Here is a 439637-nt window from a genome sequence, read left to right on the forward strand (position 1 = left end):
CGAAACCGGCGGGGTCCTTGCTGCCGGTCGTGACCTTGAGTTGCGGGTATTCGGTGCGCAGGCGTTCGGCCAGTGCCTGCGCGGAAGCAGCCTGTACGTCGAAGAGGGCGAGCTCGGCCACATCGGCGGCGGCCAGCGAGGCCGCAATGGCCGAACCCACGCCGCCGCAGCCGACCACCAGAGCGCGCGCACCTTTCAGCACCAGGCCCTTGCGGCGCACACCGCGCACAAAACCTTCGCCGTCGAACATGTCACCGACCAGGCGACCATCCGGCAGGCGCTTGACAGCGTTGCAGGCGCCGGCCACGCGCGCGGTGCGCGTGACTTCGTCCAGCAGGCCCACGGTGCTCACCTTGTGCGGCATCGTGATCAGCGCACCCCGGATGTTCTCCAGGCGAAACAGGTTGCGCAACACCTCGGCGAACGCATCGGGCTTGCAGCCCATGGGCACGACCACCGCATTGACCCCGACCGACTCGAAGTAGGGGTTGTAGATCAGCGGTGCCTTGAAGCTGTGCGTGGGGAAACCCAGATGGGCGATCATCTCCGTATCGCCGTTGATCAGGGCCCCCTGGAAAGCTCGTGCGTTCATCTCGGTGCTGCGCTTCTCTTTACTTGCGGATGCGGGCGAGCTCGGCCATCATCGCGCTGACGGTGGCTTCACCCACGTTGGCGGAATGCTTGGCGATCACGGGCTTCATCTTCTCGCGCAGCTTGGCCACTTCGGCCGCCGGCAGTTCGGTGACCTGCATGCCGTTCTTCTTCAGGGTCTCCAGCAGGCTGCCGGCCAGGGCGCGTGATTGCTCGCGCTGGTACTTGATGGACTCGTTGACGGCGTCCTGCACGACCTTCTTCTCGTCGGCCGACAGACCGTCCCAGAACTTCTTGCTGACCACGATGGACTGCGGGTTGTACTGGTGGTTGCTCAGGACCAGATGCTTCTGCACTTCATAGAGCTTGGCGCCGTTGATCGTGGCGACCGGGTTCTCCTGGCCGTCCACGGCCTTCTGTTCCAGTGCGGCATACAGCTCGGGGAAGGGCAGCGGTGTGGGGTTGGCGCCCAGGGCGGAGACCCAGTCGATGTTGATCGGGTTGGGGATCACGCGCAGCTTCAGACCGGCGATGTCGTCCACCTTGGTGATGGGTCGCTTGCTGTTGCTGATGTGGCGGAAGCCCAGCTCGTAATAACCCAGGCCGACCAGGCCCTTTTCTTCCAGCTTGGCGTGCAGGCTCTTGCCGAAAGAGCCGTCGACCACGGCGTCGGCCTCGGCCGGGGTGGCGAACAGGAAGGGGAAGTCATAGATGGCAAAGTCCTTCACCAGGCTGGCGAAGATGCCGGAGTTCATGGAGGCCATCTCCAGCGTGCCGCCTTGCAGGGCCGAGACGTTGGCCTGGTCGCTGCCCAGGGCGCCGCCGGGATAAACGGTGACCTTGAGCTTGCCGCCGGACTTGGCTTCGACGATCTCGGCAAACTTGTCCATGCCCAGGACGATGGGGTGGCCCTTGGCATTCTGGTTGACGAACTTGATGGTCTTGGTCTGGGCGTGGGCCAGGCCCATGGCCGCGACGGCCAGTGCGGCCACCAGGGTTTTGAGGACGAGTCGCTTCATGGTTTGTCTCCGTGGATATTTTCGGGACGCCTGGATCGGGGACGGCTGCGGTGGCGTACCCTGGTACCGCAGCCGTTCGGAAGTCAGTAGAACCAGCGCGCCGGCACCATGACCAGCGCAGGGAAGAAGACCAGCAGGAACATCAGGATGAACTGGGCGATCATGAAGGGCCAGACGCCCTTGGTGACCTCGTCCATGCTCATCTTGCCCACGCCGGCCACCGTGCTCAGGATGGTGCCTACCGGCGGTGTGATCAGGCCGATCGAGTTGTTGATGATGAAGAGCACGCCGAAGTACACGGGGTCGATGCCTGCGGCCTTGACCAGGGGCATGAAGACCGGCGTGAGGATCAGGATGGTCGGGGTCATGTCCATGGCCGTGCCCACCAGCATGGTGATCAGCATCATGACGAACATCAGCAGGATGGGGCGGTCCAGCAGGGGCTGCAGCAGCGACACCAGTTCGGCCGGCAGATTGGCCACGGTGATCATCCAGGCCGACACCATCGCGGCAGCCACCAGGAACATCACCACGGCCGTGGTCTGCGCGGCGGCGGCGAACAGCTCGTAGAGCTGCGAAATCTTCAGTTCGCGGTAGATCACCATGGACACGAAGAGCGCGTACACAGCGGCCACCACGGCGGCCTCGGTGGGCGTGAACACGCCGAACTTCAGGCCCACGAGCACGATCAGCGGCAGGCCGATGGCGAAGGTCGCGTCCTTGAGGGCCACCAGCACCTGCTGGCGTGTGGCACGCGGCGGCGGCTCGACCTGTTCCTTGCGCACCAGCCACCACCATGTCACCCACAGGGCTGCGCCCAGCATGATGCCGGGCACGATGCCCGCGATGAAGAGCTTGGAGATGGACACGTTGGCGGCCACCCCGAAGACCACGAAGCCGATGGAAGGCGGAATGATGGGGCCCATCACGGCCGAGGCCGACAGCAGGCCAGCGGAGCGGGACTTGTTGTGGCCGGCCTTGATCATCATGGGCAGCAGCAGTGCCGCCAGCGCGGCCGCATCGGCCACGGCCGAGCCTGACAGGGCCGACATCAGCGCCGCGGCCAGGATGGCGACATAACCCAGGCCACCGCGCACATGCCCGACCAGGGTCATGGCCAGGTTGACGATGCGGCGCGAGAGGCCGCCGGTGTTCATGACCTCGCCGGCCAGCATGAAGAAAGGGACGGCCAGCAGGGGGAAGCTGTTGGCGCCTTCGATGACGTTCTGGGCCAGGATCTGGGCGTCGAACATGCCCAGATGCCACATCAGGGCGGCGCCGGTGAAGAGCAGCGAGAAGGCGATGGGCACGCCCAGGGCCATGGCGCCCAGCAGGGCGGCGAGAAAGATGGCGATGGTCATGCGCGGGACTCCTGCGGCTTGGCCTGGTCAGCCGGCATTTCCTCGGACTCGGAAAAACCGATCAGCTCGGAGGCCGGCAAATCCCCGCGGAAGAATTTCAGAAGGGTGTTGAAGATGATGAGGGCCGCGAGCGTGGCGAACACCATGCCGCTGGCATAGAGCCAGGCCATGGAGGCTTCCATGACGGCGCTGGTGGTCTGCAGATTGATCACGGTCTGCTGCCAGGTGCCCCTGAACATCAGCCAGCACATGGCCAGCATGAGCAACTGGGCTACCACGAAGCAGATCTTGCGGCCCAGCAGGGGCAAGCGTGAGAGCAGGGCGTCGGTGCCGAGGTGGGCGCGGCGGTTGAGCGCCACCACCGCACCGAGGAAGGTCATCCAGACGAAGAGCCAGCGGGACAGTTCCTCGGACACGGTGATGCCGGAGTTGAAGCCGTAGCGCAGCACCACGTTGCCGAAGACCATGATCACCATCAGGCCCATGAAAAGAACCATCAGGGCATTAAAGGCCTGACAGATCCGGTCGATCAGTTTTTGAATCACAGCGAAGTCTCCATGTTCGTATTTTGTACGAACTGGTTAGTTTTAAACTAAGGGAAAACCCTGAATCCATGCCCTGCGCCGGGGCGCCGCGCTCAGATCTTGCGGACGAAACGCGCGATCATCTCCACCACGTTTTCGCGGCGCTGGGCGATGTAGGCGCGGGACTTCATGTCGAGCTTGAAGATCAGGCTGAAGGTGTGCCGGTTGGAGACGTTGAAGAAGCTCAGCGCCGAGATCGAGGCATGGATGTCGACCGGGTCCAGGCCCTTGCGGAACAGGCCGGCCTTGACGCCACGCTCGTAGAGGTTGCGGATGGCCGCGATGGCCGGCACGTTCAGTTCCTGGATGCGCTGGCTCTGCGCGAGGTACTGTCCGCGATGGATGTTTTCGGACATCACCAGGCGGATGTAGCTCTCGTGGTGCAGGTGGTGGTCGAAGGTGAAGGCCACCAGGCGGCGCAGGGCTTCCTCGGGTTCCAGATCCTGCAGCTTGAGTTCGGATTCGACGTCGCGCACCCGGCGATAGGCTTCTTCGAGCACAGCCAGGTACAGGCCTTCCTTGCTGCCGAAGTAGTAATAGATCATGCGCTTGCTGGTCTGCGTGGCCTCGGCAATCGCGTCGATGCGCGCACCCGCCAGCCCCTTTTCGCCGAACTCGGCCTCGGCCACCTGCAGGATGTTGGCCTGGGTGCGCTCCGGGTCGTTGGTGCGACCGGGCGTCTTGCGCGCCGGGGCTGCCGCACGTGTCGTGCGCGTGCGGCGTATATGTACTGGTTCGTTCATTCATGAAGTATAGGGCGGCCTCATGCCCTGCCGCAATGGTTTGCGGCAGGGCATGAGCTTCCTGTACCTGGCCGGTCGGCTCAGGCGCGCTGGGCTGGCGTCTCGCGCACGGTCTCCACCAGCGCGCGCAGGGCCGCTGTGTAGGAGCGCCAGCCCAGGCCCTGCACCGTGGCCTTGACGGCCGGGCTGATGATGGAGTGGCTGCGCCACGGCTCGCGCGCGGCGATATTGCTCATGTGGACCTCCACCACCGGGAAGGGCATGGCCTTGATCGCATCGTGCAGGGGCACGCCGTGCTGCGTGAGCCCGGCGGGGTTGACCAGGGCGCCCGCGGCCGTGTCGATGTACTCGTGCAGCTTGTCGACCAGGGCCCCCTCGTGGTTGGACTGGAAGGTCACGAGCTGCACGCCCAGCTCGGTGGCAAGCTGGCCCAGGTACTCGTTGATCTGCGCCAGCGTGGTGGTGCCGTAGATGTGCGGCTCGCGCCGGCCGAAGAGGTTGAGGTTCGGGCCGTGCAGGACAATGATTTTCATCGGGTTCACAGCTTCGAGACCCGCTCCAGTTCGGCCTTGAAAAGGGTCACGATCGCCGGGTCGTAGGCAGCAGAGAACTTTTCGTAGACGGGCTGCACCTCGGCGCGCATGCGGGCCAGTTCGGCGGGCGCGATGTCGTTGTAGATCATGCCTTTGGCTTTGAGCTCGCCCAGGGCCTTGCTGGAAACCTCGCGGCTGACCGTGCGCTGCCAGTTCTGGGCTTCGATGGCGGCGTCCTGCAGCAGCTTCTGTTCAACTGCCGAGAGGCGATCCCAGAAGCGCTTGCTGATCTGAACGGGATTGGTCGCGTAGACGTGGTTGGTGCCGCTCACATACTTCTGCACCTCGTAGATCTTGCTCGACTCGATCACGGCAAAAGGATTTTCCTGGCCATCAACGGCTTTGCTTTCGAGCGCGCCGTAGAGCTCCGCAAAGGCCATGGGCACCGGGTTGGCCTTGAAAGTCTTGAAGGTTTCCAGGAACACCGGGTTCGGGATCACGCGCAGCTTCAGGCCCTCCAGATCCGATCCTTTCGTGATGGGACGCTTGCTGTTGGTGACGTTGCGAAAACCCAGATCGAAAAAGCCCAGCACCACCACACCTTTTTCCGGCAGCTTGGCCGCGAGCATTTTCCCGAGCGGGCCATCGACCAAGGCATCGGCCTGGCGGGCATTGGCGAAGAGGAAGGGGAAGTCGAGCAGGCCGAACTCCTTGACGATGCCGTTCAGCGAGGTGGTCGATGCCACCAGCATCTCCTGCACACCGCCCTGCAGCGCCGACTGTTGCTGCAGCTCGTTGCCGAGCTGGGATGAGGCGAACTCCTGTACCTTGATCTTGCCGCCGCTCTTGGCCGCGACGATCTCGGCGAATTTGCGCACGCCCAGGCTGGTCGGATGGCCGGCATTGTTCAGGTGGCCGAACTTGATCACGCGTTCCTGGATGTCCTGGGCGCCGGCCGCGGCGGCGATGAGCGAAAGCGTGAGGCCGACGAGGGCCGCTTTGAGTTGCAGTTTCACTTGCTTGTCTCCTGTCTAGGTATGGGGCACCACCGGACGGCGGTGTTCGGGCATGATAGGAAGCGATGTTGAACAGCATTCCAGACTGGAATCACATTTCATAATGCCAAACGAAACCAGCCGTTCAGCCGTCGGTACGGTCGACCGCACCCTGCTCATCCTCGAGACCCTGGCCAACCAGCCCGAGGGCCTGGCCCTGGCTGCGCTGGCCGACGACCTGGCCCTGCCGCGCAGTGCCTGCCATCGCCTGCTGCAGGAGCTGGTGCGCTGCGGTTATGTGCGCCAGCTGCGCGAGCAGGGAGAGTACGCGCTGACCACCAAGCTGCCGGCCCTGGGCCTGAGCTTTCTGGGCAGCTCGGGCATCGTCGACCTGGCCCAGCCCATCATCGACCGCCTGGCCGCCACCTCGGGCGAACTGGTGCGCCTGGCCCTGGTGGATGGTGACCGGCTGACCTTTGTGGCCAAGGCCCAGGGGGCGCGTTCGGGCCTGCGCTACGACCCGGACATGGGCATTGACGTGCCCCTGTCCTGCAGCGCCGGGGGCCATGCCTGGCTCATGACCCTCAGTGAGGAACGCGCCACGGCGCTGGTGGCGGCCCAGGGGTTTGCCAATCCCAAGCAATACGGCCCCAAGGCCCCCACCACCTACAAGGCTCTCATGAAGATCCTCGATGAGGATCGCCGGCGCGGATACAGCCTCATCGTCGAATCCTATGCGCCGGGTATGACGGCCATGGCCGCGCCCATCCTGCGTCGTGGCGCCGAGGCTGTGGGGGTGATCACCATTGCCGGCCCTCTGCAGCGCCTGACACTGCAGCGCATGCAGGAGCTGGGCCGACCCTTGATGGACGCGGCGGGGGACCTGGCCCTGGTCAGTGCTTCTTCACCGCTGTTCGGGCGGCGCGGGCGGCTGATGTGAGCTTGCCCGTCTGATCAGCCGCACTGCCCCACATAACCGCAGGCGGTGCAGAAGTCGCAGCCGTCCTTCTTGATCACCGTAGGGTTGCCGCATTCGGGGCAAGGGCGTCCGGCCATGGCGGCGGGTTCCTCGCTCTCGGCCTGCTCGTCCGGGCTTTCCAGCACGCCCATCTCGCGCAGTGGGTAACCCTGCGCGTCGAGCACGCCCAGCATGGCGTAGCGGTGGATGATCAGGCGCGCCATATAGGCTACGGTCGAGGGCCAGGTCTGCTGGCGGCGTTCGCCGTGCGGCAGGCCGGGCACGAAGGCCATGAAGTGGCCCAGGGGCTCGGCGTAGTTGAGCAGCTTGCGCAGCTTCATGCCTATCCAGGCCGGATCGACCACGCGCATGTCCAGCGAGAGCAGGCGCGCCAGACCGTCGAGGGCACGGGGGTAGTTGCCTGACAGACCCATGGCGCAGGGCCGGTTCACCAGCGTGCCGTCGGGGCCGGGCAGGCTGATCTCCTTGAGCGTCAGCGTGAAGGCCTCGCCCGTGCCTGGGTTGTCGATGTCCACCGCCCAGGCCAGGGTGCCCGAGGGACCGGTCAGCGGTTCATCGCGTGCGAACATGGCGTCGAGCACCGGGGTCGCGGCGGCTTGTGTGCGTTCGCGCCACACGCCCAGCTGCTCGCAGCGCCAGCGCACCACCGCTGCGGTGGCGGCCACCACGCCGGGGAAGAGGCGGCGTTCCCCATGCGGTGGGAAGGGCATCTCGAAAGAGCGCTCTTCGGCCACCGTGGCCAGCGCGTCAAGCTTGAGTCTGAGCCAGGCCGGGTCGTTGGAGCGCAGGTCCATGGACAGGGTCTTGGCCAGCGCACCCAGGCCGCGCGGTTGCTCGGCCCCGTTGACCCAGACTTCGAAGGGCTGGGGCAGTCCGCCTTCCTCACCCGGCAGCTCGCCCACGAAGAGCGCGAATTCACCGTAGGGGTGGTGCACCATGAAGCTCCAGGCCAGGTTGCCACCGGGCAGTTCGGGCCGGCCCGGCCAGCGCAGCGAGGCCAGCACGGGGGCGGGCAGGCGCTCCAGCGCCAGGCGCCGGTTCGCGTCGTCGAGTTGCAGCGGCGCGGCGGGCGTGGACGCCACGCCTGTGCTCAGCACGCTCCCCAAGATCGAATTCGGCCGGTAGGTGGCCAGGCCCTTGAGGCCGGACTGCCAGGCCTGCAGGTACAGGTCCTGGAAATCGGCGTAGGGATAGTCGCCAGGTACGTTGACGGTCTTGGAGATGGCCGTGTCGATACAGGGCGCCACGGCCGCCACCATGGCAGCGTGGGCCTGCGCGCTCATCTCGAGTGCGGTGACGAAGGCCGGCGTGAGCGGCGCCGTCTCGCCCTTGAGGTGGCGGTACAGGCGCCAGGCGTGGTCTTCCACCGCGTATTCCTTGAAGCTGCCGTCGGGCATGCGCTTCTTGCGCGTGTAGTGCCAGCTGAAGGCCGGCTCGATGCCGTTGCTCGCGTTGTCCGCAAAGGCCAGGCTGATGGTGCCCGTGGGCGCGATGGACAGCAGGTGCGAGTTGCGCAGGCCGTGCGCGCGGATCTTGTCCTTCAGCGCAGCCGGCAGGCGCGAGGCAAAACGCGGACTGCTCAGGTACATGTCGGCATTGAAGAGCGGGAAGGCCCCGCGTTCGCGCGCGAGTTCGTTGGAGGCTTCGTAGGCGGCGTCGCGCATGGCCTCGGAAATCTTGCGCGCCATATCGCGTGCCTCGGCGCTGTCGTAGCGCAGGTTCAGCATCACCAGCGCATCACCCAGGCCGGTGTAGCCCAGACCAATCCGGCGCTTGTTGCGCATCTCCTGCTCCTGCTGGGGCAGGGGCCAGACGGTCACGTCCAGAACGTTGTCGAGCATGCGGGTGGCAGTGCGGCACAGCTCCGCGAAGGCGCTGAAGTCGAAGTGTGTCTTCTCGCCGAAGGGCTCGCGCACGAAGCGCGTGAGATCGATCGAGCCCAGGCAGCAGCAGCCGTAAGGAGGCAGGGGCTGTTCGGCGCAGGGGTTGGTGCTGGCTATGGATTCACAGTACGACAGGTTGTTGTCGCGGTTGATGGTGTCGATGAAGAGCACGCCCGGTTCGGCGTGGTCGTAGGTGGATCGCATGATCTGCTCCCACAGATCGCGCGCGCGCAGCTTGCGATAGATCCACAGGCCGCGCCCGGTGGCCAGGTAGGCGCCAGCGGCCTTCTGCGCGGCGCCGGCCTCGGCGTGGTGCACCAGCTCCACCTCGCCGTCGCTCACCACGGCTTGCATGAAGGCATCTGTCACACCGACCGAGATGTTGAAGTTGCGCAGGTCACCAGCATCCTTGGCGTGAATGAACTCCTCGATGTCCGGGTGGTCGCAGCGCAGCACGCCCATCTGCGCACCGCGCCGACTACCGGCGGATTCCACCGTCTCGCAGGAACGGTCGAACACGCGCATGTAACTTACCGGACCGGACGCGCTGCTCTGTGTGCTGCCCACCCAGGCTCCGCGCGGGCGGATGCGCGAGAAGTCGTAGCCCACGCCACCGCCACGGCGCATGGTTTCGGCCGCTTCCTTCAGCGCCACATAGATGCCGGGGTGGCCTTCGTCCTCGTGCGCGATGGAGTCGCCCACAGGCTGTACAAAGCAGTTGATCAACGTGGCCGTCAGCTCGGTGCCCGCCGCGGACTGGATGCGCCCGGCCGGCAGGAAGCCCTGCTGCAGCGCCTGCAGGAAACGGCCTTCCCAGTGCGTGCGCTGCTCGGGCGCCTCCACCTGGGCCAGCGCGCGCGCCACGCGCTGGTTCACCTGCAGGATGCTCTGCTCATCGCCCTTGGCGTATTTCTCGAGCAGCACCTCCTCGCTGATGTTTTGCGGTGCCAGGGATTGCGCGGCCTGAGCCGGATGCGTTGTATCACTCATGAACCATACACTCCACGTCTGTTTGTGCAGGATGCTAGGAGGAGCGCCGGCACGGGGGGTTGACCTGCCACAAACCCCTGCATCATTCCGGCAAGACGTTGCTTCGAAGGGAAACGTACTTGCCAGTGTGGCACGGTCTTGACGAAAATCAAGCGATGAATATCACCACCTTTGATGAGCTGCTGACCGCGGCCCGCCAGCAGCGCGAACCCCAGCGCCTGCTCTGCGTTTTTGCCACGTCCGAACTGCCCGCAGACAGCACACCCGAACAGGTCGCGCGTTTTGAGGCGGGTCAAGGCGGCGCGCTGGCGCCGCTGATGTGCGTGGACAAGACGCCACAGGAACTGGCCTCTTTTGCCGCACTGGCCGGCGAGGCGCAGCAGTTCGGCCAAGCCTGGGCCCTGGTCTTCGTGGCCGCCATGGCCGATGGCCCCGACGTTGAGGCCCCGCTGCAGCGCATGGTAGAAGACATCAAGCGCGGCGCCATCGGCAGCTACATCCCCTTCAATACGCAGGGTGAGGCCGTGCGGCTGGGTTAGCCATGTGTCGTTCGTTTGCCGCCAACCCTGTTCAGCCGACAGCTTGGCGGCCTGTATCAAACCAGGCGTCCATCAAAAGGAAGGTATGAAATGACACGCGTTCGAGTTGAAGGCTTCACCATCTCGCTCGACGGATACGGGGCAGGTCCGAATCAGGATCTCAACAACCCGCTCGGCATAGGCGGTACGGATCTGCACCAGTGGTTGTTCCCGACGCGCACCTTGCAGCGGGCCCTGTTCGGTAAGGACGGTACCACCGGGGTCGACGATGATTTCGCGGCCCGTGGCTTTCAGAATGTTGGGGCCTGGATCCTCGGGCGAAACATGTTCGGGCCCATACGCGGTCCCTGGCCGGACCTGAACTGGAAAGGCTGGTGGGGCGACAGCCCTCCGTATCACGTGCCAACCTTCATCCTGACCCACCACGCACGAGAGCCCCTGGAGATGGAAGGCGGAACGATTTTCCACTTCGTCACGGGTGGTATCCACGAGGCGCTGGACCGCGCGCGTGACGCTGCCAAGGGGAAGGATGTGCGCATCGGCGGTGGGCCTGACACCATCCGGCAGTATCTGCGCGAGGGCCTCATCGATGAGCTGCACATCGCTATCTCGCCTGTCCTGCTCGGCCGGGGGGAGCGACTGTTCGAGGGGCTGGACATGCGCGCTCTGGGGTATGCATGCGTTCAGTCTGTCGCGTCGGAGAAGGCCACGCATGTTGTCCTGCGGCGCCAGGGGCACAAGGACGCCTGACGGGTGCTTGTTGCAGAAGTTCCGCTGCAGAACCGAAGTGTCAGGCGGTGCATCCACGCCCTTGTCGATTTTCGGTAGTCTCGTTCGTCGACTGGGTAGAGTCAGAGACCCGCCGGTCACCCGGGACCGGAAGCCTGACCAATAAGGAGCCTGAGCCATGCGACCCCTGCGTTATTCCATCAACGTCACCCTGGACGGCTGTTGCGACCACCGGGCCGTCGTCCCTGACGAAGACTTGCATCGTCACGCGGTCGAGAACCTCAAACGGGCCGATGCCCTGCTGTTTGGCAGGGTGACCTATGAAATGATGGAGGCCGCGTTCCGGCCGGCGTGGACAGGAGAGATGCCTGACTGGATGGAGTCCTTCCGCCAGACGATCGACGCGGGCAAGAAGTACGTTGTGTCCAGCACCCTGGAGCGTGTCGACTGGAATGCGGAGCTGGTACGCGGGGATCTGGGGCAGGCTGTCCAGCAGCTCAAGCGCGAGCCGGGCAAGGGACTGTTCGTAGGGGGCGTGATGCTCCCGATGGCCCTGGCGGAACTGGGTTTGATCGATGAGTATGAGTTCGTGGTGCATCCCAGGCTGGTGGGCCATGGTCCGACCTTGTTCGCGGGTTTGTCGAGGTACGTCGACCTGAAGCTCGTGGGTCGGCTGGATTTGGGTTCGGGGGCGGTGGCGATGCAGTATGAGCCGAGAAAGTTGCCATCGAGATGAGAGAGACTCGGCCTGGGCATGTCCCCCGGTCCGGGTCGCTGAACCTGGGCCGTTAACCGGAAAGACACCATGCGCTTATCCATCGTCGCCGCTGCCATGGCCCTCCTGGTCTCCACGGGTGCGCACGCCACAAGCTCACTTTCGTTCGAAGCCGACGGCTACCTCATCGACATCGTCGTGGGAGATACATCCCAGCCTGTTGTCTCCAGCCTGAGCATCGCCCTGCCCGGGAGTAAGCAGCCGGTATCGCTTCCGATGCAAGGGGTCAAAGTCCAGATCTTCGAGCCCGGGCAGAAAGTCTTGCTGCTGAGTTTCAAGAATTCCGGCGATGCAGGGCTTCCCGCGAGTTTCCTGCTCACGGTCAAGGACGATGTCGGCACCCTCAAGATGGGCGGGAGGTCGCTGGTGGGCAGCTTCTCCTGGGGCATGTAGGAGCCGACGTGATCGTGCCGGGAACGCCCACCACAGTCTGTGGATCGGGGATGGTCATGCCAGTGCTGCGAGGCCAGCGTTGCACCGCAGCATATACTTTGGGTCCAGGCCCGCTGATACGGGGGCATCGCATCCCCCGGAAAGATGGAACACCTTCGGCGCAGGCCTGTTTTCCCTGCCGAGGTTCAGACTGAACATGCGACTGCTTGAAACCAAGATCCCCGCCCCTGTTGTCACCGTCGTCATTGCTTTGGCCATGTGGCTGCTGCCCCGTGTTGAATCCCTGGGTGATGTGATCGATGTCGTGCGGCTGGCCACCATCGATCTGAGCATGAACCTCAGCGCCCTGGTGGCGATTGCCGCCTTTGCCGGTTTCTGGCGGGCACGCACCACCATCAACCCCTTGCAACCCGAGCGTGCTTCCGTGCTGGTCACGCATGGCATCTACCGCTATACGCGCAATCCCATGTACCTCAGCCTCTTGCTGCTGCTCGTGGCCTATGCCTGCTACCTGGGAACCTGGGCGGCCTTTGCCGGCCCCGCGATCTATGTGGCCTACGTCACCCGTTTCCAGATCCTGCCCGAGGAACGGGTGCTGCTGTCCAAGTTCGGTGCCGAGTACGAAGCCTACAAGCGCCGGGTGCGCCGCTGGATCTGAAGCAGCCATGCCCCGGCGTCATTTCCTGTCTGCCGGGTTACTGATCTGCCTGCTGCTGGCGGCTTGTGCCGCACCCGGGCCAGGGGGCGTGGCCGAGACCACGCTGCCCCTGCACCGTGCCTGGGTCGACGGCCGCCAAGTCGAGTACGTCACCACCGACATCTCGGATGCGACCATGGCCCGGCGTGAAGGGGTCAACCACGTACCGCGCCTGGCCCTGGCCCTGGGGGCGCCCGGCCGCCCCGGTGTGACCGAGCGGGTCTACAAGTTCGTCGACGGCGAGCAGATCACCGTTTTCCAGTCGGCACCCCTGCCCACGGGAGGGGCCAACGCCGACCCCAACTACAGCCCGCTGTGGCGCATGGTGCTGGTGCGCTGGCTGCGGCCCACGGCCCTGCGCGAACTGCGCTCCGAGGAGCAGGTGCTGGCGGCGCAGGAACGCGGGGAACTGTCGCTGGAAGTCACCGACATCGTGGTCAATTGCCCCATCACGCGTTCGGTAGACGGGCTGGCGCTCCGGGGTGTGCGCTAGGGCCTGTTCACACTGACTTCTCCGGTGCGAATGGGTTGCGGCCAGAGAAATCAGCGTGAACAGGCCCTCGCTGTGGCGCGGCCGCCATGCCGTGATGGCGCCGATGGTCAAACGCTGTTATAAAAACCCGGCCAATCAAGGCACAAGGGAGTTTTCATATGTTTGATCTGCCGATGTTCACCCTGATCCACGTCCTCATCAGCGTCCTGGGCATCATTGCGGGCCTGGTGGTGGTGGGCGGGCTCATGGCCGGGGCCCGGATGGACGGCTGGACAGGCTTCTTTCTGATCATCACGGTGCTGACCAGCCTCACGGGCTACGGTTTCCCCTTCACCCGGCTGCTGCCGCCGCACGTGGTGGGGGCGGTTTCGCTGGTGGTGCTGGCCGTTGCCGTGGTCGCCCGCTATGGGCAGAACATGCAGGGCCGCTGGCGCGCCATCTATGTGGTCAGCGCCGTGACGGCCCTGTACCTCAATGTCTTTGTGCTGATGGTGCAGCTTTTCGTGAAGACGCCCGCCCTGGCAGAACTGGCACCCACGCAGCAGGAAGCGCCGTTCGCGGTGACGCAGGCCCTGGTGTTCGCGCTGTTTGTCGGCCTGGGCTGGCTGGCGCTGCGGGGTTTTCGCGGCGTACGCTGAAGGGCAGGGACCAGCCTGTCGAATCCGGCCGGGCTTCTTCGTCGTACAGACTGAGGGATATCCTCGAACCATCTGAAGGAAACAGCCATGACCACGAACACCGTCCGCCTGCACCGCGTGCTGCGTGCCCCGCCCGAGCGGGTCTACCGCGCTTTCATCGACCCCGATGCCATGGTCAAGTGGCTGCCCCCGCATGGCTTCACGGGCAAGGTGCACCAGATGGACGCCAAGGTGGGGGGTGGCTATCGGATGTCTTTCACCAATTTCAGCAACGGGCAGAGCCATTCCTTCGGCGGCAAGTACCTGGAACTGGTGCCCGGCGAGCGCATCGTCCACACCGACAGCTTCGACGACCCGAACCTGCCCGGTGAGATGCGCGTCACGGTAACTTTCAAGTCCGTGTTCTGCGGTACCGAACTCAACGTGGTGCAGGAGGGCATTCCCGAGGTCATTCCTGCCGAAGCCTGCTACCTGGGCTGGCAGGAGTCGCTCACGCTGCTGACCCTGCTGATCGAGGCAGAGGTCAAGGGCTGAGAGCGCTGTCCAGGGCTGGACTCTGTCCGACAAGGAAACGTCATGCAGATACCTGACACGGAAGAGGCGTTGGCCGCCTTGTTCGACCGCCTTGGTGCGAGCGATCCACGCGCTTGGGCGCAATCCCAGTTGCAGGAGGGCATTCCCCAACTGCACCGCTATCTTTGGTTGCGCCAGGCGTGGAAGTTCATCGTGGCAGAAGATGAAACCGGCTGGATGGATGCCCACATGCGGCATGCTGCTGCCCGGCCAGACGATCCGTATGCGGGCGTGGGGCAGGCCTTGCGCCTGTGCCTGGAGCAGGGTGTGGACCGGGGGCTGCTCAACGATATCGTGCGTGGCATGCAGGTGGAGCTGCTGGCCGGCCTGAGCTACATGCTGGAAGACCCGGATTTTTCCGAGCCCGAGTTGAGCGGGCTGGGCTGGGGCCTGTTTGCCACTGATGAGCAAGGGCAGCCGATGGAGCCGGTCTATGGTCTGCACGAATCCGTGCTGGAGCTCGATCCCACAGGCCGCTCCATGCGGCCGCGCCGGCCATGACGAAGTCTGTCGGTGATTCACGCCCGATCCTGCGCACAGTCCCCGGCATGTTTGCGGCACTGCTACTCGGTGCCTGCGCTTTTGCACAAGGGCCGGGCGGTCTGAGCCCTTTTACGACAGACGGCTGCAGCATGTTCCCCGACCGTTCCCTGCTCTCCGGGGCCGATTGGTGCCGCTGCTGTGTGGCGCACGACCTGGTCTACTGGCGCGGCGGCACGGCCGAGGAGCGGCTCGAAGCCGACCAGGCGCTGCGCAGCTGCGTGCAGCAGGCCACGGGCAACACGGCCCTGGCCGATCTCATGTACACGGGGGTGCGTACCGGCGGCGGGCCCTATTTCTACACGCCCTACCGCTGGGCCTATGGCTGGCCCTATGGGCGGGGGTACGAGCCGCTGTCCAGCGAGGAACGGGCCCAGGTGTCGGCCTTGCAGACGCAATACCTGAGCAGCCGGCCCGTATTGACCTGCGAGAAATGACGCCATGGCACAGCGGCTTGCACAATGAGGACTGGACCGGATCCTGGCTCCAAGACGAGGAATACATCATGAACATGTCCGAACTGCTGCGCTGGCAATGGGAGGGTTACACCCGCTACCACCAGTCGCGCGCCAACTTGCTGCTGCACATCGTGGTGGTGCCGCTGTTCCTGCTCGGCAACGTGGCCCTGGTGCTGGCCCTGGTGCAGGGGGCCTGGCTGGTGGCGCTGGGCGGCGCGGCCTGCATGGGGGTCTCGGTCGCCTTGCAGGGCAAGGGGCATGCGCGCGAGCCGGTGCCCTCCATTCCCTTCACGGGCCCGGCCAATGCCGTGGCGCGCATCTTCTGCGAGCAATGGATCACCTTTCCCCGTTATGTGCTCACGGGTGGCTGGGGGCGCGCACTGCGCGCAACCGACGCTGCCCGGTAAAGGAGAAAGACCATGACAACTTACCGTGGAAGCTGCCACTGCGGACGCGTGGCCTTCGAAGTGGAGGGCGAACCCGACAGCGCCCTGGCCTGCAACTGCTCGATCTGTTCGCGCAAGGGCTCGCTGCTGTGGTTCGTGCCGCGTGCGCAGTTCAAACTCCTGACGCCCGAGGACGCGGCCGGCAATTACACCTTCAACCGCCATCTCATCAAGCACCGCTTCTGTCCCGTCTGCGGTATCCACCCCTATGGCGAGGGTACGGACCCGCAGGGGCGGGCCATGGCGGCGATCAATCTGCGCTGCCTGGAGAATTTCGACTTCAACAGCGTGCCCGTTCATCACTACGACGGCAAGTCGCATTAAAGACCGATGCCCGCACACAGGAGTTTCCATGCCCACCACCCATGATTTCAACCAGCGCGGCGCGGCCATGTTGCCGGGCCACCTGGGCATCGTCATCACGCAGATGCAGGATGGCGAGGTGCGCGCCGAGATGCCGGTGCGTACCGAGGTGATGGCCCCCAACGGTTTCCTGCACGCGGGCAGCATCGTGACACTGGCCGACACCTGTGCCGGTTATGGCTGCCTCAACAGCCTGCCCGAAGGCGCCAGCGGTTTCACCACCATCGAGCTCAAGTCCAACCACCTGGGCACGGCGCGCGACGGCGTGGTGATCTGCGCGGCCCGTGCCGTGCACAGCGGGCGCACCACCCAGGTGTGGGACGCCACGGTGACGCACCGCGAGAGCGGCAAGACCCTGGCGCTGTTTCGCTGCACGCAGATGGTGCTGTACCCCAGGGCCGGCGGCTGAAGCCGCCGATCAGGCTCGATTCACGGTTTGGGGGGCGCAGATTGGCTCCACCAGTCGCGCAGCTGCCGGTAGATTTGCCAGCCGCCCAGCAGGCGGGGCAGCCAGCGCAGGACACGACGCGGGCGCCTGAAGACCAGCAGTGCCAGGGCCGAAAGAGGCAATACCGGATGCCGGCGCAACCAGCTCAAACCGGTGCGCAGCTGGTCGGCCACGGCGAGCGGTGAATGCAAGGCCTGCGCCTGACGGGCCAGCGTGTGGCGCAGTTCGGCGCTGCGCAGCAGCAGTTGCTGCTGCCGCTGCACGAGTGCATGGTGTTGGCGCCGGTGCATGGCCAAGGCTTATTCGCCCGTGTCGAGTCCGGCGCGGTCGCGGGCGAGTTCGGTCACGCTGCTGTTGAACAGCCCGCCCCGGCTTTGCAGACGGGACCGGGCCCTGAACATCATCCAGCCGCCCGTGCCCAGAAACAGCAGGGCCAGCACACCCAGCGCCAGCAGGCGGTGCTCGTCCCAGAACAGCACCACCACAAAAGCGCAAAGCAGCAGCGCGCCCAGGCCCAGCAGCAGCAGGGCCAGTCCGGCCCAGAGCAGGCCGTCGAACAGCCGCAGTTTCTCCTGCTCGATCTCGTTGCTGAGCAAGGCCAGCCGCAACTGCAAGGTCTCCACCGCCGTGCCCAGCAGGCGGCGCAGGGAGGCCATCAGACCGGGTTCCGTGGCAGGTTCTTGCATGGTGGAGCGTTGTTCAGCGACGCGCGACCAGCAGGCCGACGATCAGGCCGAGGGCGGCGGCGATGCCGATGGACTTCCAGGGGTTGTCGTGCACGAAGGCGTCGGTGGCCTGGCCCGCAGCCTTGACCTGGGCGGTCGCTTCTTCCTGTAGGCCGAGCAGTTCGATGCGGGCTTCCTTGAGCCGGCTCTGGATGCGACCGCGAACCTCCGCTGTGCTATCACCGACCTGGTCGGCTGTCATGCGCAGCAGTTCCTCGGCGTCTGCGATGACCAGCCGCAGGTCGTTGAGCAACTTGTCGCGCTGCGGTGCAGTGTTTTCAAACATGGCATCCCTTCCTTGTGGTCGACATGACCTGAGGACAGGATAGACCTCCTGCAGCCAAAAGCAATCGCTCATTTCGCACGCACGGGGGGCTTGCCATGCCCTCCGGCTCGCAGGTCCTAGAGCTGCGCTACGAGATTGCGTCCCGCCAGCTTGGCCTTGTACAGGGCCATGTCGGCGCGTTCCACCACTTCGGTGCTGCTGATATCGTCCTTGAGCGCGCAGCTCAGGCCCAGGCTCGCGGTGACTCGGCCTATGCCCGGGAAGGAGTAACCGGCCACAGTCGCGCGGATCTTCTCGGCCACGGCCCAGCCTTCGGCTTCGTCCTGCAGATCGGGCAGCAGCACCACGAACTCCTCACCGCCATAACGCGCCACGAAATCGGTGATGCGCGTGCACTGCGTCAGCAGGTGAGCCAGCTGGCGCAGCACCTCATCGCCCTTCTGGTGGCCATGTTCATCATTGATGGCTTTGAAATGGTCGACGTCGATCAGAATCAGGGAGAAGCCGCGGCCCGTGCGACGCAGCAGCTGGAAGTCTTCCTGCAGCTTGGCGTCGAAGCGGCGGCGGTTGTGCAGGCCCGTCAACCCGTCCACCGTTGCCAGACGCTCGAGTTCCTGATTGGCGATCGACAGCGCCTCGGTGCGTTCGCGCACCTGCTGCTCCAGCGAGGCGTTGAGCGCTTCCAGTTCACGCTCATGTTCCAGCAGGGAGCCGGTCATGGACTGGATGGAGTCGCTGAGCTCGCGGATCTCGAAGATCTGGTCCTGTCCATCCGGGTAGACAGGGGGCTGGTCACGCCGCTCGATGTGGCGCACCGCAGCGGCCAGCTGTTCGATGGGCTGGCTGATGCGCGTGGCAGAGCGGTACGCGATGATGGCGAAGATCAGGCCCACCACCAGGCCGAAGACCAGCAGCTGCTGGTGCAGGATTCGCATGGGCTCCACAGCCACCTGCAGGGGCTGGCGCAGCACGACGCGCCAGCCCAGCTCGGCGCTGGTCTCGGCATGAACGTCCACCATGCTGGTCAGGTAGACCTTGTCGTCGCCCCAGCGCACCACTTCGTAGGGCGCTGCCGGACGTAGGCGTTGCGGCAGCTGTACCGCGCCCATGAGGCGGTAGGGGTAGAGGATGTGGCCCGCGCTGTCGGCAATCAGCACCTCGACCTGGCGCTGGGCCGCGCTCTGGGTCACGACCGACTCCACCGCGTTGGTGACCCAGCTCCAGTGGGCGTGCGCACCCAGCACGCCGCGTACGCGGCCACGATCGTCCAGGATGGGCGCGGCGAAGTCGACAAAACGCAGTGGTTCACCACCGGCGTTGGGCGGGAGCAGCTTGGCCAGCAGCAGGGCTTCGTGGACGTCGCCGGTATAGGCGCCCTTGAGCGCCTTCTGGAACCAGGGACGCTGGCCGACCTGTTGGCCCACCAGCATGCCGCCGGTGGCCTGCAGCACACGGCCTTCGCTGTCGACGATGCCGATCCAGGCGTATTCGTCGTAGGTCTGCTTGCGCAGCTCCAGGGCCCGGCCCAGTTCGGGGTCGCGCAGGTTGCCGTGGGTGAAGGCAGGGATCTGGCGCAGCAGGCGGATTTCCTTGTCGCGCTCTTCGAGGTGGGCGGCCAGCAGGTCGGCTGCCGAGCGCGCGCTGATGTGCAAGGTCTGACCGCCGAAATCGGCCAGCTCCTCTGTGGCGATGTGACCCACATACAGCCCCACGCAAAGCAGGGTGGCCAGCGACAGACCACCGAACCAGAGGGTCAGGCGGCCGCGGAAGCTGCTGGGGGTGAAAAGACGGGCCCAGGGTAATGTCATGGTTCGGCGTTCCTTGCGCGCACGTGGGGCTCCCAAGTGCGGCAGTGTATGCCGAAACGTTCGCCCCTTTTCAGACTGGGGACAGTACCCTGGCCGGCGTCAGCAGGCGCTCCATGAGTTCGCGTACGCTGCGGATCTGCGCGCCGAAGGGCAGGGCGCCCACGCCGCGGAAGAACAGGCCTTTTTTCAGGTCGCCGCGCAGTGCGGCGGCCAGCTGGTTGTCGATGCAGAACTGGCCCCAGCCGGGCAGGCCGTCGCGCAGGCCGCACTGGGCCAGGCAATCAAAGCTCTTGGTGCAACGGTTCTTGGGGTGCGCCACGGCTTGCAGCTTGTGCTCGATCTTCATGTAGGCGCGCAGCCAGGGTGTGGCCACGGCGCGCGCCGGCAGGCCCGCCACGCTGGTGAATTCCACCATCTCGTCTTCCCTGGCCTCGGCCAGCACGCGTTTGAATTCTGCGTTGGCGTCGCTCTCGGTGGTGACGGCAAAGGGCGTGCCCAGCTGCACGGCAGCAGCCCCCAGCGCCTGCACGCGGGCGATGTCCTCGCGGTTGCGGATGCCACCGGCGGCGATCAGCGGAATCTCCTGCTCGATACCGGCCGATTTCAGGAAGGCGATGGACTGCGGGATCACGTTCTCGAAATCAAAGCGGGGGTCGTTCAGATCGCTGATCTTGGCTGCGCCCAGGTGGCCACCGGCCAGGCGCGGGTGTTCGATGACGATGGCATCGGGCAGGCGCTTCTTGCGCTCCCATTTCTTCACGATCAGTTGCACGCCCCGCGCGTCCGAGAGGATGGGGATCAGGGCCGTCTTCGGGTGGTCCTGCGCCAGGTCGGGCAGGTCCAGCGGCAGGCCGGCGCCCACCACCACGGCGTCTATGCCCGCTTCCAGCGCGGCTGTGACAGAGTGTGCATATTCGCTGACCGCCCGCATTACATTGATGGCCAGCAGGCCCAGGCCCCCGGACAGCGTGCGCGCGGCGCGGATCTCGCGCCGGATCGCTTCCAGGTTGGCGGCGTCGATGGCCACCTTGGCGGCGTCGCCAGCATCCAGGTGGCCGGTGGCCTGCATCAGGTCGGGGTGATGGCGCCGCAGGTCCACGGAAGAGAGGGTGCCCACGCCACCGAGCGCGGCCACGCTGCCGGCCAGGCGATGTGCCGAGATGCCGATGCCCATGCCCCCCTGGACCACCGGCAGCAGGGTGCGACCGGCCAGGGTCAGCGGGCGCAGGCCGCTGCGCGCCAGCCAGGCCGCGCTGTCGGCGTGCAGGTGGGGAAAGGGAAGGGCAGCATTCATGTGGTGGGCGGCGCTCAGACGGGCAGGCGCCCGCCCTCACGCAGGGATGAGATGTGCGCTAGCTTAGGTGCAAGGCGAACAGAGCGTTTTGCGCTGGGTCAAGGTTTGCTCGGAGTTGGCCGGTTTTGCTAGGGCTGTTCCGGGCCTTGTTGAGACCCGCGCCGGGCTATAAACTGAAACCCCATGCCCAGGGACCCACTGCATCACCACGCAAACGACGTGGATGGACTCTCCGCCGAAAGGATCTTTCATGAAATTCAACAACCTGCGCGTGGCCCACAAGTTGTGGCTGGTCGTCCTGGGGCTCATGCTGCTTTTACTGATCGTGGCCATCTGGGGGCAGTTCAAGTCCCGGCAGGAAGCCGACGCCACCTTGGAGAAAGTGGCCTTCTACGAGTCGGCCATCACGACGGCGGTGCGCTGGCGCGGGCTGGCCGAGGTGGCGGTCACCATGTCCTCGAGCGCTGCCACGACCAGTGACATGGCGCTCAAGGCGGATTTCGGCACCCGTGTGGCGGCGCTGACGGCCCGCATCACGCCGGTGCAGGAAGAGATCAACAAGTCGGCCACCTCAGCCCGGGACAAGGAGGCGCTGGAGTTTGTGGGCAATACGCGGGCCAGCCTGCGCGGCCTGAGCCCCAAGATCAAGGAGCTGCAGGACGCCGGCGACCAGGCGGCACTGCAGGCCTTTGTCGACAAGGAATACAAGCCCAGGATGGTGGCCTACCTGGACGCCATCGACAAGTTCGTGGTCGTGCAGGAGCAGCAGCGTGACGAGGTGGTGCGTGAGATGGAAAAGGCGCGCCAGGGGCGTGTCGTCACTGCGGCCATCAGCCTGGTCGTGGTCTTCGGCCTGGGGGTCTTCCTGATTCTGGTGCTGGTGCGTTCCATCACGGTGCCGCTGGACCGCGCGGTACAGATCGCCGGCGCCATCGCCGACGGTGACCTCACGCAGGACATCCACGAAGAACGCAAGGACGAATTCGGCGTCCTGTCGCGGGCCTTGTCGACCATGGTGGGCAAGCTGCGCGGCGTGGTCGCCGATGTGCGCAGCGGCGTGGAGGCTGTCTCGACGGCTTCCGTTGAAATCGCCAACGGGAACAACGACCTCTCGGCCCGCACCGAGCAGACCGCTTCCAACCTGGAGGAGACCGCGGCCAGCATGGAGGAACTCACCAGCACGGTGAACCAGTCCGCCGACACCGCGCGTCAGGCCAACCAGCTGGCCAGCACGGCCGCCCAGGTGGCCGCCCGCGGCGGTGAGGTGGTGGGGCAGGTGGTGGTGAGCATGCAGCACATCACCGAGTCCTCGCACAAGATCGGCGACATCATCGGTGTGATCGACGGCATCGCCTTCCAGACCAACATCCTGGCGCTCAACGCCGCGGTAGAAGCAGCGCGCGCTGGCGAGCAGGGCCGCGGCTTTGCCGTGGTGGCCGCCGAGGTGCGCAGCCTGGCACAGCGTTCGGCCGAAGCCGCCAAGGAGATCAAGGCCCTGATCAGCACCTCGGTCCAGTCCGTGGAGTCCGGCTCGCAGCAGGTGGAAGAGGCTGGCAAGACCATGGGCGAGATCGTCAGCAGCGTGCAGCGCGTGGCCAGCCTCATGGGCGAGATCACCACGGCCACGACCGAGCAGCGCGACGGCATCGCCCAGGTCAACCAGGCCGTAGGCAACCTGGACCAGATGACGCAGCAGAACGCAGCCCTGGTGGAAGAGTCCGCCGCCGCGGCCGCGGCCATGCGTGACCAGGCCCAGCACCTGGCCCAGGTGGTGGCTGTCTTCAATGTGGGCAACGCCGGCGCGCGGCCCCAGCTGGCGCTAACCTAGGCGCAGTGGTGCGCCACGGCCACCGGCCAGTGTGCGCGCCTGCACTTCGAGCTTGCGGGCCGTCGTGGCCGATTCCTGCAGCCGGCCCGCATGGCCGCTGGCGAGCTGCTCGAGCTGGCCCAGGGTCCGTCTGAGTTCGTCCAGGCCGGCGTCCTGCGTCTGGGCATGCTGTGTGATCTCGGCCATGGTCTGCGCCACGCGCTGCACCTGCGTCACCACTTCCTGCATGGTCTGGCCCGCCTGCTCCACCAGCTTGCCGCCCTGGGCCACGCTGCCCACCGAGGCTTCGATGAGCTGCTTGATCTCCTTGGCCGCGGCCGCGCTGCGCCCTGCCAGGGCCCGCACCTCGGTGGCCACCACGGCAAAACCGCGACCTTGATCGCCGGCACGAGCCGCCTCCACTGCGGCGTTGAGCGCGAGGATGTTGGTCTGGAAGGCGATGCCGTCGATCACACCGATGATGTCGGCAATGCGATCGGACGATTTGCGGATGGCCTGCATGGTGTCCACTACCTGCGTCACCACGGCGCCGCCGCGTTCGGCCACCTGGGCCGCACTGCTGGCGAGTTGCTGGGCCTGGCGTCCGCTCTCGCTGCTCTGCTTGAACGTGCCGGCCAGAGCCTGCATCTGGGTGTCGGCCTGCTGCAGCCGGGCCTGCTGCGGCGCGCGTTGTACCGCCTCGTGCTGGGCGGGTCGCGCCAGTTCTTGCGACTGTTGCTCCAGCTGCTCGGCCTGCTGCTGCATGTGGGCCACGGTCTCGCGCAGACGCTGTTGCAGATCGCGCAGCGCGGCCTGCAGCTGACCGGCCTCGCCGGGGTCGCTCACTTCAATGAGACTGTCCAGGTCGCCCTGGGCCAGGCGGCGCGCAGCCTGTACCGTGCCCACCAGGCTGCGGTTGACCGGGTGCAGCACCCACCAGGCCCACAGTGCCGAGAGCAGCATGGCCACCACGCCGGCCACCAGCAGCAGGGTGCGCGCGGTGGCGATGCTGCCACGTTCCACGCTGCGGCGTTGTTGCGTCGTGAGCGTCTGGATGGATTGCTGCAGCGCATTGAGCGCGGGCAGTGTTTCGCCGATGAAGAGCAGCGAGGCCTCGGGGCGCAGGTTTTCCTCCACCAGCTTGAGCACACGCTCAGCCGACTCGGCATGCGCGCCGCGCTGCTTTTTCAGGTCCGCCAGCAACTGGCTGCCGGCGCTGCGTTCCAGCGTGGTGAGTGCGGCCTCGAACTGTTGGTTGGCGGCCTGCCGCTGCGCCTGCAGCGGTTGCGGGGGGGCGGCGATGGGCGCCTTGATCACGTCCATGACCACGCGTGACAAGGCGTCGGTGGCCGCCAGCAGCTGGCCCGCGGCCTCTGCCTGGGCGCGCTCGGTCGCGTTCATGCGTTCGGAGGCTTGCTCGATGTTGTGCAGCTGCGCCGTTGCCAGCCAGGCGTAGGCGGCCAGCAGAAGCATGGGCAGACCCAGACCCAGCAAGAGGCGGGTTCCGGTGGACCAGGGGGCGCTACGCATGCTTGTCTCCCGGGCCGTGGGTCACGGCCGTGCTTGGTGTTGGAACAGGGGGCTCAATGTCCCGGTCATTGTGACACCGGCCGACTTGGCCGGTCCAGCATCCAAAGCGCGGAAAAGACAGATGCTTTCAGTTTTTGTGTTTGACCGGCTGTGCCTGGGGCCGGTAGCTGGCGTCGATCTCGTTGAACAGGGGCTGCGCCATGGTGTCGGCGGGGCCGTCTGCATAGGGACCCGTGCCGCTGTGTGTGGCACTGGAAGCGGGCACGAACTGTCCGCTTTTCACATCAAACACATGCACTTCGCCTTCTTCGATCACATAGTGCCAGCCGTGCAGGGCCAGCTGGCCGGCCTCCACGCGCGCGCGCACCATGGGGTAGCCCATGAGGCGCTCCAGTTGCAGGATCACTGCGCGCTGTTCGGTACGGCGCAGCGCTTCGGCCGACATCTGTACCGGCAGCACGGCCTCGCGGCCCAGGTCCAGCCAGGCGGCCAGGTTGATGGCTTCCTTCGGCGTACCTTCGTAGAGCGCGCGAATGCCGCCGCAGTGGCTGTGGCCGCAGACCACGATGCGCGAAACCTTGAGGCTGAGCACGGCGAACTCGATGGCCGCAGCCGTGCCGTGGTACCCGGTCCAGCGGCGCGCGGCACCCAGGTAGGCGCCTTCGGGAGAGATGTCGCCCGAAGGGGCGGGCAGCATGCCGTCGTGCGGCGGCACGAAGGCCGCCACATTGCGCACGACGAAGAGTTCGCCCGGCCCGGTGCCCGTGAGCAGGTAGGGCACCAGGCGCGAGTCCGAGCAGCCGATGAAAAGGATGGTTGGGTGCTGGCCGTGCGTCACCAGATCCTGGAACTGGTCCTGCACGCCCGGAAAGGTCTGGTCGTGAAAGCGCCGCAGACGTTCCAGCAGTTCGTCGGGCATGGCGGCGCTTTCGCCTATTGCACCAGCGGGCTGTCGGCAGCGTCCAGTTCCACGCCCTCCAGCTCGGCCTGTCCGGCGAGCAGGGCCAGGTACTGGCGCAGCGCGGTCACGTAGGTCTGCTGGCGCAAGGTCATGGCCACGGCGCCGCGCACGGATTCGAAAGGCTGGTCGGCCCCGGCTTCGCGCCGGCGCACATCCACCACATGCAAGCCGAAGCGGCTGTGCACCAGGCGCGGCAGCACACCCACCTCGGTCTGGCCGAAGATCTCGCGCGCGAACTCGGGCGCGCAGTCCTGCGCCGTCAGCCAGCCCAGCTCGCCGCCCTCGGCGCCGCTGGGGCAGTTGGAGAGAGTGCGCGCGGCCTGCACAAAGGGGTCGTCCGTCCCGTCGTGGCTGCGCACATCGAGCAGCGCGCCTTCGGCGCGCTTGCGCAGGGCCACGACATCGATACCCGGCGTCACGGCAAACAGGATGTGCCGCACGTGGGCACGCTCGCCGATGCGGTAACGCGCGGCGTGGGCCGCATGGTGGCGGCGGCAGGCTTCTTCCGAGGGCTCCGGGATCTGCAGGCTTTGTTCCAGCAGTTGCTCGATGGCCTCGACCGCCGCCTCGCCGGGCACGCCGTCGACTGTGTTGTCCTCGGCGGCCAGCAGGCCGGCGCGCTGCGCGGCCTGGCGCAGCAGCTCTGTGCAGGCGCGCTGCCGCAGTTCGTCGTCAGTCAGAACCTCATCGGCACCTTGCAAAGGCTGGCCATTGACGCGTGCCACGGCAACCGGGGCGGCCACGGACGTATCGGCTTCGGTGCTGGCGCAGCCACAGCTGGGAGAGCAGGGGGTTTTCATACACGGGCTCCCGGTTGGCGCGGCAGGTTGTGGCCGGCCGGCAGATTGAGCCGACGGCTGCGCACGACCTGGTAAGGCCGCAGCAGGTAGGACACCGAAGCGAAACCGCTCCAGACGTGCACCAGGCGGGTGAAGGGGAAGATGAAGAAGATGCTCATGCCCAGGAACATGTGGGCCTTGAAGACCCAGCTGGCTTCCGCCAGCAGCTCCACTGCACCGATGCGGAAGGTCACGATGCGCTGCGCCCACTCGGCCAGCAGGAGCATCATGCCGCCGTCCAGATGCTGGGCGGAGAGCGGGATGGTCGCCAGGCCCAGCGCGAACTGCAGCCAGAGCAGAAGCAGCAGCACGATGTCGCTTGCTTTGCTGGTGGCGCGGATGCGCGGCTCGAACAGGCGGCGGTGCAGCAGCAGCGTGACGCCGATGAAGCCCAACAGGCCGAAGGCCCCGCCCGAGACCATGGCCATCAGCTGCTTGGCGCCCGCCGTCATGAAGGGCTCGTAGACGAAGTGGGGCGTGAGCATGCCCACGGTGTGGCCGAAGAAGAGGAAGAGGATGCCCACGTGAAACAGGTTGCTGCCCCAGCGCAATTGGCCGGCCTTGAGCAACTGAGAGGAGTCGCTCTTCCACGTGTACTGGTCGCGGTCGAAGCGGATCAGGCTGCCCAGCAGGAACACCGTGAGGCAGATGTAGGGATAGATTCCGAAGACGAACTGATTGAGGTAGCTCATGGTCATGCTCCTGGCGCAGCGGGCTGCGCAACATTCCTGACGATGCGGATGGGCTGGGGCTGGCCGGGTTTGGCCTGGCCCTGGGTGGAGCAGCCGTCGAAGGCCATGGGCTCTTCCCAGGCCTGGTCCAGCGGCTCGTCTTCCACCACCTTGACAGACTGGGCCCGCTCACCGGCGACTTCCAGCAGGGCGCCCAGCACGCTGGCGTAAGGGCTCTCGCGTCTCACCAGGGCGCTGAAGATGGCGTTGAGGATGTGGGTCATCTCACCGAGGAAGGCGCGCGCCTCCTTGGTTGGCTGGGTGGAGACGAACTCCAGCACCACGGGCAGGTAGTCGGGCAGCTCGCCCTCGGCCAGATACAGGCCGGCCTTCTCGTAGGTCTGGGCCAGGTCGATCATGGCCGGGCCGCGGTCGCGGCTGTCGCCGTGCACGTGCTCGAACAAGTGCAACGAGGTGGCGCGGCCGCGGTCGAACAGTTGCACGTAGTCGGCCTCCATGTCGATGGGGTCACGCGTGCGCATGGACTTGAGCAGCGCGTCCAGCTCGGCCAGGCGGGTCGCGCCCAGGGCCTGTTCGCTGTGCAGCGCCGCGCTCAGGTCACCCAGGTGGCCGCGCAGTTCGGCGTCGGGGTAGCCCAGCAGGCGACCCAGCACGCGCAGGGTCAAAGTGGCGTTGTTGTTCATGATCAGACTCCTGCCTTGATGGGGATCGTTCTACGTTTTCCGCTGCCAAAGAGGCTGGTTTCGCTGGCGCCGTCGGAACAGCCGTTGCCAAACGAGAAGCCGCAGCCACCGCGCATGTCGAAGGTGTTCTCGGCGTACTCGCGGTGCGAACTCGGGATCACGAAGCGGTCTTCGTAGTTGGCGATGGCCATGGTCTGGTACATCTCTTCCACCTCGGCCTGGGTCATCTGCACCTGATCGAGGGCGCTGGTGTTGATGCGGCCTTCGACATGCTTCTCACGCTGGTAGGCGCGCATGGCCAGCATGCGCTCCAGGGCGCGTTCCACCGGCATGGTGTCGCCGGCGGTCAGCAGGTTGGCCAGGTACTTGACCGGGATGCGCAGCTGCTTGACGTCCGGGATCTCGCCGTTGATGCCGATGTCACCGGCGTTCGCCGCCGCCGTGATGGGCGAGAGCGGCGGCACGTACCAGACCATGGGCAGGGTGCGGTACTCGGGGTGCAGGGGCAGGGCCACCTTCCACTCCACCGCCATCTTGTAGACCGGGCTTTTGCGCGCAGCGTCCATCCAGGCATCGGGGATGCCGTCGGCGCGCGCCTGCTCGATCACATGCGGGTCGTTGGGGTCGAGGAAGATGTCGAGCTGGGCGTTGTACAGGTCACGGTCGTGCTCCACGCTGGCTGCTTCCTGGATGCGATCGGCGTCATAGAGCAGCACGCCGAGGTAGCGTATGCGGCCCACGCAGGTCTCGGAGCAGACGGTAGGCTGGCCGGCCTCGATGCGCGGGTAGCAGAAGATGCACTTCTCGGCCTTGCCCGATTCCCAGTTGTAGTAGATCTTCTTGTAGGGGCAGCCGCTGACGCACATGCGCCAGCCGCGGCACTTGTCCTGGTCGATCAGCACGATGCCGTCTTCCTCGCGCTTGTAGATCGAGCCCGAGGGGCACGATGCCACGCAGGCCGGGTTCAGGCAGTGCTCGCACAGGCGCGGCAGGTACATCATGAAGGTGTTCTCGAACTGGCCGTAGATGTCCTTCTGCACATCGTCGAAGTTCTTGTCCTTCGAGCGCTTGCTGAATTCACCCCCCAGGATCTCCTCCCAGTTCGGACCCCACTCGATCTTCTCCATGCGCTGGCCGGTGATCAGGCTGCGCGGACGCGCCGTGGGCGCGGCCTTCATCTCGGGTGCCGACTGCAGGTGGTCGTAGTCGAAGGTGAAAGGCTCGTAGTAGTCGTCGATCTGCGGCAAGTTGGGGTTGGCGAAGATCTTCATCAGCAGCTTCCACTTCGCCCCCTGGCGCGGTTCGATGCTGCCGTTGGATTTGCGGACCCAGCCGCCGTTCCACTTGTCCTGGTTCTCCCATTCCTTGGGGTAACCGATGCCGGGTTTGGTCTCGACGTTGTTGAACCAGGCGTATTCCATGCCTTTGCGGCTGGTCCAGACGTTCTTGCAGGTGACCGAACAGGTGTGGCAGCCTATGCACTTGTCCAGGTTGAGCACCATGCCGATTTGAGCGCGGATTTTCATGGTCGTCTCCTCAGGCGTGCACGTTGGCGTTGGGGGCAGTGGCCGGGGTGTCCAGCCAGTCCACCTTGTTCATCTTGCGCACCACGACGAATTCGTCCCGGTTGGTGCCGATGGTCCCGTAGTAGTTGAAGCCGTAGCTGAACTGCGCGTAGCCGCCGATCATGTGCGTGGGTTTCAACACGATGCGCGTCACCGAGTTGTGGATGCCGCCGCGTGCGCCCGTGATCTCCGAGCCGGGGGTGTTGATGATCTTCTCCTGCGCGTGGTACATCATGACCATGCCGTTGTTCACCCGCTGGCTCACCACCGCGCGAGCCGCGATGGCGCCATTGATGTTGAACAGCTCGACCCAGTCGTTGTCCACGATGCCGGCGCTCTTGGCGTCGTCTTCGCTGAGCCAGATCACCGGGCCGCCGCGGTTCAGCGTAAGCATCATCAGGTTGTCGCTGTAGGTACTGTGGATCCCCCACTTCTGGTGCGGCGTGATGAAGTTCAGCAGGATCTCGGTATTGCCGTTGGGCTTGATGCCGTGGATGCCGGCCGTGGTCTTCAGGTCCACGGGCGGGCGGTAGCTGGACAGGTTTTCCCCAAAGGCGCTCATCCAGGGGTGGTCCAGGTAGAACTGCTGGCGGCCGGTCAGGGTGCGCCACGGTATCAACTCGTGCACATTGGTGTAGCCGGCGTTGTAGGACACGGTCTCGCTCTCGATGCCGCTCCAGGTCGGGCTGGAAATGATCTTGCGCGGCTGGGCCTGGATGTCGCGGAAACGGATTTTCTCGTCCTCGCGGTACAGGGCCAGGTGCTTGTGCTCGCGCCCGGTCTGTTTGCCCAACGCTTCCCAGGCCTTGACGGCCACGTGGCCGTTGGTCTCGGGGGCCAGCTGCAGCACGACTTCGCAGGCATCGATGTCGGTCTCGATCTTGGGCATGCCGCAGGTCACGCCCTCGGCCTTGACCAGACCGTTGAGTTCCCCGAGCTGCTTGACTTCGACCTGGGTGTTCCAGGCGATGCCCTTGCCGCCGTTGCCCACCTTGTTCATCAGCGGGCCCAAGGCCGTGAAGCGCTTGTAGAGGTTGGGGTAGTCGCGCTCGACCACGGCCATGTTGGGCGCGGTCTTGCCGGGGATCAGATCGATCTCGCCCTTCTTCCAGTCCTGCACGCCGAAGGGCTGGGCCAGTTCGGACGGGCTGTCGTGCATCAGCGGGGTGAGCACCATTTCGCGTTCCACGCCCAGGTGGCCCACGCAGAGCTCGCTGAACTTCTTGGCGAAACCCTTGTAGATCTCCCAGTCGCTCTTGCTCTGCCAGGCCGGGTCCACCGCGGTGGACAGGGGGTGGATGAAGGGGTGCATGTCGCTGGTGTTGAGATCGTTCTTCTCGTACCAGGTGGCGGTGGGCAGCACGATGTCCGAGTACAGGCAGGTGGTGCTCATGCGGAAGTCCAGCGTGACCAGCAGGTCCAGCTTGCCTTCGGGGGCCTGCTCGTGCCAGACCACCTCAGTGGGTTTGGCCTCGTCCTTGCCTAGGTCCTTGCCCTGCACGCCGTGGCTGGTGCCCAGCAGGTGCTTGAGGAAGTACTCATGCCCCTTGCCGCTGGAGCCCAGGATGTTGGAGCGCCAGACGAACATATTGCGCGGCCAGTTGGCCGGGTGGTCCGGGTCCTCGCAGCTCATCTTGAGCGTGCCGTCCTTCAGGCCCTTGACCGTGTAGTCCTTGGGGTCCATGCCGGCGGCCGTTGCCTCCCTGACCACCTGCATGGGGTTGGTCTGCAGCTGCGGGGCGCTGGGCAACCAACCCATGCGCTCGGCGCGCACGTTGTAGTCGATCATGCTGCCGCCGTACAACTTCTTGTCGGCCAGGGGCGAGAGCACCTCTTCCATGCCCAGCTTCTCGTAGCGCCACTGGTCGGTGTGGGCGTAGAAGAAGCTGGTGGAGTTCATCTGGCGCGGCGGGCGGATCCAGTCCAACGCGAAGGCCAGCGCGGTCCATCCGGTCTGCGGGCGCAGCTTCTCCTGGCCCACATAGTGCGCCCAGCCACCGCCCGATTGGCCGATACAGCCGCACATCATCAGCATGTTGATGATGCCGCGATAGTTCATGTCGCTGTGGTACCAGTGGTTCATGGCCGCGCCGATGATGACCATGGACTTGCCCTTGGTCTTGTCGGCGTTGTCGGCGAACTGGCGCGCCACGGTGATCAGCTGCTGGCGCGGCACGCCGGTGATCTTTTCCTGCCAGGCCGGGGTGTAGGGCGTGTCCTCGTCGAAGTTCTTGGCAGCGAGTTCACCCGGCAGGCCGCGGGCGATGCCGTAGTTGGCCGCCTGCAGGTCGAACACGGTGGCCACCAGGGCCTCGCGCTTGTCGCCTTCCTTGCCCAGCGAGATGCGCGTGACCGGCACGGTGCGCACCAGCACGTTGTTGGCTGCGGCACCCGCGGTGTTGTTGGGGAAGTGCTCGCTCTCGATGCCACCGAAATAGGGGAAGCCGATCTTCGCGGTTTCCGTCTTGGCGCCACCTTCGAGCGCGGAGAGTTTGAGCTTCACGTCATTGCCGTGGCGCGCTTCCTTGGCCTCCAGGTTCCACTGGCCGGCATCGGCGCGGCCGTCTGGACCCCAACGGAAGCCGATGGCGCCCTTGGGGCAGACCACCTTGCCGTCCTCGTTGATGGCCACGGTCTTCCATTCGGGGTTGTTGGCCTGGCCCAGCTTGCCGTTGAAGTCGCTGGCGCGCACATAACGGTCGGGCACCAGGATCTTTTCACCGCTCGGGCTGGTCTGCTCCTTGAGCATGACCAGCATGGGCAGGTCGGTGTAGCGACGTGCGTAGTCGTCGAAGTAGGCGCTGGGTTTGTCGAAGTAGAACTCCTTCATGATCACGTGGCCCATGGCCATGGCCATGGCGGCATCCGTGCCCTGCTTGGGGTGCATCCAGATGTCGGCCAGCTTGGAGATCTCGGCGTAGTCGGGCGTCACGGCCACGGTCTTGGCGCCCTTGTAGCGCACCTCGGTGAAGAAGTGGGCGTCGGGCGTGCGTGTCTGCGGCACGTTGCTGCCCCAGGCGATGATGTAGGTGGAGTTGTACCAGTCGGCTGACTCGGGCACGTCGGTCTGTTCGCCCCAGATCTGCGGGCTGGCCGGCGGCAGGTCGCAATACCAGTCGTAGAAGCTCATGCACACGCCGCCCAGCAGCGAGAGGTAGCGCGAGCCGGCGGCATAGGAGACCATGGACATGGCAGGAATCGGCGAGAAGCCGATCACGCGGTCCGGGCCGTGTTTCTTGACGGTGTAGATGTTCGCCGCGGCGATCATCTCGTTGACTTCGTCCCAGCTGGAACGCACGAAGCCGCCCAGGCCGCGCACGCTCTGGTATTCCTTGCGTTTGGCGTTGCTCTGGGCGATGGAGGCCCAGGCTTCCACCGGCCCGTGGGTCAGGCGGGCTTCGCGCCAGAGCTTGAGCAGGCGCCCGCGCACCATGGGGTATTTCACGCGGTTGGCGGAATACAGGTACCAGCTGTAGCTGGCGCCACGCGCGCAACCACGCGGTTCGTGGTTGGGCATGTCCCAGCGCGTGCGCGGGTAGTCGGTCTGCTGGGTTTCCCAGGTGACGATGCCGCCCTTGACGTAGATCTTCCACGAGCAGGAGCCCGTGCAGTTCACACCGTGGGTGGAGCGCACGATCTTGTCGTGGGCCCAGCGGTCGCGGTAGGCGTCTTCCCAGGTGCGGTCCTCACCGGTGGTGACACCGTGGTCCTTGGAGAAGTTTTCACGCGGCTGCGAGAAGTAGCTCAGTCGGTCGAGAAAATGGCTCATGTCGGCCTCCTAGGTATGTTGTTGTTCAGGGGTTCTTCACGTAGGCATTGGCGCGCAGGTAGAACCACCAGTTCAGTACCAGGCACACGGCGTAGAAGACGGCAAAACCGTAGAAGGCGTATTGCGGCGTGCCGGCCTTGATCTGCTGGCCGATCAGCACCGGGGCGATGAAGGCGCCGTAGGCGGCGACGGCCGAGGTCCAGCCCAGCACGGGGCCGGCCTGCTGGCGGTCGAAGATGAAACCCACGCTGCGGAAGGTCGAGCCGTTGCCCACGCCGCTGGCTGCGAACAGCAGGATGAACAGGCCCATGAACATCGGGAAGTACTGCTCCGGCGTGGCCGAGCCGTAGGCCTGCATCATCACGTAGCCCACGGCCGCCGAAGCCAGCACCATGATGGCCGAGATGATCTGCGTGACGATGGAGCCGCCGACCTTGTCAGAGATCCAGCCTCCGACGGGCCGTACCGCGGCGCCCACAAAGGGGCCGATCCACGCGTAGGTCAGGGCGCTGGGCGCGTTGGGGTTCTTGGTGGTGTGGGTCAGCACACCGGCGGCGTCCGGCACGTGGCTGAAGCCGAAGATCACCGTGATGGCCAGAGGCAGGGCCATGGAGAAGCCGATGAAGCTGCCGAAGGTGACGACGTAGAGCGCCGTCATGGACCAGGTGTGCTTGTTGCGAAAGATCTCGAACTGCTTGGCCACGTTCTCCTTCATAGTGCCGAAGGCTGCGAGCTTCATCATCAGCACGGCGGCGATGATGTCCAGCGGAATCGCCACCCACATGTTCAGCAGGCCCAGGCCGGTAGGCGCCGGCAGGTAGAGGTAGAGCATCGCGATCGAGGGCACGAAGGCGAGCGAATAGAGGTAGGTGATCTTGGCGAAGGCGGTCAGGGGCGAGCCCGCGGCGGGCGTGACCGTCTTGAGGTTGTTCATGCCGAACCAGCACAGGATGGACAGGGGCACCAGCGAGAGCACCCAGGCGAAGCCGGCGTTCTGGATCCAGGTGGGTGTGCCCGCGGCGATCTTGCCGAAGATCCACCCGCTGTCCTTGACCAGGGCGCGCGACTCGCCGCCGAAGGCGCCTAGCAGGCCCACCGTCATCACCAGCGGAATCACGATCTGCATGGTCGTGACACCGAAGTTGCCCAGACCCGCATTCAGGCCCAGGGCCGTGCCCTGCAGCCGCTTGGGGAAGAAGGTGCTGATGTTGGACATGCTGGAGGCAAAGTTGCCCCCGCCGACACCCGACCACAGCGCCATCAGCTGGAACACCCACAGCGGCCACTCGGGATGCTGCAGCGCGATGCCCGTGCCGATGGCCGGTGCCAGCAGCATGGCGGTGGTGAGGAAGATGGTGTTGCGGCCACCGGCCATGCGGATCAGGAAGCTGGCCGGGATGCGCATGGTGGCGCCCGAGATGCCGGCAATGGCCGTCAGCGTGAAGAGCTCGGCCTGGGTGAAGGGGAAACCCAGGTTGAGCATCTGCACGGTGATGATGCCCCACATGCCCCAGACCGCGAAGCCGCAGAGCAGGGCGGGGATGGAAATCCAGAGGTTGCGGTAGGCGATCTTCTTGCCCGTGCTTTCCCAGAACTGCTCGTCCTCGGGGCGCCAGTCGGAGAGGGTGGTACCCGACTCCTTGGTGGTGGTGTTCATGATGGTTCCTTGGAAAGAGAGGGGGTCAGCCCTTGAGGCTGAAAGCGGGGGATTTGTCGCCCATGACCTCGGTGCGGCGCACCTCGGTCCAGTACATCCAGATCAGCGAGACCCAGACCACGCCGTACATCAGCATGAAGGCGCTGGAGCGGATGCCGGTCAGGTCCAGCAGGGCGCCGAACATGATGGGCAGCACGAAACCGCCCAGGCCACCGGCCAGGCCCACGATGCCGCTGATGGTGCCGATATTGCCGGTGTAGTCGTCGCTGATGTACTTGAAGACGCTGGCCTTGCCGAAGGCGAAGGCGATGCCCAGGATGAACATCAGCACCGTGAAGGCATAGACATTGAGGCCGATGTGGAAGGTCCTGGGGCCGTTGACCGTGGTGACGGTGAAGTCGAACTGCGGGTAAGACAGCAGGAACAGGCAGATCCAGCTCACCCACATCACCCACCAGGTCACGCTGTGGGCGCCGTATTTGTCGCTGAGCCAGCCGCCCACGGCGCGCAGCACGCCACCGGGCAGGGAGAAACAGGCCGCCAGCAGGGCCGCGGCGCGGATGTCCAGACCGTACTCACCCACGTAGTACTGGACCATCCACAGCGAGAGCGCCACATAACCGCCGAACACGATGCTGTAGTACTGGCAGTACTTGATGACCTTGGGGTCCTTCAGGGCCTTGAGCTGGTCCGTGAACTTGACGTTGCTGGGCACCAGGTGGGCCGGGTCACTGTGGCTGAAGAGCCAGAAGACGATGACCGTGCCCAGCATGATGGCCGCGTAGACCTGCGGCACCATGGCCCAGCCGAAGGCCACGACCAGGGCCGGGGCGATGAACTTGTTGACCGCTGCGCCCGAGTTGCCCGCGCCGTAGACGCCCATGGCGAAACCCTGGCGGTTCTTGGGGTACCAGCGCGCCACATAGGGCGTGCCCACCGAGAAGGACCCACCGGCCAGGCCCACGAAAAGGCCGATCGCCAGGAAGTGCCAGTAGGCCGTGGCATAGGCCATCAGGTAGATCGCCGGCACCGTGATGGCCATCAGCACGGTCATGACGATGCGCCCGCCGTAGCGGTCGGTCCAGATGCCCAGGGGCACGCGGATCAGCGAGCCCGTGAGCACCGGCGTGGCGGTGAGCAGGCCGAATTCGGTCGCGTTGAGGTTGAGTGCCTTTTTGATCGGGATGCCGATCACACCAAACATCATCCACACCATGAAACACACGGTGAAGGCCAGCGTGCTGACGATCAGCACAGAGAGCGCCTGTCTGTTCTTGTCCATCTCACATCTCCTTTGGGGATGTGGGGACTGTAGAAAGCAGCTGGTTGAAGCACCATCCTCCGGAGGTAGCTGCCGGGTGCTACGGCATCCTCCGAAAGAACTAGTCGGGCGGTTTAATCGTCGGGGACTTGAGGTGGATCAAATGTCCTGGTGGGCGGCATTCGACCCTTCAAAGCTGGCAAGGAACCGAAAGCGATGCAGTACAAGCGGAGCAATCACCCAGCCGCGGTATGTCCACAGATTCGACTGTCGAAAGCAGGATAGGCGACTTAGTCAACGCTTTCGGGCAGTTGAAAGCCTTGGAGTACGCTGGACCAGTGCTTCAGTTCGGACTGTACATGCTGCCGCAGCTCGGCCGGAGAACTCGTTCGTACCTGTACGCCATCGGAGAGCAGACGCTCCACTGTCTCTTGGTCGGAAAGTACAGCATTCAACGTCGTATTCAGGGTCGATATCGTCGTCGCAGGCGTACGAGCAGGGGCGAAGAGGCCGTACCACTGGCTCAGATCCAACTCCTGAAAACCCAACTCTCCGAAAGTCGGCACATTTGGCCAGGAGGGCAGGCGCTTTTGCCCTGCCACTGCGAGAGCCACTAACTTGCCGGTTTTGAGGTAGGGCAAGGCACTGAAAAGGCTTGGCACCATCCATTGGGCCTGTCCGCGAACCACTGAATTGAGAGCCGGGGCTGCGCCTTCATGGGCCATCCCGTCTACCGTCTGCGGGTTCCGACCGAGTAGGATTTCCGCAGAGAGGTGAGGCACTGTTCCCTCTCCAGCCGAGGCGTAATTCATGGTCTGCGGCTGTTTGTTCAGCCTGTCGAGAAAGGCCTTCACGGTGCGTATGCCCATATCCGGCCGAACCACCAGCACACTCGGGGAATGTCCGATCAGCCCGATGGCGGCGAAATCCTGAAGCGGGTCATAGCGCACCTGCTGCATAACGGGGTTGATCCCGTGCGTAGCGATATAACCGAACATCAGGGTGTAGCCATCCGGTCTTGCCGCAGCGACATACTCCGCAGCGACACTGCCATTGGCACCTGCTCGATTGTCTACAGCGATGGTCTGTCCCAGCTGAGCTCCCAGCTTTCGGGACAAAACACGGGCCATGGTGTCGTTGCCGCCGCCTGCACTGGTCGGCACGATGATGGTGATTTCCTTGGAGGGATAGCCATCTTGCGCCTGCGGCACCGATTCCGCCGGCTTGAATGGGAAGACGTAGTCAGGGAGGTGCAACTCGCCCTGCAGAATCTTGCGCGCTGTGCGTACAAGGGCGGCCTTGTCGACGACGGCCTGTTCACCCTCGCCAGCAATTTCCACATCGATATCAATTTGCCCTTGCGGGTGAACCACTGCCAACAGGTGGCGCCCGCTTGCACGCTGCATGCCAGAGGCCACTGTACCCGGCAGGGCAAAGGCAGTGCTAACGCCAATCGCACCGGTTACGGCATGCGATGCATGGCAGCTATGCGGTGTGAAATAGCGCGAGACAATGCTGTCACCTGTGTCACCAGGACTCACGATGACGGGCTTGGGCACGACACTGCCTGAAACGTCGCCCAGACCCATGCGGCGGCCCGCTTCCAAACGCATGGCCTCGATCTTCTGCAGCAGGTCGACATTGGAATCAAGTTCGGCCGGACGCTCTCGCCCTGACAGCCCGAAGTCGACGGCGCGCACGATCATCAGAGGCATCGCAGCATCGATACAGGTGACCGCTACGCCATTGATGGCTTCGGTTCGCTGCCCTGTCGGGAAAAGCTTGCCGGTGACTGCACCCCAAGCATCGAGAAAGTTCAGCAGGATCGGGGCGGCCGTGCCCGCCACGCCGTCAATGCGTGCGTTCCCTTCGTACATCACACGCCCTCCGGGCGTCTGCACAGTGGCCTCGATCTTGGCCCCTGTGTTGACGTTATATATGCGTACAGTGGTCGTGCCGTTTTGAGCCTCGATCAGACCCTGCTCTATCGCAAAAGGTGCTACGCCGGCAAGCATGTTGCCGCAGTTCGGACGGGTATCGACGGACTGGTGCCCCACCCCGACTTGGGCGAACAGGTAGTCCAGATCGCAATCTGGCTGGCTCGAGAGGGAAACGATGGCCACCTTGCTGTTGAGTGTGCTGTTGCCGCCCAGGCCGTCGAGCTGCAACGGATCCGACGCACCAATCGCACCGATCAGCGCTTGGTCCCGCTCTACCGGGTCCTGGGGTAACCACTCTTTGAGAAAGAACGGCCCCCGTGAGGTGCCCGCGCGCATCAGCACGCAGGGAATGGTTCGTTGGATTGAGTCCATTAGTCAGCCTGTAACTTGGCTTTCGCAACGACCTGCCGCCATTTGGCCAGGTCCTTGCTTACGATTTCGCCCAATTGCTCGGGGGTGCTCGTCTCTACGTCGGCACCATGCCCCTCAATGCGCTGGATGGTGTCCTTGTCCTGCAGAACCTGGTTCAAGGTCTGATTCAGCCGTCGGATCTGATCTTTCGGTGTCTTGGAGGGTGCAAAAATCGCATACCACTGATCGACCTCGACCCCTTCTATGCCCAGTTCCTTGAGCGTGGGTACAGCCGGTAGCACGGACGAACGCTTGGCACCGGCGATCGCCAGCGCTTGAAGCCGGCCGGCCTTGACAAATGGAACTCCGGTGAAAAGGCTGGGAAACATGACATGAGTCTGTCCGCCTATCGTGTCATTTACCGCTGGCGATGATCCTTTGTACGGAATATGCACCATCGCGGTCTGCGTGGCCATCTTGAATAGTTCGGCTGCGAAATGCGGCGCCGTGCCATTGCCCGCCGAGGCCACGCTAAAAGAGTCGGGCTTCTCCTTGAGCAAGCGCACCAGGTCTTTGACATCCTTCACTTTGAGCGCCGGGTTGACCACCATCAGTGTGGGCGAATACCCAACAAGGCCTACCGGTTCGAAGTCCTTGACTGGGTCATAGCGCAATTTCTGCAGAGCCGGGTTCATGGCGTGCGTGGCGATGTACCCGAACATCAAGGTATTCCCATCGGGTGCTGCCTTTGCGACGTATTCGGCTGCAATCGCGCCATTCGCTCCCGCCCGGTTGTCCACAATCACCGGCCGATTCAGCAGAACGCCCATCTTCTGCGCAATTGTTCGGGCCATGGCATCGTTACCGCCGCCGGCTGCTGTCGGCACCACGAATGTGAGGGGCTTTTCCGCCTGAGCGTGAGCCCATCCATGCGCAGCAATGAGCAACAGCGTCGCGCAAATTTTCCAGAGCGTTTTCATGCTTCACCTATCCGCCTATTTCGAATTCCAGTTGCCTGAGCAACCACCGAAGCGAATAGTGCGGGAAACCCGCTGTTTATTGAAGTGCAATTTTTAATATGATTGATGCATGGCACACATTAATTTCGATTTACAGCAATTGCAGGCCTTCATTGCTGTTGCTGAACGGGGCAGCTTTCGCGCAGCCGCCGATCAAATTCATTTGTCGCCGCCTGCGTTGAGTCGGCGGATCGAGAAGCTGGAGTCGATTCTTGGCACCCGCCTCTTCAACCGGACCACCAGGGACGTTGAGCTGACGAGTATCGGACGGGTATTTCTGGAGCGAGCCCGAGCGGCGATAGATGATCTCGAATCTGCCATTCTGGGAATTTCGGACATGGCTGCGACGCGCGGCGGACGAGTGACCGTGGCCTGCGTGCCCTCGGCGGCTATCTACTTTCTGCCTCAGGTCATCAGCAGCTTTTCTGCCAAATATCCGGCGATCCGAATTCGTGTGATCGACGAATCCATGAACCAGACCTTGCAGAGCGTGCTGGCGGGTGAGTCGGATTTTGGTATCGGATTCATGCACACACTGATGCCTGAAATTGCTTTTGAGGGCATCCACGATGATCCCTTTGTGGTAGCCATGCGTCATGACCACCCGCTAGCAAAAAGACAGAGCGTCAACTGGTCCCAGATTGAGTCCGAACGGCTGATCTCGGTTGCGCGCAGCAGCGGCAACCGGCAGCTACTTGACGACGTGATGAGCAAAGTCGGGCTGAAACCCAACTATGCGTTTGAAGTGAGCCACATTGGTACCTTGCTGGGCATGGTTGAAGCCGGACTGGGCATCGCTGCCGTACCCCGAACTTCTCTGCCAGCCAATCACCCCACGGTCGTCGGCTTGCCGCTGCGGAAACCCACGATCTCCCGTAGCCTTGGCTTGCTGCGAAAGCAGGGAGCCACTTTGCGACCGGCGGCAAGCATGTTCCATGAACATCTGTACGAAGCCCTGCGCAAACGGCGTCTGCTCACGAGCCGTTGATCGTCAAGAGGGACGTCCCGAAGAGGTTCATCGTGCGACAGCGATCGGCGCGAAGCCTGAGTGTTCGTTTTTGGCCGATAGAGCATGCTCGCAGTACCGCGCGCAGATATCCGATGACTTACCTGGAGCGCCGCGCAAATGCGCGGGGCCCACTCGGCCCAATTGGAAAAGTGGGCGGCCTTGATGTGTGGGCCGGGTCTACCTGGCTTGCGTCCTGAGCCGAGCGACAGTCGAGGGCTGCATTTCAAACCCAACCTGGAGACCGGGGTTGATGACGATGCCCAGGTCCGGTGCCATGCCCTCGAGCAAGCTAGCGAAATCCGTGGACAGTCCGACGCTAAAAGCGGTCTGGCGTTTCGACCACTCGCCGGCGCGTTCAGGTGCCGTGAACAGGGCCAGGAAAGGTGTCTTCCCGGCATTGGAGAGCACCATGGGCGCCGCGCCGCTGTCCCAGACATTGCCGGGGCCGGGTTCCCGGTCGATCAGGATGAAAACCTTCGATGCCTGCAGTGTCTGCAGAAAGCCAGTCACCGGCATCTGGTTTTGCTGAGCAGCCACCAAGTCCCGCTCAAGTTCGTTGAGCGGTTCGAAGGGCTGGTTCATGGTGTGGCGGGCTAGCGGGTCTCCCCGCTGGCTATCTCGGCCGGGCGTTGTGCACGGCGAACCAGCTGCTGATGAGGGCGCTGACGATCACCACGATGGGGGCGGTGTTTTCGGCGATATCCAGGACGCTACGCACGATCCAGTTGTGCGCGGGAGCGGGGTTCAGGGGGAGGTAGCCGCCTGCCGGGCTTGCATGGTCACTGGGGTCGGCCATGCCGGCTGCTGCAGAGACGGCCAGCACCGCCAGCACGGTGATCGACAGCCCGATCAGGCCCAGCCACAGGCCCAGCCGTTGCCTGGCGACGAGCACCAGGCCCAGGTGCATGGCCAGCAGCACACCGATGGCGAAAGCAGGCGCCAGCGCGAGACGTGTCAGGTAGCTGGTCAGCAGCGCATAGAGCAGTCCCACGCCGGCGGCGAGCGCGACCAGTGCGAATTCGGCTGCAGCCCTCTTGAGCGCCGTATGCGGCGGCTGCGGCGGGGTGAACTCTGGAAGTTGGGAGGGGCGGAACTCGGGTTTCAACACGGCGTTAATCAGTGCGAGTGGACGCTTTTATTCTACGTGCGCTGGATGCAACGCCGCGCCGTGCCGTGGCCGGGATGCAAATTTCGGCCCCATTTGTTGAACAAGTCACGGACTGTTACCGGCCACCAGAACGACTGCCTGCAGGCGTGTGCTCACATCCTGCTTGCTTGGCACGTGCTGCACGTGGATTTTGACCCAGGCCCCGGCGATGCCAAAGACCTCAGGGATGCCAGTTGGAGATGACCGGCGGCGTGTCCGCCGAGCGGCTGCCGGCCAGGGCATATGACAGTTCATTGGCGGCGCGGATCACACTCTTGGCGTATTTCTCCAGCCTGGCCGCGGTCAGCCGGGAGGCGGGGCCCGAGATGCACATGGAGCCCAGCAGGCGCCAGTTGAGTCCGAAGACCGGGGCAGCCACACTGGCCACCTCGGGTTCGCGCTCTCCCAGTGAGAGGTGATAACCGCGCTTGCGGATCGATTCGTAAGGTTCACCGCGTTCGCCGCTGAAGGCCAGGATGACCCGCCCGGGGGCGCCCCGGTCCAGGGGCAGGCGTTCTCCGGTGCGCACGTGGTGACGCACCGCCTGCGAGCCTTCGACGCGGGCGATGCAGGCGCGGATCTTTCCCTCCCGCACATAGAAGGTCGCACTCTCTCCTGTGAGCTGGGCCAGCTCGCGCAGCACCGGTTCCACCGCATTGTTGACGTCGAAGCCCGCCTGGTAGCGCGCCCCCAGCCAGCCGGTCGCGGGCCCCAGGCGCCACTGGCCGTCTTCTGCCTGCACCATGTAGTGGGACAGGGCGAGCGTTCGGGCCAGGCGCAAGGTGGTGGTCTTGTGCATGCCTGCCCTGCGGCTCATTTCCGCCAGGGTCAGCGTGGCCTCGCCGACCCGGAAGGTCTCCAGCAGCGAGAGGGCTCGCGTGACGGCGATGACGCCCCCTTCCTTCTCGTCGGGATCCTCTTTGGGGGGATTGCGCACCATGGACATCGTTTCATTGGTTGAAACGTCATTGTATGGGACGCACCTTGCGTCTAGAGTGCGAACCCATGGCGACAGTCGCTCGCCTGCACACAGGAGACACGAACCATGCAATTTTCCCGTCGCGCCATCATGGGCCTGGCCCTCTCGACCCTGGTCACCGCCTTGGCGCATGCGCAGGCCTGGCCCGGCAAGCCGATCCGTCTGGTGGTGCCGTTTCCCGCCGGGGGCGGCACCGACATCATCGGCCGCGAGCTGACCCAGAAAATGGCCGAGGCCAGCAAATGGATCTTCATCGTCGACAACAAGCCCGGCTCCGGCGGCAACATCGGCATCGACAACATTGCGAAGTCTGCCGCTGATGGCTACAACCTCGTGCTGGGACAGACCAGCAACCTGGCGATCAATCCCAGCCTGTACAACAAGCTGCCCTACGACCCGGTCAAGGACCTGACTCCCATCTCCATGGTTGCCAGTGCACCGCTGGCATTCGTGGTCTCGGCCAACTCGCCGTTTCGCACATTGGCCGATCTGGTGGCCGCAGCCAAGGCACGCCCGGACCAGATCAACTTCGCCACCTCCGGCAATGGCACCGTGGCGCACCTGGCCACGGAGCTCTTCAAGAAAGAGGCGGGCATCAAGCTCACGCACATTCCCTACAAGGGCGCGGCACAAGGCCTCAACGACGTGATCGGGGGCCAGGTGGATGTCTATGTCTCCTCCATTCCCACCCTGATCGCGCATATCAAGAGCGGCAAGTTGCGCGCGCTGGCAGTGACCTCGCTCAAGCGGGTGGACGACCTGCCGCAGGTCCCCGCCATCGCCGAGTCAGGCTACAAGGGGTTTGAGGCCGTGACCTGGTTCGGCGTGCTCGGCCCGGCCAATCTGCCCAAGGACATCACCGCCCGCCTGAATGCCGAGATCAACAAGGCCCTGCAAACCCCCGAACTGAAGAAGAAGCTGGGCGACCAGGGCGCCGACGTGGCCGGCAGCACGCCGGAACAGTTCGCCAGGCTGGTCCGGGAGGACATGGTCCGCTGGGGCGCCGTCGTCAAGGAATCCGGCGCAAAGATCGACTGAACTCCCATTTACAAGGAATCGACAACACCATGACAACACCCGACATCATTCGCGACTTCGAACGCGTTTCGCCGCAGATCGTGGCGCAGGCCGCCGCCTACCAGGCGGCCATCCTGGCCGACGTGGCCGGCCGGCGCGGTGCCTTGCACGGGCGCATACGTGCCCTGCATCCCCGCATGAAGATGGCAGGCACCGCCCTGACGGTGGAAGTCCGCCCCGGCGACAACCTGATGATCCACGCCGCCATGTCCCTGGCCAAGCCGGGTGATGTGCTGGTGATCGACGGCAAGGGCGACCAGACCGCCGCGCTCATGGGCACCATCATGATCACGGCCTGCCGCAAGCTTGGCATCGCCGGCGTCGTGATCGACGGCTCCGTGCGGGATGCGCTGGAGCTCGAGGAGATGGCTTATCCGGTGTTCAGCGTCGGCACCAATCCGAATGGCCCGACCAAGCTGGTGCCGGGCCGTATCGGCCATCCCGTCACGGTAGGCGGAGTGACAGTGCATCCCGGTGACTTCGTTCTGGGCGATGCGGACGGCGTGGTCGTGGTCGAGCGCGACAAGATCGCATCGCTGCTGCCCCTGGCGGCCAAGAAGGTCAAGGACGAGTCCGAGCGCATCGCGGGCATCCACAAGGGCGATACCGCCGCCAAATGGCTCGATGCCGCCTTGCGCGCTGCCGGCGTCCTGAAAGAGGGGGAGCGCCTGTGAGCGTGGCGACTGAAGCGGGCAAGCCGGTGGTGCTGGTCACGGCTGCTGATCTGGCGCCACAGGCGTTGGAACTGCTGCGGGATTTCGAGGTGATCTATACGGGCAAGACGCCGACCGAGGACGACATCGTGGCGCTGTGTGCCCGGTACAACCCCGTGGCCATCATCGTGCGCTACGGCGCCGTGGGCGCCAGGGCCATCGGTGCCGCGCCTGCACTGCGCGTGATCTCCAAACACGGCAGCGGTACCGACACCATCGACAAGGCCGCGGCCCAGGCGCGCCAGGTGCAGGTGCGCGCCGCGGTCGGGGCAAATGCCGCGGCCGTGGCCGAGCAGGCCCTGGCACTGCTGCTGGCTTGCGCCAAGTCCGTGCCGAAATTGAACGCGCGCATGCATGGAGGTCTGTGGGACAAGGCCACACACAAGAGCCAGGAGCTGGGTGGCCGCACCATCGGTCTGGTCGGTCTGGGCGCCATCGGCCTGCGATTCGCCAGGATGGTCCAGGCCATGGACATGCGTGTCATCGGCTTCGATCCCTATGCGCGGGCATTTCCGCCGGGGGTGGAGAAGGTGGACCTGGACACCTTGTGGCGGACATCGGATGCGATCTCCTTCCACTGCCCGTTGACCGACGAGAACCGCAACATGCTGAACCGCAGCACGCTGGCCCTGTGCAAGCCCGGGGCGATCGTGGTGAACACGGCACGCGGCGGGCTGATCGACGAGACCGCGTTGCTCGATGCGCTGCGCTCGGGCCAGCTTGCCTCGGCCGGCCTGGACAGCTTTGCAGTGGAGCCCATGACCGCGGGGCACCCTTTCCAGGGGGAGGAGCGCATCGTGCTCAGCCCGCACATCGGCGGTGTCACGGCAGACGCCTACGTCAAGATGGGTGTGGGGTCCGTGGAAAACCTGCTGGCCGTCCTGCGCGGCTAGGGCCTGCAGCCGGCCTCAACTCACGCCTGCGCTGGTCGCCAGCACCGCTGCCTGCACGCGTGTACTGACATCCAGCTTGCGCAGAACGTGCTGCACGTGGATCTTGACCGTCGTTTCGGCGATGCCGAGATCGGCGCCGATCTCCTTGTTGCTGGCGCCACGGGCGATGCCGCGCAGGATGTCGCGTTCGCGGGGCGATAGCTGACGCAGCAGGGTCTGGGCCGGAGTGGCGGGCGCTGCTGCCGGGGCGACGGGCTTGCCGTTCTGGAAGGCCGAGACCAGCTTGCTGGTCATCTCGGGCGCCACCACCTTTTCACCTTGCATGACACGGTGGATGGCGGCGCTCAGCGCATCGCCTTCGATGGTCTTGAGCAGGTAGCCGGCGGCGCCGGCCTGCAGGGCGTTGCCCAGGTCCTGTTCATCTTCGCTGACGGTCAGCATGAGCACACGCGCTTGCGGCGCGGCCTCGCGCAGGGCGGGCAGGGCGTCCACGCCGCGCACGCCGGGCAGGTGGTTGTCCAGCAGGATCAGGTCGGGCTGCAGTTCCTGCGCACGGCGCTGGGCCTCGCCGGCGTCGGCGGCATCTCCCACCACTTCGAAAGCGCTCTCACGCGCCAGCAGGGCCGTGAGGCCGCGGCGGAACAGGGTGTGGTCGTCGACCACCAGGATGCGGATGCGTTCAGCTCGGGACATGTTCCAGGACCGCAGTGGAAGGGGCTAGCGAGGATGCGCGGGCGGCCACCAGCTGGGCTGGCAGGGTGAGCACCACGGAGGTGCCGGCGCCGGGTGTGGAGATGAGTTCGACGCGCGCGCCGATGCGTTCGGCGCGTTCGCGCATGATGCGCAAGCCCACGTGGCTGTCGTCGATGCTGTCGTCGTCCCAGTCGAAACCGCGCCCGTCGTCGCGCACCTCGAAGCGCCACTCGGGCTGCTGCTGCACGTCCAGCCAGACCTGGCTGGCACGCGCGTGCTTGCGCACATTGGACAGGGCTTCCTGCACGATGTGCAGCACCTGGATCTGCAGGTCCGGCGCCAGCGGCAGGCCCTGGCCCTGCATCTGCAGGTGCGCCTTCAGGCCGCTTTGCAACTCGAACTTGTGCAGGGTGGTGGTGAGCGCGGTATCGATGTCTTCGGTGTTGGTGCGGGTGCGGAAGTGCATGAGCAGCTCACGCACATCGCCATAACTTTCGCGCACGCCGGCGTCGATCTCCTCCAGCACCAGGCCCATGGCCTGGCGGTCGCCCGTGGCCAGGGCGTCGCGCATGAGCTGCACCTGGATCTTGAGGAAGGCCAGGGACTGGGCGATGGAATCGTGCAGTTCGCGTGCCAGCAGGTGGCGCTCCTGCGAGACGGCGGCTTCCTTCTCCAGCGCGTTCAGGCGCAGGTTTTCCATGGCGCCGGCCAGGTGGCTGGCCAGGGCTTCGAGCAGCGAGCGCTCGGCGGCCGAGGGGTCGGTGCGGGCGTGGAAGAACAGGTCCACCTCGCCCATGAGGCGGTCGTGCAGGCGCACCGGGATGTTGACCAGCGATTCGTAGCCGGCCTGGCCGCACAGGCGCTCGCGCGTGTCGCCCAGGGCGTGGATGGGGATGACACGCAGGCTGGCGTCTTCCGTCATACCGGCGCCGCAGTGGCAGTCGCCCTTGTGGATGCAGTGCTCGGCCTCCACCATCTCGGCGGGCAGGCCCTGGGCGGCCAGCATCAGGTAGCGCTGGTTGCTCTGGTCGGACCAGCGCAGGGCCACGCCGTCGGCGTGCGCGATGCGCTGGATGCTGCGCACGAAACCCTGGGCCAGTTCGTCCAGCGTGGTGGCGCGCGCCACCAGGGCGGTGACCTCGTACAGACTGGCCAGGCGCTCACGTTTTTCTTCCAGCTCGGCGGTCTTCTCGGCCACCTTGGCCTCCAGGTGGCGGTACATGGACTGCAGGTGCGCGGCCATGTCGTTGAAGCCTTCGGCCAGGGTGCCGAACTCGTCGCTGCTGACGCGGTCCACACGGGCGTCGAAGTCGCCGCCCTGGATCTTCTCGATGGCGCGCTTGAGCAGGCCCACGGGTTCGAGCACCAGAGACTGGCCGATGTAGAGCATCACCACGGTGCCCAGGATGACCAGGGCCATCAGCGTGGTCTGCAGCAGGTGCAGGATGGCGGTCCAGCGGGAGATGTGGGTTTCGATGCCGCGCACGAAGGCGTCGATGTGACCGACGAAGGCGATGGTCATCTCGCGCAGCTGCTGCGGCTGCGCGGGTGTGGCCGGGCCGATCAGCAGCTGGCGAAAGCCTTGCCAGTCCTGCTCGATCACGCCAAAACGCGCCTGCACCGTATCGTCCCAGGGTACGAAGAGCGGGCGCTCTGGGTCGCCCTGGCGCAGCACGGCCAGGCTGCCCTCGAAAGTCTGCACCAGCTCCGGCAGTTCGTCGGTCTGGCCCGTGCCCAGGCTCAGCGACATGCGGTAGGCCTGCATGCGCATGCTGCCGGCCTCGTTGACGGCGGCGGCGCCGCCGTCCAGCTGCCAGGACACCCACAGCGTGGCCGCCGTGGCCAGCAGGGCCATCAGCAGAAAGGGGGTGCCGGCCAGCGTCAGTTTGGCGGCCAGGCTGCGTTGTTTGCGCGGTGTCATGGTGATCCCGGTCAGGGACCACCAGTGTGCCGCCGATGGGCCCGGCCGGGTGGGTCCGAATCTTGATCTGAGTCAAATGACGGCGCAATAGCCCCGCTGAGGCGGCCTTGGCCGGGCGAGCGGCTCTCAGAAAGGCGGCGGGCTGCGCCAGTGCAGGGTGGCGCCGGTGAGCGGGTGGGCGAGCGCAAGCTCGCTGGCGTGCAGCAGCAGGCGCGGGCTGCGTGCCAGGTTGTCTGCGTCGGCGTACAGCGCATCACCGAGGATGGGGTGGCCGATGGCCTGCAAGTGCACACGCAGCTGGTGGGTGCGGCCGGTCACGGGCTCCAGTTCCAGCCGGGTCCGGGGCCGGCCCTGCGCGTCTTCCTCATGTGCGAGCACGCGCCAACGGGTCAGGCTGGCCTTGCCTTGCGCGTCGACCTTCTGTCGCGGGCGGTTCGGCCAGTCGCTCATGAGGGGCAGGGCGATCTCGCCCCACGCGCCTGCGGGCGCAGCCAGGTGGCCGGCAATCACGGCGATGTAGCGCTTGTGCACCTCGCGAGATTCAAAGGCCATGCTCAGGGTGCGTTGCAGCTCGGGGCCACGTGCCATCAGCAACAGGCCCGAGGTGGCCATGTCCAGCCGGTGCACGATCAGTGCGTCGGCCCACTGTGACTGGGCGCGGGTGCTGGCGCAGTCCTGCTTGTCGGCGCCGCGCCCGGGCACCGAGAGCAGGCCGGCCGGTTTGTCCAGCACCAGAAGGGCATCGTCTGCATGCAGGCAGACGATGCCCTGTGTTTCAACGTTGGCCTTCACCCTGGATCAGGCGCTGCACGGTATCGCACAGCTCCGAGACGTCGTTGGGCTTGTGGATCAGGGCGCGGGCGCCGGCGTCCAGCGCGGCGGCCTCGATCTCGGGGGTGATGTAACCCGAGGCCAGGGCCATGGGCAGCTTGGGGCGGATGCGGCGCGCGTCGTTGAGCAGCTCCACCCCGCTGTAACCCGGCATGTTGTAGTCGGTCACGAGCAGGTCGTACTCGTCGGGCTGCGCGCGCAGTGCGGCCAGGGCAGCCTGCGGGTCGGTGTAGGCGCTGACCTTGAAGCCGCGCCGCCCCAGCACGCGCTCGACCAGGAAGGACAGGGCCTTGTCGTCGTCCACGTACATCACGTGGCGGCCGAAACCCATCACGGTCTGCAGGCGCGTGGGCTCGGCCGGGACCGAGGGTATGTCGTCATCGGCGTCGGCCACCGGAAAATAGAGTGTGAACTCGCTGCCCTCGCCCGGCGTGCTGCTCACGTCCACCGTGCCCAGGTGGGTGCGCATGACACCGTGCACCACGGCCAGACCCAGGCCCGTGCCCTGGCCCACGGGCTTGGTGGTGAAGAAGGGTTCGAAGATGCGCTGCAGGGTCTCGGGCTCCATGCCGCTGCCGCTGTCGCGCACGGCCAGGGTCACGTAGCGTCCGTCGGACAGGCCCAGACGCTGGCACTCCAGGAAGTCGGGGTTCGCGCTGTTGAGTTCGATGCTGACCGTGCCGCGTGTGCCGCCGATGGCGTGGATGGCGTTGGTGCACAGGTTGATCAGCGCCTGCTCGACCTGGGTGGCGTCGGCCAGCACGGCCGGCGTTTCGCGCAGACGCACCTGCAGATCCACCGTGGGCGGCAGGGTGACCTTCATGAGGCGCACCGATTCCTGCACCACCTCGACGAGCTGGATGGGGTGGCGCTTGGGGGTCTCGTTGCGGCTGAAGGTCAGGATCTGGCGCACCAGGTCGCGCCCGCGGCGCCCGGCTTTCTCGATTTCGCCCAGGCTGACCTGCACCGGGGAGTCGGCCTCGGCGTCCTGGCGTGCCAGCGTGACGTTGCCGAGGATGGCGCCCAGGATGTTGTTGAAATCGTGCGCGATACCTCCGGCCATCGTGCCGATGGCCTGCATCTTGTGCGCCTCGCGCAGCTGGGCTTCGAGGATGTTGCGCTGTGCCTCCATCTGGCGGCGCGCCGTGAGGTCGCGTGCAAAGACGGTGGTGATGTCGCCATCGCCCTCGGGCTGGCGTTCACGCGAGACACTGACCTCCAGCGCCAGGGGCAGGCCCTCGGCGGTGCACCCGCTCACCTCGCCCAGCGTGGCCTGGGTCGAGAGGCGGGTGGCGGCAATGGCGGCAATGGCCTCGGGCAGGAAACGCCCCAGCGAGGTCTTGAGCGCTTCTTCCGGCGGGCACTGGAACAGCGCGGCGGCAGCCGGGTTGAAGACGGTGATGCGCTGCTCGGCGTCGACGCAGATGATGGCGTCGAGCGAGGAGTTGATGATGGCGGCCAGGCGGTTCTCGCTCAGGCGCAGTTCCTCGTTGCGCTGCTGCAGGGCCAGGGCGCTTTCCTGCAGGGCGCGGCGGCGTTCCTGCAGGGCGCGCCGCTCGGTCAGCAGCGGGCCCTGGTCGATCACCGCGCAGATGAAATGGGTGAGATCGCGGTCCTGCGAGTACTGGATGCGCGCGATGTGCAGGTCACCCGTGAAGCGGGCTTCCAGGCCGCTGGAGAAGACCACTTCGTTGGTGTCGCTGTGGCCCTGCAGCTTGGCCTCGTCCAGCGAGTGCTGCACGCGCTCGACGTGGTCGGGGGTGACCAGGGGCAGCAGGAAGTTCAGGGGGGGGTCGGTTTCCTTGGGGCGGAAGAGCTTGAGCGCCATGGCATTGCTCTGCTCCACCATGCCGAATTCGTCGACCACCATGAGCCCCAGGGGCACGTTGGAGAACAGGGATTCGAAACGTTCGGAGGCGCCCTCGGCGGCGATGCGGCTGAATTCAAGCGCGCTGTTCTGCGCTTCCAGTTCGGCCTGGTAGGCACGCAGATCGTCGATCAGCTTGGGTAGGGCCCGGCGGGACATGGCGCTAGGACCGGTTCAATTGTTCTTGTTGGTGAACCAGAAGCTGACGACCGGCGCGGTCGGATCGTCGAAAGAGGCGCCCAGCGCCATCTCGCCCTTGTCCAGCAGCACGCATTCCTGGCGGCGCAGCGAGATCACGGCGGTGGAGCCGGCAAAACGTACCCAGGTGCCGTAACTGCTGATGTCCGAGAGCACGAAGAGTTCGCCGCGGCGGTCCAGGCGGGCATGCAGGCGCGAGACGCGCGGGTCCAGCACGCTGAACTGGGCGTCGTTGCCGCGGCCGAGGAAGACCGGCATGTCCATGGCCTCGAACAGGATGTTGTGCTCGCGCCAGGTCAGCTCGATGGTGCTGGGCAGGCGGCTGGTCGGCGCACCGACCGTTTCCAGGCCGGCCTGCATGGTCATGATCTCGGACGTGGTTTCGCGCTGCCAGTCGATGCGGTAGACCGTGGCCGGCTCGCTCTTGCCCCGGATGTCCATGGGACCGAGGTTGCGGAAGTTGATTTCGCCGTCGCCGTAGAGCGCGTCGATCACGCTCTCTGACGCAAAGATCTGCTCGGCGCCGGACAGGTCGCTCAGACGCGAGGCCATGTTGACGGCGTCGCCGAAGCAGTCGCCGTCCTGCTCGACCACTTCGCCACGCGCCAGGCCCACCTTGATCTGCATCTTGCTCATGCCGGGCAGGCTGCCGCTGCGTTCGCGCTGCATGCGCTGCATCTCCACCATGGCCAGCACGGCGGCCTGGTTGTCGCCGAAGGACGCGAGCACGCCGTCGCCCAGGTACTTGATGACCCGGCCGCCGCGCGCCTGGAAGAGCTTGCCGATCCAGTGCGTGGTACGGGTCACCACCTCGGCGGCCTTGGCATTGCCCAATGCCTCGAACAGACCGGTGCTTCCGGTCAGGTCGGCAAAGACGATGGTGAGGACAGCCATGCGAGCGGGATCTTGGAGAGTGTGAGTGTGCTTATTATGCCGGCCCACGCCCCGCGTACCCGCCGCGGTGGCCCCGGTCCATATCAGCAGCGAGTATACGGGCAGGCCCGGGCCCGGATGCGGGCGGTTCCAGGTCTCAGGTCGGCAGGGTGGCCCCCTGGCGCACGCGCTGCAGGGTCAGCTGCAGCAGGCGGGCATCGGCGCTGGCGCGATGGCGCTGCGCCCCGCGTTCACCGACCACCTGCCGCTTGATGGCGTGCCAGCGGTCGGCCTCGTCTTCCTGCAGCAGGGCCCGCAGGTTCTCCAGCTTGAAGCGCTGGCGCAGGCCGGCCGCGTCGAACAGCAGGGCCAGCCAGGTGTAGTCGTGGTTCCAGCCATCGGTGTAGACCGTACGCCCCTGGAGCTGCTCATTGAGCAGGATCGCCACCTCGGCCGCAGGTCGGCCGCGGCGCTCCAGGGCGGGGCGGGGGATCTGGTGCAGTTGCTCGGCCTGGGGGTCCCAGTGGGTCCAGTGCGGTTCGGGGCGGATCAGGGTGCAGAAGACACGGCCGTCGGGCAGGGCGTAGCCGACCTCGATGGGGTAGCTGTCGCGGCCGAAGCCGGACGCTTCCACGTCCAGCACGGCGGGCGGTGCCTCGATCTCGGGCTTCATCGGTGCCATTATGGGCAGGCCCGCCCCGGCGCGCAATCCTGCACGGCCGCGGATTCCCTGTCTGTAAAACCCCACCCGTGGCGCCTGCCCCTGTGTAAGATGCGTGAGGAGGCGCGGCATGCGCCGCCAGCGTGGGGAATCACAAGGGACATCAGAGCATGAGCATCGATCCAGCCATCGTCCAGAACATCGCCGGGGCCTTGCGCGCCGAGGTGCTGCCGCAGCGCACGGCCCCGACGCTCAAGCTCGATCCGGCGATCATCCAGAAGATTGCACAGAAGGTGCCCATCTTTGCCGGGATGAGCCAGCCCTGCCTGCTGGACACCCTGGCCACAGGCGAGCACTTCACCGTTGCCGCGGGCGAGGCGGTCTTCCGCGAAGGTGACATGGGCAACTCCTTTTACGTGCTGATCGCCGGCGAAGTGGTGGTCGAAAAGCTGCGCGACGGCAAACCGGTGGAGCTCGTGCGTCTGGGCCCCGGTGAGTGCTTCGGCGAGATGGCCCTGGTCGGCAACGATGTGCGCTCGGCCACGGTGCGCGCCCTGGGGGCGCTGGTGGCCATGCGCTTTTACCGCGAACTCATCGACGCCAATGCCGAGAGCGCCTCGGCCATCTACCGCAATATCGCGCGCATCCTGGCGGGCCGCCTGGGTGAGTCCAGCGTCATGCTGGCCGAACTCAAGAAACGCTGAGGCGGGGCCGGTTTCAGGCCGCGCCGGTGCCGCCGGCTTTCCAGGCCGCCAGCATTTCAGGAATCTGTTCCAGCCGGTCGATGGCCAGCACCCCGGCGGGCAGGCGCCGGCGCAGGGCCGGGTGGCTGCCACCGGCCCAGAGCTGCACCGATGCGGGCAGCTGCGTGCGCAGGTCCTGCAGATTTTGCTGCAGCAGGGGCGTGTTGCTGGCCGGGCTGAAGCTCAGGCCCACGATCTGCGCGCGGTTGGCCTGCGCGGCGCGCACGATCTCGGCCACCGGCGTCTGTGCCCCCAGGGACACGCATTCACAGCCCTCGATGGCCAGGATGGTCTCGGCCATCAACAGGCCCAGCAGGTGGGACTCCTGCGGCAGCGTGCTCAGCAGCACGCGCGGCATGCCCGGGCGCGGCATGGCGGAGGCGCCACCCAATGCGCCGCGCAGCACGGCCACCACGCTCTCGGTGTACATGTGCTCCTCGAAGACCTGGATCTCGCCGCGCATCCAGGCCTCGCCCACGTGCACGGTCAGCGGCGCCAGCAGCTCGGTGAGAAAGCGTGCCAGCCCCAGGCGCATCACGGCCTGGTTCAGTGTGCGCCGCAGATCCATGATCTCGCAGCGCCGCAGCATGGTCAGCAGTGCCTCATGCTCCAGCGCCAAGCCGCGGCCTAGCGGCATCGCGGCCTGCAGACGCTGCCGCAACTCGGCCATGGGCAGGGCCACGACCTGGCCCGGGCGCCCCCCCGCGTTGAGCAGCCGGGCGATCACCCGCAGGCGTTCGACCTGCTCAATGGGATAGACCCGTTCGTCGGCGGCATCCCGCACAGGTTGGGGGAAACCGTAGCGCCGCTCCCAGATCCGCAGGGTGTCCTTGGACAGGCCGGTGTCCCGTTCTACCGCCGCGATCGGCCAGCCCGCCTCCTGCCGGGCGTGGGCAGCCAGGCCAGGCTCCGGCAGGCTGGTGTTGGTGTTCATATTCCTATTTGTCTAGGACAAAAAGTGATTTATTTGGATTTTAAAGGACAAAAATACAAATAACCAAGTTCTGTCTACGACAAATGAAAATACAACAAATCTTCGACGAGGCCTCCATATGAGGATCGCCATCGTCGGTTCGGGGATCTCGGGCCTGGCCGTGGCCCATGCCCTGCAGGGCCGGGCCGAGCTGACCCTGTTTGAGGCGGGGAGCTATTTCGGCGGCCATACCCATACGGTGGACGTGACCCTGCCCACCGCGCAGGGCCCCACCACCTGGGGCGTGGACACCGGTTTCCTTGTCTTCAACGAACGCACCTACCCGAACCTGATCCGCCTGTTCGACGAGCTGGACATCCCCACGGCCAAGACCGACATGTCCTTCTCGGTCCAGGCCGGCGCTGCCGGGCGGCGGCTGGAATGGAATGGCGCCAACCTCAACAGCGTCTTTGCCCAGCGCGGCAACCTGCTGAACTGGCGTTTTCTGCGCATGCTGCGCGAGGTGCTGCGTTTCAACCGCCTGGCCACCGAACTGGCCGAGGCCGGCGCCGACGCCCAGCTGTTACAGCCACTGGGCGTCTGGCTGGACGTGCAGGGTTTCAGCGCGGAGTTCCGCGACTGGTACTTCCTGCCCATGATGGCCTGCATCTGGAGTTGCCCGACGGCGCAGATGCTGGCGTTCCCGGTGTCCACCATGATCCGTTTCTGCCACAACCACGGCCTGATCCAGGTCAGCGGCCGGCCGCAGTGGTGGACGGTGGCCGGCGGCGCGCGCGCTTATGTCGAGAAGATCGTTGCGCGCATACCCGACAAGCGCCTGAACACCCCCGTGCGTCGCATCGAACGCGACGCGCAGGGCGTGACGATCATCACCGACCAAGGCGCCCAGCGCTTTGACCAGGTGGTGCTGGCCACCCACTCCGATCAGGCCCTGGCCCTGTTGCGCCAGCCCTCGGCCGAGGAGACTCGCGTGCTGGGCGCCATACGCTACCAGGCCAACCGCGCCGTGCTGCACACCGACGCCAGCGTGCTGCCCGAGCGCCGCCTGGCCTGGGCCGCCTGGAATTACGAGCGCGCTGCGGCCACTGACCACGAGAACAGTCGGGTCTGCCTGCACTACCTGCTCAACCAGCTGCAACCCTTGCCCTTCGAGCAGCCGGTGGTGGTCACGCTGAACCCGCTGCGCGAGATCGCACCTGGCCATGTGCTGGGTGACTACGACTACGCCCACCCGGTGTTCGACCTCGGGGCCATCGCCGCGCAGAAGGCGCTGCCCGACCTGCAGGGCCGCCAGCGTACCTGGTACGCCGGCGCCTGGACAGGTTACGGCTTCCATGAAGATGGCCTCAAGTCCGGCCTGTCGGTCGCACAGGCCTTGCTCGGGCAGATCGCCTGGCGGGAGGCGGCATGAGCGACATAGGCGTGCCGCAGATCGGTTCCGGCCAGGTGCGCCATACGCGCCTGCGCCCGACACGGCATGCCTTTGCATACCCCACCTTCTTTCTCATGCTGCCGCTGCGCAGCATGCGCCGGTTCGGCGCCGGCGAGCTGGCGCACAACCGCGCCGGCTGGCTCAGCTTCCATGACAGCGACCACGGCGACGGGCGCGGCGCCGGGCAGGGCGGGGCCCTGGGCTGGATGGAGGAGCTGCTGCTGCAGGAGGGCATCACGGACGCCGATGGCGAGGTCTGGCTTCATTGCTACCCGCGCGTGCTGGGATATGCCTTCAAGCCGGTCAGCTTCTGGTACTGCCACCGCGCCGACGGCACGCTGCGCGCCATCGTGGCCGAGGTCAACAACACTTTCGGCGAGCGTCACTGTTACCTGCTCGATGCGCCGCGGTACGGCCAGGAACAGCGCGCCAGCAAGGTCTTCCATGTGTCGCCTTTTTGCCGTGTCGAAGGCGAGTACCGCTTCCGTTTCCTGCGCACCATGCGCGACGGCATGGAACGCACCTTGGCCTGTGTGGACCTGGACGATGGCCGGGGCCTGCTGTTGCAGACCAGCGTCAGCGGGGTGCTGCAGCCCTATACCGCGCGCAGCGCCAGCCGCGTGCTGTGGCGCCAGCCGGCCATGACGCTGGCGCTGATCGCCCATATCCACTGGCAGGCCCTGCGCCTGTGGCTCAAGCGTGTCCCCTTCTTCCGCAAGCCGGCACCGCCGGTCGATTTCGTCACCCGTTCCATTCCCAGCTGATACCGTCATGAACACCACCACCGCCGCCCCCCGCCTGGCGCTGCCGCGCAGCGCGCCGGCCAGCGCCCGATCCGTCCTGCGTCTGCTGGAGCGCTTGCGCCACGGCACGCTGAACCTGCAACTGCCCGACGGTACACAGCTGCGCTACGGCCACGGCGATGTCCCCCACGCCAGCCTGACGGTGCATGACTGGGCCGTCTTCGGCACCACGCTCAAGTCCGGTGACATCGGCTTCGCCGAGAGCTACATGGCCGGCCAGTGGAGCTGCAACGATCTGGCGGCCTTGCTGCGCCTGTTCATCCGCAACCGCCAGGACCTGGAGGACGTGATCTACGGCAGCTGGCTGGGCAGCCTGTTCTACCGTCTGCGTCACCTCTTCCATCGCAACACCAAGGCGAACAGCCGCAAGAACATCCACGCCCACTACGACCTGGGCAACGCCTTCTACCGTCTCTGGCTGGACGAGACCATGAACTACTCCTCGGCCTGGTTCGAGGGCAATCTGGCCGGTGACATGGTTGCGGCGCAACAGGCCAAGGTACGCCGCGCCCTGCGCATGGCCGGCGTGCAGCCGGGTGACCGCGTGCTGGAGATCGGCTGTGGCTGGGGCGCGCTGGCCGAGATGGCGGTCACCGAATTCGACGCTTCGCTCACCGGGGTCACGCTGAGCACCGAGCAGTTGGGCTGGGCCCAGGAGCGCATGGGCCAGCTCGGTGCCGGAGCGGCCGCGCGTGCCGACCTGCGCCTGCAGGACTACCGCGACATTGCTGACGGCCCCTACGATGCGGTCTGCTCCATCGAGATGGTGGAGGCCGTCGGGCAGGAGTATTGGCCTACCTATTTCCAGAGCGTGGCCCGTCTGCTCAAGACCGGCGGCCGTGCCTGCGTGCAGAGCATCGTCATCGACGACGGCCTGTTCGAGCGCTACCTCGGCTCCACCGACTTCATCCAGCAATACATCTTCCCCGGCGGTTGCCTGCCCTGCCCGGCCGAGTTCCGCCGCCAAGCCGAGGCCGCCGGCCTCAAGGTGGTGGACGAGCTTCCCTTCGGCCCGGACTACGCCGAAACCCTGCGCCGCTGGCGCCAGCAGTTCCTGGCCGAACGTGCCCGCATCCTGCCCCTCGGATTTGACGAAAGGTTCATGAAGCTATGGGAGTTCTATCTCGCCTACTGCGAAGCTGCGTTCGACGAAGCGAACATCGACGTGGTGCAATACACGCTACAAAAAATGTAGCAATTGCCGGCTGCTTGGGCTTGCTGCTGGCGCTGGCGCCGGCCTGGGGCGAGACCGCGGCCGCGCCGTCGCTCGTGCAGCCGCGCCAGGTGGGCAACGGCCTGTACAGCTATTGGGGTTTCGATATCTACCAGGCCAGCCTGTGGGCCGAGCCCGGCTTCGATGCGGCGGCGCTGCCCAGCCAGCGCTATGCGCTGGAACTGCATTACCGGCGCAGCTTCAAGGGGCGTGACATCGCCGAGCGTTCCATCGCCGAAATGCGCCGCGTGGGCAGCTTCAGCGAGGCCCAGGCGCAGGGCTGGTTGTCGGCGATGCAGGCGGCCTTCCCCGATGTGGCCGCGGGCGACCGCCTGACGGGCGTGAACCTGCCGGGTCGTGGCGTGCAGTTCTACGCCAACGGCAAGCCCACGCGCGAGATCAACGACCCTGAGTTCGCCCGCCTGTTTTTCGGCATCTGGTTGTCGGAACAGACTTCGGCCCCCAAGTTGCGCCTGGCCCTGTTGGGCCAGGCCTCCGCGGCACCTTGAACTGCACCTGAGATGAGCGCAGCCTCGGTTCTCAGCATCGCTCAAGCCTGGCGCTACGGTCTCATGGGCCTGCCTCTGGCTTTCGTGGCATTGCCGCTCTATGTGCTGCTGCCCAACCACTACGCGCGCGAGTTTGGTGTGCCGCTGGCAACGCTGGGCGCCTTGCTGTTGGCCACGCGCCTGGCCGACGCGCTGATCGATCCGCTGCTGGGCCGCGTGAGCGACCGGCTCTACCGTCGCGCGCCATCGGCCCTGCTGGCCTGGGCGGCGGTGGCCTGTGGATTCATGGGGGCAGGTTTTGCGCTGCTGTTCTTTCCGCCGCTACGCGACGGCGACGGCCTGCTGGTCCTGGGCGGCGTGCTGCTGATGCTGACCTATGCGAGCTTCAGCGCCGTGACACTTTCGCACCAGGCCTGGGGCGCGCTGCTCGGTGGTGACGCGCTGAACCAGAGTCGCCTGGTGGCCTGGCGTGAAGGGCTGGGCCTGGTCGGTGTGCTGCTGGCCGCAGTGTTGCCCGTGCTGTGGGGGCTGGAGGCCATGGTGGGCTTGTTCTGGCTGGCGCTGGGCCTGGGCTGGTTGGCCTGGCGCGCTGCACCGCGCCCGTCGGCGGACGCCATCACCGGTACGGTGGCCGAGGCCGGCGCGCTGTGGCAACCCTGGCAGCGCGCACCCTTTCGCCGCCTGCTGGCCGTCTTCATGCTCAACGGCATCGCCAGCGCGGTGCCGGCCACCCTGGTGCTCTTTTTTGTGCAGGACCGGCTGCGCGCACCGGCCGCGATGGAGCCTTTGTTTCTCGGCAGCTATTTCCTGAGTGCCGCCCTGTCCATGCCCCTGTGGCTGGCGGCGGTGCGCCGCTATGGCCTGGCTCGCAGCTGGCTGGGTGGCATGGGACTGGCCGTGGCCGTTTTTGTCTGGGCCAGCACGCTGGGTGATGGCGATGCGTGGCACTTCATCGCCATCTGCGCGCTCTCGGGCGCGGCGCTCGGGGCCGATCTGGTCATGCCAGGCGCCATGCTGGCGGGCCTGATCGCGCGCGCCGGCGACCTGGGCCGCACGCAAGGCGCCTACTACGGTTGGTGGAACTTCGCCACCAAGCTCAACCTGGCTCTGGCCGCCGGCCTGGCCCTGCCTTTGCTGGGCCTGTACGGCTACGCGCCTGGTGTGCGTGAACCGCAGGCCCTGCAGGCGCTCAGTGCCGCCTATTGCCTGCTGCCTTGCCTGCTCAAGCTCGCGGCAGGCGGACTGCTCTATTCATCTTTCATTCATCGCAAAGGGTCACCATGAAACGTCGTCTATTGCTTGCCGGTACCGCTGCCCTGGGCGCGGTCGCGCTCTCGGGTTGTGCCTCCCCCGGCGTCGCCGATTACGCGGGGGAGAAGCCCGAGCTCGATCTGCGCCGTTATTTCAGCGGCACGGTCGATGCCTATGGTGTCTTCACCGACCGCTCAGGCAAGGTGGTGAAGCGATTCACCGTGGTCATGAACTGCAGCTGGAGCGGTGAGAGTGGCCGCGAAGTGGGCGTGCTCGACGAGGATTTCAGCTACTCCGACGGCACGACGCAGAAGCGCGTCTGGACCCTCAAGCGCCAGCCCGGCGTGGGGGCCCAGGGCCGCTACATCGGTACCGCCGGCGACGTGGTGGGCGAGGCCAATGGCGAGGAACGCGGCAATGCCTTCTACTGGGCCTACGACCTGGACCTGCCGGTGGACGGGCGCAACATCGTCGTACATTTCGAAGACTGGATGTACCAGATGAACGACCGTGTCATGCTCAACCGCGCCACCATGAGCAAATGGGGCGTGCGTCTGGGTGAGGTCACCCTGTCTTTCACGAAACGTTGACCATGGCCCTCAACCCTCTCCTGCGCGACTGGGCTGGCAAGACGGTATGGCTGGTCGGCGCCTCCAGTGGCATCGGACAGGCCTGCGCCGACCAGTTGCACGAGCGAGGCGCCACGGTGTTTGTGTCGGCGCGCAAGGCGGCGCAGCTCGACGCCTGGGTGGCCGCGCATCCGGGTTCCGATGCCCAGGGCCGGCCGCGCGCCGTGGCCCTGCCGCTGGACGTGACAGACCGTCGAGCCCTGCAGCTGGCCACGGGCGTCATCACCGAACGCGGTCCGCTGGACCTGGTGGTGTACTGCGCCGGTTATTACCTGCCGGTCGATGCCAAAACCTACGAGCTCGGCGAGATGCTGCGGCACGAGCAGGTCAACTACGTGGGCGCGCTCTACCTGCTGGAAGCCGTGCTGCCGCACCTGAAGCAGCAGGCCGCGCGCGGGCAGGGCGGGCACCTGAGCTTGGTCAGCAGCGTGGCGGGTTTCCGTGGTCTGCCCAGGAGCCTGGCCTATGGGCCGACCAAGGCCGCTCTCATCAACCTGGCCGAAGCCCTCTACCTGGACCTGAGTGGCCTGGGGCTGGGGGTGAGTGTGGTCAACCCCGGTTTCGTCGAGACACCGCTGACCGCGCAGAATGACTTCAAGATGCCGGCGCTGATCACGCCCGATGTCGCGGCGCGCGAGATGCTGGCAGGCTGGGCGCGTGGTGACTTCGAGCTGCATTTCCCCAAACGCTTCACGCGCTGGCTCAAGTTCATGCGCCTGTTGCCCTACCGTCTCTATTTCCCCTTGACCAAGAAATTCACCGGACTATGAGCCACGCTGTCGAAAAAATCGCCGTCTTCTTCGAAACGCTGACGCCGCAGAGTGTGGAGCGTATCGGCCAGTTCTATACCGAAGACGCCTACTTCAAGGACCCCTTCAACGAAGTGCGTGGCATCCAGGCGATCCGGAGCATCTTCCAACACATGTACAAGTCGCTGGACGAACCCCACTTCGTGGTCACGGCCCGCCTGGTGGAGGGGGATCAGGTTTTCCTGAGCTGGGATTTCCACTTCCGTTTCCGCAACCACAAGGTCGGCCAGCTGCAGACCATACGGGGTGCCACACACCTGCGCCTGGCGCAGGACGGGCGCATCCGCTCACACCGTGACTACTGGGATGCGGCCGAGGAGCTCTACGAGAAGCTGCCCCTGGTGGGCGGGCTGATGCGCTGGCTCAAGCGCCGCGCGAACAGCTGATCAACTGAAGAGGGACTCGAAACCCGCTTCGGGCTGGAAGCGCTTGCCGCTGTAGCGCAGGCGTGTGGGGCCGGGCAGGGCGCGCTCGCGCACGCTGTGGCGCGGGTCGCCCGGGTAACACAGCACACGCACTCCGTTCTCGTCGTCGTAGGGTTCGGGCTGTACCAGGGCCGGGGGCTTGCTCCGGGCCTCGTCCAGCACGCTGGCCACGCCGGCGTGGCGCGCGAGATGGGCCAGGCTCATGATCTGCGGTGGCGCCAGCTCGATGTGGCCGTCGCGGTACTGTTCCAGCGCGGCACGTGGTGCCACCCACACACTCTCGGTGGCCTCATGGTTGTCGTGGCGCGCGGTCTGCACGGCCGGCACGGCGGCCACGAAAAAGCGCGTGTCGAAACGTTTGGAACTCACCGAAGCCATTTTGGGCGTGACCCAGCGCGACCAGGGCAGCACACTGCGGGTGTCCAGCTTCAGACCCAGCTGCATCAGCAGCTCGGCAAAACCATGGCCCTCGCGCAGCAGGGCCGTGGCCTGGGCCACCTGTTCGGCGCTGGCGCCATGTGCGTACAACACCCCCGATTCCTCGAAGGCCTCGCGCAGCGCCGCCACATAACAGCTGGCCGCCAGTTCGGCCGCCGTCCCGGGTTCGCCCAGCGCGGTGTGCAGGGTGGCCAGGGGTTGGTCCAACTGGGGAATCAGCGCCGCGTCTTCCCTGTCGATTTTGCCGCCGGGAAACACATAGGCCCCGCCCAGCACGTCGGACAGTCCGTGGCGCTTGAGCAGGAACACCTCCAGCCCGGAAGGGGCGTCCCGCAGCATGACCACGGTGGCCGCGTCGCGCGGCGGGGTTTCGATCACAGTGCTGTTCAGTTCCATGGTGTCGTGTGCAGGACTCGGCCGGTTTTGTTCGTCCATTAAGATTTGAGCATACGCTGACATACACAGAGGAGACAGCATGATCGACTTCAAGGGCCGGGTGGCCATCGTGACCGGGGCCGGTGGTGGCCTGGGCCGCCAGCATGCGCTGGCCCTGGCCAAGCGTGGCGCCAAAGTGGTGGTGAACGACCTGGGCGGCGCGCGCGATGGTTCAGGCGGCTCCGCCAGTGCCGCGCAACAGGTGGTGGACGAGATCCGCGCCGCCGGTGGCGAAGCCATGGCCAATGCCGCTTCCGTGACCGACTTCGAGGCCGTGCAGGCCATGGTGCAGCAGGCGGTGGACACCTGGGGGCGTGTGGACATCCTGGTCAACAACGCCGGCATCCTGCGCGACAAGAGCTTCGCCAAGTTGGAACTGGCCGATTTCCGCCTGGTGCTGGACGTGCACCTCATGGGCGCCGTGCACTGCTGCAAGGCGGTGTGGCCGCATATGACGGCGCAGAAATACGGCCGCATCGTGATGACCACATCTTCCAGCGGCCTCTACGGCAACTTCGGCCAGTCCAACTACGGCGCGGCCAAGCTGGCCCTGGTCGGGCTTATGCAGACGCTGTCGCTCGAAGGCGCCAAGCACGACATCCGTGTCAACTGCCTGGCCCCGACGGCCGCCACGCGCATGACCGAAGACCTCATGCCCGCTGAAGTGTTGCGTGCCCTGCAACCCGAGGCCGTGGTGCCCGCCATGCTGGTGCTCGCCAGTGCCGATGCCCCCACACGCACCACGCTGTGCGCCGGAGCGGGCAGCGTAGAGGCAGCCCACATCACGATGACCCAGGGCGCCTGGATCGGCATCGACGAGAGCGCCGACGTGCGCCTGCAGCAGCATCTGGCCGAAGTACTGGACCGCACCAACGAGACGGTGCCGGGCAGTGGTAGCGCCCAAGGCCAGCACGAGGTGGGTCGGGCGATGGCGATGCTGGGCAAGGGCTGAGCGCGGGGCTCGCTAGGCCTGCTTCTCTGCGAGCTGCGCTCCAAGCGCCATGTCGATGGCCTTGGCCGCCAGGTAGGCCGGGCGTTGCGTGAGCCGCGCGGCGTAGTCCTCGAACTCGGCGCGTTTGGTGATGGTTCCGAATTGCATGCCCCAGATCAGCTGGGAGCCGACGTAGAGATCGGCGGCGCTGAAGGCCGGGCCGCCGAGCCAGGTCGTGCGCGCCAGCGCGCCGGCCAGCGTGTCCATGACCTTGTCGTAGTTGCCGTAGCCGACCATGCGCTCCTGCTTTTCCTCGATCTTCAAGCCCAGGGTGCGGTCCACCACCGAGGCCTCCAGCGGACCGGCAGCGAAGAACAGCCAGCGGTAGTAGGCGGCGCGTTGTGCCGGCGCAGGCGCCAGGCCGGCGGCCGGGAAAGCGTCGGCCAGGTAGGCGCAGATGGCCGCGCACTCGGTCACGACCTGCTGGCCGTGCACGACGGTTGGCACCTTGCCCATGGGATTGACCGCCAGGTAGTCCGGGGCCTTCATGGTGGTGCCGAAGTCGAGCACGACCTGACGATAGAGTGCACCGATTTCCTCCAGCATCCAGCGCGCGATCTGGCCGCGGGACCAGGGATGCGTGTAGAGCACCAGGTCGCAGTTCGGGGTGTCGGTCATGGGCATGGGCGGGCACTCCTTCTGGCGTGTGAAATGGGCAGAGGGCTAGGCCTGATTCTAGGGTGGCAGTTGCCACAACAGCGTCGCTAGCAGCACGCCATGGAGCAGCACCGTGAGCCAGAACACCAGCAGGAAAGCCGTCTTGCCCGATTTATGGCGCAGCTGCTGCTGCGCCAGCAGTGCGCCCGGCCAGCCGCCCAGCAAGGCCAGCAGGTGCAGGGTGCTCTCCCGGGTGCGCCATTGCCCCGAGCGCGCGGCTGATTTGTCCAGCGCGTAGACGGCATAGGTGACCAGGCTCATGAACCCATAGACCAGGCCGGCGAGAAGAAAGAACGTCATGGGCTTGCTCAGGCTTGCAGCCGCAGCTCGGCCTCTTCCCGCCAGTAATCCGCCGCTGCATAAAAACCTTCCCACACGCAGCCATTGCAACCGCGGCCACAGCAGGTGGTGGGCAAGGGCGGTGGGCTGCGCAGGGTCATGCCAGTGGCCTGGGCGCGCTGTTGCAGCGCGGCAAACATGGCTTGCGTTTCGGCCAGTGGGCCGGGGGCGGCGAGGGTGTCGGGGTTCAGGCTCATGCCGGTGGCTGGAAAGGGACTCATAGCCCTGCTCAGCAGGGTTTATCCCCTCATGGTAACTTCCGGGTCCGATTACAAAGATCAGATCACTCCGGACCCTTCGCATGAGCAGCCCCACCGTGACTTCGCCCCTGGCCCCCGAGCGGCTGCGGGGCATCCGCCGTGGCATCGAGAAGGAAAGCCTGCGCGCGTTGCCCGACGGCAAGCTGGCGCTCACCCCGCATCCGGCGGCACTGGGCTCGGCGCTCACGCACCCGCATATCACCACCGACTATTCAGAGTCGCAACTCGAGCTCATCACCGGCGTGCATGCCGGTGTGCAGGCCTGCCTGGACGAACTCACCGAGACCCACCAGTACACCTACCGCACCCTGCGCGAGGCCGGGGAGGAGATGCTCTGGGTCTCCAGCATGCCCTGCGGCCTGCCCACCGACGAGACGATTCCCCTGGGGCGTTACGGTTCGTCGAACATCGGGCGCGCCAAGAGCGTCTACCGCATGGGCCTGGGCCATCGTTATGGCCGGCGCATGCAGACCATCTCGGGCATCCACTACAACTGGTCGCTGCCGGGTGTGAGCAACGCGGAGTACTTCGCGCTGATCCGCAATTTCCGCCGCCACGCCTTCCTGCTGCTCTACCTCTTCGGTGCCTCGCCCGCCCTGTGCCCTACCTTCGTCGAAGGCCGCCAGCACGAGCTGCAGTCGCTCAACGGCCAGGCGCTGTACATGCCGCACGGTACTTCGCTGCGCATGGGGCGGCTGGGCTACCAGAGCGACGCGCAGGCTTCGCTGGCCGTCAGCTACAACAGCCTCGAGGGCTACGCCGCCTCGTTGCACGACGCGCTCACACGCCCCTGGCCCGCCTACGAGGCCCTGGGTGTGCTGAACCCGGGCGGTGACTACATCCAGCTGGCCACCAGCCTGTTGCAGATCGAGAACGAGTTCTACGGCACCATCCGTCCCAAGCGCACCATCTTCCAGGGTGAGCGTCCGCTGCACGCACTGCGCGAACGCGGCGTGGAGTACGTGGAAGTGCGCCTCATGGACCTGGACCCCTTCGAGCCCGTCGGCATCAATGCGCAGACCATGCGTTTTCTCGATGTCTTCCTGTTGCACTGCCTGCAGAGCGAGAGTCCGAACGACACACCCCAGGAGATCGCCGAACTCGCACGCAACCAGCACCTCACGGCTGCGCGCGGGCGTGAGCCCGGCTTGCAATTGCTGCGCGGCGGACAGGCCGTCACGTTGAAAGACTGGGGCAGCGAACTGGTGAAGGCCTGCGAACCCATCGCCCGCGCGCTGGATGCGGCGCACGGCAGCAGCGACTACAGCGCGGCGCTGGCTTCGGCCCGTGCCGGCCTGGCCGATCCTTCGACCCTGCCCTCGGCCCGTGTGCTGGCCGAGATGGCCAGCGGCCACGAAAACTCTTTCCTGCGTTTTGTGCGCGCCCGCTCGGAACAGACGCGCCAGGATCTGCTGGCCCGGCCCTGGACCTCCCAGCAGCAGCAACGTTTTGAGGCGATGGCCCGCAAGTCTCTCGAAGACCAGCGCGCCATTGAGTTGGCCGACACCATGCCCTTCGAGATCTTCCGCCAGCAGTACGTCTCGCCGTCCCGCCTGGGACTACCGTCGCGCGCGGCGACGCAGGAAGTACTGGCCTAGAAAGGCCACGCCCAGCACCAGGGCGAACCAGCCGACGACCTGGCCACCGGTCAGCAGTTCCTGCACGGCCGGGGAACGGGCGAAGTAAGGCCCCAGCAGGATGACCACGCCAATCAGGGCGATCGCAATGCCCTTGAAGAGCAGTTCCTGGTCGGCTTTACGGGCTTGGGCTTCTTTCTTGTCGGCAGGATTCGTCATGGGGATGATTATCGACGTCGGCGACAATCCTGCCTTGCCCTAATTTCTGCCCGGAAAAATCCCCCGCCATGGCCGTCCAGTGGTTCCCAGGTCATATGCACCTGACCAAGAAGACCATCGAAGAGCGCATCAAGCACATTGATGTGGTCATCGAGATGGTGGACGCGCGCCTGCCCGGTTCCAGCGCCAACCCCATGCTGGCCTCGCTGACAGCCAAACGCCCCAGCCTCAAGGTGCTGAACAAGCAGGACCTGGCCGACCCGGCGCGCACCGCGCTCTGGCTGGCGCACTACAACGGCCGCGAGGGCACACGCGCCATCGCCCTGGACACCACCGACGGCAACGCTGCCAAACGCCTGATCGCGCCCTGCCGCGAGCTGGCACCCACACGCGGCGAGAGCATGGCACGCCCGCTGCGCGTGATGATCTGCGGCATCCCCAACGTGGGCAAGTCCACGCTGATCAACCGCCTGGTGGGCAAGAGCGCCGCCAAGGCTGCGGACGAAGCCGGCGTGACACGCAACGAACAGCGCATCGTGCTCGAAGACGGCTTCTATCTCTTCGACACACCGGGCATGCTGTGGCCGCGCATCATCGTCGCGCAAAGCGGCTACAACCTGGCCGCCAGCGGCGCCGTGGGCCGCAACGCTTTCGACGACCAGGAGGTGGCGCTGGAACTGCTGGACTATCTCAGGTCGAACTACGCGGCCGAGCTGGCGGCGCGTTACCAGCTCAAAAACGTCGATGCGCTGCAGAGCGAGGAATTGCTCGAAGCCATCGGCCGCAACCGCGGCGCCCTGCAGGCCGGCAACAGGGTGAACATGCAGAAAGCCGCCGAGCTGCTGATCCACGATTTTCGTGTCGGTGCCCTGGGTCGTATCTCGCTGGAGACGCCGCAGGAATACGCACGCTGGCTGGCCGAGGGCAAGCAGCTCGATGCCGAGCGCCAACTGCGCAAGGAAGAACTCAAGAGCGCGGGCCACATCCGTGCCAAGCCCGCGGCCAAAAAATCTGCGCCTCCCAAGGCCGCTCCACGTTCCAGGAAACCCGCCCGATGAAAACGCTGCTGCCCCAGCAACTGCTGGTCCACCCCGACCGCCACGATCCTTCGCCGCTCATCCTCTACCACGCACGCTGTGCCGACGGTTTTGGCGCCGCGCTGGCGGCCTGGCTGTATTACGAAGGCCAAGCCGAGTTCCGCCCCTGCGACCATGGCGATGTGAAGAGTGTGGACGACCTGCCGCCGATCGAGGGCCGCGCCGTCTACATCCTGGACTTCTCCTTTGCGCCCGAGATCATGTCGGCCATCGAACAGCGCGCCGCCAAGCTGGTCATGCTGGACCACCACAAGAGTGCGGCCGAGAAGCTCACGGGTTTTGCCTGTCGCTGCGGTGTGGTGCATTTCGACATGAACAAGTCCGGCGCGCGCCTGGCGTGGGAGTTTTTCCAGTCCGATCGCACGCTGCCCGCCCTGGTGCGCTACATCGAAGACCGCGACATCTGGGCCTGGAAGTACCCCGAGAGTGCGGGTTTCCTGGCCGCGCTCGACATGGAGGCCATGGACTTCGAGCGCTGGGCGCAGATTGCCTCCTGGTCCGAGGAGGAACTTGCGACGTTCATGCTGCGCGGGCAGGCCATGGACGAGAAGTTCAGCAAGCTGTGTGATGACATCGCTGCCGGTGCCGAGCCCGTCACTTTCAATGGGCAGGTCGGCCTGATGGTCAATGCGCCGGGCATGTTCCACAGCCTGGTCGGTGAACTGCTGAGCAAGAAGAGCGGTACCTACGCGCTGATGTGGAGCGCCAGCAAGGGCGGCCTCATCAAGGTGGGCCTGCGTTCGCAGCGCAGCTTTGACTGCATCCCCCTGGCCGAAAGCATGGGCGGCGGCGGCCATGCGCAGGCCTGTGGTTTCCGCATGGGGGCCGACCGGCTGCCGGAGCTGTTGCGCGGCACGTTGCAGGCCTGAGCCTCAAGTTCTTGGCGGGCCTGCCGATAAAGGGTATGGAACTACCCGATATCGACCATGGACGGCATCAGCAACCAGATCATCGCCATCGCCAGCCAGCAGCAGTCGGCGCAGCTGGCGCAGAGCGTGCAGATTTACGTCCTGCATCAGGCCATGGAAACGCAGCAGGCCAGCGTGCAGATCCTGCTGCCGCCCGCCGTCGGTCCCCAGCCCCTGGCGACCTCGGGCAGCCTGGGTACCCGGTTCAACGCCCTGGCCTGACACCGCACTGACGCTACGCGTCAGTAGCCCTCTTTGAGCACCACGTCCGAGCAGGGGTGGGCCACGCAGGGCAGCACGTATCCCTCTTCCTTCTCCTCGGGCGTCAGGCCCGGCCACTCCATCTCATAACGCACTGTGCCGCTGAGCAGCTGGCCGATGCAGGTGCGGCAACTGCCGGCGCGGCAGGAGCTGGGCCAGTCCACCCCGCCTTCTTCCATGGATTGCAGCAGCGGCCGGTCAGCCCAGGCGTCGAAGGTCTGGTCGAAGGCCTCGGTGCGGCCGGTATAGAAGAGGGGGGTGTCGTTCGGATTCATGAGGCGTGCGGAAACTGGCTCCATTCTAGGTAAGCCGCAATAGACTTGTGGCAGCGCAGGGCAAGACCGCTTTGCTATCGAAATAAGAGCGTTTGCGTCAGATCAAGGACGCTGCTGCCGGTTCATGCCAATATGACGGGTCCACTCCGCAGGAGCACAGCATGGACACCCGCCGCATCCTCATCCTCCAGGGCCATCCCGATGCCTCGGCCCCCCATCTGGGCCACGCGCTGGCCGCCGCCTATGCCGAAGGCGCGCGCCAGGCCGGCCACGAGGTGCGTGTCGTCGAAATTGCGAGGCTGGACTTCCCCCTGTTGCGCAGCCAGCAGGAATGGGAACATGGGGCGTTGCCCGCAGGTTTGCAGGCGGCGCAGGCCGACATCGCCTGGGCCCAGCATCTGGTCATCCTTTTTCCTCTCTGGCTGGGCGACATGCCAGCCCTGCTCAAGGGTTTCCTGGAGCAGGTGGCGCGCCCGGGGTTCGCTTTCAAGGGAGACTCGGCCGAACGTGGCAGCAACCCTTTCATGTTCAAGGGCCTCAAGGGGCGTAGCGCGCGCATCATCGTCACCATGGGCATGCCGGCCCTGGTCTACCGCTGGTTTTTCCGGGCCCGTGGCGTGGGCCTGCTCAAGCGCAACATCCTGGGTTTCGTCGGCGTCTCGCCTGTGCGCGACACGCTGATCGGCATGGTGGACAGGTTGGGGGAGGCCGGCGTGCGCAAGTGGCGGGAGCGGATGCGCACCCTGGGTGCGCGGGCCCGTTGAGCGCCGCGCTCTCAGGCGCCGTCGAAATGTTCTGACACCAGTTCGCGCAGCGCCTTGCCGACAAAACGGCTCAGGCGCGTGGCCGGCCGTGCGGTGGGCACGGCCAGCACCAGCTGGTTGCGCATGGCCGGGCTGTGGATGGCCGCCACGTGCAGGGTCTGCGGGTAGGCCCAGGCTTTGGTCGCACTCAGGGGCAGCACGGTGTCGGCGACACCGCGCGCCACCAGCGAGAGCACGGTCTGCACCGAATCCACCTCGGCCACCAGCTGCAGCGGCAGGCCGCGCGGGCGGGTGTGTTGCTCCAGCAGCTGCCGCAAGGCATTGGGCCCGCTGGGCATGAGCAGCGGACGTTGCGCCACATCGGCCAGGCGCATGCGCTTGGGCAATTCCTGCACGCTGATCAGCACCAGCGGCTCGCGCAGCAGGGTTTCCTGCTGGAATTGCGGTGAAGCCGGCGGGTCGAACATCAGGGCCGCATCGATGCGGCCGGCCACCAGCCATTCGCGCAGGCGGATGCTCAGCCCTTCCACCACCGTCATCGTGGCCTCGGGGAACTGGGCGTGAAAGCGTTCGACCAGATCGGCTGTCAGCACATGGGCCAGGCGCGGGGGCAGGCCCACGGTCAGGCGGCCGCGCGGGCTGGCCTGGCGTTCGCGCATGTCCACGCGGGCGCGTTCGGCCAGGTCGAAGATGCCACGCGCATGGGCCAGCAGGGCCGTGCCGGAATCGGTGGCCTGCACGCCGCGGCCGGTACGCTCGAACAGGCGCTGCCCCAGTTCTTCCTCGAGCAGCAGCACCTGCCGGCTCAGCGCCGGTTGCGACATGTGCAGGGCGGCCGCGGCGCGGCTGAGGCTGCCTGCCTCGGCGACGGCCACGAAATACTGCAGGCGGGTCAGGTCCATGACATGCATTTTACGGATAGCTGGTATTGACTATGGTTTGATCTGAAAACCGCTCTGCCACCCCACAATGGCTGCCATGCCCGACCTCCAGACACCCGTCCAGACCTACCGGACCCAGCCCTCCCTTCCTACCCTGCAACTGCCGCCCGGTGCCTGTGATGCCCATGTGCATGTGTTTGGCCCGGCTGATCGTTTCCCCTATGCGGCCGGTCGCAACTTCACGCCGGTGGATGCGCCCAAGGAGACGCTGTTCGCGCTGCACCGCCAGCTAGGCATTGAACGTTGTGTCATCGTGCAATCGATCGTGCACGGCCTCGACAACCGTGTGGTCGAGGACGCGATCCAGGCCGGGCAGGGGCGTTACCTGGGCGTGGCCCTGGTGCCGGCCAATGTGGCCGATGCCGAATTGCGCCGTCTGGCCGCCGCAGGCTTTCGCGGCGTGCGCTTCAACTTCATGAAACATCTGCTGGCCTCGGCCGGCGTGGACGAGGTGGTGGCACTCACACCCAGGCTCAAGGCCGCCGGCCTGCACCTGCAGGTGCATTTCGAGAGCAGCCTGGTACACAGCCTGGGACCGGCGCTGGCGCGCAGCGCCGTGCCCGTGGTGATCGACCACATGGCCCGGGTGGACGCCACGCTGGGTGCAGGGCATGCCGATTTCGCGGCCCTGCATGCGCTGCTGGCCAATCCGCTTTTCCATGTGAAGCTCAGCGGCATCGACCGCATCGACGCTTCGCCCCAGGCAGCGCCGGCCTATGCCCAGGGTGTGGCCTTGGCCCGTGTCTTGATGGAAAGTTATCCAGAACGCTGCCTCTGGGGAACGGACTGGCCGCACCCCAACCACACGCACGTGCCTGACGATGGGGCGCTGGTGGACGCGCTGGTCCGCATCGCGCCCGATCCTGAGCAGCGCGAACAACTGCTGGTGCGCAACCCGCAGGCCTTCTACCGCTTCGAGCACTGAACGTATGAGCACCACAGCTACATCTCACCAGGGCCGTCTCGCTGGCAAGATGGCCTTCATCACCGGCGCGGGCTCGGTCGGCCCCGGCTGGGGCAACGGCCGGGCCATCGCCGTGCGTTTTGCGGAGGAGGGGGCGCACATCTTCGGCCTGGATCGCGATCTCGAGCGCATGGCCGAGACCGAGCGCCTGGTGGTCGCCGCCGGCGGGCGTTTCGTCGGCATCCCTTGCGACGTGACACAGAGTGCAGCCATGGGCGCCGCCGTGGCCCGTTGCATGGGCGAGTTCGGTCGCATCGACGTGCTGGTCAACAACGTGGGCGGCTCGGCCAAGGGTGGTCCCGTGGAGATGAGCGAGGAGGTCTGGGACGCGCAGATCGACCACAACCTCAAGAGTGTTTTCCTCAGCTGCAAGCACGTCATCCCGCACATGCTGGCCCAGGGCAGCGGCGCCATCGTCAACATCTCCTCCACCTCGGGCCTGCGCTGGACCGGCGCTGCACAGATTGCCTACGCGGCCACCAAGGCCGGCGTGATCCAGTTCTCGCGCGTGCTGGCCGTGCAGTACGCCAAGCAGGGCATCCGCGTGAACACCGTGGTGCCCGGGCAGCTGCACACGCCCATGGTCGAAGTACGGCTGGCCGGTCAGCGCGCGGGCGGTGACGTCGAGGCGCTGCTGAAGCAGCGCCAGTCGCGCATCCCGCTGCCCTTCATGGGCGACGGGCGCGACACGGCCAACGCCGCGCTCTATCTGGCCTGCGATGAATCGCGTTTTGTCACGGGTACCGAGATCGTCGTCGACGGCGGCATGTCGGCGCGCTGCGACTGATACCAGGAACAAGGAGACTCACATGAAATTCCATCGCCACCTGCGCCGCGCTAGTCTGCTCTGTGCCCTCTTGCTGCTGACGAGTGCCGCACTGGCCCAGCCAGCCAGAATCACCCGCGTCATCGTGGCCTTTCCGCCGGGCGGTCCGGTGGACTTTGTGGCGCGCACCATGGCCGAACAGCTGGGCAAGGAACTGGGTCACCAGGTGATCGTTGAGAACAAGGCCGGTGCCAATGGCGCCATCGCGGCTGAATACGTGGCGCGCTCGGCCCCTGACGGGCAGACCCTGTGGCTGACCAGCGTGGGCGCGGTGGCCATCAACCCGGCGCTGTACGAGAAGCTTTCCTACGACCCGCAGCGCGACCTGAGCCCCGTGTCCCTGGTGGTCAACAACGTCGAGGTGCTGGTGGTGGGGGCCAGTGCGCCCTACAACACGGGCGCCGAGTTCATCGCTGCCAGCCGCCAGAACGCCGGCAAGCCGCTGACCATGGCGTCCTCGGGCACGGGCAGCGTGCCGCACCTGGCCATGGAACTGCTCAATGACGCGGCCAAGATCAACCTCACGCACATCCCCTACAAGGGCGCGGCACCGGCCATCACCGATGTGATCGCCGGCCACGTCAACGGCTTCTTCGGCGACATCCCCGGCCTCATCTCGCACATCAAGAGCGGCCGGCTCAAGGCGATTGCACTGGCGGCGACCAAACGGCACCCCCTGCTGCCCGAGGTCAGGACCTTCGAGGAGATGGGCGTGAGTGGCGTGGACTCGGACAACTGGTACGCTTTGTTCGCGGCCAGGGGGACACCGGCCGCCGAGATCGAGCGTGTCAACCAGGCGGTGCGCCGCACCCTGGGCAACGAGGCTGTGAAAGCCAAGTTGCAGGCTTCGGGGGCCGAGGTCTCCGCGTCCACGCCGGCCCAGCTGGCCACGCTGCTGAAGAACGACACGGCCAAATGGACCCGTGTGGTCAAGGCCAAGAACATCCAACCCGACTGAGATCCTTTCCCTTATGCGCATCGCTCCCGTCACCCCCGGCACCCGCCCCGAGCTGGCCGCCCAGGAGGCGCAGATCCAGGCCGAGCGCGGCCGCATCTCGCCGCTCTACCAGGTGCTGCTCAACAGCCCGCCCATCGCCCACGGCTGGGAGCAGATGCTCTCGGCTGTGCGCAATCGCAACAGCCTGCCGGCCGGCCTGCGCGAACTCGTCATCTTGCGTGTGGCCGTGCTCAACCGCGCGCCCTACGAGTTCGACGCCCATGTGCCGCATGCCCTGAACGCGGGTGTGTCGCAGGCCGTCATCGAAGGCTTGCGGGTCGTGCCTCTGGCGGCCGACCTGCCCCTGTCGCCCGCCGAGCGTGTGGCGCTGCGCCTGACCGATGCCATGACGCGCGAGATCGAGGTGCCCGAGGCGCTGTATGCCGAGGTGAAGCAGCATTTCAATGCCCAGGGCCAGATCGACCTGGTGGCCACAGTGGCGGCTTACAACATGGTGTCGCGCTTCCTGGTGGCCTTGCAGATCGGACACTGATGGAAAAGCCTACCGATTGCCTGCTCCTGCAATTCAGGCTGGAGCCTGCGGCCACACCGCGCCTGGCCGCGGCCGCGGCCCAGCTGTGTACCGACAGCGGCTTGCTGCTGCAGCGCCTGGCCGGCACGGCCCAGGGGGAGGTCTACCTCTACGTCCAGCTGCCGGCACGCACCCTGCTCGACGAGCGTGCCCTGCCTCCCGTGGACGCCGCATTGGCCCGGCGTATTCCGGCGGCGCGTGACGTTCGCGTCTCGCGCCTGCAGCAGGTCTACACGGCCCCGGGCCACGCCCATGGCGAGACCCCTGTTTCCCACTACGTGGTCGAGACGGACCCGGAAGCGGGCTGGCAGCCCGAAATGGAGCGCTGGTACGACACGGAACACATGCCCGGTCTGGCTGCCGTGCCGGGCTGTATCCTCGCCCAGCGCTACTACAACCATGACCAGGGTCCTTATTCGCTCGCCTGTTATGACCTGATGGCCGAGAGTGTGCTGGGCTCACCCCCCTGGCTGGCCGTGCGTGGCACCGCCTGGAGCGATATCGTTCGCCCGCACTTCACCAACACCAAACGCACCATGTTCCGCGCGCTGGCCTGAAGGCCTTGTCCTCAGCGCGCCCGGCGCAGGCAATCCATGCGGGCATCCAGGATGCGGTTCTCGGCCTCGCGCTGCGCCCGCTGCTGATCGGTGCTGGCCTGACCCTGCGGCAGGCGCTGCCTGAGCTGGTCGAGCTCACGGTTTGCCGTGTCCGAGCACTGCTGTTCCCGCGCCATGGCCGCCTGTGCGGCCGGGCTGCCGGGTTTGGGCTGGCTGGCTTCTTCGCAGGCACGGGCCTTGGCGGCGGCGGCTTGCAGCTGCGCGTGCATGCCCTGCATGAATTGCTGCTGCGTGCGTGTGTCGCTGCCCGGCGCCGGCGCCCGGGCCATGGCCTCGCGCTGGATGCGCGCCGATTCGGCCTCGAATTCGGCTGCGCAACGCGGGTTCTCGGCCCTGGCCGTGGTGGCCAGCAGCAGGGTGCAGAGGAGGGACAGGGCGTACTTCATCGCGGTTCGCTCCCATGGGGTGGTGGGGAAACATTGTGCGGTATGGCGACACTTCCCACGTTCAGGGGATGACGGCGCAGGCTCGAGCGGCTAAAGTCGCGCGAACTCGAACCAGGGAGACTCCATGAAACGACTCGGTCCCGTCCTGCAATTCCTCGGCTGCGAACAAGGCCAGTGGCGCGTCAGCGCACTCTGGGTGCAAGACAACACCGACGCAGCGCCCCTGCTCACGGCCGGCGGCCGGCCGGTGCAGGTGACCCAGGCACCGGTGCCGGGCCAGGCTTGCACGGCCTGGCGTTTTGAATTCGCGGTGGCGCAGGGCGCGGCTGCGCAGGAGGTGGCCTACAACGTGAACGGTGAAGCCCAAGGCTTCTGCGTGCCCGCCTTGGGCGCCGTGCCGGCCATGGGCTACGCCTCGTGCAACGGCTTTTCCGATCCCCGTGCCATGAAGTCGGTCAAGGCCCCGAACGCCCAGTGGGAGCGCCTGGGCCGTCTCCACCGGGGACAGGAGCGCGTGGAGGGTCAGACGCACGGGCCGCTGCATCTGCTGCTGCTCGGTGGCGACCAGGTTTACAGCGACGCCATGTGGGTCATGGTGCCCGAGCTCAAGGCCTGGAGCGCCTTGCCTTGGGACAAGCGCCTCAAGGCCGCTTTCACCGCCTCCCTGCGTCGCAAGGTCGAGGAGTATTTCAGCAGGCTCTACCTGGAGCGCTGGTCCCAGCCCGAGGTGGCCGCCGCACTCGCCAGCCTGCCCACCGTGATGATGTGGGACGACCACGACATCATGGACGGCTGGGGCTCCTACGCGGTCGAACAGCACCAGTGCGCCGTCTACCAGGGCATCTTCGAAGTGGCGCGCGCAGCCTTTGCGCTGTTCCAGCGCCAGGCCATCACCGCGCCACCGCCGGCCACGCTGCCGGGTCAGGACCAGCACAACAGCGCCTACCGCATCGGCGAGCTGGGCCTGCTGGTGCTGGACATGCGCAGCGAGCGCTGTCCGCGCTCCACGCGCACGCAGGACGGCGCCGAGGTGCTGCAGGCCGAGCAGGTCCTCAGCCCCCGGAGTTGGGCCGCGGTGTACCAATGGCTGGCCGCGCAGGAAGCGGCGGGCGGCCTGAAGCACCTCTTTGTCATGAGCAGCGTGCCCGTGGTCCATCCGGGCCTGGAACTGATCGAGAAACTGCTGTGCGCCTTGCCCGGCCAGCAGGAGATGGAGGACGACCTGCGCGACCACTGGGACAGCCCGCCGCACCGGGCCGAGCGCCTGCGCCTCATCCATCGCCTGCTGCAGGTCAGCGCCCGGGGCGTGCGTGTCACCATCCTCTCGGGCGACGTGCACGTGGCGGCACTCGGTGTGATCGAATCCGCACGCGAAGACGGGTGCGAGGGCCATGCGCGGATCATCAACCAGCTCACCAGCAGCGCCATCGTACATCCGCCCTCATCGGCGATGGAGGTCTTTGTGCTGGAGCACGTGGCGCGGCATGTGGAGCAGATCGACCGGGGCATCAGCACCCGCATGCTGGAGTTCCCCACCACCAGCCGTTGCGTGCTGGCCCGCCGCAACTTCCTCACGCTACAGCCGGACCTGCCCGGTGGTGGTGATCGTTACTGGGCCAACTGGTGGGCCGAAGGCGAACCCCATCCCTATACCAAGGTCGTGCACGCCATCGGCACGTTGTCCTGAGGACGGCGTGTTCGCCGGCGTTCAACGCCGGCCGATGTTGCCGGGGTTGTGGCCACCCCCGCCACCGTGCCCGTGCCCGTGGTACCGGTAGCCGCCGCCATAGCCGAAGCGCAGCGGCGGGGCATAGTAATAGGGGTAGTAGGTGTAATAGGGATAGGGCCGCACGTAGTAGACCGGTGGTGACACCACGACCACGCGGGTCTGGTCGGCTGGCACGGGCAGGATGGGCTGGGGTGGTGGCGCGCCGGGTTCGCCCAGGTCGGCAGGGGAAACGCGCAGCGCGATGGTCTGGCCCGGGTCGTAGGGGAGTTGCACCTTGTAGCGCTTGTCGGCGTATTCGTATTCCACATCGTAGGCCACGGTGCGGTTCTCGTAGAAGGTCTGCGTGCTGCAGCGCTGCACTTCGCGCAGTTCGGTGGGCGGGTTGTCCTCGATGCGGTCGCCGATCACGGCGCCGCCGATGGCGCCCAGCACCGTGGCCGCACCTGACCCATGGCTGGTCGCATTGCCGACGATGCCACCAGCCACTGCGCCGATGGCTGCGCCTGCGCCACGTTTGGGCGGCTGCACCGCCACCTGTTCGGTCGTACAGACCTGGCGTGGCACGGCCACTTTCTGCACTACAGGGGTGGTGGAGATCACCAGTCCTTCTTCCTGGGCCGCGCACAGGCCGCTGAACAGCAGGGTGGCGGCCAGCACATACACGTGTTTCATGGTCATGCTCCTGACGATTCCCCTATTAACGCGGCGGCCTGATCGCCGGCCGACCATTTCTGGCCCTGGGAGGTGGTCGGATTTGTAAAGAAGATCGAGGTTCCGCAGGTGGCGTAGTAGAGTTTGCTCGCACGCATTCCACAACAAAGAGGAGACATTCATGATCCGCACGCATGCGACCCGGCTACGGGTTTTCCTGGGGGTGGCCTTCCTGTTCCTGGCCGCCCTGACGGCCACCGCACAGACGACCAAGCCGCGCCTGCTCGATGCCGGCGTTGCCAACCCGGCCTCGGCCATCTACATCGGCAACAGCTTCTTTTATTACAACAACAGCCTGCACGGCCATGTGGGCCAGCTGATCTCTGAGGGCATGCCGGGTTTCCGGCACCGCGCGAGTTCGGTGACCATCAGCGGTTCGGGTTTCGACTGGCACGACGTCGACTCCTACTTCCGTCCCAACGCCATCGGCGCCTACTCCTTCGGCGCCAACAACGTGGTGAGCTTTAACAAGCTCGACAAGCTGTTCGACGTGGCCATCATGATGGACTGCAGCCAGTGCCCGCTGCACCCGCAGCTCAAAACGGTCTTCAAGGACTACGCCAAGAAACACAGCGACACCGTGCGCAAGCACGGCGCCAAGCCCGTGTTCTTCATGTCCTGGGCCTACCAGGATGCGCCCGAGATGACGGCCCAGCTGGCCGAGGCCTACACGCAGGCCGGCAACGAAAACGGCGTCTTCGTGATTCCCGCCGGCTTGGCCTTCGCGCGTTCCATCGCGCAAAAGCCCGACCTCAACCTCTATGTGGCCGACAAACGCCACCCCAGTCTGGCCGGCACCTACCTGGCCGCCTGCACCGTGTACGCCTCGCTGTTCAAGAAGTCGCCGGTCGGGCTGGCCTACAACGCCGGCCTGTCACCCGAGGTGGCACGCCACCTGCAGACCGTGGCCTGGGAGACCGTGCAGGCCTATTACCAGCCTTGAGACGGGCCCCGGCCACCGCCGCTACCGCGTGGCCCGCCTTCGGGCGGCCCGTTCGACGGGCGTGAGCCCGCCGCCGGCGGTGTTGCGCTGGCCATCTGCCCCGCCGAGGCAAAGACCGGCAGCGTGGACATCAGGCGCTGGTCGGCCAGCTTGCGCTGTTCGGGCGTGAGCAGGGCATACAGATCGGCGGCCGCGCGTTCGATGTCCTCCAGCGCGGCCAGCCGGTTCTGCTGCTGGTCGACCAGGCGGGCGAGCTGTTTGGTCGCTGCTTCCGTGCCTGCGGGCGGCGCGGGCCGCTCGCGGTAGTGCAGCTGCGTGTAGGCATCGAGCCGGCCCGCATAGGCCTGCCACAGGGGCAGTTGCTGGGGCGTCAGCGCCAGATCGTTGCGCAAGCCCTCCAGGGGGCGTGGGGTGGCCGCGGCGGCGACGGGCGCGGTGTTGGCGGGCTCATCGGCCCTGGCCGGCAGCCCGGCCAGCATGGGGCCGGCGGCGATCAGAAAACAAAGACGTGGGATGGCGAAACGGGACAACATGGCCCTCACGATAGGCCGCCCGTGTTGCGCCTGTGTTGTGCGCTGCGTAAAGAAACGTGAAACGGGACGCGATCAGGGTTAGCCGGCATGCGTGCAAGAGCGAAGCCGACTAGACTGCGGCCAGCTACTCCGGAGTCTCTCCATGTCCGTGCCTACGCATCGCCTTTTTCCTGTCCTGGTCGGTCTCATCTTTCTCACTCTGCTGGCCGCCTTCAGCGTGGCGCAGACGGCACCCGCCTCGGTCCGGCTGCGCGGTACCGTGGTGAGTGTGACCCAAGCCTCTTTCGTGCTCAAGACGCGCGAGGGTGAATTGGTCGAGCTGCAGCTGGCCGACAAGCTCGTCGTCAACGAGGTCTATCCCATCACCCTGGCCGATGTGCAGCCGGGCAGCTTCATCGGAACAGCCGCCATGCCGCAGGCCGACGGCAGCCAGCGCGCCATCGCTGTCACCGTCTTCCCCGACGCGGCCCGCGGCACGGGCGAGGGCCATCGCCCCTTCGATCTGCAGCCGCAGAGCACCATGACCAACGCCACCGTGGCCGAAGTCTCGGCCCTGGGCACGGGGCGCCGCCTCCAGCTGAAGTACAAGGATGGCCAGCAGACCGTCGTCGTGCCGCCCGATGCCCCCATCGTCACCTTCCGGCCCGGCGACCGCAGCCTGCTGGTACCGGGTGCCAGTGTCTCACTCACGGCGCAGGCCATCAACGACAAACCCACGGCTCTGCGCATCAACGCGGGCGGTAAGGGTTTCGTGCTGCCCTACTGAAGGTAGCGGGCGCCAGTTCTCCCCGGTTTGTTTTTCCTCCGCTTGCGGTCGGCGGCTCGCCCATCGGCGCCGCCGTTAAGATGGCCCCAGGGAGGGAAACAACATGACCGAAGCCATTGGCCGGTTCTTCAAATATCTGCTCGTGCTCTTGCTGGGCGTCATCGGCCTGGTCTTGGTCCTCAGCCACGACCGGCTGCATGTGTACCGGGGCTTTCTGAACGAAACTTCGCCGCAAATCACCATGCGCTACGAGCAGCTGTCCGTGGACATGGACGAAGCTGCCGTACGCAGGCACTTCGCGGGCGTCACGCTCGACTGCTTTGGACAGCCCAAGGCGGCCAACGGGCTGGGTGACCGTGTCTGTTATGCCCCCATCGACGGCGTGGACGGCAATGCGGCGCTGACGCTGGCACTTTTCTTCAACAAGGGCCGGCTCAGCGTGGCCGTGGTGCACGTACCCTGGTGGCGTCATCTGGGCATGAAGAGACGCCTGCTGGCTCGCTACGGGGAGCCCGGCTCCGGCGGGGTGACCGACAAGGGCGATCCCGTCCTGCGCTGGAAGTTGCCCAACGGCGATCTGGATTTCGCCCGTGACCGCGACATCAATCCCCTGAACTGGAGTGGGGTGGTCTGGATCGGCAGGGAAGCCCGCCGCTGAGGCGCCGGCGCGGCGGCCTACTTCTTCGCTGTGCGGTTGCGTTCCAGCTGCGCATCCACCAGCGCCACCACCTCGTCCACGGCAGGATGGTGCAGGCCCTTCTGTGCGGCCACAGCCTGCACCAGACGGTCCACGCGCTCGATGTAGGGTGCACCGGCGTACAGGGCACGCGCGGCCGAGGAAGGGCTGGCCAGCCCCTGTGCCGCCGCGGCGTATTTTTCGAAAGGCACCAGGTCTTCCTCTTTGGCGCCGAGTGACAGGCACAGGTCGCTGACCCAGTTGTAGACCGCGCGCGAGGCGGCCAGGTCGCTGTGTACCGCTTCCTTGATGGGGCGCACGCCCTGCGGCGTCACGCAGCGATAGTTGCCGGCCAGCAGCATGCTCCACTTGGCCAGGGGCACGAAGACCGAGTCGTGCACCTTGAGTTTCACGGGCAGTTCCACCTTCTGCCCATCCACCTCATGGCGGATGGCCTCGATGTCGGTCTGCAGGCTGCGCAGGAGCGCGGTGTGCGTGTCCGACACAAAACGCGCGGCCTTGAAGTTTGTGGGCAGGCGTACCTGCAACACATTGACCTGCTCCTCCGGCGGGCGGAAGGCCTGCGGGTCGGGGCTGCACAGGGTCATGCTGGCCGGGTCGAAGCTGTCCCACACCGTGGGGTCGGTATAGGCGCCGCGGCAGGCTGCGGTGGCCACGCCGGGCAGGCGCGCCAGATAGGGCAGGGGTGGCATGTTCATGATGGACATGCAGGGCACACGGCTTTGGGCCACGGCGTCCAGCAGTTCACGTACGCCAGGGCTGCGGTACTGCGGCTCCTGCATGGCCAGGCCCACGAGATCGTAGTCGCCGGGTTTCACGTCGGCCGGGCCTGCGGCCAGGAGCTGCCCGGGGTAACGACGCGAGTCGAGCTCCACCACTCCTTCGCGCCCCTTGAGCGGGAGGCGCACGCGTATGCCCTCGCGGTTGATCAGCTCCACCTCGTTGGGCAGGCACACCAGGGTGACCTGGTGGCCGGCCATCACCAGCTTGATACCCAGCAGCGAACCGTAGGACGCGCCGAGGATGAGGATCTTGCAGGCTTGGCTCATGATGTCTCCTGGTGGTGACCACTGGCACTGTCACAAGCCCGCTGCGTTGGCGGGCACTGGCCGGTCTTCTTATTTGTTCTTTTCCTTGCCGCGCGGGATGACGGCCGTGACCGGCGGCATCGGGCGGTCGGAGGTCGAGGTCTTGGGCGGCGAAGTGTCTTTCTTCGGTTTCTTTGCCATCTTGTTGCTGCGTTGTTCACCTTTGGCCATAAGTCCTCCATGGGTTGCGGTTCCGGAACGGCACCAGTCCCGCATGGTAAGCCAGAAAACCGCCGCCATTACAAATGGTGACGCGCCTGATTTGGTGCCGCCCCGGGTGCGGTGCTAGCATGGCCTTCCCGCAACCCCGCCTTGGTGTGCGTCCATGAACAAAAGCAGAATCGCCCTGGCCGTGCTGGTCACCGCTGCGCTGCTGGGCCTTGCCGCCTGGCTGCTGTGGCCTCAGCCCGCGCCGCCCAGGCCCGAGCCCGTGAGCCAGCCCGTCAGCGGCCCTCCGGCCGTCACGGCCATGCCCGTGCCCTCCAACGACCCGCCACCCGTCATCCGCCATCCGGTGCAGGCCATCGAAGCGGCCGATCCAGCTCCGCCCAAGCCGCTGCCAGCCCTGGGCCAGTCCGACGCGCGCGTCCAGCAGGAGCTCAACGGCCTCATGGGCCGCAAGAACGTGGTGACCTTCGTGCTGCTGGAGAGCTTTGTGCGCCGTACGGTGGCCACCGTGGACAACCTGGGTCGTGAACACGCCGCACCCAGCATGTGGCCCGTGCATCCCACCCCCGGGCGCTTCGCCACGCTCAAGCGGGGCGAGATGGACATCATCAACCCCGACAACGGGCAGCGCTACGTGCCCCTGGTGCAGCTCATCGAATCGGTGGACACGAAAAAGGCCGTGCAGCTTTACGCCACGCTCTATCCGCTGTTCCAGGAAGCCTATGTGGAGCTCGGTTATCCCAAGGGCTATTTCAACGACCGCCTCGTCGCCGTCATCGACCTGCTGCTGGGCACCCCGGTGCAGGAGGGCCCGCTGGCCGTGGCCCTGGTCGATGTGAAAGGCCCCATTGCTTCGGAGCGCCCCTGGACCCGCTACGAGTTCGCCGAAGACAGGTTCCAGTCCCTGTCCGCCGGGCAGAAGATGCTGTTGCGCATCGGCCCGGTCAACCACCGCCGCCTCAAGGTCAAGCTGCTCGAATACCGCAAGCTGCTGACCAAGGCCGAGCTGCCGGCCAGCGTCAAACCCTAGACTCCAGGGCTAGAACGCCAGCATCAGTCCCTCACGCGCATCACCGCGCCCGGCCAGCACCTGCTGGTAGGCTGCGCTCACCGCCTCGACGCCCCGGTCTTCGCGTATCACCAGCCAGGGACGGTCGGCGGCATTCACGCGCTGCATGAGGGCCTGCCACGCTTCACCCAGGCGTGCTTCGAAGCCTGCCGGTCCCCAGCCCTCCGGGGGCGGCGCGGCGCGCTTTTTCCCCTGGGCCGGGGCAAAGAAGAGTTCGGGTCGCGGCCCGGGCAGGCCACCTCCGCCGCCCAGGGCTTCCCAGTGGCTGCCACCCACCGAGCAGCTGTACTTCAAGGCCGTGCCGAAATGCTCGTGGATCGTGCGGCGCAAGCCGGCGTTGCCTGCGAAGTCGATGTAGACCGTGGGCGTTTCGGGGTCCAGCGTTTTCACATGCTCGTAGCGCATCACCTGGTCATAACAGCCCAGCCCGTGCGTGAAGTCCAGGTTGCCCGCCGAGGTCAGCCCCTGCACCACAGGGCCGCCGGCGCGGCGCGCCAGGCAGAAGGCCGTGCCATAGGCTGTCTTGCTCGACGCGCTGGACAGCAGCAATTGGTGTGCGCCGAAGAACTGCTGTTCGGCCATGAAGTCGTCGATCAGGAAAGAGGTGGTGAACAGCGGCCGCAACACGGCCTGCTGGCCCTCGAGCGCGGGCTGGTAGGCCGGGTCGGCGGCGCAGAACACCAGCTGGTTGTAGACCGCGGCCAGTTCGCGCCGGTGTGCCGATGCATCCACGAAACCCCGCGCGTTCACGCGTGCGGCCTGCACCACCAGGTGGTGACCCATGGGCAGGTAGCCATACACGCGTTGGCCTGTGGCCACCTCCGGGCTGCGCGACTCCACCACCTCGGCAAAGCCCCAGACCGGGATGCAGCCCCAGCCCTCGGCCCCGCTGGGGAAGAACTCCCAGTACTTCATCTTGTCGCCGAAGGCGGCGTAGGTGATGTTGTTGGCCGTCAGCGCAAAGGACAGGACCCGCAGGCGCACCTCACCCTCGGCCAGAGGCCGCGCACCGGGCGCATCGGGGTCGGGCAGCAGACGGGTGCTGTGCAGGTCGGTGCGGCTGACGCAGAAACGCAGGGCGGCGGGAGCATTCATGGGTTTTCCTTCTGAGCGAAACACGAGCATGCCTGCGCCCGGCCTGCGGCGCTGTCACCCAGGCGATGGGTGCGGGGTCAGTTCTTCGCGCGCAGGCCCTGCGCCAACGCGCCCAGGGTGATGCCGCCCAAGGCCCACAGCAGGTCCCAGTTGCCCGTGCCCAACCCTGCGATGGCCGGGCCCGGGCAAACGCCGCACAGGCCCCAGCCCACGCCGAACAGCGCTGCACCCACGGCAGTGTCGCGGTTCCACACGCTGGGGTGGGTGCCGAAGCTGCCGCCCAGCAAGGGGCGGGCCAGCAGGCGCGGCAGGCCCTTGTAGGCCAGCAGTGTCACCAGCACGGCGCCGCCCATGACCAGCATCAGGCCCCAGTCCTGGAAACGCAGAAAACTCAGGATCACCTCGGGCCTGACCATGCCCGACAGCGAAAGGCCGAAACCGAACAGTGCACCGGCGGCCAGCGTGGCCAGGCCGTTCTTGAAATTGTTCATGCCAGCCACCTCGCTGCGAGATTCGCCGTGAGAAAAGCCGTGGCCATGAAGGTCAGCACCGCGCCCAGCGAAGGCAGCTGCAGCGATCCCAGGCCACAGACGCCGTGTCCCGAGGTGCAGCCGTTGCCCAGGCGGGCACCATAGCCCACGAAGAAACCGCCCACCCCCAATTGCCAGGCGGGCACCTGCGTGGCCAGCGGCGTGCCATCGGTGAAGCCCAGCCACCAGACCAGCGCGCCGACGATGAGCCCGGCCGCATACACCAGGCGCCAGCCGCGTGATTCGACAAAACGTGCCTGCTGGAAAAAGGGCCGCTGCACCAGCCAGGACCAGCTGCTGGAGAACACCGTGCTCATGCCGCCGATGCGGCCCGTGAACAGGAAGAGCAGGGCCGTGCCCAGCCCGATCATCAGGCCGCCCAGCAGGTAGTGCTGCCAGCCCAGAGGGAAAAGGGTGGAGAGGAGGTTCATGGCGGGCATTATCCGCGCGGGCGCTGCGCCTTACCAGGTGGTGTCGATCGCGTCCTGCTGGGTCGGCATCACCGAGCTGGCACTGACCACGCTGACCGAGCCGCCATCCGCGCCCAGGGACTGGCGTTCGGCCTCGTTGAGCACGTCCTGCGGCACAGCCTCGCCCGGCTGGTCCAGCGTGACGATGCCCACGCCCAGCTGCGGCGCGTAGTCGTGGCGGCTCTGGTCACGGCCGATCACCATCAGCGGGCGGCCCACGGTGGATCGCAGTCGCGCCACCGTCTCGCTGACAAAATCATGCCGCTGGTCGGTGGAGATCACCACCACGAAACAACGCGGGTGGTACAGGCCCACCACGCAGCGGAAACCAGCGGCGCGGCGGATGCGCGCGGCCATCGCCGCCAGGATCTGGTGCTCCACGCCGTGGCCCGCCGCCTGGCCCAGCTCGTAGAGATTGCGCAGGTGCAGGCACACCACGCTGCAGCTGCCGTGCAGCCGGCCCGTGCGCCAGAAGGCGTGTTCCACCTCCGACAGCAGCAGGGAGCCGGTGGGCAGGCCGGTCGCCGGGTCGGCGCCGACCTGCAGGCGCGACAGGCGGGTGAGCTGGCGCTGCTGGCGGTTGCGCACAAAGACCAGCACGCTGCAGGCGAGGAAATACACCACCGTGATCACCGCCGTCACGATCCAGGTGCCCAGGCCGAACCCGGGCACGTTCAGGCCGCGCAGGTACAGGCCCGTCACCATGGCGGCCAGGCACACGCAGGCCAGCACCATCCAGCGCGCCAGCGGGTCACCCAGGGCCGCTGCGCGCAGCGTGGCGATCAGGCCCATCACGGCTGCCGCCATGTTGACGATGGCCGTGGCCAGCAGCAGCTGTTCGAATTCTTCGGGGCCGGTGCGCAGCACCAGCAGGCCCAGCACGATGGCGGCCAGGAAGAGCGCCCCGGCGCCCCAGGTCGTGATGTGGCCCACCGTGCGGTCTTCGCGGCTGCCGCCCAGCCAGATGCCCAGGTAATAGAGGGCCAGGGCGCCGGCCAGCGGCCCCAGGCTGCCCTTGAGCACCTGCACCAGCTTGAGGGGCAGGCCAGGCCACAGCATTTCGGGCAGGCCGGTCATGACCAGACAGCTGCTGCCCACGATCAGCACGAAGACCAGGTTGCGCAGCGAGCCGACCTTGCGGTTCAGGACCAGGTCGGCCACGGAGAGCGCGGTGAGGGTCAGCAGACCCCCCAGCATGGCAGACCAGACGGCGACTTCGGAAATGGGCATCCAGCGATTATGGTGCGCCGGGAGGTCGAATTTCGTGACTTATTTCACGCTTTTCGACCGCGGTTCCCCGAAATGGGGCTCACCAGGTCGTGTCGACCTTGTCGTCGTCTGCCGTCGGGCGGCGCACCTCGGTCATGGCCTCGTGCTCCACCTGATCGATCACTTCCTGCGGCTGGCTGTCGTCCGGCAGCACGGTGCGCACAGCGATGCCCACCTGCGGCGTGAACTGCAGGCGCTTGTCCTTGTCGCTGATCACCTGCAGCGGCTGGGTCACCAGGCCCTGCAGGCGCTGGATGACGGTCTCGTCGAAAGTGCGCTTGCGGTCGATGGAGAACACCACGATGAAACAGCGCGGGTGGTACATGCCCACCACGCAGCGAAAACCCGCCGCGCGGCGGATGCGCGCAGCCGTGGCGGCCAGGATCTGGTTGTCGCTGGTGCGGCCCAGCGAGTCGCCCAGCTCATAAAGGTTGCTCAGGTAGAGGCAAACCACGATGCACTGGCCGTTCAGGCGGCCGGTGCGCCAGAAGGCGTGTTCCACCTCGCTCAGCAGCTTGGCGCCAGTGGGCAGGCCGGTGGCCGGGTCCCAGCCCATTTCCAGGCGGGCCAGGCGGGCCAGCTGGCGCTGCTGGCGGTTGCGCACGACCATCAGCACCATCACGATCAACATGAACAGCAGCGCGCAGCTGGCGGTGCCTATCGCCAGGCTCACGTTCCAGCCCGGAACCTTCAAGGCGTGCAGATAGAGGCCGCTCATCATGCCCACCAGCAGCAGGCAGGCCAGCACCAGCCAGCGCGCCAGCGGGTCGCCCAGCAGGGCGGAGCGCACGGCGATCACCAGCACGATCAGCACGGCCACCCCGTTGAGGGTTGCCGTCAGCACCAGCAGTTCCCGGAAGTCTTCAAGCGGCACCAGCGTGGCGAGGATGGCCATCACCAGCGAAGCGATCAGCATGCCGTAGCAGCCCCAGACCGTCATGCGATAGACCACATGGTCTTCCTGCGCGCCACCGGTCCAGATGCCCAGAAAGCGCAGGCCCAGTGCGCTGCTCAGCAGGCCGAAGCCGGCCTTCAACGCCATGCCCAGGCGCTCGGGCAGGCCGGGGAAAAGCGTTTCGGGCAGGCCCGACATCAGCACGCAGGCAAAGCCGAGGGTGGCGATCAAAAGGAGATTGCGCAAGGCGCCGAGCGTGCGAACCATGAGCGCGTCGGCCGCAGCCAGCAGCGCCAGCGACAAGAGCCCGCCGGCCATGAGAGCCCAGACCGTGGTTTCTGTCATATCCATGTGCGAATTATCGGTGGCTCCTCCAGCGCGGTGGAGGCCGCAGCGTGACGGAGTTGGCAGATCGCGGGGATTTCGTTGCTATAAAAAAAGAAGCAACTTCCACCGGGCGCTGAAAGGCACCAGACCCGGGCACCCCCGCCCCGGTTTACAGGGTGGCGTTGTCGGTGGTGACCCGGATGCTGGCGGGCCGGGTCGCGATGTTGTCTTCCATCCGGCCCTGCCGCAGGGGCGGGCCCAGGGCCAGCCGCTCGGCCTCGTCGATGGCGTTCACGGGCTGCGCCTGGCTGGGTTCCAGCGTGACCACGCCCATGCCCACGCGCGGCCAGAAATCCTGCTGGGTGCCGTCGCGCCCTGTCACCGTCAGGGGCTGCGCCGCCAGCGAGCGCAGGCGCGCCACGGTCAGGCCCACGTACTCGCGGCGCTGGTTCGCCGAAATCACCACCACGAAACAACGCGGGTGGTACAGCCCCACGACGCAGCGAAAACCCGCCGCACGGTGGATGCGCGCCGCCATGGCCGCCAGGATCTGGGGCTCCACGACGCGCTCGTCCGCGGCACCCAGCCCATACAGATTGTTCAGCCGCAGGCAGACCACCGTGCATTCGCCATTCAAGCGGGCGGTGCGCCAGAAAGCGTGCTCCACCTCGGCCAGCAGCACGGAGCCCGTGGACAGGCCGGTGGCCGCATCGGTGCGAACCTCCAGCGTGGCCAGGCGTTCGAGTTCCCGGCTGCGCCGTATGCGCTTGACCACCACCACCGAGCCCACCATGAAATAGGCCACGGTGCACACCGCCGTCAGGATCCAAGTGCCCAGGCCGAAACCCTCCAGGCTCAGACTGCGCACCCACAAGCCCAGCACCTCGATGGCCAGGCAGACACCGGCCAGCACCACCCAGGGGGCCAGGGGGTCGCCCAGCAGCGCGGCCCGCACCGACGTGGCCAGGCCCAGCAGCACGGCCACCACGGTGACGACCGCGGTCGCGTGCAGCAGCAGATGGATGTCCGAACCTGAAACGACCAGGGCACCCAGCACCAGCGCCGTGAGCAGCATGACGCTGGAACCCCAGCGGGTGATGCGGTGGGTCACCGGGTCCACCTCGGCGCCGCCCAGCCAGATCCCCAGGTAGTGCAGGACCAGGGCGGCGCTCAGCGGCCCGGTGCAGACCTTGAGCAGTTGCAGCAGGCTTTCGGGTGCGCCGGGGAAAAGCGTTTCGGGCAGGCCGGTGCGCATCAGGCTGCTGGCGCCGGTGACGACCACAAAGATCAGGTAGCGCAGGGAGTTGATGTTGCGCGTGGCCAGCGCATTGGCCGTGGCGATCCCGGCCAGGGTCAGCAGACCACCCAGCATGGCAGACCAAACGACGAATTCTTTGATGTCCACTCATGCATTATCTGCGCGGGCCTTACGCCGAACATACAAGCGTGGTGGAGGCAGGGTTTCAGCCTGCGCGTCGCCAGACCAGCAGGAGGTTGTTGGCGGGCATGGTGTGGCGCATGGCCAGGCGCAGGCCTGCGGCCTGGGCCTGTTCCTCCACGTCCTCGCGGCGGCGCAGACCCCAGTCCGGGTTCTGTGCACGCAGCGTGGCGTCGAACTTCAGATTGCCCTCCGAGGTGGGCACATCGTCCTCCAGATAGGGCCCGTAGGTCACCAGCTGCCCGCCGGGTGCGAGCTGCTGCGCGGCGCCTTGCATCAGACCGGCGCAGCAGGCCCAGGGCGCGATGTGCAGCATGTTGGCGCAATAGACCAGGTCATGGGGCTCGTACTCCTTGGGCCAGGACGGGTCCAGCACATTGAGCAGCTGCGGTGGCTGCACATTGACCAGCCTGGCCTCGTCGACGCGCACCTTGATGTCCGGAAACAGGTCGGCCGTCACGTCCGTGGGCTGCCAGGACCACTTGGGCAGGTTGGCAGCGAACCAGGCCACGTGCTGGCCGGTGCCACAGGCGATCTCCAGCGCGCGTCCCTTCTTGGGCAGCAGCGTGCGCAGCACCTCCAGGATGGGTTGCTTGTTGCGTTCGGCTGGAGCGCTGAAGGCGAGTTCGGTCATGTCGAGTTCTAGCATCATGATGTATGGCGGGTTCTCTGTATACAGCGCGCATGGTGCCAGCAAGCAACGGAAACAACCCTCCCATGAACATGGGGCCTCTCCCATATTCATGGGACAGAAAAAACATTCCGTGTCCGGAACGACCTGGCTTCAGTTGCGTCCGTCGCCCGATACCAGGTGGCCGCGGCCCGCGTGCTTCGCGCGGTAGAGCGCGGCGTCGGCGCGCGACATCAGCGCCTCCAGCGTTTCGTCCTTGCCCTGGCGCAGGGCGTGGCCGGTGCTGAAGTCCAGCGCGAAATGCAGGGTCTGCGGTGCGGTCTGGGTCAGCTCGGCGCGCAGGCGTTCGTCAAAGGCCCGCGCGGCCGCGGTGTCGGCATGGGCCAGCAGCACGCAGAACTCCTCACCACCCAGACGTGCGTTCACGTCGCCCGCGCGCTGGCAGCGCTTGAGCAGGCTGCCGAAAAACACCAGCGCCGCGTCGCCGGCCTCGTGGCCGTAGGTGTCGTTGATGCGCTTGAAATGGTCCAGGTCGATCATCAGCAGCGACAGCGGGTAGTCGTGGCGCTGTGCGTAACGCAGGGCGCGGCCCGCCTGCTCGGCCCAGCCATTGCGGTTGAACAGGCTGGTGAGCGGGTCGGTGATCACCAGGGTGCGCAGTTGCTGCTGCGCCTCTTCGCGCCAGGCCGCGAGGATGGCGATATTGCCCAGTACCAGGGTCACGTTGGCCGCCACCAGCGCCGCCAGGTTGACCGGCGTGGGGGCGCGAAAGAAGGGGTAGAGCTCGGTGAACCAGGCTCCCAGGATGCCACGTGTGGCCGTCAGCACCGCCATCAGGCTCACGCAGCCGAACATCAGGAAACGCCAGTTGCCCTGGCCGAACTCGTTGCGCGTGGGCAGCAAGGTCGCGCGCGCCAGGATCAGCAACTGCCCGGCGATCAGCAGATTGGCCCAGCCCACGCGCACCGGGTAGCTGCCAAAACTCAGCGCGTAGCCCACGGGCGTGGCCAGCACCAGCAGCAGCAGCAGCCGGCCCAGGGGGCGCGGCCCCAGCCAGTGGTTCAGCGCGCGGTGGACCAGCCAGTTGCTGAAGCTCAGCAGGCCCATGGCGATAGTGGACAGCATCTGGTCGGGCCAGCGTTCGCGCCAGAAGCCGGCCAGGATCAGCGCCAACCAGGCGGCCGCGCTGATCATCAGCGAGGCGCGCGCGTTGTGCGCGGCGGGGCTCAGGTTCTGCCCCATCACCAGGGGCAGGGCCATGGACATCGCCAGCAGATTGGCGGCGTTCAGGAAGATCAGGGTGGTGGGGTCGAGCTGCAAGGCGGGGGTGCAGGGCGCTAAAGGCGCAGTAGCCCCCTCAGTTTATGCGAGCCGGCTTATGGATCCGTGTGGCTTTTGCGTACTGTCACCACTGTTTCAGAGCGCGTTGGCGATGGACAGCGTGTTGCGGCAACGCGGGTAGTCGAAGCAGCCCCAGAAGGCCGAACCGCGTTGCGACACCTGGCGCTCCACCATCTTGGTGCCGCAGTTCGCGCAGGTGGGCCGCCAGTACTCGCCCTCGTAGGCCACGTTCAGCAGCAGCTGTTGCTGGTCGGGCTTGCGCCGCGCGATCAGCGCCAGCAGGGCCGCGCCGTCCAGCACGTTGACGCCGTGGTCCTGCGCAAATTGCAGCGCATCCCGCGAAAAGCGCCCGCTGGCGGCAAAGGTGCCGCGCTTGAGCTGTTGCGAGCCCATGGCCTCCAGCAGCTCCCGCAGCTCCTTCACACCCACGGGTTTGCGTCGCCAGTGCTTGCACTGGACCACGGCCACCGGCCCGCCCTGGGCGTTGCGCGAACGCAGCCAGATGTTCACCCCGCCGTCCCCGCTGCGCGGCTGGGCCGTGGTCTGGAAACCCACCTGCGCGAACAACGCCTCGCACACGGCCTCGAAACGGCGCCACTCGATCTGTGTCCACACCTTGGGGCCCCAGGCCAGCTCCCGTTCCGGCCGCGCAGGGGTTTCCTCTGGCTGTACGTCCAGCTGGGCGGGAATGGTGGACTGCTCGTAGGGGTCGGTTGCGGGGGCGTCTTCCTCGGGGGCGTCCTTCAGCATGGGCTCCAGGCGCACGCGGCTGGGCGGGTAGAGCAGCTCGTCGGGCAGGATCGAATGCTGGAAGCGCGAGGCGGGCGGCTCGGGCTCTTCGTGCTGCACCTCACGGCGCAGGCGCAGCATCACCAGATGCAGGGCGATCAGCAGCAGGCCCAGGCCCAGTACCCACCAGCCCGCCAGGTTCAGGCCGTTGGCCACCGCCAGCAGCGTGGGGGAGCCCTTGAGGATCAGCGGTGAAATCAGAAAGACGATGGCAATGGCCGTGGCCACGATGCCTTTTTCCAGCACGGTGTCCAGGGCTCGGCGGTGCGTCTTTTTGCGCGATGGCTGCATGACTAGTGGTCCCCCCAACGACTGCGGTCTTCCGCATGTGGGCTCACTGTAGCCAAAAATGCAGCGAAATCCTGTCCCGGCCTAGAAGGACGAGCCCGGTTGTTGCAGAAAGGCCAACTCCTCGGGGGTGGAGTCCCGGCCCAGCAGGGCGTTGCGGTGGGGGTAACGGCCAAAGCGCTCGACGATGGCCTGGTGCCGTAGCTCAAAGGCCAGCGCGCCCTCCAGGCCCGGCTGCGAAAACAGCCGTACCGCCTCGACGTGGATGCGCGGCGACTCGCTGTGCATGTAAGGCATGTAGGCAAAGGCCCGCCGCTCCACGGGCAGCGCGCTGTCCAGCCCACTGGCCACCAGCTCCTGCGCCAGCGTCAGCGCCTGCACATCCTGGGCAAAGGCCAGCGGCGTGTCGCGATGGATGTTGCGCGAGAACTGGTCCAGCACAATGATCTCGGCCAGCCGTCCGCCGGCCGAACTGCGCCAGGCCCACAGCTCGCCCCGGGCCGCCGCCTGCAGTGTGGCGCCAAAGCGCGCGCGGATGGCCGCGTCCAGCGCCGTGTCCTTGGCGAAACGTCGTTTGTTGTCGAGCTCCTCGAACCAGAAGCTCAGGATATCTGGGGCCTGCATGGCGAAAAGATACCATCGCCGCATGAGTTCCCATTACGAGACGGTGCAAAACACCCTGTACCCCGACGCCTTTCATGTGCCCGCACCCGAGGCGTCGATCGGGCGCGAGGTCTGGCCGCGCCAGCCCGGGGTGTTCATCCGCCAGGGCCGTGCGGGGGCTGAAGCCACCGCCGATGCCCCGCCCGCCGCGCGCGAGCTGGTGGCCGGGCAGTTCGGCCTGGTGCCGCGCTGGGTCAAATCGGCGTCCGACGCCAAGCTGCGCTCCACCAAGCTCGTCAACGCCCGTGCCGACACCATGAGCACCTCCACCAACTTCCGCGAGGCCTGGCTGGCCGGGCAGCGCTGCATCGTGCCCATGATGGCTTTCCTGGAAGACGACTGGCGCAGCGGCAAGGCCGTGCCCACCCGCATCGCCCGGGTGGACGGCAAGCCCATGGGCGTGGCCGGTCTGTGGGAACGCTGGACGGGCGGCGAGGGCGAGGTGATCGTCAGCTACGCGCTGCTGACAGTGAACGCCAACAACCACGCCCTCATGCACCGCTACCAGCAGCCCGGCAGCGAGAAAAGCATGCCCGTCATCCTCAACGAGGGCGCCTGGGACGCCTGGCTCAGTGCCCCCGTGGAGAAGGCGCGGGAATTTCTGCGGGCCTACCCGGCCCAGCAGCTGCTGGCCAACCCGGTCGAGAAAAAGCGCTGAGCCGTTGGGCGCAGCGCAGACGCTTCAGTGCGTCACGAACTCGTAGCTGACCTCTTCGCTCTCCACCATGTCCAGGATGTCGTTCAGCGCATCGTCGCTGTCCGTGCTGCTCCAGGTTTCTTCGGGGTCGTCGGCAAACAGCGGCTCGATGGCCAGGTCCATGTACTGACCGTTGGGCAGCTTGAGCACGGGCGTGCCCTCGGAGGTCTGCACCACCTCCCAGTCGCCGGGCACGGTCATCTCCAGGTTGATCTGGATCTTGAGTTTCTTCATGGGGTTTCCTTGTGGATTTGGTGCGAGATTAACCCAGGGGCGTGACACCGAGTTTGGCGTTCACCTCGGCCGCGTCCGGTGCGGCAAACGCCGTGTTGTGCCTGTCGGTCAAAGGGCCACCGCCGGGGACGAGCTGGCCCGCGGTGTCATAACCGATGGCCTTGAACTTCCAGGCCGCGCCGATGCGCTTGAGGTTACCCACGTGCAGGCCGTCGGCGGTGTGCACGCTGTACACGTCGGGGTTCACTGGGGTTAGGGTTAGCAAATGGGGGCTCATGCAAAAACTGATTAGGTGGCTTTGAAATAGAAACCTAGGTGCTTTGGACTCGCATACGGCTATTCTGTGGGGAATCTCAGCTGGGCGACGCGCTAGCGCGTCGCCCAGCTGTCGAATGTTTTATCAGGGGGAAATACTATGCCGAAGGTATATAGAAAGAGAGTGGGAAAAGAGGAGTCCAGGCGATCAATTTGGACCGGCCCCACGCAAATCCTGTTCGAGTCTTTGCGTGAAGTCCCGTGGGTCGGCTTCGCTGCAGCTGGGACGGTTCTAGGCGGGCTCTTGCTGTTTTTTTATTTCAACTCCATTGATCACATTCCTTCGGACGTCACAACGTTGGCTGCTTTAGGGAGCGCAGCAGCTTTTGTGGCTATGGGAATGATCTTTCTAATCGCTTTAAGTTTGGTTTTTCCAGCTGCCATATATCGAGACTACGCGGAGGAGGAGCTTCGACTCGAACAAAAACGCCTATTTACGTTTCAGGAATTACTTTTAGTCCAAATCGGCGGCATGGGAGTTTTCTTTCTCGTGAATGCATACCGTCTGTATATAGATTGTGGAGTCGTTAGCACGCGAGCAATCTGGATTTGTTTGTTACTAACGATTCCGTCGCTTTATGTGCTCGTACGAGTCGTAGGGCATTCGGGAACCCCGCGGCGCAGGGTTTACAGGGGATACATCGCAGTTTCGATCGCGTTTTTATCGATACTGCCCTCTATTGCCTTGAATGCATTTATTGAAGCGTACGCCGCACCAGGATTGAATCATTGGGCGGTACTCATATTGGGTTGGCTTGCGTTGATCGTGGCTAATACGTTGGCGGCAGTCAAGATGGAAAAAGGCTTGCTGGCATTGACAACCTTCTTCACTGGGTTGGCAGCTTTCTCTGTGCCAATGGTGGTCGACCAGCCGAACCTCTTTCCAACCATGGTCGCGACTACGATGGGTGTCCGTAGCGACGGGGCGAGAGATCTTCTGCTTTCTGATGAGAGCTGTGAGATTGTTCGTGAGGCGCTTAAGAAGGCCGATCTCAGCGGAGCCCCGATCTGTCAAGGCGGGCGCTGGACTGCAGTTCGCGCTCAAGTGCTGTCAAACGTTGGCAATCGTTGGCTTATAGAGTTTCATGCGAATGGGGCAGAGAGTGATACCTCTGCTAACAAGATTCGTATTACGGTCCCCGGTTCGGGGGTTCAGCTGGTCTCGCTAATGGAGGGCGAGCCAAAGAACGTTAAGGCCTATTCCTGCCGGAAAGGTTAGTGTGCACCCAATAGGGGGGCTCAAGCCTGCCACACACCAAACCCTGCCGAACGCAGGTCGATGCCGATTTCAATTTCGCGTTCCTGCGCCGTCTTGTAGTTCATGGGGTTGAAACCTTCGTACAGGTCCGGCAGCAGGCGCAGGCCGTAGCGGGTGACATAGCTGTTGGCCTGGATGCCGGCCATGTGCTTGTCGAAACGCACGTCCGGGTCCAGGCCCGTCATGCCCACGTAGACGCAGGGCTTGCCTTCCACGTAGTTCGGGTTGTTTTTCCTGAACTTGGCTTCATAGAGCACGTCCTTCGACAACTCGATGACGTAGACGTGGTAGTGCTTGCCTCGCCCCATACTGCTCTAAATGCCCGCGCTCATACCTTGAACTGGTCCACCGCCACCTGCAGCTGGCGCACCCGTTCGTTCATGGCGCCGGCGGCCTGAGCCACGTGGGCGACCTGCTCGCTGTTGTGCCGCGTCTCGGACTGCATCTGCCCCAGCGACTCGGACACCTCGCCCACGCTGCGGCTCTGCTCGGCCGAGGCCGTGGAGATCTCGGCCAGCAGGTCCCGCACCTGCTGCACCGCCTGCACGATGTCCTGCATGGTGTTGCCGGCGCGGTCCACCAGCTGCGCGCCGGTTTCCACCTGCTGCGCCGAGTGGCTGATGAGCGTGCGGATCTCCTTGGCCGCCTCGGCGCTGCGTTGCGCCAGCACGCGCACCTCGCCCGCCACCACGGCAAAACCGCGCCCCTGTTCACCGGCGCGGGCCGCTTCCACCGCGGCGTTCAAAGCGAGGATGTTGGTCTGGAAGGAAATGCCCTCGATCACCGCGATGATGTCCACCACCTGCTGCGAGCTGCTGGAGATACTGCGCATGGTCTGCACCACCTCGCCCACCACCTCGCCGCCGCGCTGCGCGATGCCCGAGGCGCCGTTGGCCAGCTCGTTGGCGCTGTGCGCGCGCTGCGCGTTTTCGCGCACGGTCAGCGTCAGTTGCGCCATGCGGCCGGCCGACTGGTCCAGCGCCCCTGCCTGTTGCTGGGAGTGCTGCGCCAGGCTGGCATTGGCGTCGGCAATGTCCTGCGAGGCCTCGGCCAGCGGCGCGGTGCTTTCCTTTATCTGCGTCACCAGGTCGGTCAGCGTGTCTTCCATGGTGCCCATGGCGTCCAGCAGGCGGCCGAACTCGCCCTTGCGGGTGTTTTCGAAGTCGTGGCTCAGGTCGCCCGAGGCCACCGTCTCGGCAATGAATACCGCGTCGGCCAGCGGCGCGGAGATGGCACGCGCCTGGCGCAGCATGGCGGCCACCCCCACCAGCAGGGCCAGCCCGCCCATGACCAGCATGGCCGTCCGCGCGCCCGAAGCCAGGGGCTGGAACTGCGGCGCCTGCGCGGCGATCTGCCCCAGGGTGCTGTAACCCTCGTAGAGGATGCCCAGCATCAGCAGCAGCACGATGGAAGAAGTCAGGACCAGCCGCGTGCCGACCTTCATGTCGTCCAGGAATTTCATAGGTCTCCTCCATCGCCCGCTCAACGCGGGTCCCAGTGCCTGTCAGTGTAGCGGTGCCGGCCCGAATGCCGGGTACGGCGCCAAAGCGGTAATAGTGCGCATCCTTTTCGCGGCGAAGTGTGAACTACGCCCGTGCAGGGGGATGGCAAATGTGCGCGGCCTGCCCATACTGAACCCATCGGCAACAGGAGAACACACCATGAAGTTCACCGCACTGTTTGTCACCGCCACCGCGCTGGCCGCGAGTGGCCTCGCGTGGTCCGATACCGTCTACCCCCGAGCGTCGGCCGACACCTGGCTGGCCCAGCGCCAGGCGCTGGAGCAGCAGGACGAAGCCCGCTACCGGGTCTGTGATGCACAGCGCGTCAACAACCCCGTCACCGAAACCATCGATTTCACCGCCGCAGGCCGCCGCTGCCTGATCGCCGCGCTGGACCAGGCCGAATCTGTACAGGGTACCCTGGTCTTGCTGCGCAATGCCTCGGCCACCCTGCGCAAGGTGCCCACAGACCAGCCCCTGCGCCGGGTCGCCCTGCGCGCTGTGGGCAGGGCCCGCGCGCAGCTGGGCGCCGAGATGATGGGGCTGCGTGAGCGCTTCCGCGAAGAAGCCGCCGCGCTGGACCTGGCCGAGTTTTCCATCCACCAGCCCGAGCTGCATTACCAGCAACAGATGTGGCGGCTCAAGGCCTACGCGGCCGAGGGCAAGATCGCCGGGCTGAAGTGAGCCCCCGCGCGGCTCACGGAGTTGGGCCAGATGCCGCTGTCGGCCCTGAGTGAATAGTCGATCGCCTCGTGCATTCGCGCGGGGCCGCATGAGGTCGCAAAAAACACAAGGTGGGGCGCCCCATCGCAGATCCGGTCAGGCACGGTAAGCAGCAGCCTCGCCTGGAAGGCTGTCTGGCAAACTGCAGGCAGGTTACGATATACAGCAAAGCGAAGACGAACTCTGGGAGGAGATTGTGAGAATCGCGCTGTGGGTCGGATTGTTTGTCGCATCTCTGCTATCGGGGTGTGGCGGCGGTGGAGGTGGGGGCTCGGTCGGAGGCCCTTCTACGTTCGGCGGGCAAGTGGTCAAGGGCCTGACGAATGGCGCGACCGTCAGCCTGTACAGCCTGGCCCCCAACGGGCAAAGGACGCTCATCGCCAGTGCGCTTACCGACGTGCAGGGGCGCTACAGTCTGCCCAATACACTTCAGTCAGGCGGCGTGTACCTTCTGGAAGCGGTAGGCGGGCAATACGTCAATGAAATCAGTCATGTAACGGAGCCGCTTGCATCGCCCATGCGTGCGGTGTTTGTCGCTACCGGTACAGAGACTCGTTGCGTCATCAGTGCCATCTCCGAAGCGGTTGCGCTTGAGGTGGAGCAATCATCTTCTGCGAACAAATGGAGCGCCAGTTCCGTCGCCAGCGCGACGACCCTGGTCAACAACGCCTTTGGCGTGCCGAGTCCATTTGCCCTCAGGTTCATTGACCTGACCAGCTATGTGCCCGGCAGCGATCCAAGCCTGACCAGTGGGGAAACGGCTTTCTCCTTTTATCTTGGATCTTTTGCAGGGTTCCTGCACGAGTTGAAGCTTCGAAATCCGGGGCTGACATTCGCTGATGCCCTGAGCAACTTTCACCGCTTAGCGGTCAGAAATGCTCAAGATGACTTGCTGACTTCCGCGTGGATGGCCGGATTCATCAGGTTTGTCGATGTAGCGCCGTCGCTCACAGCCCAAAAGGCGTCCATCTATGCATCGCTCGGCCTGCCGTCCAACGCGGATGCGGCCCAATTCGCTGGCGCGGAGTCGACCGGGCAGTCCCTGAGCACCATCCCCAACTGGACCTTGCGGTTGCTGAGCCCGCCTTCCATGGCATCACAGCCGACGACGGACACCGTCTTCAACAGCCGTGGAGCACTGGAGGCATACCGGGACGGAAGCGTATCGTCCGGCGTTGGTTTCGCACACGTGGGTTATGCCAGCGTGGCGGAGGTCTATGGCACGACCGAGACCGCCATCGGACGCTGGAACCGCGGGTACTACTACCCCCAGGGGGCCACGTATGACGCGAGCAGCCAGGAGTTCAAGACCACCAACCTCACAGCCAGTGCACTGACGCGGGACATCGTCTATGCCGCAGGCGTGCCTGCGACGGCCTTGCCCGTCTGTGGGCTGACGATCATGGAGCCCCAGGCCCAGACCAAGCCGTTCTCGACGCACGACGGCTCCCGTACCCTGACCCTGGCCCAGGGGTCAAGAATCGGTTTCTATTTTGCGAACGGTACGACATTCGTCGGATACAACATCATGTTGCGCGACGATCTGAGCAACATCTACACCTTCACGAGCCCCGGCGGCGCGGATGCGCCCTGGCAAGGCGGCGTGGTGCAGGCCAATCAGGAATTCGGTTCGGGCACGTTGGCTCTGCCCAGTGGCGAAACTCTGCAATTCCGCGGCATGCTCGCAGGTGTCGGCGGGACCAAGGCGGTCATCACCATTTCATCCAATATCCTGACCAGCCACTCGATCGGCCTGGCTGCCGCTTTCGAACGGCCGGGGACCGTGCAGCCCTGCGTGCCGCCGATCTTTGGCAGCGGCTCGCTCAGCAACCCGCCGACGACGGGCAACTACTATCTGAACTGGATGGAGGGGCAGTCCATATTCAACGGGCTGACCTTCTTCGCCGACGGCACGCCCAATCCGGCGTCGGCGTCCGGCCTTTCCGCCAGCAGTGGGCTTTCGAAGCAAGGCAATACTGTCGCCGGCATCGGCGTCATGATGCCCCCGTTCTCGCACCAGGGGATACCGTCCCAAGTGCCGCAAGCCTACTCTTACGCCCAAATACCTGCTACGCCTGTTTTCCCAAGCTCAGGGTCTGCTTCCTACCGTCTGGTCGCCAGTACGCCCTTCCTGATCAAGAGCGCCAATCAATTGATCACAACCTCGGGGATAACGGCCAGCCTGACGATCCAGTTCAACCAGTACCCCCTGGGCACCACCAGCGCCAACTACGGGACCTGCCAGCTCACCATCAACGGCCAGGCCGTTCTGCCGGCGAGCGGCATCTACTACCAATCTGGCGGTACGTGCAGCGGCTCCTCGGGCTCATCCACGGGAGAGTTCTTCCACGGCGGCATCACCTCAGACGACAACCGCTACGCTGTCATCACGTACACCAAGTACTTCAGCGCCTATGTCAAGGGAGAAGCCGCGCTTCTGTTCGAAAGAGATCCGTGACAAGCGCCGCGCCTTTGCTGGATGGCGCGCGTTTTACTTGCGGCGCAGCGTGCCCGCCAGGTCCGTGCCCGGGGCCACGGTGTTGAAGACTGTGCCGTACTTCTTCACGTTCTCGTGCAGCAGGGCCAGGCGTTGCTCGCTCTCGTCGGTGTCCACGATGATCTCGTAGCGGATGCTTTCCATCCTGGGCGGCACGTCCTGCCGCACGCCGTCCACCACCACCTCGACACCGCGCAGCTGGAACTTGAGGATGGGCACCACGCGTTCGATGCCCTTGACCATGCAGGCCGACAGCGCGGCCAGCAGCAACTCGGCCGGGTTGAAGGCTTCGGGGTTGCCCGCCATGTCCGTGTCCAGCGCGATCTCGGCCTGTTTGCAGACGGCGCGGCTGCTGTGGGCGTCCACGCGGAGCGTCTCCACGTGGAAAGTCATTTTGGCGGGGGCGCTGCTCATTCTTCGATCTTTACGCCCTTCCAGAAGGCCACGCGGCCCTGGATGAGGTGGGCCTCGGGTTTGGGCTCTGGGTAGTACCAAACGGCGTCGGGCAGCATGTCGCCGTTGACCATGAGCGCGTAGTAGTGCGCCTCGCCCTTCCAGGGGCAGGTGGTCTTGTGGTTGCTGAAGGTCACGTACTCGCGCTTGAGCGCGTGCGCGGGGAAGTAGTGGTTGCCTTCCACCAGCACGGTGTCGTCACTCTCGGCGATGACGGTGTTGTTCCAGGTGGCTTTCATGTGTTGACTCCGAGTTCTACTTCGCGACCATCAGTTGGTTTGCGAACTGATGCAATGCATTTGCTCGTGTTTTTAGAAAGCCATCGAAATTGTTCGACTCAAGAGTCTTTCGATCAATCAAGGCTGATAGAAGGATTGGATCCACTTCAACGGGCATTGTTTTGAGGTACTCGGAAGGCGGATTGGCGCCAATCTGTCGGTTGTCTGCACGCGAAAGAAATGCGAGGTTTGCTAAGGAGTTTTCGCGTCCATTGGCCTGCTTTGTCGTTTCGAGATACGCTTTCGGAAACACGTGATGAAACTCGGTTCGATTGCTCATTCGCAGCTTATCGCTCAAGTCGAGTTCTACACCTGACAGGAAGCTTCGAGGGCGAAGTTGTGCCAGCGTAAGAATAAATGTCTTCGTATTCACTGATCCCATTAGGAAGCGGTTGTCAACAAAGAACTCCTCATTTAGAGGTACTGGGAAGTCGCCGAGCTTGGACTCCTTCCCCAAACGCAGCGCATCGATTTCTTCAATGTCTGTTTTTAAGCTTCTCAGTACGCCACTGCTGTATCGCCTGCTATAGCAGGTCCGCCAAAACCAATCGCTGATCTTCTTTCGATGCTCATCGGGAAGCTTTATTTCGGCATCTTTTTCGTGCGCGAAGTAGACAGATAGTGGAACGATGATTGTTTGGAATGGAAGTATTCTTAGGCGCTGAACGCCAAAGTTGGATCTCAGGAAGTCAATTGCTCCCTTGATTCCATTCCGAAGCTTTGGGAATCCGTTGCGAACATCTGCGCCAGATAGCGTTAAGAGACTTTCTGGTGCAGCGTCTTTTATAAAAACTGCAGCACAACACCGCAAGACTAGGTTGTCTTCGTCATCATCTTGGCCGAAACCGAACTCTTCCAGTTCTTCATTCAGATCAGCAAACTCGGCCTGCAATTGAAAGTCTTCACTCCAAGTCCAAGCTGAAAGTAGCTGCAGTGTGTCAAGAGGAACGCCTTGACGATTGATGCGTTCGAAGATGATAGATACGATTCCTTTGTCATCAGTCTGGAAAACGTAGCAAGGAATCTGTACTTGCTGAAAGACGCGGGAAAGTTCATCAACTACCTTCGCCGTAGCCTCGTCAAAGTCCTTGGTTAATTTTCGATACTCAGGTGAGTCAAAGATGCTACGCAAGGGAAAGTGACGCTTTGAGTCGACTTCATCCGGTGACAGCGCGACGAATTGCTGCTCACGAGCATCAGGTTTCGCCTGCAAGTCAAAGTAAATGTCTTTCCAGTTAAATCCGGGAGTTAGCGGTAAGCCGCTTTTAAACACACAAAAAACCGAAGTTAGGCGCTGCTGGCCATCGAGTACGTACTCAACTGGATACGCGTCTGGGGGATCCGGTAGCTGTAGCGGACCGAGTTTCCTGTCGTGTTTTAAACGCGAGTTGGTTCGCCAGAGTAACAGCGTCCCGAATGGATAGCGCTTGTATATGCTGTCCATGAGGTACGCGACCCTATCAGGTTCCCATACGAACCCTCGCTGGAATGCTGGAATCCTGATCTCGCCCTTAGATACGCTGTCGAGAACCTGCTGAATACTGAGTTGTTTTATTTCCATTTTCCATCTCCTCCCGTTTGGTTTATTTCTATTTCCCCCAGCTATCCTTCAAACCGGTGACACGGTTGAAGACGGGCTTACCCTTGCTGTGGTCCTTGCGGTCCGCCACAAAGTAACCATGCCGCTCGAACTGGAACTTGTCGTCCGCCGCCGCCTGGGCCAGTGAGGGCTCCACATAGGCGGTGACGGTCTTCAGGCTGTCCGGGTTCAGGCTGGCCAGGAAGTCCTTGCCACCGGCATCGGGTTGCGCATCGGTGAACAGACGGTCATACAGGCGCACTTCGGCGGCCACGCCGTCGGCCACGGCCACCCAGGTGATGGCAGCCTTGGCCTTGACGCTGTCGGCGCCCGGGGTGCCGCTCTTGGTGCCGGGGATGACCTTGGCGTGCACTTCGGTCACCTTGCCCGCTGCGTCACGCAGGCAGCCGGTGCATTCGATCACATAACCGCCCTTGAGGCGCACCACGTTGCCGGGGAACAAACGCTTGTAGCCCTTGGGGGCCACTTCTTCAAAGTCTTCGCGTTCGATCCAGACCTCGCGGCCGATCAGGAAACGACGCGGCGCGGGGGCGGTCTGGCCTTCTTCCACATGGGGCAGGGCGGGTTGGCTGCATTCTTCGGTGTAGCTGTCGCTGCCAAAGGCCTCGGCCCAGTTGGTGAGCACCAGTTTCACCGGGTCCAGCACGGCCATGCCGCGGTGGGCCTTGTTCTCCAGGTCTTCGCGCAGGCACCCTTCGAGCGTGCTGTAGTCAATCCAGCTGTAGTCCTTGGTGACGCCGATACGTTCGGCAAAAAGCTGGATGCTCTCGGGCGTGTAGCCGCGGCGGCGCAGGCCGACGATGGTGGGCATGCGCGGGTCGTCCCAGCCGCTCACGCGGCCTTCGGTCACCAACTGGGCCAGCTTGCGTTTGCTGGTGATCACGTAGGTGAGGTTCAGGCGGGCAAATTCGTGCTGGTGCGGCAGCAGGAAGACGTTGGGGCGCTGGCCGTCCAGCGCGTGGGCCAGCAGGGGGGTGAGCTGCGCGGTTTCCTTCTTGAGCAGGGCGAAGAAGGCGGGCAGGTCATGCAGCACGGCGTCGCGGTTGTGTTCCCACTTGGCGAACAGGGTGCGCAGTTTCCCTTCTGCTTCGCTGGCAAAGAGCTTGTCCGCATGGTTGTGGCAGTGCAGGGCAAATTCCTTCTGCGCTTCCAGGCCCTGGGCTTCGATCTTCTCGATCAGGGCCTTGGCGTTCTCAAACTGCGGCGTGCGCAGGATGGGGACGATGCGTTCCAGCGTCCAGTCATAGAAGGGGCGCTGGTCTTCGAACTCCAGCGTGCAGATGCTGTGGGTGATGTTCTCCAGCGCGTCCTCGATGGGGTGGGCGAAGGAGTACATGGGGTAGATGCACCAGGCGTCACCCGTGTTGTGGTGGGTGGCGCGGCGGATGCGGTAGATGGCCGGGTCGCGCAGATTGATGTTGGGGCTGGCCATGCTGATCTTGGCGCGCAGCACCATGGAGCCGTCCGCATGTTTGCCGGCGCGCATTTCGCGGAATCGGGCCAGGTTCTCTGCGGGCGTCCGGCTACGGTAGGGGCTGTCGGTGCCGGGTTTGCCGAAGTCGCCGCGGTTGGCGCGCATTTCCTCGGGTGTCTGCTCGTCCACATAGGCGTGGCCGGTTTCCACGAGGTACTCGGCGGCGCGGTACATGAAGTCGAAGTAATTGCTGGCGTAGTACAGGTGGCTGTCGCCATGCGCATCCCAGCCAAAGCCCAGCCACTTGACCGCGTCGGTGATGGAGTCGACATACTCCTGCTCTTCCTTCTCGGGGTTGGTGTCGTCGAAGCGCATGTGGCAGACGCCGCCGTAGTCACGCGCCAGGCCGAAGTTCAGGCAGATGCTCTTGGCGTGGCCCACGTGCAGGTAGCCGTTGGGTTCGGGCGGGAAGCGGGTGCGGATGCGGGCGGGGTCGGGCTGGCCCTGCTCCTGCAGGCTGGCTTCACCGGGCTGGTGGGCCCAGTGGCGGCCGCTGTAGGTGCCGGCGGCCAGGTCGTGTTCGATGATCTGGCGCAGGAAATTGCTGGCCTTGGGGGCTTCTTTGTTGTCAGGGGTGCTGGGCTTGCTCATCCAGCCATTTTAGAGGCCGGTCTGCGCGGGGCGTGGGCTTGCTACCATGGGTGGCAAAGGAGGACGCCATGAGCGAACCACAAAGCGACAGTGTCTCCGTCTCCCCGGCCGATCTGCAGGCCGCCGTGCGCGAGGGCCTGATCACCGGCCAGCAGTCCCAGCAGCTGTGGGAACGCTGGGTGGGCAAGGCCCGGGTGCAGACCACGGTGCCGGCCGGCCTGGCCCATGGGCCACGCTTTTCCTTCACCAATGTGCTGTATTACTTTGGCGGCATGGTGGCCATCGGCGCCATGACGCTGTTCATGACCCTGGGCTGGCAGCAGTTCGGCGACTGGGGCCTGCTGGCCATCGCTGTGGGCTACCTGGTGGCCTGCCTGCTGGTGGCGGACCAGCTCAAGGGCCGGGGGCTGAACACGCCGGCCGGCATCCTGGCCACGCTGGCGGTCTGCCTGGTGCCGCTGGCGCTGTGGGCCCTGCAAAACGGCCTGGGCCAGTGGCCGCCGGGCGGGCCCAGCAACTACCGGGCGTACCACACGCAGATCGACTGGCGCTGGCTCACGCTGGAGTTCGGCACCCTGGCCGCCGCGGTGGTGATGCTGTGGCGCTACCGCCTGCCTTTCATGGTGATGCCGGTGGCGGTGACGGTCTGGTACATGTACATGGACGTGGCCCACATGCTGATGCAGCACAACGGCTTCGACTGGCAGTTCTCGCGCGACATTTCCCTGGTCTTCGGCATCGGCACCTGCCTGATCGCCATGTGGGTGGACATGCGCAGCCGCCTGGCCAGCGGGGAGTGGCGGCAGGACTTTGCCTTCTGGCTCTACATCTTCGGCACCATCATGTTCTGGTGCGGGCTGAGCCTGCAGGATTCGGGCTCGGAGCTGGGCAAGGCCCTGTACGCGCTGATCAATCTGGGCCTGATCTTCCTGGGCGCGGCCATCGGCCGGCGGGTGTTCACCGTGTTCGGGGCCTTCGGGATCGCGGGTTATCTGGCCTACCTGTCCCACCGGGTGTTCCGCGACAGCCTGATGTTCCCGTTTGCGCTCACTCTGCTGGGGCTGGCCGTGGTGGCGCTGGGGATCTGGTGGCAGCGCCACGAAAAGCAGATCGAGGCCCGGCTCAGTGCCTGGCTGCCGGCGGGGCTGCGGCCGCGCTGATACAAGAGTCCGGTTACATCCCGTAACCTCCTTCACCGGCGCTTCGCAGCCGGATCGGGAGCCGGCGCGTTGAGGAAACAGGGCAGCCCACCGGCGGCCCCGTAAAGGAGATTCCTCATGACGACGAAAGCCAAATCTTCCGCTGCTGCCCTGGCCCTGGTGGCCGCACTGGGACTGGGAGGCGCAGGCGTCGCCCAGGCCCATGGCTCCGACGATGTGTTCTGGTCCATCGCCATGTCGCAGCCCGGCATCCAGATCGGTGTGTCCAACGGCCCCGTGGTGGTGCCGGCACCCTACCCGGTGGTGGTGCACCCGCGCCCGGTCTATGTGCCGCCCCGTGTGGTCTACATGCCCCCGCCGGTCTACCGCCACTACGGCCATGCCTATGCCTACGGTCACGACCGCGGCCATGACCGTTGGGACGGCCACCGCGGTGGCCGAGAACAGTTTGCCCGCAACGACCGTTACGACGGCCGCGGTGACCATGGTGGTCGTGGCGGCGGCAACGGCCCGCGCCCTGGCACTGAAGGTTACATGGGTAATCGGCGCTGAAGATTCTTTAGGCGTACCATGTGCTGGCGCCGCGGATCCTCCCCCGCGGCTGACCGTGTCACGCACGGTCATTACACGGCGCTCTTCGGAGCGCCGTTTTTTATGCGCTCGATGAGCCGTGGCTCAAGCTCAAACGGTTTGTGTACGCACCTCTTGCAGATAAGCCGTGAGGTACTCGGCCAGCAAATCCGCCACGATACGGCCGATGCGCGGAATAGGGCGGGTGGCGCTGATGGCCACACCGATGGTCTGGGGTTTCGCGTTGCGGTCGCTCAAGGCGATGAAGCGGGCATGGCCGTCCAGAATCTCGGGGCCGGCATCCAGTTCGGAGGTCAGCGCCACATGGCTGCCGCTGCGCACCAGGCTTTTGATGAGCTGCAGTGAGTTTGTCACGAGAGGCGGGCGGGCCTCTTGCAGCAGCCACGCGTGGCGGCGCTCCAGATAGCGACGGATGGCCAGTGCATGGCTTTGCACGGCCAGTGGCCAGGCGGTCACGTCTTTCAGGCTGACTTGCTTTTGTGTCGCCAAAGCATGGGTTGTGGCCACCATGCAGCCCAGGGGCAGGTCGGCCGTCCAGACCAGATGCAGCTCGCGCTGGGGTTTGATGTTGAAGGCCACGGCCAGGTCGACAGTGCCGTCGCACAGGCTGCGTACGGCCTCGTCGGGGGTGACCACGTCCACCTCCAGCACGATGCCCGGGTGGTCCTGCACCACGCGGTGTATGAAGCCGGGCAGGAAACCATTGGTGTGGCTGTCCATGGCGGCCACGCGTAGCAGCCCCTGATGAACGCCGTGCAGGTGCTTCACGTCAGAGAGCGTGCGGTTGAGGTCAGCCTTCCAGCGCTGCGACAGGGCCAGCAGCAGCTCGCCGGCAGCGGTGAGGCGCATGCCGCGGGGGAGCCGCTCAAACAGGGGCACGCCCAGGTCTTCTTCCAGCAGCATGATCTGCCGATCGATGGCGGAGGCGGATATGGAGACCTCGCGCGCTGCGGCCTGCACCGAGCCCAACTGTGCGACCGCGCTGAGGTAGCGCAGGGCTTTGGGGTGCAGTGGGCTGTTGGGACTCATGACTGTTCTAAAAATTAGAACACATCGCCATTAATTATGCGATGGACAGCAACGCAAAGCAGTCTCAAACTGTGTCTTATGAACACCGATCCACTCGTCACACCCGGCGCGCTGACGGCCTTTCCGGCACTGGGCGCCAGCGCCTTCCTGGCGCGGCTGGGTGGCGTGGTGGAGCATGCGCCCTGGGTGGCGCAGGGTGCCTGGGCGGCGGCACCGTTCCGGAGTTTTGACGCCTTGTTCGAGGCCATGTGCGCTGGCATTCTGGGCGCACCACAGGCCCGGCAACTGGCCTTGTTGCGCGGGCACCCCGAACTCGCCGGGCGTGAGGCGCAGGCGGGCGAGATGACGCCGGACTCCACGGCCGAGCAGACCCGGCTGGGCCTCATGGCCCTGAGCCCCGAGAACATGGCGCGTCTGACGCGACTGAACCGCGACTACGCAGATCGCTTTGCTTACCCTTACATCGTGGCCCTGCGTTTGCATGCGTCGCTGGACTCCGTCCTGCAGTCGGGTGAAGCGCGCCTGACACACAGCCAGGAAGCCGAATGGCCCATCGCCCTGCAGCAGGTCTGCGAGGTGATGCGCGGCCGTCTGGCCCGCGTGGTGCGGGAGGTGGAGTTGTCCGCCGCACCTGATGTTTCTGTTCACCTATCAACCCCCTCTGACGCATGAAGGAACCCGCCATGAGCACCAAACGCCACTTTCTCTTGACGGCCGCGATGACGGCCCTGTTGCCGCTGGTCTGTGCCACGGCCCACGCGCAGGCCTGGCCGCAAAAGCCCATCCGCATCGTGGTGACCTTTGCAGCCGGGGGCTCTTCGGACATCGTGGCACGCCTGCTGCAACCGGGCCTGCAAGAGAAGCTGGGCCAGCCCGTGCTGGTGGACAACAAGCCCGGAGCGGGCAGCACCATCGGCGCGAATGAAGTGGCCAAAGCGCCCGCCGATGGCTACACGCTGATGCTGTCGAACACGGCGCCCATCAGCATCTCGCCTTTCATGCTCGACAAGCCGCCTTACGACCCCGTCAAGAGCTTCACCCACATTGCCTTCATCGGCTCGGTGCCCAATGTGTTTGTGGTGAACCCTTCCGTGCCGGCGAAGACCCTGCCCGAACTGGTGAGCTGGATCAAGGCGCAGAGCACACCGGTGAACTACGGATCGGGTGGTGTGGGCTCCATCGGCCACATCGTGGGCGAGGTGTTCAAGCAGCAGTACGGGCTGAAGATGGAGCACGTGCCCTACAAAGGCTCTTCGCCCATGCACACCGATCTGCTCGGTGGCACGCTGCAGTTTGCCGTGGACACGCTCACGCAGAACGTGCCCTTCATCAAGGCCGACAAGCTGGTTGGCATTGCGGTGACCTCGCGTCAGCGCATGGCGCAGGTGCCGGCGGTGCCCACGGTGATTGAAGCGGGATACCCCAAGCTCGTCGCAGAAAACTTCCTGGGCATCTCGGCGCCAGCCGGTGTGCCCAAGGAAGTGGTGGAGAAGATCCACAAGGCCACGGCCGAGGTGATCGCGCGGCCCGAGGTGCTCAAACGTCTGGAAGAGCTGGGTGTGGCCAGTCACCGCATGACGCAGGCCGAGTTTGCCGACTTCGTGAGCAAGCAGGTGGAAGAATGGGCGCCTGCGGTGAAGGCCAGCGGCGCCAAGCTCAACTAAGCACCATGGCCGGCGGACTTTCCATCCATTGCGTGGACGTGGCTGCGGGGCGAGTGGCCACGGGGCTGCAGGTCACGCTGCGTCGCCTCGGCGCAGACGGCCAGCCGCAAGCGGCGGTGCTGGTGCAGGGGCGTATCGGCGCCAACGGCTTGCTGAGTGAGCCCCTGCTGATGAGCGAGGCCATCACGCCCGGTGGCTATGAGGTGAGCTTTGCGGTCGGCGATTACTACCGGGCGCAGGGCCATGCAGCGGCCATGCCCGCGTTTCTGGAAGTGGTGCCCTATCGCTTCCATATCGCCGATGCCGTGCAGCATTACCACCTGCCGTTCAAGTTCACGGCCTGGGGCTTTTCTCTGTTTCGTGGCGGCGCCTAGCATCACGCCGCGCCTGGTGTAGTTGCCCCTGCGCGTGATCGATGCGCCGCCGGCTGCGGTGATGCACCGGCGCTGTCCCGGTTTTCTCGTCGCCCCGCTACATGGCCTTGAAGAGATGGGCGTAGAGCCGGCTCACGGCCAGGCGCTCGCTGCTGCCGCGCAACTGCAGGCTCAGGCGGCCTGACTCGTCGCGTGTGACCTGTTCGATGGCAGCGGCGCGCACCACGGTGCCGCGGTGCACCTGCCAGAAGGCCTGGGCGTCGAGCTGGGGCAGGAGCTCTTTGAGCGGGGTGCGGATCAGGGCCTCCTGGCCGCTTGTGATGACGCGCACGTATTTGTCGGCCGCCTCGAAATAGATCACTTCCTCCACCGGCACCATGCGGATGGCCGTGCCCACACCGGCCTGGATGAGCTTGAGCGGCGCCGACGCGGGCGGTGCGCCCGCGTGCAGCAGACCACGCAGCTGGTTCAGTGTTGCTTCAAAATTGATAGCGCCTTGCGAACGGCCGGCCAGCGCTTGCTGTACGCGCGCCACGGTCTTTTGCAGGCGGGCCGGCTCCACCGGCTTGAGCAGGTAGTCCACGGCCTGGGCGTCGAAGGCTTGCATGGCGTACTGGTCGTAGGCGGTGACAAACACCAGGGCGGGGAAGGGCTGGTTCTGCGGCCACTCGTCGGCCAGCTGGGTGGCGGCGTCCAGGCCGCTCTGGCCGGGCATGCGCACGTCGAAGAAGAGCACATCGGGTTGTCGCGCCAGGGCCTGGGCCACGGCGGAGGCGCCGTCGCCCACCACATCCAGCACTTGCAGCTCGGGCCAGGCGCTGACCAACTCGGCCTGCAGGGCCTGGGCCAGCAAGGGCTCGTCTTCGGCAATCAGGGCGGTGGGGCGGTTCATGCGGCGCAGGGGAAGGACAGGGTGACGGTGGTACCGCCGCCGGGCGGAACGGCCAGGTCCAGCGCGGCCTGTGCGCCATAGGTGGTGAGCAGGCGTTCGCGCACCTGGGCCAGGCCGAAGCCGGTGCCCGCGGGGCTGGCGCCGCTGAAGCCCAGGCCGCTGTCGCTGACCTCCAGGCTCAGCCGGTCACCTGTGCGGCGGGCGGACACGGTGATGTGGCCGCCTTCCACCTGGGGTTCCAGCCCGTGCTGGATGCTGTTTTCCACCAGGGGTTGCAGCAGCAGGGCGGGCACGGGCTGGCTGGCGAGTTCCGGCGGCAGCGTCAGTGTGTAGCGCAGGCGCGGGCCCATGCGCACGGCCATGAGCTCCAGGTAGTCGCGCAGGCGGTCGAACTCGGCCTGCAGCGGGTGGCTGCTGCCGCGCGAGGCGGCCAGCGTGGCGCGCAGGTAGGCGATCATGCGGTCGAGCATGGCGGTGGCGCGCGGCGGATCGGTGGCGATGAGGGCGCGCAGATTGGCCAGGGTGTTGAACAGCATGTGCGGTTCGAGCTGCGATTCGAGCAGGCGCAGCCGCGCCTCGCCGGCCTGGCGGCTGGTCTCGTCCATCTTGCGTTCGAGGTAGGCGCTCTTGTGGCTGCTGTAGAAGTAGTAGGTGCCGGCGATGCCGGCCAGCGCGGTGATGAGGATGGAGCTGCGCGTGAGGTTCTCGCGCACGCCGATGTCTGCGGCCTGCCAGCCGAACACACCGCAGAGGCGGTCGGCAATGGCGCTGCCCAGCAGATAACCGACGACGATGCCACCCACCACCAGCGCGATGCCCGGCCAGCCGTGGGGCCAGCCGGTTTCTGCGCTGGAGGGGAACATGTCGCGCCCGAGGTCGATGATGGCCCAGGTGATGGTGGCGATGAACAGGGAGTACACCACCGGCGGGCCGTAGGGCCGCTCGGGCATGAAGGCGTATTGCAGGGTGGCCACGGCCAGCGCGAAGGCCAGCACCTGCAGGTAGGTGCGCAGTTTTTCGAGCCAGTCGGTTTTCATGGTTCGGCGGTGCTCAGCGTCGCTCGTCCTGGGCGCGCTGCAGGCGTTCGCGCTCTTTTTGCACCATGCGCTCGCGCAGGCCGCCGCCTTTGCCCAGCACAAAAACCGAGATGCCGTGCAAGGCCAGGCCGACGCCCCAGCCGAGCAGCGGCGCGACCGACCAGGGCCGCGTGCCGAAGGCGTAACGCGACATGGCGAAGAGGAACAGATTGACCACCACGTACAGGGCCGCGTGCATGTACCAGCGCAGCTTGGCGCTGGCCACTTTTTGCGCCAGGCGTTCGATTTCTTCGGGGGACAGTGGGGTGCTCATGTCAAACGATTCTAGGGCAGCAGGTGTTTCTGGAAGAAGGCGCTGATGCGCTGGTAGAGCGCGGGCAGCTCGGCGCGGTCGAAGCCCGGCGGGTCGGCCAGCAGGCTTGCGATGCGGGGCGGCAGCTTGTCGGCCGGGGGCAGGGGCGCGAGCAGGGCGCCGTGGCCGCCGGTGGGTAGCAGGGCCAGTTGCACGCAGCTGCTGCAGGCCGCCAGCACCGGGCCGCTGTGGAACTGCGGCAGCAGCCAGCGGTCCCGCCCGGCTTCGATCAGGGCCAGGGGCACGACGGGCTGGGCCAGGCTGTCCAGGTCGAAGTCCACCGCGAAGGGCACGGCTGCCACCGCGGCGCGGATGCGCGGGTCGGTGTGGCCATAGAGGGTTTCGTCCTTCAGCTTGTGGCGGATGATGAAGCCGGCAATGCCCTGCTTGAGGCCATCGAACCAGCCGCCCGTGAGTTCGCTGGCCGCGCCGGTGCAGCCCACGAAGTCTTCGGCCAGGTGGACTTCGCAATGGTCACGCAGGCGTGCAGGAGACCAGCGCCCGCCCGCCAGGGTGAGCGTGGTGTGGCCGCCGGCAGACATGCCGTAGACGCCCACGCGCTGCAGGTCCAGCAGGGGCACGAAGCGTGCGTCGCGGCCCAGCACGTCGATGGCGCGCGAGACTTCGAGCGGGCGCAGCTTCCAGCTTTCGGGGCCGATCTTGCTGTGGTCATGCCAGTTGTCGCCCGCATGCTCGGGTAGGGCCACGACAAAACCGGCGCCGGCCAGGGCCAGGGCCAGATCGCTCTGTGACCAGGGGTCACCCCCGGAGCCGTGCGAGATCACGATGAGGCGGCCGTTGCCGCGCTCGGGCGCGCCCTGCGCTGCGACCTGGAGCGTGAGGCGACCGCGCTGCACGGCCTGGGCCGGGCTGCTGGAGGGGTAGAAGACGGTGACGGGGCCGTCACCTTCGCTGCCGGGCAGTTCGTCCAGGCCTACCGCGGCCTGGGCGGCCAGGCCCATGAGGGCGCCGGCGGCCAGGAGGGTGAAGCGCAACAAGGGGTTCATGCGAGGGTGTTTCATGGGGGTTCCGCTAGTGTCGTGCTTTACCAGGGATCACGCTGGGCGATCAGGCGTTCGCGCTCGCGTTCGACCAGGCGTTCGTGCAGCTGGTGGCCGTGGGTGACCAGCAGCACGGCCAGGCCGTGGATGGCCAGGCCCAGGCCCCAGCCAAGCGCCGGGTAGACGGCCCACTGGCGTTCCCCCAGGCTGGACAGGCCCGCGAGCAACAGGTTGACGAGGATGTAGACGCAGGCGTGGAAGTACCAGCCGAGCTTGACCTTGGCGTGCCGGCGGGCGAGGCGTTCGATGTCGTCGTGGTGCGAGGTGTTCATGCTTTGCTCCTTGCTTGGATGTTTTCAGGCGTGGGTGGGAAGGGACAGGGACGTTGCCGCACCACGCTGCGAGGGCAGCACGAGGCGCAGCAGGCGCAGGCTGCGGCCGGCGAAAAGACCGCTGAAGAAGCCATAGAGGGCGGCCACCGGCAGGGCCAGGCTGGTGTGGGCGTGTTGTTCGGGGTGCAGGGCCAGGAGGATGCCGACGGCGTACTTGGTGCAGAAGATGCCCAGGATCAGCAGCAGCGGCACCCAGCTACCGGGTTGCTCGAACTCGCGGCGTCCGGCGTCGTAGCGCGCACCGGTGGGCAGGGGCTGGCGCAGGACCAGGGCCAGCGCCAGGGCTGCGGCCAGGGCCCAGCAGGCCAGCACCGTGGCCGTGGCACCGAAGGCGCTGACGGTGCCGTAGATGGAGAGCGTACCCATGGCCAGCGGCAGCGCCATGGCGCGGGCCAGCCCGGCGCGGCGGGTGCGGATCTGCGACAGGCCCAGCGCTACGAGGCCGGCCAGCAGGGCCCAAACCCACAGCGGTGTGCCCGCGAGGATCTGCTGGACCAGCGAGGCCGAGTCCCGCAGGCCCAGCCACTGGCCCCAGATCAGGTTGCCCAGATAGCGGTTGGGCAGCAGGGTGAAGGCGCCCGCGACCAGGCAAGCCCCGGCATACAGGCGCAGCATGGCGCGGCGGTGGCCGGCGATGTTGCCGCGCAGCAAATGGCGGAAAGCCACGAACAGCAGGCCGAAGACCACGGGGATCAGGATGTGGATGGGCGTGTAGCCGTTGATGTTGATGATGGTGGTGCTGCGGATGAAGATGGCGGAGACGGCGGTCACCACCATGAGCGTGACCCAGGCGTAGCCGAAGGCACGGTGCAGGCGCGGGTGCTGGGCGCGGCCCAGGCGGGCCCACAGGGCCAGCGGGCCGATGACGGTGGCCGCGACGGCGGCGCTGAGGTGGATGGCGATCACAGGGGTCATTTCCAGGGCCATGGGGCTCTCCTTGGGTGTTCGGTAGGGTGGACTGTGCGGCGGGCCCGCCCGCCAGGCCAGCGCTGTGCGACGGATTGCGCCCGGCGTGGCGCCAGATGCCGCCAGACGGCGCGAACGGCGGGCGGGTTTGCCTGGTCTTTACACAAGCGACACCTGCGACCCATATGGATTTGGGCCTTGTTCCTACAATCGGGCGCATGAAGAAGACATATCTGGTGACGGGCGGGGTGGCGCTGGTGCTGGTGGCGGCGCTGGGTCTGTGGTGGACGCAACGCGCCGGCAGCGGCGAGGTGCAGTACCGCACGGCCAAGATCGAGCGCGGCCCGCTGCAGGCGGCCGTGGCTTCCACCGGCGCGGTGAGCCCGGTGACGCAGGTGACGGTGGGCACCCAGGTCTCGGGCCAGATCAAGGACCTGTACGTGGACTTCAACGCCGAGGTCAAGGCCGGCCAGCTGCTGGCCGTGATCGACCCGGAGACCTTCGAATACCGCGTGCGCTCGGCCCAGGCCGATGTGGACGCTGCGCGCGCCGTGGTGCTGACGGCCCAGGCGAATGTGGTGGCCAGCCGGGCCCAGGTGTCGCGCGCGCAGACCGACCTGGCCGAGGCGCGCCGCACGCACGAGCGCAACATGATGCTGGTGGGCAAGGGTTTTGTGGCCCAGAGCACGGCGGACCAGTCCAACGCCCTGGTCAACACCAGCGTGGAGGCCGTGAAGGCGGCCGAAGCCCAGCTGGGCGTGACGGACGCGCAGGTGAAAAGCGCGCAGGCCAGCGTAGCCCAGCGTGAGGCCGCCCTGGCGCAGGCCCGCATCGACCTGGTGCGTACGCGCATCACCTCGCCGGTCAACGGCATCGTGATCAAGCGCTCCATCGAAAAAGGGCAGACCGTGGCGGCCAGCCTGCAGGCGCCCGAGCTGTTCATCATTGCCCAGAACCTGCGCGACATGCAGGTGGAGGCCGCCATCGACGAGGCCGACGTGGGCCGCATCCGCAGCGGGCAGAAGGCCAGCTTCACGGTGGACGCCTACCCGGGCCAGACTTTCGAGGGCCAGATCGGCCAGGTGCGCAAGGCCGCCACCAACGTGGCCAATGTGGTGACCTATGTGGCGGTGGTGAATTTCTCCAACGTGGACGGGCGCCTGCTGCCGGGCATGACGGCCAATGTGCGGGTGGTGACCGACACGCGCGAGAACCCGCTGAAGATTCCCAACGCGGCGCTGCGTGTGCGCATCGCCGGCCTGGAGCCGGCCGCGCCGGCGCCGCAGGACGGGGCTTCCGCGCCCGCAGCTGCACCTGCCGCCGCACCCGCGGCCGGAGGCAACAACCCCATGAACGAATTCCGTAACCGCCTGGTCAAGGAGTTGCAGCTGAGCGCAGCGCAGACCGAGAAGGTGGATGCGATCTACGCATCGGCGCGGCCGCAGTTCGGGCGCCTGCGCGAGATGGCCGAGGCCGACCGCGCCAAGGCACGCGAGCGCATCACGGCCGACATCCGCGCACGCATAGCCGACGTGCTGACCGCGGAGCAGAAGAAGCGCTACGCCGCGCTGCAGGCCGAGGCGGCCGGCCGCACGGTGACGCGCGGGCGCATCTACCTCATGGGCGAGGACGGCAAGCCGCAGGCTTACAACGTGCGCCTGGGCATCACCGATGGCAGCAGCACCGAGCTGATCGTGCCGCCGAATGCACCCGAGGCTGCCTTGATGAAGGAAGGCGCGCCGGTGATCATCGGCACGACGGGTGGTGGCGCACCGGCTGCAGCCTCCGGTTCCCGCCCGCCGGCCGGTCCGCGGATGATGTTCTGATCACGCCGCGGTTTCGCACGAATTTCTGAACGGACGGTTAGACATGGCCCTGATCGAAGCGCGCGATCTCGTCAAGACCTACACGATGGGAGACACCACCGTGCATGCGCTGCGCGGCGTGTCGCTGGACATCGAGGAGGGTGACTTCGTCGCCATCATGGGGGCCTCGGGCTCCGGCAAATCCACGCTGATGAACATCCTGGGTTGTCTGGACCTGCCCACGTCGGGCCGTTACCACCTGGCCGGCGAAGAGGTGGAAGGCATGGAGGCCAACCAGCTGGCCTCCATCCGCAACCGGCGCATCGGTTTCGTGTTCCAGCAGTTCAACCTGTTGCCGCGCACCAGCGCGCTGGAGAACGTGGAATTGCCCATGGTCTATGCCGGTGTGAAGCCGCTGCCGCGGCGCGAGCGTGCCTTGGCCGCGCTCACGCGTGTGGGTCTGGGCGAGCGCTGGCAGCACACGCCCAGCGAGCTTTCGGGCGGGCAGCAGCAACGCGTGGCGATTGCGCGCGCGCTGGTGAACGACCCGCAACTGATCCTGGCCGACGAACCCACGGGCGCGCTCGACAGCAAGACCAGCGACGACATCATGCGTCTGCTGACCGAACTGAACCAGCAGGGCATGACGGTGGTGATCGTCACGCACGAGGTCGACATTGCGGCCTGGGCGCGGCGCAAGCTGGTCTTTCGCGACGGGCAGATCCTCGAAGACGTGCGCCAGCGCGGGCATCTGGAAAAAGAGGCGCTGGCATGAACTGGCTGGCCGCCCTGCGCACGGCCTGGCGCGCCCTGGCCTCGAACACGCTGCGCAGCATCCTGACCATGCTGGGCATCATCATCGGCGTGGCCGCGGTGATCACCATGATCGCCGTGGGCAGCGGCGCGACCGAGCGCGTGCAGGCGCAGATGAAGGGCCTGGGCTCCAACATCATGCTGGTGGTGCCCGGCGGCGTTTCGCAGGCCGGTGTGCGCCTGGGCGCGCAGACGCGCCAGCGCCTGACCGAAGAGGATGCCCTGGCCATCGCCGTGGAAATCCCCGAGGTGCAGGTGGCTGCGCCCACCTCGCGCACCAGCGGCCAGGTGGTTTCGGGCAACACCAACTGGGGCACGACGATCTATGGCGTGACCAACGATTTCCTGGAGGCACGGGACTGGGGTCTGTCGTCGGGCCGCCCCTTCGACCAGGCCGAGATGGCCGGTTCGGCCAAGGTGGCCTGGATCGGTGCCACGGTGGCGCGCGAGCTTTTCGGCGAGCAGGACCCGGTGGACCAGGTGGTGCGCGTGCGCGGCGTGCCCATGAAGATCATCGGCGTGCTGGCCTCCAAAGGGCAGAATTCCATGGGGCAGGACCAGGACGATGTGCTGATGATGCCCATCAGCACCCTGCGCAACCGCATCTGGGGTGGCGACGCGACCAGCCGTCTCAAGCGCGTGGGCACCATCCTCGTGAAGGTGCGCGAAGGCGAGAACATGAAGGGTGTGGAGGAGAACATCAAGGACCTGCTGCGCCAGCGCTTCAAGGTGCCGGCCGGCACCGAAGACCCATTTAACGTGCGCAACCTCACCGAGATCCTGCAGGCACAGGAGGAGGCCAGCCGCATCATGACGCTGCTGCTGGCGGCGGTGGCGGGCATCAGCCTGGTGATCGGCGGCATCGGCATCATGAACATCATGCTGGTCAGCGTGACCGAGCGCACGCGCGAGATCGGCCTGCGCATGGCCGTGGGCGCCCGCCCGACCGACATCCTGGCGCAGTTCCTGATCGAGGCGGTCACGCTGAGCCTGATGGGTGGCGCCCTGGGCGTGGTGCTGGGCGCGGTGGCGACCTGGGGCGTGGGCGCACTGGCCGGCTGGCAGGTGAGCATGTCCATCGGCGCCATCATCCTGGCCGTGGGCTTTTCGGCCCTGGTGGGTGTGTTCTTCGGTTTCTACCCGGCGCGTCGCGCGTCGCACCTGCTGCCCATCCAGGCGCTGAGGTACGAGTAGTCTGACAAGACCCTTTTGCCGGTATACATATTGATACATGGCTTGCCGTGGAATCGGCAGAATGGGCGCCTTAGCAGACAAGGAAACGAAAGTGCCACGGTTCAGACCCAGCGGATGCGGATTCGAGCAATCCATGCAGCAAGTCCAGCGCGTAGAGGACTTCCGCCAATTACTCCAGGTCATCTCCTCCTATGTGGGCCGCAAGGTCAACCCGGAGGAGGTCAAGATGGATCCCTATGGCATCGACCCGCGCAACCGATGGGACACCTGGGCGGTGATCCTGGTGGACCACGGTCCTATCGGTTTCACCAACGCCTGCCTGGACCCGGACTTCAACCCCGAACAAAGCCAGTTTTCGGGTCTCGCGCCGCTCTAGTCGCGGGGGCTGACGCCCCAAGGCGTCACAATGGACGGACCACCATTCCCGAAGGTCTTCCATGCCAGCCACCCAGCGCCTCGTCCAGGTCTGCCTGTTCCTCGTTGCCGCCATCGCCCTGTTTGGCGGTTCGCTGCAGATGTACCTCGGCCAGCCCGAGACCACCCCACGGCTCGACAACGTGCACCGCTTCATGGCCGGTGTCTATCTGTCCATGGGTTTCATCAGCGCCTGGGCGGCTGTGACAGTGCGCCAGCAGGGCACCCTGGTCTATCTGATCGCCCTGGGCGTGTTCATGGCCGGCCTGGGCCGCCTGCTTTCCATCAGCCAGGTCGGACTGCCCGAGCCGGCGGGGCTGTGGGTGGGTTATCTCATCCCCGAGCTGCTGGTCCCGGTCATCATGGCCGTGGCGCATCGGGCCACGCAGCGCAAAGCTGCAGCGGGCTGACGGCCTGCCGCGGCCGCAGGGCCAGCGATAATCCAGCGACTTCATTGGAGCCTCTGTGGATATCACCCTGCTGATCAAAGCCGCCCTGATGGGCATCGTCGAAGGTCTGACCGAATTCCTCCCCATTTCCAGTACCGGCCACCTGATCCTGGCCGGTGCGCTGCTGGGTTTCGATGACGAGAAGGCCAAGGTTTTCGACATCGCCATCCAGACCGGCGCCATCCTGGCGGTGATCCTGGTCTACTGGCAGAAGATCCGCGCCACCGTGGTGGCCCTGCCCACGCAGCGCCAGGCGCAGCAGTTCACGCTCAATGTGTTGATCGCCTTCGTGCCGGCCGTGCTGCTGGGCCTGCTCTTCGGCAAGGCCATCAAGGCGCACCTGTTCACGGCCGAGGTGGTTGCGACGACCTTCATCATCGGTGGTTTCATCATCCTCTGGGCCGAGAAGCGCCAGGCGCAGGCGGCCACCGCGCCGCGCATCCTGGACGTGGACCAGATGAGCTGGAAGGATGCGGTGAAGGTGGGCCTGGTGCAGTGCCTGGCCATGATCCCCGGCACCAGCCGCAGCGGCGCCACCATCATCGGCGGGATGTTGCTGGGCCTGTCGCGCAAGGCCGCAACCGACTTCTCCTTCTACCTGGCCATCCCCACGCTGATTGGCGCCGGCGTCTACAGCCTGTACAAGGAGCGAGCGCTGCTCTCCCTGGCCGACCTGCCCATGTTCGGCGTGGGCCTGCTCTTCTCTTTCATCAGCGCCTGGCTTTGCGTGCGCTGGCTGCTGCGTTTCATTTCCACGCACAACTTCAACGGCTTTGCCTGGTACCGCATCGTTTTCGGTTGCGTGGTGCTGGCCACGGCCTGGAGCGGCGCGGTGCGCTGGAGCGCCTGACCATGCGGCGCCTCGCCCTGGGTTTGCTGTGGGCTGCGCTGTGTTTTGCGCCGACCCTGGCCCTGGCCGACAAGCTGCCCGCTGGCGTGAAGGTCGAGGTGCCGGGCAGTGTTCCCCTGGTGGCTTACTGGTTTGCGGCCGCAGCACCGGGGCCGCGCCCTGCTGTCGTGGCCCTGCACGGATGCAGCGGCCCCTATGACACACGCGGGCGGTTGACGGCGCACCTGCGCCAATACGCCGCCGACCTCAATGCCGCACAGATGCACATGCTGGTGCTCGACAGCTTCGGTTCGCGCGGCCTGCGCTCGATCTGCGAGTTGGCCCAGGGCAAGCGCCCGGTGCGCGAGACGGACCGGCGTGCCGATGCGCAGGCTGCGCTGCGCTGGCTGGCGGCCCGGCCCGAGGTGGACGCCACGCGCCTGGTGCTGCTGGGCTGGTCGCACGGGGCGCAGACTGTGCTGGCCTCGCTGGATGCCAGCGCTGCGGCCGTGCAGGGACAGACCCTGCAGCCGCGCGCCGCCGTGGCCTTCTACCCCGGCTGTACCGAGGTGTTGAAAAACAGCCAATACCGCCTGCAGGCGCCGCTGCTCATGATGGTGGGCGAGCGCGATGACTGGACAGCGGCCGCCCCCTGCGTGCGCCTGCACCAGCGTCTGGGCACGCAGGCGCCGCGCTTCGAGCTGGAGGTCTATGCCGACAGCTACCACAGCTTCGACCATGCGTCTGAGCCGAGGGTGCGCGACAACGTGGGCAGCACGCGCAGCGGTCAGGCCACTGTGGGCGGCAACCCGGCCGCCCGGGTGGCTTCGCGCGAGCGGATGTTCCGCTTCCTGAGCGAAGAGCTGAAGTGATCAGGCCGCTGCGGCCTTGAGTTCACGCACGCGCTGCAGGTTCAGCAGCGCGGCTTCGATGGCCGCGGCCGTGGTGATGGGCTGCTCCATGGGGAAGAGGTGCGAGCCGTCCAGCAGGGTGATGCGGCCCTTGGTCACCTTCTCGGTCATGGCCATGCCCACCTGTTTCATCTCCACCGAATGGCGCCCGCCAATGAAGGCGGCCGGGCATTTGAGTGGATGCCGCTTGAGCAGGTTGTCCAGATGGTGGGGGATGGTGTTGTAGATGGCGGTTTCGACTTCGCGCGTGAAGCTCAGCACGCGTTTGCCGTCTTCGTCGTGCATGCCATGTTCCACGTAGTCGCGCAGCACCTGCGGGTCCCAGCGGGCGAAGGCCTTTTTGTGGCGCAGGTGTTCGATAGCCTCCTCGACGCCGGGCCAGCTGTTGCGCCGCGCCTTGCTGATGGCGCCGGGCGAGACAGCGCCGATGAGCTGCGTGCGTTTGGCGACGTTCACGCTGGTGGCGCGCCAGCCGCCCAGGATGGGCGAGTCGATCAGCAGCACGCCGCAAGCCAGTTCCGGGTGACGCGCGGCGGCCATGAGACTGAGGAAACCACCGAGCGAGTGGCCGACCAGGAAAGCCGGCTCGCCGCTCCTGTTCACTTCGGCGCCAGCGAAGTCGGCCAGTTGCTGTACCAGGTGCGGCCAGTTGCTGGTGACGGGGTAGGCCTCGTCGTGACCGTACTTCTCGATAGCCTTGACCTTGAAGCCGCGGCGGCGCAGTTCGGCGAAGAGCACACGGTAGGTGCTGGCCGGGAAACTGTTGGCGTGCGAGAAGATGATGGGGGGTAGGTGGGAATTCATGGGCGGTTCGCGAGTTTCTTGAGGGCGTAGAGCGCATCGAGCGCATCGCGCGGGCTCAGGTCGTCGGGGTTGATCTCGGCCAGCCGCGCTTCCACTGCGCTGGGGGCGCCGGCGTCCATCACGGGCGGCGGCGCGAACAGATCCACCTGGGCCTGGCTCTCGGAGGCCGAGGTCTCCAGCGCCTCCAGCGCGTGGCGCGCGTGGTTGACCACGCCGGCGGGCATGCCGGCCAGGCGGGCCACCTGGATGCCGTAGCTGCGGCTGGCCGGGCCGCTCTGGATCTCGTGCAGGAAGACGATGTCGTGGCCCGACTCGGTGGCGCTCACATGCACGTTGACGGCAGCGTGGTGCTTGGCCGGGAATTCGGTCAGTTCGAAGTAGTGCGTGGCGAACAGGGTGTAGGCCTGGGTCTTGTCGTGCAGCTGGGTGGCGATGGCCCCGGCCAGGGCCAGACCGTCGAAGGTGGAGGTGCCGCGGCCGATCTCGTCCATCAGCACCAGGGACTGCGGCGTGGCGGCGTGCAGGATCTGCGCGGCCTCGGTCATCTCCAGCATGAAGGTGGACTGCGCGTTGGCCAGATCGTCGGCGGCGCCGATGCGGGTGTGGATGGCGTCGATGGGGCCGAGGCGGCAGGCGCCGGCGGGCACATAGCTGCCCATGGAGGCCAGCAGCACGATGAGGGCCACCTGGCGCATATAGGTGGACTTACCGCCCATGTTCGGCCCGGTGATGATCTGCATGCGCTGCTTCGGGCCGAGGCGCGTGTCGTTGGCGATGAAGGCGCCGGAGCTGGTCTCGGCCAGGCGGGCCTGCACCACGGGGTGGCGGCCGGCGGTGATGTCGATGCAGGGCTCGGCGGCAAAGACCGGCGCACACCAGTCCAGCGTGAGCGAGCGTTCGGTCAGCGTGCACAGGACGTCCAGCGTGGCCAGGGCACGTGCCGTGCGTGTGAGCGCGGGGATGTGCGGCTCCAGCTGGTCCAGCAGCTGTTCGTAGAGCCACTTCTCGCGGGCCAGGGCGCGCTCCTGCGCCGAGAGGGCCTTGTCCTCGAAGGCCTTGAGCTCGGGTGTGATGAAACGCTCGGCGTTCTTGAGAGTCTGGCGACGCCGGTAGTCCTCGGGCACGCGGTCCAGGTTGCTGCTCGTGACCTCGATGTAGAAACCGTGGACCTTGTTGAACTGCACGCGCAGGTTAGTGATGCCGGTGCGGGCCCGCTCACGGGTTTCCAGCTCCAGCAGGAAACCGTCGCAGTTGGTCTGGATGGCGCGCAGCTCGTCGAGCTCGGCATCCAGGCCGTCGTTGATCACCCCCCCGTCGCGTACCAGGGCGGCGGGTTCGGGCAGGATGGCGCGGGCCAGCAGCTCGGCACAGCCGGCAGGCGGCAGCAGGTTCTGGGCGACCTGGGCCAGCAGGCCCGTCTGCCCGGCCATCACCGGCGCCAGTTGCTCTGTTTTTTGTAGCGTCTGCTGCAGCGCCACGAGTTCACGCGGGCGCACCTGGCGCAGAGCGATGCGCGCGGTGATGCGCTCCACGTCGCTGCAACCCTTGAGCTGTTCGCGCAGTTGGGTCCAGGGGCCGCCGCGCAGGGCGGTGAGGGCGTCGAGCCGCGCCTGGGCTGGAGCCCGGTCGCGCGCGGGCTCCAGCAGCCAGCTCTTGAGCAGGCGGCTGCCCATGCCGGTCATGCAGGTGTCGAGCAGGGAGAAGAGGGTGGGGCTGTCCTCGCCGCGCAGGGTCTGCACCAGCTCGAGGTTGCGGCGCGTGGTCTGTGGCAGGTCGATCAGCTGGTCGTTGCGCTGCACGCGCAGGTTGTGCACATGGCTCAGGGTCCGGCCCTGGGTGTGTTCGGCGTAGGCCAGCAGCGCGGCGGCGGCGGCGTGGGCCTGGGGCAGGTCGGCCGCGCTCCAGGCGGCCAGGCTGGCAGCCTTGAGCAGCCCTTGCAGCTTGCTCTGGCCCAGTGCGCTGTCGAACTGCCATTCGGGGCGCAGGGCGAGGGCCATGCCGCTGGCCTGCTTGAGCGCCTGCAGGCGTTGTTCGAAAACGGGGGTGCTGCCGGCGCTGTAGATCAGTTCACCGGGGGCGATGCGGGCCAGCCATTCAGGCAGCTCGTCGGGCCCACATTCGGCCAGGTTGACTTCGCCCTGGGTCACGCTGAGCCAGGCCAGGCCCAGGCTGTTGCGGGGGCCCTGGTGCACCGCCAGCAGCAGGGATTCGCTCTTGTCGCTGAGCAGGGCGCTGTCGGTCAGCGTACCGGGGGTGACCACGCGCACGACCTTGCGCTCCACCGGCCCCTTGGCCGTGGCCACGTCGCCCACCTGCTCGCAGATGGCCACCGATTCACCCAGCTTGATCAGGCGGGCCAGATAGGTTTCGACCGAGTGGAAGGGCACGCCGGCCATGACCACGGGCTTGCCGCCGGACTGGCCGCGCTGGGTCAGGGTGATGTCGAGCAGGCGGGCCGCCTTCTCGGCGTCCTCGAAGAACACCTCGTAGAAGTCGCCCATGCGATAGAACAGCAGGGTCTGCGGGTACCCGGCCTTGAGGCCGAGGTACTGCTGCATCATGGGGGTGTGGGAGGCGAGATCGGCCACTGGGTTTGCTGACATCCGGTCGAGTCTATCAATACCGTGGTGCGCGCACGTCGCCGCGGCTTTCCAGCCATGGCCGGCGCACCCGCGGAAAGTTACACTGTCGCGATGCACAACTTGCTGCAAGTGTTCATTCACATACGAGTGGGGGTTCCATGGGCTTGAGACTCAAATTCAATCTGGTGCTGGTCGCGGTTTTCCTGGTCGGCTTTGCGGCCTCGGGCCTGATCTCGCGCCAGCTGCTGCAGAACAATGCGCGCGACGAGGTGGTGCGCAACGCTCGGCTGATGATGGAGGCGGCGCTTGCTGCCCGCTCCTACACGGTGACCCAGATCAAGCCCCTGCTCGACCCGCGGCTGGAGGAGGTCTTCCTGCCCCAGTCGGTGTCGGCCTATGCGGCGACCGAGATACTTTCCGCCGTTCAGAAGAAACACCCCGGCTACAGCTACAAGGAAGCCACGCTGAACCCCACGAATCCGCGCGACCGGACGACGGACTGGGAGGCCGACATCGTGCAGCAGTTCCGCAACAACGTGTCGGTGAGTGAAGTGATCTCGGAACGCGAGGGTGCGACCGGGCGTCAGCTCTACATCGCGCACCCGATCCAGATCACCAATGGCGCCTGCCTGGCCTGCCACAGCCTGCCCGCCGCGGCGCCGGCGAGCATGCTCAAGATCTACGGCGAGGCCAATGGCTTCGGATGGAAGCACAACGAGATCGTTGGTGCGCAGGTGGTGACCGTTCCCATGGAGGTGCCCATCCAGAACGCCGATCGCGCGCTCCAGACCTTCCTGATCTCGCTGGCCGGCGTGTTCGTGCTCGTTTTCGTCGTGCTCAACCTGATGTTGAGCTGGATGATCGTGCGCCCCATCCGGCAGATGTCCCTGGCGGCCGACAAGGTCAGCACGGGTGACTTCGATGTGCCCGAGTTCGCCGAGAGCGGCAAGGACGAAGTGGCCGTGCTGGGCGGCGCCTTCAACCGCATGCGCCGCAGCCTGGACAAGGCCATGCAGATGATCGACCGCGGCGAGTGAGGGCCGCGGCAGGCACATGACAGGCAAAGCGAACTCCGGGGACGTGGCGGCGCTCGAGCCGGGCCAGACCGTCTACGAGTACCGCATCGACAAGGTGCTGGGGGGCGGGGGCTTCGGCATCACCTACCTCGCGCAGGACGTGAACCTGCAGTTGCCCGTGGCCATCAAGGAGTATTTCCCGGCCAATGTGGCGGTGCGCGACGGAGACTGTACGGTGCGTGTGCGCTCCGGCGACGGCTCGGAGCGTTTCGACTGGGGGCTGGAACGTTTCATCGATGAAGCGCGAGCCTTGGCCTCCTTTCGGCACCCGAATATCGTGCGGGTGCTGCGCTACTTCAAGGAACACGGCACCGCCTACATCGTGATGGAGTACGAGTCAGGCGATCCGCTCAAGCTCTGGGCGGCGCGCCAGCTGGCCCTGAACCAGGGGGCCTTGCTGCAGCTGGTCTACCCCCTGCTCGACGGGCTGGAGGCGGTGCACAAGCTCAACTTCCTGCACCGCGACATCAAGCCCGACAACATCTACATCCGCGCCGACGGCAGCCCCGTTCTGCTGGACTTCGGGGCCGCGCGCCGTGTGAGCAGCGACCACGACATGACCAATATCGTGAGCCCCGGTTTCGCGCCCTTCGAGCAGTACCACAGCAAGGGCAACCAGGGGCCGTGGACCGACCTGTATTCGCTGGGTGCGGTGTTGTACTGGCTGGTCACGGGGAACAAGCCCATGGAGGCCGCCTCGCGCGTGCGCGAGGACACCATGCCCAAGGCGGTGGACATGGCCAACCGCGCGGCCTTCGGCCTGCCGCTGCTGCAGGCCATCGACTGGGCACTGCAACCCCATGAGAAAGACCGCCCGCAGAGTGTGGCCGCCCTGCGCAATGCCCTGCGCAATTCCGAGCTGGCCCCGACCGAACTCAAGACGCAGCTCCATACCCAGCTCCAGACCCAGGTGATGCCGGATCGGCGCAGCACGCCGCGCACGGACGGCGACGAGCATTCACGCAAGAACGTGATGGGCACCATCATGTTCCTGGACCTGGTGGCCTATTCCACGCGCAGCGTGGACCAGCAGGTGGCCATCAAGACCCTGTTCAACGAACTCATCAGCAAGGCCATCGACGGGGTGGATGCCTCCTCGCGCATCATGCTGGACACGGGGGACGGTGCGGCCATCTGCTTCCTGGGCGATCCGGAAGAGGCGCTGGTCTCGGCACAGCTGCTGCGCGACCTGCTGCTGCAGAAATACCACCAGAAGCTGTCCATGCGCGTGGGCCTGCACCTGGGGCCGCTGCGCCTGCTCAAGGACATCAATGACCGCATGAACGTGGTGGGCGACGGCATCAACGTGGCGCAGCGCATCATGGATTTCTCCAGCGCCAACCAGATCATGGTCTCGCGCGCCTACTACGACGTGATCTCGCGCATCAGCGACGGCGCCGAGGAACTGTTCGAGTTCCTGGGCGAGCGCTATGACAAGCACCAGCGCGCGCACGAGGTCTACCGCCTGCTGGACCAGCGCGGCGTGCGCCTAAACCCGGCCGCCAGCGAGTCCACGACCATGCTGCTGGCCGACCTGCCGCCCATTCCCGTCGAGGAGGTGCAGGCCATCGAAGCCGAGCTGACCAAGGCCATCGGTCCGCTGGCCCACGTGCTCATGAAAAAGAGCGTTTCGCGCGCGGCCGACGCCCAGGCCCTGCGCGAGATGCTGTCGGTGTCCATCCAGGACCTGGTCGCGCGCGCGGCCTTTGTGGCGGGCCGCAGCCGGCGGGAGCAGACGACCACCTTGCCGCCCGGCCGTACCCATCCGCTGAGTCAGCCCCTGTCGCAACCGATCTCGCGTCCGTACTCGGGCAGCGCCAACACCAGCGGCCGCACCAGTGCCAGCACACGTACCGGTAGCGGCGTGCCCAACTTCGAGCCCGCACAGCTGGAGCCGCTGGAACGTGCCCTGAGCCAGTACATCGGCCCGCTGTCGAAGACCCTGGTGCGGCGCGAAGCGTCGAAGCAGACCGAATGGGGCGCCTTGCTGCAGGCCCTGGCGGCACAGATCGACAAGCCCGAGGACCGCCAGCGTTTCCTCACCGCGGCTAGCAAGGCCCGCGGGCACTGACGTCGCGCTGAATCAGGCCAGACCGAGCAGGCGCGCCAGGCTCTGCTCATCCCCCGGTGACACCAGCATCAGGTGCTGCTCCAGCTCCCGCAGGTGCTGGTCCATGAGCTTGACCGCGCCCGCCGCATCACCTTTGGCGATGCAGTCCACGATGCGTTCGTGCTCGTCGTGTTCGCAGGCCGCATTGCCCGGGGGCTGGTGCACGGCCACGATGAGGGAACAGCGCGAGACGATCTCGCTCAGGTAACGCTGCAGGATGGGGTTGCCCGAGAGTTCGGCCAGGCGCAGGTGGTAGGCACTGGCCAGACGGGCCCAGGCCGGCTGGTCGTAGCGGTGCATGGCCTGGTGTTCCTCGCGCAGCTGCTCGCGCAGGGCCTTGAGGTCGCGTGCGGTGGCGCGTTCGGTCACCAGGTGCACGATGGCGGCTTCCAGCGCGCGGCGTGCCTCGAAGATCTGGCGGGTTTCCTCGCGGGTGGGCACGGCCACGATGGCGCCGCGGTTGGGGCGCAGTTGCACGATGTGATCGTGCTCCAGTTTTTGTAGCACCTTGCGCACCACCGAGCGGCTGACGTTGAACAGCTCGCACAGCGGTGCCTCCGGCAACTTGGTGCCGGGCTTGAGGCGTTGGCTCATCACGCTGTCGAAGACGGCGCGGTAGATGCGCTCTTCCACGTCACCGCTTTCATCGTTCTTGAGCAGAGCCTCTTCCACGCGCGGTGCCGCGGCGGCGGATTTGCGGGCCGGTGCCGTGTGGCGGGGGCGCTTGGCGCGGGTGGAAGTGTCAGTCGATTTGGGCATGCAGGGTACGGGCCAGTCGGATCAGTGCCAGGTCGCTGCCTGCGGGTCCCAGCAAGGAGATGCCCAGCATATCACCTGAGGACGCGCGCAAGGGCAGGCTGACCTGGGGCAGGCCCGAGAGGCCGGCGATGCAGGTGATGGCCATGCTGCGCAGGCGCACCGCGTCCACCGCGGCGGGGTCGGCGTTGCGCAGCGGGGCCAGGCTGGCGGCCGAGGGCAGCACCAGCACGCCGTCCGTGCCCAGCAGACTGCGCACCTGGGCGCGCATGGCGGCCGCTGCGCCGCGCGCGGTGGCGGCGGCCTCGGCCGTGACGGTGCTGGCGTTGTGCCAGCGCGCGGCGATGGCCGGGGCGAAGACCGGTTGCGCCTGCTGGATCCAGGCGCCGTGGGAGCGCCAGCCCTCGTAGGCGCCGGCCGTGACATAGGTCTGGCGCCATTGCGCCAGACCCTGGGGTTCGGCCACGCGCACCACCTCGGGGGTGACGGCCAGTTGCCGCGCCAGTGCGTCACGCACGGCCTGCAGGGGTTCGGTGAAGAGGGGGTCGGCCAGGTCCCAGGCGTCCTGGGCCACGAGCAGACGACGCGGTGTGTAGCTGCTGGCGGGCAGCAGCACGGCGCCCACGCGTTCGAACACCTCGCCATCGCTGGCCAGCCAGGTGGCGGTGTCGAAGCTGGGATGCAGGGGCACCAGGCCGCGGGCAGAGACCAGGCCGTGCGTGGTGCGCAGGCCCCACAGGCCGCAGTAGCTGGCGGGCACGCGTGTGGAGCCGCCGGTGTCGGTGCCCAGGGCGAAGTCCACCAGGCCGGCGGTGACGGCAGCGGCCGAGCCGCTGGAGGAGCCGCCGGTGACGCGGTCCGGGTAGCGGGCGTTGAGGGGCGTGCCGTAGTGGAGGTTGTCGCCGTGCAGGCTGTAGGCCAACTCGTCGGTCAGCACCTTGCCCATGAGGGTGGCGCCGGCCTCGAGCAGCTGGGCCACCACGTCGCTGTGGCGCGTGGCCACGGGGTGGGTGGCCAGCCAGGTGGGGTTGCCGGCGCCCGTGGGGTGGCCCGCCACGTCGAACAGGTCCTTGGCGGCGAAGCGCAGGCCGGCCAGGGGGCCGGTGGGCTGGCCTTCAACGACGAAACGGCCGTGCGGCACCCAGGCGCCGACGGTGTCTGTGATAGGGAAGTTCATGCGTAGTCCTCGGGGTGCAGGCGGGCCAGGCCCTCCATGTGCTGGCAGATGGCGCCAGGGGTGGTGAACCAGATCTCGCCACGGTCGCGCGCTGCGGCCAGGTGCTGCAGGGCACGGCGCAGGTGGCGCAGGCGGTAGGGCTGGCCCACCAGATAGGGGTGCAGGGCGATGCCCATGACCAGGGGCTGGCTGCGCGACTGATCGAGCATCTCGTCGAAGTTGTCGATGATCATCTGCGCGAAGTCCTTGCCGTCCAGCTGGCGGCCCACGATCATGGGGATGTCGTTGATCTCCTGCGGGTAGGGGATGGACCACAGGCCGCGGCCATCCCGCGTGCGCATGATCTGGGGCTGGTCGTCGTGGCTCCAGTTGAGCGTGTAGCGGTAGCCGGTCTCGGCCAGCAGGTCGGGGGTGAGCAGGCTCTCGGAGATCCAGGGCGAGAGCCAGCCGGCCGGCGTGGTGCCGCTGCGCAGCCGGATACGCTCGCGGCACTGTTGCAGCAGCTCGCGCTCGGAGGCTTCGTCCAGCACACCCTGGCGCTCGGCATTGCTGTGGCCGTGGCCCACGATCTCGTCGCCGCGCGCGACGCAGGCCGCCACGAGTTCGGGGCAGTGGTCGTAGAGCGCGGTGTTGATGAGGGCCGCGGCGGGCAGGCCGAGCTGGTCGAACAGCTCCAGGCAGCGCCAGGCGCCCACGCGGTTGCCGTATTCACGCCAGCTGTAGTTCAGCACATCGGGCTGGGGCGAGGCCGGGCCGATCATGGCGCCCAGGCCTTCACCGAAGGCGAAGTGCTCGATGTTGAAGCCGAGGTAGACCGCCAGGCCGGCGCCGCCGGGCCAGCGGTAATCCGGGCGGCGCGTGATGGGCCGGTAGGCAAAACGCCCGTGGTCGGGCAGGGGGCCGAGGTATTGGGCCGGCATGGTGCTCATGCGCCTCACAGTGTGGCCAGGCCGGCGCGCACCAGCAGCCATTCGGCGCTGTCGTTCCAGACGTCCATCTGCGTGATCAGGCCCTGTTTCACGACATAGCGGTCCACATAACGGTTGCCTTCAAAAGGCGTGCCGTCAGGCCAGACGCCGTAGAGCGTGCCGCGGCTGTAGACCACGGTCTCGTCCGCCGTGCCACCGGCCACGGTCTCGGTGGCATCGATCTTTTTCTTGACCCACTGGTAGCGCGTGGCGTTGAAGGCTGCGCATTCGGCGGGTGCGCGCATCTCGCGCCCGCCCGTGAAACGGATGCGCAGGCCGGGCGCGACAAAGCGGCTCGCCGCGGCGGGCTCGGGGATCATCAGCAGGCGCAGGTATTCGTCCACCACGGCGGCAGGGGTGGCGGGTGCCTCGGTGTGGTTCATGGCCTTGGTTTCCATGGTCGTTTTCCTCTTGGTAAGCCCCCTTTTGGTGCCGGATGCACCATCCGGTGTCGCCAGGGGCGTGCCATAAAAGTGCTTGCAAAAGATATGCCATATTGTTGACAATCTGATCATATATATGAAAACAAAGAAATGTCCATCGTGCTGACACTGGCATGCGAATTGCATGGTGGAAAGAGCCCGCGGGTCCACCCGCTTTCTGTCCTTCCACTCACAGGAGTACCGCCATGAACCCTTGCTCTTTCTCCGCGACACGTCGCGCGTTGCTGGCCGCCGGCCTGGCCCTGGCCGCGGCCGGTCCGGTGCTGGCCAATGAACCCATCAAGATCGGCCTGGTGACGGCGCTGTCGGGTCAGTCGGCCCTGGCCGGTGAGGCCATCACGCGCGGCATGCAGGTGGCGATCGACGAGATCAATGCCAAGGGCGGCCTGCTGGGCGGGCGCAAGCTGGAACTGGTGCGCCGCGACGACGAGGCCAACCCCGCCAAGGGCGTGGTGGCCGCGCGCGAACTGATCTACCGCGAGAAGGTCGCCGTGGTCTTCGGCGGTCTGGACACGCCAGTGTCCATGGCCATCGTGCCGCTGATGAACCAGGAGAAGGTACCGTTCATGGGCCCCTGGGCCGCCGGCACGGGCATCACCAAAAACGGTGCCAACCCCAACTTCGCCTTCCGTGTGTCGGCGGTGGACGAGATCGTCGACGTGGGCATGCTGGCCTACGCGCAGAAGAACTTCAAGTCGGCCAAGCCCGGCCTGATCCTCGTGAACAACCCCTGGGGCGAGAGCAACGAGAAGGGTCTGAAGGCCGCCATGGCCGCCAAGGGCGTGACGCCCGCCGGCGTGGAAAAGTTCGAAGCCAATGACGTGGACATGGTGCCGCAGCTCACGCGCCTGAAGGCCGCGGGCGCCGACACCCTGTTCATGGTGGGCAATGTGGGCCCCTCGGCCCAGGTGGTCAAGTCGCTGGAGCGCATGGGCTGGAAGGTGCCGATCGTGTCGCACTGGGGTCCGGCCGGCGGCCGTTTCACCGAACTGGCCGGCGCCATGGGCAAGGACGTGCACTTCGTGCAGACCTACAGCTTCTTCGGCAAGCAGTCCCCCGTGGGTGAACGCGTGATCAAGGCTCTGATGGCCAAGTACCCCAGCATCAAGGGGCCGGACGACATCTCGCCCGCCGTGGGTGTGGCCAACGCCTACGATGCCATGCACCTGACGGCGCTGGCCATCCAGGCCGCGGGTTCCACCAACGGTGACGCTGTGCGCCAGGGCTATTACAAGATCGACAAGTACGAAGGCCTGATCAAGACCTATGTGAAGCCCTTCGCGGCCGAGGTGCACGACGCCGTGCAGTCCAACGACTACGTCTGGGCGCAGTTCATCGACAACCGCATCGTGCCCGTGGGCCTGAACTAAGGTTGGGGACTTACCCTCAACCATGACGACGCGGGTCGCTGCTCCTCCAAGGAGCGGGGCCCGCCTTTGATTTTCCTGGGAAGGATCTTTCATGTTGGTGTTATCCGCGCTGGTCAGCGGCCTGGGACTGGGCAGCATGTATGGGCTGATGGCCCTGGGCTTTTATGTGACCTATGCCGTCAGCGGCACGGTCAACTTCGCACAGGGCAGTTCCATGATGCTGGGCGCGGTGCTCACCTACACCTTCGCGCAGACCTTCGGTTGGCCGGGCTGGGCGGCCGTGCTGCTGGCCCTGGCCCTGTGCGCGGCCTACGGCCTGCTGGTGGAACTGCTGGCCGTGCGGCCCTTCGTGAACCGCGGCTCAGACGCCTGGCTCATGGCCACGGTGGCGCTGGGCATCGTGCTCGACAACGTGATCATGGCCACCTATGGCAAGGAGCCGCGCAGCCTGCCCTCGCCGCTGGCGCAGTCGCCGCTGGAAGTGGCGGGCGTGGGGCTGGGGGTGTACCCCTTGCAGCTGTTGATTCCCGTCGTGGGCCTGGCGCTGGCCGCGGTACTGCACACGCTTTCGCGCCGTACGCGCTGGGGCACGGCCATGCTGGCCGTGGTGCAGAACCGCGCCGCGGCGCGGCTCATGGGTATTCCGATACGACGCGCGGTGGCGCTGGCCTTTGCGCTCTCGGCCCTGTTCGCGGGCATCGCCGGGGTGCTGATCGCGCCGCTGACCAACGTGCATTCGGACATGGGCACGCTGTTCGGCCTCAAGGCCTTTGCCGTGGCCATCCTGGGCGGCATCACGAGCGCCTGGGGCGTCATGCTGGCCGGTCTCCTGTTCGGTGTGGTGGAGGCCATGATCACCGCGACGCTGGGCTCGGGCTACACGCAGATCCTGACCTTCGCGCTGGTGATCGCGGCGCTGGCCTGGCGGCCCAACGGCCTGTTCGGCCGTGCGGAGGTGAAGAAGGTATGAGCACCTACAAGACAAGCCGCCCGCTGCTGGGACTGGGCACGCCGTTGCAGATCCTTGCGCTGCTGATGGTGCTGGCGCTCGGCGCCGGCCTGGCGCTCTCGCTCAACGGGTACTGGGTTTTCGTGCTGGCGCAGGTGGCGCTGCTCACGCTGGTAGGCGTAGGCCTCAATGTGCTGGTCGGGCTGACGGGCCAGGTGTCCTTCGGCCATGTGGGTTTCTACGCCATCGGCGCCTACACGGTGGCCATCCTCACCACCAAGGCGGGTGTCAGCTTCTGGCTGGCCTGGCCGATCGCGGCCGTGATCGGTGGCGCCTGCGGTGCGCTGCTGGCGCTGCCGGCGCTGCGCGTGAAGGGCCCTTACCTGGCCATGATCACCATCGCCTTCGGGTTCATCGTCGAGAACGGCATCGTCGAGGCCAGCGCGCTGACGGGTGGGCAGAACGGCATCATGGGCCTGGCGGCGCCTTCACTCGGCGGCCTCGCCCAGGGTGAACGTGCGGCCGCCCTGCTGGCCATCGCCGCGGCGGGCCTGGGGCTGGCGGCTTATGCCTGGCTGGCGCGCGGCACCTGGGGTGCGGCCATGCGCGCCGTGCGCGACGCCGAGACGGCGGCCGAATCGGTGGGCCTGAACCCGCTGGTGATCAAGACCGTGGCTTTTGCCGTCTCCGCGCTGTGCGCGGCGGCGGCCGGTGCGCTGTTCGCGCCACTCTCGGGTTTTGTCACGCCGCATACTTTCGGTTTCCTGCAGTCCATCCTCTTTGTGCTCGTGGTGATGCTGGGCGGCGCCGGCTCGGTGGCCGGTCCCCTGGTGGGCGCGTTGCTGGTGGGCATGCTGCCCGAACTGCTGTCGGGGCTGGAGGAGTTCCGTCTGCTGTTCTTCGGTGTGCTCCTGCTCGTGGTGCTCTGGGTGGCACCCGATGGCGTGGTGGGCTGGTTGCAGCGCCTGCGCGCCCTGTGGTCTGCGGCGCCGGCAACCGAGCCGCGCCCCAATAGGGTGGGCAGCCTGGCCCTGCCGGCGCGTGCGCGCCTGGGCCTGAAGGCCGAGGGCCTGAGCATGCATTTCGGTGGCGTACGCGCGGTGTCGGAGCTGAGCTTCGAGGCGCGCGCCGCGGCGGTGACCAGCCTGATCGGTCCCAATGGCGCGGGCAAGTCCACGGCCCTCAATATGCTGGGCGGCTTTTACCTGCCCACGGCCGGCGCCTTTGCGCTGGGCGGTGAGGCGCTGGCCGGCCGCAGCGCCATGCAGATCGCGCGCCGCGGTGTGGCGCGCACCTACCAGACCTCACAGCTTTTCGGAACCTTGAGCGTGCTGGACAACGTGGTGCTGGCCATGCAGCGTGGCCGCCTGGGCCCGCTGCTGGGCGCGGCACGACGCCTTGCGCCCGCGCACACGGCGCACGCGGCCGAACTGCTGGCCTTCTGCGGTTATGACGGCGACCCGGCGGCCCTGGCAGCCGATCTGGCGCATGTGGACCGGCGCCTGGTGGAGATCGCCCGTGCCCTGGCCACCGACCCCGAGGCCCTGCTGCTCGACGAGCCGGCGGCCGGCCTCTCACGCGAGGACAAGGAGCGCCTGGGCGCGCTGTTGCAGCGCATCGCTGTGGCGGGCATCACGGTGCTGCTGGTGGAACACGACATGACCCTGGTCATGGGCATCAGCGACCATGTGGTGGTGCTCGATGCAGGTGTGCGCCTGGCGACAGGCACGCCGGCCGAGGTGCAGGCCAACCCGGCGGTGCAGCAGGCTTACCTGGGCGAGTCCCTGGCCGGCGAGAGCGTGCCGCGCGCGGCGGTGGCTGCGCGGCCCGAGATGCTGGGCGTGGGCGCGCTGGTGGCCGGTTACGGCGCCGAGCCCGTGCTGCACGGCATCGAACTGCAGGTGCGACAGGGTGAGGTGGTGGCTCTGCTGGGCGCCAACGGCGCGGGCAAATCCACGCTGATGAAGGCGCTGGCGGGTCTGCACCGGCCGGTGCTGGGCGGCATCCACCTCGAAGGCCGCGAACTCAAGAACCTGGGGGCCGAACAAGTGGTGGCCCAGGGGGTGGTGCTGGTGCCCGAGGGGCGTCAGGTCTTCCCCGAACTCTCGGTGCTGGACAACATCCGCCTGGGGGCTTTCCTGCAACCTGCGGACCGCGAGGCGCGGGTGGAGGAACAGCTGCAGCGTTTCCCGCGCCTGCGCGAGCGCTTGCACCAGCGCGCCGGCCTGCTGTCGGGCGGTGAGCAGCAGATGCTGGCCATCGCGCGTGCGTTGATGTCCAAGCCGCGTATCCTCCTGCTCGATGAACCTTCATTGGGCCTGGCACCCAAGATCATTGCCGAACTCTTTGCCGCGCTGGACCAGCTGCGGCGCGAGGGCATGACCCTGCTGCTGGTGGACCAGATGGCCGGGCTGGCCCTGGCCCTGGCGGACCGTGCGTATGTCATCGAAGGTGGGCGTATCGTGGCGCAGGGCACGGCGGCGGAGATCGCCGCCGACGGTGCCCTGGCCCAGGCCTATCTGGGCGAGCAGGTGGGACATCACTGAGACATCATTGAAAAGTGGGAGCGAACATGGCGATGGAGATCAATGCGCCGGCCGTGCTGGCCGAAGTCACGGCGGCGTTCATGCGTTACGAGGACGCACTGGTGCACAACAAGGTGGACGTGCTGGACGAGCTGTTCTGGAACAGCCCGCACACCCTGCGTTACGGTGCCACCGAGAACCTCTACGGTTTTGCCGAGATCCAGGCCTTTCGCGCGGGGCGCCCTTCTGGCGGACTGATGCGCGAGCTCACGCGCACGGTCATCACCACCTATGGCAACGACTACGCCACGGCCAACACCGAGTTCCGTCGCGCAGGGAGTGAGGCCATCGGCCGCCAGAGCCAGACCTGGCTGCGCACACCCGCGGGCTGGCGCGTGGTGGCCGCCCACGTGAGCCTGCTGGCGGCGCCGGCGGTGTCGTCGCGCTGAGTCTCAGGGCTGGGACTCGCGTTTGCCGGGTACCAGAGCGTGCGCACGCAGCTGGTCGAGCGTGACGTAGTCCAGCGCGCGCAGGTGCGTGCATTCGAGCACCACGGGCGGGGCCACGCCGGCCTCGAGCGCCTCTTTCCAGCGCAGGGCACACAGGCACCAGCGGTCACCGGCCTTGAGACCGGGGAAGCGGTATTCAGGGTGCGGCGTGACGAGGTCGTTGCCACGCGTCAGGGCGAAGTCCAGGAACGCTTGCGTCAGGCGTGCGCAGACCACGTGTGAACCGAGGTCGTGTGCGTCCGTCTTGCAACAGCCGTCGCGGTGGAAACCGGTGAGCGGGTCGTAGGAGCAGGGCACGAGCTCGGAGCCCAGGACGTTCAGGGTGGTCATGGCGTGAGCTTATGACAAAAAGCCTCGTTTGGCACGGGTCCGGTTATCACCCGCTCAGGCCAGAGAGCCGATCTCGCCGCGCCGGATGGCGGCCGCACGATCCCGGATCGCGCCGCGTTCGGCGTCTTCAAGGCGCGCCAGGTTCCTGACCTGTAGTGCGGTGCGCGGGTTATGCGACAGCAGGGTTTCGTGGCGCAGCAGAAAATCCCAGTACAGCGTGGTGACCGGACAGGCGCGTTCGCCAGCGCGCTGGGCCGGGTCGTAGCGGCAACTCTGGCACAACGGGCTCATGCGTTCGATGTATTTGCCGCTGGCGATATAAGGCTTGCTGGCCATGAGGCCGCCGTCGGCGTACTGGCTCATGCCCAGGGTGTTGGGCAGTTCCACCCATTCCACTGCGTCGACGTAGACGCCCAGATACCAGGCATGTACCTGACGGGGTTCCACGCCATAGAGCAGGGCGAACAGGCCGGTCACCATGAGGCGCTGGATGTGGTGGGCATAGCCGTGCTGCAGGGTCTGGCCGATGGCGTCGGCCAGACAGGCCAGGTCGGTGCGGGCGTCCCAGTACCAGGCGGGCAGGTCTTCCCGGGCCTGCAGGGCGTTGCCTTCGAGGTAGTGCGGCATCTGCGTCCAGTAGATGCCGCGCACATATTCGCGCCAGCCCAGGATCTGGCGTATGAAACCCTCGCAGCTCGGCAGGCTGGCGTGGCCGGCGCGCCAGGCGGCTTCGGCGGCGGCCACGACTTCGCGCGGATGCAGCAGCTTGAGGTTGAGGGCAGCGGAGAGGTGGGCATGGTAGAGCCAGGGCTGACCTGGCCAGATTGCGTCCTGCCAGTGGCCGAAATCGGCCAGGCGCTGGGTGATGAAGTCGTCGAGTGCCTGCAAGGCCTGCGCGCGCGTGACGGGCCAGGCAAAGCTGTCCAGTTCCCCTGGATGCGCCGCAAAGCGCAGCTGCACCAGGGCCATGACCTCGCGCGTGATCGCATCGGGTTCGAACCGGCTGCGTGGCGGCACGAAACCCGGGCCCTGGGGTCCGAAGGCCTGGCGGTTGTCGGCGTCGAAATTCCACTGGCCGCCGGCGGGCTGATCCCCGTCCATCAGCACCTTGTGTTTGCGGCGCTGCTCGCGGTAGAAGTACTCCATGCGCAGGCTCTTGCGGCCGCGCGCATGGGCGGCGAATTCGCGTACCGTGGTGTAGAAATGCCGGTCATCGCGGATCTCGAGCGGGATGCCTGCTGCCATTGCCGTGGCCTGCAGGGCCTTGAGCACACGCCAGTCACCGGGCGCCGTCATGATCAGTTGCCGCGGCTGCAAAGTCGCCAGGTCGTGTGCCAGCTGGGTGGCCAAGCTGCCACGGTTATCGGCGTCGTCCAGCCGGACGTAGTGCAGCGGCCGGTCCGACCGCCCCAACGCCAGCGCGAAATGGCGCATGGCGCTGAGGAAAAGCACGGTGCGCGCCTTGCCCGAGGGGATGTGGGTGGACTCCTCGGTCACCTCGGCCATCCAGACGCGGTCCTGCGCAGGATCGAAACCGTCGAAGGCGGCAGCCTGCGGGTCCAGCTGGTCACCCAGCACGATGACGAGCGAACGCAGCAGGCTCATGGGATTGGCCGGGCGCCGGCAACGCGGCAGGCTTGTGAGCAGTACTTGACCTGCTCCCAGTTCTTTTCCCACTTCTTGCGCCAGCTCATGTGACGGCCGCAGACGCTGCAGGGCTTGCCGGGCAGGGACTGCTTGTTGCCTTTGAAGTCTTTGGACGGGGGCATGGGCTGTGCGCGGATGGGCTGTGAAGCGCCGAATGTAGCGGCTGCCCGGCTTCCCCGCTCCCGCCCGGCACATGACCCTGTGCCGCCGCCGGTTTGTCGCCAGGTAGGAGAGCGGCAGGAATGCCGGCTTTCGGGACTTATTCCCGCGGCGGTGGGGAGCCCCGGGCCCCAACTCGATTAACATGGTCTATCAATACAAGGCAGCATCCAGGAGCACAGCCGGCCACCAAGCTGGCGCGGGACGTTGCCGACCAGCATCTTTCATGGGTACAGCTGACGACAAGAACGAGATCACGCGACTGCGTGCCCAGCTGAGGGAGGCGGAGCTGCGCTTGCAAGCGCGTGAGCGCGACTGGGAATTGCTGGAGCGCCAGCGGCGCCACACCCAGCAGCTCTTCACCGCGGCCTTTGACGAAAGCCCGGAGGCCATCGGCCTGTCGCGCCTGGACGACGGCCTGATCGTCGACGTCAATCAGGAATGGCTGGCCGTCACCGGCTACACGCGCGACGAGGTCATCGGCCACACCGTGGTGGAAATCGGGCACTGGCCCGACCGTGATACGCGTGAAGCGGCCATCGGCGAACTGCGCATCAGCGGCCGCCTGCGCGACCACGAGGCGATCGCCCACCTCAAGGGCAAGGGCAAGCGCCTGGTGCGACTGAACGGCACCGTGATCGAGGTGAATGGCGAGAAGCACATCCTGATGTACATCAAGGACATCACCTCCGAGCGCATGGCCGAGGAGTCCTTGCGTTCGGGCGAGATGGCGCTGGCGCAGGCCAATGAGAAACTGAGCCAGCAGCTGGCCTTGCACGAGCTGACCGAGCGGCTGGCCGGCGTGGGTTACTGGATGGCCACGGCCGATGGCCAGAAGGTGGTCTGGTCCAAGGGGCTGCGCATGATCCGGGGGGTGGGCATGGAAGGCGAGTTCCCCATGACCAGCGAGCAGGCCCGCCGCTCCATCCACCCCGGCGACCAGGCTCTTTTCGCCGAAGAGCGCCGCTTGATGCGGGGTGTGCCCTTCGAGTACCGGGCGTTTCGCGCCGACGGTGCCGAAGTCTGGCTGCGATCCAGCCTGCATCGCCAGTTCAACAGCCGGGGCGAGCCTATCGACTTCGGTGTCGTCCAGGACATCACTGCCGAGCGGCAGGCCAGCCTCGCCCTGCAGGAGAAGCTGGGTTTCATTGAGAAACTCACCAGCCGGGTGCCCGACGTGCTGTTCCAGTACCAGTACCACAAAGATGGACGACTGACTTTCCCCTTCATCAACGACAGCGTGCGCAACCTGTTCGGCCTGGAGCCGGAGCAGGTACGCCACGATGCGCGCAAGATGCTGGCGGTCATCGAGCAGGAGGACGTCCCGGCGCTGGTGCAGTCCATGCGGGCGGCCTACCAGGATGGCGCTTCGTGGCAGCATGAGTTCAGGGTCCGTTCGCCGGACGGCGACATCCACTGGATGCGCGGCAACGCGATCACGCTGCGCGAGTCGGATGGCGAGCTCTCGTCGTACGGCGTCATGCGCGAATACACCCAGAGAAAGATCGCCGAGACGCGCTTGCAGGAGAGCGAGGCGCGTTTCCGCAGCCTGACCGACCTCTCCTCTGACTGGTACTGGGAGATCGACGAGAACTTCCGTTTCACCAACTTCGTCGGTTACCGCGACGGCAAGTCCATCATGACCCAGCAGGACAGCATGGGCAAGACGCGGTGGGAGCTGGGCGCGCTCAACCTGACCGAAGAGGATTGGGCCGCGCACCGCCGGGTGCTGGAGTCACACCAGTCCTTCCGCGATCTGGAACTGCAGCGGCTCGATGCCAATGGGCAGACCTACTGGGTGGCCGTCAGCGGCACGCCGATCTTCGACGGCAAGGGGCAGTTCCGGGGTTACCGTGGCATCGGTCGCGACATCAGCAAGCGCAAGCTCGCCGAGGACGAGACCCAGCGCCTGGCTTTCTACGACACCCTGACGGGCCTGCCCAACCGGCGCCTGCTGATGGACCGGCTGGCGCACGCCCAGGTCACCAGCGCGCGCAACCGCCGCTACGGCGGCCTGCTCTTCATCGATCTGGACAACTTCAAGGACCTCAACGACACCCTGGGCCACGACGTCGGCGATCTGCTGCTCGAGCAGGTGGCGTTGCGCCTGGTCTCCTGCCTGCGCGAAGGCGACACGGCCGCGCGTTTCGGCGGCGATGAGTTCGTGGTGATGCTGGAGGACCTCAGCGAGAACGACACCGATGCCGCGCGCCAGGCCGAGCTGGTGGCCGAGAAGATCCTGACCCGGCTCAACGCGCCCTACGAACTGGTGGGCCGCGAGCACAACAGTTCGCCGAGCATCGGCATCACGCTGTTCTGCGGCGCGGTGCTGGGTGTGGATGAACTGCTCAAACGCGCCGACGTGGCCATGTACCAGGCCAAGGCGGCCGGGCGCAACACGTTGCGCTTTTTCGACCCGCAGATGCAGGCGGCCGTGCTGGCACGCGCGGCGCTCGATGCCGATCTGCGCCTGGGCCTGCAGCGCGAGGAGCTGCTCTTGCACTACCAGCCGCTGGTGGATGGGCGCAACCGCATCGTCGGGTACGAGGCCCTGCTGCGTTGGCGCCACCCCGGGCGGGGCATGGTGCAGCCGGGCGAGTTCATCGCCATGGCCGAGCAGACCGGCCTGATCCTGCCGATCGGCCAGTGGGTGTTGCGCACGGCCTGCCGCCAGCTTGTGGCCTGGTCGGCACAGCCTGCCACCAGCAAGCTGAGCCTGGCGGTCAACGTCAGCGCACGCCAGTTCCGCCAGAGCGATTTCGTGAGCCAGGTGCAGTCCGTGCTGGACGAGACCGGGGTCAACCCGCAGTACCTCAAGCTGGAACTGACCGAGAGTGTGCTGATCAGCGATGTGGAAGACGCCATCCGCAAGATGGGTCAGCTGCGCGAACGCGGCGTGCGTTTTGCACTCGACGATTTCGGCACCGGTTACTCATCGCTGAGTTACCTCAAGCGCCTGCCGCTGGACCAACTCAAGATTGATCAGAGTTTCGTGCGCGACGTGCTGACCGATCCCAACGACGCGGCCATCGTGCGCACCATCCTGGCCCTGGCCCAGAGCATGGACTTGCAGGCGGTCGCCGAAGGCGTGGAAACCGAGGGCCAGCGCCAGTTCCTGCTGGACAGCGGCTGCATGGTGTTCCAGGGCTACCTCTTCGGTCGCCCCGGGCCCTTAGGCCATACCGTCATACCGGCCTAGGGCCGGCGTAGCTCCGGAAATTACTCGAAAGCGCCCTGGTCGCGCTCGTCGCCGTTGACTTCGGCCGAGGGCAGGCTGAGTTTCTCGGCGGCCTGGCGCGCTTCGGCTTTCTCGCCGGCGCCGGCGAATTTGCTGTACTTGTGCAGCAGGGGCACAAGCTGGCCATAGATGCGCGGGGCGCCGGCCAGGCATTCCTTCTGCTCCAGGAAGTCGGACTCACCGGTGAAGTTGCCGACCAGACCACCGGCTTCGGTGACCAGCAGGGAACCGGCAGCCACGTCCCAGGGGCTCAGGCCGGTCTCGAAGAAACCGTCGGTAAAGCCAGCGGCGACATAGGCCAGGTCCAGCGCGGCGGCGCCCGGACGGCGCAGGCCGGCCGTGCGCTGCATGATGTCGCTCATCATGGCCAGGTAGGCCGGGAAGTTGTCGCCCTGGCGGAAGGGGAAGCCGGTGGAGATCAGGCACTGCGAGAGCTGGGTGCGTTTGCTCACGCGGATGCGGCGCTCGTTCATGTAGGCGCCGCGGCCCTTGGTGGCCGTGAAGAGGTCGTTGCGCGAGGGGTCGTAGATGACGGCCTGTTCAACCTTGCCCTTGACGGCCAGCGCGATGCTCACGCAATAGACCGGGAAGCCGTGGATGAAGTTGGTGGTGCCGTCCAGCGGATCGATGATCCAGACATGATCGGAATCCTGGGCGCCGCGCGTGCGACCGGTTTCCTCACCCCAGATGGCGTGGCCCGGGTAGGCCGTGAGGAGGGTCTCGATGATGGTCTCTTCGCTGGCGTGGTCCACCTCGGTCACGAAGTCGTTCACCTGCTTCTGCGAAACGCGCACCGACTCGACGTCGAGGGCCGCGCGGTTGATGATGGCGCCGGCGGCGCGGGCGGCCTTGATGGCCACGTTGAGCATGGGGTGCAGATTAGGGGACGACATAAATTGTGAGGCGTTGAGGGTCTGCGTGATGGGCAGTCCCTGACAGGCTGGAAGAGCGGGAAGCCGTTCCGGCGATGCGGGCGGCGACAATAGGACCAGATTTTACCCGCAGTGCCCGTTTTCCATGCAAACCAGCCCCCAAACCCCCGCATTTCGCACCCGTTTCGTGCTGATCCAGACCAGCCATGCTGGCAATGTGGGCGCCGCGGCCCGTGCCGTCAAGGTCATGGGCTTCGACGAACTGGTGCTGGTGGCGCCGCGCTGGGCCAATGTGCTGCGGCGCGAGGAAACCATCCAGCGCGCCAGCGGGGCGCTGGACGTGCTGGAAAACGCCCGCATTGTGGAGACCCTGGACGAGGCTCTCGACGGCATGACCCACCTGTGCGCCACCGCCATGACCCCGCGCGACTTCGGTCCCCCCACCCGCGCGCCGCGCGAGCACTTCGCGCAGCTGGTGCAGACGGCCACGCCCGAGACCGGCACCCAGGGGGTGGCCTTTCTCTTCGGTTCCGAACGCTTCGGCATGCGCAACGAGGACGTCTACCGCTGCCACGTGGCCCTGAGCATCCCGACCAACCCGAAATTCGGCTCGCTGAACCTGGCTTCGGCCCTGCAGGTCATCGCCTACGAATGGCGCCTGGCCCTCGGTGGCTTTCCCGTGCAGGAGGCCACGGCCCCGGTCCTGCGCGCCGATGCATCCCAGGTCGCCGGGATGCTGGCGCATCTGGAACAAGCCCTGGTGGCAGTGGATTTTCTCGACCCCGAGGCGCCCAAGAAACTGATGCCGCGCCTTAACAGCCTTTTCAACCGCGCGGAACTGACGCAGGAGGAAATCCATATCCTCAGAGGTGTCGCCAAAGCCATGCTGGAGACGGCCGAGCGGGCCAAGAAGTAAACTGCCTCCATGTTTTCCCGCCTCCGCTCCGACATCCAGTGCATCCTCGACCGCGACCCGGCCGCCCGCAGCGCCTGGGAGGTGCTGACCTGCTACCCCGGCCTGCACGCCATCGTGATGCACCGCTGGGGTCACTGGTGCTGGACCCACGGCCTCAAGTGGCTGGGGCGTTTTGTCTCGCATATTGGCCGCTGGCTCACGGGCATCGAGATCCACCCGGGGGCCAAGATCGGCGAGCGTGTCTTCATCGACCACGGCATGGGTGTCGTCATCGGCGAGACCGCCGAGGTGGGCGACGGCTGCACGATCTACCACGGTGTCACGCTGGGTGGCACCTCGCTCTACAAGGGCACCAAGCGCCACCCCACGCTGGGCAGGGACGTCGTGGTGAGCGCGGGCGCCAAGGTGCTGGGTGGTTTCGAGGTGGGCGACGGCGCCAAGATCGGCAGCAATGCGGTGGTGATCAAGCCCGTGCCGGCCGGTGCCACGGCCGTGGGCATCCCGGCGCGCATCATCCCGTCCAAGGCCGGCGAGAGCGCCGACGTGACCGCGCCGCAGAACAAGTTCACGGCCTACGGCATCACGCTGGATGACGATCCGCTGGGCCTGGCCATGAAGGGCCTGATCGACAACGCCGGTTCGCAGGAGCACCAGATCGCCCTGCTGTGGCAGGCCATCGAGAAGCTGTCCTCGGGTAAATCGATGTCCGACTGCGTGCCCGGTGACGCCGCACGTGAAGAGAACTTCGAAAAAGACAAGCTCAACCAGCTGGTCGGCAAATAGGCTGCGACTTCAGGCCTTGCTGCTCACGCGTGCGCCCAGCACGTTGATGACCAGCCCGCCCATCACCAGCGCCGCGGCGCCGAGTTTCCAGGCCTGCAGCGGCTCACCCAGCAACAGGGCCGAACTGCCCATGCCGAACACGGGAATCAGCAGGGCCATGGGCGTGATGGTGGCGGCCGGGTGGCGTGCCAGCAACCAGCCCCAGGCGCCGAAGCCGAACAGGGTGTTGCCCACCGCCTGCCAGACGATGGCGGCCCAGGCCGCCGGGCTGGCGCGCGGCAGCGCCTCGGTGATGGCGGCCGCGCCTTCAAAGTACAGGCTCAGCACCAGCAGCGGCGGCACCGCGAACACGCTGCTCCAGACCATGAAACCCAGCATGTCGACCTTGCCGATGCTGCGCGCGAGCACATTGCCGCAAGCCCAGCACAGGGCACCGCCCAGCGCCAGAACCAGGCCCAGCGGCGTGACGTCCGTATGGGTCTGGTGGAAGCTCTGCCAGGCGATCAGCGCAAAACCCAGGGTGGCCAGGGCCAGGCCGCCGAACTGCATGCGTGGCATGCGCTCGTGCTGCAGCCAGGCCACCAGCAGCAGGGTCATGAAGACCTGCGACTGCATCAGCAGCGAAGCCAGGCCCGGCGAGACATCGTTGCGCATGGCCAGGAAGAGCAGGCCGAACATGAATCCGATGAAAACGCCGTAGCTCACCAGATAGCGCCAGGCCACGGCCGGGCGCTTGATGAACAGCAGCCAGGGCAAGGCACTCAGTACGAAACGCAGGGTGGCCAGCAGCAGTGGTGGCAGCTCGGTCAGGCCGAACTTGATGACAACGAAATTGGTGCCCCAGACCGCGACCACGGCCAGGGCGAGCAGGATGTGCGAGAGGGGCAAGGGAAGGTGCGGCTGGTGGTTGAGCGTGAGGCGCCCCGCCCGCTGGCCTATCTGGTCCAGGCGCGCGGCTTCCTCACTTCAAGACGAATTGTGCCACCGTGGCATACAAGGGGATGCCCAGCAGGATGTTGAGCGGAAAGGTGACTCCCAGCGACATGCCGAAGTACAGCGCGGGCTGGGCTTCGGGAATGGCGTGGCGCAGCACCGCGGGCACGGCAATGTAGGAGGCGCTGGCTGCCAGCACCATCAGCAGGATGGCATCGCCCAGGGGAACAGCCATGGCCCAGGCCAGGGCCAGCCCCAGCGTGGCGTGCGCCAGCGGGGCCAGCAGGGCGTAGCCGATGAGCCAGGGTGACTGGCGGCGCAGCGGGCCGAGGTTGCGCGCGGTGAGCAGGCCCATGTCGAGCAGGAAGAAGGCCAGCATGCCCTTGAACAGATCCCCCGAGAAAGGCTGCATGGCAGCCTTGCCGCTGTCGCCCGTGAGGAGGCCGATCAACATCGCGCCCAACAGCAGTAGCTGGGCACCGTCGGTGAAGGATTCGCGCAGGATGGGCCAGATGCCGGCGGATGGCGTGGCCGGCAGCGTGGCCACGCTCCCAGGAGATACGCTCAGACCGGCGCCGGCTTGGCGCCGCAGGGTGTTGGCCAGCACGACCGCCAGCACGATGGCCGGGGATTCCATCAGTGCCATGGCGGCGGCCATGTAGCCACCGTAGCCGATCTGCTGGTTGTCCAGGAACTGCGTGGCCGTGACAAAGGTGACCGCACTCACCGATCCGTAGGTGGCGGCCAGGGCGGCGGCGTCAAACGGCGTGACCAGGCGACGCAGCAGCTGGTAGCCCAGCAGGGGAACGAGGGCAGCCAGTGCCACGGCGCAGGCGAGGCTGGTAGCTACCTCGGTCGTGAGTCCCGAGTGCGAGAGCGCAAAACCGCCTTTGAGGCCCAGCGCCATCAGGAGGTAGAGCGAGAGGAAGCGCGTGATCGGCGCGGGGATTTCGAGGTTGGACTTTACCGTCCCGGCGAACATGCCGAAGACGAAAAAGAGGATGGCGGGGTCGAGCAGGTTATTCACGTTTTTCTCCAGTCCTGCGCATCCTAGGGTTCTACTTGTACAAAGTAAAATCGATATTCAAAGACTTATCCATAGATAAAAATCTATGAACGTGACCTTTCGACAACTCCGCCTGTTTCTTGCGCTGGCCGAGACCGGCAGCGTCAGCGGCGCGGCGCGCGCCATGCACGTGACACAACCCACGGCCTCGATGCAGCTGCGCGAAATCACCGAGGCGGTGGGTTTGCCCCTGTACGAGGTGGTGGCGCGCCGCGTGCATCTCACCCAAGCCGGTGTGGAGCTGGCGCGCACGGCCCGGCGCATGGCCACTGAGTGGGAGGCCTATGGCCAGATGGTCGACGGGCTCAAAGGCCTGACACGCGGCCAGCTCAAGGTCGCGGTGGTGAGCACGGCCAAGTACTTCATTCCGCGCCTGCTGGGTCATTTTTGCGCGCAGCACCCCGAGGTCGACATCTCGCTGGAGGTGCTCAACCGCGACGGTGTGGTCGGCCGGCTGCGCGAGAACCTCGATGACCTGTACATCATGTCCCGGCCGCCGGCCGAGATGGAGCTCGAAGACCACGTCTTCCTGCCCAACCCGCTGGTGCTGATCGGCTCGCTCACGCACCCGCTGGCCCGCCAGCGCGGCCTGCAGCTGCAGGCCCTGCGCGGTATGCGCTTCATCTTGCGTGAGCAGGGCTCCGGCACCCGCCTGGCGACCGACGCACATTTCCTCAAGCAGCGTTACACGCCTGATCTCCGGCTGGAGCTCGGCAGCAACGAGGCCGTGCGCGAGGCCGTGGCCGGTGGTCTGGGGCTGGCCGTGATTTCGGTGCATGCGTTGGCCGCGAAGCCCGCGACACAGGGCGTGGCCATTCTGGATGTGCAGGGCTTCCCCATCCAGTCGCAGTGGCACATCGTCTACCCCAAAGGCAAACGACTCTCGCCGATCGCGCAGGTCTTTCGTGAACAGCTGGTGGCGCAGGCCAGGCAGTTGACCCCGCAGGTGAAGACTGCGCGTTGAAGCGGAGCGGCAGTGCCGCTCACTTCGAATGACGGATGGCCGACTTGGGGCGGAAGGCCTTGCAGACTTCGTCGTTCGTTTCCATGTAAGGCCCGCCTATCAGGTCCACGCAGTAGGGCACGGCGGCGAAGATGCCGGCCACGATGGACTTGCCCTCGGCGTCCTTCAGGCCTTCCAGCGTCTCCTGGATGGACTTGGGCTGGCCCGGCAGGTTGATGATCAGGCTCTGATCACGGACCACGGCCACCTGGCGCGAGAGGATGGCCGTGGGCACGAACTTCAGGCTGATCTGGCGCATCTGTTCGCCAAAACCCGGCATCTCCTTGTGCGCCACGGCCAGCGTGGCCTCGGGCGTCACGTCGCGTAGCGCGGGGCCGGTGCCACCCGTCGTGAGCACCAGCGAGCAGCCGGCATCGACCAGCTCGATCAGCGTGGCGCTGATGCGTGCCTGCTCGTCGGGGATCAGGCGCGGCTCGAAGGTGACGGGGTTCTTGAGCGCGCGCGTGAGCCACTCTTGCAGGGCGGGCAGGCCCTTGTCTTCATAGACACCGGTCGAGGCGCGGTCGCTGATGGAGACGATGCCGATCTTGATGGGGTCGAAGTCACTCATCTTCTTCACCATCCGCTTCAACCGAGGCAAGCAGCTCACGCACCAGCTGGAAGACCTCGCGGTAGGCGCGACCCTGGCGCGGCGCCAGGCCCTGCGATACGGCGGCCTTGTCGGCAGGGAGGGCATCCTTGCGGGCCTGACGCACCAGGGCGCGCAGCTGCTGGGTGTCGGTCTGCGGGAAGTCCTTGATCCAGGCGGCCACCGCCTCGTCGTCGGCGATCAGACGGTCGCGCCACTGTTCGGCCGTGTGCAGCAGGGCGGTTTCGCGGGCCGAGGGCATGTGCTGTTCGACCAGGGCGGCGCGGGCGGTGTCCAGTACGGCGGGGTCGAGCTGGCGCATGAGCTTGCCCACGAACTGCATCTGGCGGCGCTTGCCTTCGAAGTTGGTGATGCGCTTGGCTTCGGCCATGGCCTCCAGCAGCTTGTCCGGCAGTTCCAGCTTGGTCAGCAGGTCGGCGCGCAGGTTCAGCAGGGCCTCTCCCAGCTTTTGCAGCTCGGTGCTTTCGCGCTTGAGGTCGGTGCGGCTGACGTCGGTGTCGCCCCGCAGCTCTCGTTTGAGCTCCAGGTCGAGTTCGCTGCCTTCGGCGACGAACTGGCCTTTGACGTAATAGCCTTTTTTCGGTTTGCGGGACATGTGTGGGGTGAATTCGTTATGCCGCAATGCCTGCGTACACGGGCAAGTATCATAGCCTTGCCATGAACAAACCCGATCCCCGTGCCGAAAGCGGCTTCAGCTACAGCCGTGCCTACTTCGAAGAACTCGTGGATGCCGCGCTGGCCCACGCCAAACAACTGGGCGCCACCGACGCCGGGGCCGAGGCCTCCGAGGGCTGCGGTCTGAGCGTCTCGGTGCGCAAGGGCGAACTGGAAAACGTGGAGCGCAACCGCGACAAGTCCCTGGGCGTCACGGTCTACCTGGGCCAGCGCCGTGGCAACGCCAGCACCTCCGATTTTTCGCGCCCCGCCATCGAACAGACCGTGCAGGCGGCCTATGACATCGCGCGTTTCACGGCCGAAGACCCGGTGGCCGGTCTGCCCGATGCCGGGGACATCGCCACGCATGCCGATACGCAGCGCGAGCTGGACCTGTTCCATCCCTGGGCCATCGACAGCGCGCAGGCCGCCGAGCTGGCGCGCCAGACCGAGGACGCCGCCTTCGCCACCGACAAGCGCATCACCAACAGCGAAGGCGCCGCGGTATCGGCGCAGCAGTCGCATTTCTTCAGCGCCCACACCCGTGGTTTCCGCGGCGGTTACGCCAGCTCGCGCCATTCTGTCTCGGTCTCGCCCATCGCCGGCAAGGGCGCAGGCATGCAGCGCGACTACTGGTACAGCTCGCACCGCCACCCCGAGGATCTGGCCCTGCCCGAGGCCATCGGCCGTTACGCGGCCGAGCGGGCGCTGAGCCGCCTGAAGGCGCGCAAGATCGCCACCACCGAGGTGCCGGTGTTGTTCGAGTCTCCCCTGGCCGCCGGCCTGCTGGGCGCGCTGGTGCAGGCCCTGAGTGGCGGGGCGCTCTACCGCAAGAGCTCTTTCCTGCTGGACTCGCTGGGCAAGGCCGTGCTGCCCGGCCACATCGACATCCTGGAAGACCCCTTCCTGCTGCGCGGCAAGGGCAGTTCCCCCTTCGACGAGGAGGGTGTTAAGGTCCAGGCGCGCTCGGTCATCGAGGCCGGCCGGGTGCAGGGTTATTTCCTGAGCAGTTATTCGGCGCGCAAACTGGGCATGAAAACCACGGGCAATGCCGGCGGCTCGCACAACCTGATCCTGAGCTCGCGCCTGACGAAACCGGGCGACGACCTGGACGCCATGCTGCAAAAGCTGGGTACCGGCCTCTTCGTCACCGAACTGATGGGACAAGGCGTGAACTACGTGACCGGCGACTACTCGCGCGGGGCCAGCGGCTTCTGGGTGGACAAGGGCCGCATCGCCTACCCGGTGGAGGAAATCACCATCGCGGGGAACATGAAGGACATGCTCCTGGGCATCACGGCCGTGGGCGCCGATGCCTACAACTACGGAGCCAAGACCGTGGGCTCCATCCTGGTCAACCGCATGAAGGTGGCGGGCAGCTGATCCCGCTGTGATACGCCGGCGTCATGCCGGTCCCGCTTCCAGTCGGATGCCGTGTACTGAAGCCGCTCCTGAGGCGCGGGTTGCTTCGTCCCCGCTTGCCAAAGTCGGGGGGAATCCCCAGAATGAAGACGCCTGCTGACATGAAGAGGGGCGGCCGGCGGCTGCTCTTGCATGTCGTATACGCGGGTGACCGTGCCGCCTGCGCGGTTCCGGTGATCTAAAAACACATTCAGGGGGTGATCATGAATTTTCTGAATCGTTGGAGCATCAAGGCCAGGCTGGCCCTCGGGTACGCACTGCTGACCGTGGCCGTGCTTCTTGTTTCCATCGTCGCGATCCGGGCGCTCTCGCGGTCCTACGACAGCTTTGAGAATCAGGTCAAGGTTCTGGGCCGTGTCCAGGAGCTGGGCAACAACGTGGTGGATGCCGCCAATGCGCGCGCCGTGGCGGCCCGCAATCTGGTGATTTCCGCGACGCCGGCCGATGTGGAACTGGAGAAGGGCAAGATCGCCAAGTCCCATGCCAGCATGGGTGAGCGCTTGCTGGAGCTCAAGGAAGCGCTGGCGTCTGTGCCTGGAGACACGCAGGCCCTGCGCCGTGCCTACGATGAGGTCGTCAGGGTCGAGGCGGCGTATGGACCGGTGGCGCTGGAAATCACGCGCCTGGGAGTCAACGGCGAGCGCGAAAAAGCGATTGCCAAGATCAACGTCGAATGCCGTCCTCTGCTGGCGCAACTGCTCCAGAGCCTGAATGGTTTTCTGGCCGAGAGCAAGCGCATGAGCGAAGCCAATGTCCAGGTCTCGGACCAGGACTTCCGCGCCTTGCGCGCGCAACTGGTCGGGGTGGGCGTGCTGGCCACGGCGGCCGCCATTGTCCTGGGGGTCCTGACAACCCGCTCGATCACCCGCCCGCTGGCACAGGCGAGCGAGGCTACCTCCGAATTTGCACAGGGCAACCTGACCCGTGTGCTGGATACGCAGGGACACGATGAGCTGGCGCGGGTGTTGCTGTCGCTCGAATCGATGCGACAGAACCTCGCGCGCCTGGTCTCGTCGGTGCGGCATGGCAGTGAGTCCGTGTCTACGGCCAGTTCCGAGATCGCCCAGGGCAATCAGGATCTCAGCTCGCGTACCGAAAGCCAGGCCAGCGCCTTGCAGCAGACGGCGGCTTCGATGGAGCAGCTGGGATCGACGGTCCGGCAGAACGCCGACAATGCGCGCCAGGCCAACCAGCTTGCGCAAAGCGCCAGCACGGTGGCTACCAAGGGTGGTGAAGTCGTGGCCCAGGTGGTGGACACCATGAAGGGTATCAATGATTCCAGCAAGAAGATCGCCGACATCATCAGCGTGATCGACGGCATCGCCTTCCAGACCAATATCCTGGCCCTGAACGCCGCGGTGGAAGCGGCCCGGGCCGGCGAGCAGGGCCGGGGTTTTGCCGTGGTGGCCAGCGAAGTGCGCAGTCTGGCCGGGCGCAGCGCCGATGCCGCCAAGGAGATCAAGACCCTGATCAACGACAGTGTTGAGCGGGTCGGACAGGGCACGGCCCTGGTGGATCAGGCCGGTGCCACCATGAACGAGGTGGTGGCTGCGATCCGCCGCGTGACTGACATCATGGGCGAGATCAGTGCCGCGAGTTCGGAGCAAAGCACAGGTGTTTCCCAGGTGGGCGAGGCCGTGACCAATATGGACCAGGCCACGCAGCAGAACGCGGCGCTCGTGGAGGAAATGGCAGCTGCGGCTTCGAGCCTCAAGAACCAGGCCCAGGATCTGGTCCAGTCGGTGGCGGTGTTCAGGCTGGGGCAGGGGGAAACAGCGGCCGAAATGGGGGGTATGCGCTACCTGCCGGCCTGAGCGGAGGCCGGGGCGGCCCGGCCGTTGTAAGGGCGCTGCGTTTCAGGGCGTCAGCCGGTGACAGCGGGGATGACGCAGGCTAATATGCTGCGCACCACCGAAAAGGGAGCTCATGAACTCAGGTCCATCCGGGGAATTCCCTGTCTGGCGCGCGCCTGTCGAGGAATACCCGGAGTTATTCCTGGGCCGCGCGTCGCGGTTGGGGGCTGGCTTGCGGCCCCTGCGCCTGCTGTTGCTGGGGGGCTGGCTGTGCATCACCCTGTACGCCTACACCGGGGCTGGCCTGCAGGCCCCCAGTCTCGCGGCCTATCCTGTTCTGCTGGTCTTTGCCGCCTGGCTGCTGGGCGCGGGCTACTGCGTCACCCTGTTTGTGCTGAGCTGCCTCTCGGTCTTGCTGCTGGCGGTCGGGCAGGCCACTGGCCGGATCGGCAACGCGGGATCGGTCCTGGTGACCAACGAAGCCGTGACCCTGCTGCTTGCGATGTCGCTGGCCGTGATGATGTCGCTTCGCATGGTGCGTGCCTTTCTCGGGCGGTATGCCGAATTGCGCCAGGCCCAGGGCCAGAACCAGTTGGACCTGCAGGCTGCCCGGGCCCGCGAGACCGACCTGCGCTTGCTGACGGATCACCTGCCCGGCCTGATCTTCGAGTGCGATACGCAGGGCCGCTGCGTTTTCGTCAATCACCGCCTGGCCTTGTTTTTCGGCAAACCCGCCCAGGCCCTGCTGGGCACGCCCATGGTCGAGTTGCTGGGTGGGGGCGCAGTGCGCGACTTCACGACCTACCAGTCTGCCGTGCTGCGCGGTGATGTGGTCGAGTTCAGCATGCGCAGGCTGGCGCCGGACGGCGTCTGGTGCACGGTGGAAGTCACGCTGGTGCCCCGTCAGGCGGCCGACACGGCCCGAGTCGTGGGCTGGTACGGCATGATCTACGACGTGACTCGCCGCGAGAACGTGACCCTGGAGCTGCGCGACAAGGCCACCCACGACGCGCTGACCGGCCTGCCCAACCGCCTGCTCGTGCACGAGCGCCTGGACCACGCGATCCACCATGCGGTACGGCGCAAGAAGTCGGTAGCGGTGATGTTCATCGACCTCGACAACTTCAAGCGCATCAACGACGTGATGGGGCACGCCGCGGGCGACCTGTTCCTGCGCGAGGTGGCGCGCCGGATCACGGGCGCCATACGCGGCATCGACACGGTGGGGCGGTTGGGGGGGGACGAGTTTGTCGTGCTGGCCGAAGAGGTCGATACAGCTGAAACGGCCGCCCTCATCGCCGACAAGGTGCTGGAAGCCCTGATGCAGCCGGTGACCATAGGCCAGGAGACGGTGTCTGCCGGGGGCAGCATAGGCATCGCCATGGGTCCAAAGGATGGCGACAGCAGCGATGCCCTGCTGCAGGCCGCGGATGCGGCGCTGTACGAGGCCAAAGCGGCTGGCCGCAAGTGCTACCGGCTCTTCAACGGCAGCCTGGCCGTGGCCCCGGAAACCAGCGGTTTCAGCCGGCCTGCGGCGCTCTGACCAGGCCGCCCGATCGCGGGGGCGATCTCACTCCAGCTGGATCTTGGCCTCGTTGACGACGGTCTGCCAGCGGGCGCGTTCCTGGTTGAAGAACTTGTCCTGCTCATCGGGGCTCATGGTCACGACTTCCGCGCCCTGGGCGGTCAGACGGCTGCGCACTTCGGGGCTGCGGATGACCTGGATCAGGGCGGCGTTGAGTCTGTCCACCACCGCCTTGGGTGTGCCGGTGGGTACCAGCACCCCTTGCCAGGTGCCCGATTCAAAGCCCTTCAGACCTTGTTCGGCCAGCGTGGGGATGTTGGCCACCAGGGGCATGCGTGTGGCCTTGGAGATGCCCAGCACCTTGAGCTTGCCGCTCTGCACATGGGGCAGGGTGGCCAGCATGCCGTTCATGGTGACCTGGGTCTGGCCGGCGATGGTGTCGGTCACGGCCTGCACGCCGCCCTTGTAGGGGATGAAAGCCCACTCGGCGCCGCTGGCGCGCTGCACGGACACGCCAGCGAGGTGCGGTGCGCTGCCCGTGGCTGTGACGGCGAAATTGAGTTGCGACTTCTTGGACAGGGCCACCAGCTCCTGCAGATTGTTGGCCTGCACCGAGGGATGAACCACCAGCATGTGCGGGGAATAGGCCAGCATGGTCACGCCACGCAGATCCTTGGACGGGTCGAAGGCCAGCTTGGTGTAGATCGAGGGGCTGATGGCCAGGGCGCCGGTGTCGCACAGCAGCAGGGTCAGGCCGTCGGGTTTGGATTTGGCCACCACATCAGCGCCCAGGTTGCCATTGGCACCGGCACGGTTTTCCACGATCACGGTCTGCTTGAGCAGTTCCGACAGGGGCTGGCTGATCGAGCGCGCGATGATGTCCGAGGAGCCACCAGGCGGGTAGGGCACGACGATCTTGATGGTGCCACTCTGGGCGGAGGCGCCCAGGCTCAGGGCCGCGAACAGCGCGCCGAGCCAGGTTTTGTGGAATATGGACAGCATGTGTAGCTCCTTGCTAGTTTTTCGAGAATCGGGTGCCTGGCGTCTGGCTCAGGTCACAGGGGCGGGGTTGAACAAGACGAGTGCGTTGTGCAGCTTCCATTGCTCGGCCCAGGTCTTCTTTTTGCCGCTCGCGACATCGAGCAACAGCTGGAAGAGCTCCCAGCCGGCTTGCTCGATATTGATCTCGCCGTCGGCCACACGGCCGGCATTCACGTCCATGAGGTCGTGCCAGCGGCGGGCCAGTTCGGTGCGCGTGGCCACCTTGATCACCGGGCATTCGGCCAGGCCGTAGGGCGTGCCGCGGCCGGTGGTGAAGACGTGCAGGTTCATGCCCGCGGCCAGCTGCAACGTGCCGCAGATGAAGTCGCTCGCGGGCGTGGCGGCGTAGACCAGGCCGCGTTGTTCACGCGCCAGCTTGTTGCCGGGCGAGAGCACGTGGGCGATGGGCGCGGTGCCGCTCTTGATGATGGAGCCCATGGCTTTCTCGACGATGTTCGAGAGGCCGCCGGCCTTGTTGCCCGGCGTGGTGTTGGCGGCGCGGTCCACACGGCCGCGTTCCAGGTACTGGTCGTACCAGCCCAGTTCGCGCACGATGGCCTCGGCGATCTCGGGCGTGGCGGCGCGGCTGGTGAGCTGCTCCACGGCGTCGCGCACCTCGGTGTTCTCGCTGAACATGATGGTGGCGCCGGCACGTACCAGCAGATCGGCCATGTAACCCACAGCCGGGTTGGCGGTGACGCCGCTGAAAGCGTCGCTGCCGCCGCACTGCACGCCCACCACCAGCTCGCTGGCGGGCACGGTCTCGCGGCGGCGCCGGTTGAGACGTTCCAGGTGCACCTTGGCGGTGGCGAGGATCGAGTCGATCATGCTCATGAAACCCACGTGCGCGCTGTCCTGCAGGCAGACCACGTCGAGCGCGGTTTCCTTGGCGTTGCCGCTGATCGGGATGCTGCCCGGGGGCAGCAGGCGCTCGGGCTGCAGCTTCTCGCAGCCCAGGCTGACCACCATGACCTCGCCACCGAAATTGGGGTTGAGGCTGATGTTGCGCAGCGTGCGGATCGGGATCGGTGCCTCGGGTGCATCGATGGCCACGCCGCAGCCATAGGTGTGTTCCAGGCCCACGACGCCGTCCACGTTGGGGTACAGCGGCAACAGCTCCTTGCGGATGCGTTCGACGGCCACGTCCACCACCCCGGCCACGCACTGCACCGTGGTGGTGATGGCCAGCAGATTGCGTGTGCCCACCGAGCCGTCGGCGTTGCGGTAACCCTCGAAGGTGTAGCCCTCCAGCGGCGCCAGCGGGGCCGGCTTGACCGTGGCCATGGGCAGACCCTGCAACTCGCGCGCGGCGGGCATGTCCAGCAGGCGTTCATGCACCCAGCTGCCCGCGGCAATGCCGGTTTTGGCGTAGCCGATGGGTACACCGTAGCGCAGCACGGGCGCGCCGGTCGCGATGTCGACCAGCGCGACCTTGTGCGCCTGCGGCACCTTGTCGCGCAGGGTGATGCCCTCGCCGGGCAGGGCGGTGCCGGCCGGCAGCCCGCCCTCGTTGGCGACGATGGCCACGTTGTCCGTGGCGTGCATGCGGATGATGATGGGCTGTGCGTTCATTCAGTCAAAGGGTCAGGGACGATCGACGATTTCGATCCAGTTCGGGTTCTTGCCAACGGGGAGGCGTTGGGTGGGGGTCAGGCGACCGCTGTCGCCATCGATGCGGTACAGCGTGACGGAATGCGAGACCTGACCGGCGGCGATCAGCCACTGGCCCGAGGCGTCGATCTGGAAGCCGCGGGGCTGCTGTTCGGTGGGCTGATGGCCCACCAGACTCAGCATACCGCTGCCGGCGTCGACGCGCCAGATCGCCAGTGTGTTGGAGTTGCGTTCGCTGGTGTAGAGGAAACGGCCGTCCGGTGTCAGGTGCAGGTCGGCGCCCCAGGCCTTGCCCGTGAAGCCGGCAGGCAGGGTGGACCAGTGCTGCTTGCGGCTCAGCAAGCCCTTGGTGGCGTCGACCTCGAGCAGCTCCACCGTGGCGTCGAGTTCGCCCAGCAGGTAGGCGTGGCGGCCGTTCGGGTGGAACACCAGGTGGCGCGGGCCGCTGCCCGGGCGCGCCGCCATGGCTGGCGGATCATTGGGTGTGAGCTGTCCGCTGGCGGCGTCGAAGCGCCACTGGAAGACCTGGTCGGTGCCCAGGCTGGTGATGTAGACATTGCGGTTGGCCGCATCGGGTACGGCCGCATGGGCGTTTTTGCCGTTGGCCACGATCTGCACTGCGGCGGCGGGCTTGCCGTCGACACCGATGGGCGACACGCTGGCGCGGTGGCCGCCGTAGGAGGCGGCGAACAACCAGCGCCCACTGCGGTCGGTGGCGATGTTGGCCATGCTGTCCGGCAGGGCCGCGTTCGCCAGGGGGCTCAGCTGACCCGTGGTGCCGTCGATGGTGAAAGCCGCGGCCGTGAAGGGCTCGGAGCGCAGGGCCACGTAGAGCTTTTTCTGGTCCGGGCTCAGCGCCATGGGCATGGCGACACCGCTGACCGGCACGGTCTGGATGGAACGCAGGGTGCCCGCGCGCTTGTCCAGTTCCAGCACGCTGATCTCGCGGCTGTCGGCGTTGGTCACATAGGCCGTGGCGGTGGTGGAGGTGGCGCAGCCTTGCAGCATCAGGCACGCCGCCGCAGCGGCCCCCCAGAGGAGTTGGCGGATGGACATGGAACAGGTCTCCTTGTGGTCATCGTTATCGTCGTTTCAGAAAATTCGGCAAACTTGGCTGGCGGTTCTTGAAGGGGCTTGACGCCTGGATGTCAGCGTCGGTCAGTCGGCAGTGATGCCTGCTGCCTTGATCACCTTGGCCCACTTGGCGACTTCCGCCTTCTGGTAGTCGCCGAGCTCGGCGGGCGTCATGCTGGAGGGCACCATGCCGAAGGACTTGAGGCGCGCCTGGACGTCGGGTGTGGCGACGATCTTCATGATCTCCGTGTGCAGGCGGTCCACGACGGGCTTGGGCGTGCCTGCCGGCGCGAACACGGCCTGCCAGGAACCCATGTCGAAGCCCTTCTGGCCGGCTTCGGCGATGGTGGGCACGTCGGGCAGCGACTCCAGGCGCTTGGAACTGCTCACGGCGATGGGGCGCAGCTTGCCGGACTGGATGTGAGGGCCGACGATCAGCACGGTGTCAAACATCATGTCCACCTGGCCGCCGATCACGTCCTGCACCGCCGGGCCGCTGCCCTTGTAGGGTACGTGCGTGAATTTCACGCCGGATTGGTAGGCCAGCAACTCCAGTGCCATGTGCGGCGAGGTGCCGGTGCCCGGCGAGGCCGAGGACAGGCCACCTGTCTTGGCCTTGCTGGCGGCCAGCACGTCGTTCAGTGTCTTGTAGGGACTGGAGGCGGGGACCACCAGGACCAGCGGGCCGGAGCCCAGCATGGCCACGGGCGTGAAGGATTTGACGGGGTCGTAGTCGATCTTGGCGTACAGGCTCACATTGATGGAGTGGGAGCTGATGGTGCCGCCCAGGATGGTGTAGCCGTCGGCGGGCGCGCGCGCGGCGATGGCCGAGCCCACGCTGCCACCAGCGCCGCCCTTGTTGTCGATGACCACCGGTGTGCCCAGCGCCGCACCCAGGGGCTGGGCGATCAGGCGGGCCAGGGTGTCGGTGTTGCCGCCGGGCGCAAAGGGCACCACATAGGTGATGGCCTTGCCCGTGGGCCAGCTGCCTTGCGCCATGGCGGGCAGGGAGGTGAGCAGAGCGCCACCCAGCAGCAGTGCACTGGCAGCGAAAGAGTGACGGATCAGCGTACGGCGTTGCATGGAAGTCTCCTGGGTTGACACGGATGGTTCAGAAGCGGGGCTGGATGCCTGAGAAGCCGGGGTCGTATTTCTGCATCTGCGCCAGGTCGTTGCGGTTGCGGATGCCGCAGCGCAGGTAGTTGTCGTGCAGGCGGGCCAGGGCCTCGCGGTCCAGCGTCACGCCCAGGCCGGGGCCGGTGGGCACGCGCAGGCTGCCGTTCTCGAACTTCAGGCGCCCGCCGGTGACGATTTCCTCGTCTTGCCAGGGGTAGTGCGTGTCGCAGGCATAGGTCAGCAGCGGTACGCTGGCGCAGAGGTGGGTCATGGCGACCAGGCTGATGCCCAGATGCGAGTTGCTGTGCATGGACAGACCAAGGTCGAAGGTGCGGCAGAGCATGGAGAGCTGCTGCGTGGCGCGCAGGCCACCCCAGTAGTGGTGGTCACTGAGGACGATCTTGACGGGGCAGCCCATCTCGACGTTGCGACGGAATTCGGCGAAGTCGGTCACGACCATGTTGGTGGCCAGGGGCACTTCGCATGCACGCGCGACGGCCGCCATGCCGTCCAGGCCCGGGGCCGGGTCTTCGTAATACTCGAGCACGCCGCGCAGCTGTTGCACGATCTTGAGGCTGGTCGCCACGGTCCAGTTGCCATTGGGGTCGATGCGCAGCGGCGTGCCGGGAAAGGCTTTGGCCAGCGCGAGGACACCTGCGGCCTCCTGTTCGGGCGGCAGTGTGCCGGCCTTGAGCTTGATGCTCTGGAAACCGTATTGGTCGATCATGCGACGCGCCTGCGCGACGAGCTGTTCCGGTGTGAGTGCTTCGCCCCAAGGATCCGGGGGGTAGGGCTTTTCGATGTGCCCGGCGTACTTGTAGAACAGATAGGCCGAGTAGGGCACGCGGTCACGCGCCGCGCCACCCAGCAGATCAACCACGGGTGCGTTGCTCAGCTGGCCCTGCAGATCCATCATCGCCACTTCAAAGGCGCTGATGACCTTGGCCACGGTCTTGGAGACGTGTGTGCCCGGTGCCAGCGAAACCTGCTGGCCCAGGAACTCCGACTTGGTCAATGCGGGCGGCGTGACCAGCGCGCGCACGCGGCTTTCCATCTCGTTGAGCGCCCAGGGCGACAGGCCCTGCAGCGCCTGGGTCGCCGTGGCCAGCGACTCCAGCATGGGCAGGTCGCCGTAGCTTTCGTTGATGCCGACCAAGCCCGAGGCCGTCTCGATCTCGATGATGGAGCGCAGCGCCCAGGGCTCGTGAATGCCCGCCGCGTTGAGCAGCGGCGGGTCGCGGAAGGCGATGGGCGTGATGCGGACGTGCCGGATGGCGTGCGAGGTGGTCATGACGCGTGTGGAGCCTGGAGGGCGTGGATCACTTCGCCAGCATGCCCGGCAGCCAGAGAGAGAACGCCGGCACATAGGTGACCAGCAGCAGGCACACACCCAGGGCACCGTAGAACGGCGCGATGGAGCGCATGACCTGCCCGACCGATATCTCTCCGATCGCGCAGCCCACGAACTGGACGGAGCCGACCGGTGGCGTGTTCAGGCCCAGTGCGCAGTTGATCAGCATCACGATGCCGAACTGCAGCGGATCCATGCCGAACTGCATGGCAATGGGCATGAAGATGGGCGTGCAGATCAGGATGGTGGCCGCCATGTCCAGGAAGGTGCCGAGCAGGAAAAGCAGCACGTTGATCATCAGGAAGATGACCCAGGGATCGCTGCTCACGCTCTTCATCAGGTCGCCGGTCTTCTGCGGCACTTCGTACAGCGCCATGAAATAACCGAAGGCGGCCGAGATGCCGATCAGCAGCAATACCACGCCCGTGGTCTTGCAGGCTTTGGCGCAGGCCTTCAGGAAGTTCTTCCAGCTCAGCGAGCGGTAGACCAGGGTGGTGATCAGCAGGGCCCAGGCCACGGCGATCGAGGCCGACTCGGTCGCGGTGAAAACCCCTGAGAGGATGCCCCCCAGGATGATGACCACCACCAGCAGGCCCGGCATCGCCGCGGCGAAGGCCAACCCCACCTCACGCCAGCCTGGGAAAGCGCCGTGCGTGGGGTAGCCGCGCCGCACGGCCACCCAGTAGGCGGCGGCCAGGTTGCACAGCGTCAAAAGGATGGCCGGAATCAGGCCGGCCAGGATGAGCCCGACCACGCTGATCGAGGCGATGCCCGAGGTGGCCAGCGTGAAGATGATCAGGTTGTGCGAGGTCGGCATGATGGCGCCGACCAGGGCTGCGTGGGTGGTGACATTGACCGCATAGTCGGCGTCATACCCTTCCTTTTTCATCAGCGGAATCATCACCGAGCCCATGGCCGAGACGTCGGCCAGGGGCGAACCGGCGACGCCGCCGAACAGCGTGCAACCGACCACATTGCTCATGCCCAGGCCGCCGCGCACATGGCCCACCAGGCTGTTGGCGAAACGCACGATGCGTTCGGCGATACCGCCGTAGAGCATGAGCTCGCCGGCAAAGACGAAGAAGGGGATGGCCAGGAAGCTGAAGACCTGCATGCCGCCGACCATCTTCTGGAAGACGACGGCCACGGGCAGGCCGGCCGCGATGATGGTGGCGACGGAGGACAGGCCGATGGCAAAGGCCACAGGAACGCCCAGCAGCAGCAGGACGGTGAAACTCAGGGCGAGAACGGTCAGTTCCATGCGGGCACCACTTCCTTGCCTTGCAGCAACGCTACGATGTGTTCAATTGAAAACAGGACGATCAGGGCGCCGGCGATGACCAGCGGCACGTAGTCGATCCCGTCGGGTACAGGGAGCATGGGTTTCTTCTCGGTCCACTTGGCGGAGGCCCACAGCCAGCCGCCCTTCACCATGAGAGCGCCGAACAGGCCCACCAGGGCGTGGATCAGCAACTCGATGCCGTGCTGCCACTTCGGTGGCAGCAGCTGCACCATCGATTCCAGGCCGATGTGGCCGGCATCGCGCACGCCGACCGCCAGGCCGAAGGCCGTGACAAAGAGAACGAGCAACATGGCCAGGGCCTCGGCCCAGGTCGGTGTGTCATTGAAAACATAACGGCCGATCACCTGCCATTGCACGCACAGGATCACAGCGAGCAGGCCGATGACGGCCAGGCCCAGGCTCAGGCGCGAGAGCCAGACGCAAAGACGCGTATACATAATTTGAACTGGAGAGGGGGTTTTCGAGGGCCGCCGCGGATCCGGCTTTGCCGGTCCTCCGCTGGCGGCGCCCCCTTGAGGGGGAGGCGCCGCAGACGCTTCAGGGGTGTGCTTACTTCGTGTCCTGCACGGCCTTGACCAGACGCTTCATCTCGGGCGTGGTCATGAACTTGTCGTACACCGGGCCCATCACGGCCTGGAAGGACGCCTTGTCGACTTCGATGATCTGCGCGCCCTGGGCCTTCACGTTGGCCAGAGACTTGGTCTCCTGCTCGTCCCACTTCTGACGCTGCACGGCCACCGATTCCTTGGCGGCAGAGCGGATCATGTCCTGGTCGGCCTTGGACAGCTTGTCCCAGACCAGCTTGGACATCAGCAGCATTTCAGGGGCCATCGAGTGCTCGGTCTTGGAATAGATCTTGACGGCCTCGGCGTGCTTGGCGGTGTCGAAGGACGGGATGTTGTTTTCCGCGGCATCGATCAGGCCGGTCTTCAGGCCGGTGTAGACCTCACCGTAGGGCATGGGCGTGGCGTTGGCACCCATGGCGCCGACCAGGGCGACCCACAGGTCGGACTGCTGCACGCGGATCTTCAGGCCCTTGGCGTCGGCCACGGTCTTGATCGGCTTCTTGGCGTAGATCGAACGGGCGCCGCTGTCATAGAAGGCCAAGCCGATGAAACCGGCCGATTCGCAGTTCTTGAGGATTTCCTCGCCGACCGGGCCGTCCAGCGACTTGCGCATATGGTCCACCGAGCGGAACAGGAAGGGCATGGTGGGGACCTGCGTCAGCGGGCAGATGCCGTTCATGGGGCTGATGTTCACGCGGGTCATTTCCAGCGCGCCGATCTTGACCTGGTCGATGGTTTCCTTCTCGGTGCCCAGGGCGCCCTTGTTGAAGACCTTGATCTTGTACTTGCCGCCGCTCTTCTTCTCGAGCACATCGCTCATGTACTTGACGGCCACCACGGTGGGGTAGTCGTCGGCGTTGTGGATGTCGGCAGAGCGGAACTCCACGGCCTGGGCGGCGCTGGCCAGGCCGAGCGCGGCCAGCAGGGTGATGAGGGTACGGGGATAGGCTTTCACGGATGTCTCCTTGTGGTTAGGGTAGGTTGGCTTCGGGAAAAGGTTGAGGTTCAGCTTTCGAATGGGCCCTGTTTGACGAAACCGCCGCCCTGGTAGACGACTGCCGGGTCCTTGCGGTCCAGCGCCGGCTGGCGGGCTTCGACTTCGGCGCGGAAGCGATCGGAGCTGTCCTGCGGGCGGTAGCCGATGTGGCGTGCCTGGGTGTTGTCATACCAGGCGGTGGCGTTGTCGCTGATGCCGTAGATGACGCTGTGGCCGACCACGGGGGCGGTCAGCGCGGACATGACCAGGCGCTCCAGGTCGTCGTAGCTCATCCAGCTGGCGAGCATGCGGCGGTCCCGGGGAGCAGGGAAGGAGGACCCGATGCGCAGCGAGACGGTTTCGATGCCGTAACGGTCCCAGTAGAACTGGGCCAGGTTCTCGCCGAAGGCCTTGGACAGGCCGTAATAACCGTCGGGACGCATGCGCACATCGGTGCCGATCACCTCGTCCTGGCGGTAGAAGCCCGTCACGTGGTTGGAACTGGCGAAGATGATGCGCTTGGCGCCATGCCGACGCGCGCCTTCGTAGATGTGGTAGGTGCCGAGGATGTTGGCCGGCAGGATGTCTTCAAACGAATGCTCGGTCGAGACGCCGCCCAGGTGCACCACCGCATCGACGCCCTTGAGCAGGGCGTCCACGGCGGCCTTGTCCTCCAGGGCTGCGGGCATGACTTCCTCGCCAGGGGCAGCCTGGCCCAGGTCGGCGATGTCCGACAGGCGCAGCACATCGCAGTAGGCCTTGAGGCGGGTGCGCAGTTCCTTGCCCAGGCCGCCGGCAGCGCCGGTCAGCAGGAGTCGGGCAAAACGTAGGGGGGTGGCGTGAGCGGTCGGCATGAAAATGTGGGTCAGGTGCTGAAGTGGATCGGCTAAAGTGTTGTTATATGACTTGCTTTTTGTCATCAGTTGTCATACAACTATCTTCCTGATGCCAGCCAGTCTTGTCAATCTCAAAATTACTGGGGTAAACCCTGATGAGCTCTAGTCTCCCGCCCGTCCAGCGCCGCCGGCCCCGCACCCTTGCGCTGGAACTCGTCGACTCCCTGGGGGACCGCATTCGCGACGGCCGTATCGTCCCTGGCAACAAGCTGCCGACCGAGGCCGAGATCATGGAGGAGTTCGGCGTCAGCCGCACTGTCGTGCGCGAGGCGATCTCCAAGCTCCAGGCCTCGGGGCTGGTGGAGACGCGACACGGTATCGGCACCTTTGTCGTGGGCCTGGGGGACGGTGCGGCCTTCCGCATCGCGCCCGAGCAGATTGCCACCCTGCACGACGTGATCGCCGTGCTGGAGCTGCGCATCGGTCTGGAGACCGAGGCAGCGGCTCTGGCGGCGGCGCGGCGCACGGCGCGCAATCTCTCGGAGATGCGCACGGCGCTCGATGGTTTCGCCGCGGCCCTGGCCGAGGGGCGCGATGCCGTGGGCCCCGATTTCCAGTTCCACCAGGAGATTGCGCGCGCCACGCAGAACCCGCATTTCGCCGAGCTGATGAGCACGCTGGGTTCCATGATCATCCCGCGCGCGCGCCTGACCGCTTCCGGGGCCGCCAACGAGGCCCAGCGCAGCTATCTGCTGCGGGCCAACGCCGAGCACGAGAACATCTACGACGCCATTGCCAACCAGGACCCGGACGCAGCCCGCGCGGCCATGCGCACGCACCTGGCCAACAGCCGCGAGCGTCGCCGCCGTGCCGCCGTCCTGTCGACGGACCTGACCGACAACAAATAGCTTTTGCCGGGCTGGAGCGGATCTCCGGCGGGTCTGGAAGTGGCGTGGAGAGGGGTTTGACAATCCCGGTCTATGTTGTATGATGACTGACAACAAAAGATCTGACTTGTCTTTTTGGCCCTGAATTTTTCGGAGACACATCCATGCAACCCCAAGAACTCAAATCCATCATGTCCAGCGGTCTGCTGTCGTTCCCGCTGACCGACTTTGATGCGCAGGAAAACTTCAACCCCAAGGGCTACGCAGCCCGCCTGGAATGGCTGGCCCCCTATGGCGCCAGTGCCCTGTTCGCCGCCGGCGGCACGGGGGAGTTCTTCTCGCTGACGGGTGACGAATACACCCGCATCATCAAGACCGCCGTGGACACCTGTCGCGGCAAGGTGCCGATCATCGCTGGCGCAGGCGGCCCCACGCGTTTTGCCATCCAGTGCGCCCAGGAAGCCGAGCGCGCCGGCGCCCACGGCATCCTGCTGCTGCCGCACTACCTGACCGAAGCCGGCCAGGAAGGCCTGATTGCCCATGTGGAGCAGGTCTGCAAGAGCGTGAAGTTCGGTGTCATCGTCTACAACCGCAACGTCTGCCGCCTCACCCCCGACTCCCTGGCCATCCTGGCCGAGCGCTGCCCCAACCTGATCGGCTTCAAGGACGGCATCGGCGACATCGAGCTCATGTCCTCCGTCTACATGAAGATGGGCGACCGCTTTGCCTATCTGGGCGGCCTGCCCACGGCCGAGGTCTACGCCGCGGCCTACAAGGCCCTGGGCACGCCCGTGTACTCCTCGGCGGTGTTCAACTTCATCCCCAAGACCGCGATGGATTTCTACCACGCGGTGGCCAAGGACGACATGGCCACGCAGCACCGCCTGCTGCGCGATTTCTTCATGCCCTACCTGCAGATCCGCAACAAGGGTCATGGGTATGCTGTGAGCATCGTGAAGGCCGGCGCCAAGATCGTCGGCCACGATGCCGGCCCTGTGCGCGCGCCGCTGACCGACCTCAAGCCCGCCGAGATGGAAGAGCTGGCCGCCTTGATCAAGAAGCTGGGCCCGCAGTAAGCTGCCACTGCTCCGCAGAGAGCAGCCCTTGCCTATCACCACGAAGGAGACAACCATGAAGAAATTTCTGACGTCGCTGACCCTCGCGGCCGCGGCCTGCAGCGCCTGGGCCTGGCCCGACAAGCCCGTGACCCTGCTCGTGCCCTTCCCGCCGGGCGGCTCCACCGACCTCATCGCCCGCGTGCTGGCGCCCAAGCTGCAGGAAAAGCTTGGTGGCACCTTTGTGGTGGACAACAAGGCCGGCGCCACCGGCTCCATCGGTGCCGGCCAGGTGGCCCGCTCCGCGCCGGACGGCCACACCCTGCTGGTGGCCTCGCTCGGTCCCTATGTGATCACGCCGCACCTGATCAAGGTGCCCTATGACGCGCTCAAGGACTTCGACTACATCACGGTCGCCGTGCAGGCACCCAATGTGCTCGTGGTGCCGGCGGCTTCGGCGCACAACAGCCTGGCCGACGTGCTGACCTGGCTGCGCGGCAACCCGGACAAGATGACCTTTGCCTCCTCGGGCAATGGCAGCAGCGATCACCTCACGGCCGAACTCTTCTGGCAGCAGACCAAGACGACCGGCATCCACGTGCCCTACAAGGGCGGCGGCCCGGTGATGAACGACCTGCTGGGCAACCAGGTGGATGCTTCCTTCATGAACATCAACACCGCCATGCCGCAAATCAAGGCCGGCAAGCTCAAGGCCCTGGCCATCACCAGCGCCCAGCGCTCGCCCCTGCTGCCCAGCGTGCCCACGCTGGAAGAGTCGGGCATCAAGGACGCCAACGTCTACTCCTGGCAGGCCATCGCCGCGCCCAGGGGGCTGCCGGCCGACATCAGGGCCAAGTTGCATGCCGCCATCGTGGCCGGCCTGAACGACCCGGCCGTCAAGCCCAAGCTGCTGGACCTGGGCTTCGAGATCGTGGCGAACACGCCGGCGCAGTTCACGGCCTACCAGGCTGCGGAGTTCTCGCGCTGGAAGAAGCTGATCGAGAGCCGCAAGATCTCGGCCGACTGATCCCGGCCTGGCGCCTGCCCCGAAACCAGACTTTCAGGGCGGGTTTCTTCTCTCCGCTTTCTTTTCCTTCACATGCCCAACGCTTCGACTCCCCTGGTCACCGAGCTGCGCGTCATTCCCGTCGCCGGCCGTGACGGCATGCTGCTCAACCTCAGCGGCGCCCACGCGCCTTTTTTCACGCGCAACCTGCTGATCCTGAAGGACAGCGCTGGCCGCACCGGTGTGGGTGAGGTGCCGGGCGGCGAGAAGATTCGCCAGACCCTCGAAGACGCGCGTGCGCTCGTCGTGGGCCAGCCCATCGGCGCGCACCAGCGTGTGCTGCAGCAGGTGCAGAAGCAGTTCGCCGACCGCGATGTCGGTGGCCGCGGCCTGCAGACCTTCGATCTGCGCACCACCATCCACGCCGTGACGGCCGTCGAATCGGCCCTGCTGGACCTGCTGGGCCAGCACCTGGACGTGCCCGTGGCGGCCCTGCTCGGCGAAGGTCAGCAGCGTGACGCGGTGGAGATGCTCGGTTACCTTTTCTTCGTCGGTGACCGCAAGAAGACCGATCTGCCCTATGCCAGCGAACCTGGCGCCGACAACGCCTGGTTCCGTCTGCGCCACGAAGAGGCCATGACACCACAGGCCGTGGTGCGCCTGGCCGAGGCGGCCCGCGAAAAGTACGGCTTCAATGACTTCAAGCTCAAGGGCGGTGTGATGCGCGGCGACGAAGAGGTCGACGCCGTGATTGCGCTGCACGAGCGCTTCCCGCAGGCGCGCGTGACGCTGGACCCCAACGGCGGCTGGCTGCTCAAGGACGCGATCCGCCTGGGCCAGCGCATGCGCGGTGTGGTGGCCTACGCGGAAGACCCCTGCGGCGCCGAAGACGGCTTTTCAGGTCGTGAGGTCATGGCCGAATTCCGCCGAGCCACCGGCCTGCCCACCGCGACCAATATGGTGGCCACCGACTGGCGTCAGCTCAGCCATGCCCTGTCTTTGCAAAGCGTGGACATCCCGCTGGCCGACCCGCACTTCTGGACCATGGCCGGTTCGGTCCGTGTGGCGCAGACTTGCCGCGACTGGGGCCTGACCTGGGGCTCGCACTCCAACAACCACTTCGACGTCTCGCTGGCCATGTTCACCCACGTGGGCGCGGCCGCGCCCGGCAAGGTCACGGCCATCGACACGCACTGGATCTGGCAGGACGGCCAGCGCCTCACCAAAGAGCCGCTGCAGATCGTGGGCGGCCACGTGCAGGTGCCCAAAAAACCGGGCCTGGGCGTGGAGCTCGACATGGTCGAGGTCGAGAAAGCGCATCAACTCTATATGCAGCATGGCCTGGGCGCGCGCGACGACGCCACCGCCATGCAGTACCTGATCCCCGGCTGGAAATTCGACAACAAACGGCCCTGCATGGTCCGCTGAAAGAGAGTAATCATGTTCAAGAATCTGATCAATGGCGAATGGGTCGAAGGCGCCCGCGTCTCGAAAAACATCAACCCCTCCGACACGCGTGACGTGGTCGGTGAGTACGCCCAGGCCGACGCAGCCCAGGCGCGCGATGCCGTCGGTGCGGCCCGCGCTGCCTTTGGCGGCTGGTCGCTGAGTACACCCCAGCAGCGCTTCGACATCCTCGACGCTGCCGGCACCGAGATCCTGGCGCGTCGCAACGAGCTGGGCGACCTGCTCGCGCGCGAAGAAGGCAAGACCCTGCCCGAAGCCATCGGTGAAGTGGCCCGTGCCGGCAACATCTTCAAATTCTTCGCAGGCGAAGCCCTACGCGTTGGCGGTGAGGTGGTGCCCTCGGTGCGCCCGGGCGTGGGCGTGGAAGTCACGCGCGAAGCCCTGGGTGTGGTGGGCCTGATCACCCCCTGGAATTTCCCCATCGCCATTCCCGCCTGGAAGCTAGCGCCGGCCCTGGCTTTCGGCAACACCGTGGTCATGAAACCGGCCGAGCTGGTACCCGGCTCGGCCTGGGCCCTGGCCGACATCCTGCAGCGCGCCGGCCTGCCCAAGGGCGTGTTCAACCTGGTCATGGGCCGAGGCTCCGAAGTGGGCGCCGTGTTCCTGGAAGACAAGCGCGTGGACGCCATCAGCTTCACGGGTTCGGTGGGTACCGGCCAGAAGGTGGCCGCGGCCTGCGTGGCCCGCATGGCCAAGTTCCAGCTCGAGATGGGGGGCAAGAACCCCTTCGTCGTGCTCGACGACGCGGATCTGGACGTGGCCGTGAACTGCGCTGTGCAGAGCGGCTTCTACTCCACCGGCCAGCGCTGCACGGCGTCCTCGCGTGTGATCGTGACCGAGGGTATCCACGACCGTTTCGTGGCGGCCGTGGCCGAAAAGATGAAAGCCATCAAGGTGGACGACGCGCGCAAGAAGGGCACCGACATCGGCCCCGTGGTCGACCAGTCGCAGCTGGCCCAGGACCTGGAGTACATCGCCATCGGCAAGGCCGAAGGCGCCAAGCTCGCAGCGGGTGGCCAGGTGATGGAACACAACGCCGACGGCGCGCCCGGTTTCTACCTGCAGCCCGCGCTGTTCACCGAGACCAGCGCCTCCATGCGCATCAACCGCGAAGAGATCTTCGGCCCCGTGATCAGCGTGATCCGCGCCAAGAACTACGACGAGGCCCTGGCCCTGGCCAACGACACGCCTTTCGGCCTGTCCAGCGGCATCGCCACCACCAGCCTCAAGCACGCCACGCATTTCAAGCGTCACGCCCAGGCCGGCATGGTCATGGTCAACGTGCCCACGGCGGGGGTGGACTACCACGTGCCCTTCGGCGGTCGCAAGGGCAGCAGTTACGGCCCGCGCGAACAGGGCCGTTACGCGGCCGAGTTCTACACCACGGTGAAGACGGCGTACACGCAAGCCTGAGTGCCACCCGCCAGCCAGGAGCGAAGCAGATGAAAAAAGTGATCACCGTTCTCCTCCTGGCTCTGGCTTCTGCCACCGCCCTGGCGCAGGCGGACTTTCCCAACCGGCCCGTGACCCTGGTCGTCCCCTTCCCGCCGGGTGGGGGGACCGACACGGGCGCGCGCATCGTGGCCCAGCGGCTCAGCATGCGCTGGGGGCAGCCCGTGGTCATCGAGAACAAGGGTGGCGCTGCGGGCCAGCTGGGCGCGGACTTCGTGGCCAAGGCCAAGCCCGACGGCTACACCATCCTGATGGGCAATATCGGCACCCAGGCCATCAATCCCATCCTGTACAAGAAGCTGCCCTACGACCCGGACAAGGCCTTTGCCCCGATCTCGCTGGTGGCGGAACTGCCGCTGGCCATGATGGTCAACCCCGGCGTACCGGCCAGGTCGGCCAAGGAGTTCGTCACGCTGGCCAGGAGCCAGCCGGGCCGGCTGAACTACAGCAGCTCGGGTGGCGGCGGCGCGCCCCATCTGGCCGCAGAAATGTTCAAGGAAGCCACGGGCACCTTCATCCTGCACGTACCCTACCGTGGTGGCGGGCCTGCCGTGGCGGACCTGCTGGCCGGCAATGTGCAGCTGTCCTTCATGACCGTGCTGGAAGCCATTGGGCACATCAAGGCCGGCAAGCTCAAGGCCCTGGCCGTGACCAGCAGCCAGCGTGTCAGCGCTCTGCCCGAGGTGCCCACGCTGGCGGAGAGCGCGGTACCGGGTTTCAACTCCATCAGCTGGATCGGCCTGCTGGCGCCGGCCGGCACGCCGCCCGCGGTGGTCGACAAGATCGCGGCGGACCTGCGTGAGGTCATCAACGCGCCCGAGGTGAAGTCCAGGCTGGTGGATCTGGGTGGCGTCCCGCGCAGCACCACCCCGGCTGAATTTGCCAAGATGATCGACGAGGACCGCAAGCGTTACACCGCCATCATCAAGAACCGCGGCATCACGCTGGACTGAGACATCGAACGAGGCCATGAAAATCAAATTGCTCAACGTGGGCCGCTTGCCGCCCGCACTGGAAACCCGGCTGGCGCAGACCTACGACCTGACGACCCTGGCCAAGGAACAAGACCCCGAGGCCTTCCTCACCGCGCATGCGGCCGGGTTCACGGCGCTGGCCAGTTCCGCCGCCGTGGGAGTGTCGAACGATGTGATCGACCGTCTGCCCAACCTGAAGGTCATCTCCAATTTCGGCGTCGGCCTGGACAAGATCGACGTGGACCACGCCAAGGCCCGCGGCATCGCCGTGGGCTATACACCTGACGTGCTCAACGATTGCGTGGCGGACACAGCCTTTGGCCTCTTGCTGGACATCGCGCGTGGCATGAGCGCGGCGGATCGTTATGTGCGCAAGGGGCAGTGGGTACAGGGCCCGGCCTTCCCCCTGGGGCGCAAGGTGAGTGGTGCCAAGCTGGGCATCGTCGGCCTGGGCCGCATCGGTCGCACCATCGCCCGGCGTTCCATCGGCTTCGACATGGATGTGCGCTACCACGCCCGTAAACCCGTGGCCGATGCCGAATGGGCTTACGAGTCTTCCCTGACGGAGCTGGCCCGCTGGGCCGACTACCTGGTGGTCATCACCGCCGGTGGCCCGGCCACGCGCCACCTGATCAATGAAGCCGTGCTCAACGCGCTGGGCGCCGATGGTTTCCTGATCAACGTTGCACGCGGTTCCGTGGTGGATGAACAGGCCCTGATCCGCGCCTTGCAGGACAAGCGCATCGCGGGTGCCGCGCTGGACGTGTTCGAGCACGAGCCCGAGGTCCCGCAGGCGCTGATGCAGCTGGACAACGTGGTGCTGCTGCCGCACATCGCCAGTGCCACGCGCGAAACACGCCAGGCCATGGCCGACCGTGTGTTTGACAACCTGCAGTCCTTCTTTGCCGAAGGGCGCTTGCTCTCACCGGCCTAGGACCAGCCTCAGCCCCAGGTCCGCGCCAGGGCCTGGGCAGCGTCCTGCAGGCGCGGCAACTTCTCGATCGCCTGCGCCAGCGACATGCGGGCCACCGGGGCCTGCAGGGCCACAGCGCAGCGTGCGCCCTGTCCGTCCGGGCCACGCACCGGCACGGCCACGCAGACCAGGCCTTCGACGAATTCCTCGGCATCCACCGAATAGTCTTCCTTGCGGATGCGTTTGAACTCGGCCTCCAGCGCGGCGCGCGTGGTCAAGGTGGTGGCGGTGTGGCGCTCGAGCGGCAGGCCGTCGAGCAGGGCGTTGCGCTGCGCGGCGGGCAGGTGGGCCAACAGCAGCTTGCCGCTGGCCGAGCAGTGCACGGGCACGCGCGTGCCCGGCCGCAGATTGAGCTGCAGAGGAAAGGCCGACTCGATGCGGTCCAGGTAAAGCACCTCGCTGCCCGAGAGCGCCGTGAAGTTACAGCTCTCGCCCACATCGCTCACCAGCTGGCGCAGCACGGCGTGGCGCACGCCCTGCTGGGTGCTGCCGGCCAGTGCGGCTTCGGACAGGCGCAGCAGGCGCGGCGCCAGGGCATAACGACGACCATCGGGTTCGCGCACCAGCAGTTCGCCGGCCTCCAGCTGCGCGAGCATGCGGTGTACCGTGGGCTTGGGCCAGCCACTGGCGGCCACGGCCTCGGCCAGGGTCAGCGCGCGGGCTTCCCGCACCAGAATTTCCAGCAGATCGAAGAGGCGCAGGCCGGGGGAGGGCGTCGCTTTTTCAGTCATAAATCTCTGATTTCGAGACGATTTAATAAAATATTCTGGAATATTCTCGCACCCTCTTACAGTCTAAGACAAGCCCCCGGCGGTCCCAGTCTTGTGGGGCGCACCTAAAAGAACATCGATACCAGAGATCCCATGCCCGTTGTCTCCCTGCCGTTTCGCAATGCCGTGATCACCGGTGCCTGTGGCGGCCTGGGTCAGGCCCTGGCGCGCGAACTGCTGGGGGCCGGTGCACAGGTGGCTCTGGTGGGTTTGCACCGCGGCGTGCTCGAAGCGCTGGCTGCCACAGCCCCGGGCCGCTGCGCCATCTATACGCCCGACGTGGCCGACAGCGCCGCCATGCAGGCTCTGGCGGCGGACTGGATGCAACGCGCCGGCCTGCCTGACCTGGTGATCGCCAACGCCGGCGTGGCGGGTGGTTACGAGACCGCCGAAGCCGGCGACCTGGCCGTGATGCGCCGCATGCTGGAGATCAACCTGCTGGGCCCGGCCACCACCTTCCAGCCTTTTGTCCAGGCCGCGCGCGCACAGCCGCAGGCGCGCTGCGCGCTGGTGGGTGTGGCCAGCATCGCGGGCTGGCGTGGTCTGCCGGGCAACGGGGCTTACTGTGCCAGCAAGGGTGGTCTGATCCGCTACCTGGAAAGCCTGCGTGCCGAATGCCGTGGCAGCGCGCTGAGCGTGCACACGGTCAGCCCCGGTTACCTGCGCACGGCGCTCACCGCGGGCAACCGCTTTGCCATGCCGGGCCTGATGTCGCCCGAGGATGCGGCACATGCGCTGTTGCTCGGCGTGGCGCGCGGGCGCGAGCACATCGTGCTGCCCCGACGCATTGGCTGGCTGTCGCGCCTGCTGTCCTGCCTGCCGGCAAGACTGCATGACCACCTGCTGCGCGGCCAGCCGCGCAAGCCGCGTGTAGGCGAGGCCGGCGCCACGACCATCCCGGGTTTGCATCCGCCGCCCCCGCCCTGAGCCGTCGGCCTCGCTACTGATCTGATTTCCCAGAACGACCCAGAGACAAACTGACCATGCCCGTCGCTTCCCCTGCTTCCCTTCCCACCCAACAGATGATCGCGCTCATCGGTGCCGGCCCTTCGGGTCTGGCGGGCGCACGCAACCTGCAAAAGCTCGGTATTCCCTTCCAGGGTTTCGAGGCCTACACCGACGTGGGCGGTCTGTGGAACATCCAGAACCCGCGTTCCACCGTCTATGAATCGGCCCATCTGATCTCCAGCAAGCGCACGACGGAGTTCACCGAATTCCCCATGCCCGAGGGCACGGCCGACTATCCCAGCCACCGTGAGCTCTGCCGCTATTTCAGCGACTTCGCCGACCACTTTGATCTGCGCTGCCACTTCCGCTTCGGCGTGCGCGTGCTGCAGGTCGAGCCCGTCAGCGATAGCCCCGACACGCTCTGGCGCGTCAGCGTCGACGCCGGCGGCGGGCGCATCGAAACCGCCGAGTACAAGGGTGTGGTCATCGCCAACGGCACGCTGGCCGAACCGAACATGCCGCGTTTCGAAGGAAAGTTCGATGGGGAACTGCTGCACACCTCGGCCTACAAACATGCCGAACAGTTCAAGGACAAGCGCGTGCTCATCGTGGGCGCGGGCAACTCGGGTTGCGACATCGCCGTGGACGCCGTGCACTACGCCAAGAGCGTGGACATCTCGGTGCGGCGCGGTTATTACTTCGTGCCCAAGTACGTCTTCGGCAAGCCGGCCGACACGCTGGGAGGCAAACGCCCGCTGCCGGCCTGGCTCAAGCAGAAGGTCGACAGCACCGTGCTCAAATGGTTCACGGGCGATCCCACACGTTTCGGTTTTCCCAAGCCGACGTACAAGATGTACGAGTCGCACCCCATCGTGAATTCGCTGATCCTGCATCACCTGGGTCATGGCGACATCCACGTCAAACCCGACATCGCGCGCTTCGACGGCCGCACCGTGCACTTCAAAGATGGTACCCAGCAGGACTACGACATGGTGCTGGCCGCGACCGGCTACACCTTGCACTACCCCTTCATCGCGCGCGAGCATCTCAACTGGCGGGGCATGGCGCCGCGTCTTTACTTCAACATCTTCACGCCGCGTTTCCAGCGCCTGGCGGTGCTGGGCATGATCGAGGCCAGCGGTATAGGTTGGCAAGGACGTTACGAACAGGCCGAACTGGTGGCGCGTTACTTCAAGTCGATGGATGAACACAAGCCGCAGGCCCTGGCCCTGACGGCTGCCATGGCCGGGCCCGCACCCGACATGTCGGGCGGCTACAAGTACCTCCAGCTCGAACGCATGGCCTACTACGTCCACAAGGACACCTACCGCGCCGCCGTGCGCAAGGCCTCGGCCGCATTGGCCTGATAACGGATCACAGGGAGAACCCATGCTGCCGGTTGATGAAATACGCCTGAACTTCAATCCCGCCTCGCTGGCGGTCCTCAATGTGGTGCTGGGTTTCCTGATGTTCGGCATCGCGCTGGACACGCGGGTCGAGGACTTCAAACGCGTGGCCAAGATGCCCTGGGCCATGACCGTGGGCATCGCCGCGCAGTTCATCGTGCTGCCCGCGGTCACGTTTGCGCTGACCCTGCTGCTGGGCGTGGGTCCCAGCATCGCCCTGGGCATGATTCTGGTGGCCTGCTGCCCGCCGGGCAATGTGAGCAACATCCTCACGCACCGCGCACGCGGCAACGTGGCCCTGTCGGTGTCCATGACGGCTATCTCCAACGCCATCTCCATCGTGGTCATGCCACTGAACTTCGCCTTCTGGGGCGGCATGCACCCACAGGCCTCGGGCCTGCTCAAGACCATCGCGCTGGACCCGGTCGAGATGGTGGGGCACATCGTGGCCATCATCGGTGTGCCTTTCGTGCTGGGCCTGCTATGCGCGCACCAGCTGCCGAACTTCACCCAGCGCGTGAAAAAGCCCGCGCGCATCATCAGCTTCCTGGCGCTGATCGGCTTCATCGTCGGTGCCATCGTGGGCAACTGGCGCTTTTTCCTCGACTACGTGGGCCTGGTCCTGCTGGCCGTGGCCCTGCACGATGCCCTGGCCTTTGGCACCGGTTATGTCTGCGCACGCCTGACGGGCCTGCAGGACTACGACCGCCGCGCCGTGAGCATCGAGGTGGGCATACGCAACGCCGGCCTGGGCCTGGTGCTGATCTTCAGCTTCTTCGGTGGCTTGGGCGGCATGGCCGTGGTGGCCGGCGTCTGGGGTTTCTGGGACATCATCGCCGGGCTGGCCCTGGCCAGCTGGTGGGGGCGCCGGGCGCCAGTACCGCCGCCCGAGGAGCTGCGCGCATGAGCACAGTGAAGACGGCGCGCGCGCGCCGCATCCTGGTCACGGGGGCCGACGGTTTCCTGGGGCGGGGTGTGATCGCTGCCCTGGCCTGGCGGGACAACACCGATGTGGTGGTAGCCCTGGACGTGCGTGAAGTGCCCATGACACGCCGCGAAGCCGGCGTGGTCTATCGCCAGCAGGACGTGCGCGACCCGGCCCTGCGGGCTACCCTGCGTGAGCACGCCATCGATACCGTGGTGCACCTGGCTTCCATCGTCACGCCGGGACGTGATTCGAACCGTGCTTTCGAATACGACGTGGACGTGAACGGCACGCGCAACGTGCTGCAGGCCTGCGTAGAGGAGGGGGTGCGGCACGTACTCGTGTCTTCCAGCGGTGCGGCCTACGGCTACCACGCGGACAATCCGGCCTGGCTCGCTGAGTCGCATCCCTTGCGCGGCAACGAGAGTTTTGCCTACGCCCACCACAAACGCCTGGTGGAAGAGATGCTGGCCGACTGGCGCCGGCAGCACCCGCAACTGGCCCAGACGGTCTTTCGCATCGGCACCATCCTGGGCGAGAGCGTGGACAACCAGATCACGGCGCTGTTCGAGAAGCCGCGCCTGCTGGCCGTGCGTGGCAGCGACAGCCCCTTTGTTTTCATCTGGGACGAAGATGTCACCGGCGCGCTGCTGCATGCCCTTGAAGGCGCCACGCCCGGTTGCTACAACCTGGCCGGTGACGGCGCACTGACCATCCACCAGATCGCCGCGCGCCTGGGCAAGCCCATACTCGCGCTGCCTGGCTGGCTGTTGATTGCGGCCCTGGCCATGGGCTCGCGGCTGCGGCTCACCCGCTACGGACCCGAGCAACTTGACTTCCTGCGGTACCGGCCTGTTCTGCTCAACACCGCACTCAAGGAACGCCTGGGGTATGTACCGCGCATGAGCAGTGCCAAGGCCTTCGATGTCTTCATCGCCGCGCGAGAGCGCCAGGGTCGAGCGGTGACACGGAGTGCGGCAGCGTGACGCAGGCCGCGCTGTCGACCAGGGACCTGCTGCGTGTCCTGGGCGTGGTTGTCATCTGGGGCCTGAACTTCGTGGTCATGAAGATCGGCCTGCAGTCGCTCAGCCCCATGCTGCTGGGGGCCCTGCGTTTCGTGGCGGCCTCGCTGCCCTTTCTGCTCTTTGTGCCGCGACCCACGCTGCCCTGGAAATACGTTGTCGCCTACGGCCTGGCCCAGGGCGTGGGCCAGTTCGGTTTCCTGTTCCTGGGCCTCAAGCTGGGCATGACGGCGGGCATGGCCTCGGTGGTGATACAGACCCAGGCCCTCTTCACGCTGCTCATGGCCGTGACCTTGCTGGGCGAGCGCGCACGCTTGTCGCAGTGGCTGGGCCTGTGCATCTCGCTTGCGGGCCTGTTCATGATTGCCGGCGCCCACGGCGAAGGCGCGCAGCAGATGACGCTGGCGGGTTTCATTCTCACCCTCGGCGCGGCTTTCATGTGGGCGGTCTCCAACCTGGTGGCGCGCAAGGCCGCACAGGCCGGACGCTACGAGGCTTTCCCCTTCATCGTCTGGAGCAGCCTGGTGCCCATAGTTCCCTTCTTCGCTCTGTCGTGGTGGGTGGACGGCCCGCAGCAGATGAACGCGCAGTTGCTGGCCTTCGATGGCAAGGCCCTGTTCGCTGTGCTCTACCTGGCCCTGCTGTCCACTTTGCTGGCCTACAGTCTGTGGACACGTCTGCTGCAGCGCCACCCGGCCGGCCGCATCACGCCTTTTTCCCTGCTGGTGCCCGTGGTGGGCCTGGTCGCTGCGATGGCCCTGCTGGGTGAGCAGCCCAACGCCCTGCAATGGGCCGGCACGGTGGCTGTGCTCTGCGGCATGCTGGTCAATCAGAGTGGCGGTTGGTGGACGGCGCGACGCTGAGATCCTGCCACCGAGGAGACAGGGCGGTACCGACTCGACTCCTAGAATTCCGTGAAGTCAGGAGTTCTTGTGACGACCCTCTCGCTGGACGATCTCGCCGACGCCAACCTGCTGCAAGCCCTGCGTGAGCATGCGCGCTGGCAAGAGCCCTGCATCTGCATGGAAGAGAGCGGTGTGCTGCTGATGGCCGGGGCGAATGCCTACCCGGGCGCGTTCCGCAACTGCGTGGTACGAGTCGACGCACGTGTCCCGGTGGCCGAGGTGCTGCAGAGGGCCCGGACTTTTTTCTCCGGACACGGTCGCGGCTACACCTTGCTGGCACGGGCCCGTCGTGACCCAGACTTGATCGCTGCCTTGCATGCCGCTGGCATGACACCGCTGGCCGACAGTCCCTGCATGCTGATCGACCAGGCCGTCAAGGAACCCAAGGTGCCGGCCGGCATCCGCGTCGAGTCCATGACGGAGCTGCGCCATGTGCAGGATGCGCTAGCCATCAACGCCGAGGCCTACGAAGCGCTCAAGCTGCCGGCGGCCGAGACGCGGGTGTTCTTCGGGCGTCCGCAGCAAGTGTTGTCGCCGCATGTCATCGGGTTTGTCGCTTACCGCGATGGTGTGCCGCTGTCCACGGCGCTCACGCTGCTCAGCGGCCAGGGTGCCGGGGTGTATTGGGTGGGCACAGCGGCCGCGGCGCGGCGTTCGGGCCTGGGCGAGTTGTGCACGCGGCTGGCGACCAACGCCGGTTTTGCATCGGGTGCACAAGCGGTCACACTGCAGGCCAGCCCCTACGGTGAACCGATCTACCAGCGACTCGGTTATCGCACCTACGATCGTCTGTTGCGCTTCCGCTTTTCGGCGCAGCCTTGATGCCATCCGAGGCCTTGCGCCTCATGCGCCGTATGCAGATCTGCTTTGCGGGTTTCAATCTTGCGCTCAAACTGACCAGAGGCTGACCAATTTCAGGGACGTAGACACAAGCGGTAAATACCAGCGTGTTCCCCTGCTTCTCTGCCTTGACGCTCCGATGGGAAAGCTGTGAAATTGACTCGAGTCAAATTTCTTGGCTTAGTCATGCGCAAGTTGTCGCCATAGACCAGACCGCCGGTAGATCTCAAGAGGAATAAACGATGAATTTTTTGAACAATCTCAAAATCGGGATGCGCCTGGGTCTGGCGTTCGCCATCTTGCTGCTGCTGCTCATCGTCAGCTCGGTGCTGGGTGTCTCCGGCGTGGGCAAGACCTACGACGGGCTGAAAGACATGTACGAAAACAATGTCAACCCCATGCAGTACCTGAGCACCGTGGCCATCGTGAACCAGCGCAACCGCGTGCTGTTGCTGGACATGCTTGCGGATTCCAGCCCTGAGAACATCAAGCGGCGCAGCGATGAACTGGTGGGCAATGTCGACAAGATCAACAAGAACTGGGACGCCTACATGGCCACCAGCCTGACGCAGGCCGAGAAGGACCTGGTTCCCAAATACCTGGACGCGCGCAAGCGCTATCGGGAGGAGGCGCTCGAGCCCATGCGACAAGCGATGGTGGCTGGCCAGAAAGAGGTGGGGGAGCGGATCAATCGGGACAAGGTCAAGTCCCTGGCGCCTCCGGTGGCGGAGTACCTGGAGCAGCTCATCGCCATTCAGGTCAAGCTGGCCCAGGAGACCAACACAGCGGCCGCGCAAACCAACAGCTCGACCACCACGATGATCGTGGTGGCCTCCGTGCTGGCCACGGCCCTGGGCGCCCTGCTGGCCTGGTTCATCACGCGCTCCATCACCCGGCCGGTGGCCCAGGCCGTGGCTTTCTCCGGCGAGGTCGCCAGCGGCAATCTGACGGCTTACGTGGACAGCAGCAGCAAGGACGAACTGGGCCATCTGTTGCTCACCCTGCGCTCGATGCAGGACAGCCTGATCTCCGTCGTTTCGCGTGTGCGCCAGGGCTCCGAATCCGTTTCCACGGCCAGCGCCGAGATCGCCCAGGGCAACCAGGACCTCAGCGCGCGCACCGAAAGCCAGGCCAGCGCGCTCGAAGAAACCGCCGCCTCGATGGAAGAACTCTCTTCCACCGTCAAGCAGAACGCTGACAACGCGCGTCAGGCCAACCAGCTCGCGCAGAGCGCATCCACCGTGGCGGTGCAGGGCGGCGAGGTCGTGTCCCAGGTGGTGGACACGATGAAGGGCATCAGCGACAGCTCGAAGAAGATCGCCGACATCATCAGCGTGATCGACGGCATCGCCTTCCAGACCAACATCCTGGCCTTGAACGCGGCGGTTGAAGCCGCCCGCGCGGGTGAACAGGGCCGGGGTTTTGCCGTGGTGGCTTCCGAAGTGCGTTCACTCGCAGGCCGCAGCGCCGAGGCGGCCAAGGAAATCAAGACCCTGATCACCGACAGCGTACAGCGCGTGGACCAGGGTACGGCGCTGGTCGATCAGGCGGGCAAGACCATGAACGAGGTGGTCAGCAGCATCCGCCGCGTGACCGACATCATGGGCGAGATCAGCGCGGCCAGCACCGAGCAGAGCCAGGGTGTGGCGCAGATTGGCGAGGCCGTGACCAATATGGACCAGGCCACGCAGCAAAACGCTGCGCTGGTGGAGGAGATGGCCGCAGCCGCGAGCAGTCTCAAAGGCCAGGCACAGGACCTGGTGCAGGCAGTGGCGGTGTTCAAGCTCAATGCCACGCAGGCATCCGCACCGGCTCCGGCGCGTGCGCCCGCCGTCAGCAGCGCCACCTCGGCGCCCAGGATCGGCAAGCCCCAGACTGCATCGGTTGCCGCGCCCCGGAAGGCGCCGGCCCGGCTGTCAGCTGCGCCTGCCACGCCCAAGCCGCAGCTGACCAAGGCCGGTGGTGGCGATGACTGGGAATCGTTCTGAGGGGCTGAGCCCCGACCGGCTGCTTAGCCGGCGAGCGCGGCCTTGACGGCGGCCGAGACCTGGCCCATTTCGGCCTTGCCGGCCAGGCGGGTCTTGACCGCGCCCATGACCTTGCCCATGTCGCCCGGGCCCTTGGCGCCGAGTTCGGCGACGATGACCTTGACCTCGGCCGCCACTTCTTCGGCGGTGAGACGCTGGGGCAGATAGGCTTCCAGCACCTTGATCTCGGCGCTTTCCTTGTCGGCGAGGTCCTGGCGCGCGGCCTGCACATAGGCGGCGACCGAGTCCTTGCGCTGCTTGATCAGCTTGTCGATGATGGACACGACGGCCGCGTCATCGAGCGTGATGCGTTCGTCGACTTCCTTCTGCTTCATGGCCGCCAGCAGCAGGCGCACCGTGCCTAGGCGCTCGCTGTCCTTGGCGCGCATGGCGGTCTTCATGTCTTCAGTGATCTGGTCTTTGAGGGACATCTTCTTCTCCGTAGAAAAACAAAACCCGCGCCTGGCGTCCCGGGCGCGGGTTCTTGCATGCTTTGAGGTCTGGGACCCCGGCGCCGATCAGTACAGCTTCTTGGGCAGCTGCATCGAACGGATGCGCTTGTAGTTGCGCTTGACGGCGGCAGCCTTCTTGCGCTTGCGCTCGGACGTCGGCTTTTCGTAGAACTCGCGGGCGCGCAGGTCGGTCAGCAGGCCCAGTTTCTCGATGGTGCGCTTGAAGCGGCGCAGAGCCACGTCAAACGGCTCGTTTTCTTTAACACGGATGGTCGTCATTACGTCATGGTTTCCGAAATGTGCGGACAGAGGGTGGGCAGGAGATCGGGCCTGCACGCCGTGAATCGCGAAATGCCCCGCCTGTAACTAGTATTTGGCCGGCGGGGCTATGCCAGCAAAGTCCAACATTATAACGGGTTAAGCCGCTCCGGCAACCGGCCCGCCCAGGACCCAAACCAGGGCCGCCAGCGGCGGCCTGTCCCCCGGACGGGGGGCGGACGGCCTGCACGAAGTGAGGCCGTCAGGGGGCGAAGCCTTATTGCGCCCTCTGGGCGACGGCCATGCCTGCCGCATGGCCGCTCGCCCAGCTCCATTGGAAGTTGTAACCGCCCAGCCATCCCGTGACGTCCACCACCTCCCCGATGAAGTACAGGCCCGGCTGCTTCTGGGCCTCCATCGTCTGGCTCGACAGTTCCCGGGTGTCCACCCCGCCGGCCGTGACTTCGGCCTTGGCGTAGCCCTCGGTACCGGTCGGGGTCAGCTCCCAGCGGCTGAGTTTCTCGGCCAGGGCGGCCAGGGCCTTGTCGGCGGCCTCGTTGATGGGACGGGACCACGCCGGGTCCTGCCCGGCCCAGGCCTCGGCCAGACGGCTGGGCAGCAGGGTGGCCAACTCATTCACGACGAGCTTGCGCGAACGCAGCTTCGCGTCCTGCAACAGGGGCAGCAGCTCGCGGTCCGGTGCCAGATTGATGCGGATGGGTGTTTGCGGCTTCCAGTAGCTGGAGATCTGCAGCACGCCCGGGCCCGAGAGGCCGCGGTGGGTGAACAGCAGGTCTTCGAGAAAGGCCATGCGCTCCTTCTTGCCACCGGTCTCGATCTGCACCGGCAGGGCCAGGCCGGCGAGGCCGGCATAGGGCGCCCAGGCCGCGCCGTCAAAGGTCAGGGGCACCAGGGCGGGGCGCGTATCGATGATCTTCAATCCGAACTGGCGGGCGATGCGGTAGCCGAAATCCGTGGCGCCGATCTTGGGGATGGACAGGCCGCCCGTGGCGATGACCAGCGACTTGCAGCTGACGGTGCCCTGGTCGGTGTCGAGCTCATAAGCCGCTGCACCATGACGCACCGCCTGCACGCCACAGGGTTGCCAGCGTGTCACGCCACCTTTGTCGCACTCGCGCAGCAGCAGCTGGATCACGTCATCTGCCGAACGGTCGCAGAAGAGCTGGCCCTTGTGTTTTTCGTGGAAGGCGATGCCGTCACGCTGCAGCAGGCCGATGAAGTCGGCCGGGGTGTAGCGGGAGAGCGCCGAGCGACAGAAGTTCGGGTTCTCGCTGATGAAGTGCTTGTGCGGCTGGCGCAAGTCGATGTCGCGGTTGGTGAAGTTGCAGCGTCCGCCGCCCGAGATGCGGATCTTCTCGGCCACCTTGGCCGCGTGGTCGATCAGCAGCACCTTGGCACCGCGCTGGCCGGCCACACCGGCGCAAAAAAGGCCGGCGGCGCCAGCCCCGACCACCACCACATCAAACTGTTGCATGCCCCCAAGTGTAGGGGGCGTGCCCAGGGCCTGTTCAGGCGGCGAGCTTGTTGCGATCGGCCAGTACCGCGGCCTTGCGCGTGAGGCCGTCGATCTCGCCCGTGATATCGGAGAGCACGTTGGCGACGACGGCGAATTCGCGGCCGTGCTGGCCGGCGCGTGCAGCCATGATCTGGGCGTTGAAACTGACCACCTTGGCCTCCTTGGCCACGCTCTGGATGTCGCCCACGATGCCCGCCAGTTCCTTCATCATGGCCTCGGACTTGGCCTTGGTGACTTCGTCGAAGGCGGTGGTCGCGGTGTTGAGTGCCTCCAGGATGCGGTCGGTGAAGCCGACCAGCTCGATCAGGGTCTCGGCTACGCCAGGGGCCTTGCGCTCGATCTGTTCCAGCGTGCGTCGCATGAGCTGCATGAAGCTGTCAATGACGGGGCCCACGCCACGCGGGCCGTGGTAAGTCGCGTCTATCTTCTGAGCGCTTGCGGTTTCGAGCTGCTGTGTGGTGGCCAGCAGGTGCAGCTGGCTCTCAGTGAAGATCTGCAGGCTGCGCTGCGCCATCTCGAACTTCTGCGCATCACCGCGAGCGGCCAGGATGGTCTGCAGGATGATGCGCTGCGAGAGCATGCGCTGGCGAGCGGCCAAGTTGACCAGGGACAAGCCGTTGATGTGGGCGGGCAATACGGCCGGGGTCCTGGCCGGAGTGCGGTGTGTGATGGGCGTGACAGCGGTAGAGGGCTGGTAGTTCATGTCGGGGGCCGTGGGCAGGGCAGGACCCGATGGTCCCGTTCATGTACCCCATGCAAATGCCGGGCCAGCTTGCTGCAGGTTCAAAACGCCTTGCAACACATCGCCGACGACGATGATGCAGGGGCTGCCGAGCTCTTCGCGCACCAGCGTGGCGTGCAGTTGATCCAAGGTGGTGAGCGCATGGCGTTGTGTGGGCAGCGAGGCGTGCTGCACCAGGGCCACCGGTGTGTCGCCGGGCAGGCCGCTCAGCAGGCCCTGTTCGATCTGCGACGCGCCACTCACGCCCATGTAGATCACCAGCGTGAGCCTGGCGGCCCGTGCCGTGGTCGAGATGGCGGCCCAGTCCGGGCCGCTGGCGCCGGGCTTGGCATGGCCGGTGAGGAAGATGACGCCCTGCGCGTGCTCACGGTGGGTCAGCGGCACGCCCAGACTGGTGACGGCCGCCAGGCCCGATGTGATGCCGTTGATGACGCTCACGCGGATGCCGGCTTGCTGCAGGTGCTCCACCTCTTCGCCGCCACGGCCGAAGATGAAGGGGTCTCCGCCCTTGAGGCGCACCACGTGTTCGCCTTCCATCACGGCGGTGATCATGAGCTTTTCGATGAAGGACTGTGGTGTGGACTTGCAGCCACCGCGTTTGCCTACGTACACGATGCGCGCCGTGGGTGCGGCATGCGCCACGATGGCCTCGTTCACCAGGTCGTCGACCAGCAGCACGCTGGCGCGCTGGATGGCCTTGAGTGCCTTGAGCGTGAGCAGGTCGGGATCGCCGGGGCCTGCACCCACGAGCGTGCAGGAACCGGTATGCGGGACAGGGCGGGGGTTCATGGTGAGCATGCGAGACAAATCAGGCGGCCTGTTTCAGTGGAACGACGCGGCGCACCAACCGCTGCAACTCGGGCACGCAGGAACCGCAGTTGGTGCCGCATTTCAGCGTCTGCTGCAGGGCAGTCAGGCGCGCGCTCTCGCTGCCGCTGCATCGCGCCAGCGTGCTTTCGATGGCGTTTTCACTGACATTGAAGCAGGTGCAGACCTGGCGGCTGCTCGCGGGCAATGCGGAGGGTGCCTTGCCGCCGGGCAGCAGCAGCAGGCGGCCATAACTTTGCGCCGGCAGTTCCTGCTGCAGCAGGGAGCGGATCCAGCTTTCGGCGCTGGTGTCGCCGGCCAGCAGCACGGCTTGCAGCGTGGTGCTTTCGCCTTCGCGGTGCAGCAGGGCGGCGCGGCGTTGTCCGCGTTTGCGGTCGGCATAACGCAGCGTGCCCGCGGCGTCCAGACCCAGCAGTTGTTCGATCTCGACGAGCAGCTCGTCGGGGACGGCCTCATGTCCGGCGGCGCGGAACAGCACGCCCTGGCGCTCGTGCCCGAAGGGCACGCAGCTGGCAAAGGGGAAACGCAGCATCAGGCGGCGTAGCGCCTCGCGCGTGGCCAGGGCCCGCTCGGCCGGCAGCCAGGCCATGGCCAGCAAGGTCCAGGGCAGTTCGGCCTTGAGGATCTTGACGGCGGCGTGCTTGAGCTCGGGCTGCTTGGAGCTGGGGCAGAAAGCCGAGGTGGTCAGCGCGTTGACGCCGGCCAGGGGCTGGCCCGAACTGCTCATGCCGCTGAGGTATTCCGCGCCCCAGTGCATGGCGATGAAAGCCTGGCCACTGGACAACTCCTCGCTGGCCTGCAACGGCACCACGATGGAGCCGCGTTTGCTGGTGACGTGCACAAGATCACCCTCCTTGAAACCGCGGCGTGTCATGTCGCCGGGGCTCATCTGCACCGTGGGCTCGGCCACGTGGCCGAAGAGGCGGCCCAGAGTGCCCGTGCGGCTCATGCCGTGCCACTGGTCGCGCAGGCGGCCCGTGGTGAGTGCGAAGGGAAAACGTGATTCGCGCGGCTCGGCCACGGGCTTGTAGACCGTGTTGGCAAAACGCGCACGGCCATCGTCGGTGGGGAAGATGCCGTCTTCGTAGAGGCGTTGTTTTCCGGTCGTTGCGTTTTCGGGCAGGGGCCACTGCTGGGGCGCCTGTTCGATCTGCGCGTAGCTCATGCCCGTGATGTCCAGGTCGCGTCCGCGTGTCGATTCGCGGTGTTCGTTCCAGACAGCCTCGGGGTGGTCGTAGCTGAACAGCCCGGTGCGCGGGCCGATGCCCAGCGCTTCGAGCCGGCGTGCGAAGTCCACGCCGATCTGCCAGTCGTGCCGCGCGGCGCCGGGTGCGGGCACGGCGGGACGCACGCGGGTGATGCGGCGTTCACTGTTGGTGACGGTGCCGTCCTTTTCACCCCAGGTGCTGGCTGGCAACAGCAGGTCGGCGTAGTCGCAGGTGGTGGGGGTGGCAAAAGCTTCCTGCACCACCACGAACTCGGCGCGTTCCAGCGCGCGGCGCACGGTGGTCAGGTCCGGCATGCTTTGCGCCGGGTTGGTACAGGCTATCCACAGCGCCTTGATCTCGCCGTCGGCGGCAGCCTGGAACATCTCCACCGCAGTCTTGCCAGCTTTCTCGGGCACCGTGGGGATGCCCCACAGCGCGGCCACCTCGGCGCGGTGCTGGGGGTTGGCCAGGTCGCGGTGCGCAGACAGCAGATTGGCCAGACCACCCACCTCGCGCCCGCCCATGGCATTGGGCTGTCCCGTCAGCGAGAAGGGGCCGGCACCGAGTTTGCCGATCTGGCCCGTGGCCAGGTGCAGGTTGATGAGTGCGGCGTTTTTGGCTGTGCCGCTGCTGGATTGGTTCAGTCCCTGGCAGTAGAGACTGAGCGTGGCCTTGGAGGTGGCGAACAGGCGGGCGGCCTCGTACAGCGTGTCCTTGGCGATGCCGCAGGTCTGCGCCACCATGTCGGGCGTGTAGTCGCGCACCGTGGCCTTGAGCTCTTCGAAGCCGCGTGTGCGGGTGGTGATGAAGTTGGTGTCGGTCCAGCCTTCCCACAGCATGAGGTGCAGCATGCCGTTGAAGAGGGCTACGTCGGTGCCGGGCTGGATCTGCACGAAGAGGTCGGCCGTGCCGGCGGTGTCGGTGCGACGCGGGTCCACCACCACGATCTTCAGGCCGGGGCGTTTCTTCTTGGCGTCCTCGATGCGGCGGAACAGGATGGGGTGGGCCCAGGCCGCGTTGGAGCCGGCGATGAAGAGACAATCGGCGTGGTCCACGTCCTCATAGCAGGCCGGCGGTGCATCGGCGCCCAGGGTCTGCTTGTAGCCGGCCACGGCGCTGCTCATGCACAGGCGCGAGTTGGTGTCGATGTTGTTGGTGCCGATGAGCCCCTTGGCCAGCTTGTTGAAGACGTAGTAGTCCTCGGTCAGCAACTGCCCGCTGACGTAAAAGCCCACGGCGTCGGGGCCGTGCGTGCGGATGATGTCGGCAAAGCGTGTGGCGGCCAGGTCCAGCGCGGCGTCCCAGCCCAGGGGCTGGGGCGTTTCGCCGCGTTGCAGGCGGCGCATGGGCTGCAGCAGCCGCGTCTGCGCGATCACCTCGGGCGTGGCGGTCAGGTGCAGGGTGGAACCCTTGGAGCACAAGCGGCCGAAGTTGGCCGGATGGTCCGGGTCCCCGCGCACGCCGATGATCTGCTCGCGCCGCGACTCGATGATCACCCCACAGCCCACACCACAGTAGGGACAGGTGGACTTGGTTTCCTTATGCATGCCGGATTTCTACCAAGGTGTTGCGTGCAGTCAACCGTTTCTTCAGGCGCAGGAGGCCGTCTTGCGCGTGCAGGGGCCGGCCACGGGCGGCTGGATGTCCAGCGCCAGCGTGCTGAGCTCCTGGCCGTCCAGATGCACCACGCCGTCTTCCACCTTCACGGCGAAACGGGTCGTGCTGCCTTCATCGGGGGCGCGGGCGCAACCCGTGTCCAGGCCGATGGTCCAGTTGTGCAGGGGGCAGGCCACGCTGGTGCCGAAGACGATGCCTTGCGAGAGCGGGCCGCCCTTGTGCGGGCAGCGGTCGAGCAGGGCAAAGACCTGGTCCTGGTCGTTGCGGAACACGGCCACGGCCATGCCTTCGGGGCGTGCGACGCGGCGCGAACCCAGCACGGGGATGTCATCGACGCGGCAGATGGGCTTCCATTCACTCATTTCTTACTCCTCAAGCTTTCAGACCGGCGTACAGGCCGGTGATGCGGTCCATGACACTCAGCAGGTTCTCGCTGGTCACGAACATGTCAGACAGGGCCTTGGGGCCGGCATTGTTGATTTCCCTGAGGGCCATGTCAAAGAAGATCCACTGGTTGTCGGCCAGGACCAGCTGCTCCTTGATGCCACTGGTCGCCTCGGGGGCGTTGCGCAGCACTTCCATGGCCGAGAGGAATTCGGTGCGGGCCTTGCCGATTTCGATCTGGGACTGCGCGGGTTCCACCTTGAGGGTCGCGGCATAGAAGTACTTGGCCATGCGTTGCGAGAGCATGCGCTGGCGGCCGGCCACGTTCACGAGCTTGCCCACGGGTTTGCTCGTGACGGCTTCGTACTGCACCGTGCCCTGGTGGGCCAGGGCCAGCACGCGCGCGTCGGTGTTGAGCAGGCCGCCCGCACCGTCGCGGCTGGGGTGGTTGCCCACCAGCGCGGCCTTGTACTCGCTCCAGGCGCTTTCAAGGTCCGCATAGGTCTTGCGGAGCTCGGCGTTAGGCGCATAGGACTTCAGTTCGACCAGCTGGCGGTCAAACAGGGCCATGGAACGGTCCAGGATCTGCTGGGCGGCGGTGCTCTCGGTCTTGTGCACCAGGGCCAGCCAGGCCTTGGCCATGCGCTGCGAGAGCATGCGCTGGCGGCCGGCCTTGTTGATGGCGTCGTTGACGTCCAGCACCTGGGCCTGCGCGCCGAAGGGGGCTGCGCCGGCCAGGATCAGCAGCTCGCGGCGTTTCATGCCGATACCCCTTCGACCTTGATCGGGATGAACTGGCGCGTGTCGACCTGGGCCTTGCTGGTCTCGAACCAGGGATCGGGTTCACCGTCCAGCGCGAACTGCAGACGTTCCCACAAGGCCTTGCGACCTTCGTGGTCGTCCAGGATCTTCTTCTTCACGTAGTCCAGGCCTACACGGTTCACGTAGTGCACGGTGCGCTCCAGGTACCAGCCTTCCTCGCGGTAGAGCTGCATGAAGGCGCCGGTGTACTCCAGCACTTCCTCGGCGGTCTTGAGCTTGGTGAAGAAGTGCGCCACCTCGGTCTTGATGCCGCCGTTGCCGGCGATGTGCATTTCCCAGCCCGAATCGACGCCGATGATGCCCACGTCCTTGATGCCGGCCTCGGCGCAGTTGCGCGGGCAGCCCGAGACGGCGAACTTCACCTTGTGCGGGGCGTACATGCGCCACATGGCGCGTTCCAGGTCCTTGCCCATCTGCGTGCTGTCCTGCGTGCCCATGCGGCACCATTCGCTGCCCACGCAGGTCTTCACCGTGCGCAGGGCCTTGGCGTAGGCGTGGCCGCTGGGCATGCCGATGTCGTTCCAGACAGCCTGCAGGTCTTCCTTCTTGACGCCCAGTAGGTCAATGCGCTGGCCGCCCGTGACCTTGACCGTGGGGATCTTGTACTTGTCCACCGCGTTGGCGATGCGGCGCAGCTCGTCGGCCGTGGTTTCGCCGCCCCACATGCGCGGGATCACGCTGTAGGTGCCGTCCTTCTGGATGTTGGCGTGGCTGCGTTCGTTGATGTAGCGGCTCTGCGGATCGTCCTTGGCCTCCTTGGGCCAGCTGGAGATCAGGTAGTAGTTGACGGCCGGGCGGCAAGAGGCGCAACCGTTGGGGGTCTTCCAGTTCAGGCCCTTGAAGACGTCGGCGATGGTCAGCAGCTTGCTGGCCACGATGGCCTCGCGCACCGCCTGGTGGCCGTGGTCCGTGCAGCCGCACATGGCCTTGGTCTTGGGCGTGGCCGAGTAGTCACCACCGGCCGTGAACATGAGAATCTGTTCCACCAGACCGGTGCAGGAACCGCAGCTCGCGCTGGCCTTGGTGTGCTTGCGCACTTCTTCCAGGGTGAACAGGCCTTTTTCCTTGATGGCCTTGCAGATGGTGCCCTTGTTCACACCGTTGCAACCGCAGACCTCGTCGGTGTCAGCCATGGCGGCAGCCTTGCTGTGGCCTTCGTGGCCGGCGTCGCCGATATTGGATTCGCCGAACATCAGCTTGTCGCGGATGTCGCCCACGCTGCGGCCGTCGCGCAGCAGCTTGAAGTACCAGGAACCGTCGACCGTGTCGCCGTAGAGGCAGGCGCCCACCAGCTTGTCGTCCTTGAGCACCAGCTTCTTGTAGACGCCGCCGGAGGGGTCGCTCATCACGATCTCTTCGGTACCCTCGCCGCCCATGAAGTCGCCGGCGGAGAACAGGTCGATGCCTGTGACCTTGAGTTTGGTCGAGGTCAGCGAACCGGTGTAACGACCGATACCAAACTGCGCCAGGTGGTTGGCCAGCACCTTGCCCTGCTCGAACAGGGGGGCCACCAGGCCGTAGGCGATGCCGCGGTGCGCGGCGCACTCGCCCACCGAGTAGATACGCGCGTCGGTGGTGGTCTGCATGGTGTCGCTGACCACGATGCCGCGGTTCACGTGCAGTTTCATCTTCTCGGCCAGCGCCGTGTTGGGACGGATGCCCACGGCCATCACGACCAGGTCGGCCGGCACTTCGCTGCCGTCCTTGAACTTCACGCTCTTGACGCGGCCGTCGGCCCCGCCGACGAGCTCCTGCGTCTGCGCGCCGATCAGGAACTGCATGCCGCGGTCTTCCAGCGACTTTTGCAGCATCTTGCCGGCCACGTCGTCGAGCTGGCGTTCCATCAGCCAGGGCATCACGTGCACCACGCTGACCATCATGCCGCGTTTCATCAGTCCGTTGGCCGCTTCCAGGCCCAGCAGGCCGCCGCCGATGACCACAGCATGCTTGTATTTGGCGGCGGCTTCGATCATGGCCTCGGTGTCGGCGATGTCGCGGTAGGCCAGCACGCCTTTGAGGTCCTTGCCCGGCACGGGCAGGATGAAAGGGTTGGAGCCCGTGGCCAGGATCAGGCGGTCGTAGTCGGCGCTGATCGTTTCGCCCTGGGCGTTGCTGGCGTGCACGGTGCGCTTGACGCGGTCCACATCGGTCACGTTCCAGCCTGCATGCAGGGTGATGCCGTTGTCCTTGTACCAGGCCCAGTCGTTGAGGACGATGTCTTCCAGCTGTTGTTCGCCGGCCAGTACCGGCGAGAGCAGGATGCGGTTGTAGTTGGGGTGGGGTTCGGCGCCAAAGACCGTGATCTCATAGAGATCGGGCGCAATCTTCAGCAGCTCTTCGAGCGAGCGCACGCCGGCCATGCCGTTGCCGATCATCACCAGTTTGAGTTTCTTCATGACAAACTCCATCCATCCAAATCAAGCGAGCCAACAAAAAAGGCGTCCTCACGATGCTCCCGGTCGGGGATATGCATGTGGGGACGCCTTCGTCCGGGTTTCATCCGCTGCGCCGTTGCACCGGATGAGTGAATAGGGGCCAGCTTCGGCCGCTTACGCGAGAACTCATGCAAGTGTCGTGCCAGATTTGTGCGAAGCAGCAAAGATGGGCGAGGAGGGCTGGCCAGCCCGCAAAATGCACCAATACAGGCATCAATCTTGCGGAACACCCATCCATATGAGTTTTGAAATGGACATCGGCTACACCTCGCTTGCGGGTGCCAAGGCCGTCAACGAGGACTTCGCCGGCGCCATGCTGCCCGAGGAAGGGCGCGAGGACATGGGGGTGATTGCCGCCATCGCCGACGGTGTCAGCGCCGGCGGCAATGGGCAGGAGGCGGCCCAGACCACGGTGGCCACATTGGTGCGTGATTACTACGGCACGCCCCAAACCTGGGACACCACGGTGGCGCTGGACCGTATCATCGCCGCGCAAAACGCCTGGCTGGCAGCCACCAATCGCAGGCGTGAGCCCCATGTCGGCATGACCACGCTCACCGCTTTGGTGCTGCGTGGGCATTCCTACACCCTGGCCCATGTGGGCGACACGCGGGCCTATCTGTTGCGCGAAGGACAGGTCACGCAGCTCACGGTGGACCACGTCATGCCGCACCCCGATTTCCGCCACCAGCTCATGCGGGTCGTGGGTGCCGAGGATCGCCTCGTGGTGGACTACATCCAGGGTGACCTGCAGGTGGGTGATGTCTTCATCCTGCTCAGCGACGGGGTGCACGGTTCCCTGCGCCTGCGCATGCTGGCGGAAATGGCCGAGCTGTCCAATGCCCAGCTCATCAGCGAAAGCCTGGTGCAGGCGGCCATCAAGGCCGGCAGCAACGACAACGCCACGGCCCTGGTGGTGCGTGTGCTGGGCCTGCTGGACGCCACGCTGCAGGACGTGAGCCGCACGGCCCAGGATCTGCCGGTACCGGTGCGTCTGAAGGAGGGCGACCTGATCGATGGCCTGCGCGTGATGGGTGTTGCCGCCGATACCGGCATCAACCTGATCTACCGTGTGCGAGACCCGCACAGCCAGACCGACTACGCGCTCAAGACCCTGCATCCGGCGCGCGCGCATGACCCCGAGGAGTGCGCCATGCTGGCCCACGAGGCCTGGCTGGCGCACGCCATGCAGACCTCGCGCGCCGCCGACCACCTGGTGCGCCTGCACGATGGGCCGCCCGGTGGCAAGGGACAGACCGCTTTTTACCTGCTCTATGACTGGCACGCCGGCGAAACCCTGCAGCAGATGATGGAGCGCAAGCACCGCTTCGCCCCGGCCCAGGCCGTGGCGCTGGCCACCCAGGTGCTCAAGGCCCTGGGCCGCCTGCACCGCCAGAGCGTGGTCCACCGCGACATCAAGCCGGCCAACCTGCACCAGGGTGAAGACGGGGTGCTGCGCCTGCTGGACCTGGGCGTGGCCCTGAGCGGGCGCGAGCCCGAAGCCATGCGCCGGCTGCACGCCGGCACACCCAGCTATATCAACCCCGAGCAGTGGGGGTTCACCATGCGCGCCGGTGGCATCGACACCAATGTGCCGCCCGAAGACCCCGACGCCATGAGCGATCTCTTCGCCCTGGGGGTGACGTTTTATCAACTGCTGGCCGACGGCAAGCTGCCTTACGGCGCGGTGCTGCCCTACCAGAGTGGCCGCTACTACCGGGACCCCCAACCACCCAGCCGCTACAACCCCGAGGTACCGATCTGGATGGACCACGTGGTGCTCAAGGCCGTGGCGCGCGACAAGCGCCAGCGTTTCGAAACGGCCGAGGAGTTCCTGCTGGCCCTGGAGCGCGGCGCCAGCCGCCCGCTGACGGCGCCGCCCGCCTCGCCCCTGCTGCAGCGCGACCCGACCTTCGTCTGGAAACTGCTGTTCGTGGTGAGCGGGTTGTTCAACCTGCTGTTGGTCTACTGGTTGCTGTTTCTGCCGAAGTAGGAGGAGTTTGCTGGTAGCAGCTTCTGGCTCACGGTAATGCAGACAGCAAGTGTTGCTCGATCCCCCATTTGGGGGATGAGCTCAAGCAGGTACGCTCACTAGAATTCAGCGATCCCCCGATGGGCTGATGTCCAGAGGCTCGGTTGTTTGAGTATTCAGTGTATTCAGATGCGTATTCTTGTTCTCGGCGCCATCCGGCTGTATCAGCGCCATATTTCGCCTCACAAGGGGTTTCGTTGCGCCTATGGCCTGCACACCGGGCATGGGAGTTGTTCGACCCTGGGGTTTCGGGTTGTCCGACGCTTTGGGGTGATCCATGGCTTGAAGGTCTTGCGCAAGCGGTTGTTCCTGTGTGGAGTGGCGCACCGTCGCTATGGGGTGTTGCGCGCCAGACCGCATCGCAGTCAGCGGGGTGATTGCGATCTGGGCTGTGATCTACCGGTGGATGGTGGCTGTGACATGCCGGAGTGGAAGTCGTGTGATGCGTCCGATGCGTTCAGTTGTGCCGATGGGTGCAGCTGCGATTGGCCTAGCCGACACAGGAAAGACAAAGAGAAAGGTATCTATATTCCGCCCAAAGTCACTCTTTGACGTATTGGGTAAAAAACGGTGTCGGAATGCCGGGCCTTTTGTCGATACACCAGAGGGTCGTTCGTCGTAAGAGGTGAGCCGCTTTCAAGACCACAGGGGTTGAGAGTCAGTGGCCACACACAAGGAGCACCCTATGAAGAACTTTCTGGCCGTTTTCCTGGGCACCCCCGAAGCCGCCGAGCGCTCGGGCTGGAATGCGTTGAGCGAGGCCGTGCAACAGGAACGTACCAGTGCTGGCATCCAGGCCTGGCATGCCTGGATGACGACCAACGCCGCGCGCATCGTCGAATCCGGCGCGCCGGTCGGCAAAACCAAGCGCGTGTCGGCGTCCGGCCTCAGCGATGTGAACAACGCCATCTGCGGCTACGTAGTCGTTCGGGCCGAAACCCATGAAGCGGCGGCGAAGCTTTTCATCAACCATCCGCACTTCGCGATCTTCCCCGGCGAATCCGTGGAGATCATGGAGTGCCTGCCGACACCGGGGATGGCGTGAGCCTAGGGGTGTAAGAGGGCGGCCTTACCTGAGGCCCGGGTGCTGGCTCAGCAGAAGCAGCAGGAGCAGGGCCAGCAGCAGCGAGACGCCCTTCCAGAAGGCCACGGGATTGCGCTCAATCAACGGCGGGTGGCGACGGCTGAGGAATTCGCGGTTGGGGTGGCGCAGGTCATAGGCGAATTCGGCCGCTTCCTCGTAACGCTGCCCCGGGTCGGGGTGGACGGCCTTGCGCAGCGCGCCCTCGATCCAGACCGGGATATCCCGTTTATGGTCGCGCATGGGCGCGTAGACCAGCTTTTGCCGGTCGCGGTGGGTGCGCAGCCGGGCGGCCCGCGCGCCATAGGGCAGGTGGCCGGTCAGCATCTGGTAGGTGATGACACCGAGTGAGAAGACGTCAGAGCGTGTGCTGCCACCTTCCCCCAGGAAGTATTCCGGCGCGGTGTACTGCACGGTGCCCAGCAGGGCATTGCGCTCATCGGGCGGGGCCACCTCCATCAGGCTGGCCACGCTGGTGGCGCCGAAGTCGATGATCTTCACTGTGCCGTTCACGTCGATCATGATGTTGTGCGGGCGCAGGTCCTGGTGCAGCATCTCGAGCCGGTGAAAGGCCTGCAGCCCGCGGGCGATCTGGCCGACGATGTCGCGCACGGTTTCCAGAGACGGCGCCGGGTGGTCGATCATCCATTGGCTCAAGGTCTGGCCTTCGATGTACTCCATCACGACATAGAGGTGATTGCGCTTGCGGTCCGGTGGACAGGCGCGCAGCACGTGGTCGCTGTGGATGCGGCGCGCGACCCACTCCTCCATCAGAAAACGTTCCAGATAGGCCGCGTCGTCCTGCTGGTCGATCGACGGGGTCTTGAGGACCACGGTTTGCCCGCTGGCCTCGTCTATGGCCATGTAGATGTGGCTGCGGTGGCTGGCGTGCAGTTCGCGCACCACGCGGTAGCCGTCGATCAGCTGGCCGGCCTGCAGCAGGGGGGGCACGGGCAGTTCCGAAATCTGCGACGGTATCTCGGTGGCTTCGGGAGCGGGCAGCTGCTCGATGCGCACGATCTGCACGGTGAGGTTGTCCGGGCTGCCCTGGTGCAAGGCCTCTTCGACCAGGGCCTGGGCGGCCTGGTCCAGGTTCTCGTGCAGGCGCTGGAGCGTCTGCACGATGCGGGTGCTGGCCAGATGTTCGTAGACACCATCGGTGGCGAGCACAAAGGTGTCGCCAGGCTCGACGTTAACAGTCAGGTAATCGATGTCGAGCTGCGGGTGGATGCCGAGTGCCCGGCTCAGATAGCTCTCGTCCTGCGCGACCAGCACGCGGTGGTCGGTGGTCAGCTGCTCCAGCGTCTGGCCCTGCACGCGATAGATGCGTGTGTCGCCCACGTGGAAGAGGTGGGCGGTGTTGGACTTGATGACCAGGGCACTGAAGGTGCAGACGTAACCGCGGTCACGGTCGTGACGCCACTGGCTCTGGTGGGTCTGCGAGTGCAGCCAGGCGTTGGTGGCCATCAGCACGCGCAGGGCCGAGGTCTTGACGGACCAGGCGTCTGAAGTGCAGTAGTAGTCTTCCAGGAACCCCTTCACGGCCGACTCGCTGGCAACGTCGCTCACGTCGCTGCTGCTGATGCCATCGGCCAGCGCTATGGCGATGCCCTTGGTGGCAAGTTGCGGCCCGCGCGGGATGAACACGCCATGGAAATCCTGATTGGCCGGCTTGCGTCCCGGGTCGGAATGCTGTCCAACGCTGATCTGGAGTTCTGTGCGCATGGGTCTGAAATGAAAAGAGCCTCGGACCGGATGGTACCGAGGCTCGTGGACAGTAGGGGCCTTGGCTTATTTCACCTTGCGCTTCGGGGCGGTCTTGTAATGGGTGGAATACAGTGTGGCGCCCACAAAGGTCAGTCCGCCCACCAGATTGCCGAGCACGGTGGGCAGTTCGTTCCACAGCAGGTAATCCACCCAGGTGAAGTGGCCGCCCATCATCAGGCCCGAGGGGAACAGGAACATGTTCACGATGGAGTGTTCGAAGCCCATGTAGAAGAAGACCAGGATGGGCATCCACATGCCGATCACCTTGCCCGAGACCGAGGTGGACATCATCGCAGCGACCACACCCGTGGACACCATCCAGTTGCACAGCACGGCACGGATGAACAGCGTGAGCATGCCGGCGCCGCCGTGGTCGGCGTAGCCCACCGTGCGGCTCTCGCCGATGGAGCCGAGTTTCAGGCCGATGGCGTTCGGGGCTTCCGTGAAACCGAAGGTGAAGATGATGGCCATGAACACGGCCACCGTCAGCGCGCCGGCGAAGTTGCCGATGAAGACCAGCCACCAGTTGCGCAGCACGCCGGCCCAGGTGGCGCCGGGACGCTTGTCGAACACGGCCAGCGGCACCAGGGTGAACACGCCGGTCAGCAGGTCGAAGCCCATCAGGTACAGCAGGCAGAAGCCCACGGGGAAGAGCAGGGCGCCGATCAGCGGGTTGCCGGTGTTGACCGTGACCGAGACGGCGAAGGCCGCGGCCAGCGCGAGTATGGCTCCGGCCATATAGGCGCGGATCAGTGTGTCGCGGGTGGACATGAAGATCTTGGATTCGCCGGCGTCCACCATTTTGGTGACGAATTCGGAAGGCACGACGTAGGACATGGTTGTCTCCTTGGGTTGAATGGATTGCTTGGAGGTGCGGGCTTGTAACGGTCAGCGGGCGCGCCCGCCTTTTTCTGCCCAGGTCCGCGTCCAGCGGATCTGCATGAAGCGCATCATGACCAGCACACCCAGCGAGAGCAGCGCGAACAGGGCGAAGCCCCAGAAGTAGGTTCCGGTGTGCTGGCGTGACAGGCCCATGGCATTGGGGACCAGGCCGCCGCCCAGAGCGCCGATCTCGCCGATCATGGAGCCGGCCACGGCGGTGGTCAGCGGCCAGCGCAGCGGCACCAGCTGGAACAGCGCACCGTTGCCCGCACCCAGGGCGGCAAAACACAGCATCATGAGCAGGGTGGTGAGCACCAGCGAGCCGCTGCTCATCCCGCACAGCAGCAGGGTGATGGTGATGATGACCAGCACGGTGGTCAGCGTGTTGATGCCGCCCCAGTGGTCCGAGATCCAGCCGCCGAAGATGCGCAGCGCAGCGCCCATGAAGGCGGCCAGCATGGTGAGCTGGCCGGCCTGCACCTTGCTCACGCCGAACTGGTCGTAGTAGTAGCTGGGCAGGAAGGTGGTCAGGCCGATGAAGCCGCCGAATGTGATGGCGTAGATGATGCTGAAGGCCCAGCCGTCCTTCTCGAACAGGCAGGCGATGTGGTCACGGAAGTTCGCGTGCTTGTCCACGTCGTCCGGTTCGCGGGCGATGAAGACCATGACCAGCACGGGCAGGAGCAGGCCGAGTGCGGCCAGGCCATAGACGGCTTTCCAGCCAAAGGCCTGGGCCAGTTGCGGCGCCAGCAGGGCCGAGACCGACGTGCCCACATTGCCGGCGCCGACCAAGCCCATGGCCAGGCCCTTGTAGCGCGCAGGGAAGGAGCCCGAACCCAGCGAGAGCGCCACGCCGAAGCTGGCGCCGGCGATGCCCAGCAGCACGCCCATGGCCAGCAAGTCGTTGAAGGTCTCGACAAAGAAATAGCCGAAAAGCAGTGCCAGGGCGATGCCACCCATCTCCACCAGGGTGGCGTTCTTGCGCCCGATGTACTGGGCCAGGATGCCCAGGGGAAAACGCATGAGCGCGCCGGCAAAGATGGGCACCGAGAGCATGACCCCGATCTGCGCGGGGCTGAGCTGCAGTGATTCCTTGATGAAGGGCGCCATGGCGCCGTTGGTCACCCAGACGCCGCAGCAGTAGCTGAAATAGACGAAGGAGGCCAGCAGCGTGGGGCTGTGACCGGACTGAAGAAATTTGCGAAAGCTGTTCATCATCGTGTCCATGAGCCAAGAAAAAAGGCGCCTGCACGTGCATGCAACTGGGTTGCACACGTGCAAGACGCCTTCGTCTGGGGCGATCCAGTGCGTCTTTGCACCGAATCTGGGAGTTCAGGCCGACATTGGCCCGTTCTCAATCAAATAAGCAATATTCGCGCCCGGATATGGGGCGCATCGATCTCGATACGGTTTCCCGACTCGGCGACACCGCGGAACCGGCTTTGCCGGGCCGCTGGTGTCGCCCCCTTGAGGGGGCCGCGCTCTAGGCGCGGCACGGGGGTGTTTTGTTCTCTACGCCGCTTTTTCCACGTGGGCCTGGCGTGTGTAGAGGAAGTCGATGACCGCCTTGCGATAGGCGACATAACGCGGGTCTTCGGCCAGCTCCACGCGCTTGCGCGGACGGGGCAGGTCCACCGCCAGCACCTCGCCGATGGTGGCGGCGGGACCGTTGGTCATCATCACGATCTTGTCGGACAGCAGCACGGCTTCATCGACGTCGTGCGTGACCATGACCACGGTGCTTTTCGTGCGTGCCACGATTTCCAGCAGTTCGTCCTGCAGCTTGGCGCGTGTGAGCGCATCCAGGGCGCCGAAGGGCTCGTCCATCAGCAGCACCTGCGGCTCCATGGACAGGGCGCGGGCGATGCCCACGCGCTGTTTCATGCCGCCCGAAATCTCGCCGGGGCGTTTCTGTGCCGCCGGGGTCAGGCCCACCAGGGCCAGGGCGGCCTCGGTGCGGGCCTTGAGCTGGGCCTTGTTCTCGGCTGCGGCGCCCGTGCTCTTGCTGCCGGCACCGAAGACGCGCTCCACCGCGAGGTAGACGTTCTCGTAACAGGTCAGCCAAGGCAGCAGCGAATGGTTCTGGAACACCACCGCGCGTTCGGGGCCGGGGCCGGCGATCTCGCGGTTGGCGCACAGCAGTGTGCCGTTGGTGGGGGTGGTCAGCCCGGCGATCAGGTTGAGCAGGGTGGACTTGCCGCAGCCTGAGTGGCCGATCAGCGCCACGAACTCACCCTTGGCAACCGTGAGGTTGATGTCGCGCAGCGCAGGGAACAGGCCCTTCTGGGTCTTGAAGGTCTGCTCGACGCCCTGGACCTCGATGTACTTGGTGCTCAGTGATTCGCTCATGACGGACTCCTCAGTTTTTCACTTCTTCGAAGGTGAAGGCGGTGGCCAGCTTGATCAGCGCAAACTCCAGCACCAGGCCGACGATGCCGATCACGAAGATGGCGATGATGATGTTCTTGACGTTGAGGTTGTTCCACTCGTCCCAGACCCAGAAGCCGATGCCCACGCCGCCGGTCAGCATCTCGGCCGCGACGATCACCAGCCAGGCCGTGCCCACCGCGAGGCGCACGCCGGTCAGCATGTAGGGCAGTACGGCGGGGAAGAGGATCTTGGTGACGATCTTCCATTCGGAGAGCTGCAGCACCCGCGCCACGTTCATGTAGTCCTGCGGCACGCGTTGCACGCCCACCGCGGTGTTGATGATCATGGGCCAGATCGAGCAGATGAAGATGGTCCAGATGGCCGCCGGGTTGGCACCCTTGAAGACCAGCAGCCCGATGGGCAGCCAGGCCAGCGGTGAGACCGGGCGCAGCAGGCTGATCAGCGGGTTGAACATGCGGCTCAGGAAGGTGAAGCGCCCGATCATGAAACCCGCCGGGATGCCGACGACAGCGGCCAGGCCGAAGCCCAGGGCCACGCGCTCCAGCGACATCAGCACGTTCCAGCCCACGCCCTGGTCGTTGGGACCCTTGCGGTAGAAGGGATCGCTGAACACATCGACGGCCTGCTTGAAGGTCTCGACCGGGCTGGGGATGCTGCTGTTGCTGGTGATTGTCACCAGCGCCCAGATGCCCACCAGCAGGGCCAGGCCCAGCACGGGGGGGATGACGCGCAGCCACAGGCCGCGCCAGTCGTAGCCCGGTACCTTGACCGCATCCGCTGTGGGGGCTGCCGGGGCGATGGCTTTTTTCCCGCCCGTGGGCGGGAGTGGAACGGGGACCGCCCGCTCCAGGGGGGTGTGAAAGACGGCGCTGACCATGGTGCGTTCCTTTGCTCGGCCCTCAGGCCTTGATCTTGAAGCTGTCGGCGTACTTCTTCGGGTCCTTGCCGTCCCACACCACGCCGTCGATGAGCTTGCTGGTGCGCATGTCGCTCTTGGGCAGGGGCGCCTTGGCGTCCGTCGCAGCTTGCTTGTAGACGTCGATGCGGTTGATCTGCTTGGCCACGGCCAGGTAGTCCGGGTGCTCCTTGAGCAGGCCCCAGCGCTTGTGCTGGGTCAGGAACCACATGCCGTCCGACAGGTAGGGGAAAGTGACCGCGCCATCGTTGTAGAACTTCATGTGGTCGGGGTCGTCCCAGGTCTTGCCCATGCCGTCCTGGTAACGACCCAGGATGCGCTGGTTGATGGCGTCCACGCCCGTGTTGACGTAGCTCTTGTCGGCCACGGTCTCGGCCATCTTCATCTTGTTGGACAGGCCGGCGTCGATCCACTTGCCGGCTTCGATGACGGCGGCCGTGACGGCACGCGCTGTGTTCGGGTACTTCTGCACGAACTCGGCCGTGGTGCCCAGCACCTTTTCGGGGTGGTCCTTCCAGATGGCCTGGGTGGTCGTCGCTGTGACGCCGATGCCGTCCATGATGGCGCGGTGGTTCCAGGGTTCACCCACGCAGAAGCCGTCCATATTGCCCACGCGCATGTTCGCCACCATCTGGGGCGGCGGCACGGTGATGACCTTGGCGTCCTTCATGGGGTTGATGCCGTTGGCGGCCAGCCAGTAATAGAGCCACATGGCGTGGGTGCCGGTGGGGAAGGTCTGGGCGAAGGTGTACTCGCGCTTGTCGGTGGCCATGAGCTTGGCCAGCCCTTCGCCGTTGACCGCGCCCTTGTCGGCCAGTTTCTTGGACAGGGTGATGGCCTGACCGTTGTTGTTCAAGGTCATGAGCACGGCCATGTCCTTCTTGGGGCCGGAGACGCCCAGGTGCACGCCATAGACCAGGCCGTAGAGCACGTGGGCGAAGTCGAGTTCGCCGTTGACGAGCTTGTCGCGCACGCCGGCCCAGCTGGCTTCCTTGCTGGGGATGATCTTGACGCCGTACTTCTGGTCGATGCCCAGCACCGAGGCCATGACCACGCTGGCGCAGTCGGTCAGCGGAATGAATCCGATCTTCACTTCCTTCTTCTCGGGGGCGTCGGAGCCCGCGGCGTAGACGGCGGCGCGCAGGGCCGGGTCGATGCCGACCGCCCCCACGGCGGCGGTCTGCAGCACGGCGCGGCGGCTGAGTTTGGCGTTCAGAAGGTCAGGCATGGCAGGCTCCTAGTGGCGATGAAGTAAACAAAAAAGGCGTCCTCACCGAACAGGCGCGTCTGCGTGACGCTGTCTGCTCCGTGGGGACGCCTTTGTCCGGACCGGCCCTGCACCCGCCGTTGGGTACGGGACCGATTGACCTCTATGGTCTTGTTTACTGCTACGCAAGGGGCGTGCCAACTTGCCGGCACAGGGCTGCTGCGGCCCGACTTAACCGCAAGTCATTGATTTCAATTGATTTTTCAGAAATCGGGCGGCCTTCGGGGCAGACCGCTCTGGATTGGTGCAGCGCACCAAAAGAAGACGGGGGTCCGGCCTAAAGCAGGTCGGCCACGTCGAGCATGCGCTGCGCCACCTCGGCCAGTTTCAGGCCCTTGTCCATGGCTGTCTTGCGCAGTTTCTCGTAGGCGGCCTGCTCGCTCAGGCCCTGACGCTGCATGAGCAGGCCCTTGGCGCGATCGATGGTCTTGCGGTCCTTGAGCTCGGCGCTGAGTTCGTCGAGTTCGCTGCGCGTGACGGCCAGTTCCTGGCGCAGGGCCTGCTCGTGCTGGAAGCGGGCCAGGGCCACGTCCAGGATGGGGCGGATGCGCTCGGCGGCCAGGCCGGCCACGATGTAGGCCGTCACGCCCGCGGCCACGGCGGCGCGCACGTGCGAGGTGTCCTGGTCGTTGGTGAACATGACGATGGGACGCGGCGCATCGCGCGTGGCCATGACCACGTGCTCCAGCGCATCGCGCGCGCCGCTCTCGGCATCGACGATCACCAGATCGGGTTGCAACTGGGCGATGCGCTCGTTGAGGAAGACGTCGGCGGGCAGCGATGCGATCAGGTTGAAGCCGCTCTCGAGCAGGCCGATGCGCAGGCTGCGTGAACGCTCGGCCTGCTGCACGGCATCCTCGTCTGCGGGTTCACCGACCCCCAGGTCCGAAGTCACCACCACGATGCGCAAGGCTTCATTCATGTCATTCCAGATGCAAGAAATACGCCAAACGGCGTCGATGCGCTTTTGCGCATGGCATAGAATTATCCCTGCTCCGGGGTGTCATCCGCGCAAGTGGAGGGCTGAGATGGTCGAACCGAACCCGTGAACTTGACTCGGATCATGCCGACGTAAGAAGAGCTGACAGAGCGCCCACGGGCCCTGCCACACCTTTCGGAGCAAACGTGCCCAGGCACAGAAGGAAAGGTCGTCGTGGCAGAGACAGTACACCCATCGTCGTTGGAAACATCCGGTCTGGTTCCGGATGTGCTGGCTTTTATCGCCCAGCCCGATGCGGGTGAGCAGGATTTCAATGCCTTGGCGCTGCGTCTTTTTGCGCACCAGTTCCAGCACAACACCGCTTTCCAGAAGTTCTGCCAGCAACGCGGCCGCACGCCGCGCAGCGTGAAGAGCTGGCGCGATATCCCGGCTGTGCCCATCAACGGCTTCAAGGACCTCACGCTGAGCTGCGTGCCCCCCGAGACCTGTGAACGTGTCTTCATGACCAGTGGCACCACGCGCGGCGACGTGAAGGGTCGGCACCATCACCCGCACCTGCAGGTCTACGACCGCTCGATGCTGCTGAACTTCCGCCAGCGTTTCATGGCCGGGCTGGATCGCGTTCGCATGGGCATCCTGTTCCCCAGCGAACAGCTCCTGCCCAACTCTTCTCTGGCGCACTACCTGGCGCTGGCGCTGCACAACTTCGGCACCCCCGAGAGTCGTTATTACCTCGGAGCCCAAGGCCTGCAGGTCGACGAACTCTGTGCCATGCTGGCGCAAGTGCAGGCCAGCGGCGAACCCATGGCTTTGCTGGGTGCGAGCTACAGCCTGGTGCACCTCATGGATGCATTGCAGGCGCGCGGACTGTCATTCCGATTGCCCGCCGGCAGCCGCCTGCTGGACACCGGCGGTTTCAAGGGCCAGTCGCGCGAGATGGACATGGACCTGTTCTACGACATGCTGGCATCGACCTTCGGTGTACCGCGCAGCGCCTGCATCAATATGTATGGCATGACGGAGCTCAGCACACAGTTCTATGACGCGGGCAATGCGGTGCTGCCATCGCTCAAGTCCGGCCCGCACTGGATCCGCACGCGCGTGCTGGACCCGCTCACGGGGCAGGAGAGCCCCAGGGGCGAACGCGGCATCCTGGCACACACCGACCTGGGCAACTTCAACTCCGTCACCACCATCCTCACCGAAGACGTGGGCGTGGAAGTGGAGGGGGGCTTCCTGCTGCTGGGCCGCGCCCAGGGCGCGCAGGCCAAGGGCTGTTCGCTGGCGGTGGATGAATTCCTGCGGGCGGCACAGTCATGAAAGTCAACGCAGGCTATCTGCCGGGGCTGTCGGCCGGTGAAATGCGGTGGCAGACCCTGTCCTTCGGTACCGGTGCGGACCGGATCGACGTGGACGTACCGCAGCTCACGCCTGAGCAGCTGCGCACCCTGGCTGCGCATGTGCGCGAACAGGGCCGTGCCCGACTCAAGCCCATGCCGGTCTCGCAGATCATCACGGTGATCGACCGCGCCATCGCGCGCCTGCTCGATGCCAACGATCCCTATCGGCAGCAGCTCGATGCCCTGCTGCCGCGCATTTCCGGTTTCGATGCCGAGATGGTGCGCCTGGGCCTCAACGCCTACCTCAAGACTTTCCGCGCGCCGCAGCTGCAGCGCTTCGTGGCCGAAGACTTCGCCAACCCCAAGCTGCTCGACGAGTTCCAGCCGCGGACCAAGGGGGGCATGGCGCGCGCGCTCGGCCCCGAACTGCTGGTGCATGTCTGGGCCGGCAATGTGCCGGGCCTGCCCCTGTGGAGCCTGGTCTGCGGCCTGCTGGTCAAGGCGCCGGCCATCGGCAAGGTCGCCAGCGCCGAGCCGTTCTTCGCGTCCCTCTTCGCCCGCCTGCTGGCCGAGGTCGAGCCGCGCTTGGCCGGGGTACTTGCCATCGTCTGGTTCAAAGGCGGAGATGTCGACAGCGAACAAGTGCTGTTTGCCGAGGCTGACACGGTGCTGGCCTATGGTGGCAACGACACGCTGACTGCCTTGCGGCAGCAGGTGCCGGTGAGCACGCGCTTTCTGCCCCACGGCCACAAGCTCAGCGTGGGCCTGGTCTCGGCGGCTGCGCTCGACGTGGCCCATGCCCCGGCCACGGCGCGCGCGGCGGCGCTGGACGTGGTGCGCTACGAGCAGCAGGGCTGTTATTCGCCACACACCTATTACGTGGCGCGCGGCGGCCGGGTCACGCCGCGCGAGTTCGCGCAGCAGCTGGCCGGTGAACTGGCTGCGTTGCAGCACAAGTTCGCGCGCCGCACGCTCACACTCGAAGAAGCGGCCGGCGTGGCCGGCTGGCGCCAGGGCCAGGAGCTCAAAGGCTACGCGGGAGCTGGTGTGGAGCTGCTCGGTGATGCGCAGGCCTCCTGGTGCGTGGCCTATGCCGAGCAGGCCAGTGTGCTGCTGCCCGGCGCGCTGAACCGCACCGTGCAGGTGCAGGCGGTGGATCATCTGGGAGACACCCTGCCCCTGCTGGCCGCGCAACGCACGTTTTTGCAGACCGTGGGCCTGGCAGCCGCGCCGCAGGAGTTGCAGGACCTGGCCGAACAGCTGGGTGCCGCTGGGGCCACGCGCATCTGCGCCATTGGCAATATGACAGCGCCCGAAGCCGGCTGGCACCACGACGGACGTTTCAGTCTGCTGGACCTGGTGCGCATGGTCGAGCTCGAAGCTTCGGCCGAAAGCGCGGCTGAAACCTACGCGCCTTATCGAGATTGAGATGAGCAGCACGCCTTTCCTCGACATGCGCCAGGTGAGCTACACCTTCCCCGGCTGGTCGCCGGTGGTGAAGGCGGTGGACTGGGACATCGCGCCCGGCGAGTTCCATTGTCTGGTGGGTCGCAGCGGCTGCGGCAAGACCACGCTGCTCAAGCTCGCTGCCGGTCTCCTGCAACCCGACGCAGGCACGGTGAGCCTGCAGGATCAGCCCATCCTTCAACCCGGGCCGGGTACCGGCTTCGTGTTCCAGCAAGCGACGCTGCTGGACTGGCTGACCGTGCTGGACAACGTGCTGCTGCCGCTGACCCTGCAACGCAAGCCGACCGCGGCCGATGTGGCCCGTGCAGAACAACTGCTGGCACAGATGGGCTTGAGTGCCTACCTGCGCCACCATCCGCGCCAGCTGTCGGGTGGGCAGCAAAGCCGCGTGGCGATCGCGCGCGCGCTGTTGCTCGATCCGCCCATCCTGCTGATGGACGAGCCCTTCGCCGCGCTGGATGCGATCACACGCGAGGAGCTGCAGGACGAGTTGCTGGCGATGTGCAGCGCGCGCGGCACCTCGGTGTTTTTCGTCACGCACGACATCGCGGAGGCGGTTTACCTGGCCGACCGCGTGGCCGTGATGGACGCCGGTCGCATCCGGCGTGACATCCGGGTGGAGCTGCCACGCCCGCGCGGCCGTGACGTGCGTTACAGCGCCGCCTTCAATGCCATCTGCGCCGAGCTGCGGCACGCCATGGACGGGGAGGGCGCATGAAGTACCCGCGTCTTCTCGCTTTCGTTTTGTTGCTCGTCCTGCTGTTGGCCTGGGAATGGGCCGTGCAGGTTTTCAGGTTTTCGCCGCTGGTGCTGCCACCGCCGAGCGGCATCCTTGCCGCGCTCTGGCGTGGCCTGCAGACGGGTTACCTGTGGCCGCACATCGCCCAGACCCTGCTGGAACTGGGCCTGGGCCTGGTGCTGGGCGTGGTCCTGGGTTTTGCCGGGGGCGTGCTGCTGGGCGAATCGGCCGTGCTGCGCCGTGTGCTCATGCCCTATGTGGTGACCAGCCAGGTGGTGCCCAAGCTGGCGCTGGTGCCGCTCTTCATCGTCTGGTTCGGTTTTGGCACCGTGCCTACCGTGGTCATCACCGCGCTGATCTGTTTCTTCCCGCTGCTGGAAAACACGCTGACCGGCATCGCCCAGGTGGACGCCGCGCGGCTGGAACTGTTCCGCATGCTGGGCGCCACGCGTTGGCAGACCCTGTGGCGGCTCAAGGTGCCTGCGGGCCTGCCTGCGATCCTCGCCGGTTTGCGCGTGGCCGTGGTGCTGGCGCTGGTGGGCGCGGTGGTGGGTGAGTTCGTGGGGGCCAGCAAGGGCCTGGGCGCGCTGATCATCGCCGCCCAGGGCTCCATGGACACACCGCTGATGTTTGCCGCACTGCTGCTCATCACGCTGATCGGCCTGCTGCTGTACGAGGCCACGCTCTGGCTGGAGCGCCGCCTGTTGCAATCCTATTCATCTACTTTCAACTGAGGACGACATCATGAAACGACAAACCCTGCGTGCGCTGGCGGCTTGCGCGCTGCTCAGCCTGGGCACCGGCACGGCCATGGCCCAGGACACCAAACTGGACAAGGTCACCATCGCTGGCTGGGGCGGCCCGATCTCCGAGATCACCAACATCCTGGTCGAACCCGACAAGGGGTTTTTCCGCGCCAAGGGGATCGATGTCGTGTACATGCCCGGTGCCGGTGGTGGTGATGCCGTGCGCAACCTGCTCAGCGGCCAGGGCGACGTGGCCTTCACAGACCCGGGCTCGCTCTACGCCGCGCTGGACAAGGGCGAGAAGCTGCGCGTGATCTACGACATCTATCCGCAGAACATCTTCAACGTGGTGGCGCTCAAGAGCAGCGGCATCAGCAAGCCCGCAGACCTCAAGGGCAAGAAGATCGGCGTCTACAGCCTGTCCAGCGGCACGCTGACCAATCTGCAGCTGCTGCTGAACCAGGCGGGCCTGTCGGAAAAGGATGTGACCATCGTCGTCACCGGCCTGCTCAACTTCGCGCCGCTGATGCAGGGGCAGGTGGACGCCACCGCCGCCACCGACACCGGCCTGCTGGTGGCCCGTGCCAAGGGTGTGGGTGAGGTGAACGTGATGGAAGTGCGCAACTCGCTCAACGTCTCCAGCGACATCTTCGTGGTGCGTGAAGAAACGTACCAGCAGAAGAAGGACCTGCTCAGGCGCTTCCTCGCGGCCTACCGCGAAAGCATGCAGTGGATGATCGCCCAGCCGCAGGAAGCCGCCGCGCTGGCGGTCAAGCGGGCCATCAACGGCCAGAACGAGGCCGTGAACTTGGAGGTGATCAAGCTGCGCAATCTGTCCAGCGTCTCGCCGCTGACGCAACAAAAAGGCCTGGGCGCCATCGACGTGGACGCCTTGCAGAAAGGCGCCGACGCGTGGAAGAGGATCGGCCTGATCCAGCGCGACCTCAAGATGAAGGACGTGGCGAGCCCTGATCTTTTGCCCGGCAAGTGAACATGAAATTCCAGGGCCAGGTCATCCTCGTCACCGGCGCCAGCCGCGGCATCGGCGCGGCCATTGCCCAGGCTTTTGCGGCCGAGGGTGGCTTCGTGGTGGTGAACTACCTGCGCAGCGAGGCGGCCGCGAACGAGGTGGTGGCGCAGTGCAAGGCCGTGGGAGGTGATGCCTGGGCCCTGCGTGCCGACGCCAATGACGCTGCGCAGGTGCAGGCCCTCGTGGCCCAGGTTCAGGCCGAACTGGGCCGCATCGATGTGCTGGTCAACAACGCCTTCGCACCCTACCGCTTCGACCCTGAGCAGCGCAAGCGCTTCTGGGAAACCGGATGGGCCGATTACCAGACCCAGTTCGACGGCGCCGTGCGCGCCACCTACAACGTCTGCCAGGCCGTGCTGCCCGGCATGCGCCAGCGCGCGCAGGGTTGCATCGTCAACCTGGCCAGTGATCTGGTGGAGCGGCCCGTGGTGCCCTACCACGACTACAGCACGGCCAAGTCCGCGCTGGTGGGTTTCAGCCGCAACCTCGCGGCCGAACTGGGGCCGCTGGGCATACGCGTGAATTGCGTGGCGCCTGGCCTGGTCTACCCGACCGACGCCAGCCGCGCGACCAAAGAAGACGTGAAGGAAGCCATCGTGGCGCAGACGCCCTTGCGGCGCATCGCCCGGCCCGAAGACGTGGCGGGGCCGGTGCTCTTCCTGGCCTCGGAGTGGAGCCGTTTTGTCACGGGTCAGGTGCTGGTGGTCGATGGTGGTTTGGTGATGAAGTAAGCGGTCATTCGCTTAGACTCGCTTCATGTCCGACACTGCGCCCCTGATCCTGGGCATCGAATCCTCCTGCGACGAAACCGGCGTGGCCCTGGTGCAAAGCCATGGCGGTCCGGTGCCGCAGCTGCTCTCGCACGCGCTCTACAGCCAGATCGAGATGCACCAAGCCTATGGCGGTGTGGTGCCCGAACTGGCCAGCCGCGACCATATCCGCCGTGTGCTGCCGTTGACAAGCCAGGTGATGCAGGAGGCAGGCAAGTCGCTGAAAGACATTGACGTGGTGGCCTACACGCGCGGCCCCGGTCTGGCCGGCGCGCTGCTGGTCGGCGCCGGTGTGGCCTGTGCCTTGGGCGCGGCCCTGGGCAAGCCGGTGCTGGGCGTGCACCACCTCGAAGGCCATCTGCTCTCACCCTTCCTGAGCGCCGATCCGCCCGAGTTTCCTTTCGTTGCGCTGCTGGTTTCCGGCGGCCACACGCAGCTCATGCGCGTGGACGGGGTAGGGCGCTACGAGATCCTGGGCGAGACCATCGACGACGCGGCCGGTGAGGCCTTCGACAAATCAGCCAAGCTCATGGGCCTGCCTTATCCCGGGGGGCCGGGCCTGGCGAAGCTGGCAGAGCAGGGCGACGGCGCGGCCTTCAAGCTGCCGCGTCCGCTGCTGCACAGCGGCAACCTGGATTTCTCTTTTGCGGGGCTCAAGACGGCCGTGCTCACGCAGGCGCAGCGCCTGGGGGCCGAGCTGGAAGCGCGCAAAGCGGATTTGGCGGCTTCGACACAGGCCGCCATCGTCGAAGTGCTGGTGAAGAAATCGCTGGCCGCGCTGGACCAGACGGGCATGAAGCGCCTGGTCGTGGCCGGCGGCGTGGGCGCCAACAAGCTGCTGCGCGAGCAGCTCAACGCTGCATGCGCGAAGCGCAAGGTGCGCGTGCACTACCCCGAGCTGCACCTGTGCACCGACAACGGCGCCATGATCGCCATGGCTGCCGCCATGCGCCTGCAGGCAGGCCAGCAGGAAGCGACCCGTGCTTACACCTTTGAGGTCAAGCCGCGTTGGCCGCTGGATGCGATCAGCCAGTCGGTCTGAGCTGCGGACTTTGTCGGTTTGTTCATGGTGTTTGGGTGGGAGAGCGCGCCTGAAACCCGATATATTTCCAACAATTAAATCAAAATACGGGAGGGGCAATGAACTTTGTTATGCCGACAGATTTGCAGCCCAAATCAAGTTAGATGTATGCGAGCAGTTGCCTATTTCCTGTCCATTGCAGCCCTCGCCTTGCTCCTCGTGATGCAGATAGGGATGAGCAACCGAACGGCGACACTGTTTTTTGTTGTCTCCATGCTCATGGCAATTCCTTTGTACTTTGGCACTCGTGATCGAACAAAGGAGCCATCTGCGATAGAGAAGTCTATGGCCAATTTATGGGTGTGGTTGAGACGTGGTGTCAGCTTGATTCTGGGGCTCCCCATGGTTCTTGCCGGCTTCTATTTTCTTGTCTGGCCAGATGCCTCTCTCGATAAGCACTCGTGGTTCGCAAAGGTTGCAGCAATTGCCCTCGGCGTTTTTGTGCTTTACGTTGGCATGGTGGGACAAGGTGGCGATCGTTATGCTTTCCGCGATGATGTCGAATTGCACAAGAAAAACAAACGAAGATACAAGTGGTGGTTCTAAGGCATGCATCTAACTACTTGTTCCAGTCCATCTGCTACGGCTGGCTTCACCCACCTCCTCAAGTGACCGAGTTCAAACGTTGAGCAAATAAAAAGGCCGCGAACTTCGCGGCCTTTATCTTTTGGGTTGCGGTCTCAGTTGATCGCCAGCTTGACAGTCTTGTCGGCCGGCTGGACCTTGACCAGCTTGAGCGTGAGCACGCCGTTTTCCAGCTTGGCTTCGCTGGCAGAGACGTCGATGTCCTGCGGCAGCTCGTAGGCGGCCTTGTACTGGCGCTTGGCTTCGGGCAGGGTTTCGATGCGGATCACATTGCCTTCGATGCCGATGGACAGTTGCTCGCGGCTGACGCCGGGCACGTCGAAGCTCAGCTCGTAGGCCTTGTCGTCGGCGGCCTTGGCCGGCTGCTCGGCGGGGGCGGACTCGCTGAAGAAGCGGTCGAAGGCGCGCAGCGAGGGGGAGAAGGCAGAACGGCGGATGACGGGTACGAACAGCATGGTTGAACTCCTGTGGTGTTAACGGTGGACTCGGTGTGCGGGGGCACTGCCGGCCGCAGGGCATAACTGGGAACGGGCCGGGAAGTTTTCAAGGCCCGCAGCCCGTGGCAAATTTTTCCAGGCCGGATCTTGAAAATAGGGAGGCTGCCTCTATGCCCGGGCACTGCGACCCCACCGGCCAGGCGGCACAATCTCTCCCTTGCGATGGAGAAAACATGCGCCAGGTGATCCGTGATCTCGAAGAATCCAAAATCCGCGAAGTGGCCAATGCCGGCCTGGGGCGCAGCGATGTGCTGGCCTTCTGGTTCGGCGAGGGCGACGAGGTCACCCCAGACTTCGTGCGCCAGGCGGCCATCGACTCTCTTGGTAATGGCGAGACCTTCTACAGCCACAACCTGGGCCTGCCCGAGCTGCGCGCGGCCATCGCCCTGCACCTGAGCCGCCTGCACGGCACCGTGGCGCCGGACCGCATTGCCGTGACCTCGGGGGGCGTGAACGCGCTGATGATCGCCATGCAGGCCCTGCTGGAAGCGGGCGACGAGGTGGCCATCGTGACCCCGGTCTGGCCCAACCTCACGGCGCAGCCGCTCATCCTGGGCGCCAAACTCAAGCCCATCCCACTCAAGCCGGTGGCGGGTGCCTGGACGCTGGACTTGGAAGCGCTGCTGGCCGCGGTGACCCCGGCCACCAAGGTGCTGATCCTCAACGCGCCCAGCAACCCCACGGGCTGGACGCTGACGCGCGAAGAGCAGCAGCGCATCCTGGACCATTGCCGTCGCACCGGCACCTGGATCCTCGCCGACGAGGTGTACTCGCAGCTGTATTACGAAGCCGATACGCCCAATGGCTGCACGCCCAGTTTCCTGGACATCGCTTCTTCCGAAGACCGGCTGATCGTGGTGCACAGCTTTTCCAAGAGCTTCTTGATGACGGGCTGGCGCCTGGGCTGGCTGGTGCTGCCGTCGGCCATCACGCACGATGTGGGCAAGTTGATCGAGTTCAACACCTCCTGCGCTAGCGTTTTCACCCAGCGCGCGGGCGTGGCGGCCCTGCAGCGGGCCGGCGAGATCACGCCGCGCGTGGTGGCCCACCTGAAAACCTGCCGCGACACCCTGGTGCCGCTGCTGCAGGCCCTGCCGGGTGTGGAGCTGGCCAGGCCAGCGGCCGGCATGTACGCCTTTTTCCGCCTGGCCGGGCACGGCGATTCCCTGGCCACGGCCAAGCACCTGGTGCGCGAGGCCGGCCTGGGCCTGGCCCCGGGCGAGGCCTTTGCGCCCGAGGCCCAGGGCTGGCTGCGCTGGTGCTTTGCCTCCAAGGACCCGCAGCGCCTGGGGCAGGGGGTGGAACGGCTCCAGAAATGGCTCGGAAGTAAGTAGGCGCTCCGGATTTCGGATTCGGCTATAATTTCAAGGCTTTGCATCCCGCAAGCGCACGCCGGCAGCAGTTCCAGCCACCGGCGCAAGTTGTAAACCTGGGACGTCCCGACCGATAGCGGCCGGTTTCGTCCCGCATGACAGGAAATAGAAATGATCGCATCCAGCATCAAGGCCGAAGTTGTCAAGGCCAATGCCCGTTCCGCTACCGACACCGGCAGCCCGGAAGTCCAGGTCGCCCTGCTGACCGCCCGTATCAACGAGCTGACCCCCCACTTCAAGACCCACGCCAAGGACCACCACGGCCGTCGCGGTCTGCTGCGCATGGTGAGCCGTCGCCGCAAGCTGCTGGACTACCTGAAGTCCAAGGACTTCGATCGTTACAGCGCGCTGATCACCAAGCTGGGTCTGCGCAAGTAATCGCCCCGGACAGATGAACAAGAGCGCCTGAGTTGGTTTTCTAGCTCAGGCGCTTTGTACTTCGGAGCAGACAGGAACAGAGCGAAGCTGTGTCATTCCAGAGGAAATTGGGCGAATTTCCTCGACTTTCTCTGGAATGGCATCGTGTTCTGTGATGTGGCTCCGAGCCCTAGGGGAGGCGGCTTAGACCTCCCTTGATCCATACAGGAGAAACACATGACCATGTTCAACAAAGTCACCAAGACCTTCCAGTGGGGCCAGCACACGGTCACCATGGAAACCGGCGAAATCGCCCGTCAGGCCACCGGCGCCGTGCTGGTCAACATCGACGACACCGTGGTGCTGGCCACCGTGGTGGCGACCAAGAGCGCCAAGCCCGGCCAGGACTTCTTCCCGCTGACCGTGGACTACACCGAGAAGTCCTACGCCGCCGGCAAGATCCCGGGCAGCTTCTTCAAGCGTGAAGGCCGTCCCAGCGAACTCGAGACCCTGACCTGCCGCCTGATCGACCGCCCGATCCGTCCGCTGTTCCCCGAAGGCTTCTACAACGAAGTCCAGGTGATCGTGCACGTCGTGAGCCTGAACCCCGAAGTGCAGGCCGACATCGCCGCCATGATCGCGACCAGCGCCGCGCTGAGCATCAGCGGCATCCCCTTCAACGGCCCCATCGGTGCTGCCCGCGTGGGTTACATCAATGGCGAATACGTCCTGAACCCGGGCCAGACCCAGCTCAAGGACAGCCAGATGGACCTGGTCGTCGCCGGCACTGAATCCGCCGTGCTGATGGTGGAATCCGAAGCGCAGCAGCTGTCCGAAGAGGTCATGCTGGGCGCCGTGGTCTTCGGCCACGAGCAGGGCAATATCGCCATCAACGCCATCCACGACCTGGTGCGTGACGCTGGCAAGCCGGCCTGGGACTGGAAGGCTCCGGCCAAGGACGAAGAGCTGATCGCCAAGGTCAACGCGCTGGCCGAAGAGAAGCTGCGCACCGCCTACCAGATCCGCAACAAGCAGAGCCGCACCCAGGCCTGCCGCGAGACCTACGCCGCCGTCATGACCAGCCTGAAGGATTCGGGCGTCGAGTTCGACAGCGTCAAGGTCGAAGGCATGCTGTTCGACATCGAAGCGCGCATCGTGCGCAGCCAGATACTGGCCGGCGAGCCGCGCATCGACGGTCGTGACACGCGCACTGTGCGCCCCATCGAGATCCGCAACGGCGTGCTGCCCCGTACCCACGGTTCGGCCCTGTTCACGCGCGGTGAGACCCAGGCCCTGGTGGTTGCCACGCTGGGCACTGAGCGCGACGCGCAGCGCATCGACGCGCTGGCCGGCGAGTTCGAAGACCGCTTCATGCTGCACTACAACATGCCTCCCTTCGCCACCGGTGAAGCTGGCCGTTTCGGTACCCCGAAGCGCCGCGAAATCGGCCACGGCCGTCTGGCCAAGCGCGCCCTGGTGGCCTGCCTGCCGACCAAGGAAGAGTTCCCCTACACCATGCGAGTGGTGTCCGAGATCACCGAGTCCAACGGCTCCTCCTCGATGGCTTCCGTCTGCGGCGGCTGCCTGTCGCTGATGGACGCCGGCGTGCCGATGAAGGCCCACGTGGCCGGCATTGCCATGGGCCTGATCAAGGACGGCAACCGCTTCGCCGTGCTGACCGACATCCTGGGTGACGAAGATCACCTGGGTGACATGGACTTCAAGGTGGCCGGTACCACCAACGGCATCAACGCCCTGCAGATGGACATCAAGATCCAGGGCATCACCAAGGAAATCATGCAGGTCGCACTGGCCCAGGCCAAGGAAGCCCGCATGCACATCTTGGGCAAGATGCAGGAAGCCATGGGCGAGGCCAAGACCGAGGTGAGCAACTTCGCGCCCAAGCTCTTCACCATGAAGATCAACCCCGAGAAGATCCGTGACGTGATCGGCAAGGGCGGCGCCGTCATCCGCGCGCTGACCGACGAGACCGGTTGCCAGATCAACATCGAGGAAGACGGCACCATCACTATTGCCGCCACCGACGCCACCAAGGCCGAGGAAGCCAAGCGCCGCATCGCCGAGATCACCGCCGAAGTCGAAATCGGCAAGGTCTACGAAGGCCCGATCACCAAGATCCTGGACTTCGGTGCCCTGGTCAACCTGCTGCCCGGCAAGGACGGCCTGCTGCACATCAGCCAGATCGCCCACGAGCGCGTCGAGAAGGTCACGGACTACCTGTCCGAAGGCCAGATCGTCAAGGTCAAGGTGCTGGAGACCGACGAGAAGGGTCGCGTCAAGCTGTCCATGAAGGCGCTGCTGGACCGTCCGGCCCAGAACAACGGCGGCGAACAGGCCTGATCGACCGGTTTCAACCTGCGATTGAATCGACGATGTCCTGCGGCTGCGTCCGCAGGCGCTGTCGGAGCGAAAGACCATGAAAGCCATCGAAATCACTTCCTATGGTGCGCCTGAGGTGCTGCGTCTGGGCCAGCGCCCCGACCCGTTGCCCGCGGCGGGCGAGCTGCTGATCCGCGTGGCGGCCAGCGGCATCAACCGGCCTGATGTGTTCCAGCGTACCGGCAACTACCCGGTGCCGCCGGGTGCGTCCGACATTCCCGGTCTGGAAGTCGCCGGCGAGATCGTGGGTGGCAACGCTGCCGAACTCGCCGCAGCCGGCTTCAAGCTCGGCGACAAGGTCTGTGCCCTGGTCGCCGGCGGCGGTTATGCCGAGCTGTGTACCGCTCCCATCGCGCAGAGCCTGCCCTATCCCAAGGGCCTGAGCGATGTCGAGGCGGCTTCGCTGCCCGAGACCTTCTTCACCGTGTGGAGCAATGTCTTCGACCGTTGCCGTCTGCAGCCCGGCGAGACCCTGATGATCCAGGGTGGATCCAGCGGCATCGGCGTGACCGCCATCCAGCTGGCCAAGGCCTGGGGTGCCAAGGTCATCGTGACGGCCGGCAGCGACGACAAGTGCGCCGCCTGCCTGAAGCTGGGCGCCGACCATGCCATCAACTACAAGACGCAGGACTTCAAGGAAGAGGTCAAGCGCCTGACGGATGGCAAGGGTGTGGACGTGATCCTCGACATGGTGGGCGGCGAGTACGTCGCACGCGAGGTCGAGAGCCTGGCCGAGGACGGCCGCATCGTCATCATCGCCGTGCAGGGTGGTACCAAGAGCAGCTTCAACGCCGGTCTGGTGCTGCGCAAGCGCCTGACCATCACCGGATCCACGCTGCGTCCGCGCCCCATCGCCTTCAAGCAGGCGATCGCGCAGGCCTGTCTCAAGCACGCCTGGCCCCTGATCGAGGCCGGCAAGATCAAGCCCGTGATCCACAGCACCTATGCGGCCGTGGACGCCAAGGACCCCACCGGCAGCGGTGCGGCACGTGCGCATGCGCTGATGGAGTCGAACCAGCACATCGGCAAGATCGTGTTGACCTGGAGTGGCGCATGAAGAAACTGATCGCTGGCAACTGGAAGATGAATGGCAGCCTGGCCGCCAACCAGACCCTGCTCAAGGGCCTGCTGTCCGGCCTCAAGGACCCGGCCTGCGACATCGCCGTCTGCGTGCCCGCCCCCTATCTGGCGCAATGCCAGATGCTGCTGGCCACCAGCCCGGTGGAGCTGGGGGCGCAGGATGTGTCGCAGCACGAGCTGGGCGCCTACACGGGCGAGGTGTCTGTCGCCATGCTCAAGGATTTCGGCGTGCGTTACGCCATCGTCGGCCATTCGGAGCGTCGCCAGTACCACGGCGAGACCGATGCCGTGGTGGCAGCCAAGGCGCAGCGGGCCCTGGCCAATGGCGTGACGCCCATCGTCTGCGTGGGCGAGACCCTGGCCGAGCGTGAAGCCGGCAAGACCGAAGAAGTGGTCAAGCGCCAGCTGGCTGCGGTGATCCACCTCAACGGACACTGCATCAGCGAGATCGTCGTGGCCTATGAGCCGGTCTGGGCCATCGGTACCGGAAAGACCGCCACGCCCGAGCAGGCGCAGCAGGTGCATGCCGTGCTGCGTGCGCAGCTGCAGGCGGCCACCAAGCAGGTGGGTCGCATCAAGATCCTCTACGGCGGCAGCATGAACGCGGCCAACGCTGCAACGCTGCTGGCCCAGCCCGACATCGATGGTGGCCTGATCGGCGGCGCCTCGCTCAAGGCCCCGGATTTTCTGACCATCATCGCCGCAGCGGCCTGAAGCCGCCGCTCGAATGCTACGAATTTAGGAGTAAACATGAGTTTCATCATCACCATCATCATCACGGTACAGATCATCGCGGCAGTGGCCATGATCGGCCTGATCCTGATCCAGCACGGCAAGGGCGCTGACATGGGTGCGGCCTTCGGTGGCGGTGCTTCGGGCAGCCTGTTCGGCGCCAGCGGCAGTGCCAACTTCCTTTCGCGCACCACGGCCGTGCTCGCCACCATCTTCTTCGTCAGCACGCTGGCTTTGGCGTACTTCAGCAACGCACGTCCGGCCAGCACCGGCAGCGTGCTCGAAGGCAGCGCCGTGACTGCACCGGCAGCACCTGCCGCGCCTGATACGGCTGCCCAGATTCCGGGCACTTCGGCACCGGTCGAGACGGCTCCGGCGTCCGCGCCTGTCGTTCCTGGCCCCGGCCAGATTCCGGCGCGATGACCTGAGTCAAGAATTGCGAATTCCCGCCGGGGCAGAGGGGGGAATTCGGAGTAAACTCTGAGGCTTGCCGGGTCAGCCATCGGGCCCTCATGCGAGCCCGGCAAAAGAGACCAGCCGTCGTGGTGAAATTGGTAGACACGCTATCTTGAGGGGGTAGTGGCGAAAGCTGTGCGAGTTCGAGTCTCGCCGACGGCACCAGATAAATGACTGCCCGGGCATGGCCCGGGCGGCGCAACGGTGATCAGCATTTCAAGATGAGCCTCGATCAATACCTTCCCGTCCTTCTGTTCATCTTGGTCGGCATTGCCGTGGGGGTCATCCCCCAGGTCATCGGCTACATCCTGGGTCCGAACCGTCCCGACGCGGCCAAAAATTCTCCCTACGAGTGTGGTTTCGAAGCGTTTGAAGACGCGCGCATGAAATTCGACGTGCGCTACTACCTCGTCGCCATCCTGTTCATCCTGTTCGACCTGGAAATCGCCTTCCTCTTCCCCTGGGCCGTGGCCCTCAAGGAGGTGGGTGCGGTCGGTTTCTGGGCGGCCATGGTGTTCATCGCCATCCTCGTCGTGGGTTTTGCCTACGAGTGGAAAAAGGGCGCCCTGGACTGGGAATGAACTGACTCATCGACAAGGATCGCAGCCATGATTGAAGGCGTGATGAAAGAAGGCTTCATCACCACCAGTTACGACACGGTGGTGAACTGGGCCAAGACCGGCTCGCTATGGCCCATGACCTTCGGTCTGGCCTGCTGCGCAGTCGAGATGATGCATGCGGCCGCGGCCCGCTACGACATCGGCCGTTTCGGCGCCGAGGTCTTCCGCGCCAGCCCGCGCCAGTCCGATCTGATGATCGTGGCCGGTACCTTGTGCAACAAGATGGCCCCGGCCCTGCGCAAGGTCTACGACCAGATGAGCGAGCCGCGTTACGTGCTCTCCATGGGCTCCTGCGCCAACGGCGGTGGCTATTACCACTACAGCTACTCGGTGGTGCGCGGCTGCGACCGCATCGTGCCGGTCGACGTCTATGTCCCGGGCTGCCCGCCCACGGCCGAAGCGCTGATCTACGGCATCATCCAGCTGCAGCAGAAGATCCGCCGCACGCAGACCATCGCCCGCGTTTGAAGGACCGTCGATGACTGCTTATGCCGTGAATCTGGAGACTCTCAAGGACACCGTGACCGCCGCATTGGGTGGCAAGGTGCGCCGTATCGAGATCAAGCTGGGCGAGCTCACTGTCGAGGTGGCTGCCCCTGATTACCTTGCTGCCGCCCGTATCCTGCGCGATGCGCCCGGCTGTCAATTCGAACAACTGATCGACCTTTGCGGCGTCGATTATTCCGCCTGGGGTGACGGTGCCTGGGAGGGCGCGCGCTTCTGCGTGGTCTCTCACCTGTTGTCCGTCAGCCTGAACCAGCGCGTGCGCCTCAAGGTCTTTGCGACCGACGACAACTTCCCGGTGGTTGATTCCCTGAACGACGTCTGGCGTGCTGCCAACTGGTACGAGCGCGAGGCTTTCGACCTCTATGGCATCGTCTTCGAAGGTCACGACGACCTGCGCCGCATCCTGACCGACTACGGTTTCATCGGCCATCCCTTCCGCAAGGATTTCCCGCTGTCCGGCCACGTCGAGATGCGTTATGACGCCGAACTCAAGCGCGTGGTCTACCAGCCGGTGTCCATCGAGCCGCGCGAGATCACGCCGCGGATCATCCGTGAAGACAACTACGGCGGGTTGAAATAATCATGGCCGAAATCAAGAACTACACCCTGAACTTCGGGCCCCAGCACCCCGCCGCGCACGGCGTGCTGCGCCTGGTGCTCGAGCTGGACGGCGAGGTCGTGCAACGCGCCGATCCGCACATCGGCCTGCTGCACCGCGCCACCGAGAAGCTGGCCGAAAGCAAGACCTACATCCAGTCGCTGCCCTATATGGACCGCCTGGACTACGTCTCGATGATGTGCAACGAGCAGGCCTACTGCCTGGCTATCGAGAAGATGCTGGGCCTGGAAGTGCCGGTGCGCGCCCAGTACATCCGCACGATGTTCGGCGAGATCACGCGCCTGCTCAACCACCTGATGTGGCTGGGCTCGCACGGCAATGACTGCGGCAGCTCGACCATCCTGATCTACACCTTCCGCGAGCGCGAAGACCTGTTCGACATGTACGAGGCTGTCTCCGGCGCTCGCATGCATGCGGCCTATTTCCGTCCGGGCGGCGTCTACCGCGACCTGCCGGACAGCATGCCGCAGCACAAGGTCAACAAGATCCGCAACGCCAAGGCCGTGGCTGAGATCAACGCCAACCGCCAGGGTTCGCTGCTGGACTTCATAGACGATTTCTGCGCACGTTTCCCCAAGTGCGTGGACGAGTACGAAACCCTGCTGACCGACAACCGCATCTGGAAACAGCGCACGGTCGGCATCGGCGTCGTGACCGCCGAGCGCGCCCTGAACCTGGGCATGACCGGTCCCATGCTGCGCGGTTCGGGCATCGCCTGGGACCTGCGCAAGACCCAGCCTTACGACGCCTACGACCGTGTCGACTTTGACATCCCCGTGGGCAAGACCGGCGACAGCTACGACCGCTACCTCGTGCGTGTGCAGGAGATGCGTGAGTCCAATCGCATCATCAAGCAGTGCGTGGACTGGCTGCGCGCCAACCCCGGCTCCGTCATCACGGACAACCACAAGGTGGCTCCGCCGGCGCGCGAGGCGATGAAGACGAACATGGAAGAGCTGATCCACCACTTCAAGCTCTTCACCGAAGGTTTCCGCGTGCCCGCCGGAGAGGCCTATGCCGCTGTCGAGCACCCCAAGGGCGAGTTCGGCATTTACATGGTGAGCGACGGCGCCAACAAACCCTACCGCCTCAAGATTCGTGCCCCGGGCTTTGCCCATCTGGCCACGCTCGATGAGCTCGCGCGTGGCCACATGCTGGCCGACGCCGTGGCCATCATCGGCACGCTGGATATCGTGTTTGGAGAGATTGACCGATGATCTCGGAATCCACCAAGGCGCGCTTCGCCAAGGAAGTCGCCAAGTACCCGCCTGAGCAGAAGCAGTCTGCCGTCATGGCCTGCCTGTCCATCGTGCAGCAGGAGCTCGGCTTCGTGAGCACCGACAGCGAGGCCGAAGTCGCCGCCTACCTGGGCATGGCTCCTATGGCCGTGCACGAGGTCACGACCTTCTACAACATGTACAACCAGCGCCCGCTGGGCAAGTACAAGCTCAACGTCTGCACCAACCTGCCGTGCCAGCTGCGTGACGGCCAGAAGGCCCTGCACCATCTGGAGCACAAGCTGGGCATCCACATGGGCGAGACCACGGCCGACGGCCTGTTCACACTGCAGCAGAGCGAGTGCCAGGGCGCCTGCGCCGATGCACCCGTGCTGCTGGTCAACGACCGCACCATGTGCAGCTTCATGAGCAACGACAAGCTGGACAAACTGATCGACGGCCTGCGCGCCGCGGGGGGCAAGTGATGTCTGTCGACAAACTCCTCGCGCAATTCGCCGCCACCGGCGCCGAGACCTGTTTCCACAACCGCCATATCGAACCCCAGATCTACGCCGGCCTCGACGGCAGCAACTGGCACCTCAAGGACTACGAGGCGCGCGGCGGCTACCAGGCCCTGAAGAAGATCCTGGGCAAGGATGGCGGAGAAGGCCTGACGCAAGACCAGGTGATCGCCACCGTCAAGGAATCCGCCCTGCGCGGCCGTGGCGGCGCCGGTTTCCCCACCGGCCTGAAGTGGAGCTTCATGCCGCGCCAGTTCCCGGGCCAGAAGTACCTGGTCTGCAACTCGGACGAGGGCGAACCCGGGACCTGCAAGGACCGCGACATCCTGATGTACAACCCGCACATCGTGATCGAGGGCATGGCCATCGCGGCCTATGCCATGGGCATCACGGTGGGCTACAACTACATCCACGGCGAGATCTTTGAGGTCTACGAACGTTTCGAGGCTGCGCTGGAAGAGGCGCGCGCCGCCGGCCTGCTGGGCAACAACATCGCCGGCAGCAATTTCAGTTTCCAGCTGCATGCAGCCCACGGTTTCGGCGCCTACATCTGCGGCGAAGAAACCGCGCTGCTCGAATCGCTGGAAGGCAAGAAGGGCCAGCCGCGCTTCAAGCCGCCGTTCCCGGCCAGCTTCGGTCTGTACGGCAAGCCGACCACGATCAACAACACCGAGACCTTCGCGGCCGTGCCCTGGATCATCCGCAACGGCGGCCAGGCCTACCTCGAATGCGGCAAGCCCAACAACGGCGGCACCAAGATCTATTCGATCAGCGGTGACGTCGAGCGTCCGGGCAACTACGAGATCCCCATGGGCACGCCCTTCGCCAAGCTGCTCGAGCTGGCCGGCGGCGTGCGCGGTGGCCGCAAGCTCAAGGCCGTGATCCCCGGGGGATCGTCTGCTCCGGTGCTGCCGGCCGACATCATGATGCAGTGCACGATGGACTACGACTCCATCGCCAAGGCAGGCTCCATGCTGGGCTCGGGCGCCGTGATCGTGATGGACGAGACCCGCTGCATGGTCAAGTCCCTGCAGCGCCTGTCCTACTTCTATATGCACGAATCCTGCGGCCAGTGCACGCCCTGCCGCGAAGGCACGGGCTGGCTCTCGCGCGTGGTCGACCGCATCGAGAACGGCCAGGGGCGTCCCGAAGATCTGGACCTGCTGGACAACGTGGCCGAGAACATCCAGGGCCGCACCATCTGCGCGCTGGGCGATGCGGCGGCCATGCCGGTGCGCGCCATGATCAAGCACTTCCGGCACGAATTCGAACACCACGTGGCGAACAAGACCTGCGTGGTCGGCGCCTACGTCTGAGCGCACACACCGAGCATACGAACATGGTTGAAATCGAACTCGACGGCAAGAAGGTAGAGATCCAGGAAGGCAGCATGGTGATGCATGCGGCCGAGAAAGCCAAGATCTACATTCCGCACTTCTGCTATCACAAGAAACTGAGCATCGCGGCCAACTGCCGCATGTGCCTGGTGGACGTGGAGAAGGCGCCCAAGCCCATGCCGGCCTGCGCCACCCCCGTCACGCAGGGCATGATCGTGCGCACCAAGACCGACAAGGCCATCAAGGCCCAGAAGTCGGTCATGGAGTTCCTGCTGATCAACCATCCGCTGGATTGCCCCATCTGCGACCAGGGCGGCGAATGCCAGCTGCAGGACCTGGCCGTGGGCTACGGCGCTTCCTCCTCGCGTTACGAGGAAGAGAAGCGTGTGGTCTTCCACAAGGACGTGGGCCCGCTGATCTCCATGGAGGAGATGAGCCGCTGCATCCACTGCACCCGCTGCGTGCGTTTTGGCCAGGAAGTCGCCGGCGTGATGGAGCTCGGCATGAGCCACCGCGGCGAGCATTCCGAGATCGAGACCTTCGTGGGGCACTCGGTCGACTCCGAGCTGTCGGGCAACATGATCGATATCTGCCCGGTCGGTGCCCTGACCAGCAAGCCTTTCCGCTACCAGGCCCGTACCTGGGAGCTGGGCCGTCGCAAGTCCGTATCTCCGCACGACTCCACCGGTGCCAACCTGATCGTCCAGGTCAAGAACAACCAGGTGCTGCGTGTCGTTCCCCTGGAAAACGAAGACGTCAACGAGTGCTGGATCGCCGACCGTGACCGTTACTCCTACGAGGCCCTCAACGGTGCCGACCGCCTGACCAACCCCATGGTCAAGCAGGGTGGCCAGTGGAAGGAAGTCGACTGGCAGACCGCCCTGGAGTACGTGGCCAACGGTCTGAAGACCATCAAGAGCGATCACGGTGCCAACAGCATCGGCGCCCTGGTCAGCCCGCACAGCACGCTGGAAGAGCTGTACCTGGCCGCCGGTCTGCTGCGCGGCCTGGGCAGCGACAACATCGACTACCGCCTGCGCAACGCCGAATTCGGCAAGAGCGAGGGTGTGCGCTGGCTGGGCCTGCCCATTGCCGCGCTCACGCAACTGCAACGCGTGCTGGTGGTCGGCAGCAACCTGCGCAAGGACCATCCGCTGTTCGCGCAACGCATCCGCCAGGCCGTGCGCCACGGCGCGCAGGTCAGCGCCATCACCTCGAAGAACCTCTACCAGAGCGCCGACGCCTGGGCCATGAAGGTGGCGAATGCACAGGTCAGCCCGGCTGGACAGTGGGCCCAGGCCCTGGCCAACGTGGCAGCGGCCATTGCGGCAGAAAAGGGCGTTGCCGCCCCGGCCGCCGGTCAGTCCACGCCCGAAGCGCAGGCCATCGCCAAGTCCCTGCTGGGTGGCGAGCGCAAGGCGGTGCTGCTGGGCAATGCCGCCGCGCACCATGCCAACGCGTCCAGCCTGCTGGCCCTGGCCAACTGGATCGGCGCCCAGACGGGTGCCAGCGTGGGCTACCTCACCGAAGCCGCCAACACCGTGGGTGCGCAATGGGTCGGTGCCCAGCCGCAAGCCGCGGGTCTGAACGCCGCGCAGATGCTGGGTGGCAAGCTCAAGGCCGCTCTGCTGCTGGCCGTCGAGCCCGAGTACGACACGGCTGCCGGTCAGGCCGCTGCGGCCGCGCTGGACTCCGCCGAGATGGTCGTCACGCTCAGTCCCTTCAAGACCAACCTGGCGTTCAGCGATGTGCTGTTGCCCATCGCGCCCTTCAGCGAGACCTCGGGCAGTTTTGTCAACGCCGAAGGTCGCGTGCAGAGTTTCCACGCCGTGGTCAAGCCTCTGACCGAGACCCGGCCGGCCTGGAAGGTGCTGCGTGTGCTCGGCAATCTGCTGGGGCTTCAGGGTTTCGCCTACGAGTCTTCGCAGGAAGTGCTGGCCGCGGCCACGACCAAGCCCGCGAACCTCTCCAACGCCACACAGGCCGCCATCAGCGTCGCGGCCACCGCGGCCGAGCCGGTGACGGCCTCCATCTACCAACTCGACGGCCTGGTCCGTCGCGCGCCGTCGCTGCAGCTGACGGCCGACGCCCGTGAACAAGGGGTGCCCGCATGATTGATGCGCTGTACAACGGCGGCCTGAACCTGATCGCCGCCAGCTGGTGGGCCACCCTGGCCTGGCCGGTCCTGTGGATCCTGCTCAAGATCGTGGCCGTGCTCGCGCCGCTCATGGGCGCGGTGGCCTACCTGACGCTGTGGGAGCGCAAGTTCCTGGGCTTCATGCAGGTGCGCTACGGGCCCAACCGTGTGGGCCCCTTCGGCCTGCTGCAGCCGATCGCCGATGCGGTCAAGCTGCTGACCAAGGAAATCATCACGCCCAGCGCCGTGAGCGGCGGACTGTTCCGGCTCGGCCCCATCATGGCCATCATGCCGGCGCTGGCTGCCTGGGTGGCCATTCCCTTCGGCCCGGACGTGGCGCTGACCAATATCAATGCCGGCCTGCTGCTGGTGATGGCCATCACCTCGATCGAGGTCTATGGCGTGATCATCGCGGGCTGGGCGTCCAACTCGAAGTACGCCTTTCTGGGCGCGCTGCGTGCCTCGGCGCAGATGGTGAGCTACGAGATCGCCATGGGCTTCTGCTTCCTGGTGGTGCTCATGGTCTCGGGCAGCATGAACCTGACCGACATCGTGCTGGGCCAGGGCGACGGCTACTTCGCCGACAAGGGCCTGGGTTTCCTGTCCTGGAACTGGCTGCCCCTGCTGCCGATCTTCCTGGTCTACCTGATCTCCGGCGTGGCCGAGACCAACCGCCATCCCTTCGACGTGGTCGAGGGCGAAGCCGAGATCGTGGCCGGCCACATGGTCGAGTACTCGGGCATGGGCTTTGCCATCTTCTTCCTGGCCGAATACGCCAGCATGTGGCTGGTCTCCATCCTGGCCGTGATCATGTTCCTGGGCGGCTGGCTGTCTCCGATCGACAGCGCCCTGTTCAACTGGGTCCCGGGCTGGATCTGGCTGGGTCTCAAGACCTTCGTCGTCGTGTCCATGTTCATCTGGATCCGCGCGACCTTCCCGCGTTTCCGTTACGACCAGATCATGCGTCTGGGCTGGAAGATCTTCATCCCGGTCACCCTGGTGTGGCTGCTCGTTGTCGGCATCTGGATGCAGACGTCGTGGAATATCTGGAATTAAGGGGCTGACAATATGCAAGCCGCTGCTGCCACCACTAGCTTCTCCCTCAAGGACTTCCTCAAGAGCTTCATGCTCGTGGAACTCTTCAAGGGCATGGCCCTGACGGGGCGTTACGCCTTCGCCCGCAAGGTCACGATCCAGTACCCCGAAGAGAAGACCCCGCTGTCGCCGCGCTTCCGCGGCCTGCACGCCCTGCGTCGTTATGAAAACGGCGAAGAGCGCTGCATCGCCTGCAAGCTCTGCGAAGCCGTCTGCCCGGCCATGGCCATCACCATCGAGTCCGAAGTGCGCAAGGACGGCAGCCGCCGCACCACGCGTTATGACATCGACCTGACCAAGTGCATCTTCTGCGGCTTCTGCGAAGAGAGCTGCCCGGTGGACTCCATCGTCGAGACCCACGTGCTCGAATACCACGGCGAAAAACGCGGTGACCTGTACTTCACCAAGGACATGCTGCTGGCCGTGGGCGACCGCTACGAGACCGAGATCGCTGCCGCCCGCGCGGCCGACGGCAAGTACCGCTAAGGCGCCACGAAACACCAAGAAACGATCATGGACGTCAAAACCGGCTTCTTCTTCCTGTTCTCGGCGGTGCTGCTGTTCGCAGCCTTCCGGGTCATCACGGCACGCAACCCCGTGCACGCCGTGCTTTTCCTCATGCTGTCCTTCTCGCAGGCCTCGGCCATCTGGCTGCTGCTGAAGGCCGAGTTCCTGGCCATCACCCTGGTGCTGGTCTACCTCGGCGCGGTGATGGTGCTCTTCCTCTTCGTGGTCATGATGCTGGACATCAAGATCGACCAGATGCGCCAGGGTTTCTGGAAGCACCTGCCGCTGGCCGCCACCCTGGGCGCCGTGGTGGTGCTCGAGATGGCCGCCGTGCTGCTGTCGGGCTTCCGCGTCACCGATGAGCCGCAGGTTGCCCAGGTCATCGGCCAGGCGCCGGTGGAGATCTCCAACTCCAAGGAGCTGGGCATCCTGCTTTACACCGAATACGTCTACCCGGTCCAGGTGGCCGCCGTGATCCTGCTGGTGGCCATGATCGCCGCTATCGCGCTCACCCTGCGCTCGCGCAAGGACAGCAAGGCCATCGACCCGTCCATCCAGGTGCGCGTGCGCGCCGCCGACCGCCTGTCCATCGTGAAGGTCGAGACCACCCGCGCCGCGCCGCCTGCGCCCGCGCCCGAGGAGAACAAACCATGACACTGACCCTGGGGCACTATCTGACGCTGGGCGCCGCGCTGTTTGCCATCGCGGTGGTCGGTATCTTCCTGAACCGCAAGAATCTGATCGTGCTGCTCATGGCCATCGAGCTCATGCTGCTGGCGGTCAACCTGAACTTCGTGGCCTTCTCCCATTACCTGGGCGATATGCACGGTCAGGTCTTCGTGTTCTTCATCCTTACCGTCGCAGCAGCCGAGTCGGCCATCGGCCTGGCCATCCTGGTGCTGCTGTTCCGCAACAAGTCCAGCATCAACGTGGACGAACTCAATACGCTCAAGGGCTGAACCCACCGGTTCATCAAGGTACTAGAAGATGAGTCAAACCCTGAATGCATCCACCCTGCTGGCGGTGCCGCTGGCGCCGCTGGTCGGCTCCGCGCTGGCCGGCATCTTCGGCACCAAGCTGGGTGGCAACTGGATCGGCCGCCGCCTCTCGCACACCCTGACCATCCTGGGCGTACTGGTGGCCTTCATCATTTCCGCCATGACGCTCAAGAGCGTGGCCATGGACGGGGCGCGCTTCAACGAAACGCTCTACGAGTGGATGGTCGTGGGCGGTCTCAAGATGGAAGTCGGCTTCATGGTCGACGGCCTCACCGCCATGATGATGTGCGTGGTGACCTTCGTCTCGCTCATGGTGCACATCTACACCATCGGCTACATGGAAGAAGACGAGGGCTACAACCGTTTCTTCGCCTACATCTCCCTGTTCACCTTCTCCATGCTCATGCTGGTCATGAGCAACAACCTGCTGCAGCTCTTCTTCGGCTGGGAAGCGGTGGGCCTGGTGTCCTACCTGCTGATCGGTTTCTGGTTCAACAAGCCCACGGCCATCTTCGCCAACATGAAGGCCTTCCTGGTCAACCGCGTGGGTGACTTCGGCTTCATCCTGGGCATAGGCCTGATCGCCGCCTTTGCTGGCACGCTGAACTACACGGAAGTCTTCGCCAAGGCTGGTGAACTGGGCGCCATCTCGTTCCCCTGGTACATCCTGGGCCAGGACGCCATGCTGATCACCGTGATCTGCATCTGCCTCTTCATCGGTGCCATGGGCAAGTCGGCCCAGTTCCCTCTGCATGTCTGGCTGCCCGATTCGATGGAAGGCCCCACGCCCATCTCCGCGCTGATCCACGCCGCCACCATGGTGACGGCTGGCATCTTCATGGTCGCGCGCATGTCGCCGCTGTTCGAGCTGTCCGACACGGCCTTGAGCTTCATCATGGTGATCGGCGCCATCACGGCCCTGTTCATGGGCTTCCTGGGCATCATCCAGAACGACATCAAGCGCGTGGTGGCTTATTCCACGCTCTCGCAGCTGGGCTACATGACCGTCGCCCTGGGCGCCTCGGCCTATTCGGTGGCAGTGTTCCACCTGATGACGCACGCCTTCTTCAAGGCCCTGCTGTTCCTCGGCGCGGGCTCGGTCATCATCGGCATGCACCACAACCAGGATATCCGCTGGATGGGCGGCGTGCGCAAGTACATGCCCATCACCTGGATCACCTCGCTGCTCGGTTCCCTGGCCCTGATCGGCACGCCGCTGTTCGCCGGTTTCTACTCCAAGGACAGCATCATCGAAGCCGTCCATGAGAGCCATCTCTGGGGCAGCGGCTTCGCCAGCTTCGCGGTGCTGGCCGGCGTCTTCGTGACGGCCTTCTATTCCTTCCGCATGTACTTCCTGGTCTTCCACGGCAAGGAGCGCTACGACCAGAACCCCGACGCGCACCATGATGACCATGGCCACGGCCATGACGATCACCACGAGCCGCACGAATCGCCCTGGGTGGTGACGGTGCCGCTGGTGCTGCTGGCCATCCCCTCGGTGGTGATCGGCTACCTGACCATCGGGCCCATGCTGTACGGTGATTTCTTCAAGGACGCGATCTTTGTCGACGCGGCCAGGCACCCCGTGATGGCCGAACTGGCCGAGGCCTTCCATGGCCCGCTGGCCATGGCGGTCCACGCCTTCAGCACCCTGCCGTTCTGGCTGGCGCTGGCCGGTGTCGCCACTTCGTATTACATGTACATGATCAACCCGGCGCTGCCGGCGGCCATCAAGCGCATCTTCCAGCCGATCTATACCCTGCTGGACAACAAGTACTACATGGACTGGATCAACGAGAACATCCTGGCGCGCGGCGCCCGTCTGCTGGGCATGGGCCTGTGGAAGGGCGGCGACCAGGCGGTGATCGACGGTACCCTGGTCAACGGTTCCTGGAAGGTGGTGGGCTGGGTGGCCGGCATCGTGCGCTGGTTCCAGTCGGGCTACCTCTACCACTATGCCCTGGCCATGATCCTCGGCATCGTGGCGCTGATGACGTATTTCGTGACCTGGCCCATGCTGGCCGGCTTGCTCGGCCGCTAAGGAGAAGAAGAACATGGGTTTGTTGAGCCTCGCCATCTGGATGCCGATCGCTTTCGGCGTGCTGCTGCTCGTCCTCGGACGTGACGACCAGGCACGCACCGTGCGCTGGGTCGCGCTGGTGGGCGCGATCGCCAGTTTCCTGGTCACGCTGCCGCTGTACACGGGCTTCAAGCTCGGCACGGCCGAGATGCAGTTCGTGGAACTCCTGCCCTGGATGGAGCGCTTCAATGTGCACTACCACCTGGGCCTGGACGGCATCTCCTTCTGGTTCGTGCTGCTGACCGCCTTCATCAACGTGATCGTGGTCATCGCCGGCTGGGAAGTCATTACCAGCCGCGTCAACCAATACATGGGCGCCTTCCTGATCCTGAGCGGCCTCATGATCGGCGTGTTCTCGGCACTGGACGGCATCCTGTTCTACGTCTTCTTCGAAGCCACCCTGATCCCGATGTACCTGATCATCGGCATCTGGGGCGGGCCCAACAAGATCTACGCGGCCTTCAAGTTCTTCCTCTACACGCTGCTGGGCTCGCTGCTGCTGCTGATCGCGCTGATCTTCCTGTACACCAAGTCGGGTGGCAGCTTCGACATCGCCACCTGGCACTCCCTGCCTTTGGATGGCCGCACGCAGACCCTGATCTTCTTCGCGTTCTTCGCGGCCTTCGCCGTCAAGGTGCCGATGTGGCCGGTACACACCTGGCTGCCCGACGTGCACGTCGAAGCGCCCACGGGTGGTTCCGCCGTGTTGGCCGCCATCATGCTGAAGCTGGGCGCCTACGGCTTCCTGCGTTTCTCCATGCCCATCGCTCCCGATGCCGCGCGCGAGTGGGCCTGGCTCATGATCGCGCTCTCGCTGATCGCCGTGATCTACGTGGGCCTGGTGGCCATGGTGCAGCAGGACATGAAAAAGCTCGTGGCCTACTCGTCCGTGGCCCACATGGGTTTCGTCACCCTGGGTTTCTTCATCTTCAACGACCTCGGCGTGGCCGGCGGCCTGGTACAGATGATCGCCCACGGCTTTGTATCGGGCGCCATGTTCCTGTGCATCGGCGTGCTCTACGACCGCGTGCATTCGCGCGAGATCGCCAGTTACGGCGGTGTCATCAACACCATGCCCAAGTTCACGGCCTTTGCGCTGCTGTTTGCCATGGCCAACTGCGGCCTGCCCGCCACCGCCGGTTTCGTGGGCGAGTGGATGGTCATCCTGGGTGCGGTCAAGGCCAACTTCTGGCTGGGCCTGCTGGCCGCCACGGCGCTGATCTTCGGCGCTGCCTACACGCTGTGGATGTTCAAGCGCGTCTACCTGGGCCCCGTGGCCAATGACGACGTCAAGGGATTGGACGACATCAACAGCCGCGAATTCCTCATGCTCACGCTGCTGGCGATCGCCGTGTTGTGGATGGGTGTGTTTCCCAAGCCCTTCACCGACGTCATGGACACCTCGGTGACCGAGCTGCTCAAGCACGTCGCCCAGTCCAAGCTGAACTGAATCAAGAGAGACTGAAGATGACTGACACCCTCAGCTGGATCGCGGTATTCCCCGAGGTCATCCTGCTCGTCATGGCCTGTGCCATCACGCTGCTGGACCTCACCGTCAAGAGCCGCCTGCGCACCACCACCTACATCATCACCCTGTTGACCCTGGCCGTCGTGGCCGCCCTCCAGGCCGTGTACGCCAACGCCGGTGGCACGCTCTACGGGCTCAACGACATGGTGGTGAGCGACAGCATGGGCAACTGGCTCAAGTTCTTCGCCACCATCGCCGTCATGGTCACCCTGGTCTACGGCCGCCCCTACGCGGCCGACCGCGACATGCTACGCGGGGGTGAACTGTTCAGCCTGAGCCTGTTCGCGCTGCTGGGCATGTTCATCATGATCTCGGGCAACAACTTCCTGCTGATCTACCTGGGCCTGGAGCTGCTCACGCTGTCCAGCTACGCCCTGGTGGCCCTGCGTCGCGACCACGCCACCTCCACCGAGGCGGCCATGAAGTACTTCGTGCTCGGTGCACTGGCTTCGGGTTTCCTGCTCTACGGCCTGTCCATGATGTACGGCGCCACCGGCACGCTCAACGTCAACGAAGTCTTCCGCGGTGTCAACTCCGGCCTGATCAACCCCAGCGTGCTGACCTTCGGCCTGGTCTTCGTGGTGGCCGGCCTCGCCTTCAAGCTCGGCGTGGTGCCCTTCCACATGTGGATCCCCGACGTCTACCAGGGCGCTCCCACCGCCATCACCCTGATGATCGGCGGCGCGCCCAAGCTGGCTGCCTTTGCCATCGTCATGCGCCTGCTGGTCGAGGGCATGCTGCCCCTGTGGTTCGACTGGCAGCAGATGCTGGCCCTGCTGGCCGTGGCCTCGCTGCTGGTCGGCAACCTGGCCGCCATCATGCAGACCAACCTCAAGCGCATGCTGGCCTACTCGACCATCTCGCAGATGGGTTTCGTGCTGCTGGGCCTGATGTCGGGCGTGATCAACGGCAACATCTATTCCGCTGCCAACGCCTACAGCTCGGCCATGTTCTACGTCATCACCTATGTGCTGACCACGCTGGCGTCCTTCGGCGTCATCCTGCTGCTGGCGCGTGAAGGTTTCGAGAGCGAAGAGATCGCCGATTTTGCCGGCCTGAACCAGCGCAGCCCGCTGTACGCCGCCATCATGGCCATCTGCCTGTTCTCGCTGGCCGGCATTCCGCCCATGGTCGGCTTCTACGCCAAGCTTTCCGTGCTACAGGCCCTGATCGCCTCGGGCCAGACCCTGCACATCGTGCTGGCCGTGTTCGCCGTGATGATGTCGCTGATCGGCGCCTTCTACTACCTGCGTGTCGTCAAGGTCATGTACTTTGACGAACCCATCACCGCCAGCACCGTCTCGGCCCCGCTGGACGTGCGCGCCGTGCTCTCCGTCAACGGCCTGCTGGTGCTGGCACTGGGCATCGCGCCCGGCGGCCTGATGGCGCTGTGCGCGCAGGCCGTGGTGCAGATGCTCGGTACATGACACAGGGCGCCGCGGTCTGGTTCGTGGTGCTGGCGGCCCTGGTCGCCGCCAACCTGCCTTTCCTCAACGGCCGTCTGCTGGCGGTCGTTCCACTGAAGTTTCCCAAGAACCTGGGCCTGCGCCTACTGGAGCTGGTGCTGTTCTACTTCATCGTGGGCGGCCTGGCCCTGCTGCTGGAGCAGCGCGCCGGCCGCATCGCCCCGCAAGGCTGGGAGTTCTACGCCATCACCGGCGCGCTCTTCCTGACCCTGGCCTTCCCGGGTTTTGTCTATCGCTACCTCTACAAGCGCCACGGTTGAGTGGCGGCAGCGATCATGGATGACCGCCACCTGATCGAAACGCAGCAGAGCAGTGAAGAGCTGCTCAAGGGGCGTTTCCTGCACGCCTTCCGCGACACCGTGCGCCTGCCCGATGGCAGCGAGGCTGTGCGCGAATACGTCATCCACCCCGGCGCCGTCATGATCATCCCGCTGCTGCCGCAGCCTGACGGCAGCATGCGCGTGGTGCTGGAGCGCCAGTACCGTTACCCGGTCAAGCAGGTCATGATCGAATTCCCTGCCGGCAAACTGGACCCGGGTGAGGACATCCTCGCCTGCGCGCGACGCGAGCTGCAGGAGGAAACCGGCTACCGCGCCACCGAATGGGCGCGGGCCGGCGTGCTGCACCCCGTCATCTCCTATTCCACCGAATTCATCGAAGTCTGGTTTGCACGCGGCCTCAGCCAGGGCGAACGCCATCTGGACGAAGGCGAATTCCTCGACGTCTTCAGTGCCACACCCGCGGAGTTGCTGTCATGGTGCCGCGACGGGAAGGTGACCGACGCCAAGACCCTGACCGGCACGCTCTGGTTGCAGAACGTCCTCTCGGGCGCATGGGCATTGGACTGGCAGACTGCGGCCTGAGTCGCTTGTTGCCGATAATCACGACATGAAGGTTTTCAATCTCCAGTGCAGCGCGCACCACAGCTTTGAAGGCTGGTTCGCCTCCGAAGAGGACTACGCCAGCCAGATCGAGCGGGGCCTGCTCGAATGCCCCATGTGCGCCGACAAGACCGTGCACAAGTTGCCCAGCGCCCCGCGCCTGAACTTCGGCGCGCTCGCAAGCACCCAGTCCACGACCGCCGCCTCCGCCGCGGACAAACAGGCGGTGGTCGCCGGTGACCCGGCACAGGCCCTGCAGGCGGCTTATCTGCAACTCGCGCGCCGTATCGTCTCGGAAACGGAAGACGTGGGCGAACGTTTCGCCGAAGAGGCGCGCAAGATCCACTACGGCGAAACGGAAGAGCGCGGCATCCGAGGTCAGGCTTCACGCAAGGAGACTGAGGCGCTGATGGAGGAGGGCATTGCCGTGATGCCACTGCCTTTGCCTGAGGGGCTCAAAGGGCCATTGCAGTAGAGGCTGAGGGTCAGGGGGCGCGGGCGGGTATGAGTGGCGCAAGTGCGATGCGCACGCCTTCGGCAACTTCCAGATCATTGTTGAACAGGTCCCGGCGAACTTCGCCGCGCGGCCGTTCCATGTCCATGGCATGGATGATGGATGCCCCACCATAGGTCAGAAAGGCTGGGGCTCCTGTGGACATGACTGCCGTCAACTGAATGGAAAAAGAACTGGTGCTGCCCGTGAAATTTGGCTCGCGTGTACCTCTGTCATTGATGGTCGGGATTCGGGTTCTTTGTCCATCCCAGGTGGCTGAACTGCCTTGCAGTACAGCCGTACGCGCGACGATCCGAGACTGGATCAGCAGCGCGCATCCGGCCTCTTTGCAGACATGCTGAGCAAGGCGGGACATGGCCTGCCCATAGGCCTGTGGACGCCGGGTGCCTGTTACCGGGTCGTAGATACCGCCCACCTCGGCGGACATCTTGCTCCAGATCTCGTTGTAATTGTCGCGGTTTAGCAAGGTCACCTTGAAGCCGGCCAGCTCAAGCTGCTTACCCAATTGGGCGACCATCATGCTGTCGCCCTTCTGAAGCTCCTTGACCTGCTGCAGAGGAGGGGGGAGCAGAACGATCAGTGTTTCCTTGGGGGGGATAGAAAACTGTGCGGACCGCCAGTTGTCGCGTGCCTGGGGAACAGGGGCCGAGGCGCAACCTGCCAGACCGAGCATCAGGATAAGGGTAAGGTGTCGGCGCAGCAAGATGCAGAACATTAGGCAGTGGAGGATAGAAAGATTCTAGGCACAGGCCAGACCACCGTATATCCCCCAAAAGGGGCATATGCCCCTAGGACTTGAACTGCAGCGCCGCCAGCCTGGCATACAGCCCATTCGCCGCCACCAGGCTATCGTGCGTTCCCTGTTCTACCAGCCGCCCTTGGTCGATGACGACGATGCGATCGGCCTGCTGCACGGTGGCCAGGCGGTGGGCGATGACCAGTGTCGTGCGGCCGCGCATGGCGGTTTCCAGCGCGGCCTGCACCATGCGTTCGCTCTCTGCGTCCAGCGCGCTGGTGGCTTCGTCCAGTAGCAGTAGCGGCGGGTTCTTGAGCATGGCGCGCGCGATGGCGATGCGCTGGCGCTGGCCGCCCGAGAGGCGCACACCCCGCTCGCCGAGGAAGGTGCCGTAGCTCTCGGGCAGGGCGCGGATGAAGTCGTCGGCAAAGGCGGCGCGGGCGGCGGCTTTCACTTCTTCGTCACTGGCGCCAGGGCGGCCGTAGCGTATGTTCTCCAGCGCGCTGCTGGAGAAGATCACCGGCTCCTGCGGCACGATGGCGATCTGCTCGCGCAGGGCCTGCAGGCTTTGCTGCGGCAGGGGCACGCCGTTGAGCTTGAGCGTGCCAGCGCTCGGATCGTAAAAGCGCAGCAGCAGCTGGAACACCGTCGTCTTGCCTGCGCCGCTGGGACCCACCAGGGCCAGCGTTTCGCCGGGTGCGACGTTGAGCGTGAAGTCGCTCAACGCGGCCTGGGCCGGGCGTGAGGGGTAGTGGAAGGTCAGGGCCTCGAAGGCGATGGACGTGCCGGCGGCCGCAGAGGGGGCAGGCAGGGGCAGCGCAGGCGATGCGATGGGAGAGCGGCTGGCCAGCAGTTCCATGAGTCGTTCGGTGGCGCCGGCGGCGCGCAGCAGCTCGCCATAGACCTCACCCAGTACTGCAAAGGAACTGGCCAGCATGATCACAAAGACCACGGTCTGTCCCAGGTGGCCCGCGGTGATCTCGCCGGCCAGCACGGCCTGCGTGCCCTGGTACAGGCCCCACAGCAACGCGGCGGAGGTGGCCGTGATGATGAAGGCCATGAGCGTGGCCCGTGCGCGCACGCGGCGCTTGGCGGTGCCGAAGGCGCTCTCGGTGGCGGCGTCAAAACGCGCAGCCTCACGCGCCTCGGCGCTGTAGCTCTGCACCACGGGGATGGCGTTGAGCACTTCGGCGGCGATGGCGCTGGAGTCGGCCACGCGGTCCTGGCTGGCGCGCGAAAGGCGGCGCACGCGGCGTCCGAACCAGACGCTGGGCGCCACCACGAGCAGCAGCACGGCCAGCACCTGCAACATGATGAGCGGGTTGGTCCAGATCAGCATGCCCAGGGCACCCAGGCCCATGACGGCGCTGCGCAAGCCCATGGAGAAGGAGGAGCCCACCACGGTCTGCACCAGAGTGGTGTCGGTGGTCAGGCGCGAGAGTACCTCGCCGGTTTGTGTGGTTTCGAAGAAGGCCGGGCTCTGGCGCAGCACGTGGCCGTAGACCGCGTCGCGCACGTCGGCGGTGACACGTTCGCCCAGCCAGCTCATGAGGTAGAAGCGCACGGCCGAGAACACGCCCATGGCCGCAGCCACCGCGAACAGCAGAGCGAAGTGTTCGCGCAGGGCCATCAGCTGCGTGCCGCGGTCCTGCACCTGCAGGCCTCCGTCGATCAGCTCACGCAGGGCCAGGGGGAAGGCCAGCGTGGCCGCTGCGGCGAGCAGCAGGAAGAGCAGGGCCAGCGCGATGCGTGTGCGGTAGGGCCGCAGAAAGGGCAGCAGGCCGCTGAGGGAAGTGGGGTTGGTGGCGCGGGGTCGGTTGCTGTCGCTGGGCATGGCGGGCTAGGAGGTGAGGGTGACCGCCCAGCATACCGCGCCCCCATGACCCCTGCCGGGGACGGTCATCGGGGGCCCGTGGACCGCGGCTCAGCGGCGGGACAGCACTTCGCGCAGCGTGGTGGCCAGATCGTCGATATGGAACTTGGCGATGTAGGCGTCGGCACCGGCGCTCTGGACCTGGGCCTCGTTGGCCGTGCCCGTGAGCGAGGAGTGCACCACCACCGGGATGCCGCTGAACTGTACGTCGGCCTTCACATTGCGCGTCAGCGTGAAGCCGTCCATCTCGGGCATTTCCAGGTCGGTGAGCAGCAGGGCGACCTTGTCCCTGACGGACTTGCCCTCGTTCCTGGCCTGGGCCGCCAGGGCCTGCAGGCGATCCCAGGCTTCCTTGCCGCTGTGGGTCATGATGAAGGAGACGCCCAGGGAGTTCAGGCCCTTTTCGAGGATGCCGCGCGCCATGGCCGAATCGTCTGCCGCCAGCACCACGCTGCCCGGCGGGAGCTGGATCTTGGGGCCCGTGGGTTTTTCGAAATCCGCCGTGCCCGGCATCACGTCGTGCAGGATGCGCTCCACGTCGAGCACCTGGGCCAGCCGGCTGTTCTCCGCGTCGCCGTCCAGGCGGGCGATGCTGGTGACCAGCTCGCCGCCGCGGCCTTCGGCGGAGAGCACCTGCTTCCAGTCCACCTGCACGATCTCCGTGACGTTCTCGACGAAGAAACCCTGGGTGGTGCGGGCGAATTCGGTGACCAGCAGGATGCCTTCACCCTTGCCGGGCGTACGCCCCGTGATGGCGGGCAGGTCGATCACGGTGATGATCTGGCCGCGGATATTGGCCACGCCCAGCACATGGGCCGGCGCATTGACCATCTTGGTGAGCTGGGGCATGACCATGATCTCGCGCACCTTGAACACATTGATGCCGAACAGCTCGCGCTGGTCGGAGCCGGCGGCGGTGCCCAGCTGGAACAGCAGCAGTTCGAACTTGCTGCTGTTGCCGGCGGTGTTGCGGTTGTCGGTGCTGCGGGAGGCGGGCTGGGAACTCATGCGTGTCATCCTTGTGGGTCTCGGGTAAGAGCGTAACGGCTTGTCCTGCCGCAGGCAAGCCATGCCCGCCGAAAATACCCCATTTCGCCTCTCAAGTCCGCAAGAAACGGGTGGCCCGGGCCTGACCGGGCGGCGAGAATAGGCCCGTAGTCCACATCTTCCAGATTCATGACACCTGCCCACCTGCTCCAACTGGTCACTCTGGCCGCCATCTGGGGCGCCTCTTTTCTTTTCATGCGCATCGCCGTGCCCGCGCTGGGACCGGTCTGGCTGATCGAATGGCGGGTGCTACTGGGGGCCTTGTCCCTGGCTCTGGCGGGGCGCTGGATCCGTCACAGCCTGCAGATGGGTGTGCACTGGCGCCACTACCTGCTGCTGGGCCTGTTCAACAGCGCGCTGCCCTTTGTGCTGTTCGCCTGGGCTGCGCAGACGCTCACGGCGTCCCTGCTTTCGGTGGTCAACGCCACGGCGCCGATCTGGGGCGCGGTGATCGCCTGGGCCTGGAGCCGCGAGCCGCTGACGCCCCGGGTGGCGGCCGGCCTGGCCCTGGGCGTGGCCGGTGTGGCCCTGCTCATGGGCCTGGACCCGGCCATGCTCAAGCCCGGCTCGGGCTGGGTGCTGGCCGGGGTGCTGCTGGCCCCCTGCTGCTACGCCATCGCCAGCCACTACGCCAAGTCGGCCGGCAATGCGCTCACGCCTTTTGCCAATGCCCACGGCAGCATGTGGGCAGCGACCGCGCTGCTCTGGCCTGTGCTGCCCCTGGCCGGCCATGCACCCCTGCCCGAGACGGCCACACCGGTGCTGGTCTGGGGCGCGGTCCTGGGCCTGGGCCTGCTGTGCACAGGCCTGGCCTATCTGATGTATTTCCGTCTGGTGGCGGCGCTGGGCGCAGCCTCGGCCCTGACCGTGACCTTCCTGATCCCCGTCTTCGGCATCCTCTGGGGCCATCTCTTCCTGGGCGAGACCGTGGGCTGGCAGACACTGGCCGGCGCGCTGGTGGTGCTCACGGGTACGGCGCTGGTGACGGGTTTCGATCCACGCACGCTATGGGCACGCAAGGGAGCCAGCCATGGATGACGCACTGCTGGCAGAGTCCGGCCGCCAGTACGCGCTGGTGGCGCAGGCCATACGCTATCTGCGTGCACACGCGCAGCAGCAGCCCACGCTGGCCGAGGTCGCGCAGGCGGTGCACCTCAGCGAGCACCACCTGCAGCGCGTCTTTGCCGCCTGGGCCGGTATCTCGCCCAAGCGCTTTCTGCAGTACCTGAGCAAGGAGCACGCGCTGGCCGCCCTGCGTGAGGCGCAGGACGTGCTGGGTGCTGCGCAGGCCAGCGGTCTGTCGGGGCCGGGGCGCTTGCATGACCTGCTGGTGAGCTGCGAGGCCATGACGCCGGGCGAGATCAAGAGTGGTGGCGCCGGTGTGGCGCTGGCCTGGGGCGAGGCCGGCACACCCTTTGGCACGGTGCTGGTGGGCTGGACGCCGCGCGGTATCTGCTACCTGGCTTTTCTGGACGACAACAGTGCGCAGCGCCAGGACGAGCTGCGGACGGCCTGGCCGGCGGCGGCCATGCAACGCGACGACGGCGAGGCCAGGCGACTCATGGGCCAGGTGTTTCCGGACACGCCGCAGCCCGGCCGCCTGCACCTGCTGCTGCGCGGCACCAACTTCCAGCTCAAGGTCTGGGAGGCGCTGTTGCGCCTGCCGCCGGGGCGGCGCGTGTCCTACACGCAGCTAGCGGCACTGGCCGGGCAGCCCCGGGCGCAGCGGGCCGTAGGCAGCGCGCTGGCGGCCAACACCATCGGCTACCTGATCCCCTGTCACCGCGTGATCCGCGAGAGCGGAGAGAGCGGTCACTACCGCTGGGGCGACGAGCGCAAGAGTGCCATGCTGGCCTGGGAAGCTGCGCTCTCTACACCTTTGGCCGCTGAAGCGGCATAGGCGCCCGCAGAACCCGCACGCCAGCCCCGTGTTCTGTGGCGTGACCTGCAGAAGGGCAGGCGCTGGGGCAAGATGCAGCACCCGATTTCCTTTCTTCCCCTCCTTCTTCCATGACCACCCTGTTCACCCCCTTGCAAATGGGCGCGCTGACCGTGCCCAACCGTATCTTCATGGCCCCGCTCACGCGTGCGCGCGCCGGTGAGGCCCATCTGCCCAACGCCATGATGGCCGAGCACTACGCCCAGCGCGCCAGCGCCGGCCTGCTGATCGCCGAGGCCACCATGGCCATGGAGGGCAACTCCGCTTTCTGGAAAGAACCCGGCGTGCACTCCCAGGCACAAGTAGAAGGCTGGCGTCTGGTGACGGATGCCGTGCACAAGGCCGGCGGCCGCATCTTCCTGCAGCTCTGGCACGGTGGGCGGGCCTGTCACCCGGACCTGAACGGGGATGCCCAACCGGTGGCTCCCAGCGCCATCGCCATCACCAGCGACATGGTCTACACCCCCAAGGGCAAGGTGGCCTATGCCGTGCCGCGCGCGCTGCGCGACGACGAACTGCCCGGCATCGTGGCCGGCTTTCGCAAGGCGGCCGAGAATGCCAAGGCTGCGGGCTTCGACGGCGTGGAGGTGCACGGCGCCAACGGCTACCTGCTCGATGAATTCCTGCGTGACGGCTCCAACCAGCGCAGCGGTCCCTATGGTGGTTCGCGCGAGAACCGCGCCCGCCTGATGTTCGAGGTGCTGGAGGCCGTCAGTGGTGTCTGGGGCAGCGATCGTGTGGGTCTGCGCCTGTCGCCGCTGAACAGCTTCAACAGCATGATGGACAGCGACCCCGTGGGCCTGACGACCTGGCTGGCCGGGGAACTCAACCGTTTCAAGCTGGCCTATCTGCACCTGATGCGCGGTGACTTCAAGGGCCTGCAGAAGGGCGACCTCATGACACCGGCGCGCGCCGCCTACCAGGGCGTGCTGATCGGCAATATGGGTTACAGCGGCGCTGAGGCTGCGCAGGCCGTGGCTGCGGGCCAGCTCGATGCAGTGGCTTTTGGCGTGCCCTTCCTGGCCAACCCGGACCTGCCGGCGCGCTTGCGCGTCGGCGCGCCACTGAACGCGGCCAACCCCAAGACCTTCTACACCGAAGGCCCCGAGGGTTACACGGACTATCCCGTGCTGCAGGCCGCCTGAGCGCGGCCCCTGGCCCGGAGCGCATCCTGCGCGCCCGGGCCGGTTTGATCTGCGTCAACGGTGCTGTTCGACACCCTTGAGATTTGCAGGAGCAACTCCTATATTTTTGACGTGGCCGTTGCCGATCCGGTGGACCGCCGGCCAGCTTGAATACAGGAGGAATCCATGAACTCTCTCATTTCGCGCGGCAATCTCTTCGACGACTTTTTCCGCGACATGGCGCCCGGCTTCTACGTCAAGCCACTGCACGGCGACCCGCTGCCCAGCCCAGGCCAGATCCGTCTGGACGTGAAGGAAAACGGCAACGACTACACCGTCTCTGCCGAGATCCCGGGCGTGCGCAAGGACGATATCCACGTGACCATCGAAGGCGGCATGGTCGTGGTGCGGGCCGAGGTCAAGCAGGAGGACACGCACAAGGATGACAAGCAGCTGCGCAGCGAGCGTTATTTCGGCTCGGTCGCACGCAGCATCCAGCTGCCGCAGGACGTGGACCAGGCGCAGGCCAAGGCCAAATACGACAACGGCGTGCTCACGCTGACCTTGCCCAAGAAACAGGGCAAGGGCGGGCAGAAGCTGCGCATCGAGTGAAAAAGAAACGGGGGCCGCGGCCCCCGTTTTCCTGTCACGCCGTCGTCAGAGCTGTTCGAGCGTACTGCGACCGATCTGTTTCCAGGCCGACGGCGGCTGGCCCGGGCGCAGGCGCACCAGATAGACCTCGTCATTGGCCTGCCTGATGCGGGCCACGGCCTCGGCCACCGACAGGTCCAGCAGGACGGCCAGCACCAGCGGGTTGACCCCACCGTGTGCCGCGATGGCCACGCTGCCCGAGTGATGCCGCGTCGTGATCTCGCGCACGGCCGACTTCACGCGTTCGGCCTGGCTCTGCAGCGATTCGCCGCCGTCGAGCCCGTCGTCCAGCACGCTGCCGCGTCTGCCGAACTCGGCGTACAGGGCAGCGCTGCGCTCGTCTTCAAAGATCCCTTCGAACTTGCCGAAGGAGCGTTCGTTGAGCGCGGGCAGGGCTGTGACCGGCGTGCTGCCGGCAAAGGCGGCAGCGGTTTCCTGCGCGCGCTTGAGGCCGCTGCTGTAGATGTGCGCGAACTTCACGCCGGCCAGGCGCGAGGCCAGCTCGGCCGCCTGGCGGCGACCGGTGTCGTTGAGCACATTGTCGGTGCTGCCTTGCAGGCGCTTCTCGAGGTTCCAGCCGGTCTGGCCGTGGCGCACGAGGTAAAGGTCGAGCACAGGCTCGTCGTTCTGTGCTGCGGCACCGGCCATGAGGCCCGGGCCGAGCAGCAGGGTAAGCAGCAGGCTACGGCGTTGCATGGTGAGGACTCCGGGGTCGGCTCAGCGGGCGTTCAGCAGTTCAGGCACGTGCAGCAGGATGAACTCGTTGTCATCGTTGCGGCCGAGCTGGCGGCCTGAGGAGTAGGGCAGGTTGTTGTCGTTGGCAACGACGATGTGTGCTGCGTCCACCACGTCCACGTCCTCGATGGTCACGAAGGGGAAGGTGAACTTGCCGTCCTTGCCTCCCACCTTGGCCAGACCCTTGGGGTCTTGGATGTCCATCAGGTCGATGTAGCCGATCTTGCGCATGAAGCCGTCGGCGTCCACCTCTTTCAGGCTGACCTTGTAGACGCGCTTGAACTTGGCCGGCACGTTCTGGCAGTCCGGGCGGGCCGGACCATTGCAGGCCGTGCTCTCCAGGCCTTCGCCGTTGTCGCGCTCGATGATGAGGCCGGTGTCGGCGTCGATCATGTTGAAGTCGCCGATGTTGTTGCCCTTGACTTCGAGTGCGTACTTCCAGGAGCGGCCGGTCCATTCACCCTTGGCCGCGTTGAACTCCAGCACGCGCAGGTATTCGCGGCCGTCCTTGTTTTCCCATTGCTTGCCGGCTTCGTCCCACAGCGGGCCTTCGAGCAGGGGGTAGAGGAACTGGCCGTCCTTCGAGGCGGCCATGCCCTCGTAACCGCGCGAGCGGCGCACCGGGGTGTTGAAGGCGCCGGGCGTTGCAGGGGTGGTGACCGTGTAGTGGTCGGGTGAACGGGCCAGCTTGCCGTCGATCATCGTGCTGTAGACGGCCAGCACCTTGCCCTGGCGGGTGGTCTTGACCAGGTAGGGGCCGAGTTCGTCACCGAACCAGACGTGCTCGCCGATGAACTGCATGGATTCGATGTCGAAGTCCGCGCCCGTCAGGTAGCGTTTGGTCGTGCCTTCGTTGACGATGAGGAAGGGCACCTTGTGGTCCGGGTCGTGCAGGAACACGGTCTGCAGGCGCTGGACCTTGCCGCTCTTCCAGTCCGGCTTGACGTGGTGGAACATCAGCATGGCGTCGGCCGAGTTGGCCTTGCTCCCGTAACCGTTGTCGGTCAGCACCCAGTAGCTGCCGTCCTTCATGGCCTTGATGCCCGAGAAACCCTGCACGGGCTGGCCCTGGAAGGGCAGGTTGATGCCGGTGGGGCGGGGCGCCTCCTTGGCCGAGAGGAAGGACGTGCCGGCGATGACGTTCAGACGGTCTTCACGGCGGCCGTCGGGGGTGGTGTATTTGCCGGAGGTCTGCAGGCTGGCCGGTGCGTCCTTGGGCGCGGCGATGAAGCTGGTGGCCGGCAGGGCGGCGTGGCCGGCCAGGGTGGCAGGGAAGGCGGTCTGGGCCTGGGCAGGCGCCAGCGCGGCGAGACTCAGCAGTGACAGCAGCAGGGGAATGCGCATGATGGACTTGGGTTGGTTGAACACACAAGTCGCATGCTAGGAAGCGCAGATGACAGTACTGTGAAGGCTGTCCCGGCCTGCGCGCCGGGCCTCCTTGCCCAGGCTACATCATGGCGTAGCGCTTCTTGGCCTGTACCGCGTTGGCGATGTAGCCGCGTGTCTCCTCATAAGGCAGCTTGCTGCGCAGGGCGTTGTAGACCTCGTCGGGGCGCATGGCGTTGATGGCGTTCAGCGCCTCGTCCTGGCGTTCCCGCCCGCTCCTGCTGCTGAAGGCCCGGTACACATTGCTGGGGCCCGTGTTGTAGGCGGCGATGGCGCAGTACTCGCGCGACACCGGGTCGCGGATCTCGCGCAGCGGGCTGTCGTGGAGCAGCACGCCCAGGTAGGCCGAACCGAGCTCGATATTGTTCTCGGGGACGAACAGGAATTCCTTGCTGGGGATCACGTCCTCGTTGCGGGACTTGCGGTACGCTTCGCGCCCGCCGCTGGTCGGGACGAGCTGCATCATGCCGTAGGCCGGGGCACTGGAGACCGCGTAGGGGTTGAAGGAACTCTCGATGCGGATGATGGCGTAGATCAGGCTGCGGCTGACCCGGGTCTTCTCCGAGTTCTGGCGCACCAGGCTGGCGTACTGCAGGGCGCGTTTGTCGATGGCGGCGTTGACCATGTTCAGCTGCACGTAGAACACGGTCTTGGGCGTGCCGTTGACGTCGATGCTGCGCTGCTGCAGGCGGTTCTCGACCAGGTAGCTCGCGTAACGCTCCACGTCGTCGCGGGTCTTGAGGACGACGTTGTTCTGGTCCACCACGAGGTCCTGCAGATAGGGCTGACCGGTCAGAGTGACTTCCTTGTCCGAGAACAGGTCCACGGCGCCCGGGTCGCCCGGTGTGAGCACGGCCACGACGGTGGCGCGGCGCAGCTTGTCCTTGACCCCTTCTTCGTCCAGGTGCTCGATCAGGATGGTGCCGGCGTCGTAATCGACCACGACGCGGTTCTTGTAGTTCTCCGTGTACTTCACATAGCGCGTGCGGCTGGGCAGGGTGCCCGATTCGCGCTTGCCCCACTTCTCGCCGCTCTCCTTCTCCAGGTTGCCCATGAGCTTGTCGTATTCGTTCTTGATCTTGCGCAGATCGGCGAGCACGAGTTGCGGGTTGTAGGTGTAGGAGTTGACCCGGCTCTGGGCCATGCTGCGCAAGGCCGTTTCCGGGCTCCTGGCCGTGGCGATGTTCACCATCTGCTGTGTGCTGCAGGCCGACAAGGTCAGGGCGCCGGTGGCGCCCAGGAACATGCGTCGCTTCATGGTCATGGCGGGACTCCCTTTCGGGCCCGGTATCGGACCCCAGGCCATGTTAACGAAATTCCCTAGATGACGGACCAGTTGCGCGCGATTTGCAACACTTGTTGCACCGCGTCGGGGGCATCGCAGGGCACGACGCGGCGTTGCGGCATGGAGCGCAGCCAGGTGATCTGGCGTTTGGCCAGCTGGCGCGTGGCGTAGATACCGCGCTCACGCAACTCGCTCATCGGAAACACACCGTCCAGTACTTCCCAGGCCTGGCGGTAGCCCACGCAGCGCATGGAGGGCAGGTCCGGCCGCAGATCGCCTCGCGCACGCAGACGCTGTACCTCGTCCAGCAGACCCCCGGCCAGCATGGCGTCGAAGCGCCGGGCAATGCGCTCGTGCAGCCAGGCGCGGTCCTGTGGCTCCAGCGAGACCAGTGTGGTGGCGCTGGCCATGGCCGAGGGCTGGGCCTGGGCGCCGCGCGTGTGGAAGGAGGACAGGGGCTGGCCCGATACGCGGTACACCTCCAGCGCCCGCTGGATGCGCTGCGCGTCACCGGGCGCCAGGCGCGCGGCGGTGGGCGGGTCCACCCGCATCAACTCGGCGTGCAGGGCCGGCCAGCCCTGGGCCCGGGCCTCGGCCTCGATCTGTTCGCGCACTCGCGCGTCGGCCCTGGGCATGTCGTCGATGCCGTCGAACAGGGCCTTGAAGTACAGCATGGTGCCTCCCACCAGCAGCGGATATCGGTCGCGTGCGTGGATGGCGTGGATCAGCTCGGTGGCGTCCGCCACGAACTCGGCGGCGCTGTAGGCCTGCAGCGGGTCGCGGATGTTGATGAGGTGGTGCGGCACGGCGGCCAGTTCGGCCGCGCTGGGCTTGGCCGTGCCCACATCCATACCGCGGTAGACCAGGGCGGAATCGACGCTGATGATCTCCACCGGCAGTTCGGCGGCAATGGCCAGGGCCGCAGCCGTCTTTCCTGAAGCCGTCGGTCCGGCCAGGGCAAGACAGCGTGGCAGTTCAGTGTTCGGACTTGCCATGTTTCTGCACCAGGGTCCAGGCTGCGAGCGCGATCATCACGCTCCAGAAAAACACACCGTACATCAGGGGTCGTGCCGTGCCGTCCATGACCTCGCCCAGCACGCTGCCCATGAGGAAGGAGATCAGGGCCATGCCGAAGCCGTTGAGCGCCGAGGCCGCGCCCGCCGCGTAGGGGAAGGGGCCCACGGCACCGCTCTGGCTGCAGGGCTGGTGCACGCCGTGCGCCAGCATGAAGAGGTAGAAGGGGCCCATGATGGTCCAGCCTTTGTGCAGGCCGGCCAGCGCGAACACCCCCATGAGCGTGCCGCCGGCGAGCGTGAAGCAGCCCGCCAGGGCCACCGTACGGCGTACCCCGAAGCGCGGCAGCAGCCAGCGACAGCCCATGGTGCCCAGGATGTAGGTGAAGGACACCGAGCACATGATGAGACCGTAGGCCGGCCGCGAGACGCCCAGCACCTGGATGAAGATGAAGGACGAGGAGGCCAGCACCGTGAACAGCCCGCCGTAGGAGGCCGCCGACAGCGCCGACCAGGACCAGAAGGTGGGATGGCCCAGGATGCCGCGCCAGGTGGACAGCAAGGTGGCGGGCTGCAGGGCCAGCGGGTTTTTCTGTGCCAGGGTTTCCTCGTAGCGCCAGAACACCAGGGCCAGTGCGCCCGCACCGAACAGCGCCAGTGCCAGCAGCGCCACGCGCCAGCCGGCGATATCCGTGAGCAGGCCGCCCAGCGGCCCGCTGAGGCAGGCGATGATGCCCAGGCCCGTGAGACCCTTGGACATCACACGGGCGCCGTCCACCGGGCGGTAGAGGTCGCGCACGATGGCGCGCGCACACATCACGCCTGCGCCCATGGCCGCGCCCTGCAGCACACGTGCCACGATCAACAGCGCCATGGTGGGCGCCAGCGTGCTGACGAGTGAGGCCAGCACATAGGCGCCCAGGCCCCAGAGCAGGATGGGCCGGCGGCCAAAACGGTCCGACAGCGGGCCCCAGACCAGCTGCGAGAGACCGAAGGCCAGCAGCAGGGCCGTGAGCGTGAGCTGCGCCTGCGGCAGCGTGGCACCAAAGCCCTCGGTCAGTGCGGGCAGGGCCGGCAGGTAGAGATCGGTGGTGATCGGCTGCAGGCCCAGCAGCAGGGACAGCACGAGCACGATCAGGGCGGGGGACATGGCAGAAGCGGGGGCCGGGGAAGACATCCGGTCGAGGGTAGCAGATCGACCGGGCCGGTGAGCCCTGCGCACGGGGCGCTAACGCAGCCCGAACAGCTCGTTGATGGCCACCCGGTACTGCGCCTGCCCCACCGAGTTGGTGTTGTGGTGCGAGCCGCCCTCGACCAGCACAAAGGCCTTGCGGCCCGTGGCGGCGTCAAAGAGCCTGCGGCCGAGTTCGGGCGGGATCAGGTTGTCATTGGCGCCGTGCACCACCAGCAGGGGTGAGCCGATGTCGGGCACGCGCTTGACGGCCTCGAAGCGCTGGGTGATCAGCGGGCCTACGGGCAGCCAGCCCCATTTGAAGCTGCTGACCACGTCGGGGATGGATGTGAAGGTGCCTTCGACCAGGGTGCCGTACTCGTCCTCCACCTGGGCCGCCAGCTCGATGGCGATGGCGCCGCCCAGGGAGTGGCCGAAGATGTAACGCGGCCGGCCGGGGTACTGCCGGCCCAGCCAGTCCCAGGCCGCGCGGGCGTCCTCGTAGGCCATGGTTTCCGAAGGCAATTCAGGCGAGCTCTTGCCGAAGCCCCGGTAGTCCACCGCCAGTACCGAGAAACCGAGCTCCTGCATGCGTCGCGCGCGGAAGGCGGAACCCACCACGTTGAAGCGGGCGCCGTGCAGGTAGAGCATGACCGGGGCCTGGGGATTGCGGGCCAGGTCCGGGTGCGCCAGCCACAAGCCGTGCAGCTTGACGGGTTGGCCGGTTTCACGCGAGCTGAAGTTGACCCAGACATCGCTCATGCCCTGGGCGGCCTCGTCGCCGCGCCACCAGCTGCGGTCCGAGGGCTGGAAGATCCAGCCGCGCTGCTTCTCGTCCAGCGTGGCGCAGCCCGTGATCAGGGCGAAGGCCGCCAGCAGGGCCAGGAGCAGCAGGAACCAGCGTTTCATCCATGGAATGATGCCCGGCTTCGACCCGAAGTTCCCGCGGAAGCGCCAAAACCCCGGCCCTGTGGGGTCTTGACAAGACCTTGAGGTGAGGCGGCGTCCGTGCACACTTGTAAACTCGATCTCATCTTTCACGGGGGCACCCATGCGAACTCTGCTTTTCATCCTCGGGGCGCTGGCCTGTGCCGGCTGGACGCCGGCACAGGCGGGCAAGACCCTGGACGTCATCAAACAGCGCGACCAGATTGCCGTGGGTGTCAGCACGGGGGTGCCGGGTTTTTCGGCGGCCGACAGCCAGGGGCAGTGGACCGGCCTGGACGTGGACATCGCCAAGGCCGTGGCGGCCGCCCTGCTGGGCGACGCGCGCAAGATCAAGTGGGTGCCCCTGGCCTCGCAGCAGCGTTTCACGGCCCTGCAGTCGGGTGAGGTGGATGTGCTGTCGCGCAACACCACGGTCACCATGACCCGCGATGCCTCCATGGGCCTGGCGTTCACGGCGGTGGTGTTCTATGACGGGCAGGGTTTCATGGCGCCGGCCAGACTCAAGATCAAGAGTGCCAAGCAGCTCAAGGGGGCCACGGTGTGCGTGCAGTCCGGCACCACCTCGGAGAAGAACCTGACGGACTACTCGCGCATCCACAAGCTCAACCTCAAACCGGTGGTGTTCGATAACTTCGAAGCGGCCAACGCAGCCTACTTCGCCGGTCGCTGCCAGGCCTACACCACCGATATCTCGGGCCTGGCCTCGGTGCGCGCCAAGGACGTGCGCCAGGCGAAAGACCACGCCATCCTGCCCGAGCGGATCTCCAAGGAGCCGCTGGGCCCGCTGGTACGCCGGGGCGACGACGAGTGGCTGGCGGTGGTGCGCTGGGTGGTGAACGGCCTGATCGAAGCGGAGGAAAACGGCATCACCCAGGCCAATGTGGATGAGCTCAAGGCGCAGACCACCGACCCCGTGATCGGGCGCCTGCTCGGCAAGACGGAAGACACAGGCAAGCTGCTGGGCCTGGACCGTGACTGGCTGGCGCGGGCCCTGAAGGCGGTGGGCAATTACGGCGAGATCTACGAGCGCAATGTGGGCGAAAAAACCCTGCTGGGCCTGCCGCGCGCCAGCAACCGGCTGTGGACCGAGGGCGGCCTGCTTTATGCCCTGCCTGTGCGGTGAGTGATACGCCCCTGATCCCGCCGCGACCCGCGCCCAAGCGCGCGGCCCGGCCCGGCTCGCTGCGCAACCCGGCCGTGCGCAGCCTGCTCTGGCAGACCCTGGCCGTAAGCGCCACCCTGGCCCTGCTTGGCTGGCTGACCCACAACACCCTGGCCAATATGGCCGCGCGCGGCATTCAGGGGGGCTGGGATCTGCTGTGGCAGACGGCTGGTTTCGACATCGGCGAGCGGCCGATCGCCTTTGAATCCACCGACAGCTACGGTCGCGCTTTCCTGGTCGGTTTGCTCAACACCCTGCGTGTGGCCCTGCTGGGCATCGTGTTGTGCACCTTGCTGGGCGCGTTGATCGGCGTGGGACGCCTGTCGCGCAACGGGCCCATGCGTTTCCTTTGCCGGGCCTATGTGGAGTTCTTCCGCAACGTGCCCCTGCTGGTTCAACTGCTGGTCTGGTACCTGCTGCTGGTGACGTACCTGCCCGATGCGAGCCAGGCCTGGCATAGCCATGAGCTGGTTTTCCTGAGCAAGGCCGGGCTGGCCCTGCCTGCACCCGCCTGGGAGGGCGGCGGCTGGCATTGGGAGGTGCCGGTGCTGGAAGGGTATGCGCTGGTCGGCGGCGCCAGCCTGTCGCCCGAATTTCTGGCCGTGCTGGCAGGGCTGACGTTCTACACCGCGGCTTTTGTCGCAGAGGTGGTGCGCGCGGGCATCACCGCCGTGCCACGGGGGCAGGTGGAGGCCGCCTGGAGCATAGGCCTCAGCCGGCGCCAGACGCTGTGGCGTGTCACCGGGCCACAGGCCTTGCGGGTGGTGGTGCCCCCGCTGACCAACCAGTACCTGAACCTGACCAAGAATTCCTCGCTGGCGGTGGCCGTGGGCTACCCGGATCTGGTGTCCATCGCCAACACCACCCTCAACCAGACCGGCCACGCCCTGGAGTGCATCGCCATCATCATGGCGGTGTACCTCAGCCTGTCCTTGCTGACCGCCGGGCTCATGGGGGTCCTGAACCGCCGGGCGGCCTTGCGTGAGAGGTGAAGTCATGGTGCGCCAGGAACTTCTGCCGGCCCGACCCGCCCCGCAGCAGCCCGGCGGGTTGTTGGCCTGGTTGCGCCGTGAATGCTTCGGCAGTGCGACGAGTTCCCTGCTCACCCTGGGCCTGTTGGCCGGCCTGTGGGTGATCCTGCCGCCCCTCGCGGATTGGGCTCTGTGGCAGGCGGTCTGGTGGCCCCGGGAGGAGGCCTGCCAGGCCGTGAGCGGTACCGGGGCCTGCTGGGGCATGCTGGTCGAGAAGTACCGCTTCATCCTTCTGGGGCGCTACCCCGTGGAAGAGCAGTGGCGTCCCCTGCTGGCCACGATGCTCCTGCTGGCCCTGGTGGTGGGCAGCGCCTTGCCCCGGTGCTGGTCACGCTGGCTGGTGCCGGTCTGGCTGCTGGCGTGGGGACTGGTGCTGGTTCTGATGGGCGGGGGCGTCCTGGGCCTGACCCCTGTGCCCACCGAGCGCTGGGGTGGTTTGCCGCTCACGCTGATCCTGTCCATCCTGTCCATCGTGCTGGCCTGCCCGCTGGCCGTGGCGCTGGCCCTGGGCCGGCGTTCCCGCATGCCGGCCGTCCGCGTGCTCTGCGGCTGGTACGTGGAGCTGGTGCGCGGTGTGCCGCTGATTTCCGTGCTGTTCATGGCCAGTTTCCTCTTCCCGCTGTTCCTGCCCGTCGGCACGGCCCCGGATGTGCTGTTGCGTGTGCTGCTGGGCATCACCCTGTTTGCGGCGGCCTACCTGGCCGAGACCGTGCGGGCCGGCCTGCAGTCCGTGCCGCAGGGCCAGGTGGAAGCGGCCTACAGCGTGGGGCTGAGCTGGTGGCAGACGCAGCGCCAGGTGGTGTTGCCCCAGGCGCTGGCGGCCGTGGTGCCGGGGCTGATGAACAGCTTCATCTCCATCTTCAAGGACAGCTCGCTGATCACCATCGTCAGCCTGTATGAACTCACCGGTTCCCTGGGACTGGCCCTCAACGGCGACCCGGTGTGGCGCCCGTACATGATGGAGGGCTATCTTTTCATCACGGCCATCTACTTTGTCGTCTGCGCCGCCATGTCCCGTTACAGCCTGTGGGTGGAACAGCAGCAGGCGTTGAGCCACGCACGTTGAAGAAATCCGCAAGATGACCCCATCCTCCGAACCCATCATCCGTTTCGAGCAGCTGAACAAGTGGTTCGGCCCGGACTTCCATGTGCTGCGCGACATCGATCTGGACATCGCGCGCGGCGAGCGCATCGTGGTGTGCGGCCCTTCGGGTTCCGGCAAGTCCACGCTGATCCGCTGCATCAATGCGCTGGAGCCGTTCCAGGAGGGGCGGCTGACCGTGGCCGGTGTGCCGCTGCAGGTGGAAGAGCGACTGGATGAACAGGCGGTGCGCCGGGTACGCCGCCGTGTGGGCATGGTGTTCCAGCAGTTCAACCTGTTCCCTCATCTCACGGTGCTCGACAACCTGACCCTGGCACCCCGGCAGGTGGGCAAGCTCGCGCGCGCAGAAGCCGAAGCCCTGGCCCTGGCGCAGCTGGAGCGCATGCACATTGCCGAACAGGCGCACAAGTTTCCCCTGCAGCTGTCGGGCGGGCAGCAACAGCGCGTGGCCATCGCGCGCGCGCTGTGCCTGTCGCCGCAGATCCTGCTGTTCGACGAGCCCACCTCGGCGCTGGACCCGGAGATGGTGCAGGAGGTGCTGGACGTCATGATCGAGCTGGCGACGCAGGGCATCACCATGCTGTGCGTGACCCACGAGATGGAGTTCGCCCGCGAGGTCGCGGACCGGGTGGTGTTCATGGACGCCGGGCAGGTGATCGAGCAGGCCGCACCCGATGCCTTCTTCGATGCGCCGCGAAGCGAGCGGGCCCTGCAGTTCCTGGCCAAGCTACGGCGCGGTGCCGCGCGCGGATAACCGCGCCCTCCCGGGTCCGGCGCTGTCAGCGCCCGCGCAGGAACAGCGCGTCCAGATCTTTGAGCGTGACTTGCCGCCAGGTCGGGCGGCCGTGGTTGCACTGGTCGGAGCGCTCGGTCTGCTCCATGTCGCGCAGCAGGGCGTTCATCTCTTCCAGCGTGAGCTTGCGGTTGGCGCGCACGGCGCCGTGGCAGGCCATGGTGGCCAGCAGCTCGTTGCGGGCCCGTTCGATCACAGTGCTGCCTTCCTGCTGTCCCAGTTCGGCCAGCACGCTGCGCGCCAGTTCCACGGCATCGCCCTGCGCCAGCGTGGAGGGCACAGCGCGCACGGCCAGCGTCCTCGGTGAAAAGGGCGAGATCTCCAGGCCCAGGGTCAGCAGCGTGGCAGCATGGGCCTCGGCCGTGGCCACTTCCTGCGGCGTGGCAGGGAAGGTGGCGGGGATCAGCAGGGGCTGGCTGCTGATGGCCTGCACGTCGAGCTGGTTCTTCAGGCGTTCGTAGACGATGCGTTCGTGTGCAGCGTGCATGTCCACCACGATGAGCCCCTGGGCGTTTTCCGCCAGGATGTAGACGCCCTGCAACTGGGCCAGGGCACGGCCCAGGGGCCAGGCCTCGGCGGAAGGCGATGTCACCGAGGCTGGTGCTGTCTCGCGCACCGGCCAGGGTGCGAGGGTCGAGGCCGACGCGCTGGCCGTTGTCGGCTGCCACAAGGCGCCCAAGTCACGCACCTCGTGGCCGCGCGTCGAGGTGTCCGATGCTGCAAAATTGATAGCTGGCTGCGCCCAGGGTGCGGGCGCGATGGGTCGCGCGATCTCGGCCAGGCTGGCCGGCACAGCCGAGCCGCCCAAGACCGCGGCTTCGGCACGTGGCACGGCCAGGGCATTTTCCACGGCGTGGCGCAGGGCCTGGTGCACCTCGCGGCTGTCGCGGAAGCGCACTTCGATCTTGGTCGGATGCACGTTGACGTCCACACGCGCCGGGTCGATCTCCACGTAGAGCGCGTAGACCGGCTGCCGGTGGCCGTGCAGCACGTCCTCGTAGGCGCTGCGCGCGGCGTGGGTGAGCACCTTGTCGCGCACATAACGACCGTTGACGTAGCAGAACTGGTGGTCGGCGCGCGAGCGTGCGGCATCGGGGATGCCGGCGCGGCCCCAGACACGTACGCCGTGCATGCTGCCGGGCACCTGGGCCGTGCCAAAGTCCACGGCCACCGACTCGGTGATGAAGTCTGCACCCAGCACGTCGGCCAGGCGCTGGTTCTGGGCGTCCTCGCCGCTGCACAGGCGCCACTGTTCGACCAGCTTGCCCTCATGCCAGATGGCAAAACCCACGTCGGGCCTGGCCAGGGCATGGCGGCGCACGGACTCGATGCAGTGGGCCAGTTCGGTGGCGTCGGTCTTGAGAAACTTGCGGCGCGCCGGGGTGCTGAAGAACAGCTCCTTGACCTCGACCGTGGTGCCGGTGCTGCGCGCCACGGGACGGATCTCGCCGGTGCGCCCGTCCAGCAGGAAGGCGCTGGACTGTTCGGCCACGCGCGAGAGGATCGCGCAGTCAGCTATTGAATTGATAGCGGCCAGCGCCTCACCCCGGAAACCCATGGTGCCCACGGACTCCAGATCGTGCAGGCTGGCGATCTTGCTGGTGGCGTGGCGCTTCAGCGCAATCGGCAGTTCTTCGCGCGGGATGCCGACGCCGTTGTCTTCCACCGAAATCAGGCGCACGCCGCCGGCCAGCAGGCGTACGGTGATCTGGCTGGCGCCGGCGTCCAGCGCGTTGTCCACCAGCTCGCGCACCACCGAGGCGGGGCGCTCCACCACCTCGCCGGCAGCGATCTGGCTGATCAGCTCATCCGGCAGTTCACGGATGGGGCGGCGCGGGACTGGGTTGAGGGCGGCGTTCACCAGGGCATTTTAGGCCGCGTCGCCGGTGGGCCGGCGGCCGCAGGGATAATCGGCTCCATGGAACTCATCGCCTTTGCCATCGACTTCATTCTGCATGTGGACAAGTACCTGGAGGCCTTTGTGCAGGGCTACGGGGCCTGGGTCTATGCGCTGCTTTTCCTCATCATCTTCGTCGAAACCGGCGTCGTGGTCATGCCCTTCCTGCCGGGCGATTCGCTGCTATTTGTGGTGGGGGCCATGTGCGGCGTGGGGCTGATGAGCTACCCCCTGTCGGTGGGCCTGCTGTTTGCCGCGGCGGTGCTGGGCAACCAGAGCAATTACACGATCGGTCGCTACTTCGGCCCCAAGGTCTTCCAGTGGGAGAACTCACGCTTCTTCAACAAGCGGGCTTTCGATCAGGCCCATGCCTTCTACGAGAAATACGGCGGCATCACCATCGTGGCGGCGCGTTTCATGCCTTTTCTGCGCACCTTCGCGCCTTTTGTGGCCGGCGTGGCCGAGATGACACGGGCCAAGTTCCTGTTCTACGACCTGTTGGGCGGTGCGCTGTGGGTGGGCGGCATCATTACCGCGGGTTATTTCTTCGGCAACATCCCCTTTGTGAAATTGCATCTGGACAAGATCATCTGGGCCATGATCTTGGTTCCCGGCCTGTTCGTGATCTTTGGTGCCTGGAAGACCCACCGCAAGTCGCGCGGCGCCTGAGCCTTTGCGGGGTGGATGAATCACCAGCTTGCCGGGGGTGGGCGGCTGCGTGCATGATGGGGGCCGGGAGTGTTCAGGCCGGTTGCCATGGCACCGGTCTCCTGCCAGCAGGAAGGTGCAGACATGCCACGCAAGAAAGCCGACGCAAGCAGCAACAGCCGCCACGAGACGCCCAGCATGAAGGCGGTGCCTGAGGCTGAGGAGGTGCTGGTGGGGCTGGTGCTCAAGCGCCCCGGCGGCTACTACTGGAGCCTGACGGACGGCGGGCGCGAATTCGGCCCCTACGACAGCTTCGAGGAAGCCCAGGCCGACATGGAGGCAGCGGCCGACCTGGAAGCGCCTGAGCCCGGCGAGAGCCTGCAGGAGGCCGAGAGCGAGCTGGGCATTTCTGACTGGATCGACCCCGAGACCGGCGAACCCGCCGAAGGGATGTCACCCCCGCACCTGGACAACGACTAGAGCCTCAGTCGCCCCAACTGGTGAACAACCCCCAGGGCGAGTGGGTCAGCGCCACCGAGACAATGAAGACATAACAGGCCAGGGCTCCGATGTAGCACAGGGCCTTGGCCTCCCGCTTGCGTGCGTATTTGAGCGCCAGCATCCCCAGCACGATGTAGAGCAGCAGCACGGCCAGTTTGACCTGCAGCCAGTGCGTGAGCAGGGGGTTCAGGCGCAGCTCCCACAACAGACGCAGGGCTGCGGCGAGCAGGCCGGTGTCGATGATGGCACTGACCCGTACCAGCACCGGATGCAGGGGCCAGCGCTGGCGGGCCAGCACGGCCGCGCCGCGCACGGCGAACAGGGCGCCGCTGGTGAAGGCCAGACCCATGTGCAGATGGCGCAGGGCAGGGTAGTGGACGATCCAATCCATACGCGGGTGCGGTTCCGGGTTCTAGACGCTGCGGTTGCGCGCCAGCGGCGGGTTCTTGGCGAAATAGCCCTCGATGCCGCGCATCAGCGCATCGGCCAGCTGCTCCTGGTAGCGGTCGCTGTTGAGCTTGGATTCTTCCTCCGGGTTGCTGATGAAGGCGGCTTCCACCAGCACGCTGGGAATGTCGGGCGCCTTGAGCACGGCAAAACCGGCCTGCTCCACACGCGGTTTGTGCAGCTTGCCCACGCGGCCGATCTCGCTGAGCAGGGTGCCGCCGAGCTGCAGACTGTCCTTGATCTGGGCACTGGTGCTCATGTCCAGCATGGCGCGTTGTACCTGGGCGTCCTTGGTCTGCACGTTGATGCCGCCGATCTGGTCGGCCTTGTTTTCCTTGGCTGCCATCCAGCGCGCTGCGCTGCTCGACGCACCACCGTGGCTCAGTGCGAACACACTGGCGCCTTGCGGGCGCGGCGTGTAGAAGGCGTCGGCATGGATGCTCACGAAGAGATCGGCCTGCACCTGGCGCGCCTTCTGCACGCGCACGTGCAGGGGCACGAAGAAGTCCCCGTCACGGGTGAGGTAGGCCCGCAGGGTGTGGCCATTGATGCTGCTGGCGTTGATGCGGTCGCGCAGGCGGCGTGCCAGGCGCAGTACCACGTCCTTCTCGCGCGTGCCGTTGCGGCCGATGGCGCCCGGGTCCTCGCCGCCATGGCCGGGATCGAGCGCGATGATGATGAGGCGGTCGGTCTGGTTGCCGCCGCTGCGCGCGGGCAGGGCGGGTGTCGGTGGTTTGTCGGCGTGGCGTGCGATCAGGTCGCCCAGCGGGTCGACTTCGGGACGAGCCGCCGCCGCGGATGGGGCTGGGGCGGCCTGCGGTCCCAGGTGCCTGGCAATCAGCTGGGCCAGCGGGTCGGGCGGCTGCGTGGGATAGAGGTCAAAGACCAGGCGGTGCTGGTAAGGCTCGATCGGCTTGAGCGTAAAGACCTGGGGCTTGATGGCCTGCTTGAGGTCGATCACCAAGCGCACCACACCCGGCGCATATTGGCCCACGCGGATGCCGGCGATGTTGGGGTCTTCGGGCAGCACCTTGGCCACCAGCTCGCGCAAGGCGGGGTTGAGCTCGATGCCTTCGATGTCCACGGCCAGGCGCGGCGGCTGGCCTATGAAGGTCTGCTTGGCCTTGAGCGCGGTGTCGGATTCGAGTGTGACACGCGAGTAGTCCTCGGCCGGCCAGACGCGCACGGCAACGATGGCCGCGCCGCGCGCGATATGGGCGCGGCCCAGCAGCAGCACCAGGGTGCCGGTCTGCAGCAGATCGCGCCGGTTCATCTTCATGCGTGGGCCTCCCGCAGGCCTTGCAGCAGCGCAGTTCCTGTAGGCGTATGGGCCGTGAGGAGGGCCAGGCGCGACTCATCGGCCTGCACCTGCAGTTCAATCGCCAGGTCTGCCACCGGCAGCAGGCCGACAGCCTTTTCGGGCCATTCGGCCAGTTTCAGGCCGCGGCTGGCAAACAGGTCGCGTAAGCCCGCGTCTTCCCACTCACGCGGGTCGCTGAAGCGGTAGAAATCAAAGTGCCAGATGTTGAGGCCCGCCACCTCGTGCGGTTCGACCACGGCATAGGTGGGGCTCTTGATGCGGCCGGCCACGCCCAGGGCCCGCAACAGGTGGCGCACCAGGGTGGTCTTGCCGGCGCCCAGGTTGCCGTGCAGTTCGACAAAGGCGTTGCGGAGGGACGGCTGCGCCGCCAGCACGGCGGCCAGGGCCTGTGTGGCGGATTCGTCAGACAGGACGCGGGTTTCTACAATGGCTTCGTGACGTTCAGCAGCAGTCAATTCATTTCCCAGATACGGGCCTGGGCCCGTGAACTTGGATTTTCCCAAATCGGCGTGAGCGGTGTCGATTTGTCGTCCGCGGAAGAGGGTTTGCGTGACTGGTTGTCGCGTGGTTTCCACGGTGAGATGGCCTATATGGCCGCGCATGGCCTCAAACGCGCCCGCCCGGCCGAACTGGTGCCAGGCACGGTGAGCGTGATCACCGCGCGCATGGACTACCTGGGCGCGAGTATGCCCGAGGCCTGGCAGGCCATCGAGTTCGAGCGCTTGCAACGCCCCACGGAGGGCATCGTCTCGCTTTACGCCCGGGGTCGCGACTATCACAAGGTGCTGCGCGCGCGCCTGCAGCAGCTGGCCGAGCGCATGGCCGCCGAGGCAGGGCCCTTCGGGCACCGCGTCTTCACCGATTCGGCCCCGGTGCTGGAGGCCGAGCTGGCCGCACGCAGTGGTCAGGGCTGGCGCGGCAAGCACACCCTGGTGCTCAACCGCGAGGCCGGCTCCATGTTCTTCCTGGGCGAAATCTACGTGGACATCGCCCTGCCGGCCAGCGAGCCCACCAGCAACCATTGCGGCAGTTGCGAGGCCTGCATCACGGTCTGCCCCACCCAGGCCATCCTGGGCCCGGGCCGGCTCGATGCGCGTCGCTGCATCTCCTATCTGACCATCGAGCACGCAGGGCCTATTCCCCTGGAGTTGCGCCCGCTCATGGGCAACCGCATCTACGGCTGCGACGACTGCCAGCTGATCTGCCCCTGGAACAAGTACGCGCAGCGCAGCCCTTTGCCGGATTTCGCGCCACGCCCCGGCATGAGCGGGGCCAGCCTGCTGGAGTTGCTGGCCTGGAGCGAGGAAGAATTTCTGCGCCGCACCGAAGGCAGTCCGATCCGGCGCATAGGGCACGAACGCTGGCAACGCAACATCGTGGTGGCCCTGGGAAATGCCTTGCGCGTGGCGCGTGACCCTGCGATAGTCGGGGCACTGCAGCGGCAGCTGGAGCAGGGGAGTGTGCTGGTGCGAGAGCACGCGGCCTGGGCCCTGGCCCAGCAGCCCGGACCACAGCCCATCGCCTGAGTGACGGAGTCGGAACATGACCATGCAATACACCTACGTCTCGCCCCACTTGCCGGAAAACAAGATGCGCATGTACCCGACGAAGGTGATCAACATCATCGGCGGGCCAGGCTGCGAAAAGTCGCTGTTCACTGCCGCCATCATCCTGTACCTGCACCTGCACCACAAGACGGTGGAACTGATACCGGACTACGCCAAATCGCTGGTGTGGCAAAAAGACTACGAGGCACTGCGCAACCAGTACAAGATCGCCCAGCAGCAGTTCCATATGCTGGAGCTGCTCGACGGACAGGTGCAGTTCCTGGTGGGCGAGTCCTCCCTGCCGCAGATCCTTTACTACAACGAGTTCTTTCCCGACAACATCTGCGACGTGGGCAAGACCCGCAAGCAGATCCTGGACTGGTACAAGCAGCACAACAACGTCAACATCATGGTGGAGCGTGGTGACCGCAAGTACATCCGCACCGGGCGCTTCCAGGACGAGGAGCAGGCCAAGGAGGTGGACCGCGGCATGCGTGCCTTGCTGCGCCGCGAGGGCATTCCTTTCACCCCGCTCAAGCCCGAGGTCCAGGCCATCCACGAATTCGCGGCTACGCTGCTGAAAGACTGATCGCTGTCCGGCTGCCTAGCGCAGCACGCCCAGCGCGAAGGACAGGCTCACCACGCCCAGCAGGGTGGACAGGGTGACCAGGCCTGCCACATAAGCCCCGTCATAGCCCATGCGCGCGGCCAGCACATAGCAGCTGGAGGCCGTGGGCAGGGCCGAGAAGGCCAGCAGGATGGTGGTTTGTACCGGTGACAGGCCGAAGGCCAGCGACAGCCCCAGCGCCGCCAGAGGCAGCATCAGGTGCTTGATGGTCAACACGCTGGCTGCCAGGGTCTTGGCCTGGCCCAGGCTCGCAAAACGCAGACCGGCGCCAGCAGCCATGAGACCCAGGGCGATGGAGGCCGCACCGATGCGGTTGAGCGTGGGGTCGGCCCAGGCTGGCACCTTGAAGCCCAGCACATTGGCGACGAGCCCGGAGGCGGTGGCGATGATCAGCGGGTTGCGCAGCAGTTCGCGCCCCACGCTGCGCTTGGCGTGGCGCGCCATGGGCCAGACCGCCGCCACGTTGAACAGCGGCACGCAGAAACCGATCAGCACAGCGATCAGCAGCAGGCCCTGGGTACCTGCGAGGCGTTCGGCCAGGGCCAGGCCGATGAAGGAATTGAAGCGGAAGGCCACCTGCGTGCTGGCCGCATGCAGTCGTGCGTCGATGTGGCGGCCGATGAAGGGCAGAAAGGGCAGGGCGTAGGCCAGGGCGATGCCGATCAGTCCCATGCTCAACGCCGCACCGATCAGGCTGGAGGCGCCGCCCAGGTCCAGCGGGCTGCGCACGATGCTGTGGAAGAGCAGCACCGGAAAGAGGAAGTAGTAGACCAGGATCTCGACCTGGTCCCACACCGGACGGCTCAAGGCCGTGTAACGGCAGACCAGATAACCGCACAGGATCAGGGAGAAGTCGGGGAAAAGCAGCTGGGCGTAGTTCACAAGGGCAAGAATACCAGCGAAGCCCGTTCCGGTGGCGTTGGCAGAGGGTGTTACGTACGTGGATACCCGACTAAGAGCCGGCAGCCGGCGGCCCTAGAATCAGTCATCCTTCATCCGTTCAGGAGACCTTCACCATGCAGCGACGCGTTCTCTTCGCCCTCAGCCTGCTGGCTGCCGCCAGCACCGCCTTTGCCCAGGGCTATCCCAACAAGCCCATCAAGCTGCAGGTGCCCTTCGCGCCCGGCGGCACCACCGACATCATCGCGCGTGTGATTGCCGAACCCCTGGGCAAAGCCCTGGGCCAGCCCGTGGTGGTGGAGAACAAGGCCGGCGGCGGCGGCGTCGTGGGCGCGACCGAAACCGTCAAGGCTGCGCCGGACGGGTATTCGCTGGGCATGGCCACCGTGTCGACCACGGCCGCCAACCCGGCCATCAACCCCAAGAACCCCTACAACCCGATCACGGACTTCACGCCCATCATCAACATTGCGGCCACGCCCAATGTGATCGCGGTGCACCCCAGTTTCCCTGCCAAGGACTACAAGGGCTTCATCGCCGAGCTCAAGAAGTCTCCCGGCAAGCATTCCTACGCTACTTCGGGCACGGGCGGCATCGGCCACCTGCAGACCGAGCTCTACAAGAGCCAGACCCACACCTTCATCACCCACATCCCCTACCGAGGGGCCGGCCCGGCGCTCAACGACACGGTGGCAGGCCAAGTGCCCATCATCTTTGACAACCTGCCTTCGGCCCTGCCTTTCATCCAGGCCGGCCGCCTGGTGCCCATCGTGATCGCTGCGCCGCAGCGCCTGGCCCAGTTGCCCAACGTGCCCACCTTCAAGGAAGTGGGGCTGGAGCCGGTGAACCGCATGGCCTACTACGGCATCCTGGCCCCCAAGGGCCTGCCCAAGGACATCGTGGACAAGATCAACGCCGGCGTGCGCCAGGCCCTGCAGGACCCGGCCGTGCGCAAGCGCATCGAGGACACAGGCTCGCTGGTGATCGGCAATACACCGGCCGAGTTCGCGGCCCAGATCAAGGCCGAGTACGAGGTCTACAAGAAGGTGGTCGACTCCGCCGGCCTCAAGCTCGACTGATCCGGGACCGGGCATGGACGACGCATCCATCGATGCCTTCGTCGATGCCCTGTGGCTGGAGGAGGGCCTGTCGCGCAACACGCTGGCAGCCTACCGTCGTGATCTGACGCTCTACGCCCGTTGGCTCACCGCCCGCGGGCGTACGCTTCTGGAGAGCACGGAACCCGATATCAACGGGTATTTCTCGGCCCGGCACAGTGAAACGAAAACCACCACGGCCAGCCGGCGCCTGACGGTCTTCAAGCGCTACTTCCGCTGGGCGCTGCGCGAGCGCCATATCTCCGCCGATCCGACGCTGAAGTTGCAGGCGCCCAAGCAGATGGCGCGTGCCATCAAGACGCTGACCGAGGCCCAGGTCGAAGCCCTGCTGGCCGCGCCCGGTGAAGACACACCCCTGGCCGTGCGCGATCGCACCATGATCGAGCTGATGTACGCCAGCGGCCTGCGCGTGAGCGAGCTGGTAGGCCTGAAGACCCACAACGTGAGCCTGTCCGAACACGTGCTGCGGGTCTTCGGCAAGGGCAACAAGGAGCGCCTGGTGCCTTTCGGCGAGGAGGCCTCGAACTGGCTGCAACGCTACCTGCAGGACGCGCGCCCGGCCTTGCTGGGCGGGAAGCAGACCGACGACCTCTTCGTGACCCTGCGCGGAACGCGGGCTGGTGAGGCCATGTCGCGGGTGATGTTCTGGATGATCGTGAAAAAGCATGCGCTGGCTGCCGGCATCACGGCGCCCTTGTCCCCTCATACCCTGCGCCATGCCTTTGCCACTCACCTGCTGAACCACGGCGCCGACCTGCGCGCGGTGCAGATGCTGCTGGGCCACGCGGACATCTCGACCACCACGATCTATACCCATGTGGCGCGCGAGCGCCTCAAGTCCCTGCACGCACAGCACCACCCGCGCGGCTAAGATCGGGTGATGATCACCGTCCACCACCTCGAAACCTCGCGCTCGCAGCGCATCCTCTGGCTGCTCGAAGAACTTGGCCTGCCCTACGACCTCAAGGTCTACGCGCGTGACCCGCGCAGCCGCCTGGCCCCGCCCGAGCTCCGCAAGATTCATCCCCTGGGCAAGTCGCCCGTGATCACCGACGGCGGGGAGACCATTGCCGAATCCGGCGCCATCATCGAATACCTGGCTGAACGCTACGGCGGCCAGGCCAGCGGTGAGCTGGCACAGCTGGTCCCGCAGCCGGGCACGCCCGCGCACCGCCAGTGCCGCTTCTGGATGCATTACGCCGAAGGTTCTCTGATGAACTGGCTGGTGATGAAGCTGGTCTTCATCAGCATTCCGCAGCAGCCCATGCCCTTTTTCGTGAAACCCATTGCGCGCCAGCTCTGCGCCAAGGTCATCGAAAAGCTGATCGAGCCCAATGTGGTGGATGCCCTGGCCTACATGGAGCAGCACCTGAAGCAGAACACCTGGTTTGCCGGGGAAGCGCTGAGCATCGCGGATTTTCAGATGAGCTTCGCCGTGGAGGCCGCGCTCACGCGTGGCACGGACACCACGCCCTATCCCCATGTTCGGGCCTACCGCGAACGCATGAATGCGCGCCCGGCCTACCTGCGTGGGCTGCAGCGTGGCGGCCCGGTGATCGCGAAGTTCTAATCCGGCACTTCAGGCGTTGGCCGGGTCCAGGTTCTCGGCCCAGCTCAGGGCCTGCAGGTGGGCCCAGTTGACCTGGTGGTTGGAGAGGTGCAGGTTGGTGGCAGCGCGGGCGAAGGCTGCCTCGTCGGCCGATTCGCAGGCCAGGGTCAATTCCAGGAAAGGCGCGAACATGCCCTTGCGATGCAACAGCGCGTCGGTCACATGGGCCGAGAGCGAGATTGACTCCAGCGCCTGCTCCATGGGCAGGCCCAGCATGGTGTCCAGCAGCGAGAACACACCCACCACAAAGGCGTCGTCGCTCTCCTCGGGCGGTAGCAGTTCGGCCGAGAGCAGTTCCATGAGGCGGCCGCGCACCACGGCCATATTGCCCACGGCCGGCGAGGTGCCACCCACGCGCGAGGTGGTCATCAGCAGCGCGGCCCAGCGGAACAGCTTCTGCATGCCCAGGATCATCACCGCGTGGCGGAAGGAGGTGATCTCGCAGCTCAGGCCGAAGCCGGCCGAGTTGATGAAACGCAGCAGGTTGAACGAGAGGGTGGGGTCGCGCTTGAGCAGCGCCTCGATTTCGCCCACCTCGGCCTGGCGCCGCACCAGGTTGATCAACTGGATGATGTTGGCCTGTGCCGGGCGCAGGGTCTGGCCCCTGACCAGCACCGGCGTGGCAAACCAGTAACCCTGGAAGAGCTTGATGCCGTGCTGGGCCGCAAGTTCGTGCTGCGCGGCGGTCTCCACCTTCTCGGCGATCAGCTTGGCCGTGCTGTGCTTCTGCGCAAACTTCACCAGCGGCTCGATCAGCTCGGGCTTGAGCTGCGACATGTCGAGCTTGATGTAGCTGGCCAGCGGCAGCCAGGCGGCATAGGGGCGCGTCAGCATGACCTGGCTGAAAGCCAGGCGGAAACCCTTGCGGCGCACCTCCATCAGCACGGGCAGGCGGGCCTCGATCTCGGCGGGACTGTGGCCTTCGAGCGGCGGGATCTCCAGCACGACGCGCTCGGGATGGATCAGCTCCAGATGCCGGCCGACCAGGCTTTCGTGCGTGCAGTTGATGAACATGGTCTTGCGGCCCATGAGCGACTGGTGCTCGGCATGGGACAGCACGTTGAACAGCAGTTCGGCATCGCTGGCCGCCGTGTGCGCGTTGGCTGTCAGCGAACGGTCGTAGAGCTCGTAGCCGATGACGTTGCGGCCCTCGTCCAGGATGGCCTGGCGTGCGATGGCGGTCTGGTCGCCGGTGGCCGGCGTGGCGGGGGCTTCGGAAGGCGTGGTCATGGGGGTCTGCGGGGGTTCTCCGGCATTCTAGGGGGATAATTTCGCCACCATGGAACTGCGTGCGCGCTGCCTCGAACTGCTGGCCCTGGCCGACCCCGTGGCCAAGGCCGCCGGCGTGGCCGCGCTGGACCGCTTGGGCACCATCGATTGCGCCCGCGTTTTCGCTGAGCCGCCCAGTGTTCCGGGCCGCAGCGAGCGCCCGCAACTCCTGCCCCACACCCAGATCAAGACCGGCTCGCTTGCCACCCCGCGCGGCCATGCCGCCCTGGTGCACAGCATCGTGCACATCGAACGCAACGCCATCGACCTGGCGCTGGACATCTGCTGGCGCTTCGCCGGCCTGCCCGAGGCCTTCTACCGCGACTGGCTGCAGGTGGCATACGAAGAGGCCTACCATTTCACGCTCTTGCGTGAGCACTTGCTGACGCTGGGCTTCGATTACGGCGACTTCCCCGCGCACGATGGCCTGTGGGCCATGGCGGAGCGCACGCGGGGCGACCTTCTGGCCCGCGTGGCCCTGGTGCCGCGCACGCTGGAAGCCCGGGGTCTCGATGCTTCACCGGCGGTGAAGACCAAGCTGGTTTCCATTGGCGATCACCGGGCGGGAGAGATTCTGGACATCATCTTGCGGGATGAGATCGGGCATGTTGCTACGGGCAACCGGTGGTATGCGTGGGCTTGTGCGCAGCGGGGATTGGAGCCTGTGGCTACCTATGCCGAGTTGGTGGTGAAGTACGAGGCGCCTAAGTTGAAGAAGCCGTTCAATTTGGATGCGCGGCGGGCCGCGGGTTTTTCTGACGCCGAATTGTTCGCCCTTCAATCTGAGTGAACCTCTCTGATTGATGTTCTGCTGGTCGTGGCAAGCCGGGGCGAGACCCCACTTGCCAGGAAGACCAACCCTACACAAGAGCAAAAAGCCAAGGCTCTTTACAATCGAGCCTATCCCCAAAAGAGACAAGAACATGGCCCTGTACGAACTCGACGGCAAATCCCCCAAGCTGGGCAAAAACACCTACGTCGCCGACAGCGCCCAGGTCATGGGCCAGGTCACCCTGGAAGACAACGTCAGCGTCTGGTTTGGCACCGTCATCCGCGGCGACAGCGAACACATCCACATCGGCCGCAACTCCAATATCCAGGACGCCAGCGTGTTGCATGCCGACCCGGGTGTGCCGCTGGTTCTGGGCGAGAACGTTTCGGTGGGCCACCAGGTCATGCTGCACGGTTGCACCGTGGGCGACGGTTCGCTGATCGGCATCGGGGCCATCGTGCTCAATCACGCGAAGATCGGCAAGAACTGCCTGGTGGGTGCCGGCGCGCTGGTGACCGAGGGCAAGGAGTTTCCGGATGGCTCGATGATCCTGGGCAGCCCGGCCAAGGCCGTCAAGCAGCTCAGCCCTGAGCAGATCGCCGGCCTGCAGCGCATTGCCCAGCACTACGTCGACAACGCCGAGCGTTTCCGCAAGGGCTTGAAGAAAATCGGCTGAGCCCTATGTGCTGGTATGTCTGAACTCCACAAATTTCTTTTCGAAGGCCTGCCCGTGCGCGGCATGGTCGTGCGACTGACCGACGCCTGGACCGAGATCCTGAAGCGCCGCGCGCAGAGCAACACCGGCGCCTATGCGCCACCGGTGCAAGCCCTCCTGGGTGAGATGGTCGCGGCCGGCGCGTTGATGCAATCCAACATCAAGTTCCATGGTGCGCTGATCCTGCAGATCTATGGCGACGGGCCGGTCAAGCTGGCCGTGGCCGAGGTGCAGTCCGACCTCAGCCTGCGTGCCACCGCGACCGTGCAGGGCCCGGTGCCCGATGACGCCGGCCTGACCGCCATGCTCAATGTGCAGGGTCTGGGCCGCTGTGCCGTCACGCTGGACCCCAAGGACCGCCTGCCGGGCCAGCAGCCCTACCAGGGTGTGGTTCCGCTGACGGATGCCAAGGACCAGCCCCTGCAGAACCTGGCGCAGGCGCTGCAGCTTTACATGCGTCAGAGTGAGCAGCTGGAGACCACGCTGGTGCTGGCGGCTGACGACAAGGTGGCGGCCGGCCTGCTGATCCAGCGCCTGCCCATCGAGGGCATGGGCAATCTGGCGGGGCAGAACCCGGCCGAGGCCGAACTGTTCGAAGCCGAGCAATACGAGCACTACAACCGCATCGCTACGCTGGCGTCCAGCCTCAAGCGCGAGGAGCTGCTGACGCTGGACGTGGAGACAATTCTGCGCCGCCTGTTCTGGGAAGAGAAACTGCAGCGTTTCATGCCGCATGCCGGCGAGACGGCGCCGCGTTTTGCCTGCACCTGCAGCCGCGAGCGCGTGGGCCGCATGATCCAGGGGCTGGGCGAGACCGAGGCCAAGGAGATCGTCGCCGAGCGCGGCGCCATCATGGTCGGCTGCGAGTTCTGCGGCGCCAACTACCGCTTCGACGCCATCGACGCGGCGCAGCTCTTCACGACGGCGGGCGCCCAGCCGCCTTCGAGTCCATCAATTCAGTAAAAATCCTGAATTCACATTCGGGGTCGGCGCAGCGTTCGCAGGGTCCGGTCCAGCGGGGCAGTGGACCGTCCTGAGGGGTGATCAGGCGCAGCGCGGCGCGCAGGCGTTGCGGGCCCCGGCCGTAGACCACGCCGTAGTCCAGGCCGGACGCCGCCAACTGCGCGCGCAGGCGCGCATCTTCTTCATGCTGAGCTGGGCCGCTGCCCGGCAGGTCCAGGCCCATGAGCAGCACGCGCCCATAGACGCCGGGTTGCCAGGATTCGGGGGGCGGTGCATCGCTGACCTGCAACGCGGGCAGGTGCTGGCCCAATGCCTGGGCCAGCTGGGTCTTGCCGGTAGCGCGTGCGCCGACGACGGCGAGCTTCATGCCGGGCTTATTTGGTAACCTGGACGTAGATCTCGTTGGGCTTGACCATGCCCAGTTCCAGCCGCGCCTTTTCCTCGACCATGGCCAGGCCTTCCTTGAGGTCCTGCACCTCGGCGGCCAGCCGGTCGTTGACCAGCTGGGCCTGGGCGTTCTTCTGCTTTTGTGCTTCGAGTTCGGTCGCCAAGCTGGCGACCTTGGGCACGCTGCCCCGACCGAACCACAGCTGCGCGTGCAACACCACGAGCAGGGTGAGGAGGATGGCCGGGACGAAGCGTGTGCCCATGCGGCCGATCAGCGCAGGTTATAAAAAGCCGAGCGACCGGGGTAGACGGCGACTTCGCCCAGGTCTTCCTCGATGCGCAGCAACTGGTTGTACTTGGCCATGCGGTCCGAGCGGCTCAGCGAGCCGGTCTTGATCTGGCCGGCGTTGGTGCCGACGGCGATGTCGGCGATGGTGCTGTCTTCGGTCTCGCCCGAGCGGTGGCTGATGACGGCGGTGTAACCCGCGCGCTTGGCCATCTCGATGGCGGCGAAAGTCTCGGTCAGCGTGCCGATCTGGTTGATCTTGATCAGGATGGAATTGGCAATGTTCTTGTCGATGCCTTCCTTCAGGATCTTGGTGTTGGTGACGAAGAGGTCGTCGCCGACGATCTGCACCTTCTTGCCCAGGCGATCGGTCAGGATCTTCCAGCCGTCCCAGTCGCCTTCGGCCATGCCGTCTTCGATGCTGATGATGGGGTACTTGTCGCACCAGCTGGCCAGCATGTCGGTCCACTCGGTGGCGGACAGCACCAGGCCTTCGCCTTCGAGGTGGTACTTGCCGTCTTTGTAGAACTCGCTGGCGGCGCAGTCCAGGCCCAGGGCGATCTGTTCGCCGGCGGTGTAGCCGGCCTTGTCAATGGCTTCCAGGATGAGCTGGATGGCGGCTTCGTGGTTGGCGACGCTGGGGGCGAAACCACCTTCGTCACCGACGGAGGTGGGCATGCCCTTGTCGTGCAGGATCTTCTTGAGCGCGTGGAAAACCTCTGCGCCGTAACGCAGGGCTTCGCGGAAGCTGGGCGCGCCGATCGGCAGCAGCATGAACTCCTGCAGGTCCAGGTTGTTGTTGGCGTGTGCGCCGCCGTTGATGACGTTCATCATGGGCACAGGCATCTGCACGGCACTCATGCCGCCGAAGTAGCGGTACAGGGGCAAGCCGGCTTCTTCGGCCGCGGCGCGGGCCACGGCCATGGAGACGGCCAGCATGGCGTTGGCGCCCAGGCGGCTCTTGTTCTCGGTGCCGTCCAGGTCAATCAGGGTCTTGTCCAGGAAGGCCTGTTCGGAGGCGTCCAGGCCCAGCACGGCTTCGCTGATCTCGGTGTTGATGTGCTCGACGGCTTTCAGCACGCCCTTGCCCAGGTAACGGGCCTTGTCGCCGTCGCGCAGCTCGATGGCTTCGCGCGAGCCGGTGGAGGCACCCGAGGGGACGGCTGCGCGGCCCATGGTGCCGGACTCCAGCAGGACGTCGCACTCGACGGTGGGGTTGCCTCGGCTGTCCAGAACTTCGCGGCCGACGATATCAACAATAGCGCTCATGCTTACCTTTCGATTTGGAAATTGCAGTTTTGGTGTTCAGGCGATGGGGGCGGCCACGCCCTCCACCAGGATCATGTTGAAGAATTGCGTGGCACCGGCGCGTTTGGCGCGGGCCCGGGTGTACATCTCGCCGTCATAGAAAGCCTTGGCCTGCTCGAAGCTGGGAAAGCGCAGCATGGCCACGCGGGCCGGCTGCCACTGGCCTTCCATGACCTCGAAACGGCCTCCGCGCACCAGGTATTCGCCGCCGGCAGCCTTGACTGCGGCGGGAGCCTCGGCCATGTACTGCTTGTACTGCTCCATGTCGGTGATCTGCATGTCGACAATGATGTAGGCAGCGGTCATGGTGGCTTGGTGCTATTTAGGTCGGTTTCAGTTGAAACTGTTTTCGAGGAAGCCGCTCTTCTTGCTCACCTGGTCTAGCGCGACCAGTGTTTCCAGCAGGGCTTTCATGTGCTTGAGCGGCACGGCGTTGGGGCCATCGGACCAGGCCTGATCGGGGTTGGGGTGGGTCTCCATGAAGAAGCCCGCCACGCCCACGGCTGCGCCAGCGCGAGCCAGCACGGGCACCATCTCGCGTGCGCCGCCGCTTGCCTGCCCCAAGCCGCCGGGTTTTTGCACGGAGTGGGTCACGTCAAAAACCACAGGTGCGCCTGACTTGCGCATCTCGGCCAGGCTGGTCATGTCGGCCACGAGGTTGTTGTAGCCAAAGCTGACGCCCCGTTCGCAGGCCAGGAAGCGATCCGGGTCCAGGCCCGCTTCAGCGGCAGCCCCACGGGCCTTGTCGATCACGTTCTTCATGTCCCAGGGCGCGAGAAACTGGCCCTTCTTGATATTCACAGGCTTGCCCGACCTGGCCACGGCGTGGATGAAGTCGGTCTGACGGCACAGGAAAGCCGGGGTCTGCAGCACGTCGACCACGCTGGCGACCTCGGCCACCTGCGACTCGTCGTGCACGTCGGTGAGGACGGGCAGGCCGGTTTGACGGCGCACTTCGTCCAGGATCTTCAGGCCGGCCTCCAAGCCCACGCCGCGCTTGGTTGCGCCCGAAGAACGGTTGGCCTTGTCGAACGAGCCCTTGTAGATCAGAGGGATGCCCAGGGACGTGCAGGCTTCCTTGAGCTGGCCTGCCACGTCGATGGACATCTGCAGCCCTTCGATGGAACAGGTGCCCGCAATCAGGAAGAAGCGCTGGTCGAGACCGACGTCGAAGCCGCAGAGTTTCATGGTCTTTGCTCCGGCCTCAGGCCACAACCTTCAGGCTCTTTTTGCCGGCGCCCTGGTGCTCGAGCGCGGCCTTGACGAAGGCGTTGAACAGGGGGTGCCCGTCCCAGGGGGTGGACTTGAACTCGGGATGGAACTGCACACCGACGAACCAGGGGTGGACGTTTTGCGGCAGCTCGACGATTTCGGTGAGCTGTTCGCGCTGTGTCAGCGCCGAGATCACCAGGCCGGACTTGCGCAGCGTGTCCAGGTAGTTGACGTTGGCTTCGTAGCGATGGCGGTGGCGCTCGGTGACCACGTCGCCGTAGATCTTGTTGGCCAGGGTGCCCTTGGTGACGTCGGAGCTTTGCGCGCCCAGGCGCATGGTGCCGCCGAGGTCGGAGTTGGCATCACGCGTCTTGATGCTGCCGTCGGCGTCCTTCCACTCGGTGATCAGCGCAATCACGGGGTGCTGGCAATGCGGTTCGAACTCGGTGCTGTTGGCGTCCTTGAGGCCGGCCACATGGCGTGCGAATTCAATGGTGGCCACCTGCATGCCCAGGCAGATGCCCAGGTAGGGCACCTTGTGCTCGCGGGCATAACGCGCGGTGCTGATCTTGCCTTCGATGCCGCGCTTGCCGAAGCCGCCGGGCACCAGGATGGCGTCGTACTTGGCCAGGCGCGCGAGGGTCTCATCGGTGATGGTTTCCGAATCCACGTGCTCTATCTTCACGCGCACATGGTTCTTCATGCCGGCGTGGCGCAGGGCCTCGTTGACCGACTTGTAGCTGTCGGACAGGTCCACGTACTTGCCCACCATCGCGATGGTGACTTCACCTTGTGGGTGTTCGGTCTCGTAGACCAGCGAGTCCCAGCGCTTGAGATTGGCCGGCGGGGTGTTCAGGCGCAGCTTGTCGCAGATCAGGCCGTCCAGGCCCTGCTCGTGCAGCACGCGCGGTACCTTGTAGATGGTGTCCACGTCGGGCATGGAGATCACGCCCCACTGCGCCACATTGGTGAAGAGCGAAATCTTCTCGCGCTCGTCATCGGGGATGGAGCGGTCGGCACGGCACAGCAGAGCGTCGGGCTGGATACCGATTTCGCGCAGCTTCTGCACGGTGTGCTGGGTGGGTTTGGTCTTGAGTTCGCCGGCGGCGGCGATCCAGGGCACGTAGGTCAGGTGCACAAAGGCCGCATTGTTCGGTCCCAGGCGCAGGCTCAGCTGGCGCACGGCTTCCAGGAAGGGCAGGGACTCGATGTCGCCCACGGTGCCGCCGATCTCGACGATGGCCACATCCACCGCCTCAGGGGTGTCGTAACCGGCGCCGCGCTTGACGTATTCCTGGATTTCGTTGGTGACGTGCGGGATGACCTGCACGGTCTTGCCCAGGTAGTCGCCGCGACGCTCCTTCTCGAGCACGCTCTTGTAGATCTGGCCGGTGGTGAAGTTGTTGGTCTTCTTCATCCGCGTTTCGATGAAACGCTCGTAGTGGCCCAGGTCCAGGTCGGTCTCGGCACCGTCATCGGTCACGAAGACCTCGCCGTGCTGGAAGGGCGACATCGTTCCCGGATCGACGTTCAGATAGGGATCGAGCTTGATGAGGGTGACTTTGAGGCCCCGCGATTCCAGGATCGCGGCAAGAGACGCTGAGGCGATTCCCTTGCCCAGGGAGGACACCACACCGCCGGTGACGAAGACGAATTTGGTCATGTCAGGTTCGGACGCGGGTCCGAGGAGGTGGTAAAGCGAGATTATAGGCGTCGGGGCGTGACAGCCCTGCCGTAGGGCTGAAAGTTCCTGCCAAACTGTTACATTGCGGGCCATGAACGACTTGGCTGGAAAACACATCGTCCTGGGCCTGACCGGGGGCATTGCCTGCTACAAGGCGGCCGAGCTCTGCCGCGCCCTGATCAAGGAGGGCGCCACCGTCCAGGTGGTGATGACCGAGTCCGCCGCCCAGTTCATCACGCCGGTGACCATGCAGGCCCTTTCGAACCGGCCGGTTTACCACTCGCAGTGGGACCCGCGTGAGACCAACAATATGGCGCACATCAACCTGAGCCGCGAGGCCGACGCCATCCTGATCGCCCCGGCCAGCGCCGATTTCATGGCCAAGCTGTTGCACGGCCGCGCCGACGACCTGCTGAGCCTGATGTGCCTGGCCCGTCCCATCGAGACGGTGCCCCTGCTGGTGGCCCCGGCCATGAACCGTGAGATGTGGGCCAACCCCGCGACGCAACGCAACGTGGCCCAGCTGCAGGCGGATGGTGCCCATGTGTTTGCGGTGGGCAGCGGTGACCAGGCCTGTGGCGAGACTGGCGACGGCCGCATGCTGGAACCTTTGGAATTGCTGGAGGAGGTGATTACCTTCTTCCAGCCCAAGTCCCTGCGCGGCCAGCGTGTGCTGGTGACGGCCGGCCCGACCTATGAGGCCATCGACCCGGTGCGCGGCATCACCAACCGCTCCAGCGGCAAGATGGGTTTCGCCATCGCGCGCGCAGCGCGCGAGGCCGGTGCCGAGGTGACCCTCGTGGCGGGGCCGGTGCACCTGCCCACGCCGCGTGGTGTGCGCCGCGTGGATGTGCGCTCGGCGCGCGAGATGCAGCAGGCGGTCGAGGCAGAGGCCCAGATTGCTACCATTTTTGTAGCTACCGCGGCTGTGGCGGATTGGCGTCCGGCCAGTTCGGCTGAGCAGAAGATCAAGAAGGATGGCTCCGGTGCGGTGCCTGCACTCACCTTCATCGAGAACCCCGACATCCTGGCCGCCGTGGCCCAGGGTACGCGCGCGAAGAGCGGCAAGCTCTATTGCGTGGGCTTCGCCGCCGAGAGCCATGACCTGCTGGCCCATGCCCAGGCCAAGCGCGAGCGCAAGGGGGTGCCCCTGCTGGTGGGCAATATCGGCCCGGCCACCTTCGGCCAGGATGACAACGTGCTGCTGCTGGTGGATGACAAGGGTGTGACCGAGCTGCCGCGTGCGGACAAGCTCACGCTGGCGCGCCAGCTCGTGGCCGAGATAGCAGGCCGCTTGCCGGTGCTGCTTTGAATCTTTCTTCCTCTTCATCTATGCACATTGACGTCAAGATTCTGGATCCGCGCATGGCGGATCAATTGCCCGCCTACGCAACACCCGGCAGTGCCGGCCTGGACCTGCGAGCCTGTCTCAGCGAGGCCGTGACCCTGCAGCCCAATGCCTGGCAGCTGATTCCCACGGGTATCGCCATCCACCTCGCCGATCCCGGTTATGCGGCCTTGATCCTGCCGCGTTCGGGCTTGGGCCACAAGCACGGTATCGTGCTGGGCAATCTGGTGGGCCTGATCGACAGCGATTACCAGGGCCAGCTGATGGTGAGCGCCTGGAATCGCAGCCCCACGGCCTTCACCATCGAACCGATGGAGCGCATTGCGCAGCTGGTGGTGGTGCCTGTGGTGCAGGCGCAGTTCAATGTGGTGAGCGAATTCCCGGCCGCCACCGAGCGCGGCGCCGGTGGCTACGGTTCCACAGGCAAGACTTGATCCCCCTGTTGGGGCTCACTGCGTGTAGCCCCCTCTCCCCCTGAGGGGGACAACCCCAGCGGCCTGGCAAAGCCAGTTCCGCGGGGTTCCCCGCTTTCAGGCATTGGCGGGGCGACGGTGTCGTTCAATGGAGGCTGTCGCTGCCTGGCGGCATGGTGTCGATGGGCTGGATGCGGAAGAAGCCGGTGCCGGCTGTGCCGCGGCCGATCTCCTCTTCGGTGGCTTCGCGCACGCTTTCTACCTTGAGCGTCAGGCGCAGGGCAATGCCGGCCAGCGGGTGGTTGCCGTCGAGCACCACGTGCTCTGGATAGAGCTCGGTCACGGTGTAGAGCACGTCCTTGGGTGCGTCCGGGTTGCAGCCCGCCGGCAGGGCCGAGCCCTCGATGGTCATGCCCTCTTCGAGTTCAGCCGGAAAAAGCGTGCGCGATTCCAGGAAGACGAGCTCTTCCTTGTAGTCGCCGAAAGCCTCTTCGGGTTCCAGTTGCAGGGCCACGGTGGCGCCTATGCGGTGGCCTTGCAGGGCATCTTCGATTTTCTTGAACAGGTCCCGCCCGCCGATCAGGAACTCCACCGGCTCGTCGAGCACGTCGAGTTCTTCGTTCAAAGTGTCCTTGAGCGTCCAGGTCAGGGCGACCACGCATTGCTGATTGATATCCATGGGGCAGAATTGTCGCAGTTAATGAATGGACCTGAAATTGCCATGGATGTGAAAAAGCCCTTGCCCCTGCTGGGTGGCCTGAGCCCCGAAGTCTTCATGAAGCGTCACTGGCACAAGAAGCCCTTGCTGGTGCGCCAGGCCATACCCGGCTTTGCACCGCTGCTGGCGCGCAGCGAGCTGTTCGAGCTGGCCGGGCGGGAGGAGGTGGAGTCGCGCCTGGTCATGCTGCAGCACGCGCGTGGCAAGGAGGCCTGGAGCCTGCAGCGAGGGCCCTTCGCGCGCCGTGCCCTGCCGGCGCTCAAGACGCCCGAGTGGACCCTTCTGGTGCAGGGGGTGGATCTGCACAGTGATGCCATTCACGAGTTGATGAACCGTTTCCGTTTCATCCCCGATGCGCGACTGGACGATCTGATGATCAGCTACGCCAGCGAGGGCGGGGGCGTGGGGCCGCATTTCGACAACTACGACGTCTTCCTGCTGCAGGCCCATGGCCAGCGGCGCTGGCGTATCGGTCGCCAGCAGGACCTGAGCCTCAAGCCCAATATGCCGGTCAAGATCCTGGCGAATTTCCAGCCCGAACAGGAGTTCGTGCTGGAGCCAGGTGACATGCTTTACCTGCCGCCCCACTATGCGCATGACGGGGTGGCCGTGGGGAACGACTGCATGACCTATTCCATCGGCTTCCGTTCGCCCAAGGCAGGTGAACTGGCCCAGGACCTGCTGCAGCGCCTGGCCGAGGATGCCTCCGAGGCGGGAGGGGAGGCGTTCTATCGTGATCCCAAGCAGCCTGCCGTACCCACACCTGCCGCCATGCCGGCCGACATGACGCGTTTTGCCCGCCAGGCCCTGCAGCAGGTGCTGAAGGATCCCTTGGCCCTGGCGCGTGCCCTGGGTGAGACCCTGAGCGAACCCAAGGCGCATGTCTGGTTCGAGTCGGGGGCCCTGCCCAGAGGGCGCTGGGGTGTGACGCTGGACCGGCGCACGCGCATGCTCTACGACGACCACCACGTATTCATCAACGGGGAGAGCTACCGCGCCGCAGGGCGCGACGCCTTGCTGATGCAAGGCCTGGCCGACCAGCGCGGCCTGAGTGCGGCCGAGGTGGCCCGCGCCAGCAAGGCGGCACGAGAACTGCTGCAGTCCTGGTGCGAGGACGGGTGGGCCCATGCCTGCTGAAGAGCCCACGACCGGCTTACTGCCGCAGGGACGGCTGCAGGGGCGCAGCGTGTTCACGCAGGCCGTGCGCGATGTGCTGCAAGCCGCTGCCCGCGAAGGCTGGAACGAACTGATCCTGTGTGACGCCAATTACGCCGACTGGCCCCTGGGCGAGCGGGCCGTGGTCGAATCGTTGCAGGCCTGGTCACGCGGCGGGCGCCGTTTTGTCATGCTGGGCATGGATTACGCGGGGGTGATGCGCCAGCATGCGCGCTTTGTGAAATGGCGCCAGACCTGGGACCACATCATCGAGTGCCGCGTCTGTCGCTCTGGCGATGCCCTGGCTTTCCCGAGCGCGCTCTGGACGCCGGCCTGGGTGATGCAGCGCATCGACCCCGAACGCGACGTGCTGCTGTGTGACAGCGCCGCGACCCGGCGCGTCGAGTTGCGTCAACTGCTCGACGAATGGCGGCGCGACAGCACACCGGGTTTCCCGGCCTCGGTGCTTGGACTCTAAACGGGGCTCCAGGCATGCCCGGACTGTTTGGTGGGGCCTTTCGGGCATGCCCTAAGGGTTAGCCCTATTTATTTCGCAATGTGGCATCAAATCCGCCATATAATTTTTCGCCAAGCAAGCTTTGTGTAAGCGAGCCTGCTTGGTCAGTGCGGTTCACCGTGCTGGCAATTTCCGGAAATTGTCTTCAACTTTTAATCAGATATATCAACATGAACAAGACTCTCGTTCTGGCCGCCGTGATCGCCGCCGCTGCCCTGGCCGCTTGCGGCAAGAAGGAAGAAGCTGCTGCTCCCGCCGCCGCTCCCGCTGCTGCTGCTCCGGCCGCTGCTCCCGCTCCCGCTGCTGACGCCTCGGCTCCCGCTGCTGCTGCTCCGGCCGCTGCTCCTGCTGCTGCTGAGCCGGCCAAGAAGTAATTCTTGTCCCGCCAGAAAAAAAGCCACCTCGCGGTGGCTTTTTTTGTGCCCGCGCGGCCCTTGCGAGACCGCGAACAGGCTCTCAGCGCAGGTCGTCGGTGATCACCTGCAGGATGCGCTGGGCGTTGTCCGAGACTTCAGGCGTGCCTTCGGCATTGAGCACGGTGACGGTGCTGCTGTCACCCTGGCCGCTGACCGTGATGCGGTACTTTTGCGGGGTCTTGTCCTTCGGGGTCGCACTGAACATGCGCGTGAAGAAGCCGGGTTCTTCCTCACCAGGTTTCTTGGGTTCGACGTAGCGCACGAAATAGATGCCCTGGCTGCGGTCGCGATCCTCGACCGTGAAACCGGTGCGGTCCAGCGTCAGGCCGACACGGCGCCAGGCGCGGTCAAAACCTTCGCTGACGAACACCACGGGCTGGCCGTCACGCTGGTCCAGACGCGAGGTCCGGCGGGGCGCCACGGCAACCTGCTGGTCGGCTTGCTGGCTGGGTGCGCCGAGCTTGATCATCAGACGGCGCAGCATCTCCACTTCCACTTCGGGGTCAGTCGCGCGCGGCTGCCAGGCCAGTTTTTCCTTGCTGGCGTCGGTATAGACCTCTTCCAGGCCGCGTTGGCTGATGTAGATCTCGGTGCCACCGGCGGCATTGCGCTCCAGGCGGGTACGGTACTTGTCCAGCATATTGGTGGAGAACACGGCGCCGATGATCTTGCCAAAGGTGCGGCGCATGAAATCCTGCGGCAGCTTGGCGCGGTTTTCGGCCCAGTCGGTTTCCATGATGCCCAGCTGGGGCTGTTCCAGGATCAGGGTCATCCCCGTTTCCTGCCAGAACTCCTTGATCAGGGGCCAGAGCTTTTCGGCGGGCTGGTCCACCACGAGCCAGCGCTGTCCGCCGACACCGTCGATGCGCATGCCGGGATAGGCTGCTACCGCGATCGCATTGGCCGCGACGCCCTGTGCGGCGTTCGTGGCGTTCTGGTAGCCAGTGGCGCTGACCGTGCTGCCCGGTGTGACATAACGGGTGTCACGCGGCAACTGTGTCAGGTCCGGCGGCACCGACAACGAAGGCGCCTTGGTGGCAGCCTTGTAGTCGACCTTGTCGCCATCCAACGTGGAGCAGGCGACCAGCGCCAGCGGCAGGCCCAACAGGGCCAGTTTCGAAACAAGCTTCACCGGCAATTTCCTTGGGGAACAGTAGGGTTCAGATCAGGCCGGTCGCGCGCAGCGCCGCTTCGACCACGGGCTGGTTGGCCGCCGTCAGCGGCGTCATGGGCAGGCGCAGGGTGCCGCCACAGCGGCCCATGCGTTGCATGGCCCACTTGACCGGGATGGGGTTGGGTTCGACGAAGAGCTGTTTGTGCAGGGGCATGAGCTTGAACTGGATGTCCATGGCGCGCTTCACGTCACCGGCCATGGCGGCCACGCAAAGTTCGTGCATCTGGCGCGGGGCCACATTCGCTGTCACGCTGATGTTGCCCTGGCCGCCGCACAGCATCAGGGCCACGGCGGTCGGATCGTCGCCCGAGTAGATGGCGAAGCCCTTGGGGACTTCGCGGATCAGCCACTGCGCGCGTTCGATATTGCCCGTGGCTTCCTTGATGCCGACGATGCCTGGCACCTGGGTCAGGCGCAGCACGGTGTCGTGCGCCATATCGGCCACGGTACGGCCGGGCACGTTGTACAGCACCATGGGCAGATCGCCGACGGCTTCGGCGATGGCCTTGAAGTGCAGGTACTGGCCTTCCTGGGTGGGTTTGTTGTAGTAGGGCACGACCTGCAGCTGGCAGTCGGCGCCGACCTTCTTGGCGAACCGGGCCAGTTCGATGGCCTCGGCCGTGGAATTGGCGCCGCAACCGGCCATGATGGGTGCCCGGCCCTTGGCCTGTTCGACCGAGACGCGGATGATTTCGCAGTGCTCGTCCACGTTGACGGTGGGCGATTCACCCGTGGTGCCGACCACGCCGATGCAGTCCGTGCCCTCGGCAATGTGCCAGTCGATCAGTTTGCGCAGCGTGGGGTAGTCGACGCTACCGTCCTCGTGCAGGGGGGTGACGAGGGCGACGATGCTGCCGGTGATCTGGCGATGGGAGGAGGTCATGTCCGCAGAGAGTTAAGTTCAGGCCAAAGAAGCATTCTACCGAGGGTGGAGCCCGGCCCTGGGGGCCCAGCCTCAGAGTGGATAACGCGCGGGTGCGCCATCCGTGGACAGACCCGTCTCGCGCACGGCTGTGATGCGCTGCACATAACGCTCCGGTGCAGCCAGATAACCGTCTTCATAGGCCACGATGCGCAGGGTGCTGCAGACCTCCAGCAGCTCACCGGGTCGCAACAGGAAATCCGGGCGCGAGGGTTTGCCCACGGTCTCGTTGCCTGCGGTAAAGGTTTCGTAAATCAGCAGGCCACCCGGTGCCAGGCTTTGCAGCAGCACGGGGAACAGGGTGCGCCAGAGGTAATTGGTGACGACTACGGCGTCGAAGGTCTGGGGCTGGCCGTCCCGCAGCAGGGGCCAGGGGCCGTTTTCGATGTCGGCCTGCACCGCCTTGCCCAGGGTAGCCACGGCAGCGATGGCCTCGGGTGAGCGGTCCACACCGGTCACCGGGTGGCCGTGCCTCGCGAACCAGCGCAGGTGGCGGCCATGGCCGCAGGCCACGTCCAGCACGTCGCCTCCCGGACGGACCAGATGCGACCAGCGCCGGACCCAGGCCGAAGGCGCCTCCGTGCCGTGCACGGGGGGCAGGCTCATTTCGGCTTGACCTCGTCCTTGAGCGCAGCCAGGGCCATGCGCTCCACCAGGCCGGGGGCCAGCAGCTTGAGGTAACGCCCCAGCTTGCCCTTGCTGCTCATGACCACTTCACGCTGGCGCCGCGCCATGCCGTCAAGGATGAGACGTGCGCAGACCTCGACCGGCATGGCGTCGTCTTCTTTCAGGCCGCTCGAGCCGGCGGCAACGCCCGCCGCATTGAGGCCACGGTAGCGGATCTGGGTGGCGACCACACCGGGGTAGGCCGTGGTCACGGCCACGCCGGCCGGCTTGAGCTCGGCGCGCAGTGCTTCGAAAAAACCGCTCATGGCGAATTTGCTGGCGCTGTAGGCCGTGCGCCCTGGCACGCCGATCAGGCCGGCCAGGGACGAGACGGCCACCACCTGGCCGCGGCTGGCCTTGAGGTGGGGCAGGGCGGCGTGTGTGCACCAGACGCTGCCCCAGAGATTCACGCGCATCAGGTCTTCGTACCAGCCCAGGTCTTCCGGCTGGACCTGTTCGAACAGGGCCTGGGCCGAGACGCCGGCGTTGTTGACCAGCGCATCGAGCCAGCCGAAGCGTTCCACGCTGCGCTCGATCAAGGTACGGCATTGGGCGGGGTCGGTCACATCCGTCGGCACGACCAGCACCTCGCTGCCATGGCTGCGGCACTCTCTGGCCACTTCCTCAAGCTGGGTTTCCTTGCGCGCGGCCAACGCCAGGCCAGCGCCGGCGCCGTGCCGTTGCGCCAGCTGGCGTGCCAGTTCTGCGCCGATGCCGTCGGAGGCGCCGGTGATGATGAAGGTTTTCATGGTCTCGGTCTTCATGGGCCGAGTTTGCCATGCGCCGTCCCCCGCCGGGGGCGGGATTGTCCTGATCAGAAACAGGCCCAGAGCTGGTCGGCCAGGGTCAGCAGGAAGTCCGGTCGTGTGTAGAGCGCGAACACGGCCAGCAGCAACAGCAGGGCCGAGGCCCAGGCAATCAACTGGCGTGTGGTCTTTTTCATGCGCGGGCCACCTCGGGTCGCCGGATCGCGGCCTCGCGTACCGGCAGGTTGACCAGGGCGGCGGCAACGCCCAGCCCGATGGCGATGTACCAGACGATGTCGTAGCTGCCCGTCTTGTCGTAGAGGTAACCGCCCAGCCAGACGCCCATGAATGAGCCGACCTGGTGGCTGAAGAAGACGAAACCACCGAGCATGGAGAGATGGGCCACGCCGAAGATCTGGGCCACGATGGCATTGGTGGGCGGCACGGTGGACAGCCACAACACACCCATGACGGCGGAGAAGATGTAGACACTCATGGGTGTGAGCGGCACCAGCAGGAAGACCGTGATGGCGATGGAGCGGGCAAAGTAGATGAAGGCCAGGATGTTCTTTTTGGCCAGGCGCTGGCCCAGGGTGCCGGCGATATAAGTCCCGAAGACGTTGAACAGGCCGATCAGCGCCAGCGAATAACTGGCCACCTGGGGCGAGAGGCCGTGGTCTTTCAGATAACTGGGCATGTGCACGCCGATGAAGACCACCTGGAAGCCGCAGACGAAATAACCTGCCATCAGCAGCTGGAAGCTGGGATAGGCGAAGGCCTCGCGCAGGGCCTGCAGGATGGACTGCTCGCGCTTGGGCGCCGTGCCGGCGGCAAAACTAGGTTCGTGCAGGCCCCAGGCCAGCGGAATGATGAGCAGGGCCGCCATGCCCAGCGCCATCAACGCCTGTTGCCAGCCCAGGCTGCTGATGAGGAAGCCCTCGACCGGCACCATGAGGAACTGGCCGAAGGAGCCTGCTGCTGCGGCCACGCCCATGGCCCAGGAGCGTTTCTCCAGACTCACGTTGCGACCGATCACGCCGTAGATCACGGCATAGGTGGTGCCGGCCTGGGCTACGCCGATCAGCACGCCGCAGCTCAGCGCAAAGAGCAGGGGCGTGGGCGCGTTGGCCATGCCGATCAGGCCCAGGGCGTAGAGGATGGCGCCAGCGATGATGACCTTGAAGGCACCGAACTTGTCGGCCAGCATGCCGGCGAAGATGCCAGCCAGGCCCCAGGTCAGGTTCTGGATGGCCATGGCCATGGCGAAGGTCTCACGGGTCCAGCCCTGGGTCTGGGTGACGGGTTGCAGCCAGAGACCGAAGCCGTGGCGTATGCCCATGGAGAGTGTGACGATGGCGGCGCCGCAGATCAGGACCTGGGCCATGGAGAGTTTCTTGTTGCTATGTGTGCTCATCGTTGCACTGTAGCCAATTCGCTCCTGATTTGCCGGTGAGGGTTAAGTTGTAACTGTATGTTTATCCAGCTATCCGGGTGACTGGGTCTACAATTCCGCGCCATGGCTGTCAAACCTACCCCTGAATATTCCGAAGGCTCGATCCGCGTCCTGAAAGGGCTGGAGCCGGTCAAGCAGCGTCCAGGCATGTACACCCGGACGGACAATCCACTGCACATCATCCAGGAAGTGCTGGACAACGCGGCGGACGAGGCCCTGGCCGGCCACGGCAAGAAGATCGCAGTGACCCTGCATGCCGATGGTTCGGTCAGCGTCGAGGACGATGGCCGCGGCATCCCCTTCGGCCTGCATCCCGAGGAAAAGGCCCCGGTGATCGAGCTGGTCTACACGCGACTGCACGCCGGCGGCAAGTTCGACAAGGGACAGGGCGGGGCCTACAGCTTCTCGGGCGGCCTGCATGGCGTGGGCGTGTCGGTCACCAATGCCCTGTCCAAGCGTTTGCTGGTCAGCACCTACCGCGAGGGCAAGGTGGCGACGCTGGCCTTTTCGGGCGGCGACGTCGTGGAAAAGCTCAGCACCCGGGCCCAGGCTGCGGGAGACCGCAAGCAAGGCACGACAGTGCGCGCCTGGCCCGATGCCAAGTATTTCGAATCGGCCGCCCTGCCTATGGCCGAGCTCACCCACCTGTTGCGCAGCAAGGCCGTGCTGATGCCCGGCGTGACGGTGACGTTGACGGTGGAGAAGAGCAAAGAGACCCAGACCTGGCTCTACAAGGGTGGTCTGCGTGACTACCTGATGCAGTCGCTGCCTGCTGACCCGGTGATCCCGCTCTTCGAGGGCGAGGGGTACGCGGAGAACAACGACAGCTTCGCCGAAGGCGAGGGCGCGGCCTGGGCCGTGGCCTTCACCGAAGACGGCGCGCCGGTGCGTGAGAGCTACGTCAACCTGATCCCCACCAGCGCCGGCGGTACGCACGACAGCGGCCTGCGTGACGGCCTTTTTACTGCGGTCAAGAGTTTCATCGAGCTGCACAGCCTTTTACCGAAGGGTGTGAAGCTGTTGCCGGAAGACGTGTTCGCCCGCGCCAGCTACGTGCTGAGCGCCAAGGTGCTGGACCCGCAGTTCCAGGGGCAGATCAAGGAACGGCTCAATTCGCGCGATGCCGTGCGCCTGGTTTCCAGCTTCGTGCGCCCGACGCTGGAGCTCTGGCTGAACCAGCATGTGGAGTACGGCAAGAAGCTGGCCGAGCTGGCCATCCGCGCCGCGCAGACGCGCCAGCGCGCGGGCCAGAAGGTGGAAAAACGCAAGGGCTCGGGTGTGGCTGTGCTGCCGGGCAAGCTGACCGACTGCGAAAGCCGCGACCTCGCCCATAACGAACTCTTCCTGGTAGAGGGCGACTCGGCCGGCGGCAGCGCCAAGATGGGCCGCGACAAGGAAAGCCAGGCCATCCTGCCTCTGCGCGGCAAGGTGCTCAACACCTGGGAGGTGGAGCGCGATCGCCTGTTTGGTAACACGGAAATTCACGACATCTCGGTCGCCATCGGTGTCGATCCCCATGGCCCCGACGACACGCCGGATCTGAGTGGGCTGCGTTATGGCAAGGTCTGCATCCTGAGTGATGCCGACGTGGACGGTTCCCACATCCAGGTGCTGCTGCTCACGCTCTTTTTCCGCCATTTCCCCAAGCTCATCGACGCCGGTAATGTCTATGTGGCACGCCCGCCGCTGTTCCGCGTGGACATTCCGGCGCGGGGCAAGAAGGCCGCGAGCAAGGCCTATGCGCTGGACGAGGGCGAGCTCACCGCCATCCTGGACAAGTCCGCCAAGGAGGGGGTGGTCAAGGAGCGCTGCCAGATCAGCCGCTTCAAGGGACTGGGTGAAATGAATGCCGAGCAGCTCTGGGAGACCACGCTGAATCCCGACACGCGTCGCCTGTTGCAGGTGCGCCTGGGCACCTTCGACAATGCGCAGACCGAGACCGAGATCACCAAGCTCATGGGCAAGGGCGAGGCCGCTGCGCGCCGCGAGCTCATGGAATTGCACGGGGATTCGGTGGAGGTGGACATTTGATGTTGATCCGCCCGGTTTTTGCCGCGCTGGCCGTGCTGTTCCTGCTGGGGCAGAGCGCGGCGCGTGCCGACGTCTGGGCCTATGTCAACGAAAAGGGCGTGGCCCATTTCGCCACCGAGCGCGTGGACGAGCGCTACGAGCTCTATTTCTCCGACGAGGCCCCCGAGGACGCCACACGCGCGCGCGGCGTGCCCATGGCGCCCACGCGCCTGCACGCCTTCTTCGAAATTTCGCCCGACTACAAGGCCGTGCGCCACTTGCTGCGCGAGGCCGCGCGCGCGCACGATATCGACTATGAATTGCTGCAGGCCCTGATCGCCACCGAATCAGGTTTTGATGCCGACGCCGTGTCGCCCAGGGGGGCGGTGGGCCTCATGCAGGTCATGCCGGCCACGGCGCGTGGTTATGGACTGGCCGATATGCGGCGCCGACCGGTGGCGAGGCAGTTGACCGATGCGCGCACCAACATCCAGGTCGGCAGCCAGCACCTGCGCCGCCTGCTGAACAAGTTCCCTGAACGCCCGGATCTGGCGCTGGCGGCCTACAACGCCGGTCTGCGCACGGTGCGCAAGGCTGGCAACCAAGTGCCGCCCATCCGCGAGACCCAAGACTACGTGCGTACCGTGCTGGCCTTGTATGCCGTTCTCAAGCCGCCGACCTGGCGTGCCGCACAAGCTTCCACCCGGATCGACGATGCCATGTCGTACTGGGCCTTGAATTACTGAAGACACGATGGACTCCACCACGCTAGACCCCATGGCCGATCCGGCCGGCGACGATGCCCTGACCCTGGCCCATTACGCGCAACGCGCCTACCTCGAATACGCGCTCAGCGTGGTCAAGGGCCGGGCTTTGCCCGATGTCTGCGACGGCCAGAAGCCGGTGCAGCGACGCATCCTGTACTCGATGTCGCGCATGGGCCTGGGTTACAGCGGACCCAACAGCAACACGGCGGCCAGGCCGGTGAAGAGCGCGCGGGTGGTGGGGGATGTGCTGGGTCGTTTCCATCCGCACGGTGACCAGGCCGCTTATGACGCCCTCGTGCGCATGGCGCAGGATTTTGCGCAGCGGTACCCGCTGATCGACGGACAAGGCAACTTCGGCAGTCGTGACGGCGATGGCGCCGCCGCCATGCGTTACACCGAGGCACGCCTGGCCAAGATTTCCACACTGTTGCTCGACGAGATCGACGAAGGCACGGTGGATTTCCAGCCTAACTACGACGGTTCCACGGATGAACCCAAACAGCTGCCGGCCCGTCTGCCTTTCACCCTGCTCAATGGCGCCAGCGGCATTGCCGTGGGTCTGGCCACCGAGATCCCCAGCCACAACCTGGCTGAGGTAGCGGCCGCTTGTGTGGCCCTGATCAAGACCCCTAAGCTGGCCGATGGCGAGCTGTTCGATTTGCTGCCGGGCCCCGACTACCCGGGCGGTGGCCAGATCATCAGCCCGGCCAGCGACATTGCCGAGGCCTACCGCACGGGGCGTGGCTCGCTCAAGGTGCGTGCGCGCTGGAAGATCGAGGAGCTCGCACGCGGCCAGTGGCAGCTGGTCGTGACCGAATTGCCGCCAGGCGTGAGCACGCAGAAGGTGCTTGAGGAAATCGAGGAGCTGACCAATCCCAAGGTCAAAGCCGGCAAGAAGGCACTGACCCAGGAGCAGAACCAGCTCAAGGCCACGGTACTGGCGGTACTCGATGTGGTGCGTGACGAGTCCAGCAAGGACGCGCCGGTGCGCCTGGTCTGCGAGCCCAAGACCAGCCGGATCGAGCAGCAGGAACTGATCACAACGCTGCTGGCGCACACCAGCCTGGAGACTTCGTCCTCGATCAATATGACGCTGGTGGGGCTGGACGGGCGGCCGACCCAGAAGACCCTGCGCCAGATGCTCGAAGAGTGGATTGCCTTCCGCCAGGGCACCATCGAACGCCGTTCGCAGCACCGTCTGGACAAGGTGCTGGCGCGCATCCATATCCTCGAAGGCCGGCAGCTGGTGCTGCTCAAGATCGACGAGGTCATCGCTCTCATCCGCAATTCGGACGAACCCAAGCCAGCGCTGATCGCGCGTTTCAAGCTCTCCGAGCGCCAGGCCGAAGACATTCTTGAAATCCGCCTGCGCCAACTGGCAAGGCTCGAAGCGATCAAGATCGAGCAGGAACTCAAGGAACTGCGCGAAGAGCAGAAGAAACTCGAAGAGATCCTGGGCAGCCCGGCAGCGCTGCGCCGCCTCATGGTCAAGGAGATCGAGGCCGATGCCAAGGTCTATGGCGATGCGCGCCGCACCCTGATCCAGGCGGAGAAAAAAGCCGTGGCCGAGGTCAAGGTCGTCGACGAGCCGGTGACAGTCATCGTCTCGCAAAAGGGCTGGGTGCGCGCGCGCCAGGGCCACGGGCATGAGGCCGCAAGTTTTGCCTTCAAGGCCGGCGACGGCCTGTACAGCACCTTTGAATGCCGCACGGTGGATACCTTGCTGGCCTTCGGCAACAAGGGCCGGGTCTATTCGGTGCCTGTCGCCAGCCTGCCCGGTGCCCGGGGGGACGGCCAGCCCGTGACCACCCTGGTCGAACTGGAAGCCGGCACGCAGCTGGTGCATTACTACGCTGGCGCTCCGGGCGCCTGGCTGTTGCTGTCCACCTCCTCGGGCTACGGTTTCCTGGCCACCGTGGAGAACATGAGCTCACGCCAGAAGGGCGGCAAGTCCTTCATCAACTGCGGCGATGACGACACCGTGTGCCGGCCTTCGCCAGCCAATGTGCCGCCGCAGCCGCCGGCCACCCATGTGGTCTGCGCATCGACGGGAGGGCGCATCCTGAGCTTCGAGATCAGCGAGCTCAAACCCATGCCCAACGGCGGGCGCGGCCTGATGCTGATCGACCTGGAGCCCAAGGACACCCTGGCCGGTGCGGCGGCCTACACGCGCAGCGTGAAGATCGAGGGCCTGGGACGCGGTGGCAAGGAGCGCGACGAGACCCTGGAGATCCGCAGCCTTAACAACGCACGCGCTGCGCGCGGCCGCAAAGGCAAGGCGGCAGACCTGGGCTTCAAGCCGACCTCGGTGGTCCGCGTCGAGTAAGTCGCCAGGCATCGGGCAAAATCAGACCCGATGCATACCGATGTACTGATTGCGGGCGGCGGCATAGGCGGTCTGGCGGCCGGGCTGGCCTGCTCACGGGCCGGCTGCCATGTCCGCCTCTACGAACGCGCCGACACCTTCGGTGAAGTTGGGGCCGGGATCCAGATGGGCCCCAACGTCGTGCGCGTGCTGCAGGGCTGGGACCTGGACGCCGCGCTGCGACAGGTGGCGGCCTTCCCCGACAGGCTGCAGGTGCGCCATGCCCTTAGTGGGGGCGAGCTGGGCGTCCTGCGCCTCGGGCAGGACGTGGTGCGGCGCTACGACGCGCCCTACGCCACCATCCACCGTGCCGATCTGCAGCAGTTGCTGCTGAACGCCTTGCAGCAGCGCGACGCGGTCTGGTTGCACACTGGCAAGACGGTGAACCGCTATGTCGAGACGAATGGTGCCGTTGGCCTGAGCCTGGACGACGGCCTGGACGTCGAGGGCGATGCCCTGATCGCGGCCGATGGCTTGTGGAGCCGGGTGCGCGAGCAATTCCTCCATGACGGTCCTCCGCGTGTGGCCGGGCATCTGGCCTATCGGGCCATGCTGCCGCAGGCCAGCCTGCCCGCTGCACAGCGCAGCCGGCAGGTGACGGCCTGGCTGGGCCCGCGCCTGCACGTGGTGCAGTACCCCGTGCGCGGTGGCGACTGGCTCAACGTGGTGGCCATTGTGCACGGCCATGTGCAGGGCAGCCTGGAGGAGTGGGACCATGGTGCCAATGCGGCCGATCTGCAGGTCGCACTGGGCCACACCTGCGCGGCCTTGCGCGACCTGATCGCGGCCATACCGGACTGGCGCCTCTGGGTGCTGTGCGACCGCCCGCCTGTAGCCGCAGCCGGGCAGATGGCACGCGGCCATGTGGCGCTGCTGGGGGATGCCGCCCACCCCATGCGCCCCTATCTGGCCCAGGGTGCCGGCATGGCCATCGAGGACGCGGCGGAACTGGCGCGCCAGGTGGCGCTGGTCGACGGTGTGCTGGACGTGCCCACGCTGCTGCAGCGGTATGCCCTCAACCGCTGGCAGCGCTGTGCACGGGTGCAGGCCCGCTCCATCCGTAATGGCGAGATCTTCCACCTGGAGGGGCCTGCGGCCTGGGCGCGGGATGCTTCGCTGCGCCTGCTGGGCGAACGCCTGCTGGATGTGCCCTGGCTTTACCAGGGGCCTTGAAGCTCAGGATTCAGGCAGGGGCGGCAGGCCTACCTTGGCGCGGGCGCGATGGCAGCCCTCGCTGCCTTCCTCGAACTCGCGGCAGGGTGAAGGGCGCCACTCATAGATGCCGCAAGCCACCTTCTCGCCGAGCTTGCCGGTCAGTGCCGCACAGCGCGGGGGCCAGTGGTCGGTGCCGCGCATACGGGCGGTGTTGCCGTTGACTTCGACAGTCAGGCCCGTGGGTACACGGCCGCCGTTTTCATCGAGTTCGTAGCTGGAGAAGTCAACACGGCACCAGGAACAGCAGGCGCCGCAGCTGGTGCAGGCGGACATCAGAGCTGGCCCAGCAAAAGATATTCCATCAAGGCCTTCTGCACGTGCAGCCGGTTCTCGGCTTCGTCCCAGACGACGGATTGTGGGCCGTCGATGACCTCGGCTTCCACCTCCTCGCCGCGGTGCGCGGGCAGGCAGTGCATGAAGAGGGCGTCGGGCTTGGCGGAGCGCATCATCTCGGCGTCCACGCACCAGTCGGCAAAGGCCTTTTTTCGAGCCTCGTTCTCGGCCTCGAAGCCCATGCTGGTCCAGACGTCGGTGGTCACCAGATCGGCGCCCGCGCAGGCCTGCATGGGGTCCTTGAAGACCTTGTAGCAGTCGCTTTTGGCACCGGCCACGGCCTGGTCGATCTCGTAGCCGCTAGGCGTGCTGACATGGACTGTGAAACCCAGCAGTTCGGCGGCCTGCAGCCAGGTGTTGGCCATGTTGTTGCCGTCGCCGACCCAGGCCACGGTCTTGCCCGCGATCGAGCCGCGGTGCTCGATGTAGGTGAAGATGTCGGCCAGGATCTGGCAGGGATGGTATTCGTTGGTCAGGCCGTTGATCACCGGCACGCGCGAATACTCGGCGAAACGCTCGATCTTGTCCTGTCCGAAAGTGCGGATCATGACCAGGTCCACCATGCGGCTGATCACGCGGGCGCTGTCCTCGATGGGTTCGGCACGGCCCAGCTGGCTGTCGCCCGTGGTCAGGTGAACAACGCTGCCGCCGAGCTGGTACATGCCGGCCTCGAAGCTTACGCGCGTGCGTGTGGAAGCCTTCTCGAAGATCATGGCCAGGGTGCGGTCCGCCAGGGGCTGGTGCTTCTCGTAGGCCTTGAACTTCTTCTTGATCAGTGCGGCACGACCGAACAGGTAGGCGTATTCGTCGGCCTTCAGGTCGGTGAATTTCAGGTAATGCTTGAGCTTGCTTGCCGTCATCGCACTGCCCTCAGGCCTCGGCCAGGAAAGACTTCACCAGGGGCACCAGCAGGCCCACCACTTCGTCGGCCTCGGCCGTGGTCATGATGAGCGCAGGCACCAGGCGGATCACGCTGTCGGCCGTCACGCTGATCAGCAGGCCGGCATCGGCCGCGCGGGTCAGCAGCACGCCGCAGGGCTTGGCCAGCTCCACGCCAATCATCAGGCCCTGGCCACGGATGTCCTTGACGCCGGGGAGCTTGCCCAGTTCGCGCTCCAGTGCCGCCTTCAGATGGGCACCGACCCTGGCGGCGTTCTCCAGCAGGCGGTCCTCTTCCATGATGCGGATGGTCTCGATGCCGGCACGCATGGCCAGCGGATTGCCTCCGAAAGTGGTGCCGTGGTTGCCGGGCTGAAAGATGTTGGCGGCCTTGGGGCCCGCCACGACAGCGCCGATGGGCACGCCCGAGCCCAGGCCCTTGGCCAGGGGCATGACGTCGGGCACGATACCGGCCCACTGGTGGGCAAACCACTTGCCGGTACGGCCCATGCCGCACTGGACCTCGTCGATCATCAGCAGCCAGTCGTTCTGGTCACAGAGCTTGCGCACCTGCTGCAGGTATTCGGCGCGCATGGCGTTGATGCCACCTTCCCCCTGGATGGTCTCGAAGAACACGGCCACCACATTGGGATTACCGGCCGTGGACTTCTTGAGCGCCTCGATGTCGTTGAGCGGCACACGGATGAAACCTTCCACCAACGGGCCGAAGCCCTTCTGCACCTTCTCGTTGCCAGTGGCGCTCAGGGTGGCGATGGAGCGGCCATGAAAGGCCTTTTCGTAGACCACGATCTGGGGCTTCTCGATGCCCTTGTCATGGCCGAACTTGCGTGCCAGCTTGAGGGCCGCTTCATTGGCCTCCAGACCGGTGGAGCAGAAGAAGGCATTGCTCATGCCCGAGAGCTCGACCAGCTTGGTCGCGAGCTGCTCCTGACCGGGCACATGGTAATAGTTCGAGGTATGAATGAGCTTGGCGATCTGCTCCTGCAGGGCCGGCACCAGACGAGGGTGGTTGTGCCCCAAGGTGTTGACGGCGATGCCAGCCAGCGCATCGAGGTACTCCTTGCCGTTGATGTCCCAGACGCGGCAGCCCTGGCCGTGCGACAGCGCGATCGGCACGCGGCCGTAAGTGTTCATCACGTGGGGGGACGCGGCTTCGACGGGCTTGGCGGCGGGGGCGTTCATGGCTACACACTCCGTAGGGATCACAAAACAAGGCGGCCCAACGCAGGTTGGGCCGTTGAGACATGATTTTAGGGCCTGTTCGCACACTTTTTGCAAGTGGGAACGGGCCGCGGATGCACAGCGGTGTCACACTGCGCGCAACGACGCCGCTCGCGGCATGCGAACGAGGTCTTAAGTCTTATATAAGATACAATACTGCCAACCCACCCGCTGTCGGACCAGCCGCTGTACCCAGCCCGTGTCCGCTGCCCGAGTCCCAACCCATGGTCTCCAACGCCACCAAGGAAGTCTTCATACTCGGCCTCACCCGGACCGGCAAGGCTTTTCGTCCCAGTGACTGGGCCGAGCGCCTGGCCGGTGTCATGAGCCAGTTCCGGCCCGGCGGGCCGCAGCCCGGCAGCCATCTGGGCTATTCCCCCTGGTGTGTTCCGAGTTCGGTCGACAACGTCAAGTGCGTCATCGTGAACCGCGAGCTGCGCGACGCCGAGCCCATGGCCTGGGATTTCTGCATCAATTTCGCGCGCGACAACAATCTGCAGGTGCGTGAGAGCGACGGACAGGGCCGGCCCATCGCCTGAATGCCGGATGGACAACAAAAAAGCCGCTCAATGAGCGGCTTTTTTGCTTTGCTGACAGCGCACCCGTTACAAACGGCGGAGGGGACGCGCCCCTCCGGGCTGTTTGCCTGAGATTCAGGCGGTGGCCAGGGCCTTGACCTTGGCGGACAGGCGGCTCTTGTCGCGAGCAGCCTTGTTCTTGTGGAAGATGCCCTTGTCGGCCACGGTGTCCACCACGGCTTGCATCTTGCCGAACAGTTCGGCAGCTTTGGTCTTGTCGCCAGCGAGAACGGCTTTTTCGACGTTCTTCACGGCGGTGCGGTATTTGGAGCGCAGGGAGGTGTTGGCTGCATTCAGCTTCACGTCCTGACGTGCGCGTTTACGGCCCGACGCCAGGCGCGGGTTCTTTTTCTTCGGCTTTCCAGATGCCATATCAGTGTTTCCTTGTGTCTGTGGATGATGTCAGCAAAGCCGACTATTGTAGCACTTCGGCTTGATGGGGGTGAGTGGGCACTCCGGGCTTGGGCGGGCGGGCTACACTCCCCCTTGATGAGCCTTATCAAAGCCGCCTCGACGGTCTCCCTGCTGACCCTGGCCTCGCGTATCACCGGGCTGGTGCGCGAACTGCTGATCGCGGCCACCTTCGGCGCCAGCGCCATGACGGACGCCTTCAATGTGGCGTTTCGTATTCCCAACCTGTTTCGCCGCTTCTTTGCCGAGGGGGCTTTCAGCCAGGCTTTTGTCCCGGTGCTGGCCGCCGCCCGTACGCAGCAAGGTGAGGAAGAGACGCGGCAGCTGATCGATCACGTGGCCACGGTGCTGGCCTGGGCGCTGCTGGGGCTCAGCGTCATCGGTGTTGCGCTGGCGCCGGCGCTGGTATGGGTGCTGGCCAGCGGCCTGGCGCAGGGATTCGAGGCGGCGGTGGTGATGACGCGCTGGATGTTCCCCTACATCGCCTTCATGTCGCTGGTGGCGCTGTGTGCGGGCGTACTCAACACCTGGAAGCGTTTTGCGGTGCCGGCGGCCACGCCGGTGCTGCTCAACGTGGCCATGATCGCCGCCGCCTGGCTGGGCGCCCCCTGGCTGGCTGGCCGGGGCGTGGAGCCAATCTATGCGCTGGGCGGCGGTGTGCTGCTGGGCGGCGTGTTGCAGCTGGGCGTGCAACTGCTGGCGCTGAAAAAGCTGGGGCTCATGCCACGCTTCGGCCTGGGCTGGGCTGCGATCAAAACGGCCTGGGCTGATCCGGGGACGAGGAACATTGCCCGTCTCATGCTGCCGGCCTTGCTGGGCGTGAGTGTGGCGCACATTTCCACCATCATCAACACGCAGATCGCTTCGCACCTGGTGCCGGGCAGCGTGAGCTGGCTGACCTATGCCGACCGGCTGATGGAATTCCCCACCGCCCTGCTGGGCGTGGCCATCGGCGTGGTGCTCATGCCGCAACTGGCCTCGGCCAAGGCGGCCGATGACACGGCCAGATACTCCGCCATGCTGGACTGGGGCTTGCGTGTCGTGGTGCTGCTCACGGTGCCCTGCGCGCTGGCGTTGCTGACGTTTGCCAAGCCGCTGGTGGCCGTGCTCTATCACTATGGTGCCTTCACCGACCGTGATGTGGTGCAGACGAGCACGGCGCTCGTGGGATATGGCGCGGGCCTGCTGGGGCTGGTGGCCATCAAGGTACTGGCCCCGGGTTATTACGCCAGCCAGGACATCCGTACGCCGGTGAAGATCGCCATGGCCGTGCTGGTCATCACGCAGTTGCTCAACCTTGTCTTCGTGCCGGTGTTCTCACACGCCGGGCTGGCGCTGGCCATCGGCATCGGTGCCCTGGTCAACGCACTGTGGCTGCTGATCGGCCTGTTGCGCCGCGGCAGCTACAAGCCCTTGCCGGGCTGGGGCGTGTTCGGCCTGCAGGTGCTGGCAGCCTCCGCCCTGTTGACGGTGTTCCTGATGTGGGGGGCCGGTGCCTGGGACTGGACACGCCTGCAGTCGCAGGCCGGCCTGCGCATTGCCTTGCTGGCGCTGATGGTGCTGGGCGCGGCGGTCATCTATCTGGGGGCGGTCTGGGCTGCGGGCCTGCGCTTCCGGCAGTTCCTGAAGCGCTAGGGACGCGCGCCCATGAACCTGTCCTTCAAACTGCCCACGCCGCTGGATTATTTCGGTACCCTGGTCCAGAGCGACACGCAGTTCCATCTGCTCGAAGCCGCCGTTTGCCTGGGGCAGGACGAATACCCGCGCCTGGACGTGCAGCAGGTGCTGGCCGAGGTGGATGCGCTGCTGGCTCGCCTGCGCCGGCGTCTGCCGGCCGACGCGCCGGCCATGCACAAGCTGCGTCTGCTCAACCACTTCTTCTTTCACGAGCTGCATTTCGGCGGCAACCTCAACCACTACTACGACCCGGAGAACAGCTACCTGCACCGGGTGCTGGAGCGCCGGCGCGGCATCCCGGTTTCGCTGGCTGTGCTGTGGCTGGAGCTGGCGCAGGGCCTGGGCCTGCCGGCGCATGGAGTGGGCTTTCCCGGTCACTTCATGGTCAAGGTCAACCTGCCGCATGCGCAGGTGGTGATCGACCCCTTCAGCGGCCAGTCGCTGAGCCGCGAGGAATTGCAGATGCGGCTGGAGGCCTGGCGCGGCAACCACAGCATGCCTGGCAGTTCCGAGGTTCCGCTGGGTCACTATCTGCAGGCCATGCCGGCGCGCGAGATCGTTGCGCGCATGCTGCGCAACCTCAAGGAAATCCATCGCACGCAGCAGGACTGGCAGCGCCTGGTCACCGTGGAGGATCGTTTGCTGGTGCTGTTGCCGCAGGCCTGGAATGAATACCGTGACCGCGGTCTGGCTCAGGCTGAGCTGGGCCAACTGGGCCTGGCGGTGCAGGATCTGGAAATCTACCTCGAACAGGTCGAGGGCGGAGAGGATGCTGCGGCGATTGCCGAACGCGTGGCCGACCTGCGCCGCGCGCTGGGCTAGAGGCCCTTCAGGGCCTCAGCACTTCACCAGCTTCAGGAATGACGGGATCGGCGGCGCCTCCTGCGCCTGGGGCGCATCGGTGGCACGTGTGGCCGCCGTGGTGCTGCGCAGCGACGCATTGTTGCCTGCGACCCGGTCCAGCACGCGCGTGTTGTTCAGGCGTGTAACGGCCGGCTGCGGCCGTGAGACCAACATGCGGGGAACGGCCGGCGCGGCTTCACGTGCCAGCGGGCTGGGGGCTGGTCGGGCAGCCGATGGTGTGGCCGGGCTGGCAATGGGAGCAGCGGCTGGCCCGGACGCCAGGCCGCGACTGGCTGCTGCCGGCTGGTGCGTGGCCAGTAAACGGCTGGGCAGGGGCGCAGGCGCGACCGGGGGGCGGGCTGGCAAGGCGGCGGAAGAGGCCGATGCCTGGTTGCCCGTGGTCGTTGTGGGTGCGATGGTCAGCTGCGGTTCGAGCCAGCCCAGGATGGGCTGCCACTGGCGTACGTCGGTCGGTACGCGGTCGGCCGGCAAGTCAAAGATGGTCATGCCGCGTTCCAGGCACTGTACGTAGGCCTGGCTTTCGCGCAGCACGCCGAGAAAGGGCATGCCCAGGCCGGTGGCCCAATCCTTGAGGACCTGCGGGGTGCGCGTGCGCGTATCGATGCGCATGCCGATGCAGGCAACCTTGCAGCGGCCGGTGGCCACGCGAGGCAGGGCCATGAGTTCGGCGTGGCAGTCGGCGGCCGATTCGCGGTCGAAGGCCGAGCCGCAGACCGGCATGAGGATGATATCGGCGAACATGACCATGCGCGCGAGATCAAAACCGTGCAGGCCACCCGGGGTGTCCAGGATCACGTGGGTGATGCCGGCGGGCACGCGCAGGATGTTCTGGTCGACCGTCCAGGGCGCAATGGCGGGGAGGGATTCGCTGCGCTTGCGCAGCCAGGAGCGGGTGGATTGCTGACGGTCCACATCACCGAGCATGACCGCGCTGCCCTGGTGTGCGCACCAAGCCGCCAGGTGAGCCGCGAGCGTACTTTTGCCGCTCCCTCCCTTGCGATTGACCACAGCGATCACAGGCATGAATGCTCCTGGCGGTGAACCAAAAACTGCAGTGTGACCTGAAACAATCTGAAAGTCCAGTACCAGCGGGTATAGATAGCTAGGGATTTTGTAGCGAAAAGCAACACTCGCCAGAGGGCGGCGGCGGTTCAGCCCTTGCTGTCCGGGCGCGGGGCCGGTGGTCGCAGCGCCAGCAGCACAAGCGCGGCGATGCTGAACACGGCGCCCGCAACAAAGGTGCTGGGTGCGCCCCACCGGTCCCAGAGCAGCCCGGCGAGGGCGCTGGCCAGCAGCATGGACAGGCCGCTCACGAGGTTGAACATGCCGAAAGCCGTGCCGCGCAGATCGGCCGGGGCTGTGTCGGCCACCATGGTGGCCAGCAGGCCCTGGGTCATGGCCATGTGGAGGCCCCAGAGCAGGATGCCACCCCACACGAACAGGCCACGGCCGCTCCAGGCCAGCAACAGGTCGGCGGCGATCAGCAGCCCCAGGCCCCAGGCCAGCAGCAGGCGGTGGTCGATCCGGTCGGCCAGTTTGCCGAAGGGGTAGGCGCCCAGCGCGTAGACCCCGTTCATGGCGATCAAGACCAGCGGCACCCAGGCCAGGGACAGGCCATCCTGCTGGGCGCGCAGCACCAGGAAGGCCTCGGAAAACCGGGCCAGCGTGAAGATCGCCCCGATGCCGACGACCCACCAGTAGGCGCCGGTCAGCCGACGCAGGTTTTCGCGCCGGATCGGGTTGGTGCGGGGGGCGCCGGCCGGGCGCTCCGGTTCCTGCACGCCAAGGACGAGCAGGGCCACGCAGAGGAAGGCGGGGATCACGGCCACCCAGAACACGGCGTGGAAGTCATTGGCCCATACCAACATCAGGCCCATGGCCAGCAGAGGGCCGAGAAAGGCGCCAACCGTGTCGAGCGACTGGCGCAGGCCGAAGGCGGCGCCGCGCAGTTCTGGCGGCGCGATGTCGGCCACCAGGGCGTCGCGCGGGGCGCCGCGGATCCCCTTGCCCACACGGTCGAGCAGGCGGGCAATCACCACGGGTTCGACCGTTGTGGCCAGGGCGAACAGGGGTTTGGTCAGGGCGCCAAGGCTGTAGCCCAGCACGGCCAGCGGCTTGCGCCGGCCCCACCAGTCGCTGAGCGCCCCCGAGAAGACCTTGACGATCAGGGCCGTGGCCTCGGCTGCACCTTCGAGTAGGCCAACCACCAGCATGCTGGCGCCCAGGCCGGTGACGAGGAAGACCGGCAGCAGGCTATGGATCAACTCGGACGAGATATCCATCAGCAGGCTGACGAAACCCAGCGCCCAGATGCTGGCGGGCATGCGTGGGGGCAGGGATTTTTCAGGCATGCGGGCCTGACGGGATGAAGGTCAGGCGACGACCACCGGCGCGCCGGCGCCACGCTCGGCGATGGTGCCGATCTCGTGAACCTGCTCGCCCAGGCTACGCAGGGTCCGGGCGGTGGCGGCAGCGTCGGCAGCGGCGACCACCACCACCATGCCGATGCCGTTGTTGAAGGTGCGGTTCATCTCGAAATCGTCGATGCCCGCAGTCTTCTGCAGCCAGGCGAAGAGTTCGGTTTGCGGCCAGCTGCCCTTCTTCAGGTGGGCGGCCGTACCCTCGGGCAGCACGCGCGGGATGTTCTCCAGCAGGCCGCCGCCGGTGATGTGGGCCAGGGCCTTGATCGGGTGCTGGGCCAGGGCGGCCAGCACATTCTTGACGTAGAGGCGGGTCGGCTCCATGACGGCCTGCTTGAAGGGCTTGCCGTCCAGGGTGGCGGGGACGTCAGCGCCGGCGCGCTCGATGCACTTGCGCACCAGCGAGAAACCGTTGGAATGCACACCGCTGGAAGCCAGGCCCAGTACAACGTCGCCGGGCTTCACGCTCTGGCCGGTCAGGATCTTGGACTTCTCGACCGCCCCGACGCAAAAGCCAGCCAGGTCGTATTCTCCCGCCGGGTACATGCCGGGCATCTCCGCGGTTTCGCCGCCGATCAGGGCGCAGCCCGAGAGTTCGCAGCCCTTGGCGATGCCGCCGACCACGGCGGCGGCCGTGTCCACGTGCAGCTTGCCGCAGGCGAAATAGTCCAGGAAGAACAGGGGCTCGGCGCCCTGGACCAACACGTCGTTGACGCTCATGGCCACCAGATCGATGCCCACGGTGTCGTGCATATTCCATTCGAAGGCCAGCTTGAGCTTGGTGCCCACGCCGTCGGTACCCGAGACCAGCACAGGCTCCTTGTAGCGCTTGGGCACCTCGAACAGGGCGCCGAAGCCGCCGATGCCCGCCAGCACGCCCTCGCGCATGGTTTTCTTGGCCAGGGGCTTGATGCGCTCGACCAGTGCATCACCGGCGTCGATGTCGACGCCAGCGTCTTTGTAGGACAGGGGGGAGGGGGTCTTGGAGGTGCTCATGAGGTAGTGCCAGACTTGGCAGAGGCCAAGCCCGATAGAATTTGCATTGATTTTAAGGGTTTGCCTTGGCGGGCCCTGGCCACCACCTTTTTCCATGTCCCTGACCACCTCCCAAAAAAGTGCCCTTGCCTGGAGTTCCGCCGCCGGTGTACTGGTGCTGGCGCTCTGGCTGCTTGGCCCGGTGCTGACGCCCTTCGTCGTGGCGGCCGTGCTGGCTTACGCACTGACCCCCCTGGTGGACCGACTGGACGCCCTGGCGCGCGGCCGCGTGCCGCGACTGCTGGCGGTGCTGGTGGTGGAGTTGCTGCTGGTGCTGGCTGTCCTGGGTTTGTTGCTCCTGCTGGTGCCCGTGCTTACCCGCGAGTGGCCCCTGCTGCGCGAACAGCTGCCTCAACTGCTGGACCGGCTCAATGCCGGTGTCCAGCCCCTGTTGCGGGAGCTGGGGATCAAACTGTCCTTCAACACGGCCAGCCTCAAGCCGGCCCTCATGAAGTACTTCAACGCCAATATGGAGGAGGCCCTGGGCTCTTTGCTGACCTCGCTCAAGATCGGCGGGAGCGTCGCGCTGACGGTGCTGGGCAACCTGATCCTCATCCCCGTGGCTCTGTTCTATCTGCTGCTGGATTGGAAAGCTGTGGTGCAGCGCGTGACCGATCTGGTACCGAGGCATCTGCGTGGCAGCTACGACAGCTTTGTGACCGAGGCCGATGCAGTGCTGGGCCAGTACCTGCGGGGTCAACTGCTGGTTATGCTGATCCTGGCGGTGTATTACAGCGTGGCGCTGAGCCTTTTCGGCCTCGATCTGGCGCTGCCCATCGGCATTTTCACCGGCCTCGCCATCTTCGTGCCCTATGTGGGTTTCGGCCTGGGCCTGCTGTTGGCCGTGCTGGCGGGCCTGCTGGAATTCAGCGGTGACGGTGGCCTGAGCCGCGTCGCCCTCATGGTGGGTGTGGTCTACGGCCTGGGCCAACTGGTCGAGAGCCTGTACCTCACGCCGCGGCTGCTGGGCGAGCGCATCGGCCTGCACCCGCTGGCCGTGATCTTCGCACTGCTCGCCTTTGGGCAGCTCTTTGGTTTCGTCGGTATTCTGGTCGCATTGCCGGTCAGTGCTGTGCTGCTGGTGGCGATCAGGCGCCTGCGACAGCGTTATCTGAGCAGCAGCGTGTACCGGGGATGAAACAGATCGCACTGGACATCGGGTTGGGCAGCGGCCCGACCCTGGCCAATTTCATGGCCGGACCCAACGAAGCCGTGCTGCGCCATCTCGAACTGTGGGTCGGTGGCGGTGCCAGTGCGGCCATGCGCTCGCCGGTGCCGACCTTTCTCTGGGGGCCTTCGGGCAGCGGCAAAACCCATTTGCTCAAGGCTGTGCGTGAGGCCCTGCGTGAGCAGGGCGCAACGGTCGGCTGGCTTGACGCCAGCATCGCCGAACCACCGCCGTTTGACGAGCGCTGGGCCGCCGTCCTGCTGGACGATGTGCAGCTCTACACCGCCGTGCAGCAGCACGCGGCCTTCAACTGGTTCGTGCATGCGCAGACGGGGCACCAGTGGGTGCTGGCTGCGGGAGAACTGGCACCGGCGGGGCTCAAACTCAGGGAAGATCTGCGCACCCGCCTGGGCTGGGGCCATGTCTACAGCCTGCAGGTGCTCAGCGAGGCCGAACGCCGCGCCGTGCTGCGCCAGGCGGCCGATGCACGTGGCATCTTCCTGGGCGACGAGGTCATGGATTTCATGCTCACGCGTTTCAGCCGAGACCTGGGCAGCCTCATGCAGCTGCTCGACCACCTGGACGGCTACGCCCTGCAGACCCAGCGCGCCATAACGATCCCGCTGATCAAGGCGATGCTTCAAGAGATATGACCCACAAGACCAAAACCAGGCTGGCCCTGTTCGACCTGGACCACACCCTGCTGCCGATCGATTCCGACTATTCCTGGGGTACCTTCACCACCACCATAGGCTGGACCGACCCGGTGGCGTTCGCGCGGCGCAACGACGAGTTCTATGCCCATTACCAGGCTGGAACCTTGGACGTGCACGACTACGTGCGTTTTGCCACCGAGGCGGCACGCCTCAAGGGGCCCGAGGTGGCACTGGCGGCGCGTGAACGCTTCATGTCGGAAGTGATACGCCCGGCGATCCGCCCGCAGGCGCTGGAACTGGTGCGCCAGCACAGGGATGCCGGCGACGAGGTGCTCATCATCACGGCCACCAACGAGTTCGTCACGCGTCCGATCGCCGAGGCCTTTGGCGTGCAGCAGCTGATCGCCGTGGAGCTCGAGCGGGACGCCAGCGGCTGGATTACTGGAGAGATCCGCGGCACCCCCTCTTTTCGTGAAGGCAAGGTGCAGCGTTTTGGCGAGTGGCTGGCCGCGCGCGGACTGAATCGCCATGACGCCGAGGTCACTTTCTACTCGGATTCGGTCAACGACCTGCCCCTGATGGACAATGCGGATTGTCCGGTGGCCACCAACCCCGACGACCGCCTGCGCGCCCTGGCTCTGGAGCGCGGCTGGCGGGTACTGGAACTATTCAACTAATGATCAAGAAAATCATCAACAGGCTGCTGGGCAAGGCGAATGCGCCCCAGCCGGCTTTCGGCAAACGGCGTGAATTCAGCGCGGCCGAACACGGTATCGACCCGACGCTGGTCGACAAGCGCGCGCTGGATGTGGTTCAGACCCTGCAGGATGCCGGCTACGAGGCCTACATCGTGGGCGGTGCCGTGCGCGACCTCCTGCTGGGCCTGCGGCCCAAGGATTTCGACGTGGCCACCAGCGCCACGCCCGAGCAGGTCAAGGGACTGTTCCGGCGTGCTTTCATCATCGGACGGCGCTTTCGCATCGTGCACGTGGTCTATGGGCGCGGGCGCGAACATGAGGTGATCGAGGTTTCCACCTTCCGCGCCTACATGGACAACGCAGCCGCCGAGCAGGTGGCCGGCAACGAGCGCACCAGCAAGAGCGAACTGGCCGGGATGAAGCACGCGGTCGATTCCAGCGGTCGCGTGCTGCGCGACAACGTCTGGGGTCCGCAGGACGAGGATGCCGCGCGGCGTGATTTCACCATCAATGCCATGTACTACGACCCGGAGACGCAGGTGGTGGTCGACTACCACGGTGGCATCCAGGATGCGAAGAAACGCGTGCTGCGCATGATCGGCGACCCGGCCACGCGTTACCGCGAAGACCCGGTGCGCATCATCCGCGCCGTGCGTTTTGCCGCCAAGCTCAGCGCCGTGGGCTTCAAGTTCGAGGCCAAGACCGCCAAGCCGCTCAAGGAGATGCGGGACCTGCTGGCCGATGTGCCGCAGAGCCGCCTGTTCGACGAGATGCTCAAGCTGCTGCAGACCGGCCACGCCCTGGCCACGGTGGAGCAACTCAGGAAGCTGGGGCTGGACCGCGGCATCTACCCGCTGCTGGACCTGGTGGTCGAGCGTGCGGCTGAACCCTTTGTGAAGGCTGCGCTGGAAGACACCGACCGCCGCGTGGGCGAAGGCAAGCCGGTGGCGCCCAGCTTCCTGCTGGCCTGCGTGCTGTGGTCCGACGTGCGCGACGGCTGGGCCCAACGCATCAAAGAGCGTCAGCATGCCCACCCGGCACTGCAGGACGCCATCGACGATGTCTTCAACGCCCGCATCGGCGATGTGTCGGGGCGGGGCAAGCTGGCCGCCGATATGCGCGAGATCTGGATGATGCAGCCGCGCTTCGACAAGCGCGTGGGCAGCGCGCCCTACGGCCTGGCCGAGCAGCCGCGTTTCCGCGCCGGTTTCGACTTCATGCGCCTGCGTGCCGACATCGGCGAGATCGACGTGGTGCTGGCCGACTGGTGGCAGGAGTTCAGCACGGGTGACGACAATCTGCGCCAGGACCTGATCGACCAGGCGCGGGAGGAGCAGACGCGTCAACGTGCCCAGGCTCCGCGCCAGCCGCGCACGGCAGGCGCTGAACGCCAGGCTGCCGCACCACGCCCGGCCGAACCCGAGGCGGCTGCGGAGGACGACGCCGCGCCCAAGAAGCGCCGCAGGCGTCGCCGTTCCGGTGCGAAGAAATCCGGCGACGGCGCGCCGGGCACCGGGGCGTGAACCCGGTCCCCCATGCCTTGGTGACGGCCTATGTCGCACTCGGGGCCAATCTGGGGGACGCGCAGGCCGCACTGCGCCAGGCGTTGAACGACCTGGGAACCCTGCCGCACACACAGGTCTTGCGTGCCTCTTCGCTCTATCGCAGTGCGCCGGTTGATTCCTCGGGTCCGGACTACGTCAATGCAGTGGCCAAGCTGTCCACGGCCCTGGGCCCTTACGAGCTGTTGGCTGGCCTGCAGGGCATAGAGCAGGCCGCCGGCCGTGAGCGCCCCTGGCGCAACGCCCCGCGCACCCTGGATCTGGACATCCTGCTTTACGGCGAATTGCAGCAGGACGACCCGCTGCTGACCCTGCCGCATCCGCGCATGAGCGAACGTGCTTTTGTGCTCCTGCCCCTGGCGGAAATCGCCCCGGCCCTCGTCAGCCCAGCCCAGCTGCAAAAGGTTGAAAAGCAGGTGATTTCCCGCATCTCCAGCCTGTGATAGGGCTCTGAGGGCCCCACTAGAATGAAGCGATTGCCCATCAGGATCCAGCGATGAATTTCAGAAACATGCATGTGGCGACCAAGCTCTGGCTCAGTGTTGCCGTCATCATCATTTCCCTGACCGCATTGATTGCTTTCGCGGCCGCGCGTTCAGCCCGGCTGCAAGTTGAAAGCGAAACGACCTTGCGTGCGCTCAATACCCGGGTCAATCTGGCCAGTGCCTGGGCCGGCCTGACCGAGGCCAATGCGGCCCGCACCGTGTCCATGATCATGACCTTTGATCCGGTGGTCGAGGGGCGCATGGCCGAGGACATCAAAGGTACCGCCGCCCGGATTGCCAAGGCCCAGCAGGCGATCGAGGCCATGGAGCTGAGCGCTGAGGAACAAGCGCAGATGGCTAAGATCGCTGGCATACGCAAGACCATGCTCGATTTTCGCGACCAGGCACAGAAGGCCAAGGCCTCGGGGGACAGCGAAGGCGCCCAGAAGATCGTGAACGAGCAGTACATGCCCGCGGTCAATACCTATGTGGCTACCCTGCGTGAGCTGGTGGAATTGGAGGAAAGCGCCGAGAAACGCTACTCGGAAGAAATTTCGGTCGCGCGTGGTCTGACGATCAAGATCGCCGGTGGCGCCATCGTCGTGATCCTGGCGGCCATCCTGATCGGGGCCACCGTGCTGATCCGCTCCATCCGCGAGCCGCTGGAGGAGGCCAATGAGCTGGCTGCGCGCATCGCCCAGGGTGATCTCAGTGCGCGCATCGACACGGCACGTGGTGACGAGTTCGGTACCCTCATGAAATCGCTGGCGCGCATGAACGAGGCGTTGGCCCGCATGGTGCAGCAGGTGCGTCAGAGCACGGACAGCATCGCCATCGCCAGTGCAGAGATCGCCACCGGCAACCACGATCTCTCGGTGCGTACCGAGCAGACTTCCAGCGATCTGCAGTCCACGGCCTCGGCGATGGAGGAGCTGACCAGCACGGTGTCCCACAGCGCGGACAACGCGCGCCAGGCTTCGCAACTGGCCTCCAGCGCTTCCACCGTGGCGCAAAAAGGGGGGGCCGTGGTGCAGGAAGTGGTCACGACCATGAGCGAGATCAACGCCAGCAGCAAGAAGATCAGCGACATCATTGGCGTGATCGACGGCATCGCTTTCCAGACCAATATCCTGGCGCTCAATGCCGCGGTGGAAGCTGCGCGCGCCGGGGAGCAGGGCCGTGGTTTTGCCGTGGTGGCGGGTGAGGTGCGTTCCCTGGCCGGGCGCAGCGCCGAAGCGGCCAAGGAGATCAAGGCCCTGATCAACACCTCGGTGCAGAAGATCGATTCGGGTGCCCAGCTCGTGGGTCAGGCCGGTGACACCATGAACGAGATCGTGCAGTCGGTGCGCCGCGTGGCCGATGTGATCGGTGAGATCACCGCCGCTGCCGGCGAGCAGAGCACCGGCATTGCCCAGGTCAACACCTCCATTGCCAACCTCGACCAGATGACGCAGCAGAATGCCGCGTTGGTCGAGCAGAGCGCCGCCGCTGCGCAAAGCATGCGCGAACAGGCCGACCAGCTGGCTCAGGCCGTGGCGGTGTTCAAGCTGGCAGGTGCTCAGACGGCCATGGCTGTGGCGCCACGTGCGGTACCCGACAACCGCCCGAAGCCGCCAGCCGTGGCCCGTTCCGCACCGGCAGCCACCAAGCCGGCCGCGACCAAAGCCCCGGCGCTAGCGGCGACCAAGCCGGCGACGCCTGTCGTCGCCCCGGCCAAGGCCGGCAGCGACGCGGATTGGGAAAGCTTCTGAGGGCGCTGGCTTCTCCAGTTCCCAGCCTCTTTCCCCTGCTCAGTCCACCTCGGCAATCAGCTCGATCTCCACACAGGCACCCAGGGGGATCTGCGCCACACCAAAGGCACTGCGTGCGTGTGAGCCCTTGGCGCCGAAGATTTCGCCCAGCAGTTCACTGGCGCCATTGGTGACCAGGTGCTGTTCGGTGTAGTCCGGTGTGGAGTTCACCAGGGACATCACCTTGACGATGCGCTTGACGCGGTTGAGGTCGCCGACGGCGGCCTGCAGCGTGCCCATGAGGTCGATGGCCACGGCGCGTGCTGCAGCCTTGCCTTCTTCGGTGGTCATGGTCTTGCCGAACTGGCCGACCCAGGGCTTGCCGTCTTTCTTGGCGATGTGGCCGCTGAGGAAAACCAGCGAGCCGGTCCGCACAAAAGGCAGGTAGGCAGCGGCCGGCGTGGCCACCGGGGGCAGGGTGATGCCGAGCTGTTTGAGTTTGTCGTTGATGTTCATGGGGACTCCTGGTTCCGGGAAACTGCAAAGCGCGTCATTGTCGGGTATTGTTGCAGTGAGCCATGAAGAACCCCTTTGTCAATCTGCCCCGCGACAGCCGTGACACCCTGTTCCTGCTGGGGGTGATCGCCTGGGTGCTGCTGCCGCATGCTGGGCACCTGCCCTGGTGGTGCAGTGCCATGGCGGCGGGCATGCTGGCCTGGCGCGGCTGGCTGGCCTTCACGTTGCGCCCGTTGCCCAGCCGTTGGTGGTTGCTCGCCTGTCTGGTACTGACCGTGGGCGCGACCTGGGCAACGCACCGCACCCTGCTGGGACGCGATGCCGGTGTCACGCTGATCGTGGTGCTGCTGGCCCTCAAGACCCTGGAGCTGCGCGCACGGCGCGACGCCTTCGTGGTCTTTTTCCTCGGCTTCTTCACGATGCTGACCAATTTCTTCTATTCGCAGTCGCTGCTCACGGCTGCCGCCATGCTGCTGGGCCTCATGGGCCTGCTGACCGCGCTGGTCAACAGCCACATGCCGGCAGGCCGGCCTTCGCTCTGGCAATCGGCGCGGATGGCCACGCGCATGACGCTGCTGGGCGCGCCCGTCATGGTCCTGCTCTTCCTGTTCTTTCCGCGCCTGTCACCGCTGTGGGGCACGCCCGGCGACGCCCTGAGCGGCCGCAGCGGTCTGTCGCAACGCATGCAGGTGGGCAATATCGCCAGCCTGGCGCTGGACGACAGCGTGGCTCTGCGCCTGCGTTTCGAGGAGGGCTCTCCGCAGCCGCTGCAAGGCACGTTGTATTTCCGCGGGCCCGTGCTCTCCACCTTCGACGGTCGTGAATGGTTGCCCTTGCAGGCTACTTTCCCGCTATCCATGCAGCCGCGTGCGGAGCTGCAGGTGCGGGGCACGCCTTTGCGCTACGAACTCACGCTGGAGCCGCACAACCGCCCCTGGCTGCTGACGCTGGACGCCACGGCCACCGCGCCCGTGATGCCTGGCGACCTCGAGGCGCGCATGAGCGAGGAGCTGCAGTGGCGTGCCAACGGCCCCATCAACGACCTGCTCCGTTACCGGGCACAGAGTTACACCGACTTCCGCCACGGTCCACAGCGCATGCTGGCCAGTCTGCAGGACTACACCTCCCTGCCGCGCGGTTTCAACCCACGCACCCTGCAGTGGGCAGCCGATCTGGGCCGCGAAACCGGCAATGACCCCGCCCGGCTGATCGACCGCGTGCTGCAGCAGTTGCGCACGGGGGGTTACACCTACACCCTGGAGCCCGGTGAATACGGCCAACACACGGCCGACGAATTCTGGTTCGATCGCAAGCTGGGCTTCTGCGAACACATCGCTTCGGCCTTCGTGATCGTGATGCGCGCAGCTGGCATCCCGGCGCGCGTCGTCACCGGCTACCAGGGCGGCGAGCGCAATGCGGTGGACAATTTCTGGGTGGTACGCCAAAGTGATGCCCACGCCTGGACCGAAGTCTGGCTGGCCGGTCAGGGCTGGCTGCGGGTGGATCCGACGGCGGCCGTCTCGCCCGGGCGCATCGGCTCGCTGCAACGTCTGGTGGCGCCCCGGGGGGCCATGGCCACGGCCATGGGCAATGTCATCAGCCCGAACTTCGTGCAGAACGTGCGGGCCCTGTGGGAGGCCGTCAACAATGCCTGGAACCAGCGCGTGCTGAACTACACGCAGAGTCGCCAGCTCAACCTCCTGCGCGCGCTGGGCTTCGAGGCGCCGAGCTGGGAAGACTTGGGTTATCTGCTGCTGGCGTTTCTGGTCACGGCCAGCCTGGGCGGCGCGCTCTGGACGCGTTGGGAGCGCCGCCGCCAGGACCCCTGGCTGCGTCTGATCGAGCGGGTGCGCGGGCAGCTGGAACGCACCGGCCTGAGCCTGGGTGCGGCGGTGACGCCACGCGAGATGGCCACACGGCTGGCGCAAACCCATGATCCCAAGGACAATCGGGTACAGGCCATCCAGGCTTGGTTGCAGCGCTACGAACAATTGCGTTATGCGCCGCGCGGCGGTCGCAACAGCGCCAACGACCTGGCGGTCCTGCGACGCGAATTGAAAGAACTGAGCTGGCCCACGTGAGCAAACGACATCCGACCTTCCTGCTGCTGACGGCCCTGCTGTTCCTGCTCTCCTGCGTGCTGCCCGCGCAGGCAGCGTCTGCCAAGAAGCCCCGTCTCAAGCGGGTGCAGGACATGGGCGTCACCCTGATCGAAGGCAGTGGTCCGTTCTACGCCGGCCGGCCCGAGGCCATGGCCCTGGCCGACGAGATCGCCGAGCGCCACGGCCTGGACCGCAAATGGGTGCGCCGTACCCTGGGCAAGGCGCGGCAGGTGCCCCAGGTGATCAAGCTGGTGGTGCCGCCGCCGGTGACGGTACCGCGCAACTGGCTGCAGTACCGCAGCCGTTTCCTGGAAACCGAGCGTGTCCAGGTGGGCGTGGCCTTCTGGCAGGCCAACCGTGAACTGCTGGAGCGCGCCAGCAGCACCTACGGTGTGCCGGCGGAGATCATCATCGGCATCATCGGCGTGGAGACCTATTACGGCCGCCATATCGGTCGCTACCGTGTGATCGATGCCCTGGCCACGCTGGCACTGGATTTTCCCGACGAGCATCCTCGCGCGGCCCAACGTGCGGCCTTCTTCCGCAGCGAGCTCGGCGAGTTCCTCAAGCTGCGTCAGCAGGCCGGTGCCGATCCCCTCAAGGCGCGCGGCAGTTATGCGGGTGCTATGGGCATCCCGCAGTTCATGCCGTCGAGCTGGGCGCGCCACGCGGTGGACTTTGACGGCGACGGCCGCGTGGACCTGGTCGACAGCACGGCCGATGCGATAGGCTCGGTGGCCAGTTATTTCAAGGCACACAACTGGCGACCGGGCATGCCTACCCACTATCCGGTGGATTTCGACTACGAGCGCCTGGACATGCCGGCCCTGCTGGCCCCTGATATCCGGCCGACCTTTGCGGTCGACCAGTTCACGGCCAAAGGCATCCTGCTGGGTGCGGCGGGTCGCCAGCATGCGGGCCCCCTGGCCCTGGTCGAATTGCAGAATGGCGATTACTCGCCCAGCTACGTGGCCGGCACCGAGAACTTCTACGCCGTCACGCGCTACAACTGGAGCAGCTACTACGCCCTGGCCGTGATCGAACTGGGCCAGGCTGTGGCGGCGGCGCGGCAGGCCGCCTTGGCCCAGGCTCAGACCAGCACCACGGCCTCGAACACCGGGTGCAGCGTGTCGACCCAGAGGTCGACTTCAGACTCGCCGATCTGCAGATAGTTCAGACAGGCGGGGCCAAAGCGCTGCCATTCGGTCTGCAACTGCACGCCTTCGTAATCGGCCACCAGATGCTCGGCCACGGCGGCCAGCGCGACCAGGTTGCGCACCCCCGCCGGGATCGAACTCACGCGCAGTACGGTGAAATCGTGGTGCAGGCGGATCGCGAAGGCGATCACGGGCGGCAGAAACCAGGTGCGCGCCACGATGGCGCCCACCACCGCGTGGTCTGTGCGGTGCACGGCATTTTCGGTCTCGGTGAAACTGCGGTCCTGCCGCGCCAGGGCCTCGGCCAGCGTGCCGGCGTAACCGCGCACCCCTTGCAGCATGATGGGGATGCCCACGTGCATGAAGAGGCCGCAGGTCTGTGCCACCTCCGCGTCCACCCCATAGAGCTGGCGGGCGATATAGGCCATGGCCAGCGATCGGCGTGTCGAGGTTTCCCAGAAATGCTCCACCAGCGGTGAGTTGACGGGTATTGCGCTGCGCGCCAGGAAGCCGGTCAGGATGGCGGCCGCCTGGCCCATGCCCAGCATGGTCACGGCCTCGGCCACCGTATTGGCGGGGCGGGCACGTGAATAGAGCGGGCTGTTGGCCATGCGCATGAGCGCGGCGGCCATCGCCACGTCGCTGCTGGCAATGCGCGTGACTTCAGCCGGGTCAGGGTCCCGCTGGCGCATCTCCAGCTGCAAGGCCGTGAGCAGTTCCGGGCAGGGCGGGATGACGATGTCGCGCACCGGTCCTTCCGATCTGGCCTGATCGAGTTCCCGGTCGATATCCGTCACTTGTATGCCCATGGTGACTCCTGTGCGCCCCATTATCCGCAGAAAAACACCGGATGGCCCTGCGCTGCCGCAAGTTCCATCGGCTGTAACGTCCCCAGCCTAGGGGCGATGCTGCCAGTAGCGCGGCTGCATCTGGCGCTCGCACAGGGTCTGGCGTGGCTGCCCGGAGTGCCAGTGGGCCGCGCCGCACTGCGCCGAGTTGATCAAGTGCACGCCGCGCTCCTCATAACGCGCCACCACTTCGGCGGCCGGGTGGCCAAAACGATTGCGGTAGCCGGCCTGCGCCAGAGCCGTGTGGGGCGCCACCGCATCAAGGAAGGCGGCCGTGCTGGAGGTCTTGCTGCCGTGGTGCGGCACCAGCAGCCAGTCGGCGCGCAAGGCAGCGCCTGCTGCCACCAGTCGGGCTTCCTGCGCTTTCTCGATGTCGCCCGCAAGCAGCACGGTCTGCAAGCCATTGCTGATGCGCAGCACGCAGGACAGGGCATTGCTGCGCCTGGCCTTGCCATAGTCCTCGGCCTGCGGGTGCAGCACTTCAAAACGTACGCCGTCCCAGTCCCAGGCCTGGCCGCTCACGCAGCGATTGCTGTGGCGCAGGCTTTGCAGCTCATGCGCGTCTTCCAGGGAACTCAGCAGGTCTGCGCCAGGCTGGGCGGACAGCACGGCGCCACCCCCGCCGGTGTGGTCGCTGTCCCGGTGGCTCAGCACCACGCGGTCCAGTCTTGCACCCAGGGCTCGCAGCAGCGGCACCAGCACGCGCTGGCCGGCGTCGCTGTCGTTGGCATAGCGTGGCCCCGCGTCATAGAGCAAGGCGTGTTCGGCCGTGCGCACGAGCACGGCATTGCCCTGGCCGATATCGGCCGCCAGCAGCTCGAACTGTCCCGGTGCCGGGCGTGGGGCCTGCCACAGGAGCACGGGCAGCAGCAGCGGCAGCCCGGCAAAACGCACAGCCCAGGGCAGGCGCAGTACCAGCAGCAGGCCTCCCAGCACCGCGGCCGCGCCGGCCCACAGCGGTGCCTGCGCGACCGAGAACGTGGCCCAGGGCAGCGCGGCCAGGCCCGCCAGTACCCAGCCCAGCCACAGCACGGTCTGGGCCGCTGCATCCCAAAGCGGTGCCCACAGCACACCGAGCAGGGACAGAGGTGTCACCAGCAGCGTCACCCAGGGGATGGCCAGCGCGTTGGCCAGCAGGCCGACCAGCGAGACCTGGCCGAAGAGCAGCAGGGTCAATGGCGCCAGGGCCAGGGTGATCAGCCACTGTTCGCGCAGCATGCCCCACAGGTGCTGGCGCAGCGTGCGGGGCGTTTCCAGCGTCTCACGACCGGCGCCGGCGAACAGCACGCCCACGGCCACGAAGCTCAGCCAGAAGCCCGCTTGCAGCAGGGCCCAGGGGTCGGCCGCCAGCACCACGCCCGCGGCCAGCAGCCAGAGCTGCGGCCAGGGCCAGCGCCGGGCCGACAGGCGCAGCATGGTCATCGTGGCCAGCATGAGGATGGTGCGCTGCGCCGGCACACCCCAGCCGCTGAACAGGGCATACCCCGTGGCCAGCAGCAGGCCGCCGAGCAGGCCCGCGTGCTGGGCCGGGAAGGCCAGGCACAGGCGTGGCGAGGTGCTCCAGAGTGCGCCCAGCAGCAGCGCGGCCAGCCAGGCGAAGAGCGTGATGTGCAGACCCGAGATGCTCATGAGGTGGGCCACGCCGGTGGCGCGGAACACGTCCCAGTCGCTGCGTGCGATGGCCTGCTGGTCACCCGTGACCAAGGCCGCCACGATGCCCATCGCGCGGGCCTGGGTTTCCTCGGCCGGGTCGCCGCTGACGACCGGCGCACGTTGTTCAATGGCGTCGCGCACCTGCTGGCGTGCCCGTTCCACCGGGTGCCGCCCGCTGGGGCCCAAGGCTTGCGGCTGCGGATCGCGTTTGCCCGTGCGCACATAACCCGTGGCCTGCAGACCCTGTTCCCAGAGCCAGAGTTCGAAGTCGAAACCATGCGGGTTGCGCGCCCCATGCGGCGCACGCAAACGCACCGTGAACTGCCAGCGTTCCCCGGCCTGCAGGGGCGGCGCCATCTGCGTGGGTTCCGGCAAGGCGCCGTCCTCGTTGCGCCAGCTGCCGTACCAGCTGAGGTAGAGCTGTGGTGGGACCTGCACAAGCTGGTTGTTCTGGACCGCACTTTCGACGGAGTAGCGAAAGCGTGTGCTGTTCTCTCCGAACTGCGGCATGGCGCTGATGCGACCGGTGACACGGATGTCCTGGCCTTCCAGCGCAGGGTCCAGAGCCTGCTGCTGGAAATGCAGGGCACGCAGGCCGGTGCTGGCATGGGCCAGCAGGGCGGTGGCGGCGAATACCACGAGCAGTCTGGCGATTTGTTGGCGCAGTCTTCCGAGCATCAGAAGCAGCGCCAGGGCGACGGCGATCAGCAGACCGTAGGGAGCCGCGGGCCAGAGTTCGCCTTGTTGCAGTTGCAGGGCCAGGCCAGTGATCCAGCCCAGGAGGGCAGGGGTCAGGAGTCTGGCGTTGCTCTGGGTTGGGCTGTTCGGCATGTCCGCATGCTAAGGGCTGCAGGTTCAGTACAAAGCCAGGGCTTCCAGACACTGCCGTTTGTGCGTCTCCCCCTGTGTCGGGGCCAGTTCCGTGTCCGGAAGTCGCAGGCCGTAATCCAGTTCCTGGGCCTCCGCCAACAAGACCCAGGCGCACAGCCGGGAGAGGCGGTGTTCCAGCGAGGCGCCCTGGGTTTCGGCCAGGTCCAGCCAGAGCTGGAAGTGCTGGGCCTGCAGGCTGTCGCGGCTGACCAGTTCATCGGTCTTGGCGGCCTTCTTCCAGACGATGCTCTTGAGCGGGTCGCCGCGGCGGTAGGGGCGCACGCCGTCGAACTCGCTGCTCGCGACGTGGCGCACAGCGCTGCCGCCGCTGCTGTGGGGCTGGCCTTCGGGCAGCGCGGGGGGCGAGGACTCGGCCTGGGGATAGACCAGCACCGTGCCGGCCGGGCGCCACAGGGTCCAGACGCGGAAGATGCCCAGGGGAAAGCGTGTCTCGGCCGTCAGCATGGGCACGACGTGACGGCCGCGTGTGAAGTGAGGCAGCACCAGTTCCAGGTCGGCGCTGCCCTGGCTGGGCACATCGCACCAGACCCAGGGCGCGTGTGGATCTTCGCCGTAGACGCGCAGGCCGATGCCGTAACGCGGGGCCGTACGCGCGTTGTGCAGGCTGATGCGCAGCTTGCTCGGGGCGTCCGCATGGTGGGCCTCGACCGGGTGCAGCACCAGTGTGAGGCCGCTCAGCGTGCCGTGCGAGATGTAGGTGCTGACGATGGCGCTGCCGCCGAGCAGAAAAGTCAGCAGGTAGCCCAGATTGAGCTGGTAGTTGATAGATGCCACCAGCAGCACCAGCAGGGTGCCGGCCAGCATGAACCCGGCGCGTGTGGGCAGGATATAGACGTTGCGCTGGGTCAGCGTGAGGGAGTCGTTGCTGGGCAGCCGCGCCTGCCACCAGCGCTGCCAGCGGGCGCGCACATGACCCAAGGGGTGCAGTGCCGGGTTGGGCAGAGGGGGTGCAGCGTCCATGGTGGCCCGACGCTCAGGGCAGGGGTACGGCTTCCAGCATGGCGCGCACCTGCTCCAGCGGGCCGCGGCCGGCGCTGGCCACGGGCACCAGGCGGTGGGCCGTGGTCTGCGGCAGGATGGCCTGCAGGTCGTCGGGGGCCACGTAGTCGCGCCCGCTCAGCAGCGCCTGGGCCTTGGCGGCGCGCAGCACGGCCAGGCCCGCACGCGGCGAGAGGCCTTGCACGAACCAGCGGCCGTTGCGCGTGGCGGCGATCAGGTCTTGCAGATAGTCCAGCAGCGGCGGGGCGGCGTGCACGGCCTGCACCTGCTGCTGCAGGGCCTGCAGTTCCTGCGCGCTCAGCAGGCCGGGCAGGCGGTCCACCATCTCACGCCGATCACTGCCAGAGAGCAGTGCGCGCTCGGAGGCGCGATCCGGGTAACCCAAGGAGATGCGCATGAGGAAGCGGTCCAGCTGCGACTCAGGCAGCGGGTGCGTGCCCAGCTGCTCCTGCGGGTTCTGTGTCGCGATCACGAAAAAAGGCACGGGCAGGGGGCGGGTCTCGCCCTCGATGCTGACCTGCTTCTCCTCCATGGCTTCGAGCAGGGCGCTTTGTGCCTTGGGGCTGGCGCGGTTGATCTCATCGGCCAGCAGCACCTGCGCGAAGATGGGCCCGGGGTGGAAGACGAAGGCGTTCTGGTTGCGGTCATAGATCGACACGCCCGAGAGGTCGCTGGGCATCAGATCGGCCGTGAACTGCACGCGTGAAAACTGCAGGCCGAAACTGCGCGACAGCGCATGGGCCAGTGTGGTCTTGCCCACGCCGGGCGCGTCCTCGATCAGCAGGTGGCCACCGGCCAGCAGGCAGGCCACGCCGTCCTGCACCTGGGCCGGTTTGCCCACGATCACCGTGTTAAGCTGGTCCAGCAATAATTTGAGCTTGGGTTGTGCGTCCATGGCATGACCATAACTGAAATTTTCTGAGGACGGGCATCGTCATGAGCAAGACCGGATTTTTCACCCACCGTGACTGTCGCAAGCACGAGATGGGGCCGGGACATCCGGAATGCCCGGAGCGGCTTGATGCCATCGAAGACCGTCTACTGGTTTCGGGCCTGGACCTCGCGCTGACGCGCATCGAAGCGCCGCTGGCCTCGGTCGAGGAGATGGAGTTGGCCCATGGCCGCATGCACATCGCTGCGCTGCGCGGCCTGAGCGCCTCCCTGATCGAGGAAGTCGAGGCCGGCGGCCCGAGCTACGCGCACGTCGACCCCGATACCGCCATGAACGTGAACTCCTGGAACGCTATCCTGCGCGGTGCCGGGGCCGCGATGGCGGCCACCGATGCGGTGATGGCCGGTGAACTGGAGAACGCCTTCTGTGCCATCCGTCCGCCGGGCCATCATGCCTGTCGCGACAAGGCCATGGGCTTCTGCTTTGTCAACAACGTCGCGCTGGCTGCCAAGTACGCGGTGGAGCGTCATGGCCTCAAGCGCGTGGCCATCGCCGACTTCGATGTGCACCACGGCAACGGCACCGAGGACATTGTGGCCGACGACGAGCGCATCCTGATGGTGAGCATCTACCAGCACCCCTTCTATCCGCACGGTGGTGCGCGGCCGGACACCGATACCATGGTGAATGTGCCCGTGCCAGCCTACACTAAGGGCATGGAAGTGCGTGAACTGATCGAGATGCTGTGGATGCCGCGCCTCGAAGCGTTCAAGCCCGAGATGATCTTCATCAGTGCCGGTTTTGATGCGCATCGCGAGGACGATCTGGGCCAGCTGGGCCTGGTGGAGGCGGACTACGCCTGGATCACCGAGCGCCTGATGGCTGTGGCACGCCGCTACGGCAAGGGGCGCATCGTGTCCTGTCTGGAAGGTGGCTACAACCTCAGCGCGCTGGGCCGCAGCGTGGAGGCGCACCTGCGCGCGCTGGCGGATGTCTGAGTCCTCGGGCTACCAGGCCACATAGGCATAGCCCTTTTCCTGATATTCCATGAGGGCGGCTGCGCCCACTTCCTCGACGCGCGCGATCTCCAGCATGTGGGTCTTGTCCCAGCCCAGGCTGTGCATGGTGTTACCGCAGGCCACGAACTCCACGCCGTAGGACTCGCTCATGCTCCTGACACGCTGCTGCAGCAAGGGAGCGACGGGGCGCTGAGGCTTTTTGGCCAGCAGATGGATGCCCGGTCCCCAGGCCACTACCGCGATGGCCACGTCGTCCACATATTTCTTGAGCATGGCGCCGATGGAGTTCAGGATGGCTTCCTGGTACTCATGTTCCGGACGGTTGAGCTGGTAGACGATCTTGTGCGGCGGACCTTCGGCCGCGGCCTGCTGGCTGGCGGCCCGGGTCGGGAGTGCTGCGCCGGCCGTGGCGGCTGCAGCGACGGCACCGAGCAAATGGCGGCGCGCCAGGGGAGTGGGGTGAGACATGATGAAGTGTTCTCCGTGGGGTCTGCCGTAGATTAGCCCATGCCGTGCCGGGTTCCCAGCGCAATCGGCGAAAATCCCGGACCATGACTGAACTCCAAAATCTCCTGCATGACCTGGGCGGTGCGCGTGTCTGGGTCGAGGTGCTGGTCCTGCTGGCCTGCCTGGCCCTGGCTTATGGCGTGGCGCGTTATGCGCGGCGCGGGCAGGGCGCTGATTCCGTCTGGTTTGGCCGCCATGTGTTTGACGGCCTGCTGTTTCCGGTGCTGGCCCTGGTGCTGATCTATGCCGCCCGTTACGGCGTAGCCCAGGTCCAGACGGTGGCGGTGCTCAAGGTGGCGCTGCCCATCTTCACCTCGCTGGCCGCCATCCGCCTCTTTGTTCAGGTGCTGCGCTCGTCCTTCCCTCTGTCGTCCACCGTGCAGCTGATGGAGAGTTTCATCTCCTGGCTGGCCTGGGGCGCCGCCGTGCTCTGGATCACCGGCCTGCTGCCGGCCGTGCTGGAGGAACTGGACGCCATCCACCTCCTCTTCGGCAAGTCCCGCATCAGCGTGCGCACCCTGCTCGAAGGGACCTTGTCCTCGGGGGTGATGCTGGTGGTGGTGTTATGGATCTCGGCCACCATCGAAAGACGCATCCTGCGTGAATCGGTGGGTGACCTGTCCATCCGCAAGGTGGCGGCCAACGCCATCCGTGCCGTGCTCCTGCTGCTGGGCCTGCTCTTCGTGCTCTCAGCCGTGGGGGTGGACCTGACGGCCCTGTCGGTGATGGGCGGCGCGCTGGGTGTGGGCCTGGGCTTCGGCCTGCAGAAACTGGCTGCCAACTATGTCAGCGGTTTTGTCATCCTGCTGGAACGCTCGCTGCGCATCGGTGACGTTGTGCGGGTCGACGAGTTCGAAGGCGTGGTCACTGACATCAAGACGCGTTACACCCTGATCCGGGCGCTGAACGGGCGCGAATCGGTGGTGCCCAATGAATTGATCATCACCCAGCGGGTGGAAAACCTGTCCACGGCCGATCCCAAGGTGCAGCTTGCAATCAACGTGACCGTGGGCTACGACAGCGATGTAGATCAGGTGCAAGCGATCCTGGTCAGCGCCGCGGTGGCAAGCGGGCGTGTGCTGAAAGACCCGGCGCCGGCGGCGCACCTGGCCAGCTTCGGCCCCGACGGACTGGAGTTCACCTTGTCGGTCTGGATACGCGACCCCGAGAACGGGCAGCTGGCGCTGCGTTCGGAGATCAATATGGCCATCTTGCGTGGTCTGCGTGGGGCGGGTATAGAGATTCCGTACCCGCAACGCGTTGTCCACATGAAAAGCTGAGAGACGCCGCATTTCTCCGCGTATAATTCAAAAAAGCACGACCGTTCTTTTTTATGTCGCGCAGGTGCACGGGCTGAGACACAGCTGCGCCTAGAATCCTTCGGTTGACGTTCACGTCAATCGCAACAACCGAATTTGCAACTAGCAGGAGTGGCTCCCATGAAAGTCCTGGTCCCCGTCAAGCGCGTGGTCGACTACAACGTCAAGGTCCGCGTCAAGTCGGATAACACCGGTGTGGATATCGCCAACGTCAAGATGAGCATGAATCCCTTCGACGAGATCGCCGTCGAAGAGGCTGTCCGCCTGAAGGAAAAGGGCGTGGTGACCGAGGTCATCGCCGTCTCCTGCGGCGTGGCCCAGTGCCAGGAAACCCTGCGCACGGCCATGGCCATCGGCGCCGACCGCGCCATCCTGGTCGAGACCAGCGAAGAACTGCAGCCCCTGGCCGTGGCCAAGCTGCTCAAGGCGCTGGTTGACAAGGAGCAACCCGGCCTGATCATTCTGGGCAAGCAGGCCATCGACGACGACTGCAACCAGACCGGCCAGATGCTGGCCGCCCTGGCCGACCTGCCGCAAGCCACCTTCGCTTCCAAGGTTGAGATCGCTGACGGCAAGGCCAAGGTCACCCGTGAAGTTGACGGCGGCCTGGAGACCCTGAGCATCAGCCTGCCGGCCGTGGTCACCACCGACCTGCGCCTGAACGAGCCGCGTTACGTCACGCTGCCCAACATCATGAAGGCCAAGAAGAAGCAGCTCGACACGCTCAAGCCCGAAGACCTGGGTGTCAATGTGGCCCCGCGCATCAAGACCCTCAAGGTCTCGGAACCCCCGAAGCGCAGCGCCGGTATCAAGGTGCCCGACGTCGCTACCCTGGTGGCCAAGCTCAAGAACGAAGCGAAGGTGATCTAAATGACTGCACTTGTTATTGCCGAACACGACAACGCGTCCATCAAGGGCGCTACCCTCAATACCGTCACTGCAGCCAAGGCCTGCGGTGGCGACGTCCACGTGCTGGTGGCCGGCCACAACGCTGCTGCCGCCGCTGCTGCCGCCGCGCAGATCGCTGGCGTGAGCAAGGTCATCCATGCCGATGGCGCCCAGCTGGGTCACGGCTTGGCCGAGAACGTGGCGGCCCAGGTGCTGGCCATTGCCGGCAACTACAGCCACATCCTGTTCCCGGCCACGGCCTCGGGCAAAAATGTGGCCCCGCGCGTGGCCGCCAAGCTGGACGTGGGCCAGATTTCCGACATCACCAAGGTGGACAGCCCCGACACCTTCGAGCGCCCGATCTACGCCGGCAACGCCATTGCCACCGTGCAGAGCACGGATGCCAAGAAGGTCATCACCGTGCGCACCACGGGTTTTGATCCCGCAGCCGCCACCGGTGGCAGCGCCGCGGTGGAAACCGCAGCAGCCGCAGCCGACAGCGGCAAGAGCAGCTTTGTCGGTTCCGAGATCGCCAAGAACGATCGCCCCGAACTGACTGCCGCCAAGATCATCGTGTCCGGCGGACGCGCTCTGGGCTCGAGCGAGAAGTTCAACGAGGTCATGACCCCGCTGGCCGACAAGCTGGGTGCCGCCATTGGCGCCAGCCGTGCCGCGGTGGATGCGGGTTACGCACCCAACGACCTGCAGGTCGGTCAGACCGGCAAGATCGTCGCGCCGCAGCTCTACATCGCCGCAGGTATCAGCGGCGCCATCCAGCATCTGGCCGGCATGAAGGACAGCAAGGTCATCGTGGCCATCAACAAGGACCCCGAGGCCCCGATCTTCTCCGTGGCCGACTACGGCCTGGAAGCCGATCTGTTCACCGCCATTCCCGAGCTGGTCAAGGCCCTTTGATCTCTCGTCGCAAGGGCGTCACCATGTGACGCCCTTTTTTTGTTTCCGGAGACCGTCTCATGAGCAATTACACCGCCCCCCTCAAGGACATGCTGTTCAACATCAAGCACCTGGCGCAGATCGAAGAGATCGCGAAGCTGCCCGGTTTTGAGGACGCAGGTTACGACACGGCCCAGGCCGTGCTCGAGGAGGCGGCCAAGTTCAATGAGCAGGTGGTGGCGCCGCTCAACGTGGATGGGGACAAGAATCCTTCGAGCTGGAAGGACGGCAAGGTCACCACCACACCCGGTTTCAAGAACGCCTTCCGCCAGTTCGGTGAAGGTGGCTGGCAAGGCCTGCAGCACCCGGCCGACTTTGGCGGCCAGGGCTTGCCCAAGACCATCGGTGCGGCCTGCATCGAGATGGTCAACAGCGCCAACCTGAGTTTCGCACTGTGCCCCCTGCTCAGCGACGGCGCCATCGAGGCTCTGCTGACCGCAGGCAGCGATGACCTCAAGGCCACCTACCTGGAGAAGCTGGTCAGCGGCGAGTGGACCGGCACCATGAACCTGACCGAACCCCAGGCCGGCTCCGACCTGGCCCTGGTGCGCAGCCGCGCCGAGCCGCAGCCCGACGGCAGCTACAAGGTCTTCGGCACCAAGATCTTCATCACCTATGGCGAGCACGACATGGCGGACAACATCGTCCACCTGGTGCTGGCCCGTGTGACCGGCGCGCCCGAGGGTATCAAGGGCATCAGCCTCTTTGTCGTGCCCAAGTTTCTCGTCAACAAGGACGGTTCGCTGGGCGCGCGCAACGACGTGCACTGCGTGAGCATCGAGCACAAGCTGGGTATCAAGGCCAGCCCGACCGCGGTGCTGCAGTACGGCGACCATGGTGGCGCCGTGGGTTACCTCGTGGGCCAGGAGAACCGTGGGCTCGAGTACATGTTCATCATGATGAACGCGGCGCGTTACGCCGTGGGCATGCAAGGCATCGCGGTGGCCGAACGCGCCTACCAGCAGGCCGTAGCCTATGCGCGGGATCGTGTGCAAAGCCGACCGGTCGATGGTTCGCTCAAGACCAGCGCTACCATCATCCATCACCCCGATGTGCGACGCATGCTCATGACCATGCGCGCCTATGTCGAGGGCTGCCGTTCCATGGCCTCCGTAGCGGCCGCGGCCTACGACGCCGCCCATCACCATCACGATGCCGAGGCGCGCAAGACCAACCAGGCCTTCTATGAATTCATGGTGCCCCTGGTCAAGGGCTACAGCACAGAGATGAGCCTGGAGGTCACCAGCCTGGGCGTGCAGGTGCACGGGGGCATGGGGTTCATCGAAGAGACTGGCGCAGCCCAGCACTACCGCGACGCCAAGATCCTGACCATCTACGAGGGCACCACGGCCATCCAGGCCAACGACCTCGTGGGCCGCAAGACCCTGCGCGATGGCGGCCAGACCGCCAAGGCCATTGCCAAACAGATCGAAGTGACCGAAGCCGAACTCAGGAAAAACGGCAGTGCCGATGCCCTGGCCGTGGCCAGGCGCCTGACGGCGGCCCGGCTGGCATTTGTCGACGTGGTCGAGTTCATGTCGACCCAGAAGGACCCGAACGCTGTTTACGCCGGCAGCGTGCCCTACCTGATGCTGGCGGGCAACCTCATGGCTGGCTGGCAGCTGGCGCGTGCGCTGCTGGTGGCCCAGGCCGAACTGGCCCGCGGTGTGGACACTGCCTTCATGCAGAGCAAGATCACCGTGGCACGTTTTTATGCCGACCACATCCTGAGCAAGGCCCCGGGTGCGCGCGACAGCATCGTCGAAGGTGCTGGCAGCGTGACGGCGCTGGCCCTGGATGCTTTCTAATCTGCTATTGAATTGATAGCTTACGGCTGTCGCCCGATCGACATCGGCGGCAGCCGTTTTTCATGACAATGACCTGAACCTTCTTCCGGAGACATGATGTCCAAGCTCCCCGCATCCCTGCAGAACCTGCCGCTGCCCATCATCGGCTCGCCGCTCTTCATCATCAGCAACCCCAAGCTGGTCATTGCCCAGTGCATCGCCGGGGTCGTGGGTGCCATGCCCGCGCTCAACGCGCGCCCGGCTGCGCAGCTCGACGAGTGGCTGGCCGAGATCACCGAGGCCCTGGCCGCGCACAACAAGGCGCATCCGGACCGTCCGGCCGCACCCTTTGCCATCAACCAGATCGTGCACAAGTCCAACGACCGGCTCGAGCATGACATGGCACTGTGCGTGAAGTACAAGGTGCCGGTCATCATCACCTCGCTGGGTGCGCGCGAAGAGATCAACCAGGCCGCGCACAGCTACGGCGGCGTCGTGCTGCACGACATCATCAACAACAAGTTTGCGCACAAGGCCGTCGAGAAGGGCGCCGACGGCCTGATCGCCGTGGCGGCCGGTGCCGGCGGCCACGCGGGGGTGAAGAGCCCCTTTGCCCTGGTGCAGGAAATCCGCCAGTGGTTTGACGGCCCGCTGGCGCTCAGTGGATCGATAAGCACCGGCGCCTCCGTGTTGGCCGCACAGGCCATGGGTGCGGATTTCGCGTACATGGGCACGGCCTTCATCGCCACCCACGAAGCGCGTGCGGTGGATGCCTACAAGCAGGCCATCGTCGAGGGCAATTCAGACGACATTGTCTACAGCAACCTCTTCACCGGCGTGCATGGCAACTACCTGGCGCCCAGCATCCGCGCCGCGGGCCTGGATCCGGAGCAGCTGCCCGAGAGTGATCCGAGCAAGATGAACTTCGGTGGCGATGCCAAGAAGGCCTGGAAGGACATCTGGGGTTCGGGGCAGGGCATCGGTGCCATCACCCAGGTGCAGGGCACGGCAGAGTTCGTCGAGCAGCTGCGGCGCGAGTACCGCGCCGCGCGCGAGCGCCTGCTGGCCGTCTCCGCCGGGGTCTGAAGCCGGAAGCGGCGCTCAGGCGCAGGCTTCGACGCGGTCGCGTCCGGCCTGTTTGGCCTTGTACATGGCTTCGTCGGCGCGGCGCAGGCAGTCTTCGATGGACTGGTCCTGGGCCTTGAGCTCGGTCACGCCGGCACTGAAACGCAGGTGCAGGATCTGACCGGCCACGGGTGTGGCCTCAACGGTGATCGCCAGGCGCAGCCGCTCGGCCATGAGCGCCGCCCCGGCCAGGCCGGTGCTGGGCATCAGGATGGCGAATTCTTCGCCACCGATGCGTGCCAGCAGGTCGTTTTCACGCAGCAGGGCACAGACTTTCTGGCTCAGCAGCTTGAGCACCTCGTCGCCGACGGCATGGCCGTGCTGGTCGTTGATGTGCTTGAAGTGGTCGACGTCGATCAGCGCGATGGACAGGGGTGTCTGGTACCTGCGGCTGCGCATGAACTCCTGCTCGGCACGTTCGAAAAAATAGCGCCGGTTGGACACGCCGGTCAGCGGGTCGTTGCGCGCCAGCTGGATGAGCGCGGCTTCGTGGTCTTTCTGTACCGTGATGTCACGGAAGAACCAGACGCGGCCGAGATAGTCCTCCTGCTCCCCGCGCAGCACGGTGGAGTGCCGCTCCAGCGTGCGCCCGTCCTTGAGCTCGATCTCGCTGTGGTCCGTGAGTTGCGGGTTGTCATAGAGCTCGCGCACCCGTTCCAGGAAAGCGGCCGGGTTCTGTACACGGGCCACCACTTCGGCCAGCAGGGGCGCATCCGATTCCCCGATGGCAGTGCCGTCGGCCCGCATGTGCAGTTGGCTGGGGGCAATGTCCCAGAGCAGCAGGAACTGGCGGTTGTGCGAAACGACCATGCCCTGGGCATCCACGACGAGGATGCCATCGGGAGTGGTCTCGTAGATGGCCTTGATCAACCGGGACTGAAAATCAGTCGCCTCGTCGCTCCTGGACTTCTCGTCTCTTGTCGTGGGTTCCACGCTTGCCTCCTGCGTCCCCAGGTGTCGGCTGCGGTGCCAGGGCGCGCGGCCCATCATAACGAAAGCAGGCCTGCTGACAAGAGCGGACTGCCGGGGAGGCCTCAGTGGCGCAGGCTCAGCAAGGTGTTGAAAGGGCTGAGCAATTCGAGCCAGCGGGGTTGGTCCTGCAGCAGTGGCAGCAGGGCCGCCTTGCCCAGGAACCAGACCAGGCCCAGCAGACAAAAGAAGGCAAGCAGCAGCAGCAGGTTTTGCGGCAGACGGCTGGCCACCGCAACGCGGCGCAGACTGAGCTGCCACATCCACACCGACGGCGCCAGCGCCAGCAGTCCGAAGACCAGCAGGGGTTGCCACAGCGGCATCGCACGCAGCTGGGTCCAGATCGTCTGCAGGGTACCGGGTTTCAGGCTGGCGCTCAGATAGCTATGACCTGCCCACAAGAGCAGCGTATTGAGAGCGACCAGCCACAACAAGACGGTGATGCCTGTTTTCAGCAGCCAGTCCCAGTTCAGCAGACTCAGCAGCACGCCGAGGGCGGCGGTCGTCAGCAGGCCAAAACACAAGCCGATCCACAGCAGGGAGCCGAAGTCCATGGGCAGGCGGCTGAGCTCACGCCAGAGGGGGGCATTGCCGGCCAGCGCCAGCCAGAGACTGGCCAGCAGCAGGAGTTGCGCCGGATGCCGCGCCTCGCGCTGGTCGGCGGGCGACAGCATCGATTGCGCGAATTCGGTGACATGGAAGAGTCTCAGGCTCATGGCGCGTCATTCTGACCGATTGCGGGCGGGTCAGGTAACAGGGGGTAACCCTGCGTGAGGGCCTCAGGCCGGCCAGGTGGCGCCATGTTCAGGTACCAGGGCGCGCCAGCCCAGGCCGTGCTCGATGCGCTGGCGCAGGGCGTCGGCGGCGTTGATTTCACCGTGCACCACGTAGACCTGGCCCGGCGGGGTGGGCAGCGTGCGCAGCCAGGCCTCGAGCTGGGGCGCATCGGCATGGGCCGAGGCCGACTGCAGTTGCACGATCTCGGCGCTGACACTGACATCCTTGCCGTGGATACGCACCGAGGGCGCGCCGCTGGCCAGGGTGGCGCCGCGGGTGCCGGGTGACTGGAAACCCGTCAGAACGATCATGTTGCGGTGATTCCCGGCATACAGCGCCAGATGATGGAGCACGCGCCCGCCGGTGGCCATGCCGCTGGCGGCCAGGATGACCATGGGACCGTGGCGGCGCGCCAGGGCCTTGGACTCGTCGGGCGTGGTGATCATGGTGGCGCTGTGCGTCAGGGCGCGCACCTCCCTGGCGTCGAGCCGGTGCTCGTCCATGTAGTTGTCGAACAGGTGGGTGGTATGGACGGCCATGGGGCTGTCCAGGAACACTGGCAGGTTCTTCGGGACCTCGCCGCGCAGCTTGAGCTGGTCGATGGCGTGCAGGATCTCCTGCGCGCGCCCGACTGCGAAGACCGGGATCACCGCCACGCCTCCGCGCCCGGCCAAGCGGTGCAGGGCCGGGCCGAGTTCGGCCAGCACATCCTCCTTGGGGTGGGTACGGTCGCCATAGGTGGATTCGACCACCACCGTGTCGGCCGCGGGGGCGCGGTCGGGCGGGTTCATGATTAAGTCATCTGTACGACCCAGATCACCCGAGAACAGAATGCGACGCCCTGCCACTTCCAGCAGCAGGCTGGCCGCACCGAGGATGTGACCGGCCCGCAGGAAGGTGGCGCGCCAGCCCTTGAGGGGCTCGAAGCCGTGGTTGAAATCATGTGCCTTGATCAGCTTGAGGCAGGCCAGCGCATCCTTGCGCGTGTACAGCGGCAAGGCCGGGGCGTGCTTGGAAAATCCGTGGCGGTTGGCGAAGGCCGCGTCCTCCTCCTGGATGTGGCCGCTGTCGGGCAGCAGGATGGCACACAGGTCGCGCGTGCCGCGAGTGGCATGCACATGGCCGCCGTAGCCTTCACGCCCCAGCAGGGGCAGGTAGCCGCTGTGGTCCAGATGGGCATGCGTCAGTATGACGGCGTCGATCTGGTCGGGCGCCACAGGCAGGGGAGTCCAGTTGCGCAGGCGCAGCTGCTTGTAGCCCTGGAACAGGCCGCAGTCCACCAGCAGGGTTTCAGCGCCGTGGCGCACCAGGTATTTGGAGCCGGTGACCGTGCTGGCACCGCCCAGGAAGGTGATGGAGACGCTCATGCGCGCATCTTAGCCGCGCGCTGCGCTTGCGAACACGACGCAGGTCAAAAGAAAAAGCCGCGAGGGCTGACACCGTCGCGGCTGGCTGGAGTGCAACTGACTCAGCTGAAGAAGCTCTTGAGCCGGTCGGCCCAGCTGCCCTCACCCGGCGAGTGCTTGGCGCCACCCTTCTGCAGGGATTCGCCCAGCTCGCGCAGCAGCTTGCGCTGGTGTTCGGTGAGCTTGACCGGTGTTTCCACTGTGATGTGGCAATACAGGTCGCCCGGATAGCTGGCACGCACGCCCTTGACACCCTTGCCGCGCAGTCGGAACTGCTTGCCGGTCTGCGTACCTTCGGGGATGTCGATGGCGGCCTTGCCCTGAAGCGTAGGTACCTCGATCTCGCCGCCCAACGCCGCGGTGACGAAACTGATGGGCACGGCGCAATGCAGGTCGTCGCCGTCGCGCTCGAAGATGTCGTGCTTGCGCAGGCGAATCTCGATGTAGAGGTCGCCCGGCGGGCCGCCGTTCATGCCCGGTTCGCCGTTGCCGGCGCTGCGGATGCGCATGCCATCGTCGATGCCGGCGGGGATCTTCACCTCCAGCGTCTTCTGGCGCTTGATGCGGCCCTGGCCCTGGCAGGTCGTGCACGGTTCAGGAATGATCTTGCCGCTGCCGTGGCAGTGCGGGCAGGTCTGCTGCACGCTGAAGAAACCCTGGCGCATCTGTACCGAGCCCGAGCCGTGGCAGGTGCTGCAGGGCTTGACCTGGGTGCCGGGCTTGGCGCCGCTGCCGCGGCAGGTTTCGCAGTTGTCCCAGCTGGGAATGCGGATCTGCGCGTCCTTGCCGCGGGCCGCTTCTTCCAGCGTGATTTCCATGGCGTAGCTCAGGTCGCTACCACGGTAGACCTGGCGGCCGCCGGCACCACGCCCGCGCTGCTGGCCGAACATGTCGCCGAAGATGTCGCCGAAGGCCTCGGCAAACCCGCCGCCAAAGCCGTCGCCCGGGCCGCCACGCATGTTCGGGTCCACACCGGCGTGGCCGTACTGGTCGTAGGCCGCGCGTTTCTGCGCGTCCGACAGCATCTCATAGGCCTCCTTGGCCTCCTTGAATTTTTCCTCGGCGGCCTTGGCGCTGTCTCCCTGGTTGCGGTCAGGGTGGTGCTTCATCGCGAGCTTGCGATAGGCCTTCTTGATCTCCTCCTCGGAAGCGTTCTTGGGCACGCCGAGGATTTCGTAAAAGTCTCTTTTGGTCGCCATGGGGTGTTCCGGTCATCTACGCAAAACGCCGCGCCGACGATCCTGGGGGACCATGCGGACGCGGCGCGCGGTTGGGGCTTCAGCCTTTCTTGACTTCCTTGACTTCGGCGTCCACCACATTGTCGTCGGCCGGACGGCTGGCCTGCTGGGGCTGCTCGGCGCCCGGGGCCGCACCGCCGGCGGCACCCGCCGCAGCCTGCTGCTCGGCGTAGAGCTTTTCGCCCAACTTCTGGCTGGCCAGCATCAGGGCCTCGGTCTTGGCCTCGATGTCAGCCTTGTCCTCGCCCTTGATGGCTTCTTCCAGCTCCTTGGCGGCAGCCTCGATCTTTTCCTTCTCGGCGGCATCGAGCTTGTCGCCGTGCTCGGCCAGGCTCTTGCGCACGCCGTGCACGGTGGCATCGGCCTGGTTGCGGGCCTGCACGATCTCCAGGCGCTTCTTGTCCTCGGCCGCGTTGAGCTCGGCGTCCTTCACCATCTTCTGGATTTCCTCCTCGGACAGACCCGAGTTGGCCTTGATGGTGATCTTGTTTTCCTTGCCGGTAGCCTTGTCCTTGGCGCCCACGTGCAGGATGCCGTTGGCGTCGATGTCGAAGGTCACCTCGATCTGCGGCAGGCCGCGTGGGGCCGGGGCGATGCCTTCGAGGTTGAACTCGCCCAGGGACTTGTTGCCGGCAGCCATCTCGCGTTCGCCCTGGTAGACCTTGATGGTCACGGCCGGCTGGTTGTCGTCGGCAGTGGAGAAGGTCTGTGCAAACTTGGTCGGGATGGTCGTGTTCTTGGCGATCATCTTGGTCATCACGCCGCCCAGGGTCTCGATGCCCAGGGACAGGGGGGTGACGTCGAGCAGCAGCACGTCCTTGCGGTCACCGCTGAGCACCTGGCCCTGAATGGCGGCGCCGACGGCCACGGCTTCGTCGGGGTTGACGTCCTTGCGCGGTTCCTTGCCGAAGAACTCCTTGACCTTGTCCTGCACCTTGGGCATGCGGGTCATACCGCCGACCAGGATCACGTCGTGGATGTCGCCCACGGAGACACCGGCGTCCTTGATGGCCGTGCGGCAGGGAGCGATGGTGCGTTCGATCAGCTCTTCGACCAGGCTTTCGAGCTTGGCACGGGTCAGCTTGATGCTCAGGTGCTTGGGACCCGAGGCGTCGGCCGTGATGTAGGGCAGGTTGATGTCGGTGGCGGCCGAGCTGGACAGCTCGATCTTGGCCTTTTCAGCGGCTTCCTTGAGGCGCTGCAGGGCCAGCACGTCCTTGGACAGGTCCACGCCCTGGTCCTTCTTGAACTCGGTGATGATGAAGTCGATGATGCGCTGGTCGAAGTCTTCGCCGCCCAGGAAGGTGTCGCCGTTGGTGGACAGCACTTCGAACTGCATCTCGCCGTCGACGTCGGCGATCTCGATGATGGAAACGTCGAAGGTGCCGCCGCCCAGGTCGTACACGGCGATCTTGCGGTCACCCTTGCCGCCCTTGTCCAGGCCGAAGGCCAGGGCCGCGGCGGTGGGCTCGTTGATGATGCGCTTGACGTCCAGGCCGGCAATGCGGCCGGCGTCCTTGGTGGCCTGGCGCTGGGCGTCGTTGAAGTAGGCCGGCACGGTGATCACGGCCTCGGTGACTTCTTCGCCGAGGTAGTCCTCGGCGGTCTTCTTCATCTTGCGCAGGATGTCGGCGCTGACCTGCTGGGCCGAGATCTTCTTGCCGCGCACTTCCACCCAGGCGTCGCCGTTGTCGGCAGCCACGATGTTGTAAGGCATCAGGTCGATGTCCTTCTGCACTTCCTTCTCGGTGAACTTGCGACCGATCAGGCGCTTGATCGCGTACAGCGTGTTCTTGGGATTGGTGACCGCCTGGCGCTTGGCCGAGGCGCCGACCAGCACTTCACCGTCTTCCTGGTAGGCGACGATGGAGGGGGTGGTGCGCGCACCTTCCGCGTTCTCGATCACCTTGGTGCTGTTGCCCTCCATGATGGAGACGCAGCTGTTGGTGGTGCCGAGGTCGATGCCGATGATTTTGCCCATGTTCTTACTCCTGAGATGCTTGGAAATTCGGATGTGTCGTACTTGTGGATAACCTGGCCGGTTTCAAGCCCTTATTTGGACGCGGCGACGGTCACAAGTGCCGGACGCAGCACGCGCTCGGCGATGGTGTAGCCCTTTTGCAGCACGCTGACCACGGTGTTGGCTTCCTGATCGGCCGGCACGACGCTGATGGCCTGGTGCTGGTGCGGGTCGAATTTGGTGCCGGCGGCCGGGTTGATCGCGATGACCTTGTTGCGCTCCAGAGCTGCGGTGAGCTGGCGCAGGGTGGCTTCGGCACCCTCGCGGATCTGCTCGGGGGTGGCGTCCTTGATGGTCAGACCCGCCTCCAGACTGTCGGTAACGGGCAGCAGGCTGTCGGCAAAGGCTTCCACGGCGAACTTGCGGGCCTTGCTGATGTCTTCTTCGGCGCGGCGGCGGGCGTTTTCGGCCTCGGCCTTGGCGCGCAGGAACTGGTCGGCCAGCTCGGCGCTTTTGGCCTTGAGTTCGGCCAATTCGGCCTGGGCCTGCGTCAAGGGATCGGCGGCGATGCCGTCAGTGGCCTGGTCGGGCGTGGGAGTGGCTTGCGGGTCGGTCATTTTTCGGGGGAAATGAAGATCAGCCGCCGACTTGGGGGCGGAATCCGGCATTTCAAGGGGGTACAACGGGACCGGCCGCTGGGCGGCCGGTGGGAGGGTCAGCCGGCCAGGGCCAGCAGTTCGACCTCGAACTTCAGGGTGGCGTTGGGGGGAATCACGCCGCCAGCGCCACGGGCACCGTAGCCCAGGGCCGCGGGGATGACCAGCACGCGGGTGCCGCCTATCTTCATGCCGGCCACGCCCTCGTCCCAGCCACGGATCACCATGCCGGCGCCCAGGGAGAACTCGAAGGGGTCGTTGCGGTCCTTGCTGGAGTCGAACTTGGCGCCTTGCACGCCATTGTTGTAGAGCCAGCCGGTGTAGTGAACGGTCACGTCCTGGCCGCTTTTGGCTTCGGCGCCGGTACCGGGCACCGTGTCTTCGTACTGCAGGCCCGAGGGGGTGGTGATGGTGGCCATGGCGCGGTCCTTCTTGCTATTTATTTGATAGCTGACGGCGCCGGTCAGAAGCCCGCACGCCAGCTGGCGAAGGGCGAATTATGCCAGTTGAAGGCCGGCTGAAGACCGGATGGCGGGGCTCAGCGCGCCTTGCGCGCCTGGCTGGCCAGCCACTTGGTGGCAAAGGGGGGAAGTTCGCCCATGCGGCGGGTCAGCTCGGTGCCTGTGCCGGTCAGCAGATAGCCTTCGCTGCCGTGGCTGAGCAGACCGGCTTCGCGCAGCTCCTTGATACGGGTGTTCAGGGTGTTGGGGGTGATGCCGCCCACGCTGTCCTGCAGCAGGCGGAAGGTCTGGGCGTGGCCGTCACGCAGGGCCCACAGCACGCGCATGGCGTAGCGCGACTCCAGCAGAGCCAGCAGCTGACCAATGGCGGCGTTTTCCTTGTAGCTCATTCCACAGCACTCCTTGAAACGCCAGACCTGAGGCCTGGCGCACCCTCCCTGAGCCTGATGCAGCCGCTGTACAGCAAGCAGACGAGGCGAAGGCGGACTATAGCGCAGATTCCAGACTGCTACAAGATTAATAGCTGACGGGTATTCCCTCAGGTACCCCAGCGGCTCGCTGTCACCATGGAGCGTGACAAAAGTCGTCAAATATAAATTTTTTTGAGCAACTGCATCAGCGTCTTGCGCTCGGCCGGGCTGAGCCGGGCCGTGGCGGTCTCCTCCAGCTCGGAGGCCGTGGCTTCGGCCTGTTTCATCATCTTGCGACCCTCGGCCGTCAGGTGCAGTCCCATGGCACGGCCATCATGGGGGTGGGGCCGACGCGTGATGAGCTCGCGCCTTTGCAGCTGGCTGATCATGCCCACCAGATTGGGCGGCTGTATGTTGAGCGTGGTGCACAGCTGGCGCGAGGTGATGCCCGGGTTGTGCGCGATCAGCGAGAGCACCGAGAAATCCACCGGGCGCAGGCCGTAGACCGCCATGTTTCGCAGGAAGGCGTCGACGATGACCAGGGTGGCGCGTCGGGCGTTGTAGCCGACCAGGCCTTCCAGGTAGCTGGTGTCGACCTCTTCGACGGCGGTGTCCGGGGTGGGTTTGCGGCTGGTGGCCATGGTGTCATGCGGCGGGGCGCGCCGGGGCGGTTGTCTCGGTTTCCGAGATTTGTTGTTCGATGATCTGCAGGCGCAGGTTGAATTCTGGCAGTACCCAGAGCCGTAGGGCGCGTGCAGGAGCTTCCCACCGCGGCAGGCCGGTGGCCAGGCATGCGCCGGCCCAGCCCAGCAGGGCCAGGGCCAGGGCCTGCAGATAGTCATCGGCCACCCAATAGGGCAGGTCGGCGTGCGCGGCCGCAGCACGGCCCAGACGGTCCGTGGCCCTGCGCAGCTCATCGAAGCGCTGGGTGACTGCGGTCGGCAGCGGGCCTTCGGCGGCCAGCGTGTCGAGCAGCGCAGCCAGCGCTGCTCCCCCGTCGGGCAGCACCTTGCGCACCAGCAGGTCGATGGCCTGGATCTCGTTGGTGCCTTCGTAAATCATGGTCACGCGCGCGTCGCGCACGATCTGCTCGATACCCCATTCGCGTACATAACCGTGGCCGCCGAAGACCTGCAGGCAGGCGCTGGCGCCATGGAAGCCCTGGTTCGTCCAGGCGGCCTTGAGCACGGGCGTGACCAGGCTGCACCAGCGCTGTGCGGATTCCCGCCGTGCCGCATCGGGGTGGTGCTTGAGCATGTCGAGCTCAATGGCCGTGCGGTAGGCCAGCAGGCGGCCGCCATCGATCCAGGCGCGCTGCGTGGCGAGGATGCGCTGGATGGCCGGGTGGTCCTCGATCAGGCTGGTCTGTGTGGCGCCGGGCGCGCGCATCTGGCGCCGTTCCTGCGCATAGGCATGGGCCTTCTGCCAGGCGGCCTCGAGCAGGGCGATGCCCTGCAGGCCCACGTGCAGGCGGGCGGCGTTCATCATGACGAACATGGCGTTCAGGCCGCGGTGCGGCTCGCCTACGAGCCAGCCCGTGGCGTCCTCGAAGCGCAGCACGCAGGTGGGGCTGCCGTGCAGGCCCATCTTTTCTTCGATGCGCTCGCAATGCACCCCGTTGCGGCGGTCGTCGGGCAGCAGCTTGGGGACGAGAAACAGCGACAGGCCCTTGGGACCGGGCGGCGCATCGGGCAGACGGGCCAGCACGAAGTGCACGATGTTGTCGCTGAGGTCGTGCTCACCACCCGAGATGAAGATCTTGCCGCCGGACACAAGGTGGCTGCTGTCGGCCTGCGGCAGGGCTTTCGTGCGCACCAGGCCCAGGTCGCTGCCGGCCTGCGGTTCGGTGAGGCACATGGTGGCCAGCCACTCACCAGTGGCGATCTTTTCCAGGTAGCGGGTTTTCAGCTCCGTGCTGCCGTGGTGCTTGAGGCATTCGTAGGCGCCGTGCAGCAGGCCGGGCGCCATGGTCCAGCCGTGGTTGGCCGCGCTCAGCATCTCATAGAGCACGGCCTCCAGCACAGCGGGCAGGCCCTGGCCACCGTCCTCGGGGGCGCAGGCCAGCGCGGGCCAGCCTGCCTGCCAGAAGGCCCGGTAGGCATCACGAAACCCCGGGGGCATGGTGACCTGTCCGCGTTCGAAGCGGGCACCAATCTCATCACCCACGCGTTGCAGCGGCGCGATCTCGCTGGCAACGAACTTGCCGGCTTCTTCCAGCACCTGCTGCATGAGTGCAGCGTCCACTTCGGCAAAAGCGGGGAGGGCCTGCAACTGGGTGGGGGCATCCAGCACGCCCATCAGCAAGCGCTGGATGTCTTCGAGCGGGGGGCGGTAGTCCATCGGCGAGCTTATTGGCAAACGAAGCTGCCGGCTTCTTCCAGCGAACCTTCGCCCTTGTAGCGGGCCACGGCCGGGTAGGCGCACAGGGGGCGGCTGCGGGTGGCAGACCAGTCCTGCGGCAGCTCGGCGTTGACGCCGCCCGCATTGCCTGCGCCGCGCGCCGTCGCCGGTACACCCTGAGGTGCCAAGCCCTGTTCCACCCACTGCACCAGGGGGCCGAGCAGGTCGAACTGGTCGGTGGCCGGGCCGCCGCTGCAGTGGTTCATGCCGGGCACGGGGAAGTAGCGGGCGAAATCGTCGACCGGGCCGCCCAGGGCCTTGCCCAGGGCTCCGATCCACTGCCGGGTGTCTTCGGCCGAGAACACCGCATCGCTCACGCCGTGGTAGAGCAGCATCTTGGCGCCACGTGCGCGCAACGGGGCCAGGTTGGCTGGCTGCTCATGGCCGGGCGGTGTCATGAGCGACAGGCCCGATTCCTTGTAGGTTGCATCGGTGGCGTTGAACAGCGCCAGCCGCGCACCCAGGTCTTCCTTGAGCGGATCGACCCGGCCCGGCGGGACGCTGAACACCGTGCCTACCGACAGCGGGTCCAGTGCCAGCGAGTTCACGAACTTCCAGGTGCCCCAGTTGGCGCCGACGAGGCCGCTGTCATAGGGGAAGGGTGCGTACAGCGGCTGGCCGCTGCTGCTGCGCGCGCCGCTGAAGAGTGTGCCCAGCACTTGTTTCTGCGCGGCACTCAGGCACTGGCCATTGCGCTCGCCGCTGCAGCTGGGCACATCGGTCTGCAGATTGAAGCGGGCCTGGCAGGCCTGCACGTCCAGCACCATGCCGTCGCGCGCGCCGTCCAGGGCGTCGCACTTGGCCAGGATGGCCTGGGCCACGGTCTGGCGCTCCTGCGGCGTGAAGGCGCTGCTCAGATCAGGGATGCGCCCCTGCGGGGCCAAGGGGTGGGGCGTGGTAGCGCCCGGCGTGGCCAGGGCGCTGAATTGCTGCGCGCCCCAGAGCTGGGCCAGGGCGGCCCGGGGCAGGCGGTAGCCGGGCGCGCCGATCAGGTAACCGTCGTACTGCTCACCCAGGCGCGCCGCGGTCACCATGGCGTGGCGTCCACCGTTCGAACAGCCGCCGATGTAGGAGCGGTCCGGCCCCTTGCCATAGGCGGTGCGGATCAGGTCCTTGGCCATGGGCGTGAGCTTGGCCACGGCCTGGTAGCCGTAGTCCAGGCGGGCCTGGGGCTCGAGCCCGAAGTAGGGCGTCTGTGCGCCGGTGTGGCCGGCGTCCGAACTGATGACGGCAAAACCCTGGAACAGCGCGCCGCTCAGTGGTCCGCCGCCCAATGCGCCGAGCGCGGGCTGCACATTGCCGTCCAGTCCGCCGTTGCCTTGGTAATAGAAACGTCCATTCCAGGCCTGGGGCAGGCGCATCTCGAAACCGATGGCGTAGTCGCGCCCGTCGCTGCCCTTGCGCTTGTGCATGCTGCCCTTGACCAGACAGTGGGCCGGCATGGGCTGCGTACCCTGCTTGAGCGCGCCCTCGGTCACCGCCGTCACCGCATCGATCTGCGTCTGCTCATGACGGAAGCCGGCCAGCAGGCCCTCGCAGGTCTGCAGCAGGGCGCCGCGACTGGCGCCCAGGACCGGCGGGGAGGCAACCGGCTGGGTGCTGCTGCAGGAGGCCAGCAGCAGCGCGGCCGGCACGAGCAGCAGAAGGGGGTAGGGGCGATGCTTCATGGGACGACTCCAGAAGGTCAGGGTTCAAGGCACGATTGGAGCGCAAACGCCCCGACCCGCCGGTGGGCGGATGAAGGCGCTTGCAGCATTCGGGGCGAGGGACCTGCGGGCCGCTAGGGCGGTCCGCAGACCTTCAGGATTCGGCCGTGAAGCCGATCTGCTTGACCAGCGGTCCCCAGCGCTCGTACTCGGCCTTTTGGTCCGCGGCCATCTCCTGCGGCGTGCTGCCGTGGGCGACCAGGCCGACCGTTGCCAGGGCGTCAACCACGGTCTTGTCCTTCAGCGCGGCCATGATGGCAGCGTTGGCCGTGGCGATGGTGGCTGCCGGCGTCTTGGCCGGCGCGTAGAAGCCGAACCATTCCTCCGAGGTCACGTCGGGGTAGCCGAGTTCGGTGAAGGTCGGCACGTCGGGCAGGAAGGGCGATCGCTTCTTGCCCGATGTGGCGAGCACGCGCACCTTGCCGGTCTTCATGTGCTGCAGGTAGTCGCCGCTGGGGTTCATCGCGGCGGCGATCTGGCCACCGACCAGGTCGGTGATGCTGGGCACCGTGCCGCGATAGGGCACTTGCTTGAGTTCCACGCCAGCGCGCAGGCCCAGCAGCGCACCCAGCAGGTGGGGCATGGAGCCGGCACCTGGCGTGCCGTAGTTGGCCTGTCCGGGATTGGCCTTGGCCCAGGCGAGGAAGTCCTTCAGCGTCTTGACCTCGGCCGGCACGGCCGGGCCCACGGCCAGGCCGTGGAACATGATGGCGCCGATGGACACCTGGGTCACGTCTTCCGGCTTGTACGCCAGCTTGGGGTAGATGTAGGGATACACGGTCAGGGCCGAGACCGGCGCCAGGGCCAGCACCGAGCCGTCGGCGGGTGAGTTCTTCAGCGTTTCGACGGCGATGCGGCCGCCGGCACCCGGCTTGTTTTCCACAAAGCCGGGCGTCTTGCTGTAAGGCGTGCCGCCGATTTTTTCAGCGACGCGGCGTGCCACGCTGTCGCCAGCGCTGCCGGCGGGGAAGCCATAGAAGATCTTGACCTGGTCAATGAGCTGGGCCAGGGCGGCGTAAGGCGTGAGCGCGCCCAGCGCGGTGGCGCTGGCGGCGGCCTGGACGAAAGTGCGACGTTGCATCATGGTTTGTCTCCTGTGCAGTGGTTGGTGGTGGGGAACGGGAACGAAAAAGGGTTTCAGCGCGGCGCCATGCGCAGCGCGCCATCCAGGCGGATCACCTCGCCATTGAGGTGACCATTGGTGACAACGTGGGCTGCGAGCTGGGCGAACTCTTCGGGGTGGCCCAGGCGCTTGGGGAAGGGGATGGAGGCGGCCAGCGAGGCCTGTACTTCCTCGGGCAACTCCTTCATGAGCGGCGTGGCGAAGAGGCCGGGTGCCACGGTACAGACGCGGATGCCGTGCTGGGCCAGGTCGCGCGCCATGGGCAGGGTCATGCCGACCAGGCCGCCCTTCGATGCGCTGTAGGCCTGCTGGCCGACCTGGCCGTCGAAGGCGGCGACCGAGGCGGTGAACATCATCACACCGCGCTCGCCGTCGTCCAGCGGTGGCAAGGCCACGCAGGCGGCCGCGAACAGGCGGCTGATGTTGTAGCTGCCGATCAGGTTGACGTTGACCACACGCGTGAAGTCTTCCAGCGGTGCGGGCTTGCCGTCCTTGCCGACGATGCGCTTGGCCGAGCCGATGCCGGCGATGTTCATGAGGATGCGCGCCGGGCCGTGGGCGGCAGCGGCCTTGGCCAGCGCGGCGGTGACGCTATCGGTGCTGGTGATGTCGCAGACGCAGGCGATGCCACCAATCTCGGCGGCCACTTTCTCGGCCAGTGCTGCATTGACGTCGAGTACCGCGACCTTGGCGCCCAGACGGGCCAGCTCACGCGCCGTGGCTTCCCCGAGGCCGGAGGCGCCGCCGGTGACGAGTGCTGCTTGTCCTTCAATCTTCATGGTGTGTGGTCTCAGGCTTGCGGTTGGAGAATGCCGGGGGCGCTGCCATCGTGCAGGGCCTGCACGAGCGCATCGCGGTGCTTGAGCACGGCACGCTGATTGATCGAGCCCTTGTCCGTGACCTCACCCTTGTCGATCGAGGGCGGTTCGGCCAGCAGCAGAGCGCGCGCAATGCGGTTGGCGCTGCCGGTGGCCTGGCGGGCCAGTTCGTTGATGACGGCCTGCAGGCGGTCGCGCACCGGAGCACTGGCCAGCACGGCTTCCCACGATGCATCGGCCGGCAGGCCGCTGACAGCGCGGCAGGCGGGCGAGGGGAAGATCAGCGCGCCGACTTCTTTCATGTTCAGGCCCGTCAGTACCACGTCCTGCACATAGGGCGCGCCGGTCACGATGATTTTGGCGCGCATGGGGCCCACGCTCACGAAGGTGCCGGTGGCGAGCTTGAAGTCCTCGGCAATACGACCGTCGAATTTCAGGCCGCGGTGGATGTCCTGCGGGTCGATCCACTGAACGGCGTCGCCGGTGCATAGATACCCTTCTTCGTCGAAGGTCTCGCGCGTTGCCTGCTCGGAGCGCCAGTAGCCGGGTGTGACGTTCGGGCCCTTGTAGCGCACCTCGGTCTTGCCATCCACCTCGACCAGCTTGAGGGTCATGCCGGGCACGGGCGCGCCGATGTCGCCGGCCTTGACGTTGGGGCTGTTGGTGAACATGGCCGAGGGGGCAGATTCGGTCATGCCCAGGCCGGTGGCCATGACGATGCGCTCGCCGACTTCGGCTTCGGCGGTCTGGTGCAGGCTGTCCCACACCGGCTGGGCCAGACCGGCGCCCGAGTAGAAGAACATGCGCACGCGCGAGAGCAGCTTCTTGCGCAGTGCCTCATCCGTCTTCATGGCCTGGGCGATCATCTCGAAGCCCGTGGGCACGTTGAAGTACAGCGTGGGGGCGATCTCGCGAAGGTTGCGCAGGGTCTCGCCGATCAGCGCGGCCGTGGGCTTGCCGTCGTCGATGTAGAGCGTGCCGCCGTGTTTCAGCGTCAGGCCCACGTTGTGGTTACCGCCGAAGGTGTGGTTCCAGGGCAGCCAGTCCACGAAGATCGGCGGGGCCTCGGCGATGACGGGCATGGACAGCGTGATCTGCTGCAGGTTGGCGCACCACATGCGGTGGGTGTTGATCACCGGCTTGGGCATCTTGGTCGAGCCCGAGGTGAAGAGAAACTTGGCGATGGTGTCGGGGCGCACGGCGTGCATGGCCGTGTCCACCGTGGCTGTGGCGACGGTCTCGCGCAATGCGGAGAAGGGCGTGGTCTGGCGTCCTTCGATGCTGCCCTGGGCGAGCGCGACTTCCACATCGCTGCCCACGGTGGCGGTGACGGCGCGGCCATAACGCGCACCGTCGGCGGCGAACACGAGCCCCGGGGTCAGGGTGTCCAGCACGTGCCTGAGCTTGTCGTAATCCTGGCTCACAGTGGCATAAGCCGGGGAGACCGGGCAGTAGGGCACGCCGGCGTAGATGCAGCCCAGCGACAGCATGGCGTGTTCCAGCGTGTTCTCGCTCAGGATCACCACGGGGCGTTCGGCGCTGAGCTTGCGGTCCAGCAGGGCCTGGCCGATGCGGCGCGCGGCATCGAGCGCCTGCGCGTAGCTGATGCGCTGCCACTCGCCGGTACGGCCCTCGCCCAGCTGCTCGCGGCGGGCCATGAAGGTGCGCTCGGGCTCGGCCTCGGCCCAGTGGACCAGGAAGTCGCTCAGGCGCCGGGCGTAGGCGCCCAGCGGCAGTTCGGCCTGCACATAGCGGGTGCCGGGCTTGCCGTCGCGCACCTGCACACGGGTCACGCCGAAGGGCACCGGGCGGTAGCGCGGGGCGGTTGTTGTCTTTGTCTCGCTCATGGGTCGTTCGTATCCGGGAAGATGTCAGCCCTTGCTGACCTTGGCGGCCTTGCCGTCCAGGAAGGCGCGTACGCGTTGTTTGGCCTCGGGGGCGCTCTGGGCGATGGCGGCCATCATGGCTTCGGTCAGGAAACCCTGGTCGGCCGGCTGCTCGGCGATGCGCGGCAGGGCGTGGATCAGGGCGTAATTGGTGAGAGGGGCGTTCTGCGCCACGCGCTGGGCCAGCTCGAAGGCCTTGTCGAAGGCCGTGCCCTGCGGCACCAGGTACTGGGCCATGCCGATCTTTTCGCCGTCGGCCGCGTTGTAGACACGGCCGGTCAGCATCATGTCGGCCATGCGGGAGGCACCGATCAGGCGCGGGATGCGCACCGCGCCGCCGCCGCCGACGAAGATGCCGCGCGAGCCCTCAGGCAGGGCGTAGAAGGTGGACTCATCGGCCACGCGGATATGGCAGGCGCTGGCCAGCTCGAGGCCGCCGCCCACTACCGCGCCGTGCAGCGCGGCGATCACGGGCACCGGGCCATACTGCACGCGCTCCAGCGCCGCATGCCACATGCGGGAATGGTGCAGGCCCTGGCCGGCGTCGCGTTCTTTCAGTTCACTGAGGTCCAGGCCAGCGCAGAAATGCTCGCCCTCACCGTCGATCACGGCGGCGCGCACGCCTTCGGGCAGGTTCTCGAACAGGTCACGGATGGCCAAGATCAGTGCGTCGTTGAGCGCATTGCGCTTGGCGGGTCGCGTCAGGCGAATGACAGCAACTTCCTGCTGCTCGCCGCGGCGCTCGAAATGGAGGTCGGGGTTCTTCATATTGCGTTTCTTTCTGGAATCGATTATGGTTATGAAATATAACCAATTCAAGCGAGCGACACTCGCTTTTCATCAGTGTTTACCCTAGGATGTTGAGCTCGGCATCCCCCGCCAGGAGACGGTCATGGACCACAAGAACCTCATCGCCATCGATGTCCACACGCATGCTGAAGTCAGCTGCTGGAACCCTTTCGACAACTACGGCGAGGAGTACGACCGCGCGGCGGACAAGTACTTCCGTTCCAACCGCCGCCCGACCATAGCCGAGACCATCGCCTACTACCGCGAACGCAAGATCGGCCTGATCATGTTCACGGTAGACAGTGAGTCCCAGCTGGGCCGCCGCCGTATCCCGAACGAGGAGATCGCCGAGGCGGCCAAGGCCAACAGCGACATGATGATGGCCTTCGCCAGCATCGACCCGCACAAGGGCAAGATGGGCGCGCGCGAGGCGCGCCGCCTGATCGAGGAGCACGGCGTCAAGGGCTTCAAGTTCCACCCCACGGTGCAGGGCTACCACCCCTACGACAAGATGGCCTGGCCCATCTATGAAGTGATCGCCGAGTACAAGATGCCGGCCATCTTCCACACCGGCCACAGCGGCATCGGCAGCGGCATGCGCTGCGGCGGCGGCCTGCGTCTGGAGTACAGCAACCCCATGCACCTGGACGATGTGGCCATCAGCTTCCCCGACATGCAGATCGTGATGGCGCATCCGAGCTTCCCCTGGCAGGACGAGGCCCTGTCGGTCGCCACACACAAGCCCAACGTCTGGATTGACCTGTCCGGCTGGAGCCCCAAGTACTTCCCCAAGCAGCTCGTGCAGTACGCCAACACCTTGCTGAAGGACCGCATCCTGTTCGGTTCGGACTATCCGCTGATCACACCCGAGCGCTGGATGAAGGACTTCGAGGAAGCCGGCTTCAAGCCTGAGGTCATGCCCGGCATCCTCAAGGGCAATGCGGTGCGCCTATTGGGTCTGAGCTGAGGTAGCGTTGAGGCGCGCGGCCTTGTCAGGCCGCGCGGGAACTGCTAAGGTCACCGGCAGTTCCCCTGGAGATTTTCCATGATCAGCAATTTCGAGCAGGTCCACAACTACTACGAACGCCTGGTGTTCGAGGAAGTGCTGCGCCGTGCCCCCCGCTGGCCGGGCATGACCCCCGACATGCTGGCCGACGTGGCCTGCGTGGCGCTCAACCGGCTGCCTGCGCGGTATGTGCGGCATGACGTGGACTTGATGTTCTACCTGACCGAGCACGAGCGCCATGCCATCGAACTTTCGCTCGAAGCAGCGATGGACTTCGGCTACAACTTCGTCAAGGACCGCGCGGCCAAGGCCAGCGCATAAAAAAGGGCGGCCTGCAGGCCGCCCCCGTTCCGGTCAGGACCTGGTATCAGGCCTTGCCCCACACCTCCTGGGCCGTTTCCACCACCAGTCGCAGCTTGGCGCGCTGGTCTTCCACGGCGATGTCATTGCCGTGCACCGTGCTGGAGAAACCGCACTGCGGTGACAGGCAGAGCTGGTCCATGGCGACGTACTTGGCGGCCTCGTCGATACGGCGCTTGAGTTCGTCCTTGGTTTCGAGCTTGCCGAACTTGGTGGTCACCAGGCCCAGCACCACGATCTTGCCCGGGGCGAGGAAACGCAGGGGGCGGAAGTCGCCGCTGCGGTCGTCGTCGTACTCCAGGAAATAGGCGTCGAGGTTCATTTCCTTGAGCAGGGCTTCGGCCACCGGCTCGTAGTTGCCCGAGGCGGCATGCGTGCTCTTGAAGTTGCCGCGGCACAAGTGCATGGCCAGGGTCATGCCGGCCGGCTTCTGGGCCACGACCTTGTTGATGAACATGGCATAACGGTGCGGCAGTTCATTGGGGTCGTCACCGCGCTGGCGGGCGGCTTCGCGCATCTTGTCGTCGCACAGATAAGCCAGGTTGGTGTCATCCATCTGCACGTAGCTGCAACCGGCAGCGGCCAGGCTGCGCAGCTCGTCGCCATAGGCCTTGGCCACGTCATCGTAGAAGGCGGGGTCCAGCTCGGGGTAGTGCTCCTTGCTGATGCCGGCACGGCCGCCACGGAAATGCAGCATGGTGGGCGAGGGGATGGTGACCTTGGCCACGCTGCCGCGGCCGGGGCTGATCTGGCTCTTGAGGTATTCGAAGTCGGCGCGCTGGATGTCCTTGACGTGGCGCACCTTGTCGATCACGCGCATCACCGGGGGCGCCAGCTCCTTGGTGCCGTCAGGCTTGACGATGGTGACCGGCACGTCGGTGCGCACGCCGCCGATCTGCTCCAGGAAGTCGATGTGGAAGTAGGTGCGGCGGAACTCACCGTCGGTGATGCTCTGCAGGCCCACGTCTTCCTGGAACTTGACGATCTCGGTGATGGCCTTGTCTTCGACCTTGCGCAGCTGTTCAGCCGTGATTTCACCCTTGGCTTTCTGCTCACGGGCCTCCAGCAGGTATTTGGGGCGCAGGAAGCTGCCGACATGGTCGGCGCGGAAGGGGGGCGTGGTACGTAGCGTCACGGGTGGTTCTCCTCTAGTGAATATGATTCTGGGCGAGAATGCGTCCTGCACATTCAGGATACGGATTATTAGACAGGAACCGGGTCTACATACCGTACCAGGTGTCAGAAAATTCACACGGATCCCGCACAAAGACTCCCGTTTGCCATCCAAATGTCGTATCTTGTCAGGTGAAATTGAGTATCACGAAAAGGAAGGCGGCGATGAAAGCCATGTACAAGATCAACCGGTGTTTCGCTTCCCTGCTGCTGGGGCTGGCGGGTGTGTTCGGCGCATGGCAGGGCGTACAGGCCCAGGACATCGTGATCGGCCAGATAGGGCCTTTTTCGGGCCTGCCGGCGCCCGATGCGCCGCAGATCAACCAGGGCGCCAAGGCCTATTTCGCCCAGCTCAACAAGGCTGGCGGCATCAACGGGCGCAAGGTCAGCTTCTTCGAGCTGGACGACACCTACAAGCCCGACGGCTTCGTGGCAGCGTTTGAGCAGGCCATGCAGCGCAAGCCCGTGGCGCTGATTTCCCCGGTCGGCTCGGCGTCGCTACAGCGCATGTTCGCCGACAAGCTGCTGGACAAACACGACGTTGTCATGATGAATGCCGTGCCTGGGGCTGAGGCCTTCCGCAGTCCCGGGCACCCGCGCCTGTTCCACGTGCGGGCCGGCGATAAGCAGCAGATCGAGAAGATCGTGAACCACGCCCGCACGCTGGGCATCGTCAAGCTGGCCGTGATGCACCAGGACATCCCGATGGGAACGGGGGGCGTCAAGGTGGTGGCGGACGAGGCGGCGCGTCTCACGGGCATGGACGTCAAGGGTTACCAGTCCGTCTTCAAGCCCGAAGATCAGGCCAAGGCGGCCGAAGAGGTCTTCAAGTCCAGCCCCCAGGGCGTCATCGTGATCGGTGCCCCGCCCTTCACGGCGAACAGCGTGGCGGCCCTGCGCAAGGCCGGTGTGAGCCAATCTATCTTCGTGCTGGCCGATACGGCACCTGGCATGCTGGCCAAGGTGGCCACGCCCGAGCTGGCGCGGGGTGTGGGTGTGGCCCAGATCTACCCGAACCCCAATGGCAAGACCAAGACCCTGATACGGGATTTCCAGACGGCCATGAAGGCGGCCTATCCCGACCTCCCGTCCTACGCCGCGTTCCATATGGAGGGGTATCTGTCAGCGCGCATCCTCGCCGAGGGCCTGAAGCGCATCCGTGGTGAGATCACTCCGGCGGCCCTGGCCAAGAGCTTGCAGGCCATGGGGGAGATCGACTTCGACGGTTATCGCATCGACTTCTCCAAGAGCAATGCCGGCAGCCGTTATGTGGACATTGCCGTCATGGACCAGGAAGGTCGGCTGCGTTATTGAACGGTCACCTGCAGGATGATGGTGTCACAGGGCCCGCGGGGCCCTGTGTTCGTTTATGCTTCAGATGGCTGTCCATAAGATATGTCGTTTTGCTATATCTATCAGTCCGAAACTTGACTTGCGCGCCATCTGGTTTGAGGCGAAAGTAATGCACCTTCGCGTACGAGGACAGGGCTTGCTCCTGCGAGCTTCCGGCGGCGTGAGTGGGGCGATAAAACCTATTAGGAGTCTTTCATGAAAAAGCGTGTGTTTCTGAGCGCGTCCGTTCTGGCATTGGCGGTAACGGCTTCCTCGGCCGTGCTGGCCCAGGACAACACCTTCAAGATCGGCCTGATCCTGCCGATGACGGGCCAGCAGGCTTCCACCGGTCGCCAGATCGAAGCGGCCGCCAAGCTGTACATGGCCCAGCACGGTGACACCGTCGCCGGAAAGAAGGTCCAGCTGATCATCAAGGACGACACCAGCGTGCCGGACGTGACCAAGCGCATGGCCCAGGAACTGGTCGTGAACGACAAGGTCAATGTGCTGGCCGGTTTCGGCATCACGCCCTCGGCATTTGCCACGGCACCAATTGCCACCCAGTCGAAGACCCCGATGGTGGTGATGGCCGCTGGCACGTCCAGCATCACCCAGTCTTCCCCCTACATCGTGCGCACCAGCTTCACGCTGGCGCAGTCTTCGGTCGCCATGGCCGACTGGACGATGGCCAAGGGCGGCATCAAGAAGGTCGTGACTCTCGTCAGCGACTACGGCCCGGGCCACGATGCCGAGAAGTACTTCAAGGACCGCTACATCTTCAATGGCGGCACTGTGATCGAATCCCTGCGTGTACCCATGCGCAATCCCGACTTCGCCCCCTTCCTGCAGAAGGTGCGTGACGCCAAGCCCGACGGCCTCTTCGTCTTCGTGCCCTCGGGCGCCGGCGCGGCCGTCATGAAGCAGTTCCTGGAGCGCGGCATGGACAAGGCCGGCATCAAGCTGATCGGCCCGGGCGACATCACCGATGACGACCAGCTCAACGACATGGGCGATGGCGCCCTGGGCGTGGTGACGGCCCACCTTTATTCGGCGGCCCACCCCTCGCCGACCAACAAGAAGTTCGTCGAAGCCTTCAAGAAGGCCAACAAGGGCATGCGCCCGAACTTCATGGCCGTGGGCGGTTATGACGGCATGCACCTGATCTACACGGCGCTCAAGAACAGCAAGGGCCAGGGCGGTGGCGACGGCCTGCTGGCCGCCATGAAGGGCCAGGTCTGGGAAAGCCCGCGCGGTCCCATGTTCATCGACGCACAGACCCGCGACGTCGTGCAGAACATCTACCTGCGCAAGGTGGAGAAGCAGGGCGGCGAACTGTACAACGTGGAATTTGACGTCATCAAGGACGTCAAGGACCCCGGCAAGGACAAATAAGCGGCCAAGCAGCAATGGGCGCCACCAGTCAGGGTGGCGCCCATGTTTTTTGTACTGACCTGACAGACCGAGCTCATGCTGACAATACTTTTTGATGGCATTGCCTATGGCATGCTGCTCTTCATCCTCGCGGTCGGCCTGTCCGTGACGATGGGGCTGATGAACTTCATCAACCTGGCCCACGGCGCTTTTGCGATGGTGGGCGGTTACATCACCGTCTTGCTGATGCAGCGCATGGACGTGCCCTTCCTGCTGTGCCTGCCCATCGCCTTTTTCGGCGTGGCCCTGCTGGGTGCCGTGCTCGAGCGCACGCTGTACCGTCCCATGTACAGCCGGCCCCACCTGGAGCAGGTGCTGTTCTCCATCGGCCTGACCTTCATGGCCGTGGCGACCATGGACTACTTCATGACCTCCAGCCAGCAGATCGTGCAGCTGCCCGAGTGGATCAAGGGCCGCACCGAGATCGGCGAGGGCGCCTGGATGCTGGGCATGGGGCACTATCGTCTTTTCATCGTCGCCATCTGCGCGGCCCTGACCATCGCATTGCAGTACATCCTGGCCAAGACCCGTTTCGGCAGCCGCCTGCGCGCCTCTGTGGACGACCAGCGCGTGGCCGCGGGCCTGGGTATCAATGTCAACGTGGTGTTCCTGCTGACCTTTGCGGTCGGCTCCGGCCTGGCCGGACTGGGCGGTGCCCTGGGCGCCGAGGTGCTGGGGCTGGACCCGTCCTTCCCCCTGAAGAACATGATCTATTTCCTGATCGTGGTGGCCGTCGGTGGCACCTCGTCCATCACCGGCCCGTTGCTGGCGGCCCTGCTGCTGGGCATTGCCGACGTGGCCGGCAAGTACTACATCCCGCGCTTCGGCGCCTTCATCGTCTACTTCCTGATGATCGTGATCCTGATCTGGCGTCCCCAGGGCCTGTTCGTGCGCAAGGGGGGCAAGGCATGAAAAACGCAATGCAATCCCTGCACGACCTGCAGCGCTGGAAGCTCTGGGAGCCCGTGCTGTGGCTGCTGGCCCTGGCCTCGCCCTGGCTGCTGTCCACCCATGCGCTCATCATCAACGAGATCGCCATCGTCGCGCTGTTCGCGGTGTCCCTGGACCTGATCCTGGGTTACGCGGGCATTGTCTCGCTGGGCCATGCCGCCTTCTTCGGCATGGGCGCCTATGCGGCCGCCCTGTTCGCCAAGCTGGTCATGCCCGATCCGCTGGTGGGCCTGGCCTTTGCCATCGCCGTGTCCACGCTGCTGGGCGCCGTCTGCTCGCTGACCATCATGCGCGGCACCGACCTCACGCGCCTCATGGTGACCATGGGCGTGGCCCTGATCCTGATGGAGCTGGCCAACAAGCTGGACATCACCGGCGGCGCCGACGGTCTGCAGGGCGTGATGATGGGACCGCTGCTCGGTCGTTTTGAATTCGACCTGCAGGGCCAGACGGCGGCGTGGTATTCGATCAGCGTGCTGCTGCTGCTTTTTGTGCTGGCGCGCAGGCTGGTGCACTCGCCGCTGGGCGGCACCCTCAAGGCCTTGCGTGACAACCGCCTGCGCGCCATGGCCATCGGCATTCCGGTGACCGCTCGCCTGGCTGTGATCTACACCATCGCCGCGGGCGTGGCCGGCGCGGCCGGCGGCCTGATGGCGCAGACCACGAGTTTTGCCTCGGTGGACCTGTTCGCCTTCGACCGCTCGGCCGATCTGATGCTGCTGGTGGTCATCGGCGGTACCGGCTGGCTGTATGGCGGTGTGGCCGGAGCCATCGTTTTCAAGCTGCTACAGGACTGGATTTCCTCCATCACCCCGCAGTACTGGACCTTCTGGATCGGCCTCTTCCTCGTCGTGCTGATGCTGGTCGGCCGTGAGCGCCTGATCCGTCCCTGGAACTGGTTCGGGGGCAAAAAGTCATGAGTTCTCCTGAAATCGTTCTCTCCGCGCAGAACCTGGTCAAGCGCTTCGGCGGCATCACGGCCACCGGCAACGTCAGCCTCAATCTGCACAAGGGCGCCCGTCATGCCCTGATCGGTCCCAATGGCGCCGGCAAGACCACGCTGATCAACCTGCTGACCGGCGTGCTGGAGCCTACCGAAGGCCGCATCCTGCTCGAAGGGCAGGACATCACGAACCTGGCGCCGCACCAGCGCGTGCGCCGCGGCATGGTGCGCACCTTCCAGATCAACCAGCTGTTCGATACGCTCACCCCGCTGGAAACTCTGGCGCTGACCGTTTCGCAGCAAAGCGGCCTGGGCACGCGCTGGTGGCAGCCGCTGGGCAAACGCCCGCAGGTCGTGGAGCGCTGCGAGCAGCTGCTCGAGCAATTCCACCTGACCGAGGTGATGAACCAGAAGACCAATGTGCTGGCCTACGGCAAGCGTCGCCTGCTGGAGATCGCCATCGCCCTGGCCTGCGAGCCGCGTGTGCTGCTGCTCGACGAGCCCGTGGCCGGCGTGCCCGCCGGCGAGCGCGAGGAACTGCTGCAGACCGTCGCGGCCCTGCCGGCCGATGTGTCGGTGCTCCTGATTGAACATGACATGGATCTCGTCTTCAGTTTTGCCAAACGCATGACCGTGCTGGTCAACGGCACCGTGCTCACCGAGGGTGACCCCGACACCATCGCCAACGACCCGCAGGTCAAGGCCGTGTACCTGGGCCATGGCGAGGAGGCCGCCCATGGCTGAACTTCTCAAGGTCGAGAACCTCAGTGCCGGCTACGGCGAGGCCGTGGTGCTGAACAATGTGTCGGTGAGCCTGGACCAGGGCAAGACCCTGGCCCTGCTGGGGCGCAACGGCACCGGCAAGACCACCTTCATGAACACCCTGGCCGGCGCCACGCGCCAGCATGGCGGCAGCATCACCTTCGATGGCGTGGCCCTGCACAAGGTGCCGCTGCACCTGCGCGCCCAGTCCGGCATCGGCTGGGTGCCGCAGGAACGCAATATCTTCAAGTCGCTCACGGTGGACGAGAACCTCACCGCCGTGGCGCGACTGGGTCCCTGGACGCCGGCGCGCGCCTACGAGATGTTCCCGCGCCTGGCCGAGCGCAAGACCAACCTGGGCACCCAGCTCTCGGGCGGCGAGCAGCAGATGCTGGCCGTGGCCCGCGCCCTGGTGCTCAACCCCAAGCTGCTGCTGCTGGACGAACCGCTCGAAGGCCTGGCGCCCATCATCGTGCAGGAGCTGCTGCGCGCCATTCGCCGCATCACGCGCGAAGAGGGCCTTTCGGCCATCATCGTCGAGCAGCATCCGCAGGCCATCCTGGCCATCTCGGATGTGGCCGCCGTACTGGACCGCGGCACCGTCGTGCATTCGGGCACGGCACAGTCCCTGCTGGACCAGCCCGAGCTGCTGGACCGTTTGCTGGGTGTGGCGCGCTGAGCGCCGCCCCTCGCCATATTGCTTAGCCTAAGGAGTAGAGATGAAGCTGTTGATCAATCGTCGTGGTGCCGTGGCCCTCTTGCTGGGCGCCAGCCTGGCGTCTGCCGGCTGGGCCCAGAGCTTTCCGAGCAAGCCCCTGCGCATCATCGTGCCCTTCGGCGCTGGCGGTGTGGCCGACCTCACGGCCCGTACCGTGGCACAAAAGTTGTCCCAGTCCCTGGGTCAACCGGTGGTCATCGAGAACAAACCCGGGGCGGGTGGCGTGGGCGGTTCCGACCTCGTCGCCAAGTCGACACCGGACGGCTACACCCTGCTGCTCATGTCCAACGCCAGCGCAGTGAGCGCGACCATGTTCACCAAGCTGCCCTATGACACGGTCAAGGACTTCACGCCCATCAGCACGCTGGGCTTCTTTGACATCGGCGTCGTCACCGCCACCGAGTCGAAGTTCAAGACCATGGGCGAGCTGCTGGCCTATGCCAAGGCCAATCCCGGCAAGCTCAACGTCGGCAGCATCAACACCGGCAGCACGCAGAACCTGGCGGCCGAGCTCTTCAAGACGAATGCCGGCGTGGACATGCAGATCGTGCCTTTCAACGGCACACCGGCCGTGATCAACGCCCTGCGCGGCGGCCAGATCGACGTCGCGGTTGAAATCCTCTCGCCCATCATGGGCCAGATCAAGGGCGGTGCCCTGCGCGCCCTCGTTGTGACGGACGATGAACGTTCGCCCTCGCTGCCCGATGTGCCGACCACCAAGGAAGTCGGCCTGCCGAACTACCTGGCCTCGTCCTGGAACGCCCTGGCCGTGCCCTCCGGCACGCCCAAGGACGTCGTGGCACGCCTGCACCGCGAGATCGTGGCTGCGCTCAAGGATCCTGAAGTCAGCAAGCGCCTGCGTGACATGAACATCGAACCGCGTTCGCAGACCCCCGAGCAGACCCAGGCTTTCCTGCAAAAGGAAATCAAGCGCTGGGGTGATGTGATCATCAAGGCCAATGTGCCGCGCCAGTAAGACGGGGCATTGATCGTCACCAATAGAACAGGGCGCCTCGGCGCCCTGTTCTATTTCGGGCGTCGCTGCGACGCCTGTTGCCAACTCAGTTGGGCTGGATATTGCCGGCCTGCACCACTGGTTTCCAGCGCGCGATCTCGCGCTTGATGTGCGCGCCATAGGCTTCGGGGGTGGTCGGCATCGCGATGGCGCCTTCGGTCTGCAAGCGGGTCTTGAGCTCGGGCGAGTTCAAGGCCTGGTTGATCTGGCTGTTGAGCTTGCGCACGATGTCGGCCGGTGTGCCGGCCGGCGCGACCACGCCATACCACTGGTCCGCCTCGAAGCCGGGGTAGCCCGTCTCGGCGACGGTGGGTACATCGGGCAGGGCCTCCAGCCGCTTTTTGCTGGAGACCGCGAGCGCGCGCAGCTGGCCCGACTTGACGAAGGAAATCACGGCCGGTGCGCCGCTGAACAGCATGTCGGTCTGGCCGGCCACCAGATCGGTCACGGCCGGGGACGTGCCGCGGTAGGGCACATGCACGATGAAGGCCTTGGTCTGCATCTTGAAATACTCGGTCGCCAGCTGCGCCGCACTGCCGTTGCCGCCCGAACCGTAGTTGAGCTTGCCCGGGCGCGACTTGGCGTAGGCGACCAGCTCCTGCAGATTTTTGGCCGGTACCGAGGGATGGACCACCAGCACATTGGGCACATTGGCCACCCAGGCCACAGGCGCGAAGTCCTTGACCGGGTCGTAGGGCAGCTTGGGGTACATGGCGGGGGCCACGGCCAGATTGCCGATGTGCCCCATGAGCAGGGTGTAGCCGTCGGCTGCGGACTTGGCCACTTTGTCGGCGCCCAGGGAGCCGCCAGCGCCCGGCACGTTGTCGATTACCACGGGCTGGCCCAGGGATTCCGTCAGCTTCTGGCCGATGGCGCGGCCCAGGATGTCCGAGCTACCGCCAGGGGTGAAAGGAACGACCAGGCGGATCGGTTTGGTGGGCCAGGCTTGCTGGGCAACGGCGGCGGTGGTCAGGCTCAGGGCGGCTGCAGCGAGTAGAAGGCCGCGTCGTGTGTGTCGTGTCATGTCAGAGTTTCAGGGTTTCAGAAGTTGAATTTCTCACCGGGCTGCAGGGGGAGCACCTTGGTAGCGGTCTGGCCCAGGGCCTGCTGGTATTGCTGGGGTGTGCCCTGGTTCAGGGGGTTGGTACCGTAGTGCATGGGGATGGCGAACTTCGGTTTGAGCCATTCGCGTGTGGCGTAGGCCGCGTCGACCGGGCCCATCGTGAAGTTGCCCCCGATGGGGATCAGCAGCACATCGGGTTTGTAGTACTCGCCGATGAACTTCATGTCGCCGAAAAGTCCGGTGTCACCCATGTGGTAGATCTTCTGGCCGTTCTCGAGCTCGATGATGAAGCCCACGGGCTCACCGCCGATATGGGTCTCGTCCTTGCCGGTGGCCGGGTTCTTCCAGACGTAGAGCGAGGAGTGCTCGGCCTTGACCATGGTGATCTTCAGGCCCGGCACGTCGGCAAAGGGCGTGACCGTGCCGCTCTTGTTCATGCGGGGCGTCAGTTCGGGCGGCAGCACGCCCAGCACGGTCAGGGTCTGGTTCAGGTCCCCCGGGGCGTAGACGCGGGCCTTGTGCATCAGGGCCAGGGCCGGTGCATCGGAGATGTGGTCGAAGTGGCCGTGAGTCACGAGGATCAGGTCCACCTTGCCCAGGTTGGCCAGGTCCTTGTACTCGGCCGGCGTCTTGGGATTGGGTTTGAGCCAGGGATCGATCACGATGACCTTGCCGCTGGGCGTGGTCAGGCGAAAGGCCGCCTGGCCCAGCCACAGCAGTTCGGCGTGGCCCTGGGCATGTGCGGTGGCGCCCAGAAGCAGGCTGCAGGCGAGGGTCGTGAACATACGGAGCAACAGGGTACGCATGGTGAACCTTTCTCTTGAATGTGATGAGGGGGAAGTCTAGGTGTGAAAACGCTGCGCACGCGTCGTGAGATCAACGAGTGACAGACTGGAAAATGGAGGCCCTGCGAATCAGCGTTTGAACTTGCCGTCGCTGCCGATGATGGACAGCTCCACAAAGTCCAGGCCATTGTGGTCATCCGGGCCGTAGTTGATGGTCAGGCCGCCGAGGTCGTAGGGGCGCATGCTTTCCAGGGCCTTTACGAGACCCAGGCGCGTCGGCTTGGGCCCGGCACGGCGCAGGCCTTCCACCAGCAGCTTGGCACCGGTGAACCCCTCCAGAAAGATCGGCGACAGGTCGGTGAGGCCGGCAGCCTTGGCCATGGCCTGGGCTTCGCGTATCACGCCATAGGACAGGGCGCGTTCCGAGGGAAAGACCTGGGCGACGATCACCCCCTGGGCATCCTTCTCCAGCAGCTTGATGAAACCGGCGGAGGCGTTGTTCGACATGGTGGCGACCTGCACGGTGGAGCCTGCGGCCCGTAGCGCCTTGACGCCGGTAGATACCACGGCCGTTGCGCCGATCCACAGCACGGTCTGGGCCTTGGACTGGATTACGGCGTCCACGATGCCTTTGAGATCCGGGTTGGCGCGGTCCGCCTTGATGATGGCGGCCGGCGTGAGCTGCTGTGTCTTGAAGCCGTTGCGCGCGCCTTCCAGGATGTCGGTGCCGAAGGAATCGTCGACGTAGACCACCGCGATCTGGGTCACGCCCACCAGCTTCAGATGGGCGATGGCCTTCTCCGCTTCGCGCTGGTGGCTGGCCCGCAGGCTGAAGATCAGCTTGTTGAAGGGCTGGCGCAGGACCATGGCGCCGGAGGTCGGTGCGATCAGCGGCACGCCGTATTGCGCCATGAGCGGCATGATGACCTCGATGTGCGCGGTGCCCCGGTTCATGAAAAACGCGAGCACATTCTTCTGCTTGATCAGCTCATCCGCTTTCTCGGCCGACAGCTTCGGGTCGAACTTGTCGTCGAGGACGATCAGTTCAATCTTCTCGCCGTAGACACCGCCTTTGCTGTTGATGTGGTCGATGTACAGCCGCGAACCCGCGAGCGCCTCCTTGGACGACGTGGCAATCGGCCCCGTGAGGCCGGTGATCTGGCCGATGAGCAATTCGGCCTGGCACGGGAGGGAGCCCAGCGCGGCGTAAAGTGCCAGCAGCGCGTAGGAGATGATTTTCATAGGCGTGGAGCTTGCGCAAAAGTGTGACGCGGGCGCAGTGTAGTTCTGCCCGCACCCACCAGGTGTCACAAGTCGTCACAAACGCATGCTGAATGACAGCAAGCCACGAGATGACGCCATCACTTTGCGTGATGGCGGTGCGCGTTTACAGCGTCGCCTCGACCATGCGCCGCAGTTCGGGCGTCACTTCCGGCATCACACCGAACCAGCGCTGGAAAGCCGGGCGGGCCTGGTTCAGCAACATGCCCAGGCCATTCACAGTGGCGTTGCCGCGGGCGCGCGCAGCGGTCAGCAGCGGTGTTTCCAGCGGCACGTAGATGACGTCGCAGACCAGGGCCTGTCTGGGCAGCCGCTCGATTGACAACTGCAGCGGTTCCTGCCCCTTCATGCCCAGGCTGGTGCTGTTGACCAGCAGGGCCGCACCTTCCAGCGCGTCTTCGCGTTGCTCCCAGGGCATGGCCTTGATAGGCCCGCCGAATTCGGCGGCCAGGGCCTGCGCCTTGTCCAGGCTGCGGTTGCACAGGCGGATCTCCCTGGCACCGCGTTCGGCCAGTGCCACCAGGATGGCGCGGGCCGCACCGCCCGCACCCAGCACGGTGACGGGGCCGGCATCGGCGCGCCAGTCGGGCTGCGCGTCCAGCAGGCTCTGGATGAAACCGTAGGCGTCGTTGTTGTAGCCGGAGAGCGTGCCGTCGGGTTCGACGACGATGGTGTTGATGGCGCCGATGCGTGCGGCCAGCGGGTCGACGCGGTCCACCAGTGCCATGGCTGCCACCTTGTGCGGGATGGTGATGTTGCAGCCGGCGAAACCCAGGGCGGGCAATCCGCGCACGGCGTCGACCAGACGTTCCGGCAACACGGGCAGCAGCACGTAGCTGCCCTTGAGGCCGTGGTGGTGGATCCAGTGGTTGTGGATGGCGGGCGAGCGCGAATGCGCCACCGGCCAGCCCATCACGCCGGCGAGGGTGTAGTGCTTGTCAGTTGCCATGGTGTTGGTAGATTTCATGCGGGTGTGGGGGCTGCGCCAAAGACTTCACCGGCCACTTGCTGGATCAGTTCCAGCATGGCCTGCTGCGTCATGGTCGTGGTGCGACCGGCTGCGGTGGCCAGCGCCAGGCGGCTGGACAGGCGGGGTTTGTCGATGGGGCGGGCCTGGTAGGCCTCGGGCCGTTGCGTGGTGGCCAGTGCGTACTTGGGCAGCACGGCGTAACCGGCGCCGTCGGCCACCAGGTCCAGGATGGCGGCCACGCCGTCGATCTCCAGGCTGATGCCGGGCTTGCAGCCGATGCCGGCCATCTCGGTCTCCACCACCATGCGGATGGCGTTGGGCCGGCTCGGGATGACCAGGGGCAGGGCGCTGACTTCCTTCAAGCTGATGGGCTGTGTCGTGGCCTTGCCGCGGGGCGCACGCGGCCCGATCAGGAACAGTTCCTCGTCCATCAGCGGCAGGGTGTTGAGTTCGGGGCTGGCCGGCGGGTTGTAGAGCAGGGCGATGTCCAGGCGCCCGGTCAGCAGGCCTTCCTGCATGGAGATGGTCAGGCCTTCGCTGATGGACAGCGCGGCGCTGGGCAGGCGCTTGCGAAAGGCGCGTGTGAGGGGCACCGTCATCATGCGGGCGATGCTGGGCGGCAGACCGAGGGCCACGCGCCCTGCCAGGGCGCCACGCACCCTGCCCAGGTCCTCGCGCGCGCGCTCCACCTGGTGCAGGATGCCGCGGCCATGTTCCAGCAGCAGTTTGCCGGCGTCGGTGGTGGTCACGCCGCGGCCGTTGCGCAGCAGCAGGTTCTGCCTCAGTTCCACCTCCAGCAGACGCACCTGACGGCTCAGCGCGGGCTGGGCAATGTTCAGCACCCCGGCGGCACGGGTGAAACTGCCCAATTCGGCGACGCGCACGAAATATTCGAGTTGTTTCAGGTCCATGGTTTGCGGGATAGCTTGCCATCGATTATGCCGAAATGCGATACCTGCTAGAAACCGCCCCGCCTTGGCACGGCGGGGCAGGGTGGCCACAATCGCTGTCTGTTCTTATCAATTGGCCGCCCTCTCTCCTATATGAGCATCCCCCTACGAGGTATCTCCTCCATGGCCACCCGCCAGGTACTGGCCGAGCTGGTGAACGCCTACCAGCAGCATGCGGGCCAGTCCGTGGCCATCGAGTCGGTGGGCGGCGTGGATGCGGCCAAACGCGTGGCGGCCGGCGAAGCCTTCGACGTGGTCATCCTGTCCTCCGACGCCATCGACAAGCTGATCGCTTCCGGCCACGTGCTGGCCGGAAGCAAGGTGGATCTGGTGCATTCGGGCGTGGCCGTCGCGGTGCGCGCCGGCGCACCCAAGCCGGACATCTCCAGCGAGGCGGCCGTGCGCGATGCCATCCTTCAGGCGCGCAACCTGAGCTACTCCACCGGCCCCAGCGGTGTGGCCCTGGCCAAGCTGTTCGAGCGCTGGGGCATCGCCGGACAGATCAAGGACCGCATCGTCACCCCGCCGCCGGGCATTCCCGTGGGCAGCCTGGTGGCCAAGGGCGAGGTGGCGCTGGGTTTCCAGCAGCTCAGCGAGATGCTGAATCTTGAAGGCCTCACCGTGCTGGGCCCGCTGCCGCCCGCCATCCAGATCACCACCACCTTTTCCGCTGGCATCTGTGCAAGCAGCACACGGGCTGATGCCGTGCGTGCCATGCTGGCTTATATGGCATCCCCCGTCGCGGCCGAGGCCAAACGCCGCCAGGGCATGGACCCGGCCTGAACCGAATCTGAATCCCAGGAGACCTGTATGAAAAAACCCATGATCATCGACTGCCACGGTCACTTCACCACGGCGCCCAAGCAGCTGGAGGCCTGGCGCAACCAGCAGATCGCCGGCATCAAGGATCCGGCCCAGAAGCCCAAAGTGGCCGACCTCAAGATCAGCGACGATGAACTGCGCGAGGCCATCGAGACCAACCAGCTCAAGCTCATGAAAGAGCGCGGCTCCGACCTCACCATCTTCAGCCCGCGCGCGAGCTTCATGGCCCACCACATCGGTGATTTCGAGGTCTCCAGCACCTGGGCCGCCATCTGCAACGAGCTCTGCTATCGCGTCTCGCAACTGTTTCCCGAGCACTTTGTGCCGGCCGCCATGCTGCCCCAGTCGCCCGGTGTCGACCCCAAGACCTGCATTCCCGAACTGGAGAAGTGCGTCAAGGAATACGGCAACGTCGGTATCAACCTGAACCCCGATCCGTCGGGCGGCCACTGGACCAGCCCGGCACTGACCGACAAGCAGTGGTACCCGATCTACGAGAAGATGGTCGAGTACGACATCCCGGCCATGATCCACGTGTCCACCAGCTGCAACGCCTGCTTCCACACCACGGGCGCGCACTACATCAACGCCGACACCACAGCCGTCATGCAGCTGATCCAGGGTGACCTGTTCAAGGACTTCCCCACGCTGAAGTTCATCATCCCGCACGGCGGCGGTGCCGCACCCTACCACTGGGGTCGTTACCGCGGTCTGGCACAGGAGATGAAGAAGCCCCTGCTCAAGGACCACCTGCTCAAGAACATCTACTTCGATACCTGCGTCTACCATCAGCCCGGCATCGACCTGCTGACCAAGGTGATCCCGGTGGAGAACATCCTGTTTGCCTCCGAGATGATCGGCGCCGTGCGCGGCATCGACCCCGAAACCGGCGCCTACTACGACGACACCAAGCGTTATGTGCAGGCCACGCCCAACCTCAATGAAGAGCAGCGTTTCAAGGTCTACGAGGGCAATGCGCGTCGTGTGTTCTCGCGCCTGGACGCACAACTCAAGGCCAAGGGCAAATAAGCCCGCTAGTCCATCGCCACAGAACAGCAACACACAGAGGAAACCATCATGAGCGTCAACGCACCCCTGGGCATCGTCAAGCGCAACATCGTGCGCGCCGATGCCGCCGCCACAGAGAAGATGGGCAAGTACGGTGTGGCCACCGTGCACGAGGCCCAGGGCCGCATCGGCCTGATGCAGTCCTACATGCGCCCCATCTATTCCGGCGCCAAGATCTCCGGCCCTGCCGTCACCGTGCTGCTGCACCCGGGTGACAACTGGATGCTGCACGTCGTGGCCGAGCAGATCAAGCCGGGCGACATCGTCGTGGCCGCGCTCTCGTCGCCCAACACCGACGGCTTCTTCGGTGACCTGCTGGCCACGAGTTTCAAGGCCCGCGGCGCGCGCGGCCTGATCATCGACGGCGGTTGCCGCGACATCGCCGAACTCAAGTCCATGGACTTTCCGGTCTGGAGCCGCGCCATCAGCGCCAAGGGCACCATCAAAGCCACCCTGGGTTCGGTGAACATCCCCGTGGTCTGCGCCGGCATGATCGTCAACCCCGGCGACGCCATCGTGGCCGATGACGACGGCGTGGTCGTCGTCAACGCCGCCGATGCCAAGAAGGTCGCCGACGCTGCCGAGGCCCGTGAGTCTTTCGAAGGCGAGAAGCGCGCCAAGCTGGCTTCCGGCGTGCTGGGCCTGGATATGTACAAGTTCCGCGAGCCGCTGGAGAAGCTGGGCCTGAAGTACATCGACTAAGCTGCTTCCATGCATAACCATAAGAGGAGACACGTCATGAACATGCTGCGCAGAACTTGGTTCCTTGGCCTGCTGGCCGCCGTCACCTTCGTTGCGGGTTGTGCTGTCACACCGCCGCCACCGCCGGCACCCACGCCGCAGGCGCGCGACGCGCTGGCGCCTGGGGGCAAGTTGCGCGTGGGGGTCTACGCAGGCAGCCCCACCTCCATGGTGACCGACAAGAATGGCAAGCCCGCGGGGGTGGCCTATGACCTCGGTCATGAGTTCGCGCGCTGGCTGGGTGTACCGGTCGAGCTGATCGAATACAAACGTGTCGCCGAGGTGGTCGAGGCCATGAAGATCGGCGAGGTGGACTTCACCTTCACCAACGCCACCGAGGCGCGCGCGCGGGACGTGAACTTCACCCTGCCCATGATCAGTCTGGAGCTTGGTTATCTGGTGCCCGCAGGCAGCAAGCTGCAGGCCATGATCGAGATCGACCAGCCCGGCATCAAGGTCGGCGTGACCCAGGGCAGTTCGTCTCAGGGTGTGCTCGGGCGCCAGTACAAGCAGGCCAGCCTGGTGCCTGTGCCGACCATGAAGCACGCGGCCGATCAGCTCAAGCTCGGGCAGCTCGACGCCTTCGCCACCAACAAGGGCATCCTCAACGAACTGGCCGATAGCGTGCCCGGTGCCCGCATCCTCGACGGCCGCTGGGGCCTGGAGCACATGGCGATTGCCGTCCCGAAGGGGCGCGAGAGTGGCATGGCCTACCTGAGCAATTTTGCATTGACTGTGCGGCGTGACGGCACGTTGAACGCCATCGTGGCCCGATCGGGCCTGCGCGGAACGGTCGAGCCTTCGACCCGTTGACGCGTCCCTGCCGATAACAACCGGAGACATACCATGTCCATACAACTCCTGAAGTTCACACGCCGTCTGGCCATCGGCGCTGCCGGTGTCCTGCTCGCTGCGCCCATGGCCTGGGCTCAGGCCTACCCGGCCAAACCCGTGCGCGTTTATGTCGGCTACGCAGCCGGTGGCGCTGTGGACGCCGTGGCCCGCACCATCGGTCAGGCCCTGGCGGGCACGATGGGGCAGACCTTTGTGGTCGAGAACAAGCCCGGGGCGGGCAGCAACATCGCCATCAAGGCCACCATTGACGCGCCCGGTGACGGCTACACCCTGCTGATGGCCGCCAACGCCCTGGCCGCCAACATGGCGCTCTACCAGCCGGCCCCCTTTGACGCCGAGCGCGACCTCACCCCCGTGGCCCTGATCGGCCGTGTGCCGGTGGTGATCGCCGCCAATGCCAGTGCGCCCTATGCCAATATCAAGGAACTGATCGAGGCGGCCAAGGCCAAGCCCGACACCATCGCGTTCGCTTCGCCAGGCAATGGCGCCACGCCGCACATGGCCGTGGAGTTCTTCGAGCGTGCGGCCGGCATCCGTCTGCAGCACATCCCCTACCGTGGTGGCGCACCCGCCATCACCGACGTGATCGGCGGCCAACTGCCGCTCGTGGCTGTCAACGCGCTGGAGGTGCAACCTCACGTCAAGAGCGGCAAGCTCAAGGTGCTTGCCGTGCTCAGCCCCAACCGCAGTGCCATCTTTCCGGATGCGCCCACCATCGCCGAGTCCGGCTTCCCCGGTTTCGAGGCCTCGGTCTGGTATGGCCTGATGGCGCCGGCGTCCACGCCCAAGGCCATCGTGACCCAGCTGCACGCCGAGACACAAAAGGCCCTGCAGACCAAGGAAGTGCGCGAGCGCATGAGCCAGGTGGGCGGCGAGGTGATCCCGGGCAGTATCGACATGTTCGCCAAGCTCATCCATTCCGAACGCGTGCGCTACGAAAAGCTCGTGCGCGAAGCCAATATCAAACCCGATTGATCCATAGCCCGAGACGAGAAAGATCCGCATGAGCAAACCCACCACAGGCCCCTTCGAGAAAACCGCCGGCTGGATGGACTGGTACACCGGTCCCAGCAAGCCGCGCTTCAAGCTGCCCGCGGGCGCGGTGGACGCGCACTGCCACGTCTTCGGCCCGGGCGCAGAGTTCCCTTACGCGCCCGAGCGCAAGTACACACCCTGCGACGCCAGCAAGGCCCAGCTGTTCGCCTTGCGCGACCACCTGGGTTTCGCGCGCAACGTCATCGTGCAGGCCACCTGCCATGGCGCCGACAACCGCGCCCTGGTCGACGCCTGCCTGTCCAGCAATGGGAAGGCGCGCGGCGTGGCCACGGTGCGACGCAGCGTGACGGACGAGGAACTGCAGAAGCTGCACGCCGCCGGCGTGCGCGGTGTGCGTTTCAACTTCGTCAAGCGTCTGGTGGACTTCACGCCCAAGGACGAGCTGCTGGAGATCGCCGGCCGCATCCACAAGCTGGGCTGGCATGTGGTGATTTATTTCGAGGCCGTGGACCTGCCCGAGCTGTGGGACTTTTTCACCGCATTGCCCACCACCGTGGTGGTGGACCATATGGGTCGTCCGGATGTAAGCAAGCCCGTGGAGGGCCCCGAGTTCGCACTTTTCCTGAAGTTCATGCGCGAGCACAAGAACGTCTGGAGCAAGGTCAGCTGCCCCGAGCGCCTGTCGGTCACCGGTCCCAAGGCCCTGAATGGCGAGCAGAATGCATACAAGGACGTGGTGCCCTTCGCCCGCAAGATCGTGCAGGAGTTCCCGGGCCGCGTGCTCTGGGGCACCGACTGGCCGCACCCCAACCTCAAGGACCACATGCCCGACGACGGCCTGCTGGTGGATTTCATCCCCCACATCGCGCCCACGGCCGAACTGCAGCAGAAACTGCTGGTGGACAACCCCATGCGCCTGTACTGGCCCGAGGAGAAATGAATGTCACTCGATAAACCTTATCTGGACGTGCCCGGCACGACCATCTTCGACGCCGAGCAGTCGCGCAAGGGCTACTGGCTCAACCAGTTCTGCATGAGCCTGATGAAAGCCGAGAACCGCGAACGCTTCAAGGCCGATCAGCGCAAGTACCTGGACGAATGGCCGATGACGGAAGAGCAGAAGCAGGCCGTGCTGGCTGCCGACCTCAACAAGGCCATTTCCCTGGGCGGCAACATCTACTTCCTGGCCAAGCTGGGCGCCACGCACGGCAAGAGCTTCCAGCAGATGGCAGGCTCCATGACCGGCATGACCGAAGAAGAGTACCGCGACATGATGATCAAGGGTGGCCGCTCCGCCGAAGGCAACCGCGTCGTCGGCGAGAACGGTACCGCCCAGGCCAAGAACCAGCCGCAAGGCCATGGCACCGGCAAGCTGCTTTGAATTGAAAGACTGACATGGCCAAGATCACCGCATCCGTCTATACCTCGCATGTGCCCGCCATCGGTGCGGCCATCGACCTGGGCAAGACCACCGAGCCCTACTGGCAGCCCCTGTTCAAGGGCTACGAGCCCACCAAGCAGTGGTTCAAGGACAACAAGCCCGACGTCATCTTCCTGGTCTACAACGACCATGCCACGGCCTTCAGCCTGGAGATGATCCCTACCTTCGCCATCGGTACCGCCGCCGAGTTCCAGCCGGCCGACGAGGGCTGGGGCCCACGCCCCGTGCCCACCGTCAAGGGCCATCCCGACCTCGCTGCGCACATCGCGCAGTCCGTGATCCAGCAGGACTTCGACCTCACCATCGTCAACAAGATGGACGTGGACCACGGCCTCACCGTGCCCCTGTCTCTGGTCTGCGGCACGCCCGACAAGGCGAAGTTCGAATGGCCCTGCCCGGTGATTCCCTTCGCCGTCAACGTGGTGCAGTACCCCGTGCCCAGCGGTCGCCGTTGTTTCGAGCTGGGCAAGGCCATCCGCCGTGCCATCGAGTCCTATGACGAACCGCTCAATGTGCAGATCTGGGGCACGGGTGGCATGAGCCACCAGTTGCAGGGCCCGCGTGCGGGTCTGATCAACAAGACCTGGGACAACGCCTTCCTCGACCGCATGATCGCCGACCCCGATGACCTGGCCAGCATGCCGCACATCGACTACGTGCGTGAAGCCGGCAGCGAGGGCATCGAGCTCGTGATGTGGCTTATCGCCCGCGGTGCCATGGCCGACGTGGCCGGCAAGGGCAAGGCCCCCAAGGTCGCGCACCGCTTCTACCATGTGCCCGCGTCCAACACGGCCGTGGGCAACCTGATTCTGGAAAACCAATAAGAGGACTTTCGTCATGACCATCAAAGTCGCACTCGCCGGCGCCGGTGCCTTCGGCATCAAGCACCTGGACGGCATCAAGAACATCAAAGACGTGGAGGTCGTTTCCCTGATCAGCCGCGACCTGGAGAAGACCAAGGAAGTGGCCGACAAGTACGGCATCAAGCACGTCACCACCGACCTGGCTGACAGCCTCAAGCTCAAGGAAGTCGACGCCGTCATCCTGTGCACGCCCACGCAGATGCACGCTGCGCAGACCAAAGCCTGCCTGGATGCCGGCAAGCACGTGCAGGTGGAGATTCCCCTGTGTGACGTGCTCAAGGAGGGCGAGGAAGTCCTGGCCCTGCAGAAGAAGACGGGCAAGGTGGCCATGTGCGGCCACACGCGTCGCTTCAACCCCAGCCACCAGTACGTGCACAAGAAGATCAAGGCCGGTGAGTTCAATATCCAGCAGATGGACGTGCAGACCTATTTCTTCCGTCGCACCAACATGAACGCGCTGGGCCAGCCGCGCAGCTGGACCGACCACCTGCTGTGGCACCACGCTGCCCACACCGTGGACCTGTTTGCCTACCAGTGTGGCAGTCCCATCGTGAAGGCCAATGCAGTGCAAGGCCCCATCCATCCGACCCTGGGCATTGCCATGGACATGTCCATCCAGCTCAAGGCGGCCAATGGCGCGATCTGCACGCTGAGCCTGTCCTTCAACAACGACGGCCCCCTGGGCACCTTCTTCCGCTACATCGGCGACACCGCGACCTACATCGCGCGTTACGATGACCTGTTCAACGGCAAGGAAGAGAAGATCGACGTGAGCAAGGTCGACGTCTCCATGAACGGCATCGAGCTGCAGGACCGCGAGTTCTTCGCTGCCATCCGCGAAGGGCGCGAGCCCAACAGCAGCCTGGCCCAGGTGCTGCCCTGCTACCAGGTACTACACCAGCTGGAACAGCAGCTGAAATAGGTCGCTGGCTATAATTGCGGCTCAGGCGCTGAGGGGCGCCTGCCCGCACAAGAGGCTCTCACCCTCCAACGTCATCGACTTCATTCGACCTGACAGCTTGCCTTGTTTCGCCGGCCAATTGCGGGATTGGCCTGGAACGAACCCAAGGAACCTGTCATGGACCTATCCCTTTCTTCCTCTCCGGTCCTCGTGACCGACCCGGCCACTGGCGTGCGCACGCGCGCCGAACTCAAGCGCCAGTACAAAGAGGCGCATCCGCCCATGGGTGTCTATGTCATCCGCAACCTGGCCACCGGTCGGTGTTACGTGCTGGCCAGCATGAACGTGGAGGCGGCCATGAACCGTGACCGCTTCGAGCTGGGTTTCAAGGGCCATCGCAACACGGCTCTGCAACGCGACTGGTTGGCGCATGGCGCGGACCATTTCCGCTTCGAGGTGCTGGACTTGCTGAAAAAACGCGAGACGCCGGATTTCGACTACAAGGCCGAGCTGGCAACCACCCTGGCGCTGTGGCGCGAGGAGCTCAAGGCATGAACACCCGAGCACTGGACTTCTGTATGCAGATCAGCCTGGGCCATGCCAGCCTGCAACTCAAACTGGACGACGCACTGGGCACCTGGCACGGCATGGGGCTGGACGATTTCATGCTGTTGCGCCAGCTGGCCCAGGCGCCCGGTGGACGCTTGCCTCTGGCCGATCTGGTGCGCCCCCTGGGCCTACGGCCTTCGGCCGTGATGCGCCAACTGGTGCCGCTGGAAAAGACCGGTCGTATCCAGCGTGAACCCGGCCGCCAGGTGCTGCTGCGCCCGGCCGGTCGGGCCCAACTGGCCGAGGCCACGGAAACCGCAGCGGCGATCTGCGAGACGGCGCTGGGTACGTCCAACCCTCAGTCGCTGACTGTGGCGCAGGACTTGTTGGTCGGACTGTGTCGCAGCCCGGCCCTGGAGCTCTGAGATGACGACCATGTTGACCGAACTGAAAACGCGGGCCCGCCTGCGCCTGAACGCCGCCCGGCGTGGTGGCGAAGCGGGCGATTTGCGCCTGCGCGACTGTCTGAACCTGGCGGCGTGCGAGGTGGGCTTTGTCCACTGGGAGCACGCGCGTCAGGTGCTGGGCGCAGAGGCAGCGCCGGGCGAAGACATGGGCACCTTCTGGCACGCGCCCGGCACCGGCATCCTGCTGAACCTGTGGTTCGCCCGGTACGAAGAGGCGCGGGCGGCGTTGCAGGCCGACACCAGCGCTTTCCTGCTGCCTTACCGGCGCCAGTTCTTCCTGGTGCAGGACCATTTTGTGCGCGAACTGGGGGTGGACCCCGGCGATGCGGCCTGGGACCTCATGGGCCATGACCTGGTGCGCGGCTACGGCGGCGCGGCCTGGGAAACGTTGGCCCTGCAGCGCCTGAAAGCGCCGCGTTCGAGCTTCGAGCCCTGTTAAGCTTTCGCCATGAAAGAGCGCAACATCGGCCCCTTCAACGTTTCAGCCCTGGGCCTGGGCTGCATGAGTCTGAGCCATGCTTATGGTCAGCCGCCATCGCCCGAGCACAGCGAGCGCGTGCTGCTCAGCGCGCTGGACGCCGGCGTCACCCTGTTCGACACCGCCGCGCTCTACGGCTTCGGCGCCAACGAAACCCTGGTGGGTCGTGTGCTCAAGGCACATCGCAGCAAGATCACCCTCGCCAGCAAGGGTGGCATGGCCGGTGTGGACGTGGCCGGTGACGGCAAGCTCGTGCGCGTGATCGATGGCCGGCCCGAAGCCATCCGTCGCAATTGCGAAGACAGCCTGCGCCGCCTGGGCACCGATGTGATTGATCTCTATTACCTGCACCGCTGGGACAAGAAAGTGCCCGTGGAAGACAGCGTGGGCGAGCTCTCGCGACAGGTCGAGCGCGGCCATGTGCGCGCCATCGGCCTGTCCGAAGTGTCGGCCGCCACGGTGCGCAAGGCCCATGCTGTGCACCCCATCGCCGCCGTTCAGACCGAGTACTCGCTGTGGACGCGCAACCCCGAGATCGCCGTGCTGCAGACCTGCCGCGAAATTGGCGCCGCCTTCGTGGCCTTCAGCCCCGTGGCACGTGGCTTTCTCACCGGTAGGCTGCGTGACGTGAAGGCGCTGGACGCCAAGGACATCCGCCACGGCATGCCGCGTTTCGAGCCCGCCAACTACGCAGGTAACCTCAAGCTGTTGCCGGCCTACGAGGCCGTGGCACGTGAGGCGGGCTGTGCCCCGGCCCAGCTGGCCCTGGCCTGGCTGCTGCACAAGGCGCCCCACATCATCCCGCTCTTCGGCACCACCAGCCTGGAGCACCTGGCCGAGAATCTGGCCGCCGCCGACGTGGCGCTCAGCCCCGCGCTCATGGCCCAGGCCGAAGCCGTGGTCAACCAGCAGACTGTAGTGGGCAACCGCTACAGCGAACAAAGCAACCGCGAAGTCGATACGGAAGTTTTCTGATCATGGCTACCACCCTGATGCTTTTGCCCGGCCTCAACTGCGACGCCGCCGCGTGGGCGCCGCAGGTTGCCGCGCTCCAAGGCCTTGCGAACTGCCGCATCCCCGCCTGGGGCCTGCGCGACACGCTGACCGCCATGGCCCAGCAGGTGCTGGACGAAGCGCCGACCGAACGCTTCAGCGTGGCCGGCCACTCCATGGGTGGCCGTGTGGCGCTGGAAGTCATGCGCCTGGCCCCGCAGCGCGTGGAGCGCCTGGCCCTGCTGGACACGGGCACACACCCGCTGGCGGCCGGTGAGGCGGGCGAGAAGGAGAAGGCCGGGCGCATGGCCCTGCTGAAGATCGCGCAGGAGCAGGGCATGCGTGTCATGGCCCAGGAGTGGGCCAAGGGCATGGTGCACCCGGACCGCATCGGCGGCCCCATCTTCGAAGAAGTGCTGGCCATGTTCGACCGCGGCAGCGCTGCGCAATACGCCGCGCAGATCAACGCGCTGCTGAAGCGGTTGGACGCCGCCCCGCTGCTGCCGGGCATCACTTGTCCTACGCTGGTCCTCACGGGCCGCCAAGACGCCTGGGCCAGTCCGGCCCAGCACGAAGCCATGGCCGCCGCCATCCCTGGCGCGCAGCTGGTCGTCGTGGAAGACAGCGGGCACATGACGACCATGGAGCAGCCGCAGGTGGTGAGTGCGGCGCTGGCAAACTGGTTGCAGCGCTAGGGGAAGTCTGAACAAGCCATCAAACGACTTGGTTCAAGCCGATAGGCGAGGCGGGCACAAGGCGCGGGGCCAGGCCTGAAACAAAACGAAATAAACCGCGACCTCCCCGCAACCTTCCGCTGCTGATCCGCCGGCACCATGACGGTCATGTTCAACAACGCCCCGACAAGGAGCACGTCATGAAACCCTGGATCAAGCGCAGTCTGATTGCACTCACCTCCGCGACCGTTGTACTGGGCGCACTGTCCGCCTGCAGTTCGCGCGGGGACCATGCCCGCGGCTGGAGCGACGAACGCGTTAGCGAAATGCGCGGCAAGGCGGTGGAGAAGATCAGCGACAAGCTGGAACTCAACGCCGGGCAGAAGGCCAAGCTGGAAGTGCTTGCCGATGAGATGATCGCCTCGCGCAAGGTCATGCGTGGCGAGTCGGGCGACGTACGCAACGACCTGAAATCGTTGATCGCCGCCGACAAGTTCGACCGTACCAAGGCCCAGCAGATGCTGGACCAGAAGATCCAGGCCCTGCAGGGCTCCGGCCCCAAGGTCCTGGCCGCCTTTGGTGATTTCTACGACAGCCTGAACCCCGAGCAGCAGAAGCAGGTGCGCGAGCGGCTGGAGCGCCGCGGCCATGGCTGGTGGGGCCGTGGCTGACGCCATCCGCGCGATCGCCCGGCAGGGCCGCCCGCACACGGCGGCCTTGCTGGCCGACGCCGAGGACCCGCATGCCGAGCTGCTGGCCCTGTTCTGGGGGCCATTGTTCGACCGGGAGCACGCCCTGGCCCTGTGGGCGCGGTTCTCCCAGCGCCAGCCGGTGCAAGCCATTCCCCTGCTGTCTGAACTGCTGTCGGTGGGCGAACGCTTCGACGCCCTGGAGCGGACCGAGAAAGACCGCCTGCGCCGCCTGATCGTCCGCCACCGGGCTCTGTCAGAATGAAACGATGAGCCGCATCCTGCTGATCGACGACGACGAGAACCTGGGGCCGCCGCTGGCCACCTATTTCCAGCGCTTCGAGCTGCAGCTGGTGCACGCCACCCGGCCCAGCGCCGGGCTGGCGCTGTTGCGGGCGGGGAGCTTCGATGCGGCCATCCTCGACGTCATGTTGCCCGAGATGGACGGCTTCGAGCTGTGCCGCACCATCCGCAAGGACAGCGACATTCCAATCGTCATGCTGACCGCCCGTGGCGAGGTGATGGACCGCGTGGTGGGTCTGGAGCTGGGTGCAGACGACTATCTGCCCAAGCCTTTCGAGCCGCGCGAGTTGGTGGCTCGCATCCAGACCGTGCTGCGCCGGCGCAAGCCCAACGGCAACGGACAGGCGCCCGCACCCGGCGCCGCGTCCACGCTGAAGTTCGAGGGACTGGAGGTCGACATTGCCCGCCGCGCCGTGCGCCGCTCGGGGCAGGAGGTCGAGCTGACCGGTACCGAGTTCGAACTGCTCCTGATGCTGGCGCGCGAGCCGGGCCGCGTGTTCAGCCGCGACGACATCCTCAACCAGCTGCGCGGCCACGAGGCCGAGCTCTACACCCGTGCGGTCGACATCGTGGTCAGCCGCCTGCGCAAGAAGCTGGAGCCGCTGGACTGCATCAAGACCCTGCGCAACGCGGGCTACTCGCTGGCGCTGGGGCGGGAGGGCGCATGAGCCAGGGCAAGGTATCGGCCTGGCGCCGCGCCAAGCGCCGCGTCGCGCATTCGATCAAGCTGCGCATGGTGCTGGTGTTCCTGCTGCTGGCGGCGGCGATGACTTTCGTGTTCATCACAGGCGCGCAGAAGGCCTTCACCATGGGCTGGCGTGAGGCGGCGCGGCCTGTCCTCATGGACTACGTGGACCGTCTTGCCGCGGAGGTGACCGCCGGTGGGCCGACGCCCAGTGTGGAACGCGCCCAGGCCATCACCGAACGCCTGCCGCTGACCGTGCGCATCGACGGGCCGGTGATCCACTGGGCCTCCCACCCCGATGCCATGGCATCGAACAAGGACTGGGGTGGCGGCAAGGATTGGCCCACGCTGCTGCACCGCCAGACCGCGGACGGACACCGCATCGAGTTCGGCATCAATGGCGAGGCCTTCGACCGCAAGCCGCGCCTGATCGGCTACGCGCTGGCCGCCCTGCTGGCGCTCACCCTGCTGGCCTGGTTGTACGTACGCCGTGTGCTCAAGCCGCTGGACGCCATAGGCGAGGGCGCGCGACGTTTCGGCCGGGGCGACTTCAGCCAGCCGATACCCGAGCGCGGCCGCCACGGTCCGGACGAGCTGGGCGAGCTGGCACAGACCATCAACACCATGGGCCAGGACATCCACCAGATGCTCGAAGCCAAGCGCGCGCTGTTGCTGGCGATCAGCCATGAGCTGCGCAGCCCACTGACCCGAGCACGGCTGAACACCGAGCTGCTGCCGGAGACCGAAGCGATCCGACCGCAGCGCGAGGCGTTATTGCGCGACCTGCAGGGCATGGCCGCGCTGATCAGTGACTTGCTGGAGAGTGAGCGTCTGTCAGGCAGCCACGTCGCTCTGCAGCGCGTGCCGACCGACGTGGCGGCGCTGGCGCGAGAAGTGGTGGGCGAACTGCAGGCCTCCCACGCGGGCGCGGCGCGCGTGACGGTGTCGGCGCCCGTTGGCATGCGCCCGGTGTCGGTGGATGCCTCGCATGTGCGTCTGCTCTTGCGCAACCTGGTCGACAACGCGCTGCGGCACGGCGGCGAGACTGCTCTTGCGCCGGCGGTCACGTTGTCGGTAAACGCCGATGCGCTGAGCATTGAAGTGCGCGACCACGGCCCCGGCGTGCCCGAGGAACAACTGCCGCAATTGGCACAGGCCTTTTACCGACCCGACAGCGCCCGCACCCGCAGCGCCGGCGGCGTGGGCCTGGGCCTGTACCTGTGCCGGTTGATGGCGCAGGCGCACGGCGGCACGTTCGCGGTGCGCAACGCGCAGCCGGGTCTGGCCGTGACGGTGACCTTGCCTGCCTGAAATTGACCCCGTTCAGCCGGGTAGCAGGCTGTTCAGATCAAACGCCAAGTCCCCCGCCTGCTGCGGCGTGGGCGAGATGCCCGCATCCATGAGCTTGCGCACCAGCAGATGCTCCTTGGGGCTGTTGACGTTGTCGATGGCGATCAGCTTGTCGCCCTTGTAGTGGAAGAGGCTGAAGCTGGCGCCGGCCATGTCACCACGTAACACCTGTTGATCCGCGCCAGCAGACAGGCCGGCCATCTGCAGCTTCTTGTCGTACTGGTCGCTCCAGAACCAGGGGGTGGCGGTGAAGGGGCGTTCCTGGCCCAGCAGGGCGGCGGCGGCGCTCTTGCCCAGTTCGGTGGCGTTCTGCACAGACTCCAGGCGGATGAGGCTGCCGTCGCTCAGGCGGCGCGCGGTGCAGTCGCCGGCGGCGGTGATGGCCGGGTCACTGGTGCGGCCGCAGGCGTCCACCACGATGCCACGCTCGCATTCGAGTCCGGCGGCACGGGCCAGTTCTTCATTGGGGTTCACGCCTATGCCCACCAGCACCAGGCCGGCGGGATGCACGGTGCCATCCGCCATGCGCACGCCGGTGACGTTGTTGCCGGTGTCGTGTTCGATGGCCGCGATCTGCGCTCCCAGCAGCAGTTGCACGCCCTGGCTGCGGTGCAGTTCGGCGTACCAGTCCGAGAGCTGGGGCTGCAGCATGCGGGCCAGCAGGCGGGGCGCGGCTTCCAGCACGGTGACGGCCAGGCCCTTCTTGCGTGCGGTGGCGGCCACTTCGAGGCCGATGACACCGCCGCCGACGATCACCAGGGGCAGGTTTCTCTCAAGACACAGGGCCATGCGCTGGGCGATGGCGTTGGCGTCATCACGCGTGCGCAGGGCCAGCACGCCCTGGGCGTCGGCGCCCGGCAGCGGCAGCGTGCGCGGCGTGGAACCCGTGGCCAGGAGCAGGCCGCCATAGGGCAGGGTGCTGCCGTCGGCCAGCGTGACAGTCTTGGCGGTGCGGTTGATGGCGGCGGCTTTGGTGCCGGTGCGCAGTTCGATGTTTTTGCCCGCCAGCATCTCGGGTGTGCGCATGGGCAGGCGCGCGGCGTCCATTTCGCCGGCCAGGAAGGCCTTGGAGAGCGGGGGGCGGTGGTAGGGGGCGTGGGCTTCGTCGCCGAGGAGGGTGAGGGGACCGGTGTAGCCGCTGCTGCGCAGGGCTTCGGCGGCCATGACGGCGGCCTGGCCGGCGCCGATGATGAGGATGGGTGCGTTCATGCCCGCCATCTTAGGGCCTGCTTGTGCAGTCCCTAGTGGGCCAGGGCCGGTGCCACCACGGCGTCCAGCTGCGTGCGCAGCCAGCGGTGTGCGGCGTCCTGCTGGTAGCGTGCGTGCCAGATCGCGTACATGGGGTTGCTGGGGCAGCTCACGGGCGGCGTGCAAGTGGCCAGGCCGGTGAAGGTCTGGCGTGCCAGCAGGCCGGGCACCGTGGCCAGCAGTGGCGTGCCGCGCAGGAAAGGGGGCAGGGCACTGAAGGAGGGCACCATGACCGTGAAACGGCGGTGCAGGCCCTTGGCCGCCAGGTGCTGGTCCAGGTCCAGGCTGCGGCGCGGTTCGTAGACCACGGTGGCGTGGTCGGCGGCCAGGTACTCGGCCTCGTTGCGCGGGGCCTCGCGCACGGTGGGGTCGTAGAAGACGCGGTACTGGTCTTCGAACAGCCGCTTCTGCACGATGTCGCTGCCCTCGGGCGGGCGTGGGCTGATGACGAGCTGGCATTCATCGTTGCGCAGCATGTCGAGCCGGGGGATGGCCGAGGGGATGATGCGCAGCGCCACGCCGGGGGCGCTGAGCCTCAGGCGCGCGGCCAGGGCAGGCAGCAGCAGGTCACGCTGGAAGTCGTTGGCGGCGATGGTGTAGGTGGCCTGCCAGCGGGCGGGGTCGAAGTCTTCGCTGTGGGCGAAGTGCTGCAGCTGGCGCAGCAGGGCGCGGGCTTCGGCCGCCAGTTCCTCGGCCCGGGCCGTGGCCACGATGCCGCGACCGCTTTTGACGAAAAGTGGGTCGCCCGTGATGGCGCGCAGCTTGTCCAGCAGATGGCTCACGGCGGACTGGGTCACGCCCAGGCGCTGGGCTGCGCCGGTGACCGAGCCGGCCTCCACCACGGCCAGCAGAAGCTGGAGCAAATGGCCATCCAGGTCCAAATGATCGAATTTACTCATGAGTCATATCTTGATTCATGTATTTATTTTGGTCAATGGCTGGCGAATACTCGCTTTCACACCCCTTTTGACCCCAGTCAACCACGGAGACCGAAATGAGCAGCAACTGCGCAGAAAAGCCGATTCCCGGCACCACCCTGTTTGACGCGAATCAAGCCCGCAAGGGCTACGCGCTCAACAAGATGTGTTTTTCTTTCAATTCGGAGGAGAACCGCAAGGCCTTTGTGGCCGATGAAGAGGGCTATATGCGCAAGTACGGGCTGAACGAGCAGCAGGCCGCCGCCATCCGCGCGCGCAACGTGCTGCAGCTGATCGCGGCCGGCGGCAACGCCTACTACCTGGCCAAGTTCGCCGGGATCTTCAAGCTCGACATGCAGGACATCGGCGCGCAGCAGACCGGCATGAGCAAAGAAGCCTTCAAGGCCAAGCTGGTCGCGGCCGGCCAATAAACATTTCTGGAGATAACGATCATGGCAAGACTCATCGGTGGCCTCGGCACCTCGCACATTCCCGCCATCGGCGGTGCCATCCACAAGGGCATCCAGCAGGAGCCCTACTGGAAGCCCTTCTTCGACGGCTTCCCGCCCATCCGCGAATGGCTGGCTAAGAACAAGCCCGACGTGGTGGTGATGTTCTACAACGACCACGGGCTGAACTTCTTCCTGGACAAGATGCCCACCTTCGCCGTGGGTGCCGCGCCGCTGTACAACAACGCCGACGAGGGCTGGGGCATCCCGACGCTGCCGCCTTTCAAGGGCGAGCTGGACCTGTCCTGGCACCTCATCAACACGCTGGTCGAGAAAGAGTTCGACGTGGTGACCTGCCAGGAGATGCTGGTGGACCACGCCTGCACGCTGCCGCTCAAGCTGTTCTGGCCCGAAGGGGATTGCCCGGTGACGGTGGTGCCGGTCTGCGTCAACACTGTGCAGTTTCCGCTGCCCAGTGCCAAGCGTTGTTATGCCCTGGGCAAGGCCGTGGGCGAGGCCATCAAGTCCTGGGACAGCAGCAAGAAGGTGGCGGTGATCGCCTCCGGCGGCCTGAGCCACCAGCTCGACGGCGAACGCGCCGGTTTCATCAACAAGGCCTTCGACCTGCAATTTCTGGACAGCCTGGTCTCCAATCCCGAGTGGGCCACGCAGTTCAGCGTGCACGAACTGGTGGAGAAGACCGGCACGCAGGGCGTGGAGCTGCTGATGTGGCTGGCCATGCGCGGTGCTCTGGCGGCGGCCGGCGGCTCCAGCGTGCGCCGTGTGACTGGCAACTACCACATCCCGATTTCGAACACGGCCACTGCGGCGCTGGCGCTGGAGACCGTGGACTGATCCGTAGCGATTGAGTGTCACCTCGTGCCGTCGATCTGACGGCTTCAGACGCCCCGGCAGATTGCGGGGCGTTTTTTTGCTCAGTCCTTGGGGCGGAAGACGATGGTCATGGGGGACGGAACCTGCCCCTCTTCGTTGCGCGGCAAGGTGTCCGTCTTGTCGATGGCCTTGAGCACGGCATCGTCCCAGTTGGGGACACCGCTGCTCTTGAGCAGCTTGCGCCCGACGATGGTGCCGTCGGGCGAGGTGCGCACCTCTACCTCGGCGCTGGGGTTCGTGGACAGCTCGTCGGCGAAGACGATGTTGGGCTTGATGCGCGCACGGATGCGGCCGGCGTAGCTGGACGAGATGCCGGAAGTTTTCTGGGCCGTGCCGGTGGCATTGGGGGCGCCTGTGGCGCCGGCCAGACCGGCCATGCGCTGGAGGTTTTCCTTGCGCAGTCTTTCGCGGTGTTCGGTCTCCTGCTGTTCCCGGAGTTTGGCCTGCCGGGCTTCGAGTTCGCGCTGCTTCTTTTCCTCGGCCAGCTTTTTCTCGCGTTCCTGCTTGTCGCGCTCCTGTTTCTCACGGGCCTGCTTTTCCCGGTCCAGCCGCGCCTGCTCCAGCTTCTCCTTGGCCTGGCGTTCCTTCTCGCGGGCCAGGGCGATGTCGGCCTCACTCTGGCGCGGTTCCTCGACCTTGGGCGGTGGGGGCGGGGCCGGTTCGGGGATCGGCTGGGGCTCGGGCTCGACCAGTTTGGGGGCGGCCTGTTCCGGAACGGAAGACCAGAGCTCGGCTTCGACCGACAGGCTGGTGTCCTTGCTGCGCCAGCTCACGCCCCAGGTCAGGGCGGCCAGCAGCAGGCCGTGGATCAGCAGGGCCAGGCCGTAGGCGCGCAACAGGCCCGTGCGCTGCACGGGCGGGTTGAACTCGAAGCGGCTGGCGGCGTGCATGGCCTGCTTTTCAGTTGACCATCTGCACCGACAGGCCCACGCGCTGCACGCCGGCACGTTGCAGCGTGTCCATGACACGGACCACGGTCTCGTACTTGACGCTCTTGTCGGCACTGATGACCACGGCGGAGCTGACGTCCTTGCCGGCGTCGGACTGCACGCGCTTGACGTTGGCGGCCAGCTCACCGAGCTTGAGGCGGGTGCTGCCGTCCTGCGTGCGCAGCGAGAGGGCTTCGTCCTTGCCGACGATGATCTCGATCACCTGGTCGGGCTTGCGCGCAGCCTTGCCCACGCTGGGCAGGTCCACCACGCTGGGGGTGATGAGCGGGGCCGTGACCATGAAGATGATGAGCAGTACCAGCATCACGTCGATGAAGGGCACCATATTGATCTCGTTGATGGTGCGGCGTCCGCGCCCGCGACTGACCAGGGTGGGCATTGTGCGGCCCTCAGAAGGTGGAGGCCTGCGCCGCCGGCTGCGCGCTGACGTTGCGTTGCAGGATGTTGGAGAACTCTTCGATGAAAGTCTCCAGCATGATGGCCACGCGATCGATGTCGCGCGCGAAGCGGTTGTAGGCCACCACCGCGGGGATGGCGGAGAACAGGCCGATGGCCGTGGCGACCAGGGCTTCGGCAATGCCAGGGGCTACGGTGGCCAGCGTCACCTGCTGCAACGAGGCCAGGCCGGTGAAGGCGTGCATGATGCCCCAGACGGTGCCGAACAGGCCCACATAGGGCGAGACCGAGCCGACCGAGGCCAGGAAGGAGAGGTTGGTTTCCACCACGTCCATCTCGCGCTGGAAGTTGGCGCGCATCGCGCGGCGGGCGCCATCGAGCAGGGCGGCGGCGTCAGAGACACGGCGCTCGCGCAGCTTCTGGTACTCGCGCAGACCGCTGACGAAGATGCGTTCCATGGGGCCGCTGGCGTGGCCTTTCTGGGCAGCCGTGGCATAGAGGGTGTTGAGGTTGGCGCCGGACCAGAAGTCGCGCTCGAACTTCTCGTTGAGTTCACGCACGCGGCGTAGCGAAAAGATCTTGCTGAAGATGGCGGCCCAGCTAGCGATGGACACCAGCACCAGCAGCAGCATCACGGCCTGCACGACCCAGCTCGCGTGCAGGACCAGTTGAATGATGGACAGGTCTTGACTCATTGAATGGCTTCCAGAACGGTACTTGGGATTCTTTCAGGTTTCATGCTCGCTGCGGACACCCAGCCTATGCGGATGCTGCCTTCGCACAACAGTTCGGGCTCGCCAGCGGTCTTGCGCCAAGCCTGCTGGGCGATTGTGAGGGATGCGCGGCCGTTTTCCTGCAGGCGCGCTGTAACCAATAGTTCGTCGTCCAGCCGCGCCGGGCGGTGGTATTTGAGCGTGGTTTCGCTGACCACGAACATGCCGCCGGTCTGCTCGCGCAGGGCCTGCTGGCCGACGCCCAGCGAACGCAGCCACTCGGTACGGGCCCGTTCGAAAAACTTGAGGTAGTTGGCGTAGAAGACGATGCCGCCGGCATCGGTGTCTTCCCAGTAGACGCGGATCGGCAGTTCGTAGGCCATGCGGTATTCAGCGTAGAAGTTTTTGCAGACGCTCCACCGCGGCCTGCAGCTGGGGCAGGCCGCTGGCGGTGGAGAAGCGGATGTAGTGCTGAGTTTCGGCGCTGCCGAAATCGCGACCGGGTGTGATGGCCACGTGGGCCTGCTGCATGAGGGCGAAGCTCAGTTCCCAGCTGTCCTTCACCCCGAGTTTTTTGCAGGCCCGCGTGCAGTCGGCCCAGGCGTAGAAGGCGCCGTCAGGCATGACGGGCACCTTCAGGCCCAGTTCATTCAGGGCCGGGATGAAGAAATCACGCCGGGCCTTGAACTCGGCGCGGCGGCGCTCGTACTCGGCCAGGCTGTCGGGCTCGAAGCAGGCCAGGGCCGCGTGCTGGGCGATGGTGCTGGGGCAGATGTAGAGGTTCTGCGCCAGGCGCTCGATCACGGGTACCAGTTCTTCCGGCAGCACCAGCCAGCCCAGACGCCAGCCCGTCATACTGAAGTACTTGCTGAAGCTGTTGATCGAGATGATGTGGTCGTCGATCGCCAGCGCGCTGTGGCCGTAGCGCTCTTCGTAGCTCAGGCCCAGGTAGATCTCGTCGACCAGGGTGATGCCATCGTGCGCCTTCACCACCTCGTGGATGCGGCGCAGCTCGGCCGGATCGATGGACGTGCCGGTGGGGTTGGAGGGCGAGGCCAGCAGCACGCCGCGGGTCTGGGGGCCCCAGGCGGTGCGCACCTGTTCGGCACTGAGCTGGAAGCGTTCCGCGGGGCCGGTGGGGATGAGGCGGGCCGTGCCCTCTGCAGCACTCACAAAATGCCGGTTGCAGGGGTAGCTCGGATCGGGCATGAGGATCTCGTCACCGGCCTCGATCAGGGCCAGGCAGGCCAGCTGCAGGGCGGCCGAAGCGCCGGCGGTGACGACGATGCGGCGCGCGGGGACAGTGAGCCCATAGCGCTGCGCATACCAGGCACTGATGCGCTCGCGCAGGGCGGGCAGCCCGGTGGCGTCGGTGTACTGGCTGCGGCCGGCGCGTACGGCACGTTCGGCGGCTTCCTGCACCAGGGGCGGGGCGGTGAAGTCCGGCTCGCCGATGTTGAGGAAGATCATGGGCGCGCTGCCCTGGGCGGCTTCGCGTGCCAGGGCCGAGGCGGCCTTGGCCACCTCCATGACGTAGAAGGGTTCGATCTTCTGCGCGCGGCTCGCGATTCTCATGCGCTGCGCGTCAGCTCTTGGCCTGCTGGGCCTTGCCACTGGCACGGTCGGCTGCGACCTCGCCTGCGCGCAGCGCAGGCGCCAGGCCGTTGAGCACGCCGTTGACGTACTTATGGCCATCGGTGCCGCCAAAGGATTTGGCGAGCTCGATGCATTCGTTCAGGATCACGCGCCAGGGCACATCCAGGCAGTGCTGCATCTCGTAGGCGCCTATCCACATCACGGCATGTTCGATGGGCGAGAGTTCGGCCAGCTTACGGTCCAGCAGGGGTGTGATCAGGCGGTCCAGCTCGGTGGCCTGCTCGACGCAGCCGTGCAGCAGGGCATCGTAGTGGGCGGCATCGGCCTTGGAGAAGCCGGAGAGGTCGCGCGTGAAGGTGTCGATGGCGCTGGTTTCGTTGCGGCCGACCAGGTGTTGGTACAGGGCCTGCAGCGCGAATTCGCGCGAGCGGCTGCGGCCGGACTTGGCAGCCGACTTGCGCGGGGCGGCAGCGGTGCTCATGCGATGTCTTCCATCAGGTTGGCCATTTCCACGGCGACGCGGGCCGCGTCGCGACCCTTGTCGGTCTGGCGGGTGACGGCCTGGTCCATGTTCTCCACGGTCAGGATGGCGTTGGCAATCGGGAGCTGGTAGTCCAGCGCGACGCGGGTCACGCCGGCGCCGGATTCGTTGGCCACCAGCTCGAAGTGGTAGGTCTCGCCGCGGATGATGCAGCCCAGGGCGATCAGCGCGTCGTAGCTGTTCTTCTCGGCCAGGGCCTGCAGGGCCAGTGGCACTTCCAGTGCGCCGGGCACCATGACGTGGTCGATGTTCTTGGTCAGCACGCCGAGTGCGGCCAGCTCGGCACGGCAGGCTGTTGCCAGCGCGTTGGTGATGCTTTCGTTGAAGCGGGCCTGCACGATGCCGATGGCCAGCTTGCGGCCGTCCAGTTTTGCATCGGTGGGTTCGAGGTTGCCTTTGTCAGCGCCAAACATGATGATTTCCTTGGGGTTATTTCTGCAGGTAGCCGGTGACTTCGAGCCCATAGCCGACCATGCTGGGCAGGCGGCGTGGGTTGCCCATGAGGGTCATCTTGTGCACGCCGCAGTCACGCAGGATCTGTGCACCCACGCCGTAGGTGCGCAGATCCATGCGGCCGCGCTCGGGCGCCTGGCTGGCGCGTGCGGTGCCTTCGAACTGGGCCAGCAGCTGCTCGGCGCTTTCACCGCAGTTGAGCAGCACCACCACCCCCCGGTTCTCGGCCGCGATACGCGAGAGGCAGGCGTCCAGGCTCCAGGAGTGCATGGCGCGGCCGACTTCCAGGGCGTCCAGCACTGAAAGGGGCTCGTGCACGCGGGCCAGTACGGTGTCTTGCGCACCCCATTGGCCGCGCACCAGGGCCAGGTGCACGCCCTGGCTGGGCTTGTCGCGGTAGGCGTGGGCGGTGAAGTCGCCGTGGGCAGTCTTGATGGGGCGGCTGCCGATCTTTTCGATCAGCGACTCGTTGCGGCTGCGGTGTTCGATCAGGTCGGCGATGGTGCCGATCTTCAGGCCATGCTCGGCGGCAAAGGCCTGTAGGTCGGGCAGGCGGGCCATGGTGCCGTCGTCCTTCATGATCTCGCAGATCACGGCGGCGGGTGAACAGCCGGCCATGGCGGACAGGTCGCAACCGGCTTCGGTGTGGCCGGCACGCATGAGCACGCCCCCGTCGACGGCCTGCAGGGGGAAGATGTGGCCGGGCTGCACCAGGTCTTCAGGACGTGCGTTGGGCGCCACGGCGGCCTGCACGGTGCGGGCGCGGTCGGCGGCCGAGATGCCGGTGGTGACACCGCTGGCGGCTTCGATGGAAACGGTGAAAGCGGTACTGTAGACCGTGCCGTTGCGTGCGGCCATGGGCGGCAGGCGCAGGTATTCGCAGCGCTGGCGCGTGAGTGTCAGGCAGATCAGGCCGCGGCCGAAGCGGGCCATGAAGTTGATGGCGTCGGCGGTGACATGGTCGGCGGCCAGCACGAGGTCGCCCTCGTTCTCGCGGTCTTCCTCGTCCACGAGGATGACCATGCGGCCGGCGCGCATCTCGGCGACGATGTCTTCGACGGGCGAGATTGCCACGGGTGCTTTGGGGCTCATGTACTTGCTTTCTGCGGGGTGGTTCCGGCGGCGAGCATGCGCTCGACGTAGCGGGCCACGGTATCGATTTCGAGGTTGACGCCCGAGCCCGCCTTCAGCGTGCCCAGGCTGGTGTTCTGCACGGTGTGCGGGATCAGGTTGATGCTGATCTCGCAACCGGCAGCGTTATCGGCGACGCGGTTGACGGTGAGGCTTACCCCGTTGACGGTGATGGAGCCCTTGTAGGCCAGGTATTTCGCGAGTTCGGCCGGAGCCTGGATGCGCAGCTCCCAGCTTTCGCCCACCTGTTCAAAAAAGCTGACCCTGCCCACGCCGTCCACATGGCCCGAGACGATGTGGCCCCCTAGGCGGTCACCTGCGCGCAGGGCTTTTTCCAGATTGACCTGGGCGTCCAGGACGAGCCCGGTGGTTTTGGCCAGGGATTCGGCCGAGATGTCAATGGTGAAATGTTGCTGGGGAAGATCGAAGCTGGTGACGGTCATGCAGGCGCCGTTGAGGGCGATGCTGTCGCCCAGCCCGACGTCGTCCAGGTAGCCGGGCGGGCAGGCGATCGCGAGGCGCTTGCCATGCTGTAAAGAGCTTCCGAGGTCGTGGCTGGCGACGATACGCCCCACGCCGGTGATGATTCCGGTGAACATCCCGCTATTTTCGCAGGGAAACGGTCAGAAACTGTCGCGCCCGGGAATTCTTGCCAGAACCCGCAAATCAGGCCCGACCAGGGCGGTGTCACGGTATTCCAGCGGCACGGCCTGCGACAGCTCGCTCAGAGGGCCGATAGTCACCATGCCGCGGCCGGCACCCAGCAGCTTGGGGGCCAGGTAGACCAGGAATTCGTCCACCAGACCTTCGCGAACCAGGGAGCCGTTGAGTTTGTGGCCGGCTTCCACGTGGAGTTCATTGACCTCGCGCACGGCCAGATCCCGCAGCATGGCGGCCAGGTCGACCTTGCCGCCGGGGCCCGGGCAGTGGACCACGGTGGCGCCCCGGGCTTGCAGGGCGGTCTTTTTCGACTCATCCACCACTGCGGCATAGATATAGAGCTGGCGCCCCGGGATGAAAAGCTTGGCGTCCAGCGGGGTGTCCAGCCGGCTGTCCACCACCACCAGATGGGGTTGGCGCGGGGTATCGACCAGGCGCACGTCCAGGCGGGGGTCGTCTTCCAGCACGGTGCCGATGCCGGTCAGCACGGCACAGGCGCGCGCGCGCCAGGCGTGACCGTCGGCGCGGGCCAGCTCGGACGTGATCCACTGGCTGGTGCCGTTTTCCAGGGCGGTCTGGCCGTCCAGCGAGGCGGCAATCTTCATGCGCACCCAGGGGGTCTTGCGCACCATGCGGCTGAAGAAGCCGATGTTGAGTTCGCGTGATTCGGCAGCACCCGGGCCGATCTCCACCTCGATACCGGCCGCACGCAGGCGGGCAAAACCCTGGCCTGCGACCTTGGGGTTGGGATCCTGCAGCGAGGCGACGACCCTGCCTATGCCGGCCGCCACCAGGGCATCGCAGCAGGGCCCGGTACGGCCCAGGTGGGCGCAAGGTTCCAGAGTGACGTAGGCAGTCGCACCCTTGACCGAATGGCCGCATGCTTCGGCATCCCGCAGCGCCATGATTTCTGCGTGGGGGCCACCGGCGCGCTGGGTATGGCCCTGACCGAGGACTTGGCCGTCTGCGCCAACGATGACGCAGCCGACGCGGGGATTGGGAGAGGTCAGGCGCAGGCTTTGGGTGGCCAAGCCGAGGGCGGTGGTGACCGGGGCGCGCGTGGGGAGCATGGCCAGAATTATGGTCCACGGTAGATGTCGCCGTTCAGCGGCCAAGACCATCCGCCTGTCCGTCCGTCCGTCCAAGAGTGGATATCGCTGCCTATGATGCACCCATGATGAACTTAGACGTGTCACGCACCCTGAACTCAGGCGCCGGTCGGTTTGCCGTCGGCGTTCCCAAGACTGATCATGTTCGGGGTTTTACCCTGATTGAAGTTTTGGTGGTGCTGGTCGTCATCTCTGTTTTGGCCTCATTGGCTGCTCCGTCCTTTCGCAGCATGATTCTGTCGAATCGTGCTGCCGGAGCGGCTTCGGCTTTGCAGGTGTCGCTCAATCTTGCGCGTTCGGAAGCAGTGCGCAGGGGGAGTGATGCCCGGGTCACCATTGCTGCCAATACTGCTGCGGGTCAATGGTCGAACGGCTGGACGGTCTTTGTGGACAAGACCAGCGATGCCAATAGCGGGCTGGCGCCAACGGCTGACAGCGGTACCGTGGTGCGTCTGGAGGTGGTTGCGGCCCCCAGCGAGATATCTTATGGACAGACCGGCAGTCTGAACTACTTCAGCTACAACGGCCTCGGGCGCATGGTGGATGCCTCCGGCAGCACCGTGGCGAATCGCACGTTTTGGTTTTATGCGGATACCAGTGACAAGTATTGCCTTATCGTGAACAACACCGGCCGTGTCAGGCTCGCGAATGTTAAATCCAATGAAACCTGCCCGACGACTTGATATCGCTGAGCCGGCCTTGATCCGGCGCCGCCAACGTGGTGTCAGCATGATCGAAGTGCTGGTCACCATGTTGCTGCTGATGTTCGGCCTGCTCGGAGTGGCGGGTCTGCTGGTCAAGGGCGTTTCCAACGCCGCGGCTTCGGAGTCGACAACCAAGGCCAACCAGCTTCTGGCAGACATGGCCGACAGAATCAGGGCCAACCCTGCGGTGGCTCTGTCGGCTACGAGTGAGTACATCACTCCCTATGCCTCGACTATTCCCTCGACGCCAACCACGATCGCGCAGCAGGATAAGAAGGACTGGCTCACCGCTGTTCGAGCCCAATTGCCCATGGGTGACGGCAAGGTGACCAGCTACGTCAGCGGTGGCGGGCGCAAGCTCGAACTGCAGGTGCGCTGGGCCAAGTGTTTGGGTACGTTGAGCGACGCGGATCAGGTGTCCTGCGCCAGTGGGTCCGAGGGTACCTACCAGACGGTTACCATGGAGCTACGCCTGTGAAGTACGACCGCAGTTGCCGCCGCCAGCAGGGCTTGACCTTGGTGGAGATGCTGGTGGCCATGACATTGGGGCTTGTTGTCCTGGTCGGGCTCTCCTCGGTGTATGTCGCTGTCAAGCATTCCTTCCGTTTTCAGGAAACCTCCGGTCGCATGGTGGAGGACGGGAATTTCGCTCTGGACTCCATTTCCCGCGATCTGCGCATGGCGGGGTTTGCCGGGTGTATGGGCATTACTTCTGTGACAGTCGGGAGTACAACCACCTATTACCCCACCACTTCGCTGAGCTCTGCTACGCCGAATCCCGGAGGTATTGATGGTCCGAACCCGCTATCGATAGTCGAGCCCTCTAATGTTGAAGTGACGACGCAGCCGTTGATGCCCAAGGGCTTCCTGCGCGGCTTCGATTCGATCCCCAGCGCCATGTTTTCCAGTGGCGCAGCCCCGGCGGCCGGCTCCAACAGCGCCCTCTTTTTTGTCAGCGGCAGCGCCAATGTCGTATCTCTGAGTACGGCGATGGCTGCTTCCTCGGATGCCCTGACGATCACCGAAGATACATACAAGTGGCGTAACACGACCACCAACAGCGGGGTTTACGACTTCGTTGTGTCCGACTGCACGACATCCAATCTCTTTCGCGGCAAGGTCAGCCTTTCGGGCAGCGTGGCCTCCGTGGCGCATGACAACGCACTCGGCAACCAGTCGGGCTCATTCACGGGCAATCCCCTGTATGGCGTGGGATCCATGGTCATGCCGATCGAGTGGAAGTTTTTCTACGTCACGACTCGCAGCGGAGCGAATACACCCAGCTTGTACATGGTCAGCTATGACGGAAACAACCGCCAGAGCGCCCAGGAAATTGTCTCCAACGTGGAGGCCATGCGCGTTCACTACGGGGAAAACACGGCCAACAACCCGGATGGATCGGCGACCATGCAACCCGATGTGTGGCGCACCACAGCGGCTACCGTGACCGACTGGTCTCGTGTCGTGGCCGTGCGCATTGGCCTGATCATGGTCAGCGGCGAAGACAACGCTGATACCGAGATTTCTCTGACGGTGCCGACCTTGTTGGGGCAGACCTATACCTTGCCCACCGGCGCTTCAGCGAATCGGGTGCGCAAGGAGTTCTCGACGACAGTGGTGTTGCGCAACAGGGTGGCGGCACGCTGAGGCAGGATAAACGCGATGAAGCACCAGACGTATCCCCATTCCCTCAAGCGAGAGCAAGGCATGATCCTGCTGGTAGGCATGATCCTTCTTGTGATCCTGACAGCCATCAGTGCTATCGGTTTCCGCAACGTCACGATGTCCGAGCGTATGGCCGGCAATGCCGTTGACCGCAATGTGTCCTTTCAGTCGGCTGAGAGTTCAGGCAAGGAAGCTTTGCAGGCGATCGAGAGCGGAAGCTTCAATGCGGCGACGCTCGGCCATTTCGATCCGCCCTTGGCGCGCGGCGGCGACACCACGTATTGGACGCAGGGAGAGGGAACCACGATTCCCGTCACCAGCTGCGCGACAACAGTACCTTTCAATTGGAAGAGTTGTTCTGCCTCTGTGGGGACGACTTATGCCAATAACGCCCAGGCGGCCCAATATGTAATCGAAAGAGTGTCGTCAACCTCATCGGGTGGCTCGACAACCACGGTCTATCGCATCACCACACGCAGTACCGGCGGTTCTGGTGGCGCCGAGGTGATTTTGCAAACCCTTTATTCCAGGACCACGACTCCCTGAAACGGGAGGATGGAGGCATCATGAAAAAGTCCAGCTCATTCCAGTCCGTGCTCAGGTTTCTGGCACTGTCAGCGCTGCTTGTCGTAACGGCCGGTGCAGCTTTGGCACAGACCATTCCGATCGCGCAGACTCCGATCATGGCGCTCAAGAGCGCGCCAGGCTTGGTCATGCTGAACATGAGTCGTGATCATCGACTCTACTATTCCGCCTATAACGATACGACGGACCTGGACGGCGACGGCCTGATCGATGTCGGCTTCAAGCCATCGATCACCTACTACGGATACTTTGCCAGTGATCGATGCTATCTTTATCAGTCGACCGGCACGGCACGGTTCCGCCCGGTTTCCATTGCCAGCGCAACCACGGGCTGCTCCACGTCTTCCACGGCGCGCTGGCATGGCAATTGGCTGAACTGGGCCACCACGTCGCGTATGGATGCATTGCGCCGCGTGCTCTATGGCGGTTATCGTCTTACGGATACCAGTTCTCTGACCATTTTGGAAGCAGCCAATATTCCGAATGACAGTCATATCTGGGGCAAGGAATTCCGGCCGACTTCTGTTGGTGGCCCTGACAGTTACAACATCACTTACTACACCCCCTTGTCCACGCCGGCTGCTGGCAAAATGCACACCTTCCTGGTCAAGAGTGAGGGGGATGCCAGCACGGTCTACACGAACCGGCAGGTACCCACTATCCGCTTTGCTGAGAGCGTTGATGCAGTGATCGACCGCGTATGGATCTGGTCTTCCAGCGAACGTCCGATTGGCGGGGCCAACGGAACGTTTGCCTATACCCGTCCCGCCGGCTTTACGAACAATGGGCTTCCAGGCCAGCGATCAGGTACGTCTTACTCCGCTCAGACGTATCCAGTGTCTTCCTTCAATGCCAAGATTCGAGTGGAAGTCTGCGTGGCCATCAGCGGTCAGCGTGAAGCGGGCTGTGTGGGATATCCCAAAGCCAGCCCAACCATCTGGAAACCGACAGGCGTGCTCCATGACTATGGCGAGAAAGACAGCCTGAAGTTTGGTCTCTTGACCGGCTCCTACCTCAATAACTATTCAGGTGGTGTGGTCCGCAAGAACATCGGATCTTTCACGGACGAGGTGGATCCGGCCACCGGTATCTTTACCAGTGTGGTTGGCATTGCCAAGTCGATCGACAAGCTGACCACCTATGGTTTCGATGGCACAACGAACTACACCTACGACTGCGGCTTTAATTTCACAAGCCTCCGGACCCAGGGGCAGTGCCATATGTGGGGGGCCCCTGTTGCCGAAATGATGTTTGAGGGCCTGCGTTACTTTGCGGGGCTTTCGCCGACCACGGCCTACATCAATGGTGTCTCGGCATCCACCAGTCCGGATACCCGTCTGGGTCTCCCGCTGGTGTCCACTTGGGCGAATCCCTACCGTCCCAAAGCATCGGGGGGGAGTCCTATCTGTTCGCGTCCGGTCCAGATGGTGATTGCTGACCCGATCACCAGCTTCGACTCAGACCAGCTTCCTGGTTCACCTTTCCCTATCGTCACTGGCTATGGGACTGCCCTGCCTTCGGGGTCTGGCGCCTTGAATGCTGTGAAAACCCTGGATGTCGCGGCCGAAGCGAACGATATTTGGGCCAAGGAGTTGCTGGCCGGATCCGGCCAGATTCCTGATGGAACCTTGAGAAGCTCATCCAAGAAGTTTTTCATGGGACAGACCACGCTGACCAACAGCGATGGCAACCCCACTCCCAAGACCGCGACAACTTTTGCCACCTTGCGTGGACTTGCCCCGGACGAAACCAATACCCAGGGCAGCTATCTGGCCGCAAGCGTTGCCAAGTATGGGCGTGAAACCGGTGTACGGATATCGGATGGTGCAAGTAGCGTCAGTGTCGGCAACGTAGACCAGATTTCGGTGGCGCTGGGGTCTGTGATTCCCCGCATCGAATTCACCTATAACGGCAAGAAAGTCTCGATGGTGCCGTTCTCCAAATCGGTGGGTGGTAACAGTATTTCCCAAGCGGTGGGCGCATTCCAGCCGACGGGCTTGATCACGCTGCTGTACATCGATTCGATCTACAACACTCATACATCGAATGCCAATGCCGGCGTCAACAGCGGTCGCCCCTACATACGTTTCATGGCCAGTTTCTCCGACATGGATCAGGGCGGTGACAACGAGGCGGACGCGAACGTTTATTACACCCTCTCCGTCGACGCGTCTGGTAGTCTGATTGTCCAACTGGACAGCTACTATGAGGCCGGCTCGATCCAGCAGAACATGGGCTACATCATTTCAGGCACCACCAAGGACGGCGTGTACCTGGAAGTGGCCGATCAGACTGACAACCCGGTCTATTATCTCGACACGCGTCCTGGCCAAGACCCGGCTCCGTCCACCGGTCGTGTGCCCGCCAATACCGTTCGCTTGGCCCGTTCGGTCACACGCACCTTCACGCTGGGGTCCGGCAGCGGCGGCGAATATGTGCCCAAGGATCCGCTCTGGTATGCGGCCAAGTACGGTGGTGCCGGTGTGTTCGATACCAACGGTGATCCGACCAACTACTTCAAGATCACCAACCCCTCGGACCTGCCGGTCCAGATGGGCAAGGCCTTCCGTGCCGCAGCAGCCCTGGCTGCCGTGGCGAGTACCAGTGTGGTTGGCGTTGGCCAGCGCAGTCTGGGCTCGGCAGCCATCTACCAGGCCAGTTATGACTCCCTGACCTGGTCCTCGCGTCTTTATGCCTTCCCCGTTTCGTCGGTCAACGGCACGGCTTCGGATACGCCTGCCTGGGAGGCCGCATCGAAGTTGGGTGCGCCCTCCGCCCGCAATCTTTACCTCGGCCGAGGCGGGACCAACACCCCTGTCCAACTGCTGCCTTCCACCTGGGCTTCCCTGACGACGGCAGAACAGAATGACTTCCTGGATTCCAGTCGTTATAGTTATTTGCTGGGAGACAAGGCGAACGAAGAGCGCAAGGGTGGTACTTACCGTAACCGTGGTACTACCGCCGGAGCGGAATTCGGTTCCGTGTTGGGCGATATCGTGAACTCCGACCCGCAGATCATCACGACGCGCGACTATGGTTACACCGCGAGTGACTCGACCTATGCCCCCTATGTGGCTAGCCTGAACTTTGAGACGATCGTGGTAGGGGCCAATGACGGTTTCCTCCATATCTTCGATGCGGATCCCAGTGCAGCGGGCGGGGTCGAGTTGTTCGGTTTCATGCCGCAGGCCGCACGCACGAAAATGTCGGACCTGAGCTTCCCAGGTTACCAGCATCGCTTCACGGTCGATGGCGCTATCGGCATGGGGCACGCCAAGATTGCTGTTCCAGGTGACGCTACGGCCAGTTGGCGGACGGCAGTGGTTGCCGCAGGCGGCGCGGGGGCCAAGACGGTATTTGCCATCAATGCCAGTTCAAAGACCTTTACCGCGAACAACGTGCTCTGGGAAATCAACAGCTCCACCCTGAGTGGGGCCGATCTCAATGCCTTCGGCAACGTGATGAGCCGCCCTGCCATCGGGAAATTGCCGAATGGCATCTGGGTTGCGATTTTTGGCAACGGCTACAACAGCACGACCGGAACGGCTAAATTGTTTGTGGTCCGTCTGGACAATGGTTCGATCATCAAGGTGCTGGATACAAATAACACGGTCACCGGTAATGGGATCAGCTCTATCGAGGCAGTCCGTAAAACATCTGGGGACCAAGACACGATCGAGTATGTATACGGCGCCGATTACAAAGGAAATATCTGGCGCTTCGATTTGTCGACCAGTTCGACGACCTGTACGGCACCTGCTGTGGGCGGTCCGTGGTGCAGTGGCGCCTGGGTCTTCCAGCCGCCTTCTGGTCGAAATATCACGGCAGAAATCAAGATCGGAAATTCACCGACGGGGGCGCCTGCCGGCAAGATGATTTACTTCGGCACGGGGCGGTACCTTGATTCGGCCGATGCCTCCGATACAACCGTTCAGGCGCTTTACGGAGTGTTTGATGACCTGCTGTACACGCTCTCCACTTCGCCTTCAATCTCTGGCGATAGTTCCCTGTCGTCCATGACGATCGCCATGACGGGTGGGACGACAGACCGTCGAACCGTTTCAACCCCGAGTACCGCTTGGTGGCTGATCAGTGGCAAGAAAGGCTGGGTCGTTCCATTGACGGGCACGGGTCTGGCGGTGGGTGAGCGGGTGATTGCTCCTCCTGTGCGTTATACACAGACGGGCGTCGTCGATGCTTTCTTGTTCACATCCATTGTCCCCAGCGCCGACGAGTGCAATGCGGGCCTTGACACCTGGATCACTGCGATCAATCCAGCCACTGGTGGTGCGGCCAATGCGTTCCAGAGTCTGGGTGAGAACTCCATCAAAATTGTCGGTGGCTCACCGCGTGGCGTATTCGTCCTGTCTGAATCCCGTGCGCCCACTTTGTATATCAGTCAAACGGTCTTTAATGTCAGCTCGCCTCCGACATCCTCTTTCAGTACCATCGCCGGTGGCACGCAGACTGTTACGATCAATGGGGTTCCGGGCATGACCCGCGTGCTGGGCATCAATTTGACGCCTGGAGCGGTTGCAGTACCTACCATCACCCGGCAGATTTGGAGGCAACTGAAATGATAAAAATCGGCGCTCTGGAGAGGCCTCGGAAGGCACACGGTTTTACCCTGATCGAAGTGATGATCGTGGTGGCCATTCTCGGTATCCTGTCCGCAGTCGCCCTACCGGCATATACAAGTTATATACAGCGTGGTTATCGAGCCAATGCCAAGACCGTGTTGCTGGAAGCTGCCCAGTTCATGGAGCGCTACCGTTCGGCGAATTTCAAGTTCTTGGATGCTTCAAATAATCCTCCTGCCTTGCCCGCGCGGTTGCAGGTGTCGCCGCAGGAGGGGAACCCCCGCTATGCCATTTCTTTGACCAGTGCCACGGCCAACTCTTTCAGCTTGTCGGCCGTACCTTCCGGTTGGACCGACAGCGATTGCGGCACACTGACCTTGGATAGCCTTGGGCAGAAGGGGGCGTCAGGTCGCAAGGATGTCAACTACTGCTGGAACCGATGAGCGGGTCCTAGCGCCTTACTTCGTCGACCAGGGTCTTGAACTCGTCAATGTCCTCAAAGCTCCGATAGACGCTGGCAAAGCGTACATAGGCTACCTTGTCCAGTTTCTTGAGCTCGCGCATGACCAGCTCACCGATACGCGTGGAAGGTACTTCGCGCAGGCCGAGGTTGAGCAGTTTTTCCTCGATGCGCTCGATGGCACTGTCGATTTGTTCGGTGCTGACTGGCCGCTTGCGCAGCGCCAACTGCATGGAGGCCAGCAGCTTCGGACGTTCGTAATAGATACGCCGGCCATCCTTCTTGACGATGGATGGGAAGTTGACGTCAGGCCGTTCGTAGGTCGTGAAACGCTTGTCGCAGGCACCGCACTGACGGCGCCTGCGGATGAAATCCCCGTCTTCCGAGATCCGGGTCTCGACAACCTGGGTCTCGGAGTGTCCGCAAAAGGGGCATTTCATTGATCGGGCTTATCTGTAGACCGGGAAGCGCGCTGTCAACGCATTGACCTTGGCGCGTACAGCGGCGATATTGGCCTCGTCGCGCGGCTTGTCCAATACGTCGGCGATCAGGTTGGCCGTCATGCGGGCCTCCTCATCCTTGAAGCCGCGGGTGGTCATGGCTGGTGTGCCGACGCGTACACCGCTGGTAACCATGGGCTTCTCGGGATCGTTCGGGATGGCATTCTTGTTGATGGTCATGTGGGCGGCGCCCAGCACGGCCTCTGCTTCCTTGCCCGTGATGCCCTTGGAGCGCAGGTCCACCAGCATGACGTGGCTTTGCGTGCCACCGCTGACGATGCGCAGGCCGCGCTGGGTCAGCGTCTCGGCCACGATCTGCGCGTTCTTAACAACCTGCTGCTGGTAGGACTTGAAGCTCGGGTCCATCGCTTCCTTGAAGGCCACGGCCTTGGCTGCAATGACGTGCATGAGCGGGCCGCCTTGCAGGCCGGGGAAGATGGCGCTGTTGATGGCTTTCTCATGCTGGGCCTTCATCAGGATGATGCCGCCGCGCGGGCCACGCAGGCTCTTGTGTGTGGTGGAGGTCACCACGTCGGCATGCGGTACGGGGTTGGGATAGACGCCCGCGGCAATCAGGCCGGCGTAGTGCGCCATATCCACCATGAAGATGGCACCCACGTCCTTGGCCACCTTGGCGAAACGTGCGAAGTCAATGTGCAGACTGTAGGCTGAGGCGCCGGCGATGATGAGCTTGGGCTTCGATTCGTGCGCCTTTTTCTCCATCGCGTCGTAGTCGATTTCTTCCTTGGCGTTCAGGCCATAGGAGACGACGTTGAACCACTTGCCGCTCATATTAAGCGCCATGCCGTGCGTCAGGTGACCGCCTTCGGCCAGGCTCATGCCCATGATGGTGTCGCCGGGCTTGAGGAAGGCCAGGAAGACGGCCTCGTTGGCCGAGGCTCCGCAGTGCGGCTGCACGTTGGCGGCGTCGGCACCGAAGATGGCCTTGACACGGTCGATGGCCAGCTGCTCGGCCACATCGACGTGTTCGCAACCGCCGTAGTAGCGCTTGCCCGGGTAACCCTCGGCGTACTTGTTGGTGAGCTGGGTGCCCTGTGCAGCCATGACGGCAGGCGAGGCGTAGTTCTCGCTGGCGATCAGCTCGATGTGGTGTTCCTGGCGGGCGTTCTCGGCCAGGATGGCTGCCCAGAGTTCGGGGTCGGTCTGTTCGACGAGGATGTTGCGGTTGTACATGGCGGTCGGAATAAACAGGTGTCCCCCGGTGGGGTGGGGGCTGCCCAGGCGAACGGCTGAACACGGGATGGGTTTGTCGTCCCATTCGCGGCACGCTTCCCAGTGGTGGGTCCACGTCAGCGTCGCCTGCCCCGGGGGGCAGACGCGCCTATCGCCAGTTGCGTGCCCAGCTAGTGTAGCGGAGAGCAACCGCCGGGCTCAGGCAGGAAGTCAGGAATTGAGCAGGACCAGGGTGTCGGACGCGGCCGGCTTGGCCGGCGCCGTCACCGGGATGGGCTGGACGGTTTGGGTGGGGACCGCACGTCCGGCGGCCACCTGTACCAGGCGCGAGTGTTCGGCCAGTACCTTGTTGGCATAGCCCCCGTCATCCGGAAGGTTGGCCGCTCCGACGTAAATGCGTAGCCCCCCCTCGATGGAGCCGGAGCGCCGGATGTATTCCTGCAGCACCAGGGCGCCAACGCGCAGGTTGGCAACCGGATCAAAGGCCGCCAGCTTGCCGCCGAACGCCTCGTATTTGTCGCTGTGCACACGGGTCATGACCTGCATCAGGCCCTGGGCCCCGACCGGGCTCTGCGCAAAGGGATTGAAGCTGGACTCGATGGCCATGACCGAGAGCAGCAGCAGGGGGTCGATATCCGTTCGGCGGCCGATTTCATACGCTTCCATGACCAGCGCCGAAACGGGTTCGGGGGCCACACGGTACTTTTTGCTCAGCCAATAGGCCACGGCGGCCTGCTGTTTGGGCAGGTCGTGCGGGTGAGCCGCCGTGGCGCGCTCCACCGCTTCCGGCTCAGGCTCGATGCCTGCAGTTTCGGTTTGGCGGTTCTGGAGCCAGTCCATCAACTGGACTTCACCTTCCCGGCGCAGCTCAGGACGGGCCACCAGGGCAATGGTGGCAAAAAGAACGGCCAGCCCCAACAGCGCAAAGCTGTTGTGGATGGTGGCGAAGAAGACCTGGGAGATCTGGCGTGCGACGGATCGCAGGCCTTGGCCCATTTCTTGAAACGCTGTCATAGCACTTCCTCATCTCGCGTGGTGCCGGGTCTGGGGCTGTGGTTTATGCACAGAACCAGACCGCAGTCAGCACGTCTGGGTTGGTACGCCATCTGGATCGGCCTGGCGACGTGTTGCCGGCATGTGATCCGATGTAGCCGGGGTCGGCAGCGGATTGGGGTATTCCCTAGCAGGGATGAAACGAATTGTAAGACCCTCTATATAACCAGTCAATAATATCAATTAAATTAATTAGTCTTAAATTTGAATAAAGAGAGTGAATACATGCAGGGACTGAAAAAATAATCCATAAGAATCAATCACTTATATAAGCCATGTCAAAAACAGCCTGAACTCCACTGTATTTTGTAACAGTGCCATCCAGAGTCGTTTTTCTGACCCATGGGCGTGGGGCGTTCAGCCTCAATCGGGGGGGGCGGTCTCATTGATAGCCTGATTTGAATCCCTAGTCTGCATGGCTAGACTGAGTGGGCCTGTCACATCAGGCGCTTCTGCTGGAAGTAGCCGGCACACACCTACAGGGTGCAGGTGCCAGCGCCAAACTGGCAATCAAATGGGGGCAATCTCTTGCCTCCTTCGCATTGCGGGACTTAACTCTCCCCTTTGCGATACCCAGACGGCATGGGCTTATAGCCCGCCGTCAGGCCCGGCGGGCTGGCTTCTGCCACCCGGCCGGGCTTTCTCTTTGGCGTCTCGCCGAGCGGCAAAAATCCGCTGGGATGGTGCAAATGACGGCGACAATCGCGTTTTAATTTGCCAGCCGAGTCCGCACAGTGTCTTCTTCGACCCCTTCTGCCCAACGCAACGATACCCAAGCCCTTGATGAACTGACCGGTGGGGCCTTTTCCGCGCACACGGCCAGCGAACGCGCGGCTCGCGTGAGGGCTTGGTTGCAAAGCGAGCCAGCCATTGAACAGATGCAGCTGGTGTACCGCGAATTGAGTGTCAAGGACAAAGGGGCCGCCAAGCCCCTGCGCGAAAAACTGGACGAGCTCAAGCGCCAGCGCGACCAGGAAGGCATGGCGGCCGACTGGGCACAGAAGGCCCAGGCTCTGCTGGACGCCGTAAAACTGAATGTGGCCGATGCCATGGCCTGGCAGCGGGATGCCGCCAAGGCGGGGGCGCCCCTGAGCCGCGAGCCTCTGGCATCACTCAAGACACGTTTGGCCGACCGCGTCAAAGCCATCGAGGATGTTCAGCACCGCGCGCAGGTGCAGCGCGAGGCCGCGGTGCTGCTCGCCCAGCGCATCGAAGTACTGTCCACCAAATCCTGGCGCGATGCCCAGGCGGCCGCCGAGAGTCTGGCTGCCGATGTGAGCCACTGGCAGGCAGAAGCGCAAGCACTGCCCGCAGATGCGCATTGGGCCAGCATCGATCTGCGTTTCGCCCCGCAGTTGGAGGCCTCCCGGGCTCAACTGACCCTGGTCTGGGAGGCTTTCAGCGCGGCGCTGGTCCAGGCCCGGACGGCTGCCGCTGATCCCGCAGCAGCGCTGCCCCAGGTGCCCGTCTGGGCCGATGAGCTGCGTCAGGCACGCGGTCTGCCGGCCGAAGCCGCGCCTGCTCCCAAGCCCAAGATTGACCCGGAAACCCGGGCCCAGGCGACGGCGGCCGTGCGGGATGTGCTGGGCCGGCTGGAGGCTGAAGTCGCACAGGGGCATGGCAAGGCCAGCACAGGCGCGGCGAATGCGCTGCGCCAGGCGCTCAAGGAGCACGGCCGTCATATAGATGGTCAGCTGGATCGCCAGGCTCATGCAGCTTTGGCCGCTGCGGGCGAGCTTGAAGGCTGGCAACGCTGGCGCGCTGACCAGCTGCGTGAGGAACTGGTGACCAAGGCCGAGGCGCTGCTCCATCGGCCGGAGGGCCAAGCCCTGGGCGGGCGCAAGATGCAGGAGTCCCTGCGCGAGTTGCGCGAGGCATGGAAACAGACAGACCAGGGCGGGGTGCCCAACCACGGGCTGTGGAAACGTTTTGACGAGGCCTGCAACCAGGCCTACAAGGTGGTTGAGGCCTGGCTGGAGAAGATCCGGGCCGAATCGGCCGAGCACAGGGCCAAACGCCTGGCCCTGATCGCGGAGCTCAAGGCCTGGGGCGAAACGCAGGCGGCCGCAGCGGCCAGTGATTTGAAGACTTTCAACCGCGAACTGCACCAGTTTGCCGAGCGCTGGCGCGAAGCCGGGCATCTGAGTGAAAAAGCCTTTGCCGAGATGCAGCCTCAATGGAAGGCCGCCATGCAGGCCGCGGCCGCCCCCCTGGAATCTGCGCAGAAGCTCAGCCTGCAGAACCGGCAAGCGATGATCGAGGAAGCCGAAGCCCTGGGGGCGGCACCCGTGCTGCGCATCGACGCGGTCAAGGCCTTGCAGCAGCGCTGGCAGGCCGAGGCCCATGCTGTGCCGCTGGAGCGGCGCCAGGAGCAGAAGCTCTGGGATGCTTTCCGCAAGCCGATCGACGAGGCCTTTGCACGCAAGAGCGCCTCCCGCGAACAGGCGGCTGCGGCCATGAGTGAACACGACCGGGCTGTGTTGCTGGCAGCTCAGGCGCTGGATGCTGCCAACGCCAGCGGCGATGTGCAGGCCATACGCAGTGCGATGGCTGGCCTGGAGGCTGCGATGAAAGAATCCGGCCCCGCACCGCAGGCACAGTCTGTTGCGGTACAGGAACAAGTCCCAGCGACGAGCGAAGAGACCATGCCAACGGCGCCCGTCCAGCCGCGCAAGCCCGTGGTGGCCGTGCGCGGTGATGACCGTCCGGGCATGAAGCGCAGCGAGCCCGCTGCGCCGGCCGGGCGTGGCCGGCCCGGTGAACGGCGCGATGCACCGCGTCGCGACGAACGCCGACCCGAACGCGAGGGTCGACGTGAATTCGGCCGTGAGCGCGAAGGCCCGCGTCTGGGTGATGCGGCTTTCCGCGCCCAGCGCGACGCCCTGGAGCATGCGCAGGCGACCTTGAAGAGGCTGGCGATGCAGGCGCACGGCGAAGCACTGACGCAACTGTTGGGTGCCTGGGAGCAGCGCGATGCCACCAAGTTGCCGACGGCGGCCGAGATTGGCGGGCGTGTGACGCCCGCCGTGCGTAGCCTGTGGACACAGGCGCTCGCGGCCGCGCCCGTGGCATCGGCGGGCGATACCCTCCTGCGTCTGGAGATCGCTGCCGAGGTACCGACCCCCGCCGAGCAGCTCGACGCCCGTCGTGCCCTGCAACTGCAGCTGCTGACGCGGCGCAATGAACCGGCACCTGCACAGACCTGGGGACAGGATGTGGCGCGTGTGATCGCGGGTGCCTATGACGCGGGCCAGGCGCGGCGTCTGCAACAGGCGCTCAAGGTATTGCTCAAGCGCTGAGCTACCGACCGGGTCAGCGCCCAGCCCGGAAGTAGGCGTCGTACAGTGGCAGCAGCGGGCTGAACTCACGTCCAAAGCGCTCACGGTTGACGAAATAGGCTTCGCTGGTGACGGCGAAGAATTCGTCGATGGCTTCGGCCCCGTAGGGGTCGAGCCAGGTGGGCTCGCCACCAAAGCGCTCAGCCTTGATCACCGCCTCGCGGAAGGTTTCATAGGCTACCTGCAGGGTGGCCAGCCAGAGGCTGCGCGCCGCACGGGGACTGGGCTGGCCCATGAACCCTGGGGGCAGTGGAGGGCAGCCGTCGGGCAGGCCGTCACGCAGGTCCAGCTTGTGTACGAACTCGTGGATGACCACGTTGTAGCCGGTCTCGCTGGAGGCAGCCGTCACGTCGCGCCAGCTCAGCATCACGGGGCCTTCGTGCATCGCCTCACCGGCCAGCGCTTCTTCATAGTGATGCACCACGCCGTGTTCATCCATCACCTCGCGCTGTGCAACCACCTCGTCGGGGTGTACAACGATGCCGACGAAATCGTCGTAGCAATCCAGAGGGCGGTCGCCCGGGCCGAAGTGCAGCACCGGCAGACAGGCTTGAGTTGCGATGGTGAGTGCCATGGCGTCGGTGATGACCAGGCCCTGGGCGCCGTGGAATTCCTTGTCTTCGAGAAAAAAGGCGCTGAGTTCGCGCAACCGTGCCAGTTCGGCAGGGAGCAGCATTTGCAGAAAGAGGCAATCACGCAGAACCTGCTGCCAGAGCGCATCAGGGAGGGCCGTGCGCGGTCGGCGTTCACCTCGCCCCAAGCGGGTGAGCCAGGCCCACATGTTCAGACGACGTCGCCAGCCCGCAGGCGTTTGACCTGGACCGCAGCCGTTGCATCCGGCCGCTGCAGGCGCAGTACTTCGGCGCGCGGCGGTTGGGCGGCAAGGTCCCAGTCGCTGAGCACCCGGCGCTTCAAGCCCTGGCCCATATCATGGTCAGCCGGTTTGTGGGTGTGGCCGTGGATCATGGTGGTGGCGTTTCCGGACTGCAGCCACTGCTGTGCCAGCGTTGCATCGACATCGGCATAGGTGACACCGCTGCGTTTGCGATCCTCGCTGTGCTGGCGCAGTCCCCGTGCGATGGCGCGGCGTTCGGCCAGGGGTTTGGCCAGAAAGGCCTGCTGCCAGGCTGGCGTACGCACCTGGGCGCGGAACTGCAGATACTCTGTATCGTCCAGGCAGAGTGCGTCGCCATGCGTGAGCAGCCAGCGCTGGCCGCCGAAGACCAGGATGGAAGGATCGTCCAGCAGGGCGAAACCGGCGGTGCGGGCGCAGGCCGATCCCAGCAGAAAGTCGCGATTGCCGTGCATGAAATGCAGGGCGCATCGGGCGGAAGCTGTCTTCAAGACCTCGATGCAGTGCCGCTCGAAGCGGGCGTCTTCGTCATTTGCGGCCGAGCCATCGTCCCCGACCCAGACCTCGAACAGATCCCCCAGGATGAACACCGCATCGGCGCGTGTCTGCGCCATATAACCCTGCCAAGCGTCCAGGGTTTCAGGCTCCGAGGGTTGCAGGTGCAGATCAGAAATGAAATCGACCACCCGCCAGTGCGCCGGCGCTTGCAGCTCGGCGAACCGGGGGGTGGTCGAAGTCATGCGCAGGGAGCTCAGACCGCGACGGCCTTCTCGATCACCACGTCTTCCTTGGGCACGTCGCCGTGGAAACCTTTTTGCCCCGTCTTCACGGCGGCGATCTTGTCCACCACGTCGGTGCCGGCCACGACCTTGCCGAAGACGGCATAACCCCAGCCTTGGGCCGAGGGGGCGGTGTGGTTCAGGAAGCCGTTGTCTGCCACGTTGATGAAGAACTGCGCCGTGGCCGAGTGCGGATCGTTGGTGCGGGCCATGGCCAGGGTGTATTTCTGGTTCTTCAGGCCGTTGTTGGCCTCATTGTCGATCGGCTTGTCGGTAGCTTTTTGGGTCATGCCGGGCTCGAAGCCGCCGCCTTGAACCATGAAGCCGGGGATCACGCGGTGGAAGATGGTGCGGTCATAGTGGCCCTTGTTCACATAGGCCAGGAAGTTGGCCACGCTGTTGGGCGCCTTGGCGGCATCGAGTTCGATCTTGATGATGCCGAAGTCGGCGATGTGGAGTTCGACGTGGGGATTGCTCATGGTGGTTCTCAGGGCAGCACGGTGGCCGCGTTGATGGTGATGGGGGTCAGGGGCACGTTCTGGTGCATGCCTTTGTCGCCGGTGGGCACAGCGGCGATCTTGTCGACGATGTCCATGCCTTCAACGACCTTGCCGAAGACGGCATAACCCCAGCCCTGTTGCGTGGGTGCCGTGTGGTTGAGGAAGGCGTTGTCGTTGACGTTGATGAAGAACTGCGCGGAAGCCGAATGCGGATGAGGTGTCCGCGCCATCGCCAGGGTGTACTTGTCGTTCTTCAGGCCGTTGGTGGCTTCGTTCTCAATTGGTTTCTCGGTGGGCTTCTGCGCCATGGACTTGTCGAAGCCACCGCCCTGGATCATGAAGCCGGGGATGACACGATGGAACACGGTGCCGTTGTAGTGGCCCTTCTTTACATAGGCCAGAAAGTTCTCGACCGACTTGGGGGCTTTGGCGGAGTTCAATTCGATCACGATGTCACCGGCGCTGGTGGCCAGCTTGACGCGCGGAGCTGCGGCCTGCGCGTGCAAGGCGCCAGTACACAGAACGCTGGCGCAGGCCAGCAACAGGGCGCGGCGCAGCCCCGAGGAGAAAGACAATGTCATCCGATGATTCCTTCAAAGAAAATTTTCCACTCGCTGCCCTGACGCACCCAGTATTGACGCTTGGTCGGCCCGCTGCGCGCGCCGTCGGCCACTTCGCCAAAGGTCACGACCATGGTGTCGGCTGCGTCGGTCCAACGCAGATAGGACAGGTCTTTAAGCTGGATGGGCTTACCACGAGCCTTGTCGACTTCGCCGCGCAGCGAGGGCGCCCACTCGGCCAGGGTTTTGCCGAAACTGTTGAAGTCGGGCGTGTAAAAGCTCAACAGCTGATCCACATCGCCGCGTGATTTGGCGTTGCGCCAGGCGTCCAGCGCATCCTCGAAGGGTTTGCGTTCGACCTGTACGCTGTGGGGTGCTACCCAATCCAGCCGGGATGAGATGACCACGGGCGTGGTGCGGATCTCGACTGTACGGACGAGAAACTCCAGATCCGGATTGGACAGGACCACGCAGCCGTCGGATGCCTGAGGGGCGCGGGCGAACTGGTTGGGGGGCGTGCCGTGCAGCCAGATGCCGCGACCGGTCTTGCCCCGCTTGCTGTCGAGCACGTTGGGGTAGTTGATGGGCAGCGCGCCCGAACCGTAGAAGTCACTCAGCGACTTGGGGTCCAGGTTGCTGACGATGAAGTACACGCCCAGCGGCGTGCGTGCATCACCCTCGACCATTTTCTCGATGCCGGATTTACCGACCGAGATGTAGAAGTCTGCGACCAGCTTGAGCTGCTGCGGCGTGTTCTCGAAGAGGTAGAGGCGCGAGCGCGAGGCATCGATGGCGATCGCATGGCGGTTGCGCGGCGACAGGGCCTGGAACTGCGAAGGGATGGTGCCGGCCGGTGGGCGCTCGCGCAGGGCCTTGATGCGCATCTGGGATTCGTGGCGCAGATCTCCCAGGGTCGCGCCGGCATGCCCGCTCGACAAGTCTGGCGGCACATCACCGAAATCGCGCACCGGGCGCGCCTGGGTGGTCAGCAGGTCGCCGTAGACGAGCTGGGCCAGCTGGAAATGGGGGTAGTCGCGCACCAGGTTTTCAGCGCGCTGCAAGGCTTCGCGCGTACGACCGGCGCCGGTCAGTCGGTAGACATCGATCAGGCGCGCCTCGGCCGCGCCATTGATCTGGGCCATGCCACCCGACTCGGTGCCCGAGGGGAAGGCCTGCAGGGGAGGTGTCTGCTGAGTGCCCAGGGCCGCCGTCTCGACGCGAGCCGGCAAGCCGCTGGCCAGCGCCACGAGCACGATGGTGGCGCTTACGAGCAACAGCAACAGAGGGCGAAGGCCTAGTTTCATATCAGTTCGGATCCATCCGGCGAGCGACCCAGGGCCGGCGCGCGAGGGGCTCAGCCGCCGCTGGATTCCTTCACGATCAGCCAGCGTTCGCCGGTCTTGCTCAGTTCCAGCGTCTTGCGGCTCAGGACGGCCAGCGCATCAGCTTTGTAGTCCTGACGGAATTTTGCCACGGCCCGGTTGCCATTGACAGTGATTTGCAGTTCCAGCAGGTTGACGGTGATGCGGGACTTGCTGGTGATGCGCAGGCGGCGGTCCTGCTCCCAGGCGCTGCGACTTTGTTGGCCCGGCGTTTCAAAAGCCTTGTCATAGGCGGCGAGATACTGGCCCACGTTCCTGTCAGACCAGGCGCGTGCCCAGGCCTGCACAGCCTGCTCGACTTCCCGGTTGCCGTTTGCCGCTGCAGCGGGTACAGCAACAGGTGCGGGGGCCGGCTTGACGGGTGCCACAGCAGGCGCAGCGGCCGGCTTGGCTTGCAGCGGCGCCACGGCAACGACTGCGGCCGGGGCAGGTGTCGTTGCCGGTGTTGCCGGCTTGGCCGCCGCCGGGGTCGGGGCGGTCGGGGCGGCGGCCAGCAACGGACGTGGCTGGCTGCCAGGGGCGGTGGGGAGCTCGCGGATCAGGGCGAGATGAGTTGGGGGGCTGGACGAGGGGGCGCCGTCGATCTGCAGTGCCTTGCTATAGGCCTGGCTGGCCAGCCGGGCATAAACCTCGGCCAGGTTGTCATGGGCCGTGGCGTAGCTCGGATGGGTGCGCAAGGCCTTTTCCAAGGCTACGCGGGCCTTGTCGTACTGGCCCTGGGCCGCGTAGATCACAGCCAGGTTGTTGTAGGGCTCGGGTAGCTCGGGGTGCTCCTCGCTGAGCCTGGTGAAAGTGACCATGGCCTCAGCCGGACGACCCGATTCACGTTGGATCACGCCCTTGAACAGGCGCATCTGGGGGTCGCGCGGCTTGGCGGCCAGATGACGATCGACCCGGGTTTGCGCCTCGGCCAGCTTGCCGTCGCGTAGCAACTGTGCCACATCGCTGTACTCGTCGGCCCGGGCTGCGCCCAGGCTGAGACAGGCCGCGAAAACCAGCAGATGGACGGACAGCAGCAGGGGGGAGGAAGGGGCGCGACCGGGCTTCATGGACGGAGAGAATTGTAGGGGGACAGACCCCGTGAAATGGCAGACGGAAGGATGAGGCGTCGCACGCGAGCGATGGTCATCAGGGGCAACTGCTGCCCAGGGCCGCCAGTTTGGTTCTCAGGGCACTGTTGGTGGCATCCAGCTGCAGGGCCTTGCAATAGGCCTGCGCAGCCAGCCGGGCCTGGACGTCACCCAGATTTTCCTGGGCCGTGACGTAAGCGGGGTTGGCGCGGACGGCCATTTCCAGCGCGTTGCGCGCCTTGTCCAGGTCGCCCTGGGCGGCGTGGAGGACTGCCAGGCTGTTGTAGGGCTCAGGCAGCTCAGGATAGTCTTCGGTGAGCTTGGTGAAGGTGGCCAGCGCTTCGGCGATCTGGCCGGAATCGCGCTGGATGATGCCCTTGAAATATCGCATCTGCGGGTCGCGCGGCTTGGCGGCCAGCGCCCGGTCAACCTGGGCCTGGGCATCGGGCAGCCGACCGGCACGCAGCATCTGGCTGATATCGCTGTACTCGTCGGCCAGGGCCAGACCCGCGCTCAGGCTGGCGGCCAACGTCAGCAGACGAGCCAGGGCAAGAAGAGAGGTGCTACCGGGCTTCATAAGTGCTGTGCAAGGGGTGGGGCTTACCCGATCCAAAGAGACTGGCCGGGGCTTTATACTGCGTTCGATTGTAGCCCCCGTCCTAGTTCCCCGCCGTCGCGCCCAGCCCTGGCCCGACGGTTCCTGATTGATCCATGAGTCTGCGCATTTACAACACGCTGTCGCGTGCGCTGGAGCCATTTACCCCGCTCGAACCCGGTCATGTCCGCATGTACGTCTGTGGCATGACGGTCTACGACCTGTGCCATCTCGGCCATGCACGGGCCATGGTGGCCTTCGATCTGGTGCAGCGCTGGCTCAAGACCAGCGCCTATCGCGTGACCTATGTACGCAACGTCACCGACATCGATGACAAGATCATCAAGCGCGCGCTGGAGAACGGCGAAACCATCCGTTCCCTGACCGATCGCATGGTCGAGGCCCTGCACCAGGACGCCGACGCCTTGGGCATCGAACGTCCCACGCATGAGCCGCGCGCCACCGAGTATGTCCCGCAGATGTTGAGCCTGATCGGTACTCTGGAGCAGAAGGGCCTGGCCTATCGCGCCGGCAGCGGCGACGTGAACTATGCGGTGCGCAAGTTCCCCGGCTACGGCAAGCTCTCGGGCAAGTCGCTGGACGAATTGCGTGCCGGCGAGCGCGTGGCCGTACTCGACGGCAAGGATGATCCGCTGGACTTCGTGCTGTGGAAATCGGCCAAACCCAGCGAGCCGGCCGAAGCCAAGTGGGACAGCATCTACGGGCCTGGCCGCCCGGGCTGGCACATCGAGTGCTCGGCCATGAGCTGCGAGATGTTGGGTGAGAGCTTCGATATCCACGGCGGTGGCGCCGACCTGCAGTTTCCGCACCACGAGAACGAGATCGCCCAGAGCGAGGGCGCCACGGGACAGCCCCTGGCCCGTTACTGGATGCACAACGGTTTCGTGCGCGTGGACAACGAGAAGATGTCCAAGTCGCTGGGCAATTTCTTCACCATCCGTGAGATCCTGGCGCAGTACGATCCGGAGACGGTGCGCTTTTTCATCCTGCGTGCGCACTACCGCAGCGCCCTGAACTACAGCGATGCCCACCTGGACGATGCGCGTGGCGCGCTCAAGCGCCTGTACACCGCGTTGCATGCCGTCAAGCCGGCGACTGTCCAGGTCGACTGGCTCGATGCCCATGCCGCCCGTTTCAAGACGGCCATGGACGAGGATTTCGGCACGCCCGAGGCGGTGGCCGTCCTCTTCGAACTGGCGACCGAGGTGAACAAGACGGGTTCGGCGCAGCTGGCCGGTCTGCTCAAGGCGCTGGGTGCCTGCCTGGGTCTGCTGCAGGGCGATCCCGAGGCCTTTCTGAAAGCCGGCTCTACGCTGGACGACGCGGCGATCCAGGTGTTGATCGAACAACGCGCCGCGGCCAAGAAGGAGAAGAACTTTGCCGAGGCGGATCGCATCCGCAAGGATCTGCTGGCCCAGGGCATCGTGCTCAAGGACGCGCCCACCGGCACGACCTGGGAGGCGGCGCAATGAGCCCGACCGCGACCACCAAACTCGTCATGCCCGACTACTGGGACGAGGCGCGCAAGCACCTGATGAAGAAAGACCGGGTGATGAAGCGGCTGATCCCGCAGCACGGCGACGCCTCCTTGCAGACCCGCGGTGATCCTTTCACCACCCTGGCGCGCAGCATCGTGGGCCAGCAGATCTCGGTCAAGGCGGCGCAGACCGTCTGGGACCGTTTTGCCCAGCTGCCCCGGCGCATGACCGCAGCCAATGTGCTCAAGCTCAAGGTCGACGACATGCGTGCCGCGGGCCTGAGCGCGCGCAAGGTCGAGTACTTGGTGGACCTGGCCCTGCATTTCGACAGCGGTGCCATCCGCGTCGCGGCCTGGAAGGACATGGATGACGAGGCCATCATTGCGGAGCTGGTGGGCATCCGTGGCATCGGCCGCTGGACGGCCGAGATGTTCCTGATCTTCCACCTGCTGCGGCCCAATGTGCTGCCGCTGGACGACGTGGGGCTGATCAACGGCATCAGCCGTAACTATTTCTCCGGCGAGGCCGTTAGTCGCAGTGATGCCCGTGAAGTGGCGGCTGCCTGGGCACCATTTTGCAGCGTCGCAACTTGGTATATTTGGCGCTCGCTCGATCCGCTACCGGTCGAGTATTGAAGTTTGGGGCCCGGCGCTTTGGGAGCGGGCACACAGAACAAGGAGTTTCTCCATGGCCAAGAAGACATTTCTCGATTTCGAGCAACCGATCGCCGAACTCGAGGCCAAGATCGAAGAGCTGCGTTATGTGCAGACCGAGTCCGCCGTCGACATCAGCGAAGAAATAGATCAGCTCAGCAAAAAGAGCCAGCAACTGACCAAGGATGTCTACAGCGACCTCAATCCCTGGCAGATCACCAAGATCGCGCGCCATCCGGAGCGCCCCTACACGCTGGACTACGTCAATGAGCTTTTCACCGATTTCGTCGAGATGCACGGTGATCGCCACTTCGCCGACGATCTGAGCATTGTGGGCGGTCTGGCCCGCTTCAACGGCCATGCCTGCATGGTGCTGGGCCAGCAGAAGGGCCGGGATACCAAGGAGCGTGGCCTGCGCAACTTCGGCATGAGCAAGCCAGAGGGTTACCGCAAGGCCTTGCGCCTCATGAAAACGGCCGAGAAGTTCGGTCTGCCGGTGTTCACCTTCGTCGACACCCCCGGTGCCTACCCCGGCATCGATGCCGAGGAGCGGGGCCAGTCCGAGGCCATCGGCCGCAACATTTTCGAGATGGCGCAGCTCGAGGTGCCCATCATCACCACCATCATCGGAGAAGGCGGATCGGGCGGCGCGCTGGCCATCTCCGTGGCCGACCAGGTGCTGATGCTGCAGTATTCCGTCTATTCGGTGATCAGCCCCGAGGGCTGCGCCTCCATCCTCTGGAAGACCGCCGAGCGCGCCCAGGACGCGGCCGAGGCTTTGGGCATCACGGCGCACCGCCTCAAGGCCCTGGGTCTGGTCGACAAGATCGTCAACGAGCCGGTGGGCGGCGCACACCGCGATCCCAAGCAGATGGCGGCCTTCCTCAAGCGCGCCCTCGGTGACGCCTACCGCCAGGTGGCCGATCTCAAGGTCAAGGAGCTGCTGGAGCGCCGTTACGAGCGTCTGCAGAGCTATGGCCGCTTTACCGACACCAAGACCAGCGGCAAGTAAGCCCCGGGCTCGTGTGTCTGATCCCAGGGTGCGCGGATGAGCCGCACTCTGGTGCAGTCCTTGCAGGACTTTCAGCCCGGCTTGCCCTTGGCCGTGGCTTACAGCGGCGGCGCCGACTCCACCGCGCTGCTGCTGGCCTGCGCCGAACGCTGGCCGGGGCAGGTCAGCGCCATCCACATCCATCACGGTCTGCAAGCCGCAGCTGACGGCTTCGAGCAGCATTGCCGTGCGCTCTGTGCGCGGCTGGGCGTGCCGTTGCAGGTGCTACGGGTCGACGCACGGCCTGCCCCTGGGCAGAGTCCGGAGGATGCCGCTCGCAGCGCGCGCTACCAGGCCCTGTGCCAGTGTGCTGAGGCGGCCGATCCGCCCATCCGTCACATCGCCCTGGCCCAGCACGCTGATGACCAGGTTGAGACGCTTTTGCTGGCGCTGAGCCGCGGTGCCGGCCTTCCGGGTCTGAGCGCCATGCCAGCGCAGTGGGAGCGCGACGGCATCCACTACTACAGGCCGCTACTCCAGGTGAGTGGGGCCGAGCTGCGTGAGGCCTTGCGCACACGGGGGGTGGCCTGGGTCGAAGACCCGACCAACGCCGACGAGCAGTACACCCGCAACCGCATCCGAGCCCGTCTGCTGCCAGCGTTGGAAGCGGTCTTCCCCCAGTTCCGTGACACCTTTGCCCGCAGTGCCGCCCATGCTGCCCAGGCCCAGCGCCTGCTGGGCGAGGTGGCGGCCGATGACCTGGCGCGCGTCGGCCTGCCGCCACAGATCGGGCGGCTGCAGGAACTGAGCCGCGAACGCCAGACCAATGTGCTGCGCCATTGGTTGCGCAGCGCCCATGCCACGGCACCGAGCGCAGCACAGCTGGAGGAACTGCTGGATCAGGTGGCGGCTTGCACGACCCGGGGCCATGGCATCCGCATCAAGGTCGGGGCAGGTTATGTGGAGCGGCAAGGGCAAGCACTGACTTGGTACAATCCCTAGGTTTTGCACGCCTGAAAACCAGGCTTGGGCAAGACCTTCCCCCTGTAGACAACGGTCGCTGCGGCAAGCGCATGCAGTGGCCACCTATCCAACATCTTCAATGGCACTGATCGTTCACAAGTACGGCGGCACGTCCATGGGCTCGACCGAGCGCATCCGCAATGTCGCCAAGCGCGTCGCCAAATGGGCCCGCGCAGGCCACCAGATGGTGGTGGTGCCCTCGGCCATGAGCGGTGAAACCAACCGCCTGCTCGGCCTGGCCAAGGAACTCGCGCCCGCGAAATCCAATGATGCGACCAATCGCGAGCTCGACATGCTGGCTTCCACCGGCGAGCAGGCCTCCAGCGCGCTGCTGGCCATCGCCTTGCAGGCCGAAGGCATGGCTTCGGTCAGCTACGCCGGCTGGCAGGTGCCGATCAAGACCAACAGCGCCTACACCAAGGCCCGTATCGAGTCGATCGACGACCAGCGCGTACGTGCCGATCTGGCCCAGGGCAAGGTGGTCATCGTGACCGGCTTCCAGGGCATCGACGACCAGGGCCACATCACCACCCTGGGCCGTGGCGGCTCCGACACCTCGGCCGTGGCCGTGGCAGCGGCCATGAAGGCCGACGAGTGCCTGATCTACACCGACGTCGATGGCGTCTACACGACCGACCCGCGTGTCGTGCCCGAGGCGCGCCGCCTGCACACCGTGAGCTTCGAGGAGATGCTCGAGATGGCCTCCATGGGCTCCAAGGTGCTGCAGATCCGCTCGGTGGAATTCGCAGGCAAGTACAAGGTGCCGCTGCGCGTGCTCTCCAGCTTCACGCCCTGGGACATTGACATCAACGAGGAAGCCAAGTCCGGCACCCTGATCACCTTTGAGGAAGACGAGAAAATGGAACAAGCCATTGTTTCCGGCATTGCATTCAACCGCGATGAGGCCAAGATTTCCGTGGTCGGTGTGCCCGACAAGCCCGGTATTGCCTACCAGATCCTGGGCGCTGTGGCCGAGGCCAACATCGAAGTCGACATGATCATCCAGAACATCAGCAAGGATGGCAAAACCGACTTCAGCTTCACCGTGAACCGCAACGACTTTGCGCGCGCCATGGATCTGCTCAAGGAGAAGGTCGTGCCGGCGTTGGGCGCCAAGGAGGTCGTGGGCGACACCAAGATCTGCAAGGTCAGCATCGTAGGCATCGGCATGCGCAGCCACGTGGGCATTGCCAGCAAGATGTTCCGTTCGCTGAGCGAGGAGGGCATCAACATCCAGATGATTTCCACCAGCGAGATCAAGACCTCCGTCGTGATCGACGAGAAGTACATGGAACTGGCCGTGCGCGCCCTGCACAAGGCCTTTGACCTGGACCAGCCGGCGGCCTGAATAACGCTGACAAGGGCGGGATTCATGCGATAATTCCGCTGACCTTTCAGGAAACGTGACCGAGTGGCCGAAGGTGCTCCCCTGCTAAGGGAGTATGGGGTGTAGAGCCTCATCGAGGGTTCGAATCCCTCCGTTTCCGCCAAAAACAAGCCCCGCCCAGTGCGGGGCTTTTTTTTGCGAAATTGGACGGGTGAGAACCCTCTGTTTCTGGACCCGCGCAGCGCAGGGGCGCTAGCCCTGAGAAATTCGCGTCAGATGAATCTTGAGCAATCCCTCCTCCTGTGAGCAGGGGAGTCGGTATTCAACTTTCCGCCGACGCACTCCAACGATCGTTCCAGCTGGCCTTGTCCATCTGTCGCCGATCCCGCTTGGTCGGTCGCCCCTGCTCGATGCTCAGCGCAGGCTCCGCGGCCAGACGGCGCTGCTCGGCCGCGGCCTCGCGTGCCTGTCGGCTGGCTTCGGTTTCCTCATAAAGTTGTTGCGCGACTGGTGCCGGGCCACGCTGCCCGCTCAGACCCCGAACGGTCACGGTGCGCGTCACGGGGCCTTGGCGCAGAGTCACGAGATCACCAGGCCGCACCTCTCGCGCCGGTTTCACTACCTGCTCGTTGACCAGCACGCGCCCCTTGCCGATCTCTTCCACAGCCAAGCTGCGGGTCTTGTAGAAACGCGCCGCCCAGAGCCATTTGTCGATACGCAGGGCATCCATCTCAGGGATAGAGGGGAGGGCGGAACATGCGGCTCACTGTACCATTGCCGTATGGAAAAGACGGACGCCCTGCCACGCGATGCCCAGAGCATCCTGGAGCTGGCCGCGCGCTCCATGTTCGATCTTTTTGCCAACGCCAGTGAGGGCATGCTGCTGGTGGACCGCCAGGGCAAGGTGGTCTGGATCAACGAACAGTACAAGCGTTTCCTGCCGGCCCTGGGTTATGCACGGGTCGAGGATTTTGTTGGCCACCCGGTGGCCAGCGTGGTGCACAACACGCAGCTGCACCATGTGCTGGAAACCGGCAAGCCCATCCTCATCGACTTGCTCAGTAACCGGGCCGGTACCTTCGGTGTCAGCCGCATTCCACTGCGCGACAGCTCGGGCGAAGTCATCGGCGCCCTGGGCATCGTGCTCTTCGATCATCCCGAAACCAATCTGCAGCCTCTGATCAACAAGTTCGCGGCCCTGCAGCGCGAGCTCGACGATGCGCGCCGCGAACTGGCCCACCAGCGCAGCGGGCAACGCCGCGCCAAGTACACCTTTGCCAGTTTTGTCGGTGCCAGCCCGGCCGTGGTGGAACTCAAGCGCCTGGCGCGTCGTGCCGCGCAGTCGGGCAGCCCGGTGCTCTTGCTGGGTGAGACCGGCACCGGCAAGGAGCTGCTGGCCCATGCTATCCACGCTGTCTCGTCTCGCTCGGCCGGCGCTTTCGTGACCGTCAATATCGCGGCGGTGCCCGATACCCTGCTGGAGGCGGAGTTCTTCGGCGTGGCGCCCGGCGCCTACACCGGAGCCGAGCGCAAGGGGCGTGACGGCAAGCTCAAGCTGGCCGATGGTGGCACGCTCTTTCTCGACGAGATCGGTGACATGCCCCTGGGTCTGCAGGCCAAGCTGTTGCGTGCCCTGCAGGAGGGCGAGTTCGAACCCCTGGGTTCCAACCGTTTGCTGCGTTTCGATGCCAAGGTGATCGCCGCGACCTCGCGTGACCTGGGTCGACTGGTGCGCGAGGGCAAGTTCCGCGAGGATCTGTACTACCGCCTGAACGTGCTGCCCATACGCGTGCCGCCGTTGCGTGAACGCCGTGCCGATATCCCTGCGTTGGTCGAGGCTCTGGGCGAAGAGTTGGCCCAGCGCAGTGGCCTGCCGCAACCCGAGTACACCAGCGATGCGATGGATCTGCTGACGGCACAGCTCTGGCGTGGCAATGTGCGCGAGTTGCGCAATGTGCTGGAGCAGGCGGCCCTGCTGGGAGATTCAAGCCGTATTGACGGCGTGCGGATCACGCAAGTGTTGCGCGAGACCGGCATCGAGCAGCTGGAATCGCCCCAGCCCGCTGAGGCGATGACGGCTGCCGGGCCATCTGCCGTCCGGCCCCTGGCCGAGCAGGTCGCCGAGGTCGAACGCCGAGCCATTGCCGCAGCCCTGCAGGCTTGCGGGGGCAACAAGGTGGCAGCGGCCAGGATGCTGGGCATTGCCCGCGCCACGCTGTATGAGCGCCTGGATGTAGGTGTCTGAAATTAGATCAATTGTCTAAGTATCAGACATATATTTGCCTTTAATTCAGTCATTTATCTTCGATATCGAAGATAAATTCCAATGAAATCAATGCGTTAGGGCGTGGCACGGTATCTGCAGACATGAATCCATAACATTTACATGAGGAGACCTCCATGCAACGTCGTCACTGGATCATTCAAGGCGGCCTGATCGGCGCCACCCTGGCCGCCACCGTTCTGGCAACTGGCGCATTAGCCCAGGGCAAGGATATCCGCATCGCCCACATCTACAGCAAGACCGGTCCGCTCGAAGCCTATGGCAAGCAGACCCAGACCGGTTTCATGATGGGCCTGGACTATGCGACCGGCGGCACCATGACCGTGGCTGGCCGCAAGATCGTGGTGATGGAGAAGGACGACCAGGGCAAGCCCGACCTTGGCAAGAGCCTGCTGGCTGCCGCCTACGGTGACGACAAGGTAGACCTGGCCGTTGGCCCCACCGCCTCACCCGTGGCCCTGGCCATGCTGCCCGTGGCCGAGGAATACAAGAAGATCCTGCTGGTCGAGCCCGCCGTGGCCGACTCCATCACCGGTGACAAGTGGAACAAGTACATCTTCCGCACCGGTCGCAACAGCAGCCAGGACGCCATCGCCAACGCTGTGGCACTGGACAAGCCAGGCGTGAACATCGTCACCCTGGCGCAGGACAACGCCTTCGGCAAGGACGGCGTCAAGGCCTTCCGTGAAGCCATCAAGAAAGCCAAGCTTGTGCACGAGGAGTTCCTGCCGCCGGCCACCACCGATTTCACGGCCGGCCTGCAACGCATCGTGGACCGCCTGAAGGACCAGCCGGGCCGCAAGTTTGTCTGGGTGGTCTGGGCTGGTGCCAACCCGCCATTCAACAAGTTCGCGGAGCTCGAGCTGCAGAAGCGCTACGGGATCGAACTCGCCACAGGTGGCAACATCCTGCCGGCCATGGTGGCCTACAAGCAGTTCCCGGGCATGGAAGGTGCCGCCTACTATTACTTTGGCATGCCCAAGAACCCGGTGAACGAGGCCATGGTTTCGCGCCACTACAGCCAGTTCAAGGCCCCGCCGGACTTCTTCACGGCCGGCGGTTTCAGCGCAGCCATGGCCGTGGTCACAGCGCTCAAGAAGAGCAATGGTGATACGGCCACCAACAAGCTGATTGCCACCATGGAAGGCATGAGCTTCGACACGCCCAAGGGCAAGATGACCTTCCGCAAGGAAGACCACCAGGCCATGCAGAGCATGTACCACTTCAAGATCAAGGCCGATCCGGCGTTTGCCTGGGGTGTGCCCGAGCTGATCCATGAGATCAAGCCGGAAGAGATGGCCATTCCCATCCGCAACACGCGTTGAATGGGTGCTCGGCTACTGCGCGGCCGCCCGGCGTCGTTGGGCGGTGCTCGCGATCCTCACGTACCGCAAGTACGTTCCGGTTGCTGTGCTCCGTCCGCCTAGCCGGGCAGCCGCTCGCTACGCCGCTCCCCCATTCAATCTCCCCAAGGAAGGGGAACTGATCTCATGCTGGAAACCAGAAACCTCACCATCCGCTTCGGTGGGCACGTGGCGGTGAATGCCGTCTCGTGCACTTTCGCGCCGGGCACCTTGACGGCCATCGTCGGCCCCAACGGTGCCGGCAAGACCACCTATTTCAACCTGATCTCGGGGCAGTTGACGGCTTCCGAGGGAAGCGTGCTGCTTGGTGGCCTGGATCTGTCGGCACTGTCCGCTTCGGCGCGCACACGCGCTGGTCTGGGTCGGGCCTTCCAGCTGACCAATCTGTTTCCCAACCTCAGCGTTCTCGAGAACGTGCGCCTGGCTGTGCAGGCTACGCTGGACGGTCCGCATCGGCGTGGTCTCAACCTCTGGAGCATCTGGAGCGACCACGCGCATCTCAACGCGCGGGCGCACGAGATCCTGGTTTCCGTGGCCATGGCGCATCAGCAGGACGCCCAGGTTTCCAGCCTGCCGCACGGCGACCAGCGCAAGCTGGAGGTCGCGCTGCTGATGGCGCTCGATCCGCAAGTCTATATGTTCGACGAGCCCACGGCCGGCATGAGCCACGACGAGGTGCCGGTGATCTTGAACCTGATCCGCAAGCTGAAGCAGGACAAAACAAAAACGATCCTGTTGGTGGAGCACAAGATGGATGTGGTGCGCGAACTCGCCGATCGCATCATCGTGCTGCACAACGGCACGCTGGTGGCCGACGGCGAGCCGGCTGCGGTGATTGCATCGCCGGTGGTGCAAGAGGCGTACCTGGGCGTGGCGAAGGAGCCGGCATGAGTGATGCACTCCTGAAACTCGAAGGCGTGCACACGCACATCGGGGCTTATCACATCCTGCATGGCGTGGATCTGTCCGTGCCGCGCGGCCAGCTCACCTTGTTGCTGGGCCGCAATGGCGCAGGCAAGACCACCACGCTGCGGACCATCATGGGCCTGTGGCCCGCGTCGCAGGGTCGCATCACGTTCGATGGCCAGGACATCGCCGCATTGCAAACCCCGGCCATCGCCGCGCTGGACATCGCCTATGTGCCCGAAAACATGGGCATCTTTGCCGACCTCACGGTCAAGGAAAACATGCTGCTGGCCGCACGCCGCGCGCGCCGCGCCAGCGAGATGGACGAGGAGCGCCTGCAGTGGATCTTCAGGCTCTTTCCCGCCGTGGAGAAGTTCTGGAACCACCCGGCCGGCAAGCTTTCGGGCGGGCAGAAGCAGATGCTGGCGGTCTCGCGCGCCATCGTCGAACCGCGTCGCCTGCTGATCGTGGACGAGCCCAGCAAGGGCCTGGCGCCCGTGATGATCGACAACATGATTGCGGCCTTCCAGCAGCTCAAGGCCAGCGGTGTGACCATCCTGCTGGTCGAACAGAACATCAACTTCGCCAAGCGTCTGGGCGACAGCGTGACCGTGATGGACAACGGCCGTGTGGTCCACGCCGGGACCATGCAGGCCCTGGCCGGTGACGAGGAGTTGCAGCAGTCGCTGCTGGGGCTGGCGTTATGAAAAAAGACTTTGACTACAAGCCCCTGCTGCTGGTGCCCGTGCTGGCGCTGGCTGCATTGCCCCTGACCGGCTCGGGCTCGACCTGGCTCACGCTGACCGTGGCGGGCCTGGCCATGGGCATGATCGTCTTCATCATCGCCTCCGGCCTGACGCTGGTCTTTGGCCTGATGGACGTGCTCAATTTCGGCCACGGCGTCTTCATCGCGCTGGGTGCCTTTGTCGCCACCAGCGTGCTGGGCCTGATGGGCGACTGGACTGGTTCGCAGGAGTTGTGGCGCAACCTGCTGGCGGTGCTGCCGGCCATGGTGGCGGCCATGCTCGTGGCCGGCGCGCTAGGACTGGCCTTCGAGCGCTACATCGTGCGACCGGTCTACGGCCAGCACCTCAAGCAGATCCTTATCACCATGGGCGGCATGATCATCGGCGAGGAACTGATCAAGGTGATCTGGGGCCCGCAGCAGATCGCCTTGCCCCTGCCCGAAGCCATGCGCGGCGCTGTGCTGCTGGGTGATGCTGCGGTCGAGAAATACCGCCTGATTGCCGTGGTGGTTGGCCTAGCCGTTTTCGCAGCGCAGGTTTGGACCTTGTCACGCACCAAAATCGGCCTGCTGATCCGCGCGGGTGTGCAGGACCGTGAAATGGTCGAGGCTCTGGGTTATCGCATCCGCCGGCTTTTTGTCGGGGTGTTTGTCATGGGCAGCGCTTTGGCGGGCCTGGGCGGCGTGATGTGGGGCCTGTACCAGCAGAGTGTCATCCCGCAGATGGGCGCGCAGGTCAATGTGCTGATCTTCATCGTCATCATCATCGGTGGTCTGGGATCCACGACGGGCGCCCTGATCGGCGCCTTGCTCGTAGGCCTGATGGCGAACTACACAGGCTTCCTTGTCCCGAAGGTAGCGCTGTTCTCCAACATCGCGCTGATGGTCGCCATCCTGTTGTGGCGTCCGCAGGGGGTCTATCCCGTGACCAACCGTTAAGGAGCAACACATGCTTGCTCGACTCATCTCCAACGACCTCCCACGCAGCCGCATCCTGGCCGTGCTGCTGGTCCTGCTGCTGCTGGCCCTGGCCGTTGCCCCCTTCATCGTGCCCGGCGTCAAGGCGCTCAACGTGGCGGCCAAGGTGCTGATCTTCGTGGTGCTGGTGGCCAGCTTCGACCTGCTGCTGGGTTACACCGGCATCGTCAGCTTTGCGCACACGATGTTCTTTGGCATCGGTGCCTACGGCATTGCGATCGCGACCACGCACATGGGCCCAACCTGGGCGGCGCTGGCGGTGGGGCTGCTGAGCGCGCTGGCGCTCACGCTGGTGCTGGCCCTGGTGATCGGGCTGTTCTCGCTGCGCGTGCGAGCCATCTTTTTCGCCATGATCACGCTGGCCGTGGCCTCGGCCTTCCAGACCCTGGCCTCGCAGCTGTCGGAGTTCACCGGCGGCGAGGACGGACTGAGCTTCAAGCTGCCCCAGGTGCTCTCGCCCAGCTTCGAGCTGTTCGAGGAGCCGGTGCTGGGCACCATGATCGACGGCAAGCTGATCAGCTACTACCTGCTGTTTGTGGTGGCCCTGGTGTTGTTGCTGGCCTTGCTGCGCATGGTCAACTCGCCCTTCGGCCGCGTGCTGCAGGCCATCCGCGAGAACGAATTTCGCGCCGAGGCCCTGGGCTACCGTGTGGTGGTCTACCGCACGCTCTCCAGCGTGCTTTCGGCCCTGTTCGCCTGCCTGGCCGGCGCCATGCTGGCGCTCTGGCTGCGATACAACGGACCGGACACCTCGCTCTCCTTCGAGATCATGATGGACGTGCTGCTGATCGTGGTGATCGGCGGTATGGGCACGATCTACGGTTCTGCCATCGGGGCGGCACTGTTTGTGGTGGCGCAGAGTTATCTGCAGGATCTGCTGCGTCTGGCCAGCGAGGCCACCGCCGGCCTGCCGCTGCTGGCCGCACTCCTGTCACCCGACCGCTGGTTGCTGTGGCTTGGTCTTCTATTTGTCTTGTCGGTTTACTACTTCCCCACCGGGGTGGTAGGACGTTTGCGGGCACGCAGCCTGCGCAAAAAACAGGTGGGCGCATGACCTGCCATTACACGAGGAGACAAAAATGTTGGGAACGTCGTATGGGGTCGCACGTATGCGACAGACACTGGCCAGTCTGATTCTGGCCTGCACCGCCGCGGTGACAGCGCAGGCGGCCGAGTTGACCATCGTCCAGGTGGCGCCACTCAGTGGTGTGCTGGCCAGCACGGGCCAGCAGATGGTGCTGGGGGGCAAGATCTATTTCGACTGGATCAATGAAAACGGCGGCATCCATGGTGCCAAGATCCGTCATGTGGTGCAGGACGATGGCTACAAGGTGGACGAGACTGTGCGCCTGACCCGCGAGGCCCTGCAAAAGCCCGAGGTCCTGGCCCTCTTCGGTTTTGCAGGGACCGCCAACATCGCCAAGCTGCTCAGTGACGGTGTGCTGGAGACCGGGGGAGCTCCCCTGGTGGCGCCTTACACCGGTGGCGAGGCCTTGCGCAAACCCTTCAATCCCTACATCTTTCATGTGCGCGCGGGTTATGCCGACGAGGCCGAGCACATGGTCAACCAGGTCGTCACGCTGGGCATGACCCGCATTGCCGTGATGTACCAGGACGACGCCTTCGGCAAGGCCGGCCTGGCCGGTGTCGAGGAAGCGACGGCCCGGCGCAACCTGAAGCTTGTGGCTGCAGCGCCTTACGAGCGCAACACCGACCAGGTGCAGGGCGCCGTCAAGACCATCCAGGCAGCGGATGCGCAGGCGGTCATCATGATTTCGGTCAACCGTTCCACCGCGGCCTTTGCCGCCCAGTACCGCGCTGCGGGCGGTGGCGCCCAGCTCTTCAACATCTCGGTGGTGGACCCGGCCGAGCTGGTGAAGCTGGCGGGGGTAAAGGCCGTGCACGGCCTGGGTATCTCGCAGGTGGTTCCTTACCCCTATATGGCGAACAAGCCGGCGGTGCGTGAGTACCAGACCCTCCTGCAGAAGTACGGCGACGGACAGGCCCCCAGCTACACCAGCTTCGAGGAGTTCCTGGGCGCCAAGGTGCTGGTGGAAGGCTTGCGCCGGGCCGGGCCGAACCCGACACGCTCCCGCCTGATCCAGGCGCTGGAGACCATCAACAACCACGACCTCGGTGGCACGCGGGTGAGCTTTTCTCCGGCCAACCGGGTCGGTTCGCGTTATGTCGAGGTGACCGTGATCGGCGCCTCTGGCAAGTTGCTGCGCTGACGGATATCCAGACAGGGGGAGATTTCGCATGACACTGGCATCCCACTACGTCCGCTGCGCCGGACGCGAAATCCACTACACCGAATGGGGTGCCGGACAGGCCGGCACCGTGGTCGCCTGGCATGGCCTGGCGCGCACCGGGCGCGACATGGACGAGCTGGCCGAACACCTCAGCGCCCAGGGCTACCGTGTGATCTGCCCCGACACCCTGGGCCGCGGTCTGAGTCAGTGGAGCCCGCAGCCCGAGCGGGAGTACTGCCTGTCCTTTTACGCGCGCCTGGCGGCGGAACTGTTCGATCAGCTGGGAATTGCGTCGGCGCACTGGGTGGGCACGTCCATGGGCGGGGCCATCGGCACCGTGTGCGCCTCGGGTCTCTTTCAGCCCCAGCTCAAGACCCGCATCCGCAGCCTGGTGCTCAATGACAATGCGCCGCAGCTGGCCGACGCTGCCATCGCGCGCATCCGTGCCTATGCCGGCAACCCGCCGACGTTCGAGACAGTGCGTGAACTGGAGGCGTTTTTCCGTCAGGCCTACAAGCCCTTTGGCTGGCTCAGCGATGCGCAGTGGCGCAGGCTGACCGAAACGTCGACGCGCCGCCTGCCCGATGGCCGCGTGACGCCGCATTACGACCCGGCCATGGTGCAGCAGTTCGTGAACTACCCCGATGACTACCTGATCTGGGACCACTACGAACAACTCGACATACCGGTGCTTCTGCTGCGCGGTGCAGAGTCCGACCTGGTGCTGGCCGAAACGGCGCAGCGCATGCGAACCAGGGGGCCGGGCCGCCAGGGCCGCTTGCAGCACATCGAAGTCCCGGGTTGCGGTCATGCGCCGGCGCTCAATGTGCCGGCACAGCTCGACCCAGTCCTCGATTTCATCCGTCGCAACGACTGAGCTTCTCTCGATACTCCGGGTCCTTGCCGGATCTTCCTTGGGCACAATGCGGGCTGTCCAAATGAGGAGACTTCATGGCATTGACGATTTACGGCATCCAGGCATCGCGCGCATTGCGCCCTCTGTGGGCGGCTACCGAGCTGGGCCTGGCTTTCGAGCATGTGCAGACCGACTACCGTGCGGGTGCCTCGCGCACGTGGGAATTTCTGGCACTCAATGCCAATGGCCGCGTCCCGGTGGTGGTCGACCGCCGGCCTGAGGGGGATGTGACGGTCTGGGAAAGCATGGCCTGTGCGCTCTACATCGCACGGCACCATGGACAGGCTGATGGCAACACATTGACGCCTGCCACGCCGCGCGAGGACGCCGAGGCCCTGCGTTGGGCTTTCTGGGTCATGAGCGAAGTGGAGAAGGATGCACTCACGGTGCTGATGCACCGCTTCGCCATGGCCCCCGAGGAACGCAAACCCGAGTTGGCCGACAAGGCCGAACAACGCCTGCACGTGCCGCTGCGCGTGCTGGAGAAACATCTGACGCAGCAGCAGGCGCAAGGCCAGGCCCACCTGGCCGCCGACCGCTTCACCGTGGCCGACCTCTGCGTGGCCAGCGTGCTGCTCTGGGTGCGTGCAACCCGTGAGCTCATGGCACCCTACCCGCTGATCAGCGCCTGGCTGGCAGCCTGCCTGGCACGGCCGGCGTACCAGTCGTTGCGTCCCAAGAAGAGCTAGTTCTGCGCGCCGGCGGCCAGGGCTGCTGCGCGCGATGCGGCGAGCGGCGCTGCATCGGGCGCCGGCCGGGTTGGCCAGCCGCCCAGATGCTGTTCGCTGATCCGGCCCATGGCGGCAATCCAGTCCGTGTTGTCGTTCAGGCAGGGGATGTAGTGGAAGGCCTGACCGCCGGCATGCAGGAAGGACTCACGGGCTTCCTGCGCAATCTCCTCCAGCGTTTCCAGGCAATCGCTGGTGAAGCCGGGGCAGGTCACGTCTACGCGCTTCACGCCAGCCTGCGCGAGCTGGACCAGGGTGGGCTCGGTAGCGGGCTCCAGCCATTTGGCCTTGCCGAAGCGCGACTGGAAGCTCACGCGGTACTGGTCCTGAGTCAGCTTCAGCTCCTGCGCCAGCAGGCGAGCGGTCTTCAGGCATTCACAGTGGTAGGGGTCGCCCAGGTGCAGGGTGCGCTCGGGCACGCCGTGAAAGCTCATGAGCAATTGGTCCGGGCGGCCATGCTCCTGCCAGTAGCTTCGGATGCGTGCGGCAAGCGCGCCGATGTAGCCAGCGTCATCGTGGTAACGGTTGATGAAACGCAGCTCTGGCAGGGTACGTACCTTCTCGGCCCAGCGATAGACGGCGTCGCTGACGCTGGCCGTGGTGGTACCCGAGTACTGAGGGTAGGCTGGCAGCACCAGCACGCGCGTCACGCCTTCGGCCTTGAGCGCATCCAGCTGCGCCGGGATGGAAGGATGGCCATAGCGCATGGCATAACGCACCGTGACGTGGTGGCCCTGCTGTTGCAGCCACGCTTGCAGGCGCTGTGCCTGTTTCTCGGTCCAGACCTTGAGCGGCGAACCTTCGGGCGTCCAGACGGTGGCGTACTTGGCAGCCGATTTTGCCGGGCGCAGGCGCAGGATGATGCCGTGCAGGATCAGCCACCAAATGGGCTTGGGAATCTCCACCACGCGATGGTCACTCAGGAATTCGCCCAGGTAACGACGCAGCGCCGCTGGTGTGGGCGCGTCGGGTGTGCCCAGGTTGCACAGAAGAATGGCCGTGGAGGGCGCCTGGCCATGGATGTACGGAGGTTCGGGTTTGAAAGCCATGCGGTATTCTCGCCCACCTATGCTGGATCTGAAGAAAGTCAGGGCGATATCCCTGGACCTCGACGACACCCTCTGGCCGATCTGGCCGGTGATCGCCCGCGCCGAACGGGTGCTGCAGGACTGGTTGCGCCCGCAGGCTCCGAAGACCGCCTTGTGGCTGGCCGATGCCGAGCAGCGCCTGACGCTGCGCCGGGAGGTGCAGACCAGCCGGCCCGAGATCGGCCACGACCTGCGCGCCCTGCGTCAGGAGCTGATCCGCCGCGCCTTGCAGCGTCATGGCGAGGATACGGCGCTGGTGGAAGGCGCCTACGAGGTCTTCATCAACGAGCGCATGCGTGTGGAGCTCTACGAGGATGCGCGCCCCGCGCTGGCCTGGCTGGCGCAGCGTTACCCGGTCGTGGCCCTGTCCAATGGCAATGCCGACGTGCAGCGCATCGGGTTGGGCGAGTTTTTCCACGCCAGTTTGAGTGCCCAGGCCTTTGGCCTGGGCAAGCCCGATCCGCGTTTCTTCCACGCGGCGGCGCAGGCTGCCGGTGTGCTGCCGCACGAGGTGCTGCACGTGGGGGACGATGCGGCGCTGGACGTCGTGGGGGCGGTGAACGCCGGCTTGCAGACCGTCTGGGTCAACCGGGCCGGCCACGACTGGGCGCACGAGACGCACCAGCCCCACGTCACCGTGGCCGATATGGGGGCCCTCTGCGCGTTGCTGCAACAGACCGGCTGAGCCGGCGCGACCTCAGCGTTTGTAGCGATCGCCGGTGAAAAACGTCAGTTCCACAAAACTCGAACCCAGGTGCTTGTCGGTTCGGTAGTCCAGTTCGAAACCACCAAGGTCCAGCGGCTGCATGGTGTGGAAAGCCTCGACGAGCTTCTCGGTGCCGACGTTGCCGTTGCGGCTGCCGCGGCGCAGCCCTTCGATCAGGGCGCGTGAGGACAGATAACCTTCCAGCGAGGCGTGTGACAGCCGGGTGATGCCGGCCTTGCGCATGGCACGCTGGTAGGCGGCTACCACGGGCAAGGCGATGGTGTCCGGATGCGGGACCACCTGGGCCACGGTCATGCCGTTGCCCGCCGGGCCCAAGGCCTTGAGCACGGGCTCGGACCCCAGCAGCGACAGGGCGAAGGATGGCGCCTGGACGTCCTTGCGCAAGTCGCGGGCGAACTGCAGGCTGTGTTGCCCGATGTAGAGCGACAGATAGGAGGTCGGCTCGAATCTGGCAATGTCCGCGATGCCATCGGCGATGCCCTGTGGCGTGTCCTTGATATGGAAGGCACGCCAGGCCGTGTTGCGATGCTTGCGCGCGACAGCGTCGAAGGCCGCCAGACCGGCCTTGCCAAAGGCCGTGTCCGAGTAGGCCACGGCGCAGCGGTCCATATTGACCGTGCCGATCTGCCGCACGATGCGGTCCAGTTCGTTCGAGTAGCCTGCCCGCATGTGGATGACCAGCGGGTGGTGTGCGCGCAGCGCGTCGATGCCGGTGATGGGGGCAATCAGCGGAGTGCGCGCCTGGGTCACGGTGGCCATGGCGCCCATCACGCTGGAGGTGCCACCGCAGGCGAAAAGGCAAAGCACCTGCTCCTCTTCGACCAGCTTGCGGGCGTTCTCGGCCGCCTTGTCGGTGGCACCCCCATCGTCCCGGCTCATCAGTTGCAGCGGCCGCCCGGCGACGCCGCCGCGCTCATTCACTTCATTGAAGGCCGCCTGGATACCCTTGTTCAGTTCAACAAAGGGCCAGGCCAGCGGCCCGGTGAGTGCCGCGGTCTGGCCTATCCGCCAGCTGTCGGCCTTGGCGTGCAGCAGGCCCGGAAAGGCCAATGTGGCGGCAGCGCAGCTGGCGCCGCGCAGGAGGGCACGCCGCGCGGTGCCCGTGAGCAGTAGCTTGTCCATGGTCTCCTCGTCTGTTGTGGTATGCCGGCGGTGCGATGCCGCAGACGAGGAGGATTCTGGGTGTCCCTGTCGGGCGCCCATGTCAGGGCTGTGACAGCCTGTCCGTGGCGGGACAGCTTGTCCGGTAGGGGACAGGCTTGCAGGGCCCGACCTAGGGAGCCGGCTGCAGCACCAGCGTGCTGCGCGTGGAGGCCTTCACGTCGGACGGGTTCAGGTGCATGGGCTGGTAGCGGCCGGCGATGAAGTCCTGCGCCTGGTCTTTGTAATGCGGATCGAGCAGCACGCCGCTCTGGCCTACAGGGTTGATGCCCAGGGCCTTGCCGGCATCGGCGAAGTCGATCAGCCGTCGCGTCGAGGGGCCGTAGTTCACGCTCCAGGGTGCCGGGCCCAGGGCCTGCGCGAGGTTGTTGGGGAGCTCACGCCCACCTGGTGCTTCCAACGGGCCGACGTTGAACAGCTTGTCCAGCGGCTGGATGCGGCCCAGGGGATGGCCGTGGGTCAGGGTGTGGTTGTTGCCCCAGGTCCAGCCGGGCAGGGAGATGCCGCGCAACTCCTGCAGGTGCTTCAGGCTGGCACGCCAGGCCTGCACCACGATGTCGTTGCGGTTCTCCTTCTTCTCCGTGCGGCGATCGTCCCACCAGGGGGAGCGCACGTCGGCGGCCAGGCGGGGCAAGGCGTGGTCGATGGCACGGGTGCGCAGCAGGTTGTTGAATTGCACCTCGCCCAGTTCGTCGGCCATGCTGGCCTTGAGCAGCTCGTAGACGAACTGGTTGTAGACCGTGGGGGCGATGCTGGTCATGTTGTGGCGGCCGTCCCACTCGGCCATCTGGTCGATCAGTGCGCGTTCAATGGAGTCGGTGGCCTGATCGCGCAGCAGCGGCAACAGGGGGCGCAAGACGCGCGGCCCGTAGTCGGTTTGTTCGTCGAGTTGCAGGGCCTGGCTGTTCTGCAGGTTCCACAGGGTGCCGGTGGGGCGCAGCAACTGGTCCAGGCGCCGCGCGCGGTCCGGCAGGTTGTAGTAACCCGGTACCGGCACGCCGCTGCGCGGCACCGGCTGGTGGTTGGCCGAGACGATGTAACCGCGTGCAGGGTTTTCCTCCTGCGGATTGTCGGCAAAACGGTAGAACCCCGGCTTGTCGGCCTGTTCGCTGCCGCCGTCGAGGATGAAGCTGGGGTTCACGCTGAGCGGGCGCTGCACCAGCCTGGCCGCGGCCCACCAGCCGATGTCGCCGGCTGCGTTGGCCCACACCACGTTGAGGCCGGGCGCGTGGATCTTGCTGGCCGCGTTGCGTGCCTTGGGAAGGGTATCGGCGCGATTCAGTTCGTAGAAGGCTTCGAGGATGGGGTTCTCGGTTTCCAGGAAGGTCCACCACATGGCGATCGGGGCCTGGCCCAGGCTGTCGGGGAAGGCCTGGTTGATGAGCGGACCGTAGGGCGAGCGGGTCAAGGTGATGTTGACCGGGTCGGCATTCTTCACGGCGATCGTCTCGGTGCGGCTCTGCAGCGCCACCCACTGGCCCTGGTGCCAGACCTGCCTAGGGTTGTCCGGGTTCACCTTCAGGGCCACCAGGTCCATGTCGTCGTTCTGGAACATGGTCAGGCTCCAGCCGAACTGAGGCGTGTGGCCCAGCAGGGCAAAGGGATTGAGCGCTTGGTGGTGACCGTAGAGTTCGAAACCCGGCGCCTTGAGGTGCGCCTCGTACCAAACAGCGGGCAAGGAGTAGGCGATGTGCGGGTCACCCGCCAGCAGAGGTTTGCCGCTCGCAGTGCGTCGCCCGGAAATCGCCCAGGCATTGCTGCCTTCGAAGAGCGGCACCCCCGCCAGGTCCATGGCCTGCTGGCTGACTTCGGACACCCGAGCCAGCCCCTCCCAGTCGGCCGCCGCCAGCGTGGGCGAGGAGGGCCTGCGGGCCATGGGGCCGACCACGCCCAGGGGTTGCCATTCGAGATCGAAGACTCGCAGGTAATCGGGGCCAAGCTGGTCCCGCACATAGGTCAGCACGGGCTCGGTACGCAACGTGGCAGCGAAGCTGTAGGCCAGGTAGCCAGCCACAGCCAGGGTGTCGACCGGGGTGTAAGGCTGCGGCTGGATGCGCAACATGCTGAATTCGACCGGCAGGGGGCGTGTGTCCTGGAATTCGTTGATGCCGTCCAGATAGGCCAGCAGGCCCGACCAGGTGGGGCTGCTGCGGTCGATGTTCTTGATTCTTTGTTCGGCGTGGGCGCGCAGTTCCAGGGTGCGAAACAGGCGGTCGGTGTCGAGCAGCTTGGGCCCCAGGATCTCGGCCAGTTCACCGCGCGCCAGGCGCCGCACCATCTCCATCTGGAACAGGCGGTCCTGCGCATGCAGGAAACCGAGGGCACGGTAAAGGTCGGTTTCGTTCTGCGCCTGCAGGTGTGGCACGCCGCGCTCGTCCCAGTCCACCAAGACCGGGGCCTTGAGCTGGCTCAGCATGAGCGTGCCGCTGCGCTGCGGCAGCTTGCTGCGGGCATGCCAGACACCCGCTGCAATGGCGATGGCCAGCACGGTGAGCAAGAGGATGAGCAGGACGAAAAGGAACTTGAATGCGCGTTTCATCTCAGCGGAGCCTCCTGATTTTCGGCGGTGTAGCCGCCGATTCTGTTGCGCTGCCGGCGCCCTGTCGATGTTGGGGCGCTGGTCTCATATCACTTTGTATCACTTGGCGAGGGCCCGCACCGCCGCCAGACCGCTGCGCACCGCGCCCTCCAGCGTGGCGGGGTAGGGACCTTCGACGTAATCGCCGCAGGCCAAGAGGCCCAGTGCGATGGACTGAGGCGGGCGCCGCAGGCCGGGCGTACAGGCGAAAGTGGCGCGTTTTTCGACGACCGTCTGTACTGCCTGCAAGTCGAGGCCCAGTTGCGTGCGCGCCTGTGCCAGCACCTGTGCTTGCAAGGCATCGCGATCGCCGTGGCTGGCACTGACCACCAAGGCCAGCAGGCCGGCGGGGCCGCCGAGCTGGCCACGGTCGAAGACGAACTGCGCGGGATGCTGCGCGTCGTGGCGCAGGGCCAGCATGGGGGTGGCCAGCCGTGCATCCTGTGCCCAGGCGTAGACAGTGGCGATGGCTTCGAAGTGCAAGGCTTCGGCCGTGGCAGCCCAGGTGGCGTTCAGCGGCGCGACCAGGCGTGCGGCCTCGGTGGGGGTGCAGGCCAGCAGCACGGTGTCGAAGCTCTCGCCGTCAAGCTGCCAGTGCGTGCCTTCGCGCAGCAGGCTTGTGATGCGTGCGCCGGTACGCACCGTGGCGCCGCGCGACTGCAGCCAGCGCGCGGCGGCCTGTGGGAAGAGGGCGCCCAGGTCCAGGCGCGGCAACAGCAACTGCGAGCCGCCGCGCACAGCGAAGAGCGCGTCGTGCAGCACGCGCAGGAAAACCTGCGCACTGGCCTGGTGGGCCGGTGTGTTGAGCGCCGAGACGCACAGGGGCTCGATCAGCTCCTGCATGACATGCGGGCCCAGCGTGCGGCAGAGCTCGGCCACGGAGAGCGTGGGCGCGCATTCGAAGCGCGCGAGCTTCCAGCCAGCGGCAGCGCGCAGCAGGCCCAGGCGTTCGCGTAGCGGCCAGGCCCGGTTGCGCAGGATGCCGGCCAGCACGTCCAGCGGCACGGGCAGGTCGGGCAGGCGCAGGCCGGCGCCGTCGGGGAATTGCAGGGTCAGGGGCACGCGTCGCAGCGCGGCTTCGGGGTCCACGCCCACGGCGCGCATGAGGCGCTGGCTCTCGGTGTAGGCGCCGATCAGGATATGCTGGCCGTTGTCCACCGTGAGTGCACGACCATCGGGCAGCACCGCCTCGACGGCGCGCGCGCGCCCGCCCAGGGTGCGCGCGGCTTCGAAGACGGTGACGGTATGGCCATCCTGCGCGGCCTGTACGGCGGCGGCCATGCCGGCCCAGCCGGCGCCGACGACGGCGATCTTCAAAGCTTCCCCAAAGCCTGCACGCGCCAGGCGAGCCAGAGCTTGCGCAGGGGCGTGAGGCTGGTGCGCTGGTGCAGCACCTGGAAGTTGTCGTGCTCAATCTCGCGCAGCAGGGTGCGGTAGATGCTGGCCATCATCAGCCCCGGTTTCTGGGCGCGGCGGTCCACGTCCGGCAGCATGGCCAGGGCCTCGTCGTAGAGCAGGTGGGCTCGCGCGGTCTGGAACTTCATCAAGGCCGCGAAACGCTCCGAGTACTGGCGGTTGAGCACCTCGTGAGCCTTGACGTCGAACTGCTGCAGCTCGTTGACCGGAAGGTAGATGCGGCCGCGCAGCGCGTCCTCGCCGACGTCACGGATGATGTTGGTGAGCTGGAAGGCCAGGCCCAGGGTGTGTGCGTAGCGTGTGGTCTGTTCCTGGGTCTGGCCGAAGATGCGCGCCGCCACTTCGCCTACCACTCCGGCCACCAGGTGGCAGTAGCGCTGCAGGCCCGGGTAGTCCAAGTAGCGGGTCTGCTGCAGGTCCATCTGGCAACCTTCGATCACGGCCAGCAGGTGGCGCGCCTCGATGCCATAGGTGGCGGTATGCGGCAGCAGGGCCTGCAAGACCGGATGCGTGGGTTGACCTGCATAGGCGCGGCTGACCTCGGCCTCCCACCAGGCCAGCTTGGTCTGGGCCACGCCGGGGTCGGAAACCTCGTCTACCACGTCGTCCACCTCGCGACAGAAGGCGTAGAAAGCCGTGATGGCGGCGCGCCGCGGTTTGGGCAGGAAAAGAAAGGCGTAGTAGAAGCTGCTGCCGGAGGCGGCGGCTTTTTGCTGGACGTATTGCTCGGGCGTCATGGGGCGCATTGTCGCTGCTTCACATGCGCAGGCTGCGCCAGAGCAGCAGCGGGGCATCGGCCGCGCCGACCGTGGGGCGGTGCTGCAGGCTGTTGAAGCCCAGGGCATCGATCTTGTCCAGGATGCGCAGGCCACCCTGCACCACCAGGCGCAGTTCCCAGCCGGCGCGGCCCGGAATGCGGTGTACCAGCGGTGCGCCTTGTTGCATGAGGGCGCGCGCAGCACTGACCTGCGATGCGATCAGGGCCAGTATGCCGGGTGTAGGCGCAAGGGTGGCCAGTTCAGCGCGCCGCACACCATGTGCAACGCAGTCGGCATCTGTCAGGTAGTGGCGGCCACGCGGGATGTCGCGGCTGAGGTCCTGCCAGAAGTTGATGAGCTGCAGGGCACTGCAGATGGCGTCGCTCTCGCGCAGCGCGGTCTCGTCTTGTACGCCATAGAGGTGCAACAACAGACGGCCTACCGGGTTGGCCGAGCGGCGGCAGTAGTCCAGCAATTCCGCCGGGTCTGCGTAACTTGCCTGGTCACGGGTCTTGCGCACGTCCTGGGCAAAGGCGTCGAGCAGGTCGTCCAGCAGGGGGATGGGCAGATGAAAAGTCGCCAGAACGGCGGCCAGCGGGTCGAAGACCTGCGGCCAACGTCCGCTATGGGCCTGACCCTGGGCCAGGGCCAGCAGGTCTTGCCTGTAGGCGCTCAGATCGTCCAGACGCTGCTGGGCCGAGGCATCACCTTCATCGGCGATGTCATCGGCCGTGCGGGCGTAGTGGTAGATGGCGGCGATGGGGGGGCGCAGTCGTGGGGGACACAACCAGGAGGCCACGGGGAAGTTCTCGTAATGCTCGACCGGTCGGGGGGGGATGGGCTTGTTCACGCTGGGGATTTTCGCCCGGCTTGACATAGATCGGGTTTTTACCTAGATTACTGACCAATCGGTTATTAATTTAAAACCCACTTCCGGAACCCCCGCCATGTCCGATACACGTTTCCACTGGCCCAGGCGCGTCGCCCTGGCGGCGCTGTTGCCTATGACGGCTTTCATTCTGATCGCCTGCTCCCCTGCGGCCCCCCCGGAAGAGCCAGTACGGGCCGTCAAGATCATGACGGTGCGCAGTGCGAGCCTGAACGCCACGCAGGAGTTCTCGGGTGAGGTGCGGCCGCGCATCGAATCACGCCTGGGCTTCCGGGTGGCCGGCAAGCTGGTGCGCCGGGAGGTCGAGTTGGGAGAACGGGTCAAGGCGGGGCAGGTGCTGGCCCGGCTCGACCCGCAGGACTATCGTCTGGCGACGGATGCCGCCCAGGCCCAGATGGGGGCTGCGGTGACCAATCGCGACCTGGCGGCTGCCGACTACAAGCGGTTCAAGGAACTGCGGGAGCAGAACTTCATCAGCGGGGCCGAGCTGGAACGGCGTGACGCCGCGCTCAAGGCGGCGCAGGCCCAGGTCGACCAGGCTCAGGCGCAACTGGCCTCCCAGCGCAACCAGGGCAGTTACACGACGCTGGTGGCCGATGCCGCCGGTGTGGTGACGGCTGTCGAGGCCGAGCCTGGCCAGGTGGTCAGCGCCGGCCTGACGGTGGTGCGCGTGGCCCAGGATGGCCCGCGCGATGCGGTCTTCGCAGTTCCGGAAGACAAGCTGGCCATGATGCGCCAGGGTAGTGCGGTGGACGTGCGGGTCTGGCCTGGCCAGACCCAGCTGGCCGGTCGCGTGCGCGAGGTTTCGGCCAGTGCAGACCCGGTGACACGCACCTACCAGGTCAAGGTGGCGCTGGAAGGCAAGCAGCCGCCGCCCCTGGGCGCGACGGTCACGATTTTCCCCAAGCTGCGTAACGAACAACGGATGGCTGCCATCAAGCTGCCGACCAGCGCCCTGCGCCAGGACGGCCAGTCCACGGCGGTCTGGGTGCTGGACACCAAGACCATGACGGTCGCTTCGCAGCCGGTGCAGATCGCAACCGCCGACGGCAACGAGGCCGTGGTGGCGGGTGGCCTGAAGGATGGGCAGCTGGTGGTCTCGGCGGGCGTGCACGTGCTCTCGCCCGGGCAGAAAGTGACGATCTACCATGAGAAGACCGCCTCTACTTTGACCAGCCAGCCGCAGACCGCCGTGAACGCTACGCTGGGCAACGCAGCCGCAGCTTCGGCTGCAAGCAAGTGAGGCGCGCATGAGTTCCACAGAACAGGCATCGACCAGCTTCAACCTCTCGCGCTGGGCCATCGAACATCCGGCGCTCACGCGCTATTTGCTGGTGGTGCTCATGGTGCTGGGCTTTGCCGCCTATTTCCAGCTGGGCCAGGACGAGGATCCACCCTTCACCTTTCGTGCCATGGTGGTGCGCACCTACTGGCCTGGCGCCACGGCGCAGCAGGTGGCCGAGCAGGTCACTGACAAGATCGAGCGCACCCTGCAGGAGGTGCCGGGTTCCGACAAGATCCGCAGCTACTCCAAGCCCGGTGAATCGCAGATCATCTTTCAGCTCAAGGATTCGACCCAGGCGGCCGCGGTGGCCAACACCTGGTACACCGTGCGCAAGAAGATCGGCGACATGCGGGCCACGTTGCCCGGCGGTATCCAGGGCCCTTTCTTCAACGACGAGTTCGGTGACGTCTACGGCGTGATCTACGCGTTGGAGGCCGACGGTTTCAGCGATGCCGAGGTGAAGGTCTTTGCCGATGACGTGCGCCAGCAACTGCTGCGCGTGTCCGACGTGGCCAAGGTGGAACTGTTCGGCGTGCAGGACGAGAAGCTCTATATCGAGATTTCTCAGAAGCGCCTCTCACAACTCGGTCTGGACCTGAACCAGGTGCTGGCCCAGCTGGGCCAGCAGAATGCGGTGGAGAGCGCCGGTGCCGTGCAGACGCCGCTGGACGTGGTACAGGTGCGTGTGGCCGGCCAGTTCGAGGCCGTGGACCAGTTGCGCGCCATGCCCATCCGCGGCAGCACGGGCAACCAACTGCGCTTGGGCGACATTGCAGAGATCAAGCGGGGTTATGTGGACCCGGCCAGCATCAAGGTACGGCACCAGGGCAAGCAGGTCATCGCCCTGGGAATTTCCATGGCCAAGGGCGGCGACATCATCGCGCTGGGGAAGTCGCTGCGCAAGACCACGGACCGCATTGAAAAGAACCTGCCCGCTGGCATCGAGCTGGTGCAGCTGCAGGACCAGCCCAAGGCGGTGGCGACGTCCGTCAACGAGTTTGTCGGTGTGCTGATCGAAGCTGTGATGATCGTGCTGGTGGTCAGTTTCATCAGCCTGGGTTTCCACAAGCACGAGAACTCTCAACACCTGCCGCTGTGGAAGCGCTACTACGTGGACATGCGGCCCGGCCTCGTGGTGGGCATCACCATTCCCCTGGTGCTGGCGCTGACCTTCCTGGGCATGCAGTACTGGGGCATCGGTCTGCACAAGATTTCGCTGGGTTCGCTGATCATCGCCCTGGGCCTGCTGGTGGACGATGCCATCATCGCCGTGGAGATGATGGTCCGCAAGATGGAAGAGGGCTACGACAAGGTGCGCGCAGCCACCTTCGCCTACGAGATTACCGCCATGCCTATGCTCACGGGCACGTTGATCACGGCGGCCGGTTTCCTGCCCATCGGCATGGCCAAGTCGTCCGTGGGCGAGTACACCTTCGCCATCTTCGGCGTGACCGCGCTGGCCCTGGTACTGAGCTGGATCGTGTCGGTCTACTTCGTGCCCTACCTGGGCACGCTGCTGCTCAAGGCCCAGCCGCACCATGCATCGGCCCAGCCGGATCCGGCGGGTGGTCCGCACGAGCATTTCGACACACCGTTTTATCAGCGCTTTCGCGCCGTCGTGAACTGGTGTGTGCAGCACCGCTGGCTCACCATCGGCGCCACGGTGCTGACCTTTGCGTTGGGCATTGCCGGCATGGGCAAGGTGCAGCAGCAATTCTTTCCTGATTCGAGCCGGCCGGAAATCCTGATGGACATCTGGTTCCCGGAAGGTACCTCTTTCACAGCCAACGAGGAAACGACGAAGCGCGTGGAGAAGCGCCTGCTGGCGCTGCCGGGTGTGAATGCGGTGAGCACCTGGGTAGGCTCGGGCGTGCCGCGTTTTTACCTGCCGCTGGACCAGGTCTTCCCGCAGACCAATGTCTCGCAATTCATCGTCCTGCCCAAAGACCTGAAGACGCGTGAAACGCTGCGCGTGCAACTGCCTGCCCTGCTGGCCCAGGAATTCCCTGAAGTGCGCGGCCGCGTGAAGCTGCTGCCCAATGGCCCGCCTGTACCCTATCCGGTGCAGTTCCGCGTGGTTGGCGGCGATCCGGCTGTGCTGCGCGCGCGCGCCGACGAGGTCAAGGCCGTCATGCGCGAGAGCGCCAATACGCGCGGCGTCAACGACAACTGGAACGAGTCGGTCAAGGTGCTGCGCCTGGAGGTCGACCAGGCCAAGGCGCGCGCGCTGGGGGTGAGCAGCCAGTCCATCGCTCAGGCTGCGCGCACGCTGCTCAGTGGCCAGAACGTAGGCCAGTACCGCGAAGGTGACAAGCTGATCGATATCGTGCTGCGCCAGCCGCTGGACGAGCGCAACGCCATCACCGATCTGGCCAACGCCTACCTGCCTACCGCCAGTGGTCGCTCCATTCCTTTGACGCAGATTGCCAAGCCGGTCTTCACCTGGGAGCCGGGCGTGATGTGGCGCGAGAACCGCGAGTTCGGCATCACCGTGCAGTCCGATGCCGTGGAAGGCATGCAGGGCGCGACCCTGACGGCCGAGTTGCTGCCTTCGCTGCGCGCGCTGGAGTCCAAATGGCATGCCGCTGGCCTCAACGGCTACCGCATCGAGGTGGCGGGCGCGGTGGAGGAAAGCAGCAAGGGCACGGGTTCGATCGCCGCCGGCATGCCCCTGATGCTTTTCATCACTTTCACGCTGCTGATGTTGCAGTTGCAGAGTTTCAGCCGTGCCATGCTGGTTTTCCTGACCGGTCCGCTGGGCTTGGCCGGGGTGGCTGGCGCGTTGTTGTTGCTCAACCGTCCCTTCGGTTTCGTGGCCCTGCTGGGCGTGATTGCCCTCATGGGCATGATCCAGCGCAACTCTGTCATCTTGATCGACCAGATCGAGCAGGACCGTGCCGCCGGGATCCCGGCCTGGGACGCCATCGTGGAGTCCGCCGTGCGCCGTCTGCGCCCCATCGTGCTGACTGCCGCTGCTGCCGTGCTGGCCATGATCCCGCTGTCGCGCTCGGTCTTCTGGGGCCCCATGGCCGTGGCCATCATGGGCGGTTTGATCGTCGCCACCGTGCTGACCTTGCTGGCCTTGCCGGCCATGTACGCCGCATGGTTTCGCGTGAAGCGCGAAACACCGGCGTTGCCCTGAGATCGCAAAGCGGGCCGCGCGGTAGTGCGAGCCCCGTCTGGTTCCGGGTCAAACGTCAGGTTCCAGCCTCGGCTTGAAACCGGGGCCAGGCTCAGGCGGGAAACGCCGGCCCCGGCAGGTTAAAATAGCCGGTTGACCGATTTCATCGGGGAGGTCTGTCTGTGACCTCCCCATTTTTGTTCCCGCGCGGGTGGCGAAATTGGTAGACGCACCAGGTTTAGGTCCTGACGCCAGCAATGGTGTGGGGGTTCGAGTCCCCCCCCGCGCACCAGTCCGGACAGCTCGTAGGGCGGCCGGACCGGCCGGGAGTGCGGCTGCCAGCCGTCCCCGTTTTTGAATTTTTTGGAGTGTTTGCATCATGGCCGTTACCGTTGAAACCCTTGAGAAGCTCGAGCGCAAGATCACCCTGAGCCTGCCGCTGGCGGTCATCCAGTCCGAAGTCGATACGCGCCTCAAGAAGCTGGCACGCACCGTCAAGATGGACGGTTTCCGTCCCGGCAAGGTGCCGATGAACGTGGTGACCCAGCGCTACGGCTATTCCGTGCACTACGAAGTGCTGAACGACAAGGTCGGTGAGGCCTTCAGCCAGGCCGCCAATGAAGCCAAGCTGCGTGTGGCCGGCCAGCCCAAGATCACCGAGAAGGAAGGCGCGTCCGAGGGCGAGGTGGCCTTTGATGCTGTGTTCGAGGTCTATCCGGAAGTCAAGATCGGCGACCTGGCCGGTGCCGAGATCGAGAAACTGAACTCTGAAGTGAGCGAAGCCGCCATCCAGAAGACCCTGGACATCCTGCGCAAGCAGCGTCGCACCTTTGCCCAGCGCGCCATGGACGCCGCCGCCCAGGACGGCGACCGCGTGACGGTGGACTTCGAAGGCAAGATCGACGGCGAGCCCTTTGCCGGCGGCAAGGCCGATGACTTCCAGTTTCTGGTTGGCGAAGGCCAGATGCTCAAGGAGTTCGAGGATGCCGTGCGCGGCATGAAATCTGGCGAAAGCAAGACCTTCCCGCTGGCATTCCCGGCTGACTACCACGGCCAGGACGTGGCCGGCAAGACCGCCGACTTCATGGTCACCCTGAAAAAGATCGAGGCGGCCCACCTGCCCGAAGTCAATGACGCACTGGCCAAGTCCCTGGGTGTGGCCGAAGGCACCGTGGCTGCCCTGCATGCCGACATCAAGAAGAACCTGGAGCGTGAAGTGAAGTCGCGCTTGGCCGCACGTAACAAGCAGGCTGCCATGGATGCATTGGCGGCCAAGGCGGAACTGGATCTGCCCAAGTCCATCGTGCAGGCAGAAATCGACCGCATGGTCGAGGGTGCGCGCGAGGACCTCAAGCAGCGCGGCATCAAGGACGCTGACAAGGCTCCCATCCCCGGCGAAATGTTCCAGCCGCAGGCCGAGCGCCGTGTGCGCCTGGGCCTGGTGGTGGCCGAGCTGGTGCGCGTGAACAACCTGCACGCCACCCCGGACCAGATCAAGGCCCATGTGGATGAACTGGCCGCCAGCTATGAGCGCCCGGAAGACGTGAAGCGCTGGTACCTGGGCGACAACCGCCGCATGGCCGAGGTCGAAGCCGTGGTGATCGAGAACAACGTTACCGACTTCGTGCTGTCCAAGGCCAAGGTCAGCGAAAAGACCATTGCCTTCGACGAACTGATGGGCCAGGCCTGATCGCGATTTGATCCCATGCTGCTCGTGGGGCTTGTTCCGGGCTTGTAGTCCGGGGGACAGGCCCCACTTGCTTTTGGGCTGCAAATTTTCGGTACAGTAAGACTCATCAATTGGAGAGAACATGAACTTGCGAAATCCCGCCTACAACGGCGCCCTGGACACCCAGGCCCTCGGCATGATCCCCATGGTGATCGAGCAGTCCGGCCGTGGCGAACGTTCCTACGACATCTATTCCCGCCTGCTCAAGGAGCGCGTGGTGTTCCTGGTGGGCCCGGTCAATGACCAGACCGCCAACCTGGTGGTGGCCCAGCTGCTCTTCCTAGAGAGCGAGAACCCGGACAAGGACATCTCCTTCTATATCAACTCGCCCGGCGGTTCGGTCAGCGCCGGCATGGCGATTTATGACACGATGAACTTCATCAAGCCGGACGTGTCCACCCTGTGCGTGGGCATGGCTGCCAGCATGGGCGCTTTCCTGCTGGCTGCGGGTGCCAAGGGCAAGCGCTTCTCGCTGCCCAATTCCAAGGTCATGATCCATCAGCCGCTGGGCGGCACCCAGGGCCAGGCCACGGAAATCGAGATCCATGCCCGCGAGATCCTCAAGACCCGCGAACAGCTCAACAAGATCCTGGCCGAGCGCACTGGTCAGCCCCTGGACAAGATCGAGCGCGACACCGAGCGGGACTATTACCTCTCGGCCGACGAGGCCAAGGACTACGGCCTGGTCGATCAGGTGATCGCCAAGCGTCCCTGAGCCGCCTGTCGGGTTGTTGTTTTCTGGCGCCAGTCCCGTGACCGGGGCGGGCGCCGCTTGGTTATCATAGATTCGGTAAACACCGAAAAGGCGTTCCTCCCATGGCCGAGAAAAAAGGCTCTACCAGCGAAAAAACCCTGTACTGCTCTTTCTGTGGCAAGAGTCAGCACGAGGTCAAGAAGCTGATTGCCGGTCCTTCGGTCTTCGTCTGTGACGAATGCATCGAGCTGTGCAACGAAATCATCCGTGACGAATTGCCGGCCAGTACCGAGTCGACCGAAGGGCGCAGCAATCTGCCCGCTCCCTCCGAGATCAAGCTCAACCTGGACAACTATGTGATCGGCCAGGAAGCCGCCAAGCGCACGCTGGCGGTGGCTGTCTACAACCACTACAAGCGTCTTCAGCACAAGGAATCTGCCCGCAAGGACGAGGTTGAACTCGCCAAGAGCAACATCCTCCTGATCGGCCCCACGGGCTCAGGCAAGACCTTGCTGGCCCAGACCCTGGCGCGCCAGCTCAACGTGCCTTTCGTGATGGCCGACGCCACCACGCTGACCGAAGCCGGTTATGTGGGCGAGGATGTCGAGAACATCATCGCCAAGCTGCTGCAGAGTTGCAACTATGAAGTGGACCGTGCCCAGCGCGGCATCGTCTACATCGACGAAATCGACAAGATTTCCCGCAAGTCGGACAACCCCTCCATCACGCGCGACGTGTCAGGGGAGGGTGTGCAGCAGGCGTTGCTCAAGCTCATTGAAGGCACCATGGCCAGCGTGCCGCCCCAGGGCGGGCGCAAGCACCCGAACCAGGACTTCATCCAGATCGACACCACCAACATCCTTTTCATCTGCGGTGGCGCCTTTGCCGGCCTGGAGAAGGTGATCGAGAACCGTACCGAGTCCTCGGGTATCGGCTTTGGCGCCGCGGTCAAGAGCAAGCAGCAACGCAGCCTGACCGAGGTGTTCAAGGAAGTCGAACCCGAAGACCTGATCAAGTTCGGCCTGATCCCCGAGCTGGTCGGGCGCATGCCGGTGGTTGCCACCCTGGCCGAATTGAGCGAAGACGCGCTGGTGCAGATCCTGACCGAGCCGAAGAACGCCCTGGTCAAGCAGTACGCCAAGCTGTTTGCGATGGAGGGCGTGGACCTGGAAATCCGTCCGTCCGCGCTCAAGGCCATTGCCCGTAAGGCGCTCACGCGCAAGACCGGTGCACGCGGCCTGCGCTCCATCCTGGAGCAGGCCCTGATCGACACTATGTTCGAGCTGCCGGGCATGAGCAATGTCGAGCGCGTCGTCGTGGAAGAATCCACCATCGACGAAAGCAAGCCGCCCTTGCTGGTTTACCGCGAGGCCGCCAAAAAGGCCTGATACAAGCGGTTTTCCAGTCCTAACTTCATGGATATGACGACGCAGCCCGACTTATTATCAAAGCCGGGTTGAAAATATCCATTCGTAATCCATATTCAGCAGACCCTTCAAAGGTTCCACCATGTCCGGTCATACCCCTCTGCCGTCCACCCCCATCGAGCTGCCGCTGCTGCCGCTGCGCGATGTCGTGATCTTTCCGCACATGGTGATCCCGCTCTTCGTGGGCCGCCCCAAGAGCATCAAGGCACTTGAATCGGCCATGGAGGCCGAGCGCCGCATCATGCTGGTGGCGCAGAAAGCGGCCGCCAAGGACGAGCCGCAAGTCTCCGACATGTTCGAGGTCGGCTGCGTTTCCACCATCCTGCAGATGCTCAAGCTGCCTGACGGCACCGTGAAGGTGCTGGTCGAAGGCCAGCAACGGGCCCTGGTCGAGAAGATTGTCGAAGGCGAGACGCATTTCACGGCTACCGTGAAACCCGTGCAGGCACCGGCCGAAATCGGTGGCACCGAACGCGGTCAGACCAGTGAGATCGAGGCCCTGCGCCGGGCCGTAATGCAGCAGTTCGACCAGTACGTCAAGCTGAACAAGAAGATCCCGCCCGAGATCCTGACCTCGATCTCCAGCATCGACGATCCGGGCCGTCTGGCCGACACCATCGCTGCGCACTTGCCGCTCAAGCTGGAAAACAAGCAGACGGTGCTCAGTCTTTCCGACATCAAGGAACGTCTGGAGAACCTGTTCGAACAGATCGAGCGTGAGGTCGACATCCTCAACGTCGATAAGCGTATCCGTGGGCGCGTCAAGCGCCAGATGGAGAAGAACCAGCGCGACTTCTATCTGAACGAGCAGGTCAAGGCCATCCAGAAGGAACTGGGCGAGGGCGAGGACGGGGCCGACATCGAGGAGATCGAGAAGAAGATCAAGGCGGCCCGCATGCCGGCGGAGGCGCGCAAGAAGGCCGATAACGAACTCAAGAAGCTCAAGCTGATGTCGCCCATGTCGGCCGAGGCCACTGTGGTGCGTAACTACATCGACACGCTGGTCGGCCTGCCGTGGAGCAAGAAGACCAAGATCAAGCACGACTTGGCCAATGCCGAAGAGGTGCTCAACGAAGACCACTTTGGTCTGGAGAAGGTCAAGGACCGCATCCTTGAATATCTTGCTGTACAGCAACGCGTGGACAAGGTCAAGGCGCCCATCCTGTGCCTGGTCGGCCCGCCGGGCGTGGGCAAGACCTCGCTGGGACAGTCCGTGGCCAAGGCCACGGGCCGCAAGTATGTGCGCATGGCCCTGGGGGGCATGCGTGACGAGGCCGAGATCCGCGGCCATCGCCGTACCTATATCGGCGCCATGCCGGGCAAGGTGCTGCAAAGTCTGACCAAGGCCGGCACACGCAACCCGCTGTTCCTGCTGGATGAAATCGACAAGCTCGGCACCGACTTCCGTGGCGATCCCTCCAGCGCGCTGCTGGAGGTGCTGGACCCGGAGCAGAACAACAAGTTTGGCGACCATTACGTGGAGGTTGACTTCGACCTGAGCGACGTGATGTTCGTGGCGACGTCCAACTCCATGAACATCCCTCCGGCGCTGCTGGACCGCATGGAGGTCATCCGGCTGTCGGGTTACACCGAGGACGAGAAGGTCAACATCGCCCAGCGCTACCTGCTGCCCAAGCAGCTGAAGAACAACGGCGTCAAGGAGGAAGAGCTGCTGATCGCCGAAGACGCCTTGCGCGACATCGTGCGTTACTACACGCGCGAGGCCGGTGTGCGTTCGCTCGAGCGCGAGATTTCCAAGATCTGCCGCAAGGTGGTGAAGGGTCTGCAGCTCAAGAAGCTGCTGCCGCTGGTCAAGGTCTCGGCCGAGAACCTCAACGACTATCTGGGTGTGCGCAAGTACACCTATGGCCGTGCCGAGCAGCAGAATCAAGTCGGGCAGGTGGTCGGGCTTGCGTGGACCGAGGTCGGCGGTGATCTGCTGACCATCGAGGCGGCGCTGATGCCGGGCAAGGGTGTGATCACCCGCACCGGCTCATTGGGCGACGTGATGAAGGAATCGGTTGAGGCCGCGCGCACCGTGGTGCGCAGCCGCTCCCGCCAACTGGGCATCCCTGACGAGTACTTTGAGAAGCGCGACATGCACATTCACGTGCCTGACGGCGCCACGCCCAAGGACGGCCCCAGCGCGGGGGCGGCCATGACCACGGCCATGGTGTCGGCGCTGACGGGGATTCCGGTGCGCGGTGATGTTGCCATGACAGGTGAGATCACCTTGCGCGGCGAAGTCACGGCCATTGGCGGCCTGAAGGAAAAGCTGCTGGCGGCATTGCGCGGCGGTATCAAGACGGTGTTGATCCCTGAGGAAAACGTCAAGGATCTGCAGGAGATCCCCGACAACGTGAAGAGCGGCCTGGACATCGTGCCGGTCAAGTGGATCGACAAGGTGCTGGAGATCGCCCTGGAGCGCAAGCCGACACCCTTGCCGGAGGAGGAGCCTGCCGTTGCCGCACCGGTCACACCCGTTGCGGCGCCGGTGCAGGAGTCCATCAAGCACTAAGCCTGCGGGCGGCAGCAAGATTTTTTGCGGCATTTTGCAAAAGCAAAAAAATACCGCTATAATTTGAGGCTTGAAACGCGGGAATAGCTCAGTTGGTAGAGCGCAACCTTGCCAAGGTTGAGGTCGAGAGTTCGAGACTCTTTTCCCGCTCCAAATTCCGAAAAGGGAAGCAAAAAAGCTTCCCTTTTTTATTGAAGGAATGGCTGGCTTCCGGGCTGGTCGTTTTGATGCTTCTGGCGCGGTAGCAAAGCGGTTATGCACCGGATTGCAAATCCGTGTAGGTCGGTTCGACTCCGGCCCGCGCCTCCAGACTCCATGCGGGAGTAGCTCAGTTGGTAGAGCGCAACCTTGCCAAGGTTGAGGTCGAGAGTTCGAGACTCTTCTCCCGCTCCATTTCACATGTCCGGTGACCTGCCCCTCTGCGCAAGCCCTGCGGGTGGGATGGGTTGCTCACGTCTTTTGCAGGACAATGCGGGGGCGGCACGGCCTCGATGGTGAAATTGGTAGACACAGCGGACTTAAAATCCGCCGCTTCCAGAAATGGGGCGTGCCGGTTCGATTCCGGCTCGAGGCACCATAATTCCAGTTTTCAGTGCCGGTTTGACGATGGCGAGCCGGCACGCCACGGGGCGGTATTGACGAAGCGCGCTGCGCGCGCGGGTTCAATCCCGGCTTGTGCAGATGCAGACTTGGTTTGAGTACTGGCGCACGGCAGCACAGAGAGAACACGATGGCAAGCTACAACGCCCCTTTTGAGATCCATGTCCATGGTCAGGTGCTTCTGCGCACTGAAGTCGACTTTGATCAGCTGCAGGAAGCGCTCAAGCCCTTATGGCAGTATGCGGGCGCCCGTTCGCTGGCTGACGGCGCGCACAGCCATTACGAGGACGAGCCGGGCATACGCTTCGATGCCCAGGAGCACATGCTCCAGCTGTGCTGGAGCGTGATCGGTGACGAAGATTTTCGCCAGTCTCTGGACGAGATGTGCATGAGCCTCAACGAACTGTCACAGGCCGGCGCTGCCATCGAGATCACCTTTTACGACACCGAGTTTGACGAGGACGAGGCTGAGCCCGAGGCCCAGTCGCGCGACGATTTCATGGTGCTTTTCGTGGGGCCCAACCCGGCGGCCATCATGCAGGTGCAGCGTGATCTGCTGGTTCAGGATGTCATCAGCCTGATGGAGCGCCACTTCGATGCGGCCGAGCTGAGCGGTGTGGTGAGCGAGGTCGATCGCCTGTTCAGCCAGCGCTTTGATTCACTGGTCAGTTCCCTGGAGATCGGCAAGCCGCCCCGGGGTTCAGGTGGTGGTCATGGCGGCAGCGGTCACGGTGGTGGCCGCAAACCGCGACATTTGCACTGATTCGCCGTTTCTGTGCGCTACGGGGCCACCCGGACTGGGCGGCCCATGCTACTATTTTCATAGTTATGGTGCCCTTCAAGGACTGACTCATGAACATGGCTGCAGCAGCATCTGCCAAGCCGGCCGGCGCGCGCGCCACTGCCGGGCGTCCGGAGAAGTTGCGCCTGGGCGACGTGCTGGTCCAGCAGCGCCTGATTTCCCAGGAGCAGTTGCAGCAGACGCTGGAATTGCAGCAGCAGACCGGCCGCAAGGTCGGGCGCCTGCTGATCGAGAGCGGTGTCATCACCGAGGAATTGCTGGCTGACGCCTTGGCGCGTCAGCTGCGCGTGCCTTTCATCAACCTCAAGACCTATCCTTTCCGCGGTGACGTGGTCAAGCTCCTGCCGGAGTCGGCAGCGCGACGTTTTCGTGTCCTGGTCCTCGAGGACAAGGGCGACAGCCTGCTGGTGGCCATGGCCGACCCGCTGGACCTGTTTGCCTACGACGAAATCACCCGCCTGCTCAAGCGCAATGTCGCAATTGCGGCCGTGCCCGAAAGTCAGCTGGCCTTGGCCTGCGATCGCCTTTACCGCCGCACCGAGGAGATCAGTGGCCTGGCGCGCGCGCTTGAGAGGGATCTGGGCGATGCGGTCGATTTCGGTGAACTGACGGCCTCGGCCGGTGCCGAAGGCGCGCCGGTGGTGCGTCTGCTCCAGTCGCTGTTCGAGGATGCCACCCAAGTGGGTGCCTCGGACATCCACATCGAGCCGATGGAATCCGGCTTGCAGATTCGCGTGCGCGTCGACGGTGTGCTGCAGACCCAGACCCAGGCTGAGAAACGCATTGGTGCCGCTCTGGCTCAGCGCATCAAACTCATGGCGGGTCTGGACATCTCGGAGAAACGGCTGCCGCAGGACGGACGCTTCAGCGTGCGTCTGAAGGAGCAGACCATCGACGTGCGTCTGTCCACCATGCCCAGCACCTATGGCGAGTCGGTGGTCATGCGGCTGCTGAGCTTGGATGGCGGCGTGCGCCAGCTGGGCAACATCGGCATGCCGCCAGCCATGCTGCAGCGTTTCCGCCAGTTGCTGGGACGCACCTCGGGTCTGATCCTGGTGACCGGCCCCACCGGCTCTGGCAAGAGCACGACCCTCTATGCCGGACTGGCCGAACTGAATTCCAGCGAGCTCAAGGTCATCACCGTCGAGGACCCGGTCGAATACCGCCTGCCGGGTATCACCCAGGTGCAGGTCAACGACAAGATCGAACTCACGTTCTCCAAAGTCCTGCGTTCGACCCTGCGCCAGGACCCGGACGTGATCCTGGTCGGTGAGATGCGTGACGCCGAGACGGCCGAAATCGGCCTGCGGGCCGCCATCACCGGGCACCTGGTGCTCTCCACTCTGCACACGCGGGATGCGGCCAGTTCCCCCTTCCGCCTGCTGGACATGGGGGTGCCGCCCTATATGGTGGCGACCTCGCTGCAGGCGGTAGTAGCTCAGCGCCTGGTGCGTCTGAATTGCGACATCTGCAGCGAGCCGCATGAGCCGGATGCGCATGAGGCGGTATGGCTGGCCGGCCTCCTTAAGCCGGGTGAGCAGATCCATGCCAAGCGCGGCCGCGGCTGCTCCGCCTGCAACGGCACCGGTTATGCCGGTCGCCAGGGTGTTTACGAGATGCTGGAAATGGATGCTGAACTCACGCAGTCGGCCAGCCGTTCCGACCCCGCCGCCTTTCTGCAGGCGGCCCGCGCCCGTCTGGCGGGGCAAACCTTGACCCATCATGCCCTGGAGCTGGTACGGCAGGGCCGCACCTCCCTGGCTGAGGCCATGCGGGTCGGCTACGACCTCGAAGACTAGGTCCAGACCCAACCATGGCTGTCTATTTGTGGCGAGGGCGCAACACCCATGGCGAGTTGATCCAGGGGGAGTTGGAGGCGATGACCGAGGATGCCGTGGCCGATCAGTTGCTTGGCCTGGGGCTGGTGCCGGTACAGATCCAGGTCGCGCCAGAAGCGCGTACCTCTGAAAACTGGTGGGAACAGCTGAAGCGCCGTGCCATTGCCATTGAGGATGTGCTGATCTTCTCGCGCCAGATGTACACGCTGAACAAGGCCGGCGTGCCCATCCTCCGCGCTTTTGCCGGTTTGGAGGCTTCTGCGGAGAAGCCCGCCATGATCAATGTGCTCAAGGACGTGCGTAGCAGCCTGGACCAGGGGCGCGACATGGCTACTTCGCTCTCGCGTCACCCCAAGGTCTTTGGCCCCTTTTACGTCGCCATGGTGCGGGTCGGTGAGATGACCGGGCGATTGACGGAAGTCTTTCTGAGTCTGGCCGAACACTTGGAGTTCGAGCGTGACGTGCGAGCACGCATCAAGCAGGCCCTGCGCTACCCGACCTTTGTGATCATTGCCATGCTGTTCGCGATGGTCATCATCAACCTCTTCGTGCTGCCGGTATTCGCCAAGGTCTTTGCCGGTTTCAATACCCAGCTGCCTTTGATCACGCGTGGCCTGCTGGGTTTCTCCAGCTGGATGATTGCCTGGTGGCCGGTGCTGCTGGCGCTGGTCGCGGCAGCCGTGGTCCTGGTGCGTACCTACCTGCAAAACCCGAAAGGGCGGTACAACTGGGATCGGCGCAAGCTGAACCTGCCCATTGTCGGCCCTATCATCCTCAAGGCCACGTTGGCGCGTTTTGCGCGCAGCTTTGCACTGTCCAGTCGCAGCGGCGTGCCCCTGGTGCAGGCGTTGACCGTGGTGGCGCAGACAGTGGACAACGCCTACATCGCTTCACGCATCGAGCAGATGCGTGCCGGCATCGAGCGCGGCGAGAGCATTTCCCGTTGTGCCGCGGCCACCGGCGTTTTTACGCCCGTCGTGCTGCAGATGATGACTGTGGGCGAGGAAACCGGTGAGCTGGATTCGCTCCTGTTCGAGATTGCCGAGATGTACGAACGCGACACCGATTACGCGATCAAGGGCCTCTCCACGGCCATCGAGCCCGTGTTGCTGGTCTTCATCGGCGTGCTGGTGCTGCTGCTCGCACTCGGGGTTTTCCTGCCCCTGTGGAACTTGGGCCAGGCGGCCATGGGGCGCGGGGGCGGCTAATCAGGCCTGTGTAAACGCTCCGTCGGGTGTGACGTTTTCCACACGAATCGAGGCCGCTGCGGGTACGAAGTCGCAGCTTCGGGCCTATACTACGAAAGTGATAGCGGCCTCTGTTGGTGCCGTACCCCTAGCAAGTTAATTTCTGATTGGAGCCTGTCATGAAGCAGCAACGCGGTTTTACCCTGATCGAACTAGTGATGGTGATCGTGATCCTCGGCATTCTGGCTGCCGTGGCGATTCCGAAGTTCATTGATCTGAGCACCGATGCCGATGCCGCTGCGGTCCAGGGTGTTGCTGGTGGGGTTTCGTCTGCCAGTGCCGTGAACTATGCCGCGCGTAGTGCGAGTTCGACCAAAGGTACGGCAACTGCGACGCTGAGCTGTCAGACGGCAGCCGACGCCATCCTTCAAGGCGGGGTTCCCACGGGGTATACCTTGGCGGGTACGGTGGGTGCGGCAGGTGTATCGACGAGCTGCACAGTCACATCGCCCAAGGGCGCGACGGCTACCGCTACGATCATCGGCATTTAATCGCTGGCCATGAGTGGCAGCGCCTACTGTCGCTGACGCAGGTACAAAAAAGCAGAGAGCCCTCCGGGGCTCTCTGCTTTTTGCTTTGTCGCGTGTTTCCTTGGCGGTGCGTCCAATCTGGCGTTGCGTTCTCGTCACTGCGAAGATGTGGAGCACGGCTGCGCGATGCGGTGCTCGGGTTTTGATGGACAATTCGCCAAATAATACGCAAACGTGTTCCCGTGTCGTCCTGCCTTTGTGATCAGCTATGAAAAGCGGAGCACAATATGAGCAGTGCAAGTATCAAAGAGATGGTCTGCCAGATGATGCCGGTGAATCAAGATTTACTGTTCGGGATGACGTGCATGCGGGAGCTGCTTCGGTGGCGCTGACCCTGTCGCGTTTCGGCCGGCGTGCCCGGCAGACCGAACAGCTGGTATTGGCCTGGGATGGCCAGGCTCTGGCCTATGTTCAGGCGCGCCAGGACGGTGTGGATCGCTTTCGGGTGCAGCGTTTCGGGGTGTTGCGCTCCAGGGGCGACAAGCCGGGTGATGAGCTCGCGCGTCAGCTCACGACGCTGGGCTTGCGCGGCAAGACAGCGCGGGCCATGCTGCGGCCGGCGCAGTACCAGATGCTGCAGATCGATGCGCCGGCGGTTCCGCCCGAGGAGCTGCGCAAGGCCGCACGTTGGCAGATCCGGGAGATGGTCAACATGCATGTGGACGATCTCACGCTGGACGTGCTCAAGGTTGGCGATGACAAGGTCCGGGCTTCCGGCAGCATCTTCGTGGTGGCAGCCGCCAACGCCCTGATCCGCGAGCTCATGCAGACGGCCCAGGCGGCGCGTTGCAACGTCGAGGTCATCGACATCCAGGATCTGGCGCAGCGGAATCTGCAGTCAGCCCTGGCTAGGCGCTCTGGGTCGGCCGAGCGGGCCCATGCCGCGATCGTGATGGTGGATGACAGCCAGGCGCTGCTAACCATCTGTGCCAACGAAGAGCTGTTTTACACCCGCCGCATAGACCTGGGTGCAGGCTTCATGCAAGCCACCTGGGGACAAGCGCCTGGGGCCGGTAGCGGCGACGCCGATCTGGAGCTTGCCCAGGTCGGGCACGACGTTGACTTGGCCCAGCGTCTGGTGGTGGAGATCCAGCGCTCGCTGGATCTGTGGGACCGGACCTGGCCTATGCTGATGCTGGACCGTATCAGCGTGCAGGCCGGTACACGCTCTGCCGAACTGGCAGCGCTCCTGGCCCGGGAGCTGGGACAGGCCGTGACTACGCTGGATGTGTCGGCCATGTTCCCGGGTTTCGAGGGGGGCAGCGAGGCGGACCGTCTGCTGTGCTGGCCCCTGCTGGGTGTGTTGCTGCGCATTGAGGGGCGCAAGCTCTGAGCCGCGGGAAGAAGACCATGCCCCAGCAAATCAATCTCTGCAACCCTATCTTCCTGACGCAGAAGCGCTATTTCTCTGCGTCCACCATGGCCCGTTCACTGGGCGTATTCGTACTGCTGGGCGGCCTGCTGTCGGGCTACTGGTCGTGGACCCTGCAGTCCCTGAGTTCGGGCTACCAGCAGTCGGTGAGCAGCAACCAGCGTGAAATTGCACGTTTGCAGGCGGCCATCCAGATCAACCGCGCCAATGCGGCTCCGGCCGATGCGGCTCAGTTGAAGGAGTTGCAGGCCCAGCAGACCGAACTGCAACAGCGTGAGCTGCTTCTTCTGGAACTCAAACGCGGTCTGCTACGCGAAGGCTATGGGCATGCGGCCCGGCTTCAACTGATAGCCCGCAGCATTCCGCCGCAAGCCTGGGTAACCGACGTTCGTGCCGACGACCTGCGCCTGGAGCTCAGTGGCTACACGATGGAGCCAGCCGCGCTCAATGGCTGGGTGGCCAGGCTGGCCGAAAGTCCGTTGCTCGAAGGGCAGCAGCTGTCTGTGGTCAAGATCGAACGTGTCATCACCGAGGGGCGGGCTGCTGGCAGCGCCACGGTACCGGCCATGGCCGGGCCGCTCTGGTCCTACACCCTGGTGACGGCCCTGGCCCAGAGCGGCACGGGAGGCAAGCCATGAAAGCCTGGTGGGTCAAACTGGCCGCGCGCATTGACGCGCTGAGCTTGCGGGAGCGGGTGTTTCTCTTCCTCACCTTGATCATCCTGTCCATGCTATTGGCCAATGTGTTGTGGCTGGCTCCGGCCCAGGCACTGCATCAGCAGATCACGCAGCGTTTTGCCGCGCAGGACACCGAACTGCAACGCCTGCGCGAGGAGCTCAGAACCAGCGGCGCCGAGAACGGGCCGGGTCAGCAGGTGCGCGAAGAACTGGTGCGGGTACGTGAACGCCTGGCGGCCGTGAACCAGGAGATTGCACAGATGCCGCTGGCGAAAGCGGACGGGACGCCCCTGACGAAAGTGCTGGTGCATTTCCTGCGGCGGCACGAGGGGCTGGTGCTCGTGCGCACGGCAACGTTGGCCCCCGACAACCGCCAGGGCCAGGGGGCCACGGCGGGCATGACACGTCAGGGCCTGGAGCTGACCGTGGCCGGCTCCTACCATGAGCTGACCCGTTATGTACAGACCCTGGAGCGCGCATTGCCAGCCCTGCGCTGGGGCGTCATGCGGATGAACAGCGAGCGTCAATCGGCCGAACTGACCTTGCAGGTCTGGCTGGTGGGGGCCACACCATGAAGGGCTTGCTCATCTGCCTGGTGCTGCTGGCTTCCGCTTCTCTGGAGGCTCAGACGCTGCGTGACCCTACCGTACCGCCGGGCAGCGGTGGGGGGGGCGTGGCCGTGCCGTCCCGCTCTACTCCGGGCGGCTGGTCCGTGATCGTGGTCGATGGCCGGCCGCATGTTGCCGTGGGCACCCGTCTGTATGCCGAAGGCCAGACGCTGGGGCGCGCCCGCATTGAACGCATCACCGAAACTGAAGTCTGGCTGCGCGAGGGGCGCGAACTGCGCAAGGTTCCGCTGTATGCCGGCGTGCTGCGCCGCAGCGTGCCACCTGCACAGCCTTGAATTCCACCTTTATGCATGAGAATGGCAACACCATGATGGCTACGACGACCACCCGAAAACACCGCTGGCCCGCGATGCCCGGGCTGATCCCCGGCCTCGTCCTGTGCCTGGGCCTGCTGGCCGGTTGTGCGGAGCGACCGCGACGTACCCCTGACGTGGCCGAAACGATCCGTTCCGAACTGGCCGCAACTCCCAAAACGAGTGGGGCCGTGCCGGCCCGTGTCAGCGATGCGCTGGCCGAGCCGGCGCCACCGGCGGTGCCGGTGCCGCCCGAACCGCGCCTGGACCTGCTGGTCAACAATGCCAACGCGCGCGAAGTCTTTCTGGCCCTGGTGGCCGACACGCGCTACAGCATGCTGATGCACCCGGACGTGACGGGCAGCATTTCCGTGACGCTGCGCGGGGTGACGGTGAAAGAAGCACTCGAGTCGATCCGTGACGTCTACGGCTATGACTTTCGCATGGAGGGGCGTCGTATCACCATCTATGCACCTACCTTGCAGACCCGCATCTTCACGCTGAACTATCCGCATGCACAGCGCACCGGACGCAGCGAAGTGCGGGTTTCCTCGGGGTCTGCACCAGCCAATCCGGGCACCGTCGGGACCACGGGGGTCACTTCCATGACGGGTGTGCAGGGCACCGGCGCCCAGAGCACCCAGCGCCAGGGCGAGAGCAGCCGGATTTCGACCGACTCGAAATCCGATTTCTGGGCCGAACTGTCGGATGCCGTGCGCGGGCTCGTTGGCGGAGGGCAGGGGCGCAATGTGGTGATCAGCCCGCAGGCCGGCATCATGGCCGTACGTGCCATGCCTGAGGAGTTGCGTCAGGTGGAGCGCTTCCTCAAGGCGACCCAGGTGGCGGTGGAGCGCCAGGTCATGCTGGAAGCCAAGATCGTCGAGGTCGAGCTGCGCGAGGGCCAGCAAAGTGGCATCAACTGGGGGGCATTCGGCTCCGACAGCAATGGTTCGGGCGTGCTCGGCGTGCTGGGCAGCGGCGTGGCGACCAGCAACGCCTTGCTGTCCTCCGGTGCGACCGCATCGGGCGTCTCGCCCGTTGCGATTCCCTCGGTGGCCGCGGGCGGCGGGCTGTTCGGCCTGGCGCTGGCCACCAGCCAGTTCGGCGTGGTCCTGGGTTTCCTGGAGTCGCAGGGGGATGTGCAGACCCTCTCCAGCCCCCGCCTGGCCACACTGAACAACCAGAAAGCCGTACTCAAGGTAGGTGCGGACGACTATTTCGTGACCAACGTCACCGGTGGCACGACGACCAGCAGTGGCGTGGTTGGAGTGGCCGGCACCACCACTCTGCCCACGCTGACGCTCACGCCTTTCTTCTCAGGGATCGCGCTGGACGTGACACCGCAGATCGATGACGGCAGCAGCATCATGCTGCACATCCATCCCTCGGTGACCACGGTCACCGAGAAGACCAAGGACGTGGACCTGGGCAGCGTGGGTCTCTACCGTCTGCCGCTGGCTTCGAGCAGCGTCAACGAGACCGACACCATGGTCCGTCTGCAAGACGGCAACATCGCAGCCATTGGCGGCCTGATGCAGCTGTCCTCCAGCCGCAGCGCTTCCGGCGTGCCGGGTTCGACCGCCGAGGGTAACCCCTTCGGCTTCCTGCTCGGCAACCGCGCCAACGTTGCCCGCAAGAAGGAACTGGTGGTCCTGATCAAGCCCACCATCATCCGCACCGCGCAGGACTGGGAGGCACAGACCGAGCGTTCGCGCGCAGCGCTGGAAGACATCGACGCCAGCCGTCGTCGCGTGATCAAGCTCGAGGGTTCGGAGCAGGAGACATCCGCGAAACCCGCGGCCAGGTAAGCCATGTACCTGCGGCACTTTTCCCTGCGTGAACTGCCGTTCTCCATCACGCCGGACCCAGCCTTCTTCTACCCGCATGAGGGTGCGCAGGCGGCGCTGAACACCCTGCTGATCGCCCTGCGTAGCGGCGAGGGTTTCCTCAAGATCGTGGGGGAGGTCGGCTGCGGCAAGACCCTGCTGTGCCGTCAGTTGCTGCGCAGCCTGCAGGACGAATTCGTCACGGCCTACATCCCCAATCCCGATATGGGACCGGACGACCTGCTCATGGCACTGGCGCGAGAACTTGGCATCGAGCTGGTGCCGCCGCTGAGCCGCCACCAGGTGCTGTCCAGCCTGCAGGAGGGCCTGCTCAGACACGCCGAAGCTGGGCGCTCGGTGCTGGTCTGCATCGACGAGGCGCAGGCCACGCGAATGGCCACACTGGAGAGCCTGCGGCTGCTTTCCAACCTGGAAACCGAGAAGCGCAAGCTCCTGCAGATCGTCTTGTTCGGTCAGCCCGAGCTCGATGAAATTCTGGCGCGACCGCAGATTCGCCAGCTGCTGCAACGCATCACCTTCAGCGAATACCTGGGAGGCATGCAGCCCGAGCGGGTCGGGGCCTATCTGGCGCATCGTCTGGCCGTGGCCGCCGAAGACGGACTGACCGATATCCGGGTGTTCGAACCTGCAGCCGCTCTCGCCCTGGCCCAGTACAGCCGCGGTGTGCCGCGCCTGATCAATGTGCTGGCCCACAAGTGTCTGCTGCTCGCTTTCGGTGAAAACATGCATCGCGTACAGGCGCACCATGTCGAGCTGGCCGCGGCCGATACGCCGGGGGTGCAGATGAAGGCGGGACGCTGGTCGCGCTGGTGGCGTCGACTCCTTGGCCCACGTTCCCTCCAAGGCAAATCACATGCGGGGGAAATAGTGTGAGTGTCATCAACAAGATGCTGCGCGATCTCGATGCGCGTCGAACCGATGCGGGCCCCGGCCATCCGCGCCAGGCCAGCCCGGCTGCCATGGAGGGGACCGCCAGTGTGCTGATGGCCGCGCCGCATCGCGCAGCACGCTGGTCATGGGTTGTTCTGCTCCTGGTGCTCACGGGCGCTGCGGCGTACTGGTATCTGGGATCGGGGCTATCCTCCCCGCCTTCCGTGCCGCCACCGGTGGCGGCCGATCCTCCTGCTCTGGCCCCGGTATCGGCGGCGTCCGCGCCGGAGGCTGTCAGCAATGCGCCGGCAGAGGCTGCCTTGGTCGCGAATGCCGTGCCTGTTGTGGTCGAGCCCGAGCCGATGGCGCCAGCCGTGGCCAGCCCCAGGAAGAAGGGGCGAGCCGAGGTGGCCCTCGCCGAGACGCCATCCCCCTTGGCCGTCGAAAAGAAGGAAAAGCCAAGCAGGAAACGCGCTTCGTCTCCGGCTTCGGATACGGGGGCAACGCCACCTGGCCCGGCCGCCCCCGCGGCCGCGCCCGCCGCACCTGCAACGGCCGGCGCGGCCGCTACAGGTGAGGTGCCGCAGCGCCGTCTGGGCCTGGCCCAGGAGACGCTGGCCCAGGCCCAGCTGCTCTGGAATGCAGGTTCCCGTGAACCGGCCCTCGAGCTGGTGCGTGAAGCGGTGGCGGTGGTCGAGCGCGGCCAGCCGGTCGATGTCCCTGTGCTGGCTCCATTGGTTCGCGAGCAGGTGCGCATGGAATTGGCCCTGGGGCGGCCGGCTGCTGTGCTGGGCCTGCTGAGCCGGCTGGAGCCGGCCTTGTCGGGTCAGGCCGATTTGTGGGCGGTGCGTGGCAATGCGGCACAGCGCCTGGGGCGGCACCAGGAGTCCGTCCAATCCTATCTGGCGGCCTTGCAAATGCGGCCCGGCGAAGCGCGCTGGATGCTGGGCGCTGCCGTGTCCATGGCCGCCTTGGGGCAGCTGGATGCCGCGGCGCAGCAGGCCGAGCAGGCGCGTGCGCTGGGGCCGGTGAGCCCAGAGGTGCTGACCTATCTGCGCCAGGCAGGGGTGCCGCTGCGCTAAGCGCGTTGCGGTGAACCGCGTGTGCAGGTGCCTTCGGTAGAATGGGCTGCACACTTTGCTTCGTGCGAAGTTGAACCACACACATGCTCAAGCGTATCCGCGTCGACCAACTGACCCTCGGGATGCACATCAAGGAGTTCTGCGGTTCCTGGATGGAGCATCCCTTCTGGCGCAGCGGCTTCGTACTCAAGGACCCCAAGGATCTGGAACGCATCCTGGCCAGCAGCATCAAGGAAGTCTGGATAGACAGTGACAAGGGCAGCGATGTGCCTGCCGGCCAGAGCGCTGTGTCCGAGGCGCAATCCGATGCCCAGGTCGAGCAGGAACTGCAAGCGTTGGCGCAGGCCCAGCGCAAGACCGAGCCAGTGACCGTGGCGGCCGAATACGAGCGGGCAGCACAGATCTGCCTGCAGTCCAAGAAGGCCGTCGTCTCCATGTTCCAGGAGGCGCGCATGGGCAAGACCGTGGACGCCGCCGGTGCCCAGCGTCTGGTCGAAGAGATTTCCGATTCCGTGGCCCGCAATGTCAACGCGCTGATCAGCCTGGCGCGTCTGAAGACGGCAGACGACTACACCTACATGCACTCCGTGGCAGTCTGCGCCATGATGATTGCGCTGGCACGCCAGCTGGGCCTGGATGAGGCCCAGATCCGTTCAGCTGGCCTGGCTGGCCTGCTGCACGACCTGGGCAAGGCGGCCACGCCGATGAAGGTTCTGAACAAGCCTGGCAAGCTGACCGAGGAAGAGTTCACCATCATGAAAAGCCATCCGGTCCAAGGCCATGCCATGCTGATGGCCGTGGGCAATGTCGACCCGATCGCCATGGACGTCTGCCTGCATCATCACGAGAAGACCGATGGTTCGGGCTATCCCAAGGGCCTCAAGGATGCGGAGATCAGCCTGTTTGCCAAGATGGGTGCCGTGTGCGATGTCTACGACGCCATCACCTCCAACCGGCCCTACAAGAACGGCTGGGATCCGGCCGAGTCCCTGCGCAAGATGGCCGAATGGGCCAATGGGCATTTCGACCAGAAGGTGTTCCAGGCCTTCGTGAAGAGCCTGGGCATCTACCCGATCGGCTCCCTGGTCCGCCTGGCCTCCGGGCGTCTGGGCGTGGTCGTGGAGCAGTCGAACAAGGCACTGACTGCGCCGCTGGTCAAGGTGTTCTACTCCACCAAGGCCAGCCTGCGCATCACGCCCGAGATCATCGACCTGTCGGCACCGACCTGCCACGACAAGATCGCAGGCCGCGAAGACCCGGCGCTATGGAAGTTCCCTGACCTGGACGCGCTCTGGTCCGG

436 protein-coding genes, 7 tRNA genes, 1 pseudogene and 1 riboswitch (2 of these 445 cut by a window edge) are annotated in these 439637 nt (G+C 65.4%); of the genes and pseudogenes, 241 read left to right on the plus strand and 203 right to left on the minus strand.

Going from position 1 to position 439637, the window contains the following annotated elements:
* From AC07NT_RS02425 to AC07NT_RS02455, 7 genes are all read right to left on the minus strand, one after another.
* Window positions 1–565: the 5' portion of a shikimate dehydrogenase family protein gene (locus AC07NT_RS02425; RefSeq protein WP_498598511.1), read on the minus strand. Its footprint begins 269 nt before the window's first position; only the first 565 of its 834 coding nucleotides appear in the window; its start codon is at window positions 563–565; the stop codon falls past the left edge of the window.
* 46 nt (window positions 566–611) lie between these two features.
* Window positions 612–1610, minus strand: coding sequence for a TRAP transporter substrate-binding protein (locus tag AC07NT_RS02430; protein WP_498598022.1), 999 nt, complete (start codon window positions 1608–1610; stop codon window positions 612–614).
* A gap of 83 nt (window positions 1611–1693) precedes the next feature.
* Window positions 1694–2971: a TRAP transporter large permease subunit gene (locus AC07NT_RS02435; protein WP_498598021.1), complete on the minus strand. Its 1278-nt coding sequence runs from the start codon at window positions 2969–2971 to the stop codon at window positions 1694–1696.
* Complete coding sequence (locus AC07NT_RS02440) at window positions 2968–3516, minus strand: TRAP transporter small permease (protein ID WP_498598020.1); 549 nt, start codon at window positions 3514–3516, stop codon at window positions 2968–2970. The genes AC07NT_RS02435 and AC07NT_RS02440 overlap by 4 nt, the downstream gene beginning before the upstream one ends.
* A 92-nt stretch (window positions 3517–3608) precedes the next feature.
* Window positions 3609–4298 (minus strand): TetR/AcrR family transcriptional regulator, encoded by a 690-nt coding sequence (locus AC07NT_RS02445; RefSeq protein ID WP_498598019.1) that lies wholly within the window; start codon window positions 4296–4298, stop codon window positions 3609–3611.
* An 80-nt stretch (window positions 4299–4378) separates the two neighbouring features.
* Entirely contained in the window at window positions 4379–4831 is a 453-nt protein-coding gene (locus AC07NT_RS02450) for a type II 3-dehydroquinate dehydratase (RefSeq protein ID WP_498598018.1), read from the minus strand.
* Window positions 4832–4836: 5 nt separating this feature from the next.
* A complete protein-coding gene (locus AC07NT_RS02455; protein WP_498598017.1) occupies window positions 4837–5847 on the minus strand; it encodes a TRAP transporter substrate-binding protein in 1011 nt (336 codons plus the stop codon).
* 103 nt (window positions 5848–5950) lie between these two features.
* Between AC07NT_RS02455 and AC07NT_RS02460 the strand changes: the two genes are divergently transcribed.
* Window positions 5951–6766: an IclR family transcriptional regulator gene (locus AC07NT_RS02460; protein ID WP_498598016.1), complete on the plus strand. Its 816-nt coding sequence runs from the start codon at window positions 5951–5953 to the stop codon at window positions 6764–6766.
* Window positions 6767–6780: 14 nt separating this feature from the next.
* Here AC07NT_RS02460 and AC07NT_RS02465 read toward each other — a convergent pair whose 3' ends face one another.
* Complete coding sequence (locus AC07NT_RS02465) at window positions 6781–9678, minus strand: adenosylcobalamin-dependent ribonucleoside-diphosphate reductase (RefSeq protein WP_498598015.1); 2898 nt, start codon at window positions 9676–9678, stop codon at window positions 6781–6783.
* Window positions 9679–9833: 155 nt separating this feature from the next.
* Between AC07NT_RS02465 and AC07NT_RS02470 the strand changes: the two genes are divergently transcribed.
* The 13 genes from AC07NT_RS02470 to AC07NT_RS02530 all read left to right on the plus strand — a co-directional run bounded on the left by AC07NT_RS02470 (window position 9834) and on the right by AC07NT_RS02530 (window position 16731).
* Complete coding sequence (locus AC07NT_RS02470; protein ID WP_498598014.1) at window positions 9834–10217, plus strand: ribonucleotide reductase subunit alpha; 384 nt, start codon at window positions 9834–9836, stop codon at window positions 10215–10217.
* Window positions 10218–10307: 90 nt separating this feature from the next.
* Window positions 10308–10967, plus strand: a complete 660-nt coding sequence (locus AC07NT_RS02475; RefSeq protein ID WP_498598013.1) for a dihydrofolate reductase family protein — start codon at window positions 10308–10310, stop codon at window positions 10965–10967.
* A 157-nt stretch (window positions 10968–11124) separates the two neighbouring features.
* Window positions 11125–11682 carry a dihydrofolate reductase family protein gene (locus tag AC07NT_RS02480; protein ID WP_498598012.1) on the plus strand — a complete coding sequence of 186 codons (558 nt, stop codon included), beginning with the start codon at window positions 11125–11127 and terminating at the stop codon, window positions 11680–11682.
* Between the two features lie 69 nt (window positions 11683–11751).
* Window positions 11752–12114 carry a hypothetical protein gene (locus tag AC07NT_RS02485; RefSeq protein WP_498598011.1) on the plus strand — a complete coding sequence of 121 codons (363 nt, stop codon included), beginning with the start codon at window positions 11752–11754 and terminating at the stop codon, window positions 12112–12114.
* 196 nt (window positions 12115–12310) lie between these two features.
* Window positions 12311–12772 carry a methyltransferase family protein gene (locus AC07NT_RS02490; RefSeq protein ID WP_498598010.1) on the plus strand — a complete coding sequence of 154 codons (462 nt, stop codon included), beginning with the start codon at window positions 12311–12313 and terminating at the stop codon, window positions 12770–12772.
* A gap of 7 nt (window positions 12773–12779) precedes the next feature.
* Complete coding sequence (locus tag AC07NT_RS02495; protein ID WP_498598009.1) at window positions 12780–13304, plus strand: DUF7482 domain-containing protein; 525 nt, start codon at window positions 12780–12782, stop codon at window positions 13302–13304.
* 158 nt (window positions 13305–13462) lie between these two features.
* A complete protein-coding gene (locus AC07NT_RS02500) occupies window positions 13463–13942 on the plus strand; it encodes a hypothetical protein (RefSeq protein ID WP_498598008.1) in 480 nt (159 codons plus the stop codon).
* Window positions 13943–14029: 87 nt separating this feature from the next.
* On the plus strand, window positions 14030–14476 hold the full coding sequence (locus AC07NT_RS02505) for an SRPBCC family protein (RefSeq protein ID WP_498598007.1): 447 nt from the start codon (window positions 14030–14032) through the stop codon (window positions 14474–14476).
* Between the two features lie 42 nt (window positions 14477–14518).
* Window positions 14519–15016 (plus strand): hypothetical protein, encoded by a 498-nt coding sequence (locus tag AC07NT_RS02510; RefSeq protein ID WP_498598006.1) that lies wholly within the window; start codon window positions 14519–14521, stop codon window positions 15014–15016.
* Entirely contained in the window at window positions 15013–15492 is a 480-nt protein-coding gene (locus tag AC07NT_RS02515) for a hypothetical protein (protein WP_498598005.1), read from the plus strand. The genes AC07NT_RS02510 and AC07NT_RS02515 overlap by 4 nt, the downstream gene beginning before the upstream one ends.
* A gap of 68 nt (window positions 15493–15560) precedes the next feature.
* The gene (locus AC07NT_RS02520) at window positions 15561–15920 is read left to right on the plus strand and encodes a terminase (protein WP_498598004.1); all 360 of its coding nucleotides are present in this window, start codon (window positions 15561–15563) and stop codon (window positions 15918–15920) included.
* A 12-nt stretch (window positions 15921–15932) separates the two neighbouring features.
* A complete protein-coding gene (locus tag AC07NT_RS02525) occupies window positions 15933–16283 on the plus strand; it encodes a GFA family protein (protein ID WP_498598003.1) in 351 nt (116 codons plus the stop codon).
* A 28-nt stretch (window positions 16284–16311) separates the two neighbouring features.
* A complete protein-coding gene (locus tag AC07NT_RS02530) occupies window positions 16312–16731 on the plus strand; it encodes a PaaI family thioesterase (RefSeq protein WP_498598002.1) in 420 nt (139 codons plus the stop codon).
* A 20-nt stretch (window positions 16732–16751) separates the two neighbouring features.
* Here AC07NT_RS02530 and AC07NT_RS02535 read toward each other — a convergent pair whose 3' ends face one another.
* The 5 genes from AC07NT_RS02535 to AC07NT_RS02555 all read right to left on the minus strand — a co-directional run bounded on the left by AC07NT_RS02535 (window position 16752) and on the right by AC07NT_RS02555 (window position 20883).
* Window positions 16752–17060, minus strand: coding sequence for a YqjK-like family protein (locus tag AC07NT_RS02535; protein ID WP_498598001.1), 309 nt, complete (start codon window positions 17058–17060; stop codon window positions 16752–16754).
* A gap of 9 nt (window positions 17061–17069) precedes the next feature.
* Window positions 17070–17456, minus strand: a complete 387-nt coding sequence (locus AC07NT_RS02540; RefSeq protein ID WP_498598000.1) for a phage holin family protein — start codon at window positions 17454–17456, stop codon at window positions 17070–17072.
* Window positions 17457–17469: 13 nt separating this feature from the next.
* A complete protein-coding gene (locus tag AC07NT_RS02545; RefSeq protein WP_498597999.1) occupies window positions 17470–17781 on the minus strand; it encodes an ElaB/YgaM/YqjD family protein in 312 nt (103 codons plus the stop codon).
* A 116-nt stretch (window positions 17782–17897) separates the two neighbouring features.
* Entirely contained in the window at window positions 17898–19589 is a 1692-nt protein-coding gene (locus AC07NT_RS02550) for a sensor domain-containing diguanylate cyclase (RefSeq protein ID WP_498597998.1), read from the minus strand.
* Window positions 19590–19659: 70 nt separating this feature from the next.
* Entirely contained in the window at window positions 19660–20883 is a 1224-nt protein-coding gene (locus AC07NT_RS02555) for an NAD(P)H-dependent flavin oxidoreductase (RefSeq protein WP_498597997.1), read from the minus strand.
* 250 nt (window positions 20884–21133) lie between these two features.
* On the opposite strand from AC07NT_RS02555, the gene AC07NT_RS02560 reads away from it, so the two are divergent.
* Entirely contained in the window at window positions 21134–22711 is a 1578-nt protein-coding gene (locus AC07NT_RS02560; protein WP_498597996.1) for a methyl-accepting chemotaxis protein, read from the plus strand.
* On the opposite strand, the gene AC07NT_RS02565 is transcribed toward AC07NT_RS02560, so the two are convergent.
* From AC07NT_RS02565 to AC07NT_RS02615, 11 genes are all read right to left on the minus strand, one after another.
* Window positions 22703–24220 (minus strand): methyl-accepting chemotaxis protein, encoded by a 1518-nt coding sequence (locus AC07NT_RS02565; RefSeq protein ID WP_498597995.1) that lies wholly within the window; start codon window positions 24218–24220, stop codon window positions 22703–22705. The genes AC07NT_RS02560 and AC07NT_RS02565 overlap by 9 nt on opposite strands.
* Before the next feature lie 127 nt (window positions 24221–24347).
* On the minus strand, window positions 24348–25139 hold the full coding sequence (locus AC07NT_RS02570) for a carbonic anhydrase (RefSeq protein WP_498597994.1): 792 nt from the start codon (window positions 25137–25139) through the stop codon (window positions 24348–24350).
* Window positions 25140–25153: 14 nt separating this feature from the next.
* Window positions 25154–25981: a peptidylprolyl isomerase gene (locus AC07NT_RS02575; protein WP_498597993.1), complete on the minus strand. Its 828-nt coding sequence runs from the start codon at window positions 25979–25981 to the stop codon at window positions 25154–25156.
* The gene (narI, locus tag AC07NT_RS02580) at window positions 25978–26712 is read right to left on the minus strand and encodes a respiratory nitrate reductase subunit gamma (RefSeq protein WP_498597992.1); all 735 of its coding nucleotides are present in this window, start codon (window positions 26710–26712) and stop codon (window positions 25978–25980) included. Before narI ends, AC07NT_RS02575 begins: the two co-directional genes overlap by 4 nt.
* A 2-nt stretch (window positions 26713–26714) precedes the next feature.
* Window positions 26715–27395: a nitrate reductase molybdenum cofactor assembly chaperone gene (gene narJ / locus AC07NT_RS02585; RefSeq protein WP_498597991.1), complete on the minus strand. Its 681-nt coding sequence runs from the start codon at window positions 27393–27395 to the stop codon at window positions 26715–26717.
* A 2-nt stretch (window positions 27396–27397) separates the two neighbouring features.
* On the minus strand, window positions 27398–28921 hold the full coding sequence (gene narH / locus AC07NT_RS02590; protein ID WP_498597990.1) for a nitrate reductase subunit beta: 1524 nt from the start codon (window positions 28919–28921) through the stop codon (window positions 27398–27400).
* A 10-nt stretch (window positions 28922–28931) separates the two neighbouring features.
* Window positions 28932–32729, minus strand: coding sequence for a nitrate reductase subunit alpha (locus AC07NT_RS02595; RefSeq protein WP_498597989.1), 3798 nt, complete (start codon window positions 32727–32729; stop codon window positions 28932–28934).
* Between the two features lie 25 nt (window positions 32730–32754).
* Entirely contained in the window at window positions 32755–34386 is a 1632-nt protein-coding gene (locus tag AC07NT_RS02600; RefSeq protein ID WP_498597988.1) for an MFS transporter, read from the minus strand.
* A 25-nt stretch (window positions 34387–34411) separates the two neighbouring features.
* A complete protein-coding gene (locus tag AC07NT_RS02605; RefSeq protein ID WP_498597987.1) occupies window positions 34412–35668 on the minus strand; it encodes an MFS transporter in 1257 nt (418 codons plus the stop codon).
* A gap of 269 nt (window positions 35669–35937) precedes the next feature.
* The gene (locus AC07NT_RS02610) at window positions 35938–37959 is read right to left on the minus strand and encodes a 4-oxalomesaconate tautomerase (RefSeq protein WP_498597986.1); all 2022 of its coding nucleotides are present in this window, start codon (window positions 37957–37959) and stop codon (window positions 35938–35940) included.
* Entirely contained in the window at window positions 37959–38918 is a 960-nt protein-coding gene (locus AC07NT_RS02615; RefSeq protein ID WP_498597985.1) for a Bug family tripartite tricarboxylate transporter substrate binding protein, read from the minus strand. Before AC07NT_RS02615 ends, AC07NT_RS02610 begins: the two co-directional genes overlap by 1 nt.
* 109 nt (window positions 38919–39027) lie before the next feature.
* On the opposite strand from AC07NT_RS02615, the gene AC07NT_RS02620 reads away from it, so the two are divergent.
* On the plus strand, window positions 39028–39945 hold the full coding sequence (locus AC07NT_RS02620) for a LysR family transcriptional regulator (RefSeq protein WP_498597984.1): 918 nt from the start codon (window positions 39028–39030) through the stop codon (window positions 39943–39945).
* A 198-nt stretch (window positions 39946–40143) separates the two neighbouring features.
* Here AC07NT_RS02620 and AC07NT_RS02625 read toward each other — a convergent pair whose 3' ends face one another.
* The 3 genes from AC07NT_RS02625 to AC07NT_RS02635 all read right to left on the minus strand — a co-directional run bounded on the left by AC07NT_RS02625 (window position 40144) and on the right by AC07NT_RS02635 (window position 42059).
* Window positions 40144–40548 carry an SseB family protein gene (locus tag AC07NT_RS02625; RefSeq protein ID WP_498597983.1) on the minus strand — a complete coding sequence of 135 codons (405 nt, stop codon included), beginning with the start codon at window positions 40546–40548 and terminating at the stop codon, window positions 40144–40146.
* A 31-nt stretch (window positions 40549–40579) separates the two neighbouring features.
* Window positions 40580–41074: a hypothetical protein gene (locus AC07NT_RS02630; protein WP_498597982.1), complete on the minus strand. Its 495-nt coding sequence runs from the start codon at window positions 41072–41074 to the stop codon at window positions 40580–40582.
* Window positions 41075–41294: 220 nt separating this feature from the next.
* Window positions 41295–42059, minus strand: a complete 765-nt coding sequence (locus AC07NT_RS02635; protein ID WP_498597981.1) for an IclR family transcriptional regulator — start codon at window positions 42057–42059, stop codon at window positions 41295–41297.
* A 99-nt stretch (window positions 42060–42158) separates the two neighbouring features.
* Between AC07NT_RS02635 and AC07NT_RS02640 the strand changes: the two genes are divergently transcribed.
* From AC07NT_RS02640 to AC07NT_RS02650, 3 genes are read left to right on the plus strand one after another with little or no spacing between them, the layout of a single operon-like run.
* Window positions 42159–43130 (plus strand): Bug family tripartite tricarboxylate transporter substrate binding protein, encoded by a 972-nt coding sequence (locus AC07NT_RS02640; RefSeq protein WP_498597980.1) that lies wholly within the window; start codon window positions 42159–42161, stop codon window positions 43128–43130.
* A 29-nt stretch (window positions 43131–43159) separates the two neighbouring features.
* The gene (locus AC07NT_RS02645; protein WP_498597979.1) at window positions 43160–43843 is read left to right on the plus strand and encodes an RraA family protein; all 684 of its coding nucleotides are present in this window, start codon (window positions 43160–43162) and stop codon (window positions 43841–43843) included.
* Window positions 43840–44775: an NAD(P)-dependent oxidoreductase gene (locus AC07NT_RS02650; protein ID WP_498597978.1), complete on the plus strand. Its 936-nt coding sequence runs from the start codon at window positions 43840–43842 to the stop codon at window positions 44773–44775. Before AC07NT_RS02645 ends, AC07NT_RS02650 begins: the two co-directional genes overlap by 4 nt.
* Window positions 44776–44790: 15 nt before the next feature.
* Here AC07NT_RS02650 and AC07NT_RS02655 read toward each other — a convergent pair whose 3' ends face one another.
* From AC07NT_RS02655 to AC07NT_RS02680, 6 genes are all read right to left on the minus strand, one after another.
* The gene (locus AC07NT_RS02655) at window positions 44791–45468 is read right to left on the minus strand and encodes a response regulator (protein ID WP_498597977.1); all 678 of its coding nucleotides are present in this window, start codon (window positions 45466–45468) and stop codon (window positions 44791–44793) included.
* Window positions 45455–47389: a type IV pili methyl-accepting chemotaxis transducer N-terminal domain-containing protein gene (locus tag AC07NT_RS02660; protein ID WP_498597976.1), complete on the minus strand. Its 1935-nt coding sequence runs from the start codon at window positions 47387–47389 to the stop codon at window positions 45455–45457. The genes AC07NT_RS02655 and AC07NT_RS02660 overlap by 14 nt, the downstream gene beginning before the upstream one ends.
* A 126-nt stretch (window positions 47390–47515) precedes the next feature.
* The gene (locus tag AC07NT_RS02665; RefSeq protein WP_498597975.1) at window positions 47516–48181 is read right to left on the minus strand and encodes an RluA family pseudouridine synthase; all 666 of its coding nucleotides are present in this window, start codon (window positions 48179–48181) and stop codon (window positions 47516–47518) included.
* Window positions 48165–50246 carry a PAS domain-containing hybrid sensor histidine kinase/response regulator gene (locus AC07NT_RS02670; protein WP_498597974.1) on the minus strand — a complete coding sequence of 694 codons (2082 nt, stop codon included), beginning with the start codon at window positions 50244–50246 and terminating at the stop codon, window positions 48165–48167. Before AC07NT_RS02670 ends, AC07NT_RS02665 begins: the two co-directional genes overlap by 17 nt.
* A 15-nt stretch (window positions 50247–50261) precedes the next feature.
* On the minus strand, window positions 50262–51179 hold the full coding sequence (locus tag AC07NT_RS02675; protein WP_498597973.1) for an adenylate/guanylate cyclase domain-containing protein: 918 nt from the start codon (window positions 51177–51179) through the stop codon (window positions 50262–50264).
* Between the two features lie 136 nt (window positions 51180–51315).
* Window positions 51316–51831 carry a 3'-5' exonuclease gene (locus AC07NT_RS02680; protein ID WP_498597972.1) on the minus strand — a complete coding sequence of 172 codons (516 nt, stop codon included), beginning with the start codon at window positions 51829–51831 and terminating at the stop codon, window positions 51316–51318.
* Window positions 51832–51989: 158 nt separating this feature from the next.
* Here AC07NT_RS02680 and AC07NT_RS02685 point away from each other — a divergent pair, with 158 nt between their 5' ends.
* Entirely contained in the window at window positions 51990–52523 is a 534-nt protein-coding gene (locus AC07NT_RS02685) for a cyclic nucleotide-binding domain-containing protein (protein ID WP_498597971.1), read from the plus strand.
* 13 nt (window positions 52524–52536) lie between these two features.
* On the opposite strand, the gene AC07NT_RS02690 is transcribed toward AC07NT_RS02685, so the two are convergent.
* Entirely contained in the window at window positions 52537–53496 is a 960-nt protein-coding gene (locus tag AC07NT_RS02690) for a MerR family transcriptional regulator (RefSeq protein WP_498597970.1), read from the minus strand.
* A gap of 118 nt (window positions 53497–53614) precedes the next feature.
* On the opposite strand from AC07NT_RS02690, the gene AC07NT_RS02695 reads away from it, so the two are divergent.
* The 8 genes from AC07NT_RS02695 to AC07NT_RS02730 are packed head-to-tail and all read left to right on the plus strand — an operon-like array spanning window position 53615 to window position 60528.
* Window positions 53615–54907, plus strand: coding sequence for an NAD(P)/FAD-dependent oxidoreductase (locus AC07NT_RS02695; RefSeq protein WP_498597969.1), 1293 nt, complete (start codon window positions 53615–53617; stop codon window positions 54905–54907).
* Window positions 54904–55692 (plus strand): DUF1365 domain-containing protein, encoded by a 789-nt coding sequence (locus tag AC07NT_RS02700; RefSeq protein ID WP_498597968.1) that lies wholly within the window; start codon window positions 54904–54906, stop codon window positions 55690–55692. The genes AC07NT_RS02695 and AC07NT_RS02700 overlap by 4 nt, the downstream gene beginning before the upstream one ends.
* A 7-nt stretch (window positions 55693–55699) precedes the next feature.
* Window positions 55700–56926 (plus strand): class I SAM-dependent methyltransferase, encoded by a 1227-nt coding sequence (locus AC07NT_RS02705; protein ID WP_498597967.1) that lies wholly within the window; start codon window positions 55700–55702, stop codon window positions 56924–56926.
* A gap of 14 nt (window positions 56927–56940) precedes the next feature.
* Window positions 56941–57453: a chalcone isomerase family protein gene (locus AC07NT_RS02710; protein ID WP_498597966.1), complete on the plus strand. Its 513-nt coding sequence runs from the start codon at window positions 56941–56943 to the stop codon at window positions 57451–57453.
* 12 nt (window positions 57454–57465) lie between these two features.
* On the plus strand, window positions 57466–58737 hold the full coding sequence (locus AC07NT_RS02715; RefSeq protein ID WP_498597965.1) for an MFS transporter: 1272 nt from the start codon (window positions 57466–57468) through the stop codon (window positions 58735–58737).
* Window positions 58734–59294, plus strand: a complete 561-nt coding sequence (locus AC07NT_RS02720) for a DUF3833 domain-containing protein (RefSeq protein ID WP_498597964.1) — start codon at window positions 58734–58736, stop codon at window positions 59292–59294. Before AC07NT_RS02715 ends, AC07NT_RS02720 begins: the two co-directional genes overlap by 4 nt.
* A 2-nt stretch (window positions 59295–59296) precedes the next feature.
* A complete protein-coding gene (locus tag AC07NT_RS02725) occupies window positions 59297–60103 on the plus strand; it encodes an SDR family NAD(P)-dependent oxidoreductase (protein ID WP_498597963.1) in 807 nt (268 codons plus the stop codon).
* Entirely contained in the window at window positions 60100–60528 is a 429-nt protein-coding gene (locus tag AC07NT_RS02730; protein WP_498597962.1) for a nuclear transport factor 2 family protein, read from the plus strand. The genes AC07NT_RS02725 and AC07NT_RS02730 overlap by 4 nt, the downstream gene beginning before the upstream one ends.
* Here AC07NT_RS02730 and AC07NT_RS02735 read toward each other — a convergent pair whose 3' ends face one another.
* Window positions 60529–61401 (minus strand): NUDIX hydrolase, encoded by an 873-nt coding sequence (locus AC07NT_RS02735; protein ID WP_498597961.1) that lies wholly within the window; start codon window positions 61399–61401, stop codon window positions 60529–60531. It lies immediately after the preceding gene.
* Window positions 61402–61480: 79 nt separating this feature from the next.
* Here AC07NT_RS02735 and AC07NT_RS02740 point away from each other — a divergent pair, with 79 nt between their 5' ends.
* Window positions 61481–62392 carry an SDR family NAD(P)-dependent oxidoreductase gene (locus tag AC07NT_RS02740; RefSeq protein WP_498597960.1) on the plus strand — a complete coding sequence of 304 codons (912 nt, stop codon included), beginning with the start codon at window positions 61481–61483 and terminating at the stop codon, window positions 62390–62392.
* A gap of 12 nt (window positions 62393–62404) precedes the next feature.
* On the opposite strand, the gene AC07NT_RS02745 is transcribed toward AC07NT_RS02740, so the two are convergent.
* The 3 genes from AC07NT_RS02745 to AC07NT_RS02755 are packed head-to-tail and all read right to left on the minus strand — an operon-like array spanning window position 62405 to window position 63624.
* Window positions 62405–63055, minus strand: a complete 651-nt coding sequence (locus tag AC07NT_RS02745) for a glutathione S-transferase family protein (protein ID WP_498597959.1) — start codon at window positions 63053–63055, stop codon at window positions 62405–62407.
* Window positions 63056–63106: 51 nt separating this feature from the next.
* Window positions 63107–63388 carry a DUF1294 domain-containing protein gene (locus tag AC07NT_RS02750; RefSeq protein ID WP_498597958.1) on the minus strand — a complete coding sequence of 94 codons (282 nt, stop codon included), beginning with the start codon at window positions 63386–63388 and terminating at the stop codon, window positions 63107–63109.
* An 8-nt stretch (window positions 63389–63396) separates the two neighbouring features.
* Complete coding sequence (locus AC07NT_RS02755; protein WP_498598510.1) at window positions 63397–63624, minus strand: oxidoreductase-like domain-containing protein; 228 nt, start codon at window positions 63622–63624, stop codon at window positions 63397–63399.
* 104 nt (window positions 63625–63728) lie between these two features.
* Here AC07NT_RS02755 and gshA point away from each other — a divergent pair, with 104 nt between their 5' ends.
* Complete coding sequence (gene gshA / locus AC07NT_RS02760) at window positions 63729–65285, plus strand: glutamate--cysteine ligase (protein WP_498597957.1); 1557 nt, start codon at window positions 63729–63731, stop codon at window positions 65283–65285.
* Here the strand turns inward: gshA and AC07NT_RS02765 are convergent.
* Entirely contained in the window at window positions 65247–65483 is a 237-nt protein-coding gene (locus AC07NT_RS02765; RefSeq protein WP_498597956.1) for a hypothetical protein, read from the minus strand. The genes gshA and AC07NT_RS02765 overlap by 39 nt on opposite strands.
* A gap of 68 nt (window positions 65484–65551) precedes the next feature.
* On the opposite strand from AC07NT_RS02765, the gene ylqF reads away from it, so the two are divergent.
* Genes ylqF through AC07NT_RS02780 form a run of 3 tightly spaced genes read left to right on the plus strand, consistent with a single transcriptional unit; the run spans window position 65552 to window position 67710 of the window.
* Window positions 65552–66541 carry a ribosome biogenesis GTPase YlqF gene (gene ylqF / locus AC07NT_RS02770; protein WP_498597955.1) on the plus strand — a complete coding sequence of 330 codons (990 nt, stop codon included), beginning with the start codon at window positions 65552–65554 and terminating at the stop codon, window positions 66539–66541.
* A complete protein-coding gene (locus tag AC07NT_RS02775; RefSeq protein WP_498597954.1) occupies window positions 66538–67449 on the plus strand; it encodes a DHH family phosphoesterase in 912 nt (303 codons plus the stop codon). The genes ylqF and AC07NT_RS02775 overlap by 4 nt, the downstream gene beginning before the upstream one ends.
* A gap of 57 nt (window positions 67450–67506) precedes the next feature.
* Window positions 67507–67710 carry a putative motility protein gene (locus AC07NT_RS02780; protein ID WP_498597953.1) on the plus strand — a complete coding sequence of 68 codons (204 nt, stop codon included), beginning with the start codon at window positions 67507–67509 and terminating at the stop codon, window positions 67708–67710.
* A gap of 20 nt (window positions 67711–67730) precedes the next feature.
* Here AC07NT_RS02780 and AC07NT_RS02785 read toward each other — a convergent pair whose 3' ends face one another.
* Window positions 67731–68024, minus strand: a complete 294-nt coding sequence (locus AC07NT_RS02785) for a 2Fe-2S iron-sulfur cluster-binding protein (RefSeq protein WP_498597952.1) — start codon at window positions 68022–68024, stop codon at window positions 67731–67733.
* A 161-nt stretch (window positions 68025–68185) separates the two neighbouring features.
* Between AC07NT_RS02785 and AC07NT_RS02790 the strand changes: the two genes are divergently transcribed.
* On the plus strand, window positions 68186–68788 hold the full coding sequence (locus AC07NT_RS02790) for an NAD(P)H-dependent oxidoreductase (RefSeq protein WP_498597951.1): 603 nt from the start codon (window positions 68186–68188) through the stop codon (window positions 68786–68788).
* A gap of 11 nt (window positions 68789–68799) precedes the next feature.
* Here the strand turns inward: AC07NT_RS02790 and AC07NT_RS02795 are convergent, their stop codons facing one another.
* The gene (locus tag AC07NT_RS02795) at window positions 68800–69690 is read right to left on the minus strand and encodes a LysR family transcriptional regulator (RefSeq protein WP_498597950.1); all 891 of its coding nucleotides are present in this window, start codon (window positions 69688–69690) and stop codon (window positions 68800–68802) included.
* Between the two features lie 76 nt (window positions 69691–69766).
* Between AC07NT_RS02795 and AC07NT_RS02800 the strand changes: the two genes are divergently transcribed.
* The 5 genes from AC07NT_RS02800 to AC07NT_RS02820 are packed head-to-tail and all read left to right on the plus strand — an operon-like array spanning window position 69767 to window position 73605.
* The gene (locus tag AC07NT_RS02800; RefSeq protein WP_498597949.1) at window positions 69767–70654 is read left to right on the plus strand and encodes an amidohydrolase family protein; all 888 of its coding nucleotides are present in this window, start codon (window positions 69767–69769) and stop codon (window positions 70652–70654) included.
* 4 nt (window positions 70655–70658) lie between these two features.
* Complete coding sequence (locus tag AC07NT_RS02805) at window positions 70659–71480, plus strand: SDR family NAD(P)-dependent oxidoreductase (protein ID WP_498597948.1); 822 nt, start codon at window positions 70659–70661, stop codon at window positions 71478–71480.
* Between the two features lie 22 nt (window positions 71481–71502).
* Complete coding sequence (locus tag AC07NT_RS02810) at window positions 71503–72477, plus strand: Bug family tripartite tricarboxylate transporter substrate binding protein (RefSeq protein WP_498597947.1); 975 nt, start codon at window positions 71503–71505, stop codon at window positions 72475–72477.
* Window positions 72478–72490: 13 nt separating this feature from the next.
* Entirely contained in the window at window positions 72491–73009 is a 519-nt protein-coding gene (locus AC07NT_RS02815) for a carboxymuconolactone decarboxylase family protein (RefSeq protein WP_498597946.1), read from the plus strand.
* Complete coding sequence (locus tag AC07NT_RS02820) at window positions 73009–73605, plus strand: hypothetical protein (protein WP_498597945.1); 597 nt, start codon at window positions 73009–73011, stop codon at window positions 73603–73605. Before AC07NT_RS02815 ends, AC07NT_RS02820 begins: the two co-directional genes overlap by 1 nt.
* 11 nt (window positions 73606–73616) lie before the next feature.
* On the opposite strand, the gene AC07NT_RS02825 is transcribed toward AC07NT_RS02820, so the two are convergent.
* Entirely contained in the window at window positions 73617–74051 is a 435-nt protein-coding gene (locus AC07NT_RS02825) for a hypothetical protein (RefSeq protein ID WP_498597944.1), read from the minus strand.
* Between the two features lie 124 nt (window positions 74052–74175).
* On the opposite strand from AC07NT_RS02825, the gene AC07NT_RS02830 reads away from it, so the two are divergent.
* Complete coding sequence (locus AC07NT_RS02830) at window positions 74176–75738, plus strand: alkaline phosphatase D family protein (protein WP_498597943.1); 1563 nt, start codon at window positions 74176–74178, stop codon at window positions 75736–75738.
* A gap of 21 nt (window positions 75739–75759) precedes the next feature.
* On the opposite strand, the gene AC07NT_RS02835 is transcribed toward AC07NT_RS02830, so the two are convergent.
* Window positions 75760–76452 carry a glycine zipper 2TM domain-containing protein gene (locus AC07NT_RS02835; RefSeq protein ID WP_498597942.1) on the minus strand — a complete coding sequence of 231 codons (693 nt, stop codon included), beginning with the start codon at window positions 76450–76452 and terminating at the stop codon, window positions 75760–75762.
* Window positions 76453–76612: 160 nt separating this feature from the next.
* Here AC07NT_RS02835 and AC07NT_RS02840 point away from each other — a divergent pair, with 160 nt between their 5' ends.
* On the plus strand, window positions 76613–77434 hold the full coding sequence (locus tag AC07NT_RS02840; protein ID WP_498597941.1) for a hypothetical protein: 822 nt from the start codon (window positions 76613–76615) through the stop codon (window positions 77432–77434).
* Here AC07NT_RS02840 and AC07NT_RS02845 read toward each other — a convergent pair.
* Window positions 77422–77967, minus strand: coding sequence for a Spy/CpxP family protein refolding chaperone (locus AC07NT_RS02845; RefSeq protein WP_498597940.1), 546 nt, complete (start codon window positions 77965–77967; stop codon window positions 77422–77424). The genes AC07NT_RS02840 and AC07NT_RS02845 overlap by 13 nt on opposite strands.
* Before the next feature lie 142 nt (window positions 77968–78109).
* Here AC07NT_RS02845 and AC07NT_RS02850 point away from each other — a divergent pair, with 142 nt between their 5' ends.
* The gene (locus AC07NT_RS02850; RefSeq protein ID WP_498597939.1) at window positions 78110–78733 is read left to right on the plus strand and encodes a hypothetical protein; all 624 of its coding nucleotides are present in this window, start codon (window positions 78110–78112) and stop codon (window positions 78731–78733) included.
* Window positions 78734–78836: 103 nt separating this feature from the next.
* Window positions 78837–79391 (plus strand): hypothetical protein, encoded by a 555-nt coding sequence (locus AC07NT_RS02855; RefSeq protein ID WP_498597938.1) that lies wholly within the window; start codon window positions 78837–78839, stop codon window positions 79389–79391.
* A gap of 17 nt (window positions 79392–79408) precedes the next feature.
* Here AC07NT_RS02855 and AC07NT_RS02860 read toward each other — a convergent pair whose 3' ends face one another.
* Window positions 79409–80479, minus strand: coding sequence for a ketopantoate reductase family protein (locus AC07NT_RS02860; protein WP_498597937.1), 1071 nt, complete (start codon window positions 80477–80479; stop codon window positions 79409–79411).
* A 69-nt stretch (window positions 80480–80548) separates the two neighbouring features.
* Window positions 80549–80689 carry a hypothetical protein gene (locus tag AC07NT_RS02865; protein ID WP_460489055.1) on the minus strand — a complete coding sequence of 47 codons (141 nt, stop codon included), beginning with the start codon at window positions 80687–80689 and terminating at the stop codon, window positions 80549–80551.
* Window positions 80690–80843: 154 nt separating this feature from the next.
* Here AC07NT_RS02865 and AC07NT_RS02870 point away from each other — a divergent pair, with 154 nt between their 5' ends.
* Window positions 80844–81716, plus strand: a complete 873-nt coding sequence (locus AC07NT_RS02870) for a DUF3014 domain-containing protein (RefSeq protein WP_498597936.1) — start codon at window positions 80844–80846, stop codon at window positions 81714–81716.
* A 9-nt stretch (window positions 81717–81725) separates the two neighbouring features.
* On the opposite strand, the gene AC07NT_RS02875 is transcribed toward AC07NT_RS02870, so the two are convergent.
* From AC07NT_RS02875 to AC07NT_RS02920, 10 genes are all read right to left on the minus strand, one after another.
* Complete coding sequence (locus AC07NT_RS02875; RefSeq protein ID WP_498597935.1) at window positions 81726–82850, minus strand: DUF2855 family protein; 1125 nt, start codon at window positions 82848–82850, stop codon at window positions 81726–81728.
* Window positions 82851–82927: 77 nt separating this feature from the next.
* Window positions 82928–83341: a DUF6691 family protein gene (locus AC07NT_RS02880; RefSeq protein WP_498597934.1), complete on the minus strand. Its 414-nt coding sequence runs from the start codon at window positions 83339–83341 to the stop codon at window positions 82928–82930.
* Entirely contained in the window at window positions 83338–83811 is a 474-nt protein-coding gene (locus tag AC07NT_RS02885) for a YeeE/YedE family protein (protein ID WP_498597933.1), read from the minus strand. The genes AC07NT_RS02880 and AC07NT_RS02885 overlap by 4 nt, the downstream gene beginning before the upstream one ends.
* Window positions 83812–83841: 30 nt before the next feature.
* On the minus strand, window positions 83842–85080 hold the full coding sequence (locus AC07NT_RS02890) for a diguanylate cyclase domain-containing protein (RefSeq protein WP_498597932.1): 1239 nt from the start codon (window positions 85078–85080) through the stop codon (window positions 83842–83844).
* Window positions 85081–85159: 79 nt separating this feature from the next.
* Window positions 85160–86365 (minus strand): diguanylate cyclase domain-containing protein, encoded by a 1206-nt coding sequence (locus AC07NT_RS02895; RefSeq protein ID WP_498597931.1) that lies wholly within the window; start codon window positions 86363–86365, stop codon window positions 85160–85162.
* Between the two features lie 145 nt (window positions 86366–86510).
* Complete coding sequence (locus AC07NT_RS02900; protein WP_498597930.1) at window positions 86511–87746, minus strand: 7TM diverse intracellular signaling domain-containing protein; 1236 nt, start codon at window positions 87744–87746, stop codon at window positions 86511–86513.
* Window positions 87747–87804: 58 nt separating this feature from the next.
* Window positions 87805–88431 carry a DUF938 domain-containing protein gene (locus AC07NT_RS02905; RefSeq protein WP_498597929.1) on the minus strand — a complete coding sequence of 209 codons (627 nt, stop codon included), beginning with the start codon at window positions 88429–88431 and terminating at the stop codon, window positions 87805–87807.
* A gap of 132 nt (window positions 88432–88563) precedes the next feature.
* On the minus strand, window positions 88564–89730 hold the full coding sequence (locus AC07NT_RS02910) for a GGDEF domain-containing protein (protein WP_498597928.1): 1167 nt from the start codon (window positions 89728–89730) through the stop codon (window positions 88564–88566).
* A 96-nt stretch (window positions 89731–89826) separates the two neighbouring features.
* Window positions 89827–90831: a restriction endonuclease gene (locus AC07NT_RS02915; RefSeq protein ID WP_498597927.1), complete on the minus strand. Its 1005-nt coding sequence runs from the start codon at window positions 90829–90831 to the stop codon at window positions 89827–89829.
* A gap of 81 nt (window positions 90832–90912) precedes the next feature.
* Window positions 90913–91452 (minus strand): DUF924 family protein, encoded by a 540-nt coding sequence (locus AC07NT_RS02920; protein ID WP_498598509.1) that lies wholly within the window; start codon window positions 91450–91452, stop codon window positions 90913–90915.
* A gap of 22 nt (window positions 91453–91474) precedes the next feature.
* Between AC07NT_RS02920 and AC07NT_RS02925 the strand changes: the two genes are divergently transcribed.
* Window positions 91475–92149: an SOS response-associated peptidase gene (locus AC07NT_RS02925; RefSeq protein WP_498597926.1), complete on the plus strand. Its 675-nt coding sequence runs from the start codon at window positions 91475–91477 to the stop codon at window positions 92147–92149.
* A 24-nt stretch (window positions 92150–92173) separates the two neighbouring features.
* On the opposite strand, the gene AC07NT_RS02930 is transcribed toward AC07NT_RS02925, so the two are convergent.
* Window positions 92174–92422 (minus strand): hypothetical protein, encoded by a 249-nt coding sequence (locus AC07NT_RS02930; RefSeq protein WP_498597925.1) that lies wholly within the window; start codon window positions 92420–92422, stop codon window positions 92174–92176.
* Window positions 92423–92450: 28 nt separating this feature from the next.
* Window positions 92451–92687, minus strand: coding sequence for a hypothetical protein (locus AC07NT_RS02935; protein WP_498597924.1), 237 nt, complete (start codon window positions 92685–92687; stop codon window positions 92451–92453).
* A gap of 294 nt (window positions 92688–92981) precedes the next feature.
* On the opposite strand from AC07NT_RS02935, the gene AC07NT_RS02940 reads away from it, so the two are divergent.
* On the plus strand, window positions 92982–93956 hold the full coding sequence (locus AC07NT_RS02940; RefSeq protein ID WP_498642659.1) for a hypothetical protein: 975 nt from the start codon (window positions 92982–92984) through the stop codon (window positions 93954–93956).
* A 20-nt stretch (window positions 93957–93976) separates the two neighbouring features.
* Here the strand turns inward: AC07NT_RS02940 and AC07NT_RS02945 are convergent, their stop codons facing one another.
* Both AC07NT_RS02945 and AC07NT_RS02950 read right to left on the minus strand, forming a co-directional pair.
* A complete protein-coding gene (locus tag AC07NT_RS02945; protein WP_498597922.1) occupies window positions 93977–94303 on the minus strand; it encodes a hypothetical protein in 327 nt (108 codons plus the stop codon).
* Between the two features lie 20 nt (window positions 94304–94323).
* Window positions 94324–95457 carry a methyl-accepting chemotaxis protein gene (locus AC07NT_RS02950; protein ID WP_498597921.1) on the minus strand — a complete coding sequence of 378 codons (1134 nt, stop codon included), beginning with the start codon at window positions 95455–95457 and terminating at the stop codon, window positions 94324–94326.
* Between the two features lie 199 nt (window positions 95458–95656).
* Here AC07NT_RS02950 and AC07NT_RS02955 point away from each other — a divergent pair, with 199 nt between their 5' ends.
* Window positions 95657–96181, plus strand: coding sequence for a hypothetical protein (locus AC07NT_RS02955; RefSeq protein WP_498597920.1), 525 nt, complete (start codon window positions 95657–95659; stop codon window positions 96179–96181).
* A gap of 343 nt (window positions 96182–96524) precedes the next feature.
* Complete coding sequence (locus AC07NT_RS02960; protein WP_498597919.1) at window positions 96525–98678, plus strand: hypothetical protein; 2154 nt, start codon at window positions 96525–96527, stop codon at window positions 98676–98678.
* Window positions 98679–98711: 33 nt separating this feature from the next.
* On the opposite strand, the gene AC07NT_RS02965 is transcribed toward AC07NT_RS02960, so the two are convergent.
* From AC07NT_RS02965 to AC07NT_RS02980, 4 genes are read right to left on the minus strand one after another with little or no spacing between them, the layout of a single operon-like run.
* On the minus strand, window positions 98712–99131 hold the full coding sequence (locus AC07NT_RS02965) for an OsmC family protein (protein WP_498597918.1): 420 nt from the start codon (window positions 99129–99131) through the stop codon (window positions 98712–98714).
* Entirely contained in the window at window positions 99128–99409 is a 282-nt protein-coding gene (locus tag AC07NT_RS02970; RefSeq protein ID WP_498597917.1) for a DUF427 domain-containing protein, read from the minus strand. Before AC07NT_RS02970 ends, AC07NT_RS02965 begins: the two co-directional genes overlap by 4 nt.
* Before the next feature lie 16 nt (window positions 99410–99425).
* Window positions 99426–101009, minus strand: a complete 1584-nt coding sequence (locus AC07NT_RS02975; protein ID WP_498597916.1) for a GmrSD restriction endonuclease domain-containing protein — start codon at window positions 101007–101009, stop codon at window positions 99426–99428.
* Between the two features lie 28 nt (window positions 101010–101037).
* The gene (locus AC07NT_RS02980; protein ID WP_498597915.1) at window positions 101038–103113 is read right to left on the minus strand and encodes a glutamine--tRNA ligase; all 2076 of its coding nucleotides are present in this window, start codon (window positions 103111–103113) and stop codon (window positions 101038–101040) included.
* A 68-nt stretch (window positions 103114–103181) separates the two neighbouring features.
* Between AC07NT_RS02980 and AC07NT_RS02985 the strand changes: the two genes are divergently transcribed.
* Both AC07NT_RS02985 and AC07NT_RS02990 read left to right on the plus strand, forming a co-directional pair.
* Window positions 103182–104273: a DUF2157 domain-containing protein gene (locus AC07NT_RS02985; protein WP_498597914.1), complete on the plus strand. Its 1092-nt coding sequence runs from the start codon at window positions 103182–103184 to the stop codon at window positions 104271–104273.
* Window positions 104274–104390: 117 nt separating this feature from the next.
* A complete protein-coding gene (locus AC07NT_RS02990; RefSeq protein WP_498597913.1) occupies window positions 104391–104825 on the plus strand; it encodes a hypothetical protein in 435 nt (144 codons plus the stop codon).
* A gap of 129 nt (window positions 104826–104954) precedes the next feature.
* Here AC07NT_RS02990 and AC07NT_RS02995 read toward each other — a convergent pair whose 3' ends face one another.
* Window positions 104955–105893, minus strand: a complete 939-nt coding sequence (locus AC07NT_RS02995) for a LysR family transcriptional regulator (protein WP_498597912.1) — start codon at window positions 105891–105893, stop codon at window positions 104955–104957.
* A 78-nt stretch (window positions 105894–105971) separates the two neighbouring features.
* Between AC07NT_RS02995 and uraD the strand changes: the two genes are divergently transcribed.
* Genes uraD through AC07NT_RS03010 form a run of 3 tightly spaced genes read left to right on the plus strand, consistent with a single transcriptional unit; the run spans window position 105972 to window position 107931 of the window.
* Complete coding sequence (gene uraD, locus AC07NT_RS03000) at window positions 105972–106565, plus strand: 2-oxo-4-hydroxy-4-carboxy-5-ureidoimidazoline decarboxylase (protein ID WP_498597911.1); 594 nt, start codon at window positions 105972–105974, stop codon at window positions 106563–106565.
* 11 nt (window positions 106566–106576) lie between these two features.
* Window positions 106577–107557 carry a Bug family tripartite tricarboxylate transporter substrate binding protein gene (locus tag AC07NT_RS03005; protein ID WP_498597910.1) on the plus strand — a complete coding sequence of 327 codons (981 nt, stop codon included), beginning with the start codon at window positions 106577–106579 and terminating at the stop codon, window positions 107555–107557.
* Between the two features lie 5 nt (window positions 107558–107562).
* Complete coding sequence (locus tag AC07NT_RS03010; RefSeq protein WP_498597909.1) at window positions 107563–107931, plus strand: hydroxyisourate hydrolase; 369 nt, start codon at window positions 107563–107565, stop codon at window positions 107929–107931.
* 97 nt (window positions 107932–108028) lie between these two features.
* Here AC07NT_RS03010 and AC07NT_RS03015 read toward each other — a convergent pair whose 3' ends face one another.
* From AC07NT_RS03015 to AC07NT_RS03040, 6 genes are read right to left on the minus strand one after another with little or no spacing between them, the layout of a single operon-like run.
* Window positions 108029–108823 (minus strand): LytR/AlgR family response regulator transcription factor, encoded by a 795-nt coding sequence (locus AC07NT_RS03015; RefSeq protein ID WP_498597908.1) that lies wholly within the window; start codon window positions 108821–108823, stop codon window positions 108029–108031.
* Entirely contained in the window at window positions 108820–109860 is a 1041-nt protein-coding gene (locus AC07NT_RS03020; RefSeq protein WP_498597907.1) for a sensor histidine kinase, read from the minus strand. Before AC07NT_RS03020 ends, AC07NT_RS03015 begins: the two co-directional genes overlap by 4 nt.
* A gap of 13 nt (window positions 109861–109873) precedes the next feature.
* The gene (locus AC07NT_RS03025; protein WP_498597906.1) at window positions 109874–110173 is read right to left on the minus strand and encodes a 2TM domain-containing protein; all 300 of its coding nucleotides are present in this window, start codon (window positions 110171–110173) and stop codon (window positions 109874–109876) included.
* A gap of 11 nt (window positions 110174–110184) precedes the next feature.
* Window positions 110185–111234: an alpha/beta hydrolase family protein gene (locus tag AC07NT_RS03030; RefSeq protein ID WP_498597905.1), complete on the minus strand. Its 1050-nt coding sequence runs from the start codon at window positions 111232–111234 to the stop codon at window positions 110185–110187.
* A gap of 23 nt (window positions 111235–111257) precedes the next feature.
* Window positions 111258–111545, minus strand: a complete 288-nt coding sequence (locus AC07NT_RS03035; protein WP_498597904.1) for a 2TM domain-containing protein — start codon at window positions 111543–111545, stop codon at window positions 111258–111260.
* 24 nt (window positions 111546–111569) lie between these two features.
* Window positions 111570–112532 carry a DUF6622 family protein gene (locus AC07NT_RS03040; RefSeq protein ID WP_498597903.1) on the minus strand — a complete coding sequence of 321 codons (963 nt, stop codon included), beginning with the start codon at window positions 112530–112532 and terminating at the stop codon, window positions 111570–111572.
* A gap of 197 nt (window positions 112533–112729) precedes the next feature.
* Between AC07NT_RS03040 and AC07NT_RS03045 the strand changes: the two genes are divergently transcribed.
* The 7 genes from AC07NT_RS03045 (at window position 112730) to AC07NT_RS03075 (ending at window position 118887) form a co-directional block, all read left to right on the plus strand.
* A complete protein-coding gene (locus AC07NT_RS03045; RefSeq protein ID WP_498597902.1) occupies window positions 112730–114337 on the plus strand; it encodes a hypothetical protein in 1608 nt (535 codons plus the stop codon).
* A gap of 43 nt (window positions 114338–114380) precedes the next feature.
* A complete protein-coding gene (locus tag AC07NT_RS03050; RefSeq protein ID WP_498597901.1) occupies window positions 114381–115091 on the plus strand; it encodes an ABC transporter ATP-binding protein in 711 nt (236 codons plus the stop codon).
* Window positions 115088–116323 carry an ABC transporter permease gene (locus AC07NT_RS03055; RefSeq protein WP_498597900.1) on the plus strand — a complete coding sequence of 412 codons (1236 nt, stop codon included), beginning with the start codon at window positions 115088–115090 and terminating at the stop codon, window positions 116321–116323. The genes AC07NT_RS03050 and AC07NT_RS03055 overlap by 4 nt, the downstream gene beginning before the upstream one ends.
* Window positions 116324–116456: 133 nt before the next feature.
* The gene (locus AC07NT_RS03060; RefSeq protein ID WP_498597899.1) at window positions 116457–116699 is read left to right on the plus strand and encodes a hypothetical protein; all 243 of its coding nucleotides are present in this window, start codon (window positions 116457–116459) and stop codon (window positions 116697–116699) included.
* Between the two features lie 61 nt (window positions 116700–116760).
* Window positions 116761–117147: a DUF4345 family protein gene (locus AC07NT_RS03065; RefSeq protein ID WP_498597898.1), complete on the plus strand. Its 387-nt coding sequence runs from the start codon at window positions 116761–116763 to the stop codon at window positions 117145–117147.
* 55 nt (window positions 117148–117202) lie between these two features.
* Window positions 117203–118036: an undecaprenyl-diphosphate phosphatase gene (locus AC07NT_RS03070; protein ID WP_498597897.1), complete on the plus strand. Its 834-nt coding sequence runs from the start codon at window positions 117203–117205 to the stop codon at window positions 118034–118036.
* Between the two features lie 2 nt (window positions 118037–118038).
* Entirely contained in the window at window positions 118039–118887 is an 849-nt protein-coding gene (locus AC07NT_RS03075; RefSeq protein WP_498597896.1) for a dienelactone hydrolase family protein, read from the plus strand.
* Here AC07NT_RS03075 and AC07NT_RS03080 read toward each other — a convergent pair whose 3' ends face one another.
* Window positions 118888–119730: an alpha/beta fold hydrolase gene (locus AC07NT_RS03080; RefSeq protein WP_498597895.1), complete on the minus strand. Its 843-nt coding sequence runs from the start codon at window positions 119728–119730 to the stop codon at window positions 118888–118890.
* Window positions 119727–122333 carry a DNA mismatch repair protein MutS gene (gene mutS / locus AC07NT_RS03085; RefSeq protein ID WP_498597894.1) on the minus strand — a complete coding sequence of 869 codons (2607 nt, stop codon included), beginning with the start codon at window positions 122331–122333 and terminating at the stop codon, window positions 119727–119729. Before mutS ends, AC07NT_RS03080 begins: the two co-directional genes overlap by 4 nt.
* A gap of 137 nt (window positions 122334–122470) precedes the next feature.
* Here mutS and AC07NT_RS03090 point away from each other — a divergent pair, with 137 nt between their 5' ends.
* The gene (locus tag AC07NT_RS03090; RefSeq protein WP_498597893.1) at window positions 122471–123349 is read left to right on the plus strand and encodes a c-type heme family protein; all 879 of its coding nucleotides are present in this window, start codon (window positions 122471–122473) and stop codon (window positions 123347–123349) included.
* 16 nt (window positions 123350–123365) lie between these two features.
* Window positions 123366–125459: a protein kinase domain-containing protein gene (locus tag AC07NT_RS03095; RefSeq protein WP_498597892.1), complete on the plus strand. Its 2094-nt coding sequence runs from the start codon at window positions 123366–123368 to the stop codon at window positions 125457–125459.
* A gap of 12 nt (window positions 125460–125471) precedes the next feature.
* Here the strand turns inward: AC07NT_RS03095 and AC07NT_RS03100 are convergent, their stop codons facing one another.
* The 4 genes from AC07NT_RS03100 to AC07NT_RS03115 are packed head-to-tail and all read right to left on the minus strand — an operon-like array spanning window position 125472 to window position 128797.
* Entirely contained in the window at window positions 125472–126257 is a 786-nt protein-coding gene (locus AC07NT_RS03100) for a GntR family transcriptional regulator (protein ID WP_498597891.1), read from the minus strand.
* The gene (locus AC07NT_RS03105; protein ID WP_498597890.1) at window positions 126241–127431 is read right to left on the minus strand and encodes an amidase; all 1191 of its coding nucleotides are present in this window, start codon (window positions 127429–127431) and stop codon (window positions 126241–126243) included. Before AC07NT_RS03105 ends, AC07NT_RS03100 begins: the two co-directional genes overlap by 17 nt.
* The gene (locus AC07NT_RS03110; RefSeq protein ID WP_498598508.1) at window positions 127428–128351 is read right to left on the minus strand and encodes a polysaccharide deacetylase family protein; all 924 of its coding nucleotides are present in this window, start codon (window positions 128349–128351) and stop codon (window positions 127428–127430) included. The genes AC07NT_RS03105 and AC07NT_RS03110 overlap by 4 nt, the downstream gene beginning before the upstream one ends.
* Before the next feature lie 14 nt (window positions 128352–128365).
* Window positions 128366–128797: a nuclear transport factor 2 family protein gene (locus AC07NT_RS03115; RefSeq protein WP_498597889.1), complete on the minus strand. Its 432-nt coding sequence runs from the start codon at window positions 128795–128797 to the stop codon at window positions 128366–128368.
* A 230-nt stretch (window positions 128798–129027) separates the two neighbouring features.
* Between AC07NT_RS03115 and AC07NT_RS03120 the strand changes: the two genes are divergently transcribed.
* The 4 genes from AC07NT_RS03120 (at window position 129028) to hpxZ (ending at window position 134135) form a co-directional block, all read left to right on the plus strand.
* Window positions 129028–130212: an ABC transporter substrate-binding protein gene (locus AC07NT_RS03120; protein ID WP_498597888.1), complete on the plus strand. Its 1185-nt coding sequence runs from the start codon at window positions 129028–129030 to the stop codon at window positions 130210–130212.
* Between the two features lie 91 nt (window positions 130213–130303).
* On the plus strand, window positions 130304–131182 hold the full coding sequence (locus AC07NT_RS03125; RefSeq protein WP_498597887.1) for a branched-chain amino acid ABC transporter permease: 879 nt from the start codon (window positions 130304–130306) through the stop codon (window positions 131180–131182).
* Window positions 131179–133707, plus strand: a complete 2529-nt coding sequence (locus AC07NT_RS03130) for a branched-chain amino acid ABC transporter ATP-binding protein/permease (RefSeq protein WP_498597886.1) — start codon at window positions 131179–131181, stop codon at window positions 133705–133707. Before AC07NT_RS03125 ends, AC07NT_RS03130 begins: the two co-directional genes overlap by 4 nt.
* A gap of 32 nt (window positions 133708–133739) precedes the next feature.
* A complete protein-coding gene (gene hpxZ / locus AC07NT_RS03135) occupies window positions 133740–134135 on the plus strand; it encodes an oxalurate catabolism protein HpxZ (protein WP_498598507.1) in 396 nt (131 codons plus the stop codon).
* Window positions 134136–134138: 3 nt separating this feature from the next.
* On the opposite strand, the gene AC07NT_RS03140 is transcribed toward hpxZ, so the two are convergent.
* The 3 genes from AC07NT_RS03140 to AC07NT_RS03150 are packed head-to-tail and all read right to left on the minus strand — an operon-like array spanning window position 134139 to window position 136294.
* Complete coding sequence (locus tag AC07NT_RS03140; protein ID WP_498597885.1) at window positions 134139–134525, minus strand: DUF2237 family protein; 387 nt, start codon at window positions 134523–134525, stop codon at window positions 134139–134141.
* A gap of 54 nt (window positions 134526–134579) precedes the next feature.
* The gene (locus tag AC07NT_RS03145; RefSeq protein ID WP_498597884.1) at window positions 134580–136130 is read right to left on the minus strand and encodes a cryptochrome/photolyase family protein; all 1551 of its coding nucleotides are present in this window, start codon (window positions 136128–136130) and stop codon (window positions 134580–134582) included.
* On the minus strand, window positions 136127–136294 hold the full coding sequence (locus AC07NT_RS03150) for a DUF2256 domain-containing protein (RefSeq protein WP_498597883.1): 168 nt from the start codon (window positions 136292–136294) through the stop codon (window positions 136127–136129). The genes AC07NT_RS03145 and AC07NT_RS03150 overlap by 4 nt, the downstream gene beginning before the upstream one ends.
* 263 nt (window positions 136295–136557) lie before the next feature.
* On the opposite strand from AC07NT_RS03150, the gene AC07NT_RS03155 reads away from it, so the two are divergent.
* Entirely contained in the window at window positions 136558–139530 is a 2973-nt protein-coding gene (locus AC07NT_RS03155) for a sensor domain-containing protein (RefSeq protein WP_498597882.1), read from the plus strand.
* A gap of 20 nt (window positions 139531–139550) precedes the next feature.
* Here the strand turns inward: AC07NT_RS03155 and AC07NT_RS03160 are convergent, their stop codons facing one another.
* Entirely contained in the window at window positions 139551–140462 is a 912-nt protein-coding gene (locus AC07NT_RS03160; protein ID WP_498597881.1) for an inositol monophosphatase family protein, read from the minus strand.
* Between the two features lie 124 nt (window positions 140463–140586).
* Here AC07NT_RS03160 and AC07NT_RS03165 point away from each other — a divergent pair, with 124 nt between their 5' ends.
* Together AC07NT_RS03165 and cysE are read left to right on the plus strand one after the other, a co-directional pair.
* Window positions 140587–141357 carry an RNA methyltransferase gene (locus AC07NT_RS03165; protein WP_498597880.1) on the plus strand — a complete coding sequence of 257 codons (771 nt, stop codon included), beginning with the start codon at window positions 140587–140589 and terminating at the stop codon, window positions 141355–141357.
* A gap of 9 nt (window positions 141358–141366) precedes the next feature.
* Window positions 141367–142140 carry a serine O-acetyltransferase gene (cysE, locus tag AC07NT_RS03170; protein WP_498597879.1) on the plus strand — a complete coding sequence of 258 codons (774 nt, stop codon included), beginning with the start codon at window positions 141367–141369 and terminating at the stop codon, window positions 142138–142140.
* A gap of 9 nt (window positions 142141–142149) precedes the next feature.
* On the opposite strand, the gene AC07NT_RS03175 is transcribed toward cysE, so the two are convergent.
* Together AC07NT_RS03175 and AC07NT_RS03180 are read right to left on the minus strand one after the other, a co-directional pair.
* Window positions 142150–143028 carry an EamA family transporter gene (locus AC07NT_RS03175; RefSeq protein ID WP_498597878.1) on the minus strand — a complete coding sequence of 293 codons (879 nt, stop codon included), beginning with the start codon at window positions 143026–143028 and terminating at the stop codon, window positions 142150–142152.
* 73 nt (window positions 143029–143101) lie between these two features.
* Window positions 143102–144100, minus strand: a complete 999-nt coding sequence (locus AC07NT_RS03180) for a sodium-dependent bicarbonate transport family permease (RefSeq protein ID WP_498597877.1) — start codon at window positions 144098–144100, stop codon at window positions 143102–143104.
* Between the two features lie 85 nt (window positions 144101–144185).
* On the opposite strand from AC07NT_RS03180, the gene AC07NT_RS03185 reads away from it, so the two are divergent.
* The gene (locus tag AC07NT_RS03185; protein WP_498597876.1) at window positions 144186–145103 is read left to right on the plus strand and encodes a LysR family transcriptional regulator; all 918 of its coding nucleotides are present in this window, start codon (window positions 144186–144188) and stop codon (window positions 145101–145103) included.
* A 19-nt stretch (window positions 145104–145122) separates the two neighbouring features.
* Here AC07NT_RS03185 and mog read toward each other — a convergent pair whose 3' ends face one another.
* Window positions 145123–145713: a molybdopterin adenylyltransferase gene (mog, locus tag AC07NT_RS03190; protein ID WP_498597875.1), complete on the minus strand. Its 591-nt coding sequence runs from the start codon at window positions 145711–145713 to the stop codon at window positions 145123–145125.
* Complete coding sequence (gene yjgA / locus AC07NT_RS03195) at window positions 145706–146347, minus strand: ribosome biogenesis factor YjgA (RefSeq protein ID WP_498597874.1); 642 nt, start codon at window positions 146345–146347, stop codon at window positions 145706–145708. Before yjgA ends, mog begins: the two co-directional genes overlap by 8 nt.
* A gap of 62 nt (window positions 146348–146409) precedes the next feature.
* On the opposite strand from yjgA, the gene pmbA reads away from it, so the two are divergent.
* The 3 genes from pmbA (at window position 146410) to AC07NT_RS03210 (ending at window position 151164) form a co-directional block, all read left to right on the plus strand.
* Window positions 146410–147789 (plus strand): metalloprotease PmbA, encoded by a 1380-nt coding sequence (gene pmbA / locus AC07NT_RS03200; RefSeq protein WP_498597873.1) that lies wholly within the window; start codon window positions 146410–146412, stop codon window positions 147787–147789.
* 242 nt (window positions 147790–148031) lie between these two features.
* A complete protein-coding gene (locus AC07NT_RS03205) occupies window positions 148032–149642 on the plus strand; it encodes a methyl-accepting chemotaxis protein (RefSeq protein ID WP_498597872.1) in 1611 nt (536 codons plus the stop codon).
* Window positions 149643–149754: 112 nt separating this feature from the next.
* Window positions 149755–151164 carry a diguanylate cyclase domain-containing protein gene (locus AC07NT_RS03210; RefSeq protein ID WP_498597871.1) on the plus strand — a complete coding sequence of 470 codons (1410 nt, stop codon included), beginning with the start codon at window positions 149755–149757 and terminating at the stop codon, window positions 151162–151164.
* A gap of 27 nt (window positions 151165–151191) precedes the next feature.
* Here the strand turns inward: AC07NT_RS03210 and AC07NT_RS03215 are convergent, their stop codons facing one another.
* The 9 genes from AC07NT_RS03215 to AC07NT_RS03255 form a co-directional block, all read right to left on the minus strand.
* On the minus strand, window positions 151192–152148 hold the full coding sequence (locus tag AC07NT_RS03215) for a Bug family tripartite tricarboxylate transporter substrate binding protein (protein ID WP_498597870.1): 957 nt from the start codon (window positions 152146–152148) through the stop codon (window positions 151192–151194).
* Window positions 152149–152196: 48 nt separating this feature from the next.
* The gene (garD, locus tag AC07NT_RS03220) at window positions 152197–153759 is read right to left on the minus strand and encodes a galactarate dehydratase (protein ID WP_498597869.1); all 1563 of its coding nucleotides are present in this window, start codon (window positions 153757–153759) and stop codon (window positions 152197–152199) included.
* A gap of 12 nt (window positions 153760–153771) precedes the next feature.
* Window positions 153772–154854 carry a lactonase family protein gene (locus tag AC07NT_RS03225; protein ID WP_498597868.1) on the minus strand — a complete coding sequence of 361 codons (1083 nt, stop codon included), beginning with the start codon at window positions 154852–154854 and terminating at the stop codon, window positions 153772–153774.
* Window positions 154855–154956: 102 nt separating this feature from the next.
* Window positions 154957–155955: a Bug family tripartite tricarboxylate transporter substrate binding protein gene (locus tag AC07NT_RS03230; RefSeq protein ID WP_498597867.1), complete on the minus strand. Its 999-nt coding sequence runs from the start codon at window positions 155953–155955 to the stop codon at window positions 154957–154959.
* A 28-nt stretch (window positions 155956–155983) separates the two neighbouring features.
* Window positions 155984–157279: a glucarate dehydratase family protein gene (locus AC07NT_RS03235; protein ID WP_498597866.1), complete on the minus strand. Its 1296-nt coding sequence runs from the start codon at window positions 157277–157279 to the stop codon at window positions 155984–155986.
* Window positions 157280–157307: 28 nt separating this feature from the next.
* Window positions 157308–158600: a TRAP transporter large permease gene (locus AC07NT_RS03240; protein ID WP_498597865.1), complete on the minus strand. Its 1293-nt coding sequence runs from the start codon at window positions 158598–158600 to the stop codon at window positions 157308–157310.
* Window positions 158591–159079, minus strand: coding sequence for a TRAP transporter small permease (locus AC07NT_RS03245; RefSeq protein WP_498597864.1), 489 nt, complete (start codon window positions 159077–159079; stop codon window positions 158591–158593). The genes AC07NT_RS03240 and AC07NT_RS03245 overlap by 10 nt, the downstream gene beginning before the upstream one ends.
* A 112-nt stretch (window positions 159080–159191) precedes the next feature.
* A complete protein-coding gene (locus AC07NT_RS03250) occupies window positions 159192–160163 on the minus strand; it encodes a TRAP transporter substrate-binding protein (protein ID WP_498597863.1) in 972 nt (323 codons plus the stop codon).
* Between the two features lie 50 nt (window positions 160164–160213).
* Complete coding sequence (locus AC07NT_RS03255; RefSeq protein ID WP_498597862.1) at window positions 160214–161038, minus strand: NAD-dependent epimerase/dehydratase family protein; 825 nt, start codon at window positions 161036–161038, stop codon at window positions 160214–160216.
* A 137-nt stretch (window positions 161039–161175) separates the two neighbouring features.
* Here AC07NT_RS03255 and AC07NT_RS03260 point away from each other — a divergent pair, with 137 nt between their 5' ends.
* The 7 genes from AC07NT_RS03260 (at window position 161176) to AC07NT_RS03290 (ending at window position 168795) form a co-directional block, all read left to right on the plus strand.
* Window positions 161176–161928 (plus strand): FadR/GntR family transcriptional regulator, encoded by a 753-nt coding sequence (locus AC07NT_RS03260; RefSeq protein ID WP_498597861.1) that lies wholly within the window; start codon window positions 161176–161178, stop codon window positions 161926–161928.
* A gap of 143 nt (window positions 161929–162071) precedes the next feature.
* Window positions 162072–162983 (plus strand): 5-dehydro-4-deoxyglucarate dehydratase, encoded by a 912-nt coding sequence (kdgD, locus tag AC07NT_RS03265; protein WP_498597860.1) that lies wholly within the window; start codon window positions 162072–162074, stop codon window positions 162981–162983.
* A gap of 55 nt (window positions 162984–163038) precedes the next feature.
* Window positions 163039–163989 carry a Bug family tripartite tricarboxylate transporter substrate binding protein gene (locus tag AC07NT_RS03270; RefSeq protein ID WP_498597859.1) on the plus strand — a complete coding sequence of 317 codons (951 nt, stop codon included), beginning with the start codon at window positions 163039–163041 and terminating at the stop codon, window positions 163987–163989.
* 72 nt (window positions 163990–164061) lie between these two features.
* Complete coding sequence (gudD, locus tag AC07NT_RS03275) at window positions 164062–165396, plus strand: glucarate dehydratase (RefSeq protein WP_498597858.1); 1335 nt, start codon at window positions 164062–164064, stop codon at window positions 165394–165396.
* A gap of 12 nt (window positions 165397–165408) precedes the next feature.
* Entirely contained in the window at window positions 165409–166848 is a 1440-nt protein-coding gene (locus AC07NT_RS03280; RefSeq protein ID WP_498597857.1) for an aldehyde dehydrogenase family protein, read from the plus strand.
* Window positions 166849–166877: 29 nt separating this feature from the next.
* Complete coding sequence (locus AC07NT_RS03285; RefSeq protein WP_498597856.1) at window positions 166878–167840, plus strand: Bug family tripartite tricarboxylate transporter substrate binding protein; 963 nt, start codon at window positions 166878–166880, stop codon at window positions 167838–167840.
* Between the two features lie 16 nt (window positions 167841–167856).
* On the plus strand, window positions 167857–168795 hold the full coding sequence (locus AC07NT_RS03290) for a 2-hydroxyacid dehydrogenase (RefSeq protein WP_498597855.1): 939 nt from the start codon (window positions 167857–167859) through the stop codon (window positions 168793–168795).
* An 8-nt stretch (window positions 168796–168803) separates the two neighbouring features.
* Here the strand turns inward: AC07NT_RS03290 and AC07NT_RS03295 are convergent, their stop codons facing one another.
* Window positions 168804–169565, minus strand: coding sequence for an IclR family transcriptional regulator (locus AC07NT_RS03295; RefSeq protein ID WP_498597854.1), 762 nt, complete (start codon window positions 169563–169565; stop codon window positions 168804–168806).
* Between the two features lie 132 nt (window positions 169566–169697).
* Here AC07NT_RS03295 and AC07NT_RS03300 point away from each other — a divergent pair, with 132 nt between their 5' ends.
* The 7 genes from AC07NT_RS03300 to AC07NT_RS03330 all read left to right on the plus strand — a co-directional run bounded on the left by AC07NT_RS03300 (window position 169698) and on the right by AC07NT_RS03330 (window position 177638).
* Entirely contained in the window at window positions 169698–170531 is an 834-nt protein-coding gene (locus AC07NT_RS03300) for an SDR family oxidoreductase (RefSeq protein WP_498597853.1), read from the plus strand.
* A gap of 56 nt (window positions 170532–170587) precedes the next feature.
* Window positions 170588–171919 (plus strand): flavin-containing monooxygenase, encoded by a 1332-nt coding sequence (locus AC07NT_RS03305; protein WP_498597852.1) that lies wholly within the window; start codon window positions 170588–170590, stop codon window positions 171917–171919.
* A gap of 22 nt (window positions 171920–171941) precedes the next feature.
* Entirely contained in the window at window positions 171942–172865 is a 924-nt protein-coding gene (locus AC07NT_RS03310) for a bile acid:sodium symporter family protein (RefSeq protein ID WP_498597851.1), read from the plus strand.
* Window positions 172862–173869, plus strand: a complete 1008-nt coding sequence (locus tag AC07NT_RS03315; RefSeq protein ID WP_498597850.1) for an SDR family oxidoreductase — start codon at window positions 172862–172864, stop codon at window positions 173867–173869. Before AC07NT_RS03310 ends, AC07NT_RS03315 begins: the two co-directional genes overlap by 4 nt.
* Complete coding sequence (locus AC07NT_RS03320; protein WP_498597849.1) at window positions 173866–174768, plus strand: EamA family transporter; 903 nt, start codon at window positions 173866–173868, stop codon at window positions 174766–174768. Before AC07NT_RS03315 ends, AC07NT_RS03320 begins: the two co-directional genes overlap by 4 nt.
* Window positions 174769–174837: 69 nt before the next feature.
* A complete protein-coding gene (locus AC07NT_RS03325) occupies window positions 174838–175632 on the plus strand; it encodes a GNAT family N-acetyltransferase (protein ID WP_498597848.1) in 795 nt (264 codons plus the stop codon).
* 260 nt (window positions 175633–175892) lie between these two features.
* Window positions 175893–177638 (plus strand): methyl-accepting chemotaxis protein, encoded by a 1746-nt coding sequence (locus AC07NT_RS03330; protein ID WP_498597847.1) that lies wholly within the window; start codon window positions 175893–175895, stop codon window positions 177636–177638.
* A 23-nt stretch (window positions 177639–177661) separates the two neighbouring features.
* Here AC07NT_RS03330 and AC07NT_RS03335 read toward each other — a convergent pair whose 3' ends face one another.
* The 9 genes from AC07NT_RS03335 to nirB all read right to left on the minus strand — a co-directional run bounded on the left by AC07NT_RS03335 (window position 177662) and on the right by nirB (window position 187921).
* Window positions 177662–178108, minus strand: a complete 447-nt coding sequence (locus AC07NT_RS03335) for a GatB/YqeY domain-containing protein (RefSeq protein WP_498597846.1) — start codon at window positions 178106–178108, stop codon at window positions 177662–177664.
* A gap of 87 nt (window positions 178109–178195) precedes the next feature.
* On the minus strand, window positions 178196–178408 hold the full coding sequence (rpsU, locus tag AC07NT_RS03340; RefSeq protein ID WP_057675259.1) for a 30S ribosomal protein S21: 213 nt from the start codon (window positions 178406–178408) through the stop codon (window positions 178196–178198).
* A gap of 256 nt (window positions 178409–178664) precedes the next feature.
* Window positions 178665–179882: a BaiN/RdsA family NAD(P)/FAD-dependent oxidoreductase gene (locus tag AC07NT_RS03345; protein ID WP_498597845.1), complete on the minus strand. Its 1218-nt coding sequence runs from the start codon at window positions 179880–179882 to the stop codon at window positions 178665–178667.
* Window positions 179883–179916: 34 nt separating this feature from the next.
* Window positions 179917–180627, minus strand: coding sequence for a methyl-accepting chemotaxis protein (locus AC07NT_RS03350; RefSeq protein ID WP_498597844.1), 711 nt, complete (start codon window positions 180625–180627; stop codon window positions 179917–179919).
* A 39-nt stretch (window positions 180628–180666) separates the two neighbouring features.
* Window positions 180667–181455 carry a uroporphyrinogen-III C-methyltransferase gene (cobA, locus tag AC07NT_RS03355; RefSeq protein ID WP_498597843.1) on the minus strand — a complete coding sequence of 263 codons (789 nt, stop codon included), beginning with the start codon at window positions 181453–181455 and terminating at the stop codon, window positions 180667–180669.
* A 19-nt stretch (window positions 181456–181474) separates the two neighbouring features.
* Window positions 181475–184249, minus strand: coding sequence for a nitrate reductase (locus AC07NT_RS03360; RefSeq protein ID WP_498597842.1), 2775 nt, complete (start codon window positions 184247–184249; stop codon window positions 181475–181477).
* Window positions 184250–184291: 42 nt separating this feature from the next.
* The gene (gene nirD / locus AC07NT_RS03365; RefSeq protein ID WP_498597841.1) at window positions 184292–184681 is read right to left on the minus strand and encodes a nitrite reductase small subunit NirD; all 390 of its coding nucleotides are present in this window, start codon (window positions 184679–184681) and stop codon (window positions 184292–184294) included.
* A gap of 10 nt (window positions 184682–184691) precedes the next feature.
* A complete protein-coding gene (locus tag AC07NT_RS03370; protein WP_498597840.1) occupies window positions 184692–185465 on the minus strand; it encodes a type IV pili methyl-accepting chemotaxis transducer N-terminal domain-containing protein in 774 nt (257 codons plus the stop codon).
* Window positions 185462–187921, minus strand: a complete 2460-nt coding sequence (gene nirB, locus AC07NT_RS03375; protein WP_498597839.1) for a nitrite reductase large subunit NirB — start codon at window positions 187919–187921, stop codon at window positions 185462–185464. Before nirB ends, AC07NT_RS03370 begins: the two co-directional genes overlap by 4 nt.
* 277 nt (window positions 187922–188198) lie before the next feature.
* Between nirB and AC07NT_RS03380 the strand changes: the two genes are divergently transcribed.
* From AC07NT_RS03380 to AC07NT_RS03390, 3 genes are all read left to right on the plus strand, one after another.
* Window positions 188199–189953, plus strand: a complete 1755-nt coding sequence (locus AC07NT_RS03380; RefSeq protein ID WP_498597838.1) for a bifunctional protein-serine/threonine kinase/phosphatase — start codon at window positions 188199–188201, stop codon at window positions 189951–189953.
* A gap of 168 nt (window positions 189954–190121) precedes the next feature.
* Entirely contained in the window at window positions 190122–190544 is a 423-nt protein-coding gene (gene yidD / locus AC07NT_RS03385; protein WP_498597837.1) for a membrane protein insertion efficiency factor YidD, read from the plus strand.
* A 133-nt stretch (window positions 190545–190677) separates the two neighbouring features.
* Complete coding sequence (locus AC07NT_RS03390; RefSeq protein WP_498597836.1) at window positions 190678–191037, plus strand: hypothetical protein; 360 nt, start codon at window positions 190678–190680, stop codon at window positions 191035–191037.
* A 24-nt stretch (window positions 191038–191061) separates the two neighbouring features.
* Here the strand turns inward: AC07NT_RS03390 and AC07NT_RS03395 are convergent, their stop codons facing one another.
* The 7 genes from AC07NT_RS03395 to AC07NT_RS03425 all read right to left on the minus strand — a co-directional run bounded on the left by AC07NT_RS03395 (window position 191062) and on the right by AC07NT_RS03425 (window position 199218).
* Window positions 191062–192798, minus strand: coding sequence for a bifunctional protein-serine/threonine kinase/phosphatase (locus AC07NT_RS03395; RefSeq protein WP_498597835.1), 1737 nt, complete (start codon window positions 192796–192798; stop codon window positions 191062–191064).
* Window positions 192799–192864: 66 nt separating this feature from the next.
* Window positions 192865–193677, minus strand: a complete 813-nt coding sequence (locus AC07NT_RS03400) for a formate/nitrite transporter family protein (protein WP_498597834.1) — start codon at window positions 193675–193677, stop codon at window positions 192865–192867.
* 51 nt (window positions 193678–193728) lie between these two features.
* Window positions 193729–194937, minus strand: a complete 1209-nt coding sequence (locus AC07NT_RS03405) for an MFS transporter (RefSeq protein WP_498597833.1) — start codon at window positions 194935–194937, stop codon at window positions 193729–193731.
* A gap of 297 nt (window positions 194938–195234) precedes the next feature.
* Window positions 195235–196071 (minus strand): ABC transporter ATP-binding protein, encoded by an 837-nt coding sequence (locus AC07NT_RS03410; protein ID WP_498597832.1) that lies wholly within the window; start codon window positions 196069–196071, stop codon window positions 195235–195237.
* 10 nt (window positions 196072–196081) lie between these two features.
* Window positions 196082–196990 carry a nitrate ABC transporter permease gene (ntrB, locus tag AC07NT_RS03415; RefSeq protein WP_498597831.1) on the minus strand — a complete coding sequence of 303 codons (909 nt, stop codon included), beginning with the start codon at window positions 196988–196990 and terminating at the stop codon, window positions 196082–196084.
* Between the two features lie 22 nt (window positions 196991–197012).
* Complete coding sequence (locus tag AC07NT_RS03420; protein WP_498597830.1) at window positions 197013–198257, minus strand: CmpA/NrtA family ABC transporter substrate-binding protein; 1245 nt, start codon at window positions 198255–198257, stop codon at window positions 197013–197015.
* Between the two features lie 316 nt (window positions 198258–198573).
* Entirely contained in the window at window positions 198574–199218 is a 645-nt protein-coding gene (locus AC07NT_RS03425) for an ANTAR domain-containing response regulator (RefSeq protein ID WP_498597829.1), read from the minus strand.
* 231 nt (window positions 199219–199449) lie between these two features.
* Between AC07NT_RS03425 and AC07NT_RS03430 the strand changes: the two genes are divergently transcribed.
* From AC07NT_RS03430 to AC07NT_RS03465, 8 genes are all read left to right on the plus strand, one after another.
* Window positions 199450–200556: a LuxE/PaaK family acyltransferase gene (locus AC07NT_RS03430; RefSeq protein ID WP_498597828.1), complete on the plus strand. Its 1107-nt coding sequence runs from the start codon at window positions 199450–199452 to the stop codon at window positions 200554–200556.
* Window positions 200553–202004: an acyl-CoA reductase gene (locus AC07NT_RS03435; protein WP_498597827.1), complete on the plus strand. Its 1452-nt coding sequence runs from the start codon at window positions 200553–200555 to the stop codon at window positions 202002–202004. Before AC07NT_RS03430 ends, AC07NT_RS03435 begins: the two co-directional genes overlap by 4 nt.
* A gap of 1 nt (window position 202005) precedes the next feature.
* Window positions 202006–202761, plus strand: a complete 756-nt coding sequence (locus AC07NT_RS03440; protein ID WP_498597826.1) for an ABC transporter ATP-binding protein — start codon at window positions 202006–202008, stop codon at window positions 202759–202761.
* On the plus strand, window positions 202758–203516 hold the full coding sequence (locus tag AC07NT_RS03445) for an ABC transporter permease (protein ID WP_498597825.1): 759 nt from the start codon (window positions 202758–202760) through the stop codon (window positions 203514–203516). Before AC07NT_RS03440 ends, AC07NT_RS03445 begins: the two co-directional genes overlap by 4 nt.
* Before the next feature lie 10 nt (window positions 203517–203526).
* Entirely contained in the window at window positions 203527–204519 is a 993-nt protein-coding gene (locus AC07NT_RS03450; protein WP_498597824.1) for an ABC transporter substrate-binding protein, read from the plus strand.
* Window positions 204520–204521: 2 nt separating this feature from the next.
* A complete protein-coding gene (locus AC07NT_RS03455; protein WP_498597823.1) occupies window positions 204522–205289 on the plus strand; it encodes a 3-oxoacyl-ACP reductase in 768 nt (255 codons plus the stop codon).
* A 25-nt stretch (window positions 205290–205314) separates the two neighbouring features.
* Window positions 205315–206370: a tRNA (adenosine(37)-N6)-threonylcarbamoyltransferase complex transferase subunit TsaD gene (gene tsaD / locus AC07NT_RS03460; protein WP_498597822.1), complete on the plus strand. Its 1056-nt coding sequence runs from the start codon at window positions 205315–205317 to the stop codon at window positions 206368–206370.
* A gap of 147 nt (window positions 206371–206517) precedes the next feature.
* On the plus strand, window positions 206518–206955 hold the full coding sequence (locus AC07NT_RS03465; RefSeq protein WP_498597821.1) for a hypothetical protein: 438 nt from the start codon (window positions 206518–206520) through the stop codon (window positions 206953–206955).
* A gap of 134 nt (window positions 206956–207089) precedes the next feature.
* On the opposite strand, the gene AC07NT_RS03470 is transcribed toward AC07NT_RS03465, so the two are convergent.
* Entirely contained in the window at window positions 207090–207449 is a 360-nt protein-coding gene (locus AC07NT_RS03470; protein ID WP_498597820.1) for an Hsp20/alpha crystallin family protein, read from the minus strand.
* A 215-nt stretch (window positions 207450–207664) separates the two neighbouring features.
* Between AC07NT_RS03470 and AC07NT_RS03475 the strand changes: the two genes are divergently transcribed.
* From AC07NT_RS03475 to AC07NT_RS03590, 24 genes are all read left to right on the plus strand, one after another.
* Window positions 207665–208825 (plus strand): pyridoxal phosphate-dependent aminotransferase, encoded by a 1161-nt coding sequence (locus AC07NT_RS03475; protein ID WP_498597819.1) that lies wholly within the window; start codon window positions 207665–207667, stop codon window positions 208823–208825.
* Window positions 208826–208975: 150 nt separating this feature from the next.
* Complete coding sequence (gene rpsO / locus AC07NT_RS03480) at window positions 208976–209242, plus strand: 30S ribosomal protein S15 (protein ID WP_498597818.1); 267 nt, start codon at window positions 208976–208978, stop codon at window positions 209240–209242.
* Between the two features lie 216 nt (window positions 209243–209458).
* Window positions 209459–211582, plus strand: a complete 2124-nt coding sequence (pnp, locus tag AC07NT_RS03485) for a polyribonucleotide nucleotidyltransferase (protein WP_498597817.1) — start codon at window positions 209459–209461, stop codon at window positions 211580–211582.
* A 76-nt stretch (window positions 211583–211658) separates the two neighbouring features.
* Window positions 211659–212678, plus strand: coding sequence for an NAD(P)H-quinone oxidoreductase (locus tag AC07NT_RS03490; protein ID WP_498597816.1), 1020 nt, complete (start codon window positions 211659–211661; stop codon window positions 212676–212678).
* On the plus strand, window positions 212675–213415 hold the full coding sequence (gene tpiA / locus AC07NT_RS03495) for a triose-phosphate isomerase (protein ID WP_498597815.1): 741 nt from the start codon (window positions 212675–212677) through the stop codon (window positions 213413–213415). Before AC07NT_RS03490 ends, tpiA begins: the two co-directional genes overlap by 4 nt.
* A gap of 36 nt (window positions 213416–213451) precedes the next feature.
* Window positions 213452–213856 (plus strand): preprotein translocase subunit SecG, encoded by a 405-nt coding sequence (gene secG, locus AC07NT_RS03500; RefSeq protein ID WP_498597814.1) that lies wholly within the window; start codon window positions 213452–213454, stop codon window positions 213854–213856.
* A gap of 113 nt (window positions 213857–213969) precedes the next feature.
* Window positions 213970–214054: transfer RNA gene (locus AC07NT_RS03505), tRNA-Leu, on the plus strand.
* 56 nt (window positions 214055–214110) lie between these two features.
* On the plus strand, window positions 214111–214470 hold the full coding sequence (locus AC07NT_RS03510) for an NADH-quinone oxidoreductase subunit A (protein ID WP_460487593.1): 360 nt from the start codon (window positions 214111–214113) through the stop codon (window positions 214468–214470).
* 27 nt (window positions 214471–214497) lie between these two features.
* Window positions 214498–214977: a NuoB/complex I 20 kDa subunit family protein gene (locus AC07NT_RS03515; protein ID WP_498597813.1), complete on the plus strand. Its 480-nt coding sequence runs from the start codon at window positions 214498–214500 to the stop codon at window positions 214975–214977.
* Window positions 214978–214987: 10 nt separating this feature from the next.
* Complete coding sequence (locus AC07NT_RS03520) at window positions 214988–215596, plus strand: NADH-quinone oxidoreductase subunit C (RefSeq protein WP_498597812.1); 609 nt, start codon at window positions 214988–214990, stop codon at window positions 215594–215596.
* 2 nt (window positions 215597–215598) lie between these two features.
* Window positions 215599–216852, plus strand: a complete 1254-nt coding sequence (locus AC07NT_RS03525) for an NADH-quinone oxidoreductase subunit D (RefSeq protein ID WP_498597811.1) — start codon at window positions 215599–215601, stop codon at window positions 216850–216852.
* A complete protein-coding gene (locus tag AC07NT_RS03530; RefSeq protein WP_498597810.1) occupies window positions 216849–217337 on the plus strand; it encodes an NADH-quinone oxidoreductase subunit NuoE family protein in 489 nt (162 codons plus the stop codon). Before AC07NT_RS03525 ends, AC07NT_RS03530 begins: the two co-directional genes overlap by 4 nt.
* Complete coding sequence (gene nuoF / locus AC07NT_RS03535) at window positions 217337–218689, plus strand: NADH-quinone oxidoreductase subunit NuoF (RefSeq protein ID WP_498597809.1); 1353 nt, start codon at window positions 217337–217339, stop codon at window positions 218687–218689. Before AC07NT_RS03530 ends, nuoF begins: the two co-directional genes overlap by 1 nt.
* Before the next feature lie 23 nt (window positions 218690–218712).
* Window positions 218713–220824: an NADH-quinone oxidoreductase subunit NuoG gene (gene nuoG / locus AC07NT_RS03540; protein ID WP_498597808.1), complete on the plus strand. Its 2112-nt coding sequence runs from the start codon at window positions 218713–218715 to the stop codon at window positions 220822–220824.
* Window positions 220821–221903, plus strand: a complete 1083-nt coding sequence (gene nuoH / locus AC07NT_RS03545; protein WP_498597807.1) for an NADH-quinone oxidoreductase subunit NuoH — start codon at window positions 220821–220823, stop codon at window positions 221901–221903. The genes nuoG and nuoH overlap by 4 nt, the downstream gene beginning before the upstream one ends.
* 12 nt (window positions 221904–221915) lie before the next feature.
* Window positions 221916–222428 carry an NADH-quinone oxidoreductase subunit NuoI gene (gene nuoI / locus AC07NT_RS03550; protein ID WP_498597806.1) on the plus strand — a complete coding sequence of 171 codons (513 nt, stop codon included), beginning with the start codon at window positions 221916–221918 and terminating at the stop codon, window positions 222426–222428.
* 27 nt (window positions 222429–222455) lie between these two features.
* Window positions 222456–223103 carry an NADH-quinone oxidoreductase subunit J gene (locus AC07NT_RS03555; RefSeq protein WP_498597805.1) on the plus strand — a complete coding sequence of 216 codons (648 nt, stop codon included), beginning with the start codon at window positions 222456–222458 and terminating at the stop codon, window positions 223101–223103.
* A complete protein-coding gene (gene nuoK / locus AC07NT_RS03560) occupies window positions 223100–223408 on the plus strand; it encodes an NADH-quinone oxidoreductase subunit NuoK (protein WP_057675302.1) in 309 nt (102 codons plus the stop codon). Before AC07NT_RS03555 ends, nuoK begins: the two co-directional genes overlap by 4 nt.
* Window positions 223409–223436: 28 nt before the next feature.
* Entirely contained in the window at window positions 223437–225488 is a 2052-nt protein-coding gene (gene nuoL, locus AC07NT_RS03565) for an NADH-quinone oxidoreductase subunit L (protein ID WP_498597804.1), read from the plus strand.
* A 13-nt stretch (window positions 225489–225501) separates the two neighbouring features.
* Complete coding sequence (locus AC07NT_RS03570; protein ID WP_498597803.1) at window positions 225502–226977, plus strand: NADH-quinone oxidoreductase subunit M; 1476 nt, start codon at window positions 225502–225504, stop codon at window positions 226975–226977.
* A 17-nt stretch (window positions 226978–226994) separates the two neighbouring features.
* A complete protein-coding gene (nuoN, locus tag AC07NT_RS03575) occupies window positions 226995–228482 on the plus strand; it encodes an NADH-quinone oxidoreductase subunit NuoN (protein ID WP_498597802.1) in 1488 nt (495 codons plus the stop codon).
* Entirely contained in the window at window positions 228479–228781 is a 303-nt protein-coding gene (locus tag AC07NT_RS03580) for a DUF2818 family protein (protein ID WP_498597801.1), read from the plus strand. The genes nuoN and AC07NT_RS03580 overlap by 4 nt, the downstream gene beginning before the upstream one ends.
* Before the next feature lie 15 nt (window positions 228782–228796).
* Window positions 228797–229384, plus strand: a complete 588-nt coding sequence (locus AC07NT_RS03585; RefSeq protein ID WP_498597800.1) for an NUDIX domain-containing protein — start codon at window positions 228797–228799, stop codon at window positions 229382–229384.
* Window positions 229385–229409: 25 nt separating this feature from the next.
* Complete coding sequence (locus tag AC07NT_RS03590) at window positions 229410–229877, plus strand: DUF1178 family protein (protein ID WP_498597799.1); 468 nt, start codon at window positions 229410–229412, stop codon at window positions 229875–229877.
* A 10-nt stretch (window positions 229878–229887) separates the two neighbouring features.
* Here the strand turns inward: AC07NT_RS03590 and AC07NT_RS03595 are convergent, their stop codons facing one another.
* The 3 genes from AC07NT_RS03595 to AC07NT_RS03605 form a co-directional block, all read right to left on the minus strand.
* On the minus strand, window positions 229888–230619 hold the full coding sequence (locus AC07NT_RS03595) for a hypothetical protein (protein WP_498597798.1): 732 nt from the start codon (window positions 230617–230619) through the stop codon (window positions 229888–229890).
* An 85-nt stretch (window positions 230620–230704) separates the two neighbouring features.
* Complete coding sequence (locus tag AC07NT_RS03600; protein ID WP_498597797.1) at window positions 230705–232486, minus strand: ABC transporter transmembrane domain-containing protein; 1782 nt, start codon at window positions 232484–232486, stop codon at window positions 230705–230707.
* A 90-nt stretch (window positions 232487–232576) separates the two neighbouring features.
* Window positions 232577–233533 (minus strand): chemotaxis protein, encoded by a 957-nt coding sequence (locus tag AC07NT_RS03605; RefSeq protein ID WP_498597796.1) that lies wholly within the window; start codon window positions 233531–233533, stop codon window positions 232577–232579.
* A 168-nt stretch (window positions 233534–233701) separates the two neighbouring features.
* Between AC07NT_RS03605 and AC07NT_RS03610 the strand changes: the two genes are divergently transcribed.
* From AC07NT_RS03610 to AC07NT_RS03625, 4 genes are all read left to right on the plus strand, one after another.
* Window positions 233702–234610: a DMT family transporter gene (locus tag AC07NT_RS03610; protein ID WP_498597795.1), complete on the plus strand. Its 909-nt coding sequence runs from the start codon at window positions 233702–233704 to the stop codon at window positions 234608–234610.
* A complete protein-coding gene (locus AC07NT_RS03615; RefSeq protein ID WP_498597794.1) occupies window positions 234603–235472 on the plus strand; it encodes a methylated-DNA--[protein]-cysteine S-methyltransferase in 870 nt (289 codons plus the stop codon). Before AC07NT_RS03610 ends, AC07NT_RS03615 begins: the two co-directional genes overlap by 8 nt.
* 110 nt (window positions 235473–235582) lie before the next feature.
* Window positions 235583–236656 (plus strand): alkene reductase, encoded by a 1074-nt coding sequence (locus tag AC07NT_RS03620; protein WP_498597793.1) that lies wholly within the window; start codon window positions 235583–235585, stop codon window positions 236654–236656.
* 165 nt (window positions 236657–236821) lie between these two features.
* Window positions 236822–237247, plus strand: coding sequence for an Hsp20/alpha crystallin family protein (locus AC07NT_RS03625; RefSeq protein ID WP_498597792.1), 426 nt, complete (start codon window positions 236822–236824; stop codon window positions 237245–237247).
* 45 nt (window positions 237248–237292) lie between these two features.
* Here AC07NT_RS03625 and AC07NT_RS03630 read toward each other — a convergent pair whose 3' ends face one another.
* The 6 genes from AC07NT_RS03630 to AC07NT_RS03655 all read right to left on the minus strand — a co-directional run bounded on the left by AC07NT_RS03630 (window position 237293) and on the right by AC07NT_RS03655 (window position 243785).
* On the minus strand, window positions 237293–237982 hold the full coding sequence (locus AC07NT_RS03630; RefSeq protein WP_498597791.1) for a histidine phosphatase family protein: 690 nt from the start codon (window positions 237980–237982) through the stop codon (window positions 237293–237295).
* A 21-nt stretch (window positions 237983–238003) separates the two neighbouring features.
* A complete protein-coding gene (locus AC07NT_RS03635) occupies window positions 238004–239365 on the minus strand; it encodes an esterase-like activity of phytase family protein (protein ID WP_498598506.1) in 1362 nt (453 codons plus the stop codon).
* Window positions 239366–239468: 103 nt separating this feature from the next.
* Window positions 239469–240671 (minus strand): murein transglycosylase domain-containing protein, encoded by a 1203-nt coding sequence (locus AC07NT_RS03640; protein ID WP_498597790.1) that lies wholly within the window; start codon window positions 240669–240671, stop codon window positions 239469–239471.
* A gap of 56 nt (window positions 240672–240727) precedes the next feature.
* Complete coding sequence (gene miaA / locus AC07NT_RS03645; protein ID WP_498597789.1) at window positions 240728–241687, minus strand: tRNA (adenosine(37)-N6)-dimethylallyltransferase MiaA; 960 nt, start codon at window positions 241685–241687, stop codon at window positions 240728–240730.
* The gene (locus AC07NT_RS03650; protein ID WP_498597788.1) at window positions 241668–242855 is read right to left on the minus strand and encodes a multidrug effflux MFS transporter; all 1188 of its coding nucleotides are present in this window, start codon (window positions 242853–242855) and stop codon (window positions 241668–241670) included. The genes miaA and AC07NT_RS03650 overlap by 20 nt, the downstream gene beginning before the upstream one ends.
* Before the next feature lie 78 nt (window positions 242856–242933).
* Complete coding sequence (locus AC07NT_RS03655; RefSeq protein ID WP_498597787.1) at window positions 242934–243785, minus strand: alpha/beta hydrolase; 852 nt, start codon at window positions 243783–243785, stop codon at window positions 242934–242936.
* 142 nt (window positions 243786–243927) lie between these two features.
* On the opposite strand from AC07NT_RS03655, the gene AC07NT_RS03660 reads away from it, so the two are divergent.
* From AC07NT_RS03660 to AC07NT_RS03675, 4 genes are read left to right on the plus strand one after another with little or no spacing between them, the layout of a single operon-like run.
* Window positions 243928–244947 (plus strand): amino acid ABC transporter substrate-binding protein, encoded by a 1020-nt coding sequence (locus tag AC07NT_RS03660; protein ID WP_498597786.1) that lies wholly within the window; start codon window positions 243928–243930, stop codon window positions 244945–244947.
* Window positions 244944–245978, plus strand: a complete 1035-nt coding sequence (locus AC07NT_RS03665; RefSeq protein WP_498597785.1) for an amino acid ABC transporter permease — start codon at window positions 244944–244946, stop codon at window positions 245976–245978. Before AC07NT_RS03660 ends, AC07NT_RS03665 begins: the two co-directional genes overlap by 4 nt.
* A 4-nt stretch (window positions 245979–245982) precedes the next feature.
* On the plus strand, window positions 245983–247083 hold the full coding sequence (locus AC07NT_RS03670; RefSeq protein WP_498597784.1) for an amino acid ABC transporter permease: 1101 nt from the start codon (window positions 245983–245985) through the stop codon (window positions 247081–247083).
* Between the two features lie 13 nt (window positions 247084–247096).
* Window positions 247097–247873 (plus strand): amino acid ABC transporter ATP-binding protein, encoded by a 777-nt coding sequence (locus AC07NT_RS03675; RefSeq protein ID WP_498597783.1) that lies wholly within the window; start codon window positions 247097–247099, stop codon window positions 247871–247873.
* A 25-nt stretch (window positions 247874–247898) separates the two neighbouring features.
* On the opposite strand, the gene mutL is transcribed toward AC07NT_RS03675, so the two are convergent.
* Entirely contained in the window at window positions 247899–249773 is a 1875-nt protein-coding gene (gene mutL, locus AC07NT_RS03680; protein WP_498597782.1) for a DNA mismatch repair endonuclease MutL, read from the minus strand.
* 57 nt (window positions 249774–249830) lie between these two features.
* Here mutL and AC07NT_RS03685 point away from each other — a divergent pair, with 57 nt between their 5' ends.
* Window positions 249831–250478: a VTT domain-containing protein gene (locus AC07NT_RS03685; RefSeq protein WP_498597781.1), complete on the plus strand. Its 648-nt coding sequence runs from the start codon at window positions 249831–249833 to the stop codon at window positions 250476–250478.
* 123 nt (window positions 250479–250601) lie between these two features.
* The gene (locus tag AC07NT_RS03690; protein ID WP_498597780.1) at window positions 250602–250937 is read left to right on the plus strand and encodes a hypothetical protein; all 336 of its coding nucleotides are present in this window, start codon (window positions 250602–250604) and stop codon (window positions 250935–250937) included.
* Between the two features lie 4 nt (window positions 250938–250941).
* Here the strand turns inward: AC07NT_RS03690 and AC07NT_RS03695 are convergent, their stop codons facing one another.
* The 3 genes from AC07NT_RS03695 to tsaE are packed head-to-tail and all read right to left on the minus strand — an operon-like array spanning window position 250942 to window position 253181.
* Window positions 250942–251349 (minus strand): SirB2 family protein, encoded by a 408-nt coding sequence (locus AC07NT_RS03695; RefSeq protein ID WP_498597779.1) that lies wholly within the window; start codon window positions 251347–251349, stop codon window positions 250942–250944.
* Window positions 251350–251370: 21 nt separating this feature from the next.
* Window positions 251371–252684, minus strand: a complete 1314-nt coding sequence (locus tag AC07NT_RS03700) for an N-acetylmuramoyl-L-alanine amidase (protein ID WP_498597778.1) — start codon at window positions 252682–252684, stop codon at window positions 251371–251373.
* The gene (tsaE, locus tag AC07NT_RS03705) at window positions 252681–253181 is read right to left on the minus strand and encodes a tRNA (adenosine(37)-N6)-threonylcarbamoyltransferase complex ATPase subunit type 1 TsaE (RefSeq protein ID WP_498597777.1); all 501 of its coding nucleotides are present in this window, start codon (window positions 253179–253181) and stop codon (window positions 252681–252683) included. The genes AC07NT_RS03700 and tsaE overlap by 4 nt, the downstream gene beginning before the upstream one ends.
* A 12-nt stretch (window positions 253182–253193) precedes the next feature.
* On the opposite strand from tsaE, the gene queG reads away from it, so the two are divergent.
* Both queG and AC07NT_RS03715 read left to right on the plus strand, forming a co-directional pair.
* Window positions 253194–254252 carry a tRNA epoxyqueuosine(34) reductase QueG gene (queG, locus tag AC07NT_RS03710; protein ID WP_498598505.1) on the plus strand — a complete coding sequence of 353 codons (1059 nt, stop codon included), beginning with the start codon at window positions 253194–253196 and terminating at the stop codon, window positions 254250–254252.
* Window positions 254253–254268: 16 nt separating this feature from the next.
* Window positions 254269–254862 (plus strand): hypothetical protein, encoded by a 594-nt coding sequence (locus AC07NT_RS03715; protein ID WP_498597776.1) that lies wholly within the window; start codon window positions 254269–254271, stop codon window positions 254860–254862.
* 15 nt (window positions 254863–254877) lie between these two features.
* Here AC07NT_RS03715 and AC07NT_RS03720 read toward each other — a convergent pair whose 3' ends face one another.
* Window positions 254878–255783, minus strand: a complete 906-nt coding sequence (locus tag AC07NT_RS03720; RefSeq protein ID WP_498597775.1) for an AEC family transporter — start codon at window positions 255781–255783, stop codon at window positions 254878–254880.
* A gap of 134 nt (window positions 255784–255917) precedes the next feature.
* On the opposite strand from AC07NT_RS03720, the gene AC07NT_RS03725 reads away from it, so the two are divergent.
* From AC07NT_RS03725 to AC07NT_RS03735, 3 genes are read left to right on the plus strand one after another with little or no spacing between them, the layout of a single operon-like run.
* Window positions 255918–256880, plus strand: coding sequence for a tripartite tricarboxylate transporter substrate binding protein BugE (locus AC07NT_RS03725; RefSeq protein ID WP_498597774.1), 963 nt, complete (start codon window positions 255918–255920; stop codon window positions 256878–256880).
* A 13-nt stretch (window positions 256881–256893) separates the two neighbouring features.
* Complete coding sequence (gene xerD, locus AC07NT_RS03730) at window positions 256894–257790, plus strand: site-specific tyrosine recombinase XerD (RefSeq protein ID WP_498597773.1); 897 nt, start codon at window positions 256894–256896, stop codon at window positions 257788–257790.
* 9 nt (window positions 257791–257799) lie between these two features.
* Window positions 257800–258489, plus strand: a complete 690-nt coding sequence (locus AC07NT_RS03735) for a glutathione S-transferase family protein (RefSeq protein ID WP_498597772.1) — start codon at window positions 257800–257802, stop codon at window positions 258487–258489.
* A gap of 9 nt (window positions 258490–258498) precedes the next feature.
* Here the strand turns inward: AC07NT_RS03735 and AC07NT_RS03740 are convergent, their stop codons facing one another.
* Window positions 258499–259758 (minus strand): EAL and HDOD domain-containing protein, encoded by a 1260-nt coding sequence (locus AC07NT_RS03740; protein ID WP_498597771.1) that lies wholly within the window; start codon window positions 259756–259758, stop codon window positions 258499–258501.
* 49 nt (window positions 259759–259807) lie between these two features.
* Between AC07NT_RS03740 and AC07NT_RS03745 the strand changes: the two genes are divergently transcribed.
* The 3 genes from AC07NT_RS03745 to hslO all read left to right on the plus strand — a co-directional run bounded on the left by AC07NT_RS03745 (window position 259808) and on the right by hslO (window position 262247).
* Window positions 259808–260587, plus strand: a complete 780-nt coding sequence (locus tag AC07NT_RS03745) for a ferritin-like domain-containing protein (RefSeq protein ID WP_498597770.1) — start codon at window positions 259808–259810, stop codon at window positions 260585–260587.
* Between the two features lie 133 nt (window positions 260588–260720).
* Window positions 260721–261245: a gamma carbonic anhydrase family protein gene (locus tag AC07NT_RS03750; RefSeq protein WP_498597769.1), complete on the plus strand. Its 525-nt coding sequence runs from the start codon at window positions 260721–260723 to the stop codon at window positions 261243–261245.
* Between the two features lie 15 nt (window positions 261246–261260).
* Complete coding sequence (gene hslO, locus AC07NT_RS03755; protein WP_498597768.1) at window positions 261261–262247, plus strand: Hsp33 family molecular chaperone HslO; 987 nt, start codon at window positions 261261–261263, stop codon at window positions 262245–262247.
* On the opposite strand, the gene AC07NT_RS03760 is transcribed toward hslO, so the two are convergent.
* Genes AC07NT_RS03760 through pyrG form a run of 6 tightly spaced genes read right to left on the minus strand, consistent with a single transcriptional unit; the run spans window position 262201 to window position 267103 of the window.
* The gene (locus tag AC07NT_RS03760; RefSeq protein ID WP_498597767.1) at window positions 262201–262614 is read right to left on the minus strand and encodes a hypothetical protein; all 414 of its coding nucleotides are present in this window, start codon (window positions 262612–262614) and stop codon (window positions 262201–262203) included. The genes hslO and AC07NT_RS03760 overlap by 47 nt on opposite strands.
* A gap of 7 nt (window positions 262615–262621) precedes the next feature.
* On the minus strand, window positions 262622–262897 hold the full coding sequence (locus AC07NT_RS03765; RefSeq protein ID WP_498597766.1) for a septum formation initiator family protein: 276 nt from the start codon (window positions 262895–262897) through the stop codon (window positions 262622–262624).
* An 8-nt stretch (window positions 262898–262905) separates the two neighbouring features.
* Window positions 262906–264189, minus strand: coding sequence for a phosphopyruvate hydratase (gene eno, locus AC07NT_RS03770; protein WP_498597765.1), 1284 nt, complete (start codon window positions 264187–264189; stop codon window positions 262906–262908).
* A gap of 36 nt (window positions 264190–264225) precedes the next feature.
* The gene (locus tag AC07NT_RS03775; RefSeq protein WP_498597764.1) at window positions 264226–264534 is read right to left on the minus strand and encodes a DUF1330 domain-containing protein; all 309 of its coding nucleotides are present in this window, start codon (window positions 264532–264534) and stop codon (window positions 264226–264228) included.
* A 27-nt stretch (window positions 264535–264561) separates the two neighbouring features.
* Window positions 264562–265416, minus strand: coding sequence for a 3-deoxy-8-phosphooctulonate synthase (gene kdsA / locus AC07NT_RS03780; RefSeq protein ID WP_498597763.1), 855 nt, complete (start codon window positions 265414–265416; stop codon window positions 264562–264564).
* A gap of 16 nt (window positions 265417–265432) precedes the next feature.
* Window positions 265433–267103: a CTP synthase gene (gene pyrG, locus AC07NT_RS03785; RefSeq protein ID WP_498597762.1), complete on the minus strand. Its 1671-nt coding sequence runs from the start codon at window positions 267101–267103 to the stop codon at window positions 265433–265435.
* Window positions 267104–267215: 112 nt separating this feature from the next.
* Between pyrG and coaBC the strand changes: the two genes are divergently transcribed.
* Window positions 267216–268436, plus strand: a complete 1221-nt coding sequence (gene coaBC, locus AC07NT_RS03790; RefSeq protein WP_498597761.1) for a bifunctional phosphopantothenoylcysteine decarboxylase/phosphopantothenate--cysteine ligase CoaBC — start codon at window positions 267216–267218, stop codon at window positions 268434–268436.
* Between the two features lie 20 nt (window positions 268437–268456).
* Entirely contained in the window at window positions 268457–268906 is a 450-nt protein-coding gene (gene dut / locus AC07NT_RS03795; protein WP_498597760.1) for a dUTP diphosphatase, read from the plus strand.
* A 124-nt stretch (window positions 268907–269030) separates the two neighbouring features.
* Here the strand turns inward: dut and AC07NT_RS03800 are convergent, their stop codons facing one another.
* Window positions 269031–269564, minus strand: a complete 534-nt coding sequence (locus AC07NT_RS03800; protein WP_498597759.1) for an FKBP-type peptidyl-prolyl cis-trans isomerase — start codon at window positions 269562–269564, stop codon at window positions 269031–269033.
* Window positions 269565–269606: 42 nt separating this feature from the next.
* Here AC07NT_RS03800 and AC07NT_RS03805 point away from each other — a divergent pair, with 42 nt between their 5' ends.
* From AC07NT_RS03805 to AC07NT_RS03815, 3 genes are all read left to right on the plus strand, one after another.
* Complete coding sequence (locus AC07NT_RS03805) at window positions 269607–270740, plus strand: JmjC domain-containing protein (RefSeq protein WP_498597758.1); 1134 nt, start codon at window positions 269607–269609, stop codon at window positions 270738–270740.
* On the plus strand, window positions 270730–271236 hold the full coding sequence (locus AC07NT_RS03810; RefSeq protein WP_498597757.1) for a hypothetical protein: 507 nt from the start codon (window positions 270730–270732) through the stop codon (window positions 271234–271236). The genes AC07NT_RS03805 and AC07NT_RS03810 overlap by 11 nt, the downstream gene beginning before the upstream one ends.
* A 209-nt stretch (window positions 271237–271445) precedes the next feature.
* Window positions 271446–271649 carry a hypothetical protein gene (locus AC07NT_RS03815; RefSeq protein ID WP_498597756.1) on the plus strand — a complete coding sequence of 68 codons (204 nt, stop codon included), beginning with the start codon at window positions 271446–271448 and terminating at the stop codon, window positions 271647–271649.
* A gap of 82 nt (window positions 271650–271731) precedes the next feature.
* Here AC07NT_RS03815 and bamC read toward each other — a convergent pair whose 3' ends face one another.
* The 6 genes from bamC to AC07NT_RS03845 all read right to left on the minus strand — a co-directional run bounded on the left by bamC (window position 271732) and on the right by AC07NT_RS03845 (window position 276613).
* Window positions 271732–272823 (minus strand): NlpB/DapX family lipoprotein, encoded by a 1092-nt coding sequence (gene bamC / locus AC07NT_RS03820; RefSeq protein ID WP_498597755.1) that lies wholly within the window; start codon window positions 272821–272823, stop codon window positions 271732–271734.
* Window positions 272824–272851: 28 nt separating this feature from the next.
* Window positions 272852–273748: a 4-hydroxy-tetrahydrodipicolinate synthase gene (gene dapA, locus AC07NT_RS03825; RefSeq protein ID WP_498597754.1), complete on the minus strand. Its 897-nt coding sequence runs from the start codon at window positions 273746–273748 to the stop codon at window positions 272852–272854.
* 72 nt (window positions 273749–273820) lie between these two features.
* The gene (locus AC07NT_RS03830) at window positions 273821–274393 is read right to left on the minus strand and encodes a class I SAM-dependent methyltransferase (RefSeq protein WP_498597753.1); all 573 of its coding nucleotides are present in this window, start codon (window positions 274391–274393) and stop codon (window positions 273821–273823) included.
* A complete protein-coding gene (locus AC07NT_RS03835; protein ID WP_498597752.1) occupies window positions 274390–275202 on the minus strand; it encodes an SDR family oxidoreductase in 813 nt (270 codons plus the stop codon). The genes AC07NT_RS03830 and AC07NT_RS03835 overlap by 4 nt, the downstream gene beginning before the upstream one ends.
* A 65-nt stretch (window positions 275203–275267) precedes the next feature.
* Window positions 275268–275396, minus strand: coding sequence for a hypothetical protein (locus AC07NT_RS03840; RefSeq protein ID WP_498597751.1), 129 nt, complete (start codon window positions 275394–275396; stop codon window positions 275268–275270).
* On the minus strand, window positions 275393–276613 hold the full coding sequence (locus AC07NT_RS03845; RefSeq protein WP_498597750.1) for an MFS transporter: 1221 nt from the start codon (window positions 276611–276613) through the stop codon (window positions 275393–275395). The genes AC07NT_RS03840 and AC07NT_RS03845 overlap by 4 nt, the downstream gene beginning before the upstream one ends.
* Before the next feature lie 102 nt (window positions 276614–276715).
* Here AC07NT_RS03845 and AC07NT_RS03850 point away from each other — a divergent pair, with 102 nt between their 5' ends.
* Genes AC07NT_RS03850 through AC07NT_RS03865 form a run of 4 tightly spaced genes read left to right on the plus strand, consistent with a single transcriptional unit; the run spans window position 276716 to window position 282967 of the window.
* On the plus strand, window positions 276716–278683 hold the full coding sequence (locus AC07NT_RS03850) for a DNA topoisomerase IV subunit B (protein WP_498597749.1): 1968 nt from the start codon (window positions 276716–276718) through the stop codon (window positions 278681–278683).
* Window positions 278683–279408 (plus strand): lytic transglycosylase domain-containing protein, encoded by a 726-nt coding sequence (locus AC07NT_RS03855; RefSeq protein ID WP_498597748.1) that lies wholly within the window; start codon window positions 278683–278685, stop codon window positions 279406–279408. The genes AC07NT_RS03850 and AC07NT_RS03855 overlap by 1 nt, the downstream gene beginning before the upstream one ends.
* A gap of 7 nt (window positions 279409–279415) precedes the next feature.
* Window positions 279416–281755: a DNA topoisomerase IV subunit A gene (gene parC, locus AC07NT_RS03860; RefSeq protein WP_498597747.1), complete on the plus strand. Its 2340-nt coding sequence runs from the start codon at window positions 279416–279418 to the stop codon at window positions 281753–281755.
* A 30-nt stretch (window positions 281756–281785) separates the two neighbouring features.
* Entirely contained in the window at window positions 281786–282967 is a 1182-nt protein-coding gene (locus AC07NT_RS03865; protein WP_498597746.1) for an FAD-dependent monooxygenase, read from the plus strand.
* Window positions 282968–282970: 3 nt separating this feature from the next.
* Here AC07NT_RS03865 and AC07NT_RS03870 read toward each other — a convergent pair whose 3' ends face one another.
* Genes AC07NT_RS03870 through AC07NT_RS03880 form a run of 3 tightly spaced genes read right to left on the minus strand, consistent with a single transcriptional unit; the run spans window position 282971 to window position 285424 of the window.
* Window positions 282971–283282 carry a YkgJ family cysteine cluster protein gene (locus tag AC07NT_RS03870; RefSeq protein WP_498597745.1) on the minus strand — a complete coding sequence of 104 codons (312 nt, stop codon included), beginning with the start codon at window positions 283280–283282 and terminating at the stop codon, window positions 282971–282973.
* Window positions 283282–284202: an ornithine carbamoyltransferase gene (gene argF, locus AC07NT_RS03875; protein ID WP_498597744.1), complete on the minus strand. Its 921-nt coding sequence runs from the start codon at window positions 284200–284202 to the stop codon at window positions 283282–283284. The genes AC07NT_RS03870 and argF overlap by 1 nt, the downstream gene beginning before the upstream one ends.
* Before the next feature lie 10 nt (window positions 284203–284212).
* Complete coding sequence (locus AC07NT_RS03880) at window positions 284213–285424, minus strand: aspartate aminotransferase family protein (RefSeq protein ID WP_498597743.1); 1212 nt, start codon at window positions 285422–285424, stop codon at window positions 284213–284215.
* A gap of 263 nt (window positions 285425–285687) precedes the next feature.
* Between AC07NT_RS03880 and AC07NT_RS03885 the strand changes: the two genes are divergently transcribed.
* Complete coding sequence (locus AC07NT_RS03885; protein ID WP_498597742.1) at window positions 285688–286002, plus strand: DUF3579 domain-containing protein; 315 nt, start codon at window positions 285688–285690, stop codon at window positions 286000–286002.
* Window positions 286003–286116: 114 nt separating this feature from the next.
* Here AC07NT_RS03885 and rpsT read toward each other — a convergent pair whose 3' ends face one another.
* The gene (rpsT, locus tag AC07NT_RS03890; protein ID WP_498597741.1) at window positions 286117–286413 is read right to left on the minus strand and encodes a 30S ribosomal protein S20; all 297 of its coding nucleotides are present in this window, start codon (window positions 286411–286413) and stop codon (window positions 286117–286119) included.
* A 117-nt stretch (window positions 286414–286530) separates the two neighbouring features.
* Here rpsT and murJ point away from each other — a divergent pair, with 117 nt between their 5' ends.
* Entirely contained in the window at window positions 286531–288087 is a 1557-nt protein-coding gene (gene murJ, locus AC07NT_RS03895) for a murein biosynthesis integral membrane protein MurJ (RefSeq protein ID WP_498597740.1), read from the plus strand.
* Window positions 288088–288099: 12 nt separating this feature from the next.
* Complete coding sequence (locus tag AC07NT_RS03900; RefSeq protein ID WP_498597739.1) at window positions 288100–288951, plus strand: SirB1 family protein; 852 nt, start codon at window positions 288100–288102, stop codon at window positions 288949–288951.
* A 15-nt stretch (window positions 288952–288966) separates the two neighbouring features.
* Here AC07NT_RS03900 and AC07NT_RS03905 read toward each other — a convergent pair whose 3' ends face one another.
* The 3 genes from AC07NT_RS03905 to purM form a co-directional block, all read right to left on the minus strand.
* Window positions 288967–290016 carry a nucleotide-binding protein gene (locus AC07NT_RS03905; protein ID WP_498597738.1) on the minus strand — a complete coding sequence of 350 codons (1050 nt, stop codon included), beginning with the start codon at window positions 290014–290016 and terminating at the stop codon, window positions 288967–288969.
* Window positions 290017–290144: 128 nt separating this feature from the next.
* A complete protein-coding gene (locus tag AC07NT_RS03910; protein ID WP_498597737.1) occupies window positions 290145–291344 on the minus strand; it encodes an MFS transporter in 1200 nt (399 codons plus the stop codon).
* Between the two features lie 21 nt (window positions 291345–291365).
* Window positions 291366–292409: a phosphoribosylformylglycinamidine cyclo-ligase gene (purM, locus tag AC07NT_RS03915; protein WP_498597736.1), complete on the minus strand. Its 1044-nt coding sequence runs from the start codon at window positions 292407–292409 to the stop codon at window positions 291366–291368.
* A 94-nt stretch (window positions 292410–292503) separates the two neighbouring features.
* On the opposite strand from purM, the gene AC07NT_RS03920 reads away from it, so the two are divergent.
* The 6 genes from AC07NT_RS03920 to AC07NT_RS03945 are packed head-to-tail and all read left to right on the plus strand — an operon-like array spanning window position 292504 to window position 298768.
* Entirely contained in the window at window positions 292504–293586 is a 1083-nt protein-coding gene (locus tag AC07NT_RS03920) for an AI-2E family transporter (RefSeq protein WP_498597735.1), read from the plus strand.
* Window positions 293583–294269 (plus strand): DnaA regulatory inactivator Hda, encoded by a 687-nt coding sequence (gene hda, locus AC07NT_RS03925; protein WP_498597734.1) that lies wholly within the window; start codon window positions 293583–293585, stop codon window positions 294267–294269. Before AC07NT_RS03920 ends, hda begins: the two co-directional genes overlap by 4 nt.
* Window positions 294266–294949 (plus strand): HAD family hydrolase, encoded by a 684-nt coding sequence (locus AC07NT_RS03930; protein WP_498597733.1) that lies wholly within the window; start codon window positions 294266–294268, stop codon window positions 294947–294949. The genes hda and AC07NT_RS03930 overlap by 4 nt, the downstream gene beginning before the upstream one ends.
* Window positions 294949–296493, plus strand: a complete 1545-nt coding sequence (pcnB, locus tag AC07NT_RS03935) for a polynucleotide adenylyltransferase PcnB (RefSeq protein WP_498597732.1) — start codon at window positions 294949–294951, stop codon at window positions 296491–296493. Before AC07NT_RS03930 ends, pcnB begins: the two co-directional genes overlap by 1 nt.
* Complete coding sequence (gene folK, locus AC07NT_RS03940; RefSeq protein WP_498597731.1) at window positions 296490–296975, plus strand: 2-amino-4-hydroxy-6-hydroxymethyldihydropteridine diphosphokinase; 486 nt, start codon at window positions 296490–296492, stop codon at window positions 296973–296975. Before pcnB ends, folK begins: the two co-directional genes overlap by 4 nt.
* A gap of 53 nt (window positions 296976–297028) precedes the next feature.
* Window positions 297029–298768 carry a methyl-accepting chemotaxis protein gene (locus AC07NT_RS03945; RefSeq protein ID WP_498597730.1) on the plus strand — a complete coding sequence of 580 codons (1740 nt, stop codon included), beginning with the start codon at window positions 297029–297031 and terminating at the stop codon, window positions 298766–298768.
* Between the two features lie 39 nt (window positions 298769–298807).
* Here the strand turns inward: AC07NT_RS03945 and AC07NT_RS03950 are convergent, their stop codons facing one another.
* Window positions 298808–299263 (minus strand): RidA family protein, encoded by a 456-nt coding sequence (locus tag AC07NT_RS03950; RefSeq protein ID WP_498597729.1) that lies wholly within the window; start codon window positions 299261–299263, stop codon window positions 298808–298810.
* 62 nt (window positions 299264–299325) lie between these two features.
* Here AC07NT_RS03950 and AC07NT_RS03955 point away from each other — a divergent pair, with 62 nt between their 5' ends.
* A complete protein-coding gene (locus tag AC07NT_RS03955) occupies window positions 299326–301344 on the plus strand; it encodes a transglutaminase TgpA family protein (protein WP_498597728.1) in 2019 nt (672 codons plus the stop codon).
* Window positions 301341–302537, plus strand: a complete 1197-nt coding sequence (gene mltB, locus AC07NT_RS03960) for a lytic murein transglycosylase B (protein WP_498597727.1) — start codon at window positions 301341–301343, stop codon at window positions 302535–302537. The genes AC07NT_RS03955 and mltB overlap by 4 nt, the downstream gene beginning before the upstream one ends.
* Here the strand turns inward: mltB and AC07NT_RS03965 are convergent.
* The 4 genes from AC07NT_RS03965 to AC07NT_RS03980 form a co-directional block, all read right to left on the minus strand.
* Entirely contained in the window at window positions 302456–303331 is an 876-nt protein-coding gene (locus AC07NT_RS03965; protein ID WP_498597726.1) for an HDOD domain-containing protein, read from the minus strand. The genes mltB and AC07NT_RS03965 overlap by 82 nt on opposite strands.
* 87 nt (window positions 303332–303418) lie before the next feature.
* Window positions 303419–305854 carry a DNA internalization-related competence protein ComEC/Rec2 gene (locus tag AC07NT_RS03970; RefSeq protein ID WP_498597725.1) on the minus strand — a complete coding sequence of 812 codons (2436 nt, stop codon included), beginning with the start codon at window positions 305852–305854 and terminating at the stop codon, window positions 303419–303421.
* A 24-nt stretch (window positions 305855–305878) separates the two neighbouring features.
* Entirely contained in the window at window positions 305879–306874 is a 996-nt protein-coding gene (locus tag AC07NT_RS03975) for a DUF58 domain-containing protein (RefSeq protein WP_498597724.1), read from the minus strand.
* 13 nt (window positions 306875–306887) lie between these two features.
* Window positions 306888–307808 carry an AAA family ATPase gene (locus AC07NT_RS03980; protein ID WP_498597723.1) on the minus strand — a complete coding sequence of 307 codons (921 nt, stop codon included), beginning with the start codon at window positions 307806–307808 and terminating at the stop codon, window positions 306888–306890.
* Window positions 307809–307849: 41 nt separating this feature from the next.
* Here AC07NT_RS03980 and AC07NT_RS03985 point away from each other — a divergent pair, with 41 nt between their 5' ends.
* Window positions 307850–308803, plus strand: a complete 954-nt coding sequence (locus tag AC07NT_RS03985; protein WP_498597722.1) for a histone deacetylase family protein — start codon at window positions 307850–307852, stop codon at window positions 308801–308803.
* Window positions 308804–308812: 9 nt separating this feature from the next.
* Here the strand turns inward: AC07NT_RS03985 and AC07NT_RS03990 are convergent, their stop codons facing one another.
* Entirely contained in the window at window positions 308813–309292 is a 480-nt protein-coding gene (locus tag AC07NT_RS03990) for a DsrE family protein (protein WP_498597721.1), read from the minus strand.
* Window positions 309293–309375: 83 nt separating this feature from the next.
* Between AC07NT_RS03990 and AC07NT_RS03995 the strand changes: the two genes are divergently transcribed.
* The 5 genes from AC07NT_RS03995 (at window position 309376) to AC07NT_RS04015 (ending at window position 315365) form a co-directional block, all read left to right on the plus strand.
* Window positions 309376–310611, plus strand: coding sequence for a mechanosensitive ion channel family protein (locus AC07NT_RS03995; RefSeq protein WP_498597720.1), 1236 nt, complete (start codon window positions 309376–309378; stop codon window positions 310609–310611).
* 159 nt (window positions 310612–310770) lie between these two features.
* On the plus strand, window positions 310771–311520 hold the full coding sequence (locus tag AC07NT_RS04000; RefSeq protein WP_498597719.1) for an electron transfer flavoprotein subunit beta/FixA family protein: 750 nt from the start codon (window positions 310771–310773) through the stop codon (window positions 311518–311520).
* Window positions 311521–312453, plus strand: a complete 933-nt coding sequence (locus tag AC07NT_RS04005; protein WP_498597718.1) for an electron transfer flavoprotein subunit alpha/FixB family protein — start codon at window positions 311521–311523, stop codon at window positions 312451–312453.
* Window positions 312454–312512: 59 nt separating this feature from the next.
* Window positions 312513–314300, plus strand: coding sequence for an acyl-CoA dehydrogenase (locus tag AC07NT_RS04010; protein WP_498597717.1), 1788 nt, complete (start codon window positions 312513–312515; stop codon window positions 314298–314300).
* Window positions 314301–314396: 96 nt separating this feature from the next.
* Window positions 314397–315365, plus strand: coding sequence for an NAD(P)H-dependent flavin oxidoreductase (locus AC07NT_RS04015; RefSeq protein WP_498598504.1), 969 nt, complete (start codon window positions 314397–314399; stop codon window positions 315363–315365).
* 15 nt (window positions 315366–315380) lie between these two features.
* On the opposite strand, the gene AC07NT_RS04020 is transcribed toward AC07NT_RS04015, so the two are convergent.
* The 15 genes from AC07NT_RS04020 to AC07NT_RS04090 all read right to left on the minus strand — a co-directional run bounded on the left by AC07NT_RS04020 (window position 315381) and on the right by AC07NT_RS04090 (window position 331982).
* Complete coding sequence (locus tag AC07NT_RS04020) at window positions 315381–316337, minus strand: sensor domain-containing diguanylate cyclase (RefSeq protein ID WP_498597716.1); 957 nt, start codon at window positions 316335–316337, stop codon at window positions 315381–315383.
* A 101-nt stretch (window positions 316338–316438) separates the two neighbouring features.
* Complete coding sequence (locus AC07NT_RS04025; RefSeq protein ID WP_498597715.1) at window positions 316439–317089, minus strand: phosphoethanolamine transferase domain-containing protein; 651 nt, start codon at window positions 317087–317089, stop codon at window positions 316439–316441.
* 63 nt (window positions 317090–317152) lie between these two features.
* A complete protein-coding gene (locus AC07NT_RS04030) occupies window positions 317153–318517 on the minus strand; it encodes an MBL fold metallo-hydrolase (protein WP_498597714.1) in 1365 nt (454 codons plus the stop codon).
* Between the two features lie 101 nt (window positions 318518–318618).
* A complete protein-coding gene (dnaJ, locus tag AC07NT_RS04035; RefSeq protein ID WP_498597713.1) occupies window positions 318619–319755 on the minus strand; it encodes a molecular chaperone DnaJ in 1137 nt (378 codons plus the stop codon).
* 79 nt (window positions 319756–319834) lie between these two features.
* Window positions 319835–321775 (minus strand): molecular chaperone DnaK, encoded by a 1941-nt coding sequence (gene dnaK, locus AC07NT_RS04040; protein ID WP_498597712.1) that lies wholly within the window; start codon window positions 321773–321775, stop codon window positions 319835–319837.
* A 71-nt stretch (window positions 321776–321846) separates the two neighbouring features.
* On the minus strand, window positions 321847–322371 hold the full coding sequence (gene grpE / locus AC07NT_RS04045) for a nucleotide exchange factor GrpE (protein ID WP_498597711.1): 525 nt from the start codon (window positions 322369–322371) through the stop codon (window positions 321847–321849).
* A 98-nt stretch (window positions 322372–322469) separates the two neighbouring features.
* Complete coding sequence (locus AC07NT_RS04050) at window positions 322470–322829, minus strand: FKBP-type peptidyl-prolyl cis-trans isomerase (RefSeq protein ID WP_498597710.1); 360 nt, start codon at window positions 322827–322829, stop codon at window positions 322470–322472.
* A 119-nt stretch (window positions 322830–322948) separates the two neighbouring features.
* Window positions 322949–323260 carry a winged helix-turn-helix transcriptional regulator gene (locus tag AC07NT_RS04055; RefSeq protein WP_498597709.1) on the minus strand — a complete coding sequence of 104 codons (312 nt, stop codon included), beginning with the start codon at window positions 323258–323260 and terminating at the stop codon, window positions 322949–322951.
* 197 nt (window positions 323261–323457) lie between these two features.
* On the minus strand, window positions 323458–323922 hold the full coding sequence (locus tag AC07NT_RS04060) for a MarR family winged helix-turn-helix transcriptional regulator (protein ID WP_498597708.1): 465 nt from the start codon (window positions 323920–323922) through the stop codon (window positions 323458–323460).
* Between the two features lie 4 nt (window positions 323923–323926).
* Complete coding sequence (locus tag AC07NT_RS04065) at window positions 323927–325621, minus strand: acyl-CoA dehydrogenase family protein (protein WP_498597707.1); 1695 nt, start codon at window positions 325619–325621, stop codon at window positions 323927–323929.
* Window positions 325622–325629: 8 nt separating this feature from the next.
* Window positions 325630–327348 (minus strand): tannase/feruloyl esterase family alpha/beta hydrolase, encoded by a 1719-nt coding sequence (locus AC07NT_RS04070; protein WP_498597706.1) that lies wholly within the window; start codon window positions 327346–327348, stop codon window positions 325630–325632.
* A 133-nt stretch (window positions 327349–327481) separates the two neighbouring features.
* A complete protein-coding gene (locus AC07NT_RS04075; RefSeq protein ID WP_498597705.1) occupies window positions 327482–328471 on the minus strand; it encodes a tripartite tricarboxylate transporter substrate-binding protein in 990 nt (329 codons plus the stop codon).
* 53 nt (window positions 328472–328524) lie between these two features.
* A complete protein-coding gene (locus AC07NT_RS04080) occupies window positions 328525–329289 on the minus strand; it encodes an SDR family NAD(P)-dependent oxidoreductase (protein ID WP_498597704.1) in 765 nt (254 codons plus the stop codon).
* 11 nt (window positions 329290–329300) lie between these two features.
* Complete coding sequence (locus AC07NT_RS04085; protein ID WP_498597703.1) at window positions 329301–331175, minus strand: feruloyl-CoA synthase; 1875 nt, start codon at window positions 331173–331175, stop codon at window positions 329301–329303.
* Window positions 331176–331199: 24 nt separating this feature from the next.
* Window positions 331200–331982: a crotonase/enoyl-CoA hydratase family protein gene (locus tag AC07NT_RS04090; protein ID WP_498597702.1), complete on the minus strand. Its 783-nt coding sequence runs from the start codon at window positions 331980–331982 to the stop codon at window positions 331200–331202.
* Window positions 331983–332106: 124 nt separating this feature from the next.
* Between AC07NT_RS04090 and AC07NT_RS04095 the strand changes: the two genes are divergently transcribed.
* Both AC07NT_RS04095 and AC07NT_RS04100 read left to right on the plus strand, forming a co-directional pair.
* Window positions 332107–332970, plus strand: coding sequence for an amidohydrolase family protein (locus AC07NT_RS04095; RefSeq protein WP_498597701.1), 864 nt, complete (start codon window positions 332107–332109; stop codon window positions 332968–332970).
* A gap of 78 nt (window positions 332971–333048) precedes the next feature.
* Window positions 333049–333330, plus strand: coding sequence for a late competence development ComFB family protein (locus AC07NT_RS04100; protein ID WP_498597700.1), 282 nt, complete (start codon window positions 333049–333051; stop codon window positions 333328–333330).
* Window positions 333331–333376: 46 nt separating this feature from the next.
* Here AC07NT_RS04100 and AC07NT_RS04105 read toward each other — a convergent pair whose 3' ends face one another.
* Entirely contained in the window at window positions 333377–334504 is a 1128-nt protein-coding gene (locus tag AC07NT_RS04105) for a 5-methyltetrahydropteroyltriglutamate--homocysteine S-methyltransferase (RefSeq protein ID WP_498597699.1), read from the minus strand.
* Between the two features lie 203 nt (window positions 334505–334707).
* On the opposite strand from AC07NT_RS04105, the gene AC07NT_RS04110 reads away from it, so the two are divergent.
* The 7 genes from AC07NT_RS04110 (at window position 334708) to AC07NT_RS04140 (ending at window position 341655) form a co-directional block, all read left to right on the plus strand.
* The gene (locus AC07NT_RS04110) at window positions 334708–335856 is read left to right on the plus strand and encodes an ABC transporter substrate-binding protein (RefSeq protein WP_498597698.1); all 1149 of its coding nucleotides are present in this window, start codon (window positions 334708–334710) and stop codon (window positions 335854–335856) included.
* A 234-nt stretch (window positions 335857–336090) separates the two neighbouring features.
* Window positions 336091–337266 carry an ABC transporter substrate-binding protein gene (locus tag AC07NT_RS04115; RefSeq protein ID WP_498597697.1) on the plus strand — a complete coding sequence of 392 codons (1176 nt, stop codon included), beginning with the start codon at window positions 336091–336093 and terminating at the stop codon, window positions 337264–337266.
* Between the two features lie 75 nt (window positions 337267–337341).
* Window positions 337342–338217 (plus strand): branched-chain amino acid ABC transporter permease, encoded by an 876-nt coding sequence (locus AC07NT_RS04120; RefSeq protein ID WP_498597696.1) that lies wholly within the window; start codon window positions 337342–337344, stop codon window positions 338215–338217.
* Window positions 338214–339176, plus strand: coding sequence for a branched-chain amino acid ABC transporter permease (locus tag AC07NT_RS04125; RefSeq protein ID WP_498597695.1), 963 nt, complete (start codon window positions 338214–338216; stop codon window positions 339174–339176). Before AC07NT_RS04120 ends, AC07NT_RS04125 begins: the two co-directional genes overlap by 4 nt.
* Entirely contained in the window at window positions 339173–339943 is a 771-nt protein-coding gene (locus tag AC07NT_RS04130) for an ABC transporter ATP-binding protein (protein WP_498597694.1), read from the plus strand. Before AC07NT_RS04125 ends, AC07NT_RS04130 begins: the two co-directional genes overlap by 4 nt.
* On the plus strand, window positions 339936–340640 hold the full coding sequence (locus tag AC07NT_RS04135) for an ABC transporter ATP-binding protein (RefSeq protein WP_498597693.1): 705 nt from the start codon (window positions 339936–339938) through the stop codon (window positions 340638–340640). The genes AC07NT_RS04130 and AC07NT_RS04135 overlap by 8 nt, the downstream gene beginning before the upstream one ends.
* A gap of 40 nt (window positions 340641–340680) precedes the next feature.
* Window positions 340681–341655 carry a Bug family tripartite tricarboxylate transporter substrate binding protein gene (locus AC07NT_RS04140; protein WP_498597692.1) on the plus strand — a complete coding sequence of 325 codons (975 nt, stop codon included), beginning with the start codon at window positions 340681–340683 and terminating at the stop codon, window positions 341653–341655.
* A gap of 85 nt (window positions 341656–341740) precedes the next feature.
* Here the strand turns inward: AC07NT_RS04140 and AC07NT_RS04145 are convergent, their stop codons facing one another.
* From AC07NT_RS04145 to AC07NT_RS04165, 5 genes are all read right to left on the minus strand, one after another.
* Window positions 341741–342718 carry a Bug family tripartite tricarboxylate transporter substrate binding protein gene (locus AC07NT_RS04145; RefSeq protein WP_498597691.1) on the minus strand — a complete coding sequence of 326 codons (978 nt, stop codon included), beginning with the start codon at window positions 342716–342718 and terminating at the stop codon, window positions 341741–341743.
* 17 nt (window positions 342719–342735) lie between these two features.
* Window positions 342736–343563 (minus strand): metal-dependent hydrolase, encoded by an 828-nt coding sequence (locus AC07NT_RS04150; protein ID WP_498597690.1) that lies wholly within the window; start codon window positions 343561–343563, stop codon window positions 342736–342738.
* A gap of 108 nt (window positions 343564–343671) precedes the next feature.
* Entirely contained in the window at window positions 343672–344784 is a 1113-nt protein-coding gene (locus AC07NT_RS04155; RefSeq protein WP_498597689.1) for an ABC transporter substrate-binding protein, read from the minus strand.
* 145 nt (window positions 344785–344929) lie between these two features.
* Window positions 344930–345790, minus strand: a complete 861-nt coding sequence (locus AC07NT_RS04160; protein ID WP_498597688.1) for a shikimate dehydrogenase — start codon at window positions 345788–345790, stop codon at window positions 344930–344932.
* The gene (locus tag AC07NT_RS04165) at window positions 345787–346704 is read right to left on the minus strand and encodes a LysR substrate-binding domain-containing protein (RefSeq protein WP_498597687.1); all 918 of its coding nucleotides are present in this window, start codon (window positions 346702–346704) and stop codon (window positions 345787–345789) included. The genes AC07NT_RS04160 and AC07NT_RS04165 overlap by 4 nt, the downstream gene beginning before the upstream one ends.
* Window positions 346705–346866: 162 nt before the next feature.
* Between AC07NT_RS04165 and AC07NT_RS04170 the strand changes: the two genes are divergently transcribed.
* The 18 genes from AC07NT_RS04170 to AC07NT_RS04255 all read left to right on the plus strand — a co-directional run bounded on the left by AC07NT_RS04170 (window position 346867) and on the right by AC07NT_RS04255 (window position 360579).
* Window positions 346867–347526: a substrate-binding domain-containing protein gene (locus AC07NT_RS04170; RefSeq protein ID WP_498597686.1), complete on the plus strand. Its 660-nt coding sequence runs from the start codon at window positions 346867–346869 to the stop codon at window positions 347524–347526.
* A gap of 39 nt (window positions 347527–347565) precedes the next feature.
* A complete protein-coding gene (locus tag AC07NT_RS04175) occupies window positions 347566–348594 on the plus strand; it encodes an amidohydrolase family protein (protein WP_498598503.1) in 1029 nt (342 codons plus the stop codon).
* 48 nt (window positions 348595–348642) lie between these two features.
* Window positions 348643–349335 (plus strand): 4-carboxy-4-hydroxy-2-oxoadipate aldolase/oxaloacetate decarboxylase, encoded by a 693-nt coding sequence (gene ligK, locus AC07NT_RS04180; protein ID WP_498597685.1) that lies wholly within the window; start codon window positions 348643–348645, stop codon window positions 349333–349335.
* 36 nt (window positions 349336–349371) lie between these two features.
* Window positions 349372–350187, plus strand: coding sequence for a transporter substrate-binding domain-containing protein (locus AC07NT_RS04185; RefSeq protein WP_498597684.1), 816 nt, complete (start codon window positions 349372–349374; stop codon window positions 350185–350187).
* A 33-nt stretch (window positions 350188–350220) separates the two neighbouring features.
* Window positions 350221–351204 (plus strand): Bug family tripartite tricarboxylate transporter substrate binding protein, encoded by a 984-nt coding sequence (locus tag AC07NT_RS04190; protein WP_498597683.1) that lies wholly within the window; start codon window positions 350221–350223, stop codon window positions 351202–351204.
* Window positions 351205–351232: 28 nt separating this feature from the next.
* On the plus strand, window positions 351233–352165 hold the full coding sequence (locus AC07NT_RS04195) for an amidohydrolase family protein (RefSeq protein ID WP_498597682.1): 933 nt from the start codon (window positions 351233–351235) through the stop codon (window positions 352163–352165).
* A complete protein-coding gene (gene ligA, locus AC07NT_RS04200; RefSeq protein ID WP_498597681.1) occupies window positions 352166–352606 on the plus strand; it encodes a protocatechuate 4,5-dioxygenase subunit alpha in 441 nt (146 codons plus the stop codon). It begins immediately after the preceding gene.
* A 14-nt stretch (window positions 352607–352620) separates the two neighbouring features.
* The gene (locus tag AC07NT_RS04205) at window positions 352621–353490 is read left to right on the plus strand and encodes a class III extradiol dioxygenase subunit beta (RefSeq protein ID WP_498597680.1); all 870 of its coding nucleotides are present in this window, start codon (window positions 352621–352623) and stop codon (window positions 353488–353490) included.
* Window positions 353491–353503: 13 nt separating this feature from the next.
* Entirely contained in the window at window positions 353504–354451 is a 948-nt protein-coding gene (locus tag AC07NT_RS04210; protein WP_498597679.1) for a Gfo/Idh/MocA family oxidoreductase, read from the plus strand.
* Between the two features lie 156 nt (window positions 354452–354607).
* Window positions 354608–354985, plus strand: a complete 378-nt coding sequence (locus tag AC07NT_RS04215) for a GIY-YIG nuclease family protein (protein WP_498597678.1) — start codon at window positions 354608–354610, stop codon at window positions 354983–354985.
* A complete protein-coding gene (locus tag AC07NT_RS04220; protein WP_498597677.1) occupies window positions 354982–355404 on the plus strand; it encodes an AsnC family transcriptional regulator in 423 nt (140 codons plus the stop codon). The genes AC07NT_RS04215 and AC07NT_RS04220 overlap by 4 nt, the downstream gene beginning before the upstream one ends.
* Before the next feature lies 1 nt (window position 355405).
* Window positions 355406–355885 carry a hypothetical protein gene (locus AC07NT_RS04225; protein ID WP_498597676.1) on the plus strand — a complete coding sequence of 160 codons (480 nt, stop codon included), beginning with the start codon at window positions 355406–355408 and terminating at the stop codon, window positions 355883–355885.
* A 9-nt stretch (window positions 355886–355894) separates the two neighbouring features.
* Window positions 355895–356899: an aldo/keto reductase gene (locus AC07NT_RS04230; protein WP_498597675.1), complete on the plus strand. Its 1005-nt coding sequence runs from the start codon at window positions 355895–355897 to the stop codon at window positions 356897–356899.
* 2 nt (window positions 356900–356901) lie between these two features.
* Window positions 356902–357612, plus strand: coding sequence for an alpha/beta fold hydrolase (locus AC07NT_RS04235; protein ID WP_498597674.1), 711 nt, complete (start codon window positions 356902–356904; stop codon window positions 357610–357612).
* A gap of 179 nt (window positions 357613–357791) precedes the next feature.
* On the plus strand, window positions 357792–358262 hold the full coding sequence (locus AC07NT_RS04240) for a Spy/CpxP family protein refolding chaperone (RefSeq protein ID WP_498597673.1): 471 nt from the start codon (window positions 357792–357794) through the stop codon (window positions 358260–358262).
* The gene (locus AC07NT_RS04245) at window positions 358255–358545 is read left to right on the plus strand and encodes a hypothetical protein (protein ID WP_498597672.1); all 291 of its coding nucleotides are present in this window, start codon (window positions 358255–358257) and stop codon (window positions 358543–358545) included. Before AC07NT_RS04240 ends, AC07NT_RS04245 begins: the two co-directional genes overlap by 8 nt.
* Before the next feature lie 4 nt (window positions 358546–358549).
* Window positions 358550–359251, plus strand: coding sequence for a response regulator transcription factor (locus AC07NT_RS04250; RefSeq protein WP_498597671.1), 702 nt, complete (start codon window positions 358550–358552; stop codon window positions 359249–359251).
* On the plus strand, window positions 359248–360579 hold the full coding sequence (locus AC07NT_RS04255; RefSeq protein WP_498597670.1) for a HAMP domain-containing sensor histidine kinase: 1332 nt from the start codon (window positions 359248–359250) through the stop codon (window positions 360577–360579). The genes AC07NT_RS04250 and AC07NT_RS04255 overlap by 4 nt, the downstream gene beginning before the upstream one ends.
* Before the next feature lie 12 nt (window positions 360580–360591).
* Here AC07NT_RS04255 and AC07NT_RS04260 read toward each other — a convergent pair whose 3' ends face one another.
* Entirely contained in the window at window positions 360592–361827 is a 1236-nt protein-coding gene (locus AC07NT_RS04260) for an NAD(P)/FAD-dependent oxidoreductase (protein ID WP_498597669.1), read from the minus strand.
* A 32-nt stretch (window positions 361828–361859) separates the two neighbouring features.
* Window positions 361860–362765 (minus strand): LysR family transcriptional regulator, encoded by a 906-nt coding sequence (locus AC07NT_RS04265; protein WP_498597668.1) that lies wholly within the window; start codon window positions 362763–362765, stop codon window positions 361860–361862.
* 95 nt (window positions 362766–362860) lie between these two features.
* Between AC07NT_RS04265 and AC07NT_RS04270 the strand changes: the two genes are divergently transcribed.
* Both AC07NT_RS04270 and AC07NT_RS04275 read left to right on the plus strand, forming a co-directional pair.
* Complete coding sequence (locus AC07NT_RS04270; RefSeq protein ID WP_498597667.1) at window positions 362861–363214, plus strand: protocatechuate 4,5-dioxygenase subunit alpha; 354 nt, start codon at window positions 362861–362863, stop codon at window positions 363212–363214.
* 21 nt (window positions 363215–363235) lie between these two features.
* Window positions 363236–364087, plus strand: a complete 852-nt coding sequence (locus AC07NT_RS04275; RefSeq protein ID WP_498597666.1) for a class III extradiol dioxygenase family protein — start codon at window positions 363236–363238, stop codon at window positions 364085–364087.
* Window positions 364088–364167: 80 nt separating this feature from the next.
* On the opposite strand, the gene tolA is transcribed toward AC07NT_RS04275, so the two are convergent.
* From tolA to ribD, 10 genes and pseudogenes are all read right to left on the minus strand, one after another.
* Window positions 364168–365016 (minus strand): cell envelope integrity protein TolA, encoded by an 849-nt coding sequence (gene tolA / locus AC07NT_RS04280; protein ID WP_498597665.1) that lies wholly within the window; start codon window positions 365014–365016, stop codon window positions 364168–364170.
* A gap of 10 nt (window positions 365017–365026) precedes the next feature.
* Window positions 365027–365455, minus strand: coding sequence for an ExbD/TolR family protein (locus AC07NT_RS04285; protein WP_498597664.1), 429 nt, complete (start codon window positions 365453–365455; stop codon window positions 365027–365029).
* A 10-nt stretch (window positions 365456–365465) separates the two neighbouring features.
* Complete coding sequence (gene tolQ / locus AC07NT_RS04290) at window positions 365466–366167, minus strand: protein TolQ (protein ID WP_498597663.1); 702 nt, start codon at window positions 366165–366167, stop codon at window positions 365466–365468.
* Window positions 366164–366568, minus strand: a complete 405-nt coding sequence (gene ybgC, locus AC07NT_RS04295; RefSeq protein WP_498597662.1) for a tol-pal system-associated acyl-CoA thioesterase — start codon at window positions 366566–366568, stop codon at window positions 366164–366166. The genes tolQ and ybgC overlap by 4 nt, the downstream gene beginning before the upstream one ends.
* A 7-nt stretch (window positions 366569–366575) precedes the next feature.
* Window positions 366576–367760: a pyridoxal phosphate-dependent aminotransferase gene (locus AC07NT_RS04300; RefSeq protein ID WP_498597661.1), complete on the minus strand. Its 1185-nt coding sequence runs from the start codon at window positions 367758–367760 to the stop codon at window positions 366576–366578.
* A 10-nt stretch (window positions 367761–367770) separates the two neighbouring features.
* Window positions 367771–368241: pseudogene (gene nusB / locus AC07NT_RS04305) on the minus strand (transcription antitermination factor NusB); the annotation flags it as partial.
* A gap of 17 nt (window positions 368242–368258) precedes the next feature.
* A complete protein-coding gene (ribH, locus tag AC07NT_RS04310; protein ID WP_498597660.1) occupies window positions 368259–368735 on the minus strand; it encodes a 6,7-dimethyl-8-ribityllumazine synthase in 477 nt (158 codons plus the stop codon).
* 16 nt (window positions 368736–368751) lie between these two features.
* Window positions 368752–369867 (minus strand): bifunctional 3,4-dihydroxy-2-butanone-4-phosphate synthase/GTP cyclohydrolase II, encoded by a 1116-nt coding sequence (gene ribBA, locus AC07NT_RS04315; RefSeq protein ID WP_498597659.1) that lies wholly within the window; start codon window positions 369865–369867, stop codon window positions 368752–368754.
* Window positions 369864–370505 (minus strand): riboflavin synthase, encoded by a 642-nt coding sequence (locus tag AC07NT_RS04320; RefSeq protein WP_498597658.1) that lies wholly within the window; start codon window positions 370503–370505, stop codon window positions 369864–369866. The genes ribBA and AC07NT_RS04320 overlap by 4 nt, the downstream gene beginning before the upstream one ends.
* Window positions 370506–370529: 24 nt before the next feature.
* Entirely contained in the window at window positions 370530–371636 is a 1107-nt protein-coding gene (gene ribD, locus AC07NT_RS04325) for a bifunctional diaminohydroxyphosphoribosylaminopyrimidine deaminase/5-amino-6-(5-phosphoribosylamino)uracil reductase RibD (protein WP_498597657.1), read from the minus strand.
* 104 nt (window positions 371637–371740) lie between these two features.
* Here ribD and AC07NT_RS04330 point away from each other — a divergent pair, with 104 nt between their 5' ends.
* The 6 genes from AC07NT_RS04330 to AC07NT_RS04355 are packed head-to-tail and all read left to right on the plus strand — an operon-like array spanning window position 371741 to window position 379652.
* Window positions 371741–372358: a GspH/FimT family pseudopilin gene (locus AC07NT_RS04330; protein ID WP_498597656.1), complete on the plus strand. Its 618-nt coding sequence runs from the start codon at window positions 371741–371743 to the stop codon at window positions 372356–372358.
* Entirely contained in the window at window positions 372336–372857 is a 522-nt protein-coding gene (pilV, locus tag AC07NT_RS04335; RefSeq protein WP_498642660.1) for a type IV pilus modification protein PilV, read from the plus strand. The genes AC07NT_RS04330 and pilV overlap by 23 nt, the downstream gene beginning before the upstream one ends.
* Window positions 372854–374026 (plus strand): PilW family protein, encoded by a 1173-nt coding sequence (locus AC07NT_RS04340; RefSeq protein ID WP_498597654.1) that lies wholly within the window; start codon window positions 372854–372856, stop codon window positions 374024–374026. The genes pilV and AC07NT_RS04340 overlap by 4 nt, the downstream gene beginning before the upstream one ends.
* A gap of 15 nt (window positions 374027–374041) precedes the next feature.
* Window positions 374042–374590, plus strand: coding sequence for a pilus assembly PilX family protein (locus tag AC07NT_RS04345; RefSeq protein WP_498597653.1), 549 nt, complete (start codon window positions 374042–374044; stop codon window positions 374588–374590).
* Between the two features lie 20 nt (window positions 374591–374610).
* On the plus strand, window positions 374611–379209 hold the full coding sequence (locus AC07NT_RS04350; protein ID WP_498597652.1) for a pilus assembly protein: 4599 nt from the start codon (window positions 374611–374613) through the stop codon (window positions 379207–379209).
* Window positions 379206–379652 carry a type IV pilin protein gene (locus tag AC07NT_RS04355; RefSeq protein ID WP_498597651.1) on the plus strand — a complete coding sequence of 149 codons (447 nt, stop codon included), beginning with the start codon at window positions 379206–379208 and terminating at the stop codon, window positions 379650–379652. The genes AC07NT_RS04350 and AC07NT_RS04355 overlap by 4 nt, the downstream gene beginning before the upstream one ends.
* A 7-nt stretch (window positions 379653–379659) precedes the next feature.
* On the opposite strand, the gene nrdR is transcribed toward AC07NT_RS04355, so the two are convergent.
* The 3 genes from nrdR to AC07NT_RS04370 form a co-directional block, all read right to left on the minus strand.
* Window positions 379660–380109: a transcriptional regulator NrdR gene (gene nrdR, locus AC07NT_RS04360; RefSeq protein ID WP_498597650.1), complete on the minus strand. Its 450-nt coding sequence runs from the start codon at window positions 380107–380109 to the stop codon at window positions 379660–379662.
* Window positions 380110–380118: 9 nt separating this feature from the next.
* Entirely contained in the window at window positions 380119–381363 is a 1245-nt protein-coding gene (glyA, locus tag AC07NT_RS04365) for a serine hydroxymethyltransferase (protein ID WP_498597649.1), read from the minus strand.
* 35 nt (window positions 381364–381398) lie between these two features.
* A riboswitch (ZMP/ZTP riboswitch) is annotated at window positions 381399–381535 on the minus strand.
* Window positions 381536–381573: 38 nt separating this feature from the next.
* Entirely contained in the window at window positions 381574–382377 is an 804-nt protein-coding gene (locus AC07NT_RS04370) for a transglycosylase SLT domain-containing protein (protein ID WP_498597648.1), read from the minus strand.
* Between the two features lie 773 nt (window positions 382378–383150).
* Between AC07NT_RS04370 and AC07NT_RS04375 the strand changes: the two genes are divergently transcribed.
* Window positions 383151–385715 (plus strand): DUF349 domain-containing protein, encoded by a 2565-nt coding sequence (locus AC07NT_RS04375; protein ID WP_498597647.1) that lies wholly within the window; start codon window positions 383151–383153, stop codon window positions 385713–385715.
* Between the two features lie 13 nt (window positions 385716–385728).
* On the opposite strand, the gene AC07NT_RS04380 is transcribed toward AC07NT_RS04375, so the two are convergent.
* From AC07NT_RS04380 to AC07NT_RS04410, 7 genes are all read right to left on the minus strand, one after another.
* The gene (locus AC07NT_RS04380) at window positions 385729–386535 is read right to left on the minus strand and encodes a M90 family metallopeptidase (RefSeq protein WP_498597646.1); all 807 of its coding nucleotides are present in this window, start codon (window positions 386533–386535) and stop codon (window positions 385729–385731) included.
* A 2-nt stretch (window positions 386536–386537) separates the two neighbouring features.
* Window positions 386538–387347 carry a UDP-2,3-diacylglucosamine diphosphatase gene (locus AC07NT_RS04385; RefSeq protein ID WP_498597645.1) on the minus strand — a complete coding sequence of 270 codons (810 nt, stop codon included), beginning with the start codon at window positions 387345–387347 and terminating at the stop codon, window positions 386538–386540.
* An 11-nt stretch (window positions 387348–387358) separates the two neighbouring features.
* Window positions 387359–387865 (minus strand): peptidylprolyl isomerase, encoded by a 507-nt coding sequence (locus tag AC07NT_RS04390; protein ID WP_498597644.1) that lies wholly within the window; start codon window positions 387863–387865, stop codon window positions 387359–387361.
* An 8-nt stretch (window positions 387866–387873) separates the two neighbouring features.
* Window positions 387874–388467: a peptidylprolyl isomerase gene (locus AC07NT_RS04395; RefSeq protein ID WP_498597643.1), complete on the minus strand. Its 594-nt coding sequence runs from the start codon at window positions 388465–388467 to the stop codon at window positions 387874–387876.
* The gene (locus AC07NT_RS04400) at window positions 388464–389750 is read right to left on the minus strand and encodes a L,D-transpeptidase family protein (protein WP_498597642.1); all 1287 of its coding nucleotides are present in this window, start codon (window positions 389748–389750) and stop codon (window positions 388464–388466) included. Before AC07NT_RS04400 ends, AC07NT_RS04395 begins: the two co-directional genes overlap by 4 nt.
* Before the next feature lie 50 nt (window positions 389751–389800).
* The gene (locus AC07NT_RS04405) at window positions 389801–390877 is read right to left on the minus strand and encodes a L,D-transpeptidase Cds6 family protein (protein WP_498597641.1); all 1077 of its coding nucleotides are present in this window, start codon (window positions 390875–390877) and stop codon (window positions 389801–389803) included.
* 79 nt (window positions 390878–390956) lie between these two features.
* A complete protein-coding gene (locus AC07NT_RS04410; RefSeq protein WP_498597640.1) occupies window positions 390957–391475 on the minus strand; it encodes a tetratricopeptide repeat protein in 519 nt (172 codons plus the stop codon).
* 134 nt (window positions 391476–391609) lie between these two features.
* Between AC07NT_RS04410 and cysS the strand changes: the two genes are divergently transcribed.
* From cysS to AC07NT_RS04440, 6 genes are all read left to right on the plus strand, one after another.
* Window positions 391610–392986, plus strand: a complete 1377-nt coding sequence (gene cysS, locus AC07NT_RS04415; protein WP_498597639.1) for a cysteine--tRNA ligase — start codon at window positions 391610–391612, stop codon at window positions 392984–392986.
* On the plus strand, window positions 392983–393627 hold the full coding sequence (locus tag AC07NT_RS04420) for a DNA-3-methyladenine glycosylase family protein (protein WP_498597638.1): 645 nt from the start codon (window positions 392983–392985) through the stop codon (window positions 393625–393627). The genes cysS and AC07NT_RS04420 overlap by 4 nt, the downstream gene beginning before the upstream one ends.
* Before the next feature lie 52 nt (window positions 393628–393679).
* Complete coding sequence (locus tag AC07NT_RS04425) at window positions 393680–394657, plus strand: acetyl-CoA carboxylase carboxyltransferase subunit alpha (protein ID WP_498597637.1); 978 nt, start codon at window positions 393680–393682, stop codon at window positions 394655–394657.
* A 36-nt stretch (window positions 394658–394693) separates the two neighbouring features.
* Complete coding sequence (gene tilS / locus AC07NT_RS04430; RefSeq protein ID WP_498597636.1) at window positions 394694–395638, plus strand: tRNA lysidine(34) synthetase TilS; 945 nt, start codon at window positions 394694–394696, stop codon at window positions 395636–395638.
* 100 nt (window positions 395639–395738) lie between these two features.
* On the plus strand, window positions 395739–397007 hold the full coding sequence (locus tag AC07NT_RS04435; RefSeq protein ID WP_498597635.1) for an aspartate kinase: 1269 nt from the start codon (window positions 395739–395741) through the stop codon (window positions 397005–397007).
* Window positions 397008–397056: 49 nt separating this feature from the next.
* Window positions 397057–397149: transfer RNA gene (locus AC07NT_RS04440), tRNA-Ser, on the plus strand.
* 159 nt (window positions 397150–397308) lie between these two features.
* On the opposite strand, the gene AC07NT_RS04445 is transcribed toward AC07NT_RS04440, so the two are convergent.
* Window positions 397309–397716: an RNA-binding S4 domain-containing protein gene (locus tag AC07NT_RS04445; protein ID WP_498597634.1), complete on the minus strand. Its 408-nt coding sequence runs from the start codon at window positions 397714–397716 to the stop codon at window positions 397309–397311.
* Between the two features lie 51 nt (window positions 397717–397767).
* On the opposite strand from AC07NT_RS04445, the gene AC07NT_RS04450 reads away from it, so the two are divergent.
* From AC07NT_RS04450 to AC07NT_RS04490, 9 genes are all read left to right on the plus strand, one after another.
* Complete coding sequence (locus tag AC07NT_RS04450; protein WP_498597633.1) at window positions 397768–399231, plus strand: sigma-54 interaction domain-containing protein; 1464 nt, start codon at window positions 397768–397770, stop codon at window positions 399229–399231.
* Between the two features lie 155 nt (window positions 399232–399386).
* Window positions 399387–400595: a substrate-binding domain-containing protein gene (locus AC07NT_RS04455; RefSeq protein ID WP_498597632.1), complete on the plus strand. Its 1209-nt coding sequence runs from the start codon at window positions 399387–399389 to the stop codon at window positions 400593–400595.
* 165 nt (window positions 400596–400760) lie between these two features.
* Window positions 400761–401525: an ABC transporter ATP-binding protein gene (locus AC07NT_RS04460; RefSeq protein ID WP_498597631.1), complete on the plus strand. Its 765-nt coding sequence runs from the start codon at window positions 400761–400763 to the stop codon at window positions 401523–401525.
* Window positions 401522–402247, plus strand: coding sequence for an ABC transporter ATP-binding protein (locus AC07NT_RS04465; protein ID WP_498597630.1), 726 nt, complete (start codon window positions 401522–401524; stop codon window positions 402245–402247). Before AC07NT_RS04460 ends, AC07NT_RS04465 begins: the two co-directional genes overlap by 4 nt.
* Window positions 402244–403224 carry a branched-chain amino acid ABC transporter permease gene (locus AC07NT_RS04470; protein WP_498597629.1) on the plus strand — a complete coding sequence of 327 codons (981 nt, stop codon included), beginning with the start codon at window positions 402244–402246 and terminating at the stop codon, window positions 403222–403224. Before AC07NT_RS04465 ends, AC07NT_RS04470 begins: the two co-directional genes overlap by 4 nt.
* Window positions 403225–403234: 10 nt before the next feature.
* Window positions 403235–404317, plus strand: coding sequence for a branched-chain amino acid ABC transporter permease (locus tag AC07NT_RS04475; protein ID WP_498597628.1), 1083 nt, complete (start codon window positions 403235–403237; stop codon window positions 404315–404317).
* 55 nt (window positions 404318–404372) lie between these two features.
* A complete protein-coding gene (locus tag AC07NT_RS04480; protein ID WP_498597627.1) occupies window positions 404373–405494 on the plus strand; it encodes an ABC transporter substrate-binding protein in 1122 nt (373 codons plus the stop codon).
* 28 nt (window positions 405495–405522) lie between these two features.
* Entirely contained in the window at window positions 405523–406392 is an 870-nt protein-coding gene (locus AC07NT_RS04485; protein ID WP_498597626.1) for an alpha/beta fold hydrolase, read from the plus strand.
* Between the two features lie 74 nt (window positions 406393–406466).
* The gene (locus AC07NT_RS04490) at window positions 406467–407120 is read left to right on the plus strand and encodes a glutathione S-transferase family protein (protein WP_498597625.1); all 654 of its coding nucleotides are present in this window, start codon (window positions 406467–406469) and stop codon (window positions 407118–407120) included.
* Here AC07NT_RS04490 and hemH read toward each other — a convergent pair.
* Window positions 407117–408208 carry a ferrochelatase gene (gene hemH / locus AC07NT_RS04495; RefSeq protein ID WP_498597624.1) on the minus strand — a complete coding sequence of 364 codons (1092 nt, stop codon included), beginning with the start codon at window positions 408206–408208 and terminating at the stop codon, window positions 407117–407119. The two genes, AC07NT_RS04490 and hemH, sit on opposite strands and share 4 nt — an antisense overlap.
* A gap of 19 nt (window positions 408209–408227) precedes the next feature.
* Between hemH and AC07NT_RS04500 the strand changes: the two genes are divergently transcribed.
* The gene (locus AC07NT_RS04500) at window positions 408228–408932 is read left to right on the plus strand and encodes an HAD family hydrolase (RefSeq protein WP_498597623.1); all 705 of its coding nucleotides are present in this window, start codon (window positions 408228–408230) and stop codon (window positions 408930–408932) included.
* Between the two features lie 12 nt (window positions 408933–408944).
* Here the strand turns inward: AC07NT_RS04500 and AC07NT_RS04505 are convergent, their stop codons facing one another.
* The 5 genes from AC07NT_RS04505 to hpnC all read right to left on the minus strand — a co-directional run bounded on the left by AC07NT_RS04505 (window position 408945) and on the right by hpnC (window position 415764).
* Complete coding sequence (locus AC07NT_RS04505; RefSeq protein ID WP_498597622.1) at window positions 408945–410096, minus strand: ABC transporter substrate-binding protein; 1152 nt, start codon at window positions 410094–410096, stop codon at window positions 408945–408947.
* Window positions 410097–410247: 151 nt separating this feature from the next.
* On the minus strand, window positions 410248–412674 hold the full coding sequence (locus AC07NT_RS04510; protein ID WP_498597621.1) for a penicillin acylase family protein: 2427 nt from the start codon (window positions 412672–412674) through the stop codon (window positions 410248–410250).
* Window positions 412675–412773: 99 nt separating this feature from the next.
* On the minus strand, window positions 412774–414030 hold the full coding sequence (gene hpnE / locus AC07NT_RS04515) for a hydroxysqualene dehydroxylase HpnE (protein WP_498597620.1): 1257 nt from the start codon (window positions 414028–414030) through the stop codon (window positions 412774–412776).
* Window positions 414027–414866: a presqualene diphosphate synthase HpnD gene (gene hpnD / locus AC07NT_RS04520; RefSeq protein ID WP_498597619.1), complete on the minus strand. Its 840-nt coding sequence runs from the start codon at window positions 414864–414866 to the stop codon at window positions 414027–414029. Before hpnD ends, hpnE begins: the two co-directional genes overlap by 4 nt.
* Before the next feature lie 19 nt (window positions 414867–414885).
* A complete protein-coding gene (hpnC, locus tag AC07NT_RS04525; RefSeq protein ID WP_498597618.1) occupies window positions 414886–415764 on the minus strand; it encodes a squalene synthase HpnC in 879 nt (292 codons plus the stop codon).
* A gap of 70 nt (window positions 415765–415834) precedes the next feature.
* Between hpnC and AC07NT_RS04530 the strand changes: the two genes are divergently transcribed.
* The 23 genes from AC07NT_RS04530 to AC07NT_RS04640 form a co-directional block, all read left to right on the plus strand.
* Window positions 415835–417019 carry an efflux RND transporter periplasmic adaptor subunit gene (locus AC07NT_RS04530; protein WP_498597617.1) on the plus strand — a complete coding sequence of 395 codons (1185 nt, stop codon included), beginning with the start codon at window positions 415835–415837 and terminating at the stop codon, window positions 417017–417019.
* Between the two features lie 7 nt (window positions 417020–417026).
* The gene (locus tag AC07NT_RS04535; protein ID WP_498597616.1) at window positions 417027–420203 is read left to right on the plus strand and encodes an efflux RND transporter permease subunit; all 3177 of its coding nucleotides are present in this window, start codon (window positions 417027–417029) and stop codon (window positions 420201–420203) included.
* Window positions 420204–420387: 184 nt separating this feature from the next.
* Window positions 420388–420474 (plus strand) — tRNA-Leu (locus AC07NT_RS04540).
* An 87-nt stretch (window positions 420475–420561) separates the two neighbouring features.
* On the plus strand, window positions 420562–421872 hold the full coding sequence (tig, locus tag AC07NT_RS04545; RefSeq protein WP_498597615.1) for a trigger factor: 1311 nt from the start codon (window positions 420562–420564) through the stop codon (window positions 421870–421872).
* Between the two features lie 121 nt (window positions 421873–421993).
* Window positions 421994–422626, plus strand: coding sequence for an ATP-dependent Clp endopeptidase proteolytic subunit ClpP (gene clpP / locus AC07NT_RS04550; RefSeq protein ID WP_498597614.1), 633 nt, complete (start codon window positions 421994–421996; stop codon window positions 422624–422626).
* A 101-nt stretch (window positions 422627–422727) separates the two neighbouring features.
* Window positions 422728–423993: an ATP-dependent Clp protease ATP-binding subunit ClpX gene (gene clpX / locus AC07NT_RS04555; protein ID WP_498597613.1), complete on the plus strand. Its 1266-nt coding sequence runs from the start codon at window positions 422728–422730 to the stop codon at window positions 423991–423993.
* A gap of 121 nt (window positions 423994–424114) precedes the next feature.
* Entirely contained in the window at window positions 424115–426550 is a 2436-nt protein-coding gene (gene lon / locus AC07NT_RS04560) for an endopeptidase La (protein ID WP_498597612.1), read from the plus strand.
* A 77-nt stretch (window positions 426551–426627) separates the two neighbouring features.
* Window positions 426628–426703, plus strand: a tRNA-Gly gene (locus AC07NT_RS04565).
* Window positions 426704–426785: 82 nt separating this feature from the next.
* A tRNA-Cys gene (locus AC07NT_RS04570) sits at window positions 426786–426859 on the plus strand.
* Window positions 426860–426867: 8 nt separating this feature from the next.
* A tRNA-Gly gene (locus tag AC07NT_RS04575) sits at window positions 426868–426943 on the plus strand.
* A gap of 92 nt (window positions 426944–427035) precedes the next feature.
* Window positions 427036–427127 (plus strand) — tRNA-Leu (locus tag AC07NT_RS04580).
* 153 nt (window positions 427128–427280) lie between these two features.
* Entirely contained in the window at window positions 427281–427913 is a 633-nt protein-coding gene (locus AC07NT_RS04585; RefSeq protein WP_498597611.1) for a DUF6806 family protein, read from the plus strand.
* 89 nt (window positions 427914–428002) lie between these two features.
* The gene (locus AC07NT_RS04590; RefSeq protein WP_498597610.1) at window positions 428003–429751 is read left to right on the plus strand and encodes a GspE/PulE family protein; all 1749 of its coding nucleotides are present in this window, start codon (window positions 428003–428005) and stop codon (window positions 429749–429751) included.
* A gap of 14 nt (window positions 429752–429765) precedes the next feature.
* Window positions 429766–430998, plus strand: a complete 1233-nt coding sequence (locus AC07NT_RS04595) for a type II secretion system F family protein (RefSeq protein WP_498597609.1) — start codon at window positions 429766–429768, stop codon at window positions 430996–430998.
* A gap of 158 nt (window positions 430999–431156) precedes the next feature.
* A complete protein-coding gene (locus AC07NT_RS04600) occupies window positions 431157–431528 on the plus strand; it encodes a pilin (protein ID WP_498597608.1) in 372 nt (123 codons plus the stop codon).
* Between the two features lie 361 nt (window positions 431529–431889).
* Window positions 431890–432900 (plus strand): pilus assembly protein PilM, encoded by a 1011-nt coding sequence (gene pilM / locus AC07NT_RS04605; RefSeq protein WP_498597607.1) that lies wholly within the window; start codon window positions 431890–431892, stop codon window positions 432898–432900.
* A 17-nt stretch (window positions 432901–432917) separates the two neighbouring features.
* Window positions 432918–433577 carry a PilN domain-containing protein gene (locus AC07NT_RS04610; RefSeq protein WP_498597606.1) on the plus strand — a complete coding sequence of 220 codons (660 nt, stop codon included), beginning with the start codon at window positions 432918–432920 and terminating at the stop codon, window positions 433575–433577.
* Window positions 433574–434191 carry a hypothetical protein gene (locus tag AC07NT_RS04615; RefSeq protein WP_498597605.1) on the plus strand — a complete coding sequence of 206 codons (618 nt, stop codon included), beginning with the start codon at window positions 433574–433576 and terminating at the stop codon, window positions 434189–434191. The genes AC07NT_RS04610 and AC07NT_RS04615 overlap by 4 nt, the downstream gene beginning before the upstream one ends.
* Complete coding sequence (locus AC07NT_RS04620; RefSeq protein ID WP_498597604.1) at window positions 434188–434520, plus strand: hypothetical protein; 333 nt, start codon at window positions 434188–434190, stop codon at window positions 434518–434520. Before AC07NT_RS04615 ends, AC07NT_RS04620 begins: the two co-directional genes overlap by 4 nt.
* A gap of 32 nt (window positions 434521–434552) precedes the next feature.
* Entirely contained in the window at window positions 434553–436346 is a 1794-nt protein-coding gene (locus AC07NT_RS04625) for a secretin GspD/PilQ domain-containing protein (protein WP_498597603.1), read from the plus strand.
* 3 nt (window positions 436347–436349) lie between these two features.
* Window positions 436350–437258, plus strand: coding sequence for an ExeA family protein (locus AC07NT_RS04630; protein WP_498597602.1), 909 nt, complete (start codon window positions 436350–436352; stop codon window positions 437256–437258).
* Window positions 437255–438337: a hypothetical protein gene (locus tag AC07NT_RS04635; RefSeq protein ID WP_498597601.1), complete on the plus strand. Its 1083-nt coding sequence runs from the start codon at window positions 437255–437257 to the stop codon at window positions 438335–438337. Before AC07NT_RS04630 ends, AC07NT_RS04635 begins: the two co-directional genes overlap by 4 nt.
* 83 nt (window positions 438338–438420) lie before the next feature.
* Window positions 438421–439637 carry the 5' portion of an HD-GYP domain-containing protein gene (locus tag AC07NT_RS04640; protein ID WP_498597600.1) on the plus strand. 22 nt of this gene lie beyond the right edge of the window, so only the first 1217 of its 1239 coding nucleotides appear in the window; the start codon lies at window positions 438421–438423; its stop codon lies off the right edge, out of view.

The sequence above is a fragment of the Hylemonella sp. GW821-FHT10B10 genome (assembly GCF_059415585.1).

Excerpts from the sequence above, each read along its gene's own strand:
- AC07NT_RS02635 (WP_498597981.1), bottom strand. The coding sequence starts at position 42,059 with ATGTCCATGGTGCGCAATCCCCCCAAAGAGGATCCCGACGAGAAGGAA.
- AC07NT_RS03410 (WP_498597832.1), bottom strand. The coding sequence starts at position 196,071 with ATGAGCGAATCACTGAGCACCAAGTACATCGAGGTCCAGGGCGTCGAG.
- AC07NT_RS02625 (WP_498597983.1), bottom strand. The coding sequence starts at position 40,548 with ATGAACCAGCCCTTCGAACCGCTCAACGAACTTGAGCGGGACTTGGTG.
- cysS (WP_498597639.1), top strand. The coding sequence starts at position 391,610 with ATGAGTCTGCGCATTTACAACACGCTGTCGCGTGCGCTGGAGCCATTT.
- AC07NT_RS03620 (WP_498597793.1), top strand. The coding sequence starts at position 235,583 with ATGACCACCCTGTTCACCCCCTTGCAAATGGGCGCGCTGACCGTGCCC.
- murJ (WP_498597740.1), top strand. The coding sequence starts at position 286,531 with ATGAGCCTTATCAAAGCCGCCTCGACGGTCTCCCTGCTGACCCTGGCC.
- narH (WP_498597990.1), bottom strand. The coding sequence starts at position 28,921 with ATGAAAATCCGCGCTCAAATCGGCATGGTGCTCAACCTGGACAAGTGC.
- AC07NT_RS03055 (WP_498597900.1), top strand. The coding sequence starts at position 115,088 with ATGAACTGGCTGGCCGCCCTGCGCACGGCCTGGCGCGCCCTGGCCTCG.
- AC07NT_RS04380 (WP_498597646.1), bottom strand. The coding sequence starts at position 386,535 with ATGTGGGCCTGGCTCACCCGCTTGGGGCGAGGTGAACGCCGACCGCGC.
- miaA (WP_498597789.1), bottom strand. The coding sequence starts at position 241,687 with ATGGCAAGTCCGAACACTGAACTGCCACGCTGTCTTGCCCTGGCCGGA.
- AC07NT_RS02825 (WP_498597944.1), bottom strand. The coding sequence starts at position 74,051 with ATGAAGTACGCCCTGTCCCTCCTCTGCACCCTGCTGCTGGCCACCACG.
- AC07NT_RS03805 (WP_498597758.1), top strand. The coding sequence starts at position 269,607 with ATGGATGTGAAAAAGCCCTTGCCCCTGCTGGGTGGCCTGAGCCCCGAA.
- ribBA (WP_498597659.1), bottom strand. The coding sequence starts at position 369,867 with ATGAGCCCCAAAGCACCCGTGGCAATCTCGCCCGTCGAAGACATCGTC.
- AC07NT_RS03105 (WP_498597890.1), bottom strand. The coding sequence starts at position 127,431 with ATGAACTTCCCTATCACAGACACCGTCGGCGCCTGGGTGCCGCACGGC.
- secG (WP_498597814.1), top strand. The coding sequence starts at position 213,452 with ATGAGTTTCATCATCACCATCATCATCACGGTACAGATCATCGCGGCA.
- AC07NT_RS02560 (WP_498597996.1), top strand. The coding sequence starts at position 21,134 with ATGAAATTCAACAACCTGCGCGTGGCCCACAAGTTGTGGCTGGTCGTC.
- AC07NT_RS03585 (WP_498597800.1), top strand. The coding sequence starts at position 228,797 with ATGGATGACCGCCACCTGATCGAAACGCAGCAGAGCAGTGAAGAGCTG.
- AC07NT_RS04015 (WP_498598504.1), top strand. The coding sequence starts at position 314,397 with ATGTCCAAGCTCCCCGCATCCCTGCAGAACCTGCCGCTGCCCATCATC.
- AC07NT_RS02435 (WP_498598021.1), bottom strand. The coding sequence starts at position 2,971 with ATGACCATCGCCATCTTTCTCGCCGCCCTGCTGGGCGCCATGGCCCTG.
- AC07NT_RS04620 (WP_498597604.1), top strand. The coding sequence starts at position 434,188 with ATGAAGGGCTTGCTCATCTGCCTGGTGCTGCTGGCTTCCGCTTCTCTG.
- pilV (WP_498642660.1), top strand. The coding sequence starts at position 372,336 with ATGAAACCTGCCCGACGACTTGATATCGCTGAGCCGGCCTTGATCCGG.
- AC07NT_RS03885 (WP_498597742.1), top strand. The coding sequence starts at position 285,688 with ATGGTCTCCAACGCCACCAAGGAAGTCTTCATACTCGGCCTCACCCGG.
- AC07NT_RS03290 (WP_498597855.1), top strand. The coding sequence starts at position 167,857 with ATGAAAATCAAATTGCTCAACGTGGGCCGCTTGCCGCCCGCACTGGAA.
- AC07NT_RS04155 (WP_498597689.1), bottom strand. The coding sequence starts at position 344,784 with ATGAAAATCATCTCCTACGCGCTGCTGGCACTTTACGCCGCGCTGGGC.
- AC07NT_RS03245 (WP_498597864.1), bottom strand. The coding sequence starts at position 159,079 with ATGTATACGCGTCTTTGCGTCTGGCTCTCGCGCCTGAGCCTGGGCCTG.
- AC07NT_RS03650 (WP_498597788.1), bottom strand. The coding sequence starts at position 242,855 with ATGTCCCCCGCCCTGATCGTGCTCGTGCTGTCCCTGCTGCTGGGCCTG.
- AC07NT_RS03930 (WP_498597733.1), top strand. The coding sequence starts at position 294,266 with ATGACCCACAAGACCAAAACCAGGCTGGCCCTGTTCGACCTGGACCAC.
- AC07NT_RS04600 (WP_498597608.1), top strand. The coding sequence starts at position 431,157 with ATGAAGCAGCAACGCGGTTTTACCCTGATCGAACTAGTGATGGTGATC.
- ribH (WP_498597660.1), bottom strand. The coding sequence starts at position 368,735 with ATGTTTGGCGCTGACAAAGGCAACCTCGAACCCACCGATGCAAAACTG.
- AC07NT_RS04075 (WP_498597705.1), bottom strand. The coding sequence starts at position 328,471 with ATGATGCAACGTCGCACTTTCGTCCAGGCCGCCGCCAGCGCCACCGCG.
- AC07NT_RS03125 (WP_498597887.1), top strand. The coding sequence starts at position 130,304 with ATGTTGGTGTTATCCGCGCTGGTCAGCGGCCTGGGACTGGGCAGCATG.
- argF (WP_498597744.1), bottom strand. The coding sequence starts at position 284,202 with ATGACGGCAAGCAAGCTCAAGCATTACCTGAAATTCACCGACCTGAAG.
- AC07NT_RS02620 (WP_498597984.1), top strand. The coding sequence starts at position 39,028 with ATGGCACACATTAATTTCGATTTACAGCAATTGCAGGCCTTCATTGCT.
- AC07NT_RS02530 (WP_498598002.1), top strand. The coding sequence starts at position 16,312 with ATGCCCACCACCCATGATTTCAACCAGCGCGGCGCGGCCATGTTGCCG.
- AC07NT_RS03725 (WP_498597774.1), top strand. The coding sequence starts at position 255,918 with ATGCAGCGACGCGTTCTCTTCGCCCTCAGCCTGCTGGCTGCCGCCAGC.
- AC07NT_RS02890 (WP_498597932.1), bottom strand. The coding sequence starts at position 85,080 with ATGCCCATTTCCGAAGTCGCCGTCTGGTCTGCCATGCTGGGGGGTCTG.
- AC07NT_RS03380 (WP_498597838.1), top strand. The coding sequence starts at position 188,199 with ATGAGTTTTGAAATGGACATCGGCTACACCTCGCTTGCGGGTGCCAAG.
- AC07NT_RS02915 (WP_498597927.1), bottom strand. The coding sequence starts at position 90,831 with ATGCAGCCATCGCGCAAAAAGACGCACCGCCGAGCCCTGGACACCGTG.
- AC07NT_RS03640 (WP_498597790.1), bottom strand. The coding sequence starts at position 240,671 with ATGACCATGAAGCGACGCATGTTCCTGGGCGCCACCGGCGCCCTGACC.
- AC07NT_RS02715 (WP_498597965.1), top strand. The coding sequence starts at position 57,466 with ATGAGCGCAGCCTCGGTTCTCAGCATCGCTCAAGCCTGGCGCTACGGT.
- AC07NT_RS04445 (WP_498597634.1), bottom strand. The coding sequence starts at position 397,716 with ATGGATGCCCTGCGTATCGACAAATGGCTCTGGGCGGCGCGTTTCTAC.
- kdgD (WP_498597860.1), top strand. The coding sequence starts at position 162,072 with ATGCAACCCCAAGAACTCAAATCCATCATGTCCAGCGGTCTGCTGTCG.
- AC07NT_RS04235 (WP_498597674.1), top strand. The coding sequence starts at position 356,902 with ATGGCTACCACCCTGATGCTTTTGCCCGGCCTCAACTGCGACGCCGCC.
- AC07NT_RS03470 (WP_498597820.1), bottom strand. The coding sequence starts at position 207,449 with ATGCTGTTCGTACCCGTCATCCGCCGTTCTGCCTTCTCCCCCTCGCTG.
- AC07NT_RS03750 (WP_498597769.1), top strand. The coding sequence starts at position 260,721 with ATGGCCCTGTACGAACTCGACGGCAAATCCCCCAAGCTGGGCAAAAAC.
- AC07NT_RS03300 (WP_498597853.1), top strand. The coding sequence starts at position 169,698 with ATGCCCGTTGTCTCCCTGCCGTTTCGCAATGCCGTGATCACCGGTGCC.
- AC07NT_RS02810 (WP_498597947.1), top strand. The coding sequence starts at position 71,503 with ATGAAATTCCATCGCCACCTGCGCCGCGCTAGTCTGCTCTGTGCCCTC.
- AC07NT_RS02780 (WP_498597953.1), top strand. The coding sequence starts at position 67,507 with ATGGACGGCATCAGCAACCAGATCATCGCCATCGCCAGCCAGCAGCAG.
- AC07NT_RS04145 (WP_498597691.1), bottom strand. The coding sequence starts at position 342,718 with ATGACACGACACACACGACGCGGCCTTCTACTCGCTGCAGCCGCCCTG.
- AC07NT_RS03660 (WP_498597786.1), top strand. The coding sequence starts at position 243,928 with ATGCGAACTCTGCTTTTCATCCTCGGGGCGCTGGCCTGTGCCGGCTGG.
- AC07NT_RS03570 (WP_498597803.1), top strand. The coding sequence starts at position 225,502 with ATGGGTTTGTTGAGCCTCGCCATCTGGATGCCGATCGCTTTCGGCGTG.
- AC07NT_RS02545 (WP_498597999.1), bottom strand. The coding sequence starts at position 17,781 with ATGTTTGAAAACACTGCACCGCAGCGCGACAAGTTGCTCAACGACCTG.
- AC07NT_RS03360 (WP_498597842.1), bottom strand. The coding sequence starts at position 184,249 with ATGCATAAGGAAACCAAGTCCACCTGTCCCTACTGTGGTGTGGGCTGT.
- AC07NT_RS03045 (WP_498597902.1), top strand. The coding sequence starts at position 112,730 with ATGAAGAAGACATATCTGGTGACGGGCGGGGTGGCGCTGGTGCTGGTG.
- nuoI (WP_498597806.1), top strand. The coding sequence starts at position 221,916 with ATGCAAGCCGCTGCTGCCACCACTAGCTTCTCCCTCAAGGACTTCCTC.
- AC07NT_RS04355 (WP_498597651.1), top strand. The coding sequence starts at position 379,206 with ATGATAAAAATCGGCGCTCTGGAGAGGCCTCGGAAGGCACACGGTTTT.
- AC07NT_RS02600 (WP_498597988.1), bottom strand. The coding sequence starts at position 34,386 with ATGAACACCACCACCAAGGAGTCGGGTACCACCCTCTCCGACTGGCGC.
- AC07NT_RS03700 (WP_498597778.1), bottom strand. The coding sequence starts at position 252,684 with ATGAAGATGAACCGGCGCGATCTGCTGCAGACCGGCACCCTGGTGCTG.
- AC07NT_RS03455 (WP_498597823.1), top strand. The coding sequence starts at position 204,522 with ATGAAATTCCAGGGCCAGGTCATCCTCGTCACCGGCGCCAGCCGCGGC.
- nuoL (WP_498597804.1), top strand. The coding sequence starts at position 223,437 with ATGAGTCAAACCCTGAATGCATCCACCCTGCTGGCGGTGCCGCTGGCG.
- AC07NT_RS03110 (WP_498598508.1), bottom strand. The coding sequence starts at position 128,351 with ATGCCGGCCCAATACCTCGGCCCCCTGCCCGACCACGGGCGTTTTGCC.
- AC07NT_RS03990 (WP_498597721.1), bottom strand. The coding sequence starts at position 309,292 with ATGTCTCACCCCACTCCCCTGGCGCGCCGCCATTTGCTCGGTGCCGTC.
- AC07NT_RS03035 (WP_498597904.1), bottom strand. The coding sequence starts at position 111,545 with ATGAACACCTCGCACCACGACGACATCGAACGCCTCGCCCGCCGGCAC.
- AC07NT_RS03685 (WP_498597781.1), top strand. The coding sequence starts at position 249,831 with ATGGAACTCATCGCCTTTGCCATCGACTTCATTCTGCATGTGGACAAG.
- AC07NT_RS04370 (WP_498597648.1), bottom strand. The coding sequence starts at position 382,377 with ATGACAGCGTTTCAAGAAATGGGCCAAGGCCTGCGATCCGTCGCACGC.
- ribD (WP_498597657.1), bottom strand. The coding sequence starts at position 371,636 with ATGCTCCCCACGCGCGCCCCGGTCACCACCGCCCTCGGCTTGGCCACC.
- AC07NT_RS03715 (WP_498597776.1), top strand. The coding sequence starts at position 254,269 with ATGACCATGCAATACACCTACGTCTCGCCCCACTTGCCGGAAAACAAG.
- ntrB (WP_498597831.1), bottom strand. The coding sequence starts at position 196,990 with ATGGTCAGCGCCGTCTTTCACACCCCCCTGGAGCGGGCGGTCCCCGTT.
- AC07NT_RS04065 (WP_498597707.1), bottom strand. The coding sequence starts at position 325,621 with ATGGACTACCGCCCCCCGCTCGAAGACATCCAGCGCTTGCTGATGGGC.
- AC07NT_RS02465 (WP_498598015.1), bottom strand. The coding sequence starts at position 9,678 with ATGAGTGATACAACGCATCCGGCTCAGGCCGCGCAATCCCTGGCACCG.
- AC07NT_RS03425 (WP_498597829.1), bottom strand. The coding sequence starts at position 199,218 with ATGAATGAAGCCTTGCGCATCGTGGTGGTGACTTCGGACCTGGGGGTC.
- AC07NT_RS03760 (WP_498597767.1), bottom strand. The coding sequence starts at position 262,614 with ATGAAGCTCGCCGTCGTCGGCGCACGCGCTACCGGCAAGACCCAGCTG.
- AC07NT_RS04140 (WP_498597692.1), top strand. The coding sequence starts at position 340,681 with ATGAAGCTGTTGATCAATCGTCGTGGTGCCGTGGCCCTCTTGCTGGGC.
- AC07NT_RS03490 (WP_498597816.1), top strand. The coding sequence starts at position 211,659 with ATGAAAGCCATCGAAATCACTTCCTATGGTGCGCCTGAGGTGCTGCGT.
- AC07NT_RS02740 (WP_498597960.1), top strand. The coding sequence starts at position 61,481 with ATGATCGACTTCAAGGGCCGGGTGGCCATCGTGACCGGGGCCGGTGGT.
- AC07NT_RS03330 (WP_498597847.1), top strand. The coding sequence starts at position 175,893 with ATGAATTTTTTGAACAATCTCAAAATCGGGATGCGCCTGGGTCTGGCG.
- AC07NT_RS04390 (WP_498597644.1), bottom strand. The coding sequence starts at position 387,865 with ATGAGCAATCCCCACGTCGAACTCCACATCGCCGACTTCGGCATCATC.
- AC07NT_RS02535 (WP_498598001.1), bottom strand. The coding sequence starts at position 17,060 with ATGCACCGGCGCCAACACCATGCACTCGTGCAGCGGCAGCAGCAACTG.
- AC07NT_RS04100 (WP_498597700.1), top strand. The coding sequence starts at position 333,049 with ATGATCAGCAATTTCGAGCAGGTCCACAACTACTACGAACGCCTGGTG.
- AC07NT_RS03530 (WP_498597810.1), top strand. The coding sequence starts at position 216,849 with ATGATCTCGGAATCCACCAAGGCGCGCTTCGCCAAGGAAGTCGCCAAG.
- AC07NT_RS04260 (WP_498597669.1), bottom strand. The coding sequence starts at position 361,827 with ATGAACGCACCCATCCTCATCATCGGCGCCGGCCAGGCCGCCGTCATG.
- AC07NT_RS02520 (WP_498598004.1), top strand. The coding sequence starts at position 15,561 with ATGAACATGTCCGAACTGCTGCGCTGGCAATGGGAGGGTTACACCCGC.
- AC07NT_RS04285 (WP_498597664.1), bottom strand. The coding sequence starts at position 365,455 with ATGCCCACCCTGGTCAGTCGCGGGCGCGGACGCCGCACCATCAACGAG.
- nirD (WP_498597841.1), bottom strand. The coding sequence starts at position 184,681 with ATGAGTGAATGGAAGCCCATCTGCCGCGTCGATGACATCCCCGTGCTG.
- AC07NT_RS03625 (WP_498597792.1), top strand. The coding sequence starts at position 236,822 with ATGAACTCTCTCATTTCGCGCGGCAATCTCTTCGACGACTTTTTCCGC.
- AC07NT_RS02850 (WP_498597939.1), top strand. The coding sequence starts at position 78,110 with ATGTCCGTGCCTACGCATCGCCTTTTTCCTGTCCTGGTCGGTCTCATC.
- AC07NT_RS03675 (WP_498597783.1), top strand. The coding sequence starts at position 247,097 with ATGACCCCATCCTCCGAACCCATCATCCGTTTCGAGCAGCTGAACAAG.
- AC07NT_RS03025 (WP_498597906.1), bottom strand. The coding sequence starts at position 110,173 with ATGAGCACCCCACTGTCCCCCGAAGAAATCGAACGCCTGGCGCAAAAA.
- AC07NT_RS02475 (WP_498598013.1), top strand. The coding sequence starts at position 10,308 with ATGACACGCGTTCGAGTTGAAGGCTTCACCATCTCGCTCGACGGATAC.
- AC07NT_RS02730 (WP_498597962.1), top strand. The coding sequence starts at position 60,100 with ATGAGCCACGCTGTCGAAAAAATCGCCGTCTTCTTCGAAACGCTGACG.
- AC07NT_RS04160 (WP_498597688.1), bottom strand. The coding sequence starts at position 345,790 with ATGAAATCTACCAACACCATGGCAACTGACAAGCACTACACCCTCGCC.
- AC07NT_RS03230 (WP_498597867.1), bottom strand. The coding sequence starts at position 155,955 with ATGCAACGCCGTACGCTGATCCGTCACTCTTTCGCTGCCAGTGCACTG.
- dnaK (WP_498597712.1), bottom strand. The coding sequence starts at position 321,775 with ATGGGCAAAATCATCGGCATCGACCTCGGCACCACCAACAGCTGCGTC.
- AC07NT_RS03765 (WP_498597766.1), bottom strand. The coding sequence starts at position 262,897 with ATGGGCACACGCTTCGTCCCGGCCATCCTCCTCACCCTGCTCGTGGTG.
- AC07NT_RS04150 (WP_498597690.1), bottom strand. The coding sequence starts at position 343,563 with ATGCGTACCCTGTTGCTCCGTATGTTCACGACCCTCGCCTGCAGCCTG.
- ligK (WP_498597685.1), top strand. The coding sequence starts at position 348,643 with ATGAGCGTCAACGCACCCCTGGGCATCGTCAAGCGCAACATCGTGCGC.
- AC07NT_RS03970 (WP_498597725.1), bottom strand. The coding sequence starts at position 305,854 with ATGCCGAACAGCCCAACCCAGAGCAACGCCAGACTCCTGACCCCTGCC.
- AC07NT_RS03120 (WP_498597888.1), top strand. The coding sequence starts at position 129,028 with ATGAACCCTTGCTCTTTCTCCGCGACACGTCGCGCGTTGCTGGCCGCC.
- AC07NT_RS03775 (WP_498597764.1), bottom strand. The coding sequence starts at position 264,534 with ATGACCGCTGCCTACATCATTGTCGACATGCAGATCACCGACATGGAG.
- AC07NT_RS03150 (WP_498597883.1), bottom strand. The coding sequence starts at position 136,294 with ATGCCCCCGTCCAAAGACTTCAAAGGCAACAAGCAGTCCCTGCCCGGC.
- AC07NT_RS02880 (WP_498597934.1), bottom strand. The coding sequence starts at position 83,341 with ATGAACAATTTCAAGAACGGCCTGGCCACGCTGGCCGCCGGTGCACTG.
- AC07NT_RS04385 (WP_498597645.1), bottom strand. The coding sequence starts at position 387,347 with ATGACTTCGACCACCCCCCGGTTCGCCGAGCTGCAAGCGCCGGCGCAC.
- AC07NT_RS03065 (WP_498597898.1), top strand. The coding sequence starts at position 116,761 with ATGCCAGCCACCCAGCGCCTCGTCCAGGTCTGCCTGTTCCTCGTTGCC.
- AC07NT_RS04470 (WP_498597629.1), top strand. The coding sequence starts at position 402,244 with ATGAAAAAAGACTTTGACTACAAGCCCCTGCTGCTGGTGCCCGTGCTG.
- hemH (WP_498597624.1), bottom strand. The coding sequence starts at position 408,208 with ATGGCTTTCAAACCCGAACCTCCGTACATCCATGGCCAGGCGCCCTCC.
- AC07NT_RS02875 (WP_498597935.1), bottom strand. The coding sequence starts at position 82,850 with ATGAATGCTCCCGCCGCCCTGCGTTTCTGCGTCAGCCGCACCGACCTG.
- AC07NT_RS02945 (WP_498597922.1), bottom strand. The coding sequence starts at position 94,303 with ATGGGGCGAGGCAAGCACTACCACGTCTACGTCATCGAGTTGTCGAAG.
- AC07NT_RS04135 (WP_498597693.1), top strand. The coding sequence starts at position 339,936 with ATGGCTGAACTTCTCAAGGTCGAGAACCTCAGTGCCGGCTACGGCGAG.
- AC07NT_RS04005 (WP_498597718.1), top strand. The coding sequence starts at position 311,521 with ATGACTGCACTTGTTATTGCCGAACACGACAACGCGTCCATCAAGGGC.
- nuoK (WP_057675302.1), top strand. The coding sequence starts at position 223,100 with ATGACACTGACCCTGGGGCACTATCTGACGCTGGGCGCCGCGCTGTTT.
- tolA (WP_498597665.1), bottom strand. The coding sequence starts at position 365,016 with ATGCACGCCGCCAGCCGCTTCGAGTTCAACCCGCCCGTGCAGCGCACG.
- nuoG (WP_498597808.1), top strand. The coding sequence starts at position 218,713 with ATGGTTGAAATCGAACTCGACGGCAAGAAGGTAGAGATCCAGGAAGGC.
- AC07NT_RS03160 (WP_498597881.1), bottom strand. The coding sequence starts at position 140,462 with ATGTCGTCCCCTAATCTGCACCCCATGCTCAACGTGGCCATCAAGGCC.
- AC07NT_RS03670 (WP_498597784.1), top strand. The coding sequence starts at position 245,983 with ATGGTGCGCCAGGAACTTCTGCCGGCCCGACCCGCCCCGCAGCAGCCC.
- AC07NT_RS02930 (WP_498597925.1), bottom strand. The coding sequence starts at position 92,422 with ATGAAGAAACTCAAGATCCAGATCAACCTGGAGATGACCGTGCCCGGC.
- uraD (WP_498597911.1), top strand. The coding sequence starts at position 105,972 with ATGAACACCGATCCACTCGTCACACCCGGCGCGCTGACGGCCTTTCCG.
- clpP (WP_498597614.1), top strand. The coding sequence starts at position 421,994 with ATGAACTTGCGAAATCCCGCCTACAACGGCGCCCTGGACACCCAGGCC.
- coaBC (WP_498597761.1), top strand. The coding sequence starts at position 267,216 with ATGAACGACTTGGCTGGAAAACACATCGTCCTGGGCCTGACCGGGGGC.
- AC07NT_RS02675 (WP_498597973.1), bottom strand. The coding sequence starts at position 51,179 with ATGGCTGTCCTCACCATCGTCTTTGCCGACCTGACCGGAAGCACCGGT.
- AC07NT_RS04055 (WP_498597709.1), bottom strand. The coding sequence starts at position 323,260 with ATGAGCTACAAGGAAAACGCCGCCATTGGTCAGCTGCTGGCTCTGCTG.
- AC07NT_RS03285 (WP_498597856.1), top strand. The coding sequence starts at position 166,878 with ATGAAAAAAGTGATCACCGTTCTCCTCCTGGCTCTGGCTTCTGCCACC.
- tolQ (WP_498597663.1), bottom strand. The coding sequence starts at position 366,167 with ATGAGTCAAGACCTGTCCATCATTCAACTGGTCCTGCACGCGAGCTGG.
- AC07NT_RS02570 (WP_498597994.1), bottom strand. The coding sequence starts at position 25,139 with ATGCCCGACGAACTGCTGGAACGTCTGCGGCGCTTTCACGACCAGACC.
- AC07NT_RS03800 (WP_498597759.1), bottom strand. The coding sequence starts at position 269,564 with ATGGATATCAATCAGCAATGCGTGGTCGCCCTGACCTGGACGCTCAAG.
- AC07NT_RS03740 (WP_498597771.1), bottom strand. The coding sequence starts at position 259,758 with ATGACCACGCCTTCCGAAGCCCCCGCCACGCCGGCCACCGGCGACCAG.
- AC07NT_RS03305 (WP_498597852.1), top strand. The coding sequence starts at position 170,588 with ATGCCCGTCGCTTCCCCTGCTTCCCTTCCCACCCAACAGATGATCGCG.
- AC07NT_RS04275 (WP_498597666.1), top strand. The coding sequence starts at position 363,236 with ATGGCAAGACTCATCGGTGGCCTCGGCACCTCGCACATTCCCGCCATC.
- AC07NT_RS03005 (WP_498597910.1), top strand. The coding sequence starts at position 106,577 with ATGAGCACCAAACGCCACTTTCTCTTGACGGCCGCGATGACGGCCCTG.
- grpE (WP_498597711.1), bottom strand. The coding sequence starts at position 322,371 with ATGACCGACCCGCAAGCCACTCCCACGCCCGACCAGGCCACTGACGGC.
- AC07NT_RS02725 (WP_498597963.1), top strand. The coding sequence starts at position 59,297 with ATGGCCCTCAACCCTCTCCTGCGCGACTGGGCTGGCAAGACGGTATGG.
- AC07NT_RS02995 (WP_498597912.1), bottom strand. The coding sequence starts at position 105,893 with ATGAGTCCCAACAGCCCACTGCACCCCAAAGCCCTGCGCTACCTCAGC.
- AC07NT_RS03465 (WP_498597821.1), top strand. The coding sequence starts at position 206,518 with ATGCGAGCAGTTGCCTATTTCCTGTCCATTGCAGCCCTCGCCTTGCTC.
- AC07NT_RS03405 (WP_498597833.1), bottom strand. The coding sequence starts at position 194,937 with ATGAACAGCTTTCGCAAATTTCTTCAGTCCGGTCACAGCCCCACGCTG.
- AC07NT_RS03165 (WP_498597880.1), top strand. The coding sequence starts at position 140,587 with ATGCAAACCAGCCCCCAAACCCCCGCATTTCGCACCCGTTTCGTGCTG.
- AC07NT_RS03745 (WP_498597770.1), top strand. The coding sequence starts at position 259,808 with ATGGAACTGCGTGCGCGCTGCCTCGAACTGCTGGCCCTGGCCGACCCC.
- AC07NT_RS02920 (WP_498598509.1), bottom strand. The coding sequence starts at position 91,452 with ATGCAGGCCCCAGATATCCTGAGCTTCTGGTTCGAGGAGCTCGACAAC.
- AC07NT_RS03020 (WP_498597907.1), bottom strand. The coding sequence starts at position 109,860 with ATGAAAACCGACTGGCTCGAAAAACTGCGCACCTACCTGCAGGTGCTG.
- AC07NT_RS04460 (WP_498597631.1), top strand. The coding sequence starts at position 400,761 with ATGCTGGAAACCAGAAACCTCACCATCCGCTTCGGTGGGCACGTGGCG.
- nrdR (WP_498597650.1), bottom strand. The coding sequence starts at position 380,109 with ATGAAATGCCCCTTTTGCGGACACTCCGAGACCCAGGTTGTCGAGACC.
- nuoN (WP_498597802.1), top strand. The coding sequence starts at position 226,995 with ATGACTGACACCCTCAGCTGGATCGCGGTATTCCCCGAGGTCATCCTG.
- AC07NT_RS03510 (WP_460487593.1), top strand. The coding sequence starts at position 214,111 with ATGAGCCTCGATCAATACCTTCCCGTCCTTCTGTTCATCTTGGTCGGC.
- AC07NT_RS04220 (WP_498597677.1), top strand. The coding sequence starts at position 354,982 with ATGAACACCCGAGCACTGGACTTCTGTATGCAGATCAGCCTGGGCCAT.
- AC07NT_RS04410 (WP_498597640.1), bottom strand. The coding sequence starts at position 391,475 with ATGAAGCCCGGTAGCACCTCTCTTCTTGCCCTGGCTCGTCTGCTGACG.
- AC07NT_RS03310 (WP_498597851.1), top strand. The coding sequence starts at position 171,942 with ATGCTGCCGGTTGATGAAATACGCCTGAACTTCAATCCCGCCTCGCTG.
- AC07NT_RS04595 (WP_498597609.1), top strand. The coding sequence starts at position 429,766 with ATGGCTGTCTATTTGTGGCGAGGGCGCAACACCCATGGCGAGTTGATC.
- AC07NT_RS03610 (WP_498597795.1), top strand. The coding sequence starts at position 233,702 with ATGACACCTGCCCACCTGCTCCAACTGGTCACTCTGGCCGCCATCTGG.
- gudD (WP_498597858.1), top strand. The coding sequence starts at position 164,062 with ATGCCCAACGCTTCGACTCCCCTGGTCACCGAGCTGCGCGTCATTCCC.
- AC07NT_RS02430 (WP_498598022.1), bottom strand. The coding sequence starts at position 1,610 with ATGAAGCGACTCGTCCTCAAAACCCTGGTGGCCGCACTGGCCGTCGCG.
- AC07NT_RS03400 (WP_498597834.1), bottom strand. The coding sequence starts at position 193,677 with ATGTCCTACGTCGTGCCTTCCGAATTCGTCACCAAAATGGTGGACGCC.
- dnaJ (WP_498597713.1), bottom strand. The coding sequence starts at position 319,755 with ATGGCGACCAAAAGAGACTTTTACGAAATCCTCGGCGTGCCCAAGAAC.
- tilS (WP_498597636.1), top strand. The coding sequence starts at position 394,694 with ATGAGCCGCACTCTGGTGCAGTCCTTGCAGGACTTTCAGCCCGGCTTG.
- AC07NT_RS03590 (WP_498597799.1), top strand. The coding sequence starts at position 229,410 with ATGAAGGTTTTCAATCTCCAGTGCAGCGCGCACCACAGCTTTGAAGGC.
- AC07NT_RS03555 (WP_498597805.1), top strand. The coding sequence starts at position 222,456 with ATGGACGTCAAAACCGGCTTCTTCTTCCTGTTCTCGGCGGTGCTGCTG.
- AC07NT_RS03060 (WP_498597899.1), top strand. The coding sequence starts at position 116,457 with ATGCAGCAAGTCCAGCGCGTAGAGGACTTCCGCCAATTACTCCAGGTC.
- garD (WP_498597869.1), bottom strand. The coding sequence starts at position 153,759 with ATGAACGCACAGCCCATCATCATCCGCATGCACGCCACGGACAACGTG.
- AC07NT_RS04615 (WP_498597605.1), top strand. The coding sequence starts at position 433,574 with ATGAAAGCCTGGTGGGTCAAACTGGCCGCGCGCATTGACGCGCTGAGC.
- parC (WP_498597747.1), top strand. The coding sequence starts at position 279,416 with ATGGACTCCACCACGCTAGACCCCATGGCCGATCCGGCCGGCGACGAT.
- gshA (WP_498597957.1), top strand. The coding sequence starts at position 63,729 with ATGAGCAGCCCCACCGTGACTTCGCCCCTGGCCCCCGAGCGGCTGCGG.
- AC07NT_RS04535 (WP_498597616.1), top strand. The coding sequence starts at position 417,027 with ATGAGTTCCACAGAACAGGCATCGACCAGCTTCAACCTCTCGCGCTGG.
- AC07NT_RS03390 (WP_498597836.1), top strand. The coding sequence starts at position 190,678 with ATGAAGAACTTTCTGGCCGTTTTCCTGGGCACCCCCGAAGCCGCCGAG.
- AC07NT_RS04590 (WP_498597610.1), top strand. The coding sequence starts at position 428,003 with ATGAACATGGCTGCAGCAGCATCTGCCAAGCCGGCCGGCGCGCGCGCC.
- AC07NT_RS03615 (WP_498597794.1), top strand. The coding sequence starts at position 234,603 with ATGGATGACGCACTGCTGGCAGAGTCCGGCCGCCAGTACGCGCTGGTG.
- hslO (WP_498597768.1), top strand. The coding sequence starts at position 261,261 with ATGTCTGAACTCCACAAATTTCTTTTCGAAGGCCTGCCCGTGCGCGGC.
- AC07NT_RS04500 (WP_498597623.1), top strand. The coding sequence starts at position 408,228 with ATGCTGGATCTGAAGAAAGTCAGGGCGATATCCCTGGACCTCGACGAC.
- yjgA (WP_498597874.1), bottom strand. The coding sequence starts at position 146,347 with ATGTCCCGCAAACCGAAAAAAGGCTATTACGTCAAAGGCCAGTTCGTC.
- AC07NT_RS04095 (WP_498597701.1), top strand. The coding sequence starts at position 332,107 with ATGGACCACAAGAACCTCATCGCCATCGATGTCCACACGCATGCTGAA.
- AC07NT_RS04450 (WP_498597633.1), top strand. The coding sequence starts at position 397,768 with ATGGAAAAGACGGACGCCCTGCCACGCGATGCCCAGAGCATCCTGGAG.
- AC07NT_RS03835 (WP_498597752.1), bottom strand. The coding sequence starts at position 275,202 with ATGAAAACCTTCATCATCACCGGCGCCTCCGACGGCATCGGCGCAGAA.
- AC07NT_RS02800 (WP_498597949.1), top strand. The coding sequence starts at position 69,767 with ATGCCCGACCTCCAGACACCCGTCCAGACCTACCGGACCCAGCCCTCC.
- AC07NT_RS04010 (WP_498597717.1), top strand. The coding sequence starts at position 312,513 with ATGAGCAATTACACCGCCCCCCTCAAGGACATGCTGTTCAACATCAAG.
- hpxZ (WP_498598507.1), top strand. The coding sequence starts at position 133,740 with ATGGAGATCAATGCGCCGGCCGTGCTGGCCGAAGTCACGGCGGCGTTC.
- AC07NT_RS04215 (WP_498597678.1), top strand. The coding sequence starts at position 354,608 with ATGGACCTATCCCTTTCTTCCTCTCCGGTCCTCGTGACCGACCCGGCC.
- AC07NT_RS04465 (WP_498597630.1), top strand. The coding sequence starts at position 401,522 with ATGAGTGATGCACTCCTGAAACTCGAAGGCGTGCACACGCACATCGGG.
- dapA (WP_498597754.1), bottom strand. The coding sequence starts at position 273,748 with ATGACCTCCTCCCATCGCCAGATCACCGGCAGCATCGTCGCCCTCGTC.
- AC07NT_RS03880 (WP_498597743.1), bottom strand. The coding sequence starts at position 285,424 with ATGAACGCCCCCGCCGCCAAGCCCGTCGAAGCCGCGTCCCCCCACGTG.
- AC07NT_RS02480 (WP_498598012.1), top strand. The coding sequence starts at position 11,125 with ATGCGACCCCTGCGTTATTCCATCAACGTCACCCTGGACGGCTGTTGC.
- AC07NT_RS03185 (WP_498597876.1), top strand. The coding sequence starts at position 144,186 with ATGAACGTGACCTTTCGACAACTCCGCCTGTTTCTTGCGCTGGCCGAG.
- AC07NT_RS03080 (WP_498597895.1), bottom strand. The coding sequence starts at position 119,730 with ATGAATTCCCACCTACCCCCCATCATCTTCTCGCACGCCAACAGTTTC.
- AC07NT_RS02735 (WP_498597961.1), bottom strand. The coding sequence starts at position 61,401 with ATGGAACTGAACAGCACTGTGATCGAAACCCCGCCGCGCGACGCGGCC.
- AC07NT_RS02505 (WP_498598007.1), top strand. The coding sequence starts at position 14,030 with ATGACCACGAACACCGTCCGCCTGCACCGCGTGCTGCGTGCCCCGCCC.
- dut (WP_498597760.1), top strand. The coding sequence starts at position 268,457 with ATGCACATTGACGTCAAGATTCTGGATCCGCGCATGGCGGATCAATTG.
- AC07NT_RS04345 (WP_498597653.1), top strand. The coding sequence starts at position 374,042 with ATGAAGCACCAGACGTATCCCCATTCCCTCAAGCGAGAGCAAGGCATG.
- AC07NT_RS03810 (WP_498597757.1), top strand. The coding sequence starts at position 270,730 with ATGCCTGCTGAAGAGCCCACGACCGGCTTACTGCCGCAGGGACGGCTG.
- AC07NT_RS02470 (WP_498598014.1), top strand. The coding sequence starts at position 9,834 with ATGAATATCACCACCTTTGATGAGCTGCTGACCGCGGCCCGCCAGCAG.
- AC07NT_RS02550 (WP_498597998.1), bottom strand. The coding sequence starts at position 19,589 with ATGACATTACCCTGGGCCCGTCTTTTCACCCCCAGCAGCTTCCGCGGC.
- AC07NT_RS04030 (WP_498597714.1), bottom strand. The coding sequence starts at position 318,517 with ATGAGCGTCTCCATCACCTTCCTGGGCGGTGCCAGCACGGTCACCGGC.
- AC07NT_RS03270 (WP_498597859.1), top strand. The coding sequence starts at position 163,039 with ATGAAGAAATTTCTGACGTCGCTGACCCTCGCGGCCGCGGCCTGCAGC.
- AC07NT_RS02925 (WP_498597926.1), top strand. The coding sequence starts at position 91,475 with ATGAGTTCCCATTACGAGACGGTGCAAAACACCCTGTACCCCGACGCC.
- AC07NT_RS04195 (WP_498597682.1), top strand. The coding sequence starts at position 351,233 with ATGAGCAAACCCACCACAGGCCCCTTCGAGAAAACCGCCGGCTGGATG.
- AC07NT_RS02685 (WP_498597971.1), top strand. The coding sequence starts at position 51,990 with ATGAGCATCGATCCAGCCATCGTCCAGAACATCGCCGGGGCCTTGCGC.
- nuoF (WP_498597809.1), top strand. The coding sequence starts at position 217,337 with ATGTCTGTCGACAAACTCCTCGCGCAATTCGCCGCCACCGGCGCCGAG.
- xerD (WP_498597773.1), top strand. The coding sequence starts at position 256,894 with ATGGACGACGCATCCATCGATGCCTTCGTCGATGCCCTGTGGCTGGAG.
- hda (WP_498597734.1), top strand. The coding sequence starts at position 293,583 with ATGAAACAGATCGCACTGGACATCGGGTTGGGCAGCGGCCCGACCCTG.
- AC07NT_RS02655 (WP_498597977.1), bottom strand. The coding sequence starts at position 45,468 with ATGTCCCGAGCTGAACGCATCCGCATCCTGGTGGTCGACGACCACACC.
- AC07NT_RS02670 (WP_498597974.1), bottom strand. The coding sequence starts at position 50,246 with ATGTCCCGCCGGGCCCTACCCAAGCTGATCGACGATCTGCGTGCCTAC.
- AC07NT_RS03995 (WP_498597720.1), top strand. The coding sequence starts at position 309,376 with ATGACTGAACTCCAAAATCTCCTGCATGACCTGGGCGGTGCGCGTGTC.
- AC07NT_RS02970 (WP_498597917.1), bottom strand. The coding sequence starts at position 99,409 with ATGAAAGCCACCTGGAACAACACCGTCATCGCCGAGAGTGACGACACC.
- AC07NT_RS04205 (WP_498597680.1), top strand. The coding sequence starts at position 352,621 with ATGGCCAAGATCACCGCATCCGTCTATACCTCGCATGTGCCCGCCATC.
- narJ (WP_498597991.1), bottom strand. The coding sequence starts at position 27,395 with ATGAACAACAACGCCACTTTGACCCTGCGCGTGCTGGGTCGCCTGCTG.
- AC07NT_RS02555 (WP_498597997.1), bottom strand. The coding sequence starts at position 20,883 with ATGAATGCTGCCCTTCCCTTTCCCCACCTGCACGCCGACAGCGCGGCC.
- AC07NT_RS03980 (WP_498597723.1), bottom strand. The coding sequence starts at position 307,808 with ATGGACGCACAACCCAAGCTCAAATTATTGCTGGACCAGCTTAACACG.
- narI (WP_498597992.1), bottom strand. The coding sequence starts at position 26,712 with ATGAGCTACCTCAATCAGTTCGTCTTCGGAATCTATCCCTACATCTGC.
- AC07NT_RS04250 (WP_498597671.1), top strand. The coding sequence starts at position 358,550 with ATGAGCCGCATCCTGCTGATCGACGACGACGAGAACCTGGGGCCGCCG.
- eno (WP_498597765.1), bottom strand. The coding sequence starts at position 264,189 with ATGAGCGCTATTGTTGATATCGTCGGCCGCGAAGTTCTGGACAGCCGA.
- AC07NT_RS02490 (WP_498598010.1), top strand. The coding sequence starts at position 12,311 with ATGCGACTGCTTGAAACCAAGATCCCCGCCCCTGTTGTCACCGTCGTC.
- AC07NT_RS03260 (WP_498597861.1), top strand. The coding sequence starts at position 161,176 with ATGAGCTCTAGTCTCCCGCCCGTCCAGCGCCGCCGGCCCCGCACCCTT.
- AC07NT_RS03445 (WP_498597825.1), top strand. The coding sequence starts at position 202,758 with ATGAAGTACCCGCGTCTTCTCGCTTTCGTTTTGTTGCTCGTCCTGCTG.
- AC07NT_RS03235 (WP_498597866.1), bottom strand. The coding sequence starts at position 157,279 with ATGACCACCTCGCACGCCATCCGGCACGTCCGCATCACGCCCATCGCC.
- AC07NT_RS02985 (WP_498597914.1), top strand. The coding sequence starts at position 103,182 with ATGAGCGAACCACAAAGCGACAGTGTCTCCGTCTCCCCGGCCGATCTG.
- AC07NT_RS03440 (WP_498597826.1), top strand. The coding sequence starts at position 202,006 with ATGAGCAGCACGCCTTTCCTCGACATGCGCCAGGTGAGCTACACCTTC.
- AC07NT_RS03830 (WP_498597753.1), bottom strand. The coding sequence starts at position 274,393 with ATGAGCCTGCCCCCCGTGCACGGCACGGAGGCGCCTTCGGCCTGGGTC.
- pyrG (WP_498597762.1), bottom strand. The coding sequence starts at position 267,103 with ATGACCAAATTCGTCTTCGTCACCGGCGGTGTGGTGTCCTCCCTGGGC.
- AC07NT_RS03905 (WP_498597738.1), bottom strand. The coding sequence starts at position 290,016 with ATGCCTGTGATCGCTGTGGTCAATCGCAAGGGAGGGAGCGGCAAAAGT.
- AC07NT_RS03865 (WP_498597746.1), top strand. The coding sequence starts at position 281,786 with ATGCATACCGATGTACTGATTGCGGGCGGCGGCATAGGCGGTCTGGCG.
- AC07NT_RS03075 (WP_498597896.1), top strand. The coding sequence starts at position 118,039 with ATGCGGCGCCTCGCCCTGGGTTTGCTGTGGGCTGCGCTGTGTTTTGCG.
- AC07NT_RS03900 (WP_498597739.1), top strand. The coding sequence starts at position 288,100 with ATGAACCTGTCCTTCAAACTGCCCACGCCGCTGGATTATTTCGGTACC.
- AC07NT_RS03435 (WP_498597827.1), top strand. The coding sequence starts at position 200,553 with ATGAAAGTCAACGCAGGCTATCTGCCGGGGCTGTCGGCCGGTGAAATG.
- lon (WP_498597612.1), top strand. The coding sequence starts at position 424,115 with ATGTCCGGTCATACCCCTCTGCCGTCCACCCCCATCGAGCTGCCGCTG.
- AC07NT_RS03395 (WP_498597835.1), bottom strand. The coding sequence starts at position 192,798 with ATGCGCACAGAACTCCAGATCAGCGTTGGACAGCATTCCGACCCGGGA.
- AC07NT_RS03145 (WP_498597884.1), bottom strand. The coding sequence starts at position 136,130 with ATGAGCCTGCTGCGTTCGCTCGTCATCGTGCTGGGTGACCAGCTGGAC.
- AC07NT_RS03100 (WP_498597891.1), bottom strand. The coding sequence starts at position 126,257 with ATGCCCAAATCGACTGACACTTCCACCCGCGCCAAGCGCCCCCGCCAC.
- mutS (WP_498597894.1), bottom strand. The coding sequence starts at position 122,333 with ATGTCAGCAAACCCAGTGGCCGATCTCGCCTCCCACACCCCCATGATG.
- AC07NT_RS03635 (WP_498598506.1), bottom strand. The coding sequence starts at position 239,365 with ATGCGCATTCCCCTGCTGCTGTCACTGCTGAGTCTCGCCGCGCTGGCG.
- AC07NT_RS04300 (WP_498597661.1), bottom strand. The coding sequence starts at position 367,760 with ATGAGAATCGCGAGCCGCGCGCAGAAGATCGAACCCTTCTACGTCATG.
- AC07NT_RS03315 (WP_498597850.1), top strand. The coding sequence starts at position 172,862 with ATGAGCACAGTGAAGACGGCGCGCGCGCGCCGCATCCTGGTCACGGGG.
- AC07NT_RS03335 (WP_498597846.1), bottom strand. The coding sequence starts at position 178,108 with ATGTCCCTCAAAGACCAGATCACTGAAGACATGAAGACCGCCATGCGC.
- AC07NT_RS04475 (WP_498597628.1), top strand. The coding sequence starts at position 403,235 with ATGCTTGCTCGACTCATCTCCAACGACCTCCCACGCAGCCGCATCCTG.
- AC07NT_RS04320 (WP_498597658.1), bottom strand. The coding sequence starts at position 370,505 with ATGTTCACCGGAATCATCACCGGCGTGGGGCGTATCGTCGCCAGCCAC.
- AC07NT_RS04270 (WP_498597667.1), top strand. The coding sequence starts at position 362,861 with ATGAGCAGCAACTGCGCAGAAAAGCCGATTCCCGGCACCACCCTGTTT.
- AC07NT_RS04165 (WP_498597687.1), bottom strand. The coding sequence starts at position 346,704 with ATGGACCTGAAACAACTCGAATATTTCGTGCGCGTCGCCGAATTGGGC.
- AC07NT_RS03690 (WP_498597780.1), top strand. The coding sequence starts at position 250,602 with ATGCCACGCAAGAAAGCCGACGCAAGCAGCAACAGCCGCCACGAGACG.
- AC07NT_RS03095 (WP_498597892.1), top strand. The coding sequence starts at position 123,366 with ATGACAGGCAAAGCGAACTCCGGGGACGTGGCGGCGCTCGAGCCGGGC.
- AC07NT_RS02805 (WP_498597948.1), top strand. The coding sequence starts at position 70,659 with ATGAGCACCACAGCTACATCTCACCAGGGCCGTCTCGCTGGCAAGATG.
- AC07NT_RS02460 (WP_498598016.1), top strand. The coding sequence starts at position 5,951 with ATGCCAAACGAAACCAGCCGTTCAGCCGTCGGTACGGTCGACCGCACC.
- AC07NT_RS04110 (WP_498597698.1), top strand. The coding sequence starts at position 334,708 with ATGAAAGCCATGTACAAGATCAACCGGTGTTTCGCTTCCCTGCTGCTG.
- AC07NT_RS03850 (WP_498597749.1), top strand. The coding sequence starts at position 276,716 with ATGGCTGTCAAACCTACCCCTGAATATTCCGAAGGCTCGATCCGCGTC.
- AC07NT_RS03985 (WP_498597722.1), top strand. The coding sequence starts at position 307,850 with ATGAGCAAGACCGGATTTTTCACCCACCGTGACTGTCGCAAGCACGAG.
- AC07NT_RS02595 (WP_498597989.1), bottom strand. The coding sequence starts at position 32,729 with ATGAGCCATTTTCTCGACCGACTGAGCTACTTCTCGCAGCCGCGTGAA.
- AC07NT_RS03520 (WP_498597812.1), top strand. The coding sequence starts at position 214,988 with ATGACTGCTTATGCCGTGAATCTGGAGACTCTCAAGGACACCGTGACC.
- AC07NT_RS02485 (WP_498598011.1), top strand. The coding sequence starts at position 11,752 with ATGCGCTTATCCATCGTCGCCGCTGCCATGGCCCTCCTGGTCTCCACG.
- AC07NT_RS02755 (WP_498598510.1), bottom strand. The coding sequence starts at position 63,624 with ATGAGCCTGAACCCCGACACCCTCGCCGCCCCCGGCCCACTGGCCGAA.
- AC07NT_RS04210 (WP_498597679.1), top strand. The coding sequence starts at position 353,504 with ATGACCATCAAAGTCGCACTCGCCGGCGCCGGTGCCTTCGGCATCAAG.
- AC07NT_RS04070 (WP_498597706.1), bottom strand. The coding sequence starts at position 327,348 with ATGAAGCATCGCCCCTACCCCCTTCTGCTGCTCGTGCCGGCCGCGCTG.
- AC07NT_RS02750 (WP_498597958.1), bottom strand. The coding sequence starts at position 63,388 with ATGACGTTCTTTCTTCTCGCCGGCCTGGTCTATGGGTTCATGAGCCTG.
- tsaD (WP_498597822.1), top strand. The coding sequence starts at position 205,315 with ATGTCCGACACTGCGCCCCTGATCCTGGGCATCGAATCCTCCTGCGAC.
- AC07NT_RS03205 (WP_498597872.1), top strand. The coding sequence starts at position 148,032 with ATGAATTTTCTGAATCGTTGGAGCATCAAGGCCAGGCTGGCCCTCGGG.
- AC07NT_RS02540 (WP_498598000.1), bottom strand. The coding sequence starts at position 17,456 with ATGCAAGAACCTGCCACGGAACCCGGTCTGATGGCCTCCCTGCGCCGC.
- AC07NT_RS02610 (WP_498597986.1), bottom strand. The coding sequence starts at position 37,959 with ATGGACTCAATCCAACGAACCATTCCCTGCGTGCTGATGCGCGCGGGC.
- AC07NT_RS04405 (WP_498597641.1), bottom strand. The coding sequence starts at position 390,877 with ATGAAGCCCGGTCGCGCCCCTTCCTCCCCCCTGCTGCTGTCCGTCCAT.
- AC07NT_RS02865 (WP_460489055.1), bottom strand. The coding sequence starts at position 80,689 with ATGGCCAAAGGTGAACAACGCAGCAACAAGATGGCAAAGAAACCGAAG.
- AC07NT_RS03910 (WP_498597737.1), bottom strand. The coding sequence starts at position 291,344 with ATGCCTGAAAAATCCCTGCCCCCACGCATGCCCGCCAGCATCTGGGCG.
- AC07NT_RS03140 (WP_498597885.1), bottom strand. The coding sequence starts at position 134,525 with ATGACCACCCTGAACGTCCTGGGCTCCGAGCTCGTGCCCTGCTCCTAC.
- ybgC (WP_498597662.1), bottom strand. The coding sequence starts at position 366,568 with ATGGCCTACGAACTGCCGATCCGCGTCTACTGGGAAGACACCGATGCC.
- clpX (WP_498597613.1), top strand. The coding sequence starts at position 422,728 with ATGGCCGAGAAAAAAGGCTCTACCAGCGAAAAAACCCTGTACTGCTCT.
- rpsO (WP_498597818.1), top strand. The coding sequence starts at position 208,976 with ATGATCGCATCCAGCATCAAGGCCGAAGTTGTCAAGGCCAATGCCCGT.
- rpsU (WP_057675259.1), bottom strand. The coding sequence starts at position 178,408 with ATGACGACCATCCGTGTTAAAGAAAACGAGCCGTTTGACGTGGCTCTG.
- AC07NT_RS03975 (WP_498597724.1), bottom strand. The coding sequence starts at position 306,874 with ATGGACGCTGCACCCCCTCTGCCCAACCCGGCACTGCACCCCTTGGGT.
- AC07NT_RS03010 (WP_498597909.1), top strand. The coding sequence starts at position 107,563 with ATGGCCGGCGGACTTTCCATCCATTGCGTGGACGTGGCTGCGGGGCGA.
- AC07NT_RS02775 (WP_498597954.1), top strand. The coding sequence starts at position 66,538 with ATGAAAACGCTGCTGCCCCAGCAACTGCTGGTCCACCCCGACCGCCAC.
- AC07NT_RS02720 (WP_498597964.1), top strand. The coding sequence starts at position 58,734 with ATGAAACGTCGTCTATTGCTTGCCGGTACCGCTGCCCTGGGCGCGGTC.
- AC07NT_RS02640 (WP_498597980.1), top strand. The coding sequence starts at position 42,159 with ATGCAATTTTCCCGTCGCGCCATCATGGGCCTGGCCCTCTCGACCCTG.
- AC07NT_RS04025 (WP_498597715.1), bottom strand. The coding sequence starts at position 317,089 with ATGAGCCTGAGACTCTTCCATGTCACCGAATTCGCGCAATCGATGCTG.
- AC07NT_RS02905 (WP_498597929.1), bottom strand. The coding sequence starts at position 88,431 with ATGATGCTAGAACTCGACATGACCGAACTCGCCTTCAGCGCTCCAGCC.
- AC07NT_RS03090 (WP_498597893.1), top strand. The coding sequence starts at position 122,471 with ATGGGCTTGAGACTCAAATTCAATCTGGTGCTGGTCGCGGTTTTCCTG.
- AC07NT_RS04395 (WP_498597643.1), bottom strand. The coding sequence starts at position 388,467 with ATGACATTGTCTTTCTCCTCGGGGCTGCGCCGCGCCCTGTTGCTGGCC.
- hpnC (WP_498597618.1), bottom strand. The coding sequence starts at position 415,764 with ATGTCAAGCCGGGCGAAAATCCCCAGCGTGAACAAGCCCATCCCCCCC.
- glyA (WP_498597649.1), bottom strand. The coding sequence starts at position 381,363 with ATGTACAACCGCAACATCCTCGTCGAACAGACCGACCCCGAACTCTGG.
- purM (WP_498597736.1), bottom strand. The coding sequence starts at position 292,409 with ATGAGCACCTCCAAGACCCCCTCCCCCCTGTCCTACAAAGACGCTGGC.
- AC07NT_RS03370 (WP_498597840.1), bottom strand. The coding sequence starts at position 185,465 with ATGAAACGCCGCGAGCTGCTGATCCTGGCCGGCGCAGCCCCCTTCGGC.
- AC07NT_RS02835 (WP_498597942.1), bottom strand. The coding sequence starts at position 76,452 with ATGAAACACGTGTATGTGCTGGCCGCCACCCTGCTGTTCAGCGGCCTG.
- AC07NT_RS02565 (WP_498597995.1), bottom strand. The coding sequence starts at position 24,220 with ATGCGTAGCGCCCCCTGGTCCACCGGAACCCGCCTCTTGCTGGGTCTG.
- AC07NT_RS04120 (WP_498597696.1), top strand. The coding sequence starts at position 337,342 with ATGCTGACAATACTTTTTGATGGCATTGCCTATGGCATGCTGCTCTTC.
- AC07NT_RS02965 (WP_498597918.1), bottom strand. The coding sequence starts at position 99,131 with ATGAGCAGCGCCCCCGCCAAAATGACTTTCCACGTGGAGACGCTCCGC.
- AC07NT_RS03845 (WP_498597750.1), bottom strand. The coding sequence starts at position 276,613 with ATGAGCACACATAGCAACAAGAAACTCTCCATGGCCCAGGTCCTGATC.
- AC07NT_RS02525 (WP_498598003.1), top strand. The coding sequence starts at position 15,933 with ATGACAACTTACCGTGGAAGCTGCCACTGCGGACGCGTGGCCTTCGAA.
- AC07NT_RS02950 (WP_498597921.1), bottom strand. The coding sequence starts at position 95,457 with ATGAAATTCCTGGACGACATGAAGGTCGGCACGCGGCTGGTCCTGACT.
- AC07NT_RS03295 (WP_498597854.1), bottom strand. The coding sequence starts at position 169,565 with ATGACTGAAAAAGCGACGCCCTCCCCCGGCCTGCGCCTCTTCGATCTG.
- AC07NT_RS03030 (WP_498597905.1), bottom strand. The coding sequence starts at position 111,234 with ATGAAACACCCTCGCATGAACCCCTTGTTGCGCTTCACCCTCCTGGCC.
- AC07NT_RS02660 (WP_498597976.1), bottom strand. The coding sequence starts at position 47,389 with ATGACACCGCGCAAACAACGCAGCCTGGCCGCCAAACTGACGCTGGCC.
- AC07NT_RS03525 (WP_498597811.1), top strand. The coding sequence starts at position 215,599 with ATGGCCGAAATCAAGAACTACACCCTGAACTTCGGGCCCCAGCACCCC.
- AC07NT_RS02575 (WP_498597993.1), bottom strand. The coding sequence starts at position 25,981 with ATGAAAACCCCCTGCTCTCCCAGCTGTGGCTGCGCCAGCACCGAAGCC.
- AC07NT_RS04185 (WP_498597684.1), top strand. The coding sequence starts at position 349,372 with ATGAACATGCTGCGCAGAACTTGGTTCCTTGGCCTGCTGGCCGCCGTC.
- AC07NT_RS04455 (WP_498597632.1), top strand. The coding sequence starts at position 399,387 with ATGCAACGTCGTCACTGGATCATTCAAGGCGGCCTGATCGGCGCCACC.
- AC07NT_RS03240 (WP_498597865.1), bottom strand. The coding sequence starts at position 158,600 with ATGGAACTGACCGTTCTCGCCCTGAGTTTCACCGTCCTGCTGCTGCTG.
- AC07NT_RS02840 (WP_498597941.1), top strand. The coding sequence starts at position 76,613 with ATGATCCGCACGCATGCGACCCGGCTACGGGTTTTCCTGGGGGTGGCC.
- AC07NT_RS03945 (WP_498597730.1), top strand. The coding sequence starts at position 297,029 with ATGAATTTCAGAAACATGCATGTGGCGACCAAGCTCTGGCTCAGTGTT.
- AC07NT_RS03605 (WP_498597796.1), bottom strand. The coding sequence starts at position 233,533 with ATGAGTTCCCAGCCCGCCTCCCGCAGCACCGACAACCGCAACACCGCC.
- AC07NT_RS02845 (WP_498597940.1), bottom strand. The coding sequence starts at position 77,967 with ATGTTGTCCCGTTTCGCCATCCCACGTCTTTGTTTTCTGATCGCCGCC.
- AC07NT_RS02815 (WP_498597946.1), top strand. The coding sequence starts at position 72,491 with ATGCGCATCGCTCCCGTCACCCCCGGCACCCGCCCCGAGCTGGCCGCC.
- tig (WP_498597615.1), top strand. The coding sequence starts at position 420,562 with ATGGCCGTTACCGTTGAAACCCTTGAGAAGCTCGAGCGCAAGATCACC.
- cobA (WP_498597843.1), bottom strand. The coding sequence starts at position 181,455 with ATGAACCCCCGCCCTGTCCCGCATACCGGTTCCTGCACGCTCGTGGGT.
- AC07NT_RS02605 (WP_498597987.1), bottom strand. The coding sequence starts at position 35,668 with ATGGACAAGAACAGACAGGCGCTCTCTGTGCTGATCGTCAGCACGCTG.
- AC07NT_RS02765 (WP_498597956.1), bottom strand. The coding sequence starts at position 65,483 with ATGACGAATCCTGCCGACAAGAAAGAAGCCCAAGCCCGTAAAGCCGAC.
- AC07NT_RS02695 (WP_498597969.1), top strand. The coding sequence starts at position 53,615 with ATGAGGATCGCCATCGTCGGTTCGGGGATCTCGGGCCTGGCCGTGGCC.
- AC07NT_RS03735 (WP_498597772.1), top strand. The coding sequence starts at position 257,800 with ATGATCACCGTCCACCACCTCGAAACCTCGCGCTCGCAGCGCATCCTC.
- AC07NT_RS02785 (WP_498597952.1), bottom strand. The coding sequence starts at position 68,024 with ATGAATCCGAACGACACCCCCCTCTTCTATACCGGCCGCACCGAGGCC.
- AC07NT_RS02680 (WP_498597972.1), bottom strand. The coding sequence starts at position 51,831 with ATGAAGCCCGAGATCGAGGCACCGCCCGCCGTGCTGGACGTGGAAGCG.
- AC07NT_RS02705 (WP_498597967.1), top strand. The coding sequence starts at position 55,700 with ATGAACACCACCACCGCCGCCCCCCGCCTGGCGCTGCCGCGCAGCGCG.
- AC07NT_RS04130 (WP_498597694.1), top strand. The coding sequence starts at position 339,173 with ATGAGTTCTCCTGAAATCGTTCTCTCCGCGCAGAACCTGGTCAAGCGC.
- tpiA (WP_498597815.1), top strand. The coding sequence starts at position 212,675 with ATGAAGAAACTGATCGCTGGCAACTGGAAGATGAATGGCAGCCTGGCC.
- AC07NT_RS02510 (WP_498598006.1), top strand. The coding sequence starts at position 14,519 with ATGCAGATACCTGACACGGAAGAGGCGTTGGCCGCCTTGTTCGACCGC.
- AC07NT_RS04435 (WP_498597635.1), top strand. The coding sequence starts at position 395,739 with ATGGCACTGATCGTTCACAAGTACGGCGGCACGTCCATGGGCTCGACC.
- AC07NT_RS03965 (WP_498597726.1), bottom strand. The coding sequence starts at position 303,331 with ATGGGCATACAAGTGACGGATATCGACCGGGAACTCGATCAGGCCAGA.
- mog (WP_498597875.1), bottom strand. The coding sequence starts at position 145,713 with ATGAGTGACTTCGACCCCATCAAGATCGGCATCGTCTCCATCAGCGAC.
- AC07NT_RS04080 (WP_498597704.1), bottom strand. The coding sequence starts at position 329,289 with ATGAAGATTGAAGGACAAGCAGCACTCGTCACCGGCGGCGCCTCCGGC.
- AC07NT_RS03450 (WP_498597824.1), top strand. The coding sequence starts at position 203,527 with ATGAAACGACAAACCCTGCGTGCGCTGGCGGCTTGCGCGCTGCTCAGC.
- AC07NT_RS03580 (WP_498597801.1), top strand. The coding sequence starts at position 228,479 with ATGACACAGGGCGCCGCGGTCTGGTTCGTGGTGCTGGCGGCCCTGGTC.
- AC07NT_RS02515 (WP_498598005.1), top strand. The coding sequence starts at position 15,013 with ATGACGAAGTCTGTCGGTGATTCACGCCCGATCCTGCGCACAGTCCCC.
- AC07NT_RS03225 (WP_498597868.1), bottom strand. The coding sequence starts at position 154,854 with ATGTCCATCCGCCAACTCCTCTGGGGGGCCGCTGCGGCGGCGTGCCTG.
- AC07NT_RS03515 (WP_498597813.1), top strand. The coding sequence starts at position 214,498 with ATGATTGAAGGCGTGATGAAAGAAGGCTTCATCACCACCAGTTACGAC.
- AC07NT_RS04255 (WP_498597670.1), top strand. The coding sequence starts at position 359,248 with ATGAGCCAGGGCAAGGTATCGGCCTGGCGCCGCGCCAAGCGCCGCGTC.
- AC07NT_RS04420 (WP_498597638.1), top strand. The coding sequence starts at position 392,983 with ATGAGCCCGACCGCGACCACCAAACTCGTCATGCCCGACTACTGGGAC.
- AC07NT_RS03115 (WP_498597889.1), bottom strand. The coding sequence starts at position 128,797 with ATGGAAACCAAGGCCATGAACCACACCGAGGCACCCGCCACCCCTGCC.
- AC07NT_RS03215 (WP_498597870.1), bottom strand. The coding sequence starts at position 152,148 with ATGCTGTCCATATTCCACAAAACCTGGCTCGGCGCGCTGTTCGCGGCC.
- ylqF (WP_498597955.1), top strand. The coding sequence starts at position 65,552 with ATGGCCGTCCAGTGGTTCCCAGGTCATATGCACCTGACCAAGAAGACC.
- AC07NT_RS04350 (WP_498597652.1), top strand. The coding sequence starts at position 374,611 with ATGAAAAAGTCCAGCTCATTCCAGTCCGTGCTCAGGTTTCTGGCACTG.
- AC07NT_RS02870 (WP_498597936.1), top strand. The coding sequence starts at position 80,844 with ATGAACAAAAGCAGAATCGCCCTGGCCGTGCTGGTCACCGCTGCGCTG.
- AC07NT_RS03855 (WP_498597748.1), top strand. The coding sequence starts at position 278,683 with ATGTTGATCCGCCCGGTTTTTGCCGCGCTGGCCGTGCTGTTCCTGCTG.
- AC07NT_RS02690 (WP_498597970.1), bottom strand. The coding sequence starts at position 53,496 with ATGAACACCAACACCAGCCTGCCGGAGCCTGGCCTGGCTGCCCACGCC.
- pmbA (WP_498597873.1), top strand. The coding sequence starts at position 146,410 with ATGAACAAACCCGATCCCCGTGCCGAAAGCGGCTTCAGCTACAGCCGT.
- AC07NT_RS02820 (WP_498597945.1), top strand. The coding sequence starts at position 73,009 with ATGGAAAAGCCTACCGATTGCCTGCTCCTGCAATTCAGGCTGGAGCCT.
- ligA (WP_498597681.1), top strand. The coding sequence starts at position 352,166 with ATGTCACTCGATAAACCTTATCTGGACGTGCCCGGCACGACCATCTTC.
- AC07NT_RS03955 (WP_498597728.1), top strand. The coding sequence starts at position 299,326 with ATGAAGAACCCCTTTGTCAATCTGCCCCGCGACAGCCGTGACACCCTG.
- AC07NT_RS04425 (WP_498597637.1), top strand. The coding sequence starts at position 393,680 with ATGGCCAAGAAGACATTTCTCGATTTCGAGCAACCGATCGCCGAACTC.
- cysE (WP_498597879.1), top strand. The coding sequence starts at position 141,367 with ATGTTTTCCCGCCTCCGCTCCGACATCCAGTGCATCCTCGACCGCGAC.
- pcnB (WP_498597732.1), top strand. The coding sequence starts at position 294,949 with ATGATCAAGAAAATCATCAACAGGCTGCTGGGCAAGGCGAATGCGCCC.
- AC07NT_RS04000 (WP_498597719.1), top strand. The coding sequence starts at position 310,771 with ATGAAAGTCCTGGTCCCCGTCAAGCGCGTGGTCGACTACAACGTCAAG.
- AC07NT_RS03155 (WP_498597882.1), top strand. The coding sequence starts at position 136,558 with ATGGGTACAGCTGACGACAAGAACGAGATCACGCGACTGCGTGCCCAG.
- AC07NT_RS02855 (WP_498597938.1), top strand. The coding sequence starts at position 78,837 with ATGACCGAAGCCATTGGCCGGTTCTTCAAATATCTGCTCGTGCTCTTG.
- AC07NT_RS04225 (WP_498597676.1), top strand. The coding sequence starts at position 355,406 with ATGACGACCATGTTGACCGAACTGAAAACGCGGGCCCGCCTGCGCCTG.
- AC07NT_RS03130 (WP_498597886.1), top strand. The coding sequence starts at position 131,179 with ATGAGCACCTACAAGACAAGCCGCCCGCTGCTGGGACTGGGCACGCCG.
- AC07NT_RS02980 (WP_498597915.1), bottom strand. The coding sequence starts at position 103,113 with ATGAGCAAGCCCAGCACCCCTGACAACAAAGAAGCCCCCAAGGCCAGC.
- AC07NT_RS02975 (WP_498597916.1), bottom strand. The coding sequence starts at position 101,009 with ATGGAAATAAAACAACTCAGTATTCAGCAGGTTCTCGACAGCGTATCT.
- AC07NT_RS04115 (WP_498597697.1), top strand. The coding sequence starts at position 336,091 with ATGAAAAAGCGTGTGTTTCTGAGCGCGTCCGTTCTGGCATTGGCGGTA.
- AC07NT_RS04530 (WP_498597617.1), top strand. The coding sequence starts at position 415,835 with ATGTCCGATACACGTTTCCACTGGCCCAGGCGCGTCGCCCTGGCGGCG.
- AC07NT_RS03600 (WP_498597797.1), bottom strand. The coding sequence starts at position 232,486 with ATGCCCAGCGACAGCAACCGACCCCGCGCCACCAACCCCACTTCCCTC.
- AC07NT_RS03695 (WP_498597779.1), bottom strand. The coding sequence starts at position 251,349 with ATGGATTGGATCGTCCACTACCCTGCCCTGCGCCATCTGCACATGGGT.
- AC07NT_RS02495 (WP_498598009.1), top strand. The coding sequence starts at position 12,780 with ATGCCCCGGCGTCATTTCCTGTCTGCCGGGTTACTGATCTGCCTGCTG.
- AC07NT_RS04230 (WP_498597675.1), top strand. The coding sequence starts at position 355,895 with ATGAAAGAGCGCAACATCGGCCCCTTCAACGTTTCAGCCCTGGGCCTG.
- AC07NT_RS04050 (WP_498597710.1), bottom strand. The coding sequence starts at position 322,829 with ATGGCCACCATCACCACCCCCTCGGGCCTGCAGTACGAAGACACGGTG.
- AC07NT_RS04125 (WP_498597695.1), top strand. The coding sequence starts at position 338,214 with ATGAAAAACGCAATGCAATCCCTGCACGACCTGCAGCGCTGGAAGCTC.
- AC07NT_RS02445 (WP_498598019.1), bottom strand. The coding sequence starts at position 4,298 with ATGAACGAACCAGTACATATACGCCGCACGCGCACGACACGTGCGGCA.
- AC07NT_RS03040 (WP_498597903.1), bottom strand. The coding sequence starts at position 112,532 with ATGGCCCTGGAAATGACCCCTGTGATCGCCATCCACCTCAGCGCCGCC.
- AC07NT_RS03630 (WP_498597791.1), bottom strand. The coding sequence starts at position 237,982 with ATGCAACGCCGTAGCCTGCTGCTTACCCTGCTGCTCGGCCCGGGCCTC.
- AC07NT_RS02450 (WP_498598018.1), bottom strand. The coding sequence starts at position 4,831 with ATGAAAATCATTGTCCTGCACGGCCCGAACCTCAACCTCTTCGGCCGG.
- AC07NT_RS03420 (WP_498597830.1), bottom strand. The coding sequence starts at position 198,257 with ATGCCTGACCTTCTGAACGCCAAACTCAGCCGCCGCGCCGTGCTGCAG.
- AC07NT_RS02885 (WP_498597933.1), bottom strand. The coding sequence starts at position 83,811 with ATGAACCTCCTCTCCACCCTTTTCCCTCTGGGCTGGCAGCACTACCTG.
- AC07NT_RS03345 (WP_498597845.1), bottom strand. The coding sequence starts at position 179,882 with ATGCAACAGTTTGATGTGGTGGTGGTCGGGGCTGGCGCCGCCGGCCTT.
- AC07NT_RS03280 (WP_498597857.1), top strand. The coding sequence starts at position 165,409 with ATGTTCAAGAATCTGATCAATGGCGAATGGGTCGAAGGCGCCCGCGTC.
- AC07NT_RS03015 (WP_498597908.1), bottom strand. The coding sequence starts at position 108,823 with ATGAACCGCCCCACCGCCCTGATTGCCGAAGACGAGCCCTTGCTGGCC.
- AC07NT_RS02795 (WP_498597950.1), bottom strand. The coding sequence starts at position 69,690 with ATGGACCTGACCCGCCTGCAGTATTTCGTGGCCGTCGCCGAGGCAGGC.
- AC07NT_RS02500 (WP_498598008.1), top strand. The coding sequence starts at position 13,463 with ATGTTTGATCTGCCGATGTTCACCCTGATCCACGTCCTCATCAGCGTC.
- AC07NT_RS04060 (WP_498597708.1), bottom strand. The coding sequence starts at position 323,922 with ATGGCCACCAGCCGCAAACCCACCCCGGACACCGCCGTCGAAGAGGTC.
- AC07NT_RS02645 (WP_498597979.1), top strand. The coding sequence starts at position 43,160 with ATGACAACACCCGACATCATTCGCGACTTCGAACGCGTTTCGCCGCAG.
- AC07NT_RS03815 (WP_498597756.1), top strand. The coding sequence starts at position 271,446 with ATGAACAAGACTCTCGTTCTGGCCGCCGTGATCGCCGCCGCTGCCCTG.
- AC07NT_RS03920 (WP_498597735.1), top strand. The coding sequence starts at position 292,504 with ATGTCCCTGACCACCTCCCAAAAAAGTGCCCTTGCCTGGAGTTCCGCC.
- AC07NT_RS04170 (WP_498597686.1), top strand. The coding sequence starts at position 346,867 with ATGGCCACCCGCCAGGTACTGGCCGAGCTGGTGAACGCCTACCAGCAG.
- AC07NT_RS02615 (WP_498597985.1), bottom strand. The coding sequence starts at position 38,918 with ATGAAAACGCTCTGGAAAATTTGCGCGACGCTGTTGCTCATTGCTGCG.
- AC07NT_RS04490 (WP_498597625.1), top strand. The coding sequence starts at position 406,467 with ATGGCATTGACGATTTACGGCATCCAGGCATCGCGCGCATTGCGCCCT.
- AC07NT_RS03840 (WP_498597751.1), bottom strand. The coding sequence starts at position 275,396 with ATGAAAAAGACCACACGCCAGTTGATTGCCTGGGCCTCGGCCCTGCTG.
- AC07NT_RS03350 (WP_498597844.1), bottom strand. The coding sequence starts at position 180,627 with ATGAACTACCAGCCCTCTACCGCTGTCACGCCCATCACACACCGCACT.
- AC07NT_RS03050 (WP_498597901.1), top strand. The coding sequence starts at position 114,381 with ATGGCCCTGATCGAAGCGCGCGATCTCGTCAAGACCTACACGATGGGA.
- AC07NT_RS02700 (WP_498597968.1), top strand. The coding sequence starts at position 54,904 with ATGAGCGACATAGGCGTGCCGCAGATCGGTTCCGGCCAGGTGCGCCAT.
- AC07NT_RS04265 (WP_498597668.1), bottom strand. The coding sequence starts at position 362,765 with ATGAGTAAATTCGATCATTTGGACCTGGATGGCCATTTGCTCCAGCTT.
- AC07NT_RS02790 (WP_498597951.1), top strand. The coding sequence starts at position 68,186 with ATGGACACCCGCCGCATCCTCATCCTCCAGGGCCATCCCGATGCCTCG.
- AC07NT_RS04510 (WP_498597621.1), bottom strand. The coding sequence starts at position 412,674 with ATGAAACGCGCATTCAAGTTCCTTTTCGTCCTGCTCATCCTCTTGCTC.
- AC07NT_RS03255 (WP_498597862.1), bottom strand. The coding sequence starts at position 161,038 with ATGCCGACCGCTCACGCCACCCCCCTACGTTTTGCCCGACTCCTGCTG.
- AC07NT_RS04175 (WP_498598503.1), top strand. The coding sequence starts at position 347,566 with ATGATCATCGACTGCCACGGTCACTTCACCACGGCGCCCAAGCAGCTG.
- AC07NT_RS02745 (WP_498597959.1), bottom strand. The coding sequence starts at position 63,055 with ATGCCCATGACCGACACCCCGAACTGCGACCTGGTGCTCTACACGCAT.
- yidD (WP_498597837.1), top strand. The coding sequence starts at position 190,122 with ATGCGTATTCTTGTTCTCGGCGCCATCCGGCTGTATCAGCGCCATATT.
- AC07NT_RS04610 (WP_498597606.1), top strand. The coding sequence starts at position 432,918 with ATGCCCCAGCAAATCAATCTCTGCAACCCTATCTTCCTGACGCAGAAG.
- AC07NT_RS03655 (WP_498597787.1), bottom strand. The coding sequence starts at position 243,785 with ATGAAACGCTGGTTCCTGCTGCTCCTGGCCCTGCTGGCGGCCTTCGCC.
- AC07NT_RS04090 (WP_498597702.1), bottom strand. The coding sequence starts at position 331,982 with ATGAAGAACCCCGACCTCCATTTCGAGCGCCGCGGCGAGCAGCAGGAA.
- AC07NT_RS03475 (WP_498597819.1), top strand. The coding sequence starts at position 207,665 with ATGCGCCAGGTGATCCGTGATCTCGAAGAATCCAAAATCCGCGAAGTG.
- AC07NT_RS04485 (WP_498597626.1), top strand. The coding sequence starts at position 405,523 with ATGACACTGGCATCCCACTACGTCCGCTGCGCCGGACGCGAAATCCAC.
- AC07NT_RS04085 (WP_498597703.1), bottom strand. The coding sequence starts at position 331,175 with ATGAGCGAGACAAAGACAACAACCGCCCCGCGCTACCGCCCGGTGCCC.
- AC07NT_RS02955 (WP_498597920.1), top strand. The coding sequence starts at position 95,657 with ATGAAGTTCACCGCACTGTTTGTCACCGCCACCGCGCTGGCCGCGAGT.
- AC07NT_RS04505 (WP_498597622.1), bottom strand. The coding sequence starts at position 410,096 with ATGGACAAGCTACTGCTCACGGGCACCGCGCGGCGTGCCCTCCTGCGC.
- rpsT (WP_498597741.1), bottom strand. The coding sequence starts at position 286,413 with ATGGCATCTGGAAAGCCGAAGAAAAAGAACCCGCGCCTGGCGTCGGGC.
- AC07NT_RS04630 (WP_498597602.1), top strand. The coding sequence starts at position 436,350 with ATGTACCTGCGGCACTTTTCCCTGCGTGAACTGCCGTTCTCCATCACG.
- AC07NT_RS04400 (WP_498597642.1), bottom strand. The coding sequence starts at position 389,750 with ATGAAACTAGGCCTTCGCCCTCTGTTGCTGTTGCTCGTAAGCGCCACC.
- AC07NT_RS03950 (WP_498597729.1), bottom strand. The coding sequence starts at position 299,263 with ATGAACATCAACGACAAACTCAAACAGCTCGGCATCACCCTGCCCCCG.
- AC07NT_RS04190 (WP_498597683.1), top strand. The coding sequence starts at position 350,221 with ATGTCCATACAACTCCTGAAGTTCACACGCCGTCTGGCCATCGGCGCT.
- pnp (WP_498597817.1), top strand. The coding sequence starts at position 209,459 with ATGACCATGTTCAACAAAGTCACCAAGACCTTCCAGTGGGGCCAGCAC.
- AC07NT_RS04585 (WP_498597611.1), top strand. The coding sequence starts at position 427,281 with ATGGCAAGCTACAACGCCCCTTTTGAGATCCATGTCCATGGTCAGGTG.
- nuoH (WP_498597807.1), top strand. The coding sequence starts at position 220,821 with ATGATTGATGCGCTGTACAACGGCGGCCTGAACCTGATCGCCGCCAGC.
- nirB (WP_498597839.1), bottom strand. The coding sequence starts at position 187,921 with ATGAAGAAACTCAAACTGGTGATGATCGGCAACGGCATGGCCGGCGTG.
- AC07NT_RS04330 (WP_498597656.1), top strand. The coding sequence starts at position 371,741 with ATGATGAACTTAGACGTGTCACGCACCCTGAACTCAGGCGCCGGTCGG.
- AC07NT_RS04625 (WP_498597603.1), top strand. The coding sequence starts at position 434,553 with ATGATGGCTACGACGACCACCCGAAAACACCGCTGGCCCGCGATGCCC.
- AC07NT_RS02895 (WP_498597931.1), bottom strand. The coding sequence starts at position 86,365 with ATGGATATGACAGAAACCACGGTCTGGGCTCTCATGGCCGGCGGGCTC.
- AC07NT_RS02860 (WP_498597937.1), bottom strand. The coding sequence starts at position 80,479 with ATGAGCCAAGCCTGCAAGATCCTCATCCTCGGCGCGTCCTACGGTTCG.
- hpnD (WP_498597619.1), bottom strand. The coding sequence starts at position 414,866 with ATGACGCCCGAGCAATACGTCCAGCAAAAAGCCGCCGCCTCCGGCAGC.
- AC07NT_RS02990 (WP_498597913.1), top strand. The coding sequence starts at position 104,391 with ATGACGACGAAAGCCAAATCTTCCGCTGCTGCCCTGGCCCTGGTGGCC.
- AC07NT_RS03210 (WP_498597871.1), top strand. The coding sequence starts at position 149,755 with ATGAACTCAGGTCCATCCGGGGAATTCCCTGTCTGGCGCGCGCCTGTC.
- AC07NT_RS04480 (WP_498597627.1), top strand. The coding sequence starts at position 404,373 with ATGCGACAGACACTGGCCAGTCTGATTCTGGCCTGCACCGCCGCGGTG.
- AC07NT_RS02830 (WP_498597943.1), top strand. The coding sequence starts at position 74,176 with ATGAAACGACTCGGTCCCGTCCTGCAATTCCTCGGCTGCGAACAAGGC.
- AC07NT_RS03870 (WP_498597745.1), bottom strand. The coding sequence starts at position 283,282 with ATGTCCGCCTGCACCAGCTGCGGCGCCTGCTGTTCCTGGTGCCGTGTT.
- AC07NT_RS04240 (WP_498597673.1), top strand. The coding sequence starts at position 357,792 with ATGAAACCCTGGATCAAGCGCAGTCTGATTGCACTCACCTCCGCGACC.
- kdsA (WP_498597763.1), bottom strand. The coding sequence starts at position 265,416 with ATGAAACTCTGCGGCTTCGACGTCGGTCTCGACCAGCGCTTCTTCCTG.